At 68.4% G+C, this 453,199-nt stretch carries 423 protein-coding genes, 3 tRNA genes and 2 pseudogenes (2 of these 428 cut by a window edge); 211 read left to right on the forward strand and 217 right to left on the reverse strand.

Annotated elements, in window-relative coordinates; all coding sequences use genetic code 11:
* The 16 genes from QTH86_RS24005 to mnhG all read left to right on the forward strand — a co-directional run.
* A protein-coding gene (locus QTH86_RS24005; RefSeq protein ID WP_286648682.1) for a bifunctional 3-phosphoshikimate 1-carboxyvinyltransferase/cytidylate kinase crosses the window boundary here: on the forward strand, positions 1–477 show its 3' end. 1,524 nt of this gene lie to the left of the window's left edge; the window shows 477 of its 2,001 coding nt (coding positions 1,525–2,001); its start codon lies off the left edge, out of view; the stop codon is at positions 475–477.
* A gap of 158 nt (positions 478–635) precedes the next feature.
* Entirely contained in the window at positions 636–2,324 is a 1,689-nt protein-coding gene (gene rpsA, locus QTH86_RS24010; protein WP_286648683.1) for a 30S ribosomal protein S1, read from the forward strand.
* Between the two features lie 71 nt (positions 2,325–2,395).
* Positions 2,396–2,719 (forward strand): integration host factor subunit beta, encoded by a 324-nt coding sequence (locus QTH86_RS24015; RefSeq protein ID WP_286648684.1) that lies wholly within the window; start codon positions 2,396–2,398, stop codon positions 2,717–2,719.
* 37 nt (positions 2,720–2,756) lie between these two features.
* Positions 2,757–3,074, forward strand: coding sequence for a LapA family protein (locus QTH86_RS24020; RefSeq protein ID WP_286648685.1), 318 nt, complete (start codon positions 2,757–2,759; stop codon positions 3,072–3,074).
* Positions 3,064–4,245: a lipopolysaccharide assembly protein LapB gene (gene lapB / locus QTH86_RS24025; protein ID WP_286648686.1), complete on the forward strand. Its 1,182-nt coding sequence runs from the start codon at positions 3,064–3,066 to the stop codon at positions 4,243–4,245. The genes QTH86_RS24020 and lapB overlap by 11 nt, the downstream gene beginning before the upstream one ends.
* Positions 4,246–4,393: 148 nt before the next feature.
* A complete protein-coding gene (locus QTH86_RS24030) occupies positions 4,394–4,717 on the forward strand; it encodes a ComEA family DNA-binding protein (RefSeq protein ID WP_286648687.1) in 324 nt (107 codons plus the stop codon).
* A 140-nt stretch (positions 4,718–4,857) separates the two neighbouring features.
* Positions 4,858–5,838: a TRAP transporter substrate-binding protein gene (locus tag QTH86_RS24035; RefSeq protein ID WP_286648688.1), complete on the forward strand. Its 981-nt coding sequence runs from the start codon at positions 4,858–4,860 to the stop codon at positions 5,836–5,838.
* A gap of 3 nt (positions 5,839–5,841) precedes the next feature.
* Positions 5,842–6,375, forward strand: a complete 534-nt coding sequence (locus QTH86_RS24040; RefSeq protein WP_286648689.1) for a TRAP transporter small permease — start codon at positions 5,842–5,844, stop codon at positions 6,373–6,375.
* 12 nt (positions 6,376–6,387) lie between these two features.
* A complete protein-coding gene (locus QTH86_RS24045) occupies positions 6,388–7,701 on the forward strand; it encodes a TRAP transporter large permease (RefSeq protein WP_286648690.1) in 1,314 nt (437 codons plus the stop codon).
* A gap of 18 nt (positions 7,702–7,719) precedes the next feature.
* Positions 7,720–8,094 carry a fluoride efflux transporter CrcB gene (crcB, locus tag QTH86_RS24050; protein WP_286648691.1) on the forward strand — a complete coding sequence of 125 codons (375 nt, stop codon included), beginning with the start codon at positions 7,720–7,722 and terminating at the stop codon, positions 8,092–8,094.
* Between the two features lie 93 nt (positions 8,095–8,187).
* Positions 8,188–11,136 (forward strand): monovalent cation/H+ antiporter subunit A, encoded by a 2,949-nt coding sequence (locus tag QTH86_RS24055; protein WP_286648692.1) that lies wholly within the window; start codon positions 8,188–8,190, stop codon positions 11,134–11,136.
* A complete protein-coding gene (locus QTH86_RS24060; protein ID WP_286648693.1) occupies positions 11,136–11,492 on the forward strand; it encodes a Na+/H+ antiporter subunit C in 357 nt (118 codons plus the stop codon). Before QTH86_RS24055 ends, QTH86_RS24060 begins: the two co-directional genes overlap by 1 nt.
* The gene (locus tag QTH86_RS24065; protein WP_286648694.1) at positions 11,489–13,195 is read left to right on the forward strand and encodes a monovalent cation/H+ antiporter subunit D; all 1,707 of its coding nucleotides are present in this window, start codon (positions 11,489–11,491) and stop codon (positions 13,193–13,195) included. The genes QTH86_RS24060 and QTH86_RS24065 overlap by 4 nt, the downstream gene beginning before the upstream one ends.
* Positions 13,195–13,686 carry a Na+/H+ antiporter subunit E gene (locus QTH86_RS24070; protein ID WP_286648695.1) on the forward strand — a complete coding sequence of 164 codons (492 nt, stop codon included), beginning with the start codon at positions 13,195–13,197 and terminating at the stop codon, positions 13,684–13,686. The genes QTH86_RS24065 and QTH86_RS24070 overlap by 1 nt, the downstream gene beginning before the upstream one ends.
* Entirely contained in the window at positions 13,683–13,961 is a 279-nt protein-coding gene (locus QTH86_RS24075; RefSeq protein WP_286648696.1) for a K+/H+ antiporter subunit F, read from the forward strand. Before QTH86_RS24070 ends, QTH86_RS24075 begins: the two co-directional genes overlap by 4 nt.
* Before the next feature lie 13 nt (positions 13,962–13,974).
* Positions 13,975–14,343, forward strand: coding sequence for a monovalent cation/H(+) antiporter subunit G (mnhG, locus tag QTH86_RS24080; protein WP_286648697.1), 369 nt, complete (start codon positions 13,975–13,977; stop codon positions 14,341–14,343).
* A gap of 15 nt (positions 14,344–14,358) precedes the next feature.
* On the opposite strand, the gene QTH86_RS24085 is transcribed toward mnhG, so the two are convergent.
* From QTH86_RS24085 to QTH86_RS24125, 9 genes are all read right to left on the reverse strand, one after another.
* On the reverse strand, positions 14,359–14,661 hold the full coding sequence (locus QTH86_RS24085) for a hypothetical protein (RefSeq protein ID WP_286648698.1): 303 nt from the start codon (positions 14,659–14,661) through the stop codon (positions 14,359–14,361).
* Positions 14,662–14,793: 132 nt separating this feature from the next.
* Positions 14,794–15,048, reverse strand: coding sequence for a YkgJ family cysteine cluster protein (locus QTH86_RS24090; RefSeq protein WP_286648699.1), 255 nt, complete (start codon positions 15,046–15,048; stop codon positions 14,794–14,796).
* Positions 15,049–15,053: 5 nt separating this feature from the next.
* Positions 15,054–16,073: an XdhC family protein gene (locus tag QTH86_RS24095; RefSeq protein ID WP_286648700.1), complete on the reverse strand. Its 1,020-nt coding sequence runs from the start codon at positions 16,071–16,073 to the stop codon at positions 15,054–15,056.
* A gap of 10 nt (positions 16,074–16,083) precedes the next feature.
* Complete coding sequence (locus QTH86_RS24100; RefSeq protein WP_286648701.1) at positions 16,084–16,647, reverse strand: SRPBCC family protein; 564 nt, start codon at positions 16,645–16,647, stop codon at positions 16,084–16,086.
* 39 nt (positions 16,648–16,686) lie between these two features.
* Complete coding sequence (locus tag QTH86_RS24105) at positions 16,687–17,880, reverse strand: vWA domain-containing protein (protein ID WP_286648702.1); 1,194 nt, start codon at positions 17,878–17,880, stop codon at positions 16,687–16,689.
* A gap of 19 nt (positions 17,881–17,899) precedes the next feature.
* Positions 17,900–18,799 carry an AAA family ATPase gene (locus QTH86_RS24110; protein ID WP_286648703.1) on the reverse strand — a complete coding sequence of 300 codons (900 nt, stop codon included), beginning with the start codon at positions 18,797–18,799 and terminating at the stop codon, positions 17,900–17,902.
* Between the two features lie 7 nt (positions 18,800–18,806).
* Complete coding sequence (locus QTH86_RS24115) at positions 18,807–19,598, reverse strand: FAD binding domain-containing protein (RefSeq protein WP_286648704.1); 792 nt, start codon at positions 19,596–19,598, stop codon at positions 18,807–18,809.
* 31 nt (positions 19,599–19,629) lie between these two features.
* Positions 19,630–22,074 (reverse strand): xanthine dehydrogenase family protein molybdopterin-binding subunit, encoded by a 2,445-nt coding sequence (locus QTH86_RS24120; protein WP_286648705.1) that lies wholly within the window; start codon positions 22,072–22,074, stop codon positions 19,630–19,632.
* Positions 22,075–22,087: 13 nt separating this feature from the next.
* Positions 22,088–22,576, reverse strand: a complete 489-nt coding sequence (locus tag QTH86_RS24125; protein ID WP_286648706.1) for a (2Fe-2S)-binding protein — start codon at positions 22,574–22,576, stop codon at positions 22,088–22,090.
* A 165-nt stretch (positions 22,577–22,741) separates the two neighbouring features.
* Between QTH86_RS24125 and QTH86_RS24130 the strand changes: the two genes are divergently transcribed.
* Positions 22,742–23,887 (forward strand): helix-turn-helix domain-containing protein, encoded by a 1,146-nt coding sequence (locus QTH86_RS24130; RefSeq protein WP_286648707.1) that lies wholly within the window; start codon positions 22,742–22,744, stop codon positions 23,885–23,887.
* 6 nt (positions 23,888–23,893) lie between these two features.
* Here QTH86_RS24130 and QTH86_RS24135 read toward each other — a convergent pair whose 3' ends face one another.
* The gene (locus QTH86_RS24135) at positions 23,894–25,195 is read right to left on the reverse strand and encodes a UDP-N-acetylglucosamine 1-carboxyvinyltransferase (RefSeq protein WP_286648708.1); all 1,302 of its coding nucleotides are present in this window, start codon (positions 25,193–25,195) and stop codon (positions 23,894–23,896) included.
* A gap of 77 nt (positions 25,196–25,272) precedes the next feature.
* Positions 25,273–26,256 carry an aldo/keto reductase gene (locus QTH86_RS24140; RefSeq protein WP_286648709.1) on the reverse strand — a complete coding sequence of 328 codons (984 nt, stop codon included), beginning with the start codon at positions 26,254–26,256 and terminating at the stop codon, positions 25,273–25,275.
* Positions 26,257–26,460: 204 nt separating this feature from the next.
* Here QTH86_RS24140 and QTH86_RS24145 point away from each other — a divergent pair, with 204 nt between their 5' ends.
* Positions 26,461–27,495 (forward strand): formylglycine-generating enzyme family protein, encoded by a 1,035-nt coding sequence (locus QTH86_RS24145; RefSeq protein ID WP_286648710.1) that lies wholly within the window; start codon positions 26,461–26,463, stop codon positions 27,493–27,495.
* Positions 27,496–27,609: 114 nt separating this feature from the next.
* Positions 27,610–29,190 carry a sensor histidine kinase gene (locus QTH86_RS24150; protein WP_286648711.1) on the forward strand — a complete coding sequence of 527 codons (1,581 nt, stop codon included), beginning with the start codon at positions 27,610–27,612 and terminating at the stop codon, positions 29,188–29,190.
* Here QTH86_RS24150 and QTH86_RS24155 read toward each other — a convergent pair.
* Positions 29,187–29,978: a TOBE domain-containing protein gene (locus QTH86_RS24155; protein ID WP_286648712.1), complete on the reverse strand. Its 792-nt coding sequence runs from the start codon at positions 29,976–29,978 to the stop codon at positions 29,187–29,189. The genes QTH86_RS24150 and QTH86_RS24155 overlap by 4 nt on opposite strands.
* Before the next feature lie 88 nt (positions 29,979–30,066).
* On the opposite strand from QTH86_RS24155, the gene modA reads away from it, so the two are divergent.
* Genes modA through QTH86_RS24170 form a run of 3 tightly spaced genes read left to right on the forward strand, consistent with a single transcriptional unit; the run spans position 30,067 to position 32,208 of the window.
* Positions 30,067–30,849 (forward strand): molybdate ABC transporter substrate-binding protein, encoded by a 783-nt coding sequence (modA, locus tag QTH86_RS24160; RefSeq protein WP_286648713.1) that lies wholly within the window; start codon positions 30,067–30,069, stop codon positions 30,847–30,849.
* A gap of 14 nt (positions 30,850–30,863) precedes the next feature.
* Positions 30,864–31,517 carry a molybdate ABC transporter permease subunit gene (gene modB / locus QTH86_RS24165; protein WP_286648714.1) on the forward strand — a complete coding sequence of 218 codons (654 nt, stop codon included), beginning with the start codon at positions 30,864–30,866 and terminating at the stop codon, positions 31,515–31,517.
* A gap of 1 nt (position 31,518) precedes the next feature.
* Positions 31,519–32,208 carry an ABC transporter ATP-binding protein gene (locus QTH86_RS24170; protein WP_286648715.1) on the forward strand — a complete coding sequence of 230 codons (690 nt, stop codon included), beginning with the start codon at positions 31,519–31,521 and terminating at the stop codon, positions 32,206–32,208.
* Positions 32,209–32,238: 30 nt separating this feature from the next.
* Here the strand turns inward: QTH86_RS24170 and QTH86_RS24175 are convergent, their stop codons facing one another.
* Positions 32,239–33,525 carry an SUMF1/EgtB/PvdO family nonheme iron enzyme gene (locus tag QTH86_RS24175; RefSeq protein ID WP_286648716.1) on the reverse strand — a complete coding sequence of 429 codons (1,287 nt, stop codon included), beginning with the start codon at positions 33,523–33,525 and terminating at the stop codon, positions 32,239–32,241.
* A 128-nt stretch (positions 33,526–33,653) separates the two neighbouring features.
* Between QTH86_RS24175 and QTH86_RS24180 the strand changes: the two genes are divergently transcribed.
* Both QTH86_RS24180 and QTH86_RS24185 read left to right on the forward strand, forming a co-directional pair.
* Positions 33,654–34,268 (forward strand): TRAP transporter small permease subunit, encoded by a 615-nt coding sequence (locus tag QTH86_RS24180; RefSeq protein ID WP_286648717.1) that lies wholly within the window; start codon positions 33,654–33,656, stop codon positions 34,266–34,268.
* A gap of 24 nt (positions 34,269–34,292) precedes the next feature.
* A complete protein-coding gene (locus tag QTH86_RS24185) occupies positions 34,293–36,125 on the forward strand; it encodes a TRAP transporter large permease (protein ID WP_286648718.1) in 1,833 nt (610 codons plus the stop codon).
* A gap of 100 nt (positions 36,126–36,225) precedes the next feature.
* Here the strand turns inward: QTH86_RS24185 and QTH86_RS24190 are convergent, their stop codons facing one another.
* From QTH86_RS24190 to xseB, 4 genes are all read right to left on the reverse strand, one after another.
* Positions 36,226–37,308, reverse strand: coding sequence for a TRAP transporter substrate-binding protein (locus QTH86_RS24190; RefSeq protein WP_286648719.1), 1,083 nt, complete (start codon positions 37,306–37,308; stop codon positions 36,226–36,228).
* A 117-nt stretch (positions 37,309–37,425) separates the two neighbouring features.
* Positions 37,426–39,288 carry a 1-deoxy-D-xylulose-5-phosphate synthase gene (gene dxs, locus QTH86_RS24195; protein ID WP_286648720.1) on the reverse strand — a complete coding sequence of 621 codons (1,863 nt, stop codon included), beginning with the start codon at positions 39,286–39,288 and terminating at the stop codon, positions 37,426–37,428.
* 10 nt (positions 39,289–39,298) lie between these two features.
* Positions 39,299–40,231, reverse strand: coding sequence for a polyprenyl synthetase family protein (locus QTH86_RS24200; RefSeq protein ID WP_286648721.1), 933 nt, complete (start codon positions 40,229–40,231; stop codon positions 39,299–39,301).
* Positions 40,228–40,497 (reverse strand): exodeoxyribonuclease VII small subunit, encoded by a 270-nt coding sequence (gene xseB / locus QTH86_RS24205; protein WP_286648722.1) that lies wholly within the window; start codon positions 40,495–40,497, stop codon positions 40,228–40,230. The genes QTH86_RS24200 and xseB overlap by 4 nt, the downstream gene beginning before the upstream one ends.
* Positions 40,498–40,732: 235 nt before the next feature.
* On the opposite strand from xseB, the gene QTH86_RS24210 reads away from it, so the two are divergent.
* The 7 genes from QTH86_RS24210 to QTH86_RS24240 are packed head-to-tail and all read left to right on the forward strand — an operon-like array spanning position 40,733 to position 46,851.
* Positions 40,733–41,881, forward strand: coding sequence for an aromatic ring-hydroxylating oxygenase subunit alpha (locus QTH86_RS24210; protein ID WP_286648723.1), 1,149 nt, complete (start codon positions 40,733–40,735; stop codon positions 41,879–41,881).
* Between the two features lie 24 nt (positions 41,882–41,905).
* Positions 41,906–42,838, forward strand: coding sequence for a DMT family transporter (locus QTH86_RS24215; protein WP_286648724.1), 933 nt, complete (start codon positions 41,906–41,908; stop codon positions 42,836–42,838).
* 25 nt (positions 42,839–42,863) lie between these two features.
* Positions 42,864–43,772 (forward strand): sulfurtransferase, encoded by a 909-nt coding sequence (locus tag QTH86_RS24220; RefSeq protein WP_286648725.1) that lies wholly within the window; start codon positions 42,864–42,866, stop codon positions 43,770–43,772.
* Entirely contained in the window at positions 43,769–44,314 is a 546-nt protein-coding gene (locus QTH86_RS24225) for a ZrgA family zinc uptake protein (RefSeq protein WP_286648726.1), read from the forward strand. Before QTH86_RS24220 ends, QTH86_RS24225 begins: the two co-directional genes overlap by 4 nt.
* A 7-nt stretch (positions 44,315–44,321) precedes the next feature.
* Complete coding sequence (locus tag QTH86_RS24230) at positions 44,322–45,020, forward strand: ABC transporter ATP-binding protein (RefSeq protein WP_286648727.1); 699 nt, start codon at positions 44,322–44,324, stop codon at positions 45,018–45,020.
* On the forward strand, positions 45,017–46,270 hold the full coding sequence (locus QTH86_RS24235) for an ABC transporter permease (protein ID WP_286648728.1): 1,254 nt from the start codon (positions 45,017–45,019) through the stop codon (positions 46,268–46,270). The genes QTH86_RS24230 and QTH86_RS24235 overlap by 4 nt, the downstream gene beginning before the upstream one ends.
* A 29-nt stretch (positions 46,271–46,299) precedes the next feature.
* Positions 46,300–46,851 carry a DUF3299 domain-containing protein gene (locus QTH86_RS24240; protein ID WP_286648729.1) on the forward strand — a complete coding sequence of 184 codons (552 nt, stop codon included), beginning with the start codon at positions 46,300–46,302 and terminating at the stop codon, positions 46,849–46,851.
* 9 nt (positions 46,852–46,860) lie between these two features.
* On the opposite strand, the gene QTH86_RS24245 is transcribed toward QTH86_RS24240, so the two are convergent.
* From QTH86_RS24245 to QTH86_RS24270, 6 genes are all read right to left on the reverse strand, one after another.
* Positions 46,861–48,099 (reverse strand): FAD-dependent oxidoreductase, encoded by a 1,239-nt coding sequence (locus QTH86_RS24245; RefSeq protein ID WP_286648730.1) that lies wholly within the window; start codon positions 48,097–48,099, stop codon positions 46,861–46,863.
* Positions 48,100–48,156: 57 nt separating this feature from the next.
* A complete protein-coding gene (locus QTH86_RS24250; RefSeq protein WP_286648731.1) occupies positions 48,157–48,396 on the reverse strand; it encodes a hypothetical protein in 240 nt (79 codons plus the stop codon).
* 125 nt (positions 48,397–48,521) lie between these two features.
* The gene (locus QTH86_RS24255; protein WP_286648732.1) at positions 48,522–49,385 is read right to left on the reverse strand and encodes a ZIP family metal transporter; all 864 of its coding nucleotides are present in this window, start codon (positions 49,383–49,385) and stop codon (positions 48,522–48,524) included.
* A gap of 86 nt (positions 49,386–49,471) precedes the next feature.
* Positions 49,472–50,383 carry a dienelactone hydrolase family protein gene (locus QTH86_RS24260; RefSeq protein ID WP_286648733.1) on the reverse strand — a complete coding sequence of 304 codons (912 nt, stop codon included), beginning with the start codon at positions 50,381–50,383 and terminating at the stop codon, positions 49,472–49,474.
* A gap of 69 nt (positions 50,384–50,452) precedes the next feature.
* Entirely contained in the window at positions 50,453–51,223 is a 771-nt protein-coding gene (locus QTH86_RS24265; RefSeq protein WP_286648734.1) for an aspartate/glutamate racemase family protein, read from the reverse strand.
* Between the two features lie 8 nt (positions 51,224–51,231).
* Complete coding sequence (locus QTH86_RS24270; RefSeq protein ID WP_286648735.1) at positions 51,232–52,110, reverse strand: transporter substrate-binding domain-containing protein; 879 nt, start codon at positions 52,108–52,110, stop codon at positions 51,232–51,234.
* Between the two features lie 224 nt (positions 52,111–52,334).
* Here QTH86_RS24270 and QTH86_RS24275 point away from each other — a divergent pair, with 224 nt between their 5' ends.
* Positions 52,335–53,555 (forward strand): D-amino acid dehydrogenase, encoded by a 1,221-nt coding sequence (locus QTH86_RS24275; RefSeq protein WP_286648736.1) that lies wholly within the window; start codon positions 52,335–52,337, stop codon positions 53,553–53,555.
* A 12-nt stretch (positions 53,556–53,567) separates the two neighbouring features.
* On the opposite strand, the gene QTH86_RS24280 is transcribed toward QTH86_RS24275, so the two are convergent.
* A complete protein-coding gene (locus tag QTH86_RS24280) occupies positions 53,568–54,848 on the reverse strand; it encodes a LysR substrate-binding domain-containing protein (protein WP_286648737.1) in 1,281 nt (426 codons plus the stop codon).
* Between the two features lie 160 nt (positions 54,849–55,008).
* On the opposite strand from QTH86_RS24280, the gene QTH86_RS24285 reads away from it, so the two are divergent.
* Genes QTH86_RS24285 through QTH86_RS24300 form a run of 4 tightly spaced genes read left to right on the forward strand, consistent with a single transcriptional unit; the run spans position 55,009 to position 58,526 of the window.
* On the forward strand, positions 55,009–56,037 hold the full coding sequence (locus QTH86_RS24285) for an amidohydrolase family protein (protein WP_286648738.1): 1,029 nt from the start codon (positions 55,009–55,011) through the stop codon (positions 56,035–56,037).
* Positions 56,038–56,039: 2 nt separating this feature from the next.
* Positions 56,040–56,735: a 4-carboxy-4-hydroxy-2-oxoadipate aldolase/oxaloacetate decarboxylase gene (gene ligK, locus QTH86_RS24290; RefSeq protein ID WP_286648739.1), complete on the forward strand. Its 696-nt coding sequence runs from the start codon at positions 56,040–56,042 to the stop codon at positions 56,733–56,735.
* Between the two features lie 52 nt (positions 56,736–56,787).
* Positions 56,788–57,768: a Bug family tripartite tricarboxylate transporter substrate binding protein gene (locus QTH86_RS24295; protein WP_286648740.1), complete on the forward strand. Its 981-nt coding sequence runs from the start codon at positions 56,788–56,790 to the stop codon at positions 57,766–57,768.
* A gap of 50 nt (positions 57,769–57,818) precedes the next feature.
* Positions 57,819–58,526, forward strand: coding sequence for a substrate-binding domain-containing protein (locus QTH86_RS24300; protein ID WP_286648741.1), 708 nt, complete (start codon positions 57,819–57,821; stop codon positions 58,524–58,526).
* A gap of 17 nt (positions 58,527–58,543) precedes the next feature.
* Here QTH86_RS24300 and QTH86_RS24305 read toward each other — a convergent pair whose 3' ends face one another.
* The 6 genes from QTH86_RS24305 to QTH86_RS24330 all read right to left on the reverse strand — a co-directional run bounded on the left by QTH86_RS24305 (position 58,544) and on the right by QTH86_RS24330 (position 64,932).
* Entirely contained in the window at positions 58,544–59,422 is an 879-nt protein-coding gene (locus QTH86_RS24305; protein WP_286648742.1) for a copper chaperone PCu(A)C domain-containing protein, read from the reverse strand.
* A 26-nt stretch (positions 59,423–59,448) separates the two neighbouring features.
* Positions 59,449–61,782, reverse strand: coding sequence for a TonB-dependent receptor (locus QTH86_RS24310; RefSeq protein ID WP_444814065.1), 2,334 nt, complete (start codon positions 61,780–61,782; stop codon positions 59,449–59,451).
* A 95-nt stretch (positions 61,783–61,877) separates the two neighbouring features.
* Positions 61,878–62,234 (reverse strand): hypothetical protein, encoded by a 357-nt coding sequence (locus QTH86_RS24315; protein ID WP_286648743.1) that lies wholly within the window; start codon positions 62,232–62,234, stop codon positions 61,878–61,880.
* A gap of 9 nt (positions 62,235–62,243) precedes the next feature.
* A complete protein-coding gene (locus QTH86_RS24320) occupies positions 62,244–62,873 on the reverse strand; it encodes a class I SAM-dependent methyltransferase (RefSeq protein ID WP_286648744.1) in 630 nt (209 codons plus the stop codon).
* Between the two features lie 173 nt (positions 62,874–63,046).
* On the reverse strand, positions 63,047–63,949 hold the full coding sequence (locus QTH86_RS24325) for a LysR family transcriptional regulator (RefSeq protein WP_286648745.1): 903 nt from the start codon (positions 63,947–63,949) through the stop codon (positions 63,047–63,049).
* A gap of 8 nt (positions 63,950–63,957) precedes the next feature.
* A complete protein-coding gene (locus QTH86_RS24330) occupies positions 63,958–64,932 on the reverse strand; it encodes a LysR family transcriptional regulator (RefSeq protein ID WP_286648746.1) in 975 nt (324 codons plus the stop codon).
* 62 nt (positions 64,933–64,994) lie between these two features.
* Here QTH86_RS24330 and QTH86_RS24335 point away from each other — a divergent pair, with 62 nt between their 5' ends.
* The gene (locus tag QTH86_RS24335) at positions 64,995–66,554 is read left to right on the forward strand and encodes an MFS transporter (RefSeq protein WP_286648747.1); all 1,560 of its coding nucleotides are present in this window, start codon (positions 64,995–64,997) and stop codon (positions 66,552–66,554) included.
* A gap of 15 nt (positions 66,555–66,569) precedes the next feature.
* Here the strand turns inward: QTH86_RS24335 and polA are convergent, their stop codons facing one another.
* On the reverse strand, positions 66,570–69,386 hold the full coding sequence (gene polA, locus QTH86_RS24340; RefSeq protein ID WP_286648748.1) for a DNA polymerase I: 2,817 nt from the start codon (positions 69,384–69,386) through the stop codon (positions 66,570–66,572).
* A gap of 118 nt (positions 69,387–69,504) precedes the next feature.
* Between polA and QTH86_RS24345 the strand changes: the two genes are divergently transcribed.
* Genes QTH86_RS24345 through QTH86_RS24355 form a run of 3 tightly spaced genes read left to right on the forward strand, consistent with a single transcriptional unit; the run spans position 69,505 to position 71,732 of the window.
* Positions 69,505–69,873 carry a hypothetical protein gene (locus QTH86_RS24345; RefSeq protein WP_286648749.1) on the forward strand — a complete coding sequence of 123 codons (369 nt, stop codon included), beginning with the start codon at positions 69,505–69,507 and terminating at the stop codon, positions 69,871–69,873.
* A 7-nt stretch (positions 69,874–69,880) separates the two neighbouring features.
* Positions 69,881–70,930, forward strand: a complete 1,050-nt coding sequence (locus QTH86_RS24350; RefSeq protein ID WP_286648750.1) for a homoserine kinase — start codon at positions 69,881–69,883, stop codon at positions 70,928–70,930.
* Positions 70,931–70,940: 10 nt separating this feature from the next.
* Positions 70,941–71,732 (forward strand): BPSS1780 family membrane protein, encoded by a 792-nt coding sequence (locus QTH86_RS24355; protein ID WP_286648751.1) that lies wholly within the window; start codon positions 70,941–70,943, stop codon positions 71,730–71,732.
* A gap of 15 nt (positions 71,733–71,747) precedes the next feature.
* Here the strand turns inward: QTH86_RS24355 and QTH86_RS24360 are convergent, their stop codons facing one another.
* Both QTH86_RS24360 and azu read right to left on the reverse strand, forming a co-directional pair.
* Positions 71,748–74,177: a UvrD-helicase domain-containing protein gene (locus QTH86_RS24360; protein WP_286648752.1), complete on the reverse strand. Its 2,430-nt coding sequence runs from the start codon at positions 74,175–74,177 to the stop codon at positions 71,748–71,750.
* A gap of 44 nt (positions 74,178–74,221) precedes the next feature.
* A complete protein-coding gene (gene azu / locus QTH86_RS24365) occupies positions 74,222–74,674 on the reverse strand; it encodes an azurin (RefSeq protein WP_286648753.1) in 453 nt (150 codons plus the stop codon).
* 233 nt (positions 74,675–74,907) lie between these two features.
* Here azu and QTH86_RS24370 point away from each other — a divergent pair, with 233 nt between their 5' ends.
* Positions 74,908–75,564: an OmpW/AlkL family protein gene (locus QTH86_RS24370; RefSeq protein WP_286648754.1), complete on the forward strand. Its 657-nt coding sequence runs from the start codon at positions 74,908–74,910 to the stop codon at positions 75,562–75,564.
* A 361-nt stretch (positions 75,565–75,925) separates the two neighbouring features.
* The gene (locus QTH86_RS24375; protein WP_286648755.1) at positions 75,926–76,903 is read left to right on the forward strand and encodes a GMP reductase; all 978 of its coding nucleotides are present in this window, start codon (positions 75,926–75,928) and stop codon (positions 76,901–76,903) included.
* A gap of 18 nt (positions 76,904–76,921) precedes the next feature.
* Here the strand turns inward: QTH86_RS24375 and QTH86_RS24380 are convergent, their stop codons facing one another.
* Positions 76,922–77,788 (reverse strand): alpha/beta hydrolase, encoded by an 867-nt coding sequence (locus QTH86_RS24380; protein ID WP_286648756.1) that lies wholly within the window; start codon positions 77,786–77,788, stop codon positions 76,922–76,924.
* Between the two features lie 97 nt (positions 77,789–77,885).
* Here QTH86_RS24380 and QTH86_RS24385 point away from each other — a divergent pair.
* Positions 77,886–77,961, forward strand: a tRNA-Ala gene (locus tag QTH86_RS24385).
* 57 nt (positions 77,962–78,018) lie between these two features.
* Here QTH86_RS24385 and QTH86_RS24390 read toward each other — a convergent pair.
* A complete protein-coding gene (locus tag QTH86_RS24390; RefSeq protein WP_286648757.1) occupies positions 78,019–78,738 on the reverse strand; it encodes an SDR family NAD(P)-dependent oxidoreductase in 720 nt (239 codons plus the stop codon).
* Between the two features lie 103 nt (positions 78,739–78,841).
* Between QTH86_RS24390 and QTH86_RS24395 the strand changes: the two genes are divergently transcribed.
* Positions 78,842–78,917: transfer RNA gene (locus QTH86_RS24395), tRNA-Lys, on the forward strand.
* A 254-nt stretch (positions 78,918–79,171) separates the two neighbouring features.
* Here QTH86_RS24395 and QTH86_RS24400 read toward each other — a convergent pair.
* Positions 79,172–79,618, reverse strand: a complete 447-nt coding sequence (locus tag QTH86_RS24400; protein WP_286648758.1) for a MarR family winged helix-turn-helix transcriptional regulator — start codon at positions 79,616–79,618, stop codon at positions 79,172–79,174.
* 139 nt (positions 79,619–79,757) lie between these two features.
* On the opposite strand from QTH86_RS24400, the gene QTH86_RS24405 reads away from it, so the two are divergent.
* The 11 genes from QTH86_RS24405 to QTH86_RS24455 all read left to right on the forward strand — a co-directional run bounded on the left by QTH86_RS24405 (position 79,758) and on the right by QTH86_RS24455 (position 92,083).
* The gene (locus tag QTH86_RS24405) at positions 79,758–80,912 is read left to right on the forward strand and encodes a substrate-binding domain-containing protein (protein WP_286648759.1); all 1,155 of its coding nucleotides are present in this window, start codon (positions 79,758–79,760) and stop codon (positions 80,910–80,912) included.
* A gap of 141 nt (positions 80,913–81,053) precedes the next feature.
* Entirely contained in the window at positions 81,054–82,571 is a 1,518-nt protein-coding gene (locus QTH86_RS24410) for an amidase (protein ID WP_286648760.1), read from the forward strand.
* 98 nt (positions 82,572–82,669) lie between these two features.
* Entirely contained in the window at positions 82,670–83,896 is a 1,227-nt protein-coding gene (locus tag QTH86_RS24415; protein ID WP_286648761.1) for an urea ABC transporter substrate-binding protein, read from the forward strand.
* A 14-nt stretch (positions 83,897–83,910) separates the two neighbouring features.
* Positions 83,911–84,777, forward strand: a complete 867-nt coding sequence (locus QTH86_RS24420) for a branched-chain amino acid ABC transporter permease (RefSeq protein ID WP_286648762.1) — start codon at positions 83,911–83,913, stop codon at positions 84,775–84,777.
* Positions 84,774–85,871 (forward strand): branched-chain amino acid ABC transporter permease, encoded by a 1,098-nt coding sequence (locus QTH86_RS24425; protein ID WP_286648763.1) that lies wholly within the window; start codon positions 84,774–84,776, stop codon positions 85,869–85,871. Before QTH86_RS24420 ends, QTH86_RS24425 begins: the two co-directional genes overlap by 4 nt.
* Entirely contained in the window at positions 85,868–86,587 is a 720-nt protein-coding gene (locus QTH86_RS24430; RefSeq protein WP_286648764.1) for an ATP-binding cassette domain-containing protein, read from the forward strand. Before QTH86_RS24425 ends, QTH86_RS24430 begins: the two co-directional genes overlap by 4 nt.
* A gap of 14 nt (positions 86,588–86,601) precedes the next feature.
* Positions 86,602–87,306, forward strand: a complete 705-nt coding sequence (locus tag QTH86_RS24435) for an ABC transporter ATP-binding protein (RefSeq protein ID WP_286648765.1) — start codon at positions 86,602–86,604, stop codon at positions 87,304–87,306.
* The gene (locus QTH86_RS24440; RefSeq protein ID WP_286648766.1) at positions 87,303–88,700 is read left to right on the forward strand and encodes an amidase; all 1,398 of its coding nucleotides are present in this window, start codon (positions 87,303–87,305) and stop codon (positions 88,698–88,700) included. Before QTH86_RS24435 ends, QTH86_RS24440 begins: the two co-directional genes overlap by 4 nt.
* Before the next feature lie 22 nt (positions 88,701–88,722).
* Positions 88,723–90,312, forward strand: a complete 1,590-nt coding sequence (locus QTH86_RS24445) for a GMC family oxidoreductase (RefSeq protein WP_286648767.1) — start codon at positions 88,723–88,725, stop codon at positions 90,310–90,312.
* Positions 90,309–91,301, forward strand: a complete 993-nt coding sequence (locus QTH86_RS24450) for an acetamidase/formamidase family protein (RefSeq protein WP_286648768.1) — start codon at positions 90,309–90,311, stop codon at positions 91,299–91,301. Before QTH86_RS24445 ends, QTH86_RS24450 begins: the two co-directional genes overlap by 4 nt.
* Positions 91,302–91,321: 20 nt before the next feature.
* On the forward strand, positions 91,322–92,083 hold the full coding sequence (locus QTH86_RS24455; protein ID WP_286648769.1) for an SDR family NAD(P)-dependent oxidoreductase: 762 nt from the start codon (positions 91,322–91,324) through the stop codon (positions 92,081–92,083).
* A gap of 55 nt (positions 92,084–92,138) precedes the next feature.
* Here QTH86_RS24455 and QTH86_RS24460 read toward each other — a convergent pair whose 3' ends face one another.
* Positions 92,139–93,728 carry a tannase/feruloyl esterase family alpha/beta hydrolase gene (locus tag QTH86_RS24460; RefSeq protein WP_353506005.1) on the reverse strand — a complete coding sequence of 530 codons (1,590 nt, stop codon included), beginning with the start codon at positions 93,726–93,728 and terminating at the stop codon, positions 92,139–92,141.
* Positions 93,729–94,115: 387 nt separating this feature from the next.
* Between QTH86_RS24460 and QTH86_RS24465 the strand changes: the two genes are divergently transcribed.
* Positions 94,116–94,634: a GFA family protein gene (locus tag QTH86_RS24465; protein WP_286648771.1), complete on the forward strand. Its 519-nt coding sequence runs from the start codon at positions 94,116–94,118 to the stop codon at positions 94,632–94,634.
* 77 nt (positions 94,635–94,711) lie between these two features.
* Here the strand turns inward: QTH86_RS24465 and QTH86_RS24470 are convergent, their stop codons facing one another.
* From QTH86_RS24470 to QTH86_RS24490, 5 genes are all read right to left on the reverse strand, one after another.
* Positions 94,712–95,422, reverse strand: coding sequence for an ABC transporter ATP-binding protein (locus QTH86_RS24470; protein ID WP_286648772.1), 711 nt, complete (start codon positions 95,420–95,422; stop codon positions 94,712–94,714).
* A gap of 13 nt (positions 95,423–95,435) precedes the next feature.
* Positions 95,436–97,265, reverse strand: coding sequence for a branched-chain amino acid ABC transporter ATP-binding protein/permease (locus QTH86_RS24475; RefSeq protein WP_286648773.1), 1,830 nt, complete (start codon positions 97,263–97,265; stop codon positions 95,436–95,438).
* On the reverse strand, positions 97,262–98,179 hold the full coding sequence (locus QTH86_RS24480) for a branched-chain amino acid ABC transporter permease (protein WP_286648774.1): 918 nt from the start codon (positions 98,177–98,179) through the stop codon (positions 97,262–97,264). Before QTH86_RS24480 ends, QTH86_RS24475 begins: the two co-directional genes overlap by 4 nt.
* A gap of 51 nt (positions 98,180–98,230) precedes the next feature.
* Complete coding sequence (locus tag QTH86_RS24485; protein ID WP_444814069.1) at positions 98,231–99,442, reverse strand: ABC transporter substrate-binding protein; 1,212 nt, start codon at positions 99,440–99,442, stop codon at positions 98,231–98,233.
* 80 nt (positions 99,443–99,522) lie between these two features.
* The gene (locus QTH86_RS24490; RefSeq protein WP_353506013.1) at positions 99,523–101,070 is read right to left on the reverse strand and encodes a hydroxymethylglutaryl-CoA reductase, degradative; all 1,548 of its coding nucleotides are present in this window, start codon (positions 101,068–101,070) and stop codon (positions 99,523–99,525) included.
* Between QTH86_RS24490 and QTH86_RS24495 the strand changes: the two genes are divergently transcribed.
* Positions 101,033–102,442, forward strand: coding sequence for an aminotransferase-like domain-containing protein (locus QTH86_RS24495; RefSeq protein WP_286648776.1), 1,410 nt, complete (start codon positions 101,033–101,035; stop codon positions 102,440–102,442). The genes QTH86_RS24490 and QTH86_RS24495 overlap by 38 nt on opposite strands.
* A gap of 174 nt (positions 102,443–102,616) precedes the next feature.
* On the opposite strand, the gene QTH86_RS24500 is transcribed toward QTH86_RS24495, so the two are convergent.
* The gene (locus QTH86_RS24500) at positions 102,617–104,506 is read right to left on the reverse strand and encodes a DEAD/DEAH box helicase (RefSeq protein ID WP_286648777.1); all 1,890 of its coding nucleotides are present in this window, start codon (positions 104,504–104,506) and stop codon (positions 102,617–102,619) included.
* A 212-nt stretch (positions 104,507–104,718) separates the two neighbouring features.
* Positions 104,719–105,315, reverse strand: coding sequence for an oligoribonuclease (gene orn, locus QTH86_RS24505; RefSeq protein ID WP_286648778.1), 597 nt, complete (start codon positions 105,313–105,315; stop codon positions 104,719–104,721).
* Between the two features lie 71 nt (positions 105,316–105,386).
* On the opposite strand from orn, the gene QTH86_RS24510 reads away from it, so the two are divergent.
* Genes QTH86_RS24510 through QTH86_RS24525 form a run of 4 tightly spaced genes read left to right on the forward strand, consistent with a single transcriptional unit; the run spans position 105,387 to position 109,093 of the window.
* Positions 105,387–106,646, forward strand: coding sequence for a M48 family metallopeptidase (locus QTH86_RS24510; RefSeq protein WP_286648779.1), 1,260 nt, complete (start codon positions 105,387–105,389; stop codon positions 106,644–106,646).
* Positions 106,647–106,664: 18 nt separating this feature from the next.
* Positions 106,665–107,012, forward strand: coding sequence for a 4a-hydroxytetrahydrobiopterin dehydratase (locus QTH86_RS24515; RefSeq protein ID WP_286648780.1), 348 nt, complete (start codon positions 106,665–106,667; stop codon positions 107,010–107,012).
* 15 nt (positions 107,013–107,027) lie between these two features.
* Positions 107,028–107,969 (forward strand): ribosome small subunit-dependent GTPase A, encoded by a 942-nt coding sequence (gene rsgA, locus QTH86_RS24520; protein WP_286648781.1) that lies wholly within the window; start codon positions 107,028–107,030, stop codon positions 107,967–107,969.
* Entirely contained in the window at positions 107,966–109,093 is a 1,128-nt protein-coding gene (locus tag QTH86_RS24525; RefSeq protein ID WP_286648782.1) for a glycosyltransferase family 4 protein, read from the forward strand. Before rsgA ends, QTH86_RS24525 begins: the two co-directional genes overlap by 4 nt.
* 6 nt (positions 109,094–109,099) lie before the next feature.
* Here the strand turns inward: QTH86_RS24525 and hisC are convergent, their stop codons facing one another.
* The 7 genes from hisC to rpsP form a co-directional block, all read right to left on the reverse strand.
* Entirely contained in the window at positions 109,100–110,179 is a 1,080-nt protein-coding gene (hisC, locus tag QTH86_RS24530) for a histidinol-phosphate transaminase (RefSeq protein WP_286648783.1), read from the reverse strand.
* 19 nt (positions 110,180–110,198) lie between these two features.
* A complete protein-coding gene (locus tag QTH86_RS24535; protein WP_286648784.1) occupies positions 110,199–111,200 on the reverse strand; it encodes a CobD/CbiB family protein in 1,002 nt (333 codons plus the stop codon).
* Positions 111,201–111,330: 130 nt separating this feature from the next.
* The gene (locus tag QTH86_RS24540) at positions 111,331–112,062 is read right to left on the reverse strand and encodes a CoA pyrophosphatase (RefSeq protein ID WP_444814071.1); all 732 of its coding nucleotides are present in this window, start codon (positions 112,060–112,062) and stop codon (positions 111,331–111,333) included.
* 154 nt (positions 112,063–112,216) lie between these two features.
* On the reverse strand, positions 112,217–112,600 hold the full coding sequence (rplS, locus tag QTH86_RS24545; RefSeq protein ID WP_262072833.1) for a 50S ribosomal protein L19: 384 nt from the start codon (positions 112,598–112,600) through the stop codon (positions 112,217–112,219).
* A gap of 88 nt (positions 112,601–112,688) precedes the next feature.
* Complete coding sequence (gene trmD, locus QTH86_RS24550) at positions 112,689–113,435, reverse strand: tRNA (guanosine(37)-N1)-methyltransferase TrmD (protein ID WP_286648785.1); 747 nt, start codon at positions 113,433–113,435, stop codon at positions 112,689–112,691.
* A 14-nt stretch (positions 113,436–113,449) separates the two neighbouring features.
* Complete coding sequence (rimM, locus tag QTH86_RS24555) at positions 113,450–114,016, reverse strand: ribosome maturation factor RimM (protein ID WP_286648786.1); 567 nt, start codon at positions 114,014–114,016, stop codon at positions 113,450–113,452.
* A 12-nt stretch (positions 114,017–114,028) separates the two neighbouring features.
* On the reverse strand, positions 114,029–114,292 hold the full coding sequence (rpsP, locus tag QTH86_RS24560; protein WP_262072830.1) for a 30S ribosomal protein S16: 264 nt from the start codon (positions 114,290–114,292) through the stop codon (positions 114,029–114,031).
* A gap of 215 nt (positions 114,293–114,507) precedes the next feature.
* Here rpsP and QTH86_RS24565 point away from each other — a divergent pair, with 215 nt between their 5' ends.
* From QTH86_RS24565 to QTH86_RS24580, 4 genes are all read left to right on the forward strand, one after another.
* The gene (locus QTH86_RS24565; protein ID WP_286648787.1) at positions 114,508–115,035 is read left to right on the forward strand and encodes a GNAT family N-acetyltransferase; all 528 of its coding nucleotides are present in this window, start codon (positions 114,508–114,510) and stop codon (positions 115,033–115,035) included.
* Between the two features lie 8 nt (positions 115,036–115,043).
* A complete protein-coding gene (locus QTH86_RS24570) occupies positions 115,044–115,490 on the forward strand; it encodes a TM2 domain-containing protein (protein ID WP_286648788.1) in 447 nt (148 codons plus the stop codon).
* Between the two features lie 84 nt (positions 115,491–115,574).
* The gene (locus QTH86_RS24575) at positions 115,575–117,386 is read left to right on the forward strand and encodes a sugar-transfer associated ATP-grasp domain-containing protein (RefSeq protein ID WP_286648789.1); all 1,812 of its coding nucleotides are present in this window, start codon (positions 115,575–115,577) and stop codon (positions 117,384–117,386) included.
* A 76-nt stretch (positions 117,387–117,462) separates the two neighbouring features.
* Positions 117,463–117,954 carry a DoxX family protein gene (locus QTH86_RS24580; RefSeq protein WP_286648790.1) on the forward strand — a complete coding sequence of 164 codons (492 nt, stop codon included), beginning with the start codon at positions 117,463–117,465 and terminating at the stop codon, positions 117,952–117,954.
* Here QTH86_RS24580 and QTH86_RS24585 read toward each other — a convergent pair.
* The 6 genes from QTH86_RS24585 to hda form a co-directional block, all read right to left on the reverse strand.
* Positions 117,935–118,939, reverse strand: a complete 1,005-nt coding sequence (locus QTH86_RS24585; protein WP_286648791.1) for an inorganic phosphate transporter — start codon at positions 118,937–118,939, stop codon at positions 117,935–117,937. The genes QTH86_RS24580 and QTH86_RS24585 overlap by 20 nt on opposite strands.
* Positions 118,940–118,952: 13 nt before the next feature.
* On the reverse strand, positions 118,953–119,597 hold the full coding sequence (locus tag QTH86_RS24590) for a DUF47 domain-containing protein (RefSeq protein WP_286648792.1): 645 nt from the start codon (positions 119,595–119,597) through the stop codon (positions 118,953–118,955).
* 88 nt (positions 119,598–119,685) lie between these two features.
* Complete coding sequence (locus tag QTH86_RS24595) at positions 119,686–120,300, reverse strand: trimeric intracellular cation channel family protein (protein WP_286648793.1); 615 nt, start codon at positions 120,298–120,300, stop codon at positions 119,686–119,688.
* 10 nt (positions 120,301–120,310) lie between these two features.
* Positions 120,311–120,766 (reverse strand): 2-amino-4-hydroxy-6-hydroxymethyldihydropteridine diphosphokinase, encoded by a 456-nt coding sequence (gene folK, locus QTH86_RS24600; RefSeq protein ID WP_286648794.1) that lies wholly within the window; start codon positions 120,764–120,766, stop codon positions 120,311–120,313.
* A gap of 10 nt (positions 120,767–120,776) precedes the next feature.
* The gene (gene pcnB, locus QTH86_RS24605; RefSeq protein ID WP_286648795.1) at positions 120,777–122,399 is read right to left on the reverse strand and encodes a polynucleotide adenylyltransferase PcnB; all 1,623 of its coding nucleotides are present in this window, start codon (positions 122,397–122,399) and stop codon (positions 120,777–120,779) included.
* 37 nt (positions 122,400–122,436) lie between these two features.
* Complete coding sequence (gene hda, locus QTH86_RS24610) at positions 122,437–123,123, reverse strand: DnaA regulatory inactivator Hda (protein ID WP_286648796.1); 687 nt, start codon at positions 123,121–123,123, stop codon at positions 122,437–122,439.
* A gap of 172 nt (positions 123,124–123,295) precedes the next feature.
* Between hda and purM the strand changes: the two genes are divergently transcribed.
* From purM to QTH86_RS24650, 8 genes are all read left to right on the forward strand, one after another.
* Complete coding sequence (gene purM, locus QTH86_RS24615) at positions 123,296–124,336, forward strand: phosphoribosylformylglycinamidine cyclo-ligase (RefSeq protein WP_286648797.1); 1,041 nt, start codon at positions 123,296–123,298, stop codon at positions 124,334–124,336.
* A gap of 14 nt (positions 124,337–124,350) precedes the next feature.
* Positions 124,351–125,397, forward strand: coding sequence for an AI-2E family transporter (locus tag QTH86_RS24620; RefSeq protein ID WP_286648798.1), 1,047 nt, complete (start codon positions 124,351–124,353; stop codon positions 125,395–125,397).
* Positions 125,398–125,582: 185 nt separating this feature from the next.
* Complete coding sequence (locus QTH86_RS24625) at positions 125,583–126,008, forward strand: VOC family protein (protein ID WP_286648799.1); 426 nt, start codon at positions 125,583–125,585, stop codon at positions 126,006–126,008.
* Positions 126,001–127,458, forward strand: coding sequence for a DHA2 family efflux MFS transporter permease subunit (locus tag QTH86_RS24630; RefSeq protein ID WP_286648800.1), 1,458 nt, complete (start codon positions 126,001–126,003; stop codon positions 127,456–127,458). The genes QTH86_RS24625 and QTH86_RS24630 overlap by 8 nt, the downstream gene beginning before the upstream one ends.
* Positions 127,459–127,526: 68 nt before the next feature.
* The gene (locus QTH86_RS24635) at positions 127,527–127,889 is read left to right on the forward strand and encodes a DUF1428 domain-containing protein (protein ID WP_286648801.1); all 363 of its coding nucleotides are present in this window, start codon (positions 127,527–127,529) and stop codon (positions 127,887–127,889) included.
* A 122-nt stretch (positions 127,890–128,011) separates the two neighbouring features.
* Positions 128,012–128,584: an isochorismatase family protein gene (locus QTH86_RS24640; RefSeq protein ID WP_286648802.1), complete on the forward strand. Its 573-nt coding sequence runs from the start codon at positions 128,012–128,014 to the stop codon at positions 128,582–128,584.
* 12 nt (positions 128,585–128,596) lie between these two features.
* Positions 128,597–128,908, forward strand: a complete 312-nt coding sequence (locus QTH86_RS24645; protein WP_286648803.1) for a DUF1272 domain-containing protein — start codon at positions 128,597–128,599, stop codon at positions 128,906–128,908.
* 19 nt (positions 128,909–128,927) lie between these two features.
* Positions 128,928–129,914 (forward strand): GlxA family transcriptional regulator, encoded by a 987-nt coding sequence (locus tag QTH86_RS24650; protein WP_286648804.1) that lies wholly within the window; start codon positions 128,928–128,930, stop codon positions 129,912–129,914.
* A gap of 14 nt (positions 129,915–129,928) precedes the next feature.
* On the opposite strand, the gene yccS is transcribed toward QTH86_RS24650, so the two are convergent.
* The 4 genes from yccS to murJ are packed head-to-tail and all read right to left on the reverse strand — an operon-like array spanning position 129,929 to position 135,096.
* Positions 129,929–132,160, reverse strand: coding sequence for a YccS family putative transporter (yccS, locus tag QTH86_RS24655; protein ID WP_286648805.1), 2,232 nt, complete (start codon positions 132,158–132,160; stop codon positions 129,929–129,931).
* Positions 132,161–132,211: 51 nt separating this feature from the next.
* Positions 132,212–132,622 (reverse strand): VOC family protein, encoded by a 411-nt coding sequence (locus QTH86_RS24660; RefSeq protein ID WP_286648806.1) that lies wholly within the window; start codon positions 132,620–132,622, stop codon positions 132,212–132,214.
* On the reverse strand, positions 132,622–133,473 hold the full coding sequence (locus QTH86_RS24665; protein WP_286648807.1) for a SirB1 family protein: 852 nt from the start codon (positions 133,471–133,473) through the stop codon (positions 132,622–132,624). The genes QTH86_RS24660 and QTH86_RS24665 overlap by 1 nt, the downstream gene beginning before the upstream one ends.
* 57 nt (positions 133,474–133,530) lie before the next feature.
* On the reverse strand, positions 133,531–135,096 hold the full coding sequence (murJ, locus tag QTH86_RS24670; RefSeq protein ID WP_286648808.1) for a murein biosynthesis integral membrane protein MurJ: 1,566 nt from the start codon (positions 135,094–135,096) through the stop codon (positions 133,531–133,533).
* 206 nt (positions 135,097–135,302) lie between these two features.
* Here murJ and rpsT point away from each other — a divergent pair, with 206 nt between their 5' ends.
* Together rpsT and QTH86_RS24680 are read left to right on the forward strand one after the other, a co-directional pair.
* On the forward strand, positions 135,303–135,620 hold the full coding sequence (gene rpsT, locus QTH86_RS24675) for a 30S ribosomal protein S20 (RefSeq protein WP_286648809.1): 318 nt from the start codon (positions 135,303–135,305) through the stop codon (positions 135,618–135,620).
* Between the two features lie 272 nt (positions 135,621–135,892).
* Positions 135,893–136,858: a chemotaxis protein gene (locus QTH86_RS24680; protein WP_286648810.1), complete on the forward strand. Its 966-nt coding sequence runs from the start codon at positions 135,893–135,895 to the stop codon at positions 136,856–136,858.
* Positions 136,859–136,894: 36 nt separating this feature from the next.
* Here the strand turns inward: QTH86_RS24680 and QTH86_RS24685 are convergent, their stop codons facing one another.
* The gene (locus QTH86_RS24685; RefSeq protein WP_286648811.1) at positions 136,895–137,221 is read right to left on the reverse strand and encodes a DUF3579 domain-containing protein; all 327 of its coding nucleotides are present in this window, start codon (positions 137,219–137,221) and stop codon (positions 136,895–136,897) included.
* 160 nt (positions 137,222–137,381) lie between these two features.
* Between QTH86_RS24685 and QTH86_RS24690 the strand changes: the two genes are divergently transcribed.
* Positions 137,382–138,590: an aspartate aminotransferase family protein gene (locus QTH86_RS24690; RefSeq protein WP_286648812.1), complete on the forward strand. Its 1,209-nt coding sequence runs from the start codon at positions 137,382–137,384 to the stop codon at positions 138,588–138,590.
* Positions 138,587–139,522, forward strand: coding sequence for an ornithine carbamoyltransferase (gene argF / locus QTH86_RS24695; RefSeq protein WP_286648813.1), 936 nt, complete (start codon positions 138,587–138,589; stop codon positions 139,520–139,522). Before QTH86_RS24690 ends, argF begins: the two co-directional genes overlap by 4 nt.
* 45 nt (positions 139,523–139,567) lie before the next feature.
* Here argF and QTH86_RS24700 read toward each other — a convergent pair whose 3' ends face one another.
* The 15 genes from QTH86_RS24700 to QTH86_RS24770 form a co-directional block, all read right to left on the reverse strand.
* Entirely contained in the window at positions 139,568–140,383 is an 816-nt protein-coding gene (locus QTH86_RS24700) for an ABC transporter permease (protein WP_286648814.1), read from the reverse strand.
* Positions 140,384–140,441: 58 nt separating this feature from the next.
* On the reverse strand, positions 140,442–141,302 hold the full coding sequence (locus QTH86_RS24705) for an ABC transporter permease (RefSeq protein ID WP_286648815.1): 861 nt from the start codon (positions 141,300–141,302) through the stop codon (positions 140,442–140,444).
* A 26-nt stretch (positions 141,303–141,328) separates the two neighbouring features.
* Entirely contained in the window at positions 141,329–142,372 is a 1,044-nt protein-coding gene (locus tag QTH86_RS24710) for an ABC transporter substrate-binding protein (RefSeq protein WP_286648816.1), read from the reverse strand.
* A 49-nt stretch (positions 142,373–142,421) separates the two neighbouring features.
* The gene (locus QTH86_RS24715; RefSeq protein WP_286648817.1) at positions 142,422–143,510 is read right to left on the reverse strand and encodes an ABC transporter ATP-binding protein; all 1,089 of its coding nucleotides are present in this window, start codon (positions 143,508–143,510) and stop codon (positions 142,422–142,424) included.
* 209 nt (positions 143,511–143,719) lie between these two features.
* The gene (locus QTH86_RS24720; protein ID WP_286648818.1) at positions 143,720–144,886 is read right to left on the reverse strand and encodes an MFS transporter; all 1,167 of its coding nucleotides are present in this window, start codon (positions 144,884–144,886) and stop codon (positions 143,720–143,722) included.
* 29 nt (positions 144,887–144,915) lie between these two features.
* Positions 144,916–145,668, reverse strand: a complete 753-nt coding sequence (locus QTH86_RS24725; protein WP_286648819.1) for an aspartate/glutamate racemase family protein — start codon at positions 145,666–145,668, stop codon at positions 144,916–144,918.
* A gap of 6 nt (positions 145,669–145,674) precedes the next feature.
* Positions 145,675–147,096, reverse strand: coding sequence for a dihydropyrimidinase (gene hydA, locus QTH86_RS24730; RefSeq protein WP_286648820.1), 1,422 nt, complete (start codon positions 147,094–147,096; stop codon positions 145,675–145,677).
* Positions 147,097–147,132: 36 nt separating this feature from the next.
* Positions 147,133–147,936: an SDR family NAD(P)-dependent oxidoreductase gene (locus QTH86_RS24735; RefSeq protein ID WP_286648821.1), complete on the reverse strand. Its 804-nt coding sequence runs from the start codon at positions 147,934–147,936 to the stop codon at positions 147,133–147,135.
* Positions 147,929–148,945 carry an NAD-dependent epimerase/dehydratase family protein gene (locus tag QTH86_RS24740; protein WP_286648822.1) on the reverse strand — a complete coding sequence of 339 codons (1,017 nt, stop codon included), beginning with the start codon at positions 148,943–148,945 and terminating at the stop codon, positions 147,929–147,931. Before QTH86_RS24740 ends, QTH86_RS24735 begins: the two co-directional genes overlap by 8 nt.
* A 1-nt stretch (position 148,946) precedes the next feature.
* Positions 148,947–149,717 carry an ABC transporter ATP-binding protein gene (locus tag QTH86_RS24745; protein ID WP_286648823.1) on the reverse strand — a complete coding sequence of 257 codons (771 nt, stop codon included), beginning with the start codon at positions 149,715–149,717 and terminating at the stop codon, positions 148,947–148,949.
* 2 nt (positions 149,718–149,719) lie between these two features.
* A complete protein-coding gene (locus QTH86_RS24750) occupies positions 149,720–150,595 on the reverse strand; it encodes an ABC transporter permease (RefSeq protein ID WP_286648824.1) in 876 nt (291 codons plus the stop codon).
* Positions 150,596–150,611: 16 nt separating this feature from the next.
* Positions 150,612–151,607 (reverse strand): ABC transporter substrate-binding protein, encoded by a 996-nt coding sequence (locus QTH86_RS24755; RefSeq protein ID WP_286648825.1) that lies wholly within the window; start codon positions 151,605–151,607, stop codon positions 150,612–150,614.
* 166 nt (positions 151,608–151,773) lie between these two features.
* Complete coding sequence (locus QTH86_RS24760) at positions 151,774–153,126, reverse strand: amidohydrolase family protein (protein ID WP_286648826.1); 1,353 nt, start codon at positions 153,124–153,126, stop codon at positions 151,774–151,776.
* 86 nt (positions 153,127–153,212) lie between these two features.
* Positions 153,213–153,935, reverse strand: coding sequence for a GntR family transcriptional regulator (locus QTH86_RS24765; protein ID WP_286648827.1), 723 nt, complete (start codon positions 153,933–153,935; stop codon positions 153,213–153,215).
* Between the two features lie 71 nt (positions 153,936–154,006).
* Entirely contained in the window at positions 154,007–154,741 is a 735-nt protein-coding gene (locus tag QTH86_RS24770) for a maleate cis-trans isomerase family protein (RefSeq protein ID WP_286648828.1), read from the reverse strand.
* Between the two features lie 260 nt (positions 154,742–155,001).
* Between QTH86_RS24770 and QTH86_RS24775 the strand changes: the two genes are divergently transcribed.
* A complete protein-coding gene (locus QTH86_RS24775; RefSeq protein ID WP_286648829.1) occupies positions 155,002–156,417 on the forward strand; it encodes an amidase in 1,416 nt (471 codons plus the stop codon).
* Positions 156,418–156,429: 12 nt separating this feature from the next.
* Here QTH86_RS24775 and QTH86_RS24780 read toward each other — a convergent pair whose 3' ends face one another.
* Complete coding sequence (locus tag QTH86_RS24780; protein WP_286648830.1) at positions 156,430–156,762, reverse strand: SMR family transporter; 333 nt, start codon at positions 156,760–156,762, stop codon at positions 156,430–156,432.
* Positions 156,759–157,322 carry a TetR/AcrR family transcriptional regulator gene (locus QTH86_RS24785; protein WP_286648831.1) on the reverse strand — a complete coding sequence of 188 codons (564 nt, stop codon included), beginning with the start codon at positions 157,320–157,322 and terminating at the stop codon, positions 156,759–156,761. Before QTH86_RS24785 ends, QTH86_RS24780 begins: the two co-directional genes overlap by 4 nt.
* Positions 157,323–157,462: 140 nt before the next feature.
* On the opposite strand from QTH86_RS24785, the gene kynB reads away from it, so the two are divergent.
* The 3 genes from kynB to kynA are packed head-to-tail and all read left to right on the forward strand — an operon-like array spanning position 157,463 to position 160,255.
* On the forward strand, positions 157,463–158,098 hold the full coding sequence (gene kynB / locus QTH86_RS24790; RefSeq protein ID WP_286648832.1) for an arylformamidase: 636 nt from the start codon (positions 157,463–157,465) through the stop codon (positions 158,096–158,098).
* Positions 158,095–159,414, forward strand: coding sequence for a kynureninase (kynU, locus tag QTH86_RS24795; protein ID WP_286648833.1), 1,320 nt, complete (start codon positions 158,095–158,097; stop codon positions 159,412–159,414). Before kynB ends, kynU begins: the two co-directional genes overlap by 4 nt.
* A 1-nt stretch (position 159,415) precedes the next feature.
* Positions 159,416–160,255: a tryptophan 2,3-dioxygenase gene (gene kynA / locus QTH86_RS24800; RefSeq protein WP_286648834.1), complete on the forward strand. Its 840-nt coding sequence runs from the start codon at positions 159,416–159,418 to the stop codon at positions 160,253–160,255.
* Positions 160,256–160,264: 9 nt separating this feature from the next.
* On the opposite strand, the gene QTH86_RS24805 is transcribed toward kynA, so the two are convergent.
* From QTH86_RS24805 to QTH86_RS24830, 6 genes are all read right to left on the reverse strand, one after another.
* Complete coding sequence (locus tag QTH86_RS24805; RefSeq protein ID WP_286648835.1) at positions 160,265–161,443, reverse strand: FAD-dependent monooxygenase; 1,179 nt, start codon at positions 161,441–161,443, stop codon at positions 160,265–160,267.
* A gap of 3 nt (positions 161,444–161,446) precedes the next feature.
* Positions 161,447–161,719, reverse strand: a complete 273-nt coding sequence (locus tag QTH86_RS24810; protein WP_286648836.1) for a DUF6587 family protein — start codon at positions 161,717–161,719, stop codon at positions 161,447–161,449.
* Positions 161,720–161,723: 4 nt separating this feature from the next.
* Positions 161,724–163,625 (reverse strand): ferrous iron transporter B, encoded by a 1,902-nt coding sequence (gene feoB / locus QTH86_RS24815; protein ID WP_286648837.1) that lies wholly within the window; start codon positions 163,623–163,625, stop codon positions 161,724–161,726.
* Positions 163,618–163,929: a FeoA family protein gene (locus QTH86_RS24820; RefSeq protein ID WP_286648838.1), complete on the reverse strand. Its 312-nt coding sequence runs from the start codon at positions 163,927–163,929 to the stop codon at positions 163,618–163,620. The genes feoB and QTH86_RS24820 overlap by 8 nt, the downstream gene beginning before the upstream one ends.
* Before the next feature lie 182 nt (positions 163,930–164,111).
* Complete coding sequence (locus QTH86_RS24825; RefSeq protein WP_286648839.1) at positions 164,112–166,979, reverse strand: aconitate hydratase; 2,868 nt, start codon at positions 166,977–166,979, stop codon at positions 164,112–164,114.
* 156 nt (positions 166,980–167,135) lie between these two features.
* A complete protein-coding gene (locus QTH86_RS24830; RefSeq protein WP_286648840.1) occupies positions 167,136–167,552 on the reverse strand; it encodes a hypothetical protein in 417 nt (138 codons plus the stop codon).
* Between the two features lie 127 nt (positions 167,553–167,679).
* Between QTH86_RS24830 and QTH86_RS24835 the strand changes: the two genes are divergently transcribed.
* The 6 genes from QTH86_RS24835 (at position 167,680) to QTH86_RS24860 (ending at position 172,226) form a co-directional block, all read left to right on the forward strand.
* A complete protein-coding gene (locus QTH86_RS24835; RefSeq protein WP_444814075.1) occupies positions 167,680–168,513 on the forward strand; it encodes a helix-turn-helix domain-containing protein in 834 nt (277 codons plus the stop codon).
* Between the two features lie 123 nt (positions 168,514–168,636).
* Positions 168,637–169,137: a pyridoxamine 5'-phosphate oxidase family protein gene (locus QTH86_RS24840; RefSeq protein WP_286648842.1), complete on the forward strand. Its 501-nt coding sequence runs from the start codon at positions 168,637–168,639 to the stop codon at positions 169,135–169,137.
* Between the two features lie 12 nt (positions 169,138–169,149).
* On the forward strand, positions 169,150–170,151 hold the full coding sequence (locus QTH86_RS24845) for an acyl-CoA dehydrogenase family protein (RefSeq protein WP_286648843.1): 1,002 nt from the start codon (positions 169,150–169,152) through the stop codon (positions 170,149–170,151).
* Positions 170,139–170,921, forward strand: a complete 783-nt coding sequence (locus QTH86_RS24850; RefSeq protein WP_286648844.1) for a PIG-L deacetylase family protein — start codon at positions 170,139–170,141, stop codon at positions 170,919–170,921. The genes QTH86_RS24845 and QTH86_RS24850 overlap by 13 nt, the downstream gene beginning before the upstream one ends.
* Complete coding sequence (locus QTH86_RS24855) at positions 170,905–171,531, forward strand: class I SAM-dependent methyltransferase (protein WP_286648845.1); 627 nt, start codon at positions 170,905–170,907, stop codon at positions 171,529–171,531. Before QTH86_RS24850 ends, QTH86_RS24855 begins: the two co-directional genes overlap by 17 nt.
* On the forward strand, positions 171,528–172,226 hold the full coding sequence (locus QTH86_RS24860; RefSeq protein ID WP_286648846.1) for a glycosyltransferase family 2 protein: 699 nt from the start codon (positions 171,528–171,530) through the stop codon (positions 172,224–172,226). The genes QTH86_RS24855 and QTH86_RS24860 overlap by 4 nt, the downstream gene beginning before the upstream one ends.
* Positions 172,227–172,267: 41 nt before the next feature.
* Here the strand turns inward: QTH86_RS24860 and QTH86_RS24865 are convergent, their stop codons facing one another.
* Positions 172,268–173,641 carry an aminotransferase-like domain-containing protein gene (locus tag QTH86_RS24865; RefSeq protein ID WP_286648847.1) on the reverse strand — a complete coding sequence of 458 codons (1,374 nt, stop codon included), beginning with the start codon at positions 173,639–173,641 and terminating at the stop codon, positions 172,268–172,270.
* A gap of 149 nt (positions 173,642–173,790) precedes the next feature.
* Between QTH86_RS24865 and QTH86_RS24870 the strand changes: the two genes are divergently transcribed.
* From QTH86_RS24870 to QTH86_RS24905, 8 genes are read left to right on the forward strand one after another with little or no spacing between them, the layout of a single operon-like run.
* Positions 173,791–174,753: a 3-hydroxyacyl-CoA dehydrogenase family protein gene (locus tag QTH86_RS24870; RefSeq protein ID WP_286648848.1), complete on the forward strand. Its 963-nt coding sequence runs from the start codon at positions 173,791–173,793 to the stop codon at positions 174,751–174,753.
* Positions 174,750–175,742 (forward strand): threonine ammonia-lyase, encoded by a 993-nt coding sequence (locus tag QTH86_RS24875; RefSeq protein ID WP_286648849.1) that lies wholly within the window; start codon positions 174,750–174,752, stop codon positions 175,740–175,742. Before QTH86_RS24870 ends, QTH86_RS24875 begins: the two co-directional genes overlap by 4 nt.
* A 12-nt stretch (positions 175,743–175,754) precedes the next feature.
* Positions 175,755–176,261, forward strand: a complete 507-nt coding sequence (locus QTH86_RS24880; protein ID WP_286648850.1) for a RidA family protein — start codon at positions 175,755–175,757, stop codon at positions 176,259–176,261.
* Positions 176,245–177,519, forward strand: a complete 1,275-nt coding sequence (locus QTH86_RS24885) for an aspartate aminotransferase type Ic (RefSeq protein WP_286648851.1) — start codon at positions 176,245–176,247, stop codon at positions 177,517–177,519. Before QTH86_RS24880 ends, QTH86_RS24885 begins: the two co-directional genes overlap by 17 nt.
* A complete protein-coding gene (locus QTH86_RS24890) occupies positions 177,516–178,022 on the forward strand; it encodes a cupin domain-containing protein (protein WP_286648852.1) in 507 nt (168 codons plus the stop codon). The genes QTH86_RS24885 and QTH86_RS24890 overlap by 4 nt, the downstream gene beginning before the upstream one ends.
* 47 nt (positions 178,023–178,069) lie before the next feature.
* Entirely contained in the window at positions 178,070–179,047 is a 978-nt protein-coding gene (locus tag QTH86_RS24895; protein ID WP_286648853.1) for a Bug family tripartite tricarboxylate transporter substrate binding protein, read from the forward strand.
* A gap of 26 nt (positions 179,048–179,073) precedes the next feature.
* Positions 179,074–180,090, forward strand: coding sequence for an SMP-30/gluconolactonase/LRE family protein (locus tag QTH86_RS24900; RefSeq protein ID WP_286648854.1), 1,017 nt, complete (start codon positions 179,074–179,076; stop codon positions 180,088–180,090).
* Positions 180,091–180,109: 19 nt separating this feature from the next.
* On the forward strand, positions 180,110–180,844 hold the full coding sequence (locus QTH86_RS24905; RefSeq protein WP_286648855.1) for an alpha/beta hydrolase: 735 nt from the start codon (positions 180,110–180,112) through the stop codon (positions 180,842–180,844).
* 88 nt (positions 180,845–180,932) lie between these two features.
* Here the strand turns inward: QTH86_RS24905 and QTH86_RS24910 are convergent, their stop codons facing one another.
* The 5 genes from QTH86_RS24910 to QTH86_RS24930 all read right to left on the reverse strand — a co-directional run bounded on the left by QTH86_RS24910 (position 180,933) and on the right by QTH86_RS24930 (position 187,012).
* Positions 180,933–183,518, reverse strand: a complete 2,586-nt coding sequence (locus QTH86_RS24910; protein WP_286648856.1) for a bifunctional aconitate hydratase 2/2-methylisocitrate dehydratase — start codon at positions 183,516–183,518, stop codon at positions 180,933–180,935.
* 74 nt (positions 183,519–183,592) lie between these two features.
* On the reverse strand, positions 183,593–184,201 hold the full coding sequence (locus QTH86_RS24915; protein WP_286648857.1) for a hypothetical protein: 609 nt from the start codon (positions 184,199–184,201) through the stop codon (positions 183,593–183,595).
* Positions 184,202–184,226: 25 nt separating this feature from the next.
* A complete protein-coding gene (locus QTH86_RS24920) occupies positions 184,227–185,237 on the reverse strand; it encodes an HpcH/HpaI aldolase/citrate lyase family protein (protein ID WP_286648858.1) in 1,011 nt (336 codons plus the stop codon).
* Positions 185,234–186,007: a trans-aconitate 2-methyltransferase gene (gene tam / locus QTH86_RS24925; protein WP_286648859.1), complete on the reverse strand. Its 774-nt coding sequence runs from the start codon at positions 186,005–186,007 to the stop codon at positions 185,234–185,236. Before tam ends, QTH86_RS24920 begins: the two co-directional genes overlap by 4 nt.
* A gap of 15 nt (positions 186,008–186,022) precedes the next feature.
* A complete protein-coding gene (locus QTH86_RS24930) occupies positions 186,023–187,012 on the reverse strand; it encodes a malate dehydrogenase (RefSeq protein WP_286648860.1) in 990 nt (329 codons plus the stop codon).
* A 188-nt stretch (positions 187,013–187,200) separates the two neighbouring features.
* Between QTH86_RS24930 and QTH86_RS24935 the strand changes: the two genes are divergently transcribed.
* From QTH86_RS24935 to accD, 19 genes are all read left to right on the forward strand, one after another.
* A complete protein-coding gene (locus tag QTH86_RS24935; RefSeq protein ID WP_286648861.1) occupies positions 187,201–187,956 on the forward strand; it encodes a GntR family transcriptional regulator in 756 nt (251 codons plus the stop codon).
* Between the two features lie 196 nt (positions 187,957–188,152).
* Complete coding sequence (gene sdhC / locus QTH86_RS24940) at positions 188,153–188,599, forward strand: succinate dehydrogenase, cytochrome b556 subunit (protein ID WP_286648862.1); 447 nt, start codon at positions 188,153–188,155, stop codon at positions 188,597–188,599.
* Positions 188,600–188,611: 12 nt separating this feature from the next.
* On the forward strand, positions 188,612–188,977 hold the full coding sequence (gene sdhD, locus QTH86_RS24945; RefSeq protein WP_286648863.1) for a succinate dehydrogenase, hydrophobic membrane anchor protein: 366 nt from the start codon (positions 188,612–188,614) through the stop codon (positions 188,975–188,977).
* Between the two features lie 3 nt (positions 188,978–188,980).
* Positions 188,981–190,792, forward strand: coding sequence for a succinate dehydrogenase flavoprotein subunit (sdhA, locus tag QTH86_RS24950; protein WP_286648864.1), 1,812 nt, complete (start codon positions 188,981–188,983; stop codon positions 190,790–190,792).
* Positions 190,793–190,829: 37 nt separating this feature from the next.
* Positions 190,830–191,531 (forward strand): succinate dehydrogenase iron-sulfur subunit, encoded by a 702-nt coding sequence (locus QTH86_RS24955; RefSeq protein WP_262072750.1) that lies wholly within the window; start codon positions 190,830–190,832, stop codon positions 191,529–191,531.
* A 19-nt stretch (positions 191,532–191,550) separates the two neighbouring features.
* A complete protein-coding gene (locus QTH86_RS24960) occupies positions 191,551–191,829 on the forward strand; it encodes an FAD assembly factor SdhE (protein ID WP_286648865.1) in 279 nt (92 codons plus the stop codon).
* Positions 191,830–191,884: 55 nt separating this feature from the next.
* On the forward strand, positions 191,885–193,195 hold the full coding sequence (gene gltA / locus QTH86_RS24965; RefSeq protein ID WP_286648866.1) for a citrate synthase: 1,311 nt from the start codon (positions 191,885–191,887) through the stop codon (positions 193,193–193,195).
* A gap of 163 nt (positions 193,196–193,358) precedes the next feature.
* A complete protein-coding gene (locus QTH86_RS24970; RefSeq protein ID WP_286648867.1) occupies positions 193,359–193,499 on the forward strand; it encodes an entericidin A/B family lipoprotein in 141 nt (46 codons plus the stop codon).
* A 174-nt stretch (positions 193,500–193,673) separates the two neighbouring features.
* Complete coding sequence (locus QTH86_RS24975) at positions 193,674–194,630, forward strand: LysR family transcriptional regulator (RefSeq protein ID WP_286648868.1); 957 nt, start codon at positions 193,674–193,676, stop codon at positions 194,628–194,630.
* Between the two features lie 38 nt (positions 194,631–194,668).
* Entirely contained in the window at positions 194,669–196,090 is a 1,422-nt protein-coding gene (leuC, locus tag QTH86_RS24980; protein WP_286648869.1) for a 3-isopropylmalate dehydratase large subunit, read from the forward strand.
* Positions 196,091–196,107: 17 nt separating this feature from the next.
* The gene (gene leuD, locus QTH86_RS24985) at positions 196,108–196,758 is read left to right on the forward strand and encodes a 3-isopropylmalate dehydratase small subunit (protein ID WP_286648870.1); all 651 of its coding nucleotides are present in this window, start codon (positions 196,108–196,110) and stop codon (positions 196,756–196,758) included.
* 37 nt (positions 196,759–196,795) lie between these two features.
* On the forward strand, positions 196,796–197,884 hold the full coding sequence (gene leuB / locus QTH86_RS24990) for a 3-isopropylmalate dehydrogenase (RefSeq protein ID WP_286648871.1): 1,089 nt from the start codon (positions 196,796–196,798) through the stop codon (positions 197,882–197,884).
* A gap of 93 nt (positions 197,885–197,977) precedes the next feature.
* The gene (gene asd / locus QTH86_RS24995; protein ID WP_286648872.1) at positions 197,978–199,147 is read left to right on the forward strand and encodes an aspartate-semialdehyde dehydrogenase; all 1,170 of its coding nucleotides are present in this window, start codon (positions 197,978–197,980) and stop codon (positions 199,145–199,147) included.
* A 273-nt stretch (positions 199,148–199,420) separates the two neighbouring features.
* Positions 199,421–201,946, forward strand: a complete 2,526-nt coding sequence (locus tag QTH86_RS25000) for a FimV/HubP family polar landmark protein (RefSeq protein ID WP_353506012.1) — start codon at positions 199,421–199,423, stop codon at positions 201,944–201,946.
* 42 nt (positions 201,947–201,988) lie between these two features.
* A complete protein-coding gene (gene truA / locus QTH86_RS25005; RefSeq protein WP_286648874.1) occupies positions 201,989–202,810 on the forward strand; it encodes a tRNA pseudouridine(38-40) synthase TruA in 822 nt (273 codons plus the stop codon).
* Complete coding sequence (locus QTH86_RS25010; protein ID WP_286648875.1) at positions 202,807–203,487, forward strand: phosphoribosylanthranilate isomerase; 681 nt, start codon at positions 202,807–202,809, stop codon at positions 203,485–203,487. The genes truA and QTH86_RS25010 overlap by 4 nt, the downstream gene beginning before the upstream one ends.
* 53 nt (positions 203,488–203,540) lie before the next feature.
* Positions 203,541–204,806 (forward strand): tryptophan synthase subunit beta, encoded by a 1,266-nt coding sequence (trpB, locus tag QTH86_RS25015; RefSeq protein ID WP_286648876.1) that lies wholly within the window; start codon positions 203,541–203,543, stop codon positions 204,804–204,806.
* A complete protein-coding gene (gene trpA, locus QTH86_RS25020; protein ID WP_286648877.1) occupies positions 204,803–205,648 on the forward strand; it encodes a tryptophan synthase subunit alpha in 846 nt (281 codons plus the stop codon). The genes trpB and trpA overlap by 4 nt, the downstream gene beginning before the upstream one ends.
* Before the next feature lie 22 nt (positions 205,649–205,670).
* Positions 205,671–206,543 carry an acetyl-CoA carboxylase, carboxyltransferase subunit beta gene (gene accD, locus QTH86_RS25025; protein WP_286648878.1) on the forward strand — a complete coding sequence of 291 codons (873 nt, stop codon included), beginning with the start codon at positions 205,671–205,673 and terminating at the stop codon, positions 206,541–206,543.
* Positions 206,544–206,546: 3 nt separating this feature from the next.
* On the opposite strand, the gene QTH86_RS25030 is transcribed toward accD, so the two are convergent.
* A complete protein-coding gene (locus tag QTH86_RS25030) occupies positions 206,547–207,107 on the reverse strand; it encodes a YggT family protein (RefSeq protein WP_286648879.1) in 561 nt (186 codons plus the stop codon).
* A 141-nt stretch (positions 207,108–207,248) separates the two neighbouring features.
* On the opposite strand from QTH86_RS25030, the gene QTH86_RS25035 reads away from it, so the two are divergent.
* From QTH86_RS25035 to QTH86_RS25050, 4 genes are all read left to right on the forward strand, one after another.
* A complete protein-coding gene (locus QTH86_RS25035) occupies positions 207,249–207,893 on the forward strand; it encodes an LON peptidase substrate-binding domain-containing protein (RefSeq protein ID WP_286648880.1) in 645 nt (214 codons plus the stop codon).
* 92 nt (positions 207,894–207,985) lie between these two features.
* On the forward strand, positions 207,986–209,518 hold the full coding sequence (lysS, locus tag QTH86_RS25040) for a lysine--tRNA ligase (protein ID WP_444814077.1): 1,533 nt from the start codon (positions 207,986–207,988) through the stop codon (positions 209,516–209,518).
* On the forward strand, positions 209,515–210,783 hold the full coding sequence (locus QTH86_RS25045) for an Hsp70 family protein (RefSeq protein WP_286648882.1): 1,269 nt from the start codon (positions 209,515–209,517) through the stop codon (positions 210,781–210,783). Before lysS ends, QTH86_RS25045 begins: the two co-directional genes overlap by 4 nt.
* Positions 210,780–211,334 carry a M48 metallopeptidase family protein gene (locus QTH86_RS25050; protein ID WP_286648883.1) on the forward strand — a complete coding sequence of 185 codons (555 nt, stop codon included), beginning with the start codon at positions 210,780–210,782 and terminating at the stop codon, positions 211,332–211,334. Before QTH86_RS25045 ends, QTH86_RS25050 begins: the two co-directional genes overlap by 4 nt.
* Here the strand turns inward: QTH86_RS25050 and nagZ are convergent.
* The 22 genes from nagZ to QTH86_RS25160 form a co-directional block, all read right to left on the reverse strand.
* Positions 211,301–212,371: a beta-N-acetylhexosaminidase gene (gene nagZ, locus QTH86_RS25055; protein WP_286648884.1), complete on the reverse strand. Its 1,071-nt coding sequence runs from the start codon at positions 212,369–212,371 to the stop codon at positions 211,301–211,303. The two genes, QTH86_RS25050 and nagZ, sit on opposite strands and share 34 nt — an antisense overlap.
* On the reverse strand, positions 212,368–212,775 hold the full coding sequence (gene acpS, locus QTH86_RS25060; RefSeq protein WP_286648885.1) for a holo-ACP synthase: 408 nt from the start codon (positions 212,773–212,775) through the stop codon (positions 212,368–212,370). Before acpS ends, nagZ begins: the two co-directional genes overlap by 4 nt.
* Before the next feature lie 4 nt (positions 212,776–212,779).
* The gene (locus QTH86_RS25065) at positions 212,780–213,547 is read right to left on the reverse strand and encodes a pyridoxine 5'-phosphate synthase (protein WP_286648886.1); all 768 of its coding nucleotides are present in this window, start codon (positions 213,545–213,547) and stop codon (positions 212,780–212,782) included.
* A 5-nt stretch (positions 213,548–213,552) separates the two neighbouring features.
* A complete protein-coding gene (recO, locus tag QTH86_RS25070; protein WP_286648887.1) occupies positions 213,553–214,323 on the reverse strand; it encodes a DNA repair protein RecO in 771 nt (256 codons plus the stop codon).
* 7 nt (positions 214,324–214,330) lie between these two features.
* Positions 214,331–215,308: a GTPase Era gene (era, locus tag QTH86_RS25075; RefSeq protein WP_286648888.1), complete on the reverse strand. Its 978-nt coding sequence runs from the start codon at positions 215,306–215,308 to the stop codon at positions 214,331–214,333.
* Entirely contained in the window at positions 215,305–216,000 is a 696-nt protein-coding gene (gene rnc, locus QTH86_RS25080; protein WP_286648889.1) for a ribonuclease III, read from the reverse strand. The genes era and rnc overlap by 4 nt, the downstream gene beginning before the upstream one ends.
* A 2-nt stretch (positions 216,001–216,002) precedes the next feature.
* Positions 216,003–216,377 carry a DUF4845 domain-containing protein gene (locus QTH86_RS25085; protein WP_444814078.1) on the reverse strand — a complete coding sequence of 125 codons (375 nt, stop codon included), beginning with the start codon at positions 216,375–216,377 and terminating at the stop codon, positions 216,003–216,005.
* Between the two features lie 25 nt (positions 216,378–216,402).
* Complete coding sequence (gene lepB, locus QTH86_RS25090) at positions 216,403–217,374, reverse strand: signal peptidase I (protein ID WP_286648890.1); 972 nt, start codon at positions 217,372–217,374, stop codon at positions 216,403–216,405.
* A 3-nt stretch (positions 217,375–217,377) separates the two neighbouring features.
* Positions 217,378–219,189 (reverse strand): translation elongation factor 4, encoded by a 1,812-nt coding sequence (gene lepA, locus QTH86_RS25095; RefSeq protein ID WP_286648891.1) that lies wholly within the window; start codon positions 219,187–219,189, stop codon positions 217,378–217,380.
* Positions 219,190–219,711: 522 nt separating this feature from the next.
* Positions 219,712–221,199 carry a DegQ family serine endoprotease gene (locus QTH86_RS25100; protein WP_286648892.1) on the reverse strand — a complete coding sequence of 496 codons (1,488 nt, stop codon included), beginning with the start codon at positions 221,197–221,199 and terminating at the stop codon, positions 219,712–219,714.
* A 113-nt stretch (positions 221,200–221,312) separates the two neighbouring features.
* Positions 221,313–222,353: a MucB/RseB C-terminal domain-containing protein gene (locus QTH86_RS25105; RefSeq protein ID WP_286648893.1), complete on the reverse strand. Its 1,041-nt coding sequence runs from the start codon at positions 222,351–222,353 to the stop codon at positions 221,313–221,315.
* A gap of 40 nt (positions 222,354–222,393) precedes the next feature.
* A complete protein-coding gene (locus QTH86_RS25110; RefSeq protein ID WP_286649121.1) occupies positions 222,394–223,065 on the reverse strand; it encodes a sigma-E factor negative regulatory protein in 672 nt (223 codons plus the stop codon).
* 13 nt (positions 223,066–223,078) lie between these two features.
* The gene (gene rpoE / locus QTH86_RS25115; RefSeq protein WP_286648894.1) at positions 223,079–223,747 is read right to left on the reverse strand and encodes an RNA polymerase sigma factor RpoE; all 669 of its coding nucleotides are present in this window, start codon (positions 223,745–223,747) and stop codon (positions 223,079–223,081) included.
* Entirely contained in the window at positions 223,744–224,115 is a 372-nt protein-coding gene (locus tag QTH86_RS25120) for a hypothetical protein (protein ID WP_286648895.1), read from the reverse strand. Before QTH86_RS25120 ends, rpoE begins: the two co-directional genes overlap by 4 nt.
* 118 nt (positions 224,116–224,233) lie before the next feature.
* Positions 224,234–225,478 (reverse strand): beta-ketoacyl-ACP synthase II, encoded by a 1,245-nt coding sequence (fabF, locus tag QTH86_RS25125; protein WP_286648896.1) that lies wholly within the window; start codon positions 225,476–225,478, stop codon positions 224,234–224,236.
* 96 nt (positions 225,479–225,574) lie between these two features.
* Positions 225,575–225,814, reverse strand: coding sequence for an acyl carrier protein (gene acpP / locus QTH86_RS25130; protein WP_140843300.1), 240 nt, complete (start codon positions 225,812–225,814; stop codon positions 225,575–225,577).
* A gap of 101 nt (positions 225,815–225,915) precedes the next feature.
* Positions 225,916–226,659 carry a 3-oxoacyl-ACP reductase FabG gene (gene fabG, locus QTH86_RS25135; protein WP_286648897.1) on the reverse strand — a complete coding sequence of 248 codons (744 nt, stop codon included), beginning with the start codon at positions 226,657–226,659 and terminating at the stop codon, positions 225,916–225,918.
* Positions 226,656–227,612 (reverse strand): ACP S-malonyltransferase, encoded by a 957-nt coding sequence (fabD, locus tag QTH86_RS25140; protein ID WP_286648898.1) that lies wholly within the window; start codon positions 227,610–227,612, stop codon positions 226,656–226,658. Before fabD ends, fabG begins: the two co-directional genes overlap by 4 nt.
* A gap of 58 nt (positions 227,613–227,670) precedes the next feature.
* Positions 227,671–228,648 (reverse strand): beta-ketoacyl-ACP synthase III, encoded by a 978-nt coding sequence (locus tag QTH86_RS25145; protein ID WP_286648899.1) that lies wholly within the window; start codon positions 228,646–228,648, stop codon positions 227,671–227,673.
* Positions 228,648–229,736, reverse strand: a complete 1,089-nt coding sequence (gene plsX / locus QTH86_RS25150; RefSeq protein WP_286648900.1) for a phosphate acyltransferase PlsX — start codon at positions 229,734–229,736, stop codon at positions 228,648–228,650. The genes QTH86_RS25145 and plsX overlap by 1 nt, the downstream gene beginning before the upstream one ends.
* A 62-nt stretch (positions 229,737–229,798) precedes the next feature.
* Positions 229,799–229,981, reverse strand: a complete 183-nt coding sequence (gene rpmF / locus QTH86_RS25155; RefSeq protein WP_286648901.1) for a 50S ribosomal protein L32 — start codon at positions 229,979–229,981, stop codon at positions 229,799–229,801.
* A gap of 143 nt (positions 229,982–230,124) precedes the next feature.
* On the reverse strand, positions 230,125–230,673 hold the full coding sequence (locus QTH86_RS25160) for a YceD family protein (protein WP_286649122.1): 549 nt from the start codon (positions 230,671–230,673) through the stop codon (positions 230,125–230,127).
* A 37-nt stretch (positions 230,674–230,710) separates the two neighbouring features.
* Here QTH86_RS25160 and QTH86_RS25165 point away from each other — a divergent pair, with 37 nt between their 5' ends.
* Together QTH86_RS25165 and QTH86_RS25170 are read left to right on the forward strand one after the other, a co-directional pair.
* Positions 230,711–231,292 (forward strand): Maf family protein, encoded by a 582-nt coding sequence (locus QTH86_RS25165; protein ID WP_286648902.1) that lies wholly within the window; start codon positions 230,711–230,713, stop codon positions 231,290–231,292.
* Positions 231,293–231,303: 11 nt separating this feature from the next.
* A complete protein-coding gene (locus tag QTH86_RS25170; protein WP_286648903.1) occupies positions 231,304–232,083 on the forward strand; it encodes an SAM-dependent methyltransferase in 780 nt (259 codons plus the stop codon).
* Between the two features lie 6 nt (positions 232,084–232,089).
* Here QTH86_RS25170 and QTH86_RS25175 read toward each other — a convergent pair whose 3' ends face one another.
* Genes QTH86_RS25175 through QTH86_RS25190 form a run of 4 tightly spaced genes read right to left on the reverse strand, consistent with a single transcriptional unit; the run spans position 232,090 to position 235,280 of the window.
* A complete protein-coding gene (locus QTH86_RS25175) occupies positions 232,090–233,130 on the reverse strand; it encodes a S49 family peptidase (RefSeq protein ID WP_286648904.1) in 1,041 nt (346 codons plus the stop codon).
* Between the two features lie 57 nt (positions 233,131–233,187).
* Positions 233,188–233,553 (reverse strand): Rieske (2Fe-2S) protein, encoded by a 366-nt coding sequence (locus tag QTH86_RS25180; protein ID WP_286648905.1) that lies wholly within the window; start codon positions 233,551–233,553, stop codon positions 233,188–233,190.
* Positions 233,554–233,586: 33 nt separating this feature from the next.
* Positions 233,587–234,255 carry an HAD family hydrolase gene (locus tag QTH86_RS25185; RefSeq protein ID WP_286648906.1) on the reverse strand — a complete coding sequence of 223 codons (669 nt, stop codon included), beginning with the start codon at positions 234,253–234,255 and terminating at the stop codon, positions 233,587–233,589.
* Positions 234,252–235,280 carry an RluA family pseudouridine synthase gene (locus QTH86_RS25190; RefSeq protein WP_444814080.1) on the reverse strand — a complete coding sequence of 343 codons (1,029 nt, stop codon included), beginning with the start codon at positions 235,278–235,280 and terminating at the stop codon, positions 234,252–234,254. The genes QTH86_RS25185 and QTH86_RS25190 overlap by 4 nt, the downstream gene beginning before the upstream one ends.
* Before the next feature lie 549 nt (positions 235,281–235,829).
* Here QTH86_RS25190 and QTH86_RS25195 point away from each other — a divergent pair.
* From QTH86_RS25195 to QTH86_RS25220, 6 genes are all read left to right on the forward strand, one after another.
* Positions 235,830–238,874, forward strand: a complete 3,045-nt coding sequence (locus QTH86_RS25195; protein WP_286648907.1) for a ribonuclease E/G — start codon at positions 235,830–235,832, stop codon at positions 238,872–238,874.
* A gap of 444 nt (positions 238,875–239,318) precedes the next feature.
* On the forward strand, positions 239,319–240,005 hold the full coding sequence (locus QTH86_RS25200; RefSeq protein ID WP_286648908.1) for a sugar transferase: 687 nt from the start codon (positions 239,319–239,321) through the stop codon (positions 240,003–240,005).
* Between the two features lie 165 nt (positions 240,006–240,170).
* Positions 240,171–241,139: a GDP-L-fucose synthase gene (gene fcl / locus QTH86_RS25205; protein WP_286648909.1), complete on the forward strand. Its 969-nt coding sequence runs from the start codon at positions 240,171–240,173 to the stop codon at positions 241,137–241,139.
* A 22-nt stretch (positions 241,140–241,161) separates the two neighbouring features.
* Complete coding sequence (locus QTH86_RS25210) at positions 241,162–242,205, forward strand: hypothetical protein (RefSeq protein WP_286648910.1); 1,044 nt, start codon at positions 241,162–241,164, stop codon at positions 242,203–242,205.
* Positions 242,202–243,557, forward strand: a complete 1,356-nt coding sequence (locus QTH86_RS25215) for an O-antigen ligase family protein (RefSeq protein ID WP_286648911.1) — start codon at positions 242,202–242,204, stop codon at positions 243,555–243,557. The genes QTH86_RS25210 and QTH86_RS25215 overlap by 4 nt, the downstream gene beginning before the upstream one ends.
* 43 nt (positions 243,558–243,600) lie before the next feature.
* Positions 243,601–244,833: a glycosyltransferase WbuB gene (locus tag QTH86_RS25220; RefSeq protein ID WP_286648912.1), complete on the forward strand. Its 1,233-nt coding sequence runs from the start codon at positions 243,601–243,603 to the stop codon at positions 244,831–244,833.
* Positions 244,834–244,905: 72 nt separating this feature from the next.
* On the opposite strand, the gene QTH86_RS25225 is transcribed toward QTH86_RS25220, so the two are convergent.
* From QTH86_RS25225 to hemC, 7 genes are all read right to left on the reverse strand, one after another.
* Positions 244,906–247,164, reverse strand: a complete 2,259-nt coding sequence (locus QTH86_RS25225; protein WP_286648913.1) for a polysaccharide biosynthesis tyrosine autokinase — start codon at positions 247,162–247,164, stop codon at positions 244,906–244,908.
* On the reverse strand, positions 247,164–247,601 hold the full coding sequence (locus QTH86_RS25230; RefSeq protein WP_286649124.1) for a low molecular weight protein-tyrosine-phosphatase: 438 nt from the start codon (positions 247,599–247,601) through the stop codon (positions 247,164–247,166). Before QTH86_RS25230 ends, QTH86_RS25225 begins: the two co-directional genes overlap by 1 nt.
* A 12-nt stretch (positions 247,602–247,613) precedes the next feature.
* The gene (locus QTH86_RS25235; protein ID WP_286648914.1) at positions 247,614–248,795 is read right to left on the reverse strand and encodes a polysaccharide biosynthesis/export family protein; all 1,182 of its coding nucleotides are present in this window, start codon (positions 248,793–248,795) and stop codon (positions 247,614–247,616) included.
* A gap of 181 nt (positions 248,796–248,976) precedes the next feature.
* The gene (locus QTH86_RS25240) at positions 248,977–250,257 is read right to left on the reverse strand and encodes a heme biosynthesis protein HemY (protein WP_286648915.1); all 1,281 of its coding nucleotides are present in this window, start codon (positions 250,255–250,257) and stop codon (positions 248,977–248,979) included.
* Positions 250,258–250,270: 13 nt separating this feature from the next.
* Positions 250,271–251,353 (reverse strand): uroporphyrinogen-III C-methyltransferase, encoded by a 1,083-nt coding sequence (locus QTH86_RS25245; RefSeq protein ID WP_286648916.1) that lies wholly within the window; start codon positions 251,351–251,353, stop codon positions 250,271–250,273.
* Positions 251,350–252,126: a uroporphyrinogen-III synthase gene (locus QTH86_RS25250; RefSeq protein ID WP_286648917.1), complete on the reverse strand. Its 777-nt coding sequence runs from the start codon at positions 252,124–252,126 to the stop codon at positions 251,350–251,352. The genes QTH86_RS25245 and QTH86_RS25250 overlap by 4 nt, the downstream gene beginning before the upstream one ends.
* A gap of 16 nt (positions 252,127–252,142) precedes the next feature.
* Entirely contained in the window at positions 252,143–253,078 is a 936-nt protein-coding gene (gene hemC, locus QTH86_RS25255) for a hydroxymethylbilane synthase (protein WP_286648918.1), read from the reverse strand.
* A gap of 68 nt (positions 253,079–253,146) precedes the next feature.
* Between hemC and ppc the strand changes: the two genes are divergently transcribed.
* From ppc to QTH86_RS25270, 3 genes are all read left to right on the forward strand, one after another.
* On the forward strand, positions 253,147–256,035 hold the full coding sequence (gene ppc, locus QTH86_RS25260; RefSeq protein ID WP_286648919.1) for a phosphoenolpyruvate carboxylase: 2,889 nt from the start codon (positions 253,147–253,149) through the stop codon (positions 256,033–256,035).
* 171 nt (positions 256,036–256,206) lie between these two features.
* Positions 256,207–256,425 carry a hypothetical protein gene (locus QTH86_RS25265; protein ID WP_286648920.1) on the forward strand — a complete coding sequence of 73 codons (219 nt, stop codon included), beginning with the start codon at positions 256,207–256,209 and terminating at the stop codon, positions 256,423–256,425.
* A 3-nt stretch (positions 256,426–256,428) separates the two neighbouring features.
* A complete protein-coding gene (locus tag QTH86_RS25270; protein ID WP_286648921.1) occupies positions 256,429–264,606 on the forward strand; it encodes a glycoside hydrolase family 94 protein in 8,178 nt (2,725 codons plus the stop codon).
* Between the two features lie 7 nt (positions 264,607–264,613).
* Here QTH86_RS25270 and QTH86_RS25275 read toward each other — a convergent pair whose 3' ends face one another.
* Genes QTH86_RS25275 through QTH86_RS25285 form a run of 3 tightly spaced genes read right to left on the reverse strand, consistent with a single transcriptional unit; the run spans position 264,614 to position 267,709 of the window.
* Entirely contained in the window at positions 264,614–265,864 is a 1,251-nt protein-coding gene (locus QTH86_RS25275) for an AI-2E family transporter (RefSeq protein WP_444814085.1), read from the reverse strand.
* Positions 265,861–266,613 (reverse strand): LytR/AlgR family response regulator transcription factor, encoded by a 753-nt coding sequence (locus QTH86_RS25280; protein WP_286648922.1) that lies wholly within the window; start codon positions 266,611–266,613, stop codon positions 265,861–265,863. The genes QTH86_RS25275 and QTH86_RS25280 overlap by 4 nt, the downstream gene beginning before the upstream one ends.
* Positions 266,614–266,641: 28 nt before the next feature.
* Positions 266,642–267,709, reverse strand: a complete 1,068-nt coding sequence (locus QTH86_RS25285; RefSeq protein WP_286648923.1) for a sensor histidine kinase — start codon at positions 267,707–267,709, stop codon at positions 266,642–266,644.
* Between the two features lie 49 nt (positions 267,710–267,758).
* Between QTH86_RS25285 and argH the strand changes: the two genes are divergently transcribed.
* The 5 genes from argH (at position 267,759) to QTH86_RS25310 (ending at position 274,098) form a co-directional block, all read left to right on the forward strand.
* Complete coding sequence (argH, locus tag QTH86_RS25290) at positions 267,759–269,156, forward strand: argininosuccinate lyase (protein WP_286648924.1); 1,398 nt, start codon at positions 267,759–267,761, stop codon at positions 269,154–269,156.
* A gap of 201 nt (positions 269,157–269,357) precedes the next feature.
* Positions 269,358–270,200, forward strand: a complete 843-nt coding sequence (locus tag QTH86_RS25295; protein WP_286648925.1) for a glycosyltransferase family 2 protein — start codon at positions 269,358–269,360, stop codon at positions 270,198–270,200.
* Between the two features lie 33 nt (positions 270,201–270,233).
* Positions 270,234–271,205: a UDP-glucuronic acid decarboxylase family protein gene (locus tag QTH86_RS25300; RefSeq protein ID WP_286648926.1), complete on the forward strand. Its 972-nt coding sequence runs from the start codon at positions 270,234–270,236 to the stop codon at positions 271,203–271,205.
* A 7-nt stretch (positions 271,206–271,212) separates the two neighbouring features.
* Positions 271,213–272,592, forward strand: a complete 1,380-nt coding sequence (locus tag QTH86_RS25305) for a UDP-glucose dehydrogenase family protein (protein ID WP_286648927.1) — start codon at positions 271,213–271,215, stop codon at positions 272,590–272,592.
* Positions 272,593–272,610: 18 nt separating this feature from the next.
* Positions 272,611–274,098: a rhomboid family protein gene (locus QTH86_RS25310; RefSeq protein WP_286648928.1), complete on the forward strand. Its 1,488-nt coding sequence runs from the start codon at positions 272,611–272,613 to the stop codon at positions 274,096–274,098.
* Between the two features lie 6 nt (positions 274,099–274,104).
* Here QTH86_RS25310 and QTH86_RS25315 read toward each other — a convergent pair whose 3' ends face one another.
* Entirely contained in the window at positions 274,105–275,430 is a 1,326-nt protein-coding gene (locus QTH86_RS25315; protein WP_286648929.1) for a hypothetical protein, read from the reverse strand.
* Between the two features lie 186 nt (positions 275,431–275,616).
* Between QTH86_RS25315 and QTH86_RS25320 the strand changes: the two genes are divergently transcribed.
* Entirely contained in the window at positions 275,617–276,426 is an 810-nt protein-coding gene (locus QTH86_RS25320; protein WP_286648930.1) for an SGNH/GDSL hydrolase family protein, read from the forward strand.
* 7 nt (positions 276,427–276,433) lie between these two features.
* On the opposite strand, the gene opgC is transcribed toward QTH86_RS25320, so the two are convergent.
* A complete protein-coding gene (gene opgC / locus QTH86_RS25325) occupies positions 276,434–277,603 on the reverse strand; it encodes an OpgC domain-containing protein (protein ID WP_286648931.1) in 1,170 nt (389 codons plus the stop codon).
* 19 nt (positions 277,604–277,622) lie between these two features.
* Positions 277,623–278,819 (reverse strand): glycosyltransferase family 4 protein, encoded by a 1,197-nt coding sequence (locus tag QTH86_RS25330; RefSeq protein ID WP_286648932.1) that lies wholly within the window; start codon positions 278,817–278,819, stop codon positions 277,623–277,625.
* Between the two features lie 179 nt (positions 278,820–278,998).
* Here QTH86_RS25330 and QTH86_RS25335 point away from each other — a divergent pair, with 179 nt between their 5' ends.
* Positions 278,999–285,007, forward strand: a complete 6,009-nt coding sequence (locus tag QTH86_RS25335; protein ID WP_286648933.1) for an alpha-2-macroglobulin family protein — start codon at positions 278,999–279,001, stop codon at positions 285,005–285,007.
* Between the two features lie 25 nt (positions 285,008–285,032).
* Positions 285,033–285,311, forward strand: a complete 279-nt coding sequence (locus QTH86_RS25340) for a DUF2164 domain-containing protein (protein WP_286648934.1) — start codon at positions 285,033–285,035, stop codon at positions 285,309–285,311.
* Between the two features lie 9 nt (positions 285,312–285,320).
* Here QTH86_RS25340 and QTH86_RS25345 read toward each other — a convergent pair whose 3' ends face one another.
* On the reverse strand, positions 285,321–285,530 hold the full coding sequence (locus QTH86_RS25345) for a hypothetical protein (protein ID WP_286648935.1): 210 nt from the start codon (positions 285,528–285,530) through the stop codon (positions 285,321–285,323).
* Between the two features lie 135 nt (positions 285,531–285,665).
* On the opposite strand from QTH86_RS25345, the gene pbpC reads away from it, so the two are divergent.
* Together pbpC and QTH86_RS25355 are read left to right on the forward strand one after the other, a co-directional pair.
* The gene (gene pbpC, locus QTH86_RS25350) at positions 285,666–287,888 is read left to right on the forward strand and encodes a penicillin-binding protein 1C (RefSeq protein WP_286648936.1); all 2,223 of its coding nucleotides are present in this window, start codon (positions 285,666–285,668) and stop codon (positions 287,886–287,888) included.
* Positions 287,889–288,005: 117 nt separating this feature from the next.
* Positions 288,006–289,331, forward strand: coding sequence for an MFS family transporter (locus QTH86_RS25355; protein ID WP_286648937.1), 1,326 nt, complete (start codon positions 288,006–288,008; stop codon positions 289,329–289,331).
* Positions 289,332–289,491: 160 nt separating this feature from the next.
* Here the strand turns inward: QTH86_RS25355 and QTH86_RS25360 are convergent, their stop codons facing one another.
* Together QTH86_RS25360 and QTH86_RS25365 are read right to left on the reverse strand one after the other, a co-directional pair.
* On the reverse strand, positions 289,492–290,793 hold the full coding sequence (locus tag QTH86_RS25360; protein WP_444814112.1) for an alpha/beta hydrolase family protein: 1,302 nt from the start codon (positions 290,791–290,793) through the stop codon (positions 289,492–289,494).
* 46 nt (positions 290,794–290,839) lie between these two features.
* Positions 290,840–292,195, reverse strand: coding sequence for a dicarboxylate/amino acid:cation symporter (locus QTH86_RS25365; RefSeq protein WP_286648939.1), 1,356 nt, complete (start codon positions 292,193–292,195; stop codon positions 290,840–290,842).
* 226 nt (positions 292,196–292,421) lie between these two features.
* Between QTH86_RS25365 and dinB the strand changes: the two genes are divergently transcribed.
* Positions 292,422–293,618 (forward strand): DNA polymerase IV, encoded by a 1,197-nt coding sequence (dinB, locus tag QTH86_RS25370; protein ID WP_286649126.1) that lies wholly within the window; start codon positions 292,422–292,424, stop codon positions 293,616–293,618.
* A gap of 8 nt (positions 293,619–293,626) precedes the next feature.
* Positions 293,627–294,304 carry a TIGR02117 family protein gene (locus QTH86_RS25375; RefSeq protein ID WP_286648940.1) on the forward strand — a complete coding sequence of 226 codons (678 nt, stop codon included), beginning with the start codon at positions 293,627–293,629 and terminating at the stop codon, positions 294,302–294,304.
* Between the two features lie 9 nt (positions 294,305–294,313).
* Here the strand turns inward: QTH86_RS25375 and QTH86_RS25380 are convergent, their stop codons facing one another.
* On the reverse strand, positions 294,314–295,369 hold the full coding sequence (locus tag QTH86_RS25380; RefSeq protein WP_286648941.1) for a purine-nucleoside phosphorylase: 1,056 nt from the start codon (positions 295,367–295,369) through the stop codon (positions 294,314–294,316).
* Positions 295,370–295,502: 133 nt separating this feature from the next.
* On the opposite strand from QTH86_RS25380, the gene QTH86_RS25385 reads away from it, so the two are divergent.
* Entirely contained in the window at positions 295,503–296,717 is a 1,215-nt protein-coding gene (locus QTH86_RS25385; protein ID WP_286648942.1) for a DNA topoisomerase IB, read from the forward strand.
* On the opposite strand, the gene QTH86_RS25390 is transcribed toward QTH86_RS25385, so the two are convergent.
* From QTH86_RS25390 to yaaA, 6 genes are all read right to left on the reverse strand, one after another.
* Positions 296,663–297,346, reverse strand: coding sequence for a hypothetical protein (locus tag QTH86_RS25390; protein WP_286648943.1), 684 nt, complete (start codon positions 297,344–297,346; stop codon positions 296,663–296,665). The two genes, QTH86_RS25385 and QTH86_RS25390, sit on opposite strands and share 55 nt — an antisense overlap.
* Positions 297,343–297,711: a response regulator gene (locus QTH86_RS25395; RefSeq protein WP_286648944.1), complete on the reverse strand. Its 369-nt coding sequence runs from the start codon at positions 297,709–297,711 to the stop codon at positions 297,343–297,345. The genes QTH86_RS25390 and QTH86_RS25395 overlap by 4 nt, the downstream gene beginning before the upstream one ends.
* 70 nt (positions 297,712–297,781) lie before the next feature.
* Positions 297,782–298,639, reverse strand: a complete 858-nt coding sequence (gene queF, locus QTH86_RS25400; protein ID WP_286648945.1) for an NADPH-dependent 7-cyano-7-deazaguanine reductase QueF — start codon at positions 298,637–298,639, stop codon at positions 297,782–297,784.
* Between the two features lie 10 nt (positions 298,640–298,649).
* On the reverse strand, positions 298,650–299,549 hold the full coding sequence (locus QTH86_RS25405) for an alpha/beta fold hydrolase (protein WP_286648946.1): 900 nt from the start codon (positions 299,547–299,549) through the stop codon (positions 298,650–298,652).
* 7 nt (positions 299,550–299,556) lie between these two features.
* Complete coding sequence (locus QTH86_RS25410) at positions 299,557–300,402, reverse strand: 2OG-Fe(II) oxygenase (protein ID WP_286648947.1); 846 nt, start codon at positions 300,400–300,402, stop codon at positions 299,557–299,559.
* A complete protein-coding gene (gene yaaA, locus QTH86_RS25415) occupies positions 300,399–301,184 on the reverse strand; it encodes a peroxide stress protein YaaA (protein ID WP_286648948.1) in 786 nt (261 codons plus the stop codon). The genes QTH86_RS25410 and yaaA overlap by 4 nt, the downstream gene beginning before the upstream one ends.
* Before the next feature lie 138 nt (positions 301,185–301,322).
* Here yaaA and QTH86_RS25420 point away from each other — a divergent pair, with 138 nt between their 5' ends.
* Positions 301,323–304,211: a valine--tRNA ligase gene (locus tag QTH86_RS25420; protein ID WP_286648949.1), complete on the forward strand. Its 2,889-nt coding sequence runs from the start codon at positions 301,323–301,325 to the stop codon at positions 304,209–304,211.
* A 55-nt stretch (positions 304,212–304,266) separates the two neighbouring features.
* Positions 304,267–305,154 carry a UTP--glucose-1-phosphate uridylyltransferase GalU gene (gene galU, locus QTH86_RS25425; RefSeq protein ID WP_286648950.1) on the forward strand — a complete coding sequence of 296 codons (888 nt, stop codon included), beginning with the start codon at positions 304,267–304,269 and terminating at the stop codon, positions 305,152–305,154.
* Here galU and QTH86_RS25430 read toward each other — a convergent pair.
* The 4 genes from QTH86_RS25430 to cysM all read right to left on the reverse strand — a co-directional run bounded on the left by QTH86_RS25430 (position 305,135) and on the right by cysM (position 308,050).
* The gene (locus tag QTH86_RS25430) at positions 305,135–306,250 is read right to left on the reverse strand and encodes an SGNH/GDSL hydrolase family protein (RefSeq protein ID WP_286648951.1); all 1,116 of its coding nucleotides are present in this window, start codon (positions 306,248–306,250) and stop codon (positions 305,135–305,137) included. The two genes, galU and QTH86_RS25430, sit on opposite strands and share 20 nt — an antisense overlap.
* Before the next feature lie 66 nt (positions 306,251–306,316).
* Entirely contained in the window at positions 306,317–306,544 is a 228-nt protein-coding gene (locus QTH86_RS25435) for a sulfurtransferase TusA family protein (RefSeq protein WP_286648952.1), read from the reverse strand.
* A gap of 27 nt (positions 306,545–306,571) precedes the next feature.
* On the reverse strand, positions 306,572–307,111 hold the full coding sequence (locus QTH86_RS25440; protein WP_286648953.1) for an NUDIX domain-containing protein: 540 nt from the start codon (positions 307,109–307,111) through the stop codon (positions 306,572–306,574).
* 36 nt (positions 307,112–307,147) lie between these two features.
* A complete protein-coding gene (gene cysM, locus QTH86_RS25445) occupies positions 307,148–308,050 on the reverse strand; it encodes a cysteine synthase CysM (protein WP_286648954.1) in 903 nt (300 codons plus the stop codon).
* 40 nt (positions 308,051–308,090) lie between these two features.
* Here cysM and QTH86_RS25450 point away from each other — a divergent pair.
* Positions 308,091–308,175: transfer RNA gene (locus QTH86_RS25450), tRNA-Leu, on the forward strand.
* A gap of 94 nt (positions 308,176–308,269) precedes the next feature.
* Here the strand turns inward: QTH86_RS25450 and QTH86_RS25455 are convergent.
* A complete protein-coding gene (locus QTH86_RS25455) occupies positions 308,270–308,485 on the reverse strand; it encodes a hypothetical protein (RefSeq protein ID WP_286648955.1) in 216 nt (71 codons plus the stop codon).
* Positions 308,486–308,637: 152 nt separating this feature from the next.
* Positions 308,638–308,817: a DUF3606 domain-containing protein gene (locus tag QTH86_RS25460; RefSeq protein WP_286648956.1), complete on the reverse strand. Its 180-nt coding sequence runs from the start codon at positions 308,815–308,817 to the stop codon at positions 308,638–308,640.
* A gap of 220 nt (positions 308,818–309,037) precedes the next feature.
* Between QTH86_RS25460 and bcsD the strand changes: the two genes are divergently transcribed.
* From bcsD to QTH86_RS25490, 6 genes are all read left to right on the forward strand, one after another.
* Positions 309,038–309,523 carry a cellulose biosynthesis protein BcsD gene (gene bcsD / locus QTH86_RS25465; protein WP_286648957.1) on the forward strand — a complete coding sequence of 162 codons (486 nt, stop codon included), beginning with the start codon at positions 309,038–309,040 and terminating at the stop codon, positions 309,521–309,523.
* A complete protein-coding gene (locus tag QTH86_RS25470; RefSeq protein WP_286648958.1) occupies positions 309,520–309,879 on the forward strand; it encodes a hypothetical protein in 360 nt (119 codons plus the stop codon). The genes bcsD and QTH86_RS25470 overlap by 4 nt, the downstream gene beginning before the upstream one ends.
* Before the next feature lie 67 nt (positions 309,880–309,946).
* The gene (bcsA, locus tag QTH86_RS25475) at positions 309,947–312,124 is read left to right on the forward strand and encodes a UDP-forming cellulose synthase catalytic subunit (protein ID WP_286648959.1); all 2,178 of its coding nucleotides are present in this window, start codon (positions 309,947–309,949) and stop codon (positions 312,122–312,124) included.
* Positions 312,124–314,439 (forward strand): cellulose biosynthesis cyclic di-GMP-binding regulatory protein BcsB, encoded by a 2,316-nt coding sequence (gene bcsB / locus QTH86_RS25480; RefSeq protein WP_286648960.1) that lies wholly within the window; start codon positions 312,124–312,126, stop codon positions 314,437–314,439. The genes bcsA and bcsB overlap by 1 nt, the downstream gene beginning before the upstream one ends.
* Positions 314,436–315,617, forward strand: a complete 1,182-nt coding sequence (gene bcsZ / locus QTH86_RS25485) for a cellulose synthase complex periplasmic endoglucanase BcsZ (protein ID WP_286648961.1) — start codon at positions 314,436–314,438, stop codon at positions 315,615–315,617. The genes bcsB and bcsZ overlap by 4 nt, the downstream gene beginning before the upstream one ends.
* Positions 315,593–319,873: a cellulose biosynthesis protein BcsC gene (locus QTH86_RS25490; protein WP_286648962.1), complete on the forward strand. Its 4,281-nt coding sequence runs from the start codon at positions 315,593–315,595 to the stop codon at positions 319,871–319,873. Before bcsZ ends, QTH86_RS25490 begins: the two co-directional genes overlap by 25 nt.
* A gap of 31 nt (positions 319,874–319,904) precedes the next feature.
* Here QTH86_RS25490 and QTH86_RS25495 read toward each other — a convergent pair whose 3' ends face one another.
* The 4 genes from QTH86_RS25495 to QTH86_RS25510 all read right to left on the reverse strand — a co-directional run bounded on the left by QTH86_RS25495 (position 319,905) and on the right by QTH86_RS25510 (position 325,317).
* A complete protein-coding gene (locus QTH86_RS25495; RefSeq protein ID WP_286648963.1) occupies positions 319,905–321,548 on the reverse strand; it encodes a putative bifunctional diguanylate cyclase/phosphodiesterase in 1,644 nt (547 codons plus the stop codon).
* A gap of 15 nt (positions 321,549–321,563) precedes the next feature.
* The gene (locus QTH86_RS25500) at positions 321,564–323,048 is read right to left on the reverse strand and encodes a sensor domain-containing diguanylate cyclase (RefSeq protein ID WP_286648964.1); all 1,485 of its coding nucleotides are present in this window, start codon (positions 323,046–323,048) and stop codon (positions 321,564–321,566) included.
* A 17-nt stretch (positions 323,049–323,065) separates the two neighbouring features.
* Positions 323,066–324,319, reverse strand: coding sequence for a cation:proton antiporter (locus QTH86_RS25505; protein WP_286648965.1), 1,254 nt, complete (start codon positions 324,317–324,319; stop codon positions 323,066–323,068).
* A gap of 68 nt (positions 324,320–324,387) precedes the next feature.
* A complete protein-coding gene (locus QTH86_RS25510; protein ID WP_286648966.1) occupies positions 324,388–325,317 on the reverse strand; it encodes an SDR family oxidoreductase in 930 nt (309 codons plus the stop codon).
* A 40-nt stretch (positions 325,318–325,357) separates the two neighbouring features.
* Between QTH86_RS25510 and QTH86_RS25515 the strand changes: the two genes are divergently transcribed.
* From QTH86_RS25515 to QTH86_RS25535, 5 genes are all read left to right on the forward strand, one after another.
* Positions 325,358–326,422, forward strand: a complete 1,065-nt coding sequence (locus QTH86_RS25515) for a CDP-6-deoxy-delta-3,4-glucoseen reductase (RefSeq protein WP_286648967.1) — start codon at positions 325,358–325,360, stop codon at positions 326,420–326,422.
* Positions 326,423–326,459: 37 nt separating this feature from the next.
* Positions 326,460–327,431, forward strand: coding sequence for a Bug family tripartite tricarboxylate transporter substrate binding protein (locus QTH86_RS25520; RefSeq protein ID WP_286648968.1), 972 nt, complete (start codon positions 326,460–326,462; stop codon positions 327,429–327,431).
* A 149-nt stretch (positions 327,432–327,580) separates the two neighbouring features.
* Positions 327,581–328,354 (forward strand): SDR family oxidoreductase, encoded by a 774-nt coding sequence (locus tag QTH86_RS25525; RefSeq protein WP_286648969.1) that lies wholly within the window; start codon positions 327,581–327,583, stop codon positions 328,352–328,354.
* A gap of 43 nt (positions 328,355–328,397) precedes the next feature.
* Positions 328,398–328,667 carry a hypothetical protein gene (locus tag QTH86_RS25530; RefSeq protein ID WP_286648970.1) on the forward strand — a complete coding sequence of 90 codons (270 nt, stop codon included), beginning with the start codon at positions 328,398–328,400 and terminating at the stop codon, positions 328,665–328,667.
* A gap of 136 nt (positions 328,668–328,803) precedes the next feature.
* Positions 328,804–329,718, forward strand: coding sequence for a LysR family transcriptional regulator (locus tag QTH86_RS25535; RefSeq protein WP_286648971.1), 915 nt, complete (start codon positions 328,804–328,806; stop codon positions 329,716–329,718).
* 12 nt (positions 329,719–329,730) lie between these two features.
* Here QTH86_RS25535 and QTH86_RS25540 read toward each other — a convergent pair whose 3' ends face one another.
* From QTH86_RS25540 to QTH86_RS25580, 9 genes are all read right to left on the reverse strand, one after another.
* The gene (locus QTH86_RS25540; RefSeq protein ID WP_286648972.1) at positions 329,731–330,327 is read right to left on the reverse strand and encodes a hypothetical protein; all 597 of its coding nucleotides are present in this window, start codon (positions 330,325–330,327) and stop codon (positions 329,731–329,733) included.
* Between the two features lie 40 nt (positions 330,328–330,367).
* A complete protein-coding gene (locus QTH86_RS25545; protein WP_286648973.1) occupies positions 330,368–331,129 on the reverse strand; it encodes an ABC transporter ATP-binding protein in 762 nt (253 codons plus the stop codon).
* A 1-nt stretch (position 331,130) separates the two neighbouring features.
* Positions 331,131–331,901 (reverse strand): ABC transporter ATP-binding protein, encoded by a 771-nt coding sequence (locus QTH86_RS25550; RefSeq protein WP_286648974.1) that lies wholly within the window; start codon positions 331,899–331,901, stop codon positions 331,131–331,133.
* Positions 331,902–331,921: 20 nt separating this feature from the next.
* The gene (locus QTH86_RS25555; RefSeq protein ID WP_286648975.1) at positions 331,922–333,091 is read right to left on the reverse strand and encodes a branched-chain amino acid ABC transporter permease; all 1,170 of its coding nucleotides are present in this window, start codon (positions 333,089–333,091) and stop codon (positions 331,922–331,924) included.
* Positions 333,092–333,104: 13 nt separating this feature from the next.
* On the reverse strand, positions 333,105–334,034 hold the full coding sequence (locus QTH86_RS25560) for a branched-chain amino acid ABC transporter permease (RefSeq protein WP_286648976.1): 930 nt from the start codon (positions 334,032–334,034) through the stop codon (positions 333,105–333,107).
* Positions 334,035–334,263: 229 nt separating this feature from the next.
* Positions 334,264–335,553, reverse strand: a complete 1,290-nt coding sequence (locus QTH86_RS25565) for a replication-associated recombination protein A (RefSeq protein ID WP_286648977.1) — start codon at positions 335,551–335,553, stop codon at positions 334,264–334,266.
* A gap of 67 nt (positions 335,554–335,620) precedes the next feature.
* Positions 335,621–336,262, reverse strand: coding sequence for an outer membrane lipoprotein periplasmic chaperone LolA (gene lolA, locus QTH86_RS25570; protein ID WP_506555350.1), 642 nt, complete (start codon positions 336,260–336,262; stop codon positions 335,621–335,623).
* A 10-nt stretch (positions 336,263–336,272) separates the two neighbouring features.
* A complete protein-coding gene (locus tag QTH86_RS25575) occupies positions 336,273–338,657 on the reverse strand; it encodes a DNA translocase FtsK (protein WP_286648978.1) in 2,385 nt (794 codons plus the stop codon).
* A gap of 129 nt (positions 338,658–338,786) precedes the next feature.
* A complete protein-coding gene (locus tag QTH86_RS25580; protein WP_286648979.1) occupies positions 338,787–339,461 on the reverse strand; it encodes a Crp/Fnr family transcriptional regulator in 675 nt (224 codons plus the stop codon).
* Positions 339,462–339,623: 162 nt separating this feature from the next.
* Here QTH86_RS25580 and trxB point away from each other — a divergent pair, with 162 nt between their 5' ends.
* From trxB to rpmG, 3 genes are all read left to right on the forward strand, one after another.
* A complete protein-coding gene (gene trxB, locus QTH86_RS25585; RefSeq protein WP_286648980.1) occupies positions 339,624–340,574 on the forward strand; it encodes a thioredoxin-disulfide reductase in 951 nt (316 codons plus the stop codon).
* A 241-nt stretch (positions 340,575–340,815) separates the two neighbouring features.
* Positions 340,816–341,049 (forward strand): 50S ribosomal protein L28, encoded by a 234-nt coding sequence (gene rpmB, locus QTH86_RS25590; protein ID WP_007830293.1) that lies wholly within the window; start codon positions 340,816–340,818, stop codon positions 341,047–341,049.
* Positions 341,050–341,060: 11 nt separating this feature from the next.
* A complete protein-coding gene (gene rpmG / locus QTH86_RS25595) occupies positions 341,061–341,234 on the forward strand; it encodes a 50S ribosomal protein L33 (RefSeq protein WP_007830291.1) in 174 nt (57 codons plus the stop codon).
* Positions 341,235–341,387: 153 nt separating this feature from the next.
* Here the strand turns inward: rpmG and QTH86_RS25600 are convergent, their stop codons facing one another.
* Positions 341,388–342,602: a DesA family fatty acid desaturase gene (locus QTH86_RS25600; protein WP_286648981.1), complete on the reverse strand. Its 1,215-nt coding sequence runs from the start codon at positions 342,600–342,602 to the stop codon at positions 341,388–341,390.
* Between the two features lie 129 nt (positions 342,603–342,731).
* Complete coding sequence (locus QTH86_RS25605; protein WP_286648982.1) at positions 342,732–344,000, reverse strand: RsmB/NOP family class I SAM-dependent RNA methyltransferase; 1,269 nt, start codon at positions 343,998–344,000, stop codon at positions 342,732–342,734.
* 81 nt (positions 344,001–344,081) lie between these two features.
* On the opposite strand from QTH86_RS25605, the gene QTH86_RS25610 reads away from it, so the two are divergent.
* A complete protein-coding gene (locus QTH86_RS25610; protein WP_286648983.1) occupies positions 344,082–344,315 on the forward strand; it encodes a DUF1653 domain-containing protein in 234 nt (77 codons plus the stop codon).
* A gap of 15 nt (positions 344,316–344,330) precedes the next feature.
* On the opposite strand, the gene purN is transcribed toward QTH86_RS25610, so the two are convergent.
* The gene (purN, locus tag QTH86_RS25615; RefSeq protein ID WP_286648984.1) at positions 344,331–344,912 is read right to left on the reverse strand and encodes a phosphoribosylglycinamide formyltransferase; all 582 of its coding nucleotides are present in this window, start codon (positions 344,910–344,912) and stop codon (positions 344,331–344,333) included.
* Positions 344,913–345,044: 132 nt separating this feature from the next.
* Between purN and QTH86_RS25620 the strand changes: the two genes are divergently transcribed.
* The 3 genes from QTH86_RS25620 to QTH86_RS25630 all read left to right on the forward strand — a co-directional run bounded on the left by QTH86_RS25620 (position 345,045) and on the right by QTH86_RS25630 (position 348,806).
* Positions 345,045–346,226: an acyl-CoA dehydrogenase family protein gene (locus QTH86_RS25620; protein ID WP_286648985.1), complete on the forward strand. Its 1,182-nt coding sequence runs from the start codon at positions 345,045–345,047 to the stop codon at positions 346,224–346,226.
* A gap of 11 nt (positions 346,227–346,237) precedes the next feature.
* Positions 346,238–347,353, forward strand: coding sequence for an acyl-CoA dehydrogenase family protein (locus tag QTH86_RS25625; protein WP_286648986.1), 1,116 nt, complete (start codon positions 346,238–346,240; stop codon positions 347,351–347,353).
* 73 nt (positions 347,354–347,426) lie between these two features.
* Positions 347,427–348,806, forward strand: coding sequence for an alpha/beta fold hydrolase (locus tag QTH86_RS25630; RefSeq protein WP_286648987.1), 1,380 nt, complete (start codon positions 347,427–347,429; stop codon positions 348,804–348,806).
* Between the two features lie 126 nt (positions 348,807–348,932).
* Here QTH86_RS25630 and QTH86_RS25635 read toward each other — a convergent pair whose 3' ends face one another.
* Positions 348,933–349,490, reverse strand: a complete 558-nt coding sequence (locus tag QTH86_RS25635) for an HNH endonuclease (protein ID WP_286648988.1) — start codon at positions 349,488–349,490, stop codon at positions 348,933–348,935.
* Between the two features lie 167 nt (positions 349,491–349,657).
* On the opposite strand from QTH86_RS25635, the gene QTH86_RS25640 reads away from it, so the two are divergent.
* From QTH86_RS25640 to QTH86_RS25685, 10 genes are all read left to right on the forward strand, one after another.
* Complete coding sequence (locus tag QTH86_RS25640) at positions 349,658–350,683, forward strand: bifunctional riboflavin kinase/FAD synthetase (RefSeq protein WP_286648989.1); 1,026 nt, start codon at positions 349,658–349,660, stop codon at positions 350,681–350,683.
* Between the two features lie 121 nt (positions 350,684–350,804).
* Positions 350,805–353,672, forward strand: coding sequence for an isoleucine--tRNA ligase (ileS, locus tag QTH86_RS25645; RefSeq protein ID WP_286648990.1), 2,868 nt, complete (start codon positions 350,805–350,807; stop codon positions 353,670–353,672).
* Positions 353,672–354,187: a signal peptidase II gene (gene lspA / locus QTH86_RS25650; RefSeq protein ID WP_286648991.1), complete on the forward strand. Its 516-nt coding sequence runs from the start codon at positions 353,672–353,674 to the stop codon at positions 354,185–354,187. Before ileS ends, lspA begins: the two co-directional genes overlap by 1 nt.
* 132 nt (positions 354,188–354,319) lie before the next feature.
* Positions 354,320–355,318: a LacI family DNA-binding transcriptional regulator gene (locus QTH86_RS25655; protein ID WP_286649128.1), complete on the forward strand. Its 999-nt coding sequence runs from the start codon at positions 354,320–354,322 to the stop codon at positions 355,316–355,318.
* A 46-nt stretch (positions 355,319–355,364) separates the two neighbouring features.
* Positions 355,365–356,378: an ABC transporter substrate-binding protein gene (locus tag QTH86_RS25660; RefSeq protein WP_286648992.1), complete on the forward strand. Its 1,014-nt coding sequence runs from the start codon at positions 355,365–355,367 to the stop codon at positions 356,376–356,378.
* Positions 356,375–357,184 (forward strand): ABC transporter permease, encoded by an 810-nt coding sequence (locus QTH86_RS25665; RefSeq protein WP_286648993.1) that lies wholly within the window; start codon positions 356,375–356,377, stop codon positions 357,182–357,184. The genes QTH86_RS25660 and QTH86_RS25665 overlap by 4 nt, the downstream gene beginning before the upstream one ends.
* Positions 357,185–357,195: 11 nt before the next feature.
* Entirely contained in the window at positions 357,196–357,996 is an 801-nt protein-coding gene (locus tag QTH86_RS25670) for an ABC transporter permease (RefSeq protein ID WP_286648994.1), read from the forward strand.
* A complete protein-coding gene (locus tag QTH86_RS25675) occupies positions 357,986–359,053 on the forward strand; it encodes an ABC transporter ATP-binding protein (RefSeq protein ID WP_286648995.1) in 1,068 nt (355 codons plus the stop codon). The genes QTH86_RS25670 and QTH86_RS25675 overlap by 11 nt, the downstream gene beginning before the upstream one ends.
* Positions 359,050–359,877 (forward strand): phosphodiesterase, encoded by an 828-nt coding sequence (locus QTH86_RS25680; RefSeq protein WP_286648996.1) that lies wholly within the window; start codon positions 359,050–359,052, stop codon positions 359,875–359,877. The genes QTH86_RS25675 and QTH86_RS25680 overlap by 4 nt, the downstream gene beginning before the upstream one ends.
* A gap of 86 nt (positions 359,878–359,963) precedes the next feature.
* The gene (locus tag QTH86_RS25685; RefSeq protein ID WP_286648997.1) at positions 359,964–361,628 is read left to right on the forward strand and encodes a Na/Pi cotransporter family protein; all 1,665 of its coding nucleotides are present in this window, start codon (positions 359,964–359,966) and stop codon (positions 361,626–361,628) included.
* Between the two features lie 21 nt (positions 361,629–361,649).
* Here the strand turns inward: QTH86_RS25685 and QTH86_RS25690 are convergent, their stop codons facing one another.
* Positions 361,650–362,651: a bile acid:sodium symporter family protein gene (locus QTH86_RS25690; RefSeq protein ID WP_286648998.1), complete on the reverse strand. Its 1,002-nt coding sequence runs from the start codon at positions 362,649–362,651 to the stop codon at positions 361,650–361,652.
* A 69-nt stretch (positions 362,652–362,720) separates the two neighbouring features.
* On the opposite strand from QTH86_RS25690, the gene QTH86_RS25695 reads away from it, so the two are divergent.
* Positions 362,721–363,614: a LysR family transcriptional regulator gene (locus tag QTH86_RS25695; RefSeq protein ID WP_286648999.1), complete on the forward strand. Its 894-nt coding sequence runs from the start codon at positions 362,721–362,723 to the stop codon at positions 363,612–363,614.
* On the opposite strand, the gene QTH86_RS25700 is transcribed toward QTH86_RS25695, so the two are convergent.
* A complete protein-coding gene (locus QTH86_RS25700; protein ID WP_286649000.1) occupies positions 363,604–364,587 on the reverse strand; it encodes a quinone oxidoreductase family protein in 984 nt (327 codons plus the stop codon). The genes QTH86_RS25695 and QTH86_RS25700 overlap by 11 nt on opposite strands.
* A gap of 110 nt (positions 364,588–364,697) precedes the next feature.
* Here QTH86_RS25700 and QTH86_RS25705 point away from each other — a divergent pair, with 110 nt between their 5' ends.
* The 3 genes from QTH86_RS25705 (at position 364,698) to QTH86_RS25715 (ending at position 366,505) form a co-directional block, all read left to right on the forward strand.
* Positions 364,698–365,612 (forward strand): DMT family transporter, encoded by a 915-nt coding sequence (locus QTH86_RS25705; protein WP_286649001.1) that lies wholly within the window; start codon positions 364,698–364,700, stop codon positions 365,610–365,612.
* Between the two features lie 84 nt (positions 365,613–365,696).
* Positions 365,697–366,188: a hypothetical protein gene (locus tag QTH86_RS25710; protein ID WP_286649002.1), complete on the forward strand. Its 492-nt coding sequence runs from the start codon at positions 365,697–365,699 to the stop codon at positions 366,186–366,188.
* Positions 366,189–366,196: 8 nt separating this feature from the next.
* Complete coding sequence (locus QTH86_RS25715; protein ID WP_286649003.1) at positions 366,197–366,505, forward strand: hypothetical protein; 309 nt, start codon at positions 366,197–366,199, stop codon at positions 366,503–366,505.
* A gap of 23 nt (positions 366,506–366,528) precedes the next feature.
* On the opposite strand, the gene QTH86_RS25720 is transcribed toward QTH86_RS25715, so the two are convergent.
* The 4 genes from QTH86_RS25720 to QTH86_RS25735 all read right to left on the reverse strand — a co-directional run bounded on the left by QTH86_RS25720 (position 366,529) and on the right by QTH86_RS25735 (position 370,962).
* Positions 366,529–367,323: an SDR family oxidoreductase gene (locus QTH86_RS25720; protein WP_286649004.1), complete on the reverse strand. Its 795-nt coding sequence runs from the start codon at positions 367,321–367,323 to the stop codon at positions 366,529–366,531.
* A 15-nt stretch (positions 367,324–367,338) separates the two neighbouring features.
* Positions 367,339–368,259: a DMT family transporter gene (locus QTH86_RS25725; protein WP_286649005.1), complete on the reverse strand. Its 921-nt coding sequence runs from the start codon at positions 368,257–368,259 to the stop codon at positions 367,339–367,341.
* 102 nt (positions 368,260–368,361) lie between these two features.
* Positions 368,362–369,975, reverse strand: coding sequence for a gamma-glutamyltransferase family protein (locus tag QTH86_RS25730; RefSeq protein ID WP_286649006.1), 1,614 nt, complete (start codon positions 369,973–369,975; stop codon positions 368,362–368,364).
* 12 nt (positions 369,976–369,987) lie between these two features.
* Positions 369,988–370,962, reverse strand: coding sequence for a tripartite tricarboxylate transporter substrate binding protein (locus tag QTH86_RS25735; protein ID WP_286649007.1), 975 nt, complete (start codon positions 370,960–370,962; stop codon positions 369,988–369,990).
* Between the two features lie 97 nt (positions 370,963–371,059).
* Here QTH86_RS25735 and QTH86_RS25740 point away from each other — a divergent pair, with 97 nt between their 5' ends.
* Positions 371,060–371,968 carry a LysR family transcriptional regulator gene (locus tag QTH86_RS25740; protein WP_286649008.1) on the forward strand — a complete coding sequence of 303 codons (909 nt, stop codon included), beginning with the start codon at positions 371,060–371,062 and terminating at the stop codon, positions 371,966–371,968.
* Between the two features lie 95 nt (positions 371,969–372,063).
* On the opposite strand, the gene QTH86_RS25745 is transcribed toward QTH86_RS25740, so the two are convergent.
* The 7 genes from QTH86_RS25745 to QTH86_RS25775 all read right to left on the reverse strand — a co-directional run bounded on the left by QTH86_RS25745 (position 372,064) and on the right by QTH86_RS25775 (position 378,644).
* Positions 372,064–373,575, reverse strand: a complete 1,512-nt coding sequence (locus QTH86_RS25745) for a tripartite tricarboxylate transporter permease (protein WP_286649009.1) — start codon at positions 373,573–373,575, stop codon at positions 372,064–372,066.
* A 10-nt stretch (positions 373,576–373,585) separates the two neighbouring features.
* Entirely contained in the window at positions 373,586–374,074 is a 489-nt protein-coding gene (locus QTH86_RS25750) for a tripartite tricarboxylate transporter TctB family protein (protein WP_286649010.1), read from the reverse strand.
* A gap of 105 nt (positions 374,075–374,179) precedes the next feature.
* The gene (tfpB, locus tag QTH86_RS25755) at positions 374,180–375,964 is read right to left on the reverse strand and encodes a type IV pilus assembly ATPase TfpB (RefSeq protein ID WP_286649011.1); all 1,785 of its coding nucleotides are present in this window, start codon (positions 375,962–375,964) and stop codon (positions 374,180–374,182) included.
* The gene (locus QTH86_RS25760) at positions 375,961–376,713 is read right to left on the reverse strand and encodes a class I SAM-dependent methyltransferase (RefSeq protein WP_286649012.1); all 753 of its coding nucleotides are present in this window, start codon (positions 376,711–376,713) and stop codon (positions 375,961–375,963) included. The genes tfpB and QTH86_RS25760 overlap by 4 nt, the downstream gene beginning before the upstream one ends.
* Entirely contained in the window at positions 376,713–377,330 is a 618-nt protein-coding gene (locus QTH86_RS25765; protein ID WP_286649013.1) for a DNA-deoxyinosine glycosylase, read from the reverse strand. Before QTH86_RS25765 ends, QTH86_RS25760 begins: the two co-directional genes overlap by 1 nt.
* Positions 377,308–377,658, reverse strand: coding sequence for a hypothetical protein (locus tag QTH86_RS25770; RefSeq protein WP_286649014.1), 351 nt, complete (start codon positions 377,656–377,658; stop codon positions 377,308–377,310). Before QTH86_RS25770 ends, QTH86_RS25765 begins: the two co-directional genes overlap by 23 nt.
* A 125-nt stretch (positions 377,659–377,783) precedes the next feature.
* Positions 377,784–378,644: a TatD family hydrolase gene (locus QTH86_RS25775; protein WP_286649015.1), complete on the reverse strand. Its 861-nt coding sequence runs from the start codon at positions 378,642–378,644 to the stop codon at positions 377,784–377,786.
* An 88-nt stretch (positions 378,645–378,732) separates the two neighbouring features.
* On the opposite strand from QTH86_RS25775, the gene QTH86_RS25780 reads away from it, so the two are divergent.
* From QTH86_RS25780 to QTH86_RS25795, 4 genes are all read left to right on the forward strand, one after another.
* Positions 378,733–379,713 (forward strand): S1C family serine protease, encoded by a 981-nt coding sequence (locus tag QTH86_RS25780; RefSeq protein WP_286649016.1) that lies wholly within the window; start codon positions 378,733–378,735, stop codon positions 379,711–379,713.
* 43 nt (positions 379,714–379,756) lie between these two features.
* Entirely contained in the window at positions 379,757–380,770 is a 1,014-nt protein-coding gene (locus QTH86_RS25785) for an AAA family ATPase (RefSeq protein ID WP_286649017.1), read from the forward strand.
* A gap of 114 nt (positions 380,771–380,884) precedes the next feature.
* Positions 380,885–381,874, forward strand: coding sequence for a DUF58 domain-containing protein (locus QTH86_RS25790; protein ID WP_286649018.1), 990 nt, complete (start codon positions 380,885–380,887; stop codon positions 381,872–381,874).
* Positions 381,875–381,902: 28 nt separating this feature from the next.
* Positions 381,903–382,943 (forward strand): VWA domain-containing protein, encoded by a 1,041-nt coding sequence (locus QTH86_RS25795; RefSeq protein WP_286649019.1) that lies wholly within the window; start codon positions 381,903–381,905, stop codon positions 382,941–382,943.
* Between the two features lie 13 nt (positions 382,944–382,956).
* Here the strand turns inward: QTH86_RS25795 and lolD are convergent, their stop codons facing one another.
* Positions 382,957–383,649, reverse strand: coding sequence for a lipoprotein-releasing ABC transporter ATP-binding protein LolD (lolD, locus tag QTH86_RS25800; RefSeq protein WP_286649020.1), 693 nt, complete (start codon positions 383,647–383,649; stop codon positions 382,957–382,959).
* Complete coding sequence (locus QTH86_RS25805) at positions 383,642–384,898, reverse strand: lipoprotein-releasing ABC transporter permease subunit (RefSeq protein WP_286649021.1); 1,257 nt, start codon at positions 384,896–384,898, stop codon at positions 383,642–383,644. The genes lolD and QTH86_RS25805 overlap by 8 nt, the downstream gene beginning before the upstream one ends.
* Before the next feature lie 59 nt (positions 384,899–384,957).
* Between QTH86_RS25805 and QTH86_RS25810 the strand changes: the two genes are divergently transcribed.
* Complete coding sequence (locus QTH86_RS25810; protein WP_286649022.1) at positions 384,958–385,926, forward strand: hypothetical protein; 969 nt, start codon at positions 384,958–384,960, stop codon at positions 385,924–385,926.
* Positions 385,923–387,647 (forward strand): single-stranded-DNA-specific exonuclease RecJ, encoded by a 1,725-nt coding sequence (gene recJ, locus QTH86_RS25815; protein ID WP_286649023.1) that lies wholly within the window; start codon positions 385,923–385,925, stop codon positions 387,645–387,647. The genes QTH86_RS25810 and recJ overlap by 4 nt, the downstream gene beginning before the upstream one ends.
* A 23-nt stretch (positions 387,648–387,670) precedes the next feature.
* On the opposite strand, the gene QTH86_RS25820 is transcribed toward recJ, so the two are convergent.
* From QTH86_RS25820 to QTH86_RS25830, 3 genes are read right to left on the reverse strand one after another with little or no spacing between them, the layout of a single operon-like run.
* The gene (locus tag QTH86_RS25820) at positions 387,671–388,555 is read right to left on the reverse strand and encodes an NAD(P)-dependent oxidoreductase (RefSeq protein WP_286649024.1); all 885 of its coding nucleotides are present in this window, start codon (positions 388,553–388,555) and stop codon (positions 387,671–387,673) included.
* Between the two features lie 28 nt (positions 388,556–388,583).
* Positions 388,584–390,053: an NAD-dependent succinate-semialdehyde dehydrogenase gene (locus QTH86_RS25825; protein ID WP_286649025.1), complete on the reverse strand. Its 1,470-nt coding sequence runs from the start codon at positions 390,051–390,053 to the stop codon at positions 388,584–388,586.
* Between the two features lie 30 nt (positions 390,054–390,083).
* Positions 390,084–391,055, reverse strand: coding sequence for a 2-hydroxyacid dehydrogenase (locus tag QTH86_RS25830; protein WP_286649026.1), 972 nt, complete (start codon positions 391,053–391,055; stop codon positions 390,084–390,086).
* Positions 391,056–391,199: 144 nt separating this feature from the next.
* On the opposite strand from QTH86_RS25830, the gene QTH86_RS25835 reads away from it, so the two are divergent.
* From QTH86_RS25835 to QTH86_RS25850, 4 genes are all read left to right on the forward strand, one after another.
* The gene (locus QTH86_RS25835) at positions 391,200–392,009 is read left to right on the forward strand and encodes a FadR/GntR family transcriptional regulator (protein WP_286649027.1); all 810 of its coding nucleotides are present in this window, start codon (positions 391,200–391,202) and stop codon (positions 392,007–392,009) included.
* Between the two features lie 167 nt (positions 392,010–392,176).
* Positions 392,177–393,163: an NAD(P)-dependent oxidoreductase gene (locus tag QTH86_RS25840; RefSeq protein ID WP_286649028.1), complete on the forward strand. Its 987-nt coding sequence runs from the start codon at positions 392,177–392,179 to the stop codon at positions 393,161–393,163.
* 33 nt (positions 393,164–393,196) lie between these two features.
* Positions 393,197–394,345, forward strand: a complete 1,149-nt coding sequence (locus tag QTH86_RS25845) for a mandelate racemase/muconate lactonizing enzyme family protein (RefSeq protein WP_286649029.1) — start codon at positions 393,197–393,199, stop codon at positions 394,343–394,345.
* A gap of 42 nt (positions 394,346–394,387) precedes the next feature.
* Complete coding sequence (locus tag QTH86_RS25850; protein WP_286649030.1) at positions 394,388–395,386, forward strand: Bug family tripartite tricarboxylate transporter substrate binding protein; 999 nt, start codon at positions 394,388–394,390, stop codon at positions 395,384–395,386.
* A 3-nt stretch (positions 395,387–395,389) separates the two neighbouring features.
* Here QTH86_RS25850 and QTH86_RS25855 read toward each other — a convergent pair whose 3' ends face one another.
* The 3 genes from QTH86_RS25855 to QTH86_RS25865 form a co-directional block, all read right to left on the reverse strand.
* Positions 395,390–396,091, reverse strand: a complete 702-nt coding sequence (locus QTH86_RS25855) for a PA4824 family protein (RefSeq protein WP_286649031.1) — start codon at positions 396,089–396,091, stop codon at positions 395,390–395,392.
* Between the two features lie 77 nt (positions 396,092–396,168).
* Positions 396,169–397,170 (reverse strand): response regulator transcription factor, encoded by a 1,002-nt coding sequence (locus QTH86_RS25860; protein ID WP_286649032.1) that lies wholly within the window; start codon positions 397,168–397,170, stop codon positions 396,169–396,171.
* Positions 397,167–400,757 (reverse strand): hybrid sensor histidine kinase/response regulator, encoded by a 3,591-nt coding sequence (locus QTH86_RS25865; protein ID WP_286649129.1) that lies wholly within the window; start codon positions 400,755–400,757, stop codon positions 397,167–397,169. Before QTH86_RS25865 ends, QTH86_RS25860 begins: the two co-directional genes overlap by 4 nt.
* An 81-nt stretch (positions 400,758–400,838) precedes the next feature.
* On the opposite strand from QTH86_RS25865, the gene QTH86_RS25870 reads away from it, so the two are divergent.
* The 8 genes from QTH86_RS25870 to ureG all read left to right on the forward strand — a co-directional run bounded on the left by QTH86_RS25870 (position 400,839) and on the right by ureG (position 406,361).
* Entirely contained in the window at positions 400,839–401,141 is a 303-nt protein-coding gene (locus QTH86_RS25870) for an urease subunit gamma (RefSeq protein ID WP_183025330.1), read from the forward strand.
* A gap of 34 nt (positions 401,142–401,175) precedes the next feature.
* Complete coding sequence (locus QTH86_RS25875; RefSeq protein ID WP_286649033.1) at positions 401,176–401,799, forward strand: HupE/UreJ family protein; 624 nt, start codon at positions 401,176–401,178, stop codon at positions 401,797–401,799.
* Positions 401,800–401,809: 10 nt separating this feature from the next.
* Entirely contained in the window at positions 401,810–402,115 is a 306-nt protein-coding gene (locus tag QTH86_RS25880; RefSeq protein WP_286649034.1) for an urease subunit beta, read from the forward strand.
* Positions 402,116–403,834 (forward strand): urease subunit alpha, encoded by a 1,719-nt coding sequence (gene ureC, locus QTH86_RS25885; protein WP_286649035.1) that lies wholly within the window; start codon positions 402,116–402,118, stop codon positions 403,832–403,834.
* A gap of 4 nt (positions 403,835–403,838) precedes the next feature.
* Entirely contained in the window at positions 403,839–404,318 is a 480-nt protein-coding gene (locus QTH86_RS25890; protein WP_286649036.1) for a GNAT family N-acetyltransferase, read from the forward strand.
* Between the two features lie 73 nt (positions 404,319–404,391).
* A complete protein-coding gene (gene ureE / locus QTH86_RS25895) occupies positions 404,392–404,997 on the forward strand; it encodes an urease accessory protein UreE (protein WP_286649037.1) in 606 nt (201 codons plus the stop codon).
* Entirely contained in the window at positions 404,994–405,689 is a 696-nt protein-coding gene (locus QTH86_RS25900; RefSeq protein ID WP_444814100.1) for an urease accessory protein UreF, read from the forward strand. Before ureE ends, QTH86_RS25900 begins: the two co-directional genes overlap by 4 nt.
* 21 nt (positions 405,690–405,710) lie before the next feature.
* On the forward strand, positions 405,711–406,361 hold the full coding sequence (gene ureG, locus QTH86_RS25905) for an urease accessory protein UreG (RefSeq protein WP_286649038.1): 651 nt from the start codon (positions 405,711–405,713) through the stop codon (positions 406,359–406,361).
* Between the two features lie 18 nt (positions 406,362–406,379).
* Here ureG and QTH86_RS25910 read toward each other — a convergent pair whose 3' ends face one another.
* From QTH86_RS25910 to QTH86_RS25920, 3 genes are all read right to left on the reverse strand, one after another.
* A complete protein-coding gene (locus tag QTH86_RS25910) occupies positions 406,380–406,787 on the reverse strand; it encodes a hypothetical protein (RefSeq protein WP_286649039.1) in 408 nt (135 codons plus the stop codon).
* A 172-nt stretch (positions 406,788–406,959) separates the two neighbouring features.
* Positions 406,960–409,323, reverse strand: a complete 2,364-nt coding sequence (locus QTH86_RS25915) for a cytochrome P450/oxidoreductase (RefSeq protein ID WP_286649040.1) — start codon at positions 409,321–409,323, stop codon at positions 406,960–406,962.
* A gap of 16 nt (positions 409,324–409,339) precedes the next feature.
* Positions 409,340–410,314, reverse strand: a complete 975-nt coding sequence (locus QTH86_RS25920) for a Bug family tripartite tricarboxylate transporter substrate binding protein (protein ID WP_444814101.1) — start codon at positions 410,312–410,314, stop codon at positions 409,340–409,342.
* 113 nt (positions 410,315–410,427) lie between these two features.
* On the opposite strand from QTH86_RS25920, the gene QTH86_RS25925 reads away from it, so the two are divergent.
* The gene (locus tag QTH86_RS25925) at positions 410,428–411,276 is read left to right on the forward strand and encodes an IclR family transcriptional regulator (protein ID WP_286649041.1); all 849 of its coding nucleotides are present in this window, start codon (positions 410,428–410,430) and stop codon (positions 411,274–411,276) included.
* Here the strand turns inward: QTH86_RS25925 and QTH86_RS25930 are convergent.
* Together QTH86_RS25930 and QTH86_RS25935 are read right to left on the reverse strand one after the other, a co-directional pair.
* On the reverse strand, positions 411,273–411,815 hold the full coding sequence (locus QTH86_RS25930) for an Rrf2 family transcriptional regulator (RefSeq protein ID WP_286649042.1): 543 nt from the start codon (positions 411,813–411,815) through the stop codon (positions 411,273–411,275). The genes QTH86_RS25925 and QTH86_RS25930 overlap by 4 nt on opposite strands.
* A gap of 46 nt (positions 411,816–411,861) precedes the next feature.
* Positions 411,862–412,554, reverse strand: coding sequence for a Bax inhibitor-1 family protein (locus QTH86_RS25935; RefSeq protein ID WP_286649043.1), 693 nt, complete (start codon positions 412,552–412,554; stop codon positions 411,862–411,864).
* 119 nt (positions 412,555–412,673) lie between these two features.
* On the opposite strand from QTH86_RS25935, the gene nhaR reads away from it, so the two are divergent.
* Positions 412,674–413,570, forward strand: coding sequence for a transcriptional activator NhaR (nhaR, locus tag QTH86_RS25940; protein WP_286649044.1), 897 nt, complete (start codon positions 412,674–412,676; stop codon positions 413,568–413,570).
* 38 nt (positions 413,571–413,608) lie between these two features.
* Positions 413,609–414,109 carry a C40 family peptidase gene (locus QTH86_RS25945; RefSeq protein WP_286649045.1) on the forward strand — a complete coding sequence of 167 codons (501 nt, stop codon included), beginning with the start codon at positions 413,609–413,611 and terminating at the stop codon, positions 414,107–414,109.
* Positions 414,110–414,126: 17 nt separating this feature from the next.
* Here QTH86_RS25945 and QTH86_RS25950 read toward each other — a convergent pair whose 3' ends face one another.
* The 4 genes from QTH86_RS25950 to QTH86_RS25965 are packed head-to-tail and all read right to left on the reverse strand — an operon-like array spanning position 414,127 to position 417,546.
* Positions 414,127–415,032 (reverse strand): class I SAM-dependent methyltransferase, encoded by a 906-nt coding sequence (locus tag QTH86_RS25950; protein WP_286649046.1) that lies wholly within the window; start codon positions 415,030–415,032, stop codon positions 414,127–414,129.
* Positions 415,029–416,087 carry a glycosyltransferase family 4 protein gene (locus tag QTH86_RS25955; protein WP_286649047.1) on the reverse strand — a complete coding sequence of 353 codons (1,059 nt, stop codon included), beginning with the start codon at positions 416,085–416,087 and terminating at the stop codon, positions 415,029–415,031. Before QTH86_RS25955 ends, QTH86_RS25950 begins: the two co-directional genes overlap by 4 nt.
* A 17-nt stretch (positions 416,088–416,104) precedes the next feature.
* Entirely contained in the window at positions 416,105–416,521 is a 417-nt protein-coding gene (locus QTH86_RS25960; protein ID WP_286649048.1) for a 6-pyruvoyl trahydropterin synthase family protein, read from the reverse strand.
* Positions 416,522–416,547: 26 nt separating this feature from the next.
* Positions 416,548–417,546, reverse strand: coding sequence for a zinc-dependent alcohol dehydrogenase (locus QTH86_RS25965; protein ID WP_286649049.1), 999 nt, complete (start codon positions 417,544–417,546; stop codon positions 416,548–416,550).
* Positions 417,547–417,618: 72 nt separating this feature from the next.
* Between QTH86_RS25965 and QTH86_RS25970 the strand changes: the two genes are divergently transcribed.
* Positions 417,619–418,410: a CDP-alcohol phosphatidyltransferase family protein gene (locus tag QTH86_RS25970; RefSeq protein WP_286649050.1), complete on the forward strand. Its 792-nt coding sequence runs from the start codon at positions 417,619–417,621 to the stop codon at positions 418,408–418,410.
* A gap of 16 nt (positions 418,411–418,426) precedes the next feature.
* Here the strand turns inward: QTH86_RS25970 and QTH86_RS25975 are convergent, their stop codons facing one another.
* The 3 genes from QTH86_RS25975 to QTH86_RS25985 form a co-directional block, all read right to left on the reverse strand.
* Entirely contained in the window at positions 418,427–419,446 is a 1,020-nt protein-coding gene (locus QTH86_RS25975) for a phosphotransferase family protein (protein WP_286649051.1), read from the reverse strand.
* Positions 419,447–419,476: 30 nt separating this feature from the next.
* Complete coding sequence (locus QTH86_RS25980) at positions 419,477–420,634, reverse strand: acyl-CoA dehydrogenase family protein (protein ID WP_286649052.1); 1,158 nt, start codon at positions 420,632–420,634, stop codon at positions 419,477–419,479.
* 174 nt (positions 420,635–420,808) lie between these two features.
* Positions 420,809–421,171 carry an HU family DNA-binding protein gene (locus QTH86_RS25985; protein ID WP_286649053.1) on the reverse strand — a complete coding sequence of 121 codons (363 nt, stop codon included), beginning with the start codon at positions 421,169–421,171 and terminating at the stop codon, positions 420,809–420,811.
* Positions 421,172–421,481: 310 nt separating this feature from the next.
* On the opposite strand from QTH86_RS25985, the gene QTH86_RS25990 reads away from it, so the two are divergent.
* Positions 421,482–422,237 carry a hypothetical protein gene (locus QTH86_RS25990; RefSeq protein WP_286649054.1) on the forward strand — a complete coding sequence of 252 codons (756 nt, stop codon included), beginning with the start codon at positions 421,482–421,484 and terminating at the stop codon, positions 422,235–422,237.
* A gap of 5 nt (positions 422,238–422,242) precedes the next feature.
* Here the strand turns inward: QTH86_RS25990 and QTH86_RS25995 are convergent, their stop codons facing one another.
* A complete protein-coding gene (locus QTH86_RS25995; protein WP_286649055.1) occupies positions 422,243–422,896 on the reverse strand; it encodes a hypothetical protein in 654 nt (217 codons plus the stop codon).
* A gap of 358 nt (positions 422,897–423,254) precedes the next feature.
* Between QTH86_RS25995 and flhD the strand changes: the two genes are divergently transcribed.
* Positions 423,255–423,605, forward strand: coding sequence for a flagellar transcriptional regulator FlhD (flhD, locus tag QTH86_RS26000; protein ID WP_286649056.1), 351 nt, complete (start codon positions 423,255–423,257; stop codon positions 423,603–423,605).
* A 62-nt stretch (positions 423,606–423,667) separates the two neighbouring features.
* On the opposite strand, the gene QTH86_RS26005 is transcribed toward flhD, so the two are convergent.
* Entirely contained in the window at positions 423,668–423,793 is a 126-nt protein-coding gene (locus QTH86_RS26005) for a hypothetical protein (protein ID WP_286649057.1), read from the reverse strand.
* 371 nt (positions 423,794–424,164) lie between these two features.
* On the opposite strand from QTH86_RS26005, the gene QTH86_RS26010 reads away from it, so the two are divergent.
* Entirely contained in the window at positions 424,165–424,350 is a 186-nt protein-coding gene (locus QTH86_RS26010; protein ID WP_286649058.1) for a hypothetical protein, read from the forward strand.
* A 16-nt stretch (positions 424,351–424,366) separates the two neighbouring features.
* Here the strand turns inward: QTH86_RS26010 and QTH86_RS26015 are convergent, their stop codons facing one another.
* From QTH86_RS26015 to QTH86_RS26070, 12 genes are all read right to left on the reverse strand, one after another.
* The gene (locus QTH86_RS26015) at positions 424,367–425,323 is read right to left on the reverse strand and encodes an SMP-30/gluconolactonase/LRE family protein (RefSeq protein ID WP_286649059.1); all 957 of its coding nucleotides are present in this window, start codon (positions 425,321–425,323) and stop codon (positions 424,367–424,369) included.
* 31 nt (positions 425,324–425,354) lie between these two features.
* Positions 425,355–426,260, reverse strand: a complete 906-nt coding sequence (locus QTH86_RS26020) for an amidohydrolase family protein (protein WP_286649060.1) — start codon at positions 426,258–426,260, stop codon at positions 425,355–425,357.
* A 3-nt stretch (positions 426,261–426,263) separates the two neighbouring features.
* On the reverse strand, positions 426,264–427,229 hold the full coding sequence (locus tag QTH86_RS26025) for a Bug family tripartite tricarboxylate transporter substrate binding protein (RefSeq protein WP_286649132.1): 966 nt from the start codon (positions 427,227–427,229) through the stop codon (positions 426,264–426,266).
* A gap of 62 nt (positions 427,230–427,291) precedes the next feature.
* Positions 427,292–428,281, reverse strand: a complete 990-nt coding sequence (locus QTH86_RS26030) for a Bug family tripartite tricarboxylate transporter substrate binding protein (RefSeq protein ID WP_286649061.1) — start codon at positions 428,279–428,281, stop codon at positions 427,292–427,294.
* Between the two features lie 62 nt (positions 428,282–428,343).
* Positions 428,344–429,273 (reverse strand): NAD(P)-dependent oxidoreductase, encoded by a 930-nt coding sequence (locus QTH86_RS26035; RefSeq protein WP_286649062.1) that lies wholly within the window; start codon positions 429,271–429,273, stop codon positions 428,344–428,346.
* On the reverse strand, positions 429,270–429,959 hold the full coding sequence (locus QTH86_RS26040; RefSeq protein ID WP_286649063.1) for an RraA family protein: 690 nt from the start codon (positions 429,957–429,959) through the stop codon (positions 429,270–429,272). The genes QTH86_RS26035 and QTH86_RS26040 overlap by 4 nt, the downstream gene beginning before the upstream one ends.
* Before the next feature lie 54 nt (positions 429,960–430,013).
* On the reverse strand, positions 430,014–431,000 hold the full coding sequence (locus QTH86_RS26045; RefSeq protein WP_286649064.1) for a Bug family tripartite tricarboxylate transporter substrate binding protein: 987 nt from the start codon (positions 430,998–431,000) through the stop codon (positions 430,014–430,016).
* Complete coding sequence (locus tag QTH86_RS26050) at positions 430,997–431,905, reverse strand: amidohydrolase family protein (RefSeq protein WP_286649065.1); 909 nt, start codon at positions 431,903–431,905, stop codon at positions 430,997–430,999. The genes QTH86_RS26045 and QTH86_RS26050 overlap by 4 nt, the downstream gene beginning before the upstream one ends.
* Before the next feature lie 26 nt (positions 431,906–431,931).
* Complete coding sequence (locus QTH86_RS26055; RefSeq protein ID WP_286649066.1) at positions 431,932–432,942, reverse strand: Bug family tripartite tricarboxylate transporter substrate binding protein; 1,011 nt, start codon at positions 432,940–432,942, stop codon at positions 431,932–431,934.
* A 133-nt stretch (positions 432,943–433,075) separates the two neighbouring features.
* Positions 433,076–433,975: a LysR family transcriptional regulator gene (locus tag QTH86_RS26060; protein WP_286649067.1), complete on the reverse strand. Its 900-nt coding sequence runs from the start codon at positions 433,973–433,975 to the stop codon at positions 433,076–433,078.
* Between the two features lie 46 nt (positions 433,976–434,021).
* Positions 434,022–435,356 (reverse strand): M16 family metallopeptidase, encoded by a 1,335-nt coding sequence (locus tag QTH86_RS26065; protein ID WP_286649068.1) that lies wholly within the window; start codon positions 435,354–435,356, stop codon positions 434,022–434,024.
* Positions 435,357–435,410: 54 nt separating this feature from the next.
* On the reverse strand, positions 435,411–436,262 hold the full coding sequence (locus QTH86_RS26070) for an alpha/beta fold hydrolase (protein ID WP_286649069.1): 852 nt from the start codon (positions 436,260–436,262) through the stop codon (positions 435,411–435,413).
* A gap of 213 nt (positions 436,263–436,475) precedes the next feature.
* Between QTH86_RS26070 and QTH86_RS26075 the strand changes: the two genes are divergently transcribed.
* Genes QTH86_RS26075 through QTH86_RS26085 form a run of 3 tightly spaced genes read left to right on the forward strand, consistent with a single transcriptional unit; the run spans position 436,476 to position 437,480 of the window.
* A complete protein-coding gene (locus tag QTH86_RS26075) occupies positions 436,476–437,081 on the forward strand; it encodes a response regulator transcription factor (protein WP_286649070.1) in 606 nt (201 codons plus the stop codon).
* Complete coding sequence (locus QTH86_RS26080; protein ID WP_286649071.1) at positions 437,074–437,241, forward strand: DUF1427 family protein; 168 nt, start codon at positions 437,074–437,076, stop codon at positions 437,239–437,241. Before QTH86_RS26075 ends, QTH86_RS26080 begins: the two co-directional genes overlap by 8 nt.
* Positions 437,238–437,480: a DUF1427 family protein gene (locus QTH86_RS26085; protein WP_286649072.1), complete on the forward strand. Its 243-nt coding sequence runs from the start codon at positions 437,238–437,240 to the stop codon at positions 437,478–437,480. The genes QTH86_RS26080 and QTH86_RS26085 overlap by 4 nt, the downstream gene beginning before the upstream one ends.
* Before the next feature lie 42 nt (positions 437,481–437,522).
* On the opposite strand, the gene QTH86_RS26090 is transcribed toward QTH86_RS26085, so the two are convergent.
* Positions 437,523–438,176, reverse strand: coding sequence for an isochorismatase family protein (locus QTH86_RS26090; RefSeq protein WP_286649073.1), 654 nt, complete (start codon positions 438,174–438,176; stop codon positions 437,523–437,525).
* Between the two features lie 35 nt (positions 438,177–438,211).
* Entirely contained in the window at positions 438,212–439,108 is an 897-nt protein-coding gene (locus QTH86_RS26095; RefSeq protein ID WP_286649074.1) for an alpha/beta fold hydrolase, read from the reverse strand.
* A 235-nt stretch (positions 439,109–439,343) separates the two neighbouring features.
* On the opposite strand from QTH86_RS26095, the pseudogene QTH86_RS26100 reads away from it, so the two are divergent.
* Both QTH86_RS26100 and QTH86_RS26105 read left to right on the forward strand, forming a co-directional pair.
* Positions 439,344–439,505 (forward strand): annotated as a pseudogene (locus QTH86_RS26100) (DUF1348 family protein); the annotation flags it as partial.
* A 43-nt stretch (positions 439,506–439,548) separates the two neighbouring features.
* Positions 439,549–442,392: an ATP-binding protein gene (locus QTH86_RS26105; RefSeq protein WP_286649075.1), complete on the forward strand. Its 2,844-nt coding sequence runs from the start codon at positions 439,549–439,551 to the stop codon at positions 442,390–442,392.
* A 19-nt stretch (positions 442,393–442,411) separates the two neighbouring features.
* On the opposite strand, the gene QTH86_RS26110 is transcribed toward QTH86_RS26105, so the two are convergent.
* Together QTH86_RS26110 and QTH86_RS26115 are read right to left on the reverse strand one after the other, a co-directional pair.
* Positions 442,412–443,950 (reverse strand): ATP-binding protein, encoded by a 1,539-nt coding sequence (locus QTH86_RS26110; RefSeq protein WP_286649076.1) that lies wholly within the window; start codon positions 443,948–443,950, stop codon positions 442,412–442,414.
* 80 nt (positions 443,951–444,030) lie between these two features.
* Entirely contained in the window at positions 444,031–446,928 is a 2,898-nt protein-coding gene (locus QTH86_RS26115) for an ATP-binding protein (RefSeq protein WP_286649077.1), read from the reverse strand.
* Between the two features lie 166 nt (positions 446,929–447,094).
* On the opposite strand from QTH86_RS26115, the gene QTH86_RS26120 reads away from it, so the two are divergent.
* Positions 447,095–448,099: a Bug family tripartite tricarboxylate transporter substrate binding protein gene (locus QTH86_RS26120; protein WP_286649078.1), complete on the forward strand. Its 1,005-nt coding sequence runs from the start codon at positions 447,095–447,097 to the stop codon at positions 448,097–448,099.
* A gap of 470 nt (positions 448,100–448,569) precedes the next feature.
* Here the strand turns inward: QTH86_RS26120 and QTH86_RS26125 are convergent, their stop codons facing one another.
* Entirely contained in the window at positions 448,570–449,397 is an 828-nt protein-coding gene (locus QTH86_RS26125) for an aldo/keto reductase (protein WP_286649079.1), read from the reverse strand.
* 40 nt (positions 449,398–449,437) lie between these two features.
* Positions 449,438–450,306 (reverse strand): annotated as a pseudogene (locus tag QTH86_RS26130) (NmrA family NAD(P)-binding protein).
* Between the two features lie 111 nt (positions 450,307–450,417).
* On the opposite strand from QTH86_RS26130, the gene QTH86_RS26135 reads away from it, so the two are divergent.
* Together QTH86_RS26135 and QTH86_RS26140 are read left to right on the forward strand one after the other, a co-directional pair.
* Positions 450,418–451,326: a LysR family transcriptional regulator gene (locus tag QTH86_RS26135; RefSeq protein WP_286649080.1), complete on the forward strand. Its 909-nt coding sequence runs from the start codon at positions 450,418–450,420 to the stop codon at positions 451,324–451,326.
* A gap of 568 nt (positions 451,327–451,894) precedes the next feature.
* Positions 451,895–453,199: the 5' portion of a di-heme oxidoreductase family protein gene (locus tag QTH86_RS26140; protein ID WP_286649081.1), read on the forward strand. The gene runs 1,065 nt beyond the window's last position; 1,305 of the gene's 2,370 nt are visible here — the first part of the coding sequence; it begins with the start codon at positions 451,895–451,897; its stop codon lies off the right edge, out of view.

A 453,199-nucleotide genomic window follows, 5' to 3' on the forward strand; every position in this document is an offset into this window, starting at 1 on the left:
CCCCTGCAGTTCGTCAAGGGCAAGGTGCTGCTGGACGGCGAGGACGTGAGCGACGCCATCCGCACCGAGGCCGCCGGCATGGATGCCTCGCGCGTCTCGGCCCTGCCCGCCGTGCGCGCGGCCCTGCTGGCGCTGCAGAAGCGCTTTCGCCGCCTGCCGGGCCTGGTCGCCGACGGCCGCGACATGGGCACCGTGATCTTCCCGGAAGCCCGCCTGAAGGTCTTCCTGACGGCCAGCGCCGCCCAGCGCGCCGAACGGCGGCATAAGCAGTTGATTTCAAAGGGGATTTCGACTACACTCGACAGTCTTCGCGCCGACCTGGAAGCTCGCGATGCCCGGGATTCTTCCCGCAGCGTCGCCCCTCTGAAACCAGCGCAAGACGCCCGCCGCCTGGACAACTCCCAACTCTCGATCGCGCAATCGGTCGAGCAGGTGTTGAACTGGTGGCAGGAAACACAACCTTTCAAGTCTTCTTGATCGGTGTTTCAGTCCGGCAGGCCCCCGCCGCGCGACAGCGCATCGGCTTGCCGGTTTTAGTAACCCAACCGGGCCCCAAGCCCACAACCGCCGTCTCCAGACCCCAAGCCAGTTGCAATGGTGCAGCTGCGAACCCTGCGTGACGGAAGGAAAAATCAATGTCCGAATCTTTTGCCGACCTGTTCGAAGAATCCCTGAAGCGTTCTGAAATGCGCACCGGTGAGGTCATCACCGCTGAAGTCGTGCGCGTCGAACACAACCACGTCGTCGTGAACGCCGGCCTCAAGTCCGAAGCGTATGTGCCGATCGAGGAGTTCAAGAACGACAAGGGCGAACTCGAAGTCCAGGCCGGCGATTTCGTTTCCGTGGCCATCGGCTCCGTCGAGAACGGCTACGGCGACACCATCCTCTCGCGCGACACCGCCAAGCGTCTGGCTTCGTGGCTCGCCCTGGAGAAGGCCCTGGAATCCGGCGACTTCGTCACCGGCACCACCAGCGGCAAGGTCAAGGGCGGTCTCACCGTCCTGGTCAACGGCATCCGCGCCTTCCTGCCGGGTTCGCTGATCGACACGCGTCCGATCAAGGACCTGACCCCGTACGAGAACAAGACCCTGGAATTCAAGGTCATCAAGCTCGACCGCAAGCGCAACAACGTCGTGCTGTCGCGCCGTGCCGTGGTCGAAGCCAGCATGGGCGAAGAACGCGCCAAGCTGATGGAAACCCTGAAGGAAGGCGCCGTCGTCCGTGGCGTGGTCAAGAACATCACCGAATACGGTGCGTTCGTGGACCTCGGCGGCATCGACGGCCTGCTGCACATCACCGACATGGCCTGGCGCCGTGTTCGCCACCCGAGCGAAGTGGTGCAGGCCGGCCAGGAAATCACCGCCAAGATCCTCAAGTTCGACACCGAAAAGAACCGTGTCTCGCTGGGTCTGAAGCAAATGGGTGACGACCCGTGGATGGGCGTTTCGCGCCGCTACCCGCAATCGACCCGCCTGTTCGGCAAGGTCACGAACATCGCCGACTACGGCGCGTTCGTTGAACTCGAACCCGGCATCGAAGGCCTGGTGCACGTCTCCGAAATGGACTGGACCAACAAGAACATCGCACCGAACAAGATCGTTTCGCTCGGCGACGAAGTCGAAGTCATGGTCCTGGAAATCGACGAAGACAAGCGCCGCATCAGCCTGGGCATGAAGCAGTGCAAGGCCAACCCGTGGCAAGAGTTCGCTCAGAACACGAAGCGTGGCGACCGCGTCAAGGGCCCGATCAAGTCGATCACCGACTTCGGCGTGTTCGTGGGTCTGGCTGCCGGCATCGACGGTCTGGTTCACCTCTCGGACCTGTCCTGGAACGAAACCGGTGAAGCCGCCGTGCGCAACTTCAAGAAGGGCCAGGAAGTCGAGGCGCTGGTGCTGGCAGTCGACGTCGACCGCGAACGCATCAGCCTGGGCATCAAGCAGCTCGACAGCGATCCGTTCACGACGTTCACCACGGTGAACGACAAGGGCCAGATCGTGACCGGCAAGGTCAAGACCGTGGATGCTCGTGGCGCTGAAATCGACCTCGGCGAAGACATCATCGGCTACCTGCGTGCTTCGGAAATCTCGCGCGACCGCGTCGAAGATGCCCGCAACGTGCTCAAGGAAGGCGACGAAGTCACGGCCGTGGTGGTGAACGTGGATCGCAAGACCCGCAACATCCAGCTGTCGATCAAGCAGAAGGACATGGTCGACGAACAAGGCGCCATGGCCAACCTGAGCCAGCAGTCGGCACGCGAAAACGCGGGCACGACGAGCCTGGGCGCCCTGCTGCGCGCCAAGCTCGACAACAACGACAGCAAGTAAGCTGCGTCCGCAAGACAGAGACGACCGCAGGGTCGCTCTGTCTTTTTTTTCGCCTCCGTTTTGTTCGGCCCATGACACGCTCAGACCTCGTTGAAGAACTCGCGGCCCGCTTTTCGCAGCTGACGCACCGCGACGCCGAGTACGCCGTCAAGACGATCCTCGACGCGATGAGCGACGCGCTGGTCCGCGGCCATCGCATCGAGATCCGTGGCTTCGGCAGCTTCTCGGTCAACCGGCGGCCGCCGCGCATCGGACGCAACCCGCGTTCGGGCGAGAGCGTGCAGATCCCGGAGAAGCGCGTGCCGCACTTCAAGCCGGGCAAGGCCCTGCGCGAAGCGGTGGATGCACGCACCGCGGAAATGGGCGCCGCCGAACGCAAGCCGTCCACGCCGTGAGCGCAACCGTAGAATCGGCGAGCCCAAGGGGACGCTGATGAAATACCTCCTGTGGCTGCTCAAGGCAGCCATTTTTTTTACCCTCTTCGCCTTCGCGCTGAACAACCAGCACGACGCCACCGTCTACTTCTTCTTCGGCACCTCGTGGCGCGCGCCCCTGGTGCTGGTAGTGCTGGCCGCCTTCGCGGGCGGACTGGTGGTCGGCGCGCTCGGCATGCTGCCGGGCTGGTGGAAGCACCGGGTCGCAGCACAGCGTCCGGCCGAGCCGCCGCCCGGCACGCCCGCCGTGACCGCGCCGCCGGCATCGAACACCCTGCCGACCGATCTTCCCGCCGTGCGTCAACATGGACTTTGATTTCAGCTGGCTGCTTTTCAGCTTGCCACTGGCCTTCGTGCTGGGCTGGCTCGCCTCGCGCTTCGACCTGCGCCAACTGAAGCTCGAGAACCGGCAGGCACCGAAGGCCTACTTCCGTGGCCTGAACTTCCTGCTCAACGAGCAGCAGGACCAGGCCATCGACGCGTTCATCGAGGCCGTGCAGAACGACCCCGACACGCAAGAGCTGCACTTCGCGCTCGGCAACCTGTTCCGCCGCCGCGGCGAGTACCAACGGGCCGTGCGGGTGCACGAGCACCTGCTGGGGCGAGGCGACCTGTCCCGCGCCGACCGCGAACGCGCACAGCATGCGCTGGCGCAGGACTTTCTTCGCGCCGGCCTGCTCGACCGCGCGGAGGCCGCGCTGCAGAAGCTGGAGGGCACGCGCTACCAGAACGAGGCGCGCCTGGCCCTGCTTGCCATCTACGAGCGCTCACGCGAATGGGCGCAAGCCGCCGACGTGGCCGCCAAGCTCGATGATGCGGAGCAGGCGAGCTACGCCACCCGGCGCGCGCACCACCTGTGCGAACAGGCCGCCGAACAGTTCGGCAAGGGCGACGCCGCCGCGGCCGAGGCGCTGCTGCACCAGGCCAGCGCGACCGCGCCCGACGCACCGCGCCCGGCCATCGACATCGCCAACCTGCAGCTGCGCCAGGGCGACGCGCGGGCCGCATTCGAAACATTGCTGGCGCTGAGCGAACGGGCACCGCTGGCGCTGCCGCTCTATGCGGCGACCCTGCAGCAGGCCGCCCTCGGCGCCCAGCGCAGCGGCGAGGCGCTGTCGCTGCTGCAGCGCCGCTATGCGGCGTCGCCTTCGGTCGACGTGCTCGAGGCCATCATCGCGCTGGGCGGCAACGTGCCGCTGCCCGACGGGCTGGTCGACGACGACGCGCCGCCGACGCCGCGTGACGGCTACATCGCGCATCTGGCGCACCAGCCCTCGCTGATCGCCGCCTCGCGCTGGCTGGCCGGCGAGACCTTCGCGGATGAGCAGTACCACCCCCAGGTGCAGCGCGCCCTCGACCAGGCCACGCGCCCGCTGATGCGCTACCGCTGCGCCGCCTGCGGCTTCGAGGCGCACCAGCATTTCTGGCACTGCCCGGGTTGCCAGGCCTGGGACAGCTACCCGCCGCGGCGCGTCGAAGAACTCTGAATCGGCGGACTGGGGCCGGGAATTGCGCGGCACAACGCGAATTCCTGCCTTGATCTGCGCGAAGACGCCCCTCTAAGCTCCCTGTCGCGCGCGGTGAGAACGCACCACGCGCGGTGTGTTTTCCATCCACAAACTCAGGGAGAGTGTCATGTTCAAGAAGATTCTGGCCGTCTCGGCCATGCTGTTCGCCGTCGCCTCTTTCGCGGCCGTCGACGTCAACAAGGGCAGCGCAGCCGACCTCGATGGCCTCAAGGGCGTCGGCCCGGCCATGTCCAAGCGCATCCTCGACGCGCGGCAGAAAGGCGAGTTCAAGGACTGGAGCGACTTCATGGAACGCGTCAAGGGCGTGAAGGAAAAGACGGCGGCCAAACTCTCGGCCGAAGGCCTGACGGTCAACGGCAAGGCCTTCACGGCGCCTGCGGCGGCGCCCAAGGGTCCGGTGGCCAAGACGGCGGCAGCGCCCGCCAAGTAAGCGCGGACCGCGCCCATCGATCCAGGCCGCCCACGGGCGGCCTTTTCGTTGCGAGGCGCGCCCCGGGAAAGGCCCCTCCAGGTGGCCCGATATTTGCACGTATGCTCGCTTCGCATTTTCATCCTCATCCTGGAGAGCCCATGAAGCACAAGTTCGCCCGCGCCGCCATCGCAGCGGTCGCCGCCCTCACCTTCGGCAGCATCGCCTTTGCGCAAACCAAGTGGGACCTGCCGACGGCCTACCCGGCGACCAACTACCACACTGAGAACATCGCCCAGTTCGCCAAGGATGTGGACGCCGCGACCGGCGGCAAGGTGAAGATCACCGTGCACGCGAACGCATCGCTGTTCAAGGCACCGGAAATCAAGCGCGCCGTGCAGAGCGGCCAGGCCCAGGCGGGCGAAATCCTCCTGGCCAATTTCGCCAACGAGAACCCGATCTATGCGCTCGATGGCGTGCCCTTCCTGGCCACGACCTACCCTGAAGCCATGAAGCTGTACACGGCGTCCAAGCCGGCCCTGGAAAAGCTGCTGGCTGCACAGGGCATCAAGGTGCTGTTCATGGTGCCGTGGGCGCCGCAGGGCATCTACTCGAAGAAGGAAATCGGCTCGGTGGCCGACCTGCGCGGCATCAAGTGGCGTGCCTACAGCCCGGCGACCGCCAAGATCGCCGAACTGATCGGCGCGCAACCCGTGCAGATCCAGCAGGCCGAGCTGAGCGCCGCCATGGCGACCGGCGTGATCGAGAGCTACATGAGCTCGGGTTCGACCGGCTACGACACCAAGACCTACGAGAGCCTCAAGAACTTCTACGACACACAGGCATGGATCCCGAAGAACGCGATCCTGGTCAACGCCAAGTCCTTCGACGCACTCGACGCGCCGACCAAGGCCGCCGTCCTCAAGGCCGCAGCCGATGCGGAAACCCGCGGCTGGAAGGTCGCCGAGGAGAAGAACGCCGAGTACAAGAAGCTGCTGGCCGAACGCGGCATGAAGATCCACAAGCCCTCGGCCAAGCTCGACGCCGACATGCGCCAGGTGGGCGGCATCATGCAGGCCGACTGGCTCAAGGTCGCCGGTGCGGACGGCGCCGCGATTGTCGACGCCTACAAGAAAAAGTAAGCGATGCGCCGATTCCTCGATCGTCTGTACGACGGTGCAGGCGCGCTCGGCGCGTTCTGCGTGTTCCTGATCTTCGTGCTGATGATCCTGGCCGGCATCGGCCGCCAGATGAACTGGCACGTGAGCGGGCTCAACGACGTGGTGGCCTGGCTCTGCGCCGCGGCCGCCTTCCTGGCGATGGCGCATGCCTTCCGCCACGGCGACTTCGTGCGGGTCACGCTGCTGCTCGACGCCGTGCCGCTCAAGGCGCGGCGCGTGCTCGACGTGATCTGCCTGCTGATCGCCTCCGTGTCGGTGGCCTACCTCACCTATGCGGCCACCAGCTTCACCTGGGAGAGTTACGAGTTCGCCGAGATGGCGACCGGCCTGGTGGTCATCCCCATCTGGATCCCGCAGGCGACCTTCGTGGTCGGCTGCTGGCTGCTGCTGATCGCCATGGTCGACGAACTGGTGGGCGTGGTGCGGGGCGAGAAGCCCAGCTACCAGCGCGCCATCGAAGAGCGACACGCTGCTGGCGACTTTTCTTCCGACGTCTGAACGAACGCACCCATGATCGAAACTCTCCTGATGGGCGCGCTGCTGCTCGTCATCATGCTGGTGCTGCTGGCCGGCGGCGTCTGGATCGCCATGACGCTGGCCATCGTGGGCTGGGTCGGCCAGGCCTTTTTCACCAACACGCTGCCCGCCAAGAACCTGTTCTCTTCCTTCTGGGAAAGCAATGCGAGCTGGGAACTGGCGGCGCTGCCGCTCTTCATCTGGATGGGCGAGATCCTGTTTCGCACCAAGCTCAGCGAAGAGATGTTCGAAGGTCTGCGCCCCTGGCTCAACCGCGTGCCGGGCCGGCTGATGCACACGACCATCATCGGCTGCGGCGTCTTCGGTTCGGTCTCGGGCTCCTCGGCGGCCACTTGCGCGACCATCGCCAAGGTGGCGCTGCCCGAACTCAAGCGCCGAGGCTACGACGAGAAGCTGGCCATCGGCTCGCTGGCCACCGCCGGCACGCTGGGCATCCTGATCCCGCCGTCGATCACCATGGTGGTCTACGCGGTCGCGGCCGATGCTTCCATCATCCGCATTTTCCTGGCCGGCTTCCTGCCGGGCTTCCTGCTGATGCTGCTGTTCTCGGGCTACATCGCCTGGTGGAGTCTGCGCAACCCCGACAAGGTGCCGCCGGCCGACCCGCCAACCACCTTCAGGGAGAAGATCCGCCTGTCGGGCAACCTGATTCCCTGCGCCCTGCTGATCGTCTTCATCGTCTGGGTGCTGGTCGCGGGCTGGGCCACGGCCACCGAGTGTGCGGCCTTCGGCGTGCTCGGCTCGTTGGGCATCGCCGCCTACGGCAAGAGCCTGACCTGGAAGAATTTCCAGGACGCGCTGATGGGTGCCACGCGCACCAGCTGCATGATCATGTTCATCCTGGCGGGCGCGGCCTTCCTGACCAAGACCATGGCCTTCACCGGCATCCCGCGCGAGCTGGCCGAATGGGTCGACAGCATGCACCTGTCGCCCTACGCCCTGATCGGCGCGCTGGTGGTGGTGTACCTGGTGCTGGGCACTGCGCTTGACGGCATCTCGATGATCGTGCTGACCAGCGCGGTGGTGCTGCCGATGATCCAGAAGGCCGGCTTCGACCTGGTCTGGTTCGGCATCTTCATCGTGCTGCTGGTCGAGATCGCCGAGGTCACGCCGCCGGTGGGCTTCAACCTCTTCGTGCTGCAGAACATGACGGGCAAGGACAGCAACGTGATCGCCAAGGCGGCGATCCCGTTCTTCTTCTGCCTGGTGGTCTGCATCGCGCTCATCACGGTCTTCCCGAGCATCGTCACGAGTCTGCCGGACCTGATGATGGGCAGCGAAAAGTAGCGTCGCGATAATCGCGGCATGCTTTTGAACGTCATTTCCATCTGCATCGGCGCATCGCTGGGCGCCCTCGGCCGCTGGGGCCTCGGCCTGTGGCTGGGCGCCGGGCTGATGGCCTGGGGCACCCTCGCCGCGAATCTCGTTGGCGGCTACCTGATCGGCGTCTCGATGGCCCTCTTCCAGGCGATGCCGGGGCTCGACCCGGTCTGGCGCCTGGCCATCATCACCGGCTTCCTGGGCGGGCTCACGACCTTCTCGAGCTTTTCCCTCGAGGTGGTGACCCTGATGATGGAAGGCCGTGCCGGCGTGGCCGCCCTGATCGCCCTCACCCACCTGGCGGGTTCCTTCATGCTGACCTGGCTCGGCTTTCGCAGCATCCAGTGGCTCTCGGCCTGAGGGCGAGCACGCGCCCGATGGCCTGAAAAGCCGTCGGCCACGCTGCAGTTTGAAGAGGCTACCGGACAGGTGCGGTCGATAGAATCGATCGCAATGCCCCTTGTCCTCCTCGTCGCATTCCCCTTCATCGCCAGCGTGCTGGCAGCCCTGCTGCCTTCGAACGCCCGCAACCGGGAGTCGACGCTGGCGGGACTGGTCGCGCTGGGCTGCGCAATCGGCGCGGCGCTGTACTTTCCCAATCTCGCGAACGGCAACGTGGTCCGCCAGCGGGTCGAATGGCTCCCCGCCCTTGGCCTGGACCTGGTGTTCCGCCTGGACGGCTTCGCCTGGCTGTTCTGCATGCTGGTGCTGGGCATCGGCGCGCTGGTGGTGCTGTACGCGCGCTACTACATGTCGGCATCCGACCCGGTGCCGCGCTTCTTCTCGTTCTTCCTCGCCTTCATGGGCTCGATGATGGGCGTGGTGCTCTCGGGCAACATCGTCCAGATGGTGCTGTTCTGGGAGCTCACCAGCCTGTTCTCCTTCCTGCTGATCGGCTACTGGCACCACCGGCGCGATGCGCGGCGCGGCGCGCGCATGGCGCTCACGGTCACCGGCATGGGCGGCCTGTGCCTGCTGGCCGGCGTGCTGGTGCTGGGGCGCATCGTCGGCAGCTACGAGCTCGACGTGGTGCTCGCCTCCGGCGACCTGATCCGCAACCACCCGCTCTACACCACGGTGCTGGTGCTGGTGCTGCTCGGCGCCTTCACCAAGAGCGCGCAGTTCCCCTTCCACTTCTGGCTGCCGCGCGCCATGGCCGCGCCGACCCCCGTGTCGGCCTACCTGCACTCGGCCACCATGGTGAAGCTCGGGGTGTTCCTCATGGCGCGGTTCTGGCCCGTGCTGTCGGGCACGGAGCCATGGTTCTGGCTGGTCGGTGGCGCCGGCGCCATCACGCTGCTGCTGGGCGGTTTCGCCGCGATGTTCCAGCGCGACCTGAAGGCGCTGCTGGCCTACTCGACCATCTCGCACCTCGGGCTCATCACGCTGCTGCTGGGGCTCAACAGCCCGCTGGCCGCCGTGGCCGCGGTGTTCCACGTCATGAACCACGCGACCTTCAAGGCCTCGCTCTTCATGGCGGCCGGCATCATCGACCACGAGACCGGCACGCGCGACATCCGCAAGCTCAGCGGGCTGATGAAGCTGATGCCGATCACCGGCACGCTGGCCATCATCGCCAGCGCGTCGATGGCCGGGGTTCCGTTGCTCAATGGCTTCCTCTCGAAGGAAATGTTCTTCGCCGAGACGGTCTTCATCCAGTCCACACCGTGGGTCGACTTCAGCCTGCCCGTCATCGCCACCCTCGCCGGCGTCTTCAGCGTGGCCTATTCGGCGCGCTTCGTGTTCGACGTGTTCTTCGGCCCCCCTTGTGGCGACGCGGTACCCAAGCAGCCCCACGAGCCGCCGCACTGGATGCGCGTGCCGGTCGAGCTGCTGGTGCTGATCTGCCTGGTGGTGGGCGTGGCGCCGGCCTGGTCGGTCGGCCCGTTGCTGGCGGCCGCCGCGGCGCCGGTGGTCGGCGGCGTCCTGCCCGACTACAGCCTGGCGGTGTGGCACGGCTTCAACCTGCCGCTGGTGATGAGCTTCGTCGCGCTGGCGGGCGGCGCCGTGCTGTACCTGGCACAGCGTCGCGGCCGCGCGCGAGGTCGCCTCGACTACACGCCGGTGCTGCACCGCTTCGATGGCCAGCGCATCTTCGAGAACCTGCTGGCGCGCCTGAGCGAAGCGGGCCGGCGCAGCCGCCGCCTCTTCGGCACGCGCCGCCTGCAGACGCAATTGCTGCTGCTGGTGCTCGTCGCGGCGGCCGGTGCCGGCGCGTCGCTGTGGCTCACGCCCGGCGGCCGCGGCACGCGCGAGCTGCTGCCCTTCTCGCCGATGTTCGCGATGACCTGGATCATCGGCATGGGCTGTGCACTGGCGGCCGCCTGGCAGGCCAAGTTCCACCGGCTCGCGTCGCTGATGCTCGCCGCCGCGGCCGGCCTGGTCTGCTGCATCACCTACATCTGGTTCTCGGCCCCCGACCTAGCGCTGACGCAGCTCGTGGTCGAGGCGGTGACCACGGTGCTCATGCTGCTCGGCCTGCGCTGGCTGCCGATGCGCAGCAAGGCCGCGGTGCAGCCTGCTTCGGCGCGGCTGCGCCCATGGGGCCGGCGCGGGCGTGACCTGCTGGTGGCCGCCGCGGCCGGCTCCGGCATGGCGGCGCTGGCCTGGACCATGATGACGCGCGACTTCCCGCAGAGCATCTCGCCCTTCTTCCTCGACAACGCGCTGAGTCTGGGCGGCGGCACCAACGTGGTCAACGTGATGCTGGTCGACTTCCGCGGCTTCGACACCTTCGGCGAGATCACCGTGCTCGGTGTGGTCGCGCTCACCGTGTACGCGTTGCTGCGCCGCTTCCGCCCGGCCATCGAATCGATGGCACTGCCGACGCAGCAGCGTCTGCAGACCGACGACGGCAGCAGCGACCTGATCAACCCGCGCCGCGCCAAGGACAGCGCCATCGGCTACCTGATGGTGCCCGCCGTGCTGGTGCGCCTGCTGCTGCCGCTGTCGGTGCTGGTCGCGGTCTACTTCTTCATGCGCGGCCACAACGCGCCGGGCGGCGGCTTCGTCGCGGGCCTGGTGATGTCGGTCGCGCTGGTGCTGCAGTTCATCGTCTCGGGCACCGAATGGGTCGAGGAGCACCTGCGCATCTACCCGCGCCGCTGGATCGCCATCGGCCTGCTGCTCGCACTGGCCACCGGTGGCGGCTCGGTGCTGATGGGCTACCCCTTCATGACGACCCACACCGCCCACCTGCACCTGCCGCTACTCGGCGAGATCCATGTGCCGAGCGCGCTGTTCTTCGACATGGGCGTGTTCTCGCTGGTGCTCGGTGCGACGATGCTCATCCTCACGGCGCTGGCCCACCAGTCGGTGCGCAGCCACCGCTGGGCCGACGAACAGGCCGAGCGCGAAGCCGCCGAGGCCGACGCCACGCCGACCGCGGAGGGCGCCGCCTGATGGAAGCCGTCCTCGCCATCGCCATCGGCGTGCTCACCGGGTCGGGGGTGTACCTGCTGCTGCGTCCGCGCACCTTCCAGGTCATCATGGGGCTGACGCTGATCTCCTACGCCGTCAACCTCTTCATCTTCAGCATGGGCCGGCTGAAGGTCGACAGCGAGCCGGTGCTGATCGCCGGCGTGGCCTCCACCCTGGCGAACACCGCCGACCCGATGCCGCAGGCCCTGGTGCTGACCGCCATCGTCATCGGCTTCGCCATGACCGCACTGTTCCTGGTCGTGATGCTGGCCTCGCGCGGGCTGAGCGGCACCGACCACGTCGACGGCGAAGAGCGCGCCCGGGAGGCCGGCGAATGACCGAGCTGCTGCACCTGCTCGACCGCTTCCTCGAGTTCAGCATGCCGCACCTGGTGGCGGTGCCGATCCTGGTGCCGATGCTGACCGCCGCCCTGATGCTGCTGCTCGACGAGAAGCGCCGCCGCATCAAGTCGGCGCTGAGCGTGGTCTCCGGCCTCATCGGCCTGCTGGTCGCGCTGGCGCTGCTGCGCTGGGTCAACGCGGCCGACACCGGCAGCGGCCCCGGCTCCATCGGCGTGTACCTCGCGGGCAACTGGCGTGCGCCATTCGGCATCGTGCTGGTGGCCGACCGGCTCTCGACCATGATGGTCGCGCTCACCGGGGTGGTGGCCTTCGCCGCGTCGATCTACTCCACCTCGCGCTGGGACCGCGCGGGCGTGCACTTCCACCCGATGCTGCAGCTGCAGCTGATGGGGCTCAACGGTGCCTTCCTCACGGGTGACCTGTTCAACCTCTTCGTCTTCTTCGAGGTGATGCTGGCCGCGTCGTACGGGCTGCTGCTGCACGGTTCAGGGCGGCTGCGCGTGTCGGCCGGCCTGCACTACATCGCGATCAACCTGGCAGCCTCGTCGCTCTTCCTGATCGGCGCGGCGCTGCTCTACGGCGTGACCGGCACGCTCAACATGGCCGACCTGGGGGTGCGCATCGCCCAGCTCGACGCGGGCGACCGCGGCCTGGTGCACGCCGCCGCTGCCATCCTGGCGACCGCCTTCTTCGCCAAGGCCGGCGCCTGGCCGCTCAACTTCTGGCTGGTGCCGGCCTACAGCGCCGCCGTGTCGCCGGTGAGCGCGGTGTTCGCGCTGCTCACCAAGCTGGGCCTCTACACCGTGCTGCGCCTGTGGACGGTGCTGTTCGCGCCCGACACCGGCGCCTCCGCGCAGTTCGGCCACGACGTGCTGGTCGGCATCGGGCTGGCCACGCTCTGCGTCGGCGCGCTCGGCATCGTCGGCACCCAGCGGCTGTCGAACCTGGCCGGCTTCAGCGTGCTGGTGTCGGCCGGCACGCTGCTGGCGGCGGTGGGCCTGGGTCAGCCTGCCATCTGGGCCGGCGCGCTGTACTACCTGCTGAGCTCCACGCTCGCGATCAGCGCCTTCTTCCTGCTGATCGACATGATCGAGCGCTGGCGCAACGCAGGCGCCAGCATCGCGCCGCACGAGGCGGCCGACAACGCGCCCTTCCTGTCGGAAGACCTCACGGCATTGAACGACGTGAACCTCGACGACGAGCAGCAGGCGCTCTACGGCCGCGCCATTCCGGCCGGCGTGGCCTTTCTGGGCCTGGGCTTCATCGGCTGCACGCTGCTGCTGGCCGGGCTGCCGCCGCTGTCGGGCTTCGTCGGCAAGCTCGCGATGCTGTCGGGCCTGCTCGATGCCCCCGTCGTGAGCCGCTCGAGCTGGCTCTTCCTGGGCCTGCTGCTGGCCTCGGGCTTCATGACGCTGGTGGCGCTGAGCCGCACCGGCATCCGCCATTTCTGGACCCAGCCGCTGAGCGCGATGCCGAGCCTGCGTGCCATGGAAGTGCTGCCGGTGGCGGCGCTGCTGGCGGCCTCGGTCGCGCTCACGATCGAGGCCGGCCCCGTGATGCAGCACGCGAGCGCCACCGCCGACGGCCTGTTCGCCCCCCAGGCCTACCGCGATGCGGTGGCCGGCGCACAGCAGGTGCCCAACCCCTCACCAAAGCATTTCAAGGGAGGCACGCCCTGATGCGCAAGATCCTTCCATCGCCGCCGTTGTCGCTGGCGCTCTTCGTCGTCTGGCTGCTGCTGAACCAGTCGCTGCACGTCGCGACGATGGTGTTCGCCGCCATCCTCGCGGTGGTGGTGCCGCTCATCACCCAGGGCCTGCGGCCCGCGGCCGTGCGCATGCGCCGGCCGCTGGTGGCGCTGCGCCTGACCGGCACGGTGCTGCGCGACCTGCTGCATTCGGCGCTGACCGTCGGCCGTGCGCTGCTCACCCGCCGCACGCCGCAGATCCGCAGCGCCTTCGTCGAGATGCCGCTGACCCTGCGCGACCCGAACGCTTTGGCCGTGCTCGCCATGATCTTCTGCCTGGCGCCCGGCACGGCCTGGGGCGAGGTCTCGCTCGACCGCAGCAAGCTGCTGCTGCACGTGTTCGACCTGGAGGACGAAGCCGCCTTCATTGAGATGGTCCGCACGCGCTACGAGCGCCCGCTGATGGAGATCTTCGAATCATGACGCCCATCCTCTTCTGGGCCCTCAAGGGCGCCCTCTTCCTGCTGGCCGTGGCGATGCTGTGCGCCGTCTGGCGTCTGCTGATCGGCCCCACCGCGCAAGACCGCGTGATGGCGCTGGATTGCCTCTACATCAACGGCATGCTGATGATGCTGGTGCTGGGCATCAACTACGCGAGCAACGTGTACTTCGAGGCGGCGATGCTGATCGCGCTGTTCGGTTTCGTGGGATCGACCGCGCTGGCGAAGTTCCTGCTGCGCGGCGAGGTGATCGAATGACGGGAGCCCGGCCATGAACATCGTCCCCGACTTCATCATCGGCCCGCTGCCGCTGTGGGCGGAGATCCTCACCGGCCTGTTCGCGGTGCTCGGCGCGGCCTTCGCCGCCGTGGGCTCCTTCGGCCTGGTGCGGCTGCCGACCTTCTTCCACCGCATCCATGCGCCCACGCTGGGCGCCACGGCCGGCGTGTGGTGCCTGACCATCGCGACCATCGTCTACTTCTCGGTGCAGGGCTACAACCTGTTCCTGCACGCCGTGCTGATCGCGCTGTTCGTCGCGCTGACCGCGCCGGTCACCACAATCTTCCTGATGCGGGCGGCGCTGTTCCGCGAACGCCAGAAGGGCGGCAACGTGCCGCCGACCACCGACCGCGGGGACTGACGCGCCCCGCCGGCCTCAGTTGTTGGCCAGCCCCATGAAGTCGGTCGGCGCGAAGTTGGTGTCGCGCCAGGCATGGCTGCGCGCATGGCGTTCGCTGGCGCTCAGGCGCAGGCGGGCCAGGTCGGCCCGCACTTCTTCCAGCGTGCGCATCTTGCGGACCGGGACCTGTGCTGGTTCGACCCGCGATGCCTGCACGGCGACAACGGGCACCACGGGCGGGCGCACCACCGACTGCGCCGTCGAGCGCGCCGGTGCGGTGTCGCGGGTGCGCCGGTTGAACAGTTGACGGATCGAACGGAAGAGGAAGAGAACGTCCATGGTCGTGCGCGCCTGAAAGTGTCAGACGATTGTTAATCGCCGCCCTGTGAAGTCAAAGGACTTACAGCAGCCGATCGGGGAAAATTCGCGTACTTTTGCGCACAAAAGCCGACTTCGGTCTGCACGAGGACTTCAAGGCGCCGTTTCAGCTTCCAGCCGGTCGAGCCACAGCATCGCCTCGCCCCGCGTGCCGCCACACATCTCCACCGAAGGCTGCAGTCCGCCGCAGCAGGCCGGGCGCTCCGGGTGGCCGAAGATGGCGCAACGCTGGTCGGCCATCAGCTGGACACACGGCACGCCGGCCGGCTTGCCCAGGGGCATCCCTGGAATAGGGCTGCTGATGGAGGGTGCGGTGCAGCAGGCGCCGCAGCCGGGGCGGCAGTCCATGTGCCTCAGCCCAGCGCTTCCTGCAGGGTCTTGGCGTTCGCCACGGCGGTCTCCCGCGGCAGCGCCACCGCGTTCTTCACCGCCAGGATTTCCGCCATGACGCTCACCGCGATCTCGGGCGGCGTCTTGCTGCCGATGTAGATGCCGATCGGCCCGCGCAGGCGCGCCAGCGATTCGGCCGTCTGGTCGAAATGCTCGACCATGCGCGCGCGCCGGGCCTCGGCATTGCGGCGCGAGCCGATCGCGCCGACGTAGAAGGCGTCGGTCGCCAGGGCTTCGAGCAGCGCCAGGTCGTCGAGCTTCGGGTCGTGCGTGAGCGCGACCACGCAGCTGCGGCGGTCGGGCCGGAAGGCGGTCACCGCGTCGTCGGGCATCTCGGTGGTCACGGTCACGCCGGGCACGGCCCACGCGCTGCGGTACTCGACCCGCGGGTCGCACAGCGTGACGGCGAAACCGCTGAACTTGGCCATGGTCGCGAGGTACTCGGCCAGCTGGCCGGCGCCGATCAGCAGCATGCGGTACTCGGGGCCGAAGGTGTTGACCAGCTGGCGCTCGTCCACGCTCAGCGCCGCGGGCGACGACGCCTCGGCCAGCGTCACGCGGCCGTCGGCGAGCGACACGGTGCGCTGCATCAGGCGGCCCTGCTCCAGCGATGCGACCAGCGCTTCGAGCGACGCCGGCTCGGGGTCGTACTCCAGCAGCAGCTCGAGCGTGCCGCCACACGGCAGCCCGAAGCGGTGCGCCTCGTCGGCCGTGATGCCGTACTTGACCAGCGCCGGTGCGCCGCCCGCGGGCATCGGCTCGGTGGCGCCATGCAGGCGGCTGTAGCGCGCGATCAGGTCGTCCTCGATGCAGCCGCCAGACACCGACCCGACGACCGCGCCATCTTCGGCCAGCGCCATGATCGAGCCGACCGGGCGCGGCGACGATCCCCACGTGCGCACCACCGTCGTGAGCAACGCGCGGCGGCCGGCGAGCCGCCAGTCGCGCAGGGTGCGCAGCACCATGACGTCGAGGTTTTCCATGGTCTCTTCCTCAGCCCGCGTCCGGTTCCTTCTTGCCGCCCAGCCCCATCTTCTGCATGAAGCCGGCGACCGCCCCCTTCTTCTCTTCCGCGACCGCCTCGCCCTCGGCCGGCGCAGGGCCGTAGCGGCGCTGCATCTCGGCGTCGAAGCGCTTGAAGAAGTCGTCGGCGGTCGACTTGGCTGCGCCGTCGATCAGCCGCTGGCCGAGTTGCGCGATCTTGCCGCCCACCTGGGCCTGCACGGTGTAGTCGAGCTCGCAGGCGCTCGCATTGTCCGGCACCGGCTTGAGCGTGACGCTGGACGCGCCCTTGGCGAAGCCCGCCACCCCGCCCTGGCCTTCGAAGCTGAGCTTGTAGCCGTCGGGCGGTGCGATGTCGGTCAGCGTGACCTTGCCGGCGAACTTGGCGGACACCGGACCCACCTTGACGGCGGCAGTCACGGTGTACTGGTTGTCGCCCGTCAGCTCGAACTTGTCGCAGCCGGGGATGCACTTCTTCAACGTCTCCGGGTCGTTGAGCGCGTCCCACGCCTGTTGCTGCGTGACGCCGAGACGGCGGTTGCCGAGCATTTCCATGGTGTTCTTCCTTCTAGTCGTGATCGTGGGGGCAGCGGCTCAACGGCCGGCACGCATCAGCGCCGCCAGGCTCGCCGCCAGCTGGCCGAGCGCGCTGAGATTGTGGACCGCCAGCATCGCGTCCGCATGGCGGTGGAGCATGGCCGCACCGCGCGCAAGGGGAGCGTAGCCCTCGAAACGCAGCAGCGGGTTGAGCCACAGCACACGGCGCGCATGGCGCTTGAGCCATTGCAGTTCCTGGTCGAGCACGGCCGGCTCGCCGGTGTCCAGGCCGTCGCTGATGACCAGCACCAGCGTGCGTCGGCCGGTCAGGCGCCGGGCATGCGCGCGCCGCAGTTGCGCGAGCGAATCACCCAGCCGCGTGCCGCCGGCGAAGTCGTCGATGGCCGCGCTCGCGCTCGCGAGCATCTCGTCGGTGTCGGCCAGTCGAAAGGCCGGCGTCAGATCGGTCAGGCGCGTGCCGAAGGCGAACACGTCGCGCCGCCCGGCACGACGCGTGGCCGCATGCAGGAAGGCGAGCAGCAGGCGGGCATAGCGCTCCATGGAGCCGGAGACGTCGATCAGCACCAGCAGCGGCAAAGGCTGCGCGCGGCGCGCCAGCCGCGGCAGGCGCAGCATCTCGCCGCCGGTGCGCGCCGCCTCGTGCAGCACGCCGGGCCAGTGCATGCGCGCATGCGTGCCGGCGCCGGCCGCCACACGAAGGCGCCGCGACGGCACGGTGGGCACGGGCAGCGCGATGTCGCGCGCCAGACGCTCGACCAATCGGTACTCCGCAGCACCGAGCGCATTGAAGTCCGCATGGTGCAGGCGCTGCAAATCGCTGGCGGTCATGGCCGCGTCGAACTCGATTTCGCGCTCGCCCTGTGCGGGCGCATCAGCCTCGCGCGGCGCGGCCAGCGCCTCGCGCACGCGCGGGCGGCGCTTGGCCGGCTCCATCTTGCCTTCGGCGCTCGGCAGCATCTGCGCGAGCATCTTGTTGGCGAGCTCGGGGTCGCGGAACCAGGCGTCGAAGAGTTCGCGGAAGACGAGACGGTCCTGCTCCCGGCTGACCATCACGGCTTCCATCGCCGCGCAGAGGTCGTCGCGCGCATCGACGCCGACCAGCACGGCCGCTTCGGTGGCGAGGGCGATGCGCGCCGCATCGGTGGGCACGCCGGCGCGGCGCAGCGCGCGGCCGAAGCCGGCGATGTTGCCGGCCATCTTGCCGCGGCGTGCGTCACCGAGCTGCTCCATGGCGTCGCGGCGCAGACGCTCAGGCGCCCGCGTCCTCCGGCTGCAGCAACTCGGCGGCCAGCGCCTGCGTGACCGCGGCCACATCGTCGCGCTGCTTGAAGAGGATCCCGGCGGTGTCGACCACCACCTCGGGGTCGAGCACCAGCGCATCGAGCGCGACCAACGCCCGCGCCCATTCCACGCTCTCGGCGATGCCGGGTGCGCGCTGGAAGGCGCTGGCGAACGGCGCGCTGCGCAGCCGGCCCACGAAATCGGCCACCTGCTTCGACAGCGCCTCGCCAGCCTCGGGCACCTGGGCGCGCACGATGGCCAGCTCGCGCTCACGCTCGGGATAGTCGAGCCAGTGGTAGAGGCAGCGGCGCTTGACCGCGTCGTTGAGTTCGCGCGTGCGGTTGCTGGTGAGGAGGGTCACCGGCGGCACCGCGGCGGTGATGGTGCCGAGTTCGGGAATGCTCACCTGGTACTCGCCCAGGTACTCGAGCAGGAAGGCCTCGAAGGGCTCATCGGCGCGGTCCACTTCGTCGATCAGCAGCACCGCGCCCGGCGCGGGCGTCTGCAGCGCCTGCAGCAAGGGGCGGCGGATCAGGTAGCGGGGCTGGTAGACCTCGGACTCGATGTCGCTGGAGGCGCCATGCGCCTCCGCGGCGCGCATGTGCAACAGCTGCGCGGCGTAGTTCCATTCATACAGCGCCTCGCGCTGCTCCAGGCCGTCGTAGCACTGCAGGCGCAGCAGTTCGCGCTGCAGCGCCGTCGACAGCGCCTTGGCCAGTTCGGTCTTGCCCACGCCAGGCTCGCCTTCAAGCAGCAGCGGCCGCTGCAGCTTGAGCGCCAGGAAGACCGCGGTGGCGAGGCGCCGGTCGGCGAAGTAGCCGGCCTGCTGAAGGCCGGCGGCGACGGCGTCGATGCTGGAGAAGATCACCCGCGCATCAACCCAGCGCGGCGCGGACGGCGCGTTGCGTCAGCACGCTGATCAGGTTGGCGCGGTACGGCGCCGAGGCGTGCAGGTCGCTGTTGAGGTCGCTGGCATCGATCTTCACCGCGGCCGCGGCCTCCGGCGTGAAGCTCTGGTTCAACGCGTCTTCCAGGCCGGTGTGGCGGAACACGCCGTTGCCCGCACCGGTGATGGCCACGCGCACGCCCGCGTCGTACTGCGCGATGAACACGCCGACCAGCGGGAAGTGCGACGCCTTCTGGCGCAGCTTTTCGTAGTGCGCGCTCTTCGGGACCGGGAAGCGGATCGCGGTGATCAGCTCGCCCTCGTCCAGCGCCGTGGTGAACAGGCCCTGGAAAAAGTCGTCGGCTGCGATCTCGCGCTTGTCGGTGACGATGGTCGCACCCGAGGCCAGCACGGCGGCTGGGTAGCAGGCGGCCGGGTCGTTGTTGGCGACCGAGCCGCCGAGCGTGCCCATGGCGCGCACCTGCCGGTCGCCGATACGCGAGGCGAGGTCGGCCAGCGCCGGGTAGGCCGACTTGACCGCGGCATCGTTCGCCACGGCCAGGTGGCGCGCCATCGCGCCGATGACGAGCGTGTCGCCGTCCTTCCGGATGCCGGCGAGTTCGGCGATGCCGCCGAGGTCGACCAGTTGCTCGGGTGCGGAGAGGCGAAGCTTCATCGAGGCCAGCAAGGTCTGCCCGCCGGCCAGCGGCTTGCCGCCGGCGGTGGTGAGCTTCGCGGCATCGGCCACGCTGGCCGGACGTTCGAGGGTGAAGGGATACATGGTGTGTTCCTGCAACGCTGGGTCAATGGGTTCAAGCGGCCGGACGGCCCTGGGTGCTCGCGGCGAGCGACGGCGTCTGCGGTTGCTGCGTCGGCGTGGTGGCGCCCTTTTGCATCGCCTCCCACACGCGGTGCGGCGACGCGGGCATGTCGAATTCCTTGACACCGAGCGGCGCCAGCGCGTCGAGCACGGCATTGATGACCGCCGGCGGCGAGCCGATGGCACCTGCCTCGCCGCAGCCCTTGGAGCCGATCGGGTTGTGCGTGCAGGGCGTGCTCAAGGTGTCGAGCTTGAACATCGGGAAGTCCTCGGCGCGCGGCATGGCGTAGTCCATGAAGCTGCCGGTGAGCAGTTGCCCGGTCTCGTTGTCGTACACGCAATTCTCCATCAACGCCTGGCCGATGCCCTGCACGATGCCGCCGTGCACCTGGCCCTCGACGATCATCGGGTTGACGATGGTGCCGAAGTCGTCGACGGCGGTGAAGCGGTCGATCTTCACTTCACCGGTGCCCTTGTCGATCTCGACCTCGCAGATGTAGGTGCCGGCCGGGTAGGTGAAGTTGGTCGGGTCGTAGAAGGCGGTTTCGTTCAGGCCCGGCTCCAGCTTGTCGAGCGGGTAGTTGTGCGGCACGTAGGCCGTCAACGCCACCTGGCCGAAGGGAATCTTCTTGTCGGTGCCCTTGACGGTGAACTCGCCGTTGGCGAACTCGATGTCGGCGTCGCTCGCCTCCATCAGGTGCGCCGCGATCTTCTTGGCCTTGGTCTCGATCTTGTCGAGCGCCTTCATGATCGCCGTGCCGCCGACCGACAGCGAGCGCGAACCGTACGTGCCCATGCCGAAAGGCACGCGGCCGGTGTCGCCATGCACGATGTCGACGTTCTCGACCGGGATGCCCAGGCGCGCCGCCACCAGCTGCGCGAAGGTCGTCTCGTGCCCCTGGCCGTGGCTGTGCGAGCCGGTGAAGACCGTCACGCTGCCGGTCGGATGCACCCGCACCTCGCCGGCTTCGAACAGGCCGGCGCGCGCACCGAGTGCGCCTGCCACGTTCGACGGCGCCAGGCCGCAGGCCTCGATGTAGCTGGAATAGCCGATGCCGCGCAGCTTGCCCTTCTTCTCGCTCTCGGCCTTGCGTGCGGCGAAACCCGCGACCTCGCCGAGTTCGTTGGCGCGGTCCAGCAATGCCGGGAAGTTGCCCGTGTCGTACTGCAGCGCCACCGGCGTCTGGTACGGGAAGCTGGTGATCATGTTGCGGCGACGGATCTCGTCCTGCCCCAGGTTCAGCTCCCACGCACAACGCGACACCAGCCGCTCCAGCAGGTAGGTCGCCTCGGGCCGCCCGGCGCCGCGGTAGGCATCGACCGGCGCGGTGTTGGTGAACCAGGCATCGACCTCGACGTAGATCTGCGGCGTGGCGTACTGGCCGGCCAGCAAGGTCGCGTAGAGGATGGTCGGGATGGCCGTCGAGAAGGTCGACAGATAGGCGCCGAGGTTGGCGTCGGTGTGCACGCGCAGGGCGAGGAACTTGCCTTGACTGTCCATCGCCATCTCGGCGTGGCTCACGTGGTCGCGGCCGTGCGCGTCCGACAGGAAGCATTCCGAGCGCTCGCCGGTCCACTTGATGCTGCGGTTGAGCTGCTTGGCGGCCCAGGTCAGGCACACGTCCTCGGCGTAGAGGTAGATCTTGGAGCCGAAGCCGCCGCCGACGTCGGGCGCAATGACGCGCACCTTGTGCTCGGGCAGGCCCAGCACGAAGGCCGTCATCAGCAGGCGCTCGACGTGCGGGTTCTGGTTCGACACGTAGAGCACGTACTCCTCGGTCGCGCGGCTGTAGTTGCCGATGGCCACGCGCGGCTCGATCGGGTTCGGGATCAGCCGGTTGTTCACCAGGTCGAGCTTCGTGACGTGCGCCGCATTCGCGAAGGCGGCGTCGACGCCGGCCTTGTCGCCCAGCGTCCACTTGTAGCACTGGTTGTCGGGCGCCTCGTCGTGGATGGTCACGCCGCTCTGCTTCTTCGCCGCGTCGACCACGCTCACGACGGGCGTGTGCACGTCGTAGTCGACCACCACCGCCTCGGCGGCGTTCTTGGCCTGCTCGACCGTCTCGGCCACGACCATGGCGACGTGGTCGCCGACGTAGCGCACCTTCTTGATCGCGAGGATCGGGTGCAGCGGCTCCTTCATGGGCGTGCCGTCGGGGTTGTTGATGAGCCAGCCGCAGGGCAGCCCACCCATCTTCCCTTCGATGTCCTTGCCACTGAAGATGCCGATCACGCCCGGCATCTTCGACGCCTCGGCGATGTCGATCGACTTGATGGTGGCGTGGGCGTGCGGCGAGCGCACGAAGATGGCATGGCTCTGTGCGGCCATGGTCACGTCGTCGGTGTAGTTGCCGGCGCCGGTCAGGAAACGGTAGTCCTCCTTGCGGCGGACCGCCTCGCCGATGTGCGGAAGGTTGGCGAAATCGGATGCCCCCATGGTGTGCTCCCGTTCAGGCCGCGACAGGCTTGGATGCGGCGGCCATGTCCTTGCCACCCATCTGCACCGCTTTCACGATGTTCTGGTAGCCGGTGCAGCGGCACAGGTTGCCGTCGAGCAGCGCGCGGATCTCGGTCTCGCTCGAATTGGGGTGGTAGGTGCACAGGTCGATGGCGCTCATCACCATGCCGGGGGTGCAGAAGCCGCATTGCAGGCCGTGGCATTCCTTGAAGGCCGCCTGCATCGGGTGCATGGTGCCGTCGGGCTGGGCGATGCCTTCGATGGTCGTGATCTCGGCACCGGCCACCTGACCGACCAGCACGTTGCACGACTTGACGGCGCGGCCGTTGACGTGGACGGTGCAGGCGCCGCACTGCGCGGTGTCGCAACCCACATGGGTGCCGGTCAGGTGCAGGTGCTCGCGGATGGCGTGCACGAGGAAGGTGTTGGGGGGAGCGTCGACCGTGGCCACGCGGCCGTTGACGGTGAAAGAAACCTGCATGTGGCTGTCTCCGTGAAGGTGATGGCTGGGGAAGCGCATGGCATCTTGGACGCCGGCCCGGACCGACATCCTAGGCAAAACCCTCGACGCTTGCAGCCGCGCTTCGAAATTCTCAAAATGGAGCAGCTGCCCGCGGGAACCGATGCCATCCTGCCGGCTTCCACGATGCCCCTCCACCTCCCCGCTCCCCCTGCCGACAGCGCCCGTGCCCTGGCCGACGGCGCCCGCGCCCTGGCCATCACCCAGGCACGTCGTGCCTGCATCGACGGCATGGGCTCGGCCGGCAGCGCGTCCGTCGAACCCTGGCTGCTACGCTCGTGGCAGCGCTGCCTCACGGCCGGCCACCGGCCAGACCAACGGGTGGTCTTCAACAGCGTGACACGCGCATCGATCCAGGAGGCCCGGGAACGCCACCGCGCGCTGATCGGCGCCGCCCGGCCCGTGCTCGCGCGGCTGTCGCGCGCCATCGCGGACACGCGCTACTTCGCCATCCTCACCGACGCGCAGGGCATGGTCATCGACGTGGGCGATCTGCCTGGCGGCAGCGACGAGGCCACGCGCCGCGCCCGCGACATCGGCCGGGTGGGCATCGACCTGTCCGAGCGCGCCGTCGGCACCACCGCCATCGGCGCGGTGCTGGCCGAGCAGGCGCCGGTGTGGCTGCACCGCGCCGAGCACTTCTTCGACGACACCGGCATCTACAGCTGCGCCGGCGCCCCGCTGTTCGGCCCGCAGGGCGACTGCATCGGCATGCTCGACCTGACCGGCGTGCAGGTGGTCGAGCGGCCCGAGCTGCGGCACCTGGCGGCGCTGTCCGCGCGCAGCATCGAGAACGCGCTGGTGCGCGCGCAGCCGCATGCCCTGCTGCTGCGCTTGAACTGGCCGGGCTGCGCGAGCGGCGACGACGCCGACGGCCTGTTGGGGCTCGACGCCGATGGCCGCGTGGTCGCGAGCAACGGCACCGCGCGCCAGATGCTGCAGCAGCCGCTGGCGCGCGGTACCGCGGCCGAGCCCTGTCACGCGAGCGACCTGTTCGCGCTGCCGTTCGACATGCTGTGGAATGCCGCCCGGCATGGTGAGCCGATCGACGTGCCGCTGTGGTCCGGCCTGCGGCTGCAGGCCTGGGCACAGCGGGCCGATGCGGGCACGAACACATCCGCGCCAGCCGTGGCGCCGCGCCTGCGCGACGTGGAAACCGCGCTGATCCGCAAGGCGGTGGAGGAAGCCCGCGGCAACGTGGCCGAAGCCGCACGCGCGCTGGGCATCAGCCGTGCGACGGTCTACCGCAAGCTGGCGGCGCGCGGCCGCTGACGGTCGCTATTCCTCGGGGGTCCACTCCACCTCGGCACCCAGGCTGCGCAGGTTCTCCACGAAGCCGGGATGCGCACGGCGGATCGGCGTGGCATTGCGGATTTCGGAACGCCCCTCGATGCTGGCCGCGACCATGAAGAGCGCGATGGCCACGCGGATGATGTAGGGGCTCTCGACCACCGCCGGCGACAGCGGCATGCCGCCGAAGGTCACCAGCCGGTGCGGGTCCGCCGAGAAGACATGGGCACCGAACTTCGACAGCTCGCCGGTCCAGCCCAGCGCGCCGTCGTAGACCTTGTTCCAGAACATCGCGTTGCCTTCGGCCCGCACGCCGAGCGCGATGAAGATCGGCAGCAGGTCGACCGGGAAGTACGGCCACGGCGCGGCCTCGACCTTGGTCAGCACGTTGCTGGTGAAAGGCGTCTGCACCTTCAATGGGCCCGTACGGCGCGCGCGCGACCAGCCGCCCTCGTGCGTGATCTGGACGCCGAACTTGGCGAAGGTGCGGTCGATCAGCGGGAAGTTCTGCGGCGCCGTGTTGCGCACCACCACGTCGCCGCCGGTGATGGCGCCCAGCGCGAGGAAGGTGGTGATCTCGTGGAAGTCCTCATCGAAGCGGAACTCGCCACCGCGCAGCGCGCTGCCACCGTGCACGGTGAGGCGCGAGGTGCCGATGCCGTCGATGCGCACGCCGATCAGCGTCATGAAGCGGCAGAACTCCTGCACATGCGGCTCGCAGGCCGCGTTGGTCAGCGTCGACGTGCCCTCGGCGGTGGCGGCGCACAGCACGAAGTTCTCGGTGGTGGTGACCGACGCGTAGTCGAGCCAGTGGTCGGTCGCGCGCAGCCGGCCATTGCAGTGCACCATCAGCGATCCCTCGGCACGTTCGACCTCGCTGCCGAAGTGGCGGAACACCTCGACGTGCGGGTCGATCTCGCGCACGCCCAGCGTGCAGCCCTTGACGTTGTCCTCCAGCCGGGCGACGCCGAAGCGCGCGAGCAGCGGTGGCACCAGCATGATCGACGAACGCATCTCCTCCGGCAGGCGGTGGCGCGCGGCATCGAAGCGGGTGGCGTGGTGGTGCAGGTCGAGCGCGCCGCTCGCGTGGTCCATCCGCACGTCGCTGCCGAGCGTGCGGAAGATCTCGAGGATCTTGCGCACGTCGGTGATGTCCGGCACGCCCTGCAGCCGCAGGGGCTCGCCGGTCAACAGGGTGGCGCACAGAACGGGCAGTACCGCATTCTTGTTGGCGGAGGGATCGATACGGCCACGCAGCGGCAGGCCGCCGTGCACGATGAGGTTGGACATGAAAGACAGGCGCCCCGACAGGCGCATCGGCTGGATGGAAGGACTGAGACTGTACGCCGCCCCGCCACCCTTGCACGTCAAGCGTTCAGCCCTTTCATCCCTTCCTCGGTGTAGCGTCCGCCGGCGGCGATGCCCGGCGGCAGCGCGGCGCCGATGCGCGCAAGGTCGTCGGCGGACAGCGCCACGTCGAGCGCGCCGAGGTTGTCGTCGAGGTAGCGGATGCGCTTGGTGCCGGGAATGGGGATCACGTCGTCGCCTTGCGCCAGCAGCCAGGCCAGTGCAAGTTGCGCCGGCGTGCAGCCCTTCTCGGCCGCCAGCGCCTTCACGGTGTCGACGATGCGCTGGTTCTGGGGGGCGTTCTCGTCCGCGAAGCGCGGGTTCTGGCGGCGAAAGTCTTGGGGGTCGAGCGCGGCGCTGGCGACCTGGCCGGTGAGAAAGCCGCGGCCCAGCGGGCTGTACGCGCAGAAGGCGGCGCCGACCTCGCGGCAGGCCTGCAACACGCCCTGCTCGGGGTCGCGCGTCCACAGCGAATACTCGCTCTGCACCGCGGCGATCGGGTGGATGGCCGCGGCGCGGCGCAGCGTCTCGGGCGAGACTTCCGACAAGCCGATGGCGCGGATCTTCCCCGCTTTCACCAGGTCGCCGAGCGTGCCGATCGAATCTTCCAGCGGCGTCTCGAGGTTGAGGCGGTGCGCGTAGTACAGGTCGATGGTCTCCACGCCCAGCCGCTCGAGCGACGCCTCGCAGGCCGCGCGGATGTAGGCCGGCGAATTGTCGACGCGGCGCTCATAGCTGCCGGGCTTGCGCACCAGGCCGAACTTGGTGGCGATGGTCACGCGCTCGCGCCGGCCCTTGAGGAAGCGGCCGAGCAGTTCCTCGTTGTGGCCGAAGCCGTAAGCGTCCGCCGTGTCGAACAGCGTCACGCCACGCTCGAGCGCGTGCGCCAGCGTGTCGAGCGACTGCGCCTCGTCGGTGGGCCCGTAGAACTCCGACATGCCCATGCACCCGAGGCCGAGGGCGCCGACAGCGAGGCCGCTGCGGCCGATGGAACGTTGGTTCATCAGGATGTCTCCAGAGGTTTTGCGGCCTGCTCGGCCGCACGGTAGAAGGTGATCGTGGGGTCGAGCACCGCGGCCGCTGCTGCATCGCGAGATGCCCTTGGGTGCATTCTCCAAGTTGGAGCGCCCTCGATGTCAAGCCGTCGCGCCTATTTTCGCCGACGCGCCGCTCGCTAGACTGCGCACCGTCCCACACCGAAACCGCCCATGCGCGCCCCCCGCTTCGTCCCCTGGTTCGCCCGCTTCCTCGCCGTCGCCTGCTGGTGGCTGAGCGCCTGCACTGTCGCCCCGGTGGCCGAGCGCCGGACCGATTCGCTCGGCCTCGAATTCGTGCGCATCCCGGCGGGCGAATTCCTGATGGGCAGCGCCGAAGATCCGAAGACGCTGGCGCAGGCCTTCCCCGCCTACGACCCCGCCCGCTTCGCGCAACTGGGCGACGAGGGGCCGGTGCACCGGGTGCGCATCACGCGCACCTTCTGGCTGGGGCGCCATGAGGTCACGGTCGCGCAGTTCCGCCGCTTCGTCGAGGCCTCGGGCCATGTCCCGGAATCCATTGCCGACGGCACCGGCGGCTACGGCTTCAACCCGGCGTACGACCCCGCAACGTCGGCCCGCGGCGACGCCTTCGAGGGCCGCGACCCGAAGTACGGCTGGCGCAACCCCGGCTTCGCCCAGGGCGACGACCACCCGGTGGTCAACGTGAGCTGGAACGACGCCGTGGCCATGGCCCGCTGGCTGAGCGCCCGGGAAGGCGTGACCTACCGCCTGCCCACCGAAGCCGAATGGGAGTACGCCGCACGCGCCGGCACGCGCACCCGCTTCCACACGGGCGACGACCCGCGCACGCTGCTGCAGGGGGCCAACGTCTTCGACCAGGCGGCCGCGCCGAACTGGCCACGGTGGCAGGCCTTCGCCCTCGACGGGCAGGACGGATTCCCCTTCACCGCCCCGGTCGGCCGCTTCGCGCCGAACGCCTTCGGGCTCTACGACATGCACGGCAACGTGTGGGAGTGGTGCGCCGACTGGCACGCCGACGACTACTACGCCCACTCGCCGGTCGACGACCCGACCGGGCCGGCCGAGGGCAGCGTACGCGTGCGGCGCGGCGGCTCGTGGCACACCTGGGCCTTCTATGCGCGCTCGGCCTTCCGCAACTGGAACTCGCCGGAAACGCGCTATACGCTGGTGGGTTTCCGCCTGCTGCGCGAGTTCGCGCCGGGCGAGACCGCGGCGCGTCGTTGACGGCAGCAGCGTGGCGAGTTGAGAGAGAAATCCTGGAGTGGTTCGAAGATTGAAACGACCGACGAAGAAGCCTTTCGGTGACACTGGCGCACTGCACCGCCCCTGGAGCGAGGAATGAGTTCAGACGATTGGGCCGACGGCCCACGCCCATCTTTCTACGGACAGCTCCGCAAGGACGCCAACAGCGGCCATCCTCGCCTCGATGACAGCGGCTCGGTGCCCTCGCAGCCGGATGACGCCACCACCAGCCAGCGGGACGGCGGCTGGACCGAGCTGCTGGACGACCCACCGACCGGGCCTGGCGTGCTCGAAGACAAACGCGAGGCCTTCATCCATCGCCAACTCGAGGAAGCCTTCGTGATCGAGCGCTGGCAGCGGCGCTTGCTGGCCATCCTCACGACGCTGGTGATCGGCGTGATCTGCTGGCGCGGCCAGGTGCCCGCCCTGTACCTGGCGGCCTGGGTGGGCCTCCGGCTGGTCCTGGCGTTGGCCTGGCGCAAGAACCACGGCGCGCGAGACTGGGACAGCCAGGCGTCGGCCGCCAGGGCCAAGCGCCGACGGCAGATCCTCCTGGCTTTCCTCAGCGGGTCGGTCCTGGGCGCCTCCGTCCTGCTGTTCTTCGGGCGGATTCCCATCGGCCTGCAGTTCGTGTGCTGGATGGTGCTCGCCGCGTCCGTCACGCTGCCCGTTCACAGCATGGCGCTGAACGCGGCCCTGATGCGCACCTATATCCACGCGTTCTTCGTGACAGTCTTCGTCTGCCTCTTCTTCCGCGTACTCACTGCCGACGCGCGCCTGGCGGAGGACATCTCCGATGCGCATCGGCACTACGAAGCCTGGTTCCTCATCATTCCACTGGTGCAATGGGTTCTGATCACGCGCATTGCCGACCAGGTGCTGGCGAACGCGAGAAAAGGCTTCGAGCTGGCGTTCTACAAAGGCGAACTGATCCAGACCTTGGCCGAGCAGCGACGCAGGGCCGAAGAGGCGGTGCTGACCCGCAACCGTTTCATCGCCACCGCCGCGCACGATGTGCGGCAGCCGGTGGTGGCGCTGTCGATCTACGTGGACCACCTGATGGAAGTGCCGACCGACCAGGCGGCCGTGATGCCGAAGATCGCCAAGGCCACGGCGGCCGTGAGCCGGCTGTTCGACACCCTGTTCGACCTGTCGCGCATGGACCATCAGCAACTGAAGGTTCGCAACGAGCCGCTGAACATCGCGGAGGTGATGGAGGACTTGCGCGACCAGTACGAACCGGTGGCCCGGGCCAAGGACGTCGAGCTTCGGATGCGCACCGTGCGAAGCGAACTCACGACCGACCCCGTCCTGGTCCGCCGCATGATCGGGAACGTCGTCTCCAACGCCATCAAGTTCACGCCGCCGGGAAAGAAGGTGCTCATCTCCGCGCGCACGCGGGGGCCCACGGTGCTCGTCGAAGTGTGGGACCAGGGCGTGGGCATCGCCCCGGCGGAACTGCGCAAGGTCTTCCTGGAGTTCTACAAAGTGGCTGGCGCAGCCGAGAACGCCGAAGGCTTCGGACTCGGGCTGTCGATCGTCGCGCGCCTCGCCCATGTGCTCGACACGCGACTGAGCGTGCGCTCGCGGCCCGGCAAGGGCACGGTGTTCCGGATGAACATCGGCGCCTCGAAATCGCTCGCGCCCCGGCGCAGCCGCCAGGAAAGGTCCGCCTAACCGGGCAGCGCTATTACCACGGCCGATTCGTCGACGGTGGCCGTGGCCCGCTGGCGCACCCGCAGGCCGCTGCCGGCCGGTGCGAAGCCGACCAGTTGCAGCCCGCCCTCGAGGGCGACCGCGATCTCGTCGCCGCCTTCCCCGCGCAACGCACTCGCGACGCTCCCGGCCAGGCGGTTGCCGGTGGCACGGCCGCCGGTCGATGCGGTGCTGGCGAATCGCGCCACCCGCACCGCGGTCGCCTTGCACAGCGCGATCACCATCATGCCCTCGGCCAGGCCCAGCAGCTCGGCGCTCTCCTGCGTGATGCGCGCGGCAAGCGCGCCACCGGCACCGCCCGCCCCCACCCGCATCTGCACGCGCACCGTGCGGCCGGTGGTCACCAGCGCATCGATGGTGGCCGGCAGCTGGTTGCGCATGCTGGTGCGCACGGCCAGGCGTGCGACGGTCGCGTCGGCGCGGGCGCCGGCATCGCCGCCGGCAACAGCCCAGCGCGCATGCACCTCGCGCCGCGCGGCGTCGAGCGCATCGGCCAGTTCCAGCAGATGCCCCCCGTGCGCCGTGAGCAAGGCACCGCCGCCGCCCGCACCGCCGACGGCGCGCTCGACCAGCGGCACGCCCGCCAGGTTGGTCAGCGTGTCGATGGCCTGCCAGGCGGCCTTGTAGCTCACGCCGGCTTCGCGCGCGGCCTGCGAGATGCTGCCGGTGGACGCGATGCCGCGCAGGAGGTCGATGCGCTTGTCGCTGGGTCCGTGGCCGAGGGCATCGATGAATCGGGGGCTGGGCATGCGCAGATTGTGCGTTGGGCGTCGCACCGAAGCGTCTTGCTATGATTTCGCTATTCCAAATTTGAATAGCGCATTGAGAGGACGCGAGATGAACACCCCCCGCCGATCTGCACGCTGGCTCGGACAGGCCACCCTGCTGGCCGCCTTCTCGCTGGGCAACGTGGCCCTGCACGCGCAGGAGATGGTCGTGTCCGCCGCCGCGAGCCTGACGAACGCGTTCCAGGCCATGGGCCAGGCCTTCGAGAAGACGCGCCCCGGCGTCAAGGTCACCTTCAACTTCGCGGCGTCCGGCCCGCTGCTCGCGCAGATCCAGCAGGGCGCACCGGTCGACGTTTTCGCCTCGGCCGACCAGGAAACGATGGACCGCGCCGCGAAGGCCGGCCTGCTGGCCGACGGAAGCCGCGCCGACTTCGCGCGCAACACCCTGGTACTGATCGTGCCCGCCACCGCTGTTGCCGCCACCACGCCGCCGCAGACGCTGGCTGATCTGGGCAGCGCCACGTACCGGCGCATCGCCACCGGCACGCCGAGCTCGGTCCCGGTCGGCCGCTACACCGTGGCCGCCGTGCAGGACGCCGGTCTGGCCGCGGCCCTGACGCCCAAGTGGATCTACGGCGAGAGCGTGCGCCAGGTGCTGAACTACGTCGCCCGCGGCGAGGTCGACGCCGGCTTCGTCTACCGCACCGACGCGCTGATCGAGAAGGACAAGACCCGCATCGCCCTGACCGTGCCGACCCGCACGCCGGTCAGCTACCCGATCGCGCAGGTCGCCGCCAGCAAGAACGCGGCGGTCGGCAAGGACTTCGTCGCCTTCGTGCGCAGCGACGCCGGCCAGCGCATCCTCGACGGCTTCGGCTTCTCGAAGCCCTGACCGGCGCGCCGCTCTTGCTCACGCCGCTCTGGCTCACGCTCAAGGTCGCGCTGCTTGCCACACTGGCGGCCGGCGCGGTCGGCATCGCGCTGGGCTGGTGGATGTCGCAGCGGCGTTTCGCCGGCAAGAACATCGTCGATGCCGTGCTGATGCTGCCGATGGTGCTGCCGCCGACGGTGCTGGGCTACTACCTCATCGTGCTGATCGGCCGCAACGGCGTGCTGGGCCAGTACCTCGACCGCTGGTTCGGCATCAACCTGATCTTCACCTGGCAGGGCGCCGTCATCGCCGCGTCGCTGGTGTCGCTGCCACTCATCTACAAGGCGGCGCGCGCGGCCTTCGAAGACGTGGACGGCCGCTTCCTGCACGCGGCGCGCACGCTCGGTGCCGGCGAGTTCGAGATCTTCGCGCGCATCGCGATGCCGCTGGCGGTACGGGGCATTGCCGCCGGCCTGATGCTCGCCTTTGCCCGGGCCATGGGCGAGTTCGGCGCGACCCTGATGATCGCCGGCAACCTCCCCGGCAAGACGCAGACGCTGTCCATCGCCATCTACGACGCGGTGCAATCGGGCAACGACGCGCAGGCGCTGTGGCTCACGCTGGTGATCTCGGTCGTGTGCGTGGTGGTGCTGGTCGCCGCCGGCCGCATGCTGCAGGCGAAGCACTGACATGGCGTTCGTGCCCCCCGTACTCGACATCCATGTGCAGACGACGCTCGAATCGCCGGGCCGCCGCTTCGTGCTCGATGCGCGCTTCGTCTCGACGACCTCTCGCACGGCGCTGATCGGGATCTCGGGGTCGGGCAAGTCGACGGTGCTGATGGCCATCGCCGGGCTGCTGCCGCGGGTGCAGGGCCATGTGCGCGTGGCGGGCAACACGCTGCTCGACACAGCCAAGGCCGTCGACGTGCCGGCGCGCGCGCGCCGTGTCGGCATGGTGTTCCAGGACTATGCGCTGTTCCCTCACATGACCGTCGCCCAGAACCTCGCCTTCGGCCTGTGCCGGCTCGGCCAGCACCCGAGCGAGGCCGAACAGGCGCGCATCGACGTGCTGCTGCGGCAGTTCGATCTCGACACGCTGCGCGGTGCGTTGCCCCGGCATCTCTCCGGCGGACAGCGCCAGCGCGTCGCACTGGCGCGTGCGCTGGCGCCGCAACCGCACCTGCTGCTGCTCGACGAGCCGTTGTCGGCGCTCGACACCTCCCTGCGCATCCGGCTGCGCACCGAACTCGCGGAGATGCTGGAGCGCGTGCAGGTGCCGACTCTGCTGGTCACGCACGACCCGAGCGACGTGCAAGCGCTGGCGCAGTCGGCGGTGCACCTCGACGGGGGCCACGTCACTGGCGCACCGGCCTTGTAGGCCGCGTGTCGCGCGAGCGGCTGAACCGCCTCAGAGTGCGCAGGTGCGAAAACCGAAGAATCCGTCGTCGCGGCCCGGCAGCGAAAACCCCCGTGCCTTGGCCGAGCGCAGCCGAGCGCGCGTGGCGAACGACGCGCCGCGCAGCACCCGCGCTTGGCCGAAGGCCGGCGCCGGGTCGAACACGCTGCAGCCACTCCACGGATCGGCGCGGTAGCCTGGCCAGGGCCGCAGCGTGCCGGCCGTCCACTCGTGCACGCCACCCCAATGGAAGCCGCGGTGCGCGCCGGCATGGGCGGCGACCTCCCACTCGACCTCGGTGGCGATGCGCCGCCCGGCCCAGCGCGCCCAGGCGTCGGCCTCCCACCAGCTCAGGTGCACGGCCGGCTGATGGCCGGCAGCCTGCACCACGCGGCCGAATCGGCGCTGCAGGATGGCGCCGCCCTGCCCGCGCCGGCCGGCACCGATCTGCTCGACATGGCGCGGCGCGCGGCGCTCGCCGTGCTGCTGCGCGAGCCAGGCTTGGCCGCCGGGCAGCCAGAGTTCGCTACGGTCGTAGCCGCCGTCGTCCACGAACTCGGCGAACTGCTGCCAGCTCACCGGCTGCGCGTCGATCTCGAAGGCGGGCACGTCCACGGCGAGCATGCCGCTGTCCTGCGCGAAGCCGAAGCCCGTGCTGCCTTCGGCGCGGCCGAGCGTCCAGCGCGTGGCCGGCACCAGGAGCGGCTCGCGCGAGACGACCGCGGGCGGCGGCTCCACGCCGATCGGCAGGCCGAGCGTCTGCGCGATCACGACCAGCGCCTCGCCGCACAGGTCTTCATGGAACAGTGCGAGGCGATAGAAGTAGAGGCCGGCGTCGCTCTCGGCCGCGCGATCGAGCAGTTCCAGCGTGCACTCGAGGGTCTCGAGCAGGTAGGCCCGTGTCGCCTCGGCATCGGGCAGGAGCAGCGATGTGCCGACTTCGGGCGGTGTCGACCACCAGTCGTCGGCATGCGGCTCGATCGCGGCCAGCCGCGTCGGGCGCACCGGGCAATCGATGCCGAAGGCACGCTGCGTGTTCCGCGCGATCCACCATTCCGAGAACCAGCCGATGTGCCCGGCCAGCCAGAGCGGGGGCGGCGCGTCGGGCTGCGGCTCGCGTGGCGCCGCGTCGTCTCGCAGGGCCTCTTCGCACAAGGACAGCAGATGCAGCGTGTGGTTGCGCGCGTCGATGAGGGCCAGCGACAGCAGGTCGCGACCGGCGCGGGCCATGTCGAGCGAGTCGATGGCTTGCACGCCGGCCGACGCACGACGCGGGGCGGGGCCGGAGGGTGCGGGCATCGCCTGATTATCGCGCCCGCCGTACACCGATAAAATCCGCTCGCCCTGCACCCGATCCGCCAGCGCACAACGCCGGCGCGTCGGGTGCTCTCGTATGAGGGCAATCCCTAAAAAATGATGGAGCAACTATGCAAGGCTTGATGAAGCTGTCGAAAGCGATCGACTGGCTCAACGCCCAGGTGGGCAAGTACGCGATCTGGATCATTCTGGCGTCGACCGCCATCAGCACCATCAACGCCGTGGTACGCAAGGTGTTCAACACCAGTTCCAACGCGTACCTCGAGGTCCAGTGGTACCTCTTCGCCTGGTCCTTCCTCATCGCGGCCGGCTTCACGCTCCTCAACCGCGAGCATGTGCGCATCGACGTGCTCAACAGCCGCCTGCCCAAGCGCACGCAGATGTGGATCGACATCCTCGGTTTCGCCGCCTTCCTCACGCCGCTGTGCGTCGTGGTGCTGTACTACACCATCCCGATGACGCTGCGGATGTACCAGACCGGTGAGATGTCGGGCAACCCCGGCGGCCTGATCCGCTGGCCGGTGTGGCTGGCGCTGCCGGTGGGCTTCACGCTGCTGATGCTGCAGGGCTGGTCGGAACTGATCAAGCGCGTGGCCTTCCTGCGTGGCGTGGGCCCCGACCCGACGATCAAGCAGGGCGAGAAGACCGCCGAGGAAGAACTGGCCGAGGCCCTGCGCGAGCGCTCGGACGTCATCGATCCGGCGGCGACGCCACAGGCACGCTGACCCACCGCGCAGAGCACAAGAACCATGGAATTCATCACTGCCAACTTCGCCCCGATCATGTTCGCGGGGCTGATCATCTTTCTGCTGCTGGGCTTCCCCGTCGCCTTCAGCCTGGGGGCCTGCGGCCTCTTCTTTGCCTTCATCGGCGTCGAACTCGGCGTGTTCCAGTCCGCCGTCATGGCCTGGCTGCCGCAACGGCTCATCGGGATCATGGCCAACGACACCCTGCTGGCCGTGCCCTTCTTCACCCTGATGGGGCTGATCCTCGAGCGAAGCGGCATGGCCGAGGACCTGCTCGATACCGTCGGCCAGGTCTTCGGCCCGATGCGCGGTGGCCTGGCGCTGGCCGTGATCTTCGTGGGTGCGCTGCTGGCCGCGACGACCGGCGTGGTGGCCGCGTCGGTCATCTCGATGGGCCTGATCTCGCTGCCCATCATGCTGCGCTACGGCTACGACCGCCGCATGGCCTCGGGCGTGATTGCGGCGTCGGGCACGCTGGCGCAGATCATTCCGCCGTCGCTGGTCCTGATCATCATGGCCGACCAGCTCGGCAAGAGCGTCGGCGACATGTACAAGGGTGCGTTCATCCCCGCGTTCATCCTGGTGGGCCTGTACGTGCTGTACGTGGTCTTCCTGGCGATCTTCAAGCCGTCGCAGGTGCCGGCCCTGCCGCCGGAGGCACGCATCTACCGTGAGCCGAACGGCGGTGGCGGCTACGCATCGCTGGTCGTGCTGATGGGCTTCTCGGCCTTCGTCGCCTTCATGATGGCGCGCCACATGGCCGAGATCCACACGTGGTGGGAAGGCACCCTCATCACCTCGGTCGCCACCGACGAGAAGGTGGTCGTCGCGATGTGCGGCGGCACCTTCGTGGCCTTCCTGATCGCGCTGTTCAACAAGGTCACGCGGCTGGGCCTGCTGTCTCGCCTGGCCGAGCGCGTGACCTTCGTGCTGATCCCGCCGCTGCTGCTGATCTTCCTGGTGCTGGGCACCATCTTCCTGGGCGTCGCGACCCCCACCGAAGGCGGTGCCATGGGCGCGATCGGCGCGCTGGTGCTGGGGGCGCTGCGCCGGCGGCTGGACCTGAACCTGCTCAAGCAGGCGTTGGCGACGACCACCAAGCTGGGCAGCTTCGTGATGTTCATCCTGATCGGCGCCACCGTGTTCGGCCTGGTGTTCCAGGCCGCCGACGGCCCGATCTGGGTCGAGCACCTGCTGACCGGCCTGCCTGGCGGCCAGGTCGGCTTCCTGATCCTGGTGAACGTGCTGATCTTCTTCCTGGCGTTCTTCCTCGACTACTTCGAACTGTCCTTCATCGTCGTGCCGTTGCTGGCGCCGGTGGCGCAGAAGCTGGGCATCGACCTGATCTGGTTCGGCGTGCTGCTGGCCGTGAACATGCAGACCTCGTTCATGCACCCGCCCTTCGGCTTCGCGCTGTTCTTCCTACGCTCGGTCGCACCGGAAAAGCCGTACATGGACCGCGTGACGAAGAAGATCATGCAGCCCGTGACGACCATGCAGATCTACAAGGGCGCGGTTCCGTTCGTGCTGATCCAGCTGTTCATGGTGGGCGTACTGATCGCCTTCCCGGGGCTGGTCACCGGCAGTCTGGACAAGGTGGAGAACGTCGACCTCCGGCAGGTCGGCGACCAGATGCGGGAATCGCTGCAGCCCTCCTCGGAAGAAGGCGGCTATGGCTCCGACCAGGGCGCCGAACCGGCACCCTCGCCCGGTGCCCCGGCACCGGCGGGCAGCGATGCTGCGCCGTCAGCCCCCGCTGCGGCACCCGAACCGGCCGCCGAGGAGGACCCGATGAAGGCCATGCAGGACGCCCTCAAGCCCAAGCCAGGGCAGTGAAGGCAAGGTACCCGGGCACTGCGGTGCCCGGGACGAAAAAAAGCCGCGCAGTGCGCGGCTTTTTTGTGGGCGGGCCGTTCGGCCCGCGACCGGAGCGAACTCAGATCTTCACGCCGTTCATGTACTGGTTGAACGGGTATTCCGAGAAGCGGTTCCACAGGATCTGGTCGCGCTGGAAGGCACGCATGCTCTGGTGGATCGTCTTGAAGTCGGCCGACTTGGCTTCGTGCTCGGCGAACACCTCCATGGAGGCCTTGAAACCCGCGTCCATCACCGCCTTGGGGAAAGGCTTTAGCTGCGTCTTCTCGGCCACCAGCTTCTTCAGCGCGATCGGGTTGTACGCATCGTACTTGGCCGTCATGTCGGTGGCCGCGACCTTGCAGGCGGCGTCCAGGATGGCCTTGTTCTCGTCCGACAGTGCGGCGTACTTCTTCACGTTGATGAAGAACTCGAGATCGGCGCCGCCTTCCCACCAGCCGGGGTAGTAGTAGAACGGTGCGACCTTGTTGAAGCCCAGCTTGGCATCGTCGTAGGGGCCGACGAATTCGGACGCGTCGAGCGTGCCCTTTTCCAGCGCCTGGTAGACGTCGCCGGCCGGCATGTTCTGCGGCACCACGCCCAGCTTCTGCATCGCTTCGCCGAACACGCCGCCACCCATGCGCATCTTCAGGCCCTTCAAGTCTTCGACGGTCTTGATTTCCTTGCGGTACCAGCCACCCATCTGCGTGCCGGTGTTGCCGGCGCTGGCGGTCTTGAAGTTGTACTTGGCGAAGAAATCGTCGAGCAGCTTGCGGCCACCGCCGTAGTCCTTCCACGACGTGTTCTGGCGCGCGGTCAGGCCGAAGGGCACGGCGCAGCTGAAGGCGAAGATCGGGTCCTTGCCGGTGAAGTAGTAGGCGGCCGACTGGGCCATCTCGATGTTGTCGCCCTGCAGGGCATCGACGACGCCGAAGGCCGGCATCAGTTCGCCGGCGGGGTGAACGGTGATCTCGAACTTGCCGCCCGACAGCGCCTTGACTGTCTTGGAGAGCATTTCGGCACTGCCGAAGATCGTGTCCAGCGAACGGGGAAAGCTCGACGCCAGGCGCCAGCGGACAGCGGCTTGCGCATGCACTGCAGGCGCGATGCCGGCAGCCAGCACGCCAGCGATGCCGGCATTCTTGATGAGGGAACGACGATCCATTGATTTCACTCCGATTGCAAAGGGGAAAAAACAAAACGCGGCCTCGCCGCGTTGAGTTGAAGACCTTGTGGGTCGCCCGCGATTGTAAGAAGTGCTTACACGGCGACCGTTGGGGGTTTACCCTGCGGAATCCATCGCGCCGAAGCGGGCCGTGATGGACTTGGCAATGCCCTCGGCATCGAGCCCGACACCCGCGAGCAACTTGCCCGGATCGCCATGTTCGATGAACTGGTCGGGCAGGCCCAGTTGCAGCACCGGCCGGGTCACGCCAGCGGCCTGCAGCGCCTCGAGCACGGCACTGCCGGCACCGCCCATGATGGCGCCTTCTTCGAGCGTGACGATCGCCTCGTGCGTGGCCGCCACCTGCAGCAGCAGCTCGACGTCGAGCGGCTTGACCCAGCGCATGTTGACCACCGTGGCGTTCAACGAGTCCGCGGCTTTGAGCGCCGGATACAGCAGCGTGCCGAAGGCCAGGATCGCGATACGCGTGCCTTGCCGGCGCAGCTCGCCCTTGCCGAAGGGCAGGCCGTCGAGCGAGAGGTGCGGCACCACCCCGGCGCCGGCGCCGCGCGGGTAGCGCACCGTGACCGGGTGGTCCTGCTCGTAGGCCGTGGTGAGCAGCGCCCGGCACTCGGCTTCGTCGGCCGGGCAGGCGATGCTCATGTTCGGGATGCATCGCACGAAGGGGATGTCGTAGGCGCCCGCATGCGTCGCGCCGTCGGCACCCACCAGGCCCGCGCGGTCGAGCGCGAAGACCACCGGCAGATTCTGGATCGCGACGTCGTGGATCAGCTGGTCGTAGGCCCGCTGCAGGAAGGTCGAGTAGATCGCGACCACGGGCTTCAGGCCTTCGCAGGCCAGGCCGGCCGCGAAGGTCACCGCATGCTGCTCGGCGATGCCGACGTCGTGGTAGCGCGTGGGAAACTTCTGCTGGAACTCCACCAGCCCCGAGCCTTCGCGCATCGCCGGCGTGATGCCGACCAGGCGCCCGTCCTGCGCGGCCATGTCGCACAGCCACTGGCCGAAGACCTGCGTGAAGGTCTGCTTGGCCACGGTAGTCGACTTGACGAGCCCCACCGCCGGGTCGAACTTGCCAGGGCCGTGGTAGGCCACGGGGTCGGCCTCGGCGAGCTTGTAGCCCTGGCCCTTCTTGGTGACCACATGCAGGAACTGCGGGCCGTCGAGCTGCTTGAGGTTCTCGAGCGTGGGCACCAGCGAGTCGATGTCGTGGCCGTCGATCGGGCCAACGTAGTTGAAGCCGAACTGCTCGAACAGCGTGGCCGGCACCACCATGCCCTTGGCATGCTGCTCGAAGCGCTTGGCCAGCTCGAACAGCGGCGGCGCGGCGCGCAGCACGCTCTTGCCGACGTTCTTGGCAGCGGCGTAGAAGTTGCCGCTCATCAGCTGCGCGAGGTAGCGGTTGAGGGCGCCGACCGGCGGGCTGATCGACATGTCGTTGTCGTTCAGGATGACCAGCAGCTTGCAGTCCGACACCCCCGCGTTGTTGAGCGCCTCGAAGGCCATGCCCGCCGTCATCGCGCCGTCGCCGATGATCGCCACGGCATGGCGGTCCTCGCCCTTCTGCTTGGCCGCCATGGCCATGCCGAGCGCGGCCGAGATGCTGGTCGACGAATGCGCCGTGCCGAAGGTGTCGTACTCGCTTTCGGCCCGCTGCGGAAAGCCCGAGATGCCGCCCTGCTGGCGCAACGTGGGCATGCGCTCGCGCCGGCCCGTGAGGATCTTGTGCGGATAGGTCTGGTGGCCCACGTCCCACACCAGGCGGTCGTGCGGCGTGTGGAACACGTGGTGCAGTGCCACCGTGAGTTCGACGGTGCCGAGGTTGGAACTCAGGTGGCCGCCGGTGCGCGAGACGTTGTGCAGCACGCAGGCGCGCACCTCGTCGGCCAATTGCTTGAGCTGGGCGCGGTCGTACTGGCGCAGGACCGAAGGATCGTGGATGGTGGGGAGCAGCTCGGCCATGGGTGTGTTGTTATCGGTCGCGGTCCACGACCATGGTTGCCAGCGCACGCAGCGCTTCGGTGTCGGCCAGACCGCTGCGATCGAGTGCGGCGAGCGACTCGTCGAGCAACTGGGACGCCTGGGCGCGGGCGCCGTCGAGGCCCAGCAGCGACACGTAGGTGGGCTTGTCGGCCGCGGCGTCCTTGCCGGCCGTCTTGCCGAGCGTCGCCGAATCGGCAACGACGTCGAGGATGTCGTCGACCACCTGGAAGGCCAGGCCCAACGCGGCACCGTAGGCGCGCAAGGCGTCCAGCGCGGCGGGTGCCACATTCTGGGCGCAAGCCGCGCCCATCTCGACGCTGCCCTGCAGCAATGCGCCGGTCTTCAGGCGATGCATCTCGCGCAGTTGTGCCTCGTCGAGCGCCAGGCCGACGCTGGCGAGGTCGATCGCCTGGCCGCCGGCCATGCCCTGGCTGCCGGCCGCGCGGGCCAGCAGACGGCACAGCTTGGCCTGCACCTCGGGGGCGATGCCGGTGTCATCAGGGGTGAGCAGCTCGAAGGCCAGCGCCTGCAGCGCGTCGCCCGCCAGCAGCGCGTCGGCCTCGCCGAACTGCACATGCACCGTCGGCTTGCCGCGGCGCAGGATGTCGTTGTCCATGCAGGGCAGGTCGTCGTGCACCAGCGAGTAGGCATGGATGAGTTCGGTGGCGCAGGCGGCGCGCAGGGCCGCGGCCGCGTCGCCGTGCACCGCCTCGCTGGCCGCCATCACGAGCAGCGGCCGCAGGCGCTTGCCGCCGTCGAGCACCGCGTAGCGCATCGCGTCGCCCAGTTGCACCGGCGCGTCGATGCCGACCCAGCGCGACAGGGCCGCTTCCACGTTCGCCAGATGCGGTTCGCTCCAGGCCGCCAGGCGTCGCGGGTCCCAGCCGGTGTCCGTGCGTACAACCGTGCGTGCGGCCGTCATTCGGCCGACCACGCCTTGAGGCTTCCTGCGTCGAGCACCTTGATCTGATCTTCGACGGCCTGCAGTTTGTCGCGGCAGAAATTCAGCAGGGCCGCGCCGCGCTGGTAGCTCACGAGCAGCTGGTCGAGTGGCATCTGGCCGGACTCGAGGTCGTTCACCAGCCGTTCGAGCTCCTGGAGCCCGGCTTCGTAGCTCGCGGGCAGCGCACCGGTGTCGGGGGCGTCCGCCGGCAACGGCGGCGGGAGAGTGGAAGGCGCCTTGGGCATGCAGGGGCAAATCGTGGGTGAAACCGCGCATTTTAGTTTCCATGGCGGCGCCCGCCTGCAAGTCGCCCGGATCGGCACCGACCTGTTCCATGTCAAGGCGCATGGAAAAGGCCCCCGGGTACAATCCCTTTCTCTTCCACGCTGGCGCCCGCCAGCGTTGTTCTCCCAGGCGATTGCAGTTCCGGCAGCGCCTCTTTTTCCTTTTCTCCCTGTGGGGAGCTTGGTCAGGTCACCCATGTCTGATTTAAGTCTTCAACTGCAGCAGGCCCAGAGCCAACTCCCGGTTTCCGCGTACTTCGACGAGGCGCTCTATGCCCGCGAGCTGCAGACGCTTTTCGCCAACGGCCCGCGCTACGTCGGCCACCGGCTCGCCGTGCCCGAACCGGGCAATTTCCACACGCTGCCGCAGGAACACGACGGCCGCGCACTGGTGCACACGCCCAAGGGCGTCGAGCTGATCTCCAACGTCTGCCGGCACCGCCAGGCGCTGATCCTGCAGGGCCGGGGCGAACTCGACGCCCGCACCGGCGGCAACATCGTCTGCCCGCTGCACCGCTGGACCTACGCGGCCGCCGATGCGCGCACCACTGGCACGCTGATCGGTGCACCCCATTTCGCCCAGGACCCCTGCCTCAACCTGCACAACTACCCGCTGGAAGAGTGGAACGGCCTGCTGTTCGAGAAGAACCGCGACGGCAGCGGCCGCAACGTGGCGGCCGACCTGGCCGGCCTGGGCCCGCGCGCCGACCTCGACTTCAGCGGCTACGCGCTCGATCGCGTCGAGCTGCACGAGTGCAACTACAACTGGAAGACCTTCATCGAGGTCTACCTCGAGGACTACCACGTCGGCCCCTTCCACCCGGGCCTCGGCAGCTTCGTGACCTGCGACGACCTGCGCTGGGAATTCAAGGACAACTTCTCGGTGCAGACGGTGGGCGTGGCCAACCGACTGGGCCGCGCGGGCAGCCCGGTCTACCAGAAGTGGCAGGAGCAGTTGCTGAAGTACCGCGACGGCAAGCCGCCGAAATATGGCGCGATCTGGCTGACCTATTACCCGCACGTCATGATCGAGTGGTATCCGCACGTGCTGACCGTGTCGACCCTGCACCCCATCGGCCCGCAGAAGACGCTCAACATGGTCGAGTTCTTCTACCCCGAGGAGATCGTCGCCTTCGAGCGCGAGTTCGTCGAGGCCCAGCAGGCCGCCTACATGGAAACCTGCGTGGAAGACGACGAGATCGCCGAGCGCATGGACGCCGGCCGTCGCGCGCTGATGCTGCGCGGCGAGAACGAGACGGGGCCGTACCAGAGCCCGATGGAAGACGGGATGCAGCAGTTCCACGAGTGGTACCGCGCCGCGATGCGCGACCACGGGACGCCCTGACGTGCACCGCCTGACGAGCCTCTGATGCAGGCCCTCTGGATGGTGCTGGGCGCCCTGTTGTTCGCGACCATGGGCCTGTGCGTGAAGTACGCCTCGGCCTGGTTCACCAGCGCCGAGCTGGTGTTCTACCGCGGTGTCATCGGCATCGTCTTTCTCTGGCTGCTGGCGCGCAGCCGCGGCGTGTCGCTCGGCACGCGATACCCCGCCATGCACGCCTGGCGCAGCCTGATCGGCGTGGTGTCGCTCGGCGCGTGGTTCTACGCCATCGCGCACCTGCCGCTGGCGACCGCGGTCACCCTCAACTACATGAGCAGCGTGTGGATCGCCGCCTTCCTGGTCGGCGGTGCGCTGCTCGCGTGGGTGCCGGTGCCCGGGCGCGACGGCAAGATCGCCAAGCCCCCCCTGCAGGGCACGCTCATCCTGACCGTGCTCGCGGGCTTCGCGGGCGTGGTGCTGATGCTCAAGCCCAGCGTCGGCGGCAGCCAGGGTTTCGCCGGCCTGATGGGATTGCTGTCGGGGCTGACGGCGGCCTTCGCCTACATGCAGGTGGTGGCCCTCTCGCGTGCCGGCGAGCCCGAAGCGCGCACCGTCTTCTACTTCGCCGTGGGTTCCGCCGTGGCGGGCGGGCTGGTGGCCGCGGTCGAAGGCTTCACGCCCTTCTCCGAGTGGACTTTTGCGCACGCCATCTGGCTGCTGCCGGTCGGCCTGCTGGCTGCGGGCGGCCAGCTGTGCATGACCCGCGCCTACGCCACCGCCAAGTCGGAGAGCGGCACGCTGCTGGTCGCCAACCTGCAGTATTCGGGCATCGTGTTCGCCGCCTTCTACGGCGTGGTGCTCTTCGGCGACCGCATCGACCTGCTGGGCTGGACCGGCATGGCCCTCATCATCGGCAGCGGCATCGCCGCCACCTTCCTGCGGCAGCGCTCCCTGCCCAAGGCGCCCGCCGAAGAGCACTGACGTTTTTTCCTTCAAGGACACCCGCATGTACAGCACCCTGATCTCTTCCGAGCAACTTCAGGCGCTGCGCGCCGCCGGCACGCCGTCAATGGTGTTCGACTGCAGCTTCGACCTGATGAAGCCCGAGGCCGGCGTGGCGCAGTACCGCGACCTGCACATCGCCGGCGCGGTGTATGCCAACCTCGACACCGACCTGAGTGCCGCGCACGGCCGTCCCGGCAAGGACGGCACGGTGGTGGTCGCGCACGAAGACGGCGAACCCGCCTCCGGGGGTCGTCATCCGCTGCCCAGCCGCGAGAAGTTCGCCGCGTGGCTGTCGAGCATCGGCTTTCGCAACGACATGCAGGCGGTGGTGTACGACCGCAACGGCGCCAACTACTGCGGCCGCCTCTGGTGGATGCTCAAGTGGATGGGCCACGATGCCGTGGCCGTGCTCGACGGCGGCCTGCAGGCCTGGCAGGCGGCAGGCGGTACGGTCGCGAGCGGCGACGAGCCCGCGCACTTCCAGTCGAACTTCGTGCCGTCTGCGCCGCGGGCCGCGTTGCGCGTGACACGCGAGGTCGCTGCGCATCTGGGTCAGCCTGACCAGACGCTGATCGACGCGCGCGCCGGCGCACGTTATCGCGGCGAGGTGGAACCTCTGGACCCGATCGCCGGTCACATCCCCGGGGCGCTGAACCGCCCCTTCGCCGAGAACATCGGTCCGGACGGCAAGTTCAAGCCCGCCGCGCAGCTGCGCGCCGAATTCGAAACGCTGCTGGCCGGGCGCGATCCCTCGACGGTCGTCCACCAGTGCGGCAGCGGCGTGAGCGCCGTGCCGAACCTGCTCGCCATGGAAATCGCGGGCCTCGGGCCGACCGCGCTCTATGCCGGCAGCTGGAGCGAATGGAGCAACACGCCGGGGCTGCCGACCCGGCAAGGCGCAGAACCATGATTTGCGGACGCTTCTTCCGTCTTCTCGCTTCCGCCGCGCTCGTCGCGGCCCCCTTCGCGCTGCAGGCGCAATCGCAGCCCGCCCACGTGCACGGCCAGATCAAGCTCGACGTCGTGGTCGACGGCCCGACGGTCGTCGTCACGATGGAATCCCCGCTCGACAACTTCGTCGGCTTCGAGCGCGCCCCGCGCAACGACGACGAGAAGAAGATGGTCGACGAGGCCGTGGCCAAGCTGCGCGCAGCCGACACGCTCTTCACCATCGACCCGGCCGGCAACTGCAAGCTGGGCCCGGTCGACCTGCGCGCACCGGTGCTGGGCCTGGGCGCGACGCCCGCGGGCGCACCCGCGGCCGGCCATGCCGATCTGGATGCGACCTTCGCCTTCAACTGCGCCAGCGCCGCTGCAACGAAGTTCATCGACGTGGGCCTGTTCACCGCCTTCAAGGGCCCGCGCCAGATCGAGGTGCAGATCGCTGCGCCGCAAGGCCAGTTCAAGCGCACGCTCAAGCGGCCCAACGCGCGCATCGCGTGGAGCAAGTGACGCGGCGGTGAACACCGTTCTCGCGATCGAAGCCCTGCGCTTCGGCTGGCCGGGCGCCGCACCCTGCATCGACATCGAACGCCTGCACGTCGCTGCCGGCGAGACGCTCTTCCTGCACGGCCCGAGCGGCTGCGGCAAGAGCACGCTGCTGTCGCTCATGGCCGGCGTGCTGGTGGCCGATGCCGGCCGCGTGGCGCTGCTGGGGCACGATTGGGCCGCGCTCTCGGGCGCCGCACGCGACCGCTGCCGCGTGGCGCACGTGGGCTACATCTTCCAGCAGTTCAACCTGCTGCCCTACCTCAGCGTGCTCGACAACGTGCTGCTGCCCTGTCGCTTCTCGCCGCGACGCCGGGCGCAGGCAGCGCAGGACGGCTCGGCGCGCGCGCAGGCCGAGGCGCTGCTCGTTGGCATGGGACTCGACCCTGCACTCTGGCGCCGCCCGGCGATGAAGCTGTCGGTCGGCCAGCAGCAGCGCGTGGCCGCGGCACGCGCGCTCATCGGCCGGCCCGAGCTGGTGATCGCCGACGAGCCGACCTCGGCGCTCGACGAGGCGCACCGCGACGCCTTCCTCGACGTGCTGCTGGCCGCCTGCGCCGCGCACCGCAGCGCGCTGGTCTTCGTGAGCCACGACCGCCGTCTGGCCACCCGCTTCGGGCGCGAGCTGAGCCTGCCGGACATCAACCGCGCGCAGGGCGACCCGGCATGACCGCCCTCTTCTCCATCGCCTGGCGCAGCGCCTGGAACCGCCGTTTCACGCTGGTGCTGACGGTGCTGTCGATCGCGCTGTCGACGCTGCTGCTGCTGGGCGTCGAGCGCATCCGCACGCAGCTGCGCGAGAGCTTCTCGTCGGCCGTCTCGGGCACCGACCTGATCGTCGGCGCGCGCACCGGCTCGACGCAGCTGCTGCTGTATTCGGTGTTCCGCATCGGCTCGGCGACCAACAACATCGCGTGGCAGAGCGTGCAGGCGCTGTCGGCGCACGAGAGCGTCGACTGGGTGGTGCCGCTGTCGCTGGGCGATTCGCACCGCGGCTTCGCGGTGCTCGCGACCACGCCGGCCTATTTCAAGCACTTCCACTATGGCGACCATCAGGCGCTGGTGTTGCGCGAAGGCCGGCCCTTCGACGCGCTGTTCGACGCCGTCCTCGGTGCCGACGTGGCCGAGCGCCTGGGCTACCGCGTGGGCCAGCGCATCACGCTGGCGCACGGCACCGGCGAACTCGTGGCCGAGCATGCCGACAAGCCCTTCACGGTGGTCGGCATCCTCGCGCGCACCGGTACACCGGTCGACCGCACGGTGCACATCGGCCTGCAGGCGATGGAGGCGATCCACCTCGACTGGCGCGGCGGCGCGCCGATGCCGGGCCTGCGCGTGCCGGTGGCCAAGCTGGGCGAGATGGACCTCACGCCGAAGAACGTGACGGCCGCGCTGGTCGGCCTGAAGAACCGCGCGGCGGTGTTCGGCGTGCAGCGCTGGGTGTCGACCTACGGCGGCGAGCCGCTGATGGCGGTGCTGCCCGGCGTCGCGCTCGACGAGTTGTGGGACGTGATCGGCGTCGGCGAGAACGCGCTGCTGCTGATGTCGGCCCTGGTCGCGCTGGTGAGCCTGTCTGGCCTGGTGGCGGTGGTGCTCGCCGGGCTCGACCAGCGCCGCCGCGAGCTCGCCGTGCTGCGCGCCGCCGGCGCCATGCTGCGCCATGTGCTGGCACTGCTCGCCCTCGAGGGCGCGCTCGTCACGCTGGCCGGCGTGGTGCTCGGTGCCAGCGCCACGGCCGTGGGCATCGCGCTGCTGTCGCCCTGGCTGCAGGCACACTTCGGGCTGGCGCTCTCGGCCCCCACTGCGAACGAAGGCCTGCTGGTGGCTGCGCTGCTGCTGGCCGGCTGGGCCGCCAGCCTGCTGCCCGCCCTGCGCGCCTACCGCCTCTCGCTGGCCGATGGGCTCTCGCCGCGCCTGTGAGGCGTTGCACCATCCTGCAAGGAACGACCATGAACCAACTTCGCCGTCGCCACGTCCTGCTCGCCGCCATCGGCAGCGCCATGCTCGGAAACGCGATCGCTGTCGAGCCAGGCGCCGCACGCGAGATCAGCTGGGACGACTTGGTGCCCAAGGACTGGGACCCGATGAAGGAGATCGGCGCCACCGACCCCGGCCAACTGAAGGACGGCGACCCGCGCGCTGCCGCGCTGATGAAGAAGATGCAGGCCGCCTTCGACAACGCGCCGGCCAACCCCGCCATGGACGGGGCGCAGGTGAAGATCCCCGGCTACATCGTGCCGCTGGAGCAGAAGAAGGCCGGCGAGATCACCGAGTTCCTCCTGGTGCCCTACTTCGGCGCCTGCATCCACACGCCGCCGCCGCCGGCCAACCAGATCCTGCACGTGCACCCGGCGAAGGCCGCGAAGTTCCGTTCGATGGATGCGGTGTGGGTGGTCGGCACGCTCAAAACGGCGCGCAGCAACTCGGGCATGGGCGTGGCCGGCTACCGCATGGAGGCGCAGAGCGTGACGGCGTACACGGCGCCGGCGTCGGCGAAGTAGCGGCGCAGCTCACGGCCGCACGCGCTCGGGCCGCACGCCGATGCCCACCGCGTACGCCGGCAGGGCCTGCAGCCACGGCAGCCGCTGCATCCACCGCAGCGGCCACGGCACGCCGAACGGTGCCGCATCGGCGCCATCGCGCTGCAGCACCGGCGCCAGCAAGCGGTTCTGAATGGCCACCTGCACCGCCTGCGTGACCCGCGCCGGAAACAGCCGGCGCTGCTGCACGCGGGCGAGCAACGGCGTGAGGGCGTCGGCATCGACCGAGCGGTTTGCCAAGGCATCGCGCAGCAGGTTGGCCGTCGCCACGGCGTCTTGCACGGCGAGGTTGATGCCCACGCCGCCGATCGGCGACATCGCGTGCGCCGCGTCGCCGATGCACAGCAGGCCCGGCTTCCACCACCGGTCGAGCCGGTCGACCGCCACGCTCAGCAGCTTCACGTCGTCCCAGCCGGTGATGTGGTTCACACGCCCGGCCAGCGAAGGCGCCGCGCGTGCCACCACGGCGCGGAAGGCCTCGATGCCGCGCGACTGGATGGCGGTGATGCCGCCCTTGGGAATCACGTAGGCACACTGCCAGTAACTGCCGCGGTCGATGGTCGCCATGAAGTAGCCGGCGCCAATATAGCCACCGGTCTGGTTCTCGTCACCGGGCGATTTGGGCAGGCGCATCCACAGCACGTCGATCGGCGCGCCGATCTCGCGGACCGGCAGCCCGGCCGCCGCGCGCAAGGTAGAGCGTCGGCCATCGGCGGCGATCACCAGGTCTGCGGCCAGCAGGTGTTCGGCGCTCTGTGCATCGCGAAAGCGCACGCCGTCGACGCGACCCCGCACGTCTTCGGTCAGGCCCACGGCTTCGGCATCGAGCCACAGCCGGAAGTTGGCGTGGCGTTCGGCCTCGTCTCGCAGGAAATCCAGGAACTCCCATTGCGGCATCAGCGCGATGAAGCCATGCGCCGCCGAGAGCCGCGAGAAGTCGGCCACCGTCACGGGTTGGCCCGAGATGGTGGCCCGCAAGGTGCGGACTTCGTCATGCGGCCGGGCCAGAAAGGACGCCCGCAGGCCGAGGTCGGCCATCACGTCGAGCGTCGACGGATGCACCGTGTCGCCGCGGAAATCGCGCAGGAAGTCGCCGTGTTTCTCCAGCACCACCACATCGACGCCGGCGCGCGCCAGCAACAGGCCGAGCATCATGCCGGCAGGACCGCCCCCGGCGATGCAGCAACGGCAACGAGCGGGCACGGTCATGGCGCGGCGTGCCCGACCTCCGGCCTGCGCCGGCCCATCGTCACGACAACGGCGGACTCAATCCGGCGCCTGGAACACGCGGTCGTGCTCTTCGTCGGCGGGCACATTGTCGGCGTCGAGTTCGCTCGCGTCGGTGAGGTCGATGCCGGTCTCTTCGGCCAGCACGTCCGGGCCTTCGCTCCCGGCGTCATCGGACTCGGCCGAATCGAAGCCGTCAGCGCTCTCCTCGTCGTCGACGTCTTCCGCGTCGACGATCGGCGGCTGGGCATGGAGACGCGGAGGTTGGGCTGCATTCATGGTCGGATCCCGTGCAAGAAGTCGGTGGACACGATGCTGCGCCTCAATGGCCGACGACGCAACAGCCAAGAGGCCGCCACGATGTCGGAAGGGGCCTTCGCCGCGGACTTGCGCCGGAGCCCCGATCAGTGCTTGTGGTCGTGCGCTTCCTCGTTGTGCGCCGCGTCATGCGCGCCATGGTCGTGCTCGCCATGCGCGAGCCGGCTCACGCCCGAGACCAGCGCAATGCCGGCGACCAGCCAGGCGATCTGCGCGAAGGTCTGCCGCGCCGGCAGCTGCTTCTGCAGCTGCGGAATCAGGTCGGCCAGCGCCACGTAGACGAAGCTGCTGCTCGCCAGCACCAGGAAGTACGGCAGCCAGCCGTGCAGCTGGTCGACCAGCCACCAGCCCACCAGCCCACCCAGCGCGGTCATGGTGCCGGCCAGCGACACCTTGACCAGCGCCACCTTCGAGGTCGCCGAGGTCTGGCGCAGCACCACCAGGTCGCCGATGTGGTGCGGCACCTCGTGCGCCAGCACCGCCAGCGCAGCCACCAGCCCGAGGCGGAGGTCGGCGATGAAGGCCGAAGCGATCAGGATGCCGTCGCCGAAGCAGTGCACGCTGTCGCCGGTGAGCACCGCCCAGCCACCGGTGCGCGGGGCGTGGGCATGGCCGTGCGCGTGACCATGGTCGTGCGCATGGCCATGGCTGTGTGGATCGGCATGCTCGTGCCCGTGGTGCCACAGCTCGGCCTTGTCGAGCAGGAAGAAGAAGACGACGCCGAACAGCAGCGTGCCGAACAGCCAGGCCGGCTCGATGCCGCTCTCGAAGGCTTCGGGCAGCAGGTGCATGAAGGCCGTGGCCAACAGCGCGCCGGCCGCCAGGCTCAGCAGGTGCTGCGCATTGACGCCACCGGTGCTGCGCACGCCCACGCGCATCAAGAGGGCCGCGACCCACACGCTTCCGATGCCGGCGACCAGCGTGGCCGCAAGGATGATCAACAGGTTCATAGATGCTTCTTCGAATGCCCCAACGAAAACCGCCCCGAAGGGCGGCTGTTCGTCGTGCACGAGGCGGGTGCCACTTCGCCCGAAGGCTAGGCGACGCCATGCGTCTTGAACCAGGCCTGGGCCCGGCGCCAACCGTCGTCGGCCGCCTCTTTGAGGTAGCTCGGCCGGTAGTCGGCATGGAACGCATGACCCGCGTCGGGGTACACGACAAATTGCGATGCCTTGGCTGCGTCCGATCCGCTGGCCAGGGCGGATTTCATCTTATCAACCGTGTCAAGAGGGATGCCCTGGTCCTTGCCGCCATAGAGGCCGAGCACCGGCGCCTTCAGCTGCGTGGCGACATCGACCGGGTGCTTGGGCGTCAGTTCGCTGGGCTGGCCGACCAGCCGGCCGTACCAGGCGACGCCGGCCTTGACCTTGCCGGTGGCGGCATAGAGCCACACGACGCGGCCACCCCAGCAGAAGCCGGTGATGCCGGCCTTGGAGACGTCCCCGCCGTTGGCCGCCGCGTACTGCAGCGCGCCGTCGAGGTCGGCCATGACCTGCGCGTCGGGCACCTTCGACACCACCTCGCTCATCAGCTTCGGGATCTCGGTGTACTTGCTGGCATCGCCCTGGCGGGCGTATAGGTCGGGCGCGATGGCCAGGTAGCCCAGCTTGGCGAAGCGGCGGCAGACGTCGGCGATGTACTCGTGCACGCCGAAGATTTCCTGGACGACCAGCACCACCGGCAGGCCGGTCTTGCCCGAGGGTGCCGCCGCATAGGCCGGCACCTGGAAGCCGTTGACGGTGTACTTGATCGGACCGGCCTGCAGGCCGTCGGTTGACGTCGAGATCGCGGTCTGCGCGGCGATCGGCAGCGCCGCCGCGGCATAGCCGGCGCCCAGGGCCGCCTTCAGCGCGGTGCGGCGCGTGGCACCCTGCGAGGTGCTCTCGCCGGGGCGCAGCGAATCGAAGTCGGCGTGCAGGTCGGGGCGGGAATCGTCGAAAGAAGGCATGGACACTCCTGTGAAATCGGCCAGGGGGTTGCAAAAAAGATGCGCGCCCGAACGGGCGCACGCCGCAATCTAGGCGATTGCGGTGAAACCCGATGTGCCGTGAGGAGATGACCCCGCGTAGGCGCGGTTCGCCAGTGCGCGGGCCAGCACCTGCGCCGGGTCGACCAGCTTCAGGCCTTTCGCCGCGGCGCTGCCCTGCAGGCCCAGCGGCACTTCGGTGCAGCCCATGACGATGGCGACATCGCCATGGCGCCGCGACAGCGCCAGCGCGACCTCGGAAAAACAGGCCTCGGCCAGGCCCAGGTCGCCGGCCTTCACGCCGTCGTAGATGCCGCGCATCACCAGCGCGCGTTCGGCAGGCAGCGGCAGGTGGCATTCGAGTCCGGCATCGGCCAGCGCCTGTTCGTAGAGGCGCACGCGGTAGGTGCCTTCGGTGGCCATCAGCGCCACCCGCGTCTCGCCTTGCGCCGCCAGGTGCGCCGCGACCTCGCGCGCCACGTGCAGCACCTCGATCTGCGGAAAGCGCTGCTGCAGCGTGGCGTGCCACGCATGCGCCGTGTTGCAGGCGATGGCGACGGCGCGGCTGCCCAGCGCGGCCAACCGGCCCAGCGCCTGCAGCATCGGCTCGAGCGGCTGGTGCGCGCCCTCCCCCGAACGCTCGAGCGCGCCGGTGCGATCGGGCACCGGCACCTGCGCGAGCCAGTGCTCGGGAAAGGCCTGGTCGCGCACCGGTTCGCCCGCGGCGCGCATGTGCTGCGCGCACGCGTCGACGAAGAGCCGCACGAAGTCGGCGCCCGCCGCCGGGCCCATGCCACCCAGAATGCCCACCACCTGCGTCATGTGTGCTCTCAGGTCGCCGGCTTGTCCGACGGGGTCTTGATGTTGTCCTTGAGCTCCTGGCTCATCGGCAGGCCGATTGGCAGGCCCTTCGGCGGGATCGGGCCGAGGAACCACTTGTTGTAGAGCTTCTCGAACTCGCCCGACTTCATCATGCCGGTGATCACACCGTCGACCAGCGCCTTGAACTGCGGGTCGTCCTTGGGCAGCATGCAGGCATAGGGCTCGACCTGCAGCGCGTCGCCCACCACTTCGAGGTCGGCCGGGGCCTTCGAATTGGAACGCAGGCCGTACAGCAGGATGTCGTCCATCGCGAAAGCCGCGGCGCGGTCGCTCTCGACCAGCAGCAGCGCATCGGCATGGTCCTTGGCCGAGAGGATGTCGATGTCGAGCTTCTTCTCCTCGTTGTACTTGCGCACGACCAGCATGTTGGTCGTGCCGGTGGTGATGGCCACCTGCTTGCCCTTGAGGTCGGCGTAGTTCTTGATGCCCGAGGCCTTCTTCACCAAGAGGCGCGTGCCGGTGTAGAAGTGGTTGATGGCAAAGGCCACGTCCTTGGCGCGCGCGGTGTTGTTGGTGGTCGAACCGCATTCCACATCGATGGTGCCGTTCGACAGCAGCGGGATGCGGTTCTGCGAGGTGACGGCCATCCACGCCACCTCGAGGTTCGGCTTGTTCAGCTTCTTCTTCACCTCCGCCACGATGGCGTTCGACAGCTCGACCGAGAAGCCGATCGGCTTGCTGGGACCCTCGAGGTAGCTGAAGGGCACGGACGATTCGCGGTACGCCATCGTGATCTTGTTCGACGCGGCGACCTTGGCCAGCGTGTCGGCGGCCTGGGCGCCGGTGGCGGTCAGCAGCACGGCGGCCATCAGTACGGAGAGTTTCATGCGAGCCCTTTCGGCGAGAGAAGTGACAGGGGAATGACGGAACGAGCAGTGTAAAAACTTGTTCGCCAAACGCCACCATTCCTTTTGTGCCGAGGGTCATGTTCAAAAGTTATGCTTGGCCCGACCCATGCCCTGCGGCTATGGGCCACTGCGGTTTCGGCATTTCCCGGTGGATGGCGGGCGATCTAAAGTCGTTGCATCGCAGCATCGACAGAAAGCGTTTCATGCACGTGTGTGTGCTCGGGGCGGGCATCGTGGGCCTGGCGACAGCCTGGCACCTTCAACGGGAAGGCCACCAGGTGACGGTGGTCGACAAGGCCACGCCCGGCGCCGGCGCGAGCGGCGGCAACGGCGCCCAGCTGAGCTACTCGTACGTCCAGCCGCTGGCCGACCCGAGCATCTGGTCGCAGTTGCCCAAGCTGCTGCTGGCCGCCGACTCGCCGCTCAAGCTGCGCCCGCAGCTCGACCCCCTGCAGTGGCGCTGGGGCATCGAATTTCTCGCGGCCTGCAATCCGCACACCTCGCGCGAGAGCACGGCCGCACTGCTCGCGCTCGCGGCGTCGAGCCGGCTCGGGTTCGAAGCGATGCGCGCCGACATCGCGCCCGACTGCGACTTCTCGGCCACCGGCAAGCTGGTGCTCTACCAGAACGCCGAGGGCGTCGAGGCCGCGCACCGGCAGGTCGACCTGCAGCGCACGATGGGCAGCGTCCAGCAGGTGGTGAGCGCCGACGAATGCATCGCCCTCGAACCGGCACTGGCCGGCTACCGCGAACGCATCGCCGGCGCGGTGCACACGCCCAGCGAATGCGCGGCGGATTGCCTCAAGGTCTGCCGCGAGCTGGAGCGGGCGCTGCGCACGCGCGGCGTGCGCTTCGTGCTCGGCACCGAGGTGCGCGGCTTCGACGAACGTCAGGGCCGCGTGGCGGCGCTGCGTACCGACGGCGAGCCGGTGGAAGCCGACGCCTTCGTCGTCGCGCTGGGCACCGCGTCGCACGCCATCGGGCGCAAGCTGGGAACCTCGGTGCCGGTCTACCCGCTCAAGGGCTACAGCATCACGCTCGACGTCGACGAGGCGCCGGGCGCCGCGCCGCGCGTGAGCGTGACCGACAGCGCGCGCAAGGTGGTGTTCGCGCGCATTGGCGCACGCCTGCGCGTCGCCGGCATGGCCGAGCTGGTCGGCCATGACGCGGGCATTCCGCCGGGCCGCATCGAGACGCTGGTCGACGCCACGCGCGCGGTCTTCCCGCAGCTCGAGCGCTACGACGAACTGCACCCCTGGACCGGCATGCGCCCGGCCACGCCCACCGGGCTGCCGATCATCGGCCACCGGCCCGGCACCGCGCGCAACGTGCTCTTCAACACCGGCCACGGCGCCCTCGGCTTCACCCTGGCCTTCGGGTCGGCCGCACGCGTCGGCGATGCGGTCAACGCGCTCGCGGCCTGAGAAGCTGAGCCCTCAGCGCGGCGACTTCGAGGCCGGCGTGAAGTCGGCCGAGCGCGCGACCACGTCCCTGATCTCCTGCATGAGCGCCCGCGCACCGGGCGACGGATAGGCACCCAGCCGCTGCGTCAGCCCGATGCGACGGTGCGTGCGGTCCAGCGGGAAGTCCAGCACCACCAGGCTGCCGTCGCGGATCTCGTAGCGCAGCTGGTGGGCCGAGATCGCGGTGAGCATGTCGCTCTCGAGCAGCAAGCCGCGCAGCACCGCGAGGTCGCCAGTTTCCACCGCAGGGACCGGCGGCACCTCGTTCGCTTCGGAGAAGAAGCGCTCGAGCATCTCGCGCGACGGCGATCCCTGGCGCGACAACGCCCAGGTCGCCTCGCGCAGACGGTCGAAGTCGATGGCCTGCGCGTGCGCCAGCGGATGCCCGGCGCGGGCGATGACGGAGATGCGATCCTCGAAGAGCGCCTGCTGCTCCAGATTGACGGCTTCGTCCTCGCCACGCAGCGCGCCCAGGATGAAATCGATGTCGCCGCTGCGCAGGGAGGCGGCCAGCGCGTCGTACGGGCTCTCGACCGTGGCGACATGCAACTGGGGGTGCCGCGCGAGCAGCGACGCAATGGCCATCGGCAGGATCTGCGTGCGGCCCAGCGGCAGCGCACCGACATGCACGCTGCCCTGCAAGGTGCCTTCGCTGGCCGCGATGTCCGGCACGATGTGCCGCAGCTCGGACAGCACGCGCTTGAAGTAGAAGGCCACGATGCCGCCCGCCACCGTGGGGACCAGCCCACTCGCCTTACGTTCGAAGAGCGCCACGCCCAGGCCGTGCTCCAGGTCCTTCAATGCCACGCTGATGGCCGGTTGCGTGATGCCGAAGTCGCGTGCCACCGACGGCATGTTCCGCTTTTCCGACAGGCTCGCGATGACGGCCAGGCGACGCCCGTTCAGGATGGCGGTGAACAGCGAATGCGGATCCACCGTGCTGTCGACGCCGCCGCGCGCCACCAGGTGCGTGCGCGCTTCTTCGAACTCGCGCTCGATGCGCCGCGCCCGCACCAGCACCAGTTCGCCGTAGGCGTTGAGCGCGACGCCGCGCGAGCTGCGGTCGAACAACGGCCGGCCCAGGGCCCCCTCCAGCTGCAGCACCGAACGGGTGACGGCGGAGGGCACGCGGAATAGGCCGTCGGCGGCGCGTGCAATGCTGCCGGCGGCCGCGACGGCCGAGAAGGCATGCAGGTGGCGCAGGTTGATACCCAGCGCCGCGCTGTCCCAGCGGTCGATAACTTTGTGTCGCACAACAGGTTCTTTCACAAGGCGCACTCTCCTCCCGAAGGAACCTCCACCGGCTCCCGGGTAAACCCTAGTCAATAAACAGAACTGATGTCATGACCAAGTGAAGTCACGCCGCGCAGACGGCTCGGCGCACACACTGGGACGGTCATTCCACGGACTGCCCATGATCATCGACTGCCACGGCCACTTCACCACCGCGCCCAAGGCCCTGGAAGCCTGGCGCCAGCAGCAGATCGCCGCCCTCGGCGACCCTTCGTCGATGCCGCGCGCATCGTCGCTGAAGATCAGCGACGACGCGCTGCGCGAAGCCATCGAGAGCAACCAGCTGCGCCTCATGAAGGAGCGCGGCACCGACCTCACCATCTTCAGCCCGCGCGCCAGCTTCATGGCCCACCACATCGGCGACTTCGAGGTGTCGTCGACCTGGGCCGCCCTCTGCAACGAGCTGTGCTTCCGCGTGAGCGAGCTGTTCCCCGAGCACTTCATCGGCGCGGCGATGCTGCCGCAGTCGCCAGGCGTCGACCCGCGCACCTGCATTCCGGAACTGGAGCGCTGCGTGAGGGACTACGGCTTCGTCGGCATCAACCTCAACCCCGACCCGTCGGGCGGCCACTGGACCTCGCCGCCCCTGTCGGACCGCCACTGGTACCCGCTCTACGAGAAGATGGTGGAGCACGACATCCCGGCCATGGTGCATGTCAGCACCAGCTGCAACGCCTGCTTCCACACCACCGGCGCGCACTACTTGAACGCGGACACCACCGCCTTCATGCAGTGCCTCACCTCGGACCTGTTCACGGATTTCCCGACGCTGCGCTTGGTCATTCCGCACGGCGGCGGCGCAGTGCCCTACCACTGGGGGCGCTTCCGCGGGCTGGCGCAGGAGATGAAGAAACCGCTGCTGAAGGACCACCTGCTCAACAACATCTTCTTCGACACCTGCGTGTACCACCAGCCCGGCATCGACCTGCTGACGCGCGTGATCCCGGTCGACAACGTGCTGTTCGCCAGCGAGATGATCGGCGCCGTGCGCGGCGTCGACCCCGAGACCGGCTTCAACTACGACGACACGCGCCGCTACATCGACGCCGCGCCGATGCTCGACGACGCCCAGCGCCGCCAGATCTTCGAGGGCAACGCGCGCCGCGTGTACCCGCGCCTGGACCGCGCGCTCACCCAACGAGGACGCTGACCATGACCCACCCCCTGCAGGAACTCGGCGTCGTGCATCGGCGCATCCAGCGCGCCGATGCCGCCGCCGTCGAGAAGCTGTCGCGCTTCGGCGTCTCCACCGTGCACGAGGCGCTCGGCCGCCTCGGGCTGATGGCGCCGCGCATCCGTCCCATCTACCCCGACGCGCGCTTGTGCGGCCCCGCCATCACCGTGCTGCTGCAGCCGGGCGACAACTGGATGCTGCATGTGGCGGCCGAGCAGATCCAGCCGGGTGACGTGGTGGTCGCAGCCTGCACCGCCGACAGCACCGACGGCTTCTTCGGCGACCTGCTGGCGACCTCGTTCATGGCGCGCGGCTGCAAGGGCCTGGTCATCGACGGCGGCGTGCGCGACGTGCGCGACCTCACGCAGATGGGCTTTCCCGTCTTCAGCCGTGCCATCCATTCGAAGGGCTGCATCAAGTCGACGCTCGGCTCGGTGAACGTGCCGGTGGTATGTGCCGGCGCATTGGTCCAGCCGGGCGACGTCGTGGTGGCCGACATCGACGGCGTGGTCGTCGTGCCGGCCGCGCTCGCGTCGCGCGTGGCGGACGCCGCCGAAGCGCGCGAGGCCAACGAAACCGGCAAGCGTGCGCGCTTCGCCGCCGGCGAGCTCGGCCTCGACATGTACGCGATGCGCGAGCCGCTGGCCAAGGCCGGCCTGCGCTACGTCGACTGACAACGCACCGTCACCGCCTCCTTTCGTTTTCACTTCCCTGGACACCGACCGCATGAACACCGTCTCTCGCCGCCTTCTCCTCTCGCTCGCCAGCGCGATGGCCCTGGGCCCCTTCGCCTCGGCCGGCGCCGCCGACGCCTACCCGTCCAAGCCGCTGAAGATCGTCGTGGGCTACAGCGCCGGCGGTGCGGTCGATGCGATCGCCCGTTCGGTGGGGCAGCGCCTGTCGACGCTGCTCGGCCAGCCGGTCGTCGTCGAGAACAAGCCGGGCGCCGGCACCAACATCGCGGTCAAATCGGTGATCGCCAGCCCGGCCGACGGCTACACGCTGCTGATGGCAGCGAACGCGCTGGCGGTGAACCCCTCGCTGTTCCAGCCGGCGCCGTACGACATCGACCGCGAGCTCACGCCGATCGCCTCGGTTGGTCGGGTCCCGGTGGTCTTCGCGGTGCGCGCCGAGTCGGCCCTCAAGACGCTGCCCGACCTGGTGGCTGCGGCCAAGGCCAAGCCGAGCGGTGTGACGGTCGCCACGCCCGGCAATGGCGCAACGCCGCACCTGGCGATGGAGCTGTTCCAGCACACGGCCGGCCTGTCGCTCAAGCACGTGCCGTACAAGGGCGGTGCCCAGGCCATCACCGACGTGCTCGGCGGGCATGTCGACGTGGTCGCGGTCAATGCGCTGGAAGTGCTGCCGCTCGCCAAGTCGGGCAAGCTGCGGGTGCTGGCGGTGATGAGCGCCGACCGCTCCGCGGTGCTGCCGGGCGTGCCGACGGTCGCGGAGTCGGGCTACCCCGGCTTCGAGGCCAGCGTCTGGTACGGCATCGTCGGCCCGGCCGGCCTGCCCAAGCCGGTGATCGCGCAGTTGCACGACGCCGTGCAGAAGGCCATCGAATCGCCCGAGGTGCGCGACCAGCTGGCGGCGGCCGGCGGCGTGCCGCTGCCCGGCCCGACGGCGCAGTTCGAGAAGCTTATCAAGACCGACGTGGCGCGCTACGGCAAGCTGATCCGCGACGCCAACATCAAGCCCGACTGAACGCACCACGACTCGCGTACGGCCACATCGTTTCCTTCTGGGGACCCACCATGTGCACGGTGATTCACGGCATCTCGTCGATGGCGACGCGCGGGCTGCTGGCCGAGCTGGCGTCGCTGTACGCGACGCGCAGCGGGATGGCTGTGTCCTTCGAATCGGCCGGCGGTGTCGATGCGGCGCGGCGCGTGCACGACGGGGAAGCCTTCGACCTGGTGGTGCTCGCGTCGGAGGCCATCGACCGGCTCGCGGCCACCGGCGTCGTCGATGGTTCAAGCAAGGTCGACATCGCCAGTTCCTGTGTCGGGGTGGCCGTGCGCGCGGGTGCGCCGCGGCCGGACATCGCCAGCGAAGACGCGCTGCGCCGGGCGGTGGGCCAGGCCAGCCGCATCGCCTTCTCGACCGGCCCCAGCGGCGTGGCGTTGAAGGCGCTGTTCGCGCGATGGGGCATCGCCGACGAGATCGCCCCTCGGCTGGTGCAGGCGCCGCCCGGCATGCCCGTCGGCGCGCTGCTGGCGCGCGGCGACGCCGAGCTGGGCTTCCAGCAGATGAGCGAGCTGCTCGGCGTCGACGGCATCGTGCTGCTCGGGCCGCTGCCGGCGCCGGTGCAGATCACGACCCTGTTCTCCGCTGCGCCTGTGCACGGTTCGACTTGCCGCATCGGGGTGAACGACTTTCTCCGCTTCATGGCGTCGACCGCAGGCGACGAGACGCGGCAGCGACACGGCCTGCGGGCGCCCCCCGGTTCATCCGCCCGCTGACGGGCGAAGCGGTCGACTCAGTGCGCGTGGCCGGCCGGCGCGGCCGTGCCCTCCGGCGCACCGACAGGCACCTGCACGTCGCGCGTGCTCGCCACGCCCTTCGCGTCCTCGAAACGCAGCGTCATCGGCACGGTCGCGCCCTTGGCCAGGGGCTGCTTCAGGTCCATCATCATCACGTGGTAGCCGCTGGGCTTGAGCTCGACCGTCTGGCGCGCCGGGAGCGGCAGGCCGCCCTTCACCTCGCGCATGCGCATGGTGTCGCCTTCCATCTTCATCTCGTGGACCTCGGCGATGCCCGCGGCCGGCGTCGACACGCCCACCAGCCGCGCGCCCGAGGGCGCGCTGAGCTTCATGAAGGCACCGGTGCCGCTCTGCCCCGGCACCGTGGGGCGCACCCAGGCATCGCGCACGTCGACCGCGGCGACGCCGGGCGCGAGCACGTCGAGCCGCGCCGCGGGGAAGGCCGGCTTGTCGGCACCGGCGCCGGGCAGCTGCGCCCAATCGGCGCTGCCCTTGTCGCAGGTCTGCAGTACCTTGAAGTACAGCGGGCCGGGCTGGTCGGTGAGCTTGCCGCGCACGATGAACTCGGCGCGCTCGGCGCCCGGCAGCGCGGTCGCGGGCGACTCGGCCTTCCACGCCACTTCGCGCGGGTTGCTGGCCAGCGTCCAGCCCTTGCGCGCCTGCGCCTCGCTCAGGCGGAAGCCCTCCGGCAGCTGCACCGTGATGCCGGTGGTGGCCTGTGCGTCCTTGCAGGCATGGCCGACGCGGAAGGCCGCCTCGTAGTCGCTGCCGGCCGTGGCACCGCCGGGCGGCAGGGTGACGTGGGCGACGGCGGCGGTGCTGGCGAACAGCGCGACGAGCGCGAGGCGCGAGAGGTGGGGCGTACGGTGCGTCATGGGGGTTCCTTGGAGGTGATCGGGGTTCAAAGGTCGAAGCGCAGTTCGGCCGTGTAGGTGCGCTGCGGGTAGGGGTGGAAGTTCCAGTACTGCGCGTTGTTGGCGTTGTCGATGCCGAAGGCGGCCGACCACTGCTTGTCGATCTGGTAGCGCACGCGCAGGTCGACGGTGAAGTACTTGCTGGCGCCGAAGTAGGCGTCGCCGTTCACGTCGCTGTTGTCGAGGTTGGCGTATTGCCGCCCGCTGTAGCGCGCCGCCACGGTGAAGGCCCATTGCGCATCGGGCTTGTAGGTGGCGTAGACGGTGGAGCGCCAGCGCGGCACGCGCGGCTGCCACTTGCCGACGCTCGCCGGGAAGGCGGTGTTGGCCACGGTCTTGGAGTCGGCGTAGGTCAGGCTGCCGCCCAGGTCGAGGCCACGCAGCCCCAGGTCCTGCACGACGTTCTGGCCGGTGTAGGCCAATTCAATGCCGTTGGTGCGCACCTTGTCGACGTTCTGCACGCGCGACACGGTGGCGTTCGGGATGAGCTGGCTGAAGAGCGCGTCCTTCGTCGTCTCGTGGAACAGCGTGGCGCGGGCCAAGCCGTTGCCCAGGTCCTGCTCCAGCGAGAGTTCGCCGGTCCACGACTTCTCCGGCTTCAGGGTCGGATCGTTGATGAAGGACAGCGCACCGCCCGAGGTCGCGCCGTACAGCTCGCCGACCGTCGGGTAGCGCACCGATCGGCCGACCGAGCCCTTGAGCACCGTGGCGCTGGCGAGCTGGTACGCCAGCGCGGCCTTCGGCGAAACATCGGACTCGCTGCGGTCGGCATAGCGCAGCGAGCTGGTCGCCGTCGAGGTGGTGCCGTCGCTGGCGCGCCAGTCCTCGTAGCGCAAGCCGAGCACCGCCTTCCATTTCGGCGCGAAGGACCACGCATCCTGCAGCCACAGGTTGGCGGTCTCGGTGCGGCCGCCGACATCGCTCACCAGCGTCGAGGGTGCGCCGTCGAGCCAGGTGCCGGCGACGTTGGTCTTGCGGATGGCCAGCTTGTACGCGTCACGGCCGATGCCGAAGTCGACGATGTGCGCGCCACCCACGCCCTGCGGGCGCCAGGTGCCCTTGGCGGCGAGCGTGTTCCAGCCGGTGCCGTCCTGGTCCTGCAGCGTGCCGGCGCCGCCGGTCGCGGCCTGCGGCAGCGCGGTGGTGGCTGCGCGTTGCTGGTCCTTGGCGTAGTCGTAGAGGCTCGCGGCCACCTCCCAGTCCCACTCGCCCTGCGTGCGGCTCTTGACCGACAGGCCGTGCATGACATGCGTCTGCGCGTCGTTGGTCAGCGGAAAGGCCGTGGACGCGAGGTTGTAGCTGCGCCCGTCGATGTTGACCGGGCCGCTGTAGACCGGTGCGCCGGCCGCGTTCTTCAGGTAGCTCTCCGAGCGCCCTTCCGAGGTGTTCTGCCACACGCCGAGCGTGTAGGTCGCACGCACGGTCGGCGTGAGGTCGTAGGCCAGCTTGAGCTTCGCGTGGTCCTGCACCGTGTGGTACTGCGTGCCGGTGCCGAGGATGTACCAGGGCGTGTTGGTGGTGTTCAGGCCGCGCACCGCGCCCGTCACCGGCACGCCGGCCGAGCCGGGCGTGCCCGAGGCGACGGTGGCCGTCGCGAAGGTCAGCGGCTGGCCGCGGCTGTCGGTGCGGTTCAGGTCGATCCACCACGACCAGTCGCCGCTCTTGCTGCCCAGCGACGCGCTGGTCTGCCAGCTGTTGAACGTGCGGTTCGTGCTGTACAGGTCGTTGGGCTGCGACGAATAACCCGCCTTCACATGGGCTTCCAGCTGCGTCGGCGTGCGCGTGACGAAGTCGACCACCGCGCCGGCCGAGTTGCCCGGGTAGGCCGCGGAGAACGGCCCGTACATCACGTCGACCCGCTCGATCTCCTCGGGCGTGACCAGGCCCCAGCGCGGCGCGAAGTTGCTGCCGTTGGCGATGCCGTTGCCCAGGTAGTTCGACAGCAGGATGCCGTCGGCATACACCGCCGAGCGCGCGCTGTTGCCCGTGCCCGAGGCGCGCGTCGACAGGATCGCGTGGTTGTAGTCGCCGATGTAGCGCTTGCGCACCAGCAGGCTGGGCAGGTACTTCAGCGCGTCCTCGCTGTCGGTGGCGTTGATGCGCGTCTCGATCTCCTCGCGCGTCACGCCTTCGATGGTGGTCGGGATCTGTGTCGGCAGCGACGTGGGTTGTCCACCCGTGACGGTAACCACGCCGAGCGAGCGGCTGCGCGCGGGCGCGGCGTCGGCGTCGGTCGCCGGTTCTGTGGATGCGGACGGCTGCGCCAGGGCCAGCCAGGGGAATGCGGCGCCGAGCGCCAGCGCAAGAACACGTTTCTTCAAGAAGACTCTCCTCGGCACGCGCGGTGCCGCCTCGATGCGAAAGATGCGCGGCAACGCCCGTCGTGCGGGGCTGCGCTACACCGTCGAATGCAGGGTCAGAGGAGAGAAGGCGGCCCGCGCGCCGGCAGCGGCGCGGCGGTCGCGGCGGCGATGCGCGCCGCGGGGATCGACTGCACCGCCCGTGCGAGCGGCAACGGGGTCGGCAGCGTGAAGCCGACGGTGGGCGGCGGCGCGCCGGTCAGCACGCACAGCGGGCAGTCCATGTGGCTGGGGGCCAGCTCCTGCGCGCCGTCATCGGTCTGCACGATCACCTTGATCGCGCCGGCCGCGGAGCACACGAGTTCCATCGCCTGCGGATGCACCACCGGCGCGGCCACGGCCACGCCCAGCGACAACAGGAACCACGCCAGCACGCAGCGGTGCAGGACGGCGAGGTGGCGCAGGGTGGACATGGGGCGCGATTATGACGGCCTGGCGACCAGCAGCATGCTCTTCCAGAGATAAGGGGCCCGGCCGACGCCGCGGAAGCCGTGTGGCTCGAAGCCGTTGTCCTCGAGCAGCCGCGTCAAGGTCGCGCGGCTGAAGAACTTGATGTGGCCGCCGTGCCAGAGCGGGTCATGGTGGTGGTCCCACTTGTTGGCCACCGCCAGCGCGAGGTTCTTGAGGTAGCCGTGGTAGGGCGTGGTGATGACCAGCGACCCGCCGGGCTTGAGCAGCGGCAACGCATACTGCGGCAGCAGCTGGGGCGAGAACAGATGCTCGATCACCTCGGTCGACACCACGGCGTCGAACTGCCCTTCGGCCTCCACCAGCTTCGCGGGGTCGTCCTGCACGCCGAAGTGGTGGAAGTGGATCTGGGGATGATGCGCCCGCGCGATCTGGACGCCATGGATGTCGTATTCGACACCCACGACCGAGAAGCCCTCGGCCTTCAGCGCCGCACACAGGCTGCCGTTGCCGGAGCCCACGTCGAGCACGCGCTGCGCGCCCATGGATTTGAGGCACTCGATCACTTCCGGCACGAGGTAATCGCACGAGTGCGGCCCGACAGGGGTTTTCCATCCGTAGTCGTCGACAAGGTTCTCTGGCATGGGTGCTCCTGGAAGAAGGACCAAAATTGCAGGGCCGCTGCGCGGCGCAGTCGAACGTTCACTATGGCGCATTCCGCGCATCGCACCAACCCCTGCGAAAACCCTGAGCGGGAAGTGGAATGCCTCCGTGGTGACACATCACCAGCGCTGTGCGGGCCCTCCGGCCGCCGGCATCATCTGATCTGCTCGATCGCCTCGCGCATCGCCTGCGTGATCGCGCGCACCGCCACCGAATCGGGCCGCCCCGCCAGCCGCAAGGCGCGCACCGGCACGGGGATGTGCGGCTCCAGCGCCAGCACGTCGACCTTGCTGCGGTCGGCCGAGCCGGCGGTGCAGCCGTCGACCAGCGCCACGCCGAGCCCGTGGTGCGCCATGGCGAGCGCCGCGTGGTAGGTCTGCACGGTGACCACGGCGCGGTGGAAGCCCACGCCCGCCTGGCGGCAGGCCTGGCTCAGGCTGGTGCCCACCGGGTCGCGCCCGTCGAGGCCGACCACCGGCAGATCGACCAGGTCGTGCAGCGCCACCGACCCGTTGCGCACCAGCGCGCGCGGCAGCATGCCCTTGGGCGCGATGCACACCATGCGGCTGTCGGCCAGCGATTCCTGCAGCAGCGACGGGTGCACGGCCGGGCTGAAGGCGAAGCCCACGTCGGCCTGCTGCGACAGCAAGGCCGACATGATCTGCGGCGAGTGCAGCGACTCGACGATGACGGCCACGCCGGGGTGCTTCTCGCGGAAGGCCTTGAGCGCGCGCGGCAGCACCTCGTAGCTGAGCGCCAGCACCGTGAGGATGCGCAGCTCGCCGGCCGCACCCGACGAGCGCAGGTTGGTCGCGAGCCGCTGCACCTCGTCGAGCTGCGCGAACAGCCGCTCGATGTGCGGGTACAGCGTGAGTGCCTCGGTGGTCGGCGTGAGCCGGCCCTTGGTGCGCGCGAAGAGCGAGAAACCCAGCTGCAGCTCCGCATGCTGGAGCGTGCGGCTCACGGCCGGCTGCGTGATGTTGATGAGCCGTGCCGCCGCGCTCACGCTGCCGGTGAGCATGATGGCGTTGAAGACTTCGATGTGGCGCAGGCGCATGGATGGGTTCAGCTCCCCTCGGTCTGGCCGGGTGTGGCAGGCGACGGGCAGCCCCGGCATTCTTCCATGCATGCCGGCATGGCTGCGATCAGCGCATCGACCGCGCAGCGCGTCTTCGCAGGCATGTGATGCGACCGTGGCCACAGCACATGGATGGGCATGGGTGCTGCGCGGTGGTCGGCCAGTACACGCTCCAGCTGCCCGGACTGCACATAGCGCGCCAGCAGCCAGTTCGGCAGCCAGGCCACGCCCGCACCGGCGATGGCCGCGTCGGCCACGGCCTGCAGGTCGTCCAGCCGCGCACGCCATGGCAGTTGCACCGTCTGCAGATGCCCTTGCGGATCGCGCAGCGCCCACCCTTGCGAGCGGCCAGGGCCGCAGTAGTCGATGCCCCGGTGCTGCGCGAGCGCGGCCACATCGGCAGGCCGGCCGAAACGTGCCAGATAGGCCGGCGCCGCCGCCAGCACGATGGTCTGCTCGCCCAGGCGGCGGGCCACCAGCCGATCGCTGTCGGGCAGTTCGCCGATGCGCACGGCGAGGTCGTAGCCGTCCTGCAGCAGGTCCACCGTGCGGTCACTGATGGAGACGTCCACCTGCAGTTGCGGGTAGCGGTCGATCAGGCCCAGCAGCGCCGGCGCTGCATGGTGGTGGCCGAAGGCCAGTGGCACGCTGGCGCGCAATCGGCCGCGGGGCTCGCGCCGGCCGCTTTCGAGCCCGGATTCCGCCGTCTCCAGTTCCGAGCGCGCGCGCAGGCAGTGTTCGTAGTAGGCCTGCCCTTCCTCGGTCAGGCTCTGGCTGCGGGTGGTGCGCTGGAGCAGGCGCACGCCCAGCCGCGCCTCGAGCCGCGCGAGCGCCTTTCCGACCGCCGAGCGCGTGAGGTTCAGCCGCTCGGCGGCGAGCGTGAGGCTGCCGCTTTCCACCACCTGGAGAAAGGTCTGGATGCCATCGAAACGGTCGGTGACCACCTTGGATTGCGCCTTCATTTTCCCGAATCCATCGAACGGATGTCTTCAATAAGGAATCATTTTCCCACCAAGATGGGCGCATGACCTTGCCTCCCCCCCAACCACGCGTGGCCGCCGCCGCGCCCGCCACCACCCGCCGGGATACCGGCGCCCTGGTCGCCCTCTGCCTCGTCGCGCTCATGTTCGGGCTCGAAATCTCCAGCGTGCCGGTGATCCTGCCCGCGCTGGAGCAGCGTCTGCACGCCGACTTCCAGGATGCCCAATGGATCATGAACGCCTACACCCTGGCCTGCACCTCGGTGCTGATGGCCGCCGGCACACTGGCCGACCGGTATGGCCGGCGCCGCGTGCTGGTGGCGAGCTTGTGGCTCTTCGGCGTGGCGTCGCTGGCCTGCGGCTGGGCGTCCAGTGCGCCGATGCTGATCGCAGCGCGCTTCGCGCAGGGAGTGGGTGCCGGCGCCATGATGATCTGCCAGTTCGCCATCCTCTCCCAGCAGTTCCGCGAACCCGCCGCGCGCTCGCGGGCCTTCGCCCTGTGGGGCGTGGTCGCCGGCATCGGACTCGGCTTCGGCCCGCTGGTGGGCGCGGCCATCGTGGCCCTGGCCGACTGGCGCTGGGTCTTCCTGGTGCACGCGCCCCTCGCCCTGCTCACGCTGGGCCTGGTCCGCGCCAGCGTGCAGGAGTCGCGAGACCCCGACGCGCACCGGCTCGACGCAATCGGCATGCTCGCGCTCACCCTCGCGGTGTTCGCACTGGTCTACTTCATCACCCTGGGCACGGTGCAGGGCTTCGCCCACCCGCTCGGCCTGGCCTGGCTGGCGGGCGCGGTGCTGAGCTTCGTGCTCTTCATCGTGGCCGAGCGGCGCAGTGCGCACCCCTTGTTCGATTTCTCGGTCTTTCGCATCCACCGCTTCAACGGCGCGTTGATGGGCTCCATCGGCATGAACTTCAGCTTCTGGCCGTTCATGATCTATCTGCCCATCTACTTCCAGGCGGCGCTGGCGTACGACGTGATGCGTGCCGGCTGGGCCCTGCTGGCCTACACGCTGCCCGCCCTGCTGGTGCCGCCGCTGGCCGAACGGCTGGCCCTGCGCCACGGCGTGGAGCGCGTCATCCCGGCAGGCCTTGGCCTGATGGCGGCAGCCTTCCTGCTCATGGCCTGGGGCAACGCACGCGGCAGTGGTACGGCGGTGATCGTCGCCTGCCTGGCTGCCGGGGTCGGCCTAGGGCTGACGAACTCGCCCGTCACCAACACCACCACCGGCTCGGTGACGGCCGCGCGTGCCGGCATGGCTTCGGGCATCGACTTCAGCGCACGGCTGATCACGCTGGCCGTCAACATCGCGCTGATGGGCTTCGTGCTGGTGAGCGGCATCGCGCGCCACCTGGGCGAATCCGGGCTGCGCATCGAGCCTGCACGGTTGGCGCTCCTGGCGCAGGACGTCGCGGCAGGCCGGCTGAACATCCTGGCGGGAGCGGCCGGCCTGGGACAGGCGGCCCTGCGCCAGGGCTTCGGCGACACGATGCGCTACGCCGGCATCGGCGTCGGGCTGCTGGCGCTGGCGAGCCACGCCTTTTTCAGGCGCAGCCGGCGTGCGCCCGCTGCGGTTGCGCTTCCGCCGCCGGCCTGCGCCGAGTGAAGGCCCGGCAAAGACTCAGTGCGCCTGGTCCCAGTTGGGCCCGACACCGAGCTCGGCCAGCAGCGGCACCTTGAGCTCGGCCACACCGGCCATCAGCTTCGGGATCTCGCTGCGCACCCATTCGACCTCGGTCTCGGGCACCTCGAACACCAGTTCGTCGTGCACCTGCATGATCATCTTGGTGGCGCGCTGCTCCACGTCGAGCACGTCCTGCACCTTGACCATGCTCAGCTTGATCAGGTCGGCCGCCGTGCCCTGCATCGGCGCGTTGATGGCCGCGCGCTCGGCGCCGCCGCGGCGCGGGCCGTTGGGCGAGTTGATCTCGGGCAGGTACAGGCGCCGGCCGAACACGGTCTCGACGTAGCCCTTTTCCTTGGCGCTGGCGCGGGTCTCGTCCATGTAGGCCTTCACGCCCGGGTAGCGCGCGAAGTAGCGGTCGATGTACGACGCAGCGGCCTTGGTCTCGATGCCCAGGTTCTTGGCCAGGCCGAAGCTGCTCATGCCGTAGATCAGGCCGAAGTTGATGACCTTGGCGTAGCGGCGCTGCTCGCTCGACACCTGGTCCACCTCGACGCCGAACACCTCGGCCGCCGTCGCGCGGTGCACGTCGAGCCCTTCGGTGAAGGCCCGCAGCAGCGATTCGTCGCCGCTGATGTGCGCCATGATGCGCAGCTCGATCTGCGAGTAGTCGGCGCTGGCGATCACGCTGCCCGGCGGCGCCACGAAGGCCTCGCGCACCCGCCGGCCTTCGGCGGTGCGGATCGGGATGTTCTGCAGGTTCGGGTCGTTGCTGCTGAGCCGGCCGGTGACGGCCACCGCCTGCGCGTAATGCGTGTGCACGCGCCCGGTCCGCGGGTTGGCCAGCTGGCCCAGCTTGTCGGTGTAGGTGCCCTTGAGCTTCGACAGGCTGCGGTGTTCCAGCAGCTTGGCCGGCAGCGGGAAGTCGTCGGCCAGCTTCTCCAGCACCTCTTCGTCGGTGCTGGGCGCGCCGCTGGGCGTCTTCTTGACGACGGGCAGGCCCAGCTTGGTGAAGAGGATCTCGCCGATCTGCTTGGGGCTGCCCAGGTTGAAGGGCTGGCCGGCGAGTTCGTAGGCCTCCTGCTCCAGCTGCATGATGCGGGTGCCGAGTGCGTGGCTCTGCGCGGCCAGCGTGGGCGCGTCGATCAGCACACCGTTGCGCTCGATGCGGTAGAGCGCCTCGCTGCTGGCCATCTCCAGTTCGTAGACGAAGCGCAGCTTCCCGTCGGCCTCCAGCTGGGGCCACAGCACGCGGTGCACGTCGAGCGTCTGGTCGCTGTCCTCGCAGGAATACTCCGCCGCCTTGTCGATCGCGACCTGGCTGAACGAGATCTGCTTGGCGCCCTTGCCGCAGAGGTCTTCGTAGTCGATGCCGCTGCGGCCCAGGTGGCGCTCGGCCAGGCTGGCCAGGCCGTGCGGCCGGTGCACTTCGAGCACGTAGCTCTGCAGCATGGTGTCGTGGGCGTAGCCCTGCACCTCGATGCCGTGGTTGGCGAGCACGTGCCGGTCGTACTTGACGTGCTGGCCGAGTTTCTTCTTCGCACCGTTCTCCAGCCAGGGCTTGAGGCGCGCGAGCACCTCGTCGCGCGGCAGCTGCTCGGGCGCATCGGGGTAGTTGTGCGCGACCGGGATGTAGGCCGCCTCGCCCGGCGTCACGCTGAAGCTCAGGCCCACGATCTCGGCGCGCATCTCGTCGAGCGAAGTGGTTTCGGTGTCGATCGCCACCAGGTCGGCGGCCTCGATCTTGGCGAGCCAGGCGTCGAACTGCGCCCAGGTCATCACCGTGTCGTAGGCCAGGTTGCTGGCCTTCTCGGCGGCCTCGTCGCCCAGACTGTCGACAGCAGGTTCATCGAACAGGCCGGGGCCGGCATCACTCGCCGCGCTTTTCTTCTTGCGGTTGTTCTCTTCGATGAGTTCCGGCGGCACCGCGTGGGACTCGAGCGTCTTGACCAGGCTCTTGAAGCCATAGGTCTCGTAGAAGCTCTTGAGCGCATCGACCTGCTGCGGGCCGATGGCGATGCCGTCGAGCGCGGGCAGACCCGCGATGTGCTCGGCCAGGTCGCAGTCGGTACGGATGGTCACCAGCCGGCGCCCCTGCGGCAGCCAGTCGAGCGCCTTGCGCAGGTTCTCGCCGGCCTGGCCCTTGATCTCGTCGGCGTGCGCGACCAGTTCGTCGAGCGAGCCGTACTGCAGCAGCCACTTGGCCGCCGTCTTCGGCCCGACCTTCTCGACGCCCGGCACGTTGTCGACCGTGTCGCCCACCAGCGTCTGGTAGTCGACCATCAGCGACGGCGGCACGCCGAACTCGGCCGTGACGCCGGCCACGTCGCGCTTCTTGCCGTTCATCGTGTCGATGATGGTGATGTGCTCGTCGACCAGCTGGCTCATGTCCTTGTCGCCGCTGGACACGATGACTTCGATGCCCTGCAGCGCGGCGGTCTTGGCCAGCGTGCCGATCACGTCGTCGGCCTCCACCAGCGGCACGTGCAGCACCGGCCAGCCGAGCAGCCGCACCACCTCGTGGATCGGTGGGATCTGGCTGCGCAGGTCGTCGGGCATCGGCGAGCGGTTGGCCTTGTAGGCGGGGTACCAGTCGTCGCGGAAGGTCTTGCCGGGCGCGTCGAACACGCAGGCGGCATAGTCGGCGCGCACCTCGCGGCGCAGCGACTGCATCATGTTGATCATCCCGCGGATGGCGCCGGTGGCGGGGCTGCTCGGGTCGCCGGGCACGGCCCGCAGGTCGGGCATGGCGTGGAAGGCGCGGTAAAGGTAGCTCGAACCATCCACGAGCAGCAGCGTTTTCTTGTCGGTCATCGGGCCATTTTGCCCGCCCGGCGCGGCGGCACGGACACCGCGGCGTACGTGCCTGCAGTACACCCTGTCACGCCCCGCGCCGACAGCGGGAATGCAGGCCGGCACCTACAATTGCGTCATGGCCTCCAACCCGCTCTCCTTCTTCCGCCACGCGCTACTGGCTCTCGTCTGCGCCGTGCCCGTCGTCGCCGTCCAGGCCCAGACCGCCGCGCAGCCCGCGCCCGTTCCGCCTGCCGAGGCAAAGGCCGAAGCCCGGGCCGAGGCGCGACGCAACCAGAAGATCGAGAACATCCACGTCGAGGACGGCGGTGCCGCGGTCGACGAGGTGCGCTATGGCGGCCAGACCCAGAGCATCACGGTGCAGCCCAAGGCCAACGTGCCGTCCTACCAGGTGCTGCCCAATGACGGCGGCCGGGAACGGCAGGGCCAGTCGGAAACAGGCAGCGGTGGCAACGGCCAGCGCGTCTGGAACGTGATGAAGTTCTGAGCCGGGCGTGGCGGTCTACACCGACGTCGGGTTCGACGAAGCGGACGCGCTCGTGCAGCGCCTGGGCCTGGGCGCACTGCGCGAATTCGAAGGCATCCAGGGCGGCATCGAGAACACCAACTACTTTGCGACGACCGACCAGGGCGCCTACGTCCTGACGCTGTTCGAGCGCCTGGGCCGCGAGCAGCTGCCGTATTACCTGTGCCTGATGAAGCACCTGGCGGCACGCGGCATTCCAGTGCCGGCGCCGATCGCCGACCCTGCGGTGACGCCGCCCAAGGTCGTGGGGCTGGAACGGCCCGCCGATGCGCCTTGCGAGCTGGTGCACCTCGTGGCCGGCAAGCCGGCCGCCGTGGTGCAGCGGCTGTCGGGCCGCAGCGAGCTGGCGCCCGGCGCGACGCACTGCGCCGAACTGGGTCGGTGGCTCGCACGCATGCACCTGGCGGGCCGCGACTTCGACCGCGTGCAGCCCAACCTGCGCGGTCTGGCGTGGTGGAACGCCACCGCCCCGGTCGTCCTGCCGCACCTCGACGAATCGCAGGCGGCCCTGCTGCGCGGCGAACTGGCCTACCAGAACCACGTCGCCCAGTCTTCCGCCTACGCGGCCTTGCCGCGTGGCCCGGTGCACGCCGACCTGTTCCGCGACAACGCGATGTTCGACACCACCGCCGATGGCGAACAGCCCCGGCTGAGCGGCGTCTTCGACTTCTACTTCGCCGGTACCGACACCTGGCTGTTCGACCTGGCGGTCTGCCTGAACGACTGGGCGGTCGACCTGCCCACCGGTGCCCACGACCCGCTGCGCGCCGACGCCCTGCTGGCCGCCTACATGGGGGTACGCCCGCTGACCGGCGCCGAGCGCGCGCTGCTGCCCGCCATGCTGCGCGCCGCCGCCCTGCGCTTCTGGATCTCGCGCCTGTGGGACTTCCACCTGCCGCGCGAGGCGAGCATGCTGAAGGCGCACGACCCCACCCATTTCGAGCGGGTGCTGCGCGAACGCGCGCGCCAGCCGCTCGCGGCGCCCTCACCGAGCGCCACCGCCCCACTGGCGGCCTGAACGGATCCCGATGAAACTGAATATCGTCCCGGCACGCACCGGTGTGCTGTGGGTTCGCACCGGCCTGCAGACCTTCGCCAAGCGGCCCCTCGCCTTCGTCTCGCTCTTCTTCTTTTTCATGGCGCTGGTATCGATCGCCTCGCAGGTGCCGCTGATGGGCACCGCGATCGCGCTGATGCTGCTGCCGACCATGACGCTCGGCCTGATGGCTGCCACCGCCGAGGCCGCGCGGGCCGGCGCCGGCGCGAAGCCCCCGGCCGCCGCCGTGTTCCTGGCGGCACTGCAGGCCGCGCGCACCGGCTTCCGGCCGATGCTGGTGCTCGGCGTGCTCTACGCCGTGCTCTTCATGCTCGTGATGGGCATCTCCGCGCTGGCCGATGGCGGACAGTTCGCCAAGGTCTACCTGATGGGCGGCACGGTGAGCCGCGAGATGGCCGAAGCCGGCGACTTCCAGGCGGCGCTTTGGATCGCCATGCTGCTGTACCTGCCGCTGTCGCTCGCCTTCTGGCATGCCCCGGCGCTGGTGCACTGGCACGGCGTGCCGCCGGCCAAGAGCCTGTTCTTCAGCTTCGTCGCCTGCTTCAAGAACTTCGGCGCCCTCTTCGTCTTCGGGCTGGTCTGGGTCGGTGTGTTCATCGGCTCGGGCATCGTGTTGAGCCTGATCGCCACGCTGTTCGCCGCGGTCGCCGGCGAAGGTGCAGGCGCCGCGGCCGGGGCGTTGATGCTCGGGGGCGCGATGGTGATGGCGGCGATGTTCTTCACCAGCACCTGGTTCACCTTCCGGGATTCGTTCCTGGACTGACGTCCGGCGCCGTCGTCAAACCGGCGTGAGTTTGGCAACCGACAGCGCCAGCCACTTCACGCCGTGGCGCGGGAAGTTGATCTGTGCACGCGCATCGTCGCCGGTGCCTTCCAGCGCCACCACGGTGCCTTCGCCGAACTTGTTGTGGAACACCTGCATGCCCGAGCGCAGGCCGTGTGAAGGCGCGGCCTTCTGCGGCGGCACGGGCGGGCTTGCGAACGACTCCTTGCCGAAGCCACCACCGCCATAGCTGCTGCCGCCACCGGCACCGCGCGAGGTCGCATAGCCGCCGCCATAACCGAAGGCCGAGGGCGCGAAGCCCTGGTTCTTCGGCGTCAGCCACTTGAGCGCGCCTTCGGGCAGCTCGTCGTAGAAGCGGCTCTTGAGGTTGTAGCGGGTCTGGCCGTGCAGCATGCGCGTCTGCGAATGGCTCATGTACAGGCGCTGGCGGGCGCGCGTGATGGCGACGTACATCAGGCGGCGTTCTTCCTCGAGCCCGTCGAAGTCGCTCATCGAGTTCTCGTGCGGGAACAGGCCCTCTTCCATGCCGGTGATGAACACGCAGTCGAACTCCAGGCCCTTGGCCGCATGCACTGTCATCAGCTGCACGGCGTCCTGCCCGGCCTGGGCCTGGTTGTCGCCGGACTCGAGCGCGGCGTGGGTCAGGAAGGCGGCGAGCGGGCTCAGCGTCTCGCCGGTTTCGGCGTCGGGCGCGAGCGGCTCGATCGCCTCGTCCAGCACCGGTCGGTTCGGGTCCAGGCCCTGGCTCGCCGGCGACTGCCGCAGCTCGTCCACCGGCAGCGCCACCGCATCGCGGCCGAAGCCTTCCTGCGTGACGAAGCTCTCGGCCGCGTTCACCAGTTCTTCCAGGTTCTCGATGCGGTCGGCGCCTTCGCGGTCGGCCTTGTAGTGCTCGACGAGCCCGCTGTGATCCAGCACCAGCTCGATGATCTCGCGCAGCGAGATGCCGACCGTCTGCTCGCGCAGCACGTCGATCTTGGCGACGAAGGCCGACAGGTTGGCGCCGGCCTTGCCGCCGACGGCGCTCACGGCGTCGTGCAATGAATGGCCGGCGGCACGGGCCGCGTCCTGCAGCAGCTCGATGCTGCGCGCGCCGATGCCGCGAGGCGGGAAGTTGACGATGCGCAGGAAGCTGGTGTCGTCGTCCTTGTTCTCGAGCAGACGCAGGTAGGCCAGCGCATGCTTGATCTCGGCGCGCTCGAAGAAGCGCAGGCCGCCGTACACGCGGTACGGCACGGCGGCGTTGAACAACGCCGTCTCGATCACCCGGCTCTGCGCATTGCTGCGGTAGAGCACGGCCATCTCCTTGCGCTCGATGCCGTCGCGTGCAAGCTGGCGCATCTCCTCGACCATCCATTGCGCCTCGGCGAAGTCGCTGGTGGCCTCGTACACACGCACCGGTTCGCCGGGGCCCTGTTCCGTGCGCAGGTTCTTGCCCAGGCGCTTGGTGTTGTGGCCGATCAGCGCATTGGCCGAGTCGAGGATGTTGCTGAAGCTGCGGTAGTTCTGCTCGAGCTTGATCTGGTGCTGCACGTCGAACTCGCGCACGAAGTCGGCCATGTTGCCCACGCGTGCACCGCGGAAGGCGTAGATGCTCTGGTCGTCGTCGCCCACCGCGATGACGCTGCTGTCGCCCGGCACGAAGCGGCCGTCGACCGTCTGGCCCGACAGCATCTTGATCCAGGCGTACTGCAGGCGGTTGGTGTCCTGGAACTCGTCGATCAGGATGTGGCGGAAGCGCCGCTGGTAGTGCTCGCGGACCGGGTCGTTGTCGCGCAGCAGCTCGTAGCTGCGCAGCATCAGTTCGCCGAAGTCGACCACGCCTTCGCGCTGGCACTGCTCTTCGTAGAGCTGGTAGATCTCGACCTTCTTGCGGTCGTCTTCGCTGCGCACCTCGACATCGCGCGGACGCAGCCCGTCTTCCTTGGCGCCGGCAATGAACCACTGCGTCTGCTTGGCCGGAAAACGCTCGTCGTCGACGTTGAACTGCTTCATCAGCCGCTTGATGGCCGAGAGCTGGTCCTGCGTGTCGAGGATCTGGAAGGTCGACGGCAGGTTGGCCAATTTCCAGTGCGCGCGCAGGAAGCGGTTGCACAGGCCGTGGAAGGTGCCGATCCACATGCCGCGCACATTGACCGGCAGCATCGCGGTCAGCCGCGTCATCATCTCCTTCGCCGCCTTGTTAGTGAAGGTCACGGCGAGGATGCCGCCAGGCGACACCTGGCCGGTCTGCATCAGCCAGGCGATGCGGGTGGTGAGCACCCGCGTCTTGCCGGAGCCGGCCCCGGCGAGGATCAGCGCGTTGCCGGCAGGCAGCGTGACCGCCGCGAGCTGCTCGGGGTTGAGGTTGGCGAGCAGGGGCGAAGCGGCCGCTGGGAAAGAGGGGGCGCCGGCGGAGGCGTCGTGCGAGCCGAAAAGGGACATCCCGGCATTGTAGGAACCCGGGGTGCGCGCGGCGCCCTCGCTGCTTATTTCACCAGCTTCAGCGTGCCCTTCATGATCGCCGAGTGGCCGGGGAAGGAACAGAAGTAGGTGTAGCTCTCGGCCGCGCCGAGCTTGGCCACCGCAAAGGTCACACTGTCGCTTTCGCCACCGCCGACGATTTTGGTGTGGGCCACGACGCGCGCGTCGCCAGCCTTCACATAGTTCTGCGGCAGGCCGGCCGCGATGCCGTCGGTTGCGACGGCCTGCACGTCGGCCGTCTTCGCCAGCACCCAGTTGTGGCCCATGGCCTGCTTCGGCAGCTTGCCGGCGTGCTTGAGCTTGACGGTGAAGTCCTTGCACGTCTTGCTCACCTCGAGGGTGGCCTTGTTGAACTGCATGGCGTCGTTGCCTTCGATTTCGACGGTGCAGTCGGCGGCGAAGACGGAAGACGAGGCAAGTGCCAGAACGGCGATGGCGGCGAGACGATGGCGAAGCATGGGAAGGGACTCCAGGAATGACGGCCGCGGCACCGGAGTGCGCCGCGGTGCACGCATTGTCGAGCGCAGCCACCGGCAAACACTGACCTGCATCAAGCCGGCTGCAACGCGCCGTCGCCCCGTGCCGATGCCGCGGAACTCTTGCCCTACATCAAGGACGCGGAACGCGCGCCTGCCGACACTGACTCCCGGCTGCCGACCCCGTGTGTCGGCCACAACTGGAGTCCTAGACCATGAAGAAGAACCTCGCCCGCGCCCTCGTTGCCGCTACCCTGCTCGGCACGCTGTGCGCCGTTCCTGCGCTGGCGCAGGAAGCCCAGGGCAACTGGCTGGTGCGTGCCCGTGCCGTGCGCCTCGACCCTGCCAACAAGTCGGACGCCATCGGCGCACTGGCCGTGCCGGAGGATGCGATCACGATCAACAAGAAGACGATTCCCGAAGTCGACATCACCTACTTCTTCACACCGAACATCGCGGCGGAGCTGGTGCTGACCGTGCCGCAGAAGCAGCGCGTGACCATCGAGCAAAGCGCGCTCGGCGGCCCAGTGGACATCGGCACCTTCAAGCACCTGCCGCCGACGCTGACGCTGCAGTACCACTTCCTGCCCGAGGGCACGTTCCGCCCCTATGTCGGTGCCGGCTTCAACTACACGCGCATCAGCTCGACCAACCTCAACGTGCCGACCGTCGGCCGGCTGGACCTGGACCACAACAGCTTCGGCTTGGCCGTGGGCGCCGGTTTCGACATCAAGGTCGCCAAGAACGTGTTCCTGAACTTCGACGTGAAGAAGGTGCAGATCCGCACCGACGTGAGCCTGAACGGCAACAAGCTGTCGACGGTCAAGGTCGACCCGCTGCTGATCGGCGTGGGCATCGGCTACCGCTTCTAGAAATTGGCCCCCCCCCGAAGCGGCGCACTGCGTGTCGCCGCCGCCCCCTCGAGGGGGCGATACCAGCGGCCTGGCAAAGCCACTTCCGCGGTATCCCTGGCCTCCGCCGCACCGGTTCGTCAATGTGGTTTCGCGCCCACGTAGGGGAGAACCGAGAGCGGAGATCATCGCTGCGAATAAGGTCTATACGAAAGTCACGTCGCACGCGAACCGGCACCTGCCTAGAATCGGTCACCGGGCCCAAGTTTCTTGTCGCCCGGTTTTTTTGCGTCTGCAGGGCGCGAATCGACCGGGCCGGGACCAAGCGCCCACGCCGCCGGAAATCGTTCCGCGGTGCACCTTCACAGGAGCTTGGTTTCTCATGCAGATCTTCGACTACGACAACATCCTGCTGCTGCCGCGCAAATGCCGCGTGGAAAGCCGTTCGGAATGCGACGCGAGCGTCACACTCGGCGGCCGCAGCTTCCGCATCCCGGTCGTGCCGGCCAACATGAAGACGGTGGTCGACGAGCGCATCAGCCTCTGGCTGGCGCAGCACGGCTATTTCTATGTGATGCACCGCTTCGACCTCGACAACGTCAAGTTCGTGAAGCACATGCACGCCAAGGGCACCTTCGCCTCGATCTCGCTGGGGGTGAAGCAGGCGGACTACGATACGGTCGACCAGTTGGCCGCGGCCGGCCTCGTGCCGGAATACATCACGATCGACATCGCGCACGGCCATGCCGACACGGTGAAGAACATGATCGCCTACCTCAAGGACAAGCTGCCTAAGAGCTTCGTGATCGCGGGCAATGTGGGTACGCCCGAGGCCGTCATCGACCTGGAGAACTGGGGCGCCGACGCGACCAAAGTCGGCATCGGCCCGGGCAAGGTCTGCATCACCAAGCTCAAGACCGGGTTCGGCACGGGTGGCTGGCAGCTGAGCGCGCTCAAGTGGTGTGCGCGGGTGGCGACCAAGCCCATCATTGCCGACGGCGGCATCCGCGACCATGGCGACATCGCCAAGAGCATCCGCTTCGGCGCGTCGATGGTGATGATCGGTTCGCTGTTCGCGGGCCATGAAGAGTCGCCCGGCAAGACGGTCGAGGTCGACGGCGTGCTCTTCAAGGAGTACTACGGCTCGGCCAGCGACTTCAACAAGGGCGAGTACAAGCATGTCGAAGGCAAGCGCATCCTCGAGCCGATCAAAGGCAAGCTGGCCGACACGCTGATCGAGATGGAGCAGGACGTGCAGAGCTCCATCAGCTATGCCGGCGGCAAGGCGCTGATGGACATCCGCAAGGTCAACTACGTCACGCTCGGCGGCGCCAACGAAGGCGAACACCTGCTGATGTAGCGCCTGCTCACCGCCGCGTCAGGCGTCCAGCAGGTCGACGGCGTGGTGGTGCAGCGCATGGGCCGGGTCGGCCAGCGCCTCGACGATGCTGAAGTGGTTGAGGCCCGGCAGCAGTTCGCAGACCGGCACGGTCTTCGTGCCCCATGCCTTGCGGATCACGGCGTTCTGGGCATGGAAGGCTTCGCTCTCGTCGGCACCGGCCACGGTGTAGAGCGTGCCGCGTTTCGGTGCCGGCCACAGCGCCGGGCTCGCACGTCGCGCATCCTCCTCGGTCAGCCGCAGCGAATCGGCCAGGAAAGGCACATGCCGAATCTCCCGCAGGTCGTGCAGGCCCGAGATCGACAGCGCATTGCGCACCAGCCCGGCGGGCAGATCCGGCGCCACCGCCTGCCAGTCGCAGGCCAGCAGCATCGCCGCCAGATGCCCCCCCGCCGAGTGACCGGCCACGGTGATGCGCGAAGGATCACCGCCATAGGCGGCGACATGGCGCCACGTCCAGGCCAGGGCCTGCACCATCTGCAGCGCGATCGCCGGGATCGTCACTGGCGCGGCCTCGGTGCCGGGGCACAGCGCGTAGTTGGGCAGCACCACGCAGGCGCCGCGTTGGACGAAGGGCGGCGCCACGAAGGAATGGTCGCTCTTGTCGAGCGAGCGCCACCAGCCGCCATGGATGAAGAAGAGCACCGGCGCGTCGGACGAGGCACCGGGGAAGATGTCGAGCGTCTCGCCGGGTGCATCGCCATAGCGGACGTCGAGCACGCCGGGCATGGCGGCGCGGGCCTGCCCCGACTCGCGCGTCCAGCGCGCAAGGTGCTCGCCGCTTTCAGGCACGCGAGCGCGATTGTTGTACATGCGCTCGAGCCAAGCGGGGTCATAGGTCGTCATGAATTCGAACTCCTTCAGCGTCGAGGATAGCGCCGCGCCCTTCAACGTTCAGCGCCTCGCAGCCCTCGAGGGATCTGGTTAGAATTCGCCCTGCGTTGGGGGGGTAGCTCAGCTGGGAGAGCGCCGCGTTCGCAATGCGGAGGTCGTGAGTTCGATCCTCATCCTCTCCACCAACTCGATCCCAAAAGCCTCGGCGTCCGCGCCGAGGCTTTTTTCGTGGCGCGCCGCCCTCAAGCGTCGAGGGCGAGATGCTGGCCGTGCAGCGCCTGGGCGGCAGGCGATGCCAGGAAGGCCACCGTCTGCGCCGCGACATCGGTCGACACCCACTCCGCCGGGTTGGCGTCGGGCATGGCTTGTCGGTTGGCGGGCGTGTCGAGCACGCTGGGCGCGATGCTGTTGACCCGGACGCCATGCGGCGACAGCTCGGCCGCCATCGCCTCGACCAGGCGCTGCAGCGCACTCTTGGACGCGATGTACGCGGACATCGAGGCCAACCCGTGCCCCGCGATCTTGGCCGTGACGGCGATCACGCTGCCGGCCTTGCGCTCGACCATCGACGGCACGAAAGCCTGCGCCACGGCGACGAAGGACCAGGCATTGAGGTTCATCATGCGGTCCCAACTGGCGCGGTCGAGCGTGTGCACGGATGCGCCCATCTCGAAACCGCCTGCCACGTGCACGACGGTGTCGACATGCTGGAAGGCCTGAAGGATCTGCCCGGCGGCGGCCCGCATGCCCGCGTCGGACGTCACATCCGCCGCGATCAGCAGATGGCGCGAGTTGTCGAGCCCCGGAAAGGCATCGGCCAGTTGGCGCTCGCTGTGACCGATGAGCGCCAGCCGGGCGCCGTCGCTCATGAAACGCTGAACCACGGCACGCCCGAGCGCGCCGGCGGCGCCGGTGATCACAACGTGCGGCGGTTCGGAGGCGGAAGGAACAAAGGTGGCCATTGTTGGATTTTTGACAGAGGGGAGCCGCGCATCCTACGACAGCCCGATTTCTATGGCTATAATCGCAGTCTTGCCTGATGACAGCGATGTCGATGTCAGTCAGGGGCTCTTAGCTCAGTTGGTAGAGCAGCGGACTCTTAATCCGTAGGTCGAGTGTTCGAGTCACTCAGGGCCCACCAACATACCGATAAGAATCAAGCACTTAGGCCGCAAGCCTAGGTGCTTTTTTCTTTGCAGGGCTCTGAGACGGATTTGTGCCATGAATGGCACGGCCTCCATGCCGCAATCCGCTCGATCGCTCCGCATGGGCGCCAGATGATTCGTGGCAAGGTGGGCGTAACGCCTCACCGCCCCCGCACGCGCCCAGCCTCCATCCCCGCAAGACGCGTACAAGGGCGTGCCGCCCTGCACGTACCAGCAATCAATTGGCTGCTCAGCCCGCCTCGCACTCGTCGATAAAGTTCTCGAGCAGCTTCTTGAGCTGGCTGGTCTTGCGCGGCCCGAGTGCTTCCTCGATCACGCTGTGGTGCGCGTCGACGCTCTTCTTGAGCCGCGATACGGTTTCCAGGCCCAGATCGCTGATGTAGACCAGCACCCGTCGGCTGTCGGCGGCATCGGCCGCGCGCAGCACCAAGCCGCGGCTCACCAGCTTGTCGATGTTCTTCGTGAGCGCCGGATGGTTCAGCAGCACGATTTCCGCCAGCTCGCCCATGGAGCGGCCTTGCTCGTCCGCGAGAACCTGCAGGATGCGCCAGTGCTCCTCCGTCACCTCCTCCGCTGCGATGGATTGCGCCAGTCCGATGCGCATGCGTCGGTTGGCGGACGCCAGCAGGTAGGCGAGGTACTGCGAGATGTCTTGCGGAGGGTCTTGCGGGGACATGGTGCGGGGCAACGATCTGCATCGCGTTGTTCTGTCTCGCCAGTTTAGCAACGAACCTTTTCCTTGGAAAGGATTGGCGCGATTTTTGCGACGCTGCTTTTCCCAGCCTCCGTCTTGGTGCATTGCCCGGGAACTTCCGATGTATTCGCCCCTTCGATCGGTCACGCCGCGCGCGCCTGCCGCCTTGCCGGGCAGCGCGTTGCGCCGTCCGTTGTGTTCCGGCCAGGCCGAGCGGCCGCTACTGGCGCGGCAGGAACTGCAGATCGCCCTGTGCGTGCCACTGGGCGGAACGGCCGGCATCTGGGGGCCATCGGCGATGGCTTCGGCCAAGCTGGCCGTGGCCGAACTCAACCGCGAAGCAGGCATCGGCGGACGCTCGTGCCGTCTGCTGACCATCAATGCGTCCGATGATTCGCCCGATATCGAGGCCACCCTGACCGAGTTGGTGCAGGCCGGCGACATCGACGCCATCATCGGCATGCACACCAGCGGTGTGCGCCAGCGCATCCTGCGCGCTATCGGTGGCCAGATTCCTTTCATCTACACGCCGCTCTACGAAGGCGGGGAATCGACGCCCGGTGTCTTCGCCATCGGCGAGACGACCGCGCGCCAGCTGCAGCCTGCGATCCACTGGCTCGGCCAGCGCAAACGCCCACGGCGCTGGTTCGCCATCGGCAACGACTACGTCTGGCCCCATGTCTCGCACCGCATGGCGCGCGGCTACATCAGCGAAGCCGGAGCCGAACTCGTCGGCGAGATGTACGTGCCCTTCGGCACCACCGACTACTCCCAGGCACTCGATGCGCTGCGGCTGAACCGGGCCGACGCGGTGCTGTTGTCGCTGGTCGGCCAGGATGCGATCGACTTCAACCGCGCATTCGGTGCAGCGGGCTTCTCGCGCGCGATGCTGCGGCTGTCCTGCGCGCTCGGAGAGAACGAGCTGCTCGGCATCGGCGGCGACAACGCAGAGGACCTGTACGTGGCCTGCGGCTACTTCGCCACCCTCGATACCGAGGCCAACCTCGCATTCAAGGAGCGGTACCGCGCCCATTTCGGCGAGCGCGCGCCCACGCTCAACACCTTCGGCCAGTCGACCTACGAAGGCATGCATTTCCTGGCGGCCCTGCTCGATCGGGAACAGGGCCAGCGGGCCTACCACGAGCACCTGGGCGGCGCGCCGCTGCGCTACCGCAGCGTTCGCAACGCGGCCTACGAGGGCGACGGCATCACGCGCACGCCCATCTATCTCGCACGCGCCGAAGGCAACGCGTTCCGCGTGATCACGCAGTTCTGAGCCGCTCTGCCAACTCATTTTGTTTTCCTAGGAAAACAAAATACTTGACTTGGAAAATATCGACTCACAGAATCCAGCCATGACGCACTGCCGGACCGGAGGTCTTGCAGGCGCCCCTCAACACAGACAACGGAGTCCGTCATGGCCATCAAGCGCCCCACCCTCGACCAGCTGCAGGAGGTCGCGCTCGACCTCGGCATTCACCTCTCCGATGCCCAGGCAGGCACCTACAACGCCTTGCTGCAGGCGAACTTCGACGCCTACGACCTGATCGATGCCATGCCGGACTACCAGCCTGCGGTGACCTACGCGCGCACGCCCGGCTACCGCCCCGCCGGCGAAGAGAACAAGTACGGCGCCTGGTACGCCAAGACCACGATCAAGGGCAAGCCCGAAGGCAAGCTGGCCGGCAAGACCGTGGTGCTCAAGGACAACGTCTGCCTCGCGGGCGTGCCGATGATGAACGGCGCGTCGACGCTCGAAGGCTATGTGCCGAACGTGGACGCCACGGTCGTCACGCGCCTGCTCGATGCAGGTGCGACGGTGGTCGGCAAGTCGGTCTGCGAATACTTCTGCTTCTCGGGCGGCTCGCACACCAGCGCCTCCGGGCCGGTGCACAACCCGCACCGCATGGGCTACTCGGCCGGCGGATCGTCCTCGGGCAGCGCGGCGCTGGTGGCGGCGGGCGAGGTCGACCTGGCAATCGGCGGCGACCAGGGTGGTTCGATCCGCATGCCGGCCTCCTTCTGCGGCATCTACGGCATGAAGGCCACGCACGGCCTCGTTCCCTACACCGGTGTCATGCCGATCGAACTGACCATCGACCACACGGGGCCGATGACCGGCAACGTCACCGACAACGCGTTGATGCTCGAGGTGCTGGCGGGCCCCGACGGCCTCGACCCGCGCCAGCACGCGGGCCAGACCGCCAAGCCCTACAGCGAACTCATGAAGGAAGGCGTGCGCGGGCTGCGCATCGGCATCGTCAAGGAAGGTTTCGGATGGCCGCAGTCGGATCCGGCGGTCGATGCCAAGGTCCGCAAGGCCGCCGAGGTGTTCACGAAGCTGGGGGCCGTCGTCAGCGAGATCTCCGTGCCGATGCACCGCGTCGGCCCCGCGATCTGGCTGCCGATCGCCGCCGAGGGCGCGACCCAGCAGATGATGAAGGACAACGGGCACGGGTTCAACTGGAAGGGCCTGTACGTCACCAGCATGGTCGACTTCCACGCCGGCTGGAAGCAGCGTGCCGACGAACTCTCCGAGACGCTGAAGCTCACGATGGTGCTGGGCGAGTACTTCATCAAGCACTACCGCGGCCACTACTACGCGAAGGCGCAGAACCTCGGGCGGAAGCTCACGGCCGCCTACGACAGCGTGTTCACCGACTACGACCTGCTGCTCATGCCGACGCTGCCGATCACCGCGTCGCCGATCCCCGCGCCCGGCGCCTCGATCGAGGAAGTGGTCACGCGCGCCTTCGAGGTGTTGCCCAACACCTGCCCGTTCGATGTCACCGGCCATCCGTCCATGAGTATTCCCTGCGGCCTGATCGATGGTCTGCCGGTCGGAATGATGCTCACCGGCCGCAGCTACGACGAAGCCACGATCTACCGCGCCGCCTACGCCTTCGAGCAGGCCGGTGACTGGAAGGCGATCTGACCCGCTCCGCCGACCTGCACACCGCATTCGTTTCCCCGGTCTCTCCCACTTCAGCACAACACATCGGCGGCACGTCCGCCCAACGAGGAGTTAGCTTCATGGATCGTCGTTCCTTCATCCAGTCGTCCGCCGCCGTCCTGGCCGGCGGCACCGTGCCGCTGTTCCCGATGGCCGCGCATGCGGCCGACGAGATCGTGGTCGGCAGCATCATCGACATGTCGGGTGGGCTGGACATCTACGGCAAGCCGATGACGGACTGCATGACGCTCGCGGTGGAGGAGCAGAACGCGGCGGGCGGCCTGCTGGGCAAGAAGATCCGGCTGGCCAACTACGACCCGCAATCGAACATGCAGCTGTATGCGCAGTTCGCGCAGCAGTCGGCGCTGAAGGACAAGTCGACGGTCGTGATGGGCGGCATCACCTCGGCGTCGCGCGAGGTGATCCGTCCGGTGCTCACGCGCAACAAGACGCTCTACTTCTACAACACGCAGTACGAAGGCGGCGTGTGCGACCGCAACACCTTCTGCACCGGCGTCACGCCCGGCCAGACGGTCGCCAAGCTGGTGCCCTATGCGATGAAGAAGTGGGGCAAGAAAGTCTACGTGGTGGCGGCCGACTACAACTACGGCCAGATCACCTCGCAATGGGTGAAGAAGTTCGTGCAGGAGAACGGCGGCTCCGTCGCCTCCATCGACTTCTTCCCACTCGACGTCACCAACTTCGGACCGACGATCTCGAAGATCGAGCAGGCCAAGCCCGACGTGATCATCTCGGCGCTGGTCGGCGGCGCGCACATCTCGTTCTACCGCCAATGGGCGGCCGCAGGCCTGACCAAGAAGATCCCGCTGGCCTCGACCACCTTCGCGGGCGGCAACGAGCACATCGTGCTGTCGGCGGCAGAAACCGACGGCTTCCTGATCTCGTACAACTACTTCCAGAACCTCGACACGCCGCAGAACAAGGCCTTCAAGGACCGCTTCTACAAGCGCTTCGGTGCGGACTATCCGAACATCACCGAGCTGGCGATGGGCACGTACCAGGGCTTCAAGCTGTGGGCCGAGGGCGTGAAGAAGGCGGGCTCCATCGAGCGCGAGAAGATGATCGCGGCGCTCGAGTCGGGCATCAGCATCGAGGGACCGAGCGGCAAGGTGTCGCTGGACCCCGAGACCCACCACTGCGTGCTCAACGTGAGCATCGCCGAAGTGCGCAACAAGCAGCTCAATATCGTCGAGACCTTCCAGCAGCAGCCACCGGTCGACACCAGTGCCGTCTGCAACCTCAAGAAGAATCCGAAGGACAACCAGCAGTACGTCATCAAGGTCTGAGCGCAGGCGCCGACATGGATCTCGCACTCGTCGTTCTCGTCCAGGTGCTCTACGCGGTGGCGAGCCTGGTCATCGTCTCCGCCGGGCTCGCCGTCATCTTCGGGATGATGAAGGTCATCAACCTGGCGCATGGCGAGTTCATGATGCTCGGCGCCTACGCCGTCATCGGCGCGCTCGAGCTGGGGGTCAACCTCTGGATCGCGATCTTCATCGTCGCGCCGATCGCGGTCGGCCTGGTGGGCGTGGTGCTGGAGCGGCTGGTGATCCGGCGCCTGTACGGCCGCATGGTCGACACCATGCTCGCGACCTGGGGGCTGTCGCTGCTGCTCGTCGGCATCGTCACCTCGCTCGCGGGCAACACCACGGCCGGCGTCTCGGCGCCGCTCGGCAGCTTCTCCATCGGGGCCTACTCGGTCAGCGGCTACACGCTGGTGATCATCGCCGTCGCCGTGGCGCTGGCCCTGGCGATCCGCTTCGTGCTCACCCGCACGCAGCTCGGGCTGATCGCGCGTGGCACCATGCAGAAGCCCGACATGGCGAACGCGCTGGGCATCAGTCCGAGCCGGGTGTATTCGGTGACCTTCGCGGTCGGCGCGGCACTCTCCGGCCTGGCGGGCGGGCTGCTCGCACCGCTGACCGGCGTCGTGCCGACGATGGGCGCGGCCTTCGTGGCCAAGGCCTTCATCACCGTAATCGGCGGCGGCCCGGCCATCCTGGCGGGCCTGCTCGGCGCCTCGACGTTGTTCGGCGCCATCAACCAGCTCGCGACCTTCGTGACCACGCCGGTGCTCGGCGAGGTGGCGTTGCTCGTGGCCGCGATCGTGATGCTGCGGCTGCTGCCGCAGGGCATCACCGGACGTTTCTTCAAGGGGTCGCTGTGAATCGTTTTGCCAAGTCCTGGGTGAGTGCGGCCGTCAGTTTGGCCGTCGGCGTCGCGCTGCTCTTCGGCCTGCCCGGCGTGCTGGACGACTACACGCTGATCGAGGTCACGATCTATGCCGTGATGTCGATCCTCGGCGTGAGCCTGGCCTTCATCTGGGGCTTCGGCGGCATCCTGTGCTTCGGCCAGACCGCCTTCTTCGGCCTGGGTGCGTACACCTACGCCATCGGCGTGATGAACACGGGCGACAGCACGGTGCCCTTCCTGCTGGCGATCGTGGTGCCCGCGCTGTTCGCCGCCCTGCTCGGCTACGTGATCTTCTATGGCCGGCTGTCGGACGTATACATGGGCGTGATCACGCTCACCGTCACGCTGATCCTGTTCAACCTGATCAATTCGACCGCCGGGCCGGAGTGGCGCATCGGCAGCGCGCCGCTCGGCGGTTTCAACGGCATCCCGGCGATACCGACGCTCAACTGGCCCGGCCAACAGGACGAGGTGCTGTCGCCGAAGGACCTGTTCTACGTCACCTTCGCCTGCCTGCTGCTGGTCTACCTGGGCCTGCGCGTGCTGATCGCCTCGAAGGTCGGCCGCGTGATCGTCGCGGCCAAGGAGAACGAGCAGCGGGTGCTGCTGCTGGGCTACGACGCACGCGTCTACAAGCTCTTGTGCTTCACGCTGGGGGGCGCCATCGCGGGCCTGGCGGGCTGCCTGTTCGCGAACTGGGGCGCCTTCACCAGCCCGACCATCTTCGGGCTGGCGCAGTCGGCCCAGATCATCATCTGGGTGATCGTCGGCGGCCTGGGCACGCTGATCGGGCCGATCGTCGGCTGTGTGCTGATCCAGTGGCTCACCTCGCAGATCGGCACGCAGCAGGTCTTCAACTCGAACCTGGTGCTCGGCGGCATTCTGGTGGTTTTCGTGCTCCTGGTGCCGCGCGGCATCGTGCCGACGCTCGGCAACCTGATCGACATGGCCTGGCGGATGCTGCGGCCATCGGCCAGAACGGCGAAGCCGGAAAAGTCGGGCATTGCCAAGGTCGAGCCCGACGCAGTGCCCGCGCTGCCGCTCGCCACCAAGGAGCAGGCTTCGTGAGCACGCCACTGATCGAGACCCGCAACCTCAACGTGCGCTTCGGCGGCGTGCACGCCACGCGCGACGTGAATTTCACACTGGCCGAGGCCGAGCTGCGCTGCGTGATCGGCCCGAACGGCGCCGGCAAGAGCACCTTCTTCAAGCTGCTAACCGGGCAGGTCAAGCCGACCTCGGGGCAGATCCTGTTCCGCGGCCAGGACATCTCGAAGATGCAGCCGCACGACCCGGGCCGCCTGGGCATCGGCATCAAGACCCAGGTGCCCAGCCTGTTCAACGGCCTGAGCGTATGGGAGAACGTGTGGCTGTCGGCGCGCCGACTCAACAGCACCGAGCAGGCGAACCACATCACCCGCGAGACGCTCGAGCGCGTGGGCATGTGGGCCTACCGCGACGCGCTGGCCGGGCTGCTGGCGCACGGTATGCGGCAATGGGTGGAGATCGGCGTGGTGATCGCGGCCGACCCGCCACTGATCCTGCTGGACGAACCGGCCGCCGGCATGAGCGACGCCGAGGTGGCGCGCACCGCCGAACTCATCCTGGAGATCAACCGCCAGCACGCGCTGGTGGTGGTGGAACACGACATGAACTTCATCCGCATGATCGCCAAGAAGGTGACGGTGCTGCACCAGGGCGCCGTGATCAAGGAGGACACACCGGACCGCATCATGAGCGACCCGCTGATCCAGCAGATCTACCTCGGCAAGAAGCCGCACTGAAGCCGGAGGAACGCATGCTCGAAGTCAAGGGTCTTCACGCCGGCTACGGGGCCATCCCGGTGCTGCACGATGTATCGCTCACGATCGCCCAGGGCGAGTCGGTCGGCATCCTCGGCCACAACGGCATGGGCAAGACCACGCTGCTGCGCACGCTGGTCGGCGCGTTGCGCGCCACCGCCGGCACGGTACGCTTCAACGACACCGACATCACGCGTTATGCGCCGCATGCGCGCGCCCGGCTCGGCATGGCCTATGTGCCACAGGGCCGCGAGATCTTCCCGACGCTCAGCGCGATGGACAACCTGCGCATGGGCCTGGTGAAGACCGGCGAACGCACCATGGACACCATCGAGGCGCTGCTGGAGGACTTCCCGCGCCTGAAGCCCCTGCTCGAGCGGCCGGGCGGCTCGCTCTCGGGCGGCGAGCAGCAACTGCTCGCGCTGGCACGCGCACTGGCGGGCAAGCCCACCTTGCTGCTGCTGGACGAACCGACCGAAGGCATCCAGCCTTCGATCATCGACGAAATCGCCGAGACGCTGGCCTCGCTGCGCGACCGCATGCAGCTCACGATCGTGCTGGTCGAGCAGAACCTCGAATTCATCGCGGCCGTGTCGCAGCGTGTGCTGGTCATCAAGCGCGGCCAGATCGGCGGCGAGATCCCGCGCGAGCACCTGGGCGACTTCGAAATCATGAGTCAATACACAGGAGTCCATGGATGAGCAACGAGCTGCATTACCTCGAGCTGGTCGACGTCGGCCAGCGCATCCAGCGCAAGGAGCTGTCGCCGGTCGAGGTCGCGCAAGCCCAGCTCGACCGCATCGGCCAGGTCGACGGTGCGCTGCAGAGCTACGTGATCGTGATGGCCGAGCAGGCGCTTGCGGACGCTCGCCGGGCCGAGGCGGAGATCGCGAAGGGCGAGATCCGTGGCCCCTTGCACGGCGTGCCGGTCGCGGTGAAGGACCTGTGCTGGACGAAGGGCGTGGCCACCGCCGCCGGCATGACGCTCTACAAGGACTTCGTGCCGACGGAAGACGGCACGGCGGTGCGCAAGCTGCGCGAAGCCGGCGCCGTGATCCTCGGCAAGCTGCAGCTCACCGAGAGCGCCTACGCCGACCACCACCCCACGGTCACGCCGCCGGTCAATCCGTGGAACGCGGCGCACTGGTCGGGCGCGTCATCCAGCGGCTCGGGTGTCGCAACCGCGGCGGGCCTTTGTTATGGATCGCTCGGCACCGACACCGGCGGCTCGATCCGCTTCCCGTCGTCGGCCAACGGGCTCACGGGCCTGAAGCCGACCTGGGGCCGGGTGAGCCGCTACGGTGCCTTCGAACTGGCCGCCACGCTCGACCACATCGGGCCGATGACGCGCAGCGCGGCCGATGCCGGCGTGATGCTCGGCGCCATCGCCGGTGCCGACCCGAAGGACCCGACCGCGAGTCTCGCGCCCGTGCCCAACTACCTCGCCGACATGCAGCGCGGCCTGCGTGGACTGCGCGTGGGCATCGATGCGCGCTGGAACAGCGAAGGCGTCGACGCGGCGACGCTGAAGGTGATGGAAGGCGCGCTCGCCACCGTGCGTTCGCTCGGCGCCGAGGTGCGCGAAGTGACCTTCCCGGATCCGACGCAGGTCATCGCCGACTGGTTTCCGCTCTGCGGCGTGGAGGCGGCCGTCGTGCACGAATCGACCTATCCCGCACGCAAGGACATGTATGGCCCGGCGCTCGCCGGCCTGCTGGACCTGGGGCGGACGCAGAGCGGCACGGACTACCAGAAGATCGTGCTCAACCGCCTGGCCTTCAGCGGCCGGGTGCGTGCGATGTTCGAGGGCATCGACCTGCTGCTGATGCCTTCGCAGGGCGTGGCGTCGCCGACGCTGGAGCGCATGCTGACCTTCGGCCAGGACGCCGACCTGATGTCCGCCATGCTGCGCTACACCTGCCCGCTGGACATGAGCGGCAGCCCGACGATCACGCTGCCGGGAGGCTTCACCGAGGCCGGCACGCCGGTCGCGTTCCAGTTCGTGTCGCGCCACTTCGAGGAAGAGCTGCTGGTGCGTGCCGGCTGGGCCTTCCAGCAGGCGACCGACTGGCACCAGCGGCATCCGGCGTTGTAAGGCCCACCGCACGACGCCGTCCATGTACGACACCATCATCGTCGGCGCGGGTTCGGCCGGCTGCGTGCTGGCGAACCGGCTGTCCGCCGACCCGACGCGCCAGGTGCTGCTGTTGGAGGCCGGCGGCGCCGCGCCGCGCCATGCCGACATCCCGGCGAACTGGCCGCTGATGTTGGACACCGAAGTCGACTGGGGCTTTCACACGGTGCCCCAGGCCGGCTGCCACCAGCGCCGCATGTACTGGCCGCGTGGCCGAATGGTGGGTGGTTCCGGCGCGCTCAACGCGATGATCTACATGCGCGGCGTGCCCTCCGACTACGCGCGCTGGGAGGCGGCGGGCTGCGCGGGCTGGGGTTGGCGCGAGGTGCTGCCGGCCTTCATGAAGTCCGAGCGAAACCTGCGCTGGACCGACTCGCCGCTGCACGGTACGCACGGCGAGCTGACGATCTCCGATGTCAACCACATCGACCCGGTCGAGCGCCTCTGGCTCGACGCGGCGCAGGCCGAAGGGCTGTCGCTCAACGAGGACTTCAACGCGGCGTCACAGGAAGGCGTCGGCCTGTTCCAGGCCACCATCCAGAACGGCGAACGCTTCGGCACCGGCAAAGCCTTCCTGAAGCCGGCGCTCGCGCGGCCGAACCTCACGGTGCGCACCGGCGTGCGGTTGCTGCGCGTGCGCTTCGCCGGCACGCGTGCCACCGCAGTCGAGTTCCTCGAGAACGGCATGCCCCAGGCCGCCGAGGCCGCGTCGGAGGTGGTGCTCAGCGCTGGCGCGATCGGCTCGCCGCAGTTGCTGCTGCAATCGGGCATCGGCCCGGCGGACGAACTTTCGGCGCTCGGCATCCGACCACGCCTCGACCTGCCCGGTGTCGGCCGCAACCTGCAGGACCACATCAACTGCCCGATGACCTTCGCCACGACCGAACGCTTCGGCATCGCACAGTCGAGCGTCGAGGAAGCGGCGTCGGACCTACGGCAATGGGAGACCGACCGCAGCGGGCCGCTCACGTCCAACTGGTCGGCCTGCGGTGGCTTCGCCCGCATCGCCCCCGAGGCGGAAGACCCGGACCTGCAGCTCTACTGCATCGTCACCTCGCACCGCGACCACGCGCGCTACCGGTCGACGCAGCCTGGCATCACGCTGTTCTCGGTCGTGCAGCGGCCCAAGAGCCACGGCACGCTGCGGCTGCGCTCGGCCGATCCGCTGGACGCACCGGCGATCGATCCGCGCTACTTCAGCGACCCCGAGCGCGCCGACCTGCAACTGGTGATCGACGGCCTGCGGCTGCAGCGCCGCATCGCGGCGCAGTCGCCGCTGCGAGAGGTCATCGCGGGCGAGTTCGAAGGCAGCGCCGCCGCGCAGTCGGATACAGAACTGGCCGAATTCGTGCGCGCCCAGGCCACCACGCTCTACCACCCGACCAGCACCTGCACCATGGGCACCGACGCGATGGCGGTGGTAGACCCTGGTTGCCGCGTGCACGGCATCGAAGGCCTCTACGTGGCCGATGCGTCGGTCTTCCCCTCGATGGTCTCGGGCAACACCAATGCGCCGACCCTCATGGTGGCCGAACGCGCCGCCGATTTCATCCGGAAGGACGCACACCGATGACTTGGCTCGACACCTCGATCATGCGCACCCGCGGCGTGGCGCAGGGCCGCACGCCCGACACGCATGCGCTCACCGAAGCCAAGCAGGGGAAGTACCACTACACCATCGGCCCCTACTCCGACCCGGTGCTGCACGTACTCCCCGGCGATCGCGTGGTAGTCGAGACGCGCGATGCCTTCGAAGGCGCCATCAGGACCGAGCAGGACCTGCCCTCGCGCGTGCTCACGATGCCCTTCGTCAACCCGCAGAACGGCCCGATCCTGGTCGAGGGCGCCGAGAAGGGCGACGTGCTCGCGGTGTGCATCGAATCGATGGCACCGCGCGGCCCCAACCCGCGCGGTACCTGCGCGATGATTCCGCACTTCGGCGCGTTGAGCGGAACGGCCTTCACGGCGTTGCTGGCCGAGCCGCTGCCCGAGATCGTGCGCAAGATCCACGTCGACGAACAGGGCGTCTACTGGAGCCAGCGCGTGACGCTGCCCTACCGGCCGCACATCGGCACGCTGAGCTGCTCGCCCGAGATCGACTCGATCAACACGCTCACGCCGGACGCTCACGGCGGCAACATGGACCTGCCCGACATGGGCCCCGGCAGCATCACCTACCTGCCGGTGCAAAGTCCTGGCGCGCGGCTCTTCATCGGCGATGCGCATGCCTGCCAGGGCGACGGCGAGGTCTGCGGCACCGCGGTCGAATATCCCAGCACCACCACGATCCAGGTCGACCTGATCAAGGGCTGGACGATCGACTGGCCACGGCTCGAGAACGAGCGCGTGATCATGGCCATCGGCAGCGCGCGCCCGCTGGAAGATGCGACCCGCATCGCCTACCGCGAGCTGGTGCTGTGGATGGAGGCCGAGTACGGCTACGACCGCTGGGACGCCTACATGATGCTGAGCCAGTGCGGCCAGGTGCGGCTCGGCAACTTCGTCGACCCCAAGTACACGGTCGGGGCCGGCATTTCCAAGACCTATCTTGCGCCGGGCTGAGCCCGAATGAAGGAACGCACATGGACCTCGGACTCCAGGGACTCAACGCGCTGGTCACCGGCGGCACCAAGGGCATCGGCCGTGCGATCGCGCAGACCCTCGCTGCAGAAGGCACCCATGTGGCGATCTGCGCGCGCAATGCCGGCGAGGTGGCGCAGGCCGTCGCCGAACTCTCGGGCTACGGCGTCAAGACCTTCGGCCGCGCGGTCGATGTCGGCGACGGCCCGGCCTTGAAGGCCTGGGTGAAGGACGCTGGCGACGCGCTGGGCGGCGTCGACATCGTGGTCGCCAACGTGAGCGCCCTGGCCATCGCGAATGACGAGACGGGCTGGCAACGCGGCTTCGAGGTCGACATGATGGGCACGGTGCGGCTGGTGGATGCCGCCATGCCGCGGCTGGAGCGCAGCCCGCATGCGGCGATCGTCACCATCTCCAGCGTGTCGGGCCGCGAGATCGACTTCGCGGCCGGGCCGTACGGCGCGTTCAAGGCCGCGATCGTCCACTACACCCAGGGGCTGGCCCACCAGCTGGCCCCCAAGCACATCCGCGCCAACACCGTGTCGCCCGGCAACACTTACTTCCGCGGTGGCGTCTGGGACCAGATCGAGCAGGGCAACCCGGCGCTCTATGCGCAGGCGCTCGCGCTCAACCCGACCGGGCGCATGGGCACGCCGCAGGAGATGGCCAACGCGGTGGCCTTCCTGGCGAGCCCGGCTGCGAGCTTTGTCACGGGAAGCAATCTGGTGGTGGATGGCGCGTTGACGCGGGGCGTGCAGCTGTAGCAGTCAATCGATCGACGCCGCCTCAGCGACGGATGCGCGGCTCGCGCGATCAGGTTCAGGGCGTTGAACAGGTGAAGCTGGCCGCCACATTCACGTCGCCGGTCCCCTGATAGCGCGGATAGCCGGGATAGACGCACAACGGTCGCGTGCGACCCGGCACGCCGGCTGTGTCGGCGACGATCTGGGCCGGCGGCGCCACGCCACCCTCGACCCAGTTCTCCAGCGTGCTCAGGGAATCCCACGCCGCATTGAAAACGCTGCTGGCCGCATGACCGTACCCTGGGATCTCGTAGTAGCGAAGGAATCGGTCGAGTTGCGCCGTGCCCATGGTGCTGCGCAGACGTTCCAGATATTGCTGGGTGGCACGCGTGCTGACCAGTGCATCGTGCGAGCCGTGCGCCATCAGGATCTTGCCGCCCCGCGCGCTGAACACCGACAAGTCGGTGCCGTTCGCATCCTGCAGCCCGGTGAGATAGACGATCCGCTCCTGCAGTGCCCCGGGATTCTGAGGATCGAGCGCCAGCGGATTCGCATTCGGGTCGCGCGTGACGAAGAACTTGACCCATTGGTCCCAGAAGGTGCTGCCGTACGGTGGCGAGGTGGTGGCCGTGACGGGAGGCATCGGGTTGGCCGGTTGCTCGGTGCCGAGCGACAGCGTGAGCACCGTGGGCTGCAGCGGGCTCGTACCGGGCACACCGAAGTCGGTGCCCCAGGTGTTGAAGCCGGGATAGGTGGTCTCGCCGCTGGCGAGCCGGTAGTTCAACACCAGGGGCGTGTTGGTCACTTCGAAGGCGGTGATCTGCGCGTCGGACAGGCAGCCGTCGCCGGCGTCCGCACCGCCGGGGCAGCGCAGCGCGACACCGTTGAGAAGGGCCGTGCGCGGGTCGAAGCTCGCGTTGCAGGCGGTGACATTGCTGATCACGCCGTCGGCCACGCCGTCGAGCGCATCGCAGGCCTGCAGCGAAGCGTCGAGCAGCAGCTTGCGCTTCGCCCGCGTCGGGTAGGCGTTGGGCTGTGCGAGGGCGCGCGTGATGCGCCCGAACTGCAGGTCGAGCGCGGCCGCATTCCAGGCCGGGTAGAGCACGATCGCGCCGTTGTAGTCGCCCGGCCAGCGCGTGACGGCAATCAACGCTTCGCGCCCGCCCGTAGACCCGCCAGCAAAGTAGGTGCGCCGCACCTTGTCGGCATAGCGCGCCTGCGTCAAGGCAATGGCCACGTCACGGGTCTTCTTGATGGCGTCGCCGGCGAAGTTGCGCAGCATCTCGTCGTTGGCGCCGAAGCTGCCGTCACGGCTGGTAGTCAGCGGGTTCGCCTGATGGCCCGAGTCGCTGCCGAAGGTCGCATAGCCGCGGGCCAGCGGGGAGGGCTTGTCGGCCGGGCCGGCCGGCACGTTGCCGGTCCCGGTGGCGATCGTGCCGTTGTAGCCGCCGCCGCCGAACATCACGGCCTTGCCGTTCCAGACCGTGGGCAGGTTCAACTGGAACTTGATGTTCTGCGCGGTCGCATCGACGGGCTTGATGTCGCCCAGCACCCTGCAGTACTCGCCGACCGCTGCATTGCCCGTACCGGCCGCAGGAACGACGGTGCTGCTGCTGACCGTGGCACCGGTCGTCTCCAACCCGATGGCCGACGCCGGTATCGTCATCCCGTTGAGTTGCGCGCAGGTCAATGCGACAGCCGGTGGCTCCTTGTCTCCGCCACCACCGCAAGCCACCGAAATCGACGCCGCAATCAGCACAGCGACGGGCCCTGCGAGACGCGTGACAGGCGACGACAAGGCGGATGAGGTTGCAATGGAACGGCTCATGCAAATCTCCTGGAGACGTCGTGCGACATGGGACACCAAGCGCGGCCGGCCAGTTTATGGTCGCGGCAGCAGGCGCGCATAGGGGGATGCCCGTGGGTGGGCGCGGCGAGCCAGTGCAAACGGCGGCCGGTTTGCTTGACCAGCATCCGGGCCTAGCGGGCTCCCGGGCCGCATACCTCATGCGCAACAATCAGGCGCCATCCATCGACGTCCTGGAGAACACTCATGCATCTGGAAGGTTCATGCCATTGCCGCAAGGTGCGATTTTCTGTCGACGCGGCCGAGCCCACCCCTTTCATGCGGTGCTACTGTTCGATCTGCCGCAAGACGGCAGGGGCAGGCGGTTACGCCATCAACCTGGGCGCCGCCACGCAGAGCATGAAGGTGACTGGCAAGCGCTATCTGGGCATTTATCAGGCCCGGCTGCAGGATGACGACGGAGCGGGGACGCATGTCAGCGACGCCAGGCGCTACTTCTGTTCCCGGTGCGGGAGCGCACTCTGGGTGTGGGATCCCAGGTGGCCAGAACTGGTGCACCCTCACGCGGGAGCGATCGACACCCCGCTTCCTGCTGCGCCCGAAAACGTCCACATGATGCTCGGCTCGAAAGCCTCATGGGTGAAAGTGGAAGGCGATGCCGAGGACCCTCGTTTCGATGAAGGCCCCAGCATGTCGCTTGCCGAGTGGCACGATGCCCACGGTCTGCGCTCCCCCGCCGATGAGGAGTCCGGGCAAAACTCATAGTGCACTGGCACGTTCAGTCCGGCTTCTGGTCCGCTGGCGTCAGCGGCCCATTGTTCAGCGTCGCCAGCGCTCAGCGCTCAGTGCTTGCCGAGGTAAGCCTCGCGCACCGCGGGGTCGTCGAGCATGTCGCGGGCGCTGCCTGACGACGTGATCTCGCCGTTCTTGAGCACGTAGGCCCGGTCGGCCACCTTCAGGGCCTGGTTAGCCATCTGCTCGACCAGCAGGATGGTCACGCCGCTTTCCTTCAGCGACCGGATCACGCCGAAGATTTCCTTGACGATCAGCGGTGCCAGCCCGAGCGAAGGCTCGTCCAGCAGCAGCAGGCTGGGCCGTGCCATCAGCGCCCGCGCGATCGCCAGCATCTGTTGCTCGCCGCCGCTGAGCGTTCCGGCCATCTGGTGCTGGCGCTCGCGCAGGCGCGGAAACGTCGTGAATTGCTTGTCGATGTCCTGGCCGATGCCCGCATCGGACGACGGGCGCAGGTAGGCGCCCAGCAGCAGGTTGTCCCGGACGCTCTGGTCGGCAAACACCTGCCGGCCTTCGGGGGATTGCGAGATGCCTCTTGCCACCCGGTCATGGGCGGCGCTGCGTGTGATGTCCTGCCCCTTGAATTCGATGCTGCCGGCCCGAGCCGGCTCCAGTCCGGAGATCGCCTTCATCAGCGTGCTCTTGCCCGCGCCGTTGCCGCCGATGATGGTGACAACTTCGCCGGCCTTCACGTCCAGGCTCACGCCCCGCAGGGCTTCGATGGCGCCGTAGTTCACGGCCAGGTTCTTGATGTTCAGCATGCTCGACTCGTGTTCAGGCCGGTTGGGCTCGCAAGCCCGGCGTTGCAGCGGCAGGCCCGGCGTCCTCCTCGTCGTCCACGCCCAGGTAGGCGGCGATGACGCGCGAGTTGGCCTGCACCTCGGCCGGTGCGCCTTCGGCGATGCGGGCGCCGTAGTCGAGCACCAGCACATGGTCGGACACCGCCATGACGAGGTCCATGTGGTGCTCGATCAGCAGCACCGTCATCCCCTTGTCGCGGATGCGCCCGATCAACGCGGTCAGGTCCTGCGTCTCCTGTGGATTCAGACCCGCGGCGGGTTCGTCCAGCAGCAGCAGGCGCGGATGGGTGGCCAGTGCCCGGGCGAGTTCGAGGCGGCGCTGCAGGCCGTAGGGCAGGCTGCCGGCTTCGTCACCGGCGCGCGCCAGCAGGCCGACGAAGTCGAGCAGGCGAACCGCTTCGCAGCGCGCCTCGGCCTCTTCCCGCAGGGCGGCCGGCAGGCCCAGCAGGCTGGCCCAGAAACCGACCCGCAGGTGCGGATGGAGGCCAGCCAGCACGTTGTCCAGCACACTCATGTGCGGGAAGAGCTTGAGGTTCTGGAAGGTGCGCCCGATGCCCAGCGCACAGACCGCGCTGGCGCGGCTTTGGGTGATGTCGGCGCCGCAGAACTCGATGCGGCCCCTGTCTGCCGGGATCACGCCCGAGAGGATGTTCAGCAGCGTCGTCTTGCCCGCGCCATTGGGCCCGATCAGCGCATGCACATGGCCGGGCCGCACCTCGAAGCTCACGTCGTTGGTCGGCACCACGCCACCGTAGGCCTTGTACAGGCCGACGGCCCGCAGCATCACGCCGGCCGCATCGCGCACCGAGACGAACTTCGGTTGCCACTCCCCTCCCTGCAGCGCGGGCAGCGGCGCGGCCGCGGACAGCCGCGGCCAGAGCCTGCGCGCACCCTTGGACAGCGCACCCGCCAGACCCTGCGGCATGGCATAGAGCGCAAACAGCAGCAGCGCGCCGTAGGTGAAATGCTGCAGGTGCGGCCAGCGTGCCAGGAAGGCGTCCAGCAGCGTCAGGACGATCGCGCCCAGCACCGGGCCGTACCACGACGGCCCGCCGAAGAGCACGATCAGCAGCAGGAAGATCGACAGGTTGAACGTGATGAAGTCCGAGTTGATGTACTGGTTCTGCTGCGCCAGCAACGCGCCGGCCAGCCCGCAGGTCACGGCGCTGATGACGAACGCCAGCACCTTCATGCGATAGACGTTGATGCCGACGCTTTCGGCGGCCACCTCGGCGGCCTGCACTGCCTGGAAGGCCCGGCCGTACTTGCCCTTGAGCAGCGTGCGCAGCAGCAGGTGTGCGGCGAAGGCGAAGGCCAGCACCAGCCAGGCCCATTCACGCGTTCCGAGCATGTGGCCGCCGACGCTCGGTGGCACCACGCCGTAGATGCCCTGCTGGCCCCCGAAGACATCCTGCCACTCGGTGACGATCTTCTCGACCACGATGCCGAAGCCGATGGTCACCATCGCCAGCGACGGCCCTTTGACGCGCAGCGACGGCAGCGCGATCAACACGCCGAAGAGGCCGGCCACCACGCCGGATGCGGCCAGCGCCAGCCACGGGTTCCAGCCGCCCTTGGTGGTGAGCAGCGCCACGGTGTAGGCGCCTGCTGCAAAGAGCCCGGCGTGGCCGAGCGACTTCTGCCCGCTCCAGCCGACCAGCACGTTGAGGCCGCAGGCGGCCAGGTAATACAGGCCTGCCGTGAAAATGATCTTCAGGTAGAACTCGTTGCTCAGCCAGGCCGGCACCGCCACGGCCAGCACGGCGGCGGCGAGGAGGCCGAGGGTGTGGGGTTGGACCTTCATACTTTCTCGAACGGTTTCTGCCCGAACAGGCCTTCGGGCTTGATGACCAGCACCAGGATGATGAGCGCGAAGATCGTGATCTCGCGCATCTCCGCGCGCCACAACCCCACCAGCGCCTCGATGCAGCCGAGCAGGAAGCCGCCGGCGATGCACCCGCGCGGGCTCGTCAGGCCGCCGACGATGGCCGCCGAGAACGCCTTCAGTGCGATCGCCAGACCCATGAAGACCGACGCGGTCGTGATCGGCGCGATCAGCAATCCGGCCAGGCCGGCGAGCCCTGACGAGACGACGAAGGCCAGCACCACGATGGCGGCCACGTTGATGCCCATGAGCGCCGCGGCCTGGCGGTTGGCCGCGACGGCGCGCACGGCCTTGCCGATGCGGGTGCGGCGCAGCACGTGGTCCAGCGCCAGCATGACGACCGCCGTCACCACCAGCACCAGGATTTCCTGCGGCCGGATGCCGGCCCCGCCGATGCGGATCACCGACTCGCCCAACGGCGAGGGCATGCTCATCGACCCCGGCCCCCAGATCGCCAGGGCGGTGTTCTGCAGGATGATGCCGAAGCCGATGGTGCTCATGACCCACGACATGCCGGCGGAGCCGAAGAAGGGCCGCACGGCCGTGAAGTAGAGGATGACACCGAGCAAGCCCAGCACCGCCAGCGACACCAGCAGCGCCACGCCGTAGCGGAGGAAAGTCACGTCGGCGCTGCTGAGCACGCCGCTCTGGCTCTTGCCGGAGATGAGCAGCAGCGTGCCCACCGCCACCAGCGAGCCGGCGACGAGGAACTCGCCCTGCCCGAAATTCAACGTCTTGGTCGTGGTGTGCGTGATGCTGAAGCCCAGCGCGACGAGGGCATAGATGCCCCCGAGCGCCAGGCCGCTGAGCAGCGCCTGCAGCAGATTGATCATCCGTGGTGTCTCCGTGGCGGACCCCGCTGCGCCAGCGGGGCCGCGGTTGCTTTACTTCTTCAGGTCGGCCGGCGTCATGGCCTTGGTGATGGCGTCGGCATACGACACCACTTTGCCGTCTTTCCAGCGTGCGAGGTTGAAGTCGGACACCGAGAGCGCGTCGTGTTCGGCCTTGCTGAACGGCTTCTTGTAGAGCTTGATGATGCCTTGCGTGTCGGGCACACCGTCATCCAGCGTCGCAGCGACCTTGGCACCATCGGTCGTGCCGGCCTGCTTGATGGCCGCGGCCAGCAGCATCATCGAGTCGTAGGCCTGTGCAGCCGCCACGAAGGTCGGCATCTGCGGATAGCGCTCGCGCACGCGCGCAGCCAGGGCCACGGCGCGCGGGTTGCTGTCTTCGGCCGTCGAGGTCGCGAAGATGATGTGTTCCGAGAGCTTCTTGCCGGCGATGTTGAGCAGCGGCGTGCTCATGTTGCCCCAGGTGCCCAGCGTGGTCGGGAAGTAGTTGATCTTCTCCATGCTGCGCAGCAGCTGTGCGTTCGCATCGGCCAGGCCATAGACGACGACGGTGTCGGCACCGGCGTCGCGGATCTTCGCGAGCTGCGAGGTCATGTCGGTGTCCTTGGGGCCGAACTTCTCGACGGCGACCGGCTTCTGGCCGTGCATCGCGAGGACGTCGGTCAGGTCCTTCACGCCCTGCTGGCCGAAGCCGGTGGAGTCGGCGATGAAGGCGATTTTCTGGTTCTTGGTGGCCTTGACGGCGTAGGCCAGCAGCAGCGCGACCTGCTCGCGGTCCACCATCGAGATGCGGTAGATGAAGTTCTGCGGCTCACCGGCATAGCGGCGCGTGATGTCGGTCGCGGTCGCCACCGGCACGATCACCGGGATCTTCCTTTGCTGCGGCAGATGCAACCAGGCCAGCGCATTGCCCGAGTTCGCCGGACCGACAACCGCCGCGACCTTCTCGCTGTCGAGCAGTTCGGTCATGTTCTGGATCGACTTCGGCGGTGCGCCGGTGTCGTCGCGGATCACGCCGACCAGCTTGCGGCCGAGCACGCCGCCGGCCTTGTTGATGTCCTCGATCGCCAGGTCGAAGCCGTGGCGCGCGGCAATGCCGAGCTCGGCGACGGCGGTGCCGGACTGGTCGGCGTTGAAGCCGACCTTGATGTCCTGCGCGTGCGCTGGCGCAGCCAGCATCCAGCCCGACGTGATGGCGGCTGCCACCCACGACAGGGCGCGGGAACGAATCCACTGTTTGAACATGATGTCTGTCTCCTTGTTTGAATGATTGATGCAACGGAACGGGAACGGAAATCTCGAAGCGCCCAACGGCCGGACGGTGGCTAGCCCCGGATTTCCTTGAGCAGCTGGAGCGCTCGGTCGGTGCGCACGTCCTTCTCGTCGGCCATGCGGCTGGCGATGCGGTCGATCTCGTCACCGGTGGCGCCGGCCACCAGCGCGATGTTGCGGGCATGCAGGGCCATGTGCCCGCGCTGGATGCCTTCGGTGGCCAGCGCGCGCAGGGCGCCCATGTTCTGCGCCAGCCCCACGGCCACGGCGACCTCGCCGAGCTCCTGGGCCGAGGCGACCTTCATGATCTTGAGCGACAGCTGTGCGAGTGGATGGGTCTTGGTGGCGCCACCGACCAGGCCCACCGGCATCGGCATTTCGATCGTGCCGACGAGTGCGCCGTCACGGTCCTTTTCCCAGGTGGTGAGCGAGGTGTAGCTGCCGCTGCGGCAGGCCCAGGCGTGCGCACCGGCTTCCACCGCGCGCCAGTCGTTGCCGGTGGCGACGATGACCGGATCGATGCCGTTCATGATGCCCTTGTTGTGCGTCGCGGCACGGTAGGGATCGATCGCGGCGAAGGTGTACGCGTCGAGGATGCCGTCGATGACGTCGGCACCGGCGCGCTCCTTGGTCGTCATCGCCTCGGGCGTGACACGCAGCCGTGCCCGCGCCAGCCGCAGGTCGGCCAGGTTGGACAGGATGCGCAGGCGCACCGTGCCACCGGTGATCTGTTCGACCAGCGGGGACACCGCTTCGGCCATCGTGTTCACGGTGTTGGCGCCCATCGCGTCGCGCACGTCGACGATCAGGTGCATCACGACCATCGGGCCACGGGCGGTGTCGGGAAAGACATGCACCTCGATGTCGCGGCAGCCGCCACCCAGGCCGATCAGTACCTTGTCGCGGCTGTTGGCCACGTCCAGAATCTCGCGGCGCTTGCGCAGCAGCGCCTGGCGCGCACCATAGGGGTCGGACATGCCCAGCACCTGCACCTGCGCACGCATCAGCGGCTCGGTGCTCGAGGTTTCGAAGCCACCGCACTCGCGGACCAGCTTGGCCATGAAGGATGCAGCCGCGACCACCGAGGGTTCCTCCACCACCATCGGCACCAGCACGTCCTTGCCGTTGATCTGGAAATTGCCGGCCACGCCCAGCGGCAGCTCGAAGGTGCCGATGACGTTCTCGATCATGCCGTTGGCGCGGTCGAGGCTGAGCGCACCCGGATTGGCCAGCAGGGCGGCCTCGGCATCTGAAAGGCCGGCAGCCTGGACGACATGCGCCAGTCGCTCAGCAGGGCTGAGCGCCCGGAAATTGGGGAGACGGGAATCTACGGTCATGGATTTTTTCCTGGAGTCGCGGCAGAGGCGCCAAGTCCGCTCGTCGAAACACGCGGGGGAATGACGCGGGGCAAGGTCAGTACGGTTGGGACACTGTAGGCAATCTGTACCAGCAAACAAAGGTACAGTTTGCCGGGACAGCGGCCACGGCCGGGCAGGACAGCCGCAGACTGCGATAGTCGTTGCGCCGCTTCTCACCCGTCTTCCAGCGCGCCGCCCCGACCCCATGCCGCACACACCCGCCCCGTCGAAACCCACCACCATCGCCGCCACGCTGGCCGCGTCGCTGCAACGGCAGATCGCCGACGGCGCCTTCCGTCCCGGTGACAAACTGCCGTCGCTGCGCGAACTGGCCGAGCTGCACGGCTATGCGAAGAACACCGTGGTGGCCGCGTTCGAGCTGCTGGTGTCGCGCGGTGTCGTCGAGCCGCGCCGCGGTTCGGGCTACTACGTGCTGGCCGCGGCCGAAAGCGCGCCGAAGGAAGAAGAAGCGGGTTCGCTCGGCCGCGCGATGGACGTCGTCTGGCTGATGCGGGAGCAGCTCAAGTGGGAGGCTGACCAGCTCAGCGTCGGCGATGGTTTTCCGCCGGTCGAGTGGCTGTCGGGTGCGCGCCTGGACAAGTACCACCACAAGGTCGTGCGGACCGGACTGGGCGCGCTCTTTCGCTACGGCAGCCGCTTCGGCTACGAGCCGCTGCGCCACCACCTCGTTCGCAAGCTGGCGGACCTCGGCATCGGCGCGGAGCCACGGCAGATCGTGCTGACGCATGGCGCCAACGAGGCAATGGACATCGTGATCCGCTACTTCGTGCCGCCGGGCGGCACGGTGCTCACCGACGACCCCGGGTACTACCCGCTCTTCGGCAAGCTCAAGCTGGCCAGCGCCCGCATCATCGGCGTGCCGCGGCTGGCCGACGGGCCGGACCTCGACGCACTGGAGCAGTTGCTCATCACGCACCGGCCGCGGCTCTTCTTCACCCAGTCGGTGGCGCACAACCCGACCGGCTCGGACATCAGCGCCGCCAAGGCTTTTCGCGTGCTGCAGCTGGCCGAGAAATACGACCTGCTGCTGGTGGAAAACGACCCGCTCGCCGATTTCAAACCGATGTCGATGCCGCGGCTGTCGGCACTGGACCAGCTCGATCGCACCATCTACATCGGCAGCTTCTCGAAGTCGTTCTCGGCCGCGTTGCGGGTGGGGTTCATCGCCTGCGGTGCGGACCTGGCCAGCGATCTTGCCGACCTGAAGGCGCTGATCCACGTCAGCAGTTCGGAATACTGCGAGCGCACGGTCGACGTCATCCTCAGCGAAGGGCACTACCAGCGCCACATCGCGCGCCTGCGTGAACGCATCACCGAAGCGACGGCGAAGGCGGTGCGCATCTTCGAAGGCGTGGGTGGCGAGATCTTCGCCAAACCGCCGCAGACGCTCTACCTTTGGGCGGCCCTCCCCGGCGTGCCGGATTCGCTGAAGCTGGCGGAGGAAATGCTCAGCCAGAAGATCGTCTCCGCACCAGGCCGGGTGTTCTCCGTGGATGCCTCGCAGCGTTCGAGGTGGTCGCGCTTCAACGTCGGAGCGGTGGGTGATCCGCGCTTTGCGAAATCATTGAAGACGGTGTTGAAGCGGATGAGATGAGGCGTCAGGGACACCCCGGCCGCGATCCGGCGATCGACTTTTTCATTGCGGGCTCACGCCTTGCACGCCCTTCCCGGAAAGACGAAAGGCCCGCCTTCATGACGAAGGCGGGCCTTTTGTTTTTTTACCGATCGATCAAGCCGGCAATCCACCCGGCGCGAGGCCGGCGATCACTCAGCGGCTTGGCTTGAATGCACGCTTGGCCGCATCGCGCGGCACGAACACCTTGCCGCCGCCAGCTGCGCCGCGCGGGCCGCCGAAGCCTTCGTTGCGCGGGGCGAAGCTCTCGCCACGCGGCGCGAAGCCTTCACCGCGGCCCGGGCCGCCGGCACCACGCGGTGCACTGTCGCCCCAGCCCGGCTTGCGGCCGAAACCACCGCCGCCTTCGTCACGGCCACCGCCGAAACCGGCGTTGTGGCCATGGTGCGGGCGGGCACCGGGTGCCGCGCCACGCGGGCCGCGGTCGTTGAAGTTGCTGGCGCCGGCATAGCCGCCACCATTGCCACCACGCGGACCGGCACCACCACCGCCACCGAACTTGCGTTCGCCACCACGCGAGTGGGTATCACGGCCACCGCCGCCGAAGTTGCCTTGCGGGCGCGATTGCGGCATGCGCTGCTGGGGTTCCAGGCCAGGAATGGTCTCGGCCTTGAACTGCTGATGGCTGTAGTGCTCGATGTCCATGATCTTGCGACGATCGCGGAACTCGGCGAACGTGACGGCGATGCCGTCGCGGCCGGCACGGCCGGTGCGGCCGATGCGGTGGGTGTAATCCTCCGCCTTCATCGGCAGGCCGAAGTTGAAGACGTGGGTGATGGTCGGCACGTCGATGCCGCGGGCGGCCACGTCCGTGGCCACCAGGATCTGCACCTGGCCCTGGCGCAGCGCCATCAGGCGACGGTTGCGCAGGCCCTGGCTCAGGGCACCGTGCAGCGCGACGGCGCTGAAGCCGTCCTGCTGCAGGTCATTGGCGAGGCCGTCGCACTCGACCTGCGTGCTGGCGAACACAATGGCCTGGTTGATCGTGGTGTCGCGCAGCCAGTGGTCGAGCATCTTGCGCTTGTGCTGGGTGTTGTCGGCCCAGAACAGCACCTGCTTGATGTTCGCGTGCTTTTCCTGCGGCGAGTCGATCTGGATCTTCTGCGGCTGGCGCATCACGCGGGTGGCAAGCTGCTGGATGCGCGGCGCGAAGGTGGCGCTGAACATCATCGTCTGCTTGCGTTCGATGGTGAGCTGGTTGACTTCGGCCAGGTCGTCTGCAAAGCCGAGGTCCAGCATGCGGTCGGCTTCGTCGACCACGAGGAAGCGCACCTGGTCGAGCTTGATCTGCATCGAACGCTGCAGGTCGAGCAGGCGGCCCGGCGTGGCGACCACGAGGTTGGCGTTCTGCAGCTTGGCGATCTGCAGCTGGTAGGGCATGCCGCCCACAACGCTGGCCACGCGCAGGCCGCGGCAATGCTTGACCAGGTCGATGGCGTCGTGTGCGACCTGCTGGGCGAGTTCGCGCGTCGGGCACAGGATCAGGGCGCCGGGCGTGGCGGCCTTGAAGTTGCGGTTGCTGGTCGGGTCCTTGCGCTTGGCCTTCTTCGGCGGCGCTTCGCCGCGGGCGATGGCTTCGGCGGCCAGGCGGTCGGCCTCGGCCTTGAGCGCAGCGGCGGCTTCGGCTTCCTGGGCGAGCAGCGTGTGCAGCACGGGCAGCAGGAAGGCGGCGGTCTTGCCGCTGCCGGTCTGGCTCGACACCAGCAGGTCGATGAAGCGGGCGTTGCCTTCGTCGGAGCTGGTCATCGCCAGGGGGATGACTTTTTCCTGGACGGAGGTCGGTTGTTCGAAGCCGAGGTCGGCCACGGCGGCGACCAGTTCGGGTGCCAGGCCCAGCGCGACGAAGCCGTTGGGCTTCTTCGGGGCTTCGGCTTCGGGCGCTGCGTCGTCGGCCAGATCGAGCACAACGATGTCGTCGGAGGCGGAATCGGACATGGAAACGGCAGCGGATTCACCGGGCACGGCGAATTCGTCGGATTGCACAGGCGCGGAATCGCCCTGCGCTTGGAGGTAAGCGTCGGTCATAGAGATAGCTCATACGCGAGCGCTGCCGTAGGCGGCGCCCCGTCGGGTGGTTAAAAACATCAACCATCCAACGACATTCAGCAAGAGCTACGACCGGAGGTCTGCCTTGGCTGCGGCCCGTTCATCGGGCGCGGTGTGCAAGATAGGGAGATGCGAGAAACGCTGCACTGTGCAGCGAAGCCCGAGATTATGACACGGGCTCGGGTTTTTACCTAATCCTCAAGACGAAGGAAGGTCTTGCGGTAGTGCGCCAGCTCGTCGATGGATTCGTGCACATCGGCCAGCGCCGTGTGGGCCTGCTGCTTCTTGAACGCGTTGTAGGCGGCCGGCTTCCAGCGCTTGGCCAGCTCCTTCAGCGTGCTCACGTCGAGGTTGCGATAGTGGAAGTAGGCCTCGAGCTTGGGCATGTACTTGACCAAAAAGCGACGGTCCTGACCGATGGTGTTGCCGCACATCGGCGAGCCCTGCTTGGGGATGTAGCGCCCGATGAACTCGATCAGCTGCTTCTCGGCCTCGGCCTCGTCCACCGTCGACGCCTTGACCTTGTCGATCAGGCCGCTGCGGCCGTGCGTGCCCTTGTTCCAGCTGTCCATGGCGTCGAGCACGGCGTCGCTCTGGTGAATGACGAAGACCGGGCCTTCGATGCGCACCGACAGGTCGGAACTGGTCACCACGACGGCGATCTCCAGGAGGTGTTCTTTTTCCGGGTCGAGGCCGCTCATCTCGCAGTCGAGCCAGACCAGGTTCTGGTCGCTTTTCTTCAACACGGGGGCGGGGGCGGCGGGGTTCGATGCGGGGGTTTCAGGCATTGGGCGATTGTCGTCGAAGGTGCCCCTGCACCGAGCGGGCCCGCCGATACGGGGGCTAAACTCGGCGCGCCATGTCCGATGCCCTCACCTTCACCTATGCGTTCGCCGCTGCCCTGCTCGCCGGCCTGGCGGTGAAGTTCTGGCTGGCCTCGCGCCAGATCCGCCACGTGGCACGCCACCGCGACGCGGTGCCTGCCGCCTTCGCCAGCACGATGACGCTGGACGCCCACCAGAAGGCGGCCGACTACACGATCGCCAAGAGCCGCTTCGGCCTGGTCGAGATGGCGTGGAGCGCGGCGATGCTGCTGGCGTGGACGCTGCTCGGCGGCCTCGACCTGCTCAACAAGGTCCTGCTGGGCTGGCTGGGTGGCGGCATGGTGCAGCAATTGGCGCTGCTGGCGGCCTTCGCGCTGATCGGTGGCCTGCTCGACCTGCCCTTCACGCTGTGGCAGACCTTTCGCCTGGAAGAGCGCTTCGGCTTCAACAAGATGACCTTTCGGCTGTGGCTGACCGACGCGGTGAAGGGCACGCTGCTCGGCGCGCTCATCGGCCTGCCGATCGCGGCACTCATCCTCTGGCTGATGGGCGCCGCCGGCAGCGGGTGGTGGCTGTGGGCCTGGGCCGTGTGGATGGGCTTCAACCTGCTGCTGATGCTGGTCTACCCCACCTTCATCGCCCCGCTCTTCAACAAGTTCAAGCCCCTCGACGACGCCAGCCTGCAGGCCCGCGTGACGGCGCTCATGCAACGCTGCGGCTTCGCGGCCAAGGGCCTGTTCGTGATGGACGGCAGCCGCCGCAGCGCGCATGCCAATGCCTACTTCACCGGCTTCGGCGCCAGCAAGCGCGTGGTGTTCTACGACACGCTCCTGCGCCAGCTCAATGCCGGCGAGGTCGAGGCGGTACTGGCCCACGAGCTGGGGCATTTCAAGCGCCGCCACATCGTCAAGCGCATGGCGGCGATGTTCGCCCTGAGCCTGGGCGGCTTCGCACTGCTGGGCTGGGTGTCGGGCCAGTCGTGGTTCTACGCCGGCCTGGGCGTGCAGCCCAACATGGGCGCCCCCAACGACGCGCTGGCGCTGCTGCTCTTCATGCTCGCCGTGCCGGTCTTCACCTTCTTCGTGGCGCCGCTGCCGGCCTGGCTCTCGCGCAAGCACGAGTTCGAGGCCGACGCCTACGCGATGGCGCAGACCAGCGGCACCGACCTGGCCGCCGCACTGCTCAAGCTCTACCAGGACAACGCGTCGACGCTCACGCCCGACCCGCTGTTCGTCCGGTTCTACTACTCGCACCCGCCTGCTTCCGAGCGCCTTGCGCGCATGGCCGCAGCCTGACCTTCGGAGATCGCACCCATGCCCAGCACCAGCATGCTCAGCTTCAAGGACTGGAAGTCCACGCCGCGGCGCGCCCTGAGCGCGACCGAGATCGTGGGCGCCCTCGCCCGCCTCGACGGCTGGAAGCTCACCGGCAACGATGCCGATGTCGCCATCGAGAAGACCTACACCTTCGCGAACTACTTCGAGACCATCGCCTTCGTGAACGCGCTCGCCCTGGTGGCGCACCGCTTCGACCACCACCCGGACCTGTCGGTGCACTACAACCGCTGCGTGGTGCGCTTCAACACGCACGACGTGTCCGGCATCTCGCAGACCGACCTCGACTGCGCGGCGCAGGCCGACGCCCTGCTGGCGGCGGTATGACCGGGGAACGCGCGCTTGGCTAAGCAACGCGGCGCCGCCGCCGAGGCGGCACTGCGCGACGGCCTGGTCGTCGCGAGCCACGGCCGTCACTGCCTGGTCGAGACACCCGAGGGCGAACGCCTGATCTGCCACCCGCGCGGCAAGAAGAGCCAGGCCGTCGTGGGCGACCGCGTGCGCTGGCAGGCCAGCGAAGACGAAGGCACGATCGAGCAGGTGGTCGAACGCAAGAACCTGTTCTACCGGCAGGACGAGATCCGCACCAAGTCCTTCGCGGCCAACCTCGACCAGGTGCTGATCCTCATCGCGGCCGAGCCCGAGTTCTCGGAACACCAGCTGGCGCGGGCGCTGATCGCGGCCGAGGCCGAGCACATCACGCCCATCATCGCGCTGAACAAGAGCGACCTGGTCGTGCCCTTCGAACGCGCTTGGGCCCGGCTGGCCCCGTACCGCCGCATGCACCAGGGCGTGTTGCCGCTGTCGCTCAACGCGTCGGCCGACATCGACCGCGCGACGCTGCTGAAGCTGCTCGACGGCAAGACGACGCTCGTGCTCGGCCCGTCGGGCGCCGGCAAGAGCACGCTCACCAACCTGCTGGTGCCGGGCGCTTCGGCGTTGACCAACGAGATTTCCTACGCGCTCAATTCCGGCAAGCACACGACCACCAGCACCACGCTGTACTGGGTCGACGCAGAACGCCGCACGGCGCTCATCGATTCGCCCGGCTTCCAGGAATTCGGGCTCAACCACATCGAGCCGATGCAGCTCGCGCGCCTGATGCCCGACATCGCCGAGCATACGAACGACTGCAAGTTCTACAACTGCACGCACCTGCACGAGCCGGGCTGCGGCGTGATCGCGCAGGTCGATTCCGCCACCCACGCCGGCGCCATCAACGCCACGCGCTACCGCATCTACGGCGAGCTCTTCGCCGAGCTGAGCCAGCGACGCTTCCCATGAAGGTCCTGCTCTATTCGCACGCCTTCCATCCCTCGCTCGGCGGCGTGGAGACGGTGTCGATGGCGCTGGCGCAGGGTTTCAGCGCCAACGGCGTGGCGTGCAAGGTGGTGACGCAGTCCGAGGCGGTCGGCGGCGTCGCACAGGACTTTGGATTCGAGGTGATCCGCCGGCCGGGCCGGGCCGAAGCCCGCGCGCTGGTGCAATGGGCCGACGTGGTGCTGTTCAATGGCGCGAGCCTCGCGCTGCAACCCTGGGTCCTGCTGCAGCGCAAGCCCTTCGTCTGGGTGCACGTGGGCTACCAGGCCGCCTGCATCGACGGGCTGGGCTGGGTCGACAACGCGCCGGCACCGATGACGCCGCTGGCGTCGGTGCGCTTCCATGCGCGCCGCAGCGGCTGGGGCTTCGCGCTGCGCGAAGGCCTCAAGCTGGCGCTGCGGCGCGCCGTCGCGGAGCTGGCCGTGCATCGGAACGTCGCGATCACGCGCTGGATGGACATGGCGCTGCCGCTGCCGCGCCAGGTCCAGATCTACAACCCCTTCCCCATCGCGCAGTTCTCCGGCGCCGACCGGCCGGACCCCGCATTCGAGTTCTTCTACATGGGCCGCATGGTCCAGGAGAAGGGCGTGGACGTGCTGGTCCATGCCTTTGCCGAGGTGCTGCGGCGGCACGGCCCCGGCCCGCGTCTGCTGCTGATCGGCGATGGCGGCGCGCGCGCCGAGGTCGAGCGGATCGTCGCGGAACACGGGATCGGCGACGCGGTGGTCTTCGCCGGCAAGCAGTCCGGCCCGGCCTTGGTCGACTGGGTCGGGCGTGGCGGCATCGGCGTGCTGCCCTCGGTCTGGTACGAACCCATGGGGGGCGTGGCGATCGAGCTCATGGCCGCGGGCAAATGCCTGATCGTGTCCGCGCAGGGCGGTCTGGCCGAATGCGTCGGCGAGGCTGGCCTGGTCTTCCCGAACGGTGACGCGACGGCGCTGGCCGACCGCATGCTGGAACTGCTGAACGACCCGGCCCGCCGCAACGCGCTGGCCGCGGCGGCACGCGAACGGGCGCCTCAGTTCCTGCCGGAACGCTTCGTGGCGCAATACATCGCGCTGCTGCAGGACGTGATCGCCCGCCGCTGAGCCCGGTCAGCCGACGATCGTCGCCGACGCATCGACCAGCGCGCTGCACTGGGCCCGCGTGCCGATGCTGATGCGCAGGTACTGCTCGATGCGCGGCTGGCGAAAGTGCCGCACCAGCACGGCCCGCTCGCGCAATGCCGCCGCCAGCGCGGCTGCGTCGTACGCAGGGTGCCGCACGAACACGAAGTTGGCGTGCGACGGCTGCACCTCGAAGCCGAGATCCTCCAGTTGCAGCACCAGGCCTTCTCGCGTGTCGACGATCGCGTCGCGCGTCTGCCGGAACCAGGCCTCGTCCTCCAGCGCCGCGACCGCGCCGGCACTCGCCAGGCGATCGATCGGGTAGGAGTTGAAGCTGTTCTTGACCCGCGTCAGCGCGTCGATCAGCGGCGCCTGGCCGCAGGCAAAGCCCACGCGCAGGCCGGCGAGCGAGCGTGACTTCGACAGCGTCTGCACCACCAGCAGGTTCGGATGGCGAGCGATCAGCGACACCGCGCTCTGCGCCCCGAAGTCGACATAGGCCTCGTCCACCAGCACCACGCGCGCCGGGCACGCGACCAGCAGGCGTTCGATGTCGGCCAGCGGCAGCGACCGCCCCGTTGGCGCATTGGGGTTGGCGATCACGAGCCCGCCGCAACCCTGCGCGGCCCGTGCCGCCATCGCATCGACATCGATGGTCAAGGTGTCGTCGACCGGCTGCAGCGCGCACTCGATGCCGTAGAGCTGCGCATAGACGCGGTAGAAGCTGTACGTCACGTCGGCAAACAGCAGCGGCTCGGCCTGCTGGAAGAAGGCGAAGAAGGCGTGTGCCAGCACCTCGTCCGAACCATTGCCGGCAAAGACCTGGTCGCGGGTCAGGCCGTAGTACGCAGCCACGGCCTCGCGCAGTGCCATCGACTCGGGGTCGGGGTAGCGCTCCAGGCCGTTCGCCGCCGCGGCCTGCACCGCATCGAGCACGCGCGGCGACGGTGGGTAGGGGTTTTCGTTGGTGTTGAGCTTGATCAGCCCCTCGATGCGCGGCTGCTCGCCGGGCACGTAGGGCTCGAGCGCGCCGATGCGCGGGCTCCAGAAGGTCGGGATGGGGGCCATCGACAGGTGGCGACGTCGGTCAGCCCAGCAGGCGCGCGAGCGTCAGCAGGGCCAGCAGCACCATCCACATCACGACCGAGCGCCACACCAGGCCGACCACGCTGCGCAGATGGCCCAGGTCGGGCTCCCGGCCGCCGGTGCTGCCGGTGTCGATGACCGGGTCGGTCCAGCCGGTATCGACCACTTGCGCGCTCGCCAGCGGATCGGTCGGCGCCATCGGCCGCAGGCCACCGCCGCCGAGCCGCACGTTCACGGCGCCGGAGGTGGCCGCGAGGATCACGCCGTCGTTCGGCTCGGGGAAGCGGCGGGCATCGTTGCGCCAGCTGTCGATGGCGTCCTCGAAGCTGCCGACCACCGCGAAGCCCAGCGCCGTGATGCGCGCCGGCAGCCAGTCGGCGGCCAACCAGGCGCGTCGTGCCGCCTGTTGCACCCACACGCTGGAGGGCTGAACGATGGCGCCGTCCTTGTGTGCCCAGTAGCGTGCGACGAATTCGCTCATGCGGTAAAACACAGCGCCGGCCGGGCCCAGCCCCAACGCGGCCAGAACGGAAAACCACGCCAGCACGCCGAACACATGGCGGTGTGCCGCGATGACGGAATGCTCGATCACGTGGCGAACGATCTCGCTGCGCGGCAGGTCGGCCGCGTCCACATGCTGCCAGTGCGCGAGCAGCGAGCGCGCCAGCGGCTCGTCACCCTCTTCCAGCGCATCGCGGATGCCGGTGAAGTGGTGACTGAACTGTCGGAAGCCCAGGGTGACATAGAGCATCGCGACACTCCACAGCACGGCGAAGGGCAGCCCGAGCGTGAGCACCAGCAGCCAGTGCACGCCCAGCGACAGCAGGGTCGGCACGAACACGGCGAGCGCCCAGGCCACCCAGCCATGGTGCGATTGGCCGGCGTCGAAGTTGCGACTGGTCCAGCGCGTCCAGGCCAGCACGCTCCCATAGACCGGGTTGTGGGTTGCGAGCGGGCGCACCTGCTCGATCAGCAACGCGCACAGGATGGCAAAGAAGCTCATCGGTCGATGATAGCGAGTGGTCGGGCCGAGACCAGGGCACCCGCGGAACTGGCTTTGCCAGGCCACTGGGTGCGCCCCTCGAGGGGGCGGCGGCGACACGCAGTGCGCCGCTTCGGGGGTGGGCTTTACTTCAGGCGGAGAGGAAGCGGTAGAGGTTGCGCAACATGCCGGCCGTCGCGCCCCAGACGAAACGCTCCTGCGGCCCGTCCTGGTAGGGCATGGAGAACCACTGCCGCGCATTCAGGCCTTCGCCCACCATGGCATGGCGTCGATGATTCGCAGGGTCCATGAGATGCGCCAGCGGCACTTCGAAGGCATCGGCCACCTCCGACGGGCTGAGGCTCAGGTGGAAGCCCGGCCGCACCAGCGCGATGACGGGCGTGACGATGAAGGACGTGACCGTGGTGTACGTCGGCAGACTGCCCAGCACCTCGATGTAGTCGGCCGACAGGCCCACCTCCTCCCACGCTTCGCGCAGCGCAGCGGCGGTGATGTTGGCGTCCTCGGGATCGACGCGCCCGCCCGGGAAAGCGACCTGGCCCGAGTGCGTGGACATCTGCGTCGCGCGCTCGGTCAGCAGCACGGTCGGCACCTCGCGCTGCACGATCGGCACCAGCACGGCGGCCTGCGCCGGTGCGCGGTCACCGATGCGAGGCTCGCGGCGAAGCTCCGGCGTCCAGAGGGGCGGCGTCGCGAAACGCGCACGCAGCGCAGGCGCGGTCAACCGCGACGCCGGCACCGCGGGCAGGTCGCTGTCGACACGCACCACCGGCACGTCGCGCGGATCGAAGGCCGCCAGAGAGACGGCGTTGATGGGTTCGATCGGCGCGATGGCTTCCATGGTGGCGGGAATGGGGGTCAAGGGAACGAGTGATGGGCTCGGCAGGTACGACGCGGGCGGTGGCTGAAAGATACACGGCACGCCCCGCATGCGCACGACCGAGGCATGCAAGCGCCGCGCCAAAATGCAAAAAGCCGCCCGAATCGGCGGCTTTTGCGAGGCATGGAGACGCAGCTTACTGAGCGGCGGCGGCCTTCATGCGCTTGCCCGGCAGCTTTTCCTTGATGCGTGCCGAACGACCGCTGCGCTCGCGCAGGTAGTACAGCTTGGCGCGGCGCACATCGCCACGGCGCTTGACTTCGATGGCGGCGATCAGGGGGCTGTAGGTCTGGAACGTGCGTTCCACGCCTTCGCCGCTGGAGATCTTGCGCACCGTGAAGCCGCTGTTCAGGCCGCGATTGCGCTTGGCAATCACGACGCCTTCGTAGGCCTGCACGCGCTTGCGGCTGCCTTCGACGACGTTCACGCTGACGATGACCGTGTCACCGGGCATGAAATCGGGGATGGTCTTGCCGAGCCGGGCGATTTCTTCCTGCTCGAGGGTCTGGATGAGGTTCATGATTTCCTGGATTCGATCGTGACCGCGCTGCACTAAAGGCGTCGTCTCTTGGATGACGCGGCCGGCCAGAGGATCGGGGAGCCAAAGATTATAGCTTTTTTTTCAACGCCAGCTCATCGGCCTTGGTGAGCTTGCCCGCTGCGCGCGCCGCCTCCACCAACTCCGGCCGTCGTGCTGCAGACATCGTGAGGCGCTGGTCGCGCCGCCAGCGCTCGATCTGCGCATGGTGGCCGGACATCAACGGGGCCGGCACCGCCTGGCCGTTCCAGACTTCCGGGCGGGTGTAGTGCGGGCAGTCGAGCAGCCCGTCGAGCGCGGGATTGAAGCTGTCCTGCACATGGCTGGCCTCGTCGCCCAGCACCCCGGGCTGCAGCCGCGCCACCGCGTCGAGCAGCGCCATGGCCGCGATCTCGCCGCCCGACAGCACGAAGTCGCCGAGGCTGATCTGGTGCGTCACCCGCGCATCGATGAAGCGCTGGTCGATGCCTTCGTAGCGACCGCAGACCAGCACGGCGCCCTCGCCGGCCGCCCAGGTCTCGACCGCCGCGTGGCGCAGGGTGTCGCCGATCGGCGAGAACAGCACCACCGGGGCCGGTGCGCCGCGCGCGGCGAGCGCTGCATCGAGACAGGCCGACAGGGGCTCGGCCAGCATTACCATGCCCGGCCCGCCGCCGAACGGGCGGTCGTCGACACGTTTGTAGTTGCCTTCTGCAAAGTCGCGCGGATTCCAGAAGACGAGTTCGACCTGCTTGGACTCGTAGGCGCGACGGGTCACGCCGCTCGTGAGCAGCGGCGCGAACAATTCGGGGAACAGCGTGAGAACGTCGAAGCGCATGGCGACGCCAACGCTCAGTAATCAGGCTGCCAGTCGACCGTGATCAGGCGCCCTGCCAGGTCGACCTGGTCGACGAAGGCCGCGACGAACGGCACCATGCGCTCGAGCGGCTTGCCGTCCTGTTCGGACGCCAGCACCAGCGTGGTCTGCGGGCCGGTGGCCAGCAGTTCACGCACGGTGCCCAGGGCCACGCCCTCGCGGTTGACCACCGACAGGCCAATCAGGTCGACCCAGTAGTACTCGTCGTCGCCCGCCGTGGGAAAGCTCGAACGCGGCACGAACACGCGCGCGCCGCGCAAGGCCTCGGCGGCCGTGCGATCGGGCACGTCGTCCGAGGTCGCAACGATGCAATCGGAATGTTCCTTGGCCTCGCGGATCGCGAGCCGGAAAGCGCCGGTCTTCGGTGTCGAGGTGGCCGGGCTGGAAGGCTGGATGAACCAGCGCTTCGAAGAGAAGAGCGCCTCGGGTTGGGCGCTGTGGGGCAGGACCTTGAACCAGCCCTTGATGCCCCAGGCGTCGGCGATGCGCCCCACCTCGATCGCATCCGCCGGCAATTCGGCGGCTTCGAGCGTGGGCAGCATCCCGGGCCGAGCTTAAGCCGCGGCCTTGGGGGCAGCAGCAGCGGCTTGCTTGATCAGACGGATGACCGTGGGCGAGGCTTGCGCGCCAACGCTCTTCCAGTAGGTCAGGCGATCCTGCGCGATGCGGATGCTTTCTTCGTTTTCCTTGGCGGTTGGGTTGTAGAAACCCAGACGCTCGATGAAGCGGCCATCGCGACGAACGCGCTTGTCCGACACGACGATGTTGAAGAACGGACGACCTTTGGAGCCGCCGCGGGAGAGTCGAATGACGACCATGATTTATCCTTCGGGTGGTGCAGCAAACCCGCAAGGTTCGCCCACAAGAGTTCTTCCAGCGTCGAGACACGCGACATGGCCACCCGGCCAGCGACACGCTGAAAAGCCTGCGATTATAGCCCGGGCGCGGTTTTTGACTCCAGAATCGTGCCGAGCGTGCCTCCACGCGCGCTTTCACTGTCTTTTCCCCGCACCCGCCACGAGCATCCGCCCCCATGCATCCCCTCACCATCCGCCCCAGCCGGGACGACGACGTCGCCGCCATCACCGCCATCTATGCACACCATGTGCTCAACGGCACCGGCACCTTCGAGACCGATCCACCGAGCGCGGACGACATGGCCACGCGCCGTGCCGACGTGCTGGCCAAGCAGTTGCCCTACCTGGTGGCCGAGCGCGATGGCCAGGTCCTCGGCTTCGCCTACTGCAACTGGTTCAAGCCACGCCCGGCGTACCGCTTCTCCGCCGAGGATTCGATCTACCTGGCCGACGCCGCGCGCGGCCAGGGCGTGGGCAGCCAGCTGCTGGCCGCCCTTTCGCAGGCCGCCGAAGCAGCGGGGGTGCGCAAGCTCATCGCGGTGATCGGCGACTCGGCCAATGCCGGGTCGATCGGCGTGCACCGGGCCCAGGGCTTCGCGCATGTCGGCGTGCTCAAGGACTGCGGCTGGAAGTTCGGCCAATGGCGCGACGTGGTGCTGATGGAAAAGTCGCTGGGCGCCGGCAGTACCACGGCCCCCGAATGAAGGACCGCGTGAAGAACAAGACCCTGGCCGCCTGGCTCGCCTTCCTCGGCGGACCGCTTGGCCTGCACCGCTTCTACCTGCACGGCCTGGGCGACATGCTCGGCTGGCTGCTGCCCATTCCGACGGCCCTGGGCCTCTACGGCGTGGAACGCGCGCGCCTGTACGGGCTGGACGACGGCCTGAGCTGGGCGCTCATCCCCTTGCTCGGTTTCACCATTGCTGGCTGCGCGCTGACGGCCATCGTCTACGGTCTGACGACGGCGGAAAAATGGAACGCGCGATTCAATGCGGCCGCACCGGCCGACGCGCCGTCCGGCCAGACGGGGTGGATCACCATCGGCGCGGTGGTCGTCTCGCTGCTCATCGGCAGCACGGTGCTGATGGCCAGCATCGCCTTCAGCTTCCAGCGCTATTTCGAGCATCAGGTCGAGGAAGGCCGGAAGATTTCGCAGTAGCGGACATCGTGCGTCGGACAGCGTCCGTTCAGATTCGCGCCCTAGAGTGAACTCGCGGGCCGAAGGACGGCCCCTGGAGTTTCGATGCAATCGCAGACAGGGCGGCTCAGAACGCCGTCGATCCACACCCGGACCGTGCTGGTCGGCGCGAGCCTCTTCGCACTGTCGACCGGGCTGGCCCAGTTCCTCACCGACACGCCGGCCTGGCGCTTCGACTCACCGGTCCAGTACGACTCGGATTTCGCGGTCGCCGTCGGTTTGTGCTGGACCCTGTTTCAGCTTGCCGTTCATCGGAAAGCGCAGCGCGAACGCGAACGCTGGCTGATGGCGAGCGGCGCCATGCTGCTGCTCGGTGCCATCCAGGCCACCGACCTGCTGGTGAGCAGCGGGCTCATTCATGACGACTGGCTGCTCGACCTGCCGCTGTGGATGGCGGTGGCGACGCTCGTGCATGCGGTGCTGCGCCGGGGGCGCGAGCGCCCCTGGGTGGCGATGCTCTGGCGCGCCGGTGTGCTGCTTCAGACCGTCTTCATGCTGTGCGACCTGTGCCAGGGCTGCTCGCTGCCGACCTGGTCGATCTCGGCGGAAGACATCGCCTCGCTGGCCGAATGGAGCGAACTGCTCGCCATCGAAAGCTATGTGATGGCCTTCGTGCTGCTGGGCCGCGCGGCCTCATCGCCTGCCATGTCGACACGCCGTCGGCCGCTCGCCACAGGCGCCGAGGCGCGGCGCGTGTACGAGCGGGGCCATCTGTTCCAGAAGGCGATCTATCCGCCGTTGCGCCTGGCGTTCTATCCCGGCGTGCGATCGGTGCTGCTGGTCGCCACCTCGATCGGCCTGGTGGTGGCCATCGGCCCGGCCGTCCGGCGCGCGGCAGGGCGCTCGCTGGTCGGCCAGTTCGTCGACCTGCTCGTACTCGGACTGCGCCACGGGTTCGACCCGCTGGCCTACTACTTCCAGGAACTCTATCGGCCGGGTCGGCGCGCCGAAGCCGCCACCTATCTGACGCGGCATGAGACCAAGAACGGGCTGCTGCATCTGCTGAACGCCCTGCGGCCGGCCCCCGACGCGGTCAACGAGATGAAGGACAAGCTGCGCTTCGCCGCCCGTTGCCGGCATGCGGGCCTGCCGGTGCCCCGCACCCTGCTGGCCTGCGACGAGGCGGGGGTGGCCTGGCAGGCCGCGCCGTCCGACTTCGACCGCGACCTGTTCCTGAAACCACGCAGCGGTCGCGGTGCACGTGGGGCGTCGATGTTCGAGCGGGTGGGCCCGCTGCGCTACCGCACCCCCGACGGCGACACGCTGGACCTCGACGCCCTGGTCGAACGGGCCGGGGCACGCGGCCACCACGCGCCGCTGATCGTGCAGCCGCGGCTGCACAACCACGCGGAGCTGGCCGACTTGGCCGACCAGTCGCTGGTCACGGTCCGGGTGCTGACCTGCCTCGACGCGCAGGACCAGCCCGTGGTGACGCACGGCCTGCTGCGCATCCTGTCGAAACTCGAACCAGGCTGGCAGCGCCAGGACGAATACGGGATCCCGATCGATCTGGCGAGCGGACAGCTGGGGCCGATCCGCAGCGACCGGCTGGCGCGCTGTGCCGACCTGTACACGCACCATCCAGTGAAAGGACAGCCGGTCGCAGGGCGCGCGCTGGCCACCTGGCCCGCGCTCAAGGCGTTGGCCATGGCGGCACACCGCACGTTCCCGCACCGCATCCTCGTGGGCTGGGACCTCGCCTCGACCGTGGACGGGCCGGTGCTGCTCGAAGGCAACATCAACCTCGACGTGATGTTCCCGCAGCGGGTGCACCGGCAGGGCTTCGCCGACAGCCCCCTCGGGCCACTGCTGCAGCACCACCTCGCCACGCTCGCACGGGCGTACGACGTGGACTGAATCCGGCCCCTTGACGGCCGTCAAGGCTGTGGGCCCTGCCCACGCCTAGCATCGGGCAAACCCTCAAGGAAAGCGCATGAAACTTCTGTACGCCAGCGACTTCAAGATCAAGCTGGAAAACTTCGACCTCACCCGCAGCGAGAACATCCTGCGCATCATCTGCGGCGCCTTCATGTTCCCGCATGCCCTCAGCAAGTTCGCCGCGCTCGGCACGCTCTCGGCCGGCACCGTGGGCTTCTTCGCCAAAGCCGGGTTCCAGCCGCCCGAATTCTGGGTCTGGCTGGCCGCCTTCATGGAAGTCGCCACGGGCGTCGGGCTGGTGCTGGGCATCTGCACCCGCTATGCCGCCCTCGGTGCCGCCGGCGCCCTGGCCGTGGCGGTCTATGCGCTGCAGATGGTCAAGGGCTTCGGTTGGACCTGGAACACGGGCGGCTACGAATACCCCGTCTTCTGGGGCATCACCTGCCTAGCCGTCGCGATCTGGGAATTCCGGCGCGTCTACGGCGACAGCACCTTCAAGGCGCGCGCCTCGATCGGCGGCCAGCCCGTCAGAACACCTGCAGGCTGACCCAGTATGCAAAGGCCGCGACGAAGGCCGACGCCGGGATCGTGAAGATCCACGCCCACACGATGTTCCCCGCCACGCCCCAGCGCACGGCGCTGGCGCGCTGCACCGACCCCACACCGACGATGGCGCCGGTGATGGTGTGCGTGGTCGACACCGGGATGCCCAGCGCCGTCGCAAGGAACAGCGTCAGCGCCCCGCCCGTCTCGGCGCAGAAGCCGCCCACGGGCTTCAACTTGGTGATCTTCTGACCCATCGTCTTCACGATGCGCCAGCCACCGAACATGGTGCCCAGGGCGATCGCCGTGTAGCAGCTGACGATCGTCCAGGTCGGCGGTGCATCGGCCCCCGAATGGCCGGTGGCGATCAGCAGCATCCAGATGATGCCGATGGTCTTCTGCGCATCGTTGCCGCCGTGGCCGAGGCTGTACGCCCCCGCCGACACCAGCTGCAGGCGCCGGAACCACCGGTCCACGCGCGACGGCGTGGCACGGCGGCAAACCCAGGCCACCAGCACCATCATGGCCGAGCCCAGCGCGAAGCCCAGCAGCGGCGAGACGAAGATGAAGGCCACCGTCTTCCAGATGCCCGCGGCCACCAGCGCGCTCGCACCAGCCTTGGCGATCACCGCCCCCACGATCCCGCCGATGAGCGCATGCGACGAGCTGCTCGGGATGCCGTAGTACCAGGTGACCAGGTTCCAGGTGATCGCGCCGATCAGCGCGCCGAAGACCACATGCACGTCGACGATGCCCGGATGCACGATGCCCTTGCCCACCGTCGCCGCCACGCTCAGGTGGAAGACGAAGATCGCGACGAGGTTGAAGAAGGCGGCAAAAGCGACCGCCTGGGCCGGCTTGAGCACGCCGGTCGACACGACGGTCGCGATCGAATTCGCCGCGTCGTGAAAGCCGTTCATGAAGTCGAAGGCGATGGCCAGCACGACCAGCAGCACGACGACCCACAGGCCTACCTGAACCGTATCCATGGACTGCCGCGCTTCAGGAGTTCTCGAGGACGATGCCCTCGATCACGTTGGCGACATCCTCGCACTTGTCGGTGATGGTCTCGAGCAGCTCGTAGATGGCCTTGAGCTTGATGACCTCGCGCACGTCCGGCTCCTCGCGGAACAGCTTGCTCATGGCGCTGCGCATCACGCGGTCGGCGTCGGACTCGAGCCGGTCAATCTCCTCGCAGGTCTTGAGCGTCGCCTCGGCCACGGCCGGGTCGGCGATCTTGCCGAGGTACTTGACGGCGTCCTTGAGACGGTCGCAGCACTTCACGCTCAGCGCGGTGAGTCGGACGATCTCTTCGGTCATGTGGCGCACGTCGTAGAGCGCCATGGTCTCGGCCGAGTCCTGGATCAGATCGGCCACGTCGTCCATCGTGTTGATGAGCTTGTGGATCTGCTCGCGGTCAATCGGCGTGATGAAGGTCTTGTGGATCAGCCGGTTGACGTCGTGCGTCACGCGGTCGGCCGCGCGCTCGGCGTTGTCCACGTCGCGGTTGTACTGCTCCCGCAGGTGCACGTCGTTGTAGTTGGCGACCAGGTTCTCGAACGCACGCGCCGCTTCGACGATGCGTTCGGCGTGCTGGTTGAACATCTCAAAAAAATTGCCCTCTCGGGGCAGCAGCTTGCCGAACATGACGTTGGCTCCTTATTCGATGCGTGTGTCGTCGTGATGACGATTTCGTGACAGCCGGGAGTGTAAGGGCCCGGGCCGGGCCGCCCGCTCAGCCGGGGAGCTGCAGGGTCGGCAGGTTCCAACGGCCGTAGATGCCGCCCAGGCGCAGGCCCGCGATGACCGCGAAGCCGATGTAGAAGGCGGGGCGGCGCGCCATGCCGCAGCGCTGCAGCAGCAGGTAGAGCGCAATGCCGACGATGGCAGCCGAGCCGTAGATGTCGCCCGACAACAGCATCGGCACGCGGTTGGTCAGCACGTCGCGCAGCACGCCGCCGGCCGCGCCGGTCATGGTGCCGGTCAACACGACGATCAGTGGGGACAGGCGGGCCGCTTCGGCGATCTGCGCGCCGGTGATGGCGAACAGGGCGAGCCCCAACGCATCGGCCAGCAGCAGCGCGATGCCGGGGGGCGGAAAGTAGTGGACGTAGATCACCGTGGCCACCGCGCTCGCGAGGATGACCTGCAGATAGCGCGTGTCGCGAATCCAGAAGATCGGATGCCGCCCAAGCAGCAGGTCGCGCAGCGTGCCGCCACCGATGGCGGTCACCGCCGCGATCACCACCACGCCCAGCAGATCGAGCCCGGCGCGACCGGCGGCGAGCACGCCGCTGACCGCGAACACGGCCACGCCGATCAGATCGAGGACGTAGAGCAGCGGCGGCACCGGCGGCGCCTCACAGCCGCTCGATGGCCTGATGGGCCACGGCCGTGAGCTGCTCTGCCGACACCAGCTCGGGCGCAATCTCGGCCAGCGGCACCAGCACGAAGGCGCGCTCGTTCATGCGTGGATGCGGCAGGGTGAGCCGGGGCGTTGCCAGCACCGCATCGCCGTGGCGCAGCAGGTCCAGATCGAGCGTGCGCGGCGCATGGTGGTACGGGCGCTCGCGCCCGGCGTGCTGCTCCAGGCGCTGCAGCGCGTCGAGCAGGGCCTCGGGCGCCAGCCCCGTGTCGACGGCCACCACCGCGTTGATGAAGTCGGGCCCGCTCGCCTCGAAAGGCGCGGTGCGGTAGAGCGACGAGCGCGCCGTGACCCGCGTGCGCGGAATCATGTCGATCTGCGCCATCGCGATGCGCACGGTCGCCGGCGCATCACCCAGGTTGGCGCCGAGCGCCACGAACGCCAGGGTCATGGCCGCAACGTCAGGCGGCCCCGCCATCACCGGCACCACCCGCACCACCGCCGGTACGCGGCTTGCGGCGCCGCCGGCGCTTGCGCGGTGCCTCGCCGTCGGGCGGCACCGCACCGGCGATCTCGCCGGCGTCATCGGGCTCGTCGCGTTCGGGCTCGTCGCGGTCCGAGCCGACGACCGTGGGCGCGTCCGTGCGATCCGTGCGTGGGGCCGGCTTGGCACGCACGCGGGTGCGCGTTGGCGCCTTCTGTTCTTCGCGCACCTGATCGAGCAGATCCTGCCGGCGCAAGTCGTCGGCGGTGCTGAATTCCTGCCACCACTCGGCGATGGCCTCGCTCACCTCGCCCACGTCGGCGCGCAGCCGCATGAAGTCGAAGGCGGCGCGGAAGCGCGCCTGCTCCACCAGGCTGTAGGGCGTGGAACCGACGCGCTTGTCGAAGCGCGGCTGCATCATCCAGATCTCGCGCATGTCGCCGCCGAGCTTGCCGCGGCCCGACACGTCGCCGATGCGGGTGTTGAAGACGTCGTCGATCGCGTCCTGCAGCGCCGGGAAAGCGGGCTGGCCACGCTGGCCGTTGCGCCCTTCGAGGCGCTGCGCCCAGCCGTCGCGCACGTCGGCCCACAGCACGCAGGCCAGCAGGAAGCTCGGCGCCACCGGCTTGCCCTCGCCAACACGGCGGTCGGTGTCCATCAGGGCGGCCTTCACGAAGGGCTGCTCGGCGCGTTCCACCACCACATCGAGCAGCGGGTAGATCCCGGTCGCCAGCCCCAGCTTGCGCAGCTGGGCGATGGTGGCCACGGCATGCCCGGTCTGCAGCAGCTTGAGCATCTCGTCGAACAGGCGGCTCTGCGGCACGTCGGCCAGCAGCTTGCTCGAGGCGATGAGCGGCGCAGCGGTCTTGGGCTCGATCTCGAAGCCCAGCGCGGCCAGCTTGGCCGAGAAGCGGATCGCGCGAATGATGCGTACCGGGTCTTCGCGGTAGCGGGTGATCGGGTCGCCGATCATGCGCAGCACCAGCTTCTTGGCGTCCTTGATGCCGTTGTGATAGTCCACCACGATGCCGCTGGCCGGGTCGTAGTACATGGCGTTCACGGTGAAGTCGCGGCGCGCCGCGTCTTCTTCCTGCGGGCCCCAGACGTTGTCGCGCAGCACGCGGCCGCTCGAGTCGACGGCATGGGTCATGCCGGCGAGCTCGCCCTTGCTGGTGCGCTCGTTGCCCTTGACCTGCTCGGCCGCCGCGTTGTCCATGTAGGCGCGGAAGGTCGAGACCTCGATGACTTCATGCTCGCGGCCGCGGCCGTACACCACGTGCACGATGCGGAAGCGCCGGCCGATGATGAAGGCACGGCGGAACAGGCTCTTCACTTGCTCCGGCGTGGCGTTGGTCGCGACGTCGAAGTCCTTCGGCCGCAGGCCCAACAGCAGGTCGCGCACCGCGCCACCCACCACGTAGGCTTCGTAGCCGGCATCCTGCAGGGTCGTCACCACGTTCTTGGCGCGTTCGTCGACCAGCGCCGGGTCGATGCCATGCACGCTGGCCGGGACTTCCTGGCGCTTGCCGAAACGCGACTTCGCGCTGGCGCTGGCGCCGCCGGACTTGCCGAGCAGTTTGTCGATGAATGTCTTGATCATGAGAGAAAAGGTCGGACGCGGTGCGCCCCGGTTGGCGTTATTGGTTTTCGAGCATCGATCGGATCAGCGGGATCGTCACCGCGCGCTGGGTCTGCAGCGCATAGCCGTCGAGCTGGTCGAGCAGCTCCATCAGGCTGCCGAGGTCGCGGCTGAATCGGTGCAGCATGTAGTCGAGCACGTCGTCGCCCAACAGCACGCCGCGCGCGTCGGCGGCTTGGCGCAGCACCGCGCGGCGTTCGGCCTCGCTCAGCAGCTGCAAGTGGAACACATGGCCCCAGCCCAGGCGGGTGCGCAGGTCCTCGCGCAGCGCCAGGTCGGCCGGCGGCAGGGCACCGGCCGCCACCACGCCGCGCTGGAGCGTCTGCGCATTGACGAACCAGTTGAAGGCGGTGTGCTGCTGCACGGCGGTGTAGAGATGCACGTCGTCGAGCACCACGGCGCCCCAGCGCTCGTCGAATTCGGGCGGCTCCAGCAGGCCGGCGTGCAGCCAGCCGACCACGGCGCCCTGCTCGCGCAGGGCGCTGCGCACGCCTTCGAGCAGGTGCGTCTTGCCGCTGCCGCTCTCGCCCCACAGGTAGGTGGGCACGGGCGAATGGAGGGTCGGTGCGTGCGCATCGCCCACCCACACGCGCAGGTGGCGCAGGGCCGCCTCGTTCGGACCGGCGAAGAAACCCGCCAGCGTGGGGCCGGTGGAAAGGCCGATGTCGAGCGCGAGCTGCTTCATGCCGGGAGCGAAGCGGGCGGCTGCCGTGGCACGGAGGACGCAAACAAGGGGTTCATGGGACCGGGCGCGAGGGGCCCTTAAAATCGTCCCGAATTCTATCGGCCCGGCCGTTTCGGTTGCCGGCGCCCCGCCCACCCTCTTCGTCGTCCCGTCCGCCAAGCCTGCTCTGCCCATGAACTCCAACACGCCCACCCCGCTCAGCTACAAGGACGCCGGCGTCGACATCGACGCGGGTGACGCGCTGGTCGACCGCATCAAGCCGCTGGCCAAGAAGACGATGCGCGAGGGTGTGCTGGCCGGCATCGGCGGCTTCGGCGCGCTGTTCGAGGTGCCCAAGCGCTACAAGGAACCGGTGCTGGTGAGCGGCACCGACGGCGTGGGCACGAAGCTCAAGCTGGCCTTCGAATGGAACATGCACGACACGGTCGGCATCGACCTGGTCGCCATGAGCGTGAACGACGTGCTGGTGCAGGGCGCCGAGCCGCTGTTCTTCCTCGACTACTTCGCCTGCGGCAAGCTCGACGTCGACACCGCCGCGGCGGTGGTCGGCGGCATCGCCCGCGGCTGCGAGCTGTCGGGCTGCGCGCTGATCGGCGGCGAGACGGCCGAGATGCCCGGCATGTACCCCGCCGGCGAATACGACCTGGCCGGCTTCGCGGTCGGCGCGGTCGAGAAGTCGAAGATCCTCACCGGCCAGGATGTGAAGCCCGGCGACGTGGTGCTCGGCCTGGCTTCGGCCGGCGTGCATTCCAACGGCTTCAGCCTGGTGCGCAAGGTGATCGAGCGTGCCGGCGCCGACCTGCCGGCCACGCTCGATGGCAAGCCCTTCCGCGACGCCGTGATGGAACCCACGCATCTCTACGTGAAGCCGGTGCTCGAGGCGCTGGGCAAGCACCCGATCAAGGCGCTGGCCCACATCACCGGCGGCGGCCTGCTGGAGAACATCCCGCGCGTGCTGCCCGAAGGCACCGCCGCCCATCTCAAGAAGGGCAGCTGGCCGCAGACCGAGCTGTTCGCCTGGCTGCAGCAAGTGGCGGGCATCGACGACATCGAGATGAACCGCACCTTCAACAACGGCATCGGCATGGTGGTCGTCATCGACGCCGCCGAAGCTGCGGCCTGCGCCGCCACGCTGCGCGCCGCCGGTGAAACGGTGTACGAGATCGGCATGATCGCTGCGCGCGCCGAGGGCGCGGCCGTGGTCGTCGCCTGACCGCCGTCACCCGCGTGAGCGAACCCGTCGCTGCGCCGTCGCGCTCGCTGGTCATTGCCAGCTACCTGCTGATCGCCAGCGGGCTGCTGCTGGTGATGTGGCACGGCCTGTTGCCGGGCCTGCTGTGCGTGTGCATCGGCTTTCTCGCGACGCGGTGGCTCGCCCGGGCGCTGGACGCCGGCCTGCGCCGCCGCCGCACCGCCTTCGATGCGTCGTTCACCTCGCCCCTGGCCCGCGTCACTGCAGCCGCGCTCGTGATGCTGGCGCCCCTGATCCTGATGGCCCTCGCGTTCTCGCAGGCCCGCGAGTTCGTGCTCAACGCGCCCGACCAGTACAAGGAACTGCTCGACTACATCGCCCGCACGGTGCTGGAACTGCGCCTGAAACTGCCGCCGGACATCGCGGCCTACCTGCCCGAAGGCGCCGCCGACGTGCAGCGCCTGGTCGCCGGCTACCTGCGCGCGCAGGCCGGCATGCTGGCCATGACCGGCCGTGCCTGGCTGGGCGCGCTGCTCTTCGCGTACGTCGGGCTGCTGGTCGGTGCGTTGGCCGGTGCTGGCGTCACCTCGGTCACGGGGGGGCCGCTCGCCGCCCTGCTGAAGCGGCGCGTCACGCTGTTCGGCGAAGCCTTCGGGCAGATCGTCGCGGCGCAGTTCTGGATCGCGGCCTTCAATTCGCTGCTCACCGCCATCTTCCTGCTCTTCCTGCTGCCGCTCTGGGACCTGCGTCTGCCCTACACGCCGGCGCTGATCACGCTGACCTTCGTCGCGGGCCTGGTGCCGATCGTCGGCAACCTGCTGTGCAATGCCGTCATCACGATGGTCGGCCTGTCGGTCTCGCCGCTGGCGGCGATCGCCTGCCTGATCTTCCTGATCGTCATCCACAAGGCCGAGTACGTCATCAACGCGAAGGTGGTCGGCAGCCGCACGCACATGGCCGTCTGGGAACTGCTGGCCGTGATGTTCGTCGCCGAAGCGGTGTTCGGACCCGCCGGCCTGGTCGCCGCGCCGCTGTTCTACGCGTACCTCAAGAAAGAGCTGCAGGCCGAACAACTGGTCTGAGCCGCCGCGCGCGCCACGGCGCGCGCCCTTCCCGCTCCTGCTTTTTCGGCCCGCCGATCCCGCGTCGCGGCCATGGACTTCCATGTGGACACCGTCCAGTCACTTTGCTATCGTATTGTGGACGGCGTACACAAATCGGCTGTCGCGACCCGACCCTTCTGCTCCCCCCGATTCCAGGAGACCCCATGTCCTCTTTCAACGCGTACCTTTTCTTCGACGGCACGGCGGCGCAGGCCATGCCCTTCTACAAGAGCGTGCTCGGCGGCAAGCTCGACGTCATGACCTTCGCGCAGATGCCGGGCGCTGAGCAGCAGAAGATGTCGGCCGCCACCGCCGCCCGCGTGATGCACGCCATGCTCACGTTCGAGGGCGGCCAGCTGATGGCGTCGGACACCATGGAAGGCCAGCCGCACGAGGGCATGAAGGGCTTCTCGCTCACGCTCAACAAGGACACGGCCGCCGAGGCCGAAGAGGTGTTCGCCGCCCTGGCCGACGGCGGCCAGGTGACGATGCCGATCGCGCCCACCTTCTGGGCCGAGCGCTTCGGCATGTGCACCGACCGCTTCGGCACGCCGTGGATGGTCAACGGCGGCATGCAGGCGCATGGCTGAGGCCGCGGCGGCGATGGCGGCGCGGGCGCCGGCCGACGAGCGCCGGCGCTGGCTCGCGCTGATGGTGCTGTGCCTGGGCGTGCTGATGATCGTGCTCGACACGACCATCGTGAACGTCGCCCTGCCCTCGATCCGCCAGGACCTGGCCTTCAGCGAAACCGCGCTGGTCTGGGTGGTCAATGCCTACATGCTGACCTTCGGCGGCTTCCTGCTGCTGGGCGGGCGGCTGGGCGACCTGTTCGGCCACCGGCGCGTGTTCCTCGCCGGCATCGTGGCCTTCACCGTCGCGTCGCTGGCCTGCGGACTCGCGAACTCGCAGGCGCTGCTGATCGCGGCGCGCGCGGTGCAGGGCCTGGGCGGCGCGGTGGTGTCGGCCGTGTCGCTCTCGCTGATCATGAATCTCTTCACCGAGCCGGCCGACCGGGCCAAGGCGATGGGCGTCTACGGCTTCGTCTGCGCAGGCGGCGGCAGCATCGGCGTGCTGCTGGGCGGCTTGCTGACCGGCGCGCTCAGCTGGCACTGGATCTTCCTGGTCAACCTGCCCATCGGCGTGGCCGTGTACGCCCTGTGCGTGGCGCTGCTGCCCGCGCACCATGGCGCTCGCGCCAGCGTGCGGCTGGACGTGGCCGGTGCGGTCAGCGTGACGGCCGCGCTCATGCTCGCGGTGTACGGCGTGGTCAACGGCAACGAAGCCGGCTGGGGCTCGACGAGGACGCTCCTGCTGCTGGGCGCGGCGATGCTGCTCTTCGCCGTGTTCCTGACCGTCGAGTCGAGGGTACGCGACCCGCTGGTGCCGCTGGGGCTGTTTCGCCTGCGCAACGTGGCCACCGCCAACGTCGCGGGCGTGCTCTGGGCCGCCGCCATGTTCGCCTGGTTCTTCATCTCTGCGCTCTACCTGCAGCTGGTGCTGGGCTACAGCCCGATGCAGGTCGGCCTGGCCTTCCTGCCGGCGAACCTGATCATGGCGGCCTTCTCGGTGGGACTGTCGGCCAAGCTGGTGATGCGCTTCGGCATCCGCTGGCCGCTGGCCGCCGGATTGCTGATCGCGGCGGGCGGCCTGATGTGCTTCGCCCGCGCGCCGGTCGGCGGCGACTTCGTCGTGCACGTGCTGCCCGGCATGCTGCTGCTCGGCCTGGGTGCCGGCATCGCCTTCAACCCGATGCTGCTCGCCGCCATGAGCGACGTGCGCCCGGAAGACGCCGGCCTGGCCTCCGGCGTGGTCAACACGGCCTTCATGATGGGCGGCTCGCTCGGCCTGGCAGTGCTCGCGAGCCTGGCCGCCGCGCGCACCGGCACGCAGGTGGCGGCCGGTGCATCGCCAACTGTGGCGCTCAACGCGGGTTACCAGGTGGCCTTCGTGGTCGGCGCGGTGTTCGCCGGCGCCGCCGCCCTGCTGGGCGCGGTGTTCCTGCGCCCCGGTGCCGCAGCGTCCGGTCATTCGCACCCATGAGCCCGCCCATCCACCTGCTGCTGAAGCTTCGTTCGTCCCTGCTGTTTCACACCCACCGGAGATCGCCCATGCCCCGCTACGTCGACGGATTCGTCCTGCCCGTGCCCAAGGACAACATCGAGGCCTACCGCAAGATCGCGCGCAAGGCCGGCAAGATCTGGCGCGAGCACGGCGCGCTGGAATACATCGAATGCGTGGCCGACGACGTGAAGCCCGGCAAGCGCACCTCCTTCCCGCAGAGCGTGAAGCTCAAGGCCGACGAGGTGGTGGTGTTCTCGTGGATCGTCTACTCCTCGCGCAAGCAACGCGACGCGATCAATGCCAAGGTGATGGCCGACCCGCGCCTGAAATCGATGATGGACCCCAAGGCGATGCCCTTCGACGGACAGCGCATGTTCTTCGGCGGCTTCAAGACGCTGGTCGAACTCTGACGGCGCCGCACCAGTCGATGTCCTGAATTGATCGATACTGGTCCGGCAGCGCGCGGACGATGGGGTTTGCTGCACCGGAGAATTGGCCGCATCATCCCTCCATCGCCATCGCGCACCATGCCATGAAGACCTGTCTCATAGTGATCGACGTCCAGGAATCGTTCCGCCACCGCCCCTACTCGACCGAGCGCGACATGGGCGCCTACTTGGCCGCCCAGAACGCGTTGATCGACGGCTGCCGCGAGGCGGGTGTGCCGATCGTGCGGGTGTTCCATGTCGACGGGCCCCGGACGGCCGACAACGCCTTCGCCGTCGAATCGGGCCACGTGCGCCCGCTGGAAGGCCTGGCGCCTTTCGACGCCGCCGAAACCGTCACCAAGCACCGCCACAGCGCGCTGGTCGGCACCGGGCTCGATGTGTGGCTCACGCGGAACGGCATCGGCCGGCTCATCGTCAGCGGCATCCGCACCGAGCAATGCTGCGAGACGACCACGCGCCATGCGTCCGACCTCGGCTGGCAGGTCGATTACGTGACCGACGCCACGCTCACCTTCGACATGACGCAACCCGACGGCCGGCCGCTCTCGGCCGCCGAGATCAAGGACCGCACCGCCACCGTGCTGCAGGGCCGGTTCGCCACCCTGTGCAGCGTGCCGCAGGCCCTGGAACGCGCCGGCGCATCGCTGGCGGCTTGAAGGCGCACTGTCATGCTCGAACTCCGCCCCGCCTGCGAACATTGCGCCGCCGACCTGCCACCGGCGTCGGCCGACGCGCGCATCTGCAGCTTCGAATGCACCTTCTGCGCAAACTGCGCCGACACCTTGCTGCAGCAGGTCTGCCCCAACTGCGGCGGCAACCTGGTGCCGCGGCCGATCCGGCCGACGCAGGACTGGAACGGCCGCGGCAACTCGCTGCACAACAACCCGGCGGCGACCGAAGCCAAACACCGCCGCGCCGATCTGGCAGCGCACGCCGAGATGCTGCAGCGCCTGGCCGGCAGGCCGCCCGCCGCGCGTTGAGCGCGCCCCAGGACCACCATTGACCCCCGGCCCACCGATCCGCGTCGCCTTCGCACTCCTGCCGAACAGCCTGGTGCTCGACTGGGCCGGCCCGGCGGAAGCGCTGCGCATCGCCAACCAGCTGCTGCGCGCCAGCGGGCAACCCGAGCGCTTCGTCATCGACTTCGTGTCGCCCACGCCGAGCAGCGTCGGCTCGGTCGGCGTGACGCTGAGCGGGCTATCGCCCCTGCCCGCGGTGTGGGACGAGCCCGCATGGATCGTGCTGGTCGGCCTGCCCGGCCGCACCATCGCGGTCGACAACGACGAAGCGCGCGCGCTGCTGCACTGGCTCGGCGGGCAACGGCTGGAGACCGGCCGGCTGGAACTGGTCACCATCTGCGCCGGCACGCTGCTCGCGGCGCACGCGGGGCTGCTGGCCGGTCACCGCGTGACCACCCACCACCACCACCTCGACGAACTGCGCGCGGTGGCGCCCGACTGCGAGGTGGTCGCCAACCGCGTCTTCGTGCTCGACCCGCCGGTCAGCAGCAGCGCCGGCGTGACGACCGGCATCGACCTGATGCTGCACCGCATCGGCGAGGTCTGCGGCGAGGCGCTGGCCGCGCAGGTGGCGCAGACCATGGTGGTGGCGCTGCGGCGCGGCCCGCACGACCCGGAGCTGTCGCCTTTTCTCGCGCATCGGCATCACCTGCACGCCGCGCTGCACCGCGTGCAAGACGCCGTGAGCGCGCAGCCGCAGGCCGACTGGACCGTGCCGCGGATGGCGGAGGTGGCCCATACCTCGCCACGCCATCTCACGCGGCTGTTCGTGGAGCACGCGGGCGTGGCGCCACTGGCCTACCTGCGGCGGCTGCGGCTGGCGTCCGCGCAACTCGCACTGCAGTCGGGTGCGAACGTCACGCGGGCCGCGGAGCAATCCGGTTTCGGGTCGGACACGCAGCTGCGACGTGCCTGGCGACAGTTCGGGCTGCCCGGGTCGCCGTCGTCGGCCACCCAAAGCCGCTGACGATCAGGAGGCGATCAGGGCGCGCCGGTACCGCCCTGGGCGGCCAGCGGCGCAGCGGCGGCGTCCGGCGTGCCGGCCCGCAGCCATTCGGCGGTGTGGGTGCCCAGCGCGTCGAGTTGCAAGGCGATCAGGCCGAGCTGGGTGCGCACCAGGCCGACGGCCTCCTGCGTGTCGGCATCGGCCTGGCCCACGCGCGTCAGCGCCTCGCGCACGGGGTGACCGGCGGCCAGATCCGCGACATCGGGCGTTCCACGCAGGAACGCCTGGGCCAGCGCGTCGAGCGCCGCTGCCGCGCCCTCGATGCTGTCGAACAGCGCCTCGGCCGACCGCGCCTGCGCGAGCACCGTGCGGTGCGCGCCGAGCGCCGAGACATAGCTCAGCAGCGTGTGCGAGCGGATCAAAAAGCGCAGCGCCACGCCGGCATGCGGCCGCACCACGCCCGGCTCGCGGAACATGTCGCTGACCGCGGTCGACAGGGCCGCATCGGCGTTGTGGGCGTTGCGCCGCGCCAGGCGGTAAGCCAGGTCGTCGCGCGCGCCCGAGCGGTACTGGGCCTCAATCTGCCGCAAGTAGGCCGCGTGCGTCTGCAGGGCCGCGGCGGCGAGTTCGTTGATGCGGCGCGCCGCCCAGTGCGGCAGCACCAGCACCATGGCCAGGCCCGCCAGCGCGCTGCCGATGGCGGTGTCGATCAGCCGCGGCCACAGCAGCAGCCCGCCGTCGCCGACCTGGTTGAAGAACATCAGCACCAGCAACGTGACCGCCGCGGTCGCCAGCAGGTAGCGACGCGCCCGCGCGCCGAAGAAGAACACGCCGGCCGCCACCGCCACCAGCGACTGCAGCCAGGGCTGCGGAAAGAGCGTGAGCACCGCCCAGCCGAGCACCACGCCCAGCGCCGTGCCGGCGACGCGCTCGGCCATGCGCGCCATCGTGTCGCCATAGGTCGGCTGGATGACGAAGAGCGTGGTCAGCAGGATCCAGTATCCCTGCACCGGGTGGATCAGCAGCATCACGCCGTAGCCGGCGACGAGCGCCACGGCCAGCCGCACCGCATGGCGGAACAGCGGCGAGCGCGGCGCGAGCTGGCGCCGCACCCGCTCGACGGCGTCGCGGCCGCTGCGCGGCGAGCGGTCGTACAGGTCCATGTCGGTCCGGCCGGCCTGCGCCGCGGGCTGGCTGGCACCCGCGAGCTGGCCGTCGAGCTGCCCGAGGTTGCGGGCCAGCGCCTCGACCGAGGCCAGCAGCGCCAGGCGCTGCGGCGTGTCGGCGCGCGTGCGCTCGTGCGCGATCGCGCTGCGCAGGTCGGACAGCGCCTGCACCGTCGCACCGCCGGCGACGAAGGGCTCGCGCCGCGCGATCGACAGCGCCAGGCGACGGCAGGCGTCGGCCTGCAGCGCCAGCACGCGCTGGCAGCGGTAGAGCACATCGCTGTGGAAGAAGGCGTCGGCCAGCGCGTTGTAGTCGTCGTGCGACGAGCTGGCGCGCTCGTGCACGTCCTGCGCGATCAGGTAGAGGCCGCGGTAGCGCGTGATGCGGCCGGTCGGCGTGCGCGGGCCGACGCGCCGGAAGATGCTCTCTTTCGCCGCGTTGAGCGCGCCCACCACGCTGGTGTTGAGCTGTGCCAGCGACAGCCGCTTGCGCTCGATGTCGACGCCGCGCACCGGCTCGAACAGCGAGGCCTTGAAGCCGACGTAGTCCGCCAGCGAATGGAAGAGCTTCACCAGCAGCGCCTGCACCGGCTCGGCCGGGAACAGCGCGGCCCAGCCGACCGACCAGGCGCCGTACCAAGCGGCGCCCGACAGCAGCAGCGCCACCTCGTGCCAGCGCGGCTGGCCGCCAGCCGCGTGGTCGAGGCTGAGCGTGGCGTACATCGCGAGGATCAGCGTGGCATGGCCGATGGCCTTGAAGCGCGCCTCGATGGCGCCGAGCATGGTCAGCGCGAAGGCCGCGATCGCCAGTCCGGCGATGAAGAGCACCGGCCGGCCGAACAGCGCCTCGACCGCGAAGGCCATGAGCGCGAAGCACCCCAGCGTGACGGCCTGCGCGCGCCAGCGGCCCTGCCAGCTGTCGTCGGTTTCGGCCAGCGCGCTGGCGATGATGCCCAGCGCCGCGGGGATCAGCGCGTGCATGTGGCCCGTGCCGACGCACAGCGCCATGGCGCTGCCCAGCGCCAGCAGCACGCGCAGCGGCTGGCCGCCGGCGGCGAACAGCCAGCGGCGTGGCGACAGGGCGAGAACGGAATCGGTCATGGCCGGATGCTGCAGGATGCGTGCCACCGCAGGCTGCGCATCACGGGGGGTTCACGTCGGGAGATAACCGCAGAAGCGCAGCACGTGGCCGTCGGGCTCGCGCACCGCCAACTCGCGCAGGCCCCAGGGTTGGGAGGTCGGTGCTTCGACGATGTCGACGCCGCGCTTCACGTAGGTCGCGTACAGGCCGTCGATGTCGTGGCCGACATGGATCACGATCTCGCCGCGCCACGGCCGGGTGTCGCGCATGTTGACCTGCCAGAGCCGCAGGTAGACCGCCTCGCCCTGCCCGGCCGGCGGCACGTGCTTGACCCGCGCATAGCTGGGCGGCTCGCCGGCGACGAAGTCCAGCGTGAAGCCCAGCACGTCGCAGAAGTAGCGGGCGGCGCGGGTCGCATCCGCCACCGGCAGCACCGGCTGCACGCCGTGGAACTGGTGCCGCGTGCCGAGGTCGTCGGCCATCAGTTCAGGGCCCGGCGCAGGGCCGCCACGCGCTCGGCGATGGCGTCGAGGTCGAGCGCCTCCTCGGCGTGGCGCAGGTAGGTTTCCAGGTCGCGCACCGCCGAGGCGGTGTTGCCTTGCGCGGCATGCGCCAGGCCGCGGTCACGGTGCTCGCCCCAGGCCTCGGGCAGCAGCGCCACCAGACGGTCCTGCACGGCGATGGCGCGCTGCCAGTCTTCTTGCGCACGGTGCACTTCCTTCAGATTGCGCAGCATGCGACCGATGATCTCGCGCGGCGGGGCCGGCTGCAGGTAGAGGCCGAGCGGCACGTCGAAATCGCCGACCAGGCCATTGCTCTGCTTGTAGGGCTCGAGCCGCTCGCTCAGGTCTTCGCGTGAGAGCGATTTGCCGGTGAACGGGTCGATCACCACCTGGCCCTTGGGCAGCGTGACCTTCATCATGAAGTGCCCCGGGAACGCGATGCCGCGCGCCTGCAGGCCCAGCCCCTGGGCCAGCTCCATCCACAACACGGCCAGCGAGATCGGAATGCCCCGGCGCGTGCGCAACACCGCGTTCAGGTAGCTGTTGTCGGGGTCGTAGTAGTCGTTGACGTTGCCACCGAAGCTCAGGTCGTGGAAGAAGAACTGGTTGAGCGCGCGCAGGCGCGCGAGCGGTGCCGCGTCCGACGGCAGGCGGCGCTTCAGGCGGGCCAGCAACTGGTCGACGTCGCCCAGCACCTGCTGCACGTCGAGGTCGGGGTATTCGTCCTGCGCGAGCGACGCGGCCGCCTCGAGCAGCGGAAACTGGTCGTCGCTCTTCACGAGCGAGTCGAAGTATTCGAGGGCGGTCGGTGCCGAGAAGCTGAACGTCATGTGGCTCTTTGTAGAGGACCGCGCCGGGAGCGTCAAGGCGACGTTGCGGCCCGCGCCTTATCGCTTGATGAAACTGCGCAACCGCACACCCAGCAGGGTCAAGGCGGCGAAATAGAGCAGGCCGGCACCGGCGATGAACAGCGCCAGCAGGCCGATGCGCTGCAGCCGGACGGCTCGCAGCGCCACCCAGTCGAAATGCCCGGCGCCCCAGTACAACAGAAGGCCCAGCAACGCCGCCGATACGAGCACCTGCAGGACGAACTTGCCCCAGCCGGGTTCGGGCCGGTAGCTGCCGCGCCGCACCAGGCCGGCGAGCAGCCACAGCGCATTGACGACCGCGCCGATCGCGATGGTCAGCGTCAGGGCGGCGTGCTGCAGCAGCGGCACCAGCACGAGGTTGAGCAGCTGGGTGAAGATCAGCACGCCGACCGCGATGCGCATCGGCGAGCGCATGTCGTGGCGCGCGTAGTAGCCCGGCGCCAGCACCTTGATGGCGACGATGCCGACCAGGCCCGCGCCGTAGCCCATCAGCGCGACAGTGGTGCGCTGCACGTCGACCGCACTGAAGGCGCCGTTGTGGAACAGCACCGCGACCAGTGGTTTCGAGAACACCAGCAAGGCCACCGCGCAGGGCACCGACAGCAGCACGACCAGGCGCAGGCCCCAGTCGAGCAGCGAGGAATAGCGGGCGTCGTCCTTGGCCGCGCGGGCGCTGGCCAGCTGCGGCATCAGCACCACGCCGAGCGCCACGCCGAGCATCGCGGTGGGGAACTCCATCAGCCGGTCGGCATAGCTGACCCAGGTCACGCTGCCGGGCGCCAGGTGCGAGGCGATCTGCGTGTTGATGAGCAGCGAGATCTGCGCGACGCTGACACCGATCAGCGCCGGCAGCATCAGCCGGAGGATCTTGCGCGTCGTCGGGTCGTTCCACGATGTGCAGAGCGCGCGCCAGCGCACACCGATGCGCGGCAGCATGCCGATGCGGCGCAGCGCGGGCAACTGGATGCCCAGCTGCAGCGCACCGCCCACCATCACGCCGACGCACTGGGCGTAGATCGGCTCGATGCCCCAACGCCGGAACAGCGGCGCGCCGAACACGATCGAGGAAATCAGCGCCACGTTGAGCAGCACCGGCGAGGCGGCCGGCACCGCAAACTTGCGCCAGGTGTTGAGCACCCCGCCGGCCAGCGCCACCAGCGACATGAAGAAGATGTAGGGGAACATCCAGCGCGTCATGAGCACGGCGGCGTCGTAGCCGTGCGGCGTCTGCTGCAGGCCGCTGGCCATCGCCCACAGCATCAGCGGCGCCCCCGCCACGCCGGCGATGCACAGCAGCACCAGCGCCCAGGTCAGCAGCGTGGCGACATGGTCGACCAGCGCCCGCGCGCCGGCGTCGCCCTGTTCGGTGCGCGTGGCCGACAGCACCGGCACGAACGCCTGGGTAAAGGCGCCCTCCCCCAGTACCCGCCGGAACAGGTTGGGAATGCGAAAGGCCACATTGAAGGCGTCGGTCAGCGCGCTGACCCCGAACACCGACGCCATCAGCAGGTCGCGGATGAGCCCGGTGACCCGGGACGCGAGCGTCAGGAGCGAAACGGTGGAGGCGGATTTGAGCAGGGACACGGCGCCGGAGTGTAGGCCCCGCGCCAGCGGCGTCCTTCCCGCCCGCTTCGCCAGGGACGCCGCGGAACCGGCTCCGCCGGGCCGCTGGCATCGCCCCCCCGTAGGGGGCCGGAGGCCGCACGAAGTGGGCAAGCCGGGGGCGAGGCGAGCTCGGGCTATAATGTTCGGCTTTGCTGCATCATCCCCAGACACCAGGAACCTAAACCATGGCATCCGCAAAACCCAAGAAGAAGAACCCGCGCCTCGCGTCGGGCCGCAAGCGCGTCCGCCAGGACGTCAAGATCAACGCCGCGAACACCTCGCTGCGTTCGAAGTACCGGACCGCGGTCAAGAACGTCGAGAAGGCCGTGCTGGCCGGCGACAAGACCAAGGCGACCGAACTCTTCGCCAAGGCCCAGAGCATCGTCGACACCGTCGCCGACAAGGGCATCTTCCACAAGAACAAGGCTGCGCGCGACAAGAGTCGCCTGTCGGCCAAGGTCAAGGCACTCGCCCTGGCCGCACCGGCGCAAGCCACCGCCTGACCTTCCGTCAGGCCAAGCCCGGACCGGCTCGCCGGTCCGCCGTTTGACAGGGGTGCGCTGCAGCAAAAGTGAAAAACCGCCTTCGGGCGGTTTTTTCATGGGCGCTCGTTTTCCATCCGGCCCGGCGCAGCCGTATTGCGCGGCGCATCGTGCAGATATGCGCAGTTTTCGGGTGAACCCGCCTGCAGGAACGCTGTGGATTTGCCGATAGCCACAACGTCGGGGGTACTCAAGAGAGGCCATCGATCAGGCCAATACCACCCGGAGACACCATGAGCACAGTTCTGAACGAAGTCGACGAGCGCACCAATCTCACCAGCAGCAACCGGTTCGAACTGCTGTTGTTTCGCCTCGGTGAAGCGCCCAACTCGGACCGGCGGGAACTGTTCGGCATCAACGTCTTCAAGGTGCGCGAGATCATCGTGACGCCCTCCATCACGGCGATCGCGGGCTCGTCGCCCCACGTGATGGGCGTGACCAATATCCGCGGTCAGCTGATGCCGGTGATCGACCTGGCGAGCGCGGTGGGATGCGTGCCGAAAAACGGTCGCAACATCCTGCTCGTGACGGAATACGCACGAACGACCCAGGCCTTCGCTGTCGAAGAGGTGGACGAGATCGTGCGACTCGAATGGAGCCAGGTGCTGTCTGCGGAAGGCAGCACCTCGGCCAGCGGCCTGATCACCAGCATCGCCCGGCTGGACGGCGACGTCCACGGCACGCGGCTGGCGCAGGTTCTGGACGTCGAGCAGATCCTGCGCACCGTGCTGCCGCCACCCCCCGAAGACACGACGGCCGAGGCGGTCGACGTGCGGGTCAAGCTGCGCCCCGGCTCGATCATTCTGGCGGCGGACGATTCGATGCTCGCGCGCTCCCTGATCCAGCATGGGCTGACGGCAATGGGCGCGGAACACGAGATGACGAAGTCCGGGAAGGAAGCCTGGGATCGGCTGGAGGCGATCGCCAAGGCCGCGGAAGCCGAGGGCAAGACCGCCGCCGACAAGGTGGCCCTGGTCCTGACCGACCTGGAGATGCCCGAGATGGACGGCTTCACCCTGACGCGGAAGATCAAGGCCGACCCGCGCTTCAGCTCGATTCCCGTGGTGATCCATTCGTCGCTCACGGGGACCACCAACGAGGTCCATGCCAAGGGCGTCGGCGCGGATGCCTTCGTCGGCAAGTTCGTCGCGCAGGAACTGGCCGAGACCATCGAGCGGATGCTGCTGGCGCGACGCTAGAAACTGGAAACGACTCGCCCCCCGTCGGGCCGCCCCTCAGGGCTTGGCCGGCGGTGGCGTGTCGGGGACGACGCAGGCTTCGGCGATCTGCAGGCCGTTGTCGCGCGCGAAGTTCATGACGAAATCCCAGGCCATGACGTCGTGGTCGCGCAGGTCGGTGTGGACGATCACGCACTTCACGCCGCCGACGCTGGTCGGCACGCACCAGGGCGAATAGCTCAGGTGGCTGCCCGGCGTCGCGCCGCCCGGGCGGAAGGAACTCATCACGCCGGCGAGCCGTTCGGCCCAGTCGCTCGGGCGAAAGGTGCGCCCGTCGGACGTGATGCCCTGGATGAAAACTTCTTTGGCGCGGGGAGAAATCATCGGTGGGAAGAAGGCGTCGCGAGGCGTTGTGCTGCGACGCACAAGATTCTATCCGCGGGCCCGCCCGACGGCATGTCGGCCGACATTGCTGCGATGCGGAATCGGCAACAAAGCCGCAAAGCCCGCCGCCTAGAATCGCCTTCCCTTTCCGGAGAACCGCATGAGCGCCCTTGCTGTCGAACCCACCTCGCCCCACGTCATGAACACCTACGGTCGCCTGCCGATCGCGTTGTCGCACGGCCAGGGCTGCCGAGTGTGGGACACGAATGGCCGCGCCTACCTCGACGGGCTGGGCGGCATCGCGGTCAACACGCTGGGCCACAACCACCCCGAGCTGGTGCCCGCGCTGCAGGACCAGCTGTCGAAGATCATCCACAGCTGCAACTACTACCACGTGCCCGGGCAGGAAAAGCTGGCCACCAAGCTGACCGAACTGGCCGGCATGACCAACGTCTTCTTCTGCTGCACCGGCCTGGAGGCCAACGAAGCCGCGCTGAAGCTGGCGCGCAAGTTCGGCCACGACAAGGGCATCGAGCGCCCGGAAATCGTGGTCTACGAAGCCGCCTTCCACGGCCGGTCGATCGCCACGCTGTCGGCCACCGGCAACCCGAAGATCCAGAAGGGCTTCGGCCCGCTGGTGGAGGGCTTCATCCGCGTGCCGCTCAACGACATCGACGCGCTGAAGAAGGCGACCGAAGGCAACCCGAACGTGGTGGCCGTGTTCTTCGAGGCCATCCAGGGCGAAGGCGGCATCCACCCGATGGCGCTGGAATACATGCGCCAGGTGCGCGCCCTGTGCGACGAGCGCGACTGGCTCATGATGATCGACGAGGTGCAGTGCGGCATGGGCCGCACCGGCAAGTGGTTCGCGCACCAGTGGGCCGGCATCGTGCCCGACGTGATGCCGCTGGCCAAGGGCCTGGGCTCCGGCGTGCCGATCGGCGCCGTGGTGGCAGGCCCGCGCGCCGCGCAGATCTTCGGCCCGGGCAACCATGGCACGACCTTCGGCGGCAACCCGCTGGCGATGCGCGCCGGCATCGAGACCATCCGCATCATGGAAGAGCAGAAGCTGCTCGACAACGCGGCCACCGTCGGCGCCCACCTGAAGGCGGCCCTGGAGCGCGAATTCGAAGGCCTGGCCGGCGTGAAGGAAGTGCGCGGCCAGGGCCTGATGCTGGGCATCGAACTCGACCGGCCCTGCGGCGTGATCCTCAACCGCGCCTGCGAGGCCGGCCTGCTGCTGTCGGTGACGGCGGACAGCGTGATCCGCCTGGTGCCGCCGCTGATCCTGAGCGTGGCAGAGGCCGACGAGATCGTCGCCATCCTCGCGCCGCTGGTGAAGGCCTTCCTCGAGGAGCCGGCGCCATGACGACCACGGCAGCCCTGCGGCACTACCTCCAGTTCTCCGACCTCTCGGCGGACGACTACGCCTACCTGTTCGAGCGTGCCGCGATCATCAAGAAGAAGTTCAAGGCCTACGAGCGTCACCAGCCCCTGGTCGACCGCACCCTGGCGATGATCTTCGAGAAGGCCAGCACCCGCACGCGCGTGAGCTTCGAGGCCGGCATGTACCAGCTGGGCGGCTCGGTGGTGAACCTCACGACCGGCGACAGCCAACTGGGCCGCGCCGAGCCGATCGAGGACAGCGCCAAGGTCATCAGCCGGATGGTGGACATCGTGATGATCCGCACCTTCGGCCAGGACAAGATCGACGCCTTCGCGGCCAACTCGCGCGTGCCCGTCATCAACGGCCTGACCAACGAGTTCCACCCCTGCCAGATCCTGGCGGACATCTTCACCTACATCGAGCACCGCGGCTCGATCCAGGGCAAGACGGTGGCCTGGGTCGGCGACGGCAACAACATGGCCAACACCTGGCTGCAGGCGGCCGACATCCTGGGCTTCACGGTGCACGTGAGCACGCCCAGCGGCTACGAGGTCGATCAGTCGATCGCAGGCATCCGCTCGGCCGAGAGCTACCAGGTCTTCAAGGACCCGATGGAAGCCTGCCGCGGCGCCGACTTGGTGACCACCGACGTGTGGACCAGCATGGGCTACGAGGCCGAAAACGAAGCCCGCAAGGCCGCCTTCGCCGACTGGTGCGTCGACACCGAGATGATGCGCATCGCGCAAACCGACGCGCTCTTCATGCACTGCCTGCCGGCGCACCGCGGCGAAGAGGTCGAGGCCGACGTGATCGACGGCCCGCAGTCGGTCGTTTGGGACGAGGCCGAGAACCGCATGCACGTGCAGAAGGCGCTGATGGAATTCCTGCTGCTGGGGCGCCTGCAAGAGGCCTGAGAGCCCTGCGCCCGACCTCCCCCGCCCCACCGGCGGGTGGAGGCCTCAGCGGATGCGCTTGCTGATGCCGGCAAGCCGTTCCATCACGACCATCAGCACCAGCGTCACCAGCACCATCAGGGTCGAGACGGCGGCGATGCTCACGTCGAGGCGCCCTTCCAGGTCCTGCCACATGCGGATCGGCAGCATGTCGGTGGAGGCATCGCGCAGGAACAGCGACACCGGCACGTTGTCGAACGAGGACATGAAGCAGATGAACGCGCCCGCGGCCACGCCCGGCGCGATCAGCGGCAGCGTGACGCGCCGGAAGGTGTACGCACGGCTTGCGCCCAGGCTGGCCGAACTCTCGAGCAGGGCCGGCGGCAACTGAGAGAGCGCCGCGACCGTGGTGCGGATGACGTAGGGCACGCCCACCACCGTGTGGCCGATCACCAGGGTCCAGAGCGACAGCTGGATGCCGATGCGCGAAAAGTAGATGAGCGATGCCAGCCCGAAGGCCAGCGCCGGCAGGATCAGCGGCGACATGAAAAAGGAATCGAGCACCCGCGCCATCGCCTTCTCCGAGCGCGCGATGGCCATGGCTGCGCCCACCCCCAGCACCACCGCGAGCAACGTCGATGCGCAGGCCACCTTCAGACTGTTGAGTGCCGCGTATTGCAGCTGGAAGGCGTCGGGCAGCGAGGCATACCAACGCAGCGAATAGCCCGGCGGCGGAAACTTGAGCGAAAAACCGTTGGTGAACGACAGCACGATCACGATGACGGTCGGCGCCAGCAGCAGCACCGTGGCGATGACCGCGATCGCGCCGAGCACCCCCGTCAAGGCGACGGCCGAGCCTTCGTATTTGCGCCCGGCACTCATGAGGCAACCTCCGCCCTGCGGGCTGCGGTACGAGCGCCTTCGGGCGGCCGGGCGGCGCTCATGCACCTGCGCGGCTGAGCCGCCCGAGGAGGTTGAAGACGCTGACGCAGGCCATCACCGCGACGAGAAAGACCAGCGAGATGGCGGCGGCGAAGGGCCAGTTCTGCAGCGACGAGGCCTGCTGGTAGATGTACATCGGCATGAAGAGCATCTGGCCGCCGCCGATGAGCGACTGCGATATGAAGGCGGTGATGCTGGCCGCGAAGGTCAGCAGGCAGCCGGCCACGATCCCGGGCAGCGTGAGTGGCAAGGTGATCTTGACGAAGGTGCGCAGCGCGCTCGCGCCGAGCGCCGACGAGGCGTCTTCCAGGTTCGGATCGAGCTTCTGCAAGGCGGTGATGAGCGGCAACACCATCAGCGGCAGCTGCACGTTGGCCAGCGTGACGATCAGGCCGCCGCGGGTGTAGAGCAGTTTCAGCGGCGCATCGATCCAGCCGAACTCCGCCAGCACCGAATTCACGATGCCCTGGCGTCCGAGGATCACGACCCACGCGAAGGTGCGCACCACCACACTGGTCAGCAGCGGCATCAGGATGGCCAGCATCAGCAGCTTCTGCAGACTGCCGGGGCTGCGCACGTAGCACCAGGCCAGCGCGTAGCCGAGCAGCAGGCACAGCAGCGTGGTCTGCAGGCCGAGCCACAGCGTGTCGAACAGCACCGGCAGCGTGAAGCCGTCGGTCGCGATCTTCACGTACTGGTCGAAGCCGAAGGATTGGAGCTCCGGCGTGGCGTAGAAGCTGATGACGATCAGCAGCAGCAAGGGCGCCAGGAAGAACAGCACGAAGAACGCCGCCAGCGGCGTGGCGAAGGCCAGGCTGTAGCCGGTGACGGGCGGACCCTTGAGGACGGCGGCGGTCATCGTGCGTGCTCGCGCTCAGCGCGCCATCAAAGCTTGATCTCGCGGTTGAAGCGGTCGATCCAGGCGGCGCGGTTCTCGTTGATCTTCTTCCAGTCCTGGAAGACGAACTTCTTCTTCATCTCGGCCGTGTCCTTGGCCAGTACCTTGGCGATCTCGCCTTCCATCTTGACCTTGGCGTTGGTCGGCACGACCAGGTACGGCGCCTGCATCAGCTTGCCCTGCACCTCGGGCGACAGCGCCACGTCGATGAGCTGGGCGGCGAGCGCCTTGTTGGGTGAGTTCTTGACGATGTGGATGCTGGTCTTGAAGGCGATGGCACCCTCCTTCGGCGCCACGAATTCGACCGGCACGCCGCGCGCCTTGAGGATCTGGATGGCGTTGAAGTTGCCGGGGCTGATGTCGATCTGGCCCTGCTGGTAGAGCGCGGCCAGTGCGCCCGGGTTGGCGGCCACGGCGGCCAGGTTCGGCTTGAGCTTGTCGATGGCCTTGAAGCCTTCCTCGACATTGCCTTCGCCGCCGCCGTGCATGCGCGCGATCTCGACCAGGAAGCCGGTGCCCAGCGTCGAATTCAGGTTGGTGATGCCGACGCGGCCCTTGTACTCGGGCTTCCACAGGTCGGCCCAGGAGGTCGGCGGCGTCTTGATCTTCTCGGGGTTGTAGGTCAGGCCCACCACCTGGAAGAACATCGACGGCCCCATCGGGTCCTGCGCCTCGGGGATCAGGTCCTTGTAGTTCTTGCTCGACGCCACCGGGAACGGCTCCACCAGGTCCTGCCCGATGGCGGTCAGCGCCGGACCCGGGTCGTGCAACATCACGTCGATCGGCGGGTTGTTGCGCGCCGCCGCGACCTTCGCGATCTGGTCCACCGAGAGCATCGCGTCGAGCAGCACGTCCTGGCCGGTGGCCTTCTTGAAGGCGGGCACCAGCACGTCGCGGTGCGCCTCTTCCCAGCTGCCGGTGAAGGTGGCGAACACCAGCTTGCGCGCCTGCGCCTGGCTGATACCGGGGAAGAGCTGCAGCGCGCTCAGCGTGAGCGCACTGCCGAGCAGGTGGCGACGGGACAGTTCCATGGAAGACCTCGTGAAAGTGAGTGGGAGTGAAGAGAGACGGTGGAGGATCTCAGGGCGCGGCAAAGACCGTCACGCCCTCGGGCGACGCAGGCCGGAGCCGGACGCGGGTGCCGGCGGCGCGCGGCCCCATGCCCGGCATGCGGGGTTCGGACAACTTCAGCCGCAGGCCCGAGGCCGTGCGGATCTCGTGGACGATGGTGGCGCCCAGCGGCATGCCCAGTTCGACCGTGCCTTCGAGACCGTCCGACGCGGTGTCCGCATCCAGGCGCATGTTCTCGGGCCGGATGCAGGCGACCACCCGCGCGCCCGGCGCGACGCCCACCGGCGCCCGCGCCGCGAGCCAGGTGCCGTCGTCCAGCCGGACCCCGGCCTGCCCACCGGAGACCTCGCCCAGCACGCCCGGCAGCACGTTCGCGGTGCCGACGAACTGGTTCACAAAATAGGTCGCCGGTGTGTCGTACACCGCCGAAGGCGCGGCGAACTGCTCGAGCCGACCCTGGCTCAGCACGGCCACGCGGTCGGCCATGCCGAGCGCCTCTTCCTGGTCGTGCGTGACGATGATGGCGGTGGTGCCCGCCGCGCGCTGGATGCGCTTGATCTCGATCTGCATGTCCAGCCGCAGGCTCTTGTCGAGCGCCGAGAAGGGCTCGTCGAGCAAGAGCACGCGCGGCTCGATCGCCAGAGCGCGCGCGAGCGCCACGCGCTGCTGCTGGCCACCCGACAGCTGCTTGGTGAGGCGGTCGGCCAGGTGCCCGAGCTGGACCATCTCGAGCATCTCGGCGGTCCGCTTGCGGGCGGCCTGGCGGTCGGTGCCGCGTGCCGCCAGCCCGTAGCCGACGTTGTCCGCCACCGTCATGTGCGGGAAGAGCGCGTAGTTCTGGAACACGATCCCGACCTGGCGCCGCGCCGGCGGCAGGTCGTCGATGCGGCGCCCGCCGACCACCACCTTGCCCGAGGTCTGCTGGATGAAGCCCGCGATGATCCGCAGCAGCGTCGTCTTGCCGCAGCCGCTCGGGCCCAGCAGCGCGACGAGCTCGCCCGCCTGGACCTCCAGGGTCACATGGTCGACGGCCAACGCGCCCGCATAGCGATGCACGATGTCGTCGAGCGTCAGGCTTTGTCCGGTGGTCGATTCCATGCAGGACCTCCATGCAATCGGCGTGCCATGTTTTGTATCCAATGTGCGCAGGCCGATCTTTTGGAGCATCCGCGTCGCACCGACGCCGCGTTCGCCACCGTCGCTGAGACGGCGCAATCATCAGCTACGCATCACCGGCATGATTTGGTGCAATCTGGCACCGGATTGGATACAACTTATCAAACAGATGCACCGAAAAAGGCGTGGGGCTACCCGGGCGATAACGGGCGCGCCGTCAGCAGGCGCAGCCCCATCGCCGTGGCGGCCGTGAGCAGGACCGCGAAGGCCGTCGTGGTCCCTGCCGCGGCACCGAGCGCGGCGAAGCCGATCGGCGCCAGCGCCAGGCCGGCGTAGCCGAAGAGCAGCACCGCACCGCTCACGGCGCCGGCGCGTTCGGGGCCGGCCAGCCGGGCGATCTCGGCGACCATCACGCCGTTCCAGCCGCTGGCGCTGAGCCCCAGCACGGCCAGCAGCAGCGCCAGCGCGGCGGGCGGCGGCACCCCCGGCCAGAGGAAGAGCGCCAGGCCGGCGGCACCCATCATCAGCCCGAGCACGCCGACGAGGCGCACCGTCGACAGGCCCGGCCGCTGCGCCACGCGGCCCCAGAGCAAGCGGCCGACCAGCCCCGCGGCCTGCATCAGCGCCACCCAGCCGGCCGCCACAGGCACCGGCAGCGACCAGTGACGCACCGCATGGCTCATGGTGAAGAAGTTGAGGCACACCTGCGTGGCCATGAACACGACCGTCGCGACCGTCAGCACCCGCAGCGCCGGCGATGCGGCGAGTGCGCGCAGCCCGCTCGCATCGAGGGCCGCGCCGGGCGATGGCATGGGGCGGACGGCAGGCGGCGCGCCGTCCACCCGCTGCAGCGCGAAGCAGCAGAGCGCCACGGCAAGCGCGAAGGCCGCGACCGCCCCGAAGGCCACGGCCGCGTGCACCAGCATCAGCGAAGGCAGCAGCAACGACCCGGCCACCGCGCCGATCTGGTTGCCGGTCTGGCGGATCGAGAAGACCCACGGCCGCCGGGCAAGCGGCGTCACGCGCGACAGCACGGCGGCGCTGGCGGGCGTCTCCGGCCCGAAGGCCAGGCCCAGCAGCACCGCGGCCGGCCACAGCGACCAGCGCGCGGGGCCCAGGCCGAGCGCATCGGCCACGACGCACAGCATCGCGAGCAGCACGCACACCATGCAGAGCCCCGCCAGCGGCAGGTCGCCGATGCGGCCGATCAGCCAGCCGGTCGCGAGCGACGACAGCGCGCCGACGCCGAACAGCGTGGTGCCCAGCCACCCCAGCGTGCCGAGGTCGACGCCCAGTTGCGGCGCCAGCACCGAGAGCGAAAACGCCCCCATGGCCACGACCGCCTGCACCGCCGTCATGGCGGGCAGCGTGCGGCCGAGGGAGGTGGTCAGGGGGTCGCCCCCGGGCCGAGCAGGCGCGCGATGGCGTCGGGCAGGCCGGCGTTGGGCTTGACCGGCGGCGGCGCGAAACTGCCGCTGCGCGCCTTGCCCGGCGCCAGCGCCACCATCGTCTCCGCATGCCGCACGGCGCTCGACACACCGTCGACCACCGGCACCGGCAGTTCGCCGCGCACCGCGCGCGCCAGGCCCGCCAGCGGCGCGCCGGCGAGGATGATCACCTCGGCACCGTCCTCGGCCACGGCGCGTTCGCACAGCGCGCGCAGCGCCTCTGCATGGTCGGTCTGCACGCTGCCGATGCCGGCGAGCGGCTGGTCGAGCGCACGGATGCTCGCGAGCCGGCCGATCAGCCCGTTCGCTTCCACCACCTCGCGGTACCAGGCGCTGATGCGCTGCGAGATCGCGACGATCGAGAAGCGGTGGCCCAGCAGGCAGGCGCTCGCCAGCGCCGATTCGCTCAGCCCCAGCACCGGCACCGGCAATGCCTCGCGCAGCCCGCCCAGGCCCGGGTCGCCAAAGGCCGCGACGATCACCGCGTCGTGGCCCGCCACATGCTCGGCCGCCACCTGCGCCGTGGCGTAGGCGCCGATCAGTGCTTCGAAGCGCGTCTCGATGTAGGCCACGCCGAAGGGCGCAGTCTTCATCGTGAGTTCGGTGCCCGGCGCGGCCGTGCGGCGGGCTTCGGCCTCGATCAGCGCCGTGACGCTCTCCGAGATGTTGGGGTTGATGATCAGCAGGCGCATAGGACCTCAGGCGGCGCGGCGGGCCGGCATCAGCGACGGCGCGCCGCAGGCCAGCAGCTGGCCGCGGCCGGGCTGCGGATGGAAGTCGCGGCCGTCCCACACCACCTCGCCGCGGGCCAGCGTCAGGCCCGGCCAGGCCTTCAGGCGCATGCCTTCGTAGGGCGTGTAGTCGACCTCGTGGTGCAGCTGTTCGTTCTTCAGGATGAAGTCGCGCTCGTCCCAGATCACCAGGTCGGCGTCGGCGCCGATCGAGATGCTGCCCTTGCGCGGATGCAGGCCGTAGGCCTTGGCCGGGCCGGTGGCGGTCAGCTCGACGAAGCGGTGCGGCGTCATGCGGCCGGCCAGCACGCCTTCGGACCACAGCAGCGCCATGCGCGTCTCGATGCCGGGGATGCCGTTGGGAATGTGGCGGAAGCCGACCTCTTCGCCGTTGGGCTTCTTGCCCTCTGGCGCGTCGAACTTGAAGGGCGCATGGTCGGACGAGAACACGGTGAAGAGCCCGTCGTTCAGCCCGTCCCAGATCACCTGCTGGTTCGCCTTGTCGCGCGGCGGCGGGCTGCAGACGCACTTGGCGCCCTTGTAGCTGTCGTCGATGCCGAGGTCTTCCGCCGTGAGGAAGAGGTACTGCGGGCAGGTCTCCGCGAACACGCTCAGGCCGTGCGCGCGTGCCCAGCGGATCTGCTCGACCGCCTCGCGGCCCGACACGTGCACGATCAGGATCGGCACGTCGACCAGCTCGGCCAGCGCGATGGCGCGGTGCGTCGCTTCGCGCTCCACCAGCATCGGGCGCGAATGCGCGTGGTAGCGCGGCGCGGTACGGCCGGCGGCCTCGAGCCGCTTGGTCAGCCACTCGATGCAGTCGGCGTTCTCGGCGTGGATCATCGCCATCGCACCCTGCTGGCGGGCGACGTCGAGCACGTCGAGGATCTGGCCGTCATCGAGCTTCATGTCGTCGTAGGTCATGTAGATCTTGAACGAGGTGAAGCCTTCGCGGATGAGTTCGGGCAGCTCCACCTTCAGCACCTCGGGCGTCGGGTCGCTCACGATCAGGTGGAAGGCGTAGTCGACGTGCGCCTTGCCGGCGGCACGCGCACGGTAGTCCTCCACCGCCGCGCGCAGCGACTGGCCCTTCTGCTGCGCCGCGAAGGGAATGACGGTGGTGGTGCCGCCGCAGGCGGCCGAGCGCGTGCCGGTGTTGAAGTCGTCGGCGTTGCGCGTGGGCGGCGGCATGGGCTGGTCGAGGTGGCAGTGCGCGTCGACGCCGCCCGGCGTCACGGCACGGCCGGCCGCGTCGATCTCGCGCACGCCCGGCCCGATGCCGAGCCCGAGCTGCACGATGCGGCCGTCGCGAATGCCGATGTCGCTGGTGAAGGTGTCGCTGGCCGTGATGGCCTTCGCGTTGCGGATGACGAGGTCGAAATCAGGCATGGGGTGCGTCTCTTGAAGTGTGTGGGAGTCGACGGTTCAGGCGGCCATCCAGCCGCCATCGACCATGAGTTCTGCGCCCGTCACGAAACGGGCGTCGCTGCTGGCCAGGAAGAGCACGGCGCGTGCCACGTCGTCGGGCCGGCCCAGGCGCGGCCAGGGCGTGCGGCGCTCGGCGCGTTCCATCACCACGGGGTCGACGGCACGGCCGCCGGCACCGGTCTGGATCTTGCCCGGCGCCACCGCGTTGCAGACGATCTGCTGCGCCGCGTAGTCGGCCGCCACCTGGCGCGTGAGGTAGGCGATGGCCGCCTTGCTGGTGCCGTAGGCGAGGTCGCCAGGCGCCGCGATGATGCCGTGCTGCGACGACAGGTTGACGATGCGCCCGCGCACCTCGTCGACCAGCGGCTGCGCCACCATCTGCCGCACCGCGGCGCGGCAGCAGCGGTACACGCCCGACAGGTTCACGTCGAGCACGCGCTGCCAGTCGGCCTCGTCGAGCTCGAGCAGCGGCCGCGCGTGGCGGATGCACGCGTTGTTGACCAGCACGTCGAGCCGGCCGAAGCGCGCGACGGTCTGCGTCACCAGTGCGTCGACCTGCTCGGTGCGTGCGACGTCGGTCGACACGAAGACCGCGTGCCCGCCCTCGGCGGCGATCACGTCGGCGGTCGGCGCGCCGCCTTCGATGACGGCGGTGGTCACATCGGACACGACGACGGTCGCACCGTGCGCAGCGAGCATGCGTGCGATGGCACGGCCGATGCCCGACGCGGCGCCGGTGACGATGCACACCTGGCCGGCCATGCGGGCGGGCGCGATCGACGAAGAAGCGGATTCAGGCATGGGCGGGCGAAGCGGAATGCGCGGTGCGCGGTGCGGCGCCGTGGCGTTCGCGCCAGGCCAGGAAGTCCTTCGCCGCGGCATCGAGGTCGAAGCGCGGCGCGAAGCCGGTGTCGGCGCGCAGGCGCGCGATGTCCATCGGCGCGCGGTCGTAGGGGGCGTAGTAGTCGACGTTGGTCGGCTCGCCCGCGCGCGCCAGGCGCCAGGCGAAGTCCGGATGCTGCGCAGCGAGCGCGTCGCACCACGTGCTCATCGACCCAAGGAAACCGGCCGCCACGTTGTAGACCGCGTGCGGCAGCCGCGGACGGTCGAGCAATGCGCTGATGGCCGCGGCCACGTCGCGCACGTAGAGCCAGTCGCGCCGGCTGTCGCGCGGCAGCACCGCCGTCTCGCCGCGCTCGGCGAGACGCAGCGCCTGCAGCGGCGCACTGAGCGTGTCGCGCACGCCGGTGTCGGCCTCCCACGGACCGAAGCAGGTGCCGAGCCGGCCGACCACCAGGTCGAGCCCATGCAGCGCGGCCAGGCGCAATGCGGCGCCTTCGGCAGCCTGCTTGGAAATGCCATACAGCCCTTCCGGACGCAAGGGCGTGCTGTCTTCGTGCAACGCTGTGGCCCCATTGCCGCTCATGCCATAGACCGAACCGGAGCTCGCGTGCAGCACCCGTGTCACGCTGCAGTCGGCCGCGGTGGTGAGCGCAGCAATCACACCGCCGACGTTGACGTCGAAGATCGCGCCGGGCGTGGCGCGCTCGCGCTTCGCATCGGCCGTGATCGCGGCCAGCGTGACCAGCCGCTGCGGGCGGTGCAGCGCCATGGCCTGCCGCAGCGCGTCCGCGTCGCGCACGTCGCCCACCACCATGCTGAAGCGGCCCGACAAGCCGTCGAAGGCCTTCGACGCGGCAGGCGGCAACGGCGCGCGATCGAAACCGATCACGTCCTCGCCGCGCCACATCAGATGCTCAGCCAGCGACAGGCCGACGAAGCCGCAGGCACCGGTGATGAAGGTCGACACCTCAGGCTTCCGCCGTGACGGGTTCGGGACGCAGCAACGACAGGATGTGGCGCTTGTAGTCGTTGAACTGCGGGCTGGTGGGGTCGCGCGGGCGCGGCAGGTCGATCGCGATCATCTCGCGGATGCGGCCCGGCCGCGCCGACATCACGGCCACGTGCGTGCCGAGCGCCAGCGACTCGTCAATGCCGTGCGTCACGAAGACGATGGTGCTCTGGCTCTCGCGCCAGATGCGCACCAGCTCGCCGTGCATCTCCATCTTGGTCTGCTCGTCGAGCGCGCCGAAGGGCTCGTCCATCAGGATCACCTCCGGGTTCATGAGCAGCGCGCGCGCGATGCCCACGCGCTGGTTCATGCCGCCCGACAGCTCGCTCGGGAAGTGGTTCTCGAAACCCTTGAGGTTGACCATCTCGATGAAGTGCTGCGCCTTCTTGCGGCGGATGTCCTTGCCGACGCCCTGCATCGTGAGGTGGAAGGCGACGTTCTCCCAGACGGTGAGCCAGGGCATCAGCGTCGGTTGCTGGAACACGACGCCGCGGTCGGCACCGGGCGCCGTGACCACGTGACCGCCGACCTTCACGGTGCCTTCGGTCGGGTGGTCAAAGCCCGCGATGAGGTTGAGCAGCGTCGACTTGCCGCAGCCGCTCGGCCCCAGCAGGCAGAGGAATTCGTTGCGGCCGACCTCGACGCTCACGTTGTCGAGCGCCTTCACCGCGCTCTTGCGCTTGGGATCGTCGAACAGGCGCGTGACGTTCTGGATGGTGATGAGGCTCATGGTCAGCCCTCCTTGGCTTGCAGGGTCGAGCCGCGCTGCCAGCGCAGCACGCGCCCGGCGATCAGCTTGATGGCGAGGTCGCTCAAGTAGCCGAGCAGGCCGATGCTCACCATCGCCGCGATCACGATGTCGTAGCGCAGGAAGTAATACGAATCCCACAGCACGTAGCCGACGCCGCTCTTGACCGCCACCATCTCGGCGGTGACGGTCAGCATCCAGGCCGAGCCGACGGCGATGCGCAGGCCCGAGAAGATGCTCGGCAGCGCCGCGGGAAAGACGATGTAGCGCAGCAGCTTGCCCGGCGTGCCGCCGGTCATCGCGCCGGCGCGCAGCAGGTTGCGGTCGCAGGTCTTCACGCCGTGGATGGTGCTCAGCAGGATCGGGAAGAAGGAGCCGAGGAACACCAGGAAGATCGCCGGCTTGTTGGCAATGCCGAACCAGATGATGGCCAGCGGGATCCACGACACCGGCGGCACCGGCCGCAGGATCTGCAGCACCGGCTCGATCAGGCGTTCGACGGTGCGCGACCAGCCGATCGCCATGCCGATGGAGACGCCCAGCAGCGTCGAGATCGCGAACCCGGCGAACACGCGTGTGGCGCTCGCGGCCACGTCGAAGATCCAGTGGCCGCTGTAGGTCTGCGTGTTGCCGTCGGTGGCGAACACCCAGTCGGCCCAGGCGACCAGCACCTGCGACGGTGCCGGCAACAAGGCGGGCGGCAGCACGCCGGAGCGCGAGAAGATCTCCCAGCCGACCAGCAGCAGGAACGGGACGATGGCGCGTTCGATGCGGCGGTAGAGCCGCTTGATCAGCGCCGGCCGGGCAGCAACGCTCGGCTGCGGCACGGGCAGGGTCGGTGCGGACGAAGAGAGCGCCATCGTGAACCGCCGCGCGTCAGTAGCCCAAAGCCGACTTCGGCTTACCCGTGGCGGCTTCCAGGAAGCGGTAGTCCATGTTCTTCTCGACCGCGGCGCTCACGTCGGTGTTGATGTACTTCAGGTCACGCATCATCTGGGCGATAGCCACGGCCGAGGCGCGGTGCATCTGGTAGTCGGGGTAGAGATTCGCGACGGCGCCGGTGGCGATCGCCTTGTCGAGGCCGGTGACCTTCTGGATCGTGTCGATGAACAGCGGCTTGTCGCTGGCCATGAGGTCGTTGACCTTGATGATCGAACGCACGGTCTGTTCCACGCCCTTCGGCTTGGCGGCGATCACGTCGGAGCGCGTGACGATCAGGTTGGTCAGCTTGCCGGCGGCCTGGTCGTAGGGGAAGGCGAAGAACTTGGCGGCCTTCACTTCGCGGATCTGCGTGGCGAAGGGGTCGACCGAGCAGATCAGTTCCACCTCGCCGCGGCGCAGCGCCTGCACGTGGTCCGACGGGTTCGGGATGTTGATGAACTGCACGTCCTTGTTGATGTCGATGCCCTGCTTGGCGAAGGCGCCGCGCATGTGGATGTCCTGCGCGTTGCCGCGCGAGGCCGCCACGCGGAACGGCTTGCCCTGGGCCTTGTAGTCGGCGATGAGCTTCTTCAGGCCGGCCCAGTCGTTCTCGGCGAGCGGCAGGTCGTTGCCCACGAGGATCTGCGAGCCGCCGTTGATCTGGCCGGAGATGGCCACCACGTCGAAGCCCTTGTCCAGCGCCGTGGCGTAGTGCAGGTAGGTCACCTGGGCCACGTCGATGCTCTTGGACAGCAGCGCGGTCAGCACGTCGTTGCCGGTGTTGAAGGCGATGGCCTCCAGCTTCACGTCGGTCGCCTTCTCGGGCGTGAGCGCCAGCGGCGTGCAATGGGCGCACTTGGCGTAGCCGAGCTTGATGGCGTCCTGCGCCTGGCTGGCCAGCGGCACGACGGCGGCGGCCACGAAGATGAGTTTCGCGATGAACTTGAACATGGTGTTCCTCGAAGGTTGGTGGGAGCCCGCACCAGGGGCCTGCCTCTCGTCGTGCAAACACCGTGCCAGCTTTGAATCCAATAACATGATCAAATTGGATACAAAGCGCGCACGGATGGTGCAAGGTGCACGCCAGCGATGCACGGCGCGCACGGGCGCGGGGGACTCAGCCCTGCACCCGCTCCCAGTAGCGCTTGCCCTCGTCGCCCCACAGTTCGCGCGTGGCCGCCTCCGCCTCGGCGCACACCGCGTCCATGTCGACGCGCGTCGGCAGGCCGTCCTCCACCAGGATGTCGCCCGCCACCACCACCATCCGAACGTCGCGGCCCTGCCCCGTGTGCACGAGGTTGCCCAGCGGGTTCACGTGCGGGCGCAGGTGCGGCCGATTGGCGTCGAAGACCACCAGGTCGGCCGCCTTGCCGACCTCGAGGCTGCCGATCTCGCCCGCCATGCCCAGCGCCTTCGCGCCGCCCATGGTCGCCATGTGGAACACGTGGTGCGGCTGCCAGCTGTCGTCGACGCGCCCTTCCTGCACGCGCGCCGTGACCAGCGCCCAGCGCATCAGCTCGACCATGTCGCCGTGCTGCGTGTCGGTGGCCAGCGCCATGTTGACACCGGCGCGCTGGAGCATCGGCGTGGGTGCGAGCCGGCCGGAGGTGGCATTGCACTTCGGGATGTGCACCGCATGCGCGCCGGCCGCGGCCATCTTCTGCGCATCCGCTTCGGTGACGTAGATGCAGTGCCCGCCCATCAGCCGTTCGTTGAGCAGGCCGACGTCAGCCAGCACCTCGGTCGACGTGCGGCCGCTGCGCTCGCGCACGCGGTCGACCTCGACCTGGCTCTGGCCCAGGTGCGTGCTCACCGTGAGGCCGTGCGCTGACGAGGCCGCCGCGACCTCCCTCAGGAAGCCGTCGGAGCAGGTGTCGACCGCATGCGCCGCCAGGTTGACGCGCACCCGCGGATGGTCTTGCCACCGCGCATGCAGTGCCAGGCCGGCGTCGAGGGTCTTGCGGCCGATGGCCGCCTCGTGGTGCCAGTCGCCGTGGGCCACGCGCGCGAAATCGACATCGTGGATGCGCCAGCTCGGGCACAGGCGCATGCCGAGCTCGACCATCGCGTCGGTGCCGACGTCGGCATGCACGAAGTTGTCGCCGATCACGGTCGAGCCGAACAGCAGCGCCTCCAGCGCACCGAGCCGCGCCAGCGCGCGGGCCTGCGACGGGTTCACACGCGTCCCCTTGGGAATGCCGGGCGTGTACGACGGCGCGAAGCCCAGGTCCGCCGCCACGCCGCGCACCATCGTCAGGATGCTGTGCGTGTGGACGTTGACGAAACCCGGGGTGACGAAGTGGCCCGGCAGGCGCAGCGTGCGCGTGGCCGTGTACTGCGCCGGCGGCTGCGCGTCGAGCCAGGTGATGCGGCCGTCGCGGATGCCGATGGCACTGCCACGAATCTGGGGGCGCGCCGGGTCGGCCGTCAGCGCGATGGCGTCGAGCAGCAGCAGATCGAAAAAGGGCACAGAGGATGCGGCGTTGTCCATGCCCATGCCGAAGCAATGGGCGTGCCGCGTTTTGTATCCAATCGTCGACGTCCCGCCGGCAGCCCTCAGCCGAGCAGCACTTCGGCCAGGTCGATCTCGGGCTCGTCCTCGACGTGCAGGTTGAGCGACTTCTCGATGTGATGCAGGTGGTCGGTCATGAGGGCGACCGCGGCCTTCTTCTGCCCGGCCTCGATGGCATCGATGAGCAGCGTGTGCTCGTCGTTCGGGCAGGCCGCCACGGTGGGCGCCTCGAAGGTCAGGATGGCCAGGCAGGTCAGCGGCGTGAGCTCGCGCATCATGCGCGCCATGATGCTGCTGCCCGACAGCTGCGCGAGCTGCACGTGGAACTCGCCCGACAGCCGCACCGCCGCACGGCGATCGCCCACGTCGTGCGCCTGCTGCTCGCGCTTGACCAGCGCACGCAGCTGCTTGATGGCGGTGGGCGCCTTGCCCTCGGCGATGCGGTCGATGAGCCGCAACACCACCGCCGGCTCCAGCGTACGGCGCACCTCGAGCACATCGTGCGCCTCGTCCACGCTGGGCGTGGTGACGAAGGCGCCGCGGTTGGGAATGAGCGTGACCAGCTGCTCCACCGCCAGGCGCTGCAGCACGCCGCGCACCTGCGTGCGGCTCACCGAGAACAGTTCGGCCACGCGCTCTTCCGACAGCTTGGTGCCGGGCAGCAGGCGGTGCTCGACCACGGCCTCGTAGATGCGTTCGTAGATGTCGGCCTTGGAGGCCGTCTTGGACGACGGCTTCAGGGCGCGGCGGGACGTGGAGATGGCCATGGTGCGGCTGTGTTCGGGAAGAGGTGCGACAGAGGGCGGATGGTACCCAGAAGACCGCGGCAGCGCCGGCGTCAGTGCCATTCGCCGAACAGGCTGCCCCACCCGACGACCCGGCGCGTGTCGACGCCGCACAGGCGCAGCGCCTTCCAGACCGCCGTGCTCACCGTGTCGTAGATGGGAATGCCGAGCTCGGCTTCCAGCGCCGGCACCAGGTGCGCCGCGCGCAGGTTGGTGCAGAAGGTGCTGATGCATTGCGGCGATGCCTTCGCGACCTCGCGCACCATGCGCGTGATCTCTTCCGGCGTGACCTCGGCGAATTCGAAGTTCACGTGGTGGCCCAGGTGCCGTTCGGCGACGCAGTCGTAGCCGTTCGCGCGGTAGTTGGCGACGATGCGCTCCTGGACATCCGCGAGGTAAGGCGTGGCGAGCCCGAAGCGCTTGCGGCCCGAGAGCTGCATCGCCTCGTTAAAGGCCAGCACCGAGGTACAGGCCGGGATGCCCGTTTCTTCGGTGATGCGCGCGCACAGCGCCTCGTCGGTCTCGAAGCCGAGCCAGCCGGACGAGGTGCCGTTCCACGCGATCACGTCGACCCGCGCGTCAGCCAGCAGCCGCGCCGCTTCGAGGATCGGCGCGATGTCGAACTGCCCGAGCGCCTGCGAGCGCAGCGAGATCTCGGTCACGCGAAAGCGCGCGAAATGCGCCGACACCTCGGGCAGGCCCGCCACCATCGCCGAGGTGATCGGCTCCAGCGCGGTATTGGACGAGGGGGTCAGCATCCCCAGCAGAACACGTTTCATCGGACCCATCTCATGGAAACTCCGCGGGATCGAGCGATCCCGGACAGTGGGTTGTGCGCAATCTTCATGCCATCGGGCGATGCATCGTCCCGCGCCGCCAGAGAGACGGCGCCACCCCAGGCCGGTGCGGTCGGCGCGCCAAGATGGCGTGGTGCGCACCATATGTGCACAACTCCAATTCATATTGTGTCCAATCCATCAAAGCATTGGGGCCAATGAATGCAGGGACATCCACTCTCCATTGGCATGCTTCTTGTGAAGACCAGCCCATGCACACCGACGCCGCCGCGCACGACCGCCCATTGCACATGTGGACGGCGCGCGCCGTGGCAGCCCAGGTGGCGGCAGGCGCGCTGCGCGCGGTCGATGTCGCGCGGCACTTCATCAGCCGGGTCGAGGCGCTCAACCCGGGCCTCAATGCCATCGTGCAGTTCGACCCGCAGCAGGTGCTGGACGAGGCCGCGTCGGTCGACCGGCGGTTAGCCGCCGGCGAATCGCTGCCGATGGCGGGGGTGCCCTTCACCGTCAAGGACAACCTCTGGGTCGCGGGCCGCCGCATCGCGCAGGGCTCGAAGCTCTTCGAGGATTTCATCGCGCCGCGCGACGCCTGGGCCGTGGCCCGGCTGCGCGCGCTGGGCGGCGTGGTGCTGGGCATCACGAACTGTTCGGAGTTCGCCTGCAAGGGCGTGACGACCAACCTGCTGTACGGCGCGACGCGGCATCCGATCGATCCGTCGCTCACGCCCGGTGGCTCGTCGGGCGGCGCGGTCGCGGCACTCGCGTCGGGCCTCGGGCTGCTGGCCCTCGGCACCGACGCGGGCGGCTCGACCCGACGGCCGGCCGCGCATTGCGGGCTGGTCGGTTTCAAGCCCAGCCCGGGGCTGATCCCGCACCCGTGGGGTTTCGCGGAACCGAACTACGGCCTGTCCGTCATCGGCCCGATGGCGCGCAACGTGGCCGACTGCGCCTGGCTCTACGACCATCTGCTGGCCTTCGACGCCGGCGACCCGGCCGGCGTGCCGATCGCCGCCGGGCTCGACGCGCTGCCGTCGCTCGACGCGCCGCCGCAGGCGTTGCGCGTCGCGTGGAGCCCGCAGCTGGGCTGCGACTTCGCGGTCGACGCGGACGTGCTCACCGTGCTGCAGCAGCGCGTCGACGCCCTGCGCGCCGCCGGCTGGCAGATCGCCGATGCCGACCCGCCCTGGCCGACCGAAGCCCGCGAGTACCCGCTGATGGCGCTGCAGGTGGCGGGCCTGCATGCGCTCTACGGCGACCGCCTGGCGAGCGACCGCGCGCGCATCGACCCGGTGCTGGTCGGCCAGATCGAGGCCGGCGCGGCGGTCACGCCCGCCGACGTGGCGCGTGCCTTGCGACTGAAGGAACGCATCGCGGGCAGCCTCACACGCTTCTTCGAATCCTTCGACGTGCTGCTGTGCCCCACCACGCCGGTGACGGCCTGGCCGCTCGATCAGCTCGGCCCGCCGGTGATCGGCGGCCGCCCCGCCGGGCCGCGCGGCCATGCGGCCTTCACGCCGCTCTTCAACTACTGCGGCGTGCCGGCATGTTCGGTGCCCGCGGGCACGGTGCGCGGGTTGCCGGTCGGGCTGCAGGTGGTGGCGCCGCGCTACGAGGACGCGCGCGTGCTGCAGTGCGCGCGCGGCATCGAGGCGCTCGACGGCGCGTGACCGGCCGTCGGGTCAATGCGTCGCGCTCTTCGAGAACAGGTTGATCACTAGCACGCCCGCGACGATCAGCGCCATGCCGCCGATCGCCGCCGCGTCGAGGCGCTGCTTGAAGATGAACCAGCCGACCACCCCGGTGAGCACGATGCCCACGCCGGACCAGATGGCGTAGACGACGCCGATGGGCAGCACCTTCAGCGTCAGCGACAGGCAATAGAAGGAGCCGGCATAGCCCGCCGCCGTGACGAGGCTCGGCCACAGCCGCGTGAAGCCTTCGGAGGCCTTGAGGAAGGAGGTGGCAATGATCTCCAGGACGATCGCGGCGCCGAGGATGAGGTAGGTGTTCAAGCGGTGTGTGCCTCGGTGGATGACATGGCCAGCAGGGATTCGCCGAGCGATGCGCGCTGCGACGCGGTGAGCTTGTAGACGCCCAGCAGATCGGACAGCCAGAGTCCGTCCGCCGCCAGACGCATGATGAGTTCGGCGTTGTCCTTGGCCGCATCACCGGCCCGGTTCTCGGCCACCCAGCCGCTCCAGCGTTCGGCCACGGCCCGGTCGATCACCGCGGCGACGAGGATCGCGCGCCAATGCGCCTGTTCACTCGCCTCGTCGAAGCCATGCAAGGTGGCGCGCACATAGGCCCGCGCCGCGCTGCCCGGACCGGTGTCGCCCTCCCGCGCGACCGACAGCTCCGTCTGGAACTGCTGCATGTAGGTGTCGCACATGTCCGACAGCAACTGCTCGCGGGTGCCGAAGTGATGCTGCACGGCGCCCTTGGTCACGCCGGCGAGTTCGGCCACGGAACCCATGGAAAGCGGCTCGCCGTGCGCGAGCAACTCGGCGGCGGCGGCGATGAGGTTGGCACGGACCGCATCGGGGTCCTTGCGTCGGCGATGGGCTTCAGACATGGCCCGAGTCTAACATTACGAATGGAATGTTTTGCATGCGGGTGCGTCGGCACGCTCGTCGAAAACCGGCGCGCAGGTTTTCTCGCAGGCGTTGGAAATAACCGACACCACGACCCGTCGCGCGGCGCTAACTTCGCGAAATGACGCAACTCCTCTGGGACATTTCCCCCCCCGTGCACGAGGGTGCGCCGGTCTTTCCCGGCGACACGCCCTACCGGCAGCGCTGGGCTGCGCGCATCGGCCCGGGTTGCCCGGTGAACGTCAGCGAGATCACGCTGTCGCCGCACGTCGGCGCGCACGCCGACGCGCCGCTGCACTACGCGCCCGACGGCGCCACGATCGGCGATGTCGACCTCGCGCCCTTCCTCGGCCGCTGCCGCGTGATCCATGCGATCGCGCGCGGCCCGCTGATCGAATGGTCGCACCTCGAACATGCGGTGGCCGACCTGCCGCCGCGCGTGCTGGTGCGCACCTACCAGCGTGCGCCGGTCGAACGCTGGGACGGCGCCCTCGCCGCCTATGCACCCGCGACCATCGAACGCCTCGCCGCGCTCGGCGTGACGCTGGTCGGCATCGACACCGGCAGCATCGACCCGGCCGACAGCAAGACCCTCGACAGCCACCAGGTGATCCGCCGCATGAACCTGCGCGTGCTCGAGAACCTGGTGCTCGACGACGTGCCCGAAGGCGACTACGAACTGATCGCGCTGCCGCTGAAGCTGGTGAGCGCCGACGCTTCCCCCGTGCGCGCCGTGCTGCGCGAACTTCCCCGATGACCTCCCTGACCATGACCCTCGACGACTGCCGCGCCCTCGACCGCGCCGACCCCTTGCGCGACCTGCGCGCCCTGTTCACCCTGCCCGACGGCGTGATCTACCTCGACGGCAACTCTCTGGGCGTCATGCCCGCGGCCGCCCCCGCACGCGTCGCCGAGGTGGTGGCGCAGGAATGGGGCACCGGCCTGATCCGCTCGTGGAACACCGCCAGTTGGATCGACCTGCCGCAGCGCCTGGGCAACAAGCTCGCGCGCCTGATCGGCGCCGCGCCCGACGAGGTGATGTGCACTGACAGCACCTCGATCAATCTCTACAAGGTGCTGTTCGCCGCGATGAGCCAGGCGCTCGACGGTGGTGACGCGCAGCGCCGCACCGTGGTGAGCGAGCGCAGCAACTTCCCGACCGACCTGTACATCGCCGAGTCGCTGTGCCGCGAGCGCGGCTTCACGCTGAAGCTGATCGACAGCGTCGACGCCCTGCCCGCGGCGCTCACGACCGAGGTCGCGGTGCTGATGCTCACGCATGTGAACTACCGCACCGGCGCCATGCACGACATGGCGGCCGTCACCGCCGCGGCGCATGCGGTGGGCGCGCTCACCGTCTGGGACCTGGCGCACAGCGCGGGTGCGGTGCCGGTGACGCTCAACGAGAGCAACGCCGACTTCGCGATCGGCTGCGGCTACAAGTACTTGAACGGCGGCCCCGGCGCGCCGGCCTTCGTGTGGGTGAACACGCGCCACGCGAGCCGCTTCGAGCAGCCGCTGTCGGGCTGGTTCGGCCACGCCGCGCCTTTCGAGTTCACGCCGCACTACCGCCCAGCTCCGGGCGTGGCGCGCTACCTCTGCGGCACGCAGCCGATCATCAGCCTGTCGGCGCTCGAATGCGGGCTCGACACGCTGCTGGCGGCCGAGCCCTTCAATGCCGACTTCGGCCCGATGGCGGCCCTGCGCACCAAGTCGCTCGCCCTGACCGACGCCTTCATCGCACTGGTCGAGGCGCGCTGCCCCGGCCGCTTCACGCTCGTCACGCCACGCGACCATGCCCGGCGCGGCTCGCAGGTGTGCCTCGCGATGGCCGATGTCGCCGAGGCGCAGGGCAATGCGGCCTACGCCATCGTGCAGGCACTCATCGCGCGCGGCGTGATCGGCGACTTCCGCGCTGGCGATGCGCAGACGCCGCACATCCTGCGCTTCGGCTTCACGCCGCTGTACCTGAGCTTCGAGGACGTGTGGAATTCGGTGGAGCACCTGGTGCAGGTACTGGAAAAAGAAGAATGGCAGCGCCCCGAGTTCAACCAGAAGAATGCGGTGACCTGACATGAGCGAAACCGAGAAGATCGTCCACGAAGAAAAGGCGCAGCTCGACTTCAGCGCGTCGATGAGCTACGGCGACTACCTGCACCTCGACGAGATCCTGAATGCGCAGCATCCGCTCTCGCCGGCGCACGACGAGATGCTGTTCATCGTCCAGCACCAGACCAGCGAGCTGTGGATGAAGCTGATGCTGCACGAGCTGACGGCCGCCACGCGCTGCATCGCCACCGAGCAGTTGCCCGATGCCTTCAAGATGCTGGCGCGCGTGACGCGCATCATGGAGCAGCTGGTCGGCGCATGGACGGTGCTCTCGACCATGACGCCGCCCGAGTACAGCGCGATGCGGCCGTACCTCGCGAGTTCGAGCGGTTTCCAGAGCGCGCAGTACCGCTGCATCGAGTTCGCGCTGGGCAACAAGAACGCGGCCATGCTCAAGCCGCACGCGCACCGCACCGACCTGCTCGCGCAGGTGGATGCGGCCTACCGCACGCCCTCGCTCTACGACGAATCGCTGCGCCTGCTGGCGCGGCGCGGGCTTCCGGTGCCGTCGGGCTACGTGGAGCGCGACTGGACGCAGCCCTACGAAGCCAGCGATGAGGTCGAAGCCGCCTGGCTCGCGGTCTACCGCGACCCGCACCAGCACTGGGACCTGTACCAGCTCGGCGAAAAGCTCACCGACATCGAGGACGCCTTCCGGCTCTGGCGCTTCCGCCACGTGACGACGGTGGAGCGCGTGATCGGCTTCAAGCGCGGCACCGGTGGCACCGGCGGCGTGAGCTACCTGCGCAAGATGCTCGACGTGGTGCTGTTCCCCGAGATCTGGCGCCTGCGCACCAACCTTTGACGCCCAGGGCTACCCGCCGTACAGCCAGGGCTGGTCGAGCAGGCGAGCGCCCAAGAGGCGCATCGCCGTGTCGCGCGCCACGCGCAGCGGCCCGGCGGCGTGGAAGATCTCGCCGTTGCGCCGGGCCCGCGCCTGCACCTGCGCATTGCGCTGCCAGCGCGCCTGCGCGTAGCGTTGGAGGGACGCCGGCACCTCGCCGCCATCCGCGCCCTGCAGGGACGCCGCCAGCGCCACCGCATCCTCGATCGCCATGCCGGCGCCCTGCGCCAGGTACGGCAGCATCGGGTGCGCGGCGTCGCCGACCAGCGCGATGCGCTCGTGCGCCATCTGGGCCGGACCGGTGAGCGGCGCGCGGTCGTGCAGCGTCCAGGCACGCCAGGTCGGCACGGCCAGCAGGTAGTTCTGCAGCGTCGTGCAGCAGCGGCCGGTGGCGTGCTGCAATGCGTCGAGACTCGTTGTCTGGTCCCAGTCGCGCGCATCGCCGGCGGGCGCCGCTTCGGCCAGCACCACCACGTTGAGCAGTTCGCCCCGGCGCACTGGATAGACCAGCGCGTGCAGGCGGTCACCCAGCCACACGCGCACCTGCGTGCTGCGCTGCGCCAGCGGCAGGGCCGTTTGCGAGAGCAGGCCACGCCAGGCGGTGTGGCCGGTGGGCCGCGGCGCGGGGCCGGGTTCGCCGAGCTCCGCGCGCACGACGCTCCACAGGCCATCGGCCCCGATCAGCGCATCGCCCTCCCAGGCCCGGGCGCCGTCGGCGGCGACCGTCACTGCATCGTCGGAACGCTCGATCTGCGTCAGGCGCGCCGGGTGGTTCAGCGCGACGTCGGCGTGCTCGCGCGCGGCCGCCAGCAGCACACCATGCAGGTCGGCCCGGTGCACGCAGCAATACGGCGCGCCGTAGCGCTGCAAGGCGGTGTCGCCCAGCGGCAGGCGGGCCAGTTCATGGTCGTCATGGGCCGCACGCACCACCAGCGTGTCGGGGCGCGCGGCGATGGTGTCGAGCGCGTCGGCCAGGCCCAGGGCCTGCAGGCGGCGCACCGCGTTCGGCCCGAGCTGGATGCCGGCACCGACTTCGGCGAAGACGGCCGACTGCTCGAACAGCTCGACCCGATGGCCGCCCTGCGCCAGCGCCAGCGCGCTTGCCAGGCCGCCGATGCCGCCGCCGGCGACCAGGAGCTGCAGCGCCATCCCTCAGCGGGCGGCGCTGGGCGGCGCGTCGGTGGCGGCCGGGCCGGTCTTTGCCGTGCCACAGCTACCGCAGCTGTCGCACGAACCGCAACCCGAGGTCTTGGCAAGCGAGGCGGCCAGCGCGTCGGCGCGCTGCGCATCGACCAGGCCGGCGCGGTGCGAGCCGGCGGCCAGCTTGGTCGCGGCCGAGCGCCGCCAGCCCGCGGGCATCCAGCGCCATACGGCATAGACGGCGGCAAGCGCCACGATGATTCCGACGATCAGGTTCTGTGCCATTCGTTCAACCCCAGCCCAGTGCGAGCGCGATTCGATAGGTGATGAAGCAGGCCAGGTAGGCCAGCCCGAACAGGTAGCCCGCCATGATCCACACGTACTTCCACGAGTTGGTCTCGCGCTTGACCGCAGCGAGCGTCGAGATGCACTGCGGCGCGAACACGAACCAGACCAGCAGCGACAGCGCGGTGGCGAGCGACCAGCTGCCCGCGAGCAGCGGCTCCAATGCGGTGGCCACGTCGTCGCCGGTGGCCGACAGCGCGTACACCGTGCCGAGCGCGCCCACCGCGACCTCGCGCGCCGCCATGCCGGGCACCAGCGCGATCGAGATCTGCCAGTTGAAGCCGATGGGCGCGAAGATGTGCTGCAACGCGCCGCCGATCCTGCCGGCCAGGCTGTACTGGATGGCCGGCCCGGTCGCGCCCTCGGGCGGCGACGGGAAAGTCGACAGGAACCACAGCAGGATGGTCAGCGTGAGGATGATGGTGCCCACGCGCTGCAGGAAGATCCAGGCGCGCTCGTACAGGCCAAGCAGCAGGTTGCGCGCATTGGGCCAGCGGTACGCGGGCAGCTCCATCATCAGCGGTGAGTGCTGCTGGCTGTCGCGGAAGCGCTTCATCACCCAGGCCACCGCCATGGCCGAGACGATGCCGAAGACGTAGAGCGCGAAGAGCACGACGCCCTGCAGGTTGAAGACGCCGCCCACGGTACGCGCCGGGATGAAGGCCGCGATGAGCAGCGCGTACACCGGCAGCCGCGCCGAACAGGTCATGAGCGGCGCGATCATGATGGTGGTGAGCCGGTCGCGCCAGTTGCTGATGGTGCGCGTGGCCATCACGCCCGGGATGGCGCAGGCAAAGCTCGACAGCAGCGGGATGAACGAGCGGCCCGACAGGCCGACGGTGCCCATGATGCGGTCGAGTAGGAAGGCGGCGCGCGGCAGGTAGCCGGAATCTTCCAGCGCGAGGATGAAGAGGAACAGGATCAGGATCTGCGGCAGGAAGACGATCACGCCGCCGACGCCGGCCACCACACCGTCGACCAGCAGGCTCTGCAACATGCCCTCGGGCACCACCGCCTTGACGGCCTCGCCCAGCCATTCGGTCGCGGACTTGATGGCGTCCATCGGCACGTTGGCCCAGCTGAACACGGCCTGGAACATGAGGAAGAGCGTGACCGCCAGCACCAGCATGCCCCACAGCGGGTGCAGCACCACGCGGTCGATGCGGTCGCTGGTGGCCAGGCTGCCGACCGGCTCGGTCACGGCCAGGCCGAGGATGCGGCGCACCTCCCGTTGCGTGGCGAGCACGTCGTCGAGCCCGGGGGCGAGCCATGGCACCGGCGCCGCCGCCACCACCGGCGTGTCGAGCGCGGCAAGCAGGTCGCGTGCGCCCCCGGCGTGCACGCCCACCGTTTCGATCACCGGCACGCCGAGCTCGCGCGAGAGCACGGCGGCGTCGACCACGATGCCCTGGCGCTTGGCCATGTCGGTCATGTTGAGGGCCACCACCATCGGCAGGCCGAGTTTCCTGGCTTCGAGCACCAGCCGCAGGTTCAGACGCAGGTTGGTCGCGTCGGTCACGCACACCAGCAGGTCGGGGGTCGGTTCCTTGCTCTGGCCGGTGACGACATCGCGCGTGACGGCTTCGTCGGCCGACAGCGCGTTGAGGCTGTAGGCACCGGGCAGGTCGAGCACGAAGACGCGGCGCCCGCCCGCGGTGAGCAGCGTGCCTTCCTTGCGCTCGACGGTCACGCCGGCGTAGTTGGCCACCTTCTGGCGGCTGCCGGTCAAGAGGTTGAAGAGCGCGGTCTTGCCGCAGTTGGGGTTGCCAAGCAGGGCGACGCGCTCGGGCGGTGCGGCCGCGGCACGGGTGGCGTTGGGACGGAAGTCGAGCGTGGCTTCAACCATGGTGGCTCGCTCCGCGGGTGACGTGGATGAAGGCGGCTTCGTGGCGCCGCAGCGCGAAGGTGGTGTGGCCCAGGCGCACGGCCAGCGGGTCGGCCCCTGGCATGCCGGTGGCCACGATGCGCACGGCTTCGCCGGGTACGAAGCCGATCTCGGTCAGGCGCAGCACCAGCTCACGGTCCTGGGCGGCCTCGGGCCGCAGCACGTCGAGCACCGTGGCCCATTCGTTGATCGCCAGCTGGTCGAGGCTCAGCGCCCCGGCCGACGCGCCCGCAGCCACGGGGGCCGCCAAAGTCGTTGTTGTCACCCGAACATTCCATCGAGATAAAGATGAGAATTATTCTCGAAAACAATGGTCAGGGCCAAACAAGGCACGGCTAAGCCCCTTGGTCCCGGTGCGACAAGGCGACGCTGGAATGAACAAACGCCGATGCCCTCGAGGGACATCGGCGTTTCGTCAGTCGCTGGTCAGCGGCTTCGCCGGTCGAATCAGGCCGCCAGCAGCTGCCGCAGCACGAAGGGCAGGATGCCGCCGTGCTTGTAGTAGTCGACCTCGATCGGCGTGTCGATGCGCAACCGCACCGTCGCTTCCTGGTGGGTGCCGTCGGGGCGGTGCACGACCAGCTTCACGTCCATCATGGGCTTGAGCTCACCCTCGATCACCACGTCGATCTTCTCGTGGCCGGTCAGGCCCAGGCTCTGCCACGAATCGGCACCGCGGAACTGCAGCGGCAGCACGCCCATGCCGACCAGATTGGCACGGTGGATGCGCTCGAAACTGCGCGCCACCACGGCCTTGATGCCCAGCAACTGGGTGCCCTTGGCCGCCCAGTCGCGCGACGAACCGGTGCCGTATTCCTCGCCGCCGAAGACCACGGTGGGCACGCCCTGCTCGATGTACTTCATCGCGGCGTCGTAGATGAACATCTTCTCGTTGCCCGGCTGGAACAGCGTGAGGCCGCCCTCTTCCTGCGTGCCCTTCTCGTCGGGCGGCAGCATGAGGTTCTTGATGCGCACGTTGGCGAAGGTGCCGCGCATCATGATCTCGTGGTTGCCGCGGCGCGAGCCGTAGCTGTTGAAGTCGGCCTTCTGCACGCCGTGCGCCTTCAGCCAGATGCCCGCGGGCGAGCTTTCCTTGATGGAGCCGGCCGGCGAGATGTGGTCGGTGGTGATCGAGTCGCCGAACAGCGCCATGATGCGCGCGCCCGAGAAGCCCGGGTTGGTGGCGGCCGGCTTCATCTTGAAGCCCTCGAAGAACGGCGGCTCGGCGATGTAGGTCGAGGTGGGCCAGTTGTAGACGTCGCCGCTCACGCCCTTGATGCTGCTCCAGAGCTTCCCGGGGTTCTCGGCGATCTGCTCGTAGTTCTTGCGGAAGGCCTTGGCGTTCATCGCGAAGTGCAGGTTCTCGTCGATCTCCTTGGCGCTCGGCCAGATGTCGCCCAGGTACACGTCCTTGCCGTGCTTGCCCTTGCCCACCGGCTGCGTCATCAGGTCGACCATCACGTTGCCGGCGATGGCATAGGCCACCACCAGCGGCGGCGAGGCCAGGAAATTCGCCTTCAAGTTCGGGTGGATGCGCGCCTCGAAGTTGCGGTTGCCCGAGAGCACCGCGGCCGCCACCAGGTTGTTGTCGGCGATGACCTCGTTGATCTCCGGCGTGAGGTCGCCGGCGTTGCCGATGCAGGTGGTGCAGCCGTAGCCCGCGAGGTAGAAGCCCAGCTTCTCCAGGTACGGCATCAGGCCGGCCTTCTCGAGGTACTCGGTGACGATGCGCGAGCCGGGGGCCAGCGAGGTCTTGACGTGCGGCTTGACGGTCAGGCCCGCCTCCACCGCCTTCTTCGCCAGCAGGCCCGCAGCCAGCAGCACGCTCGGGTTCGAGGTGTTGGTGCAGGAGGTGATGGCCGCGATCAGCACATCGCCGTTGCCGATGGTGACCTGCCCCTTCGGCGCCGCCGGTGCCGTGGCGCTCACATGCGCCGCAGCCTTGGTCGAGCGGTTGGCGACCATCTCGACCACCTGGCGCGGTGCACCGGGCGCGGGCGCCGGCGCCTCGTTGTCGTCGCCATGGCCGTTCCTGGTGAGCGGGTAGCGGATCTTCAGCTTGTCGGCCGGCTGGTTGAAGCCGTTGGCGTCGTTCGGCTTGCTGTAGAGCTCGGAGAACTTGGTGGCCAAGTGGCCGAGGTCGATGCGGTCCTGCGGGCGCTTGGGGCCGGCCAGGCTGGGCGACACGGTGCCCAGGTCGAGCCGCACGATCTTCGTGTAGCTCAGTTCGCCGGGCGCCGGCATGCCGAACAGGCCCTGGGCCTTGTAATAGGCCTCGAAGCGCTCGATTTCCTTCTGAGTACGGCCAGTGCCCTTGAAGTAGGCCAGCGTCATCTCGTCGACCGGGAAGAAGCCCATGGTGGCGCCGTACTCGGGCGCCATGTTGCCGATGGTCGCGCGGTCGGGCACCGCGATGGAGGCAGCGCCGGGGCCGAAGAATTCGACGAACTTGCCCACCACCTTCTCGCTGCGCAGGATGGCGGTGACGAAGAGCACCAGGTCGGTGGCCGTCACGCCCTCGCGCAGCGTGCCAGTGAGTTCGAAGCCCACCACGTCGGGCGTCAGCATGTAGACCGGCTGGCCCAGCATCGCGGCTTCGGCCTCGATGCCGCCCACGCCCCATCCGACCACGCCGATGCCGTTGATCATGGTCGTGTGGCTGTCGGTGCCGACCAGCGAGTCGGGGTAGTACGTCGGCACCTCGGCCTTGTCGTCGGCTGCCTTGTAGACGCCGCGGGCGAGGTACTCGAGGTTCACCTGGTGCACGATGCCGAAGCCCGGCGGCGTGACGCCGAAGGTGTCGAAGGCCTGCATGCCCCACTTCATGAACTGGTAGCGCTCGTTGTTGCGCTGGAACTCCAGCTTCATGTTCAGGTCGAGCGCCTTGGGCGTGCCGTAGTGGTCGACCATCACCGAGTGGTCGACGACCAGGTCGACCGGCACCAGCGGCTCGATGGTCTTGGGGCTCTTGTCGAGCTTCTGCGCCACGCTGCGCATGGCGGCCAGGTCGGCCAGCAGCGGCACGCCGGTGAAGTCCTGCAGCACCACGCGGGTGACGACGAAGGGGATTTCCTCGGTGCGCTCGGCGTTCGGTTGCCAGTTGGCCAGCTGCTCGACATTCTCGACGCCGACTTTCTGCCCATCGCAGTTGCGCATCACCGACTCGAGCACGATGCGCAGCGAGACCGGCAGCTTCGCGATGTTCGGGTACTGCTTGGCGAGTTCCTTCAACGACCAGTATTTGCCGGACCCTCCCGATGCCGTCTTGAATGTCTTGAGGGCAGATGCGAAAGGGTGTGCCGGTGCTTTGGCCATGGGGACTCCTGTGATTCGTGGAAGCACCTCAAAGATAGCAGGCTTCGAAGTCATTCGCTGTCGGAGGGATGGCCGTGAGACTGCGCCCGCCGGCGGCCCGCTCCCTCCGGACGGATCCGGATTCCCTCCTTCGGAGGAGGCGGCGCGAAAGGTGGTTCAGGCCACCGCCATCCCGCCACGCGCGGGGCGCGTCGCACGCAGCCCCATCCACTGCAGGTCGGCCAGCACGATGACGACCAAGGATTGCGCCAGCACCCAAGCCGCGCCGAGCGCCGTGTGCGCGACCAGGCCGCTCGCCAGCAGCGCCACGCCGCCCGCGGCCCAGGCCAGGTTGCCCACGACGACGAGCCCGATCAGCCGGCGCGGCGGCACGGGCCGGCGGGCCATCCACGCCGCGAGCGCGGCGTAGGCCAGCAGGAAGACGCCAGTGCCGGTGAGCAAGGCGGTCGGCAGGCCGGTCAGCCGCGCCAGCATGTCGGTCAGGCCGAGTTGCAGGGCGCCGGTCGCGGTACACGAGAGCGCGTCGGCCGCCATCACGCGGGGCAGGAAACGAGGGGAAGCAAAGATCGACATGGTGGGAACTCCTTGGGTGGGATCACGCGGCAGGCCCTTCCTGCTGCGTGGGGTCGATGGTTCCGCCAGCGCGTCAGGGCGTCGATGACCTGGGAGGTCATGGCCGGGGCGCGCAGCACGTTCCAGAATGGCCGCCATGCACCGTCCCGCCCTTCCTCCCGTTGCTCCTGGCGCGCGCGAGCCCTTCGGCGCCCACTTGCGCCATTGGCGCCAACGCCGCCGGCTGAGCCAGCTCGATCTGGCGCAGGAGGCCGAGGTGTCGACCCGGCACCTGAGCTGTGTCGAGACCGGCCGCGCCGCGCCCAGCCGCGAAATGGTGCTGCGCCTGGCGGAACGGCTGGGCGTGCCGCTGCGCGAGCGCAATGCGCTGCTGGTCGCGGCCGGCTTCGCGCCCATGTACCGCCAGCGCACGCTCGACGACCCGGCGCTCGCCGCGGCGCGCCGAGCGGTCGACCTGGTGCTCAAGGGCCACGAGCCCTATCCCGCGCTGGCCATCGACCGCCACTGGCACCTGGTCGCGGCCAACCGCATCGTGCCCTTGCTGATGGCCGGTGCGGCGCCCGACCTGTTGAAGCCGCCGATCAACGTGCTGCGCCTGAGCCTGCACCCGGACGGGCTGGCGCCGCGCATCGCCAACCTGGCGCAATGGCGCGCGCACCTGCTGGAGCGCCTGCAGCAGCAGGTCGCTGCCTCTGGCGACGCCGTTCTGCAGGCGCTGCATGACGAACTCGCCGCCTACCCGGTCGCCGAACCCGGCAGGGACGCCACGCCCGCAGGCGGCGAACTGGCAGGCGTGGTCGTGCCCTTCCAGTTGGCGACGCCATCGGGCGTGCTGAGCTTCATCAGCACCACCACTGTCTTCGGCACACCGGTCGACGTGACGCTGCAGGAACTGGCCGTGGAATCCTTCTTCCCGGCCGACGCGCAGACCGCCGCCGCCCTGGGCGCGCTGGCGCGCTGACCACAGCAGCCGTCGGCGACGGCCCACACGAAGGCGCGGCATTGATGCGCCCTCGGGCCGCATCGCGTTCCTTAGCTTGATGCAACACCTCCGACTCATCAAGCACCAAGGAAGACAAGCGCCATGACCACCACGAACGACCATCAGAAGCTCTGGGACCTCATCAAGGACACCCGCTTCGGCATGTTCACGCACCGCCACCACGACGGGCTGCTGCACAGCCACCCGTTGACCACCCAGAACAAGGCCCTCGACGAAGGCGCGACGCTGTATTTCTTCGTCCCCAAGGACGGCGAGATTGCCCGCAACGTCACCGCGGACAGCGCCGTGAACGTGGCCTACGCCAACACCGACAAGGACAGCTACGTGTCGGTGTCCGGGAGGGCCGCGCTGCTGGAGGACCAGGCGAAGAAGGAAGAGCTTTTCACCGCCATGGCGAAGGCCTGGTTTCCGAAGGGCGTGACCGACCCCAACCTCGGCCTGCTCACGGTCCACATCGACAACGCCGAATTCTGGGATGTCGACGACAGCAAGATGGTGCAGATCTTCAAGATGATGAAGGCCGCCATCACCGGCGAGCCGCCCAAGAACATGGGCGAGCACAAGACGCTCAACGTGGGCTGAGCGGCGGACCCGATGCTCGCCCCCCGTCTCGACAGGCGTCTGGACGTCCTGCTGGACCGCACACGTCCCGAGCCGCCCGGCCTGGCCGACCTGGTGGCGGCAGGGCTGGATCGGCTTCCACTGCCCGGCACCGGGCGCACGCTCGAGCGCTGGCAGGCGCTGGCGGCGGTCGCTGCCTGCGATCTGTCGTTGGTCAAGCGTTTCGAGGGCCATACCGACGCGCTCGCCATCCTGGCCGAACTCGGCGGGGCAGAAGCGCCCGAGGGCAGCCGATGGGGCACCTGGTGCGCCGAACCACCGACGGCGCGCGTCGCCCTTCGGCAACGCGACGGCCGATGGGTGCTCGAAGGCACCAAGGCCTGGTGCTCCGGTGCGGCCGACGTGACCCACGCGGTCGTCAGTTGCTGGGACGAGGACGGCGCACAGCGTCTGGCCGCCGTGGCGATGGCGCAACCGGGCGTCCGCGTCACGGGCCAGGGCTGGCATGCCGTCGGCATGTCGGCAACGGGCAGCGTCGACGTGCAGTTCGACGGCGCCGAGGCGCTGCCGGTCGGCGAGGCGGGCGACTACGTCGCACGGCCCGGCTTCTGGCAAGGCGGAGCGGGCATCGCAGCCTGCTGGTACGGCGGTGCATGGGGCATTGCCGAGATGACGAGAGCGCTGTGCGGTCCCCGGCCCGATGCGCATCGGCTGGCGCATCTCGGCGCGATCGATGTCGCCTTGGCCGGCGCCGCCGCCGTGCTGCGAGAGATGGCCGCATGGATCGACGAGCAGCCCTCGTCGCTCGCCCACCCGTGTGCCTTGCGCGCCCGGCTGGTGACGGAAGCCGCGGCATCGGCGGTGCTCGAACATGCCGGCCGCGCCCTGGGCGCCGGCCCGCTGTGCCGCGACCCGCGCTTCGCGCGCGCCATGGCCGACCTCCCCGTGTTCCTGCGCCAGAGCCATGCCGAGCGCGATCTCGCGGCGCTGGGTGAAGCGGTGCTGCCGCCCCAGGAGGCCCCGTGGGCGCTGTAGACGACAAGGCGATCGCCGGACTCGGCACGGCGGAAGATGCCTGGCTGCCCTGGCTGGCGGCACAGCGGCTGCGGTCGGCGTCCGCCGCCGATCTGCTGGCCGCGGACCGTCGGCTGGTCATGGTCGCCCCCCATCCCGACGACGAGGTGCTCGCCATCGGCGGCCTCCTCGCGCAGTGGTCGGACCTGCTGGGCGACGTGCTGATCGTGGCGGTGACCGACGGCGAAGGCAGCCATGCCGGGTCGGCGCAATGGCCGCCCCTGCGGCTGAGCGCCGAGCGCCCGCTGGAGAGCGCCGAAGCCTGGCGCCGGCTGGGCTTCGGCCAGGCGACGTGCGAGCGGCTGGGCCTGCCGGACGGTGGCGTGGGGGCGCAGCGCGATGTGCTGGCCGAGCGCATGGCCGCCCTGCTGCGTCCGACCGACATCGTCTTCACGACCTGGCGCCACGACGGCCATCCCGATCACGAAGCCACCGGACGGGCCTGCGCCGTGGCCTGTGCGCAAATCGGCTGCACACTCGTCGAAGTGCCCGTGTGGGCGTGGCACTGGGCCCAACCCGGCGATGCGCGCCTGCCCTGGCACCGCGCCGTACGGCTCCCGCTCGATGCGTCCAGCGCCGCGCGCAAGCGCCACGCGGTGGGTGCCTTCACCAGCCAGCTGCGGTCGGACCCGTCCACCGGTGCCGGCCCCATCCTGCGCAGCACCACCGTGCAGCGGGCGCACCGACCCTTCGAGATCTTCTTCGCCGAGCCCCATGACGTCCCACGATGACCCGAAGCCGGCGGACCGGCGGCCCTACTTCGAATCGCTCTACGGCAGCGACGACGACCCCTACGGCCTGCGCACCCGCTGGTACGAGGAGCGCAAGCGCAACGTGCTGCTCGCCGCCCTGCCGCACCGGCGCTATGCCACGGCCTATGAGCCGGGATGCGGCGCGGGCGAGCTGACGGTGGCACTGGCCGCGCGCTGCGACGCGGTGCTCGCCAGCGACTTCAGCGCGCGCGCCGTCGCGTCCGCCCGGCGGCGCACGGCCGGCCTGGCGAACGTCCGCGTCGCATCGCACGAGCTGCCGGACGACTGGCCCCACGACGAAGCCCCCTTCGACCTGATCGTGGTGTGCGAACTCGGCTACTTCCTCGATGCGCCGGCGATGTGCACGCTGGCCGAGCACTGCGCGGCCTCGTTGACGCCCGACGGCGTCCTGGTCGCGTGCGACTGGCGGCCCGACTTCGACGAACGCGCCCTCGCGACCGATGCGGTGCACGGCGCCTTCGCCAGTACCGGGCTGGCGCGCACCGTGCGTCATGCCGAAGACGATTTCCTGCTGGAGCTGTGGTGCCGTGACGCACGCTCGGTGGCACAGCGGGAGGGCATCCGGTGATCGGCGTCGTCGTCCCCGCGCACGACGAGGAAGCCCACATAGGCGACACCGTTGCCGCGCTGCTCGTGGCGGCGGCCCACCCCGCGCTGCAGGGCGAGGCGGTCGAAGTGCTCGTGGTGCTCGACAGCTGCAGCGATGCGACGGGCCCCATCGCCCGCTTCGCTGGCGCGCGCACCTTGGCCGTCGATGCCCGCAATGTGGGGCGGGCGCGGGCGGCGGGTGCCGACCGACTGCTGGGTGAAGGCGCGCGCTGGCTCGCTTTCACCGACGCCGACACCCGCGTCTCGCCGGAGTGGCTGATGCGCCAGCTCGAGATCGATGCCGACGTCGTGTGTGGCTCGATCGGCGTGGACGACTGGAGCGTGCATGGCCACTACGCGGATTCGCTGCGCGCCCACTTCGCACGCACCTACACCGACGCCGATGGGCACCGCCATGTGCACGGTGCGAACCTCGGCGTTGCTGCCGAGGCCTATGTGCGCGCCGGCGGCTTTCCTGCGCTGGCCTGCAGCGAAGACGTGGCCCTGGTCGAGGCGCTGAAAGAAACGGGCGCCCGCATCGCCTGGAGCGCCGCGCCGCGCGTATCGACCAGCGCACGCCACGATGCGCGGGCGCGCGGCGGCTTCGGCGACACGCTGCTGGCGGTGATCGCGGCGGGCCTCGCCGTAGCGGTGGCGCCGCGGCTCGCCGAGTAGAGGCAGAAGCGCCGGACGCGCGCCGACGCGGGCCCAGCGCGTCAGTCGATGACGTTGAGCAGCGAGGCGTTCTGCTGTAGCAGGCTGCGGATCTGTTCCAGCGCCTGTTCGAGCCTTTCGCGGCTGTCCGCCGCCCCGGTCGCGATGCGCACGGCATTCCGGGCGTCGGCCCCCTCGAGGGCGAAGGCCGATCCCTCGGCGATCAGCACACCCTCGTGCCGAAGCCGACCGGCGAAGTCGGAGGCACTCCACTCGTCGGGCAGGCTCAGCCACAGGAACAGCCCCGCGTCGGGGATGACAACCGAGCTTCCCGCCAGGAGCCGTTGCGCCGTCTGCTGGCGAACCTGTGCTTCCGCGCGAATCTGGCCGATCAGCCTCGCCAGTGTCCCGCTGTTGATCAGGCGCGTCGCCAGGGCCGCCTCCAGCGGCGGGGCGGCCTGCATCGTGGCGCGCAGCAGCTCGACCAGCCTGGCCGTCCTTGGTGGATCGGGCGCCACCACATAGGACACCCGCATGCTCGGCGAAAGCAGCTTGGCCAGGCCGAAGATGGCGTAGGTGATGTCGGGGGCGAGGGTGGCCAGCAGGGGCGGAGGGTCGGCTTGCAGGCTGCCGTAGGCGTCGTCCTCGATGAGGGTCAGTCCGCGGCGCCGTGCGACTTCGATCAGCGCATGGCGGCGGCGCAGCCCCATCACGGCGCCGGTGGGATTCTGGACCGTCGGCACGCAGTACAGGACGGTGGCCTGCGAAGCCAGCGCGGCCTGCTCCAGCGCTTCGGGCACCAGCCCCTCCTCGTCCAGCCGGACCGGCACCAGCTTGATGCCCAGCACGGTCGCCAGCGTCCGAACGGTCGGCCAGATCATCGCCTCGACCAGCAGGCTGCCGCCTGACCCCACCAGGCTCGACAACAGGGCGATCAGGGCATTGCGCGTGCCCGACGCCATGGCCATGCGCCCCTCGATCGGCTGCGCGAAGCGCGGTTGAAGCCAGCTTTCGCCGGCCGCCAGATCAAGCGCCGCGACCGTGCCACCGCGCCGCGCCAGGAAATCGAAGGAGCGCTCCTGCGCGAGCTGGCGCACCTCGGCCGCCAGGGTGGCGGCAATTTCCAGATTCGGCGGCCAGGTGGACGTGAGGTCGATAGGCGCACGCCCCTCGGCGCCTGGGCGCACTTCCAGGCCGTTCCGGGCGATGTCCCTCGCTTCGGAGACGAAGGTACCCTTGCCGTGGTGCGACTGCACCAGGCCCAGGCTCTTCGCCTCGTCATAGCCGCGCGTCACTGTAGTGAAATTGATTCCCAACTGTTTTGCCAGGGCGCGCTGCGAGGGAAGGGAATCGCCGGGCCTCAGAAGACCTTCCCGGATGTCCTGGCCCAGGAGTTGCACGATGCGCAGATAGACGGGCCCGGCCATCCCGGCCATGGCGGCGGGCCATCGATCAAACACTCGGCTGGAAAGCTGTTGCGGATCACGTACAGATGACATACACTTTTATAATTGACTCAACTGTATGTTGATAATTTGCATACAGTGTACGCCAAGTCTCAACCTTACAACGTCCGGAGCAGCATATGAATTCCCGATCTGCAGTCGTCGTCGGCAGCGGCATCATGGGTCGCGACATCGCCGCGATCTTCTTGAACGCCGGCTGGCCCACCCAGGTCGTCGCGCAGACACGTGCCGAATGGCCGAACGCAGCGGCGCACGTCGCGCAGTCGGTCGCACAACTCGGTGGCAGCCTGCAGGAGGGCCTGCTGCAATGGCGCGCGTCCCTGCCGTCGGTCGACTGGGACGGCGTCGGCATCGTCGTCGAGTCGGTCACCGAAAACCTGGCGATCAAGCAGCAGGTCTTCCAGCAGCTCGACGCGTTGGTGCCTCCGCATGTGCCGATCGGCTCGAACAGCAGCGGCATGCGGATCACCGACATCGCCTCCGACTGCACGACCCGTCACCGGATGGCCAACGCGCACTTCTTTCTCCCTGCCCACCTCGTGCCGCTGGTCGAGGTGGCCAAAGGCGAGTACACGAGCGACGAGGCGGTCAGCCAGCTGATGCGCATCTTCGCCGCGGTCAATCGGGTCCCCGTCCGCGTCCATCGCGACGTCCCCGGCTTCCTGGCCAACCGCATCCAGCATGCCCTGATGCGCGAAGCGTTCTCGGTCATCGACGAAGGCCTCGCATCGCCCGAGGACGTGGATGCCGCGGTGCGTTTCGGATTCGGCTTCCGCTATGTCGCAGCCGGTCCCATCCTGCAGAAGGAATTCGCCGGCCTGGACACGCAGTTCGCCGCAGCCTCGTCCATCTATCCCAGCCTGTGCAACGCCAGCGCGCCCAGCCGCATTCTTGGCGACAAGGTCGCGGCCGGCCGCTTCGGCACGAAAAGCGGCCACGGCTTCTGGGACTGGACCGATGCGCAGATCGCGGCGGAGCGCGCCCGGTACGAGCACGCGCTGCTGCAGGCCGCCCGATTGCTGACCCCCGCGCTCGTCCCGGCGAATGCCGCCGTCGCGGCCGCTCACGAGGGCGCCGAATGAGCGCCCAGCAGTTGCCCGACGCCGACACGGTGCTGAACGCCGCACTGCGGATCCGCGAGCAGGTCGTGAGGACGCCGCTGCTGCGCTCGAACGCCCTGGACGCGCACGTGGGCGGGCAGGTGTTCCTCAAGGCCGAGAACCTCCAGCGCAGCGGCTCGTTCAAGTTCCGCGGCGCGTGCAGCCGTCTCCTGACCCTCTCGCCGGCCCAGCGTGCCCGGGGCGTGGTGGCCTATTCGTCCGGCAACCATGCCTTGGCCATCGCCGAGGCGGCGCGCGCCATCGGCATCCGCGCGACGGTCGTCATGCCCCAGGATGCCCCGGCGATCAAGGTCGAGGGTTGTCGGCAGCGCGGTGCCGAGGTGGCGCTCTACGACCGCGAACACGACGACCGGGAGGCCATCGGCGCCCGTCTCGTCGCGGACCAGGGCATGACCCTGGTCCCACCTTACGACGATGTGCTCGTGATGGCGGGCGCGGGCACCGGTGCGCTGGAGGCAATGGAGCAGATGAACGGCGTGCCGGTCGACACGATCGTGGTCTGCTGCAGCGGCGGCGGCCTGGCGGCCGGATGGACAGTGGCCGTGCATGCGGCCTACCCGCAGGCCCGGGTCGTCGTGGTCGAGCCGCAGCACTTCGACGACACCGGACGCTCCCTGCGCGCCGGCCATCCGCTCGCCAATTCGCGCAAGTCCGGCTCCATCAGTGATGCCCTGCTCGCCAACACGCCCGGTGCGCTCACCTTTCCCATCCTGCGGGCCCATGCGGCGACGGGCGTGACGGTGTCGGACGACGAGACATTGGCGGCCATGTATTTCGCCTTCCATGCGCTCAAGCTGGTGCTCGAGCCCGGCGGGGCCGCGGCCCTGGCGGCGGTGCTGGCGCAGAAGCTTCCGCTCGAGGGCCGCAACACGCTGCTGATCTGCTCGGGAGGCAATGTCGACGCGGACCTGTTCACGCAATGCCTGCGCCTCGGCGCCGCAACGCGCTAAGGAGGAACGACGATGGATTCCCGAACGGCAGAACAGCGCGCCCGGCACCTCGACATCCCTGCGATGCTCGCGCCCGCGGCCAACTACGAGCTCTCGGTCGAGCACGACGGACTGGTGCACCTCAGCGGGCAGCTGCCGCGCTTGGGCCACGCGGTCGTGGTCACGGGCCGCGTGGGGCTCGACACGACGCTGGCGCAGGCCCGGGACGCCGCGGGCCTGTGCACCCTGCGCGCCCTGGCCGTGCTGCGGCAGGCGCTCGGCTCGCTGGACCGCGTGGCACGTGTCATCAAGCTCAACGTCTTCGTGCAGTGCGGCCCGGACTTCACCCAGCACAGCGAGGTCGCGGATGCGGCCTCCGACTTGCTGATCGAGGTGTTCGGCCGCGATGCACGCCCTGCCAGGACGGCGGTCGGCGTGTACCAGCTCCCCAAGAATGCCGTCGTCGAACTGGACCTGATCGTGGCGGTCCACGCCGCCGCCCACCCCCTGGAGAACCCGAAACATGACGCTGTCGATTGAAGACCCCCACATGGCGCACACCCCTGGTCGCGCCGAACTGCAGACCCGCTTCTCCGCGTTCAAGGCACGCGGCCTGGCCATCGACATGACGCGCGGCAAGCCCTGCGCCGCCCAGGTCGCGCTTTCCGACCCGATGCTCGACATGCCGGGCGTCGGAGGCCACACGACCGCGGAAGGCTTCGATGCACGGAACTACTACGGCAGTGCGCTGGGACTGCTCGAGGCGCGCACCCTCTTCGCCACGATGCTGGGTGCACCGCCGGAGCAGGTCGCGATCGCCAACAATTCGAGCCTGGCCCTCATGCACGACATGGTCGTCTACGCCCTGCTCCACGGGGTGCTCGACGGATCGCAACCCTGGCGAGCAGGCCCCGTCAAGTTCCTCTGCCCCGTGCCGGGGTACGACCGGCACTTCGCCATCTGCGAAGCCTACGGCATCGAGATGGTGCCCGTCCCGATGACGGGCAGCGGGCCGGACATGGCGGTCGTGGAGGCCCTGGTGCGGGATCCACAGGTGAGGGGCATGTGGTGTGTCCCGATGTACAGCAATCCCACCGGCGAAACCTATTCGCCGGACGTGGTCGAACGGCTGGCGCGCATGAAGACCGGCGCACCCGACTTCCGGCTGTTCTGGGACAACGCCTACGCCGTCCACCACCTGACCGACACCGAACACACGCTGCCGAACATTCTGGAGCGCTGCAGCCTGGCAGGCCACGCGAACCGCCCCCTGGTCTTCGGCTCCATGTCCAAGATCACCTTCGCCGGGGGCGGGCTGGGACTCTTCGCGAGCTCGCCGTCCAACATCCGCTGGTATGCACGCCACGCCGGCGTCCGGTCGATCGGCCCGGACAAGCTCAATCAGCTGCGCCATGTGCGCCTGCTGCGGGACCATGCGGGCCTGCGTGCCCACATGACGAAACACCGGGCCATCATCGCGCCGAAGTTCGCCCTGGTCGAAGCAAGCCTGCAACGACGGATCGGTGGCCGCGGTGTCGCCACCTGGTCGAGGCCCGACGGCGGCTACTTCGTCAGCCTGCAGGTGCAGGACGGCTGCGCGGCTCGCGTGGTGGCGCTCGCGCGCGAGTTGGGCATTGCGCTGGTGCCTGCCGGACGAACTTACCCCCTGGGGCTGGATCCGCGCGACAGCAACCTGCGGCTTGCGCCCACCTTCCCCGAGCTCGCCGACATCGAGGCGGCGATGGAAGGCATCTGCCTGAGCATTCTGCTGGCAAGCACGGAAGGACGTGGCGCATGAACGGACACCTCAAACCCTTCGCGGAGTACCTGGCGCTCAGCGCGCAGCCCGTCGGCAAGCCCGCCATCTGGCGAAAGCCGGACGTGGAGGCGGCACTGGCGGCACAGCCGCACAGCCAGGAACGGCTCACGCGCGCCATGGCGCTGACCAGGACGGATGCGCCCGACGCGTTCTCGCTCAACGAGAGCATCTCGCTGATGGTCCAGGCGCTCGGGCCCGGTGAACGCGGCCGTTCGCACAGCCATTCGTTCTGGCACCTCTATTTCGTCCTCAAGGGCCAGGGCGTCTCCGTCATCGGGGACGAGCGCATCACCTGGTCGGCTGGCGACAGTTTCTATGTCCCTGCCTGGACGGAGCACGACCTGCAGAACCTCAGCCAGGACGAAGACGCGATCGTCTACTCCGCCCAGAACCTGCCGCAGCACGCCTTCGGTGGCACCTTGATGCGCAAGGAAGCGGACGGAGGCTTCACCCACGTTACCTCGGACGGCGACGGCCGCTGAGAACCCTCTCTGACCTTCCCACCGACCTCCCTTCAGGAGCATTCCCCATGTCTCTCGTCGCAGTTCTACGCACGGCCACCCTGGCCTGTACCTTGTTGGCCTCGCTTGGCACGGCGGCCCAGACGCTCGGCAGCAAGCCGGTTCGACTGGTGGTGCCCTTCGCGCCCGGCGGTGCCACCGACATCGTCGCCCGCGCTGTCGCGGATTCCCTCGCCAGGGAACTGGGGCGAACGGTCATCGTCGAGAACCGGGCCGGCGCGGGCGGGTCGGTCGGCGCCAACTTCGTGTCCAAGGCGGCTCCCGACGGTGACACGCTCGGCGTGGCCACTGTCTCCACGATGGCCGCGAACCCGGCCATCAACCCGAAGAACCCCTACCACCCCGTCAGCGGCTTCACGCCGGTCATCACGCTCGCCACCGTGCCGGTCGTGCTCGCGGTCAATCGTTCCCGATTGCCGGTCGGCAACCTGAAGGAACTGATTGCCCTGCTGCTGCAGCAGCCCGGCAAGCACGCGTTCGCATCGGCCGGCACCGGTGGCGTGGGTCACCTCGACGGAGAGTTGTTCAAGGCGCTGACCCACACCGACCTCACGCATGTCCCCTACAAGGGTGCAGGGCCGGCGATCACGGACCTGCTGGCCGGGCAGGTCGACATGATGTTCGACAACCTGCCGTCGATGCTTCCCCACTTCCAATCCGGCGCACTGCAGGCCATCGCCGTGATGAGTCCGCAGCGAAGCCCCAGCCTGCCCGACGTGCCGACGTTCACCGAAGGCGGCCTGAGGACGCTCGACAACACGGCATGGATGGGCCTCGTCGCGCCGCCGGACATGCCGTCGGCGGTCCGCGACGGCCTGCAGGCCGCCGCTGCGCGCTCGCTGAACGACCCAGCGGTCCGCAAGCGCTTCGCGGACGCGGGCATCCAGCCCGCCGGTGGCAGCGCCGCCGACTTCGCGGCGCTGATCGAGAAAGAGCTGAAGCTGCGGCAACGGATCGTGGCCGAGCAGAAGCTCAAGCTTGATTGACGACCTCAGCCACCTCCGACACGACCATGAAGACGCACTACCCGCTGCCACGGGATTTCCGCCTCGACTTGCAGGACCTGCGCCCCGCGTTCGCCGGCCTGAAGAGTCCCGAGTGCATCCTCACCAACCAGGACGGCGTCTTCCTGATGTCCGACCGGCGCGGCGGCGTCACGCACGTCACGCCCGATGGGAACATGCAGCTGGTTCGCGGGACCACGGTCCATGGCGACGCCCTGCACTCCAACGGCATCGCGCTCAGAGCTAACGGCAAGGTCCTGATCGCCCACCTCGGCGACACCGACGGCGGCGTCTACGAACTGGGCGCGGCGGGGCCGGCCGAGCCGATCGTCACGTCGCTCGAGGGCAGGCCGCTTCCGCCCACCAACTTCGTCCTGGAGGACCATGCGGGCAACGTGTGGTTCACGGTCAGTACGCGGCAGATCCCCAGGTCCATGGCCTGGTACCCCGAAGAGACCGATGGATATATCGCTGTTCACAACGCGCAAGGCACGCGGATCGTGGCCGACGGGCTGGGATACACCAACGAATTCGCCTTCTCGCCGGATGGCGCGTTCGTCTACGTCAACGAGACCCATGCGCGCCGGCTGACGCGCTTTCGCGTGGCGCCCGGGCCGGCGCTGGTCGATCGCGAGACCGTCTGCAGCTTCGACCCCGGCGATCAGCCCGACGGCATCTGCTTCGATGCTTTCGGGGGCGCATGGGTGACCTGCCTTGTGAGCAACAAGGTCTACGTGCTCCGACCCGACGGTGAGCGTCAACTCGTGCTGGCCGACACCGACCCCGACCATGTCGCGCGCTACGTGGACGACCTGCGCTCCCGCAGCCTGACACGCAACAGCATCTGGACCTGCGGTCGAAGCTCGCTGGGCAACGTCTCGAGCCTTTGCTTCGGCGGTGCCGACCGCAGGACCGTCTTCCTCGGCTCGCTGCTCGGAGAGCGCGTGCTCGCCTTCGACAGCCCGGTGGCAGGCCTCGAACCGGTGCACTGGCATCGGCGCTTTCGTCCGGCATCGGCCGATTGAGCCATCATCGCGTCCGTCAATGACGGTCGCTGTCGCGGAGGGCTGGCCCATGGTCGAGACGGAATTCTCGGTTCCATTTCACGAAGACATCCTGCACGGAACCATCACGGGCCAAACCTGGCACACGATTCCACGCGTGCTGTTCCTGCATGGCGGCGGGGCATCGACCTCGTCGCTGGGATCGCGCTACCTGCGTTGCGCCCTGGCAGACCAGGGCATCGCGAGCGCCGCGTTCGATTTCTCCGGGCATGGCCGCAGCACCGGTCGCCTGGAGAACGCCAGCCTCCGGCGAAGGACGGACGAGGCGCTGCAGGTGGCCGCGCACTTGCAGCTGGAGCGGCCTTCGGCGCTGATCGCCACCAGCATGGCCGGGCACATCGCATGTCGCCTCATCGAGCCGCTGCGCCCGAATGCCCTCGTCTTGTACGCCCCGGCGGCCTACGAAGAACGCGCGGAACCGATCCGCTTCGGCGACGAATTCCGCGCCGTCATTCGCTCGACGCGCGCCTTTGCGTCGTCGCCCGCCTTCGGGTCCCTCGAAAGATTCGATGGCCGGCTGCTGGTCGTCTATGGCGCGCACGACAGCATCATTCCCGAAGCGGTCCAGGAAGCCTACGCAAGCCGGGCCGTGAACGCGAGCAGCATCGACCGGGTCTGGCTGCCGGACGCCGGGCACAAGCTGCACGACTGGCTCGCGCACCATCCCCGCGAGCAGGCCGATATCGCTCGGCGCGTCCTGGCGATGCTCTCGTGACGCTGACACGGGCGCCGGCAGGACGGGACCGGGCGAAATGAAAAAGGCCCGCCGAAGCGGGCCCTGGAGATCGCGGCAGCAGCCGGACTCAGGCTGCGACGCCGGCCGCCACGTCCCGGTACTCGTCGAGCTTGTCGAAGTTGAGGTACTGGTAGATCTGCGCGCTGGACGCATCCAGCACGCCGACGCTCGCCATGTACTCTTCCTTGGTCGGGATGCGGCCCAGGCGCGAGCAGATCGCGGCCAGCTCGGCGCTGCCGAGGTACACGAAGGTGTTCTTGCCCAGGCGGTTGGGGAAGTTGCGGGTCGAGGTCGACATCACCGTCGCGCCTTCGCGCACCTGGGCCTGGTTGCCCATGCACAGCGAGCAGCCCGGCATCTCGGTGCGCGCGCCGGCGTTGCCGAACACGCCGTAATGGCCTTCTTCGGTGAGCTGGTGCGCGTCCATCTTGGTCGGCGGCGCGATCCACAGCTTGACCGGGATGTCGCGCTTGCCTTCGAGCAGCTTCGATGCCGCGCGGAAGTGGCCGATGTTGGTCATGCACGAGCCGATGAACACCTCGTCGATCTTGGCGCCGGCCACGTCGGACAGCGTCTTCACGTCGTCCGGGTCGTTCGGGCAGGCGACGATGGGTTCGTGGATGTCGGCCAGGTCGATCTCGATGACGGCCGCGTAGTCCGCGTCGTCGTCGCCCTTGAGCAGTTGCGGGTCCTTCAGCCAGGCTTCCTGCGCGGCGATGCGGCGCGCCAGCGTGCGGCCGTCGGCGTAGCCTTCGGCGATCATCCAGCGCATCAACGTGATGTTGCTGTTGATGTATTCGATGATCGGTTCCTTGTTCAGGTGCACCGTGCAGCCGGCGGCCGAGCGTTCGGCCGAGGCGTCGCTCAGCTCGAAGGCCTGTTCCACCTTCAGGTCGGGCAGGCCCTCGATTTCCAGGATGCGGCCCGAGAAGATGTTCTTCTTGCCCTGCTTGGCGACGGTCAGCAGGCCCGACTTGATCGCGTACAGCGGAATGGCGTTGACCAGGTCGCGCAACGTGACGCCCGGCTGCATCTTGCCCTTGAAGCGCACCAGCACCGACTCGGGCATGTCCAGCGGCATCACGCCGGTGGCGGCCGCGAAGGCGACCAGGCCGGAGCCGGCCGGGAAGCTGATGCCGATCGGGAAGCGCGTGTGGCTGTCGCCGCCGGTGCCGACGGTGTCGGGCGTGAGCAGGCGGTTGAGCCAGCTGTGGATCACGCCGTCGCCCGGGCGCAGCGAGACGCCGCCGCGCGTCGCCATGAAGTCGGGCAGCTCGTGGTGCATCTTCACGTCGACCTTCTTGGGGTACGCCGCGGTGTGGCAGAACGACTGCATGACGAGGTCGGCCGAGAAGCCCAGGCAGGCCAGGTCCTTAAGTTCGTCGCGCGTCATCGGGCCGGTGGTGTCCTGCGAACCGACCGAGGTCATCTTGGGTTCGCAGTACGTGCCCGGGCGCACGCCCTGGCCTTCGGGCAGGCCGCAGGCGCGGCCGACCATTTTCTGCGCGAGCGAGAAGCCCTTCTTGGTGTCGACCGGGCTGGTCGGCAGGCGGAACAGCGTCGACACGGGCAGGCCCAGCGCTTCGCGCGCCTTGGCTGTGAGGCCGCGGCCGATGATCAGCGGAATGCGGCCGCCGGCGCGCACTTCGTCGAACAGCACGTCGCTCTTGACCTGGAACTCGGCAATGACCTTGCCGTCCTTGAGCGCCTTGCCCTCGTAGGGGCGCAGTTCGACGACGTCACCCATTTCCATCTGCGTCACGTCGAGCTCGATCGGCAACGCGCCCGAGTCTTCCATCGTGTTGTAGAAGATGGGGGCGATCTTGCCGCCGAGGCAGACGCCGCCGAAGCGCTTGTTCGGCACGTACGGGATGTCTTCGCCGGTGAACCACAGCACGGAATTGGTGGCGCTCTTGCGCGATGAGCCGGTGCCGACCACGTCGCCAGCGTAAGCCACCAGGTGGCCGCGGGCACGCAGGTCTTCGATGAACTTCACCGGGCCGCGCTTGCCGTCTTCTTCCGGCACGATGCCGGGACGGGCGTTCTTGTGCATCGCCAGGGCGTGCATCGGGATGTCGGGACGCGTGGTGGCGTCGGGCGCAGGCGACAGGTCGTCGGTGTTGATCTCGCCGGCCACCTTGAAGATGCTGACGGTGATGCTTTGCGGGACTTCGGGGCGGCTGGTGAACCACTCGGCATCGGCCCAGCTCTGCAGCACGGCCTTGGCGTTGGCGTTGCCCGCGTCGGCCTTTTCCTTGACGTCGTGGAACTGGTCGAACATCAGGAGCGTCTTCTTGAGGCCTTCGGCCGCCACGGCGCCGACCTCGGCATCGTCGAGCAGGTCGATCATCGGGCTGATGTTGTAGCCGCCGAGCATGGTGCCGAGCAACTCCGTGGCACGGGCGCGCGACAGCAGCAGGCTCTTCTCGGTGCCATGCGCCACCGCCGCCAGGTAGCTGGCCTTGACCTTGGCCGCGTCGTCGACGCCCGCCGGCACACGGTAGGTGAGCAGGTTCAGGAGGAACTCGCCGTCTTTCGACGTCGCGTTCTTCATCAGCTCGATCACTTCGCCCGTCTGCTTGGCGGTGAGCGGGAGGGGCGGGATGCCGAGCGCGGCGCGCTCAGCGACATGGTCAACGTAGGCTTGCAACATTTTCTTTTCTCCGGACGATCAAACGGCAGGCGGTGCCGCTCCTCTAGCAAGAGCCGCACCGTCCAGCGATGGGCTTACTTCTTCCCGGCAGCGCCCGTCGGCGCGGCGTCGGGCGCCTCGAACAGGCTCTTGGGCGGGTTCTTCTTCATTTCCTCGGCAAAGGCGAGCTGCGCCGGTGCCATGCACTCGTCGGCCAGGCGCAGGCCCTGCTTCTGGTTCATCAGCATCGACTTGTTGGCGATCTGCAGCCACATCGCGCCCGCCTTCGGGTCCTCCAGGCGGATGGCGCCGGTGCGGCTTTCGACCGGGTGCATGCGATAGCGCGCGCCCTTGGTCGACACGGTGAAGAAGCCGACCTTCTTGTCGTCGGCGGTGATGGTCACGTCGGCACCCAGTTCGCACTGGATCTTGCCGGTGTAGACGCGCTGAGCAACTGCGAGGTCAGCCTCATTCAGCGTGATGTCGGTGCTGGTATCGATCGGCGTGACTTCTTCGACGGCCTTGGCGGCGCGGGGCGTCACCTGGCGCTTCTTGGCGGCGGTCGTGGTGGGCTTGGCGGCCGGCTTGGCGGCGGCCTTGGCAGCCGGCTTGGCCGGCGTGTTGGTCTGTGAAGCGGTCTGTGCGTTGGCGGCCAGGGGCAGCGCCAGCGCGGCGGCAGCGATCAGTGCGAGGGTCTTGTTCATGGGGTGTTTCCTTGGGGGATGAAGGTCAGTGTTTCGGCGCGTCGAACCAGGCCTGCGCCTCGGCGGGCAGCGGTCGGCCTGTGGCATGGGCGCGTTCGAGCACCTGCCAGAAATGGCGGTAGCTCGCGCGGTCGTGGAGCGTCCCGTCGATGCTGACAGGGGCCCAATTCTGGCGTATGGCGGCATCGACGATGCGGGTGGCCAGGTCGATCCGGCCCTCATCGGGCGCGAAGGCCTCGAGGATCGGACGGATCTGGCTCGGGTGGATGCTCCACATGCGGGTGTAGCCGAACTCGTCGGCCGCCCGCTTCGCCGCGGCCCGCAGGGCCAGGGCGTTGCTGAACTCGGTCACGACGCAGTGCGAGGGCACCTTGCCGTGGGCGTGGGCGGCCGAGGCGATGGCGAGCTTGGCGCGCACCACGAGGGGATGGGTGAACTGGCCGAGGGCGCCCATGCCGTCGGCCGGGATGGCGCCGGCATGGGCCGACACGAAGTCCATCAGCCCGAAGCTCAGCGACTGCACGCGTGGATGGGCGGCGATGTCGAAGGCGCGGTGCACGGCCAGCGGCGACTCGATGAGCACGTGCAGGGGCAGATCGCCCGCGCCGGCGGCATCGAGCGCCTTGGCGGCCTGGGCCACGTCGGCGACGGATTCGACCTTGGGCACCATCAGGTGGCTCAGTCGCCGGCCGGCGCGGCCGGCGATGGTGGCGATGTCGGCTTCGAAGGCCGCGTGGTCGACCGGGTGCACGCGCACACCGACGCGCATCGCCGGCGCAGCGGCCAGCGCCAATTCGGTGACGAGTTGCGCATGCTCGGCCTCGCCGCCCACGGGGGCGCCGTCTTCGCAGTCCAGCGTCACGTCGAACACGCAGGCGCCGAATTCCTCGGCCATCTCGGCCTGGAGCGCGAGGCTCTTCTTCATGCGCGCCTCGACGCCGCTGTAGTGGTCGCACACCGGCAGCACGACGGCCCCGGCCTGCGCGCCCAGCAGCACGTCGCGCGGGTGGGATGTGGGGGTGGGCGAAGCGCTCATGCCTTGCGGGCCACGATGAACATGCGCGGGAAGGCCAGCAGCAGCTTTCCATCCGCGCGCGGCGGATAGGCCTGCGCGATGCGGTGTTCGTAGGTTGCGAGATAGCTCGCCTTCAGCGCGGCGTCGAGCGGGTCGACGAAGGGCTTGAGCCCGGTGCTGCTCACCCATTCGACGATGGCCGCGGCCGATGCCATCGGGTGCTGGTAGATGGTGTGCCACACGTCGACATGGGCGGCATCGCGGGCCAGCAGGTCGTAGTAACCGCCCAGTTTCAGCAGTTCGGTGCGCAGCCTGTCGGCGTCGCCGATGGGCTCTTTCCACGGCGCTTCGGACGCGACTTCGCGCATCAGGCGGTGCGTGGGTTCGGCCCGGTTGTCGGGCATCTGGATGGCGAGCACGCCACCGGGGGCCAGGGCGGCGAACAGGCGCGGGACCAGCGTCTCGTGATCCGGGACCCATTGCAGCGCCGCATTGGCGTAAATGAGATCGGGGGCAACATCGGGCGTCCAGCGGCCGATGTCACCGAATTCGAACCGGGCCTGCGGCAGCCGCTTGCGCGCGCTGACCAGCATGGCCTCGGAGTTGTCGATGCCCAGCATGTCCGCTTGCGGGAAGCGGCGTGCCAGCAACTCGGTGGAATTGCCCGGGCCACAACCGAGGTCGACCACACGGGCCGCCTCCGCCAGCGGAACGCGCGCCAGCAGCTCGGCCGCCGGGCGGGTGCGCTCATCCTCGTAGCGGGTGTAGAGCGCGGGGTTCCAATCGAGCATCGACGTGGGCCGTGCTTACTTGACCAGGTGGGCCACGCCGGCTTGCTCGTCCGTCAGCTCCTTGAGCGTCTTGTCGATGCGCTCCTGGCTGAAGGCATCGATGGCCAGACCTTCGACGACCTTGTATTCGCCGTTCTCGCAGGTGACCGGGAAGCCGAACATGACGTCCTTCGGAATGCCGTACTGGCCGTCCGACGGGATGCCCATCGTGACCCACTTGCCGTTGGTGCCCAGGGCCCAGTCGCGCATGTGGTCGATGGCAGCGTTGGCGGCCGAAGCGGCCGACGACAGGCCGCGCGCCTCGATGATGGCCGCGCCGCGCTTGCCGACGGTCGGCAGGAAGGTGTTGGCGTTCCATTCCTGGTCGTTGATCATCTTGGCGACGGACTCGCCGTTGATGGTCGCGAAGCGGTAGTCGGCGTACATCGTGGGCGAGTGGTTGCCCCAGACGGTGAGCTTCTCGATGTCGGCCACGGCCTTGCCGGTCTTGGCAGCGATCTGGCTCGCAGCGCGGTTGTGGTCCAGGCGCAGCATGGCGGTGAAGTTCTTGCGCGGCAGGTCGGGCGCGCTCTTCATTGCGATGTAGGCGTTGGTGTTGGCGGGGTTGCCCACCACCAGCACCTTGACGTTGCGGCTGGCGACGGCGTTCAGTGCAGCACCCTGGGCGGTGAAGATGGCGCCGTTGACGGCCAGCAGTTCGGCACGTTCCATGCCCGGGCCGCGCGGACGCGAACCGACCAGCAGCGCGTAGTCGGCGTCCTTGAAGGCGGTCATCGGGTCGCCGTGCGCTTCCATGCCGGCGAGCAGCGGGAACGCGCAGTCGTCGAGTTCCATCATCACGCCCTTGAGCGCCTTCTGGGCCTTCTCGTCGGGGATTTCGAGCAACTGCAGGATGACGGGCTGGTCCTTGCCGAGCATTTCGCCGGAAGCGATGCGGAACAACAGGGCGTAACCGATTTGGCCGGCGGCGCCGGTGACGGCAACGCGAACGGGCTTTTTGCTCATGGGAAAGACTCCAGAAGATGGTGAGGACGGTGTCGGCCAGCACGGCGGCTGCCCGGGTGCCCGCAGCGGGCGGACCCGTGTGGCGGAACAGCCTCGCATTTTATGCCGATTCGCAGTTTTCGGCACACACGTCTTATGTCTTATATAAGATACAGCCCGTCAGCGCGCCGCGAGGCGAGCGAACCCCCATGAGCACGCCCACCCTTCCCGACCCCGCCACGCCGTCCTTCAGTCCGCTGTACCAGCAGATCAAGGCGCTGATCCTGCAGAGCCTGCAGGCGGGCGAATGGAAGCCCGGCGAACCGATCCCGAGCGAGATGGACCTGGCCGCACGCTTCCGCGTGAGCCAGGGCACGGTGCGAAAGGCCATCGACGAACTTGCCGCCGAGAACCTCGTGCTGCGGCGTCAGGGCAAGGGCACCTTTGTCGCCACCCATGCCGAGCAGCAGGTGCAGTACCGCTTCCTGAAGCTGGTGCCCGACAGCGGCGACACCGCCGCCGAAGGCCCGGCCGAGCGGACCATCGTCGACTGCAAACGGCTGCGCGCCTCGGCCGACGTGGCGCGCGCGCTGGCGCTGCGCACCGGCGACGCCGTGCTGCAGGTGCGCCGCGTGCTGGCGTACGCCGGGGTCCCGACCATCCTCGAAGACCTCTGGCTGCCCGGCGCGCCGTTCAAGGGCCTCACCGCCGAGCGCCTGCGCGCATCGCGCGGCCCCATGTACGCGATGTTCGAGGCGGAGTTCGGCGTGCGCATGGTGCGCGCCGAGGAAAAGATCCGTGCCGTGCTGCCCGATGCCGAACAGGCCCTGCTGCTCGATGTGGCCGCCAACACGCCGCTGCTGAGTGTCGAGCGCGTCGCGCACACCTACAACGACACCCCGATGGAGCTTCGGCGCGGCCTCTACCGCACCGACACCCACCACTACCGCAACGATCTGGGCTGAGATGCACTGCCGACACCACGCACCGGCAGGGAGCAGCCTGCCCGCCAACAACGCATCGGACGCGGCAGCGTCCGACCATTCCAGTGCGGTGACGCGGTGGCGTCCGCTGCCCGATGGTGCATTGCAATAGAATTTTGCGTTGTTTGCATTTCCGACGAAGACAAGCAGCCACCCCCGAAAAGCAACGAAAGCCCCCATGACCGAGCTTGCCAAAACACCCCGTCCGCCGAGACGCGAGTTCCGCAACATCAATGCCTTCACCGACCTCACCACCTACCGCCTTCCGCCCGCCGGCATCGTCTCGATCCTGCACCGCGTCAGCGGCGTGCTGATGTTCCTGCTGCTGCCGTTCATCATCTGGATGTTCGACACCTCGGTGTCTTCCGAGATCTCGTTCGCACGCTTCAAGGCCGCCTTCAACAGCGGCCTGGGCTTCGCGCCGGGCTGGTTCCTGAAACTGGTCGCGCTGGCACTGATCTGGGCCTACCTGCACCACTTCATCGCCGGCCTGCGCCACCTGTGGATGGACGTGAGCCACGCCGCCGTCAACAAGGAGTTCGGCAAGAGCTCCGCCATCGCCACGCTCGCCCTGAGCATCCTGCTGACCGTCGTTCTCGGCGCGAAGCTCTTCGGCCTGTACTGAGAAGGAGCTGACATGTCTGTGAATTACGGCTCCAAACGCATCGTCGTCGGTGCGCACTACGGTCTGCGCGACTGGCTCAGCCAGCGCATCACCGGCGGCCTGATGGCCCTCTTCACCATCCTCGTGCTGGCGCAGTTGCTCTTCTCGCGCGGCCCCATCGGCTACGACACCTGGTCGGGCATCTTCTCGGCCCAATGGATGAAGGTTCTGACCTTCGTGGTGATCGCTTCGATCCTCTACCACGTATGGGTGGGCATGCGCGATGTCTGGATGGACTACGTCCAGCCCGTCGCCATTCGCCTTGCCCTGCAAATTTTCACGATCGTCTGGCTTGTGGGTTGCGCGGGTTGGGCCATTCAAGTGCTCTGGAGACTCTGACCCATGACTGCCTATACCAAAGACCAAATCACCAAACGCAAGTTCGACGTCGTCATCGTCGGCGCCGGCGGCTCGGGCATGCGTGCCTCGCTGCAACTGGCGCGCGCCGGCCTCAACGTGGCCGTGCTCTCCAAGGTGTTCCCGACCCGTTCGCACACCGTCGCTGCACAAGGCGGCGTGGGTGCATCGCTCGGCAACATGAGCGAGGACAACTGGCACTACCACTTCTACGACACGATCAAGGGCTCCGACTGGCTCGGCGACCAGGACGCGATCGAGTTCATGTGCCGCGAAGCCCCGAAGGTCGTGTACGAGCTCGAACACTTCGGCATGCCCTTCGACCGCAACCCCGACGGCACGATCTACCAGCGTCCGTTCGGCGGCCACACGGCCAACTACGGCGAGAAGCCGGTGCAGCGCGCCTGCGCCGCGGCCGATCGGACCGGCCACGCGATGCTGCACACGCTCTACCAGAAGAACGTCGAGGCCCGCACGCAGTTCTTCGTCGAATGGATGGCGCTCGACCTGATCCGCGACGCCGAAGGCGACGTGGTCGGCGTGACCGCGCTGGAAATGGAAACTGGCGACCTGCACATCCTGCAGGCCAAGACCGTGCTGCTGGCCACCGGCGGCGCCGGCCGGATCTTCCAGGCCTCGACCAACGCCTTCATCAACACCGGCGACGGCCTGGGCATGGCCGCGCGTTCGGGCATTCCGCTGCAGGACATGGAGTTCTGGCAGTTCCACCCGACCGGCGTGGCCGGTGCCGGCGTGCTGCTGACCGAAGGCTGCCGCGGCGAAGGCGCCATCCTGCTCAACAGCAACGGCGAACGCTTCATGGAGCGCTATGCGCCGACCATGAAGGACCTGGCACCACGCGACTTCGTGTCGCGCTCGATGGACCAGGAGATCAAGGAAGGTCGCGGCTGTGGTCCCAACAAGGACTACATCCACATGAAGCTCGACCACCTGGGCGCCGACACCATCCACAAGCGGCTGCCCTCGGTGTACGAAATCGGCATCAACTTCGCGAACGTCGACGTCACGAAGGAGCCGATCCCGGTCGTGCCGACCATCCACTACCAGATGGGCGGCATCCCGACCAACATCAACGGCCAGGTCGTGCTGCAGGATGCGGACAACCAGAGCGTGGCGGTCAACGGGCTCTACGCCGTGGGCGAATGCTCATGCGTGAGCGTGCACGGCGCCAACCGCCTGGGCACCAACTCGCTGCTCGACCTGCTGGTCTTCGGCCGCGCGGCGGGCAACCACATCGTCCAGTTCAACGACAAGCTGAAAGAGCACAAGCCGCTGCCCGCCGATGCGGCCGACCGCACGCTGGAGCGCCTGAACCAGCTCGAGGCCTCGACCAGCGGCGAGTACGCGCAGGACGTGGCCAACGAGATCCGCACCGTGATGCAGCAGCACGCGGCGGTGTTCCGCAAGCAGGCATCCATGAACGAAGGCGTAGGCAAGATCGCCCAGGTGCGCGAGCGCGTCAAGGCGATCACGCTCAAGGACAAGTCGCGCGTGTTCAACACCGCGCGCATCGAAGCGCTGGAAGTCGACAACCTGATCGAAGTGGCCCAGGCCACGATGATCTCCGCAGCAGCCCGCACCGAATGCCGCGGCGCCCACACGGTGGAAGACTACGAACGCCCCGCCGACGACCCGGTCGCCCCGCTGGGCCGCGACGACAAGAACTGGATGAAGCACACGCTGTGGTACAGCGAAGGCAACCGCCTGGCCTACAAACCCGTCCGTTTGAAGCCCCTGACCGTCGACAGCGTGCCGCCCAAGGTCCGTACGTTCTAACGCCCAGCTCACAAAAAGCACTCACAAGGTCATCACGATGAAGCGCACATTCCAGATCTATCGCTACGACCCGGACAAGGACGCGAAGCCCTACATGCAGACCATCGAGATCGAACTCGACGGCCACGAACGCATGCTGCTCGACGCCCTGATGAAGCTCAAGGCGCAGGACCCGACGCTGTCGTTCCGCCGCTCCTGCCGCGAAGGCGTCTGCGGCTCCGACGCGATGAACATCAACGGCAAGAACGGTCTGGCCTGCCTGACCAACATGAACACGCTCAAGGGCACCGTCGTGCTCAAGCCGCTGCCCGGCCTGCCGGTGATCCGCGACCTGATCGTCGACATGACGCAGTTCTTCAAGCAGTACAACTCGATCAAGCCGTACCTGCAGAACGACAACGTGCCGCCCGAGAAGGAACGCCTGCAGAGCCCCGAAGAGCGTGAAGAGCTCGACGGCCTCTACGAGTGCATCCTGTGCGCGAGCTGCTCGACGAGCTGCCCGAGCTTCTGGTGGAATCCGGACAAGTTCGTCGGCCCCGCCGGTCTGCTGCAGGCCTACCGCTTCATCGCCGACAGCCGCGACGAAGCCACCGCCGAGCGCCTGGACAACCTCGAAGATCCGTACCGCCTGTTCCGCTGCCACACGATCATGAACTGCGTGGACGTGTGCCCAAAGAACTTGAATCCGACGAAGGCCATCGGCAAGATCAAGGAACTGATGGTGCGTCGCGCCATCTGAACCGGGAAGAATCAGCCCTATGCACGCCGCCGCCGACCTCGACCAGCCGCTGGACGTTCGCGCGCTCAGCAAGCTGAAATGGCGCACGCGTCGCGGCCTGCTGGAAAACGACCTTTTCATTGCACGCTTCTTCGAGCAGCACGAAAGCCGCCTGACCGTGCGCCAGGCCAAGGCGATGGAGACATTGATGGATCTGTCGGATCACGATCTGCTCGACCTCCTTTTGCAGCGAAAGGAGCCCGAGCCCGCATGGGCCGGGGCGGACGTGGTCGAACTGCTGCGGCTGATGCGCGTCTGACGACGCGCCTGTTCAAGTCTTCCCGAACATCAATCTCAAGAGAAAGAAAGTCGAAATGAAAGCCTCCGACACCAAAGCCACCCTGTCGTTCAGCAACGGCGGGGACAACGTCGACCTGCCGGTCTACAAGGGCACGATGGGCCCCGACGTGATCGACATCCGCAAGCTGTACGCACAGACCGGTATGTTCACGTACGACCCGGGCTTCATGTCGACGGCGTCGTGCCAGTCGGCCATCACGTACATCGACGGCGACAAGGGCGAATTGCTCTACCGCGGCTACCCGATCGAGCAACTCGCCACCAACTGCGACTTTCTCGAGACCTGCCACCTGCTGCTGTACGGAGAACTGCCGGACGCCGACAAGAAGCGGGACTTCACCAAGCTCGTGAGCAACCACACGATGGTCAACGAGCAGATGCAGTTCTTCCTGCGCGGTTTCCGCCGCGACGCGCACCCGATGGCCATCATGACCGGCCTGGTCGGCGCCCTGTCGGCCTTCTATCACGACAGCACGGACATCAACAACCCGAAGCACCGCGAGATCGCGGCGATCCGCCTGATCGCCAAGATGCCGACCCTGGTGGCCATGGCGTACAAGTACACGATCGGCCAGCCGTACATGTACCCGCGCAACGACCTGAGCTACGCGGGCAACTTCCTGCACATGATGTTCGCGACGCCGTGCGAAGAGTACAAGGTGAGCCCGGTGCTCGAGCGCGCGCTCGACCGCATCTTCACCCTGCACGCCGACCACGAACAGAACGCATCGACCTCGACCGTGCGCCTGTGCGGCTCGTCGGGCACCAACCCCTTCGCGGCGATCGCAGCGGGCGTGGCCTGCCTCTGGGGCCCGGCGCACGGCGGCGCCAACGAGGCGGCGCTCAACATGCTCTACGACATCCAGAAGGCGGGCGGCGTTGAGAAGATCGGCGAGTTCATCAAGCAGGTGAAGGACAAGAACTCCAACGTCAAGCTGATGGGCTTCGGCCACCGCGTGTACAAGAACTACGACCCGCGCGCCAAGCTGATGCAGGAAACCTGCAAGGAAGTGCTGAGCGAACTGGGCCTGGAAAACGACCCGCTCTTCAAGCTGGCCATGGCCCTCGAGAAGATCGCCCTGGAAGACGAGTACTTCGTGTCGCGCAAGCTCTACCCGAACGTCGACTTCTACTCGGGCATCGTGCAGCGCGCCATCGGCATCCCGGTGCCGCTGTTCACCGCCGTGTTCGCGCTGGCCCGCACGGTGGGCTGGATCGCTCAACTGAACGAGATGATCGGCGACCCGGAGTACAAGATCGGCCGTCCGCGCCAGCTGTTCGAAGGCTCGACCCCGCGCGACGTGAAGCCCATCGCCCAGCGTTGATGCCCTGTGGAAGGCCGCACCGGCCTTCGACCCCGAAAGCTGCCTGCGGGCAGCTTTTTTGCGTCTTGGCTGACAGAAGCGGCAGGGTGGCTTCGATAACTTCGTTGACGGAGGGTGACTCCACGCTCATTACCGTCAACAAACTGCTCGAAGGAGTTCTGTCATGAAGAAACTTACCGCAATGATCGCCGTCGTCTTCGCATTCGGCGTGCCGCTGGCCGGCTGCAACACCGTCAAGGGCGCAGGTCAGGACATCCAGAAGGGTGGCGAGAAGATGGAAGACGCGGCCAAGAAGCGCCAGTAAGACTTGATTCGGTCATGTCATAGAAAAAGCGGGCCTTGAGCCCGCTTTTTTCATGGCGGTGCGCCGTTGCGCCGCTCTCATCTCGGCCTGGCAGCGAAGTCATCTCGGATCACGATGGCAAGAAGTAGCGCTCTCAAGGAGAATACACACCCCCACCTCTCCCTCCACGATGCCGTGACCGCGTCCGAACGGACCTTCGCCCGCCGAATCGACCTGACCTCGCTCCAGCTCTACGTGGCGGTGTGCGAGCTGGGCAGCATCGGGCGCGCGGCGGAGCGGGAGTTCATCGCGGCGTCGGCCATCAGCAAGCGGCTGTCCGACCTCGAGGCCACGCTGGGCACGCCGCTCTTGTATCGCCATGCGCGCGGGGTCGACCTCACACCCGCCGGCGAGAGCCTGCTGCACCACGCGCGTTCGGTGCTCTACAGCCTGGAGAAGATGCAGGGCGAACTGAGCGAATACGCCGACGGCGTGCGCGGCCACGTTCGGGTGCACGCGAACATCTCGGCCATCGTGCAGTTCCTGCCGGAGGATCTGGGCGCCTTTCGCCGCGACCACGAAGAAATCAAGATCGATCTCGAGGAGCATCTGAGCACCGAGGTGCTGCGCGCGGTGCACGAGGGCGCGGCCGACCTGGGCATCTGCCACGCCGGCGACGGCGGCAGCGACCTGCAGAGCCTGCCCTACCGGCACGACCGGCTCGTGCTGATCGTGCCGGCCGACCACGCATTGGCCGGCCGCAACGCGATCGCCTTCGCGGATTCGCTGGACTACGACCACGTCGGCCTGCACACGAACAGCTCGATCTATGTGGCCACGCGACAGGCCGCGCTGGACGCGGGCCGCAGCATCAAGCTGCGCATCCACGTGACCGGCCTCGATGCCATGTGCCGGATGATCGAGAACGGCCTGGGCATCGGCGTGATGCCGGGCCATGCCTTCGAGCTGATGCGCGGCGGCATCGGCCAGCGGCTGGTCAGCGTCGAGCTGACCGACGCCTGGGCGCGCCGCGAGATCCGGCTCGTCGCGCGCGATTTCTCGACGCTGCCGGTGGCCGCGCGTGCGCTGGTGGCGCACCTGCAGGCATCCGGCGCCGCCTCCGAACAAGAAACGCTCGGGCTCGCCGCCTGAGCACGGACCCTCACCCTCCCCCACGAAAGAAGACAGTCATGGCACGCACGCTCTACGACAAGCTCTGGGACGAACACGTCGTCCACACCGAGGAAGACGGCACGTCGATCCTCTACATCGACCGGCACCTGGTGCACGAAGTGACCAGCCCCCAGGCCTTCGAGGGCCTGCGCGTGGCCGGCCGGAAGCTCTGGCGCATCAGCTCGGTGGTGGCCACCGCCGACCACAACACGCCGACGACCCACTGGGAGCTCGGCTACGACGGCATCACCGACCCGATCAGCAAGGAACAGATCACCACGCTCGACAGCAACATCGCCGAGTTCGGTGCCGCCGCCTTCTATCCGTTCCTCTCCAAGCGCCAGGGCATCGTGCACGTGATCGGCCCCGAGTCGGGTGCCACGCTGCCGGGCATGACGGTGGTGTGCGGCGACTCGCACACCTCCACGCACGGCGCCTTCGGCGCGCTGGCGCACGGCATCGGCACCAGCGAGGTCGAGCACGTGATGGCCACGCAGACGCTGCTGGCCAAGAAGGCCAAGAACCTGTTGGTGAAGGTCGAAGGCAAGCTGCCGATGGGCTGCACCGCCAAGGACATCGTGCTGGCGATCATCGGCCGCATCGGCACCGCCGGCGGCACGGGCTACACGATCGAGTTCGCCGGCTCCGCCATCCGCGACCTGAGCATGGAAGGCCGCATGACGGTGTGCAACATGGCGATCGAGGCCGGTGCGCGCGCGGGCCTCGTCGCGGTGGACGAGAAGACCATCGCCTATGTGAAGGGCCGTCCCCTGGCGCCCACCGGCGTCGAATGGGACCACGCCGTGACGTACTGGAAGACGCTGCAGTCGGACCCCGGCGCGCACTTCGACCAGGTGGTCGAACTCGACGCGACGCAGATCCTGCCGCAGGTCACCTGGGGCACCTCGCCCGAGATGGTGATGCCCATCGACGGCCGCGTGCCCGACCCCGACAAGGAAAAGGACGCCAACAAGCGCGGCGCCATCGAGCGTGCCCTGGTCTACATGGGTCTCGAGCCGAACAAGCCGATGAACGACATCTTCATCGACAAGGTGTTCATCGGCTCCTGCACCAACAGCCGCATCGAGGACATGCGTGAAGCCGCTGCGGTCGTGAAGAAGCTCGGCCAGAAGGTCGCGAAGAACGTCAAGCTCGCGATGGTCGTGCCGGGCTCGGGCCTGGTGAAGGAACAGGCCGAGCGCGAAGGCCTCGACCTCATCTTCAAGGCCGCCGGCTTCGAGTGGCGCGAACCGGGCTGCTCGATGTGCTTGGCCATGAACGCCGACCGGCTGGAGCCGGGCGAGCGCTGCGCCAGCACCAGCAACCGCAACTTCGAAGGCCGGCAGGGTGCCGGCGGCCGCACGCACCTGGTGAGCCCGGCGATGGCCGCCGCCGCCGCGGTGCACGGCCATTTCGTCGACGTCCGCCAATTCGCCTGAGCCAGGAGAGACACACCATGCAGAAATTCACCGTGCACAAGGGCCTCGTGGCACCGATGGACCGCGAGAACGTCGACACCGACGCGATCATTCCCAAGCAGTTCCTGAAGTCGATCAAGAAGACCGGCTTCGGCCCGAACCTCTTCGACGAGTGGCGCTATCTCGACCACGGCGAGCCGGGCCAGGACCCGGCCAGCCGCAAGCCGAACCCGGACTTCGTGCTGAACCAGCCGCGCTACGCGGGCGCCTCGGTGCTGCTGGCGCGCAAGAACTTCGGCTGCGGTTCCTCGCGCGAGCATGCGCCGTGGGCACTCGACCAGTACGGCTTTCGCGCCATCATCGCGCCGAGCTATGCCGACATCTTCTTCAACAACAGCTTCAAGAACGGCCTGCTGCCGATCGTGCTGCCCGAGGCGCAGGTCGCCCAGTTGTTCGACGAGACCTTCGCGTTCCCGGGCTACACGCTCACGGTCGACCTGGAACGCCAGGTGATCGTCAAGCCGGACGGCACCGAGCTCGGCTTCGAGGTGCAGGCCTTCCGCAAGTACTGCCTGATCAACGGCCTCGACGACATCGGCCTCACGCTGCAGAAGAGGGACAAGATCAAGGCCTTCGAAACCGAGCGACTCGCCACCAAGCCGTGGCTGGCCAAGGCTTCGCTGGTGTGAGCGCCCCTTCTTTCAACCTGAACGAGACAGACCTTTCATGAAAATCGCAGTCCTCCCCGGCGACGGCATCGGCACCGAAATCGTCGCGGAAGCCATCCGCGTGCTCGACGCGCTCGAGCTCGATTTCGAGATGGAAACCGCCCTGGTGGGCGGCGCCGCCTACGACGCGCATGGCCATCCGCTGCCCGAGGCCACGCTGAAGCTGGCCAAGGAAGCCGACGCGGTGCTGTTCGGCGCCGTCGGCGACTGGAAGTACGACAAGCTCGAGCGCCAGTTCCGCCCCGAGCAGGCCATCCTCGGCCTGCGCAAGAACCTGGGCCTGTTCGCCAACTTCCGGCCGGCCATCTGCTACGAGCAGTTGGTGGGCGCGTCGAGCCTGAAGCCGGAATTGATCTCGGGCCTCGACATCCTGATCATTCGCGAGCTGACCGGCGACATCTACTTCGGCCAGCCGCGCGGCCGGCGCACCGCCGTCGACGGGCACTTCCCCGGGGCCGAGGAAGCCTTCGACACGATGCGCTATTCGCGCCCCGAGGTCGAGCGCATCGCCCGCGTGGCCTTCGAGGCCGCCCGCAAGCGCAGCAAGCGCGTGACCAGCGTCGACAAGGCCAACGTGCTCGAGACCTTCCAGTTCTGGAAGGACATCGTGACCGAGGTCGGCAAGGAGTACCCGGACGTCGCGCTCGACCACATGTACGTCGACAACGCCGCCATGCAGCTGGTCAAGGAACCGAAGAAGTTCGATGTGGTGGTCACCGGCAACATGTTCGGCGACATCCTGTCCGACGAGGCCGCCATGCTGACCGGCTCGATCGGCATGCTGCCCTCGGCGTCGCTCAATGCCAGCAGCCAGGGCCTGTACGAGCCCAGCCACGGCAGCGCGCCCGACATTGCCGGCAAGGGGGTTGCCAACCCATTGGCTACAATCCTGTCTGCTGCCATGATGCTCCGCTTCTCCCTCCAACAACCCGAAGCTGCCGACCGAATCGAGTCGGCGGTCAAGTCGGTGCTCGCCTCCGGGCTGCGCACGGGCGACATCTGGTCGGAAGGCACGAAGCGGGTCGGCACCCGCGAGATGGGCGACGCGGTCGTTGCAGCGATCACCAAAAAGACGATTACCGGCTAACCGCAGCCCGCTTCGTCACGCCCCTCCCCGGCTCGACGAGCCGGGCGCAAGAAAACCTGATTTCCTAGTTTTTTCTTCGAAGGGCATATTGAAATGGCGAACGCATCTCAACCTCTGGTCGGCCTCGTGGGCTGGCGCGGCATGGTCGGCTCGGTCCTGATGGACCGCATGCAGGCCGAAGGCGACTTCGGGCTCATCGAGCCGATGTTCTTCTCGACCTCCAACGCCGGCGGCAAGGCCCCGGCGATGGCCAAGAACGAGACGGCCCTGAAGGACGCGCACGACATCGAGTCGCTCAAGAAGTGCGACATCGTCATCACCTGTCAGGGCGGCGACTACACCAGCGAGGTCTTCCCCAAGCTGCGCGCCGCCGGCTGGAACGGCCACTGGATCGACGCCGCCTCCACGCTGCGCATGAAGGACGACGCGATCATCGTGCTCGACCCGGTGAACCTGCCGGTCATCCAGAACGCGCTCGCCAAGGGCGGCAAGAACTGGATCGGCGGCAACTGCACCGTGAGCTGCATGCTGATGGGCGTGGGCGCCCTCTACAAGGCCGGCCTGGTCGAGTGGATGACCAGCATGACCTACCAGGCCGCGTCCGGGGGCGGCGCGCAGCACATGCGTGAGCTGCTGACGCAGTTCGGCACGCTCAACGCCGAAGTGCGCGCCCTGCTGGACGACCCGAAGTCCGCCATACTCGAGATCGACCGCAAGGTGCTGCACAAGCAGCAGAGCCTCAGCGCGGCCGAAACCGCCAATTTCGGCGCACCGCTCGGCGGTTCGCTGATCCCCTGGATCGACAAGGACCTGGGCCTGGGCAAGAGCCAGGACGACGCCGAATGGGGCATGTCCAAGGAAGAATGGAAGGGCGGCGCCGAAACCAACAAGATCCTGGGCCAGGGCGCCGGCTTCGGTACGGCCGCCACGCCAGTCGACGGTTTCTGCGTGCGTGTCGGCGCCATGCGCTGCCACAGCCAGGCACTGACCTTCAAGCTCAAGAAGAACGTGCCGCTGGCGGACATCGAGGCGCTGATCGCGGCCGACAACGAATGGGTCCAGGTCGTTCCCAACACCCGGGAAGCCACCGTCAAGGACCTGACGCCCGTCGCCGTCACCGGCACCATGAACATTCCGGTCGGCCGGCTGCGGAAGCTGGCGATGGGGCCGGAGTACCTGGGCGCCTTCACCATCGGCGACCAGTTGCTCTGGGGCGCTGCGGAGCCGCTGCGCCGCATGTTGCGCATCCTGCTGGACGCGTAAAACCTCACGCGAACGCCCAGAAATGGGCGCTCGTTGCTCCGCTGCAACGGGTAGACCATGCCGAAGTTGGCGCGCACTGGGGTGAACGGGCCTGTCGCCTTGTCAGTGCAGAACGATGGTGTTAACGTCCTCTTACACTTTGGGCCGCGGTGCCCCTCTTCCAGCATGACAAGACATCCGTTGCCTGCGGTCCGCGATTCGGCCACCCGCCTGAACTCGACGTCACGTGGTCGTGCCCGGCTCTCATTGCTCAGCGCCGCTATCGCCCTAGGGTTGGGGTCGGCCCTCATCGATGCCCACGCGCTGTCGCTGGGCCGCATGAATGTGCAGTCCGCCATCGGCGAACCGCTGCGCGCGGAGATCGAAATCGCCGAAATGAGTGCCGCCGAGGCCGATGGCCTGCGCATCAACATCGCCTCGCAAGACGCCTTCCGCGCAGCCGGCGTGCCCTACAACGCCGCCCTGTCCGACGTGCGCAGCGCGCTGCAGCGCCGCCCTGACGGCCGCTACGTCGTCCGGCTGACCAGCAATCGCTCGGTGTCCGACCCCTTCATCGATCTGCTGCTCGAAGCCAACTGGAACACCGGCCGGATCGTCCGCGACTACACGGTGCTGCTCGATCCGCCGGCCAGCCGCGCGACCGCCACCGCCGTCGCGCCGGCCCCCGTGTCACCGCAGATCAGCATCGGCACCGGTTCCGCCTCGATTCAGCCACCGTTGGCTCGCCGCCCCGCGCGTCCGGCGATCGCCGCTGCGCCCCCCCCTGCCGAAGCTCCCCCGGTGCGGACCGCGGCGGGCAGCGGCGCGGGCCAGCAGGTCACCGTGCAGCCCGGCGACACCGCCAGCAAGATCGCGGGCGCCTACAAGCCCGCCGATGTCTCGCTCGACCAGATGCTGGTCGCCATGCTGCGCGCCAATCCCAACGCCTTCATCGGCGGCAACATGAACCGCATGAAGGCGGGCGCGGTGCTCGATCTCCCCGATGCGTCGCAAGCCGCCGCCACACCGGCGCCCGAGGCCCGTCGCACGGTGGTCGCACAGAGCCGGGACTTCGGCGACTACCGCCGCCGCCTGGCCGAGAACGCACCGGCCTCGGCCGTGGCCCCCGCCGACCGCCAGAGCTCGGGCCGGCTGGAAGCCAACGTCGAGGACCGCAGCAAGGCGGCCGCAGCACCCGACAAGCTCACCATCGCACAGGCCCGTGCCGCCGAAGACAAGCTGGCCCAGACGCGCCAGGCGCAGGAAAGCAGCGCCCGCGTGGCCGAGCTGTCCAAGAACATCAGCGACCTGAACAAGCTGCAGTCGGCCGGCGCCTCCGCGTCGGCCTCGGCGGGCGCCCCTCCCGCCGCACCGGCATCGGCCAGCGCGCCGGTCGCACCGCCTGCCGCGCCGGCAACCACAACGCCGACAGCCGCAGCGCCGGCGGCACCTGCCGCGCCCAGCGCAGCACCGACGGTGGTCGCACCGGCCGCCGCCACGGCGGCCCTGACACCCCCGCCCGCACCGGCGCCTGCACCCGCCGCGGCACCGAAGCCCGCCGCCAAGCCGGCGGCACCCCCGCCGCCCCCGGAGCCCAGCTTCCTCGACGATCTGCTCGACAACCCGCTGATGCTCGGCGGCGGCGCGCTCATCCTGCTGCTCCTCGGCTTCCTGGGCTACAAGGCGGTCAAGCGCCGCCGCCAGGACGCCGGTGACAGCGTCTTTCTGGAAAGCCGCCTGCCCAAGGATTCCTTCTTCGCTGCCAGCGGCGGGGAGTCGGTCGACACCAAGAACCGCTCGATCGTCTCGTCGCTGTCGTACTCCCCCAGCCAGCTGGACGCCGGCGACGTCGATCCGGTGGCCGAAGCCGACGTGTACCTGGCCTACGGCCGCGACCTCCAGGCCGAGGAGATCCTGCGGGAGGCGCTTCGCATCAACCCCGAGCGCATCGCCATCCACCTCAAGCTGCTCGAGATCCACGCCAAGCGGCGCGACCTGCGTGCCTACGAGGCGCTGGCGTCGGACGTGCACAAGCTGACCGGCGGCCAGGGCAACGACTGGAACCGCGTGGTGGAGATGGGCAAGGAGCTCGACCCGGGCAACCCGCTGTACGAAGCGGGTGTCCGCCCGGTCGGCGGCGACAGCGTCCCGCCGGCAGCGGCTGCCGTTGCCGCGGCAGCTGTAGCCGCTGTGGTCGCGGCACCGCCGGCCGCCCCGGTCGCCGCGCCGCCGCCCGCCTTCGTCCCGTCGGTGGCCCCGCTCGACTTCGACCTCGACCTGAGCAGGCCATCGCCCCTGGACACGACGACAACCATGCCGTCGCCGATCACCGAACCGGCTCCCGTGAGCGCGAGCCTGCCCCCGATCCAGGCGCCTGCGACGGAACGCTTCGCTGCGACCTCCCGCGACACGCTGCGCGACATGGCACCGATGAGCCCGCAGGCGGACTTCGACACCGACTTCAACACCGCCCCCGCGGCGCTGGAGATGCCCGGCATGTCGCGTTCGATGGGCACCGAGGAACACACGCAGCCGGCGCCGCTGCGTGCCGGCCTGCCCCGCGATTCCGGCTTCATCGAGTTCGACATGAGCGCGCTCGCGGGCCTGAACCAGCGCGAGTCCAACGACACCGAGCCCGGCCGGCTCGAGCCGCTGGACGAGGCCAACGACAACCCGCACGCGATCAAGCTGTCGCTGGCGCGCGAGCTGCAGGCCCTGGGCGACACCGAAGGCGCACGCTCGCTGGTCGAGGAAGTCGAAGCCGAAAGCTCCGGTGACCTGAAGGCCCAGGCCCGGCACCTGCTGGCACAACTGGCCTGAGGAGCCGACACGACGCATGCGCCGGCCGCCCGTTCCACCCACGTGAGGCTGGCCCTCGGCGTCCGCTACAACGGCCAGGCCTACCAGGGCTGGCAGAGCCAGCTGTCCGGCCAGACCGTGCAGGACAAGCTGGAGGCGGCCCTGGGCCGCTTCGCCGATCGCCCCATTTCCACCCTGTGTGCAGGCCGCACCGACGCCGGCGTGCACGGGCTGATGCAGGTGGTGCACTTCGACACCGACATCGAGCGCACGCCCTTCTCCTGGGTGCGCGGCACCAACCGCTACCTGCCGGACGACATCGCGATCCAGTGGGCCCAACCGGTGCCCGGCGCCTTCCACTGCCGGGCCAGCGCCGTGGCGCGGCGCTATCTCTACGTGCTCTCGCAGTCGCCGGTGCGGCCCAGCCTCGACGCGGGGCGTGTCGGGTGGTCGATGCGCTCCCTCGACGGCGCGGCCATGCGCAGCGCGGCGGCCCAGTTGATCGGCGAGCACGACTTCAGCTCGTTCCGGGCTTCCGCCTGCCAGGCGAGGTCGCCGGTCAAGACAATGCGCCGCATCACGGTCACGCAGAAGGATGTCTCGCCCGACGGCGAGCGCTGCCAGTGGCACTTCGAGTTCGAGGCCGACGCCTTTCTCCACCACATGATCCGCAACATCATGGGCTGCCTGGTCCGCATCGGGCACGGCGACGAGCGGCCGGAATGGATCGCCGAGGTGCTGGCCGCGCGCAGTCGCAAGGTCGCAGCGCCCACCTTCTCGCCGGCCGGGCTGTACTTCGTTGGCCCTCTGTACGACGCGGCCTGGGGGCTCCCCGCCGAGGCGACCCTGGGCGCGAGCGGCGCTGCGTATGATGGCCCGCCATGAGTGCCCTCGCCCGAACCCGCATCAAGATCTGCGGCCTCACGCGCGAGGTCGACGTGGACGCAGCGGTCTGTGCGGGCGCCGACGCCGTGGGCTTCGTGCTCTATCCCGCCAGCCCGCGCGCCGTCACGGCCCAGCGCGCTGCCGCGCTCGCCACACGCCTGCCGCCCTTCGTCACGCCGGTGCTGCTGTTCGTGAACGAGCCGCCGATGCAGGCGATGGGTGCGCTGGCCGCCGTGCCCGGCGCGATGGCGCAGTTCCATGGCGACGAGACCCCCGACCAGTGCCAGGAAGCCAGCGGCCACGGAACCTACCGTTACATGCGCGCGGCCCGGATTCCACTCGGCGCGGCGGGGGCAGACTTCGACCTCGTAAAATACGCTTCCGATTTCTCCCACGCCCAGGCCATCCTGCTCGACGCCCATGTCGACGGGTTCGGCGGTGGCGGCAAGGCATTCGATTGGTCACTTCTTCCAACCGCCGTCGACGCTCACCTCGTCTTGAGTGGTGGACTCACACCTGCAAACGTGGCCGATGGCATTCGCCAGCTCCGGCAGCGATGCCGATCGCTGGCCGTTGACGTGAGTTCCGGCGTCGAGGCCTCCAAGGGCATCAAGGACGCCGGAAAGATCCGCGATTTCATCGCTGCCGTGCGCGCAGCCGACCTCGCACCCCTTTGACCGGCCGCACCGTCTCTTTGTCGACGGGCGCGGCTCCATCGATCGAGAGAACCATGCAGACCTACCAGCAACCCGACGCTGCCGGCCACTTCGGCCCCTACGGCGGCACCTTCGCGAGCGAGACGCTCACCCACGCCATCGCCGAACTGCGCGAGGCCTACGCGAAGTTCAAGGACGACCCGGCCTTCCTCGCGGAATTCCACTACGAGCTCAAACACTTCGTCGGCCGACCCTCGCCGGTCTACCACGCGGCGCGTACCAGCCGCGAGATGGGCGGCGCACAGATCTACCTGAAGCGCGAGGACCTGAACCACACCGGCGCCCACAAGATCAACAACGTGATCGGCCAGGCCATGCTCGCCAAGCGCATGGGCAAGCCCCGCGTGATCGCCGAGACTGGCGCGGGCCAGCACGGCGTGGCGACCGCCACCATCTGTGCCCGCTACGGCCTCGAATGCGTGGTCTACATGGGCAGCATGGACGTGAAGCGCCAGAGCCCCAACGTCTACCGCATGAACCTGCTGGGCGCCACCGTGGTGCCGGTCGAGTCGGGCAGCAAGACGCTGAAGGACGCGCTCAATGAAGCCATGCGCGACTGGGTCACCAATGTCGAGAACACCTTCTACATCATCGGCACCGTCGCCGGCCCCCACCCCTACCCGATGATGGTGCGCGACTTCCAGAGCGTGATCGGCACCGAGTGCATCGACCAGATGCCCGCCATGCTGGCCGACAACGGCATCGCCCACCCGCAGCCGGACGTGGTCGTCGCCTGTGTGGGCGGCGGCAGCAATGCCATGGGCATTTTCTACCCGTACATTCCGTTCGAAAACACCCGCCTGATCGGTGTCGAAGCGGCCGGCGAAGGCCTGGACAGCGGCAAGCATTCCGCCTCGATCCTGCGCGGCAGCGCCGGCGTGCTGCACGGCAACCGCACCTACCTGCTGCAGAACGAGGACGGCCAGGTGACCGAAACGCACAGCATCAGTGCCGGCCTCGACTACCCCGGTGTCGGCCCGGAGCACGCGCACCTGGCGGACATCGGCCGCGCCGAGTATGTCGGCATCACCGACGCCGAGGCGCTGGAGGCCTTCCACTACCTGTGCCGCACCGAAGGCATCATCCCGGCGCTGGAATCGAGCCACGCGGTGGCCTACGCGATGAAGCTGGCGAAGACCATGCGGCCGGACCAGTCGATCCTGGTGAACCTCTCCGGGCGCGGCGACAAGGACATCGGCACGGTGGCCGACCTCTCGGGCGTCGACTTCTACGACCGGCCGTCGATGCGCGGCCTGAGCGTGAAGGGAGGCAAGGCATGAGCCGCATTGCTGCCGCCTTCGAGGCCCTGAAGAAAGACGGCCGCAAGGCGCTCATCCCCTACGTCACGGCCGGCTTCCCCTACGCCGACATCACGCCCGAGCTGATGCACGGCATGGTCGCCGCGGGCGCCGACGTGATCGAGCTCGGCGTGCCCTTCTCCGACCCGATGGCCGACGGCCCGGTGATCCAGAAAGCCGGCGAAGCGGCGCTGGCGCTGGGCATCGGCACCAAGCAGGTGCTGGCGATGGTCACCGCGTTCCGCCAGACCGACGACCGCACGCCGGTCGTGCTGATGGGCTACGCCAACCCGGTCGAGCGCTACGACGGCGTGCACGGCAAGGGCAGCTTCATCCGCGACGCGGCGGCGGCCGGGGTGGACGGCCTGCTGGTCGTCGACTATCCGCCTGAGGAATGCGAGGACTTCGCCGCCGACCTGCGCGCGGCCGGCATCGACCTGATCTTCCTGCTGGCCCCGACCAGCACCGACGCGCGCATGGCGCAGGTCGGCCGCATCGCGACCGGCTACGTGTACTACGTGTCGCTCAAGGGCGTGACGGGCGCCGGCCATCTGGACACCGAGGCGGTCGGCCGCATGATCCCGCGCATCCGCGAGCACGTGGGCGTGCCGGTGGGCGTGGGCTTCGGCATCCGCGACGCGCGCACGGCGCAGGCGGTCGGTTCGGCCGCCGATGCGGTCGTCATCGGCACCAGGATCATCCAGCTGATCGACGGCCAGCCGCGCGACCGGGTAGTGCCGCTGGTCGCCGAATTCCTGGCCGACATCCGCCAGGCGCTCGACGCCTTGCCGGCCGCCACCCCCAAGAACGCGTCTGGTCGATAATCCGCGCTCTCCAGGAGATTCCATGAGCTGGCTAGAAAAACTGCTTCCCCCGAAAATCGAGCAGACCGACCCGAGCGAGCGCCGCCAGGTGCCCGAAGGTCTCTGGATCAAATGCCCCAGTTGCGAGACGGTGCTCTACAAGACCGATCTCGAGCACAACCAGAACGTCTGCCCGAGTTGCGGCCACCACCACCGCATCGGTGCGCGGGCGCGCCTCGACGCCTTCCTCGACGCCGAAGGCCGCTACGAACTCGGCCAGGAAGTGCTGCCGGTCGACGCCCTGAAGTTCAAGGACAGCCGCAAGTACCCCGAACGGCTCAAGGAAGCGCTGGAGAACACCGGCGAGACCGATGCCCTCATCGTCATGGGCGGCTCGGTGCACAGCATCAGCGTGGTGGTCGCCTGCTTCGAGTTCGAGTTCATGGGCGGCAGCATGGGCAGCGTGGTCGGCGAGCGCTTCGTGCGCGGCGTCGAAACCGCGATCGAACAGAAGGTGCCCTTCATCTGCTTCACCGCCACCGGCGGTGCGCGCATGCAGGAAGGCCTGCTGTCCCTGATGCAGATGGCCAAGACCAATGCCGCGCTCACGCGGCTCGCGAAGAAGGGCCTGCCCTACATCAGCGTGCTGACCGACCCGACCATGGGTGGCGTGAGTGCCGGTTTCGCCTTCCTGGGCGACGTGGTGATCGCCGAACCCAAGGCGCTGATCGGCTTCGCCGGCCCGCGCGTGATCGAGTCGACGGTGCGCGTGACGCTGCCCGAGGGCTTCCAGCGCTCGGAATTCCTGCAAACCAAGGGCGCGATCGACTTCATCAGCGATCGCCGCGCCTTGCGCAAGACCATCGCCAGCACGCTGGCCATGCTGCTGCGCCAGCCGGCGGACGCGGTGGTCTGAGGATCAGCGGCCCAGGGCCCAGACGCTGCCCATCAAACTGCCCAGGACGATCGCCACGACCTGCAGCAGCACGATGGCGGCGAGCGGCGACAGGTCGACGCCGCCGACCAGCGGGATGATGCGGCGCAGCGGCCGCACGATCGGCTCGGCCAGGCGCGACACCAGGTCGAGCAGCACCGACGACGCCCCCGGCACCCACGACAGCACCGCGTAGACGACGAGCAGCGCCGTCAGGCCCGACACCACCAGCTGCGCCAGCCCGACCAGCGACACCAGCGGCAGGATCGCCATCCGGGTGAAGTCTCCGAGCAGGAGCCACAGCAGCAGGAACTTCGCCATGACCAGCAGCCAGGCGGCGATCAGGCTGGCCAGGTCCCAGCGCTTGGCCGAGGGCACGATGCGGCGCAGCGGCATCACGATCCAGTCGCTCACGGCAAAGACGAAGCGGCCCAGTGGATTGCCGAAGGGCACGCGGTGGTACTGCATGTACAGCCGCAGCAGGCAGGCGCCGCCCAGGAGGCCGACGATGACGTCGAGCAGGAAGGAAGGGATCTGATAGAGCATGGCGCGCAGACGGCGTGAAAGGAAGGCGATGATAGTCAGACGCCGGTGGCGCCACCGTGTCCGGCGCCAGGCAGCAAGGGTTTCTGCGCCGGCGATGATCTGCTACGGTGGATGGCCAAGCGACATCCGCCCTCCGCCACCATGCCGACGCCCCTCCCCTCGCCGCTGCCGCTGTTCCCGCTGGGTTCGGTGCTCTTCCCCGACGGCTACCTGCCGCTGCGCATCTTCGAGGTCCGCTACCTCGACCTCATCGGGCGCTGCCACAAACTCGGCCTGCCCTTCGGCGTGGTCAGCCTGACCCAGGGCGCCGAGGTGCGCGTGGCGGGTGCCGACGCCGAACGCTTCGCGGCGGTCGGCACCATCGCGACCATCCGCAGCTTCGAGGCGCCGCAGTCCGGCCTGATGCAGATCGAATGCATCGGCACCCAGCGCTTCCGGGTGCGCAGCAGCGAGCTGCAGAAGCACGGGCTGTGGACGGCCGAGGTCGAGGCCATCGCAGCCGACGTGGCCGTCGACGTCCCGGCCGACCTGCAGCACGCCGCCGACGCGCTGCGCCGGCTGGTCGACACGCTCGAGGAGCGCCGTCGGATGGAGCAGCAGGAGGACCTGCGCCTGCCCATGGCCGAGCCCTACCGTTTCGACGACTGCGGCTGGGTCGCCAACCGCTGGTGCGAACTGTTGCCGATGCAGTCCGAACTCAAGCAGCGGCTGATGGAACTCGACAGCCCGCTCATGCGGCTCGAACTGGTGAGCGACCTGCTCGCGCGCAACGGCATCGCGCGCTGACGGGCGCGCCGCATCCTGCCCGATCACGGGGGGCGGCCCGCTAAAATGGCAGGTTTTGCGCGGCACCGCCCGTGCCATCCAGCCTGCTCCCCATGACCGAACCCACGACCTCCCCCGCGCCCGCGATCGACGACAACCAGCTCATGGCGGAGCGTCGCGAGAAACTCAAGGCGCTGCGTGCGGCGCAGGCCAGCGGCAAAGAGGTCGCCTTCCCGAACGATTTCAAGCCCGCACACCGTGCCGCGGCACTGGTCGCGGCCCATGGCGGCACCGAGGCCGAGCCGCTGGAAGCGCAGGCCGTCGTGGTCAGCGTCGCCGGCCGCATGATGCTCAAGCGCGTGATGGGCAAGGCCAGCTTCGCGACGCTGCAGGACAGCACCGGCCGCATCCAGCTCTACGTCACGCGCGACGCGCTCGGCGAAGAGGCCTACGCGGCCTTCAAGCATTACGACCTGGGCGATATCCTCGGCGCCGAAGGCACGCTGATGAAGACCAAGACCGGCGAGCTGTCGGTCAAGGTGAGCCGGCTGCGGCTGCTCACCAAGAGCCTGCGCCCGCTGCCCGACAAGTTCCACGGCATGGCCGACCAGGAGCAGAAGTACCGCCAGCGCTATGTCGACCTGATCACCGACGAGACCGCGCGCGAGCGCTTCAAGGCGCGCAGCAAGGCCGTGAGCGCGCTGCGCGAATTCATGGTGGCGAACGACTTCATCGAGGTCGAGACGCCCATGCTGCACCCCATTCCGGGCGGCGCCAACGCCAAGCCCTTCAAGACGCACCACAACGCGCTCGACCAGGAGATGTTCCTGCGCATCGCGCCCGAGCTGTACTTGAAGCGCCTGATCGTCGGCGGCTTCGAGCGCGTGTTCGAGATCAACCGGAGCTACCGCAACGAGGGCATCTCGGTGCGGCACAACCCCGAATTCACGATGATGGAGTTCTACGCGGCCTACTGGAACTACCAGGACCTGATGGACTTCACCGAGATGATCATCCGCACGATCGCCAAAAAGACGGTCGGCAGCGAGCAACTCACCTATGGCGGCAAGCCGGTCGACCTGAGCCAGCCCTTCGAGCGGCTCACGATCCGCGAAGCCATCCTGAAGCACACCGATGCCGGCGCGAACGTCGACGACACCGCGTGGCTCGTCAACGCCCTGCGCAAGATCGGCCTCTCCGAAGAGAAGGACAAGCTCTCGCAGCGCAGCCTGGCCAGCCTGCAGGTCATGTACTTCGAGGAAACCGTCGAAGAGAAGCTCTGGCAGCCGACCTTCATCATGGAGCACCCGACCGAGATCTCGCCGCTGGCGCGCGCCAACGACGAACGGCCCGAGGTGACCGAGCGCTTCGAGCTTTACATCACCGGCCGCGAGTTCGGCAACGGCTTCAGCGAGCTGAACGACGCCGAAGACCAGGCCGCGCGCTTCAACGCGCAGGTGGCCGCCAAGGACTCGGGCGACGACGAGGCGATGTTCTACGACCACGACTTCGTGCGCGCGCTCGAATACGGCATGCCGCCCACCGGCGGCTGCGGCATCGGCATCGACCGCTTCATGATGCTGCTGACGGATTCGCCGAGCATCCGGGACGTGATCCTGTTCCCTGCCTTGCGTCGCGAGTCTTGAACACGTTGAACGCCGGCATCGGGATCGATTTCGGCACCTCCAATTCGGCGATCGCCTGGGCGGTCGATGGCGGCATCGCCCAGGCGCTGCCGCTCGAAGGGGCGGCCACGACGATGCCCACCGCCCTCTTCTACAACGCCGAAGACCGCAGCACGCACTTCGGCCGCGACGCCGTCGCCATGTACCTGGCCGGCGTCGAAGGCCGGCTGATGCGTTCGCTCAAGAGCCTGCTCGGCAGTTCGCTCATGCAGGAAACCACGGCGGTGTACGACGGCCTGGTGAGCTTCCAGGACATCGTCGCGCGCTTCCTGCACGAACTGGGCACACGTGCCGAGCAGACGCTGGGCCATCGTCCGCAACGCGTGGTCATCGGCCGCCCGGTGCACTTCGTCGACGACGACGCCAAGCGCGACCGCCTGGCCGAAGACAGCCTGCGCCAGGCCGCACGCGCCGCCGGCTTTCGCGACATCGGCTTCCAGTTCGAGCCGATCGCCGCGGCCTTCGACTACGAGCAGCGCGTCACGAAGGAATCGCTGATCCTCATCGTCGATATCGGCGGCGGCACCTCCGACTTCACCGTGGTGCGCCTCGGGCCGGAACGCGCCACCCAAGCCGACCGCAGCAGCGATGTGCTGGCCACCAGCGGCGTGCACATCGGCGGCACCGACTTCGACCAGCGCCTGAACCTCGAGCAGGTGATGCCCACGCTGGGCTTTCGCCACCACGACGCGCGCGGCCGCGAGGTGCCGAGCAAGGTGTTCTTCGAGCTCTCGTCCTGGCACCTGATCAACTGGCTCTACGCGCCCAAGGCCGTGCGCCAGGCGCAGGAACTGCGCACCAGCTACGCCGACACGCGGCTGCACGACCGGCTCATGACGGTGCTGGAGGAGCGCTACGGCCACCGCATCGCAAGCGAGGTCGAGCAGGCCAAGATCGACGGTTCGGTCAGCGATGCGGCCGTGACCATCGACCTTTCCTTCGTCGAGACCGGCCTCGGCGCGGCGCTGACGCCGGACGACATGGCGCAACAACTCGCCGAATCGCTGGGCAAGGTGGTCGCCAGCGCGCACGAGTGCGTGCGGCGCGCCGGCCTGCGCAGCCACGACCTCGACGCGATCTACCTGACGGGCGGCTCGTCCGCCCTGCGGCCCTTCCAGCAGGCGCTGCGGCGCGGCTTCGCCGGCGTGAAGCTGGTCGAGGGCGATCTGTTCGGCGGTGTCGCCGCCGGCCTCGCCTACGCGGCCCGCGACGCGCGCACGGCGTGAAGTACATCGCGCACTACCCGCCTGCCCTGCAGGCGCAGGTGCGCACGCTGATGGCCGAGCAGGGACTCGGCCCGATGCTGCTCAAGCGCTACCCGGCCGCGCACGAGGTGCGTACCGACCGCGCGCTCTACGACTACGTGAACGCGCTCAAGGCCGAGTTCCTGCGCAACGCCGATCCGCTGTCGAAGGTGATGTTCGACAGCAAGCTGCACGTCATCCGCCACGCGCTGGGCACGCACACCACCGTCTCGCGCGTGCAGGGCAGCAAGCTGAAGGCCAAGCGCGAGATCCATGTGGCCAGCCTGTTCAAGACGGTGCCGCTCGAATGGCTGCGGATGATCGTCGTGCACGAACTTGCCCACATGAAGGAGCGCGAGCACGACAAGGCGTTCTATGCGCTGTGCACGCACATGGAGCCGGACTACCATCAGCGCGAGTTCGACCTGCGGCTGTACCTGACGCACCTGGAGGCCGGGGGGCCGCGGCTGTGGAATTCCGAAGCCGACGACGCGACGCGTCAGGCCGGCAACTGCGACAGCGCCCTGCCGTAGGCCGGCGACGCGACCAGCGCGTCCCACGCCAGTGCCGGCAAGGGCAGCAGCAGCGCCCGTCGCCGCGCCTCGCCCGCCGCGTCCGGCTGCCAGCGTCCGGCCTGGGCGGCGGCGCCGAAGCCATCGAGCAGTTCGTCGAGCGGTGCGCCGTCGCCGATGCTCTGATTGCACAGCATCGCCAGGTCGCAGCCCGCATCCAGCGCGGCCAGCGCCGCGTCGGTGTAGCTGAGCAGGCGGCCGTCGATGTAGCGGCCGGCCTCCATGCTGAGGTCGTCGCTGAAGATCGCGCCGTCGAAGCCCAGCCGCCCGCGCAGGATGTCCCGCAGCCACTTCGACGAGAAGCCCGCCGGCCGCGCATCGACCTTCGGGTAGATCACGTGTGCCGGCATGACGGCCGCCAGCGTGCCGGTAAGCCATTCGAAGGGCCGTGCGTCGTCGGCCAGGATCGCCTTCAGGCTGCGCCGGTCGACCGGGATCGCCACGTGCGAGTCGGCCTTGACGAAACCGTGCCCCGGAAAGTGCTTGCCGCAGTTGGCCATGCCGGCCTGCAGCAGGCCGTGCATCACGCTCTTCGCGAGCAATGTCGCCACGCGCGGGTCGCGATGGAAGCTGCGGTCGCCGATGACCGAGCTCTCGCCGTGGTCCAGGTCGAGCACCGGCGCGAAGCTGAAGTCGACACCGACGGCACGCAGTTCGCTCGCCAGCACGAAGCCGGCGGCCGTGGCGGCCTGCACGGCGCGCATCGGGTCGTCCATCCACAGCGTGCCCAACGCACGCATCGACGGCAGCCGGGTGAAGCCATCGGTGCGAAAGCGCTGCACCCGGCCACCCTCGTGGTCGACGCAGATCAGCAGGTCGGGCCGGATCGCCTTGATCTCGGCGTTGAGCGCCTGCATCTGCGCGCGGCTCTGCCAGTTGCGGGCGAAGTGGATGACGCCGCCGACCTGCGGGTGGGCGAGGCGGCGGCGGTCGTCAACGCCGAGCGCGGGGCCGGCCACGTCGATGATCAACGGGCGTTGGGTGACGGGAGCACTCATGCGGTGGGAGTCGTGTTCTGTTCGACCACCACGAAGCTGGCCGCATAGTCGGTTTCGTCGGTGACGGTGACGTGGGCCGTGAGGCCGCGCGCCTCGAACCATTCCTTGAGCACGCCGTGCAGCACGATCACCGGCTTGCCGCTGCGCTCGTTGGCGATCTCGCAGAGGCGCCAGCTCATCGGCATGCGCATGCCCATGCCAACCGCCTTGCTGAAGGCTTCCTTGGCGGAGAAACGGGTGGCGAGGTAACTGAGGCCGCGCTTGGGCCAGCGTGCGCTGCGTGCCTGCCAGACGGCGAACTCCGCGTCGCTCAGGACCTTGCGGGCGAAGCGCTCGCCCTGGCGCTCGAAGGTGGTGGCGACGCGGCGGACGTCGCAGATGTCGGTGCCGATGCCGTAGATCACGCGGTCAGGCGGCGCGCTGCGCCTCGTCGATGCAGCGCAGGTAGTCGCGCGTCGTCGCGGTGTAGCCGAGCTCGAGGGCGTCCGACACGAAGGCATGACCGATCGACACCTCCTTCACGCCCGGCACCGCGCGCAGGAATTCGGTAAGGTTGTCGCGGCTCAGGTCATGGCCGGCGTTGACCTCGAGTCCGGCGGCCTGCGCCGCGCGGGCGGCCTCGGCGTACAGCGCCAGCACCGCATCGGCCCGCGAGGTGCCGCGCGAGGCGGCGTAGCCCTCGGTGTAGAGCTCGACGCGGTCGGCACCGACCGCCCTGGCCGCGGCCATCATCTCGGGCGCCGGGTCCATGAAGAGGCTGACGCGCACGCCGAGCTTCTTGGCTTCGGCGATCAGCGGGCGCAGACGCTCGGCGTCTTCCGGAAAGGTCCAGCCGTGGTCGCTGGTGGACTGGGTTTCGCTGTCGGGCACGAAGGTCGCCTGGTGCGGGCGGCAGTCGCGTACGAAGTCCATCAGGTTGTGGAAAGGGTTGCCTTCGATGTTGAACTCGGCGTCGGGCCAGTCGCGGGCCAGCAGGTCGGAGAGTTCGTGCACATCCTGCGCGCGGATGTGGCGCGCGTCGGGCCGGGGGTGCACGGTGATGCCCTTGGCGCCCGCGTCGAGGCAGACCGCGGCCGCGAAGAGCACGCTCGGGATGCCGAGGTGGCGTGTGTTGCGCACCAGGGCGACCTTGTTCAGGTTGACCGAAAGGGCCGTGAGAAGGGAAGGCGTGGTCATGGCGTTCAAAGGGCTTGCAGGTCCCGCATCATCTGCCGGGTGCGCAGGGTGGACACGCCGCAATGGTAGTTCAGCAGCACCCGCAACTGGGTTCGCAAGGCGCCGTTGTTGCCGGTGGTGAGCTGGGCGACGCAGCGCAGCGTGGTGGTGAAAGGGGCGCGGTCGTCCAGCGCTGCCTGGAGCGCTTGCCAGTCGGCACCGGCCAGCGCCGTTTCGTCGTCCGACGCTTCGCGCAGCCCCGCTTCGGGCAGCAAGGCATAGCGCACATCGTGCGACAGCGGCGCGAGGGTCGACGTCTCGGCGTCGAGCGCGGGCAGCAGGCCGACCTCGCGCAGCAGCAGCAGCTCGAAGGCCCGCAAGGCAGCCGCCTGCGTCGCGGCCTGGGCCCCGGCATGGTCGCCGGCCAGCACCTCGACCACACCGGCATAGGCGTCGAACAGCGCCTCGTGCGCGTCGTCGCGCGCCAGCAGGCGCAGCAGCAGCTCGTTGATGTAGTAGCCGGACATCAACGACTCACCGGTCGGCATGACATGGCCGCCCATCCATTCGGCGGCCTTCAGCGTGCGGATCTCGGCATCGCCACCGTAGTTGAGCTGCAGCGGCTGCAAGGGGAGCAGCACCGGGCGGAAGTTGGAACTCGGCCGTTTGGCGCCCTTGGCCACCACCGCGATGCGCCCGTGGTGGCGGGTGAAGGCTTCCAGGATGACGCTCGACTCGCTCCAGTCGTAGCGGTGCAGCACGTAGGCCGGCTCGTGGGAGACGCGGTGGGTGGCCACCGGCTGGCTATTCGTAGCCGAAGCTGCGCACGCGCGCCTCGTCGTCGGCCCAGCCCGAGCGCACCTTGACCCACAGCTCGAGGAACACCTTGGCGTCGGCCAGCTTCTCCAGTTCGACACGGGTCTCCATGCCGATGCGCTTGATGCGCTCGCCCTTGTCGCCGATCACCATGGCCTTGTGGCCATCGCGCTCGACCACGATGGTGGCGGCAATGCGCAGCAGGCGCTTCTGGCCCTTCTTCTGCGGCGGCTCTTCCTCGAACTTGTCGATGATGACCGTCGAGGTGTAGGGCAGCTCGTCGCCGGTCAGGCGGAACAGCTTCTCGCGCACCAGTTCGCCGGCCAGGAACTTCTCGCTGCGGTCGGTGAGTTCGTCCTGGTCGTAGAACCAGGGCTGCTCGGGCAGGTACTTGGCGCAGATGCCGAACAGGCGCTCGACGTCCTTCGCGTTCTTGGCCGACATGGGCACGAACTCGGCGAAGGCGTGCTTGCCCTGCATGGTCTGCAGCCAGGGCGCGATGTCGCCGCGGCGGTGGACGTTGTCGAGCTTGTTGGCCAGCAGCACGGTCGGGATGCCCTTGCCGAGCAGCTTGAGCACGCGCTCGTCGGCGGGCGTGAAGCTGCCTGCCTCGACCACGAACAGGATCAGGTCGACATCGCCGACCGCGCCCTGCACCGTCTTGTTGAGCGACTTGTTGAGGGCGTTGGCATGCAGCGTCTGGAAGCCCGGCGTGTCGACGAAGACGAACTGGGTCGCCCCCAGCGTGCGCATGCCTGTGATGCGGTGGCGCGTGGTCTGCGCCTTGCGTGAAGTGATGCTGATCTTCTGGCCGACCAGCGCGTTGAGCAGCGTCGACTTGCCGACGTTCGGCTTGCCGACGATGGCGATCAGGCCGCAGTGCTGCGGACCTTGCGGCACGGCGTCGGGCGCCACGGGGGTAGAGTCTTCTTCAGGGTCGCCAGGGGCGTCGTGGGTGATGTTCATTTTGCTTTCGTGCCGCGCGCCTTGAGCTGGATCAGCATCGCGGCGGCGGCGGCTTGTTCGCCAGCGCGGCGCGAGCCGCCGATGCCGCGCTCGGTCAGGCCCATCTCGACCACCTCGCACGCGACATCGAAGGTCTGTTTGTGGGCTGCCCCGAGCGTGCCGACCACGCGGTAGATGGGCAGCTTCATTTTGTGCCCCTGCAGCCATTCCTGCAATTCGGTCTTGGGATCCTTGGCGGCCGCGTCCATGCGCGGCGTGATCTCGACGGACTCGTAGAGCCGGTGGACCAGCGCCTGCGCCGCGGGGTAGCCCGCGTCGAGGTAGACGGCGCCGATCAGCGCTTCCAGCGCGTCGGCCAGAATCGAGGGGCGGTTCGGCCCGCCGGAGCGGGCCTCGCCCTCGCCCAGCCGCAGCAGCGGCGACAGCGCGAGTTTGATGGCCAGCTGATGCAGCGTGTCCTGCTTGACCAGGTTCGCCCGCACCCGCGACAGGTCGCCCTCGGGGAGTTCGGACAACCGCACGTAGAGCAGGTGCGACACCGCCAGATTCAGGACCGAGTCGCCGAGGAATTCGAGCCGCTCGTTGTGGTCGGCGGAGAAGCTGCGATGCGTGAGCGCGAGTTGCAGCAACCGCGCGTCGGCGAACGTGTGCCGGAGGCGCGCCTGCAGCGCAACAAGAGCGCCTTCTGCCACGGTCAGCGGGACTGGCCCTGGCCGCTGTACTTGAGCAACAGGTAGGCCGGGCCGAAGAGGTGGATCTCGCGGTCGTACGCGAAGGACACGACCACCTTGTCGCCGACCTTCTGCACGTCGAGGTCCTTGCCGCTCACCGACTTGAAGTCGTCGATGGCCTGGGCCCGGTCGAAGATCGACCGCACCTCGGGCACGGTCGAGCCCTCGGCCGCCTTGGTCGCTGCCTTCTGGATGGCCTGGTACTCGATCAGCGTGGGAATCACCTGCGCCACCACCACGCCGACGCACGCCAGCACGATGGCGACGAACAGCAGCCCGATGAATGAAATGCCCCGCTGCCTCGATGCCGAGACCGACCGATGTGCCCTCACTGCCATTGCTCTACCCCTCGATGGATTGCTTTTATTGGAACGCGCCGATGCGCCCGAGATTGCCGAAGTTCATCCAGACGAAGAAGGCGCGACCGACGATGTTCTTGTCCGGAACGAAGCCCCAGTAGCGCGAATCGAGCGAGTTGTCGCGGTTGTCACCCATCATGAAATAGTGACCCGCGGGCACCTTGCAGACCACGCCCTCGACACTGTAACGACAATTTTCCTGGTTCGGGAAGGCGATGACTTCCACCTCCGAGATGCCGGCACGGCGACTGTCGTCGTTGAGCAGCTTGTGCGTCTTGCCGCCGAGGTTCTCGGTGTACTGCTTGAGATAGCGCATGGTCTCCTCGTCGAAGTACTCCGGAATGGCGTCCTTGTTGACGGGCTGCCCGTTGATCGTCAGCTTCTTGTTCAGGTAGGCCACCTCGTCGCCCGGCAGGCCGACCACGCGCTTGATGTAGTCCAGGCTCGGCTTGGGCGGGTAGCGGAACACCATCACGTCACCCCGCGCAGGCGCGGTGCCTTCGGTGATCTTGGTGTTGAGCACCGGCAGGCGCAAGCCGTAAGTGAACTTGTTCACCAGGATCAGGTCGCCGGTGAGGAGCGTCGGCATCATCGAGCCGGACGGGATCTTGAAGGGCTCGAACAGGAAGGAACGCAGCAGGAACACGACCAGGATCACGGGGAACAACCCGGCGGTCCAGTCCAGCCACCACGGCTGCATCAGCAGCCGCTCGCGTGCCTTCGTATCGACGGTGTCGACCTGGGTGATGCCCTGGCGCGCCAGGTCCTCGCGGCGCTGGGCCAGCGAGGCCTCGAGCGTCTCGGCCGCACGCCGGCGCCGCGGCAGGAAATAGAAGCGCTCGGCCACCCAGTAGAGGCCGGTGACCACGGTCGCCAGGAACAGCAGCAGCGCGAAGTTGCCTTCGACGACGCCGAAATACCAGGCGCCGACATAGCCGGCAAACGCGGCGAGGATGAGGGAAGTGAGGAGTGCCATTTTTTAGTCTTCGACCTGCAGAATGGCGAGGAAAGCCTCTTGCGGGACTTCGACAGAGCCGATCTGTTTCATGCGTTTCTTGCCCGCCTTCTGCTTCTCGAGCAGCTTCTTCTTGCGGGAGATGTCGCCGCCATAGCACTTGGCGAGCACGTTCTTGCGCAGCGCCTTGATTGTCTCACGCGCGATGATGGTGACCCCGATGGCCGCCTGGATCGCGACGTCGTACATCTGGCGCGAAATGATCTCGCGCATCTTCGAGACGACCGCCCTGCCGCGGTACTGCGCCTGGCTGCGGTGCACGATGATCGACAGCGCGTCCACGCGGTCGCCGTTGAGCAGGATGTCGACCTTGACGACGTCGGACGCCCGGTATTCCTTGAACTCGTAGTCCATCGACGCGTAGCCGCGGCTCTGCGACTTCAGCTTGTCGAAGAAGTCCAGCACGATCTCGCCCAGCGGCATTTCGTAGGTCAGCATGACCTGGCGGCCGTGGTAGGCCATGTTCATCTGCACACCGCGCTTCTGGTTGGCCAGCGTCATGACGGCGCCGACGTATTCCTGCGGCATGTAGAGATGTACCGTGACGATCGGCTCGCGGATCTCGCTCATACGGCCGACGTCGGGCATCTTCGACGGGTTCTCCACCATGATGACTTCGCCGTCGTTTCGCACCACCTGGTAGACCACGCTCGGCGCGGTCGTGATGAGGTCCTGGTCGAATTCGCGCTCGAGCCGCTCCTGCACGATCTCCATATGCAGCAGGCCGAGAAAGCCGCAGCGGAAGCCGAAGCCGAGCGCCTGGCTCACCTCGGGCTCGTAGCGCAGGGACGAATCGTTGAGCTTGAGTTTTTCCAGCGCGTCGCGCAGCGACTCGTACTCGCTGGCCTCGGTCGGGTAGAGCCCGGCGAACACCTGCGGCTGGATTTCCTTGAAGCCGGGCAGCGCCTCGGTCGCCGTGGCGGCCGCACCGCCGGTGCCGGCCTTGATCAGCGTGACGGTGTCGCCAACCTTCGCGGCCTGCAGTTCCTTGATGCCCGCGATGATGTAGCCCACTTCGCCGGCCTCGAGCGATTCGCGCGGCTCGTTCGCCGGCGTGAAGACGCCCAGGCTGTCGGCGTTGTACGTTGCCCCCGAGGCCATCATCTTGATGCGCTCGCCCTTCGGGAGTCGGCCGTCGACGACGCGCACCAGCATCACGACGCCGACATACGGGTCGAACCAGCTGTCGACGATCATCGCGCGCAACGCCGCATCCGGATTGCCGCGCGGCGGCGGCACCTTGGCCACCACGGCTTCGAGGATCTCGTCGATGCCCATGCCGGTCTTCGCCGAACACGGGATCGCATCGGTCGCGTCGATGCCGATCACATCTTCGATCTCGGTGCGCGCGTTGTCAGGGTCGGCGTTCGGCAGATCCATCTTGTTGAGCACGGGCAGCACTTCGACGCCGAGGTCGAGGGCGGTGTAGCAGTTGGCCACCGTCTGCGCTTCGACGCCTTGCGATGCATCGACGACCAGCAACGCACCTTCGCAGGCAGACAGCGAGCGACTCACTTCGTACGAGAAGTCGACATGGCCCGGCGTGTCGATCAGATTGAGGTTGTAGACCTGTCCATCGCGTGCCTTGTAGTGCAGCGCGGCGGTCTGCGCCTTGATGGTTATCCCACGCTCTTTTTCGATGTCCATCGAGTCGAGCACCTGCGCTTCCATCTGGCGTTCTTCGAGACCGCCGCAACGCTGGATCAATCGGTCCGCAAGCGTCGACTTGCCATGGTCGATGTGCGCAATGATCGAAAAATTTCTGATGTGATTCATCAACGGGAACGCTTAAGTACTTGAATTGCCACGTACGCAGAACGCGTCAGGCAAGAAAAAAGGGCGCGTCCGAAAGAGACGCGCCCTGAACCAACAAGCAATGGCAACTGCAGTAGTTGGAGCTTCATTGTAGGCAAAAAGGGGAACGCGTACATGTCGGAACCGGGTCAGGAAGGCTCGTTGCAGGTCAGCAACAGGAAAGTTATAAACAGCTTATCAACAAAATCGGTGGGCAGCTTATGGGACAACTTGTGGGTGATCTGTGGAGCGACGGTGGACTGTCGCCGGGCTTACCGCATGGTGGAGAGCCCACGCACTCTTATGCATCCCCAGCGCTGCGTTGGCACCCTATTCTACTGAAATGCGTCGTTAGTCCGCATGTTAAGTTTGTGATCGCTAACTTCAAAAGACGTTTGACGCCTTCAAAAAAAATCCAGAAGCCGGCCAAAAGCGTTGGCTCCTCCCCAAAAAAAGGCCCCAAACCCGACTGCCGGGTGGGGCCACTTGACGCATCGGGGAGATTCAGCGCGCAGGTCGGATCAAGGTGTACTGCGCCCATTCGCCACGTCGGAAGAGCACGCTGACTGGCTTGGACTTGTCGGCCTTGCTTGCGGCGGCTTCGAATTCCTTGACGTTGGCGACCTCGATATTGCCGACGGCGAGGATGACATCGCCCTCCTTCAGACCCGCCCGCGCTGCGTTCTCGGTGGCGGCTTCGATCTTCACGCCACCGCGCAGCTTGATCTCCTTCTTTTGCGCTTCGGTCAGGTCGCTCACGGCGAGGCCAAGCGACTTCGCTGCAGCCGACGCGGCCGGCTTGGGCGTGGGTTCTTCGCGCTCGACCGCCGTGCGCGCTGGTTTGTCCGGCTCGATCTCCGCGACGGTGACGGACAGGTCGCGGGAGTTGCCTCGGCGGAACACCGTGAGCGTGCTCTTGGTCCCCGGCTTCGTGTTGCCCACGAGCCGCGGCAGATCACTCGGCTTCTCGATCGCCTTGCCGTCGAACTTGGTGATGATGTCGCCCGCTTCGACGCCGGCCTTCTCGCCCGGCGAGCCGGCCTCGACGCTGCGCACCAGTGCGCCCTGCGGCTTGCCCAGACCGATCGACTCGGCCACGTCTTTCGTCACCTGGTCGATGCTGACGCCGATGCGGCCGCGCGAAACGCGACCGGTGGCACGCAGTTGCTCGCTCACGCGGATCGCTTCGTCGATCGGAATCGAGAAGGAGATGCCCATGAAGCCCCCTGAGCGCGAGTAGATCTGGCTGTTGATGCCGACCACTTCGCCACGCATGTTGATCAGCGGTCCGCCGGAATTGCCCGGGTTGATCGCCACGTCGGTCTGGATGAAGGGCAGGTAGTCGCCCGTGTCGCGCTGCTTGGCGCTCACGATGCCGGCGGTCACCGTGTTCTCGAGGCCGAAGGGCGAGCCGATGGCCATCACCCATTCACCCACGCGCAGCTTCGACACGTCACCCATCTTCAGCGCGGGCAGGCCCGTGGCATCGATCTTCACGACGGCGACGTCGGTGCGCTTGTCGGCGCCGATGATCTTGGCCTTGAATTCGCGCTTGTCGGGCAGGGTGACCAGCACCTCGGATGCATCCTCGACGACGTGCGCATTGGTCATGACGAAGCCGTCCGGACTCAGGATGAAACCGGACCCCACGCCGCGAGGCCGCGATTCCTCCTGCGGTTCTTGCGGTCGGTTGGGTCGTGGCGGCGTCTGGCGCGGTTGGCCCGGCAGCGGTTGACCGAAGAAGCGGCGGAAGAACTCCTGCATCTCCTCGTCCATCTCGCCGTTGCCTGCGCCACGCTGGGCGACCTTCTCCACCGTCCGGATGTTGACCACCGACGGGCCGACCTGGTCGACCAGGTCGGTGAAGTCCGGCAACGTCCGGATCTGCGCCTGCGCTGCCGTGGTCGGCAGCGCGGCACCCACGGCCGACAAGGCCAGGGCGCAGGCGAACACATAGGACTGGAGTCTCTTTCCCTCGACTTGGAACGTCATCTTCGAATCTCTTTCAAGCAAAACTGCGAACAACACCGGGCTATGAATCCAGGTCGGCCGATTGGTTCAGTGCCGCCGGCCCCCACGCGCGCCCTGCCGGCCCGCCGCGTTCGTCAGCGCGTGCGAACCAGCCCCTGGGCAAAAGCCTGCAGCGTTTGCGGCGGCACTTCACCGACGATCGTCAGCCACCAGTCTCCACCTTTGTCGCTCAGTCGGCGCGTGAGCGTATAGGTCGCACCCAATGCCATCAAGGCCTCGCGTGGCTGGCGCTGCGCATCGTAGGGCTCCACGAAGAGCGACACCGAGGCCAGCCCGTCCGTGAAGGTCCATTGCATCGTGCGCTCGGGCTTGGCCTCGCCATCGAGTGCGCGCCGGTAGCAATTGACCGGCTTGAAACCCGGCACCGGCTCGCGCAGCGACCAACCCTCGGCGGCAGCGGTCGTGCGCTCAAGGGAAGACGCCTCTACCCGGTAGCCGGCGGTGTTGCCCATCATCTGGGCCAGTGCCTGCGTCTTCACCGGTGCTTCGAACTGCAATTCGGAGAAGGCCGACTGCTCCACCACCCGGCCGTCGCCGTCGACGGTCTGCAGCGCCACCACGAGGCCCGAGCGGCGCTCGCTCCACACCCGGTAGCCGAAGCGCAACCCGTCGCGCGGGGCGAGCTGGAGAACGTCGGCATCGAAGCCCGCCACACGGCCCTTGCCGAGCGCTCGCGCGTCGTAGAAATCGCCGATCGCCGAATCAGGTGCGCCTGGCAGATTCGGAAAGAAATCCAGGTTCTCACGCTTCTCGCTCTTGACGACCTTGTCCTCGGGGAAGAACGTCATCACGTGGTCGTTGCGGCGAAACGTGGAACGCGGTGCACCCGACAGCGCCTCGATGCGCTCCATCAGGACGTCGCCATCGGCGACATGCCAGATGCGTGAGCTCGACAGATTGCCGGTGGCCGCAGACACCACGAAGGTGCCGACATAGGTCCGCTGGCGAGAGGCCGCATGCATGCGGCGCAACCAGTCGACGGTGCTCAGCGTCGGCGGCTCAGGCAGCGCGGCGCCCGGCAACTTCGACGGTGCCGAGGGCGCGCGGGTCTGCGCCACGGCCCACTGCGCAACACAGAGGACGGAAAGCACCAGCAAGGTGCGGCGGAGGTTCATCGGTGGGGCGTTTGTCCGACGGTGGGCATCATGGGGTGGCTCAGCGCGAAGCGCCTTCGAAGGTGGCATTGCGCAGGAAACCGGAAGGCATCTGGGCACCGCCAGCGGCTTGCCGGTGCGCCTCGAGCAATTGGTCCAGTCGCGGATCGCGCAGCATCACCTGCGGCGCGCCGTTGCCAACGAGCACACGCGCCGTGGCGCCGGCGCTCGCACCGGGGGCGTTCTGTTGCATGGCCGCAAGCACCGACCCCTCGGAAGAAGCCTGCATCGGCGGAACCTGCTGCGAGGCCAATTGCGGACCCGAGGCCGGGACGGCAGCACCGTTGCCGACCCAGTTCCATCCGATCGCCGCCGCAGCGGCCAGCGACGCCACACCGGCCACCAGCTTCCAGCGGAACACGGGTTCGTTCGCGGCGTCGACGTGCAGGGCGGTGGGGGTGAATTCGGGCAGCACCGGCACCGCCTGCAGGGGCTTCACCGCCTCGGCCGTCAGCCGCGCCTGGAAACGCGCCAGAAACTGGCCGCTATCGGTACACGCCGAGTGCCGGCCTGCGCGCAACACATCGCCCACCACATGGTACGTGCGCCACGTGGCCTGAAGTTCGCCGTCCGCACAGACGCCATCGACGGCACGGGCAAAAGCCTCGCCCTGAAGCTGGCCGTCCGCCAAGGCGGACACCGCTTCGTGCACTGAATCTGGGGTATGTTTCATCTCGTTCACCTGCTTACCAACGCTTGCCGGACTGGTTGTCGAGCATGGGTTTGACCCGTGCCGAAATCGCTTCGCGCGCCCTGAATATGCGCGAGCGCACCGTGCCGATGGGACAACGCATGACCTCGGCAATTTCTTCATAACTCATGCCCTCGATCTCGCGCAGCGTGACCGCCTGCCGCAACTCGGCCGGCAAGGCCTCCATCGCGGCTTCGACCGCAGCCGCGATCTCGTTCGCAGCCATCACTGTTTCGGGGGTTTCGTCGGTGATTGGTTCGTTTCCCGGCCGGTAAGTTTCATCGTCTTCCGCAGAAGATGGCCGCAGCGCCGCCTCGGAGACGGTCGGGTCGCGCTTCATGTCGACCAGCGCCTTCTTGGCGGTGTTCACCGCGATCCGGTAGAGCCAGGTATAGAACTGGGCCTCGCCCCGGAACTGGTGCAAGGCCCGATAGGCCCGAATGAAGGTTTCCTGCGCGATGTCCTCGACCAGATCGACGTCACGCACCATCCGGCCGATGAGGCGCTCGATGCGCCGCTGGTACTTGATCACGAGCAGTTCGAAGGCCTTCTGGTCCCCTGCGACCGTGCGCTGGACAAGCTGGAAGTCGACCTCGCCGGGCCGCGGCTCCGCAGCGCCGGTCGAGGCAGCGTCGGGAGGAGCGGGTGGTGGGGAGGCTGTCATCGAAACGAAGGAGGCGCGCCGGGCGCCGATGCGGCCGGAGACATTCCGTCCGGTGCCGTCGCCGGGGCGCGCGAATATACCGCACGCCGCAGCGCCGTCCAACGCGAAGGGTCGGTGCGCCGTTCCAACCACAACCAGCGTTGGGACCGGCCGGCCTCGACCAGCCGAAGCAGCATCAGCACCTGCAGATCAAGACCCACCTGTACACGCGCTGCCGCCTGCGGTGCTCCTCGCCCCGACCACGACCAGTACTGCCCGTCGAAGCGCAGCAGGCCGACCTGGCGATGCCCGCCAAAGCGCCACGCGAGGCCGCCGGCCAGCAGCACGCTCCCCAGCAAAAGGAACGCGCGCACATCGAGGTCGCCCACGGACCAGACGGCGCCAAAAGCACCAGCTAGCCATAGCGTGGACAGGAGAAGCCGCGCCGCACGCGAAGGGCCCACGGGGAAACTCACCGCCGGGGCGCTGTGCATGGCGCGGCGTTCGTCAAGCGCGCTTGAACACCAGCGTGCCGTTGGTGCCGCCGAAACCGAAGTTGTTCTTGACGGCGACGTCGATCTTCATGTCCCGCGCCTCGTTGGCGCAGTAGTCGAGATCGCACTCCGGATCCTGGTTGAAGATGTTGATGGTCGGCGGGCTCTTCTGATGGTGCAACGCCAGCACGGTGAACACCGACTCGATGCCGCCGGCGCCGCCCAGCAGGTGGCCGGTCATCGACTTGGTCGAGTTGACAACCAGTTTCTTCGCGTGATCAGCGAAAGCCAGCTTGACCGCATTGGTCTCGTTGACGTCGCCGATCTGCGTCGAGGTGCCATGTGCATTCAGGTACTGCACCTCGTCGGCGTTGACGCCGGCGTTGGCCAGCGCCATCACCATCGAGCGGCGCGGGCCGTCGACATCGGGCGCGGTCATGTGGTATGCATCGCCGGTGAGGCCGAAGCCCGAGACTTCCGCATAGATCTTGGCGCCGCGGGCCTTGGCGCGTTCGTACTCCTCGAGCACCATCACGCCGGAGCCTTCACCCAGCACGAAGCCGTCGCGATCCTTGTCCCACGGACGCGACGCCGTGGCCGGGTCGTCGTTGCGGGTGCTCAATGCGCGCGGGGCCGTGAAGCCACCAATGCCGAGCGGAGAGATCGTGGACTCCGCGCCGCCGGCGATCATCACGTCGGCATCGCCGTATTCGATCATCCGTGCCGACGTGCCGATGGCATGCAGACCCGTGGTGCAGGCGGTCACGACGGCAATGTTCGGCCCTTTGAACCCGAACTTGATCGACACGTGGCCCGAGATCATGTTGATGATCGAGGCCGGCACGAAGAACGGCGAAATGCGGCGGGGGCCGCGGTTCGTGTATTCACCATGCGTCTCTTCGATCATCGGCAGACCGCCGATGCCGGAGCCGATGTTGCAACCGATGCGGACAGCATCTTCGTACGCCAGGGCATCGCCGGTCGGCAATCCGCTGTCCTGCACGGCCTGGATGGCGGCAGCAAACCCCAGATGAATGAAGCGGTCCATATGGCGCGCTTCCTTCTCGGTGATGTACTGGGTGATGTCGAAACCCTTCACTTCACCAGCGAACTTGCAGGCGAAGGCACTCGCATCGAAGGCGGTGATGTTCGCGATACCCGACTTCCCGGCCAATAGATTGGCCCAGGATTCGGAGACCGTGTTTCCGACAGGAGCGATGCAACCGAGTCCGGTCACGACGACGCGGCGTTTGGTCATGCCGGCAAACCTTTCTGGGGAAGCACCGAGGCCGTCTCGCGGTGCGCGCAGCGCCGAGGCGCTGCGGACCGGGACCGGCGCACGATGCGCGGCCGATCAGGCCTTTTGATTCTTGGAGGCGTAGTCGACGGCGTTCTGCACCGTCGTGATCTTCTCGGCATCTTCGTCGGGGATCTCGATGCCGAACTCGTCTTCGAGCGCCATCACCAGTTCGACCGTGTCGAGCGAGTCGGCACCCAGATCGGCAACGAAGGCCTTTTCGTTGGTGACTTGAGACTCTTCCACGCCGAGCTGCTCGGCGATGATTTTCTTGACACGTGCTTCGATATCGCTCATTTGGTTCCCTCTGAGGGTTTGTAAAGAATCGGTGGATTTTAGCCGGCCGGCCTGGGCCAGTTGCCTCACGGGCCGTACGGAAAACGAATTGCGCCAGGCGCTTACATGTGCATGCCGCCGTTGACGTGCAGTTCCTGTCCCGTCACATAGGCCGCCTGCGGCGAAGCCAGGTATGCCACCGCATGCGCGATGTCGGACGGCTTGCCCAGATGCCCCAGCGGAATCTGCGAAAGCAGCGCCTGCTGTTGCGCCTCTGGAAGGCTGGCCGTCATGTCGGTCTCGATGAAACCAGGGGCGACGCAGTTCACGGTGATGTTGCGGCTGCCCAGCTCGCGTGCGAGCGCGCGGGTCATGCCGGCCACACCGGCCTTGGCGGCCGCGTAGTTGGCCTGGCCGGCGTTGCCGGAGGCGCCCACGACGCTCGTGATGTTGATGATGCGCCCGTAGCGCTGCTTCATCATCGGACGGATGGCCGCGCGCGACAGGCGGAAGACGGCCTTGAGGTTGGTGTCGAGCACCGCGTCCCAGTCGTCGTCCTTCAGGCGCATGGCCAGCATGTCGCGCGTGATGCCCGCGTTGTTGACCACCACGTGCAGCCCGCCGTGCGTCTTGACGATCTCTTCGACCAGCGCGTCGAGCGCAGCGCCGTCGTTGACGTCGAGCGCGCGGCCCTCGCCGCCGAATGCGCCCAGCGCCGTCGTGATCTTCTGTGCGCTGTCCTCGGTCGTACCGGTGCCGATGACCTTCAGGCCGTGATGGGCCAGTTCCAGGGCGATGGCGGCGCCGATGCCGCGCGACGCGCCGGTCACCAGGGCGATCTGCCCTTCGAATTTGATGGTACTCATGGGGTGTTCAGCAGTTGACGGGTCTCGGCGAGCGTCGCCGGATCGTAGACCGTCGCCGTGACAAGGTCAGGCGCGATGCGCTTGACCATACCGGACAGCACGCGACCCGGCCCGCACTCGACGATGGCGGCGACGCCGCGCGCTTTCAAGGCCTGCACGCCTTCGACCCAGCGCACCGGACCGGCGGCTTGGCGAACGAGCGCGTCGCGGATGCGCTCCGGCGCGGTTTCGACCGCGACATCGATGTTGTTCAGCACCGGAATGCGGGGCGCCGCGAACTCGACCGACGCCAGCTTCTCGCGCAGCGCCTCGGCAGCAGGCCGCATCAGGCTGGAATGGAAGGGTGCCGACACCGGCAGCGGCAACGCGCGTTTGGCCCCGCTCGCCTTGAGCACCTCGCAAGCCTTGTCGACAGCAGCCTTGCTGCCGGCGATCACCGTCTGCATCGGGTCGTTGAAATTCACGGCTTCGACGCATTCGGCGCTGCCGGCACCGAAGCTCGCGGTGACTTCCGCGCAGCCGGCGATCACTTGGTCGGCCGCCATGCCGAGCACCGCGGCCATGGCACCGGCGCCGACCGGCACCGCCTGCTGCATCGCCTGCGCGCGAAAGCGCACCAACGGCGCGGCCTGCGCCAGTGTCAGCACGCCGGCCGCGACCAGCGCCGAGTACTCGCCCAGCGAATGGCCCGCGACGACGTCCGGCGTTGCGCCACCCTCGGCCAACCAGGCGCGCCAGGCGGCGACGCCGGCCACGAGCATCACCGGCTGTGTGTTGGTCGTCAGGGCCAGCGCTTCTTTGGGCCCGGTGCGGATGAGTTCTCCCAGGTCTTCGTCGAGCGCCGCGGAGGCTTCCCGCAGGGTCTCCGCCACGGCGGGGTGGTCACCCCATGCGTCGAGCATGCCGACCGCCTGGGATCCCTGCCCTGGAAATACGAATGCGAAGGAAGTCATGGTCTCTTGTATTGGTCTGATGCAAACGTCCGGGCGAACTGCGGCGCGCCCTCGGCGTTCACAGGGTCAGGAGCACGGCGCCCCAGGTGAACCCGCCGCCCACGCCCTCGAGCATGACGGTTTCCCCTTTTTTGACTTTGCCGCTGCGCACGGCGTCATCCAGCGCCAGTGGAATCGAGGCGGCCGAGGTGTTGCCGTGGTCGTGCACCGTCACCACCAGCTTTTCCCGTGGCAGCTTCAACTTCTTCGCCGTGCCTTCCATGATGCGGATGTTGGCCTGGTGCGGAATGAGCCAGTCGATGTCGGCTTCGGTCTTCCCTGCCTTCGCCAGCGTCGCGCGCGCGGCATCTTCCAGTACGCGGACGGCGAGCTTGAAGACGGCCTGCCCGTCCATGTGCAGCAGCGGCGTGCCCAGCACCTTGCCGCCGGAAACGTGACCGGGCACGCACAGGATGCCGACATGCTTGCCATCGGCATGCAGGTCGCTCGCCAGGATGCCCGGCGTCTCGCTGGCCTCCAGCACCACGGCACCGGCGCCGTCGCCGAACAGCACGCAGGTCGTGCGGTCGTTGAAATCGAGGATGCGCGAGAACACCTCCGCGCCGACCACCAACGCACAGCGCGCACTGCCGGTCTTGATCATGGCGTCGGCCACCGTGAGCGCGTAGACGAAACCGCTGCACACCGCCTGGACGTCGAAGGCCGGGCAGCCGGCAATGCCGAGCTTGTGCTGCAGGATCGCCGCCGACGATGGGAACACCATGTCCGGCGTCGAGGTGGCGACGATGATCAGGTCGATGTCTTCGGCCTTACGTCCCGCGGCTTCGAGGGCGCGCCTCGAGGCTTCCAGGCCCAGGTCGCTGCTGGTCACATCCGGTTCGGCAAAGTGGCGCGCGCGGATGCCGGTGCGCTCGACGATCCATTGGTCGGAGGTCTCGATGCCGCGCTCAGCCAGTTCGCGGGCAAGTTCGTCATTGGTCACGCGGCGGGGCGGCAGATAGCTGCCTGTGCCGGAAATGCGAGAGAAAGGGGTCATCAGACGGGGAGCGATGTCGCGTCAACCGGGGCCGCCGACTCAGCCCGCGCCAGCAGTGGCGCGGCATGGGCGATGCGGGCCCGCACGCGATCGAGCAGGTTGTTGCGAGCGGCATCATAAGCGCGATCCAGCGCGTAGCCGAACGCCACCTCGTCGGCCGAGCCATGGCTCTTGAAGACCAGGCCGCGCAAGCCCAACAACGCCGCCCCGTTGTAGCGACGGTGATCCAGCCGCTTTTTAAGCGCTTTTAGGACCGGATAGGACACGATTGCCGCAAACTTGCTGAAGAGGCCGTTCGAATACTCGAAGCGCAGGAAGTCGACGATCATGGCCGCCACGCCCTCGGTCGCCTTCAGCGTCACATTGCCGACAAAACCGTCACAGACTACGATGTCCGTCGTGCCCTTGAAAATGTCGTTGCCCTCGACGTTGCCGTAGAAGTTCAGGTCCTTCGACTTGGCGGCCACTCGAAGCAGTTGACTGGCTTTTTTGATCGTTTCACTGCCTTTGATGGCCTCTTCGCCGACATTGAGCAAGCCCACGGTCGGCGACTCGTTGCCCGTCAGCGCCGACACCAGCGCCGAACCCAGCACGGCGAACTGCAAGAGGTCTTCGGCATCACAGTCCACATTCGCACCGAGGTCCAGCACGGTGGTGGCGCCGCCCTTGCTGTTGGGAAGCTGCGGCGCGATGGCCGGACGGTCGATGCCTTCGAGCGTCTTTAGGAGATAACGCGCGATGGCCATCAAAGCCCCCGTATTACCCGCAGATACGGCCGCCTGAGCACTGCCGTCCTTGACCTGCTGGATGGCCACGCGCATGGAGGAATCTTTTTTCTTGCGCAGCGCGATCTCGATCGGATCGTCCATGGCGACCACCTCGGTCGCCGGGACGATGACGGCCCGTGGATGCGAGAAATCCTTGAGCGCCTCGGGCAGACCGACCAGACGCAACGACGCCTCGGGATGGCGCTCCAGAAATGCCCGGCAGGCCGGCAGCGTGATGCGCGGGCCATGGTCGCCGCCCATGCAATCCACGGCGAGCGTGATTGCGGCGGCAGCGGGAAGGAAAGAGGGGGAAATAGCCATCAAAACAAAGGCCCGACGCTACGCAAGAAGTAGCTTCGGGCCTTGGCCTTGAATCTCGAGGATTAAGACTCGGATTTGGTCTTCAGCACCTTGCGGCCACGGTAGAAGCCGTTCGGGCTGATGTGGTGACGCAGATGGATTTCGCCCGTGGTGGGTTCCACGGCGATGCCGGGCACGCCCAGCGCGTTGTGGGAACGGTGCATGCCGCGCTTGGAAGGCGACTTCTTGTTTTGCTGGACGGCCATGATGGCTCCTGGAATTCGGTTGGGTGGTGGGCAATGCGGGGCGGCATCGACACAGAATCCCTCAAGACCTGGCCAACGGCGGCGCGCGCGAAGCCCACGATTATAGCGCGGACGCGCTCGATGCGCTACCCGCCCCGCAAAACTCACCCCGGCTTGCGGCCGCGCAGCGCGTCGAGCGCGGCGAAGGGGTTGGCGGCGGCCTCCTCCGCCTCCTCGAAGCCGGGATCGGCCACCGAGAGCTGGACAGGCACCGGGCACACCTCATGCCGCGGCGTGACGGGCACTTCCATGAGCAACTCGTCTTCGATCAGTGCCAGCAGGTCGAAGTCGCGTGCCGCCACCAGCACATCCTCGTCGGATGCCTCGTCCTCGAGCGCCGCCGTCTCCTCGTCGACCGCGAAACGGAATGCGCGATCGACCGTCAGCGGCAATTGGACCGGTGTCAGGCAACGCTGGCAGACGAAAGGCAGGGTCGCCTCGACGCGCAGGTGAAGCCAGGGCGCCAGGGCGCCGTCGCCGCCAGCGCGGCGTTCGCCGGTCGCTTCCCAGGTGACACGGGTGTCGGCGGCAGGTTCAGCCAGCTCGGAGCCGAGCCGCTCGAGGTCCGACACGGGCGTTTCCCCGGTCAGGGTGTCCGCCGCGGTCGCAAAGGCGTTCACGTCGATCCGTGATGCTGCAAATTCTCTGTTCATCCCGGCCAGTCTAAACCGCTCGCGCACAATCGGCGCCATGCCACGCACGCTGATCCTCGCCTCGACATCCCGCTACCGCCGCGAACTGCTGGACCGCCTCCGCCTGCCCTACGAGGTGCATGCGCCGGGCGTGGACGAAACCCCGTTGGCCGGCGAAACCCCGCTGGCGCTGTCGCAGCGGCTGGCCCTGGCCAAGGCCCGTGCCGTCGCTGACCGGTTTCCCGAGGCGATCGTGATCGGCTCGGACCAGGTGGCCGACCTGAACGGCGAACCGCTCGGAAAGCCCGGCGACCATGCGCGGGCCACGCTGCAACTGCGGCGCATGCGGGGACAGACGCTGGTGTTCCAGACGGCGGTGGCCGTCGTCTGCGCGGCCACCGGCTTCAGCGCACACGAGGTCGCCCCGGTGCGCGTGACCTTCCGCCCGATCAGCGACGACGCCATCGAGCGCTACCTGCGCGCCGAGGAGCCCTACGACTGCGCCGGCAGCGCCAAGAGCGAAGGCCTTGGCATTGCCCTGCTGGAGGCGATCGACAGCGACGACCCGACCGCCCTCGTCGGCCTGCCCCTGATCCGCACCTGCCGGATGCTGCGCGCGGCAGGCGTCGACCTGCTATGAGCGCCCCTCCGATGACGGGAACACCGGCCGAGAAGGTCGTCGGCAGGCTGTACCTGGTTCCTGCGCCGCTCGACTTCGGGTGCGACGTCCAGGCACCGCTGCAGGACGTGCTGCCCCTGGGCACACTCCAGACCGCAGCGCAGATCACGCACTGGATCTGCGAGAACGCCAAATCGGCGCGCGCCTACCTCAAGCGGATCGATGCGGTCGCCCCGCTGGCAGCGCCGGTGCAGGCGCAGCACATCCAGGAACTGCCACGGGAGGTGCACAAGAAGGGCGACCACACCGGCCAGTTCGACGCTCGCCCGCTGCTGGCCGCGGCGCTCGAAGGCCACGATGTCGGGCTGCTCAGCGAGGCCGGCATGCCGGCCGTGGCCGACCCGGGCTCGTCGGTCGCGCGTGCTGCGCACGAACTCGGCATCGCGGTCGTGCCGTTGACCGGGCCGGTGTCACTGCTGCTCGCACTCGCTGCGAGCGGCTTGAACGGCCAGAACTTCGCCTTCGTGGGCTACCTGCCGCAGGATGCCACTGCGCGCGTACAGCGCATCCGCGAGCTCGAAGCGCTGGCCTTGCGCAGCGGCCAGACCCAGCTCTTCATCGAGACGCCCTACCGCAACGCCGCCCTGCTCCAGGCCCTGACGCAGACCCTGCAGCACCATACCCGGCTGGCCGTGGCGCGCGGCCTGACGCTGACGACCTCGGAGGTGCGCAGCGAGACGGTCAAGACGTGGCGCGCCCGGCCGCCGGCCCTGGACGATCGCCTGCCAGCCGTCTTCGCGATCGGGCGCTGAGCCGCTTCAGCGCAGCGCCGGCGCGCTGTGCAAGGCGCGCATCGAGGCGTCGCCCATGGCGGCACCGAACTTCTTGGCCAGCTTTTCGGCGACGTTGTCGCGACGGGTGTAGTCGATGACCTCTTCCGCCTTGATCACCTCGCGGGCGACGAAATCGACATTGCCCAACTGATCGGCCAGGCCCAGGTCGACGGCCTGCTGACCGCTCCAGAACAGGCCGCTGAACAGGCCGGGCGTGTCGGTCTTGAGGCGATCGCCGCGGCCTTTCTTGACCACGTCGATGAACTGCGCGTGGATCTGGTTGAGCATCTGCTGCGCGTGGCCTCGCTGCGCGTCACTCATCGGGCTGAACGGGTCCAGAAAGCCCTTGTTCTCGCCGGCCGTGAGCAGGCGGCGCTCGACGCCTAGCTTTTCCATCGTGCCGGTGAAGCCGAAGCCGTCCATCAGCACGCCGATGCTGCCGACGATGCTGGCCTTGTCGACGTAGATCTTGTCCGTGGCCGCGGCGATGTAGTACGCGGCCGAGGCGCAGCTTTCCTCGACGACCGCGTACACCGGCTTGTTGTGCTTGGCCTTCAGGCGGCGGATCTCGTCGTTGATGATGCCGGCCTGCACCGGGCTGCCGCCCGGCGAGTTGATGAGCAGGACCACCCCCTTGGCGCCGGCGTCCTCGAAGGCGGTCTTCATGGCCGCCACGACGAACTCGGCGCTCGCATCCGCGCCGTTGGCGATCTCGCCCTTGATCTCGACCACGGCCGTGTGCGCGGTCGCGGTGGCCGTGCTGGGCGCGGCGCGCGACAGGGCCAGCCACACCAGGAAGATGAAGAAGGCGAGCCAGGAGAGGCGCACGAAGGTCTTCCAGCGCCGTGTGGCGCGCTGCTCGCGCAGCGAGCCGAAGGCGAGTTTCTCGAGGGTGGCACGCTCCCAGCCGGGCTGCGTGGTCGGATCGTTCTTGGACATGGGGGTGGGGGATGGCGCGCCCGAAATCGGCGCGGGACGTTCGAAAGGCTCGAAACCCTGGGGTTCCGTGCGGGTGGGATCGGTCATGGCTGTAGAGCAGGCCACCATCGCAAGATGGCCGGAATGGGTCGGAGGGTCGGATTCCTAGAAGGCGATCGGCTGGAGGTTCCAGTCAGTATGCCAGTGCACCACGCCATCTCTCTCGCTCAATTCGATCTTCACGAGCCCGCCGCGGCACGGCCCGCCCTCGCAGGCGCCGGTGTCCGGGCGGTAGGCGGCACCGTGGGTGGCGCACAACAACCACTGGCCGGTGTCGTCGAAGAATCGGTCGGGCTGGTAGTCCATCTCCATCGCGATGTGGCTGCAGCGGTTGAGATAAGCGTGGGGCTGGCCTTCGAAGCGGACCGCGAAGGCCCGGCAGGTTTCTCCGCCGTGAACCACGTCGAAGGAGACGGCCAGCCCCCCTTCCACCAGATCGGACGAGTTGCACAGCGCAATGATGTCGGTCATGGACAGATCCTGAAAACGCGGGCTCGACCCGGCTCAGGCATTGTCGAGCAGCCAGCCGGACAAATCGTCGACCGAATGGGCGACATGCAGCGGATTCAAGGGCGCGAAGCTGTCCGGCTCGTGCGCCCCGTAACTGACGCCGACGCTGGCGCAGCCCGCATTGAGCGCCAGCTGCAGGTCGTGCGTGGTGTCGCCGATCATCAGGGTGCGCTCGGCCGGCACATCCAATTCCTCCATCAGTTCAAGCAGCATGCGCGGATGCGGCTTGCCGTGGGTCTCGTCCGCGGTGCGGGAGCTGTCGAAGCGATGGCGCATCGGCGCGCCGGCCAGCGCCTCGTTCAGGCCGCGCCGGGACTTGCCGGTCGCGACGGCCAGCAGGTGGCCGCGTGCCTTGAGCGCATCGAGCATCGGCAGCACGCCGTCGAAGAGCATCACGTCGTCCTGGTGCTGCAGGTAGTGATAACGGTAGCGCGCGCCCAGCTCGGGATACTTCTCGCGCGGCACGTCGGGTGCGGCGCGCGCCAACGCCTCGGCCAGGCCCAGGCCGATCACCCAGGCCGCGTCGCGTTCGCTCGGCATGGCGCCGCCGACGTCGACCACGGCGGACTGGATGCAGCGCGCGATGAGCTGCGTGGAGTCGTAGAGCGTGCCGTCCCAGTCGAAGACGATCAGGTCGAAGCGTTGGGGGGAGTGTTCGGTCATGGAGAAGAAGTCGACAACGGGATGGCAAGGGCGGCCGTGGCAGACGGCGGCATCAGGGTGGCGAGCTCCGGCGGCAGGTCGGCCTGGAGCGCGGTTCGCTCGCCGGTCGCAGGGTGGTTGAACTGGAGCCGCCACGCATGCAGGAACATGCGCTTGAGCCCGCACTTCTGCAAGGCCCGGTTGCGCTCGAACGCACCGTACTTGTCGTCGCCGGCGATCGGATGTCCTGCAGAGGCCAGATGCACGCGAATCTGGTGCGTCCGCCCGGTCTTGATGGTGACGGCCAACAGCGACATCGGTGTCGCGTCGCCGGGGAGGGTCACCGCCGCCAGCACGCGTACCAGTGTGACGGCCTGCATCGCGTCGGGATGGTCCTTGGCGACGACGCGCACGCGGCGCTCGCCGTCGGGCAACAGGTACTTGGCCAAGGGTGTGTCCAGCACCTTCTTGTTGGCGGGCCAGACGCCCTCGACCAGCGCCAGGTAGGTCTTGCCGGTTTCGCGCTCGCGGAACTGGTCCTGCAGCGCCGTGAGCGCGCTGCGCTTCTTGGCCACCAGCAGGATGCCGGATGTTTCCCGGTCCAGGCGATGCACCAGTTCGAGGAACTTCGCCTGGGGGCGGGCGGTGCGCAGTTGCTCGATGACGCCGAAGCTCACGCCGCTGCCGCCATGAACGGCCACGCCGGCGGGCTTGTCGATGGCGATCAACGCGTCGTCTTCATGGAGAAGCGGGAATTCGCGGGCGGGCGCGGGCGGCGTGGCCCCCTCTTCGGAGCGCGCCGCCACGCGCACCGGTGGCAGCCGCAGCACGTCGCCGGTCGCGATGCGGGTGTCGGCCTGGACGCGGCCCTTGTTGATGCGGACCTCGCCCGACCGGATGATCCGGTAGACGTGCGTCTTCGGCACACCCTTGAGTTGACGGAACAGGAAGTTGTCCAGCCTCTGACCCGCCGATTCTTCATCGACTGTCATAAAACGTACTTCGGACGCGCCGGGCTCCGGCTTCGCACCTATAATGTTTTTCACCAGCGCGGTCTTGTAAGTGCTTGATTAAACAGAAGTTTAGAGCACCGCCAAAAGCGCTGGAAGGTCGATGCCACTTTGGTGCTCGAGCCTGCAAACCCCGCGCTAGAGCGCAAAGTGGCAGGCCAGGCGCACAAGTCAAGCCGACGCCCACGAAACACCGATACGGAATACCCAGCCGGCAGGCTCCAAGCGGCCGGCGGATTGAAGCGAGTTCTCTTGTGTTGATGCTGTTGATTCAACTGTGCCTGCGCTGGCCCACCTGGCTGTTGCCAGCGGCCCGCGGCATCGGATCGACAGCGGCCCGCGCGACCCCTGTCGCGCAGCCCGCTACCCACAACGTGGCGCGTCAACACCACATCGGGCTCGCGCCCATCCACGCGCCCCCTCCTCCACTGTCATTGAGCTGACGCTCTGGTCGGCCGACTGCATTTGCGCGGCGTCCGGCAGGATGGTGAAGGAACAGCGGCAATTCCCCTGGTTTCGCAGGCGTCGTCCGTGCATCGTTGGCCCGTCATGGGCCGGTAGAACGACATACAAGGACAACGCATCATGAAGCGGATGCTGATCAATGCCACGCAGGCCGAAGAACGCCGCCTGGCCATCGTCGATGGGCAGAAGCTCCTCGACTACGAGATCGAGATCGAAGGGCGCGAACAGCGCAAGGGCAACATCTACAAGGCGGTCGTGACCCGCGTCGAGCCCTCGCTCGAAGCCTGTTTCGTCGATTACGGCGAAGACCGCCACGGTTTCCTGCCATTCAAGGAAATCTCCAAGCAGTACTTCGCCGAAGGCGTGTCGGCCAGCCAGGCCCGCATCCAGGATGCGATCCGCGAAGGCCAGGAACTGGTCGTGCAGGTCGAGAAGGAAGAGCGCGGCAACAAGGGCGCCGCCTTGACCACCTTCGTGTCGCTGGCCGGCCGTTACGTCGTGCTGATGCCGAACAACCCGCGCGGCGGCGGCGTCTCGCGCCGCATCGAGGGCGACGACCGGGCCGAGCTCAAGGAAGCGATGGACCAGCTCGAGTACCCGAAGGGCATGAGCATCATCGCGCGCACCGCCGGCATCGGCCGCGCGGCGCCCGAACTCCAGTGGGACCTGAACTACCTGCTCAAGCTCTGGACCGCCATCGACGGCGCCGCCAAGGGCGGCAAGGGCGCGTTCCTGATCTACCAGGAATCGTCGCTCGTCATCCGCGCCATCCGTGACTACTTCAATCACGACATCGGCGACATCCTGATCGACACCGACGACATCTACGAGCAGGCGCAGCAGTTCATGGCGCACGTCATGCCCGAGCATGCCGCCCGTGTGAAGCGCTACCGCGACGACGCGGCACTGTTCAGCCGCTTCCAGATCGAGCACCAGATCGAATCGGCCTATGCCCGCACGGTGCAACTGCCGTCGGGCGGCGCCATCGTGATCGACCACACCGAGGCGCTGGTGTCGATCGACGTGAACTCGGCCCGCGCCATCAAGGGCGGCGACATCGAAGAGACCGCCACCCGCACCAACCTCGAAGCCGCCGACGAAGTGGCCCGCCAGATGCGCCTGCGCGACCTGGGCGGCCTGATCGTCATCGACTTCATCGACATGGACGAGTCGAAGAACCGCCGCGAGGTCGAAAGCCGCCTGCGCGACGCGCTGCGCCAGGACCGCGCCCGGGTGCAGTTCGGCTCGATCAGCAAGTTCGGCCTGATGGAGATGAGCCGCCAGCGCCTGAAGCCAGCGCTGTCGGAAGGCTCGTCGATCCCCTGCCCCCGTTGCGGCGGCTCGGGCCACATCCGCGACACCGAATCGAGCGCGCTGCAGATCCTGCGCATCATTCAGGAAGAGTGCCTGAAGGACAACACGGCCGCCGTGCACGTGCAGGTGCCGGTCGAAGTGGCATCGTTCCTGCTGAACGAGAAGCGCCCCGAGATCGCCAAGATCGAGCTCAAGCAGCGCGTCACCGTGCTGATGGTGCCGAACAAGACTTTCGAGACGCCCCACTACAAGCTCGAACGCCTGAAGCACGACGACCCGCGCCTGGACCACATCGAAGCCAGCTACAGGATGGCCGAAGAGGTGGAAGACCCGACCTCGGTCACCCGTCGGTCGCAGGAGCCGACCAACCGGCAGACGCCTGTGATCAAGGGCGTGCTGCCGGACGCACCGGCACCGGTGGTGCCGGCGAAGGCCGAACCCGTTCAGGCGGCGACCGTCGCCGCTGCTGTGACGCCGCCCGCCGCCCCCGTGGCTGCACCGGCGCCAGCACCGGCCGAGCGCGGCTTCTTCGGCTTCATCAAGAGCCTGTTCGGCGGCGGTGCTTCGGCACCTTCGCCCGCGCAAACGCCGACCGCGATGCCCGCCAGTGCGATTCCTGTCGAGGCGCCCAAGCCCACACGTCGCGACGGCCGCGGTAGCCGCGACGGTGAATCCCGAGCAGCACGCGACGGCGAGCAACGCCGCGGCGGACGTGGCGAAGGACGTGGCGGCCGTGATGGCGAGCAGCGCCGCGGTGGACGCGGTGGAGAGCGCCGCAACGGCGAGCGCAGCACCGAAGCGCGCAGCGACGCACCGGTGCGCGAAGCCCGTGAACCGCGTGAGCCCCGGGAACCGCGCGAAGGCCGCGGCCCGCGCGACGGCGAACAACGCCGCAATGGACGCGGCGAGCGTCGTGACACCGATCGTCCGGTGTCGCTGGAAGGCACCGAGGGCTTGCAGGACCAGTTGCCGACAGCGGTCGCGGACAGCGACAGCCTCCCCACCCCGGTCGAGCGCGCACCGCGCGGCCGAGGCGAACGTCGCGAGCGTGGTGAACGCAACGGCGAAGCGCGGGAACGCAGCAACGGCGACATGCCGACGCGCGCGCTCAATGGCGAGACCCCGTCTGCCGACGCCGCAGCGTCGGAGCGCGCCCCCCGCGAAGAGCGCGCACCGCGCGGTGAAGGTCGCCGCGAGCGCCGTGGCAGCGAAGGCACCGTCCGTTCGGACAGCCAGGCCGGCCAAATGGCCGATCTGCCATCGGACGGGCTCGAGACCAGCCAGGACGCCGCCACGCCCTCGGCCGACCCGTCGGCGCGTCGCGATGGCGACGAGCGGCGCGGCCGCACGCGCGACCGCTACGGTCGCGACCGCCGCGAACGCGCGCCGCGCGAGGGTGACGACGCCGCCGTGACACCGCTTCCCGAGGCGGACGGCGTCGAAACCGAGGCGCCTGTGGTGCTGGCCCCCATCGAGGCGCCCGCCGAAGTGACACCGCCAGCGCGTCGTGCCGAACCCGTAGCTCGCCCGGTCGCTCCGCCTGTCGCCGTCGAAGCGGTCCCGCCCCGCCACGGCCGGCGTCCGCTGCCCAAGGTGCAGCCTTTCGAACTGCCGCTGGCCGACCTCGCCCAGGTCGCCGAGGGCTCGGGCCTGCAATGGGTGAATTCCGACGCCGAGCGCGTCGCGCAGGTGCGCGCGGCGATCGCCAACGAGCCCAAGCCGATCCACGTGTCGCGCGAGCGCCCGCCGGCGATCGTCATCGATGACGGCCCACTGGTTCTGGTCGAGACGCGCCGCAACCTGGCGGCGACCACCTTGCCGTTCGAGCGCGAGGCCGGCGACAACCGCTGAGTCCCGCCGGAGGCCGCTGCAATGGCGGCCTCCTTTCTTTCTTGCAAAGGGTCCGGCCGCCTCCATCCGGATGGCGGCGGCGATTCTTTCGCCTCGTGCGTCAGCCGATCAGCGCTGCGACACCTTCAATTCCTGTCCATCACACCGTCGCCACCCGAGCGCCATTCGTTCGCGAATCGTTGTTTGCGTGTCCTCATGTATCCGTCAGCCGAAAGAATTACTTTCATGCCTAGAATGCTGCACCGCACAAACACAGTGGATGTGAAGTAGTGCACGGTTTTGCATTCAGCAGAAAGGCGTACGGCTTTTGCCGACACGACAAACTAGAACCAATGTGTTCAAATTCTTGCCAATAGTATTAAAGCGTTACGCCACTTCCGCTGTGAAGTAGCCCCTGAGGGGAAAACCATGTTTCGTACCGATTCGACTGCGCAAGGAAATCTGATGCGGCGTCTTCCAGGCGGCGGCGAGCCTTCGTCCCCGATTCCCATCACGGCCTCGCCCCGTCAGCTGACCCGTACCCAACGCGGCATCAAGCGGAGCGTCGACATCCTCGCCGCGCTGGTGTTCTTCGCCCTGTTCGGCCCGCTGTACCTCGCCGTGGCCCTCGGCGTCGCCATCAGCATGGGGCGACCGGTGCATTTCTGGCAGGTCCGGATTGGCGAAGGCGGCCAGCGCTTCCGCTTCTACAAGTTCCGTTCGATGGTGCGCGACTCCGAAACCATCCTGGACGACTACCTCAGCAAGAACGACGCAGCCCGCACCCAGTGGGACACCTTCCAGAAGCTTGAAAAGGACCCGCGCATCACGCCGCTGGGCCGGATCATCCGGAAGATTAGCCTGGACGAACTGCCCCAGTTCTGGAACGTGCTCAAGGGCGACATGAGCCTGATCGGCCCCCGGCCTTGCATGGAGCGCCAGCGAAGCCTCTACGGTCGCCATTGGGAACACTACTGCGCTATGCGACCGGGGATCACGGGGCTCTGGCAGGTCAGCGGCCGCAACCGGCTGTCCTACGCCCAGCGCGTGGAACTGGACGCGTACTACGTCAACAACTGGTCGCTCTGGCTGGACCTGAAGATCCTCGCGAAGACGGCCACGGCGGTGATCTCCGGCGAAGGTTCGCGCTGAGCGTTCGGTCTGCTTCCTCGGTCTTCCGGCCGGACGATAAAAAAGGGATGATGCGCGCCACGCTCCATCGCCTGTCATTTCCTCTTGTGGTCGACGCCAGGCAGTTCGACCGCCCGCGAGAGCCGCGCACCGCAACTTTTTCGCACACTCCGGCACAACACACGCATGAACCAACTTGATTCGCCCATCTATGTGGCCGGCCACCGGGGCATGGTGGGAAGTGCCATCGTCCGCTGCCTCGAATCCCTGGGATACAGCCGTATCATCACCCGCACGCGTGCCGAACTGGACCTGACGGACCAGGCCGCCGTTCGCGACTTCCTGTCCAGGGAAAAGCCGCATCAGGTGTACCTGGCCGCCGCCAAGGTCGGTGGCATCCACGCCAACAACACCTACCCGGCCGAATTTCTGTACTCGAACCTGATGCTAGAAGCCAACGTGATCCACCAGGCGTGGCGCAGCGGCGTGCAACGGTTGCTGTTCCTCGGCTCAAGCTGCATCTACCCCCGGCTCGCACCGCAGCCGATGGCCGAGGACGCACTGCTCACCGGCAAGCTGGAGCCGACCAACGAGCCCTACGCCATCTCCAAGATCGCCGGCATCAAGCTCTGCGAGAGCTACAACCGCCAGTACGGCACCGACTACCGCAGCGTGATGCCGACCAATCTGTACGGGCCCGGCGACAACTATCACCCGGACAACAGCCATGTGCTGCCGGCGCTCATTCGCCGCTTCCACGAGGCCCGCGAAACCAACGCCGCCAATGTCGTGATCTGGGGCACCGGCCAGGCCAAGCGCGAATTCCTCTACGTCGACGACATGGCGGCGGCCTGCGTGCACGTCATGAACCTCGAGCCGCAGCGCTATGCCGGTTGCACCGAGCCGATGAACAGCCACATCAATGTCGGCAGCGGCGAGGACCAGTCCATCGCCGATCTCGCGCGCCTGGTCGGCGACGTCATCGGCTACCAGGGCGAGATCCGCATGGATACCAGCAAGCCCGACGGCGCGCCGCGCAAACTGCTCGACATCACGCGGATGCGGGCACTGGGCTGGGCGCCGCAGGTCGGACTGCGCGAGGGGATCGAACGCGCCTACCAGGACTTTCTTTCGCGCGTGCCCGTGGCCGCGTGACCGGAATCGCTCACACTGCTGCATGCAAGCCACTTCACTCTCCGTGATTCCGCCCGGCGGCGGCGGTGTGCGCGACTACGCGTCCGTGCTCGGCAGGTCGCTCGACGCACCGATCCAGGAACTGACGGCACAGACCGACACGCGCGGATGGTCGGGCGACATGCTGCTGCTCCATTTCAGCGGCTACGGCTTCCAGAAGCGCGGCGTGCCGACCTGGTTGTTGAAAGAAACGAAGCGTCTTCGCACGCGTTTCAAGGTCTTCGGTGTGGTCTTCCACGAGCTGTACGCGTCCGGCCCGCCCTGGGGTTCGGCCTTCTGGCTGAGCGGTATCCAAAAGCGCATCGCACGTGACTTGCTCGATCAGGCCGACTTCTGGCTCACCAACCGCGAGCTGGCGGCGCAGTGGCTGCGCTCGCACAACGCGAGCGCGCCGCACCGCGTGCTTCCGGTGTTCTCGAACGTGGGCGAACCCGAGGTGCTGGACAACGAGCGGGAGGCCTCGATCGTCGTGTTCGGCAGCGAAGCCATCCGCTCGCAGTCCTACGTCTTTGGCGACGGCGAGATCTTCCGCTTCGCCAAGCGCCACAACCTGCGGATTCACGACATCGGCAAACCGATGCAGGATGCGACGCTGGCGAATTCGCTCGCCGAGGCCGGTGTGGTCCGACACGGCATGCTGCCCGCCGAGCAGGTGAGCCAGGCACTGGCAACGGCGCGCTTCGGCGTTCTGTCTTATCCGGCCGACTACGCGGGCAAGAGCGGCATCTTCGCGGCCTACGCCGCGCACGGTACCTGTCCCATCATGCTCTGGCCCGAGCTGGCGGCACACGACGGCATGCAGCCCGATGTGCACTACGCCGCGGGCTTCGGCGCGCTCGACGGCAAGAAGAACCTGGACCCCTGGCTCATCGGGCGTGCCGCACGACGGTGGTACGAGCCGCACTGCGCCGCCGCCCACACCGCCGCCCTTCAGGCACTGTGCAACGAAGCACGGGCCGGTGCGCCGATCGAGCACCCGACGACAGCCTCCGGCACCGCCGTGCGCAGCACGAAGGTTCTGCAATGAGCAGCCACGCCCCGACCCATCACGTCGCCACGCGCGCCGCGGGCCGCTCCACGGCGACGCTCAGCCGCGCCGGCCGTGTCTTCCTGGCGGTCTTCCTGATCGTGGCCTTCGAAGGCGCCATCCGCAAGTGGGTGGCCTCCTCGTCCACCCTGCCGCTCATCCTGTTGCGTGACTTGCTGGCGGTCTACCTGGTGCTGCACGCCTGGCGGGGCGGCCACCTTCGCCGCTATCCCAAGGTGGTGACCGCCATGCTCGCCTGGACCTTGCTGGTGATCGGGTGGGGCCTGATGCAACTGGTCGGCGGCGAGAGCTCGCCGACCGTCTTCGTCATCGGCCTGCGCTTCTGGTTGCTGTACATCTGGTTCGCCGTGGCCGCCGCCGCCGCGATGACCGAGGCCGACTTCAACGCGGCCATTCGCATGGCCGTTCTGGTCATGATCGTCCTGGCGCCCCTGGCGGTGCTGCAGCACTATTCGCCGCCGGGCGCCGCCATCAACCGCCAACTGGACGGCGACGAAGACACGGTGTTTGTCGCGATCGCCGGCGTGGTGCGGACCACGGGTACCTTCAGCTTCACCTCCGGCTACTCGGCCTACCTCCTCCTGGTCGCTCCGGCCGTGTTCGCGCTCCTGGGCGCACGCAAGCGCACGAACATCCAACGATTGTTCGCACTGACCGGCTTCGGCGCCTTCATCGTCGGCAGCGTGGTCAGCGGTTCGCGCGCGGGCGTGATTTCGGCCGGCGTGATGCTCGGCGCGTACCTGATCGCACGGCTCGTCTTCGCCAGAACGCGTGACAAGCCGGCCGCCCTCGGTGCCGCGCTGGTGGCAGCGGTGCTCGCCGCCGGATTCCTTTTCTTCTTCTCCGATGCGATCCTGGTCACGCAGCAGCGCTTCGAGCAGGCCGCCTCGGACGAGGACTTCTGGGAACGCCTGCTGGCGACCTTCATCGGCGAACCACGGGTGCTCGCGCAGACGACCTGGCTCGGCAAGGGCCTGGGGGCCGGCTCGAACCTGGCAGCCTCCCTGTACCACGGCGGCGCGAACTTCGCCCTGGCCGAATCCGAAACGGGTCGGATCGTCCTGGAAGGGGGTCTGCTCGGCTTTGCCTTCGTGGCACTCAAGCTCGCCGTGCTGGTCGGTGGCCTGGCCTACGCACTGCGCTTGTCGATCCTTCGACACACCGCCTTCCCCATGGTGCTGTGGATCGCCGTGGTGGTGGGCCTGATGACCTGGCCGGCCATCGGTCAGCTGACGGCCAACGCACTGCTGGGCGTCCTGCTGGGATACTTCCTCCTCCTCTTCCGATACCCGTCGGGCGACTTCTTCTCGACGCGTTCTTCGTCCCCGTGAGACAGGGCGGGCCGGACGCCGGGTCTCATGCTCCCTCACATCGATGAAACTCCTCGTCTACGGCATCAACTTCGCACCCGAACTCACAGGCATCGGCAAGTACACCGGTGACATGGTCGCCTGGCTCGCCGAGCGTGGGCACGACGTGCGGGTCGTCACCGCACCGCCGTACTACCCCGACTGGCAAGTGCGCGCCGGCTACAGCGGCAGCCGCTACACGCGTGAGGAATGGCATGGCGCCCAGGTCTTCCGCACGCCGCTGTGGGTGCCCCGGAAGGTCAACGGCACACGCCGCCTGCTGCATCTGGCGAGCTTCGCGATCGCCAGCATCCCGGCGCTTCTGGCGCAATGGCGCTGGAAGCCCGATGTGGTCTGGATGACCGAGCCACCGCTCTTCTGCACGCCAGCGGGCCTGCTGTTCGCCCGCATGCGGTCGGCCCGCAGTTGGCTGCACATCCAGGACTACGAGGTCGATGCCGCCTTCGAACTGGGTCTGCTCCAAGGCGAGCGCTTGCGTTCGATCGTGAGCAGCGGCGAACGCCACCTGATGCAGCGCTTCGACCGTGTCTCGACGATCTCGCAGCGCATGCTGGAACGTGCGCGCAGCAAGGGAGTCGCCCCCGAGCGGCTGCGGTCCTTTCCCAACTGGGCCGATGTCTCGGCCATCCAGCCGCTGTCCCGTCCCAGCCCCTACCGCCGCGAACTCGGCATCCCCGACGATGCGGTCGTCGCGCTGTACTCGGGCAACATGGGTGCCAAACAAGGCCTGGAGTTGCTCGCCGACCTGGCCCTGCAGACGCGCAGTGATCCGAACATCGTTTTCGTCTTCTGTGGCAACGGTGCCGGGCGCGAGGGGCTGATGGCCCGTTGCGCCGGCCTGCCCAACGTGCATTTCCTGGACCTCCAGCCGGTCGAGCGGCTGGGCGAACTGCTGGGCCTGGCCGACGTGCACCTGCTGCCGCAACGTGCCGATGCAGCCGACCTGGTCATGCCCTCGAAGCTCACCGGCATGCTCAGCAGCGGCCGCCCGGTGCTGGCCGGCGCCCGACCCGAGACCGAGCTGGGGCAAGTGGTCGCGCAATGCGGCCGCATCGTGCCACCGGAAGACGCCACTGCCTTCGCCGCCGCTTTGCAGGCCCTGGCCGCCGATGCGCCGCTGCGCCGCACCCTCGGCGAGCGCGCCCGTCGCTTTGCCGAGGAACACGTGGCCCACGACGCGGTGCTGGCGCGTTTCGAACGCGATCTGTTGGACTGCATCGCGCTCCCACCGCGATAAGGCATCGCCACGGCCTCATGAAAAAGGACCGCCTTGGCGGTCCTTTCTTTTGTCTGGCAACTGCGCGCCTTGTCACTGCTCGTCCGGCAGGATGCTTTCGTAGTTGTAGTTCGTGTAGCGATAGCGCCCGTACTTGTAGGCGCTGTACGCCCGCTTGTCCACGTTCATGGCGTTCAGCAGCACGCCTGTGGCCGCCCGTCCGCCCAGCGACAGACGGCGCACGCTCTCTTTGAGCTCGCCCATCGTCGACTGGTCCGCACGCGCCACCAGCAGAACCGTGCCGGCATGCATCGCCACCGTCATCGTGTCGGCCGCCACCAGCACCGGCGGTGTATCGATGACGACCAGGTCGTAGAGTTCGGACAGCCGCTCCAGCGTCGCCTTGAACGACTCCGAGACCAGCAGTTCCGACGGGTTCGGCGGCAGCTGGCCGGTGGCCAGGAAGTCGAGGTCGGGAACGACCTGGCGATGCACCGTCTGCTGCACCGTCAGGCTGCCCGCGATGAGCTCCGACAGGCCGCCATGACGCTGAAGCCCGAAGTACTGATGGGCATGGCCGCGACGCAGGTCGGCGTCGATCAGCAGCGTGCGCTTGCCTGCCGCCGCCATGAGTGCCGCGAAGTTCGCCGACACGAAGCTCTTGCCCAGGCCCGGCGTCGCGCCGGTGATCAGCACACGGTTGTTGGGCGATTCCAGCATCGCGAACTGCATGGCCGTGCGCAGGCTGCGCAGGCTTTCGACGGCCGGGTCGTCCGGATGCTCGATCGCGAGCAACCGCACGCCGGTGGCGCCGGTGAGGCGACGCTTGGCGATCGCATCCTGGGCATTGCTCATGGGGATCGTGGAGAACACCGGCAGGCCCGTGTGCGTTTCGACCTCGTGGGGATCGCGGATGCGCTGCTCGATGAAGGCGTTGCGCAGGAAGGCCACGACGATGCCGAGGAACAGCCCCAGTGCCAGCGCAGCGCCGACGATGACCTTGCGGTTGGGCTTGACCGGCACCTCCGGAATCACGGCCTCGTCCAGCACGCGCACGTTGCCGACCTTGCCTTCCTTGACCAGGCGCAGTTGCAGCGCGTTGTTCAACAGCGACTGGTACAGCTCGGTGTTGACCTTCACGTCACGCTCCATGCGCACGGCTTCCTGCTGGATGGCCGGCAGCCCCTTGATGCGCGTCTGGATGTTCGCGATCTCGCGCTGCAGCGCGGCGATCTGCGTATCGAGGGTCTGCACCGACGGATGCGCGGCCGTGAAGCGGCTCTCGAGTTCGCGGCGGCGCTGCTGGGCATCCAGCAGACGGGTTTGCCGGTCGACGGACTCGGTCAGGACCGCGGTGGCTTCCTCGTTGAACGCCACGGTGGCCTTCTGGTTGCGGAAGCGGTTGTAGACCTCTTCCGATGCTTCCAGTTGCTTCTTGAACTGCGGCAGCTGCACATCCAGGAAAGCCAAGGTCTTCTGGGCCTCCGCCGCCTTGCGCTCGATGTTCTGGCGAACATACTGCGCGCCGACGGCATTCAGCACGCGCGTGATCCTGTAGGGGTCGCTGCCCATCATCGACACGGCGATGATGCCGGAGGTCTTGCCGCGCTCACTCAGCGCCAACTCAGACTGCACGCCGGAGACGGTCGGCAACTTGCCCGATCGCACCAGGTCGAATTCCGCGCCCGGTTTTCCCGCAAGCTGGTCGACCTGCAGCGTGATCGGGCCTTCTTCGGTCTGCGCGTTGAGCACCGATCCCACCGTACCGGTCAGCGGCGTCGCCAAACGCGGATGCTCCAGCGTGTACTGACCGCCACCCTTGGCCGTCACCCGGAACAGCGCGCCTTCGAGCGGGGCGGGCACGTCGAACTGCGACACGACAATGCGTTCCGTGCCCGACACATAGCCCTGGAAGCCCAGGAAGCCCGGGTCGGACAGCGCATTGGAGCGACGGGCCAGCCAGCCACCGATGTAGGGGATGTAGCGCGGGCTGCTCGAGATGTAGAGCTTGGTCGCCTCCACCGCGGGCGCCACCACCATCCGGGAGCGGATGATTTCCATCTCGGCGCTGGTCGGCGTGCGCACGTCGAACAACCCGGCCGCTTCGCCCAGCACGCCCTTGCTGGCGCTGCCTTCGGTGTCTTCGACCTGGATCAGCACTTCGGTCTGATAGACCGGACGCTCCAGGAGCGCATAGGCCGTACCGATCGCGAGCACCACCAGCGTGATGGCGAGGATCAGCCACTTGTGCGCCAGCAGCACGTCGACATAGCGGCCGACGTCGAGATCGCCGTCGTCATCGACGGCGTTGGACGGGACAGCGCTGGTGGAATGGGGAAATGTGGAATTCATCAGCTGGACACTCTTGAAATGCGTTGGACCCACTGCTGCGCGCCGTTCTCGATAAGCGCGAAGGACGTGCGAAAGGCGCTGTCACCGGCGCGGTACGGATCGGGCACGTCCTGGCCGGAGCGTTCGCACAGGCGAAACACGCGGCCGAGGGCGAAGGGATAGCGCTGTTCGATCTCGCGGCGCTGCCCGCCGTCCATCACGAGAATGAGATCGGCACGCCGGCACATGTCGCTCTGGATCTGCTGCGCGCGATGCGCATCGATGCTCAGCCCACGCTCCTTCATGAGCGCGCAGGCGATCGGATCAGCGCCCTGTCCGACCAGCGCACCCAGGCCCGCCGAAGTGACCTGGCGATCGGGCAAGGCCGCCTTCACCAGGCCTTCGGCCATGGGGCTGCGGCAGATGTTTCCGATGCACACGATCAGGATGTTCCGGATGGACACGATCGTTCAGTTCGTGCCGCCGACCGGCCGACTCAACTCACGCACGGACGTGGCGGTGGTCGTGGACGGGAGGATGAGGCTGATCACGCGGTTCCAGCGCACCAGTGGCACCGGATCGACGAAAACCACGTCCTTCGGACGCAGCGCGAACTGGTCGGCCAGCGCCAGCGCCATCGGCGTGCGCGCATCCAGATGGAACAGCGACCGGCCGCCCGTCGGTTCGTTGCGCACCACATAGATCTGGCGCGGGTTCGCCTGGCTCAGGTTCACCCCGCCGGCTTCGCTCAGCGCGTCGTTGAGGCTCAGACGGCCGTTGCGCATCGGGATCGCGGCCTGCTGGCTCACCTCGCCCATCACCGTCACCTTGCGTTCGTCACGGCCGCGCACCATCACCAGGTCGCCGTTCTTGAGCGGAATGCGGGTCGGGTCGACACCCGCATCGGTGAGGGCCACCAGATCGAGCGGAATCGTCTTGCCGTTGCGCGTGAGCGTGATCAGGGAACGATCCCCGTTGGTTGAAAGACCGCCCGCGCGATTGAGCGCTTCGGCCAGGGTCATCGGGATGTCGGTGAACACCATCAGGCCGGGCGCGCGCACCTCACCTTCGATGTAGGCGCGCTTGCTGCGGAACGCGGTCACACGCACGCTCAACTGCGGGTTTTTGAAAACACGGGACAGGCGGCGAACCAGCATGTCCTCGAGTTCCTGGATGGTCATGCCCGCCGCCGTGACGGACCCGGCATACGGGAAGGTCAGCTGCCCGGTGTTGGACACGATGAAGCCTGGGGCGGGCGAAATGCTGGCCGCGTCGGCAACGGTGGTGGCCGGCGTGGCACTGAACGCGATCTCGGGATGGTCGTAGACCACGATCCCCACCACGTCGCCCGGGCCGATGCGGTATTGCTCGGCCTCGCCAACCAGGGCCTGGACCTCGGGCGGGACGGGCCGGACCGCGTTGGCACGCTGCGCCTGGATCAGCGCAGGGGTGATCGCCGTCAGGGCGCCGGGCGGCGGCGGATCCTCATTGGGCCCCGAGAAGCCGGAAGGCGACACGGCCTGATCAGCATCACCGCTGGCCGAACTGAAGCCCGGGCCCAACGGGGCACAGCCCTGCAGCAGCAGTGCTGCAGAGGTGAACAGGGCGGCATGTACTAAGAAACTTTTCAAACCTGGCTCCGCGTTGACCAAAATGAATACTTTTGGAAACAGTTCCTACTGTACCTCAGCTCTAGACCCGTGCTTGAATTGTTTCTGGTCGTACATCTTCTGACATGCGATCAAACCCGTGAAAAATTGCACGGTGCGCCGATTTCCAAGCGTTGCGAGGCCGCGCAGCCCCCCAACGCACCCGCCTAACACCCGACTGAAATCAGAGGTCTTCTGTCTGCGCGGCGCGCTTCCAGGCGGCCATGGCCTCGGATGCATCGTCGCGCGCTTCGGCGAGTTGCGCCAGAGCGCGCCAGGCGCTCCGGTACAAGGAGACATCCTGCAAAGCCATGCCGGCCTGCATGAGCAGTTGCTGCGCCTTGCCCCAGAGCTGGCGTTTCATGCACACCATGCCCGCCAGGTACAGCAGGTTGGCGTCACGCGGATTGCCGCGCTGCGCCGACTCGATGCGCGCGAGCCAGTCGGCGTCGACCGATGCGAGACCGGCCTCCAGAGCCCGGACCAGCTTCACCCGCAAGCTGCCCACCAGACCGTCGGGATGGCGCACCATGAACTCCCACACGGGCAGCAGCCAGCCCCGCGCCACGGCCAGATCGCCGTGCAGCGCCACCATCCGCTGCGCCGCATGAATGGCGACTTCGGGCATCTCGCGCTCGCCGGCTTCGAGGTCGGCCCAGGCGCGGATCAGCTGCGCCGCATCATGGGCGCCGGAGAGCAGTTCCATGGCCAGGCCGCGCACGATGCTCTGGGCCGCCGCCTCGGAAAAGGCACGGTGCTTGGCCAGCAAACGGGCCGTCTGAAGCGCCTCGAGCGTGCGGCGCTCCTGCCGCGCCGCCTTCAGATGCAGGCGCAGCGCCAGCGTGCGGCGCTGCACGCCCTGCGGCAATTCCTTCAGGCGCGCCAGCGCCGCTGAAGGGTCATGGTCTTCCAGCGCCCAGCGCGCCGAACGCAACTGCACGCCTTCGCGCGTCTCGGGGCTCAGCACCCCACGCTCGGCACTTTCGTTGAGGGCCTGCTGCAGGTGCGCGTCGCGCGCGGCCCGATCCTGCAGCGACTGGGCGCTCTCGGCCGCCAGCAGGTGCGAGAGCACGCGCAGCTGGCGCGCCTGCGGCAGTGCGACATCGAGCGCCTCCAGCGCACGCTCCTGGGCCAATGCGGCCATGGCCGCGCGGCGTGCGCGCGAGAAGCGCCCGGCCATCAGTTGCACCATGGCGTCGAGCAGTGCCGTGTGCAGGGCACGTTCCTTCTGCTGCACCCGCCACTGGCGCGCCTGCTGCGGCAGCGAGAACAGCGCCGCCAACGCCCGCAGCGCCGCGTACAGCAGCACGAAGGTGCCGGCCAGCAGCAGCAGCACCAGGTTGAGCGAGAGGTCGACGCGCCACGGCGGCCAGAACACGGTGATCGTGCCCTGGTTGTTGCCCGCGAAGAGCGCCACCGCAGCGGCGATGCCGAAGAGCGCAAGGAGCCAGAGAGCAGCGCGCATGGGTCGTCGACGTTCAGCGGCCGGCCGCGGCGGTGGACAGCGCGGCGAGCGTATCGTCGACGCGCGGCGTTTCGGCCGTGCGGACCTGCAATTGCACTTGTTGCAGCAGCGTCGCCGCGGTCTGCACCCGGCGCGAGGCCGGGTCGAAATAGCGGTTGAGCGACGCCGCCACCAGCGCCAGTTCGCTGCGCGCGGTGTCGACCTGGCGCGACAGCAATGCCAGGCGTGCGTTGAGCAGCTTCAACTTGAGGTTCTCGCGCAGGAAGAAGGTCTGGTCGGGCGACAACAGCACGGCCTCGGGCCGTTCGATGCGGCCCACGCGCACCAGGGAGCGCGCCTCCGCCTGCGCCGCCATCAGGATGCGCTTCCACCAAGGCGCATCGGCGGGGATCGGCTCGCTCTGCAAGGCGCCGGTGCCACCGCTGCGCACGCCGACCGCATTGAGCGTGGGCAGGTCGTCCACGCCGCGCATCAGTTCGTCGAGCTTCTGCAGCGCTTCGCCGCCATCACCGCTGGCGGTGGCCCGCAGGCGATCGGCGTCGCGCTGGACGGCACGCTGCAGCGGCGCCAGCCGCGGCTGGGCGGCGCGCGTGATGCGCACGTCGGCCGCCTTGAGGGCCGCCAGCAGCGGCTCGACGTTGCCGGTGACCTGTGCCTGCTGCAACGCCAGACGCACGGCCGATTCGATGTCCACCACCAGGTTCTCGTCGCGCGAGCGCGACAGGCTCTGCATCAGTTCCTCGAGCTGGGAACGCTGCAATGCCACTTCGGCCACGCGTGTTTCGGTGAGCGCCAGCCGGGCGGCGGTATCGCGCACGGTCTCGTGCGCCTGCCGCGCCAGCGTGCGCGCCTCGAGCGATTGCGCCATTGCATCCGCACTCTGACGGGCGAGCTGCTCCTGCATGCCGCCGACCTTCTGCCACAGCACGATCACCAGCACCAAGGCGACGAGGGCCATCAGCGATAGCAGGCCGAGGACGATGCGGGACAGCATCACGGCGCCAAGGGACGCAGGGGGCACGGCGGTCACCGGCATCGGGGTGCGCGCGACAGGCTCCGGCACGGTTTCATCGGGGGTCGCGGACACGGAACTCATTGGAACGATTCTATCGACGCGGCCAGGGCGGCCAGCCCCGGCTGCGACAGCGCGACCGTGCCGAAACCGGCGGCGCGCGCAGCCTCGCCGATGCGGGGATGGGTGGCCACGGCGCGCGCGGAGCGCCAATCGATCTCGGGCACGGCCTGGCACAGGTTCGCGATGCCTTCCGAGCTGCTGAAGAGCCACACGCTGCCGTCGGTGGCGCCCTGGATCGCCAGCCGGCGCTCGGCCTCGCCGAAGATCGGCGCGAGCCGGCGGTACGCCGCGACGACCTCGACCGCACCGCCGGCCGACTGGACCGTGCGCGCCAGCCAGTCGCGCCCGCCCGGCTGGCCGGCAACGTCGCCGCCGCGCACGATCAACACCCGCGTGCCGGCGACGACCTGCGGCCGCACCACGGCCCACAGCGCTTCGGAATCGAACTGCGCGGCATCGTCGCCCGGGGCATCGATGCACGATGCCGGCACGCCGGCCTCCTGCAGCGCCCGCACGGTACCGGGGCCGGTGGCCCAGCAGCGCGGCGCGGGGTCCGCGGCCAGGTCGGCCGCCACGCGGGCGTCGACGAAGTGCGACGCCGCGGCAGCGCTCACGAACATCAGCGCGTCCTGACGGACCACGGCAAGGCGCGCGGCCGCCAATGCGCCGGCATCTTCCAGCGGCTCGATCGCGATCAGCGGCAAGGCCACGGCGCGCAGTCCCGCGCCGTTCAAGGCGTCGACCCAACGCGACGCCTCGTGCGCCGGTCGGGTGACGATCACACGGCGATTCATCCGCGCGACGAAGCGGTCAGTGCGCGCCGGCCGCGCGCAGCCGGGCCGCGGCCTCGTCGCCGAGCGCCTCCGCCTGCGCGGCGCCGTCGACGGCGCCCCGCGCCTCGACGCGCAGCAGCGCGCCCGTCCCTTCCGGATCACCCCAGGCGGCTTCGATGCGCAGGCTGCCGTCGGGCTGCCAGCGGGCATGCGCCGCGAGCGGCATCGAGCAGCTGCCCCCCATCGCGCGGCTCACGGCGCGTTCGGCGGCGGTGGCCAGCGCGTCCGGCCGGTGCATGAGCGGTGCGAGCAGCGCGATCAGGTCGGCGCGATCGGCGCGCACCTCGATGCCCAGCGCGCCCTGCCCGGCGGCCGGCAGCATCGTCTCGGGTTCGAAGGCGGTGCGGATGCGGCTTTCGAGGCCGAGCCGCTTCAGGCCGGCGGCCGCCAGGATGATCCCGTCGTACTGCCCCTCGTCGAGCTTGCGCAGGCGGGTGTCGAGGTTGCCGCGCAGCGGTTCGATGCGCAGGTCGGGCCGCAGTGCGCGCAGCAGCACCACGCGGCGCAGGCTGGAGGTGCCGACGACGGCGCCCTGGGGCAGTTCGTCGAGCGATGCGTAAGTGGGCGAGACGAAGGCGTCGCGCGGGTCTTCGCGCTCGAGCACGCAGGCCAGCACGAAGCCCTCGGGCAGTTCCATCGGCACGTCCTTGAGCGAATGCACCGCGATGTCGGCGCGCCGCTCTTCCAGCGCCGTTTCGAGTTCCTTGACGAACAGGCCCTTGCCGCCGACCTTGCTGAGCGTGCGGTCCAGGATTTGGTCGCCGCGGGTGGTCATGCCCAGCAGGCTGACCGAGTGGCCTCGTTCTTGCAGCAGCCGTTGCACGTGCTCGGCTTGCCACAGGGCCAGACGGCTTTCGCGCGTCGCGATCACGATGTTGCTCAAGGCCGGATTCCAGTGGTGAAGAAGACCCATGGGATGCTAGCATGTTGCGCCGCAACAACGCAGGCGGCGCACCCTTCCAAAACGAGGAGATGACGCGAATGACGACAGGCAAGAAGGCGCTGGCTACCGCATCCAAGCGGGCATCCAAGCAGGCCCCCAAGCGGGCCCGCAGCGAAGACCAGCCGCTCATCGACGACATCCGGCTGCTGGGTCGGATCCTGGGCGACGTGATCCGCGAGCAGGAGGGCAAGGACACCTACGAACTGGTCGAGAAGGTGCGCACCCTCTCGGTTGCCTTCCGGCGCGACGCCGACCATGCCGCCGACCGCGCGCTCAAGCAGTTGCTCAAGGGCCTGAGCGCGACCGAGACGGTGCGCGTGATCCGCGCCTTCACCTACTTCAGCCACCTGGCCAACCTCGCGGAAGACCGCCACCAGATCCGTCGCCGCACCGAGGACGAACGCGCCGGCGAGAGCGCCGACGGCAGCCTCGAGACCGCGCTCGCACGCATCCGCAAGGCCGGCGTGTCGAGCGCCGCGGTGGTCGAGTCGCTGGCGCACAGCTACGTGTCGCCGGTGCTGACCGCGCACCCGACCGAGGTGCAGCGCAAGAGCATCCTCGATGCCGAGCGCGCCATCGCGCAGCTGCTGACCGCGCGCGACGAGATCGGCTGGCGCCGCCAGGCCTTCGCCGGCAAGAAGGACGCGCTCACGCCGCTGGAGTACGCCGAGAACGAGAACCAGATCCGCATCCGCGTCACGCAGCTCTGGCAGACCCGCCTCTTGCGCTTCTCCAAGCTCACCGTGGCCGACGAGATCGAGAACGCGCTGAGCTACTACGAAGCGACCTTCCTGCGCGAGATTCCGCGCGTGTACGCCGAGCTCGAGCGCGCGCTGGGCCACGACGGCATCGCGCCCTTCCTGCGCATGGGCCAGTGGATCGGCGGCGACCGCGACGGCAACCCCAACGTGACGGCCGAGACGCTGGAATACGCACTGCGGCGCCAGGCCGAACTGGTGCTGCGCCACTACCTCACCGAGGTGCACTACCTCGGCGGCGAACTGTCGCTGTCGGCCACGCTGGTCGACGTGTCGGTCGAGATGCAGGCCCTGGCCGAGCGCTCGCCCGACCACAGCGAGCACCGCGTCGACGAGCCCTACCGCCGTGCGCTGACCGGCGTGTATTCGCGCCTGGCCGCCACGCTGCGCGACCTGACCGGTGGCGAGGCCGCGCGCCATGCGGTGGCGCCGCAGAACCCGTACCCGAACGCCGAAGAATTCCTGGCCGACCTGCGCACCATCGCGGAGTCGCTCACCGACAAGCACGGTGCCGCGTTGATCGCGCAGCGCCTGGGTCCGCTGATCCGCGCGGTCGAGGTGTTCGGCTTCCACCTGGCCACGGTCGATCTGCGCCAGAGCTCCGACAAGCACGAGGCGGTGGTGGCCGAACTGCTGGCCAAGGCGCGCATCGAGCCCGACTACGCCGCGCTGGCGGAAGACGCCAAGCAGACGCTGCTGCTGCGCCTGCTCGACGAGGCCCGCCCGCTGCGCGTGCCCGACGTGGACTACGCGCCGCTCACGCAAAGCGAACTGGCCATCTTCGCCGCCGCCCGCACGGCGCGCGCGCGCTACGGCGCCGCCGCCATCCGCCACTACATCATCAGCCACACGGAGACGGTGAGCGACCTGCTCGAAGCCTTGCTGCTGCAGAAGGAAGTCGGCCTGCTGCGCGGTACCCTGGACGAGAACGCCACCAACGACCTCATCGTCGTGCCGCTGTTCGAAACCATCGAAGACCTGCGCAACGCCGCGCCGATCATGCGGGCCTTCTACGCCCTGCCCGGCATCAAGGCGCTGATCCAGCGTTCGGGTGCGCTGCAGGACGTGATGCTCGGCTACAGCGACAGCAACAAGGACGGCGGCATCTTCACCAGCAACTGGGAGCTCTACCGCACCGGCCTCGCGCTGGTGGCGCTGTTCGACGAGCTGAACGGCGCAGGCAGTGGCAAGAAAAAGGACAAGGCGCAGGAGCCGCCGATCCGGCTTCGCATGTTCCACGGCCGCGGCGGCACGGTCGGGCGCGGCGGCGGCCCGAGCTACCAGGCCATCCTCGCGCAGCCGCCCGGCACGGTGCGCGGCCAGATCCGCCTGACCGAACAGGGCGAGGTGATCGGCTCGAAGTACGCCAACCGCGAGATCGGCCGGCGCAACCTCGAAACGCTGGTCGCCGCCACGCTCGAGGCCACGCTGCTGCCCATGGCCAAGGCACCGCCGGCCACCTTCCTGTCGGCCGCGGCCGAGTTGTCGTCGGCCAGCATGGCGGCCTACCGCCACCTGGTCTACGAGACGCCCGGCTTCGGCGACTACTTCTTCAGCGCCACGCCGATCCGCGAGATCGCCGAGCTCAACATCGGCTCGCGCCCCGCGTCGCGCAACCCCAGCCGCAGCATCGAGGACCTGCGCGCCGTGCCCTGGAGCTTCAGCTGGGGCCAGTGCCGGCTCACCCTGCCGGGCTGGTACGGCTTCGGCTCGGCCATCGAGCAGTTCGTCGCGGGCGGCGCCCATGCGGCGGAGAAGAAGGAACGCCAGGCGCTGCTGCAGCGCATGTACGCGCAATGGCCCTTCTTCCGCACCTTGCTCTCGAACATGGACATGGTGCTGGCCAAGAGCGACCTGGCGCTCGCCTCGCGCTACTCGGAACTCGTGGCCGACCGCAAGCTGCGCCAGAAGGTCTTCGGCCTGATCGAAGCCGAATGGCACCGCACGTCGGACGCGCTCACGCTCATCACCGGCGCCAAACAGCGGCTCGAGGGCAACGCCGACATGCAGCGCTCGGTGCGCCACCGCTTCCCCTACATCGACCCGCTGCACCACCTGCAGGTCGAACTGATGCGGCGCTACCGCGCCGGCGAAGGCGGCGAGCGGCTGCAGCGCGGCATCCACATCTCGATCAACGGGGTGGCGGCGGGCCTGCGCAACACGGGCTGAGGTCGCCACTCGCGCGGCGCACGTTCACGCAGTGTGCGCCGCCTCCTACACGCGGACCTGTGCCTGACGTGCCGAGACGACTTGACATGGGGAGTACCCTGTCAGGTACGTCAGTGGCTTTCGCTCTTTCTCGCGCGGTGGTTGAAACAACGTCTTCACAGGAACCGTGTCATGTCTTATCCGCACTCGCTCGCCCCCTCGAACATCGACTTCATACGAAGCGATTTCGACGCGCTGGCGTCCCACATGCAGCAATGTGCGACGGCGCATGGGCGTTGGTCGATGGCGCGCAGTCACCTTCAGCACGTTCGTGCGATCGCCGCAGGGCATATCGTCACCCTCGCCTGCGTGGCGGTCTTCGTCGGCATCGGATTCGCCATCGCTGCCTGACCGGTGAGCGACACCGCGGTGCTCGACCGCCTCGCTTCGCTCAGCGACTACGCCCGTCAGCTCCTCGAACGGCCGCACGCGCCGGTCCAGCCCCCCATCCGTGCCGAACTCTTCGGCCTGCAGCGCTTCAGCCAGCATGGGCGCAGCCTCGCCCGCGCGCAGCCGGTCGAGGCGCAGGAACACGCGCGCCGCAATGCGCCCTTCTTCCCTCGCGTCGACGAGAACCTGGCGTCGCTGCGCGGCGCCTTCGACTACATCGCCCTGATTTCGCAGAGCGGGCGCTACGTCTCGCCCGCGGCCGAGTGGCTGCTGGACAACTTCCATCTGGTCGAAGCGCAGCTGCAACAGATCCGCGAAGGCGTGCCGCGCAGCTATTACGCGCGCCTGCCGAAGCTGGCCGAAGCACCGCTGGCCGGGCTCCCGCGCGTCTACGGCATCGCGTGGGCGTACGTCGCACACACCGACAGCGTGCTCAACAGCGAACTCTTCACCGCCTTTCTCGATGCCTACCAGGACGTCGACGAACTCACGCTGGGCGAGTTGTGGGCGCTGCCCACCACGCTGCGCGTGGTGCTGCTGGAGAACCTGCGCCGTGTCGCGGAAAGCATCGCGCAGAACAAGGTCGCGCGCGAACTGGCGCATGCCGTCTGGGACAGCGCCGAGACGCTGTCGGTCGCCGACCTCGACGCGCTGTTCGCGACCATCCGTGAGCGCGGGCTGGAGCACAGCTACTGCACCCAGCTGTGGCAACGCCTGCCCGGCGAACGCAGCGCGCGACCGCCGGCGCTCGTCGCCTGGACCGAGCAGCACTGCCCGCACGGACCGGCGCTGATCGACCGCGCCCAGACCGACCAGGCCGCCGCCAACCTGACGGTCGGCAACATCATCACGACGCTGCGCATGATCGGCCAGGTCGAATGGGCCGACCTGATCGAACCGGTAAGCCGATCGCTGCGCGTGCTGCGCGAGCTGCCCAGCTTTGCAGAGGAGAGCGAACTCACGCGCCAGCAGATCACGCATGCCATGGAGCAGGTGGCCCGCATCAGCGAACGCACCGAACGCAGCGTGGCCGAAGCGGTGCTGCGTCTGGCCCGGGCCGGCGGCACGCCCCGCGGTCCGGGCACCGGTGCCGACCTCACGGCCGGCTACCACCTGTTCGGCCCCGGCCGGCCCGCCCTGCTCGCCGCGCTCGCGCTGGCACGCACGGACACGGCCGCACGGCGCCCGGCCGCCGCACCGACACGGGCCTGGCGGCTGCCGACCTACCTGGGCTGCATCGCGCTCGGCACCGCCCTGCTGCTCGCGCTCGCGGTCCACGGTCTGCACCGTGCCGGCCACGACGAGCGGGGTCTCGCGACCGTCGTCGCCCTGCTGCTGATGGCCTGGCCGTTGTCGGAAGCGGTGATCGCGCTGGTGCACCGCCTCGTCGCGGAATCGACGCGGGTGCAGCCGCTGCCGCGGCTGGACTTTGCCGCGGGCATTCCGGCGACGCACCGCGTGCTGGTCGTCATCCCCACCCTGCTCGGCTCTTTCGACGCCAACGAACAGCTGGCGCAGCGACTCGAGCTGCATTGGCTTGCGAACCGCGAGGCGCATGCGCAGTTCGCGCTGCTGACCGATTGGGCCGACGCGCCGCAGCCGGCGCAGCCCGGCGACGATGCGCTGCTGGACGACGCGATCGCACGCATCGCGCAACTGAACGCGACCTACCCGGTCGATGCCGGCGCGCCGCCGCGCTTCCTGCTGCTGCACCGCCCGCGCAGCTGGAGCGACACCGAGCGGCGCTGGATCGGTTGGGAGCGCAAGCGCGGCAAGCTCGAGATGCTGCTTCGCCTGATCGCCGCCGGCGACGCCGACGGCTTCCTGCCGATGGCGCCCGGGCTGCGGCTGGCCGACGGCATCGCCTACGTGCTCACGCTCGACAGCGACACCGGCCTGCCCCCCGGCACGCTGCGCGAACTGGTCGCGATCGCCGCGCATCCGCTGAACGCGCCGCAGATCGATCCGACCACGCAACGCGTCGTCGCCGGCTTCGGCATCCTGCAGCCGCGCGTCGTCACGCCCTTCCCCACGCGCGAAGAGCGCTCGGCCTTCCACTGGATGTTCGCCGGCCAGTGCGGGCTGGACCCGTACAGCAGCGGCGCTTCGGATATCTACCAGGACCTGTTCGGCACCGGCTCCTTTACCGGCAAGGGCCTGCTCAACGTGCGCGCGGTGCACGCCACGCTCGACCGCCGCCTGCCCGACGGCGCGGTGCTCAGCCACGACCTGATCGAAGGCAGCGTCGCGCGCTGCGCGGTGGTGAGCGACCTGGTGCTGATCGAGGACCACCCGCACCACGCCGGCGTCGCCGCCGCGCGCATCCACCGCTGGACCCGCGGCGACTGGCAGTTGCTGCCGCTGATGGGGCGCGCAGGCCGCTTCGGCATCGACGCGCTCGGGCTCTGGAAGATGAGCGACAACCTGCGCCGCGCGCTGGTGGTCCCGGCCGCCTTCGCACTGCTCGCCGTGGCCGTCTTCACCGACGCGCTGCCGCTCGCCTGGGCTTTCGGCGCCGTGGCCGCCGCGCTCGCCCTCGGGCCGCTGCTCGGTGCGCTCGCGGGGCTGGTGCCGACGCGCCGCGCGATCGCGCTGCGCCATTTCTTCGCGGTCGGGTTCACCGAGCTCGCACGCGCACTGGCCGGCGCGGCCTGGCAGTTCACGCAGCTCGCGGCCCAGACACGGCTGCTGGCCGACGCCACGCTGCGCGCCCTCTGGCGCCTCGCCAGCCGCCGCCATCTGCTCGAATGGACCACCGCTGCGCAATCGCAATCGCTGGCGCGCTATGGGCTGGCTACCTTCGTGCGCAGCGGCGCGCCGGTCAGCGCGCTGTGCATCGCGCTCGCCATCACCGCCCTGTGGAGCCCGCACCCGCTCGCGGGCGTGCTGCTCTTCGGCCTGTGGGCGCTCGCGCCCGCCGCGGCCTGGTGGGCCAGCCGCGTGCCGGCGGTCGACCACGACGCATTGCCCGACGACCAGCGCGCGTATCTCGAGACACTGGCGCGCGACACCTGGCGCTTCTTCGAGCATGCGGTGAGCGAGGCCGACCACCACCTGCCGCCGGACAACCTCCAGCTCGAACCCGAGGCGAGCATCGCGCACCGCACCTCGCCCACCAACATCGGCATGTACCTGCTGGCCAGTTGCTGCGCCCGCGACTTCGGCTGGCTCGACGACGCGGCGCTCGCCGCGCGCCTGGCCGCCACGCTCGACAGCGTCGACCGCCTCGCCAAGCACCGCGGCCACCTCTACAACTGGTACGACACGCAGACGCTCGCGATGCTGCAGCCGGCCTACGTGTCGAGCGTGGACAGCGGCAACCTCGCCGGCCACCTGCTGACGGTAGCGCAGGCCTGCCGGGGCTTCGCGGCCCACGCCGGCGATGCGACGCGCGCCGAGCTCGACGCCATCGCCGCGCGCTGCCAGGCCCTCTGCCACGGCATGGACTTCCGCGGCCTCTACGACCCGAAGCGCCATCTCTTCCATATCGGCCTGCGTGTCGACGACGACGTGCTCGACGCGAGCTACTACGACCTGCTCGCCTCCGAATCGCGCCTGCTGAGCTTCCTGGCCATCGCCAAGGGCGACGTGCCGCGCCGCCACTGGATGGCGCTCGGTCGGCCCTTCCTTTCCGTGGGTGCGCAGCCGGGGCTGAAGTCGTGGTCGGGCTCGATGTTCGAGTACCTGATGCCCGCGCTGGTCATGGCCGAACCCGACGACGGCCTGCTGCAGGTCGCCAACCTCGCGGCGGTGCGTGAGCAGCAGGCCTTCGGCCGCGCGCAGGGCCTGCCCTGGGGCGTGTCCGAATCGGCGTACTTCGCGCGCGACCATTCGCTGGCCTACCAGTACTCGCCCTTCGGCGTGCCGCGGCTCGCGTTGCGCCGCACGCCGCCGACCGACCGCGTCGTCGCGCCCTATGCCAGCGCCATGGCCTCGCTGTTCGCGCCGGGCGACGCGGTGGCCAACCTGCGCCGGCTCGAGGCGCTCGGCGCCCGGGGCGACTTCGGCTTCTTCGATGCGGTCGACTTCACCGTGTCGCGCCAGCCCGAGGGCGAGCCGCTGACCGTGGTGCGCAACTTCATGGCGCACCACCAGGGCATGTCGCTGGTGGCCCTGTGCAACGTGCTGCGCGACGGCGCGCCGCAACGCTGGTTCGGCAGCGCCCCGCTGGTGCAGGCGCACGCGGCGATGCTGCACGAGCGCACGCCACGCCAGATCATCCGCAGCGCCGACCCACGGCCGCCACCGGAGCCCAGCACGGCCGACGTGGCACCGTCGCACCAGCCGCGCCTGGTCGACCCGATGGCGTCGGGCTTCCAGCCCACGCACCTGCTGTCGAACGGCCGCTACACCGTGGCGCTGCGCGCCAGCGGCGCCGGCGTGAGCCGCTGGCATTCCTTCAACGTGACGCGCTGGCGCGACGACCCGCTGCGCGACGGCCACGGCACCTTCTTCTTCGTGCGCGACGTCGGGCAACCGGCGCTCAGTTCGCTCACCGCCCTGCCTGCGCCGGGCCCGGGCTGGACGTACCGCACCCGCTTCCTGGCCGACCAGGCCCAGTTCGAGGCGAGCGGCGCTGGCCTGCAGAGCCGCATCACCGTGCTCATCAGCCCGGAAGACGACACCGAGCTTCGCACCGTCACCCTGCACAACAGCGGCGACACGACGCGAACGCTGGAACTCGTGTCCTACTTCGAGCCGGTGCTGTCCAACCCCAAGGCCGACGAGGCGCATCCGGCCTTCGCCAACCTCTTCGTCGAAACGCGCTGGGAGCCGTCGCTGCGCGCCTTGATCCTGTCGCGCAAGCCACGGCTGCATGGCGACGCGGTGGTGGTCGTGGCGCATTTCCTGGCCTCGACCGATGCGCATGTGCTGTCGGTCGACTGCCTGGCCGACCGCCGTGCGTTCATCGGCCGCAACCACACGCTGGCGACGCCGCTGCTCGATGCGCAACCGCTCGACGCCGCCGGCGCGCCGGTCAACGGGCTCGACCCGATCGCCTGCCTGCGGGTGCGCCTGCAGATCGCGCCGGGCGCGACGGCGCGCTTCACCTTCGCGACCACGGCGGAGGAGGACGTCGACACGCTGCTGCCGCGCATCGACCGCTACATGCAGCCGATGCACGTCGACCGGGCGATGCGCATGGCCGCCACGCTGGCGCAGGTGCGGCTGCGCGACCTGGCGATCGACCCGGTCAAGACGCGGGCGCTGCAGGACCTGACCACCATCCTCACCTACACCACGCCCCGCGTGATGAGCGACCGCGGCCCGGTCGACCTGCGGCAGATCTGGCGCTTCGGCATCTCGGGCGACAAGCCCATCGTGCTGGTACGCATCCATTCGATGATCGGCATCGGCCTGGTCAACACGCTGCTGCGGGCGCAGCCCTGGTGGGGCTTCGGCGGCGTGGCCTGCGACCTGGTGGTGCTCAACGGCGAACCGGGCTCGTACCTGATGCCGCTGCAGCGCGAGATCGAGGGCGTGCGCAGCCGCGTGGGCCAGGAGACGCAGAACAGCTTTCCGCGCAACGACGCCGCCGGTTTCTTCCTGCTGCGCGACGCCGAGGTGGCGCCGTCGGAGAAGGCCGCGCTGGCGACGCTCGCGCGCGCCGTCTTCAATGCCGATGGCCGCACGCTCGATGCGCAGGTGGCCGCCCTGCGGGAAGCCGCCGTGCCGACCGCATCGACCGCGGCCGTGCCCCACACGCCGCTCGCACGGCCGCCGCCGCCTGCCCAGATCGACGACAGCGCGCAGGCGCCGCAGGGCAGGTTCGACGCGGCCAGCGGCGAGTTCCGCTTCGAGGTCGACCTGAACCGGCGCACGCCCAAGCCCTGGGTCAACGTGATCGCCAACGCCGGCTTCGGCTTCCAGGTGTCGGAGTCGGGCACGGGCTACACCTGGGCGGTCAACAGCCGCATGCACCAGCTCACGCCGTGGTCCAACGACCCGGTGCAGGACCCGGCCTTCGAACACTACCTGCTGCAGGACCTCGACACGCGCGAACTGCTGCCGCTGACCCCGGCGAGCCGGGGCGCGAGCGCGGCGCGGCACCGCGTGCGCCACGGCCAGGGCTACAGCGTCTTCGAATGCCTGCACCGCAACATGGTGCTGGAGACCACCTTCTTCGCCGACCGCGACGAGCGCATGAAGCTCGTGCAGGTGACCGTGCGCAACGAAGGCAGCGGCCGGCGCCGCCTGCGCGCGCTGGCCATGGTCGAGTGGCAGATGGGCGCCGCGCGCGGCGAGCGCCGCACGGTGCACAGCTGGAAGGCCGACGACCTGCCGGCCGTCTTCGGCCAGCAGCGCGAGTCGAGCGCGGGCTTCGGCGGCAGCACGGCCTTCGTCGCCCTCGCCGGCATCGACGCGCCGTCGCAATGGACCTGCGAGCGCAGCGAATTCTTCGCCGGCCATGGCGGCATCGAGGTGCCCGACACACTGGGCCAGCGCGCCGGCAGCGGGCTCGACGCCTGCGCGGCCATCGCGGGCGACTTCACGCTGGAGATCGGCCAGAGCGCGACCTTCAGCTTCATGCTCGGCCACGCCGACGATGCCGACACCGCGGTGGCGCTCGCACGCCGCTGGCAGGCGCGCGACGTGGCCGAGGCCCTGGCCCAGGCACGCGGCTTCTGGGACGAGCTGCTCGGGCGGCTGCAGGTGCGCACGCCCGACCCGCTGTTCGATGCGCTGGTCAACCGCTGGCTGATCTACCAGACGCTGGTCTGCCGGCTCTGGTCGAAGGCCGGCTTCTACCAGGCGGGCGGCGCCTTCGGCTTCCGCGACCAGCTGCAGGACGCGATGGCCTTCGCGCTGACCGACCCGGCACGGCTGCGCGAGCAGATCGTCGTCAACGCGGCGCGCCAGTTCCCCGAAGGCGACGTGCAGCACTGGTGGCACATGCCCGGCGGCGCCGGTGTGCGCACCCATTTCTCCGACGACCTGCTGTGGCTGCCCTATGCGGTGGCGCACTACGTCGAGGTGTCGGGCGACGCGAGCCTGCTGGACGACGAGGTGCCCTTCGTCGACGGCCCGGGCATCCCGGACGGTGCCGAGGACGCCTACTACGCACCGCGCACCAGCGCGCAGAGCGCGAGCGTCTACGAGCACGGCGCGCGCACCATCGACCACAGCCTGGCGGTCGGCATCCACGGCCTGCCGCTGATGGGCACCGGCGACTGGAACGACGGCATGAACCGCGTCGGCCACGAGGGCCGCGGCGAATCGGTGTGGCTGGCCTGGTTCCTCTGCAGCGTGGTCGAGCGCTATGCGCCGATCGCCGAAGCGCGCGGCGACGCCGACCGCGCGGAGCGCTGGCGCATCGCGCGGCAGGGCTGGATCCGGGCCCTGCACGAGGCCGGCTGGGACGGCGCCTGGTTCCGCCGCGCCTTCTTCGACAACGGCGCGCCGCTCGGCTCGGCGATCAACGACGAATGCCGCATCGACCTCATCGCGCAGGCCTGGTCGGTGCTGTCGGGCGCGTCCGACGCGGCGCACACGCAGCCCGCGATGGCCGCGATGAAGGCGCAGCTGCACGACGAGCGGGCCGGCCTGCTGCGCCTGCTGCATCCGCCGCTGGCGCACTCGCCCAACAACCCGGGCTACATCCAGGCCTACCCGCCCGGCGTGCGCGAGAACGGCGGCCAGTACTCGCACGCCGCCGTGTGGGCACTGATGGCGCAGGCGCTGTCGGGCGACACCGAAGCCGCGTGGCAGAGCTTCGAGGGCCTGAGCCCGGCGCACCGCGCGCGCCATCCCGAACGCGGCCCGGCCTACGAGCTCGAGCCCTATGTGATGGCCGGCGACATCTACAGCGCCGCGCCGTACGTCGGCCGCGGCGGCTGGAGCTGGTACACCGGCTCGGCCGCATGGCTGCATCGCGCCGCGATCGAGACGCTGCTGGGGCTGGTGGTACGCGGCGACCGGCTGTCGATCACGCCGCGCGTGCCGGCGCACTGGCCGGGCTTCGAGATGACGTTGCGGCTCGGCGGGCGCGTGCTGCGGCTGCAGCATGGCGACGCCCGCACGCAGGGCATCGCGCTGGCGCCGGGTGCCTGGATCGACTGGCGCGCCTTGCCGATCGGGGGGGGTGCGGGCGCCGCGGATGCGCCCGATGCCGTCTGGCTGTCGGTGAGCGACGGCGGCTGACGCCGCGTCAATCCCCCAGCAGCTCCCCGATCGGCTGCAGGTCTTCCACGCGGTCGCAGATAGATTTCACGATCATCATGATCGGGATGCCCAGCAGCAGGCCCCAGATGCCCCAGATCCAACCCCAGAAAATCACGCCGATGAACACCGCCACGGGGTTCATGCGGCTGGTGCGGCTGGTGAGCCAGGGCACCAGCAGGTTGCCCACCAGCGTGTGGATGAGCAGCGAGGTGCCGCCGATCAGCAACGCCATTTCGACGCCGTTGAACTGCAGGAAGGCGACCAGCGCCGAGGCGCCCATGACGATGATCGAGCCGACGTAGGGAATCAGGTTGGTGACGGCCGCCAGGATGCCCCACACGGCGGCGTTCTCCAGGCCCAGCGCCCAGAAGGCCAGGCCAGTGATCACGCCAACCAGCGCGCTGCTGCCGATCTGCACCAGCAGGTAGCGCTCGATGTGGCTGGTGACGTCGTCGAGCACATGCACCGTGATCTTCTTCTTCTCGAGGCTGTGGCCGGTGATCTTGACCAGCTTGCGCCGGAAGGTGGTGCCCGAACACAGCGCGAAGAAGGTGAGGAAGGCCACCAGCGTGAGTTGCCCCGCCGCGGTGACTAGCCCGACTGTGCCGCTCCAGAGGTAGTCGCGCACATTGAACGGCGGGCGCTCGACGATCACGCGCTGCACGCCGCGGCGCGCCGCCGGCGCCGCAGCCGCGGCCTGCTCGAGTTGCGCGGCCGCCAGCTGCACGGTGTCGAGCGCGCTGGCGTTGTCGCGCGGCCCGCGGGTGACGGCCAGGCGCAGCTTCTGCGCGGCGACCGGCAGCGAGTCGACCAGCTGCGCCGCGCTGCCCGAGAGCGAATAGCCGGTCCAGCCGAAGGCGCCGCCGATGCCCAGCAGGATGAGCGCGGCGCCCAGCGCGCGGGGCAGATGCCAGCGCTCCAGGCGGTCGACCAGCGGCGACAGCGCATAGGTGCTGATCAGGCTCAGCATCAGCGGGATGAAGACCGCCTGCGCCCAGTGCAGCGCGAAGATGGCGCCCAGCACGGCCACCACCACCAGCGACGCGCTGCGCACGTCCACCGGCATCTGCAGCAGCACGCGCTCGCGCTCTTCCTTCACGGCCTCGGCCATGGCCAGCGCCTTCAGTTCGCGGCGCTCCCCGTCGGTGGCACCGTCCGGTTCCCGCCCGGGGACGGGGGGCACGACCGGGACCTCGGAGGGTTCGATGTCCGGCAGCGGAGCGACGGTCGTGTTCATGATGCAGATTCCTTCAAGGCTTCCCGGACCCCGGCCAGCTGGCGCCGCGACACGACCACCGGCTCGGGCACGCCTTCCAGCCGCAGCGCCCAGCCCTCGGCCTCCTCGCCGTCGTCGTACTTCTCCAGCGCGCGGATCGCGGCCCGCGCCACCAGCGCGTTGCGGTGCACGCGCACGAAGCGCTTCGGGTAGCGTTCCTCGAACTCGGCCAGCGATCCGTCCAGGATGTGGCTGCGCGTCGCGGTGCGCACCGTGAGGTACTTGAACTCGGACTTGAGGTAGAGCACCTCGGCCAGCGGCACGCGCTCGGTGCGGCCGCGGTCCTGGATCAGCAGGTGCTCCGCTGGCGGCGCATCGGCCGCCGCGCCGCGCCGGTCCTTGAGATGACGCTCGGCCTTCTGCAGCGCCTGTTGCAGCCGCTCGACGCGCACGGGTTTCGTCAAATAGTCGACGGCGTCCAGCTCGAAGGCCGTCACGGCGTGCGCCGCGTGCGCGGTGACGAACACGATGGCCGGCGCATCCGGCCTGCCGTGCAGCAGACGCGCGAGTTCAACGCCGTCCATGCCGGGCATGTGGATGTCGAGCAGCACCAGGTCGAGCGCCAGGCGGTCCAGGTGCTGCAGCGCCTGCTCGGCGTGCGACGCCTCGGCGATCACCTCGGCCGCGGGCGCGTTGCAGTCGCCCAGCAACGTTCGAAGGCGCGACCGCGCCAGGGCCTCGTCGTCGACGATCAATGTCTTGAGCTTCATCGGCCTCCTCCTCGCTGTCTGGTGGCTCTTACGAGCCGACGGGGATCACGATCCGCACGCGGTAGTTCTTCTGCTCGAGCCCGGCGCTGAACTGCGCCTGCATGTCGTGCAGCAGGCGCAGCCGGTCGCGCACGTTCGCCAGCGCGATGCCGTGGCCGCGCGGCAGCGGCTCGTCGGCCCAGCGCAGCGGCGGCAGGCTGTTGACCACTTCGATCACCACCATGCCGCCGCGCCGCTCGGTACGGATGCGCAGCTTGGCACCCTCGGGGCTGGGTTCCACGCCGTGCTTGACCGCGTTCTCCACCAGCGGCTGCAGCAGGAGCGGCGGCAGGCGCGCCGTGTTGGCGCTCGGGTCGATGTCCCAGCGGATGCGCAGCCGGTCGCCGAAGCGCACCTGCTCGATCGCCAGGTAGCGCTCGGCCAGCGCGATCTCGTCGGCCAGCGTGACCGATTCGTCCGGGTCGGCCAGCGCGCGGCGGAACAGTTCGCTCAGGTCCTCCAGCATGGCCTCGGCCTTGGCCGGTTCCTCGCGCACCAGGGCGATCGCGCTGTTGAGGGTGTTGAAAAGGAAGTGCGGCCGGATGCGGGCCTGCAGTTCTTCCAGCCGCGCCGTCATGGCGGCCGGCGTCTGGCCGCGGGCGCGCAGCACCAGGGCGGCCATGATCACGGCTGCGAACATCGCGCCGGCGGCCGCACTGGCGACCCAGGGCGCCGTCGCCACCACGCCGGTGAGCCAGAGCAAGGCACAGCCATAGAGCGCCGACAGCGCGCCCAGCGTGGCGCCCGCCGCGTACTGCGCGGGGCGCGACAGGCGGGCCAGGATCTTCTTGAGGGCACAGGCCGCCACCAGCCAGAGCAGCGTGGCGGGCAAGGCACCGCCGGTGACCGTCGCGGCCAGCACCAGCCACTCGCCGGGCGTGGCGCCGACGAAGAGCGTCGTGACCGCCACCACGGCTTCCACCAGCAGCACGGCACGCAGCACCACCCCGATCTGGCAGGCGTCGAACAGCCCCCCCGTTCCGGCGAGCGAAGGCCCGCGGACCGAAGACCGCGCAGGCGACGAAGGGGTGGCCGATAAAATCGACGGGTTGCGCATCACAGACACATCGGGTAACCGAACCATTATTGCCTTGCCAAGGCCTCCCATGACCCAAAACCAACTCGACAAGAAATCCGAAGCCTGGTCGGCCCTGTTCTCCGAACCCATGAGCGACCTCGTCAAGCGCTACACCGCCAGCGTCTTCTTCGACAAGCGGTTGTGGCAGGCGGACATCGAGGGTTCCTTGGCGCATGCCGGCATGCTCGCCGCACAGAAGATCATCGGCGCGCAGGACTTGGCCGCGATCGAAGGCGGGCTGACGCAGATCCGCAACGAAATCGAATCGGGTACCTTCGACTGGAAACTCGACCTGGAGGACGTCCACCTCAACATCGAGGCCCGCCTGACCCAGCTGGTCGGCGACGCCGGCAAGCGCCTGCACACCGGCCGCAGCCGCAACGACCAGGTCGCGACCGACGTGCGCCTGTGGCTGCGCGGCGAGATCGACCTGATCGGCGGCCTGCTCGTCGATCTGCAGAAGGCCCTGGTCGACATCGCCGACAAGAACGTCGAGGTGATCCTGCCGGGCTTCACCCACCTGCAGGTGGCGCAGCCGGTGAGCTTCGGCCACCACATGCTGGCCTATGTGGAGATGTTCGCCCGCGACGCCGAGCGCCTGCTCGACGTGCGCCGCCGCCTGAACCGCCTGCCGCTGGGCGCCGCCGCGCTGGCCGGCACCAGCTACCCGCTGGACCGCGAGCTGGTCGCCAGGACGCTGGGCATGGACGGCGTGTGCCAGAACAGCCTGGACGCCGTGAGCGACCGCGACTTCGCCATCGAGTTCACCGCCGCGGCCAGCCTGTGCATGGTGCACATCAGCCGCTTCAGCGAGGAACTGATCCTGTGGATGAGCCAGAACTTCAGCTTCATCCAGATCGCCGACCGCTTCACGACCGGCAGTTCGATCATGCCGCAGAAGAAAAACCCGGACGTGCCGGAACTCGCGCGCGGCAAGACCGGCCGCGTGGTCGGCCACCTGATGGGCCTGATCACCCTGATGAAGGGCCAGCCCCTGGCCTACAACAAGGACAACCAGGAAGACAAGGAGCCGCTCTTCGACACCGTCGACACGCTCAAGGACACCCTGCGCATCTTCGCGGAGATGGTCGGCGGCATCACGGTCAAGCCCGACGCGATGGAACGCGCCGCGCTCAAGGGCTATGCCACGGCGACCGACCTGGCCGATTACCTGGTCAAGAAGGGCCTGCCCTTCCGCGACGCGCACGAAACGGTGGCGCACGCGGTCAAAGCGGCCATTTCGCACCAGGTCGACCTGTCCGAACTGCCCCTGGCCGTGCTGCAGCAGTTCAATCCGTCGATCGAGAAGGACGTGTACGACGTGCTGAGCCTGCGCGGCTCGCTGAATGCGCGCAACGTGCTGGGCGGCACCGCACCGGCACAGGTCCGGGCGCAGGTGGCGAGGCATCGCGCACGCCTGGGCTGAGCGCGGAAAGGAGGAGCGCGCCCCCGGGGCCCTTTCGTCCGCACCAGTTCACATTTGTGACTTTTTTTGGTGTTTACGCGTATATCCAACCCTGTCCAATCGGACTATGCAGGCCGAAATGTAAGACCTTGGTGCTAAAGTTTGGCGTTCCTCCACTCCTCGCGCAGGCTCGTTCCTTGAGCCGCGCGATGCCCCGTACCCATGGAACCTTCCCGTTGCGTCGTCGTCATCCTGACCTTCAACTCCGCCGAGATCATCCCGGAGACCGTGGCGCAGGCGCTGAAGGTGAGCCCGCGGGTCTTCGCCGTCGACTCCTTTTCCAAGGACGGCAGCCCTGAGTTGCTCGAGGCGCTGGGCTGCACCGTGGTGCAGCGTGCCTTCAGCAACTACAGCGACCAGCGCAACTGGGCCATCTCGCAGGTGGAGAAGGACTTCGAGTGGCAGTTGCACCTGGACGCCGACGAGGTGCTCGACGACCGCGCCGTGGAGGAAATCCGCGCCCTGATGGCCGGCACGCCCGACCATGACGCCTACATGCTGCGGCGACGCGACTATTTCATGGGCAAGATGCTGCGCTTCAGCGGTGTCAACCCCTGGCACCTGCGCCTGTTCCGCTCCGGCAAGGGGCGCTGCGAAGCCCGCCTCTACGACCAGCATTTCATCAGCCCCAGCAAATCGGCGCGCCTCACGGGCTTCATGCACGACAAGAACTCCGCCAAGCTGGCCGACTGGATCGCGAGCCACAACCGCTGGACCGACGCCGAGGCGAAGGAAAAGCTCGGCCCGCGCAACCTGGGCGGCGAAGGCGTCCTGCAGCCCCGCCTGCTCGGCGGCGCGCGCGAGCGCACCCGTTTTCTGAAAGAGCTCTACTACAAGCTGCCCACAGGTACCCGTGCGCTGAGCTACTTCATCTACCGCTACGTGTTCCGGCTCGGCTTCCTCGATGGCACGATCGGCTTCTACTTCGCGTTCTTCCAGGCCCTGTGGTTCCGCATGCTGGTGGATGCGAAGATGTACGAGCAGCGCATGCAGCGCACGCCCTGATTTCCTTTTTCCCCTTTTGGAGTGACTTCGCCCATGCGCCAATACAACGCCTCGAAGCGAATCCTGGTCACCGGCGGCGCCGGTTTTCTCGGCAGCCACCTGTGCGACCGCCTGATCGAACAGGGCCACGACGTGCTTTGCGTCGACAACTTCTTCACGGGCACCAAGCGCAACGTGGAGCACCTGCTCGACCACCCGCGCTTCGAGCTGATGCGCCATGACGTGACCTTCCCGCTGTACGTCGAGGTCGACGAGATCTTCAACCTGGCCTGCCCCGCCTCGCCGGTGCACTACCAGCACGACCCGGTCCAGACCACCAAGACCAGCGTGCACGGCGCCATCAACATGCTGGGCCTGGCCAAGCGCGTGCGCGCCAAGATCCTGCAGGCGTCGACCAGCGAGGTCTACGGCGACCCCGAGGTGCACCCGCAGTACGAAGCGTACTGGGGACGGGTCAACCCGATCGGCATCCGCAGCTGCTACGACGAAGGCAAGCGCTGCGCCGAAACCCTGTTCTTCGACTACCACCGCCAGCACCAGCTGCGCATCAAGGTCGTGCGCATCTTCAACACCTACGGCCCGCGCATGCATGCGAACGACGGCCGGGTGGTGTCGAACTTCATCGTGCAGGCGCTCAAGGGCGAGGACATCACGATCTACGGAGACGGCAACCAGACGCGCAGCTTCTGCTACGCCGACGACCTGATCGAAGCCATGCTGCGCATGATGGCCACCGGCGACGAGTTCCCCGGTCCGGTCAACATCGGCAACCCCGGCGAGTTCTCGATGCTCGAGCTGGCCAACAAGGTGATCGCGCTGACCGGCTCCAAGAGCAAGCTGGTGCGCCTGCCGCTGCCGTCGGACGACCCGAAGCAGCGCCGCCCCGACATCACGATCGCACAGAAGGAGCTCGGCGGCTGGACGCCCCAGACGCAGCTCGACGAAGGTCTGAAGAAGACCATCGCCTACTTCGACAAGATCCTCACCGAACCCGCAACCGTCTGACACCCTCATGAACGTCTCGATCATCGGCACCGGCTACGTCGGCCTCGTCACCGGCGCCTGCCTGGCGGACATCGGCAACCACGTCTTCTGCCTGGACGTCGACCCGCGCAAGATCGCCATCCTCAAGGACGGCGGCATCCCCATCTACGAACCGGGCCTCGAGGGTGTGGTCCAGTCGAACGTCGAGGCCGGCCGGCTCGACTTCTCGACCGACATCCAGGCCTCGGTGGCGCACGGCGACATCCAGTTCATCGCGGTGGGCACGCCGCCCGACGAGGACGGCAGCGCCGACCTGCAGTACGTGCTGGCCGCGGCCCGCAACATCGGCCGCTACATGGAGAGCTTCAAGGTGGTGGTCGACAAGTCGACCGTGCCGGTGGGCACCGCCGACAAGGTGACGGCCGTCATCCAGGAAGAGCTCGACAAGCGCGGCCGCGGCGACCTCGGCTTCTCGGTGGTGAGCAACCCCGAATTCCTGAAGGAAGGCGCGGCGGTCGACGACTTCATGCGCCCCGACCGCATCGTGATCGGCGTGTCCGGCGACGACAACGGCCGCCGTGCCCTGGCGTCCATGCGCGAGCTGTACGCGCCCTTCAACCGCAACCATGAACGCACCCGCGTGATGGACGTGCGCTCGGCCGAGTTCACCAAGTACGCGGCCAACGCGATGCTGGCGACCCGCATCAGCTTCATGAACGAGCTGGCCAACCTGGCCGACCGCGTGGGCGCCGACATCGAGGCGGTGCGCCAGGGCATCGGCTCCGACCCGCGCATCGGCTACAGCTTCCTGTACGCCGGCACCGGCTACGGCGGCAGTTGCTTCCCGAAGGACATCCAGGCCCTGACCCGCATCGCGCGCGAGAACGGCCAGACCCTGCGCGTGCTGGAATCGGTCGAGGCGGTCAACGACGAACAGAAGACCGTGCTGACCGACAAGGTCTTCGCGCGCTTCGGCAAAGACCTGAGCCAGCACTGCTTTGCGCTGTGGGGCCTGGCCTTCAAGCCCAACACCGACGACATGCGCGAGGCCCCGAGCCGCGTGGTCATCAGCGCGCTGCTGCGCGCCGGTGCGCGCATCGTGGCGCACGACCCGATCGCGGTCGAGGAAACCCGACGCGTGCTCGCACTCGACTTCGCCGATGCGCCGCAGCTGCTCGACCGGATCAGCTACGCCAAGTCGCCGATGGCCGCAGTGGAAGGCGCGGACGCGCTCATCATCGTGACCGAGTGGAAGGCCTACCGCAGCCCGAACCTCGAGCGGCTGAAGACGACGATGAAGTCGCCGGTGGTGTTCGACGGCCGCAACCTCTACGAGCCGGCCATCATGACGTCGGCCGGCGTGATCTACCACGGCATCGGCCGCAACAGCCTGCACGCCGCCGGCTGACCGGGCCGCGGGCGCGCCGTGTTCTACGCGATCCCGCTGGAGAACCGGCCGAGCTGGCGCAACCCGCCATGGGCCACGATCCTGTTGATCGTGCTGAACATGGTGGTGTTCTGGGGCCCGCAGCGGGCCGAGGAACGCGCGCAAGAACGCGCTGCGCAGTTCTACGCGGCCAGTTCGCTCCCCGCGCTCGAACTGCCGGCCTTCGTCGACTGGCTCGCGACAACCGGTTCGCCCCACGCGGAGCGCGCACGGCGGCTGCTCGCACGCCAGGCGGTCGAGCCGCTGCTCGACGGCCTGCAGAACGAGCCGCGCTTTTTGAAGCTGCTGCACGACGGCCTGGTCGTCACGCCCGCCCATCCGCAGCATGCGCAATGGCAGCAAGACCGCGCACAGTACGAGCAGAGCCTGCCGCCGCCCTTCACGCGCCGCTGGGCACAGGACTACAGCGCCGACACCGAGTCCAAGCCCTGGACCTGGGTCACCGCCGCCTTCCTGCATGGCAGCACCGGTCACCTGCTGGGCAACATGCTGTTCCTCTTCCTGTTCGGCTTCTCGGTCGAGCTCGCCCTGGGCCGCGGCACCTACCTGGCCTTCTACCTGCTCGGTGCGGTCGGTGCGGCGCTGCTCGCAGGCTGGGCCTATGCGGGCAAGGGCAGCATCGGGCTCGGTGCCTCCGGGGCGGTGTCGGCGCTGATGGGCATGTACGCGGTGCTCTACCGGCTGCGGCGCATCCGCTTTTTCTACCAGCTGTTCTTCTATTTCAACTACGTCACGGCGCCGGCGCTGATCCTGCTGCCGGCGTGGATCGCGAATGAACTGCTGCAGCATTTGCTCGGCGGCCAGGGCATCGCCTACATGGCGCACCTGGGCGGCTTGCTGACCGGTGCGGCGCTGATGGCCGCCGCCATGCACCTGCGCAAGACGCGTCCGGTCGAGCTGCCGGCGCCCACCGCGCCCGATCCGTTCGAGCTGCACAGCGCGGCGGCGCGCAAGCTGGCCGCGGAGATGAAGTTCGACGCGGCCTGCGCGGAATGGCGCGCCGCAGCGCAGCACCGGCCGGACGATGCCGATGCGTTGCGGGCCTGGTTCAACCTGGCACGCCTGCAACCGGCCGGTGACGACTTCCACCGCGCGGCGCAACGCATCTTCCGGCTGCAGCGCCAAGACCCGGCCACGCTGGAACTGCAGCACGCCAGCTACCTGACGTACCTGAACCAGGCCCGACCCGGCGCGCGGCTGTCGCCGGGCGACATGGCGCGGCTCGCGCGGCGCTTCACACGCGTGCAGCAGTTCGAGGATGCGCAGCGTCTGTGTCAGGCACTGGCCAAGACGGCGCCCGACCACGCGGAGCTGGCCGACACGCTCACCGTCTGCGCCAACGGTCTGCTGCAGGCCGGCCGCCACGCACAGGCGCAGCAGTGGCTGCCACAATTGCTGCGCGTGGCACCGAACGACATGGTCACGCGCACGCTGCTGCAGCAGGCCCCGCCAGCGGCAGCGGGCTAGCGCGTATCAGGAGGCCGCCGGCGCCAGCGGTGCGGCGGGCGCGCCGCGGTCACGCAGCAGCCAGCGCACCTCCTGCGTCTGTGGCGCCTCGGGGTAACGCGCCTCCAGCACGGCAAGGATCGGTTTCGCCAGGTCGGCACGGGCCAGCCCTTCGATCAGCACGCGCGCGGCCAGTTCGTAGACCTGCGGAATGGCGGCGTGGCCGCGGAAGCGCTTGTCGAAACCCTTCACCCAGGCCAGCGCTGCGCGCGCGTTGCCGCTGCGCCATTCGAGCCGGGCGAAGGCCAGCACCGTGTCGCCGTCGTCGATCTGGAAGGCCGGGTCACGTTCCGCGCAGGCCCGCACCACCTTGAGCGCTTCGGACGCCAGGTCGCGCCGCATCAACAGCGGGACGAAGCGACGCGCATGGTCCAGCAGCGTGGCCTGCTTTTCGGGCGCCAGCAGCAGCACCCGGTGGTAGCGGCGCTGCGCGGCCAGGTCGTCGGGCGCAGTGCGCTGCGCCTCGTAGGCGAGCGCCAGCGCGCCGATGACGTCGCCATCGGTCACCAGTTGCGCGACCTCGGCATCGGCCTCGTCGCGCGCGATCTGCGCTGGCGTGCGGCGGTCGGCTTCGTAGTCGTCGGCACCGGCGCCGGGCAGCAGGTCGATGCCGAGGTCGACATGGTTCTGGTACATCACGTAGCCCAGCAGGCTCGCCATGACCCAGCTGAAATAGATGAGCAGGAAGTTGAAGATCGGCAGCGCCAGCCACGGGCTGATGGCCGGCAGCACCATCGCGAGCGCCAGCTGCGCGCCGGTGCTGAGCAAAAAGAGGAACAGGCACAGCAGCGCATAGGGCCAGCCGATGGCGCGCACCGTCATCCAGAGAAAGGTGGGGTTGAGCGACTGCCAGAAACTGCACGACTGCACCAGCACGATGACCGTCGCCGGGAACAGGAAGGACAGCGCGAACAGCCCCAGCGTGGCGAGCACCGGACTCAGCAGCCCCAGCCCGCCGACGACGAAGCCCTGCACCAGCGACACGGCGAACAGCTTCCAGGGCAGGTTCGTCCAGTCCTCGTCGAGTTCGCGCGGGAAGTCGCTGGCGCGCACGATGCCGCGCGAGCCCAGCGCGATGACGCGGAAACCGTAGCGGCTGGCCGCCAGCAGGATGCCGAGTTCGACCAGGACGATCGCCAGCACCTGCGGCAGGAAGAACAGCACCTGCGCCAGCAGGCTGCACAGGGACAGCACGAGCGCGTAGGCCAGCGGCCGCAGCTGGAACGGGAACGCAAAAAAGGTGTTGAGCCGGTGCCAGAAAGGACGCGGCGTCGCGGGTGCGGCTGAAGACATGGCGGACGGTCCCTCCGAAAGCTGCTGCGCAGTATAAGTTTCAATATGTTTCAACCGGCGCCGAATGCGGCCTGCTGTTGCGTGTGCGCCGCGCTCCTGCAAGCCGATTCGCCATTTCTGACCGCGTGGCGCGAAACTTGCCAACCTCGCGCCACTCCCACGCGTTGTTCGACTGCCATGCGCCCGATGAAAGCCGCTTTCTCACTCTCCGCCCTCTGCCTCGCCTGCGCCGTCGCCACGGGCGCTGTCGCGCAGGCCGAGCCCCGCATGGTCTCCCCGGCGGCGCTCACGGTCGCGCCCTCGCCCCCTTCGCCCGAGTACCAGGCCGCGATGACGCGGTGGCAGAGTTCGCTCACCGCCTTCGCGAATGCCGACAAGGAAAAGCTGCCGGGCACCGACGGCGTGCTGTTCGTGGGCAGTTCCACCATCCGCTTCTGGACGCACCTGGCGCAGGACTTCCGCCAGTCGCCGGTGGTCATCAACCGCGGCTTCGGCGGTTCGACCATGGCCGACTGCAGCCTGTTCGCGCGCGACCTGGTGGTGCGCTACAAACCGCGCCACGTGCTGGTCTACGCCGGCGACAACGACCTGGCCGAGGGCCGCACGCCGATGCAGGTGATGGAGAGCTTCGCGCGCTTCGCCAACACGGTGCGCGACGAGTTGCCGGGCACGCGCATCAGCTACATCTCGATCAAGCCCAGCCCCTCGCGCGAGGCGTTGCTGCCCCAAATCCGCAGCACCAACGCGATGATCGCGGCCTATGTGCACACGATGGCCAACGCCGACTACATCGACACCTTCACGCCGATGATCGGCGAGGACGGCCGTCCGCGGGCCGATCTGTTCCTGGGCGACCGCCTGCACATGAACGACGCCGGCTACCGGCTGTGGCAGTCGGTCATCAGTGCGCACGTGGCAGCCCCGGCGGTGCTGGCCGACACGGCCACGCCGGGCGCCCTGGCCGTGCCGACGGCGGCCCTCCGGCCGAAGCCCTGAACCGCGCTCAGTCGCCGCGCCGGGCCCGCGCCGCCTTGCGCGCATCGACCCACAGCGTGGCCCGCGCCACCCCGTAGAACACGGCGAACACCACGGACAGCAGCACGGCGTCGCCCCAGGCCGGCCTCGCCGTCTGGCTGCTGCCGTAGAAGGCGAGCACCAGCAGCACGGCGACCAGGTGCGCGCAGAACACCGGCAACGAGGCCGACCCCATCGCCTCCAGCCAGTGCAGGCGCGGCAGACGGCGCATCAGCGCCGGGCCGAAGGCGATCGCCAGCACGCCGAGCGCCACCAGGTTGACCAGCCGCAGCGGCCCGAGCAGCCACTTGTCGAACAGCAGGTTGAGCTGCACGTCGCCGCCGAACGGCGCCTGCCCGTCGGGGCCGTGGTGCCGCCAGTACAAACCATAGAGCGCGATGGCGACGCTCGCCACCAGCAGCCAGTGCGGCAGGCGCAGGGGCTTCGCCCCTGGCATGCTGCGGCTCGCGCCCAGCCACAGGCCCATGAACCACAGGAACTGCCAGGCGTAGGCGTTGAAGGCGCCCATTTCCTGGAACGGGACGGGCAGCCCGGTCCAGTGCACGACCCCGTTGTAGATCCATTCGCTGAGGCCGAACTGCGCCGCCGCCCAGACCGCCGTGCTGGCCAGCGCCACCGCGGCCCAGCCGTGCCGCAGCGAGAAGGCCAGCACCCACGGGCTCAGCAGCATGAAGAAGATGTACATCGGCAGGATGTCGAGCAGCGGCGGCTCGTAGACCAGGGCCAGGCCGTAGAGGAAGGCATGACGCGGCTGCGTCAGGTAGTAGGACATCAGGTCCTTCACCGCCGGCTGGTCGATGCGCAGGCCCACGGCCGCGATGATGGTGAACAGGAACAGCAGCGTGGCCGCCTGCGCCATGTAGATCTTGAGCGCGCGCTGCCAGAAGGCGCGACGCATGGCGTCGACGCCGTCGCGGTAGGCGGTGCGGGTGTAGACCAGCCCGGCCATGAAGGCCGACAGCAGCACGAAGCCCTCGGCCGCCGACACGAAACCCAGGGGCTGGCCCAGCGGGTCGGTCAGGCGCGACGGCAGGTGGGTCAGGGTCATCAGCACCAGCATCAGGCCGCGCAGGGCGTCGACCTCCCAGTAGCGCGTCGACGCAGGCCGTTCGGCGGCGGAAGGCGGTGCGGCCGTCATCGGCAGGCGGGACGTCCGCTCAGGCGAGCGCGCGGATCGCGTCGACCACGACTTCGCCGTAGCGCTTCCATGAATAACCGGCCGCATGCTGCGCCGCCTTGTCCTTCATGGCGACCAGCTCGGGCCGGTGCTGGTTGAGCCAGGCGAGCCTGGCGGCGATCTGCTCGGGCGAACGGATCGGCACCAGGAAGCCGGTCTCGCCCTCGACCACCAGATCGGCGCCGCCGGTGTTGGGCGTGATGACGACCGGCAGGCCCTGGCTCATGGCCTCCTGCATGACCAGCGCGCGCCCTTCGACGATGGAAGGCAGGCAGAACACGTCGCAGCTGCGCATCAGCGCCAGCACCTCGGCATGGGGGCGACCCTTCTCGTGGGTGAAGCCCGCATATTCGCGGCGGTAGAAGTCGAGGTCGGCCATCGGCGAGCCCATGACGACCAGCTCGATGTTCTCGCCGCCGAGCAGGCGCATGGCCTGCAGCAGGTCGCCCAGGCCCTTGCGCTGGCCCATGGAGCCAGCGAAGAGCACGCGCATCGGGCGGCCGGCATCCAGCGCCGCGTCGGACCAGCCGCCGGTCCAGACCGGTGGCGAACCGAAAGGCGACATGACGACGGCCTTCTGCGCCGCCGAGGCCGGCAGCGAATCGCGCACGAAGTGGCTGGCCACGACCACCAGGTCGGCCAGGTCGAGCTCCTGCGTCTTGCGCTCGAGCTTGGCCGGCGAATCGAGCAGGCCACCGCCCAGCGTGGGCGCCCAGGCGGGCAGGCGCTCGGCCTCTTCCTGCTGCAGCCGACGGCCCAGTTCCCAGTAGGCGATGGGCAGGTCGTACACGCGCTTGAGGCCCAGCGTGCGGGCGGCGCGGAAGGTGTCGAGCGCGCCATCCTCGTAGGCGTACACGGCGCTCAGGCTGTCGCGAGAGACGCGGCGCGGCAGCGCGTGCGCCACGAAGCGATCGAAGTCCTGGATGATGGCATCGGTCGACGCGAAGCCCTGCTCATGCCGCAGCGCCGAACGCCAGCCGACCGCGCCGCACGCCACCCGCGCCAGTTCGCGCCACGGATGCTGCAGCACCTTGTCGCGCGGCACGTCGAAGCGGCGGCGCAGCCACTCGCGCCGCATCTTGTCGGGCATCAGCCGAAGCAGCGGGCTGTGCTCGTCAGCCGCCACCGTGGTGGCGAAACGGCCCAGCAGGTCCGCTGTCTGGAGGGCGTCGAGCATGGCCCGCACATTCTGGTTTCCTGCGGGGTGGCTCAACAGCAAGGTCATGGCGGCCGATCATAGTGGAGCCCTCGGCGGCCAAGACGCATGGGCTCACGCCGCCGACGCCCTCTCGCGCTCGAGGCCGGCGGCACCGTCAAGGACTTGCGCTACCCTCCCGGCTTCTCAGAGGAGCAGGCATGAAGAGAACAACAAGCAGATTCGCGCTGGCCACGCTGCTGGCCCTGGCGACATTCCCGGCGATGGCCCTTCAGGCGATCAGCATCAGCCCGCAGGGCGAGGTGTCGCGAGTACGGCAAGTGGTCGCCAAGTTCGACCAGGCGGCCGTCAATTTCGGCGACCCGAAGGCACCGGCGCCCTACACGGTCAGCTGCAACGACGCGCAGGCCGGCAAGGGCACCCCCCGCTGGACCGGCGAGAAGCAGTGGGTCTACGACTTCGAGAACGACCTGCCGCCCGGTGTGCGCTGCACGGTGACGCGCGTGGCCGGCTTCAAGTCGCCGGCCGGCGCCGAGCTCACCGGCCCGCAGCGCCACGAGTTCAGCACCGGCGGTCCCTTCGTGCGCAGCATCCAGCCGAGCTACGGAAAGATCGACGAGCAGCAGTCCTTCGTGCTCGAACTCAACGGCCCCGCCACGCTCGCGAGCGTGCGCGACAACGTCTGGTGCGTCGCCGACGGCGTGGGCGAACGCATCCCCGTGACGCAGCTGGACGGCGAGGACCGCGCCGCGCTGCTCAAGGCCTTCGGCCGCGAACGCCAGGCCCAGAAGGAGCCGCTGCGCTTCGCGACACTGCAATGCAAGCGCACGCTGACCGCCGGCAGCCGTATGCAGCTGGTGTACGGCAAGGGCGTCGCCACGCCGTCGGGCGTGGCCAACACGATCGAGCGGCGCTTCAACTACGAGGTGCGCGAGCCCTTCGCCGCGACCTTCACCTGCGAACGCGAGAACGCGCAGGCCGCCTGCCTGCCGCTGCGGCCGATGGAACTGCGCTTCAACGCGCCCGTCACCCGCAAGATGGCCGCGCAGATCCGCCTGGCCGGCGGCGGCAAGACGATCGAGCCGAAGGTCGACGAGGACAGCGGCAACGACGACGCCGTCGTGAACGGCCTGAGCTTCCAGCCGCCCTTCCCCGAGAACACCAAGTTCAGCGTGACGCTGCCGTCCTCCTTCCAGGACGCTTCCGGTCGCCCTCTCGGCGCACCCGACAGTTTCCCGCTGGCCACGGCCACCGGCGCCATGCCACCGCTGGCCAAGTTCGCGGCCTCGCCCTTCGGCGTGATCGAGCGCCTGGCCGAGCCTGGCGGCGTCGCGATGATGCCGGTGACGGTGCGGCGCGTGGAGCCGGCCCTGCAGGTGCAGGCGCTCACGCCCGGCAAGGTGAGCGACCTCAACCCGACGACCGACGCGGAAATCATCGCGTGGTTCCGCAAGGTGCGCCGCTACGACAACAGTTCCACGGTGGCCCGGTCGATCGCCGCGCGCGACGTGAAGGCGCCGCTGCCGAAGGTGATCGACAAGGACAACCGCGACAGCGTGCAGACACGCATGGTGTCGCTGCTCGGCGGCCAGGTCGGCGTGAAGACGCTCGACATGCCGAAGGCCGAGAGCGGCGACCCCCGACCCTTCGAGGTGATCGGCATCCCGCTCACGCCGGGCTTCCACGTGCTGGAGATCGCCTCGCAGAAGCTGGGCGAATCGCTGCTCGACGAGCGCTACGGCAACGGCCGCACGATGTACGTGCGCACCACGGCGCTGGCCACCAACCTCGCGGTGCACTTCAAGCTGGGCCGCGAGAACGCGGTGGCCTGGGTCACCACGCTCGACAAGGGTCAGGTGGTGCCGAACGCCGCAGTTCGCGTGTCGGACTGCCGCGGCCAGGAGGTTGCGCGCGGCACGACCGGCCCGAACGGCGTGGCGACGCTGGAGGGCATCTCCGCCTCGCCGCCGAGCTGCAACTCGGAGAACGAGTACGGCAGCGACGCGTACTTCGTCAGCGCGCGCGCGACGCTCACCGACGCCGGCGACAAGAAGGCCAAGCCGGTCGAAGACCTGGCTTTCACCTGGAGCGACTGGCAGCGCGGCATCGAGCCCTGGCGCTTCAACGTGCCCACCAGCCAGGAGCCCGAGCCCGACCGCGTGGCCCACACGGTGTTCGACCGCACGCTGTTCCGCGTCGGTGAAACCGTGTCGATGAAGCACCTGATCCGCACGCAGACCAGCAAGGGCTTCGGCCTGCCGGACGCGCTGCCGGACACCCTCGTGATCACGCACGTCGGCAGCGGCCAGCAGTTCACCCAGGCGGTCGACTGGCGCAAGACCGGCACCGGTGGCCAGAGCGCGGCCAACACCTTCGCGATTCCACCGGCCGCCAAGCTGGGCGTCTATCAGGTCGAACTGCGCAGCGGCAAGGACAAGGCGGATGACGAGGACGGCCGCCGCAGCTACGGCACCGGCATGTTCCGCGTCGAGGAATTCCGCCTGCCAGTGCTCGAGGGCCGAGTGGCGCCGAGCGACAAGCAGCCGCTGGTCGCCATCACCGCGCTGCCGACCGACGTGCAGATCAACTACGTGGCCGGCGGCGGCGCCGCCAACCTGCCGGTGCGCGTGTCGGCCATGGTGCGCGGCAAGAGCCTGGACTTCGCCGACTACGACAGCTTCACCTTCTCGCCGCCGCGCAAGCGCGACGACCAGGCCGCTTCCGACGCCGACGAGGAGGCCTCGTCGTCGGACGACACCCGCGTGATCGCCGACAAGCTGCCGCTGACGCTCGACCGCAACGGCGCCGGCAAGCTCACCATCGACAAGGTGCCGCTGGCCAAGGCGACGCCGCGTGAGCTGCTGATCGAAGCGACGTATTCCGACCCGAACGGCGAGGTGCAGACCATCCGCAGCACGCAGACGCTGTGGCCCGCGGCGGTCATCGCCGGTCTCAAGACCGAAGGCTGGATCTCGACCGACAAGAAGCTCAAGTTCCAGGCGCTGGCGCTGGACCTCGCCGGCAAGCCGGTGGCCGACACCAAGGTGCAGGTGAACGCCGTGGCGCGCATCACCACCACCAGCCGCAAGCGCATGGTCGGGGGCTTCTACACCTACGACAACAAGACCGAGGTGAAGGAACTGGGCACCGTGTGCAGCGGCAACAGCGATGCGCGCGGCCTGGTGCTGTGCGAAGCGGCGCTGAAGGAGGCCGGCCAGGTCGAGCTCATCGCCACCGCCACCGACAAGGAAGGCCGTGTGAGCCAGGCCGCCAGCTCGGTCTACGTGACCAAGCAGGGCGAGCTGTGGTTCGGCGGCGAAGACCACGACCGCATCGACGTGCTGCCGGAGAAGAAGAACTACCAGCCGGGCGAAGTCGCCAAGTTCCAGGTGCGCAGCCCCTTCCGCTTCTCGACCGCGCTGGTCGCGGTGGAGCGTGAAGGCGTGATCGAGACGCACGTGGTGCAGCTCAACGGCCAGGACCCGACCGTGAGCCTGCAGGTCAAGCCCGAATGGGGGCCGAACGCCTACGTGAGCGTGCTGGCGCTGCGCGGCCGGCTGCGCGACGTGCCCTGGTACAGCTTCTTCACCTGGGGCTTCAAGGCGCCGCGCGAATGGTGGACCGCCTTCTGGGTCGAGGGCAAGGAATACGTCGCACCGACCGCACTGGTCGACCTGAGCAAGCCGGCCTACCGCTTCGGCCTGGCCGAGATCCGCGTGGGCACGGCGGCCCATCGCATCGACGTGAAGGTCGCGAGCGACAAGCCGAGCTACCCGGTGCGCGGCAAGGCACAGATCACCATCACGGGCAAGCTGCCCGATGGCAAGCCCGCCGCCGGCGCCGAGGTGGCGCTGGCCGCGGTCGACCAGGCCCTGCTCGAGCTGATGCCCAACGACAGCTGGAACCTGCTCGAGGCCATGCTGCAGCGTCGCAGCTGGGGCGTGAGCACCTCGACGGCGCAGATGGAGATCGTCGGGCGCCGGCACTACGGCAAGAAGGCCGTGCCCGCGGGCGGCGGTGGCGGCAAGGGCCAGACCCGCGAGCTGCTCGAGACGCTGCTGCTGTGGAACCCGTCGATCGTTCTCGACGCCAACGGCCAGGCCGTGGTGACCGTGCCGCTCAACGACGCGCTGACCACCTTCAAGATCGTCGCCGTGGCCGACATGGGCGTTGGACTATTTGGGACAGGCCAGACCACCCTCCAGGCCACGCAGGACCTGCAGATCATCAGCGGCCTGCCGCCGCTGGTGCGCGAGGACGACCAGTTCCGCGCGCAGATCACGCTGCGCAACACGACGCAGAAGGCGATGAAGGTCGAGGCGTCACCGCGCGCGACGCTGCTCACGCTCGAGACGCAGACCATCGACATCCCGGCTGGCGAAGCCCGCGAGGTGGCGTGGAACGTGACGGCGCCCGCGCAGCTGGCGCAGACGCGCGCCGAAGCCATCCTGTGGGAGATCGAGGCGAAGGACACGGTCAGCGGTGCGCGCGACGCGCTCAAGGTGCGCCAGCGCATCGTGCCGGCCGTGCCGCTGACGGTGCAGCAGGCCACGCTGGTGCAGGTCGACGGCAGCTTCACGCTCGACGTCGCACCGCCGGCCGACGCCCTGCCGGGCCGAGGCGGCCTGAAGATGTCGCTGCAGCCCAAGCTCGCCGAAGGCATGCCGGGCGTGCGCGACTGGTTCGCCAACTACCCCTTCGCCTGCCTGGAGCAGAAGACCAGCAAGTCGATCGGCCTGCGCGACGGCAAGCTGTGGCAGGGCGTGGTGGCGCAGCTGCCGAGCTACCTCGACAGCGACGGGCTCGCGAGCTACTTCCCGCCGCGCGACGGCGAGTCGAACCGTGGCAGCGACATCCTGACGTCGTACCTGCTCGCGGCGACGAACGAGGCCGCCGCCATCGACCCGGCCTTCGCGCTGCCCGATGACGCGCGCGCACCGATGGAACAGGGCCTGATCGCCTTCGTCGAAGGCCGCATCCAGCGCGAGTTCTGGAGCCCGCGCAAGGACCTGGACGTGCGCAAGCTCGCCGCGCTCGAGGCGCTGTCGCGCTACGGCAAGGCGCGCGGGGGCATGGTCGCGAGCATCACCATCGCACCCAACCAGTGGCCCACCAGCGCGGTCATTGACTGGCTGCAGATCTTGAAGCGCGTGAACGACGTGCCGCAGCGCCAGCAACGCCTGGACGAAGCGAACAACGTGCTCAAGGCGCGGTTGAGCTACCAGGGCACGAAGGTGATGTTCAGCACTGAACAGGACGACTACTGGTGGTGGCTCATGACCAACGGCGACGTGAACACCGCACGCCTGCTGCTGGCCGTGATGGACGACCCGGCCTGGAAGGACGACATCGGCAAGCTGGCCAACGGCTTCATCGGCCGCCAGCAGAACGGCGCCTGGCACACGACCACCGCCAACCTGTGGGGTGGGCTGGCACTGGACAAGTTCTCCAAGGTGTTCGAGAGCGTGCCCGTGGCCGGCACCACGACCTCGGTGCTGCGTGCGCCACCGGTCGGCAACGCCGATTCGGCCGGTCGCACGCAGAGCGTCGACTGGAGCCGCGTCGAACGCGTGAAGGCCAACGATGCTGCAGGCGCGCCCAACCAGACGACCTGGTTCGGCGCCCCGGCCTCGCCGGGCAACCTGCGCAACAACACGATGTTCCTGCCCTGGGCGCAGCCGCAGAAGGAAACGCTGACCGTCACGCACAACGGCGCCGGCAAGCCCTGGCTCACGCTGCAGTCCGTGGCCGCCATCCAGCTGAAGGCGCCGTTCGCGGCCGGCTATGCGATCAAGAAGACGATCACGCCCGTCGAGCAGGCGACGGCCGGCAAGTACACGCGCGGCGACGTGCTGCGCGTCACACTCGAGGTCAACGCCAGCGCTGACATGACCTGGGTCGCCATCACCGACCCGATCCCGGGCGGTGCCACCATCCTCGGCAGCGGCCTGGGCCGCGACTCGCAGATCGCCACGCAGGGCGAGAAGAAGAGCGGCGCGGGCTGGCCCGCCTTCGAGGAACGCAGCTTCGAGTCCTTCCGCAGCTACTACGAGTACCTGCCCAAGGGCGTCGTGAAGATGGAGTACACGGTGCGCCTGAACAACGTCGGCGACTTCGCGTTGCCGCCGAGCCGGGTCGAGGCGATGTACGCGCCCGAGATGTTCGGCGAGACGCCAAACGCGCGGGTGAAGGTCGAGGCGGGGCGCTGAGCCCCTTTCACTGGAGAGGAATCCGATGACGATCGAACTGCCCCGCGAAGTCCGTCAGCAGGCCATCGCGTCCATCGAGCGCTATTTCCGCGAGCACATGGACGACCCCAAGATCGGCAACATTGCCGCCGGTGCGCTGCTGGGCTTCTTCCTCGAGGAGATCGGCCCGACGCTCTACAACCGCGGCGTGGCCGATGCGCAGGAACGCATGCAGGGGCGCGTGTCGGAACTCGACATCGAGGTGCACGAGGAAGAGTTCGACTACTGGCGCAAGTACGACCAGCAGCCGAAGCCCCGACGCTGATGCGCCCGGTCAGTTGCGGCGCGGGTCGCCCGGGCGGCTGTCGTAGCGGTTCGGCACGCCGTCGCCATCGCGGTCCCGGTCGTAGCGGTTGGGCACGCCGTCGCGGTCGCGATCGCCCCGCATGCCCGGGCCCGGCGGTGGCGGGCGGTTGTCGTAGGGAGCGACCACGCAGCCCGCCAGGGCGGCGGTTGCAGCAAGCACGACGAGAAGTGATTTCATGGGGATGTCCTCCAGTTTTTCGGCAGGCACGACGGTTCGGGCCTGTTCCGGACCGCATGGTCGGTGCGCAGCGAGACCGCAGGCGTCGGCCCGCCCGCGCGACTTAAAGTAGGCCCGTTGCCCGTCTTGCACGCCATGCACCTTCTCTCCCTCTGCTGCCCCAGCCTGCGCCGGCCGCTGCTCGTGCTGGGCATCGCGGCCGCGTGCGCGGGGCCGGCCTGGGCGCTGCCGACCTTCGACGCGGTCCGACGCGAGTTCCGCCCGTCCGACACCGAGGTGCTCGATCGCGACAGCGCCCTGCTGCAGCGCGTGCGCACCGACGCCACCGTGCGCCGCGGGCAATGGATCGCGCTGGCCGACGTGTCGCCCGCCCTGCGGACCGCCATGGTGCTCAGCGAAGACCGACGCTTCTACGAGCACAGCGGCGTCGACTGGCGCGCCGTCTCGGCCGCGGCCTGGGGTAACCTGTGGAACACGCGCACGCGCGGTGCATCGACCATCACCATGCAGCTGGCCGGCCTGCTCGACGACGAGCTGCGGCGCGGCAACGGGGGCCGCAGCCTGACGCAGAAGCTCGGCCAGACGGTGGCCGCCGCGCAGCTCGAAGGCCAATGGCGCAAGGACCAGATCCTGGAGGCCTACCTCAACACCGTGCCCTTCCGCGGCGAGATCGTCGGCATCGATGCCCTGTCGCGCACGCTCTTCGGCAAGGCGCCGCACGGGCTCGATGCGCGCGAAGCAGCCGTGGCCGCGGCGCTGGTGCGTGCACCGAACGCCAAGCCCGCCCTGGTCGCGCAACGCGCCTGCGAGGTGATGAAGGCGATGGAAACAACCGACGCCGAGCGCCGCCGCATCGATTGCGACGCCATCGACATGTTCGCGAGCGCCGCCCTGCAGCGCCGTGCCTTCGAGCCGAGCGAGGGCATCGCGCCGCATGCCGCACGCCGCGCGCTGCAGCTGCGCCGCGACGCTGCACCGACCGGTACGAACACCGCCGACGCCACGCTGCGCACCACCCTGCGCGCGCCGCTGCAGCGCTTCGCCGTGAGCACACTGCAGCGCCACCTGCGCGAACTGCGCGGCCGCAACGTCGAAGACGCCGCGCTGGTGGTGCTCGACAACGCCAGCGGCGAGGTGCTCGCGTGGGTCGGCTCGTCCGGTGCGCTCAGCCGCGCCGGCGAGGTCGATGCGGTGCTCGCGCAGCGCCAGCCCGGCTCCACGCTCAAGCCGCTGCTCTATGCGCAGGCCATCGCCGAGCGGCGCCTGACCGCCGCGTCGCTGCTCGACGACTCCTCCGCGCAGATCAACACGGCCAGCGGGCTCTACATCCCGCAGAACTACGACCGCCAGTTCAAGGGGCCGGTCTCGGTGCGCACCGCGCTGGCCGCATCGCTCAACGTGCCAGCGGTGCGCACGCTGGTGATGGTCTCGCCGGAGTCCTTCGCGCGCCAGCTGCAGGCCGCCGGCCTGCCACTGCTCGAGAGCGGCGGCTACTACGGCTACAGCCTGGCCCTTGGCAGCGCGGAGGTGTCGCTGCTGGCGTTGACCAATGCCTACCGCACGCTGGCCAATGGCGGACGTTTCGGCGAGACGCGCATGCTCCCGGCGGCAGCACCAACACCCGCGCCACGCACGCCGACCGCGCCGCCTGCCATCGACCCGCGCGCCGCGTTCATCGTCGGCGACATCCTGTCGGATGCCAACGCACGCACCCGCACCTTCGGCGTCGACAGCGTGTTGGGCACCCGCTTCTGGACGGCGGTGAAGACCGGCACCAGCAAGGACATGCGCGACAACTGGGCCGTCGGCTGGTCGCAGCGCTACACGGTCGGCGTGTGGGTCGGCAATGCCGGCGGCGCGCCGATGTGGGACGTGAGCGGCACCAGCGGTGCCGCGCCGGTGTGGGCCGAGGTGATGGGCTTCCTGCATGCGCGCGAACCCAGTCGTGCACCGCCTGCACCCACCGGCGTGGTGCAGGTGCCGGTGCGCTTCGGCAGCGAGCTCGAAGCGCCACGCAGCGAGTGGTTCATCGCCGGCACCGAGCAGCGCCTGTTCGCACCCGACGCCGCGGCGGCAGATGCTGGCAACCGCATCACGTCGCCGGCCGATGGCTCGATCATCGCGATCGATCCCGACATCCCGCCCAACCGCCAGCGCGTGCGCTTCGAGGCACAAGGCCAGGGCCTGCAGTGGCGCATCGACGGCAAGCCCTTCGCGCGTGGCAACCAGGCCCAGTGGATGCCGTGGCCGGGCCGTCACTTGGTCGAACTGACCGATGGCCGCGGCGAGGTGCTCGACCGAATCCGCGTCGAAGTGCGCGGTGCCGGGGTGCTGGCACCGGTGGCACGCCGCCCCTGAACTACCGCGCGGTAGCGATATCCCCTTCATGGGGTCGGATGCGTCGTCGACCGACAGCGGGCGTTGCGGCAACGCCGCAAAATGGCTGACGCCCAGATTCACACAACAAGGCGATTCATGTCAGTCACTGCTCCTCCCGTCGCGGGCGAAACGGCCGCGCCGCGCGCCTACACCACCGAAGAAAAGCGCCATCGCATCTTCGCCATCATGGCGGCCTCGTCCGGCAACCTGGTCGAGTGGTTCGACTTCTATGTGTATGCCTTCTCGGCGCTCTACTTCGCGCCGTCCTTCTTCCCCAAGTCCGACCCCACCGCGCAGTTGCTGAACACCGCCGGCGTGTTCGCGGCGGGCTTCCTGATGCGCCCCATCGGCGGCTGGCTGTTCGGCCGCATCGCCGACCGGATGGGCCGCAAGACTTCGCTGCTGATCTCGGTGGCGATGATGTGCGGCGGCTCGCTGGTCATCGCCTGCCTGCCGACCTACGCGCAGATCGGTGCGTGGGCGCCCTTCCTGCTGCTGGTGTGCCGCCTGTTCCAGGGCCTGTCGGTCGGCGGCGAGTACGGCACCACGGCCACGTACATGAGCGAGGTGGCGCTGCGCGGCCAGCGCGGCTTCTTCTCGTCCTTCCAGTACGTCACGCTGATCGGCGGCCAGCTCCTCGCGGTGCTGGTGATCGTGGTGATGGAGCAGTTCCTGTCCGAGGCCGAGCTGAAGGCCTGGGGCTGGCGCATTCCCTTCGCGATCGGCGCGGTCGCCGCCGTCGTCGCGCTGCTGCTGCGCCGCACGCTGCACGAGACGCAGACGGCCGAAGCCAAGGCCAACAAGGAAGCCGGCAGCATGGCCGGGCTCTTCAAGCACCACAAGGCGGCCTTCTTCACGGTGCTGGGCTACACCGCCGGCGGCTCGCTGATCTTCTACACCTTCACCACCTACATGCAGAAGTACCTGGTGAACACGGTGCACCTGCCGATCAAGACGACCAGCTATGTCATGACCGGCGCGCTGTTCGTCTACATGTGCATGCAGCCGGTGTTCGGCGCGCTGTCGGACCGCATCGGCCGCCGCAACAACATGCTGCTGTTCGGCGCGCTGGGCGCGCTGGCGACGGTGCCGATCCTCACCGGCCTGCAGCATGTGACGAACCCGGTGGCCGCCTTCCTGCTGATCATCCTGGCGCTGGCCATCGTCAGCTTCTACACCTCGATCAGCGGCATCGTGAAGGCCGAGATGTTCCCGCCCGAGGTGCGCGCGCTGGGTGTGGGCCTGGCCTATGCCGTTGCCAATGCGCTCTTCGGCGGCTCGGCCGAGTACGTGGCGCTGGGCCTCAAGTCGCTCGGCCACGAGTCGGCCTTCTACTGGTATGTGACGGCGATGATGGTCATCGCCTTCGCGGTGAGCTGGCGGCTGCCGCGGCAGGCCAGCTACCTGCACCACGACCATTGAAATAGAGTCCACCCCCGATGCGCCTGCGGCGCCTCCCCCTCCAGGGGGCGCACCCAGCGGCCTGGCAGAGCCAGTTCCGCGGGTGCCCTGGTCTCGGTCGTGCCGGTCTCATGCGATGCGGGTGGCGCAGCGACGTGGAAAGCCGAGAGGCGTGAACCCTTCAGCGTCCTGCGGCAGGTGTACGGGTCGCCAGTGGCGGCGGCGTGTAATCAGGGCGCAGGTGGCAACCCTTGCCGAAGGCGGCCTCGTATCGGACGCAGAGGTCGGCGACCTTCTGCGGCGTCGGCTTCTCACCGCGGTCGATCCAGTCGAGCAGTGAGGTCATCAGCGCCGGGTACTCCGCATCGCTCAGGTAGCTGTGCTGCGACTCGTCGCTGAAAGTCTGCACCAGCCGGTCCGAGGCGCCAGCCGCATCCACGATCCCGCGGTAAGCACTTTCCAGTTCGACGAAGGCTGTCGGGTCGTGAATGGCGTGCAGCGTGAGCACCGGCAGGCGCAGGCGGCCGGTCGGGCGGCTGTCGTTGCTCAGCATACCGACCGCCTGCGGGTCGGCCTCGTAGCGCAGCACGCCGGCGTTGAGCGCCGCATCGTCCGCCGAGCCGCTGTACACGACACGCGCATTGCCGAATGGGTTGCGGCCTTCGAGGCGCTTCTGCGTGAGGTCCTCGAACAACCAGGTCGCCCAGTCGAGGTGGGCCACCAGGGTGCGCTCGGGGATCTTCACCACCGACAGGATCGTCTTCAGCCGCGCCGCCTGCTCCGGGCTGCGCTGCGCCGCGGGCAGGCCGACGCCGGTGCATTCCTTGACGCGTTCGGCGAGCTGATGGCGCGTGAGCGCGGCGCTCGAAGGTAGGCCCATCCACAGGTGGTACTGCGGTTCGTCGGGCTTGGGATGGTTGCGGCAGACGTATTGGTAGACGACGCGCAGGTCGAGCCGGAACACGTAGGCGTCGACGCCACCGCCGAGCACGCCGTTGGTCAGCAGCACGCCGTCGTAGGCGGGCCGTTCGCCGGGCACCGGCCCATACAGTTCGGCCGCCTTGGACGCCACGCCGCCGCCATAGCTCTGGCCATGCAGCACGGTGCGCCGCGGCTGGCCGAAATGCGCGATGAAGAGCTTGCGCAGCCGTTCCGTGTCCTCGGCCGCCAGGGTCACGCCGTAGCCGCCGCGGCGGTAGGTGGAGCCGGCCCAGGCGTAGCCGGCCTTCACCATGACCGACCAGCGTGTCAGGTCCTCCGCGCCGCGCTGGAGCGTCGGCGCGCCCAGCGTGGGGCCACCGTGCGCGTGCACCACCAGCACGTCGCGCTGCCACTGCGCGGGGATGGCGATCCAGTAGAGCGCACCTTCGCCATCACGCCCGTTGTAGCAACGCGCGTCCGCCGGGACGGTGGGCGGACAGTCGGCCGGGCGCGGTGCGGTGTCTGCTGGCGCCGCCAGGGCGCTGGCCGGTCCGAGCGCCATCGTGGCCCAGAGGGCGAGATGCCGAAGGAACGACACGGGCAGAGACTCAGGCGCGCGGGGCGCCGCCGACCATGTGCTCGGTCTTCGCGTTGACCAGCACCTCGGGCTCGTCGGCCTCGACCCAGGTCTCGTTGTTCAGGCCGGCATGCAGGCGCTTCTCGTCGAGCTCGTCGGTCCATTTCGCGACCACCAGCGTCGCGACGCCGTTGCCGATCAGGTTGGTCAGCGCACGGGCTTCCGACATGAAGCGGTCGATGCCCAGGATCAGCGCCAGGCCCGCGACCGGCACGTGGCCGACGGCCGACAGCGTGGCCGCCAGCACGATGAAGCCGCTGCCGGTCACGCCCGCGGCGCCCTTGGATGTGAGCAGCAGCACCGCCAGCAGCGTGAGCTCCTGCGTGAGTGTCATGTCGGTGTTGGTGGCCTGCGCGATGAACACCGCCGCCATCGTCAGGTAGATCGAAGTGCCGTCGAGGTTGAAGGAGTAGCCGGTGGGAATCACCAGGCCCACCACCGTCTTCTTGGCGCCGAGGTTCTCCATCTTCTCCATCATGCGCGGCAGCACCGATTCCGACGACGAGGTGCCCAGCACGATCAGCAGTTCTTCCTTGATGTACTTGATGAACTTCCAGATGCTGAACCCATGGAAGCGCGCGATGAGCCCCAGCACCACGAAGATGAAGAGCAGGCAGGTCATGTAGAACACCGCCATCAGCTTGCCCAGCGAGAAGAGCGAACCGACGCCGTACTTGCCGATGGTGAAGGCCATCGCGCCGAAGGCGCCGATGGGCGCGAGCTTCATGACGTAGCCGACGATGGTGAAGAGCACGTGCGAGCCCTTCTCGATCACGTCGAACACCAGCGTGCCGCGGCCGCCGAACTTGTGCAGCGCGAAGCCGAAGAGCACCGCGATCAGCAGCACCTGCAGGATCTCTCCCTTGGCGAAGGCGTCGACGATGGTGTTGGGGATGACGTTCAGCAGGAAGTCGACCGTGCCCTGCATCTTGCCGGGGCCGGTGTAGGCGGCGATCGACTTGGTGTCGATGGTCGCGGGGTCGACGTTCATGCCGGCGCCCGGCTTGAGCAGGTTGACCAGCACCAGGCCGACCACCAGCGCGATGGAGCTGACGACCTCGAAATACAGCAGCGCGAGGCCGCCGGTCTTGCCGACCTTCTTCATGTCCTCCATGCCGGCGATGCCGACCACCACAGTGCAAAAGATGATCGGTGCGATCAGCATCTTGATCAGCTTGATGAAGCCGTCGCCCAGCGGCTTCATCGACTCGCCGACCTGCGGATAGAAGTGACCGAGGGTGACGCCGATGATCACGGCGACCACGACCTGGACGTAGAGCGATCGGTAGATCGGACGCTTGGAGGGTGTAGGCAATGTGGTTGTCATGGTCTCTGCCAGCGAGTTGTTTTCGAGGTGACGGCGAAGGCGCGGGGCGCATGCTACCGCCGTCTCGATGCGATGGGGCCGTGGCGGTGTAAGTGGGAGTACGTACGTAGTCACCCTCCGGTCAGCCACCGCCGTTCACGGGGCACGACATGGGCCGCCGCTGCCGGGCGAAAATCGCGGTGTGACCGCTTCTTCCCCGCCCGTGCGCCGCATCGCCCACCTCGACATGGATGCCTTCTATGCCTCCGTCGAGCTGCTGCGCTACCCGCAGCTCAAGGGCTTGCCGGTGGTCATCGGTGGCGGCCGGCGCAAGGTCGACGAGGCGATCCGCGACCTGCCCGAAGGCCGCACGCTGGCCGACATCCCGGTGGACGCCTTCCCGCGGCTGAAGGACTACGCCGGCCGCGGCGTGATCACCACCGCCACCTACCCGGCGCGGCAGTTCGGCGTCGGCTCGGCGATGGGGCTGATGAAGGCCGCCAAGCTCTGCCCGCAGGCCATCATCCTGCCGGTGGATTTCGACCAGTACCGCGCCTATTCGAGGCAGTTCAAGCAGATCATCCTGGACATCGCGCCGGTCATGCAGGACCGGGGCGTGGACGAGGTCTACATCGATTTCACCGAGGTGCCCGGCGGCCAGCGCGAAGGCGGGCGCGTGCTGGCGCGGCTGATCCAGAAATCGATCTTCGAGGCCACCGGACTCACCTGCTCCATCGGCGTGGCGCCCAACAAGCTGATCGCCAAGATGGCGAGCGAATTCGACAAGCCCAACGGCATCTCGATCGTGCACGAAGAGGACCTGCAGACGCGCATCTGGCCGTTGCCGGTGCGCAAGGTCAACGGCATCGGTCCCAAGGCCGATGCCAAGCTCGAGCGCTTCGGGCTGCGCACCGTGGGCGACATCGCCGCGCAGGACCGCGACTGGCTGATCGCGAACTTCGGCAAGGCGACGGGCGCGTGGATGCACGAGGTGTCGTGGGGCCGCGACGACCGGCCGGTGGTGACCGAGAGCGAGCCGGTGTCGATGAGCCGCGAGACCACCTTCGACCGCGACCTGCACGCGGTGCGCGATCGCGCCGAACTGGGGGCCATCTTCACGCACCTGTGCGAGAAGGTGGCCGAAGACCTGCAGCGCAAGGGCTATGTCGGCAAGACCATCGGCATCAAGCTGCGCTACGACGACTTCCGAATCGCCACGCGCGACCAGACCATCGACCGCTTCACCGCCGACGGCAAGGCCATCCGCCAGACGGCCGGCCAGTGCTTGAAGCGCGTGCCATTGGAACGGCCGCTGCGGCTGATCGGCGTGCGCGTGGGCGCGCTGGTGCGGGCCGACAGCGCGGAGGCCGCTGCGCCGGCGACGAGCGCCTCGCGCGCCCGCACGCCGCCGGACGCGGCGGCGCAGACGGCCTCGCTGTTTTGAGGCTCGGGGTGCGACGAGGCCTTGGCTGGATCGCGGGCAGCTTGCTCGCGCTGGTCACGCTGTTAGGCCTGTACGTCGGTGTCGCCGCCGCACTGATGCTGTGGCCCGCGAACGCCCGGGCACCGGCCGAGCCGCCGAGCATCGAGGCCTACGTCCTGAGCAACGGTGTGCACACCGACCTGGTCTTCCCGGTGCGCAGCGCGGCCATCGACTGGCGCGCGCTGTTCGACCCGCACGACGCGAAGGCGCCACCGCCCGAGGCCGAATTCGTCGCCGTCGGCTGGGGCGACCGCGATTTCTACCTGCACACGCCGACCTGGGCCGACCTCACGCTGCGCCGCGCCGTCGGCGCCCTGTTCGGGGCCAACGCATCGCTGCTGCACGTGACCTGGCTCACCCGCGTGCAACTGCGCCAGGGCGCCTACGCGATGCCGCTGTCGCAGCGGCAGTACCTGGCGCTGGTGGCCCATGTGCGCGGCAGCCTGCCGGGCGGCCGGACCATCGCCCTGCCCGGTGCGGGCTACGGGCCGGACGATGCCTTCTACGAGGCCAAGGGCAGCTACCACCTCTTCGAGACCTGCAACACCTGGACCGGCCGCGGCCTGCGCCGCGCGGGCGTTCCGGTGAGCCGCTGGACGCCCTTCTACTTCAACGTGGTGGGCCGGTTGCAGCCGGCCCACCCCTGATCGAACGCCTCAGCGTGGCAGCGGGGGCACGCCGCCCTGCCACTGCGGCCAATTGACGACGATGTGGTCGACCACGCGGGTGCCGACGCGCGCGATGTTCTCCACCGTCTCGGCGAAGCCGCCGGCCGTTTCGCCAGGTGCGGGGTCCAGGTGCGCCAGCGTGCTCTCGTTGGGATTGCCCTGGTCGAAGTTGACCGCGCCGCGCAGGCTCATCACCCGGTCGGTGCCGTGGGTGCGCTTGATGACCAGCGTGATCGCCGCGGCTTCCATCTCGGTGATGACGTAGTCGTCGGCACCGTAGAGCTTGGCGATGTACTGCGCCTGCTTCGACATGCCCGGGCCGTGGAAGAAGGTGTCGCCCGTCATGTGGGTGCCGGTGCCGACGAAGGGCGCACGGCGGGCAGCCGCATCGGGGTAGCGCAGGCGGTATTTGCGGGCGCTGTCGGAGTCCTTCAGCGGCGTATCGCCCGAGAGCTTCATGGCCCAGCCGACCAGCGCCGGGTTCAGCTGGAAGCGGCGGTAGTCCTCGTAGCCCTTGCGCGGCATGAAGGTCGGCTCGCCGGCCTTGTTCTCCTCGGGCGCCCAACGGTGGCCCAGGTCGTAGTCGACCAGCCAGGTCGCCCAGTTCACCTCGCCGATGGTGCCGCGCTGCGGTGGCGTGCCGGCCACGCCGGAGATCACGTAGTAGGCCTGCGAGAAGTCGAAGGCCGGGTTCAGCAGGATCGCCTGCATCGACGAGGACGAGTTCACCTTGCCCATGCCGAGCACGGCGCCGCACACGCCGTCGGTGTTGCAGTACACCGGCTGCAGCGCGCCAGGCACGGCGATGGGCGTGGCGCCCTTCCAGTAGCGCTCGTACCAGTGCTGGAACTCGCCGGCGCGGTCGCCGGTGTTCTGGCCGATCTCGAACATGGCGGCGACGAAGACCTTGACGCGGATGGGGGCGGTGGCGGCGGCCGGCGTCGCCGGGGCGACGGGCGCCGTCGAGGTGGCACAGCCGGCGGCCAGCACGGCCGTGAGGCCGAGCGCGAACCAGCGCGCGCGGAAGCGGGAAGCAATGGACATGAAGACGCTTTCAGGAAAAGGGATGGGTGCGGCGGTGGCCATGAGGACGCCACGCACTCGTGGAACTTGCGGCGTCCTACAGCCGGCCATCGGCCGCCCCTGCATTGTCGATGGGAGCTCCACACCGCACGCCATGCCCCGAACGAAAACACCGCGTCCCGCCCCGCTCGCCAACGGCCTGGTCTACGTCAACCCCGACATGCCGGGCCTGCGACGCTTTCGACAGGGCGAGCACTTCCGCTACAAGGACGCGACCGGCGCCTGGGTGCGCGACCCCGACGAGATCGCGCGCATCCGCAGCCTGGCGATTCCGCCGGCCTACACCGACGTCTGGATCTGCCCGCTGCCCAACGGCCATCTGCAGGCGACGGGCATCGACGCGCGCGGCCGCAAGCAGTACCGCTACCACCCCGACTGGCGGCTGCTGAAGGACGAAAGCAAATTCGAACGGCTGGAGGCCTTCGGTAGCGCACTGCCGCGCATTCGCGCGCGCGTCGCACGTGATCTCGGCAACGGGGGGGCGCGCGCGGCGCTCGGCCGCGAGCGCGTGCTGGCGACGCTGGTGCGCCTGCTCGACACGACCTTCCTGCGCGTGGGCAACGAGGAATACGCCAGCACCAACGGCTCGTACGGGCTCACCACCCTGCGCAACAAGCACGCGGCCGTGCGCGGTGCGTCGCTGAAGCTGCGCTTTCGCGGCAAGAGCGGCGTGATGCACGAGACCGAGGTGGACGACCCCCGCGTTGCGAAGGTGGTGCGCGCCTGCCAGCAACTGCCCGGCCAGGACCTCTTCCAGTACGAAGACGCGGACGGCACGCCGCGCCGCCTGTCATCGACCGACGTGAACGACTACCTGCGCGAGGCGGCCGGCGAGAACTTCACGGCCAAGGACTTCCGCACCTGGCACGGCACGGTGCAGGCGCTCGAGCTGACGCGCCTGGCCTGCGACAGCCGCGATACTGGAGACAGCGGGGACGGTGGCGGCGCCACGCCGTCGATGCGCTACAGCGCCAAGGAGATCATCGCCGCGGTGGCCAAGCAGCTGGGCAACACGCCGGCGGTCTGCAAGAAGGCCTACGTGCATCCGGCCGTGCTCGCCCTGGGAACCACGCTGGCCCAGGACGCGGGCACGATGACCGATGTGTGGCAGAGGATCGCCGGCCAGGCCAGGAGCGCGCGCCGGCTGTATGCGGCCGAGGCACGGCTGCTGGCGTTCCTGAAGGCGCACCGCAGGCAGCTGATGCGCGAATCGACGGCTACCGGGGCAACCGCGGCCCGGCGGCCGCGGCGCACTCAGCCCGGCGCCAGCGGCAAGCGCACCCTGTCGTGCTCGATGGTCAGCACATAGCCGAGGTCCTCGGCCAGCGACTGGAGCGCAATGGCATCGATGGCCAGCTTGCGTGGCGCGCGATGCGCGCCGGCCAGCGGGTCGGTGGCGTCGGGCGCACCCGCCACCACGCGCAGCACCAGGGCCCCCTCACCCTCCGCGGCCACGCTGATGGCCCCCACGTCGGGGGGCGTGTCGTGCAGGTAGCCCAGCGCACCGAGCATCAGGTAGCGCAGCGACGCCCCGGACGGCCACTTCGGCGCGTTCGGGTCGGCGTCGACGGTGAGGGCTTCGTCCACCTGCAGGCGAACACCGTGCAGGTCGAACGCGGCACGCATCAGGCCGACGCATTGCACCACCAGGCCGCGCCGGGTGATGCCCTCGTCGTCGGTGGCGAGCTCCCAGTCGCGCAGCGAGCGCACCGCGCTCACCAGTTCGGCGATCTGGTGGTCGATCAGCGCGACGCGCTCCTCGCACGCCGCCATATCGATGGTGGGCGCAGCGACCTGCCGCCTGAGCATCAACAGGCCCATGCGCATCACCGAGACCGGCGCGGCCATGTCGTGGCGCAGCGCGGGCAAGGCGCGCGTGAGCAACTCGTGGCGCACGCCAGCAGCGATCCAGCTGCGCGCACCGGGCGACGCCTTCATGAGGCGGCGGAGGATCGATGGCCAGCCCGCTCGAGGATGCGATCCAGGGCGTCGAAGTCGATCGGCTTCTGGAGGTGGTGGTCGAACAGCCCGGCCTCCGAAGCGCCAGCATCCTGCGACGAGAGCCCGGTCACCGCCACCAGCAGCGGCGGACGGGCGCTCGCGCGCAGGCGGCGCGCGACTTCGGTGCCGGGCAGGTCCGGCAGCGTGATGTCGACCAGCGCGACATCGAAAACCTCTCCGGCGCAGGCTTCGAGCGCCTGCATGCCGGAGTAGGTGCACCGGGCCGTGTGGTCCTGCAGGGAGAGCAGTTCCTGCAGCAGATCAGCGGCTGCTTCGTTGTCGTCGACGATCAACACGTTCACGTTCGGAGGTCCCTGGACACAAAGGTGACGAGTATCGAGGGGCCGGGCGCCGAGCGATGTAGGCGCAAGCCTACTGTCGCGCGGTTCGTGTGTTGGCAGGCAGGGCCTGCGGCCAGCTGGCGCGGAAGGGGTTGATGTCCAGGCCGCCGCGGCGGGTGTAGCGCGCGTACACGCTGAGCTGGGTGGGCCGGCACTGCCGCCAGATGTCCCAGAACATGCGCTCGGCGCAGGGTTCGTGGAATTCGTTGTGGTTGCGGAAGCTCACGATGTAGGCCAGCAGACCGGCCTGGTCGATGGGCGGCCCGCTGTAGCGCACCTGCACGCTGCCCCAGTCGGGCTGGCCGGTGACCAGGCAATTGCTCTTGAGCAGGCGGCTGGTGAGCGTTTCCTCGACCGGCGGCAGGCTCGCATCGCTGCGCAGCAGCTCGGGGGCCGGCTGGTAGTGCGTGCATTCGATGTCGAGACGGTCGAGGTCCAGCCCTTCCAGTTCCTGCACCGCCTCACGCGCGAAGGCCTGCGGCGCCAGCAGCTTCACCCCGATGCCGCCGCTGCGCTCGCTGCCGCGCCAGGCGGCTTCGGCCAGGTCGGCCTTCAGGCGTTCGCGGACGGCGTCGGCATCGGCGAAGACGCTGCTGTTGAAGCTGTTGAGGTAGAGCTTGAAGGACTTGCTCTCGATGATGTTGGGCGTCTCGCAGGGCACGGTGAAGTGCGCCACCGCGACCTGCGGCTTGCCGCGCGGGTTGAGCCAGCTCAGCTCGAACGCCGTCCAGAGGTCGGCGCCGAAGAAGGGCAAGGCGCCGTCGGCGATGCCGAGGGCGGCGCGCTGGGTGGCACGGGCGATGGGAAACAGGAGGGTCGGGTCGTACTGGTCGGCGTAGGCCGACGCGCGGCCCAGTTGCGACTGTTCGGGGGTGTTGTCGAGGCTCATCGGGGTGGTTCTACGCGGTACGGGACTTTTCCGCCGCTTTCAGGAAAGGAACCATCTGCGGCAGCAGGATTTCGGTGAGCTGCGGCGTCAGGTCGTGGCCCATGCCGGGAATGGCAACGAACTGCGCGCCGGCGATGCGGCGCACCGTGTCCTGCCCGCAGGCGATGGGCACCAGCGGATCGACATCGCCGTGCATCACCAGCGTGGGGCTGGTGATGCGCGCCAGCAGCTTCACGCGGCCGGTGTCGGCCGCCACGGCGGCGATCTGGCGCATCAGGCCCTGGGGCCGGTAGGCGCGGCGCATGGCAAGGGTGAGCCGTTCGCGCAGCGCGGCTTCGTCCGGCGGGTAGAACGGTCCGGCGATGAGCCGCACCAGACGCATGCTGTGCGCCACCAGCGACGCCTCGTCGCGCTTCGCGGGCCGCCGCATCATCAGCGCGACCACGTCTCTGCGCGGGCCGGGCAGGCCGCGCGCGCCGCTGGAGCTCATCAGGCTCACCAGGCTGGTGACGCGTTCCGGCACGGTGGCGGCGACGCGCTGGGCGATCATGCCGCCCATCGAGGCGCCCAGGACATGCGCCCGGCGGATGCCCAGGGCGTCGAGCACGCCGATCGCGTCGTTCGCCATGTCCTGCAGCCCGTAGGCCGACTGCACCGGCAGCCCGAAGCGGTAACGCAGGCCCTGCCAGAGCAGGTTGCGGGTGCCGGCCTCGTCCAGCTGCGTGCTCAAGCCTGCGTCGCGGTTGTCGAAGCGCACCACGCGGAAGCCGGCGCGGACCAGCCCCTTCACGAAGTTGTCCGGCCAGGCGATGAGCTGCATGTTCAGGCCCATGATGAGCAGCACCACGGGCCGGCCTGCGCCACCCGTGTCCTCGACCTCGATCTCGATGCCGTTGGCCTGGACCTTCATCGGCGCGTCATGTGAACTCGCGCTCGCGCAGCCATTTGGTCGCCACCCATTTCTCGCCGGCCAGCACCGGCGCGCCGCCATGCAGCGTGCGCGTGCCCGGGTCGGGCCGCTCGTAGCTGAAGAAGACGGCGGTGCCGCGCTTGGGCGCGACCTCCAGGCCGATGTCGGGGAAGACCGTGGCACCACCGCGCTCGGGCTCCTGCAGGTACATCACCAGCGTGCCCACGCGCTGGCCGCCGCGCCGCAGGATGGTCGGCGTGCCGGGCTCGGCGGGGTCGAAGTAGTCGTAGTGCGGGCGGTACTGCGCACCGGGCGCGTAGCGCAGCACCTGCAGGCCTTCGCCGAAGGTCAGCGGCCAGCGCAACAGGTGCGCGATGCGCTGTTCGATGCGGGCGACGAGCTCGTTCTCGCCACGCTCGAAGAACATGCCGTCGCTGGTGCGGTCGACGTTGAGGGTTTCGCCGCCGGTCTGCGTCTCGACGGTGAGCGATCGGGCCAGTCGCTTGGCCGCTGCGGCGACCAGCGCCTCGCATTCGTCGTCGGCCAGCAGGTCACCGAAGACCACGACGCGGGGGTGCGTGACCGTGTGCAGCACGTGCACCCGGCGGTCGCCCGCATCCAGGTAGAGCGGCGCGCCGTCGAGGTCGGGGCCGGGCATCGGGCGGGCCTGCTTCGGCAAGGCCGGCAACGTGGGCGAGCCCACGCCCCGTTCGATGTCCGCCAGGGCCGCGTCGCTCGCGGCGTCCTGCCAGCCGGCGGCGCGCATCGACTGGCGCAGCGCTGCCACGGAATGCCCCGCCGCGAGTTGCGACACGAGCCAGCTGCGCAGTTCGGGGGTCACCGGTTGCGTCATTGCGTTCTCCTTCGAAACACCAGCCTTTCCGGCAGCGAAGCCGCTGCATCGAAGGCATACCCTTCCAGGTCGAACTTCTCCAGCGCCTTGGGGGTGGCCGCCTTGTGCAGCACGGCCCAGCGGGCCATCAGGCCGCGGGCGCGCTTGGCGAAGAAGCTGATGATCTTGTACTGGCCGGCCTTCCATTCCTGGAAGACGCATTCGACCACGCGCGCCTTGAGCACTTCCTGGTCGACCGCCTTGAAGTACTCCTGCGAGGCGAGATTGATCACCACCGGTGTGCGGTCGGCCGCCAGGCGCTGGTTGAGGTGGTCGGCGATGCGCGTGCCCCAGAAGGCGTACAGGTCCTTGCCGTGGGGGTTGGCCAGCGGCGTGCCCATCTCCAGGCGGTAGGGCTGCAGGCGGTCGAGGGGGCGCAGCACGCCGTACAGACCGCTGAGGATGCAGACGTGATCCTGCGCCCATGCGAGCTGCGGGGCGGTCATCGACTTGGCGTCGAGCCCGCCGTACACGTCGCCGTCGAAAGCCAGCGCGGCCTGGCGTGCGTTCTTCGCGGTGCCCCTGGGCGACCAGGCCGCATAGCGGGTGAAATTGAGGGTCGACAGCTTGTCCGAGAGGTGCATCAGCTCGGCGATCTGCTGCGGCGACTTCTGGCGCATCAGCGCGATCAGTTCGGCGGCCGGCCCCTTGGTGCCTTCGAACACGGGCTGGGTGGCGGGCAGGTCGGCGGGGAGCGGGCTGTCGTAGTCGAGCGACTTGGCGGGCGAGAGCAGGAAGAGCATGGGCTGCAATTATGGGTGTGACCTGTGGCAGGCCCGGCCGTGTCCCGGCGGCCCCGGGTCGCCCGGCTAAAATTGAAGGCTTCCCATCCTGTCCGCAGCGGTACCCGCGAGGTGCCGTTCGCCCTTCCGAAGCACGCCATGAGCGAACCCATCTCCCAGCCCGGCCTCGAGAGCCTGTCCAAATCCTTCGAACCCGCCGCCATCGAGGCGCACTGGGGCCCGGAGTGGGAACAGCGCGGCTACGCCAAGGCCGGCTACCGCGGCACCCAGCAGCCCAAGGAGGGCGCCGATGCCTTCGCCATCCAGCTGCCGCCGCCCAACGTGACCGGCACGCTGCACATGGGCCATGCGTTCAACCAGACGATCATGGACAGCCTCACGCGCTACCACCGCATGAAGGGCGACAACACGCTGTGGGTGCCGGGCACCGACCATGCCGGCATCGCCACGCAGATCGTGGTGGAGCGCCAACTGCAGGAACAGAAGATCAGCCGCCACGACATGGGCCCGACGCCCGCCGAGGCACGCAAGAACTTCGTCGCCAAGGTGTGGGAGTGGAAGGAGAAGTCCGGCAACACCATCACCGGCCAGATGCGCCGCATGGGCGACACGGTCGACTGGAGCCGTGAGTACTTCACGATGGACGACGACCTCTCGGCCGTCGTCACCGACACCTTCGTCAAGCTCTACGACGAAGGCCTCATCTACCGCGGCAAGCGCCTGGGCAACTGGGACCCGGTGCTCAAGACCTCGGTGAGCGACCTGGAAGTCGAGAGCGAGGAAGAAGACGGCTCGCTCTGGCACATCGCCTACCCCCTCGAAGACGGCAGCGGGACGCTGGTGGTGGCCACGACCCGCCCCGAGACCATGCTGGGCGACACGGCCGTGATGGTCCACCCGGAAGACGAGCGCTACCAGCACCTGGTCGGCAAGAACGTGAAGCTGCCGCTGGTGGACCGCCTGATCCCGATCATCGCGGACGACTACGTCGACAAGGCCTTCGGCACCGGCGTCGTGAAGGTCACGCCCGCCCACGACTACAACGACTACGCCGTCGGCCAGCGCCACCAGCTGCCGATGATCGGCGTGCTGACGCTCGACGCGACCATCAACGACAACGCGCCCGAGAAATACCGCGGCATGGACCGCTTCGTGGCGCGCAAGGCGATCGTCGCCGACCTCGACGCGCTCGGCCTGCTGGTCGAGGTGAAGAAGCACAAGCTCATGGTGCCGCGCTGCGCCCGCAGCGGCGCCGTGGTCGAGCCGATGCTGACCGACCAGTGGTATGTGGCCATGACCAAGGCCGGCGCCGACGGCAGCTCGATTGCCCAGAAGGCCATCGACGTGGTGAAGTCGGGCGAGGTGCGCTTCGTGCCCGAGAACTGGGTCAACACCTACAACCACTGGATGGAAAACATCCAGGACTGGACCATCTCGCGCCAGCTCTGGTGGGGCCACCAGATCCCGGCCTGGTACGACGAGGACGGCAATGCCTATGTCGCGCACGACGAGGCCGAGGCGCAGGCCAAGGCACCGGGCAAGAAGCTGCGCCGCGACGAGGACGTGCTCGACACCTGGTACTCGGCGGCCCTGGTGCCCTTCTCGTCCCTCGGCTGGCCCGAGAAGACCGACGACCTGGCGCGCTACCTGCCCTCCTCGGTGCTCGTCACCGGCTACGACATCATTTTCTTCTGGGTCGCCCGGATGATCATGATGACCAAGCACTTCACCGGCAAGGTGCCGTTCAAGGACGTCTACATCCACGGCCTGGTGCGCGACGCGCAGGGCAAGAAGATGAGCAAGTCCGAGGGCAACGTGCTCGACCCGGTCGACCTGATCGACGGCATCGCGTTGCCCGAGCTGCTCGACAAGCGCACCCAGGGCCTGCGCAAGCCCGAGACCGCACCACAGGTGCGCAAGAACACGCAGAAGGAATTCCCGGACGGCATCCCGGCCTTCGGCGCCGATGCGCTGCGCTTCACCTTCGCATCGCTCGCCTCGCTGGGCCGCAGCATCAACTTCGACAGCAAGCGCTGCGAGGGCTACCGCAACTTCTGCAACAAGCTCTGGAACGCGACGCGCTTCGTGCTGATGAACTGCGAAGGCCAGGACTGCGGGCTGATGGAACACACCAAGGCCGAATGCGCGCCGGGTGGCCCGGCCCACGGCTACCTGCAGTTCAGCCAGGCCGACCGCTGGATCACGTCGCGCCTGCAGCGCGTCGAGGCCGACGTCGCCAAGGGCTTCGAGGACTACCGCCTCGACAACGTCGCCACGGCGATCTACCAGTTCGCCTGGGATGAGTTCTGCGACTGGTATCTGGAAATCGCCAAGGTGCAGATCCAGACCGGTACCGATGCGCAGCAGCGCGCCACCCGCCGCACGCTGATCCGCACGCTGGAGACGCTGCTGCGCCTGGCGCACCCGGTGATCCCGTTCATCACGGAAGAACTCTGGCAGAAGGTCGCCCCGGTGGCGGGGCGCGCCGGCGCATCGGTCATGGTCGCGGCCTACCCGAAGAGCCAGCCGGAGAAGATCGACGAGGCCGCCGAAGCCCACGTGGCGCGTCTGAAGGCCCTGGTCGACGCCTGCCGTACGCTGCGCGGCGAAATGAACGTGTCGCCGGCGACGCGCCTGCCGCTGTATGCGGTGGCGGACGAGGCCGCCGACAGCGCCTTCCTGGGCGAGGCGGCACCGGTGTTGCAGGCGCTGGCCAAACTCAAGGAAGTGCGCGTGTTCGACGACGAAGCGACGTGGGCGGCTGCGGCCGAAGCGGCCCCGATGGCGGTGGTCGGCGGCTCACGCCTGTGCCTGCACATGGAAATCGACAAGGGCGCGGAAAAAGTCCGAATCGGCAAGGAGATTGCCCGAATCGAGGGTGAGATAACAAAGGTTAACGGCAAGCTCGGCAACGAGGCTTTCGTGGCCAAGGCCCCGCCTGCCGTGATCGCCCAGGAACGTCAGCGGCTGGCGGATTTCACCGCGTTGGCCGCGCGCCTGGCCGATCAGCTTATGCGCCTCGGCTGACACACCGGGGCCCCGGGATCCACGTACCATTCCGTATTCACTTTTTCCTTCATCCATGTCCAATACCACGCGCATCCGCAAAGCCGTTTTCCCCGTGGCCGGTTTCGGCACCCGCTTCCTGCCGGCCACCAAGGCCCAGCCCAAGGAAATGCTGCCGGTGGTGGACAAGCCGCTGATCCAGTACGCCGTCGAGGAAGCCTATGCCGCGGGCATCCGCGACATGATCTTCGTCACCGGCCGCAACAAGCGCGCCATCGAAGACCACTACGACACCGCCTACGAACTGGAAAGCCAGCTCGAGGCCAGCGGCAAGAGCGCGCTGCTGAACATCGCGCGCTCGGTGATGCCGGACGACATGACCGTTTCCTACGTGCGCCAGCCGCGCATGCTGGGCCTGGGCCACGCGGTGCTGTGCGCCGAGCACCTGGTGGGCAACGAGCCCTTCGCCGTGCTGCTGGCCGACGACCTGATGGTCGGCCCGGTCGATGGTCAGCCGGTGATGGCCCAGATGACCGCCGCCTTCGCCCAACTGGGCCGCTCGCTGCTGGCGGTGCAGGAAGTGCCGCTGGACCAGGTCAAGCGCTACGGCATCGTGGCCGGCGACACCATCGACGAAGGCCTGGTCAAGGTCAACAAGATGGTCGAGAAGCCGTCGCCCGAACAGGCCCCGTCGCGCCTGGGCGTGGCCGGCCGCTACGTGCTCACGCCGGGCGTGTTCGCCGAGATCCGCAACCAGCCCAAGGGCGCCGGTGGCGAGATCCAGCTGACCGACGGCATCGCCGCGCTGATGAAGAAGGAAGCCGTCTACGCCTATGCCTACAAGGGCACGCGCTACGACTGCGGCAGCAAGGAAGGCTTCCTGCAGGCGACGGTCGAACTGGCCCTGGCCCACCCCGAGGTGGGCGGCCAGTTCCGCGAGTACCTCAAGACCCTGGCGCTCTGAGCGCGGCGCCGAGCGAGGCGTCGGCCAGCGGCAACACGAACCGGGCCACTTCCTGGTCGGTGATCGGCGTGAGTGACAGGCCGAAACCGGCATGGAGACTCGACACCAGGGACTGCGCCCACAACGCGTTGTAGGCGAGGCCCGAATGGTGGTCCTCCATGATCGCGTGGTTCGGGCCGTCTCCGGCGGTGTTCGTCACGCGCAGCGTCCCCCCGATGGTGACGGTCTTGTAGACTGGCGTGCCGTCGGGCGGGCGTGATCCCCAGCGCGCCAGGACCCAGGCCTGGTCGTCGAAAAACAGGGTGTTCGGCTGCGCGTCGGCCAGCTGCCGCAGGGCCCCGTTGAGGCGGCCGAGCGCCTTCTCGATGTTCCCGAACTCGAGTCCGTTCTGCCAGCGATCGAAGTACAGCGGGTCGGACGCCTCGTTCACCACCCCCACCACCACGACGCGCGTGGCCGGGTGCGAGGCGTGGATGAGACGGATCGCGTCGCCGACGTACTTCACACAGCCATCGATCACCGGCTGCAGTTCCGGCGCGTTCGGGTCCTTGGCCTGCAGGTCCATGAACTGCGACCACTCGCCCAGCCCGGTACGGATCACCACCACGCCCCGGCGCCAGCGCTCAGGCTCACGGTCCATCAGTGCGACCAGGCGTGGCGCCTGCCGGAACTTGCCTTCCATCAGCTCCTTGCAGCCCATGGCCGAGAAGGCGAAGTTGTAGAGGTAGTCTTCCTTGCGCGGCGCGCGGCCGACCGGGAGGTGGAGCAGGTCGAGCAGCCGGACCATCACGCCCGAGCGGCCCCAGGTCACCCACGGGCCGACATCGATCTCATCGCCGCGCAGCCGCGCCAGCACCTCGACCCAGTTGAACGTGCGCTCCTGGTTGATGCCGCCGCGCTGGCCCGACTCGACCGAGAAGTTCAGTCGGTCCTGGTAGGCATGGCTGTTCGAATCGCCCATGACCGCCAGCGGAATGGCCTTGGGGGGAACCACCCGGTCGGCCACGGCATCGGGCACGCCGTTGTCCCACAGCATCAGGGCCGCGGCGGCCGCGAGGCCGAGAACGATGAAGGCGACCTGCACGACCATTCTCATGGGCGGGCCTCGGCCACCGACCACCGGGTCGGCAGCGATGGAAAGAGGGGCCGGCTCACGGGGGTGTCACCGGCGCCGCAGGACGTGGATGTACTCCGTGCCGACGGTCTGCTGCTCGACCAGGTCATTGCCGGTCTGGCGGGCGAAGGCCTGGAAGTCGCGCAGCGAGCCGGCGTCGGTCGACACCACCCGCAGCAACTGGCCGCTTTGCATGTCGTTGAGCGAGCGCTTCGCCTTGAGGATCGGCAACGGGCAATTGAGGCCGCGCGTGTCGAGTTCTTGGTGGATGTGCATGGCGTTCCCAATCAGCGGAAAGAAGGATCAAGAGGTCGAGGGCGCCGGACGCGGCCACTCGACGAATTCGGGCACATGGCCACGGCCGCGCAGCCAATCCGCCAATGCATAGCCCGTGCCCGCGGGCCAGCACTTGAGCGCCGGCAGGTCGTACAGGCGGTAATCGACCAGTTCGGGCGACAGAGCCACCTCGCCATCCGCCACCACGTGGTACGCGATGATCACCTGGTTCATGCGCTGGAAGTCGTAGACGCCCACGAGGTTCACCTCGCTCGCATCGAGGTTCGTCTCCTCCTTCACCTCGCGTGCGATGCCGCCCTGTGGTGTCTCGCCCGCCTCCATGAAGCCGGTGATGAGCGCATACATCTGGTGCTGCCAGGCGGCGTTGCGCGCCAGCAGGACCTGCCCGCGGTATTCGACGATGGCCGCCAACACCGGGGTCGGGTTGTTCCAGTGCGTCCAGTCGCAGGCGGGGCACCGCAGGCGCGTTGTCGCGCCGCTGTCTTCGACGCGTTCGATGTGCGCAAGCGGCGTCGCGCAGGCCGGGCAGTAGGTGGGCTGGAACACGGTCGTGGTCAGACGGGAGACATCAGGCGGGTGAGCTCAGGCGGGGAAGACGCCGGTGGAAAGGTAGCGGTCGCCGCGGTCGCACACCACGAAGACGATGGTCGCGTTCTCGACCGTCCTGGCGATCTCCAGGGCCGCCCACAGCGCGCCGGCTGCCGAGATGCCGCCGAAGATGCCTTCCTCGCGCGCGAGACGCCGCGCCATCTCCTCGGCGTTGTCCTGGCTGACGTTCACCACCTGGTCGACCCGGCTCGGATCGTAGATCTTGGGCAGGTATTCCTGCGGCCACTTGCGGATGCCCGGGATGCGCGAGCCCTCTTCGGGCTGCGCGCCGACGATCTGGATCGCCGGGTTCTTTTCCTTCAGGAAGCGCGAGACGCCGGTGATCGTGCCCGTGGTGCCCATGGCGCTCACGAAGTGGGTGACCTTACCCTGCGTGTCGGCCCATATCTCGGGCCCGGTCGTCTCGTAGTGGATGCGCGGGTTGTCGGGGTTGGCGAACTGGTCGAGCACCCGGCCCTTGCCCTGCACGACCATCTGGTCGGCCAGGTCGCGGGCGTACTCCATGCCGCCGCTCTTGGGCGTGAGCACGAGTTCGGCGCCGAAGGCCTTCATGGTCTGGGCGCGCTCGACGGACAGGTCCTCCGGCATGATCAACACCATGCGGTAGCCCTTGATGGCCGCGGCCATCGCCAGCGCGATGCCCGTGTTGCCGGAGGTGGCCTCGATCAGCGTGTCGCCGGGCTTGATCTCGCCGCGCTCCTCGGCGCGCTTGATCATCGAGAGGGCCGGACGGTCCTTCACCGAACCCGCCGGGTTGTTGCCCTCGAGCTTGCCGAGGATCACATTGCCGCGCTGTGCATTCTCGGTCGCGTCGATGCGCTGCAGGGCGACGAGCGGCGTCTTGCCGATCGCGTCTTCGATGGTCGGGTACTTCATGCCGGCACTGTGCCATAATTTTCGGCTGCACTCTTCCCGTGCCCGGGTGGTGAAATTGGTAGACGCAGGGGACTCAAAATCCCCCGCCGCAAGGCGTGCCGGTTCGATTCCGGCCCCGGGCACCATCGGCTACTGTCGATGGCGGGTACATCGGCTGCTGCCGATGGATGAGCAACCTGCTTCAGGGCCGCTCCATGGATCGAGATTGCTTCGTTCCGCTCAGCGCAGGCTGGCCCAGGCCGTGACGCGCTGCCAGGCGGAGGACATGAAGCTGTTCGCATGCAGACGTGGCCGCGCCATCTGCGCGGCGTGGCGTCGTCGGACCACGGAGTCCAGGGCGTCGGCCACCAGACCGGCATTGAGGTCACCGCGCACGCACTGCAGACGCAGGCCCAGCGCGATGTGGTCCAGGTCGTCGACGCTCAGACGCGTCATGCGCAGATCGGGGGCCGTCTGCGCTCTGCGAGGGAAGGTTTTGCCGTGTGCCATGTAATCAATTGTGTTTAATTGTGGCCCGCATCACAAGGCAAAACTTCACGCTTTAGTTCACATATGAGAACCAATGGGTTAACACTTTTGGCGCGCTCTCACGGCATGCCGAGGTGGCAACGCACATCCTGAGCGGAAGTGCCCACTTCGGCCACTGCTGTCCGCAGTTGGTATTCATCCACACCGAGCGTGTCGAGCCAATATTCAAGGGTCTGATGCTGCGTGACGTCGACCGAACGGGTCTCGAATGCGCCGACGGTCGGGGTGGGTTCGTGCATGACGCGGTTCTCCTGAAATGAGCGCAGAAGGGTTCTCCGCGTTGACCGTCGGCGCTGCCGGACAAGAGCGCGTGGCCACGCCATCAAACTGCTGACGGCGAGAGGGACGGAAGCATGGCACCTGCCGGCACAGGCGTTGTCTGAAACAAACGTATCCGCAATGTCACCAATCGCTTTTGTTGTCAGCGCCCACTGTCGCCGTGACAATGCATTTACCTTCATGACGCCTCCCTCCCCCGCCCTCGCCTACTACGAACGCACGGCCTGCTCGGCGCAATGGCTCGCGTTCAACCGGGCCCTGGCGATCGAGCTGGGTGCCGGTCTGCCGCCGGAGGAGAATCGCCGGCTGTTCGCCCGGATCGGTGAACGCGTCGCCCGGCAGTTGCCGGTGGCGCGCTGCACGACGCTGGGCGAGCTCGAAGACGCCTTCAACGCACGCTGGGAATCCATCGGCTGGGGTTTCGGCCGCCTGGAGGAAGGCGCCCAGACGCTGTCGATCACCCACGATTGCAGCCCGCTGGCCGTGGCTTTCGGCGCCGACGCGGCCAGCTGGACCAGCGGCTTTCTGGAGGGTGCCTACCAGGCGTGGTTCCAGGCACAGGGCAGCCCGGCCGGCCTGCGCGTGCAGGCGATGGCCCGCAGCGGGGAAGCCGCCGACACCCTTGTGACCCAGGTGCAGCTGGCGCTCGGAAAGTTCGCCGGATGAAAGACGCCAAGGCGCCGCAGGAAGATGTCACCGGGCTGTTCCGCAAATTCGGCGGCGACGCGGCGGCTTACAAGGAATTCGCACCGGCGGACATCCCGGCCGCCACGCGTCCCATCGCGCCGGTCCCCGCCCCGTTGCCGGCCCTGCACGCGCTGGCACCGGCCCCGGCGGCGGGCGTTACGCCCCCCCCGGTCGCGCCCGCCGCCGAGCCGTTGCCGGTCGCGGCCAAGGAGGCGCCCGTGGTGCCTTCGGCCCCGCGCGAACTCGATCGGCTGTTCGCGCGTCTGGATGCCTGCACGCCGATCCCGGCCCGCGTGGCCCCTGGCCTGACGGCGCACTGGCGCAAGCCGGGCTGATGCCGGTGATCCCGGTGCTGGTGCGGCGCCCTACGGCGCCTGCTTTTCTCTCTGCGCAGGTGCCCCCATGACATCCAACGCCCCCGCCTCGGCCGACACCCCGCTGCTCGGCCGCCTTCCCTGGCTGCGCGCCATCGCCTGGGCCGTGACGGCGGTGCTGATGGCTGCGCTGGTCATCGCGCCGCTCACGCTGAACCAGCAGCTCACGCTGTCGATCGCCATCTTCATCGCCGCGCTCGTGATCAACCGCTTCGGCGGGCGCTTCGCGACGCTGGCGATGATCTTCCTGTCGGTGATCGCGTCCTCGCGCTACATGTACTGGCGCCTGACCGAAACGATGGTGATGGACAACCCGCTCGACCTCGTGCTGGGCGTCGGGCTGCTGATGGCGGAGCTGTACGCCTTCATCGTGCTGCTGCTGGGCTACGTCCAGACCGCCTGGCCGCTGGAGCGCAAGCCGGTCGCGATGCCCGACGATGTCGCGCAGTGGCCCACGGTCGACCTGTTCATCCCGACCTACAACGAGCCGCTGTCGGTGGTGCGCGCCACGGTGCTGGCCGCGCAGTCGATCGACTGGCCGCGCGACAAGCTGAAGATCTTCGTGCTCGACGATGGCCGTCGCGAGGAATTCCGCGTGTTCTGCGAGGCGGTGGGCGTGAGCCACGTCACCCGCGACAACAACCGCCACGCCAAGGCCGGCAACATCAACGCGGCGCTCAAGCACACCACCGGCGAATTCATCGCGATCTTCGACTGCGACCACATCCCCACGCGCTCCTTCCTGCAGATCGCCATGGGCTGGTTCGGCAAGGACCCAAAGCTGGGCATGGTGCAGACGCCGCACTACTTCTTCTCGGCCGACCCCTTCGAGAAGAACCTCGGCACCTTCGGCACCGTGCCCAACGAGGGCGAACTGTTCTACGGCCTGATCCAGGACGGCAACGACCTCTGGAACGCGACCTTCTTCTGCGGCTCCTGCGCGGTGCTGCGCCGCACGATCTGCGAAGAGGTCGGCGGCATCGCGGTCGAGACGGTGACCGAAGACGCCCACACCGCACTCAAGATGCACCGCCTGGGCTACAACACCGCCTACCTCGCGCTGCCGCAGGCGGCGGGCCTCGCGACCGAAAGCCTCTCGGGCCACGTCGGCCAGCGCATCCGCTGGGCGCGCGGCATGGCGCAGATCTTTCGCATCGACAACCCGCTGTTCGGCCGCGGGCTGCAATGGGCGCAGCGCCTGTGCTACGTCAACGCGATGCTGCACTTTTTGTACGGCCTGCCGCGGCTGATCTACCTGACCGCCCCGCTGGCCTACCTGTTCTTCGGCGCCAGCGTGATCCACGCGTCGGCCTCGATGATCTTCGCCTACGCGCTCCCGCACATCTTCCACGCCAACCTCACCAACAGCCGCATCCAGGGGCGCTTCCGCTACCTGTTCTGGAACGAGGTGTACGAGGCGGTGCTGGCCTGGTACATCTTCCGGCCCACGCTGGTGGCGCTGATCAACCCCAAGCTCGGCAGCTTCAACGTGACGGCCAAGGGCGGCCTCATCCAGGAAGAGTATTTCGACACCAGCATCGCCAAGGCCAGCCTGTTCCTGCTGGCGCTCAACTTCCTGGGCGTGGCGGCCGGCCTGTGGCGCCTGACCTGGGTCGACCCGGACAACATCGCGACGGTCTGGCTGAACCTGGCCTGGACCTTCTACAACTTGGTGATCCTGGGCGCCTGCGTGGCGGCCGCCAACGAGACGCGGCAACTGCGCAACGCACACCGCATCACGCTGCAGATCCCGGCCACGCTGTACCTGCCCGACGGCCAGGCGCTGCAGGGCCAGACCTCCGACTTCTCGACCGGCGGCCTCGGGCTCGACCTGCCGGCCGACCTGTCGCTGGCGCAGGACGCGCCGCTCGCGGTGGCGCTCTACCGCGGCGAGACCGAATTCCGCTTTCCCGCCACGGTGCGCTTCAGCCGCGGCAAGCGCCTGGGCCTGGCCTTCGCGCCGCTGAGCTTCGAGCAGGAGCGCGCACTGGTGCAATGCACCACCGCCCGTGCCGACATCTGGGCCGCGCGCTGGGGCAACCACCCGCGCGCCGCGGTGCACCGCGTGATCGGCCACATCGCGCGCATCAGCGCGATCGGCTTCAAGGACATGTTCTCCCACTACTACCGTGCCGGCCTGCGCAAGCTGCGTCCGGCCGCTCCGCGCTCGCCGCAGGCCGCCGTCGGCGCCAAGGAACCCACCTGATGATGCAGGCCGCTTTCGCTCGTTCTTCCTCCGTGCCGCCGCACCTGCTGCGCGCCACCTCGGTGCTGGTCGCCTTGCTGGCCTGGGCCGGCGGTGCCGCCGGTCCGGCGGCGGCGCAGGCACCCGCTGCCATGGCGCCCACGGCTGCGCCTGCCGCCGCCCCTGCGGTGGCCGCCGCACCCACCGGCACCGCCCGCGAATTCACGCTGACCCAGCTCGGCCTCAACTACGCCATCCAGCTGCGCGGCGTGAGCGGCACCGTCGGCATCCCGTTCAGCGTGCGCGCGGACGAACTGGTCACCAGCGCCGGCTTGCGGCTGAACTACGCCTATTCGCCGGCGCTGATCCCCGAGCTGTCGCACCTCAAGGTGAGCGTGAACGACGTGCTGGTGTCGACGATCGCGCTGCCGCGCGAGGGCGCCGGCAAGCCGCAGACGGCCGACATCACGATCGACCGCCGCCTGGTCACCGACTTCAACCGCATCAACGTCGAGCTGGTCGGCCACTACACGCGCGAATGCGAAGACCCGCAGCACAGCAGCCTGTGGGCCAAGGTCGATGCGTCGAGCACGCTGCGGCTCAACGTCGTACCGCTGAAGACCGCGAGCGACCTCGCGGTGCTGCCGCAGCCCTTCTTCGACCGGCGCGACGTGCGCCGCGCGAGCATTCCCTTCGTCTTCGGCGGCACGCCGTCGTCGACCACGCTCGAAGTGGCCGGCATCGTGTCGTCGTGGTTCGGCGCGCTCGCGGGCTACCGCGGCGCGACCTTCCCGGTGTCGAGCGATGCCCTGCCCGCGTCCAACGCCGTGGTGTTCGCCACGCCCGAGACCGCCATCCCCGGCCTGACGCTGCCGGCCATCGCCGGCCCGACGGTCACGGTCGTCGACCACCCGCAGGACGCCACGCGCAAGCTGCTGCTGGTGATGGGCCGCAACCCCGGCGAACTGCGCAGCGCCGCCACCGCGCTCACGCTGAACGCGCGCACCTTCACCGGCGCCAGCGTCACCATCCCGAGCCTGCAGGAGATCCCGGCACGCAAGCCCTACGACGCCCCGCGCTGGATCGCGAGCGACCGCCCGGTGCAGCTGGGCGAGCTGACGCAGGCGGCCGACCTCAACGTGAGCGGCTATTCGCCGGACGTGGTCAAGGTCAACCTGCAGATGCCGCCGGACCTGTTCACCTGGCGTTCGCGCGGCATCCCGCTCGACCTGCACTACCGCTACACGCCGCGGGTGCGCAACGACCAGTCGACGCTCAACGTGAGCGTCGACGACAGCTTCATCGGCTCGCTGCCGCTGCGCACCGCGAACCCGGGCGGCGACCGCTGGTGGAACCCGCTCGCGACCAAGCTGCTGCCCGATGGCGTCATCGCCCAGCAGCGCGAGGTCCTGCTGCCGCCGCTGGCGCTGGGCTCGCGCAGCCAGCTGCGCATGCACTACTACTTCCAGCCCGCGGCCGGCAACTGCCAGACGCTGCTGGACAACGTACGCGGCGCGATCGACCCGACCTCGACCGTCGACATCTCGAAGTTCCCCCACTACATGGCCATGCCCGAGCTGGCGGCCTACGCCAACAGCGGCTTCCCCTTCTCCCGCCTGGCCGACCTGGCCGAGACGGCGGTGGTGCTGCCCGACCAGCCCGGCGCGGCCGACGCCGAGACCTACCTGGCGCTGCTGGGCCAGTTCGGCAACGCCACCGGCTACCCGGCCCTGCGCGTGGCCGTGACCCGCGCGGCCAACGTGGCGCAGCACGCCGACCGCGACCTGCTGGTCATCGGCAGCCTGCAGAACCAGCCGCTCTTCACGGAATGGGCCGCGCGCATGCCGCTGCAGCGCAAGGGGGCGTCGCCCGCGCAGACCTTCAGCCTGGGCGAATGGATCGACGACAACCTGCACCTCATCACCGGCACGCGCCAGCGCGAGGACCTGCCCAGCACGGTGCAGATGACGGTGGCCGAGGACGGCAGCGACGCCGTGCTGGCGGGCTTCGAGTCGCCGCTGCGCGCCGGTCGCAGCGTGGTCGCCGTGGTCACCAATGCGGCTTCCCAACCCTCGCTGCTCAACGCGCTGATGACGCCCGAGCTGCTGCAGCGCATCCAAGGCAGCACCGCCATCGTGCGCGGCGCGCAGGTCAACAGCCTGCTGGCCGGCGACAGCTACTACGTGGGCCGCCTGCCGCCCTGGGCCTGGCTGCAATGGAACCTTTCGCGCAGCCCGCTGCTGCTGGCCGGTGGCGCGCTGCTGGTGGCCCTGCTCGGCGCAGCCGCGGCCTATGCCAGCCTGCAGGCGCGCGCCCGAAAGCGACTGCGGCCATGACGATCCGACGACGCGACGCGCTCGCCGCCGCCCTGCTCGGGCCCGCGCTCTCGGCCTTGCCCGCGCACGCGCAGACCTCGCTGGGCGGCTGCATGCCGATGGGCGACTGGACCAGCTTCGCCGCACGCCATATCCAGCCCGACGGCCGCGTGATCGACTTCGACACGCCGCAGCAGCATTCCACCTCCGAAGGGCAGTCGTACGCGATGTTCTTCGCGCTGGTACACGACGACCGCCGCAACTTCGAACGCGTGCTGGCCTGGACCGAATTCAACCTGAGCGGGGGCAGCCTGGCGCAGCGCCTGCCGGCCTGGCAATGGGGCCGCAAGACCGACGGCGGTTGGGGCGTGCTCGACCCCAATCCCGCCTCCGACGCCGACCTGTGGATCGCCTATGCGCTGCTCGAGGCCGCCCGCTTGTGGGACGAGCCGCGCTACCGCACACTGGGCCGCGCGCTGCTTGCGCTGGTGGTGCGCGAAGAGGTCGTCGTGCTGCCCGGCCTCGGCCGCATGCTGCTGCCCTGGCCGAAGTCCTTGGGCAAGGGGCCGGTCTGGCGGCTCAACGCGAGCTACCTGCCGCTGCAGTTGCTGCGTCGCTTCCATCAGGAAGAGCCCACCGGCCCCTGGAACGAGATCGCGACCAACACCGTACGCATGATCGGCGCGACCGCACCGCAGGGCTTCGCGCCCGACTGGTGCGGCTGGTCGACCGAGCAGAAGGCCTTCGTCGTCGACCCCGACAAAGGCGCGACCGGCGGCTACGACGCGATCCGCGTCTACCTCTGGGCCGGCATGCTGAGCCCACAGGAGCCGGCGCGCGCGACGCTGCTGAAGTCGCTGTACGGCCCGCGCCGCGCGCTCGAGAAATCGCCGGCGCCGCCCGAGTACGTCGACACCGGCACCGGCATCACACGTGGCACCGGCCCCGCGGGCTTCAGCGGGGCGCTGCTGCCCTACCTGAAGGCGCAGGACGCCACCGCCGCCCTCGCCGCCCAACTCGCGCGCATCCCGCTCGACCTCGGCGGCACCGCCCCGGCCGGCCCGAGGCCGCTGCCCTATTACGAGCGCATGCTGCTGCTCTTCGCGCAAGGCTGGCTCGACGGCCGCTACGCCTTCACGAAGACCGGCGCGCTGCAACCCCAATGGAGACCCGCATGCCCATCCACCCGGACCGCCTGATGCGCGGTGCAACGCCTTCGCTGCCCGCGCCCGGCGCGCGACGGCCCACGGCCGGCCAGTGGATCGCCGGCCTGGGCGTCGTGGGCGCGCTGTGCGCGAGCGGCCCGCTGTGGGCGCAGAACGACGCCAGCGCCGCCCTGATCGAGCAGGGCAACTACTGGCAGGGCATGGGCCGTGCCGACCTCGCCGAGGAAAGCTGGCGCAAGCTGCTGCGCGTCGACCCGAATTCGGCCGATGCGCTCTACGGCATGTCGCAGGTCGAGCTCGCGCGCAGCAAGCCCGACGCCGCCCGTGAATGGATCGGCCGCCTGCGCACTGCGCACCCGACCGACGCGCGCCTGGCGCGCTTCCAGCAGGGCGCGCAGCAGGCCGGCGGCCCGCAAACCGACCTGCAGCGCGCGCGCGCCGCGGCCCAAGCCGGCCGCACCGCGGAAGCCATCCAGCTCTACCGCGCGATCTTCGACAACCGGCCGCCGCCGGAACCGCTGGCGGTCGAGTACTACCAGCTGCTCGGCGGCACGCCGCAGGGCTGGGACGAGGGCCGGCGCGGGCTCGAGCAGCTCGTCAAGGACAAGCCGGACAACCTGAACTACAGGCTGGCGCTGGCGCAGCTGCAGACCTACCGCGAGCCCTCGCGGCGCGAAGGCATCCGCACGCTGGCCGAGCTGGCCAAACGGCCCAGCGTGGGCACCGCCGCCCGCGCGAGCTGGCGGCAGGCGCTGATCTGGCTCGACGCGCGCGCGCCCGATGCGCCGCTGTACGAGGCCTACCTCGATGGCCAGAGCGACCCGGCCGTCACCGCGCGGCTCGAGAGCCTGACCAAGCCCGACACCGCCGCGACGCCCGTGTCGCCCGCGGCCCAGCCGCTCGGCGAGGGCTACCGCGCGCTCGATCGCGGCGACACGACCACCGCCGAGGCGCGCTTCCAGCAGGCGCTGCGGGTGCAGCCCGGCGACTCGGAAGCGCTCGGCGGCATGGGCCTCATCCGGCTGCGCCAGGAACGCTTCGCGCAGGCGCAGGACTACCTCGAGCAGGCCAGCCGCACCGGCGCGCGCAAGTGGGCCTCGGCCCTGCAGAGCGCCACCTACTGGAACCTGGTCGGCCAGGCCAACACGGCACGCGACCGCAACGACCTGCCCGCCGCGCAGGCGCTGCTGGAGCGCGCAGTGCGGCTCGATGCGCGCGAACCGGTCGGCCAGATCACGCTGGCCGACCTCCGTGCGGCCCAGGGCGAACTGCCGGCCGCCGAGCAGGGCTACAAACGCGTGCTCGACGCCAAGCCGAACGACGCGCAGGCGCTGCGCGGGCTCATCAACGTCTACACCCGGCAAGGCCGCGCCGAGGAAGCCCTGGCGCTGTCGCAGAAGCTCACGCCCGAGCAGGCCGCGCAGATCGGCGGCTTGCAGAACGTGCGCGTCGAGCAGATTCGGGCCGTGGCGCGCCAGCAGAACGAGCGCGGCGACGCCGCCGGCGCCCAGCGCACGCTGGAAGACGCGATGCTCGCCAACCCCGACAGCCCCTGGCTGCGGCTCGACCTGGCCAACATCTACCGCCGCCAGGGCCTGATGCCGCAGGCGCGCGGCGTGATGGACGGCCTCCTGATGTCGCAGCCCGACATGCCCGACGCGCTGTACGCGAGCGCGCTGCTCGCGTCCGATGCCGGCGACCCGGTGGCCGGCCTGCAGTACCTTGAGAAGGTGCCCGCCGCGGCCCGCACGCGCGACATGACGCAGCTGCAGCGCAAGCTGTGGGCGCAGGGCCAGACGCAGCAGGCGATCGCGCTTGCCAAGCAGGGCCAGCCGGCGGTCGCGCGCAACGTGCTGCAGCAGACCGAGGCCACGCTGGGCCGCGACATGCCGGCCGAGATGTGGGGCGATCTCGCCACCGCCTATGCCGAGATCGGCGACGCGCCGCGGGCGCTCGCCATGAGCCGGCAGCTGCTCTCGCGCGGCCCCAACCCGAGCATCGGCGACCGGCTGCTGTACGCGTCGATCCTGATGAAGACGAAGCAGGACGTGGAACTCACGGCCGTGCTGCGCCAGCTGCAGGCCACGCAGATGACCGCCGCGCAGCGCAGCGACTTCGACAACCTGCGCACCGCCTGGAGCCTGCGCCAGGCCGATGCGCTGCGCGAGATGGGCAACCTCGAAGCGGCCTACAACGCGCTGGCCCCGGTGCTGGCCGAGCGGCCGAATGACCCCGGCGTGATGGCCGCGCTGGCACGGCTCTATTCCGCGGCGCGCGACGAGCGCCAGGCGCTGGCGCTGTACCAGCGCATCCTGCAGCGCAGCCCGACGGACCTCGACACCCTGCTGGCCGCCGCCGCCAGCGCCAGCGCGCTGAAGGAACACGGCGACGCCGAGGCCTACGTGCTGGCCGCGCTGAAACAGGCGCCCGACCAGTCGCGCACGCTGGCCGCGGCCGGCCGCGTGTACCGCAACGCGGGCGACAACGGCCGCGCCGAGCAGTACCTGCGCGCCGCCGTTGCGGCCGAGACGCGTGTCGCGAGCGGCCAGGCCCGCACGCCGGTGCCCGGCGCTGCACCGGCCCCGGCGGCCAACCCCTTCGCCGGCATGACCGGCGGCGCGCCCTCGGCGGCGATGGTGCTGGGTGGTGCGGCGATGCAACCGGTGTCACTGCCGAACCAGGCCGCGTACCCGGCCGCCTATCCGGTCGCAACGCAGCCGGCACCCGCCACCTACGGCAAGGTCAACGTGCCCGCCGGCACCGCGGGCCTGCCGTGGGCCGACACGTCGGCGCGCGCACCGACGCAAGTCGCCGGCGGCACGGCGGCCCGACGCAACGCTGCCGCGACGAACCGCAGCACCCCGGCAACGGCCACGCCGGCTGTCGCGGCAACGCCCTTCTCACCGCAGCCTGCCGCCGCACCGGGCACGCTGGCTGGCGGTTACCCGCTGCCGGTCCCTGGCAGCAACAGCGAGCCATTTCCAGCCTCGGCCGCGTCGGGCATTTCAGGCGACAGCAACTGGAACGGCGCCCTGCGCAACGCATCGCAGCCGGTCAGCCCGCTGCAGTCGGAACTGCAGGCGCTGGAAGTCGACCGCAGCCCGACGATCACCGCGGGCACCGTCTACCGCAACCGCGCCGGCGAGAGCGGCCTCAGCCGCCTGACCGACCTGCAGGTGCCGGTGCAGGCGCGCCTCCCGGTCGGCGAAGGCAAGATGGTCGTGAGCGCCACGCCGACCGTGATCGATGCCGGCAAGCTGTCGGGCGACTACGCCACGCGCAGCCGCTTCGGCGAAGGGCCCCTCGGCGGACTCGCGGACTCGGTGCTGAACACGACCGCACCGGGCTCGCAGAACGCCAGCGGCGTCGGCCTGGCGGTCGGCTACGAAGGCAAGAACCTGAACGCCAGCGTGGGCACCACGCCGCTGGGCTTCCAGGAGACCAACGTGATCGGCAGCGTGAGCTACGGCGGCGCCGTCACCGACACCCTGTCGCTCAAGGGAGAACTCTCTCGCCGCCCGATCACCGACAGCCTGCTGTCCTTCGCGGGCACCAAGGACCCGCTGACCGGCCAGAAATGGGGCGGCGTGGTCGCCAACGGCGCACGCATGGACGTGACGCGCGACGACGGCACCTATGGCCTGTATGGCTACGGGTCCTATGGCGTGCTCACCGGTCTGAACGTGGCGGACAACAACCGCGCCGAAGTCGGCGGCGGCATGTACATGCACATCCTGCGCGGCACCGGCTCGAACCTCACCGCCGGCATGAACATCGGGTTGATGCACTACGACAAGAACCTGAGCTCCTTCACCTACGGGCACGGCGGCTACTTCAGCCCGCAGCGCTACGTGAGCGTGGCCTTCCCGGTGGACTGGAGCGGTCGCGCCAACCGGCTGTCGTGGCGCGTCAACGCCTCGCTGGGCGTGCAGTCGTTCACTCAGAACGATTCGCCCTACTTCCCGACCGACGCGGTGCGGCAGAACGTGAGCTACGCGGCGGCCGGCGAAGCGCAGCGCCTGAACCTCACGGGCCCGGGCTACACCGGCATGTACGCGGGCAGCACCGAAACGGGCCTGGCCTACAACTTCGCGGGCGTTCTCGAATACCAGCTGGCACCGCAGCTCTACCTGGGCGGCGCGCTGGGCCTGAACAACGCGCAGAACTACCGGCAGCTGACCGGCAGCATCTACCTGCGCTACCTGTTCGGCGGCTCGAGCATCCTGGGCAATGCATCGGCCACGCCGGGCCTGAGCCCGTTCAATTCGCCCTACACGCCGCTGCTCTGAGCGCGGCCCGCGGTGCGAACGCAGGCCCGGCTCAGCTGCAGTCCCCGGCGCGGCCCCAGAGCGGGGCGCGCTCGTAGTCGGCGATCCAGCCCGGCAGCGCGTCAGGTTCCATGGGCCGCGCGATGCCGTAGCCCTGGCCCAGGGTGCAGCCCAGCGCCATCAGCGCGCCGCCGTGCGCGACCGACTCCACGCCTTCGGCAATCGCCTTCAGGCCGAGTCCCTGGGCCAGCAGCAGGATGCCCTTGACGATCGCCTGGTCCTCGGCGTTGTCGATCACGCCATTGACGAAGGACTGGTCGAGCTTGAGCGCCGCCACCGGCAGCCGGCGCAGGTAGGTGAGCGACGAATAGCCGGTGCCGAAGTCGTCCATGGCCACCGGCACGCCGAAGGACTTGCACGCCTCGATGAAGCGGGTGACGGTGGCGAAGTCCTTGATGGCGCTGGTCTCGAGGATCTCGAGCTCGAGCGTGCCGGCCGGCAGGCCGGGGTAGCGCGCCAGGTGTTCGCCGAGCCGCTCGATGAAGTCCGAGCGCTGCATCTGGCGCGGGTTGATGTTCACGCTCACCGAGGTGCCGGTGCCCGCGGCCTGCCAGGCCGCGGCCTGGCGCAGGGCCTCGCCGATGGCCCAGTCGCCCAGCTGTTCCACCAGTTCGTGGTTCTCGATGTGCGGGATGAAGTCGCCCGGCTGCAGCTGGCCGTAGGCCGGATGCCGCCAGCGGATCAGCGCCTCGGCGCCGATGACACGGCCGCAGCGCATGTCCACCTTGGGCTGGTAGGCCAGCCAGAACTCGCCCCGCGCCATGCCTTCGGCCATCGCCCGCCGAAGCTCCAGCGACTCCTGCTCTTCGAGTGCCTGGCTGGCATCGAAGAAATGCAGCTGGCTGCCGCCGGCCCGCTTGGCGAAGAAGACCGCATGCTGCGCGTGCTGCAGCATCACCTCGGTCGGCTGCTCGGCGTCGGCCATCAGCGCCACGCCCACGCTGGCGCGCAGGCGGGCGGTGTCGTCCTTGAGCCGGAACGGGTGCGCCAGCCGCGCGAGCAGCTGGGCCACCAGGTTTTCGCACTGCTGCCGGCTGCCGACGGACACCGCCAGCGCGAACTCGTCGCCCCCCACGCGCGCGACGACGGCCTCGTGCGGCAGGCCCGCCTTCAGGCGGCGCGCCACCTCCCGCAGCACGGTGTCGCCGCCCATCGGGCCGAAGCGATCGTTGACGTCGCGGAAGCGGTCGATGTCCAGGTAGCAGACGGCCAGCAGCCGCCCGTCGCGCAGGTTCAGTCGCTCGCGCAGTTCCTCGACCGCCGGAATGCGGTTGGGCAGCCGGGTGAGCGCATCGTGGCGCGCCAGGAAGTCGATCCGGCCGGCCCGTGCGCCGCGCGCGACCGGACTGAAGGACCAGAGCACGCAGAAGTCATCCATGCGCTCGGCCCGCGCGTCGACGCGCACCGTGCCGCCGTCATGCGTCTTGAGCAGCAGGTCGGGGCCGTCGACACCGCCGCGCGCCGGCACCGGGATGCCGGACGCGTTGATGCACACGTCGGAGAACGGCAGATCGATCAGCGCCCCCACGGGATAACCCAGCAGTTGATGGGCATCCTCGTCGGCCCACAGGATCTGGCCTTCGCAGATGGTGAGGTGGCCGGACAGGGTGCGGGCGAGCATGGATGGGGTCGACACGGTGGGATTGTCGGCTCAGACCGGCGGCGTCGGGGACGGCGCGTCGCCATTGCGACGTTTCACATGGGTCTCGTAGTGCAGCGCCTTGTCGCGGTACATCGCCTTGTCGGCACGCATCAGGGCCCCCTCGAGCGGCTCGCCCACTTCGCAGGTCGCGATGCCGACGGCCAGGCTCAGCACGTGGCCGCTGCGGCCGGCGTAGAACTGGTTGTTGAGGTCGACCATCGACAGGATGCGCTCGCGCAGCGTCTCGGCGCCACGCTCGTCGGTGGCGGGCATCAGCACAGCGAATTCGTCGCCGCCGACGCGTGCCGGCCAGGCCGGGCTCTCGGCCGCCTGGCCGAGCACCTCGCCGACACGGCGCAGCAGCGCATCGCCGGCCGCATGGCCGTCCTCGTCGTTCACCTGCTTCAAGCCGTTGAGGTCGATCAGCAGCACCGACACCGGCCACGGCCCCTTGCGGTTCAGGCGGTTGAGCTCCTCGGTGTAGAAGGTGCGGTTGCGCAGCTGCGTCAGGACGTCGTGCTTGCCCAGGTATTCGAGGTAGGCCTCGGCCTTCTTGCGCGCCGTGATGTCCATCAGCGAGACCAGCACCATGCTCCAGTCGTGCAGATGCGCCTCGAGCACCGCGAACTGCATGTGGATGTTGACCAGCTCGCCGCTGAGCGAGTAGTTGATCACCTCGCGGTGCTGCAGCGTCTTGCCGACCCACAGGTCCTGCAGCTGTTCGGCGAAGGAGTCGCGCATCTCGTCGCGGAAGATGCGCGGGATGTTCTCGAGCAGCATGCGGCGGTCGTCGGCCGCGAACATGCGCAGGGTCTCGCGGTTGACGTCGATCACCCGGATCTCCTCGATGCAGCGGGTGACGAATTCCGGATGCACCTTGAGGAAGGTGTTGAAGTCGGTGATGCCGCGCTTGCGGATGTCGTCCAGCAGCTTCTTGACCGCGCTGAAGTCTTCCACCCACAGCGACACCGGCGAATGCTCGAAGAGGCCTTGCGCGTACTGCGCGCTGGCCTCGCGTTCGCGCACGGCCTTCATGCGCGCCGTGATGTCGTCGAGCGACACCAGCACGCGGTCCCACGTGGTCTCGTGGCCCGGCAGGATGCGCACGCGCAGCTGCACGTCGAGCCGGCGACCGTCGAGCGTGTAGTTGACCGTGGTGTTCTCGTAGAGCAGCTTGCCCCGCCAGAGCTGGTCGAGCTCATGGGTCATCAGCTCGGCCATGTCGCCGCTGAAGATCTGGCCGAGGCCGGCGACCAGCGCGGCGTGGTCGGCCGCGCCGAAGAGGTCGAGCGTGGTCTGGTTGACCTTGAGCACCTGGATCGACGACATGCACTCGCCCACGCGCGCCGGGTCGGCCCGCAGATGGGCGATCAGGTCTTCGACGCCTTCGGCACGCCAGCGCTCGAAGATCCGTCGCACTGCACTGAAGTCTTCCACCCACAGCGACACCGGCGCCAGGTCGAACATGGACTCGAAATCGGTCAGCTGGGACATGGTTGCTTTTCTTCGGCTCAGACAGGCGCCCGCACAGCGGGGGCCTTGGGCGCACGCGTCACCCAGTTGAACAACGGCGTGGCCATCAGCGTGGTCAGGATCGCCATGAGGACCAGGATCGAGAACAGCCCCGGCTCGATCACACCGGCCTGCAGGCCGATGTTGATGATGATCAGCTCCATCAACCCGCGGGCGTTCATCAGCGAACCGATGGCCATCGCGTCGCGGTTGCTCTCGCCGGACGCGCGTGCCGCGGCCCAGCAGGCGATGCCCTTGCCACAGAACGAGGCCGCCAGGATCGCGACCGCCGCCAGCAGGATGCCCGGGTCCAGCAGCACCCCCAGGCGGGTGTTGAGGCCGGAATAGGTGAAGAACATCGGCAGCAGGAAGACCACCACGAAGGGCTGCAGCTGCGCGCGCAGCTTCTCGGTGAGCGCGCCGCGCGGCAGCACCGCACCGAGCAGGAAGCCGCCGAACACGGCGTGGATGCCGATGGCGTCCATGGCGAAGGCGCTCAGCGCGAACAGCACCAGCGCGGTCGCCAGCAGGGTGGAACTCAAGGGCGCATCGGGCCGCACATAGGCGGCCAGCCGCTTGAGCAACCGCGAACCGATGAAGATCATGAAGAGCGCATAGACGATGCCGCCGCCGATCGCGGCATAGGCACCGCCCCACTGGCCGCCGAAGCTCGCCAGCACGATGGCCAGGATGCACCAGGCGGCCGCGTCGTCGACCGCGCCGGCCGTGAGCGCCAGCGTGCCCAGCGAGGTGCCGGCCAGGCCGCGCTCGTGGATGATGCGCGCCAGCATCGGGAAGGCCGTGATGGCAATGGCCGCGCCCAGAAACAGCGCCGCTTCGAGCGGCTTGGCCTGGGCGGAGAACAGGCCGGGAACGGTGAGCAGCCAGGGGATCAGCGCGAAGGCCAGTACGAAGGGCACGAAGATGCCGGCGGCCGACACCGAGACCGCGCTGCGGAAACGGCTCTTGAAGTGATCGGCGCGGAACTCGGTGCCCACGAGGAACATGTACATGCCCACGCCCAGCTGCCCACCGACGTAGAGCATGCCCAGCGTCTCCTTCGGGAACAGCGCGCGCTGGAGTTCCGGGAAGGCCCAGCCCAGCAGCGACGGGCCCAGCGCCACGCCGGCAATCATCTCGCCCACCACCTGCGGCTGCCCGAGCGCCTGCGCCAGGCGGCCGACGACCTGGCAGACCGTGATGATCACGGCGATCTGCAGGAAGAAGTAGACGGAAAGTTGCGTCGTGGGCATACGGTGGGCGGAGAAATCTTTGACATTCGTTCACAAACGTCCGAGAGGGATTATGTCCGTCGCCGCATTCAAGAAACGGGCCGCAACCCGGTCGCGACGGTGGGATGGCGCAGACGCACGCGCAACTCCCGTTTGAGCCGCCCGTTGTCCAGCCGCCGCGATTCGCCCATGAAGCTCAGCAGCGACACGGGCAGCTGCGCCTGTGCGGCGTCGCGCGCGATGCGCGGCGGCCGTGGCACACCGTACAGATCGGCGGCCAGGTCGATGTAGTCGCCCATCTTCAGTTCGGTGTCGTCGCTGGCATGGAAGACGCGCTGCGTGCCGCCGCGCCAGAGCGCCGCCACGCAGATGCGCGCCAGGTCGTCGGCATGGATGTGGTTGGTGTAGACATCGTCCTCGCTGCGCAGCACCGGCGTGCCCTTGCGCAGGCGCTCGCGCGGCGTGCCGCCCGTGCGATCGGGTGCGTAGATGCCGGGAATGCGCAGGATGCGCGTCGCCACGCCGGCCCGCCCCAGCCAGCGCACGGCGCGCTCGGCGTCGACGCGCCGGTGCGCCCGTGGCGTGTGCGGACGGACGGCGCGCGTCTCGTCGATGCGCGCACCGCCGCAGTCGCCGTAGACGCCACTGGTCGAACCGTAGACCAGCGCGGCGGGCAGCGAGCGCTGGTGCAAGGCGCGCACCAGCGCCGTGGTGCGCGCGTCGCGCCACCAGCGCGGGCCCTCGACATTGGCCGGCGGTGCCAGATGCAGCACACGGTCGGCCAGGCCAGCCAGCCGGCGCAGGCTCGCAGGCGCATCGAGATCGGCCACCAGCGGGCGCACGCCGGCCGCGCGCAGGGCGCTCACGCGCTCGGGCGACGAGGTCAGCGCGAGCACCTGCACCCGGCCCCGCAGGAGCGACGCCGCACGCAGGCCGATGTCGCCGCAGCCGACGATCAGCACGCGTTGCCGTCGGAAGCGCGCGGGCAGCGCGCCGGAAGGGTTGTGGATTGAGGGCAAAATCGAGGACTTCCCGCTGAGACGAACCCGAAGAATACCCATGACGAGCGCACCCCCGCACGAGGCCGGCTTCCAGATCACCGTCGAGCCCAGTGGACGACAGTTCACCGCCCAGGGCGACGAAACCATCCTCGCTGCCGGCATCCGCCAGGGCATCGGCCTGCCCTACGGCTGCAAGGACGGCGCCTGCGGCTCCTGCAAGTGCCGCAAGCTCTCGGGCGAAGTCACCCATGGCCCGCACCAGAGCAAGGCGCTGAGCGCCGAGGAGGAACTCGCCGGCTTCGTGCTGACCTGCTGCGCCACCGCCACCAGCGACGTGATGCTCGAATCGCGCCAGGTGACCGAGCTGGGCGCCTTCCCGATCCGCAAGATGCCCTCGCGCGTGCTGGCGATGTCCAAGCTCTCGCACGACGTGATGATGGTGCGGCTGCAGCTACCGGCCGGCGAGCCGCTGCAGTTCCATGCCGGGCAGTACGTCGAGTTCCTCCTGCGCGATGGCGCGCGCCGCAGCTATTCGATGGCCAATGCACCGCACACGCTGAGCGAACCGGGCACCGGCATCGAGCTGCACATCCGCCACCTGCCCGGCGGCAAGTTCACCGACCATGTGTTCGGCGCGATGAAGGAGAAGGAAATCCTGCGCATCGAGGGGCCCTACGGCAGCTTCTTCCTGCGCGAGGACTCCGACAAGCCGATCGTCATGCTCGCCTCGGGCACCGGCTTCGCGCCGATCAAGGCGCTGATCGAGCACATGAAGTTCAAGGCCATCGACCGGCCCGCCACCGTGTACTGGGGCGGCCGCCGGCCGGAGGATCTGTACATGGACGACTGGCTGCGCGCGCAGATGGCCGAGATGCCGAACCTGCGCTATGTGCCGGTGGTGTCGAACGCCGTGCCCGACGACAACTGGACCGGCCGCACCGGCTTCGTCCACCGCGCCGTGCTCGAGGACGTCGCCGACCTGTCGGGCCACCAGGTGTATGCCTGCGGTGCGCCGATCGTGGTCGACTCGGCCAAGCGCGACTACGTGGCCGAGGCCGGCCTCCCCGCGGACGAGTTCTACGCGGACGCCTTCACGACGGAAGCCGACAAGGCCCTTCCCTGACATCCCCCTCTTTCTGAACGACGGACGACAACGAACAATGAAGACGAGACACTTCCTTCTGGGCGCCCTGGCCGCCACCGCCCTGATCGCCGTGGTCCCGGCACAGGCACAGCATCGCCCGATCCGCCTGATCGTGCCTTACGCCGCGGGCGGCCCGATCGACGTCACGGCGCGCATCGTGGCCGAGCGGGTCAAGGATTCGCTGGGCACCGTGATCATCGACAACAAGCCGGGCGCCGGCGGCAACATCGGCGCCGACGCCGTGGCCAAGGCCGCACCGGACGGGCTGACCATCGGCATCGCGGCCACGGCCACGAACGCGGTCAACCCGTGGCTCTACAGCAAGATGCCCTTCAACGCGGCCACCGACTTCGCGCCCATCACGCAGATGGTCCGCGTGCCGAACGTGCTGGTGATGAACGCCGAGGCCGCGCAGCGCCTGAAGATCAACACGCTGCCCGAACTCATCGCCTACGCCAAGGCCAACCCCGGCAAGCTGAATTACGGCAGCGGCGGCAACGGCAGCGCCGGGCACCTGGCCGGCGAGATGTTCAAGCAGCAGGCCGGCATCTTCGCGGTGCACATCCCCTACAACGGCGGCAACCCGGCCCAGCTCGCGCTGCTGTCGGGCCAGGTCGACTTCAACTTCGACAACCTCGCCACCGCGGCGCCGAACATCCGCTCGGGCAAGCTCAAGGCCATCGCCGTGACGACGGCGCAGCCCAGCAGTGCCCTGCCCGGCGTGCCGGCCGTGTCCGCGACGCTCAAAGGCTTCGCGATCGACACCTGGTGGGGCCTGGTCGCGCCGGCCGGCACGCCGCACGACGTGGTCGCCAAGCTGAACCAGGCCTTCGTCGCGGCCCTGAATGCGCCGGAGACGAAGACGCGCTTCGCCACCCTGCTGGCGGAGCCGGTGTCGAACACACCCGAGCAGTTCGGCGCATTCATGAAGAGCGAACTGGCGAAGTACGAGAAGGTGGTGAAGGCCACCGGCGCCAAGGTCGACTGAGTCGACGGCGTTGGCCGAGGGTCGGTGCGGTGCGGTCGGAGCGCCGATTGGCCGCGTTTTCTGGACAATCCATCCAGCCTGGCATCGCTGATCTTTGGTATGCGGCTGCCTAGACTCGCGGCTTCGCTACACGCACTCAGGAGATCGCCATGGCAGACCATTCCATCCAGGGCAAGACCGCCCTCATCGCCGGCGGCGCCAAGAACCTCGGCGGACTGATCGCGCTCGACCTGGCCAGGCAGGGCGCCAAGGCCGTGGTCATTCACTACAACAGCGCGGGCAGCAAGGCCGATGCCGATGCCACCGTGGCTGCGGTCAAGGCGGCAGGCGCGCAGGCCGTTGCGATCCAGGCCGACCTGACGACGGCCGGCGCCGTCGAGAAGCTCTTTGCCGACGCCATCGCCGCGGTCGGCAAGCCGGACATCGCCATCAACACCGTCGGCAAGGTGCTCAAGAAGCCCATGGCCGATGTCAGCGAGGCCGAGTACGACGAGATGACGGCGGTCAACGCCAAGACCGCCTTCTTCTTCCTCAAGGAAGCCGGCAAGAACCTGAACGACCACGGCAAGATCTGCACCGTGGTCACTTCGCTGCTGGGCGCGTTCACCCCGTTCTACGCCGCCTATGCCGGCACCAAGGCCCCGGTCGAGCACTACACGCGTGCGGCCGCCAAGGAGTTCGGCGCCCGCGGCATCTCGGTGACCGCGGTCGGCCCCGGCCCGATGGACACGCCGTTCTTCTACCCGGCCGAAGGAGCCGATGCCGTGGCTTATCACAAGACCGCCGCGGCGCTCTCGCCGTTCAGCAAGACCGGACTGACCGACATCGAGGACGTCGTCCCGTTCATCCGGCATCTGGTCAGCGACGGCTGGTGGATCACCGGGCAGACGATCCTCATCAACGGCGGCTACACCACCAAGTAGGACGCTCCGGCCCGGGAAAGACGGGAAAAGCGGGAGCTTCGACATGCATGTGCTGATGGTCATGGCTGGCGGCCTGGTCCTCCTGGGCGTTTTCGTCTTGTTCGGCTGGCTCTGGGGTGCGAATGCGGCAGGCATGGCACTGGCGGCCAAGGTCTTCTTGCCCGCATGGCTGCTGATCGCGGCTGCCAACATGTGGGTGGGCGTCGCCCACGCGGGCTACAACGTGCGCGAAGAATTTCCGATCCTGCTGCTCGTCTTCGCGGTGCCCGCGTTCGCGGCCGGCCAGTGCCTACGGGCGGCCGGGCGCCACTGACATGTCGGTCGAAGGCAGTGCCCGCGACTGTCCAAGGTCGTGACCTTATTGGGTGCCGCCGTCTTGGTTGAGCCGCTCTTCGGCGGGTGAGCATCCATCCGTCCGATCGGGCACAGCGCTCAAGGTTAAATGCGGCATGGACAAGCTCGATCAATACCGCGTCTTCGTGCAGGTGGCCGAGATGGGCAGCTTCATCAAGGCAGCCCATGCACTGGAGTTACCGCGCGCCACGGTCTCTGCTGCCGTTCAGCAACTCGAGGAAAAGATCGGTGCCCGCCTGCTGAACCGCACCACGCGCCAGGTTCACCTGACGACGGATGGCGTGCAGTTGCTCGAGCGCGTGCGCCTGCTGCTGGCCGATGCCGACGATGTCGAGCAGCTGTTCCAGACCAGTCAGCGTCAAGTCGCCGGCCAGCTCCGGATCGACGTGCCCAGCCGCATTGCGCGACGGCTCATTGCGCCAGCGCTCCCCGGCCTGCTGCGTCGCTACCCGCGGCTGCAACTGGTGCTCGGCTCCACCGACCGCGCCATCGATCTCCTGCAGGAAGGCGTGGATTGCGCGGTGCGCATCGGAACCCTGCATGACAGCAGTCTGGTGGTCCGCCCGCTGGGGCATATCGCGCTGATCAACTGTGCGAGTCCGGCCTACTTGCGTGAATACGGCGTACCGGAAAAACCGGAGGACCTGCTGAAGGGGCACTGGGCGGTCGGCTACGCATCACCGACCAGCGGGCGGGCGCTTCCCTGGGAGCATCTGGACGCCTCGGGCCGGACGCAGAACGCAGCGCTGCCCAGCCGTGTCATCGTGAACAATGCCGAGAGCTACATCGCCGGCTGCCGCGCAGGCACCGGGCTGATTCAAATCCCCCGCTTCGATGTCCAGCATCTGCTGGACCGCGGCGAGCTGGTCGAGGTCATGCCGGCGCATCGTGCAGCATCGATGCCGGTCTCGCTCCTGTATCCGCACCGGCGCCAGCGCTCGCGGCGTCTTGTCGCCTTCATCGAATGGTTCTCGGGGTTGATGGAGCCCCATCTTGAGCGCACGGTATGACAGCTGGCGAGATCAATCGCCTATCACGTCGTACAGGCGCAGGATCCATGAGACTTGGTAGGTCAGGCTGACCACGGCAAAGGCGCCATGGAAGCGCGCATTGGCAGTCAGAGCGGCCGTCACACATAGCACCACGTAGACGACAATCCGGATCGGGTATTCGTAGCCCTGCGCCGCCAGGTGTTCTGGACCCTTGATCCAGGTATCTGCAACGTCGACGGCGTATGTCGTGGCCAGCAGCCCGAAAAACCATCGCCGACGGGACATGAAGTAGTCGCGGTAGCCCGCGTATTCCGCCAGGTCGTCGGGGAAGAGAATGGCACAAAGAAAGTAGTAGAGCGCGGCATAGCCGACGACGAAGACATAGGTCTCGAAGCGCCACACCTGTAGGTGCGAGAGGGAGAACTCCCACCACCAGAAGTGCATCATCGACAGCAGCAGGGACAGCGCCCACAGCAAATGAACACCGTAGGCACGCTTGCGCCCAGGATGCTGGACGAACCGCGCCACACCGGACAGCAGCCGTGCGATCCCCAGACTCACCACCATGCTGAGCACCACACGAATGTGGGAAAAGACCGCCGGATCGACGGAGGTCTGGGCGTCCATCAGAACGGCACGGCGGACGATGCCTGCGAGGGCGGCTTCTCTATTCGCCCAGATAGGCGGCTCGGACCTTCGGGTCGTTGAGCATGACCTTCGCGTCACCCGCCATGGTGATCAGCCCCGACTCCATGACGTAGCCGCGGTCGGCGATCTGCAACGCGCGGCTGGCGTTCTGCTCGACCAGCAGCACGGTCACGCCCTGGTCGTAGACGTTCTTCACCACCTCGAAGATCTTGTCGACCATGATCGGCGACAGGCCCATCGAGGGTTCGTCGAGCAGCAGCACCTTGGGCTGCGCCATCAGCGCGCGGCCCATGGCGAGCATCTGCTGCTCGCCGCCCGACATGGTGCCGGCCAGCTGGTCCTTGCGTTCCTTCAGTCGCGGGAAGATCGCGAACATGCGCTCGATGTCCGCCGCGATACCGCCCTTGTCGTTGCGGATGTAGGCGCCGATCTGCAGGTTCTCGGTGATGGTCATGCGCGTGAAGACGCCGCGTCCCTCGGGCACCATCACCAGGCCTTCGCCCACCAGGTCCCAGGCGCCGCGGCCCTTGATGCTGCGGCCGAGGAACTGGATGTCGCCGTCGACGAAGGGCAGCGTGCCGGTGATGGCCTTCATCGTGGTCGTCTTGCCGGCGCCGTTGGAGCCGATGAGCGACACCAGTTCGCCTTCCCGCACCTCGAAGTCCACGCCCTTCACGGCCTGGATGCCGCCATAGGCGACCTTCAGGCCGCTGACCTTCAGCAGGGTCTTGCCGGTCGCGCCGGTGGAGGCAGGTGCCGTGGCAGTGATCGTTTCGCTCATCTCAGTGTCCTCCGGTGCCGAGGTAGGCCTCGATCACCTTTTCGTTCTTCTGCACTTCCGCGGGCGTGCCCTCGGCGATCTGCTTGCCGTAGTCGAGCACCGTGAGGCGGTCGCACAGGCCCATCACCAGCTTCACGTCGTGTTCGATCAGCAGGATGGTGCGGTTGTCCTTGCGGATCTGGCTGATGAGCTCGCGCAGCATGACCTTCTCGGTCGCGTTCATGCCGGCCGCCGGCTCGTCGAGCGCGATGAGCTGCGGGTCGGTCGCCAGGGCGCGCGCGATCTCGAGGCGGCGCTGGTCGCCGTAGCTCAGCGTGCGGGCCTTGTAGTCGGCGAACTTGCCGATGCCGACGTAGTCGAGCAGTTCGTGCGCGCGGTCGGCGATCGCGGCCTCTTCGGCCTTGAAGCTGCCGGTGCGCAGGATGGCGCCGATCACGCCGGAATGGGTGCGCACATGGCGCCCGACCATCACGTTCTCCAGCGCGGTCATGTCCGCGAAGAGCCGGATGTTCTGGAAGGTGCGTGCGATGCCGGCCTTGGCCACTTCGTGCACGGCCGTCGGCTGGTAGGGCTTGCCGGCCAGCTCGAAGCTGCCGCTGTCGGGCGTGTAGAGCCCGGTGATCACGTTGAAGAAGGTGGTCTTGCCGGCACCGTTGGGGCCGATCAGGCCGTAGACCTGGCCGCGCTGGATCTTGATGCCGACGTCCGACAGGGCTTGCAGCCCGCCGAAACGCTTGGAGATGCCGCGGACTTCGAGGATGGTGTCAGTCATGGTCTGGGGTTCCATCCGTCTCAAGGGTTGATCGACATGGGGCGCGCGGGTGCATGCGGCACTTCGTCGGCCGGGCTGTCGACGCCCGTGGCTTCGATGGGGGTGGCGTCGCCACTCCTGCGCTTGAGCGACTTGCCATGCTCCGGCGACGGCCACAGGCCGCGCGGACGCACCAGCATGATCACGATCATGGCCAAGGCGATGAACAGTTGCCGCAGGATCGACGCGTCGAGCCGGCCGTCGGTCATCGACTGCAGCGGGCCGGCGATGTAGCGCAGCACCTCGGGCAGCGCCGCCAGCAGCACCGCGCCCAGGATCACGCCCGGCAGGTGGCCGATGCCGCCCAGCACCACCATCGCGACGATCATCACCGACTCCATCAGGCTGAAGGATTCGGGCGACACGAAGCTCTGGAAGGCAGCGAACATCGCGCCCGACACGCCGCCGAAACTGGCGCCCATGCCGAAGGCCAGCAGCTTCATGTTGCGGGTGTTGATGCCCATCGCCTTGGCGGCGATCTCGTCTTCGCGGATGGCCATCCAGGCCCGGCCGACGCGCGACAGCTGCAGCCGGTGCGAAATGATCACGGTGACGATCACCAGCGCCAGGAACAGGTAGTAGTAGAGCGACACCGACGAGATCGTGTAGTCGCCGAACTTGAACGGCCTGCCGAGGTTGAGGCCCCAGAAGTGCACCGGATCGATGGCGTCCAGGCCCTTGGGACCGTTGGTCACGTTGTACGGATGGTCGAGCGTGTTCAGGAACACGCGGATGATCTCGCCGAAGCCCAGCGTCACGATCGCCAGGTAGTCGCCACGCAGGCGCAGCGTGGGCGCGCCCAGCAGCACGCCGAACATGCCCGCCAGCACCAGCGCCAGTGGAATCACGATCAAGAGCGGTGCATGCAGTCCGTTCGGGAACATGGCCTTGATGGCCGGGAAGGTGTCGGTGAGATGGGGCGAGCCCAGCAACGCATAGAGATACGCACCGATGGCGAAGAAGGCCACGTAGCCCAGGTCGAGCAGGCCGGCGTAGCCAACCACGATGTTCAGGCCCAGGGCCAGCAGCACGTAGAGCAGCGCGATGTCGACGATGCGCACCCAGGCATTGCCCTGGGTCTGCAGCAGCAGCGGCAGCGCCAGCAGCGCGACGGCGGCGATCAGGAAGACGATGAGGTTCTTGCTTTTCATGGCGTCTCTTCCTTCAGGCTCGGTCTGCCACACGCTCGCCCAGCAGGCCGGAAGGCCGCACGGTCAGCGTCAGGATCAGGATGACGAAAGCGAAGATGTCGCTGTGCTGGCTGCCCAGGACACCGCCGGTGACCGCGCCCAGGTAGCCCGCGCCGATGGCTTCGATGAGGCCGAGCAGGATGCCGCCGACCACCGCACCGGCCAGGTTGCCGATGCCCCCGAACACGGCCGCCGTGAAGGCCTTGAGGCCCGGGCCGAAACCCATGGCGTGCTGTGCGATGCCGTAGTTCGACGCGTACATCACGCCGGCGATGGCCGCCAGCACCGCACCGATGATGAAGGTGGCGGAAATCACCATGTCGGGCCGGATGCCCATGAGCGAGGCGACCCGCGGGTTCTCGGCAGTGGCGCGCATCGCGCGGCCGAGCTTGGTGTAGTTGACCAGCCAGGTCAGGATGGCCAGCGAGATCGCCGTGACCACCAGGATCATGATCTGCGTGGGCGAGATTGAGGCGCCGCCGACCACGATCGATTCGCTCGGCAGCAGCGTGGGGTACGCCTTGTTGGTCGGTCGCCAGATGATCATCGCCAGCGTCTGCAGCAGGATCGACATGCCGATGGCGGTGATGAGCGGCGCCAGCTTGGGGCTGTTGCGCAGCGGCCGGTAGGCCACCTTCTCGATCACGAAGTTGAGCGTGGCCGCCACCACGCACGCGATGATCAGGGCCAGCAGCAGGATCAGCCAACCAGGCGCACCGGGCATGGCGTCGCGCATCAGGCCGATGACCGTCCAGCTGGTCAGCGCGCCGACCATCAGGACTTCGCCGTGCGCGAAATTGATGAGGTTGATGATGCCGTACACCATGGTGTAGCCCAAGGCTATCAAGGCGTACATGCTGCCGAGAACCAGACCGTTGATGATCTGCTGCAGCAAGATTTCCATAAAGAGTCCCTAATGTGATGGCACCTTTGCGAGGTGCTTTCGCTCCCCTGCGACGCCGGGTTGACGCTGCAGAGCCCATCTAGCAAAAAACCCGCCAGCATGTGGCGCATGGCGGATTTGTGGGCGGGATTGTAGTCAGGAGCATGCGCCGTCATGGTGCAGTCCAGCCGGGGGATTTACCCCTTGACGCCGGGCCGCTTCGATGCCGGCTCGGGCAGTGCCCCTTGCCTTACTTGGCGTCGCCGTTGCGGCGCTGCAGTTCGCGCATCTTCTCGGCAATGCGAATTTCCAGGCCGCGCTCGACCGGCTGGTAGAAGCCCGGGGCGGCCATCCCGTCGGGCAGATAGCTTTCGCCGGCCGCGAACCCGCCCTCTTCGTCGTGCGCATAGCGGTAACCCTTGCCGTAGTCGAGCTCCTTCATGAGCTTCGTCGGGGCATTGCGCAGGTGCATGGGGACGGGGCGTGTGCCGTCCTTCTTGATGAAGGCCTTGACCTCGTTGTAGGCCTTGTAGACCGCGTTGGACTTGGGCGCGATGGCCAGGTAGACCACGCATTCGGCCAGCGCCAGTTCGCCTTCGGGCGTGCCCAGGCGCTCGTAGACCTCGGCGGCGTCCAGGGCCAGCCGCAGCGCGCGCGGGTCGGCCAGGCCAATGTCCTCGCTGGCCATGCGCACCAGCCGGCGCGCCATGTAGCGCGGGTCGGCGCCACCATCGAGCATGCGCACGAACCAGTAGAGCGCGGCGTCGGGGTCGCTGCCGCGCACCGATTTGTGCAGCGCGCTGATGGTGTCGTAGAACTGCTCGCCGCCCTTGTCGTAGCGGCGCATGCGCTCGCCCAGCACGCGCAGCAGCCAGTCGTCGGCGATGTGGTCCAGCTTCTCGGCGCGCGCGGCCACGGCCAGCGTCTCGAGCGTGTTGAGCAGCCGGCGCGCGTCGCCATCGGCGTAGGCCACCAGCCGGTCGACCGCCGCATCGTCGATCGTGGGCACCGCGTCGATCGCCTGCGCCTTGGCGACGATCTGCTGGAGGTCGGCTTCGGTGAGCGGCTGCAGCACATAGACCGCCGCGCGCGACAACAGTGCCGAGTTGACCTCGAAGGACGGGTTCTCGGTGGTCGCGCCGATGAAGGTGAACAGGCCCGATTCGACATGCGGCAGGAAGGCGTCCTGCTGGCTCTTGTTGAAACGATGCACCTCGTCGACGAAGACGATGGTGCGTCGCTGCTCCAGGCCATCGCGCGCCACGGTGGCGCGCTCGACGGCGTCACGGATGTCCTTCACGCCGCCGAGGACGGCGCTGATGCTCAGGAACTGTGCGTCGAAGGCATCGGCCATCAGCCGGGCGATGGTGGTCTTGCCGGTGCCGGGCGGGCCCCAGAGGATGCAGGAGTGCGGCTGGCCGGATTCGAAGGCGATGCGCAGGGGCATGCCGGGGCCGAGGAGGTGCTGCTGGCCGATCACCTCGCCCAGGGTTTTCGGACGAAGGCGTTCGGCGAGGGGAGGCAGGGTGGAAATGGCCATGAGCGAGGGCCATTCTCGCCGCGGCCCGTTCAGGCCTGGCACGCGGCTGGTGGCCGGTATGTGACGGCTATTGCTTGAGCACGTCTGCGCCGGCGGGCGCCTTGAAGGCGAAGGCACCGGCGCCCAGCGCGGGGTTGACCTCGACCTTGCTGAACTTGAGCACCGAACGCTGGCCGAAGCTGTCCTGGATCTCCAGCGCCGCGAGCGCTTCGCCCTGGAAACCGACCTGGATGCCCTGCAGCTGTCCGTCCTTGGCCTTCGGTGTGGCCTTGACCCACTGCAGGCCATCGCGTTCCGGTGCCGACTCCAGCGTGAAGTCGGCCTGCAGCGCGCGCAGGTCGGGCGCGGCGGCGATCAGGGCCGCGGGTGTCGAGCCCAGGGCCTGCGCCTGCGCGCGCTGCGTGACCTGGTTCAGGTCGGCGTCGTAGAGCCACAAGGTCTTGCCGTCGGCCACGATGGTCTGCGCGAAGGGCTTCTTGTAGTCGAACTTGAACTGGCCCGGGCGCTGGAATTCGAAGGTGCCGGTCGACACCTTGGCGCGCGCGGGCTGGCCTTCCTTGGCCGGGGCCGTCACCGTCTGCGTGAACTCGGCGCGGCCGGACTTCACGTTCTTCACGAAGGCCTCGAGGCTTTCCATGCCCGTCGCCCAGACGCTCATCGCGGCGCCTGCCATGCAAAGACCGACCAACGATTTCTTCAACGATTGCATCCTGTTCCGTTCATTCGGTGCGCGCAGGCACCAGGATCTCGCGCTGGCCCGCGCCGCTCATGGCGCTGACCAGCCCCGCTTTTTCCATGTCCTCGACCAGCCGCGCCGCGCGGTTGTAGCCGATCTTCAGGTGGCGCTGCACCAGCGAGATGCTGGCCTTGCGGTTCTTGAGCACGACTTCGACCGCCTGGTCGTACATCGGGTCCTTCTCGGCGTCGCCGCCACCGTCTCCCAGTAGATCGCCGTCGCCGTCGACGGTTCCGCCTTCCAGCACCCCCTCGATGTAGTCCGGCTCGCCCTGGCTCTTGAGGTAGGCCACCACGCGGTGCACTTCCTCGTCGCTCACGAACGCACCATGCACGCGAATCGGCAAGCCCGTACCACTCGGCATGTAAAGCATGTCACCCATGCCCAGCAGGGCCTCGGCGCCCATCTGGTCGAGGATGGTCCGCGAGTCGATCTTGCTGGACACCTGGAAGGCGATGCGGGTCGGGATGTTGGCCTTGATCAGGCCGGTGATCACGTCGACGCTCGGCCGCTGCGTGGCCAGGATCAGGTGGATGCCGGCCGCGCGTGCCTTCTGCGCCAGGCGGGCGATGAGCTCTTCGATTTTCTTGCCGACGACCATCATGAGGTCGGCCAGCTCGTCGATGACCACCACGATGTGCGGCTCGCGGCGCAGCGGCTCGGGGTCGTCCGGCGTCAGGCTGAAGGGGTTGTAGATGAACTCCTCGCGCGCCTTGGCCTCGTCGATCTTGGTGTTGTAGCCGGCCAGGTTGCGCACGCCCAGCTTGCTCATGAGCTTGTAGCGGCGCTCCATCTCGGCCACGCACCAGTTCAGGCCGTGCGCCGCCTGGCGCATGTCGGTGACCACCGGCGCCAGCAGGTGCGGGATGCCCTCGTACACCGACATTTCCAGCATCTTCGGGTCGATCATGAGCAGGCGCACGTCGCGCGCCTCGGCCTTGTAGAGCAGGCTCAGGATCATCGCGTTGATGCCGACCGACTTGCCCGAGCCCGTGGTACCGGCCACCAGCACGTGCGGCATCTTGGCGAGGTCGGCCACCACCGGGTTGCCGATGATGTCCTTGCCCAGGCCCATCGTGAGGAAGGACTTGCCTTCGTTGTAGACCTGCGAGCCCAGGATTTCGCTGAGCTTGATCGACTGCCGCTTGGCATTGGGCAGTTCGAGCGCCATGAAGTTCTTGCCGGGGATCGTCTCCACCACGCGGATCGACACCAGCGACAGCGAGCGAGCCAAGTCCTTGGCCAGGCCGACGATCTGCGAGCCCTTCACGCCGGTGGCGGGCTCGATCTCGTAGCGGGTGATCACCGGGCCGGGCGATGCCAGCACCACGCGCACCTGCACGCCGAAGTCCTTCAGCTTCTTCTCGATCATGCGCGAGGTCATCTCCAGCGTATCGCTCGAGACGGTTTCCTGGCGCAGCTGCGCCGCATCGAGCAGGTCGACCTGCGGCAGCTTGCTGTCGGGCAGCTCGCGGAACAGCGGCTTCTGGCGCTCCTTGGCGACGCGGTCGCTCTTGGGCACCTCGGCCAGCGCCGGCTCGATCTGCACCGGCGGCGCCGGCGCCCGGCGCTTGGGCCGCGGTTCGGGCGGCAGCGTGTCGTCGACCAGCATCGGCTCGCTGTCGCGCGCCTCCGGGAAAACGACCTCTTCGCGCTCACGCGCGGCCTGTCGGCCGAGCGCGATGTCCTCCGCGATCTCTCGCTTTTCACGGCGCGATTCGAACAGCGAGTACACGCGGGCGCCGATGCGCTCGGCGATGTGGCTCCAGGAGAAGCGGAACACCAGCGCCGAACCGATGACGCCCCCCGCGATCGCAATCAGCGCCGAGCCGGTGAAGCCCATCCACTTGACGCTCAGCGGGCCGACGACATAGCCGAGGATGCCGCCACCGTGGCCAGGCAGGCGGAATTCGAGGCGATAGAGGCGGGACCATTCGAGCATCGCACTGGCACAGAGCAACAGCACCAGGCCGAACCAGAAGGCGAGACGGCTTCGGTTGAAGCGGCCCAGGGGCGCCGCCGCGGGCGCGCCGCCGGCCTCGCCCCCGCGCAGCCACCCGGCAAGCGACGACAGCCACACGCGCAGGCCGGCGCCCAGCGCCCACCAGATCGAGTAACCGCCGAGAAAGTAACTGCCATCGGCGATCCACGCCCCGATGCGACCGCCCCAGTTCTTCACCTCGCCGCCCGTGCCCGAGGTCGACCAAGCTGCATCCGAGGGTGTGTAGCTGAGCATCGCAATCAGCCAGAACATCAGGGCGACGAAGCCGGCGATGAGGGTGATTTCGTGCGCGAAGCGCAGGGCGCGCACGCGCACCGGCGGATCGCCCGCGGTCGAGGACTGGAGAGTGTTCAAGGAATAAGTCATGGGCTGCGCAATGCCCCGACGGCCGAAAAAGACCGCGGGCGCATGGAGACTACAACGGAAAACGGCGCAGACAGGCGCCGGGCGTGGCGTTTGCGCAAAGGTCGGCGGGGCCGGATGCCCACCGCGGCGTCAGGCCAGCGAGGAGAGCCGATCCTTGACCAGCATCGATCCATCGGGTTGTGTCTGAACGAAACCGCGCTCTTCCAGGTCCTTCATCACGCGACTGACCATCTCGCGCGACGCACCGACCATCTTGGCCAAATCCTGGCGGGAGATCTTGTCGCGGATTTTCAGGTTGCCCTGGCCGTCGTCGACCGCGAACTCGATGAGGGAGCGTGCGACGCGGCCGTAGACGTCCATCAGCGCCAGCGATTCGATCTTGCGGTCGGCGTGGCGCAGGCGCTGCACCAGGCCGCGCATGATGTTGTACGACATCGACGAGTTCTCGGGCAGGCAGCGCGAGAACGCGTCGCGGTCGAGCATGAGGACGTCGGTCTGGATTTCGGTACGGACGGTGGCCGAGTGCGGCTCGTCGTCGATCAGACTCATCTCGCCGATGTAGTCACCGGGCTGGAGCGTGGCAAGGATCACCTCGCGACCCCGGCTGTCGGTGCTCATCACCCGCGCGCGGCCCGTCAGGATGATGTAGAGGGCATCGGTCTTCTTGCCCTGCTCCACGATGACTTCCGCGCGCTTGAAACGCTTTTTGACAATTGCGTCGGCAATGCTCGCAGACTGGGTGGGTGTCAGTGCGGCGAACAAGGGCACTCGGCGCAGCAATTCAAGGTTGGACAGCATCGACATTCATCAATCCCCGATAACGCGCGAGTCGATCCTTCATGGATTCATACAATCGCACGTATTGAAAACGTCCCCTCCCGGAGCGGACCCGAACGGTGATACTCAGAGGTAATCACCCCTGAAAATGTACACCCTGATACACGAAAAACGACAGGTTTTCCATCTATGTCCTCAATACAACACGCCAAGGTCCTGATTCTTGGCTCCGGCCCTGCCGGTTACACGGCTGCAGTCTATGCCGCGCGCGCGAATTTGCAGCCTCTGCTGATCACCGGCATGGCGCAAGGGGGACAGCTCATGACGACCACCGAAGTCGACAACTGGCCCGCCGATGTGCATGGCGTCCAGGGCCCGGAACTGATGCAGCGTTTTCTGGAGCACGCCGAGCGCTTCAAGACACAGATCGTGTTCGACCACATCAGCGAGGTCGACTTCAGCCAACGCCCCTTCACGCTCAAGGGCGACAGCGGCACCTACACCTGCGACGCGCTCATCATCGCCACCGGCGCCTCGGCCAAGTACCTCGGGCTCGATTCCGAACAGCATTTCATGGGCCGCGGGGTCTCCGGCTGCGCCACCTGCGACGGCTTCTTCTACCGCGAGCAGGAAGTCTGCGTGATCGGCGGCGGCAACACGGCCGTCGAAGAAGCGCTGTACCTGTCCAACATCGCCAGCAAGGTCACGCTGGTGCATCGGCGCGACAAGTTCAAGGCCGAGCCGATCCTCGTGGACAAGCTCAACGAGAAGGTGGCCGAAGGCAAGATCGTGCTGAAGACGCACAAGGTGCTGGACGAAGTGCTGGGTGACGACTCGGGCGTGACCGGCATCCGGCTGAAGAGCACGGAAGGCGATGCCACCGAGCAGATCGACCTCAAGGGCTGCTTCATCGCGATCGGACACCATCCGAACACCGACATCTTCCAGGGTCAATTGGAGATGAAGGGCGGCTACATCGTGACGAAATCGGGGCTCCAGGGCTTCGCGACGATGACCAGCGTCCCTGGCGTTTTCGCGGCGGGCGACGTGCAGGACAACATCTACCGCCAAGCCATCACCAGCGCCGGTACCGGCTGCATGGCCGCCCTCGACGCCCAACGCTTCCTCGAGCAGGAATAACGCCGTCCGTCGGCCGGCCACCACGCCTCCTCCGCCAGGCAGTGGCGCGAGGGGTATTGAGGCTATAATCCGAGGCTTTGCCGAAATCGCAGCCTTTGAGGCCGACCGGCAGCCGGGGTACCGCCACCCGTTTCTGGCGAGGTCAAGCTGCAGAACATCCCGCGACGCCCTGTCGCGCAAGCCCTCGGGTGAAAGCCCATGGGTTCAACGGATGCCAGCTGTTTATGAAAGAAGTGTCCACATGGCACGCGTATGTGACGTCACGGGCAAGGGCCCGATGGTCGGGAACAATGTTTCCCACGCCAACAACAAAACCAAGCGCCGGTTCCTGCCGAACCTGCAATACCGTCGTTTCTGGGTCGAGACCGAAAACCGCTGGGTTCGCCTGCGTGTTTCGAGCGCTGCACTGCGCCTGATCGACAAGAACGGCATCGATGCCGTGCTCGCAGACCTGCGCGCACGCGGCCAAGCTTAAGGAACACCATCATGGCAACGAGCAAAGGCGGACGCGAAAAGATCAAGCTGGAATCCACCGCGGGTACCGGCCATTTCTACACGACCAGCAAGAACAAGAAGACGATGCCTGAAAAGATGTCGATCATGAAGTTCGACCCGAAGGCGCGCAAGCACGTCGAATACAAGGAAATCAAGCTGAAGTAATTCAGCGCGATGCCCCGAAAAAGCCTGCTGGTTCAGCAGGCTTTTTTTATGCCACGCCGATTGACGGCTGGCGCCCAGCGGCCCGCACGACAGCCATAAAAAAACCGACCCAAGGGTCGGTTTTTTGATTCGACCGGAAGCCGACCGGAAGCGTCAGGCGCGCGCTGCGCGGAGGCGTGTCGAGAATTCACGCAGGCCGGCGATGCCGCTTTCCTCGGCGCGGCGGCACCAGGCCGCCAGGTCCGACGCCAGCTGCTCGCGGGAGTGCGAGGTGTTGAGCCACAACTGACGCAGCTCTTCACGCATCGTCACCATCTTGTCGAGCACCGGATGCGCCTCGCGCGCTTGCACGAGGTGGGTGCGGGCGGCGGCAGGCACCTTGTCGTCGTCGCGGTGCAGCCAGCGCTTGGCCGCCTTCAGCACCGACAGGTCGGCGCCCTTGGCCTTGAGCGCGTCCAACTCATGGCGGGTGGTCCGACGCATTTCGCGGGCGTAGCCGGCCATCACCTCGTAGCGGTTGGCGATCAGTGCCTCGAGCGTCTTCTCGTCGGCCACGGGTTTCACATCGCCCATCAGCAGCTTCGGCGGCAGCTTCTTGACCTTGGCCCAGCCGATCTTCTGCATCAGGCTGATGTAGACCCAGCCGATGTCGAATTCGTACTTCTTGACCGAGAACTTGGCCGACGTCGGGTAGGTGTGGTGGTTGTTGTGCAGCTCTTCGCCACCAATGATGATGCCCCAGGGGATCAGGTTGGTGCTGGCGTCGGTCGCCTCGAAGTTGCGGTAGCCCCAGAAGTGACCGATGCCGTTGACCACGCCGGCCGCCCAGAACGGGATCCAGAGCATTTGCACCGCCCACACGGCCGCGCCGGCGGCGCCGAACAGCGCCAGGTTGATCACCAGCATCAGGCCGACGCCCTGCCAGCTGAAGCGCGAATACAGGTTGCGCTCGATCCAGTCATTGGGCGTGCCGTGGCCGAAGCGCTCGATCGTGTCCTTGTTCTTCGATTCCTTGCGGTACAGCTCGGCGCCGCGCCACATGACTTCGTCGATGCCCTTGACCTGCGGGCTGTGCGGGTCTTCTTCGGTTTCGCACTTGGCGTGGTGCTTGCGGTGGATGGCGACCCATTCCTTGGTCACCATGCCCGTGCCCAGCCACAGCCAGAAACGGAAGAAATGCGAGGGAATCGCGCCCAGGTCCATGGCCCGATGGGTCTGCGTGCGATGCAGGAAGATCGTGACCGCTGCGATCGTGATGTGCGTGGTGACGAGCGTGTACAGCACGATCTTCCACCATGCGATGTCCCACAAGCCGTGTCCGAGCCAGTCGATGGCCGCGCTCAGGACGGCAGAGTCAGGAAGCAACATTGATTTCTTTACTCCATGGCGCACAAAGGTGCGGCCTTCAGGTAACCCGCAATTTTAAGGCCAGCCCTCCCGGAAGAGGGCTAAATCCTTGATACGACGGGCGTTTTCCCTAAGTTTGGAGTGCCGCGCCTACTTTCGGTTCCACACCGCCGCAAAGAAGCCGTCCGTGGCGTGCCGATGGGGCCAGAGACGCAGATAGCGGGCCCCTTCCCCGCCGGCGCACAGCCGCTCGGCGCCCTCGACCTTCAGGCCCGTCAGCAAGGGGCCTGCATCCTGCAGCTCGAAATCGGGGTTCGCCGCCGAAAAAGCCTCGGCGATGGCTTCGTTTTCCTCCGGCAGCACGCTGCAGGTGGCGTAGACGAGCCGGCCGCCGCTCTTCACGAGCCGCGCCGCGCTCTGCAGGATTGCCGTCTGCTTGACGGTCAGTTCCTCCACCGACTTCGGCGATTGGCGCCATTTCAGGTCGGGGTTGCGCCGCAGCGTGCCCAGGCCCGAGCACGGGGCATCGACCAGCACGCGGTCGATCTTGCCGGCCAGGCGCTTGATGCGATCGTCGCGCTCGTGCGCGATCGCCGCCGGGTGAACGTTCGACAGCTTGCTGCGCGCCAGACGCGGCTTGAGCGCATCCAGCCGGTGCGCCGAGGTGTCGAAGGCATAGAGCCGCCCGGTGTTGCGCATGGTGGCGCCGATGGCGAGCGTCTTGCCGCCCGCGCCGGCGCAGAAGTCGACCACCATCTCGCCGCGCTTGGCGTCCAGCAGCAGCGCCAGCAGTTGGGAGCCTTCGTCCTGCACCTCGATAGCGCCGCGCGTGAAAGCGTCGAGCTTGGTCAGCGCCGGCTTGCCGTCGATGCGCAGCCCCCAGGGCGAAAACGGCGTCGGCACCGCCTTGATCGACACCTTTGCGAGTTCCTTCTGAACGTCGGCACGCTTGTCGTGCAGCGTGTTCACCCGTAGGTCCAGCGGCGCCGGCTGCTGCAGGCTCTCGGCCAGCGCCCAGAATTCATCGCCCAGTTGCGTTTTCAACGGCGCCACGAGCCACTCGGGCAGGTTGTGGCGATGGCGCTCCAGCAGCTCGTCCGGTTGCACGGCGTCGCAGTTGTCGAGCCAGCGCTTTTCCACGTCGTTGAGGGCACTCTTGAGGAAATCGCGCGGGCCGTAAAAGCCCAGGATCGCCATGCGTCGCTCCTTCGAACCCGTGCCCGAGGGCGACAGGTGATCGAACAGCAGCTTCTTGCGAAGCACGGTGTAGACCGTCTCGGCCAGGGTCGCCCGCTCGCGCGGGCCGAGTTCGCGGTGATCGCGAAAGAAACGGGAAACGACCTGATCGGCCGGGTGATCGAACTTCAGGACAAGGCCGACCAGATCGGCGCAGGCCTCCAACAAAACTTTGGGGTGCATGCCCCGATTGTCTCAGCCGCGGTGCGCGCTGCCCGAGAATGCCGATCCCGCCCCTGCGATCCACGCGCATCCCCCCCTCCCATGACCGACGACGACCTGCCGCCCCTCATCGAAACGCCACCCGGTCTCTACCGCCACTACAAGGGCGGCGAGTACGAAGTCGTCGGCACGGTGCGGCACAGCGAGACGCTGGAGCCGATGACGCTCTACCGCGCGCTCTACGGCCAGCGCGGCCTGTGGGTGCGCCCGGCGGCGATGTTCCTGGAGACGGTCGCCATCGACGGCGTGGTGCAGCCGCGCTTTTGCAAGGTCTGAACCGGCCCGCCTCGCTCAGCCGCGTCGCAGCCAGCCCTCGATGGCGCGCGGATAGAGCCGGTGCTCCTGCGTCAGCACGCGCTCGGCCAGCGTGGCCGGCGTGTCGTCGGCCAGCACTGGCACCACCGCCTGGTCGAGGATCGGCCCGTGGTCGAGTTCGACCGTGACCTGGTGCACCGTCGCCCCAGCCACGCGGCAGCCCGCCTCGATCGCCCGCTGGTGTGTGTTGAGCCCCGGAAAGGCCGGCAACAGCGAGGGGTGAATATTGATCAGACGCCCCGCATAGCGTTCCACGAAGCCCGGCGTCAGGATGCGCATGAAGCCGGCCAGCACGACCAGCGCCGGCGCATGCGGCTCGATGGCCGCAGCCAGCGCGGCATCGAAGGCCTCGCGGGTCGCGAAGTCCTTGTGCGACATGGCCGCGGTGGCGATGCCGTGCTCGCGCGCGAAGACCAGGCCGGCGGCCTCGGGACGGTTGCTCAATACGGCGGCGACGCGCGCGCCGAAACGCTCGGTCCAACGCCCCTCCTCCGCGGCGCGCACGATGGCCGCCATGTTGGAGCCTTCGCCGGAGATCAGGATGACGATGTTCTTCATGGGAGGCGGGATTATCCGTGCGCTGCGATGTCGCAGCGCAGACACCTCCCCAGCGCACGACCGTGCTAAAAAGTCGGTCTCCGGAGACACGCCGCTTCCCTCGCGGCGACGGACCAACACAGCGAGGCACGCATGGATTTGAGCTTCACACCCGAGGAACAGAAGTTCCGCGAAGAGATTCGCGCCTGGGTCAAGGAGAACCTCCCCACCGAGATTTCCCACAAGGTGCACAACGCGCTCGAACTGACGCGCGACGATCTGCAGAACTGGGCCAAGATCCTCGGCAAGAAGGGCTGGCTGGGCTACGGCTGGCCCAAGGAATTCGGCGGCCCCGGCTGGACCGCCGTGCAGCGCCACCTGTTCGAGGAAGAAACCGCGCTGGCCGGCGCCCCGCGCATCGTGCCCTTCGGCCCGGTGATGGTTGCGCCGGTGATCCAGGCCTTCGGTTCGCCCGAGCAGCACAAGCGCTTCCTGCCGGGAATCGCCAGCGGCGAAGTCTGGTGGAGCCAGGGTTACAGCGAGCCGGGCTCGGGCTCCGACCTGGCGTCCCTGAAGACCAAGGCCGAGCGCAAAGGCGACAAGTACATCGTCAACGGCCAGAAGACCTGGACGACGCTCGGCCAGTACGGCGACTGGATGTTCAACCTCGTGCGCACCAGCAGCGAAGGCAAGCCGCAGACCGGCATCAGCTTCCTGCTGCTCGACATGAAGTCACCCGGCGTCACCGTGCGCCCGATCAAGCTGCTCGACGGCAGCGTCGAGGTCAACGAGGTCTGGTTCGACAACGTCGAGGTGCCCGCCGAGAACCTGATCGGCGAAGAGAACAAGGGCTGGACCTACGCCAAGCACCTGCTCTCGCACGAACGCACCAACATCGCCGACGTGAACCGCGCCAAGCGCGAGCTCGAGCGCCTCAAGCGCATTGCCAAGACCGAAGGCCTGTGGGACGACACGCGCTTCCGCGACGAGATCGCCAAGCTCGAAGTCGACGTGGTCGCCCTCGAGATGCTGGTGCTGCGCGTGCTGTCGGCCGCCAGCTCGGGCAAGAACTCGCTGGACATCGCCGGCCTGCTCAAGATCAAGGGCAGCGAGATCCAGCAGCGCTACACCGAACTGATGATGCTCGCCGGCGGCGCCTACTCGCTGCCACTGATCCGCGAGGCGATGCATGCCGGCTGGCAGGGCGACTACCCCGGCGGACACGTCGGCCTGGCGCCGCTCGCATCCAACTACTTCAACATGCGCAAGACCACCATCTACGGCGGTTCCAACGAAGTGCAACGCAACATCGTCGCCCAGACGGTGCTCGGCTGAGGAGACAAGACATGGACTTCGATTTTTCCGACGACCAGGAACAGCTGCGCGACGCCGTCCGCAAGTGGGTCGACAAGGGTTACGACTTCGAGCGCCGCCGCGGCATCGAAGCCGCCGGCGGCTTCTCGCGCGAGGCATGGGACGAGCTGTCCGAGCTGGGCCTGGGCGGCCTCTACATCGCCGAAGACGACGGCGGCCTGGGCATGGGCCCCGTGGCCGGCATGGTGGTGATGGAAGAACTCGGGCGCGGCATCGTGTTGGAGCCCTTCGCGCAGACGCTGATCGCCGGTGGCGTGCTCAGCGGCTATGCGGACGCGGACCTCAAGGAAGCCTGGCTGCCGCGCATCGCCGGCGGACAGGCGCTGGTCGTGCTGGCCCACCAGGAGCGCAAGGCCCGCTACCGGCTCGACGTGTGCGAGGCCCAGGCCGCGAAGGCCGGCGACGGCTGGACCGTTTCGGGCACCAAGGGCGTGGTGCCCGCCGGTGACCAGGCCGACGCCTACCTCGTGCCCGCCACGGTCGATGGCAAGATCGCGCTCTTCCTCGTCGAGCGCAGCGCCGACGGCGTCGCCGCGCGCGGCTACGGCACGCAGGACGGCGGCCGCGCGGCGGAGGTCGTGTTCGACAAGGCGGCGGCCACGCTGGTCACGCTCGACGGCCTCACGGCGCTCGAGCACGCGGTCGACATCGGCATCGCCGCCGTCTGCGCCGAAGCCGTGGGCGTGATGGACAAGACCCTGGCCGTGACCGTCGAGTACATGAACACGCGCAAGCAGTTCGGCGTGACCATCGCCACCTTCCAGGCGCTGCGCCATCGGGTCGCCGACATGAAGATGCAGCTCGAACTGGCACGCTCCATGAGCTACTACGCCAGCCTCAAGCTCAACGCGCCAACCGCCGAGCGCCGCCAGGCCATGGCGCGCGCCAAGTACCAGCTGGGCGTCTCGATGCGCTTCGTCGGCCAGAACGCGGTGCAGCTGCACGGCGGCATCGGCGTGACCGACGAGTACATCGTGAGTCACTACTTCAAGCGCCTGACGCAGATGGAGATGTCCTTCGGGGACACCCTGCACCATCTGGGCGAGGTGTCGACGCGCATGGAGGAAACCGCGGGCGTCTTCGCCTGAACGGCCTCCCCCGCGCGACACGCCCGCCCGCCTTGCGCCGGCGGGCGTTTTTCATGGATAGGATTTCTGCACAATGCCCACTCGACGCATCCTCCTGGTCGCCGGCCTCTCCACCACCCTGCTCGCCGCCTGTGCCGTGACGCCGACGACCACCCAGCGACCGCCGATCGTCTTCGTGCACGGCAACGGCGATTCGGCCGCGCTCTGGCAGACGACGATCTGGCGCTTCGAATCGAACGGCTGGCCGCGCGAACGCCTCTTCGCCTTCGACCAGCCGATGCCGCTCGCGCGCGACAACGACGCGGTCGCGCAGCCCGGCCGCAGTTCCACCGCCGAGTCGATGGCCTTCCTCCGGGCCGAGGTCGACCGCGTGCTGAAGAGCACCGGCGCCGAGAAGGTGATCCTCGTGGGCAGCTCGCGCGGCGGCAACACGATCCGCAACTACGTGCAGAACGGCGGCGGCGACCGCGTCGTGAGCCACGTCGTGCTCGGGGGCAACCCGGCGCACGGCATCTTCGCGATCCCCGGCTTCAACGAGGGCAGCGAGTTCTCGGCGCTGTCGCCTTTCCTGAAGCAGCTCAATGCGCCCAAGGGGCCGAACGGCGACGAGGTCACGCCGGGCGTGCACTGGCTCACGCTGCGCTCCGACAGCAACGACAAGTACGCGCAACCCGAGGGCACCTGGATCGGTGCGCCGGGCAAGCCGACGAACGTCAGCCACGACGGCCCGGCGCTCAAGGGCGCGACCAACCTCGTGCTGCCGCGCGTCGACCACCGCGAGACCGCCTTCTCGCCCGCCGCCTTCGACGCCATGTGGCGCTTTCTCACCGGCCAAGCGCCACGCACGCTGCAACCGACGCCTGAATCGGTGATCGCGCTGTCGGGCCGCGTGACCGGCATGGGCCTCGATGCGCTGGCCCCTGCCAGCGGCAGCTTCGCCAACAACCTGCCGATCGCCGGGGCGCGCGTGACCGTGTTTGCCATCGCGCGCGACACCGGCGTGCGGCGCGGCGCGGCCGGGTGGGACCGCGCCGTCGGCTCCGACGGGCGCTGGGGGCCGTTCGCCGCCGAGGCGGACACAGGCTACGAATTCGTCGTGAGTGCGCCGGGCTATGCCACGACGCACATCTACCGCTCACCGTTCCCGCGGTCGAGCAGCATCGTCAACCTGCGCCCCGAACGCATTGCTGCGGCCGACCAGGACGCCAAGGCCCTCGTGATCTTCACGCGGCCGCGCGGCTACTTCGATGCGCAGCGCGACACGATGCGATTCGATGGCCAGAGCACCCTGCCGGGCGTGCCGCCGCGCGGCGCGGGCGTCTCGAGTTCGAAGCTGAAGTTGTCGGCCGATGCGCAACGCAGCGTCACCGCCGAATTCAACGGCGAGCGGCTCGCCGGCCTGAGCTGGCCACTGGTGCAAGCCCATGTCAGCGTGCTCGAGCTGACGTATTAAGACTTAGAACGCGTGAAGAACCGTCGCGAGCGCCCCGAGCTTGCGTCGAGGACCGGAGCCGCACTGGCGTGCGGTGAGGACCGCAAATGCGAGATCGGGGTGCGCAGCAGGTTCATTCACGCGTTCTCAGCCGTGCAGGCGCGAGCTCTGCGGCAGATGCGCCATCAGGAACTCCATCTGGTCCGCCAGGATGCGGCGGTTGCGCAGGATGAAGTCTTCCCACAGGCTGGGCACGTAGGGCGTGTACAGCAGCGGCATGCCGGCCTGCTCGGGCGTGCGGCTGCTCTTGCGGTGGTTGCAGGGCTTGCAGGCGGTGACGACGTTCATCCACGTGTCGATGCCCTTCTGCGCGAAGGGAATGATGTGCTCGCGGGTCAGCTCGTCTTCGTGGAAGTGGCAGCCGCAGTAGGCGCAGATGTTGCGATCGCGGGCGAACAGCTTGCCGTTGGTGAGGCCCGGACGCTGCGTGAAGGGGTTGATGCGCGGCACGCCCTTGGTGCCGATGATGCTGTTGATCGCGATCTGCGACTGCATCCCCGTGACGGCGTTGTGCCCGCCGCGGAACACCGCCACCTGCGCGCCGACCTCCCAGCGCACTTCGTCCGCCGCATAGTGGAGCACCGCCTCTTCCAGCGAAATCCACGACTGGGGCAGCCCTTGGGCCGACAGCTTCAAGACCTTCACACACGCCTCCTCAAGATGGGGAAGAAACACGGAGAGACCCGACCGTGGCGACAACCCTCGAGGCCGTGCGCCACGACGCACTGCGTCACAATATACCGGCTTTGTGACAAACCGCCCTGTCCTGCCCATTCCACGGGCTTGCAGCGCTATCAAAAACAGATCGTTCCATGCAGGTTTTTCGCGGGTTTCGGCATCCCGGCGTGGCTCCGGCCTGCGCCCTGACCATTGGCAATTTCGACGGCGTGCACCGGGGCCACCAGGCCATGCTGGCGCTGCTCGCCACCGAGGCGCGCCAGCGTGGCCTGCCAAGCTGCGTGCTCACCTTCGAGCCGCACCCGCGCGACTACTTCGCGGCGGTCAACAAGCGGCCGGAACTCGCGCCGGCGCGCATCGGCACCCTGCGCGACAAGCTCAGCGAACTGGCCGACTGCGGCGTGGCGCAGACCATCGTGCTGCCCTTCGACGCACGGCTGGCCGCCCAGACGCCCGACGAATTCATCCAACACGTGCTGCGCGACGGCCTGGGCGCGCGCTACGTGCTGGTGGGCGACGACTTCCGCTTCGGCGCCAAGCGCGCCGGCGACTACGCCATGCTCGATGCGGCGGGCGACCGGCACGGCTTCGACGTCGCCCGCATGAACAGCTACGAGGTGAAGGGGCTGCGCGTGTCCAGTTCGGCGGTGCGCGACGCGCTGGCCGAGGGCCGCATGGCCGACGCCCATACCTTGCTGGGCCGGCCGTACGCCATCTCGGGCCACGTAGTGCATGGCCGGAAGCTGGGCCGCGCATTGGGCGCCTCGGCGCCCGGCAGGGACGACGGCTTTCGCACCCTCAACCTGCGCTTCAAGCACTGGAAGCCGGCCGCCAGCGGCATCTTCGCCGTCCTGGTCCATGGGCTGACGCCGCAACCGCTCAAGGGCGTGGCCAACCTGGGCGTGCGGCCCTCGCTGGACCCCAACGACGTCAATGCCGGCCGGGTGCTGCTGGAGACGCACTGCCTGGATTGGCCCGCCGAACTGGGGCCGGAGGGGGCCTACGGTAAAATCGTCCGCGTGGAACTGCTGCACAAACTGCACGACGAATTGCGCTACACCAGCCTCGAAGCCCTCACCGCAGGGATCGCCAAGGATGGCCGCGACGCACGTGCGTTCTTCGCTTCCACGCACCGTCAGACCACGCGCGACCGAATTTAGGGCGGGAAGCCGATCCCGCTCCTTCGCCATTTCCTCGCGTCCCGCGTCGCCCTCGTCGGCGCCGCACGCACCCTTCGATTCCTCGCGCGCTGCAAGGGCAGCGCAGACTTCCGGAAACCCCATGTCTGACAAAAAACCCGACGGCGGCACCGATTACCGCGCCACCCTCAACCTGCCCGACACCCCGTTCCCGATGCGCGGCGACATGGCCAAGCGCGAGCCGGGCTGGGTCAAGGAATGGGACGACCAGGGCCTCTACAAGCGGCTGCGCGATGCGCGCGTCGGCGCGCCCAAGTTCATCCTGCACGACGGCCCGCCCTACGCCAACGGCCAGATCCACATGGGTCACGCCGTCAACAAGATCCTGAAGGACATGATCACCAAGGCGCGGCAGCTGGAGGGCTTCGACGCGCTCTACGTGCCGGGCTGGGACTGCCACGGCTTGCCGATCGAGAACGCCATCGAGAAGAAGTACGGCCGCAACCTGAGCCGCGACGACATGCAGGCCAAGAGCCGCGCCTTCGCGACCGAGCAGATCGCCCAGCAGATGGTCGACTTCCAGCGCCTGGGCGTGCTGGGCGAGTGGGACCATCCGTACAAGACGATGGACTTCGCCAACGAAGCCGGCGAGCTGCGCGCCTTCAAGCGCGTGATCGAGCGCGGCTTCGTCTACCGCGGCCTGAAGCCGGTGTACTGGTGCTTCGACTGCGGCTCCTCGCTGGCCGAGTTCGAGATCGAGTACGCCGACAAGAAGTCGCAGACCCTCGACGTGGCCTTCAAGGCGCACGAGCGCGAGAAGGTGCTGGCCGCCTTCGGCCGCCCCGACGTGCTGGGCGATGTCTTCGCGGTCATCTGGACCACCACCGCCTGGACCATCCCGGCGAACCAGGCGATCAACCTGAACCCGGAGCTGGAGTATTCGCTGGTCGACACCGAGCGCGGCCTGCTGATCCTGGCCACCTCGCTGGTCGAGATGTGCATGAACCGCTACGCGCTCGACGGCAAGGTGCTGGCCACCGTCAAGGGCGAAGCGCTGGGCGGGCTCGAGTTCGAGCACCCGCTGTACGACGTGAAGGACGAGAACGGGGTCCACGGCTACCAGCGCCTGGCGCCTGTGTACCTGGCCGACTACGCGACCGCCACCGACGGCACCGGCCTGGTTCACTCGTCGCCTGCCTACGGCGTGGACGACTTCAACTCCTGCGTCGCGCACGGCCTGGCCTACGACGACATCCTGAACCCGGTGCAGGGTAACGGCACCTACGCGCCCGACTTCCCGCTGTTCGGCGGGCAGCACATCTGGAAGGCCGTGCCGGAGATCATCGCCGCGCTGCGCGACGCGAACCGCCTGGTGGCCACCGAGGGCATCACCCACAGCTACCCGCACTGCTGGCGCCACAAGACACCGGTGATCTACCGTGCCGCCGCGCAGTGGTTCATCCGCATGGACGAAGGCGAAGGCGTCTTCACCAAGGACAAGGCCCCCCAGACGCTGCGCCAGATCGCGCTCGAAGCCATCGAGAAGACGCACTTCTACCCCGAGAACGGCAAGGCACGCCTGCACGACATGATCGCCAACCGGCCCGACTGGTGCATCTCGCGCCAGCGCAGCTGGGGCGTGCCGATCCCCTTCTTCCTGCACAAGGACTCGGGCGAGCTGCATCCGCGCACCATGGAGATCCTCGACCAGGCCGCCGACATCGTGGAGAAGGGCGGGATCGAGGCCTGGAGCCGCGTGACCGTCGAGGAGATCCTCGGCGCCGAAGACGCGCCGAGCTACACCAAGAGCACCGACATCCTGGAGGTGTGGTTCGACTCGGGCTCGACCTTCTGGCACGTGCTGCGCGGCACGCACCCCACAGTGCACCACGACGCCGGCCCCGAGGCCGACCTGTACCTCGAAGGCCACGACCAGCACCGCGGCTGGTTCCACTCTTCCCTGCTGCTGGCCTCGGCGCTCGAAGGCCGGGCGCCCTACCGCGGCCTGCTGACGCACGGCTTCACGGTCGACAGCCAGGGCCGCAAGATGAGCAAGTCGCTCGGCAACGGCATCGACCCGCAGGAGATCAGCAAGAAGCTGGGCGCGGAAATCATCCGCCTCTGGGTGGCCGCCAGCGACTACTCGGGCGACATCGCCGGCGACGACAAGATCCTCGCGCGCGTGGTCGATGCGTATCGGCGCATCCGCAACACGCTGCGCTTCCTGCTGGCCAACACCAGCGACTTCGACGTCGCGAAGGACGCGGTGCCGCTCGACCAGCTGCTGGAGATCGACCGCTACGCGCTCAGCCGCGCGGCGCAGTTCCAGGCCGAGGTGCTGGCGCACTACAAGGTGTACGAGTTCCACCCGGTGGTCGCCAAGCTGCAGCTCTACTGCTCGGAAGACCTGGGTGGCTTCTACCTCGACGTGCTGAAGGACCGGCTCTACACGACCGCGCCCGGCTCGCACGCGCGCCGCAGCGCGCAGACCGCGCTCTGGCACATCACGCAGGCGATGCTGCGCTGGATGGCGCCCTTCCTCAGCTTCACCGCCGAAGAGGCGTGGAAGCTGGTGGGCACCGGCCAGCCGGGCGACTCGATCTTCACCCAGGTCTACAGCGACCTCGGCACGCCGGACGACGGCCTGCTGGCCAAGTGGACGCGCATCCGCGAGATCCGCGACGGCGTGAACAAGGAGATCGAATCGGTGCGCGGCACCGGCCAGGTCGGCTCATCGCTGCAGGCCAAGGTCGCGCTCACGGTGCGGCCGGAAGACCATGCGCTGCTGGCGTCGCTGGGCGACGACCTGAAGTTCGTCTTCATCACCTCGGCGATCGAGCTGCTCGCCGGCGACGCTGTCGCCACGGTGATCACGCCCAGCACCGACACCAAGTGCGAACGCTGCTGGCACTACCGCGCCGATGTCGGCCACGACCCGGCCCACCCGACAATCTGCGGCCGCTGCACCAGCAACCTCTACGGCGCGGGCGAAGCGCGGAGCGTCGCGTAATGGCCCGCACCGCCACCACCCGCAAGCTGTCGTCGTCCGCCAGTGCCGGCATCTGGCCCTGGCTCGGCCTAGCCCTGGTCCTGTTCATCCTCGACCAGTTCACCAAGACGCTGATTCTTGGCTACTACCGGCTCGGCGACGTGACCCACATCACGAGCTTCTTCAACATCGTGCGGGCCCACAACACCGGGGCGGCCTTCTCGTTCCTGGCGGACCACTCGGGCTGGCAGCGCTGGCTGTTCACCGGCATCGGCGTGGGCGCGGCGGTGTTCATCGTCTGGATGCTGAAGTCGCACCCGGGCCAGAAGCTGTTCAGCTTCGCGATGGCCTGCATCCTGGGCGGCGCCATCGGCAACGTGGTCGACCGCATGATGCACGGCTACGTGGTCGACTTCCTGGACTTCCACCTGGGCAGCAGCCACTTCCCGGCCTTCAACGTAGCCGACAGCGCCATCACCATCGGGGCGATCTGCCTGATCCTCGACGAGCTCCGGCGCGTGCGGCGCGGCAAGTAGCGCCCCGGCCTTCCGCCGAACCGACAACCGCGTTGCCCTCCCAGGGTTAACGCGGTTTTTTTTGGGTCATCAGGGCGTCACACTGGCGCGGTCCAATGTAATCGATTACATGAAGCCGCCCCGATGCCCTCGATGAACATCCAGATCGTTGCCCGACACGCCGGCGTCTCCGTCGCCACGGTGTCGCGCGCGTTCAATTTCCCCGACAAGGTGGCGCCGGCCACCCGCGCGCTGGTCGAACGTGTCGCCGCCGAACTGGGGTATGTCGCCAACGCCAGCGCGCGCACGCTGCGCACACAGCGCAGCCGCGTGCTCGGGGTTGTGCTGCCCACGCTGCTGAACCCGACCTTCGCCGAATGCCTGCAGGGCATCGCCCAGACCGCCGCGGCGGGCGGCTACGCGATCGTGCCGGTGACCACCGACTACCAGCTCGCCGAGGAAGAGCGCGCCGTGAACCAGCTGATCGCGGGCAACGTCGACGGGATGATCCTGGTGGTGTCGAACCCGACGACCTCGCAGGCGCTCAAGCGCCTGCGGGCCAACGCGGTGCCCTACGTGCTGGCCTACAACAAGCACGCGTCGCACCCCTGCGTGTCGGTCGACAGCGAAGGTGCCTCGGCCGAGGTGGTGGCGCGGCTGGTGCGGCTCGGCCACCGGCGCATCGCGATGGTGACCGGCACCATGGCCGCGTCCGACCGAGCGCAGCAGCGCTACCGCGGTTACCTGCAGGGCATGGACGCGGCCGGCCTGAGTGCGCCGCCGGTGCTGGAGGTGCCCTTCGTCGAGACCGCGGTCGACGCACTTCGCCACTACCTCGCGGAGACGCCGCGGCCCACCGCCCTGTTCTGCTCGAACGACCTGCTGGCCATCCGCAGCATCCGCGCCGCGTCGCTCGACGGCCTGCGCGTGCCGCAGGACCTGGCCGTGGTCGGCTTCGACGGCATCGCGCTCGGCCAGGACCTGACGCCGGCGCTGAGCACCGTGATGCAGCCCAACCACGACATCGGCCGCCACAGCGTCGAGCTGCTGCTCAAGGCGCTGGCCGACGGCGTCGTCCCGCGTGCCGACGCCAGCCTGCTGCTGCCGCATGCCTTCCGCGAAGGCGAGTCGTGCGCGGCGGCCCCCGCCTGATTTCTCCCTTCCCCCCGACGATCTCTTCCAACCCAGGAGCTTTTCCATGTCCCTCACCCTGAAACGCATCGCCCGCCTCGGCGTGCTGGCCGCCGGCCTCGCCGCCGCCAGCGTCACCATGGCGCAGACCGCCATCTGCTACAACTGCCCGACCGAATGGGCCGACTGGGGCACGCAGCTGCGCGCCATCAAGGCCAAGACCGGCGTCACCGTGCCGGCCGACAACAAGAACTCGGGCCAGGCCCTGGCGCAGATGGTGGCCGAGAAGGCCAGCCCCGTGGCCGACGTGACCTACCTCGGCGTCACCTTCGCCATCCAGGCGCAGAAGGACGGCGTGGTCGCCCCCTACCAGCCCGCCAACTGGAAGGACATCCCCGATGGCCTGAAGGACCCGGCCGGTCACTGGTTCAGCATCCACTCCGGCACGCTCGGCTTCATGGTCAACGTCGACGCGCTCAAGGGCAAGCCGATCCCGAAGTCGTGGGCCGACCTGCTCAAGCCCGAATACAAGGGCCTGATCGGCTACCTCGACCCGGCCTCGGCCTTCGTCGGCTACGTCGGCGCGGTGGCGGTCAACGAAGCGCGCGGCGGCACGCTCGACAACTTCGGCCCGGCCATCGACTACTTCAAGGCGCTGCAGAAGAACGAACCCATCGTGCCCAAGCAGACCTCGTACGCGCGCGTGCTCTCGGGCGAGATCGCGATCCTGCTGGACTACGACTTCAACGCCTACCGCGCCAAGTACAAGGACAAGGCCAACGTCGCCTTCGTGATCCCGACCGAAGGCACCGTCGTCGTGCCCTACGTGATGAGCATGGTGGCCAACGCCCCGCATTCCGCCAACGCCAAGAAGGTGCTCGACTTCGTGCTGTCCGATGAAGGCCAGGCGATCTGGGCCAAGGCCTACCTGCGCCCGGTGCGTGCCGGCGCGATGCCCAAGGACGTCGAGGCGCAGTTCCTGCCCGCCGCCGAGTACAAGCGGGCCAAGACGGTCGACTACGGCCGCATGGCTGCCGCGCAGCGCGCCTTCTCCGACAGCTACCTGAAGGACGTGCGTTGAAGTCCGGCCAGCGCTGGCTGCTGCTCGGCTGCGCAGCGCCGGCCGCCGCCTTCTTCCTGATGTTCTGGCTGCTGCCGGTGCTGCGCCTCTTGGCGCTGCCGGCGGACAAGGGCTGGTCCACCTACTTCGCCGTGCTCACCGACAGCCGCTACCTGCAGAGCATGCTCAACACGGTGCTGCTGTCGCTGGGCGTGACACTGGCCACGCTGGTGCTCGGCGGCGCGGTCGGCGTCTACCTGGCGCGGCGCGACTTCGTTGCCAAGCGCGTGCTGCTGTCGCTGCTGACGCTGCCGCTGTCCTTTCCCGGCGTGATCGTCGGCTTCTTCGTGATCCTGCTGGGCGGCCGTCAGGGCCTGGTGGCCGACCTGTCCGACGCGCTGGTGGGCAAGCGCATCACCTTCGCGTACGGCCTGCTGGGCCTGTTCCTGGCGTACCTGTACTTCTCGCTGCCGCGCGCCATCGCGACCTATGCGGCAGCGGCCGAATCGATGAACCTGCAGCTGGAGGAAGCCGCGCGTTCGCTCGGCGCCTCGCGGCTGCGGGTGGTGCGCGACGTGTGGCTGCCCGAGCTGGCGCCCACCACGCTCGCGTGCGGCGCGATCCTGTTCGCGACCTCGATGGGCGCCTTCGGCACGGCCTTCACGCTGGCCAGCAAGTTCGAGGTGATCCCGATCACCATCTACAACGAGTTCACCAACTACGCCAACTTCGCGCTGGCCGCGTCGCTGTCGATCGCGCTGGGCGTGGTGACCTGGCTCGTGCTGTTCCTGGCTCGACACTTCGGCGCTAGCCCCGCGGTGCGCTGAACGGAGGACGCATGCGAACCCACACAACCACCCGAGCGCCTTTCCTCTTCGCGGTGACCGCGATCGTCAGCTTCTTCATGATCTCGCCGATGCTGCTGTCGGTGATGGCCGGGCTGGTCAACAACTACAGCGTCGGCTTGAAGAGCGGCCTGACGACGCGCTGGTTCGGCGAGGTGTGGGAGGTCTACGGCGGCACGGTCGGCTGGTCGCTCGCGCTGGCACTGGTCTGCGTCGCTTGCACCATCGTGCTCGGCGTGCCCTGCGCCTATGCGCTGGCGCGCAGCCGCTCGCGCGCCGCACGCATCTTCGAGGAGCTGCTGACGCTGCCGGTCGCGGTGCCGGGCCTGGCGACCGCGCTAGCGCTGATCCTGGCCTACGGGCAGATCACCGCATTCCGCCAGAGCTTCGCCTTCATCCTCGTCGGGCACATCGTCTTCACGCTGCCCTTCATGGTGCGCACGGTGGCCTCGGCCTTCCAGCGCCACGACCTCGTCGCGCTGGAAGAAGCGGCGCGCACCCTGGGCGCGAGCTTCCGCCAGCGCTTCATGGGCATCCTGGTGCCGGCGGTGTTCCCCGCCATCGTGGCGGGCAGCCTGATGGTCTTCACGCTCTCGGTCGGCGAATTCAACCTGACCTGGATGCTGCACACGCCGCTCACCCGCACGCTGCCCGTCGGCCTGGCCGACAGCTATGCCTCGATGCGGCTGGAAGTGGGCTCGGCCTACACGCTGGTCTTCTTCATCGTCATCCTTCCGGTGCTGTGGGGCTTGCAGTCCCTCGCCCATCTCCTGCAGAAACGCCATGGAACTTGAACGCATCCCGGTCGACATCGACAACGTCGCCAAAACCTACGCCGACGGCACGCGCGGCCTGCAGCCGACGAGCCTGCACGTGGAGCCGGGCGAAGTGCTCGCGCTGCTCGGCCCCTCGGGCTGCGGCAAGACCACACTGCTGCGCCTGATCGCCGGCCTCGAGACGCTCGACGACGGCGGCCGCATCCGCTTCGGCGACCAGGACGTCACGCACAAGCCGGTCGAGCAGCGCGGCGTGGGCATGGTGTTCCAGAGCTACGCGCTGTTCCCGCAGATGAGCGTGGCGGCCAACATCGGCTATGGCCTGCGCATCCGCGGCGTCGCAGCGTCCGAAGAGAAGCGCGTGGTGGGCGAACTGGTCGACCTCACACGCCTCACCGGGCTGGAGAACAAGCGGCCCAGCGAACTCTCCGGCGGCCAGCGCCAGCGCGTGGCCCTAGCGCGCGCGGTGGCCGTGCGCCCGCGTGTGCTGCTGCTCGACGAGCCGCTGGCCGCGCTCGACGCCAAGCTCAAGGAGTCGCTGCGCGACGAGCTGGCCGAGCTGCTGCGCCGCCTGCACATCACCGCCGTGCACGTCACGCACGACCAGCAGGAAGCGATGGCCATCGCCGACCGACTGGCCGTGATGCGGGCCGGCCGCATCGTGCAGATCGGCCGCGGCGAAGACCTCTACCGCGCGCCGAGCCATCCTTTCGTCGCCGAGTTCCTGGGCCGGGTGAACCGGCTCGAACGCACGCCGGAAGCCATCGCCCAGGGCGTGGTGCCCTTCGGCGGCACGGCCATTGCATGCCCACCGGACTGGATGAACCACCCGACCCTGCTGCTGCGCCCCGAAGACGTCCGGATCGGCCCCGCGGGCCAGGCAGGCTGGGGCACGGCCCGGGTCGAACAGCGCACCTTCCTCGGCGACCGCGTGCAGCTGCGCCTGAGCCTCGCCGACCAACCCGGCCTGCTGGCCGACGCCGTGCGCGACACCCCCTTCCAGGCCGGCGACACCATCGGCATCCGTGCCGAACCCGACCGCTTCATGACCTCGCAGGAGGAGGTCGCCGCATGACCTACAGCCTTCTCGTTCAACTCACCGACCTTCACATCCGCGAACCCGGCCGGCTGGCGTATGGCCGCATCGACACCGCGCCCTACCTGAAGCGCGCCGTGCAGAGCGTGCTGCGCCTGCGCCAAGCACCCGATGCGGTCGTCATCACCGGCGACCTGAGCGACTTCGGCCGCGCGGCCGAGTACGCGCACATGGCCGAGCTGCTGGCGCCGCTGACCATGCCGATCTACCTGATGCCGGGTAACCACGACGACCGCGACCAATTGCGCCGCAGCTTCCCGACGCACACGTACCTGGGCAACGCCGGCACCTTCGTGCAGTACAGCGTGAAGGTCGGCGGCATCCGGCTGCTCACGCTCGACACCTGCGTGCCCGGCCACAGCCACGGCACGCTCGATGCCGAGCGGCTCGACTGGCTCGCGGCGCAGCTCGATGCGTGCAGCCACGAGCCGGTCGTCATCGCCATGCACCACCCGCCGTTCCGCACGCTGATCGGCCACATGGACGACATCGGGCTGCTCGAAGGCGCGGCCGAACTGGAGGCGCTGGTCGCGCGCCACCCGAACGTCGAGCGCGTGATCTGCGGCCACCTGCACCGTGCCATCGACGTGCGCTTCGGCGGCACCATCGCGTCGACCTCGCCGGCGCCGGGCCACCAGGTGGCGCTCGACCTGGACCCGGCGGCGCCATCGGCCTGGATGCTCGAACCACCCGGCTTCCGGGTGCATGCCTGGGACGGGCAACGGCTGGTCACGCACCTGGCGGCCTCGGGCGATTTCGAGGGGCCCTATCCTTTCCATGAGAATGGAGCCCTGATCGACTGAACCCGGCGTCCCTCCGGACGCCTTGCCACACGACCCGTGCTGACAATCGAGGCTCGAACAAGAAAAGAGAAAGCCATCCGCCGCCCATGAAACATCTGCTGAACCTGCTGGCAGCAGTCGCGCTCCTCGTCTGGGGCACCCACCTGGTCCGCACCGGCGTACTGCGCGTGTTCGGCGGCAACCTGCGCAAGTTCCTGGCGCGCAGCATGCGCAACCGCTTCACCGCGGCCCTGTCGGGCATCGGTGTGACGGCGCTGGTGCAGTCGAGCACCGCGACCTCGCTGATGACCTCCTCCTTCGTCGGCCAGGGGCTCATCACCCTGCCCGCGGCGCTGGCCGTGATGCGCGGGGCCGACGTGGGCACGGCGCTGATGTCGGTGCTGTTCTCGACCGACCTGTCGTGGCTGTCGCCGCTCTTCATCTTCACGGGCGTGGTGTTCTCGATCACCCGGCCTGCCAGCGCGGCGGGCCGCTTCGGCCGCATCCTGATCGGCCTGGGCCTGATGCTGCTGGCGCTGCAGCTGGTGGTGCAGGCCACCGGCCCGCTGTTCGATTCGCCGGCCATGCGCGCGGTGCTGGTGTCCATCAGCAGCGACGTGCTGCTGGAGATCACCATCGGCGCGGCGCTGGCCGTGGTGGCCTATTCGAGCCTGGCGGTGGTGCTGCTGGTGGCCGCCATGGCCAGCTCGGCGGTCGTGCCGCTCGACGTGGCACTGGGCCTGGTGCTAGGCGCCAACCTCGGCAGCGGCGTGCTGGCGGTGCTGACCACCGCCAAGTCGGATATCGCGGTGCGGCAGGTGACCGTGGGCAACCTGCTCTTCAAGCTGCTCGGCGTGGCGGTGGCGGCGCCCTTCGTCGGGATGTACCTGCAGTACGTGCGGCCCTACGTGTCGGATGCGACGCAACTGGTCGTGCTCTACCACCTGGCCTTCAACGTGGTCGTGAGCATCGGCTTCATCTTCCTCACGGGCTGGGTGGCCGAGCTGGTCAAGCGCCTGCTGCCGGTGCCCAAAGAGGGCTCGTCGACGGCCCGGCCGCAGCACCTGGACCCGTCGGCCCTGTCGACGCCGTCGCTCGCCATCTCGAACGCCGCGCGCGAGGCGCTGCACCAGGCCGACGTGGTCGAGACCATGCTCATCGGCATGCTCAACGTGATCCGCCACAACGACCTGAAGCTGGCCGACGAGCTGCGCAAGCTCGACGACACGGTCGACCGGCTCTACTCCGACATCAAGTACTACCTGACGAAGATCTCGCGCGAGGCGCTGGGCGAGGAAGAGAGCAAGCGCTGGACCGACATCATCAGCTTCACCATCAACATGGAGCAGGTGGGCGACATCATCGAGCGCGTGATCATCGACATCGAGGACAAGAAGATCAAGCCCCAGCGCAACTTCTCGCCGGCCGGCATGGCCGAGATCGTCGAGCTGCACGAACGGCTGGTGGCCAACCTGCGGCTGGGCATGAGCGTCTTCCTCAACGGCAACGTGCGCGACGCGCAGAAGCTGCTGGAGGAAAAGGCGCGCTTTCGCGACCTCGAACGCGCCTACGCCAGCACCCACCTGAGCCGGCTGATGGACCGCACCGCGCCGAGCATGGAAACCAGCTCGCTGCACATCGACCTGATCAGCGACTTGAAACGCATCAACTCGCACATCTGCTCGATCGCCTACCCGATCCTCGACTCGGCCGGCGCGCTGGCGCCGAGCCGGCTGCGCGAATCGCGCCTGCACCCGCTCGACAACCCTTGAACGACTGAGCGGCGCCGTCGCTCAGGCCGGCTTGGCGACGGCTCCCGGCGCGTCGTCTTCCACCGGACGGCGCGCATAGCGCTGCGCCAGCACCGCGCAGACCATCAGCTGCATCTGGTGGAAGAGCATCACGGGCAGCACGATGGTGCCCACAGTGCTGGCAGCGAACAGCACGTGTGCCATCGGCACGCCGCTCGCGAGGCTCTTCTTGGAACCGCAGAACACGATGGTCACCTCGTCGGCCTTGTCGAAGCCGAACTTGCGCGCCAGCCAGGTCGTCGAGCTCAGCGCGATCGCCAGCAGCACGGCCAGCACCACCAGCAGGCCGGCCAGCGCCGTGGGCGACACCTGCTTCCACAGCCCTTCGATGACCGCCGCGCTGAACGCCGTGTAGACCACCAGCAGGATCGAGCCCCGGTCGACCAGCGTGAGCGTCGACGCGTGGCGCTTGACCCAGGCGCCGATCCACGGCCGCAGCAGGTGGCCGACCACGAAAGGCGCCATCAGCTGCAGCAGGATGCGGCCGATGGCGTCGAGCGATGCCGAACTGCTGGTTCCGGTCGTCACGATCAGGCCCACCAGCAGCGGCGTGACGAACACGCCGAGGAGCGTCGAGGCCGACGCACTGCAGATCGCGGCCGGCACGTTGCCGCGGGCCAGCGAGGTGAAGGCGATGGCCGACTGCACGGTGGCAGGCAGCACGCAGAGGTAGAGCACGCCGGTGTAGAGCGCGGGCGTCACCAGGGGTTCGAGCACCGGCCGCAGCGCCAGGCCGAGCGCCGGGAACAGCACGAAGGTGCAGGCCAGCACCAGCAGGTGCAGCCGCCAGTGGCCGACGCCCTGGACGATCGCCTCGCGCGAGAGCTTGGCGCCATGCAGGAAGAACAGCAGGCCGATTGCCACGCTGGTGAGACGCTCGAAGAAGTGCGCCATGCTGCCCGAGGCGGGCAGCAGGCTGGCGAGCGCCACCGTCGTGACGAGGGCGAGGGTGAAGTTGTCTGGGAGGTAGCGTGAACGGGCCATGGGTGCATTGGGCCTCGGACGTCACCAGAAGAGAAATGGATTTATCTGATAGATATATGATTCTGGCGCATGAACGTCACGCTGCGCCAGCTCCGCGTCTTCCTGGCCGTCGCAGCCGAGCGCAACTTCAGCCGCGCGGGCGACGCGGTCGCGCTCACGCAGCCGGCGGTGAGCCGCGCCATCCTCGAGCTCGAATCGCAGGTTGGCCTGAAGCTGCTGGACCGCACCACGCGCGAGGTGGTGCTGACCGACGCCGGCCAGTCGCTCGCGGCCCGGCTCGAGCGCGTGCTCGACGAACTCGACCAGACGCTGCTCGACGTACGCGGCATGGCCAGCGCGCGGCGCGGCAAGGTGCGCGTGGCCAGCAGCCCGACGCTGTCGGCGCAGCTCATGCCGGCCTGCATCGCGGCCTGCGCGCGCCAGGAGCCCGACATCCAGCTGGTGCTGCTCGACCGCATCCAGCAGGACGCGCTCGACAGCGTGCGCACCGGCGAGGTGGACTTCGGCGTGGTGATCGAGCCCTCGTCGACCGACGACCTCACGGCCGAGACGATCCTGAACGACCCCTTCGTGCTGGTGGTGCCCGCGGGCCATGTGCTGGCCGCGCGCAAGACGGTGCGCTGGTCGGCGCTGGCGGGCCATCCGCTCGTGCTGCTCGACCACGCGTCGGGCAGCCGCCGGCTGATCGACGATGCGCTGGCCGCCCACGGCGTGCAGGCCGAGGTGGCACAGCAGCTGGGCCACCCGACCACGGTGTTCCGCATGGTCGAGGCGGGCATCGGCATCAGCGTGATGCCGGCGCTGGCCGTGCCGCCCGGCGGGCTCGGCACGCTCGTGTCGCTGCCGCTGGTGCCGCGCATCGAGCGCCGGGTGATGCTGGTGCACCGCCGCAACCGCGCGCCGTCGCCGCTGGCGCAGCGCGTGTGGCGGCTGGTGCGCGAGACCGCGGCGACTACAGCGTGAGGATCGTGCAGCCGGTGGTCTTGCGCGCTTCCAGGTCGCGGTGCGCCTGCTGCACGTCTTCCAGCGCGTAGCGCTGCGCGATCGGGATCTTCACCGCGCCACTCTGCACCACCGCGAACAGGTCGTCGGCCATGGCCTGCGTGGCCTCGCGCGTGGCGATGTGCGTGAACAGCGTCGGGCGCGTCACGTAGAGCGAGCCCTTCGAGGCCAGCAGGCCGAGGTTGATCGGGGGCGTGGGGCCCGAGCCGTTGCCGAAGACCGCCAGCAGGCCGAAGGGGCGCAGGCAGTCGATCGAGCCTTCGTAGGTGTCCTTGCCGACCGAGTCGTACACCACCTTCACGCCCCTGCCGCCGGTGATCGCCTTCACGCGCTCGGCGAAATTCTCGGTGCTGTAGTTGATCGCATGCGCCGCGCCATGGTCCAGCGCCAGCTGGCATTTGGCGTCGGAGCCCGCCGTGCCGATGAGCTGCAGGCCCAGCGCCTTGGCCCACTGGCAGGCGATCAGGCCCACGCCGCCGGCCGCGGCATGGAACAGGATGAAGTCGCCCGGCTGCAGGCCTTCGGCCGGCAGCGTCTTCTTCAGCAGGTATTGCACGGTCAGGCCCTTGAGCATCATGGCCGCGCCGGTCTCGAAGGAGATCGCATCGGGCAGCTTGCACACGGTCTTGGCGGGCATCACCCGCGCTTCGCTGTAGGCGCCGGGCGGTCCACTGGCATAGGCGGCACGGTCGCCGGGCTGCAGATGCACCACGCCCTCACCCACCGCCTCGACCACGCCCGAGGCCTCCATGCCCAACTGCAGCGGCATCGCGAACGGGTAGAGCCCGCTGCGCTGGTAGGTGTCGATGAAGTTGAGGCCGACGGCCTTGTGGCGGATGCGGATTTCGCCGGGGCCGGGCTCGCCGACCTCGACATCGACGATCTGGAGTTCCTCGGGACCGCCGGGGCGGTCGATGCGAACGGCTTTGCTCATGGGGAAAGGTCTCCTGCAGAAAGGACGGGGTCGACAGCCCGCGATCCTGCCACGGCCGGGCTCGTCGCGTGCAGAGGGGACAATCGGGCGGTCCGTCCCTCCTCGCGTCCATGCAGCCGTCCCGCCTCACCCCCGCCACCATCCTCCTCCTCGCCACACCACCGCTGCTGTGGGCCGCCAACGCGGTGCTCGGCCGCCTGCTGAAGGACGTGGCCTCGCCGCTCACGCTGAACTTCATCCGCTGGGTGCTGGCCTTCGTCGTGCTGCTGCCGATGGCGCATGGGGTGCTGCGGCGCGACCATCCGATGTGGCGCCACTGGCGGCGCTACAGCGTGCTCGGCCTGCTGGGCGTGGGCATCTACAACGCCTTCCAGTACCTGGCGCTGCAGACCTCGACGCCGCTGAACGTGACGCTGGTCACCTCCAGCGCGCCGTTCTGGATGCTGCTGATCGGTACGCTCTTCTTCGGCCAGCGCGCCACACGTTTCGAGATCGCTGGCGCGGTGGTCTCGATGCTCGGGGTGCTGCTGGTGCTGAGCCAGGGCGATTGGCGCCATCTGGCCGCGCTGCGGCTGGTGCCGGGCGACCTCTACATCCTGCTGGCCGTGCTCGCCTGGTCGGTGTACAGCTGGATGCTCGTGGGCACCACCGAGCCCGCGGGCCTGCGCCAGGACTGGTCGGCTTTCCTCATGGCACAGATGGTGTTCGGCCTGGGGTGGTCGGGTCTGTTCGCCGCCGGCGAATGGGCGGCCGGCGCGATGTATGTGCACTGGAGCTGGTGGCTGGCTGCCGCACTGGTCTTCATCGCGGTGGGCCCGGCGATCCTGGCCTTTCGCTGCTGGGGGGCCGGCGCGCAGCGCGCCGGCCCAAAGATGGCCGCCTTCTTCCTCAACCTGACGCCGTTGTTCGCGGCGCTGCTGTCGGCCCTGTTCCTGGGCGAAATGCCGCATGGGTACCACGGCGCGGCCTTCGCGCTGATCGTGGGCGGCATCGTGCTGTCGTCGCGTCGAACGTCGGTGCGCTGATGGCCGCGCCGGCTTCTTAAGACCGGCTTAAGTCCCGCCGACCACAGTGCTCCCCGTGGAACATCCCACGCAAGGAGTACCAGCATGAACGTCTCTCGAAAGCTGCGGCCGCTGACGGCCGTTCTGTGCGGCGGCGCCCTGTTCGCCGCCCTTTCAGCCCACGCGGTCGACAATCCGCCGATCCACATGACGCACGGCGTCGAGTACATGAGCGGTGGCATCGGCAGCGACGAGGCCCAGTTCATGGAAACCGTGTCGCCGCGCTGGCCGGCGACGCTCGAGTTCGCCGTCAAGGACCATACGCGCGCCGACTTCGCCGCCGACGTGCGCGTCACGGTGCGTGACCAGAATGGGCGCGCCGTGCTCGACAACGTGCTGGCCACCGGGCCTTTCCTGATGGCCCGCCTGGCGCCCGGCCGCTACGAGGTCGAGGCGACCCTGTCGGCGCAGACGCTCAAGCAGGAGTTGACGGTACTGCCGGGCGCGCCCGCGAAAGCCTTGCTGCTGTGGCCGGCGAACACCGACATGGCGGCCACGGGCTCGACCGCGCGGTCGGCCACGCACGCGCCCACGTGACGGCGCCCATGCAGGACACCCCGCCCGCGCGTGGACTGTCGGCACACATCCTGCCGACCTCGGCCACGATGATCGGGGCCTGCATGACGGTCCTGACGATCGGCCACCTGGGCCACACGACGAGCGCCCGGCTGGCGGTCGACAAGCTGTTGGCCATCGACGCGCTGGTCTTTCTGGCCAGCGCCGTGCTGTCCTTCATGTCGATCCGCGCGGGGCCGCCCGGCGTGCGGCATGAACGCCGGGCCGAGCTGCTGTTCCTGTTCGGGCTGGCTGGCCTGGCGATCGGCGCCGTGGCGCTCGCCTTCGCGATCAACTGAGCCTCGGGGCGCCAGCGCAGGGGTCAGTACGTGCCGGGGTAGGCGCCGCCGTCGGTCAGCACGTTCTGGCCGGTGATGTAGCCCGCCTGCAGGCTGCACAGGAAGGCGCAGACGGCGCCGAATTCCTCGGGGTTGCCGAAGCGGCCGGCCGGAATCGTCTTCTGGCGGTTGGCGCGCACGGTGTCAACGTCCAGGCCCGACTTCTGCGCCGCACCCGCCATGTTGCCCTTCAGCCGGTCGGTGTCGAAGGAACCCGGCAGCAGGTTGTTGATGGTCACGCCCTTGGCTGCGATCGCCGTGCGCGCCACGCCGGCCACGAAGCCCGTGAGGCCGCTGCGCGCGCCGTTGGACAGGCCCAGGATGTCGATCGGCGACTTCACCGAGCTCGAGGTGATGTTCACGATGCGGCCATAGCCACGCGCGGCCATGCTGTCGACCGTGGCCTTGATGAGTTCGATGGGCGTGAGCATGTTGGCGTCGACCGCCTTGATCCACGCCTCGCGGTCCCAGTCGCGGAAGTCGCCGGGCGGCGGGCCGCCGGCGTTCGTCACGACGATGTCGTAGTCGGCATGCGCGGCGAAGGCGGCGGCGCGGCCTTCGGGCGTCGTGATGTCGGCCGCGACCGTCTTCACGAAAGGCTTGGGCGAGCCGGCCGCGGCGGCTTCGAGCCGCTGGGCCGCCGCCTTCAGGGCGTCGGCGCCGCGCGCCACCACCACCACGTTCACGCCTTCGCGCACCAGCGCTTCGGCGCAGCCCAGGCCCAGGCCCTTGCTGCCACCGCATACCAGGGCCGTGCGGCCCGCGATTCCGAGATCCATGTGAGTTCCTCCGGGCTAGCGCCCTGTTCGTGTAAAGACAAAAATTCCGGCGATCACCAGCACCGTGCCGGCCGCGGTCCACGCGGTGAACGGTTCGCCAAGGATCACCACACCCATCAGGATGGTCGACATCGGCCCGACCATGCCGGTCTGCGCGGCCATGGGCGCACCGATGCGTTCGATCGCCATCATGACCGAGAGCACCGGCACCGCGGTGCAGAGGGTCGCATTGAGCACCGATAGCCAGATGACCTGCGGCGCCAGCTCGAGCAGCCCGCTCACCGGCCGCAACACCAGAAATTGCGCGATGCACAGCAGGCACGCCACGCTGGTGGCCAGGCCGACCAGGCGCAGCGAGCCCAGGCGCTTGACGAACTCGCCGCTCGCGACCAGGTAGACCGCATAGCTCACCGCGCTCAGGAACACCAGCAGCGTGCCCCACGCGGCCGCGGCGGTCTGCCCCACTTGAACCTCGTGCCCGAACACCAGGAACACGCCAGCGTAGCTGATGGCCATGCCGAGCATCTGCCAGCGCGTGATGCGGCGGCGGTAGACGATCCAGCCGAACAGCAGCACCAGCGTCGGGTTGAGGTACAGGATGAGCCGCTCCAGGCTGGCCGTGATGTACGCCAGCCCCGCGAAGTCGAGAAAGCTCGCGAGGTAATAGCCCGAGAAGCCCAGGCCCAGCACGCCGAGCCAGTCGCGCCGCGTCAGCGGCGGCTTGCCGCGCCCGGCCCACCACGCCATGGCCACGAAGAGCGGCAGCGCGAACAGCATGCGCAGCATGATGAGCGTGACCGCGTCGACACCGTAGCGGTAGGCCAGCTTGACGATGATCGCCTTGCCGCTGAAGGCGATGGCGCCGAAGGTGGCCAGGGCCAGGCCAGCAGCGAGCGGCTTCTGCGCCGGTGATGGATGAACGATCGATGAGGTCACGTAGGTCTGTTTCAGGGATACCGCGGAACCGGCTTTGCCGGGCCGCCGGTATCGCCCCTTGAGGGGAAGCGGCGACACGAAGTGCGCCGCATCGGGGTGGGTCTAATACCCCGCAGCTTGGCCGTCGCGGCGCGGGTCGCTGGCGGCGATGTAGCCCTCGGCGGCCGGGTCGCCAGCGCGCCAGATGAACTGGCCGGCGCCGAAGTCCTGGTACGAATCCTCGATCACGTCGACCTGATGGCCCAGTGCCTGCAGCCCCTGCACCGTTGTCGGGTCCATGCTGCCTTCGGCATTGATCTCCAGCCCCTTGTTGAAGCGCCAGCGGGGCGCGTCGCAGGCGGCCTGCGGGTTCTGGCCGTGGTCGAGCATGCGCACCAGCGTCTGCATGTGGCCCTGCGGCTGCATGTTGCCGCCCATCACGCCGAAGCTCATCACCGGCTGGCCGTCCTTCGTGAGGAAGGCCGGGATGATGGTGTGGAAGGGCCGCTTGCCCGGTGCCACCACGTTCGGGCTGTCGGCGTTCAGGCTGAAGCCGTGTCCGCGGTTCTGCAGGCTGATGCCGAAGCTCGGCTCCACGCAGCCCGAGCCGAAGCCCATGAAATTGCTCTGGATGAAGCTCACCATCATGCCGCTCTCGTCGGCGGCCGTGAGGTAGATGGTGCCGCCCTTGATGGGGTTGCCCGCCTTGAAATCCTGCGCCTTCTTCATGTCGATGAGTTTGGCACGCGATGCGAGGTAGCCGGCATCGAGCATCTGCAGGGGGGTCACCGTCATCGACGACGGCTCCGACACGTAGCGGTAGGTGTCGGCGAAGGCCAGCTTCATGGCCTCGATCTGCACATGCTGGAACGCGACGCTGTCGACCGCCATGCCCGCCATGTCGAAGTGCTGCAGGATGCCCAACGCGATCTGCGCCGCGATGCCCTGGCCGTTGGGCGGAATCTCGTGCAGCGTGTGGCCGCGGTAGTCCTGCGCGGTCGGCGTGACCCACTCGGGCTTCCAGTTGGCGAGGTCGCGCACCTTGAGCTTGCCGCCGTTGGCGTCGGAGAAGGCCTCCAGCGCCTCGGCGATCTCGCCGTTGTAGAAGGCCTGGCCACGCGTGGCGGCGATGGCCTTGAGCGCCCGTGCCGCCGCCGGGAAGCGGAACAGCTCGCCGACGTTCGGCGCGCGGCCCCAGGGCAGGAAGCTCTCCGCAAAGCCGGGCTGGCCCTGCAGGATCGGTGTCGCGGCGGCCCACTTCTGCTGAACCACCGGCGGCACCAGGTAGCCGCGCTCGGCGATCTCGATGGCCGGCGCCATCAACGCCTCGAAGGGCAGCTTGCCGAAGCGCTCCGACAGCGCCATCCAGCCGCCGACGGCACCGGGCACCGTCACCGAGTCCATGCCGCGCTGCGGCGGCGTGGTAGCGCCGTCGCCGTGCTTGCGGCGGAAGTAGTCGGGCGTCCAGGCCTGCGGCGCGCAGCCCGAGGCATTGAGGCCGTGCAGTTCCTTGCCGTCCCACAGGATGCAGAAGGCGTCGCTGCCCAGGCCGTTGCTCACCGGCTCGACCAGCGTCATCACCGCGGCCGTGGCCACGGCCGCATCGACCGCATTGCCGCCCTGTTGCAGGATGCGCACGCCGGCCTGCGCGGCGAGCGGGTGCGAGGTCGAGACGACGTTGCGCGCAAAGACGGGAATGCGGGTGGAACGGTAGGGGTTGGCGTAGTCGAAATTCATGAGAGAGCCTTCTTATTCATTGACGATCTTGCGGTCGATGACGATCTTCTTCCACTTGGCCGCATCCTCGGCCACCATCTTCGCGAGCTGCTGCGGCGTGCTGCCGACCGGCTCGATGCCCAGGCGCGCGAGCTTGTCCTTGACCTCCGGGTCGGCCAGCGCCTGGTTGGCCGCGGTGTTGATGCGCGCGACGATGTCGGCGGGCAGCCCCTTCGGACCGTACAGGCCGAACCAAGTGCTCGATTCGAAGCCCGGCAAGGTGTCGGCGATCGGTGGAAGCTCCGGCGCGAGCGGGCTGCGCTTGAGCGAGGTCACGCCGAGCGCGCGCAGACGGCCGTCGCGCACATGCGGCATGCCGGTGGGCAGCGAATCGAACATCACGTCGAGGTTGCCCGCGATCAGGTCCGGAATGGCCAACGCGGTGCCCTTGTACGGGATGTGCGTGACGAACACGCCGGCCTGCGACTTGAAGAGCTCCGCCGTGAGCTGGACGATGGTGCCGTTGCCGCTCGACGCGTAGTTGAGCTTGCCGGGGTTCTTCCTGGCGTAGTCGATCCAGTCGCGCACCGTCTTGGCAGGCGAGTTGTTCGGCACCAGCATGATGCTGGGCGCATTGCCGACGTGGTCGATCGGCGTGAAGTCGCGCACCGTGTCGTACGGCAGGCGGGCGTTCAGCGCCGGTCCGATCGAATGCGTGCTGGTGGTCGCCAGCAGCAGCGTGTAGCCGTCGGCGGGGGCCTTGGCCGCCAGGTCCGAGCCGATGCCGCCGCCTGCACCGGGCTTGTTGTCGACGACCACCGAGTTGCCGAGCTTCTCGCCCATCTTCTGCGACAGCGTGCGCGCGAACAGGTCGGTCGCACCACCCGCGGGGAAAGGCACGACCAGGCGTATCGGCTTGTTCGGGTAACCCGGCTGCGCGAAGCTGGCGGCCGATGCAGCGATAAAGATCGCGAGCGCCATGCCTTGGAGAAATCGAGTGCGATTCATGGGTTGGATTCTGGACGGGATGGAGAAGCCCAGCATGCTATGCACCGCAACACCATGCACACAGATAATCCTGCTTATTCAACTATGAACATTCTTTATGGCAAAGCAGGGCCTCGAGGTCGTTTCGCTGCAGCAGCTGCGCGCGCTCGCCGCCATCGCGGAGACCGGCAGCTTCACCCTGGCCGCCGAGGCTCTGCAACTGACGCAACCAGCCATCAGCCATCTGGTGCGCCGCATGGAGGAAGAACTCGGGCAGGCGCTGGTGGTCCGGGGCCGACGCATCCGGTTGACCGATGCGGGCCAGATGATGGCCGACACGGCCCAGCGCGCGCTGCGGCTGGTCGATGAGTCGGTCGGGGTCTGCCGCTCGCAGTCGCAACTCAGCGAGGGGCGCGTGGTGCTGGCCGTGGGTCACCTGACGGCCGGCACGCTGATGCCGCCGGTGCTAGGGCGCTTCTCGCAGGCGCATCCCCAACTCACCGCCACGCTGCTGGACAGCACGGCCGAACAGATGATGTCGCGCATCCTGTCGCGCGAGGCCGACCTCGGCTTCGGCTCCGACATCGGACAGAAGCATTCCGGACTCGCGACCGAACCCCTGTTCAGCGCAGCGATGGCGCTTTTCATGCGCGACGACCATCCGCTCGCCCGGCACGCCGAGATCGAGGGCCACGCGCTCGACGGGCTTCCGTTCATCCACGTCAACCCCGACGCCAACGTCTGGCGCGCCATCAGCCGCCAACTCGCGAGCGCGGCCAACGTCTATCCAACGGTCGTGCACCACGTGTCGATGCTCACGACCGCCTTCGGACTGGTGCAAGCCGGCGCCGGTGTCGCGTTGCTGCCGCACTATGTCGACGTGCTGATGCCGGCCCGGCTGCGCGCGGTGCGCATCGTGCGCCCCGCACTGGAATTTCCGGTCGTGGCGATCCGGCTGGCCAAGCACCCGCTGAGTCCCGCGGCGATGGCCTTTCTTGCGATGGCGCGCCAGCACATGAAGATCTGATGCGCGGCACGCTCGCTTGCGCCGGCCGAAAAACAAAAGCCCCGTAGGCCGAGGCGCACGGGGCTTGGGAGCGGCGCGCGAGGCGCAGGCGACGTTCAGTCCTCGACGAAGGCTTCCTCGCGCTTGGACTTGACCGAGGGCAGCAGCACGATCACCAGCAGCAGCACCGCCGCCGCCAGCAGGCCGGCCGAGATCGGCCGCGTGATGAACACGCTCCAGTCGCCACGCGACAGCAGCAGCGCCCGGCGCAGGTTCTCTTCCATCATCGGCCCGAGAATCAGCCCCAGCAAGAGCGGTGCGGGTTCGCAGCCGAGCTTGATGAAGGTGTAGCCCACCACACCGAAGATGGCAACCATCCAGATGTCGAACACGTTGTTGTTCGTCGAGTACACGCCGATCGCACAGAACAGCACGATGGCCGGGAACAGCCAGCGGTACGGGATCGACAGCAGCTTGATCCAGATGCCGATGAGCGGCAGGTTCAGCACGATCAGCATCGCGTTGCCGATCCACATCGAGGCGATCAGGCCCCAGAACAGTTCCGGGTTGCTGGTCATCACCTGCGGGCCAGGCTGGATGTTGTGGATGGTCATCGCGCCCACCATCAGCGCCATCACCGGGTTCGGCGGAATGCCGAGCGTCAGCAGCGGGATGAAGGAGGTCTGCGCACCGGCGTTGTTGGCGGCCTCGGGGCCGGCCACGCCGCGGATGTTGCCCTTGCCGAACGGCACTTCGCCGGCCTTGAGCTTCATCTTCTTCTCGAGCGTGTAGGCCGCAAAGGCCGACAGCAACGCGCCACCGCCGGGCAGGATGCCCAGGGAGGAACCGAGCGCCGTGCCGCGCAGCACGGCCGGCAGCATGTTCTTGAAGTCGTCCTTCGTGGGCCACAGGCCGTGCACCTTGGCGGTGAAGACCTGGCGTTCCTCTTCGGGACGCGACAGGTTGGCGATGATTTCGCCGTAACCGAACACACCCATGGCGATCACGATGAAGCCGATGCCGTCGGTCAGTTCCGGGATGTCGAAGCTGAAGCGTGCGACGCCCGAGTTCACGTCGGTGCCGACCAGGCCGATGAGCAGGCCCAGCACGATCATCGCGATGGCCTTGAGCAGCGAGCCCGAGGCCAGCACCACGGCACCGATCAGGCCCAGGATCATCAGCGAGAAGTATTCGGCCGGGCCGAACTTGAAGGCCAGCTCCGTCAGCGGCGGCGCGAAGGCGGCCAGGATCAGCGTGCCGACGCAACCGGCGAAGAAGGAGCCCAGGCCAGCGGCAGCGAGTGCGGGGCCCGCCCTCCCCTGCTTGGCCATCTGGTGCCCGTCGATCACGGTCACCACCGAGGACGACTCCCCGGGCAGGTTCACCAGGATGGCGGTGGTGGAACCGCCGTACTGCGAGCCGTAGTAGATGCCGGCCAGCATGATGAGCGCGGCCACCGGCGGCAGCGCGTAGGTCGCGGGCAGCAGCATCGCGATGGTCGCGACCGGGCCGATGCCGGGGAGCACGCCGATCAGCGTGCCCAGCAGGCAGCCGACGAAGCAATAGATCAGGTTCTGCAGCGTGAACGCCGCGGTGAAGCCGATGGAGAGGTTGTTGATCAGGTCCATGGTGTGTGTCTCAGCCCGAAATGAAGGTGGGCCAAACCTGGAACTGCAGCTTGAGCGCCACCACGAAGGCGAGGTAGCTGCCGATCGCGAGGATCGTGGCAAGGATCAGACTGGCCTTGAAGCTGTACTGCTCCCCGGCCAGGCCGGCGATGAGCACCAGCGCGTAGATCGCGGCGATCAGGCCCATGGCGGGCAGCCCCCATGCCACGACGCCGCCGAGCAGCACGCCGAAGATCAGGTTGGCGCCGATGATGAAGCCCAGCGGCCGCCACGCGATCTTGCCGATCGGGTCGCCGTCGACCGTCTCGATGGTCAGGGCGCTGAAGATCACGACGAGACCCAGCACGGCCAGCACGATGCCCAGCATCATCGGGAAATAGCCCGGGCCCATGCGCGCGCCGTTGCCCACGTTGTAGGTTGTCGCACCCCATGCGAAGGCGATCCCGACGAGGGTGAACATCAACCCCGCAAAGAAGTCCTTCTGACTTTTGATTTTCACGAACAATCTCCTCGAAAAAATTCGAACGGCCGATTGTGTGGTCAGCATCCCGTCAGGATCGATGTGGATTCCACCTAGCGTGGAGTTAGGGTTACCCCCAAACGCCTAGTCCAGCGGAGGCGTCGCGCTCAGGACTTCCTCGATGGTCGTCACGCCTTCGGCCACGCGCAGCGCGCCGGCCAGGCGCAGCGGGCGCATGCCGTCGGTGACGGCCTGGCGGCGCAGGGCCGAGAGGACCGGCTCCTTGTTCACGCGCGCCTTGAACTCCTCGCTGATGCTGAGCAGTTCGTACAGGCCCATGCGGCCCATGTAGCCGGTCATGCGGCAGTCCACGCAACCCACCGGCCGGTAGGCGCGCACCGAGCCGGTGATCTGCCAGGGCGCGACGAATTCGGCGAGCTTCTCGCGCGTGACCGACTCGTCGGGCTGCTTGCACAGCGGGCACAGCGTGCGCACCAGCCGCTGCGCCAGCACGCCGAGCATCACGGCGTTGATCAGGTACGAGGGCACGCCCAGCTCCATCAGCCGGGTGATCGCGCTGGGGGCGTCGTTGGTGTGCAGCGTGCTGAACACCAGGTGGCCGGTGAGCGCCGCCTGCACCGCCATGTCCGCGGTGGCGAGGTCGCGGATTTCGCCGACCATGATGATGTCCGGGTCCTGCCGCATCAGCGCGCGCAGGCCTTCGGTGAAGCCGAAGTCCAGCTGCGGCTGCACCTGCGTCTGGTTGAAGGACGGCTCGATCATTTCGATCGGGTCCTCGATGGTGCTGACGTTGACCTCCTCGGTCGCCACCCGCTTGAGCGTGGAGTACAGCGTGGTCGTCTTGCCCGAGCCGGTCGGCCCGGTCACCAGGATGATGCCGTGCGGCCGCGTGACGAGCTGTTCCCAGCGCTTGGCGTCGTGCTGCGCGAAGCCCAGCGCGTCGAGGTCCTTTACCGCGGTGTCGGGGTCGAAGATCCGCATCACCATCTTCTCGCCGAAGGCGGTGGGCAGCGTCGACAGGCGCATCTCGACCTCGTCGCCGCGCATGTTGCGGGTCTTGATGCGGCCGTCGAGCGGCCGGCGCTTCTCCACCACGTCCATGCGGCCGAGCAACTTGATGCGCGCGACCATTGCGTTCATCACGCCCATGGGCATCTGGTAGGCCGGGTGCAGCACGCCGTCGATGCGAAAGCGCACCACGCCCTGCTCGCGCCGCGGCTCCAGGTGGATGTCGCTGGCGCGCTGGTCGAAGGCGTACTGCCAGAGCCAGTCGACCACCTGCACCACGCTCTGGTCGTTGGCGTCGAGCTGCTTGTTGCTCTTGCCGAGCTCCACCAGCTGCTCGAAGCTCGCGCCGCCCGCGTTGCCGCCGGCCTTCTGCGCCGCCCGCACCGACTTGGCCAGCGCGAAGAACTCCGCCGTGTAGCGCTGGATGTCGGCCGGGTTGGCCACCACGCGACGCACCGCGCGGCGCGACTGGCGCTCGACCTCGGAGATCCAGTCGGTGAGGAAGGGCTCGGCCGTGGCCACCACCACCTCGCTCGGCGTGACCTGCACCGGCAGCACCTTGTGGCGCTCGGCGTAGGCGGCACTCATGGTGTCGGCCACCTTGCCCACGTCGACCTTGAGCGGGTCGATGCGCAGGTACTGCAGCGCGGCGCGCCCGGCCAGCCATTCGGTCAGCATCTCCAGGTCGAGCGGCTTGCCGTCCTTCTCGCGTGTCATCGCGACGTTCGCCAGGCGCACCAACGGCGCCTGCCGGCTCTCGGCCTGCGCACAGCGCGCGATGGTGCGCTTGGCCTCGTGCGGCGAGATGACGCCATCGCTGGCGAGCCATTCGATCAGCAGGCGCAGCTCGAGCGGACCCTCGTGGCGGGCAGCGGCGGCAGGTGGCGAGACGGCGCTCATGACATGGGTTTGAAGACGCGCAGCCATTTCGGCGCGGGCAGACCCCAGCGAGTCTGGATGGTCTGCGCCCGCTCGGCAAGTGCATCGCGCTTGGGCCGGGTCGGCGTGCGCTGCGCCAGCACCACGGTGTTGCCTTCGCGCGTCGGCTTGAAGGCCCAGACGGCCTCGGTGCCGAAGGCGGCGGCGATCTTCTCGAGGCTGCGTTCGTAGCTCGACGACCGGCCGAAGAGGTTGACCGTCATGCAGCCGTCCTCGGTCAAGAGGCCACGGCAGTCGGCATAGAAGCCTTCGCTGTCGAGCACGGGCGCGGCGGCCTCGTGGTCGTACAGGTCGACCTGCAGCGCATCGACCGTGCCCTGCCACTCGGCCTTGCGAATCTCGGTGCCGGCATCTGCCAGCACCACGCGCAGTTTGGCGTCGTCGGCCGGCAGCTTGAACCAGCCGCGGCAGGCCGCGACCACTTGGGGGTTGAGTTCGACCGCCGTGGTGCGCATGCGCAATTGCTTGCGGCTGAACTTGGTGAGCGTGGCCGCGCCCAGGCCCAGTTGCATCGCATGGCGGTTCATCACGCTGGATGGCTCCACGAAGAGCAGCCAGGCCATCATGCGTTGCACGTATTCCAGTTCGATCTCGAAGGGCGCGTCGAGCTTCATCGAGCCCTGCACCCATTCCGTGCCGAGGTGCAGGTAGCGGATGTCGCCCCAGTCGGAGAAGTTGACCTCGGGCAGGGCCGGTGTGCGCGCCGCCATCACGCGACCAGCCCATGCTGTGCGAACACGTGGTGCCAGGCCTCGCACTTGCGCTCGAAGGACATGGCCGCGTGCGCGGGGCTGGTCGACGGCAGCTTGTAGGCCGGCAGCACGCCGTGGCCGCTCTCGCGCAGGGCATCGATCACCCTCGGCGCATGGCGGAAGCTCTCGGCGCCGTTGTGCGCGATGGCGGCGAGCCGCGGCACATCGAGGTGCGCGAAGTCGTTGAGCGCCGCGTCGCGGATCGACGTGTCGAGGCTGCCCTCGCGCTGGCAACTGCCATAGACGTCCCACAGGCCGAGGCCATGTTGCGTCAACCAGCCGGCGCGTTCGGCGGATGCGGTGCCCGGAGGCAGGGGATGGGCGGGCCAGAGGGCTTGCAAGATCTTCCAGAAGTGGTTCTGCGGGTGGGCATAGTAGCGCCCCTCCGCCAGCGAGCGCGCGCTCGGGAAGCTGCCCAGCACCAGCACCACGGTGTCTGGCGAGACCACGGGCGCCAGGCCCTCGAGCGACACGGCATCGGACGGCGAACGAGAAAAAACCCGCCGCGGCGGGTTCTTCGAGGGTGCGTCCCGGTCGATGCCGGTCGCAGGGTCAGGGCTTCTTGGCGGCTTCATTCTCGGCGGTGCCGGGGATCTTCTCACCGATCTTGTGGCCGGCGCTGCGCATGCCGTCCGCCGTCTTGTGGCCGACGCTGGCGACCGCGCCGCCCGCCTTCTTCGCACCGCTGGCCGTGGCGTGACCGGCCTTCTTGGCGGTGCGCTTGGTGGCGTGGTAGGCCTTCTTGGTGCCGGTCTTGACCTTCTCGGTCACGGTGGGTGCCGGTGCGGTGGCAGGGGCCACGGCCGGTGCCGGTGCCGGCGTTTGCGCGGCGGCAGAGAAGCCGATCGAAGCGATGCCCAGTGCGAGCACGGCAGGGATGGAACGGAAGAGAGACGAGGTCATGGAAAGCTCCTTGTTGCGTTGTAGTTACGGCCATGCCGCACTGATCGGACAACGGGCGACGCGAAGAGGCGGATGACAGCCCGCACGCGAACGTCACTGATTTTTTTCAACGACGGCATGTCGACCTACAGACGTGCCTGACCAGCGCCTGACGACGACAGCAATGCAGACAGGCCAGGCAATGCATCGAGCGCATTGCGCGTGCTCGCCTGTGCGAGTTCCTCCATCGTGATGCCACGCAGTTGCGCCAGCACGGCGGCAATGCGCGGCAACTCGGCCGGCTCGTTGCGGCCCTGCACCGCGCCGGCCTGGCGCTCCTCCTGCGTGCGGTAGAGCCAGTGCGGCTGGATGTCCGGCGCATCGGTCTCCATGACGATCGCATCGAGCGGCAGCGAGGTGGCCAGCCGGCGCACCTGCAGCGCACGGTCGAAGGTCACGGTGCCGCCGAAGCCCAGCTTGAGGCCGAGGTCGAGACACGCCTTGGCCTGCTGCTCGCTGCCGTTGAAGGCGTGCGCGATGCCCCGCCATGGACGCCCCGCACCGACCTGGCGCAGGTGCTTGAGCACCTGATCGACCGAGCGGCGCACATGGATGATCACCGGCAGGTCGTGCGCGCGGGCGAGTTGCAACTGCGTGTGGAAGAAATGCGCCTGTTTCGGCCCGTCGAGATCGGGCACGAAGTAGTCCAGCCCGATCTCGCCCACGGCGACCAGGCGCGGATCGCCGCGGCGCGCCGTCAGTTCGGCATCGAGCGTCTGCAGGTCGGCCTCGTTCGCGTCGCCGGTGCACAGCGGATGGATGCCCAGCGCATAGGCGTCGCCCTGCGCATGTGCCAGCGTGCGCACCGTCGCGAAGTTGAAGACCGCCACCGCGGGAATGACGCACAGCGCAACGCCGGCGGCCTCGGCCCGTGCCCGCACGGCGGGGCCTTCGTCGCCGAACTCCGGGGCATCCAGGTGACAGTGTGTATCGATGAAACCGGTCATCGGGCCATGATGCCCGAAGCGATGCAAGGCGGCACAAAGCGTGCTACCGTGATTTCTTTGACACGTCACTCTTTGCCCGGAGGTGCCGATGCGCAGGACTGGTATTTACAGCCGCTCGCCGCAAGCGTCGAAAGACGCCGACGAGCCCCGCGAGGGGGATGCGCCCGCCGCCGGTGCGCCGCCGGACGTGCCGGCTGTTGCGCCGACGCGATGGCAGCCCGGGCGCAAGTCCTTCGCGGGACTGCTGGTGCTGGTGCTCGCCTTGGCCGGCGGGGGCGCCGCGCTCTGGCCTCGGCAGGCCGGGCATGCACTGACCCAGAAGGACATCGACGCCGCCGTGCTGCGCACGCTGCAGACCAACGTCCTTCCCTCCCAGGCCACGCGGGCGGCCGCCATCATCCGGCCCTCCGTGGTGCGCGTGGTGGGCTACGGCACCGAACGCGCGACGCCCGAGGCCAAGACCGAGAAGCGCGGGCGCAACATGGCGCGCGGCAAGGCGCCCGAAGCCGATCCGCCGCCCGGCACCGAGGTCGAACGCGGCGTGGGCACCGGCGTGGTGATCGTCGACAAGGGCGTGATCCTCACCAACCTGCACGTGGTCGCCGGCTCGGAAACCATCAAGGTCACCTTCTCCGATGGCCTGGAAGCGGAGGCAACGATCACCGGCGTGCAGCCCGAGAACGACCTCGCCGTGCTGCAGGCGAAGAAGATCCCCGACGACCTGATCGCCGCGACCATGACCTCGACCGCCGACCTGCAGTCGGGCGACCAGGTCGCCGCGGTCGGCTTCCCCTTCGGCATCGGCCCTTCCGTGTCGGCGGGCGTCGTGTCCGGACTCAAGCGCTCGTTCCGCTCGCCGGAAGGCAAGCAGGAGCTGGGCAACCTGATCCAGTTCGATGCCGCCGCCAACCCGGGCAACTCGGGCGGTCCGCTGGTCAACATGAACGGCGAGGTGCTCGGCATCGTCACGGCCATCCTCAACCCCACGCAGCAGCGCACCTTCATCGGCATCGGCTTCGCGGTGCCCATCGAGAACGCGGCCTCGGCACTGGGCTCGCCACCGTTCTGAACGCCCCACCGTCCGCCTTTCACCCACTCACGAAAGCACGCGCATGAGCTTCGAGACACCCCCGACGAATTCACCCGCCACGGCCGAGCTGATGGAGCAGATCCTCTACGAGGTGAAGCGCGTCGTGGTCGGCCAGGACCGTTTCCTCGAACGCGTGATGGTGGCGATGCTGGCCGGCGGCCACCTGCTGGTCGAAGGCGTGCCGGGCCTGGCGAAGACGCTCACCATCAAGACGCTGGCCGAGACGGTGAGCGGGCAGTTCAAGCGCATCCAGTTCACGCCCGACCTGGTGCCGGCCGACCTGGTGGGCACCCGCATCTACAACCAGAAGACCGGCGACTTCTCCACCGCGCTCGGCCCGGTGTTCGCCAACCTGCTGCTGGCCGACGAAATCAACCGCGCGCCAGCCAAGGTGCAGAGCGCGCTGCTCGAGGTGATGCAGGAACGCCAGGTGACCATCGCCGGCGAGACGCACAAGGTGCCGCGCCCCTTCCTCGTGATGGCGACGCAGAACCCGATCGAGACCGAAGGCACCTACCCGCTGCCTGAGGCGCAGGTCGACCGCTTCATGATGAAGGTGCTGGTCGACTACCCCACCGACGAAGAGGAATTCGTCATCGTCCAGCGCGTGATCGGTCCGCCGGTGCAGCCGGCGACGGTGGCCACCACCGACCAGCTCGCCGCGCTGCAGGCCGAGGCCCGGCGCGTGTACGTCGACCCCTCGCTCATCCAGTACGCGGTGAAGCTGGTGTCGGCCACGCGCACGCCCGAGAAGCACGGCCTGAAGGACATGCGCCGCTTCATCACCTTCGGCGCCAGCCCGCGCGCCAGCATCAACCTCACGGAAGGTGCCCGTGCATTGGCCCTGCTGCGCGGCCGCAGCTACGCGCTGCCGGAGGACATGACGGCGCTGGTGCCCGACGTGCTGCGCCACCGCGTGACGCTGTCGTACGAGGGCCTGTCCGAAGGGCTCACCGCCGACGGCTTGATCGAGAAGATCATGCGCGCCATCCCCGCCCCACCCAAGCCGCTGGAACATGAAAAGCTGGTGGCCTAGAGCAATGAGCACTCCCCCAGTCTTCGCGCACTGCGTGGCGCTCCGCCCCCCCCCTCGCCGGGGGCAACACCAGCGGCCCGGCGAAGCCGGTTCCGCGGTGTTCCTGGAAAAGCCATGAAGAGCTGGTGGCCCAGTAAGCGCGCGCGCGCCGCGAACGATGCGCAGGTCGCGGCCGAGACGGCCGCGGGCGCCGCCGAGCGCGTGCTGCGCCGGCTCGAGTGGACCGTCATTCGCCGGCTCGACGGCCTGCTGCAGGGCGACTACCGCACGCTGATGCGCGGCACCGGGCTCGACCTGGCGGACCTGCGCGAATACCAGCACCACGACGATGTGCGCCACATCGACTGGAACGTGACCGCCCGGCTGCAGACGCCGCATGTGCGCGTCTTCACCGAAGACCGCGAGATGGCCGCCTGGTTCGTGCTCGACCTGAGCCGCTCGGTGGACTTCGGCTCGGGCCTGAAGGCCAAGCGCGAGATCTCGCAGGGCTTCGTCGGCGTGCTGGCCCGCCTGCTCACCCGGCACGGCAACCGAGTCGGCGCGCTGGTCTACGGCAACGACCTCGAGGCCGTGATCCCGCCGCGCAGCGGCCGGCCCCATGTGCTGCACCTGCTGCACGCCATGGACAAACGCTCCGTCGAGGGCAAGCCGACGCAGGGCATGACCCGGCTGTCCGACCTGCTGAAGTCCGCCGCGGTGCTGATGCCCCGGCGCTCGACCGTCTTCGTGGTGTCCGACTTCCTGACCGAACCCGGCTGGGAAAAGCCGCTGGCCCAGTTGACGCAGCGCCACGAGGTGGTCGCGGTGCGGCTGTTCGACCCGCTCGAGATCGAACTGCCCGACCTCGGCCTCGTGCCGCTGCGCGACGCCGAGACCGGCGAGCAGTTGTGGGTCGACACGCACGACGCCGGCTTCCGCAAGCGCTTCGCGCGCATCGCCGCCGAGCGCGAGGCCACGCTGCGCGCCACGCTGGCCAAGGCCGGCGTCGACACGCTCGAACTCTCCACCGACGACGACCTGGCCGCCGCCATCCTGCGCTTCGCCGACCTGCGCAAGCGCCGGTTCCGCACCAACGGCGCGCAGCGTAAGGCGGTGGCCGCATGATCTCAGCGACGACACCCGGGAGCGCCCCATGAATTTTCTGTGGCCCCAGTTCCTCTGGCTGCTGACCGCCGTGCCCCTGCTGGTGCTGCTGTACGTGTGGCTGATGCGGCGCAAGAAGAAGCTGGCGCTGCGCTACGCGAGCCTGTCGATCGTGCGCGAGGCGATGGGCGCCGGCCAGAGCATGAAGCGGCACATCCCGCCCCTACTCTTCCTGCTGGCGATGGTGGCGATGCTGGTCGCCGCGGCGCGGCCGATGGCGGTGGTGGTGCTGCCGTCGAACCAGCAGACGATCATCCTGGCGATGGACGTGTCCGGCAGCATGCGTGCCACCGACGTGCTGCCCAACCGACTGGTCGCGGCGCAGGAGGCCGCCAAGGCCTTCATCAAGGACCTGCCGCGCACCGTGAAGGTCGGCATCGTGGCCTTCGCGGGCAGCGCGCAGGTGGCACAGCTGCCGACCGTCAACCGCGACGACCTGGTCACCGCGATCGACGCCTTCCAGCTGCAGCGCGCCACCGCCACCGGCAACGCCATCGTGGTGTCGCTCGCCACGCTGTTCCCGCAGGCCGGCATCGACATCTCCAACTTCGGCCCGCAGAGCCGGCAGCGCGGCGTGCCGATCGAGCAGGCGGGCAAGGCGCCCGCGCCCGAGTTCACACCGGTGGCGCCGGGCTCGTACACCTCGGCGGCGATCATCATGCTGACCGACGGCCAGCGCACCACCGGCGTCGACCCGCTCGACGCGGCCAAGGTGGCGGCCGACCGCGGCGTGCGCGTGTACACGGTGGGCATCGGCACGGTCGACGGCGAGACCATCGGCTTCGAGGGCTGGTCGATGCGCGTGCGGCTCGACGAAGAAACGTTGAAGGCCGTGGCCAACAAGACCTCCGGCGAGTACTTCTACGCCGGCACCGCGGCCGACCTGAAGAAGGTGTACGACACGCTGAGTTCGCGCCTGACGGTCGAGAAGAAGGAGACGGAAGTGTCTGCGCTCTTCGCCCTGGGCGCCGCGCTGCTGGCTTTCCTGTCGGCGGGGCTGTCGCTGTTCTGGTTCAACCGGATTCTTTGAGGCCTCGGCACCCTCAATTCGCCAGCCGCCCCGCCACCAGCCGCAGCACGCGGTCGCAGCGGCTGGCCAGCGTCTCGTCGTGGGTCACCATGACGAAGGCGGTGCCGTGTTGGCGGGCCAGCTCGAGCATCAGCGCGAACACGCCGTCGGCCGTGCTGCGGTCGAGGTTGCCGGTCGGCTCGTCGGCCAGCACGCAGTCGGGCTGGGTGACCAGGGCGCGCGCGATGGCGACGCGCTGGCGCTCGCCGCCCGAGAGTTCGGCCGGGCGGTGTTGCAGCCGCTCGCCGAGACCGACCGCCTTGAGCATCCGCGTCGCGGCCTCGGTCTGTTCCGCCGGCGGTGCGCGCCGGATCTTCAGCGGCATCGCGACGTTGTCGAGCGCGCTGAATTCCGGCAGCAGGTGATGGAACTGGTAGACGAAGCCCAGGTGCTGGTTGCGCAACCGGCCCTGTTCGGCCGCATCGGCGTGCGCGATGTTCTTGCCGTGCAGCTCGACGCTGCCCGCGGTCGGCGCATCGAGCCCGCCCATCAGGTGCAGCATGGTGCTCTTGCCCGAGCCCGAGGCGCCGACGATGGCCAGCGTCTCGCCCGCATGCACGTCGAGGTCGACGCCGTGCAGCACGGTGAGGTCGATGCGGCCTTCGTGGAAGCGCTTGGTGAGGCCGCGGACCTTCAGGACGACCTTGCCGGAAGTGACTTCATTCATATCGCAAGGCCTCCGCCGGGTTCACGCGGCTGGCGCGCCAGCTCGGGTACAGCGTGGCCACGAAGGCCAGGGCCAGCGAGATCAGCGTGATGGGCATGATGTCCGACTGCTGCGGATCGCTCGGCATGCGGCTGATGAGGTAGATGTCCTTGGGCAGGAAGCTGGCGTGGAAGAGTCGTTCCAGCGCCGGCACGATCACGTCGATGTTGTAGGCGATGCCCAGGCCCAGCAGCAGCCCGCCGAGCGTGCCGATCACGCCGACCATGGCGCCCTGCACGACGAAGATGCCCATGATGCTTTTCGGGCTGGCGCCCAGCGTGCGCAGGATCGCGATGTCGGCGCGCTTGTCGGTCACGGTCATGACCAGCGTCGACACCAGGTTGAAGGCCGCCACCGCGACGATCAGCGTGAGGATGATGAACATCATGCGTTTCTCGACCTGCACCGCGGCGAACCAGGTCTTGTTCTGCCGGGTCCAGTCGCGGATGAGGAAGGAGCCGGGCAGCGTGACCGCCAGCTCGTCGGCCACCTGGCGCGCCTGGTTCAGGTCCTTCAACTTCAAACGGACGCCGCTCGGGCCTTCGAGGCGGAACACGCGGGCGGCGTCCTGCTCGTGGATCATGGCCAGCGCCGAGTCGTATTCGTAGTGTCCCGAATCGAAGGTGCCGACCACGGTGAACTGCTTGAGCCGAGGCACCACGCCGGCCGGCGTCACCTGGCCGCCCGGCGCGACCAGCGTGACCTGGTCGCCGACGCGCACGAAGAGCGATCGCGCCAGCTCGCCGCCAAGCACGATGCCGAATTCGCCGGGCACCAGCTTGTCGAGCGCGCCCTTCTGCGCGGTGCTGGCGAAGTCCGTCACCTCGGGTTCGAGCTTCGGTTCGATGCCGCGCACCAGCGCGCCCTTCATGTCTTCGCCGCGGGCGATGAGCGCCTGGGTCGCGATGAAGGGGGCCACGCCGATCACTTCGGGGTTCTTGCGCGCCGCGTCCATGATCGGGCCGATGTCCTGCAGCGCCTGGCCGTCGCGCGAGAAGATCTCGATGTGCGAGACCACGCCGAGCATGCGGTCGCGCACCTCTTTCTGGAAGCCGTTCATGACCGACAGTACGATGATCAGCGCCGCCACGCCCAGCGCGATGCCGAGCATCGAGACACCGGAGATGAAGGAGATGAAGCCGTTGCGCCGCGTCGCCCGGCCCGCACGCGTGTAGCGCCAGCCGAGTTGCAGTTCGTAGGGGAGGGGCATAGGGGCGGAATTGTGGCATCCCGCCGGAGGCCGCCGAGCATGACCCGACAATAGGCCCCATGGCCCTCCCCCTCTCCCCGACACATCTGCTGATCCCCTTTGCCGGCCGCGGGTCTTCCGCCTGCGCCGCCGCGCTGGCCACGCTGCAACTACCCAACCTCGACGCCCTGCTCACCCGCCTGGCGGTGGCCCACGACGACACGCAGGCCGACACCACCCTCACGCCGCCGCACGAGCGCGCGCTGGCCCGCGCGCTCGGCATCGACGCGGCCGACGGCTGCATCGCCTGGGGCGCGCGCGAGGCGCAGCAGACCGGCCTCTCGCGTGCCGGCTCCGACGAGCCCTGGGCCGTGCTCACGCTGTGCCACTGGGAAGTCGCCATCGACGAGGTGGTGCTGCACGACCCGGGCGACATGGCGATCGATGCCGCGGAATCGCAGGCGCTGCTCGAAGCCGCCCGCCCCTTCTTCCAGGAAGACGGCATCGTGCTGCGCCGATCGGCCGCACCCGGTCGCTGGCTGGCACGCGGCGAGCTGTTCCGCGGCCTCGCCACCGCGTCGCTCGACCGCGCCGCGGGCGGGCCGATCTCGGCCTGGGCGCCGTTGACCGACGCGCTCAAGCCGGTGCGCAAGCTGCAGAACGAGATGCAGATGCTGCTCTACACGCAGCGCGTGAACGACGAACGCATCGCGCGTGGCCTGCAGCCGATCAACTCCTTCTGGCTGAGCGGCACCGGCGTGCTGTCGACCGCAACGCCTGCAGCCGCCGAGGTAGCGACCGTGCTCGACACGCTGCGCGCCCCGGCGCTGCGCGACGACGCCGCCGCCTGGGCCGCCGCCTGGCAGGCGCTCGACGCCGGCCCGATCGCCGAACTGCTGGCCGCCTACCGCCGCGGCGAGGCGGTGCAGCTGACGCTCTGCGGCGACCGCAGCGCACGCCGCTTCGCGCCGCAGCCGCGCGGTGCCCTGGGTTGGGTGAAGAACCTGTTCACCCGCACGCAAGCCACGACGATGCTGGCCGCGCTGTGAAGATCGTCGCCCGCGACATCCCGCCACGCAGCGTCTGGGCGCTCGAACAGGCCGGCGTGCACCCGCTGCTCGCGCGTCTGTACGCCGCCCGCGGCGTGCTCGGGAAGGAAGAGCTCGACGACGGCCTGGCGCGCCTGCTGCCGCCCGACACGCTCAAGGGCACGCGCGAAGCGGCCGTGCTGCTGGCCGATGCCATCCGCGACGACAAGCGCCTGTGCATCGTGGCCGACTACGACTGCGACGGCGCCACGGCCTGTGCGGTGGCCGTGCGCGGGCTGAAGCTGCTGGGTGCCAAACATGTCGCCTACCTGGTGCCCGACCGCGTGGTCGACGGCTACGGCCTCACGCCACCGATCGCCGAGCGCGTGGCCGACGGCGGCGCCGACATGCTCATCACCGTCGACAACGGCATCGCCAGCGTCGACGGCGTGGCCGCCGCCAAGGCGCGCGGCCTGCAGGTGCTGGTGACCGACCACCACCTGCCCGGCCCGCAACTGCCCGACGCCGACGTGCTGGTGAACCCGAACCAGCCCGGCTGCGACTTCCAGAGCAAGAGCATCGCCGGTGTGGGCGTGATGTTCTATGTGCTGCTGGCACTGCGCTCCGAGTTGCGCGCGCGCGGCGTGTTCGACGCGGCCACGCAACCCAAGTTGGACGTGCTGCTGCCGCTGGTCGCCTTGGGCACCGTGGCCGACGTGGTCAAGCTCGACGCCAACAACCGCCGCCTCGTCGCCCAGGGCCTGCGCCGCATCCGCGCGGGCGCGCTGCCCGCCGGCATCGCCGCGCTGTTCAATGCGGCCGGCCGCAAGGCGCCGGTCGCCACCACCTTCGACTTCGGTTTCGCCCTCGGTCCACGCATCAATGCGGCCGGCCGCCTGGCCGACATGACGCTGGGCATCGAATGCCTGCTGACCGACGACGCCGGCCGCGCCGACGAACTGGCGCGCCTGCTCGACGGCATCAACCGCGAGCGGCGCGACATCGAGGGCGGCATGCGCGACCAGGCGCTGCTGCTGGCCGAGTCGCTGTTCGATGTCGACAGCGCCGGCGGCGAATCGGTGCCCGCAGCCATCAGCGTGTTCGACGCCGCCTTCCACGAAGGCGTGGTCGGCATCGTCGCCTCGCGCCTGAAGGACCGCTTTCACCGCCCGACCTTCGTCTTCGCCGCCAGCGGCGCGCCCGGCAAGGAACAGGAGCTCAAGGGCTCGGGCCGCTCCATCCCCGGCTTCCATCTGCGCGACGCGCTCGACCTGGTCGCCAAGCGCCACCCCGGCGTGCTGCTGCGCTTCGGCGGCCATGCGATGGCGGCGGGCTGCACCGTGGCGCGCGACCAGATCGGCACCTTCGAGCGCGCGCTCGCGCAGGTAGCGACCGAATGGCTCGACGCCGCCTCGCTCACGCGGCGCATCGACACCGACGGCCCGATCGCTGCCGAGTACATGCGCGTCGACCTGGTCGACACGCTGCACCGCGAGGTGTGGGGCCAGGGCTTCGCGCCGCCGACCTTCAGCGAGGAGGTGGAGGTGATCTCGCAGCGGCTGGTCGGCGAGAAGCACCTGGCGCTGCGGCTCAAGCACCAGGGCAAGCCGGTCGACGGCATCTGGTTCGGCCACACCGAGCCGCTGCCGCCGAAGGTGGTGCTGGCCTTCCGGCTCGACGCCGACGAATGGCAGGGCGTGCGCCGCGTGCGCTTCCTGATCGAAGGCGCCGAAGGCGCGTAGATGGCCGCCGAAGACCGCTGTGCTTACACGCCGTCGCCGCGCTTGGCCAGCACCGCCACCAGTTCAGGCATCAGAGCCTGCGGGTCGCTGCCCTGCACCGCGCCTTCGAGCGTCTGGCGCACGCCCTCGGCGATGCTGCGGGCCGAATGGCTGGCCTCGGCCATGGCCGTGTAGTAGCCCAGGTCCTTCAGCGCATTCGACATCGCGAAGCGCAAGCCGTTCGGGTCCTTGTTCATCAGGAAGGGCCGCAGCCGCTCCAGCGCGGTGCCACCGCCGCCACCCTTGACCAGCACGTCGATGAAGACTTCGGGGTCGACGCCAGCACGCTCGGCGCAGGCCGCGGCCTCGGCGATCAGCGCGACCGAACCGAGCGACACGTAGTTGTGCAGCAGCTTCATCCGGTGGCCGGCACCGACCGGGCCGGCGTGCGTGATGTTCTCGGCGAAGCAGGCCAGGAGCGGCCGGCAGTCGCGGAACAGCTCGGCGTCGCCGCCCACCAGCAGGTTGAGGCGCCCTTCGGCGGCCTCCTTGGGCGTGCGCGTCATCGCGGCATCTATGAAGCGCCCACCGGCGTCGGCGACGATCTTGGCGAGACGCTCGGTCGAATCGGGCAGCGCGGTCGAGCAATCGATGATGATCGTGCCGGGTTGCATGCCCTTGAGCACACCGGTGTCGCCGAGCAGCACCGCCTCGACCTGCGGCGTGCCGGTGACGCACAGGATCACCACATCGACCGCGGCCGCCAGCTCGCTCGCGGTGGCGAAGGTCTTCACGCCCGCCGCCTTCAGCGTGTCGAGCGGCTGGTTGCCCGGGTGCTCGAGCACCGACAGCGGATGGCCGTGCTTGACGATGTTGCTCGCGATGCCGTGGCCCATGAGGCCGACGCCGACCAGTCCGATGTTTTCCATTCGTTATCTCCTGCTAAAGCTAATGTGGCTACACCCGCATCGGACGGCCGAGGCCGCCGGCGCAGACATACTTGATCTCGAGGTAGTCGTCGATGCCGTACTTGGAGCCTTCGCGCCCGACACCCGATTCCTTGATACCGCCGAAGGGTGCGAGCTCGGTCGAGATCAGCCCTTCGTTGAGCCCGACGATACCAACCTCCAGCGCCTCCGCCACGCGCCAAGCGCGCGCGTAGTCCTGTGTGTAGAAATACGCCGCCAGGCCGAAGGGCGTGTCGTTGGCCATCGCGACCGCCTGCTCGTCGGTGTCGAAGCGGATCAGCGGCGCCACCGGGCCGAAGGTTTCTTCCTGCATCAGCTTCGACCTGGGCGAGACGTCCGCCAGGATGGTCGGTGCGAAGAAGCGGCCGCCCAGCGCGTGCGTCTTGCCGCCGGTCACGATGTGCGCGCCCAGGCCCACGGCGTCTTCGATGTGCTCGCGCACCTTGGCCACGGCCGCGTCGTCGATCAGCGGGCCCAGGTTGACGCCCTTCTCCAGCCCGTTGCCGACCACCTGCGCCTCGACCGTCGCCTTGAGCTTCTCGGTGAAGCGGTCGTAGATGCCGGCCTGCACGAAGATGCGGTTGGCGCACACGCAGGTCTGGCCCGCGTTGCGGAACTTCGAGGCCATCACGCCGGCCACGGCGGCGTCGAGGTCGGCATCGTCGAACACGATGAAGGGCGCATTGCCGCCGAGCTCCATCGACACCTTCTTCACGGTGCCCGCGCACTGTTCCATCAGCTTCTTGCCGACCTCGGTGGAGCCGGTGAACGAGAGCTTGCGCACGATCGGGCTGCCGGTGAGCTCGCCGCCGACGGTCGATGCCGAACCGGTCACCACGTTGAGCACGCCGGCGGGAATGCCGGCCTCGGCCGCCAGTTGTGCCAGGGCCAGCGCCGAGTACGGCGTGGCCGAGGCCGGCTTGATGACGATGGTGCAGCCGGCCGCCAGCGCGGCGCCCGCCTTGCGCGTGATCATCGCGTTGGGGAAGTTCCACGGCGTGATCGCCGCGACCACGCCGACCGGCTGCTTGAGCACGACGATGCGGCGGTCCATCGTCGCGGCCGGGATCACGTCGCCATAGACGCGCTTGGCCTCTTCGGCGAACCACTCGATGAAGCTCGAGCCGTAGGCGATCTCGCCCTTGGCCTCGGCCAGCGGTTTGCCTTGCTCGAGCGTGAGCAGCATGCCCAGGTCGTCCTGGTGCGCCATGCAGAGGTCGTACCAGCGGCGCATGAGGTGCGAGCGCTCCTTGGCGCTGGTGTCGCGCCAGCCCGGCAGCGCCTTGTTCGCCGCGTCGATGGCGCTGCGCACGTCGCCCGCGGTGAGGCGCGGCACGGTGCCGAGGGTACTGTCGTCGGCGGGGTTGGTGACGGCGATGGTCGCGCCGTCGGACGCATCGACCCAGCGGCCGTCGATGTGGCATTGCTGGCGGAACAGATCGGGATGTTGGAGTTTCATGGCGAACGGTGGTTGGAAATCGGAAAGGAATCAGGAAAGCAGGTTGTCGGGCGTCTCGCCGCGCGCGAGGGCCTCGACGCCGTGGATCAGCAGCCAGCCCATCGCATCGCGCGTCTCGTGCGTGGCGCTGCCGATGTGGGGCGAGAGGAAGACGTTGTCCAGCGTGCGATAGCCCGGGTTCACGTGCGGCTCGTTGGCGAACACGTCGAGCCCGGCGCCACGCACCTGGCCGCGCCTGAGCGCAGCCAGCAGCGCCTCGTCGTCGACCAGGTCGCCGCGCGAGATGTTCACCACGACGGCGCCTTCGGGCAGCATCGCCAGCCGCGCGGCATTGAAGGTACCGCGCAGCGACGGCGCACCTGGCGCCGCGATCATCAGGATGTCGCTCGCGGCGAGCAGGCCGTCGAGCGTGGCGTGGTAGGTCGCGCCCTCCTCCAGCGCCGCGTCGAGCCGCGACCGGTTGTGATAGTGGATGGCCAGGCCGAAGGCGCGGGCGCGCACGGCGATGGCACGCCCGATGCGGCCCATGCCGAAGATGCCGAGCCGGCGGCCGACCAGGCCCATGCCCAGCAGCTGCGTCGGCGCCCAGCCGGCCCACGCACCGCTGCGCACCAGGCGATCCGCCTCGAAGCCGCGGCGGCAGGCGTTGAGCAGCAGCATCATCGCGACCTCGGCGCACGCGTCGCTCAGCACGTCGGGCGTGTGCAGCACCTGCACGCCGGCAGCGCGCGCGGCCGCCATGTCGATGTGGTCGTAGCCGACCGACAGGGTGGCGATCACGCGCAGCGTGGGCGCGAGCTGCGCGATGGTGGCGGCATCGATGGCTTCTGTGGCGCTGACGAACAGCAGCTCGCACCCCTGGGCACGGCGCGCGATCTCGGCCGAAGACAGGATCGAGTCGTCGTCGTTCACCTGCAGCGCGAAGCGTTCCCGCAGCGCGGATTCGACGGCGGGCGTGAAGCGGCGGCACAGGAAGGCGCGGGGCCGTGGCGAAAGGGTCATGACGGAGGGATCAGGGTTTTCTCGCAGCACGAAAGCGCTGCGTTGTCTCTGGTCGTATTACAAATACGTCATATCAATTTGTCAAGCGTGCAAGCGTCAGTGGTATTCTTCGATCCCTCCGAACCGCCCGCACCACCAACCGCCATGGCCTTCTCCACCACCGACGAACCGAACGCCCGCATCGCCACGGAAGGCACGCTGGCCGATCGCGTGACGGGGCTCATCGCCGCCGACATCCGGGCCCGCGTCTATCCGGTCAACACGCGCCTGCCGACGGAACAATCGATGACCGAGCAGTACGGCGTGAGCCGCACGGTGGTGCGCGAGGCCATCTCTCGGCTCAAGTCCGAAGGGCTGGTCGAGACGCGCCAGGGCAGCGGCACGGTGGTGCGCGACCCGAAGGTCTCGGACGCCTTCCGCCTCGGCCAGCCGCACGAGAACCCGGCCGAGGGGGTGCTGCGCATCCTCGAGCTGCGCCGGGGCATCGAGGCCGAGATGGCGGCGCTGGCGGCCGAGCGCCGCACCGGTGCCGAGATGACGCAGATCCAGCAGTCGCTGCGCGCCATCGCCCGCGCGGTGAAGGACGGCGGCGACGGCGTCGCCGAAGACCTGGCCTTCCACATCGCCATCTCGCGCGCCGCGCACAACCCGCACTACACCGAACTGCTGGGCATGCTGACGCGGGCGCTGCACGATGCGATCCGCCTGACCCGCGCCAACGAGGCGCGCCGCGCCGACCTCGCCGCCCAGGTGCTGGCCGAGCACGAAGCGATCTGCGCCGCCATCAAGGCCCGCGACCCGGCCGCCGCGCGCACCGCCGCCTTCCTGCACATGCACAACACCGGCCAGCGCATCGAACAGGCCGGCAAGGACTTCTGGACCGGTGACAGCCGCGCGGCGGCGCAACGCGTGGCGCGCGCCAAGCTGGGCGGCACGGCGACACCCAAGCGCTGACGCTCGGCAGAAACCCGGTCGCCATTTCGAAAGTTGTGTGATAGATTCATCACACAACTTCATCGGCGACGCACCGTTGAACGACTGAGACAAGCGACGGCAGGCGACACCTGCCACCGTCGCACGGGCTCGCGTTCAGGGGGGCGACCGGCCACCGACCCAGCGCCATGCGTCCTCCTCGTGTTCTGCTGACCGACCCCCTGCACCCCGATGCGCAGGCGCGCCTCGCCGAATGGGCTGCCGTGTCGCAACTGCCCGACGGGCTCACGCGTGCGCAAAGCGACGCGGCGCTGCGCGACGCCATGGCGAGCACGGAGGGCCTGGTCGTGCGGCGCCTGCTGCCGCCCGACCTGTTCGACCGCCCGCACGCGCTGCGCGGCGTGATGCGCCAGGGCGTCGGGCTCGACTTCATCCCGGTGGACCGTGCCACGGCCAACGGCATCCCGGTCGGGAACACGCCGGCGGTCAATGCCAACGCGGTGGCCGAGTACGTGTTCGCCGCGCTGCTGGCGCACAGCCGCCAGCTGGCCGCCTTCGACATGAACGTGCGCACCGGCGACTGGGCGGCGCGCACGCAGGCCGGCGCCCGCACCTTCGAGCTGCGCGGCCGCACGCTGGGGCTGGTCGGCTTCGGCGCCATCGGCCAGCGCATCGGCAGCATCGCGCAGCGCGGCTTCGGCATGACGCTGGCCGTGTGCACCGGCACGCCGTCGAAGGTGCCGGCGGGCATCGCGACGCTGTCGCTCAAGGCGTTGTTCGCCGCCAGCGACTTCCTCGTGATCGCCTGCCCGCTCACCGAGCGGACGCGCGGCATGGTGAATGCCGACGTGCTCGCGCAGGCGAAGCCGACGGCGGTGCTGGTCAACGTCGGCCGCGGCCCCGTGCTGCGCGAGGACGACCTCGCGGCTGCCCTCGATGCGGGGCGCCTGGCAGGCGCGGTGCTCGACGTTTTCGAGACCCAGCCGCTGCCGGACGACAGCGCCCTGCGCCGCCACCCCGGCGTGCTGCTCACGCCGCACCTCGCCGGCCTCACGCAGGAGGCCGAGCGCGCCATGGGCGTGCTGGCCGTCGACACGCTGGCAGCACTGCTGCTGCGGGGCGAGCGGCCGCCCAACATCGTCAACCCCGAGGTCTTCGCCGCGCCGCGCGGCTGACCGCTTTCTCTTTCAACGCACAGGAGACATCCCTTGAAGATCACCCGCATCACCGCCGTGCCGCTGTCCTACCGCCTGCCCGAGGGCAAGACCGTGACCATGGGCATCGGCAGCACGCTCAAGCGCGACTGCATCATCATCCGCGTCGAGACCTCCGAAGGCATCACCGGCTATGGCGAGGCGCACCCCGGCCGCAGCCCGGGCGCCATCACGGCGCTGGTGCACAACACGCTGCAGCCGCTGCTGGTGGGCATGAACGCGACCGACGTGGTGGGCGCGTGGCAGCGCGTGCACCGCATGCAACTGTCGAGCCACGGCCTGGGCGCCGGCACCTGCCTGGCACTGTCGGGCATCGACATGGCGCTGTGGGACATCCGCGGCAAGGCCGCCAAGATGCCGCTGTACGAATTGCTGGGCGGGTCGCACCGCCGCATCCCGGCCTACGCCGGCGGCATCGCGCTGGGCTACCAGCCGGCCGAGGCGATGGCCGAAGAGGCGCAGTCGTATGTCGAGCAGGGCTACAAGGCCGTGAAGCTGCGCATCGGCGACACGGTGAAGAACGACATCGCCCGCGTGCGCAAGGTGCGCGAGGTGCTGGGCGACGACATCGACATCCTGACCGATGCCAACACCGCCTACACGATCGCCGACGTGCGCCGCGTGCTGCCGGCGCTGGCCGACATCCACGCCGGCTGGCTGGAAGAGCCCTTCGCCTGCAACGACTTCGCCTCGTACCGCGAGGCCGCGAAGATCACGCCGCTGGTGCCGATCGCGGCGGGCGAGAACCACTTCACCCGCTTCGAGTTCGGCCAGATGCTCGATGCGCGCGCGGTGCAGGTGTGGCAACCCGACCTGTCCAAAAGCGGCGGTATCACCGAAGGCGTGCGCATCGCGGCGATGGCCTCGGCCTTCCGCATCCCGGTGCATGCGCACAGCTCGGCCACGGGCTTGAACCACGCGGCCACGCTGCACTTCCTGGCCGCCACCGAGAACGCCGGCTACTTCGAGGCCTGCGTGTCGAAGTTCAACCCCTTCCGCGACATGTTCGGCAGCACCTTCGAGATCGGCGCAGACGGCTGCGTCGAGCCGCCGAGAGGCCATGGCATCGGCATCGAGGTGGACGAATCGATCTTCGAGAAGTACCCGATGGTCGACGGACCCGGCTATGTCGTGAAGTTCTGAAGCCGCGCCTCGGGCGCCCCAACAACCAGAAGGAGACAAGACATGCAATCGACGAAAAGAACCCTCATCCGCCTGCTGGCACCGCTGTGCCTGGGGCTCGCGTTCGGCACGTTAGGCAGCACGGCTGCGATGGCCGACGACTACCCGAGCAAGCCGGTGCGCATCATCGTGCCGTACACGCCGGGCGGCTTCAACGACACGCTGGCGCGCACGGTCGGCGACCGGCTCGGCAAGCTCTGGAAGCAGTCGGTGGTGGTGGACAACCGTCCCGGCGGCAACACCGTGCTGGGCAACAACCTCGCGGCCAAGGCGCCGGCCGACGGGTACACCATCCTGATCACACCCCTACCGTTCTCGGCGCTGCCGGCGCTGTACGGCAGCAAGCTGCCCTACAACGCGCTGACCGACTTCCAGCCGCTGGTGTGGGCCGGCTACACGCAGAACGCGCTGGTGATCCGCCCCGACCTGCCGGGCGTGACCAACCTGAAGGAACTCATCGACTACGCCAAGAAGAACCCGGGCAAGCTGAACTACGGCTCGACCGGCTCGGGCTCGTCGAACCACCTGTCGATGGAACTCTTCATGAGCATGACCGGCACGAAGATGACGCACGTGCCCTACAAGGGCAGCGCGCCGGCGGTGATGGCGATGCTCGGCGGCGAGATCGACGTGCTGTTCGACAACGTGCCCAACCTGATGCAGCAGATCAAGGCGGGCAAGCTCAAGCCCATCGCCGTGACCGGCACCAGCCGCGCCGGCCTGCTGCCCGACACCCCGACCGTGCAGGAAGCCGGCGTACCGGGCTACGAGGTGGTGGTGTGGTTCGGCATGCAGATGCCGGCCGGCGTGCCCAGGCCGGTCGTTGACCGCGCCAACCAGGACATCGCCGCGATCCTCAAGGACCCGGAGGTCGTCAAGCAGTTCCGCGAGCAGGGCGTGGAAGTGGTGGCGAGCACGCCCGAGGCCTTCGGCCAGCTGCTGCAGAAGGAAGTGCCGAAGTGGACCAAAGTGGTCAACGACGCAGGCGTAAAGGTCGAATAGGCTTCAGTGCCGCGAGAACTCGCGATTCAGTCCGATCACCACGCTGCGCAGGCGGCCATCGCCGGTGCGACCGCTGCGCGAAGCGCTGAGTTCGATCGTCGTCAACGGCGCCACCGTGATGCGCGCGCCCAGGCGCGATGTCCACAGATCGAAGGCGCGGTTGCGCTCGGCGATCAGCGTGAGCTGTTCGGTGAGGGTCCACTCCAGCGCGGCACCGCCGCGCACCGTGGCCACGCCGCTGCCGGTCGCCCAGTCGGTACCGGCATTGACCAGCACATTCACGCGGTCGCTCGCACGCCAGCCGAGCGGCAGCAGGAACTGCCCACCGGCGCGGCCGCCATGGCGCAGGTCGACGCTGGTGGCCAGCGCCGCGGCGGCGCTCCAGATCGCCTCGGGCTCACGTCCCCAGAAAGTCCACTTGATCTGCGGCCCGACGAGCACGGCAGCGGCCGCGCCGGGCGCCGACGTGCGGTCGACGTTGAACCCCAGTTCGACCGGGCCGGCCGCGCAGGCGCCGCCCACGTGCTGAAAGTTCAGGTCGCCGGGGCTGCGCAGCCGGCCGGCCCACACCTCGACCAGGCACTGGCCGGCATCGAGCGTGCCGGCGTCGTCGACGTCGAAATGGCCGGCGGCGCCCGCCGCCGCAGCGAGGAGCAGGCCGCAGGCGAGTACGGACCATCGTGGGGCCCGGTGACGGAACTTCATGCAGGGATATCGGCAGTGGATGCCGCGACTTTAGGGCCGCGGCGTGCCGGGTCGATGACAACGGCGGTCGGACGCGCTCAGATCTCGAACTGCGGCTGCAACTCGCGGATGCGCTTGGTCGCCACGCCGGCGGCCGCAGTGCGCGTTTCGACACCCAGCTTGACGTAGACGCGCTCGAGGTGCTTCTTCACGGTGGCCGGGCTGCTGCCGAGGATCTCGCCGATGTCGCGGTTGGTCTTGCCCTTGACCACCCAGTACAGCACCTCGGCCTCGCGCGCGGTGAGCTTCAGGCTCAGGCTCATCGCCTCGATGACGGAGGTGTCGGACACCTCGCGCATGATGATCAGCCAGTCGTCCCCCGCATCGTCGTGGCCGGTCTGCTGGTGCAGCCGCAGCGTGAGCGAGCGTGCGCCCTGCACGATGGACAGTGGCGGCGGCTCGATCTGCGCCCGCTGCACGTCGGGCAGGTGGCGCTGCAGCCAGTCGAGCACGGCCGGCGGCGTGGCGGGCGCCACCGTGTCGCAGTAGCGCTGCAGCATCTCGCGGGCCAGCGCGGTCTGCCAGATGATGCGGCCCTCGGGCAGGCGCACGGTGATGCTGGCGTAGCCGAACGCATCGAGCGCGTTGCGCGCCTGGCCGGCCTGCTGCGCCTCCTGCCGCGCGCGGCGGGCGCCCTGCAGGTGCACGTTCATGCGCGCCAGCACCTCCTTCGGCTTGATCGGCTTGGTGACGTAGTCGACACCACCGGCTTCCAGCGCGGCGACCAGGTGCTCGGTCTCGGTCAGGCCGGTCATGAAGACGATCGGGATGTGTGCGGTGGAGGCATCGGCCTTCAGGCGGCGCGCGACCTCGAAGCCGTCCATGCCCGGCATCATCGCGTCGAGCAGCACGATGTCGGGCCGGGCCTGCGTCGCGCGGGCCAGCGCGGCCTCGCCGCTGGTCGCGACCAGCACGGTGTAGCCGGATTCGTCGAGTGCATCGTGCAGCACCGCCAGGTTGTCGGGCACGTCGTCGACGATCAGCACCAGGTCGGCGTTGCGGGCGAATTCGCGGGTCGGCGGGGGTATGGCAGCGTTCATGCCGAGCCCTCCGGCGAGGCGGCCGTGCCGCAGTCCATCGCCTCGAAGCGGAACTGGCGGGCCAGCGCACGCTGGGCGGCGGTCCAGGCCGCGCATTCGGGTTGGGCGGCGTCGATGGCGTCGAGCTGATTCATGATGCCGCGAAAGTAACCCAGACCGACCGCTTCCTCCAGCGCGCGCAGATGCGTGGGCGACGGGCGCACGAGCGCGACGGGTGCCGCCGGCGCTTCGGCCGGTGCGGCGGCGGTATCGGTCCAGCGGATGGCCAGCTGGCGCTCCAGCCAGTCGAGCAGTTCGCTGTGGCGCACCGGCTTGACGAAGAAGTCTTCCGGCGCGATGCCCACGTCGTTCTCCAGCCGCTTGTCGAAGGCATTGGCCGAGACGATGGCCACGCAGCGCGGCGCCAGCGCGTTGTCGAACCCGCGTGCGCGGCGAATGGTCTCCCAGCCGTCGATGCCGGGCATCGCGAGGTCGACGAACATCGCGTCGGGCCGGAAGCCGGCGGCGACGAGGTCCAGCGCATCATGGCCGCTGGCCGCCGTGCGCAGTTCGAAGCCCAGCGGCGCCAGCACGTCGACCAGCAGGTCGCGATCGGCCTCTTCGTTGTCGACCACCAGCACGCGCAGGCGCGGCCCCTGGTAGCCGCGGCGCGGGCGCGCCGCCACCGCAGGCACCGTGGCCACCCGGCCGGCCGGCGCGGCCTCGTGCACACGCGGCAGGAAGAGCCGCACGCGGAACACCGAGCCCTCGCCGGGCGTGCTCTGCACCGACATCTCGCCACCCATCAGGTCGGTCAGCATCTTGGCGATGGTCAGGCCCAGCCCGGCACCGGGCGCCGCCGCGCGTGCGCTCACGCCCGCGGCATCGCCCCGTGCGAAGGGCTCGAAGATGCGGTCGATCTCGTCGGCCGACATGCCGGGGCCGGTGTCCTCGACCTCCAGCGTCGCGAACTCGCGCGCATAGCGCAGCCGCAGCGTCACCTCGCCGTCGCGGGTGAACTTGATGGCGTTGCCCAGCAGGTTGATCAGGATCTGCCGCACCCGCTTCTCGTCGGCGCGCACCACCTCGGGCACGTTGCCCGCCGCGTCGAAGCGAAAGGCCAGCCCCTTCTCGGCCGCCTGCAGCTCGAACATGTCGGCCAGCTCGCGCATCGCCTCGGCGAAGTGCATCGGCCGCGCATGCAGCGTGAGCTTGCCGGCCTCGATGTGCGCGATGTCGAGCGTCCCCTCGATCAGCGACAGCAGGTGCTCGCCGCCGCGCTTGATCACGGCCACCGCCTGCTGGCGGTGCGGCGGCACCGTGGCGTCTTCGCCCATCAGCTGCGCGTAGCCGAGGATGGAGTTGAGCGGCGTGCGCAGCTCGTGGCTGATGGCACTGATGTAGCGGCTCTTGGCCTGGTTGGCATGGTCGGCCTGCTCGCGCGCGATGTCGGCGCTCTGCTTGGCGGCCTGCAGCGCACGGTCGGTTTCCTTGTGCAGCTCGATCTCGCGCATGAGCAGCCGCGTCTGGCGGTTCGACTCTTCCTGCGCCACCTTGCGGCTCTGGTGCGCCAGCACCAGCCACCAGGCGACGATGCCGGCGATCAGCAGCAGCGCCATGTAGCTCTTGAGGAAGCCCGACTTGAGCGAAGCGTGCTGCGCCTTCATCACGGCCGTGGCGGCATCGCCGGCCGGCATCAGGCCCAGCGCGCTTTCGCCCAGAGCGCGCAGCTCCTGCTGGTAGAGCACGCCGAAGACCGTGGCCAGCAGCGGCACGATGACCAGCGTGAGCAGCAGGAAGTGGCCGAGCCCCGTGTCGAGGTACGGCCACACACGGCGCGGCAGCAGCCAGCGCAACGCACCCGACCACTGTGTCGACAGGCTCGCCTGCGGCTTGCACAGATCGCCGCAGCGGGCGTCGAGCGTGCAGCACAGCGAGCAGATCGCGCCCTGGTAGGCCGGGCAGTGGGCCATGTCCGGGCCCTCGTAATCCTGCTCGCAGATCACGCAGCGCTGCACCTTCAGCCGCTGGTAGGGGCCGGCATCGGGCTCGAACTGGATCCAGTGGATGCCCTTCACGCCGGCGTCGGCGGTGCGCTGCACCGGGCCGCGCGCCAGGTAGTACTTGCCCCGCGTGGCCCAGGCGATGAGCGGCGCGGCCACCAGGGCCGTGCCCATGGCGATGAGCGCCGAGAAGGCCTGCGCCAGGGGCCCGAACACGCCCAGGTGCGCGGTGATCGACAGCCCCGACGCCAGCGCCATCGCACCGACGCCCACGGGGTTGATGTCCCAGAGGTGCGCGCGCTTGAACTCGATGCCCGGCGGCGACAGGCCCAGCGGCTTGTTGATGACCAGGTCGGCCACCACGGCCATCATCCAGGCGATGGCGATGTTGGCGTAGAGGCCGAGCACGTCGCCCAGCGCCTCGAACACGTTCATCTCCATCAGCATGAAGGCGATGAGCGCGTTGAACACGACCCACACGACCCGCCCCGGGTGGCTGTGCGTGACGCGCGAGAAGAAGTTGCTCCAGGCCAGCGAGCCGGCGTAGGCGTTGGTGACGTTGATCTTCAGCTGCGAGATGACCACGAACACGGCCGTGGCCGCGACCGCCCAGCTGTAGTTCGGAAAGACGTACTCGAAGGCCGCCAGGTACATCTGGTTCGGATCGACCGCGCGCTCGGGCGGCACCATGTGCGTGATGGCGAGGTAGGCCAGCATCATCCCGCCCAGCATCTTGAGCACGCCCATCACCACCCAGCCGGGGCCGCCCATCAGCACCCCGCCCCACCAGCGCTTACGGTTCGCCGGGGTGCGCGCGGGCATGAAGCGCAGGTAGTCGGCCTGCTCGCCCAGCTGGGTGATGAGCGCGATGCCGACGGTCAGCGCGGCACCGAACAGGTGCAGATTGAAGCCGGTCGACCGCGCCGAGGCGCCGTCGTAGTGCGTCAGGCCAGCGAATGCACCAGGGTCGCGCATCAGCACATAGCCGAAGGGCACGACCATCATCAGCAGCCAGACGGGTTGGGTCCACATCTGGAGCCGGCTGATGGCCGACACGCCGTGGGTCACCAGCGGAATGACCACCAGCGCGCACACCAGGTAGCCCCAGGCCGGCGGAATGCCCAGCGCCAGCTCGAGCGCATAGGCCATCACCGCCGCCTCCAGCGCGAAGAAGATGAAGGTGAAGGACGCGTAGATCAGCGAGGTGAGCGTCGAACCGATGTAGCCGAAGCCGGCGCCGCGGGTGAGCAGGTCCATGTCGACACCGTAGCGCGCGGCGTAGGTGCTGATGGGCAGGCCGGCCAGGAAGATGATCAGGCCGGTGACCAGCACCGCCCAGAAGGCATTGATGAAGCCGTACTGCACCAGCAGCGTGGCGCCGACCGCCTCGAGGATGAGAAAGGACGCCGCGCCGCCGAAGGCCGTGTTGGCCACCCGCCATTCCGACATCTTGCGAAAGCGCTGCGGCGTGTAGCGCAGCGCATAGTCTTCCAGTGTCTCGCGCGCCACCCAGCTGTTGTAGTCGCGCCGGACCTTGACGATGCGCTGCGGCGCGTCGTCGGGCAAGGGAGGAAGGGCGGCGTCGTTCACACCGTTTCGGTGCAGGTTCTGTGCCACGGCACGAGTGTTGCATCGGAGGGACAGCTGCCCATAATCGGGTTTCTTTCCGCCACCCCGACCGCCCTCATGGAACTCACTCCGCGCGAAAAAGACAAGCTGCTGATCTTCACGGCAGCGCTGCTGGCCGAGCGCCGCCAGGCCCGCGGCCTGAAGCTCAACTACCCCGAAGCCGTCGCGTTGATTTCCGCCGCCGTGATGGAAGGCGCCCGCGACGGCAAGAGCGTGGCCGCGCTGATGAGCGAGGGCCGCAGCGTGCTGACACGCGCCGACGTGATGGACGGCGTGGCCGAGATGATCCCGGACATCCAGGTCGAGGCCACCTTCCCCGACGGCACGAAGCTGGTCACGGTGCACCAGCCCATCGTCTGATTCCTTTCTTCATTGTTCCCGAGCGGAGACCTCCATGCGCCTGATGCGTTCCTCTTTCGCAGCCCTGCTGCCCACCCTGGCCGCAGCCGCCCTCGGCGCCCTGCCGCTGCTGGCCTCGGCCCATGTCGGCGCAGACGGCGCAGCGCACCACGACATCGGTTTCGCGCAGGGCTTCCTGCATCCGTTCACAGGGATGGACCACCTGGCCGCGATGGTCGCGGTCGGCCTGTGGAGCGCACTGATCGCGCGCAGCGCCCGTGACGTGCTGTGGGCACCCGTCGGCTTCGCGGCGATGCTGCTGGCCGGCGCCCTCGTCGGCCTGGCGGGCGTGCAGGTGCCGGCGGTCGAACCGATGATCGCGGCGTCGCTGCTGGTGATCGGCCTGCTGGTTGTCACGCGCCTGCGGCTGCCCGGCCCGGTCGCCGCGGCGGTGGTCGGCGCCTTCGCCGTCTTCCATGGCGTGGCACACGGCTACGAACTGGCGGGCGACCAGGGCGCGGGCTTCGCGATCGCCGGCATGGCGCTCGCCACCGCGCTGCTGCACGCCGGCGGCATCGCGCTCGGCTGGGCGCTGCGCCGTCGCACCGTCTGGCTGCCGCGCGTGGCCGGTGCGGCCGTCGCGCTGTTCGGCGCGGCGTTGCTCACGCAACTGGCTTGAGGCGTTCGGCATGATCCCCGGCGAACTCTTCACCGACGAGGGTGAGCACACCCTCAACCCCGGCCGCCGCACGCTCACGCTGGTCGTGCAGAACACCGCCGACCGGCCGATCCAGGTCGGCTCGCACTACCACTTTGCCGAGACCAACGGCGCGCTGGGCTTCGACCGCGAAGCGGCCCACGGCATGCGGCTGAACATCGCGTCGGGCACGGCCGTGCGCTTCGAGCCCGGCCAGCAACGCACGGTCGAACTCTGCGACTTCGCCGGCGAGCGCGTGGTCTACGGCTTTCGCGGCCTCGTTCAAGGAAAGCTCTAAATGGCGACCATCGGAAGGCGTGCCTACGCCGAGATCTTCGGCCCCACCGTGGGCGACCGCGTGCGACTGGCCGACACCGACCTCGTGATCGAGGTCGAGGCCGACTACACGCTGCGCGCCGGCGGCTACGGCGAGGAAGTGAAGTTCGGCGGCGGCAAGACGATTCGCGACGGCATGGCGCAGTCGCAGCGGATGCGAGCCGAAGGGACGGTCGACACGGTGATGACCAATGCGCTCATCCTCGACCACTGGGGCATCGTCAAAGCCGACATCGGCCTGAAGGACGGGCGCATCGTCGCCATCGGCAAGGCGGGCAACCCCGACGTGCAGTCGGGCGTCGACATCGTCATCGGTCCCGGCACCGAGGTGATCAGTTGCGAAGGCAACATCGTCACGGCCGGCGGCATCGACAGCCACATCCACTTCATCGCGCCGCAGCAGATCGAGGAAGCGCTCGCATCCGGCGTGACCACCATGCTCGGCGGCGGCACCGGTCCGGCCACCGGCACGTTCGCCACCACCTGCACGCCAGGCCCCTGGCACATCGAGCGCATGCTGCAGGCGGCCGACGCCTTCCCGATGAACCTGGGCTTCCTCGGCAAGGGCAACGCCAGCCTGCCGGCCGCCCTGCACGAGCAGATCGACGCCGGCGTGATCGGCCTCAAGCTGCACGAGGACTGGGGCACCACGCCCGCGGCCATCAGCAACTGCCTGGACGTGGCCGACGCCACCGACACGCAGGTGGCGATCCACTCCGACACGCTGAACGAATCGGGCTTCGTCGAGAACACCATCGCGGCCGTCAAGGGCCGCGGCATCTGCGCCTTCCACACCGAAGGCGCGGGGGGCGGCCACGCACCGGACATCCTGCGCGTGGTGGGCGAGGACAACTTCCTGCCCTCGTCGACCAACCCGACGATGCCCTACACCGTGAACACGCTCGACGAGCACGTCGACATGCTCATGGTGTGCCACCACCTGGACGCCGGCATCGCCGAAGATCTGGCCTTCGCCGAGTCGCGCATCCGCAAGGAAACCATCGCGGCCGAAGACATCCTGCACGATCTGGGCGCGATCAGCATGTTCAGCTCCGACTCGCAGGCCATGGGCCGCGTGGGCGAAGTCATCATCCGCACCTGGCAGACGGCGCACAAGATGAAGGGCCAGCGCGGCACGCTGCCGGAAGACAACGCGCGCAACGACAACTTCCGCGCCAAGCGCTACGTGGCCAAGTACACGATCAACCCGGCCATCGCGCACGGCATCGCGCACGAGGTGGGCAGCATCGAGGTCGGCAAGTGGGCCGACCTGGTGGTGTGGAAGCCGGCCTTCTTCGGCGTGAAGCCCTTCACCATCATCAAAGGCGGCAGCATCGCGATGGCCGCGATGGGCGACCCGAACGCATCGATCCCGACGCCGCAGCCGGTGCACTACCGGCCGATGTTCGGTTCGTACGGCGGTTCGCTGCACCGCAGCTCGCTCACCTTCGTCTCGCAGGCGGGCCTGAACGCGGGCATCGGTGAGCGCTACGGCCTGCACAAGACGTTGGCGGCCGTGAAGAACGTGCGCGGCGTGCGGAAGCACCACATGCTGCACAACGGCTACACGCCCAAGATGGAGATCGACGCGCAGACCTACGCGGTGCGCGCGGACGGGCATCTGCTGGTGTGCGAGCCGGCGACGTCGCTGCCGATGGCGCAGCGGTATTTCCTGTTCTGATCCGATGGCGGCAGACCTGCGCATTCGCCTGGACGACCTGCAAGACCCGCGCATCGCCGCGTTTCTCGAGGAACACCTGACCGACATGCGTCGGGTTTCACCACCGGAGAGCGTGCATGCGCTGGACCTGAATGGCTTGCGCCAGCCCGACATCCGGTTCTGGACCGGGTGGGTGGATGGGCCGACGGGCGAGGCGCTGGTCGCGACGGCCGCCCTGAAGCGTCTGGGCGACGGGCACGCGGAGCTCAAGTCGATGCGTACGGCCGGCTCGCTGCGCGGCCAGGGCATCGCCGGCAGGATGCTGGCGCACGTGATCGCCCAAGCGCGGGCGCTGGGCCATGCGCGGCTGAGCCTGGAGACAGGCAGCCAGCCCTTCTTCGCGCCGGCGCATGCGCTGTACGAGAAACACGGCTTCGAAGCCTGCGGGCCCTTCGGCACGTACATTGACGACCCGAACAGCCGCTTCATGACGCGTATGCTTTGATCGCGCTCGACAATGCGTCCTCTGTGTACCGTGGCGTTCCACCAGTGAACATTCCCGCCCTCTGAAGTCTTCCATGCTCAACGCCAACAAACTCATGCCCCAGGGCGGCGGTCTCGCCGCCGTGCTGCTCAAGCGCGCCGCCACGGTCGAACTCGACTGGGATGTGCGCCAGAAGAGTCGCTTCGACACCGTCGATTCGCAGGGTCGCCGCATCGGCGTGTTCCTACCCCGCGGCACGGCCGTGCGTGGCGGCGACGTGCTGGTGGCGGAGGACGGCTCGCTGATCAAGGTCGTCGCGGCGCCGCAGCCGGTGCTGGTCATCACGCACTGCACGCAGCACGGCACGCCCTTCGACCTGACCCGTGCGGCCTACCACCTGGGCAACCGGCATGTGCCGATCGAGCTCAAGCCCGATCACCTGAAGATCGAACCCGACCATGTGCTGGCCGCCATGCTGCGGTCGATGCATCTGATCGTCCGTGAAGCCGACGAAGCCTTCGAGCCCGAAGGCGGCGCCTATGCCGCGCACGGCGGCGGGCATGGACACGACCATGGCCATGGCCATTCGCATGGCGCCGCACCGGTCGGGCCGGTGCTGCATCCGGATGCCTACGGCGGTGGGCACGACCACTCGCACGATCATGGGCACCACCACGCACACGACCACTCGCACGGATGACCGACACCGCGGGTGCGATGCCCGCCGCCAGCCTCCTGCAGCTGATCTGGCTGGCCTCGCCGGCCCTGCCGATCGGCGGCTTCTCCTACTCCGAAGGCATCGAGGCCGGCGTCGAGTGGGGCGGGATCGACAGCGAAGCGCGCGCCTCGGACTGGATCGTCGACCAACTGCAACTGGGCCTCGCGCGCGGCGACCTGCCGGTGGTGGCGCAGTCGATCCCCGCCTGGCGCCGTGTCGACGCCGCGCGCATCGCGGCGCTCAACGCCTGGGTGCTGCAAACGCGCGAGTCCACCGAGTTCCTGCTGCAGACCGAGCAGATGGGCCGTTCCTTCGTCGAGTGGCTGAAACTGCACCATGACGACGTCGCCGCGCAGTTCGAGGGGCTGTCCATCACCATCACCTACCCGGTGGCCTTCGCCTTCGCGGCCAGCCGAACAGAGGCCAGCGTGCGCGACGGCTGCCTGGCCTTCGCCTTCGGCTGGGCCGAGAACATGATCGGCGCCGCCGTGAAATCCGTGCCGCTCGGCCAGAGCGCCGGCCAGCGCATGCTGGGCCGCCTGTCCGCCGAGATTCCTGCCGCGGTCGACCACGCCATCGCGCTCGACGACGACGAGCGCCAGGCTTTCTCCCCGATGCTCGCCATCCACTCGGCGCGGCACGAAACCCAGTATTCCCGGCTCTTCAGGAGCTGACTTTTTCGAACGAGACGCACCATGGCCTCCCCCCTGCACCACATCGCCAACCGCACCAAGAAACTGCCGCCCCTGCGCGTGGGCATCGGCGGGCCGGTCGGCTCCGGCAAGACCACGCTGCTGGAGATGCTCTGCAAGGCGATGCGCGACCAGTACGACCTGATCGCCATCACCAACGACATCTACACGAAGGAAGACCAGCGCCTGCTGACCGTCTCGGGCGCGCTGCCGGCCGAGCGCATCATGGGTGTGGAAACGGGCGGTTGCCCGCATACCGCGATCCGCGAAGACTGCTCGATCAACCTCGAAGCCATCGACCGCATGCTGGTCGAACACCCCGACGCCGACATCGTGTTCGTCGAAAGCGGCGGCGACAACCTGGCCGCGACCTTCAGCCCCGAACTGAGCGACCTCACCATCTACGTGATCGACGTGGCCGCTGGCGAGAAGATTCCGCGCAAGGGCGGTCCCGGCATCACCAAGAGCGACCTCTTCGTCATCAACAAGACCGACCTCGCGCCCTACGTGGGCGCCGACCTGGGCGTGATGGAAGCCGACACGCAGCGCATGCGCAAGCAGCGCCCGTACGTGATGACCAACCTGAAGACCAACACCGGCCTGGCCGAGGTCGTGGCCTTCATCGAAGAACGCGGGATGCTCAAGGAGGACTGAGCGCGTGGGGGCGGAAATTCAGAGTTCGCTCGCGTCCTTGAGCTGTCGCACCTTGTAGACCAGGCGCACGCTGGCCCCGCGTTCGCCATTCACCAACTGCGCATAGACATCGGTGTCGCCGGCGACCCAGGCGGCGTAGCGAGTACCCGGGTCGCGCGAGGCCAGCTCGTTGCCGAAGCGGCCGCGGCCCCAGCCCAGCAGCGCATCAAAGGCGCTCGCGCCGTGGTCGGGCAATGCACCGGCATCGGCCAGCCACTCGACGCGGCGCAATTCGGTGCCGGCGAAGTAGAAAGTCGGCTCAAAGGTCAGTCCCGCGATGGCCGTCGAGGCACCGCGCCACGTGCCGGCCAGGCCACCGGCTAGGCGCTGTGGCCGCGCCACGCGTTGCGCATCGGGCAGCGCGGCTTGGAGTTCAGCGGGGCTCATGCCCAGTTGCACGCCCGCTGGCAGCGATTGGGCGCCGGCCGCTGCAGCAGCGCACAGGGGGGCAACCCCAAGGAGAAAAGAACGGAGGAACGAAGGCATGGACCGGCGAGCGTAACGCGAAGCCGTTTCTGACAACGCTCGCCGTCCGAAGTTCAGCCGGCGTTGCAAGCCTTCACAGTTCCAGCACCAGGCGCTGGCCGCCGCAGGCGCGGGAGCAGCAGGTCATCATCTTCTGGTTGGCGTCGCGCTCCGCGCGGATGAGCACCACGTCGCGATGGTCGACCTCGCCGGCCAGCACCCGAACCTCGCACGAGCCGCACAAGCCCTCTTCGCAATCGCTCTGCACGTCGATGTTGGCGGCGCGCAGGGCATGCAGCAGCGTCTGGTCGGCCGGCACTTGCACGACGATGCCCGAATCCTTCAGCTCGACCTCGAAAGCCTGTTCCTTCGACGGATCGAGCGCGCCGAGGGTGGATTCGAAATGCTCCATCCGCAATGCATCGTCGGACCAATGGGCGCAGCACACTTCGAGTGCCTGCAGCATGCGCACCGGGCCGCAGGCGTAGATCTGCGTGCCGGGCTCGGGCGTGGCGAGCAGCGCAGGCAGGTCGTTGCGACCGCCCTCGTCGCTCACATGAAGATGCAGCCGCTCGCCGTGCAACGCGGCGAGCTCGTCGATGAAAGGCATCGCGCTGCGTCGCCGTCCGCTGTAGTGCAGCGCATAGTCGAGGCCCAGCGCCTGCGCGCGGCGCGCCATCGCGCTGATCGGCGTGATGCCGATGCCGCCGGCGATCAGCACCAGCTTGTCTCGCGACTCGTCGAGGCGGAAGTGGTTGCGCGGGCCGCGGATCTTCAGGCGGTCGCCCACGCGCACGTTCGCATGGATCCACGCCGAGCCACCCCGGCCGTCGGCCTCGCGCAGCACCGCGATCTCGAAAGCGTGCGTGTCGGCCGGGTCACCGCACAGCGAGTACTGGCGCGAGCGATCGGGCGATCCGCATTCGACGTCGATGTGCGAGCCAGGCGTCCAGCGCGGCAGCGGTCGGCCGTCGGGCGCGACCAGCCGCAGCTGAACGATGCCGTCGGCCACCGGCGTGATGCGCTCGACCACCACCGGCCGCGTGATCGCGTGGCGCGACGGTTCGCCGATGCGCACGGGCACTGGCACCGCCGCGTCGCGTACCTCGGCGCACATGCGCTCGGGGTTGCGCTGCGGGTCCCACTCGACCCACAGATGCTCCGGCCCGCGGAACGACGTGTTCGGCACGTAGCTGAACTGCTGCTCGGCCAGCCGCATGTGCGGCAGGCGGCGCGTGAACTCCTCCAGGAAGATCTGCATCTCCATGCGTGCCAGGTTCTTGCCCATGCACTGGTGCGCGCCGTAGCCGAAGGTCAGGTGGTCGCTCGCGTTGTCGCGGCGGATGTCGAACAGGTCGGCGTCCGCGAAGTGGCGGTCGTCGTGGTTGGCCGACGAGGTGACGATCAGCAGCTTCGAGCCGGCCGGGATCTCGATGCCGTCGATCTGCACGTCCTTCGTCGCCAGGCGCCGCCAGGCGGCGACGGAGCCGTTGTGGCGCAAGCACTCTTCCACCGCATTGGGAATCAGGCTCGGGTCTTCGCAGATCTCGCGCCACACGCTCGGGTGCTGCAGCAGCAGCTTCATCGCGTTGGCGGTGGCATTGGCCGTGGTCTCGTGCGCCGCGACGATGCCGGCCATCATCATCGAATGCAGGTACGAGTCGGTGACCACCTCGGGCTGCTCGCGCTGCTTGCGGATGCCGTACTGCATCCAGCCCGGCGCCTCCGGGTCCTGCCGCATCTTGTCGAGCACCTTGCCGGCGAACTGCCAGAAGTTGCCGACGGCGTGGGCCACGGCGACCTGCTCTTCCGGCTTGGGGCGGCCCCAGGTGTTGACCGTGTGCGCGATCGAATACTCGCGCAGCGTGTCCATGTCTTCCTCGGGCACGCCGAGGAAATGCAGTGCCACGGTCAGCGGCACTTCCCACAGCATCTGGTCGACCAGGTCCGCACGGCCGTCGTCGATGAAGCGGTCGACGTACTCGCGCGCCAGCGCGCGCACCATCGGCTCGTGGTGCTTCAACTCGTCGGGCGTGAACGGGTCCATCAACGCGCGGCGGCGCGGCATGTGCGCCGGCTCGTCTTCGTTCACCAGCGTGCGGTTGAGCGCAAAGCCGTACGACGCGAGCACCGCATTCGCCTCGTCACCGGTCGGCGTGATCTTCTCCAGCGCGATCGACGGGCTGAAGGTGTGGTGGTCGCGGAAGATCGCCTTGATGCTCTCGTAGCGCGTGACCACCCAGTAGCCGAGCTTGGGGCTGTAGAAGGTCGGCTCCTGCTCGCGCGCCCAGCGCACATAGTCGGGCGGGTCCTGCTGGTAGCCCTCTTCGAAGGGGTCGAAGGCGGCGGCGCGATGGCTGACGGGGCACCCGTTGGGCGCTGCCTGCGCCGATAACGCGCGGTGGTCCACAGGGCAGCCCGTGGCCACCGGCGCGCGAGGGTCGATCGCCGTCGTCATGCCGTTCGCTCCGCGCTCAATCGAGGGTGATCTTGAGATCGGTGATCAGCTTCTGCCAGCGCGTCGTCTCGTTGCGCAGCAGTTCTGCGAACTGCGCCGGCGTGTTGCCCACCGGCTCGACGCCGAAGTCGATCAGGCGCTTGCGCACGCCGGGTTCGTTGATGGCTGCGACCACCGACTTGTTCAGCGCGTTGACCACGTCCGGCGGCGTGGCTGCGGGCACCACCATGCCGACCAGCGCGGCGGCCTCGACGTTCTTGATGCCGAGCTCGGCGAAGGTCGGCACGTCGGGCAGCTGCGGCAGGCGCGTGGCGTTGGCCACGGCCAGCGCCTTGACCTTGCCGCCCTTGATGAAGCCGGCGCCGGCGGCCATGTCCACCATCATCGCCGGCACCTGGCCGCCGGCCACATCGGCCAGCGCGGGCGCCGCGCCGCGGTAGGGCACGTGGACCATGAACACCTTCGACTGGACCTTGAGCAGTTCCATCCCCAGGTGGTGCGGGCTGCCCGCGCCGGCCGACGCGTAGTTCATGCTGCCCGGCTTGGCGCGCGCCTGCGCGATGAAATCCTGCGCGCTGGCGATGCCGCTGTTGGCGCCCACCACCAGGATCATCGGGAAGCGGCCCATCAGCGTGACGGGCGCGAGGTCCTTCGTGGGGCTGTAGCTGAGCGACTTGTAGAGCGCCGGGTTGAACACCATCGTGCCGTTGTCGGCCGACAGCACGGTGTAGCCGTCCGCCGGGGCACGCGCCGTCTCGGCCGCGCCCAGCGCCGTGTTGCCGCCCGGCTTGTTGTCCACCAGCACCGGCTGGCCGACCTGCGTCGACAGCGTCTGGCCGATGGTGCGGGCGAGGAAGTCGGAACCGCCGCCGGCCGCGTACGGCACGATCCAACGGATCGGCTTCGACGGGTAGGCGGCGGGCTGGGCGGCGGCGTTCGTCGCGGCCCACATCGGCAGGGCGAGCAAGGCGCAGGCGAGGTATTTCTTCATCGTGTCTCTTTCGCTGGGAGGTGTCGGTATCGGGGGAAGAACTATTGCGTAATCGTAGTACGCAGTGCGTAATTCACCTCTCCGTGCCAACCCTGATCCCGACGCTTCGTCCGATGCCGACTTCTAAGAAACCCACCTCTTCTTCCGTCGACCCCACACCCCCGCGCGATCGGGAAAGGCGCCAACGTGTGCAATCCGCCGAAATGGGCATGGCGGTACTCAAGGGCCTGGCCCGCCTGGGCGGGCGCGCCAGCCTCACGGCGCTCTCGGCCCACGTCGGCGAGAGCCCCGCCAAGGTCCACCGCTACCTCGCGAGCCTGGTGGAAGAGGCGCTGGTGGTGCAGGACAGCGGCTCGCAGCACTACCACCTCGGCGCCGAGGCCATCCAGATCGGCCTGGCTGCCATGCGGCAGGCCGACCCGATCCGCGTGGCGGAGCCGGCCCTGGTCCGCCTGCGCGAGTCCCTGGAGGTGACCTGCTTCGTGGCGGTGATGGGCAACAAGGGGCCGACCATCGTGCGCTTCGAGGAACCCGGCCTGCCGGTGACGGTCAATGCGCGGGTGGGGTCGGTGCTGTCGATGCTGTGGTCGGCCACGGGCCGGGCGTTCCTGGGCTTCCTGGACGAATCGCGCGTGCGCGCGATGGCCGAGGAAGAAATGATGGCGGCACCCGCCGAACTGCGCCGCCAGCTCGATCCGGAAGACCCGCTGGGTGTGCTGCGGCGAGACATCCTGGCCGCCGGCTGCGCACCGGTGCAGGACACCTATCTGCGCGGTATCAGCGCGGTGGCGGCGCCGGTCTACGACTACACAGGACGCGTCTGCGCCGTGCTCACCGCGCTGGGGGCCAGCGGCGGCTTCGATCCATCGGCCGACGGACCGATCGCGACCGCCGTGCGGCGCGAAGCCACGGTGGCCAGCGCCCTGCTCGGGCACGGCACCGCGGCATCGATTGGCGTCTAGCCGGCGATACCGAAGCGCGCCAGTTCGAACACCGAGTTGGGCGCATTGGGGCGCGACGGCTTGACGGCCGCGCGCAGCGGCTCGGGGCGCTTGGCCGCGGGCTCTTCCTGCGAATGCAGCTGCACGCCGAGCGCGATCTGGTCCTCGACCAGCTTCTGCAGGTTCACCGAGTCCAGGAACTCGACGACCTTGCGGCTGAGCGAGTCCCACAGTTCGGGCGTGGCGCAACGCTGCGCGTCGTCCGCCGCCTTCGCACGGCTCTTGGCACCGGCGTCGTCCGCCGGGCCATCGACGGCGAACAGGATGTCGGCCACGGTGATCGACGCGGCATCGCGGCCCAGGCCGTAGCCGCCGCCCGGACCGCGGGTCGACGCGACCAGGCCATGGCGCCGCAGGTCGGCGAACATCTGCTCGAGGTACGACAGCGAAATGCGCTGACGACGGCTCAAGACAGCCAGGGAGATCGGCCCGGTCTTGCGATGCAGGGCGACGTCGATCATGGCAACGACCGCAAGGCGGCCCTTGGTACTCAGGCGCATGGTGTTGTTCCTTTCTGGCGCAGGGTCGATGAACGGAAAACGCAGATCACTCGTCGCGGCCGCCGCCGATGCCCAGCAGCATCAGCAGCGACTGGAAGACGTTGTAGAGGCTCAGGTACACGCCCAGCGTGGCACTGATGTAGTTGGTTTCGTAGCCATCCTTCACGCGCTTGAGGTCGTGCAGGATGAAGGCCGAGAAGATGCCGATGGTCAGCACCGACAGCGTGATCATCAGCGCGCTCGACTGGATGAAGAAGTTCGCGATGCCCGCGACCAGCAGCAGGATGGCACCGATGAAGAGCCACTTGCCCATGGACGACAGGTCGCGCTTGATCACCGACGACAGCGTGGCCATGCCCAGGAACACGGCGCCCGTGCCGGCGAAGGCCGTCATGATCAGTCCGGCGCCGTTGGCCAGGCCGAGCACCGAGCCCACCAGGCGCGAGAGCATCAGGCCCATGAAGAAGGTGAAGGCCAGCAGCACCGGCACGCCGGCGGCCGAGTTCTTGGTCTTCTCGATGGCGAACATGAAGCCGAAGGCGCCGACCAGGAAGACGACCATGCCGATGCCCGGCGACATGGCACGCGTGAGGCCCGTGGCGACGCCGACCCAGGCGCCCAGCACCGTGGGCACCATCGACAAGGCGAGCAGCCAGTAGGTGTTGCGCAGCACCTGGTTGCGCTGCGCCGGGGTGGCCAGGGCGCCATGGGCGCCGTAGCTGGAAAGGGTCTCGTTCATGTGATGTCCTTGGTGGAAAGGGAAAGAGTCGAAGTGGACTGTAGGCCTATCGAGGCTTCGAGAAAAGTCGAATTTTCGGCATCATTACTTCGCTTAAAGCTTAGTATTTGGTCCGAGCCATGAATTTCAAGCACCTCTATTACTTCTGGGCGGCGGCCAAGGCCGGCGGCATCGTGCGCGCCGGCGAACAGTTGCACATCACGCCGCAGACGCTGTCGACCCAGATTAAGCTGCTGGAGGAATCGATGGGCTGCCACCTGTTCCAGAAGCACGGGCGCGGCGTCGAACTCACGGCCGAGGGCCGCACCGCGCTCAGCTATGCCGAACAGATCTTCACGCTGGGCGCGGAACTGGAGGCCGCCGTCGGCAACAAGCGCGGCGGCGGGCGCACCCTGCACTTCCGCGTGGGCATCGCGGACGCCGTGCCCAAGGCCATGGCCTACCGCCTGCTGGAGCCGGCGCTCTCCGTGTCGGAGCCGGTGCGCCTCATCTGCCACGAAGGCCACTTCCGCGACCTGCTGGGGCAGCTGTCGGTGCAACGGCTCGACCTGGTGATCGCCAACGAGCCGATGGGCAAGCAGACCAGCGTGAAGGCCTTCAACCACACGCTGGGCATCACCGGCATGAGCTTCTTCGCCGCGCCGGCCCTGCACCGCACGCTGACGCAGCCCTTTCCGCAATGCCTGGACGGCGCGCCGATGCTCATCCAGGGCTCGGCCTCCGCGATGCGGCAGCGGCTGGACCTCTGGCTGGCCGAGCACGCGCTGCGCCCCCGCTTGATCGGCGAATTCGACGACGCCGCCTTGCTCAAGGCCTTCGGCGGCGAAGGCCGCGGCGTCTTCATGTCGCCCACGGTGCTCGAGGACGAAACCTGCGCGCAGTACGGCGTCGAGGTGATGGGCCGCGCCTCCGAACTCGTGGAGGAGTTCTTCGGCATCTCGGTCGAGCGGCGCATCACGCACCCCTGCGTGGCCGCGATCACGCGCGCGGCGCGGGTGCAGTTCCCGCGGAAGTGACGGGACGGATGGCTGATCTGGCGCCGTACCATTCGCGCATGAACGTCAAGCACGCCCGGTTCGACACGCTCCTGCGTGTCGGCGTCGTCAGCGCCGGTCTCGTCCTGGCGGGTTGCGCGAGCGGCCCCGCACCGAAGGGCCGCGCACCCGTCGCCTACAGCGCCCTCACGCCGACGCAGGCACAGGACATCGCCATCCACGCGCTCGGACTGGTCGGCACGCCCTACCGCTACGGCGGCAACACGGTCGACGGCGGCTTCGATTGCAGCGGCCTCATCAACTACGTCTACCGCAGCAGCGCCGGCGTGGCCCCGCCGCGCACCGTGGCGCAGCTCGCCGGCTTCGGCCAGCCCGTCGACAGCCGCGACCTGCAGACCGGTGACCTGGTGCTCTTCGGCGGCGGGCGCCCCACCCATGCCGGCATCTACGTCGGCAACGGCCAGTTCGTGCATGCACCGTCGAGCGGCGGCGACGTGCGGCTGGACAAGCTGAACGGCCCGTACTGGTCGCGGCAGGCGCTCGAGGTGCGCCGGCCCTGACGGCCGCACGGTGCGCGTCAATCGTCCGCAGTGCGCCAGCCCAGCAGGTCGATGTGGCCGACGCGCAGGCGCGTCGCGCCCAGCGTGGCGAGACGACGCGTATGCCAGGCATCGATGGGCCGCGCGTGCGCCGGGCATTGCTCACGCGCGGCATTCGCCATGCCATCGACCAGGGCACGCAGCATCGCGCGATCGGCGGCGCTGCGCGTGCCGTCGACGACCCAGTCGCTTTCCGCGCCCTGAAGGCGATAGCCGGCGGTCGCCAGGGATTGCGTGGCCACCTGCACCGCGGCGTCGCCGAGCGCGGCGCCGAAGCCCTTGTCGCGGCGCTGGTGTGCACGGAAGGCCTCGTGCACCAACGCGTCGTCGGCCTCCGCATCGGTCCACGTGAGACGGCCGTCGACACTGAGCGCCCAGCACACGGCGGCACCGATGCCAGCGCATCGCGCCACCAGCGCCTCGAGCCAAGGCGCCGACACGAGGTCGAGCAAGGCGGCGCAGGTGACCAGCTGCGCGCCGTCGAACGGCACGGTGTCGGCATCTGCCGCCAGGTCGGCCTGCACGCACGCGATGTCGAGCTGGAGACCGCCACCGTCGACGCGCAAACCGTCGCCGCTCGGCCGGACCCGCCAACCGTGCGGCCGAGCCCAACGCATCAGCGCCTCGGGCACCGCGGCCAGCAGCGCCGCATCATGGTCGACCAGGCGCCAGCGCTGCATCCCGCCCAGACGCGGCGCGAGCTCGCGCAGGTTCGCGCCGGTGCCGCAACCGAGGTCCAGCACGGTGATGGCGGCATCGCCGGTGCGTTCGTGACGCAGTTGCGTCGCGAGGGCCTTCCAGTCGAACGCAGCGGCGGCCGACGCGCGCGCCGCGCGGTCGAAGGGCTCGCGCTGCGCCAGCCAGTCGGCGCTGAAGCCGCTCATGGCGCCACCGCATCGAGCACGGCCGCGAAGCGCGCGCCGGCGTCGTCCCAGGTCGGCAGGCGCTCGGCCGCCTCACGTGCGCCGGCGGCCAGCGTGGCGCGCCAGTCCGCGTCGTCCATCAGGCGCCGCAGCGCATCGCGCAAGGCATCGGCATCGCCGGGCGGCACCAACACGCCGGCGCTGGCCGGCACCGTGTCGGCGATGGCGCCCGCCGCGCAGCTGACGATCGGAAGGCCATGGGCCAGCGCTTCCGCCAGCGCCATGCCGTAGCCCTCGTGAAAGGACGGCAAGACGAACAGGTCGGCCTGGGCGTAGAGCGCCTCGAGCGCCGGCCCATCGACTTCGCCGTGCCACGTGACGCGCGCGGCCAGGCCATGGCGCGCGACGCCGGCGCGCACCGCAGCGACCGTCGCGTCGTCGCGCGCCAGGCTGCCGGCGCAGTGCAGGTGCCACGCCCGGTCCGGCAGGCCCGCCAGCGCCTCGATGAGCACCGTGTGGCCCTTGCGCGCCGTGACGGTCGCCACGCACAGCAGCGACAGGGCACCGGCACCCGCACCGCCGCCCGTCGCCTGGGGCGCGCGATCGGTACCCGGCTCCACCACCGTGATGCCCTCGGACGGCACGTCGAAGGTGGCGAGCGTCTGCGCGGTCGAGGGGCTGGTCACGACCACATGGCGCGCGCAGGCCAGGGCACGCCGCTCGCTGTCGAAGAGCCGAGCCTGCTCGGCCGGCGACAGCCCCGACTCGAAGGCCAGCGGGTGGTGCACCAGCGCCACCCAGCGCAAGCGCCGTGCGTGTTGTGCGACGAGATCTGGCAAGGCCGAGAAGCCGAGCCCATCGGCCACCACCAGTGCACCGTCGGGCAACGCGTCGATCACCCGGCGCGCCTGCTCGCGGGCGGTGGCATCCGGTTGCGGAAACCCGTCGCCCGGCGAGCACCGCGTGACGCGCCATCCGGCGGCGCGCAGGCCATCGACGATGTGGCGGTCGTACAGGTAGCCGCCGGTGCGGCTGTCCCAGTCGCCGGGCACGAGGAAGATGCAGTCGCGCGACATGCGGCGTGCAGTGCGCCTCAATGGGCCTGTGCGTCGTTCAACGGGCCTTCGTAGGCCGCCCAGGCCACGTGCGATTCGTTGAGCCGCACACGCAGCGATTCGAGTCCGCCGGCGTGCGCGCCCAGTTCCCCTGCGGCGCTCGCCGCGGCGATGCGATCGAAGATGACGCGTGCCATGAACTCGGTCGTGGTGTTCTGCCCCGCGAAGGCCGGGTCGTCGTCGAGGTTGCGCAGGTCCAGTTCGCCCAGCACGCGGCGCAGCACCTCGGTCGCGAGGGCGATGTCGACCACCATCCCGTCGGCATCGAGCGCGCGGCGGCGGAATTCGGCGTCGACCACGTAGGTGGCGCCGTGCAGCCGCTGCGCCGGGCCGAAGGCCTCGCCGCGGAAGCTATGGGCGATCATGAAATGGTCGCGGACGTTGACGCTGTACATGGCGGCGGTCTTTCGGAACAGGAGGTTCAGGCGTAGTCGATGCGATGGCACAACGTGTCGGGCGCACCGGCGGCCAGGCGCGCGAGCACCTGCGGCAGATCATCGAAGGATGCGGCGTCGGTGACCAGTGTGTCGAGCACCGGGTCGCGCAGCAGCGACAGCGCGAGCGCCATGCGCCGCGCGTGTGTCCAGCGGCCGCGCTGCGCGGTGGCCACATGCCCGACCTGCGAGCTGCGCAGTGTCAGCCGCCGGGCATGGAAGGCCTCGCCCAGCGGCAGCGCGACGGCGCGGCGGCCGTACCAGCTCAGCTCGAGCACGGTCGCTTCGAAACCGGCCAGCCCCAGCGCCGTGACCAGCCCGGCCGACTGGCCGCTGGCATGCACGACGAGGTCGGCGTCGGGGGTGGCCTCGGCCGGCAAGGCGAAGGCCAGCCCCAGGCGCGCGGCGACCTGCGCCCGCTCGGCGCGAACATCGACGAGCTCGACCTGCACCCCTGGCATGCGCGAGGCCAGCCACGCGACCAGCAGGCCCACCACGCCGCCACCGACCACCGCGACGCGGTCGCCGACGCGCGGTGTGGCGTCCCACAGCGCATTGACCGCCGTCTCCATGTGGGCCGCGAGCACCGCCCGCGCGGGCGGCAGGCCGTCGGGCAACCGGTGCACGGCGCCCTGCGGCACGACGTAGTGCGTCTGGTGCGGGTACAGGCAGAAGACGGCCCGGCCCTGCAGTGCAGGCGGCCCCGCGTCGACGACGCCGACGCTGGCATAGCCGTACTTCACCGGCGCGGGAAATTCGCCCTCCTGAAACGGCGCACGCATGCGCGCGTGTTCGCTCTCGGGCACCTCGCCGTTGAACACCAGCAGCTCGGTGCCGCGGCTCACGGCGCTGTGCAGGGCGCGCACCCGCACGTCGCCCTCGCCGACCGGCCCGAGCGTGCCGCTGCGGATCGCGGCGCGGCCAGGCGCCTCGGTCCAGCAGGCGTAGAAGTCATCGGACACCACAGGGGGATGAATTGCTGGCATGCTCATTTCGTTGCCGCCACGGCGGCACCCGGACGCTGGCCGATTCGGCGATGACCGATCTTAGTGAAGACGATGTTCAGCCACACCGCCCCACCGCGACCGCACCGCACCAGCGAGCGCGAAACACGTGACACCCGCGATGCGCATGCCGCGCTCCGGCGCGACGCGGCATTCGTGATGGCGTGCACCGGCCTCGGCCTGGTCGCTGTGGCCGCCGGGGTCACGGTCGCGGCAGGGATGGGCGCATGGTTCGTGCCGAAGGCGATCGCGGTGTTCGGCGTCGCATCGGCCCTCGTGTGGCGTGCCCTGCCGACGCACGCGCCACAGCGGCGCTTCGGCGCCGCCAACGGCATCACGCTCTTTCGCCTGGCGCTGGTCGCGTTGCTGGCCGCCAGCGTCGGCGAGCCGGCGTTGCACACGCCGCTCTTGGCCTGGTTCGCCGTCGGGCTGGCGACCGTCGGCGCGCTGCTCGATGCGGCCGACGGTGCCATCGCCCGCCGGCGCGGCCAAGGCAGTGATTTCGGCGCGCGATTCGATATGGAGACCGATGCGCTGCTGATCGCGGTGCTCAGCGTGCTGGTGCTGGCCCTCGACAAGACCGGCGCCTGGGTGCTGGCGGCCGGCGCCCTGCGCTATGCGTTTGTGCTGGCGGCCGGCGCTTGGCCCTGGCTCGCGGAGCCCCTGCCGCCGAGCGTGCGGCGCAAGACGGTGTGCGTGGTGCAGATCGTCACGCTCATCGTCTGCCTCGGCCCGATCGTCACACCGGAATGGGCCGGCATGATCGCCGGGGCCGGGCTGGCGGCGCTCGCCTATTCGTTCGGGGTCGACATCCTGGCGCTGGCCCGCCGCAGCCCCAGGTCCTGATCGGCAGGCGCAGGCGCTAATCGATCAGCGCGACCGCACGGCGGGCGAAGCCGGCCGCCTGCGCGCCGACCTGCACCGCATCGTCGGCCGCCGCGCTGCCGCTCTTGGCACGCGCGGCGATGCCTTCGAGGATCACCGCGAAGCGGAACAGCGAGAAGGCCAGGTGGAAGTTCGTCACCGGCTCGGCGCAGCCGCCGCTGCGCTGGTAGTGCGCAACGTACTCCGCCTGCGTCGGGATGCCCTCGGCGGCCAGGTCGATGTCGCGCATGCCTTCGAACTCGTCGGCGCCGGTGTGCCAGGCCATGCAGCTGTAGGCCACGTCGGCCAGGGGGTGGCCGAGCGTGGACAGCTCCCAGTCGAGCACCGCGATCACGCGTGGCTCGGTCGGGTGGAACATCAGGTTGCCGAAGCGGAAGTCGCCATGCGCGATGGTGGTCTGGTCGCTCGGCGGAATGTTCGCGGGTAGCCAGGCGATGAGGCGGTCGATGTTCGCGTCCTCGCGGGTGCGCGAGGCATCCCACTGGCGGATCCAGCGCGTGATCTGGCGCTGGAAGAAGTTGCCCGGCTTGCCGTAGTCGGTCAGGCCGGTGGCGGCCAGGTCGACCCGGTGCAGCTTCGCCAGCGTCTCGGCCATGGCGAAGTAGTAGGCGCGCCGCTCGGCCGGCGCGATCTGCGGCAGCGCGTAGGTCGACATCACCCGGCCGTCGAGCTTGTCCATGACGTAGAAGGGGGTGCCGACGACGCTGCGGTCGTCGCAGTACAGCACGGCATTGGGCACCGGCACGTCGGTGCCCGACAGCGCGCGCAGGATGCGGAACTCACGGTCGACCGCATGCGCCGAGGGCAGCAGGTCGCCCGGTGGCTGCTTGCGCAGCACCAGCGCGCGGTTGTCGAAGTCGACGAAGAAGGTGGGGTTCGACTGGCCGCCGCCGATGCGCGCGAGGCGCATCTCGCCGTCCAGGCCGGGGATGGCCCGGCGCAGAAAGTCGCGCAGGCGGGCCGGGTCGAATTCGGGGGTTGTCTCTGTTTTTGTCATGAGACGCATTGTCGGCGCGCGACGGGTCGCCTAACCCCGCGCGATGCGCTTGGCCATGCTCCAGCGGTGCACTTCCGACGGGCCGTCGTAGACGCGGAAGGCGCGCATGTCCTTGAAGATGCGCGCGACGATGCTCTCGCCCGACACGCCGCTCGCGCCGAGGATCTGCACCGAACGGTCGACCACGCGCCATTCGGCTTCGGAACACATCACCTTGGCCATGCTCGATTCGTGGCGGCCCTTGCCGCCCTGGTCGAGCACCCAGGCGCAGTGCCAGATCGCCAGCCGTGCGGTGTGCAGGTCCATCTCGTTGTCCGCCAGCATGAAGCCCACGCCCTCGTGCTCGACCAGCGGCTGGCCGAAGGCCTGGCGCTGGCGGGCATAGTCGCTCGCCACTTCGTGCGCGCGGCGCGCCTGGCCGAGCCAGCGCATGCAGTGCGTGAGGCGCGCCGGCGCAAGCCGCACCTGCGCATAGCGAAAGCCCTCGCCGACGGCGCCCAGCACATCGTCGGCCGGCACGCGCAGGCCATCGAAGCGCACCACGCCATGGCCGCCGGTGAAGCAGCTGTCCATGGCGTCGATCTGCCGCTCGATCACGATGGCAGGCTGGTCCATGTCCGCCAGGAACATGGTGGCGCGGCCGTCTTCCATGCGCGCCATGACGATCGCGAAGCCCGCGCCGGTGGCGCCGGTGATGAACCATTTGCGGCCGGTGATGACGTAGTGGTCGCCGTCTTGCACCGCCAGCGTCTGCATCATCGACGGGTCGGAACCGGCGCCGGGCGGCGGCTCGGTCATGCAGAAGCAGGAGCGGATGTGGCCGTCGATCAGCGGCTGCAGCCAGCGCGCCTTCTGCGCGGGCGTGGCGACCTCTTCCATCAGGTGGATGTTGCCTTCGTCGGGCGCATGGATGTTGAGCGCCACCGGGCCCAGCGGCGAATAGCCGGCCTCTTCGAAGACGATGGCCTTGTCGACATGCGACAGGCCCAGGCCGCCATGTTCCTTCGATGCGTGGGGCGTGAGCAGGCCGTGCGCCCGGGCACGGGCCACCAGGTCGTTGCGCAGCGCCTCGCTGGGCCCGTGCGCGTCCTGCCGCGGGTCGTTCTCCATCGGGATCACCTCGTCGGCGATGAAGCGGCGGGTGCGCTCCTGCAGGTCGGTCTGGGCAGGCGTGAGGCTGAAATCCATCGGGTCTTCCTTTGACGGGATGCGCAGGCATCCGAAGCGGGCATGGTGCCGGCAAGCCCTGGGAGACCGGGTCATGGATGCGACAGCGGCGCGCACCATCCACCCCAAAGAAAACGGCCCCGAAGGGCCGTCTCTCGACTGCCGGCGGACCTGCCGCCAGCATTACTCACGCATTCACTTCTTGGCCACGGCCTTCTTGGCCGGAGCGGCCTTCTTGGCGACCGGCTTTGCAGCGGCCTTCTCGGCCTTGCGCTTGGCGGCCTTCGGGTCCACGGCCGCCTTGAACGCAGCGCCGGGAACGAACTTCGGCACCTTCTGCGCGGCGATCTTGATCTTGGTGCCGGCTTGCGGGTTGAAGCCCGAGCGTGCAGCGCGTGCGACCTGCTTGAAGGTGCCGAAACCGACGAGTTGCACGGGGTCGCCCTTCTTGACCGCACCGACGATGGCGCCGGTGATGGTTTCCAGGATGCGAGCCGCTTCGGCCTTGCTGGTGTTGTGGGTGGAGGCGATTTTCTCGACGAGTTCGATACGGTTCACTGAATATTTCCTGAGATGAATTCGCCAGGTTGCCCATGGCGGCAGGGCCGGGGACCGGCTCTCATGCGGCGCGGAGTGTAGCCGCTGCGGCGGCAGGCCCTGCGGACGGACCGGTTGCTCGGGTCGTCCAAGCGACGCGGCGTCATCGCCTGATGGTTACAAATCATCGGTCGTGCGCAGGCGGAATCCGCGGTCTGTTCGGACGTTTGACCGGATGGTCTTGGGGGTAGTCTCGGTGCACCGAAGAAAACCGAAGAGACTGTGCTTCCCACCCGCGGGCCGACCCTGCCGCCGACCCTTGCCAACACCGATGACCGCACCCTCGCTTCACCCCATCATCCGTGACGTTCCCGGTGATCCGCACCCCGTGGCCGCGGCCCTCGCCGCCCTCACCGGGCAACCGCTCAGCGCCGTCGAGGCCGTGCTGCGCACGGTCGATACGGACCTGAAGAAGCTCACGCGCCATCAGGGCCCCACATCGATCGAGGATGCCGCCCACCTGGCCCTGCTTCGCTTCGGCCATGCGCCGGCACGGCTCTACTGCGACGCGGCCCGCCGCCGCCGGCTCGGCGATGTGCTGGACGCCTATGCCAAGGCGCCCGGGCACCAGCCGCAGAAACTGTTCATCGCGCGCGAAGACGGGGCCGTGCACGCGATCTGCGGTCACCGCATCTCCGGCGCCGACCGCTCGGCGCCGCGCTTCCTGGAGGCGGAGATCGCCGATCAGCGGCTGGATCTCGACGCGCGCGTGGTCTTCGCCCTGACCTTCGTCGAACGTGTCACCGTCCCCGCGGCGCAGCCCGACCATGGCTTCCTCGAGGCCGCCGCAATCGCCGCCTACGCCCTGGCGGAGGCCTATGACATCGACCTGCTTCCCGCCGACTGGCCGTACTGGAGCATCGCCTTCCCGCAGGACCTGACCGACGGCGCCCCCGGGTCCACCCGGCGCCTGGTGTGCGGCGAATACGAATTGCTGACCACGGTGAGCCACCATGTCCGACAGCATGTCGCTGCGGTGGAGACCGCCGCTAGCCTCTTGAAAGGCTATTCGCTGACGCCGCGCTGAAGCCGCTAGGGTCGGGCCAGGACCGCGCTGGTCGCCCAGGCCGGAGGCGGCGTCGAGACCATTTTCGACAGCTTGCAGTGGCGCCGGTAGGGCACGCCGAAATGACGCTCGAGTTCGGCACGCAATTCGTCCGTGAGCTGGCCGTCATGGTCGCTCGCCTTCATGTCGCCCGACAGGAGCACGCTGAGGTCGGCCGCGCGAATGCCCAGCCGCATCGAGGCCTGGGCATGCCAGATCGTCACGGCCTCGAAGGAGCCTTCGATCAGAAAGACGAGCAGGACCGGCGGTGGCGCGCAGCGACGGTCCTTGTGGCGGTGCAACGCGCTCCAGGCATGCCGGACCGGGATCGGGCTCGCACCATCGACGGCAGCATGAAGCAGGCGTTCGGCAAAATCATGACAACGGGCGAGTTCCGGCTGCGCACTGCGCAATCGCGGCTCGACGGTAACCGGGTCGACCGTGTCGTCCGGCAGCCGGAGCGCCACGGTCTCCCCGCAGTAGAAGTGCCTGCCCAGAAAGTCGGCAAGGCCCTCGTAGTCCACGGCGTCGTGGTCCACACAAGGCAGAGGTCCGGCTCGCCACGGCGCTACGACGGGGGCCTCCGGGGCAATCCACAGCCCCGCCACCTGTCGAAACATGCGTTCCATGGGATCGGTCATGTGCGCCATTGTGCGGTCCTATCGCCGCGGCTCGAAGCATCGAGGTGCCACGCGGTCATGGCGCGACCCGATCCGGACCCGCCGAGGACCGTCACGCAGATCCTCCGGCACCGATGCGTACTTAGGAATTGGTAAAACCACGCGGTCTGGTCGGCTTCCTCGCCGTCTCCTCTCGATCCGAGGTGCCAAGGGGTAACCCGTATGCACTACTTTTCGGATTTCAGCGCCATGCTTGTAGGACCGCACTGACGAAGAATGTGTTGTTTCACACGCTTTGCGGCTGCACCTACTGGATGGTTAACAAATGTAAAACTCTCGATGGTCTACTTACTTCAGTTGGTTCAACACGGAGTTTCAAGTGGATATCGATTCGAACGACAGCGGCGCGGTGGCCGAGGTGCACAAGGAAATCGGCGACATCAATCTGGCCTACATGCTGCTGGCACAGAAGCTGGTGAAGCAGGACAAGGCAGCCGCGATGTTTCGCTTGGGCATCGGCCCGGAACTGGCAGAACTGCTGGCCAGCATGTCGCTGTCGCAGATCGTGAAGCTCGCCGCGTCGAAGCTGCTGCTGTGCAGCTTCCGGCTCGACAACAAGCCCATGCTGACGGTGGCCGCCGACGACAAGAGCAGCGGCCTGCAACAGGCGCACATGTCCATCCTGATGGCTGCACGCCACATGCGCGAAAACACCGCCAGCTTGAATTGACGCAGGGCCGGCCCGGCGTCGGGCCGGCATCGCACAGTCGGGGGCCACGGCGGGCCCCACGATCAGCCGCGAAACAACGACGCAACGACCCCCACGAGGGTCATCACAAGACCCACACGCACGACGTACACGCCCAGCTTGGCGGCGAAGGGGTCTTGCGGCTGCAGTCGGGCGTGGTGGGTGTTCATGGCGTCGCTCCAGGGGTGACCGAACTCGGGATCGGGACAGGCCCGAGACGCTGCAAGCATCTCACGCACCCGCTCGAACGCATGGCGCCATCAGGCACTGGAAGACCGTCCAGTTCGCCCGGTGAACGCATCCCGGGCCTGAACGGCGCAAGGCGTGGCGGCGAGGCCCGCTTTACGTGTGCATAAATTCACGAAACGAATGAAATGCGCACGAAAATGAAAACATCAGTACTACAAATCGGCGGCTTTGTTACAGAATTTGGGCTGGTTAACGACCATTTCCAAATCCTCTCCGGCGCCGCGCAAGCGGTGTCTTTTCAACGCCCCCCCCGCGTGCCGAACCCCGCGGGACTGCCTGCCGAGCCATTTTCATGCCCAAATTTTTCCACGGCGCTGATTACGACGACGAACCCGACACCGTGCCCTCGCGTCTCGGCGAGCTGACGCTGCGCAGCCGCCTCGAGCAGCAGGAACAGTACCGCAACGGCTGGCGCCGCAATCTCACGATCGCCGCCCTGGTGGTGATCGCCGTGGTCGCGGCGCTCGTGCTGCGCTGAGGCGCGGCGCCGCTCGTCAGCGCACGTGACGCGGCGAGGTCGAATCCTCGACGGTGCCCGTTCCCTGGTGGAGCCGCACACCCGGATCTTCTAGAGAGGCCGACAAGATCCTTCCGTGCGTCGAGTCCGTCACGTACAGCGTGCGACCTTCCGTACCGCCGAAGGCCATGTTGGTGATGGACGCGCCGGCGGGCCCGCGCAGGACCAGCACGGGTTCGGCACGCGCGTTCAGCACCCAGACCCAACCCAGCCCCGGGTTGGCCATGAGCAGGTTGCCCTTCGTGTCGACCGCCAGCCCGTCCGGGCCGCTCGGGCCGTAGGACGTGAAGAACTGGCTCACCTTCGAGACGCTGCCGTCGGGCAGCAGCGGCACCCGCCAGACGCAGTTCCCGCGGGTCACCGCCAGGTAGAGCACCTTGCCGTCCGGCGACAGCGCCACGCCGTTGGGACTCGGCACGTTGTTCAGCAGCAGGTCGAGCTGGCCGCTCGGACGCAGCCGGAACAGCCGCCCCGTGGGGTCGTGCAGGCCGCTCTGGCCCTGGTCGGTGAAGTAGAGATTGCCCTCTGCGTCGAAGATCAGGTCATTGACGCCCTTGAAGCGCTCGCTGTTGCGACGCTCGAGGTACGGGCGCACCACGCCCGACGCCACGTCCAGGCGCATCAGGCCGTTCTTGTAGTCGGTGATGAGGAGTGTGCTGGCGTCCAGGAACTTCATGCCGTTCGGCTCGCCGTCGTATTCCGCGACCAGCGTCCACGCACCCTGCGGGTCGATGCGGAAGACCCGGCCCCACGGGATGTCGCTCACGTAGAGATTGCCGGCACCGTCGAACACCGGCCCCTCCAGGAAGGAGTCGGTCGCCGCACCGCCGCGGTTGGCATCGGCCCAGGGGCTGCGCTCCGGGCGTCGCAACACGTCGGGCATCGCGCTGAACAGGGTGAGTTCTCGGACGGTCGGAGGCTGGATCAGGAACATGGCGATGAGAGAAGAAGTTGCGTGGACGGATCTATCTGCCGGAAGGCCGGCGCGAGAACCCGTAGAGCCGCGCGGGGTTGTCGACCATGATTCTGTCGATGGTGCCCGCGTCGCCGTCGCACCAGGCCTGCAGCGTGTCCAGCAGGGCCGCGTCGTCCACGGTTGCGGGTGCCTCCGTGGTGTGCGGCCAGTCGCTGCCCCACACCAGGCGCTCCGGTGCTGATCGCACCAGCGCGCGCCCCAGGGGCCACGTGTCCGCGTAGGTCGGCCCGCCGATGGCCGATCGCATGTAGGCGCCGGAGAGCTTCACCCACGTGTTGCCGCTGTCGAGCAGCCGACGGACCGCGTCGACGCCGTCGGCACCGGGGCCCTGCGCCGGGTCGATGCGCGCCAGGTGGTCGATCACCAGCGGCACCGGCAATGCCGCCAGTACCGGCGCCAGCGCGACCACCTGTTCGGGGTGCATGAAGACCTGCACATGCCAGCCGAGCCTCGCCGCCTTCCGGGCCAGCGTCGTGAGCATCGCCGGCGTGGTCGTGCCCCACGACTGCGGCGTCACGAAGTTCACGCGCAGCCCGCAGATGCCCTGTGCGGCGAGCCGGTCCAGCGCGGGTTCGCTCACCTGCGCATCCACCACCGCCACGCCGCGCGCATCGTCGCCCAGCTGCGCCAGCGCATCGAGCGTGCAGGCGTTGTCGATGCCGTAGGTAGACGGCGTGACGACCACCGTGCGTGATGTGCCCAGCCGCCGCTGCAGCTGCCGATAGGCGGCCACGGGCGCGTCGGGCGGTTGCCGGCGCCAGTGCGGCGACGACGCGAAGCGCGTATCGAAGATGTGCATGTGGCTGTCGCAGGCCCCTGCGGGCAGGCGGTGCGATGGCCGGCCCAGGCCGACCGAGTGGGGCACCGGCTGCGACAGCGGAGGCAGGGGCTGCATCGCTCAATCCAGCTTGATGTCGCCCTTCTTCACCACCTCGCCCCACTTCGCGTCTTCCTTCTTGAGGAAGGCCGCGAACTCGGCCGGCGTGGAGCCCACGGGCTGGGCGCCCAGGTCCTTCAGGCGCTGCTGCACCTCGTCTTCCTTGAGCACGTCGACGACGGCCTTCTGCAGCTTGTCCGCCACGTCCTTCGGGGTCTTCGCCGGCAGGAACATGCCATTCCACTCGAAGGCCTCGTAGCCGGGGACCACGGTCTCGGCCACCGTGGGCACGTCGGGCAGGCGCGGCGAGCGCTGCGGCGAGGACACGGCCAGCGCGCGCAGCTTGCCGGCGCTGATCAGCGGATAGGTGGCGGCCACGGTGCCGAACATGAAGTCGACCTGGCCACCCATCAAGTCGGCAATGGCCGGCCCGCCGCTCTTGTAGGGCACGTGCACCATGTCGAGCTGGAGCTTCTGGCGAAAGAGCTCCGTGGCCAGGCGCTGCACCGTGCCGCTCCCGCCCGAGGCGAAGTTCAGCTTGCCGGGCGTGGCCTTCGCCTTGGCGACGAGATCCGCCACCGTCTTGTAGGGCGAATCGGCCTTCACGATCAGCGCGTTGGGCGCCACCAGCACCAGCGACAGGGGCTGCAGCGCATCCGCCGCATAGGGCATGCGGGGGAAGAGATGCGGGTTGATCGAGTACGGCGTGGCGTCGTAGAGCATGGTGTAGCCATCGGCGCCGGCCTTGGCGACGTAGGCCGCGCCGATCGTGCCGCTGGCACCGGCACGGTTGTCCACGATCACGCTGGTGCCCAGCTTCTCGCCCATGCGCGCGGCCAGCACGCGGGCGACCGCATCGGCAGCGCCGCCCGGGGCATAGGGCACGACGATCGTGATCGGGCGATCGGGGAAGGCGGCGTGCGCCGCGAGCGCGGTCAGGGCAATGGCCGCAACAGCGATGCGGCGGGTCACGGAAAAACGAAGCATGGGCATGAAAGGGTCTCCTAATTTTCTTTGGAAAGCGCGCCGCGACGCGGCGCGCGGATTCGTCACTCGGTCTTCAGATCGAGCTCGCGCGCGATGCGGCTGTAGCTCTGCACCTCGCGCTGCAGTTGCGTGCCGAAGGATGCGCCGCACACGCTTTGCGCATCCATGCCCAGCCCGCGCAGCTTCTCGACCGTGGCGGGCGCCTGCGCGAAGGCCTGGGCGGCCTTCTCCAGCGCGGCGACGATCGCCGGCGGTGTTCCGGCCGGCGCGAGCAGGCCGTACCAGGCATCGGCGCTGTAGCCCTTGACGCCCGCCTCCTCGAAGGTCGGCACCTTCGGCAACAGCGCCGAGCGCTGCGGCGAGGCGACCGCAAGCGCCGTGAGCTTGCCGGACTGCACCTGCGGCAGCACCGAGCCCAGCGTCGCGAAGGAGCTGTCGACCTGCCCGCCCATCAGGTCCGTCACGGCCTGCGCGGCGCCCTTGTACGGGATGTGGTTCATGGTCGTGCCGGTCAGCCGGGTGAACTGCTCGCTGGCGAAATGGCCGGAGCTGCCGGTCCCGGGTGTCGCATAGGTGCGTTGGCCTGGCGAGGCCTTCACCTGCTGCAGGAACGCCGCCAGCGTCGGCGTCTGCAAGGCCGGGCCGACCACGAGCACGGTCGGGCTGACCGCGACCGTGCAGATCGGCGCGAAGGAACGCACCGCGTCGAACTTGACCCGCGCGCTGTAGAGCGCCGGGATCATCGTGTGGTTGGTGGCGCCCACCAGCAGCATGTAGCCGTCGGCCGGCGCGCTGGCGACCGCCTCCGCGGCGAGGATGGTGTTCGCGCCCGGCTTGTTGTCCACCACGAAGGGCTGCCCGAGCGCGCGCGATGCGAAGTCCGCGAAGGCGCGGGCCACCACGTCGGTCGGGCCGCCCGCGGAGAAGCCGACCACGATGCGGACCGGCTTGGTGGGATACGCGGCGGTCTGTGCCGAGGCCGGGCCGGCCAGCAGCGCGGCCGTCGCCAGGATCGACATCGCGAAGCGGTGTAGGCGGGATGAGTGGGACATGGTGTTTTCTCTCGATCGATACGGATGCCGGGGGCACTGGGTCACGCCGCCAGGCTGGCGCGTCAGGCGCTGGCCGTGGCCCGCTGCGCCAGCACGGCCAGCAGGTTTTTCACAGCGCCCACACCCATGTTCACGTAGGCATCGCCCGTGACGCCGCCGATGTGCGGGCTCAGGACGATGCGTTCCTGACCCTGGAAAGGGTGCCCGGCGGTCATCGGCTCCACCGCGAAGCTGTCGAGGCCAGCGCTCGCCACCTGCCCCGACTGGACCGCCGCCAGCAGATCGGCCTCGTTGATCAGACCGCCGCGTGCGGTGTTGACGATGACGACGCCCGGCTTGCACTTCGCCAGCGTCTCTGCATCGATCAGGCCGCGGTTGTCGTCGGTCAGCGGGCAGTGCAGCGAGATGGCGTCCGACTCGCGCCAGAGGGTGCCGAGGTCCACCGACTGGATGTACGCCGGAAGGTTCGTCGCATAGGGATCGAAGCCGATGACCCGCATCCCCATGGCATCGGCCATCTTCGCGAAGCGCTGGCCGATCGCGCCGAGACCGAGCAGGCCGACGGTGCGTCCGCCCAGTTCGAGGCTCTTGTGCGTCGCCTTGTCCCAGTGGCCCGCATGCATGCGGGCGTTCAGCTGCACCACGGACTTCGCACAGGCCAGCAGCAACGCCAGCGCCTGTTCGGCCACGGCCGCCGCATTGGCCCCCACGGCCGCGACCACCTCGATGCCACGCGCCTTGGCGGCCACCTTGTCGATGGTGTCGGTGCCGCTGCCGTGCTTCGAGATCACCCGGAGCGACGGTGCCGCGTCCATCATGGCCGGACCCACCTTGCCGTAGCGCACGATGATCGCGACGGGATCATGCGTCTTGCAGAGCGCGATCAGTCCATCCTCCGTGGGCGTCTTGCCCGCGTACACGACCTCGTGGCCTTCGAGCAGGGCCAGCGCCTGCGGCGCAAGGTCCGCGCCGGTCACCAGGATCTTGCTCACAGCGTCTCCCCTTCCTTGAGGACGCCCGCGGTGCGCAGCGCGCTGGTCAGCCACTTGGCAGCGGTGTCGCCTTCCTTGATGGCGGCGATGCGGGCCGCTTCGTCGCGCACCTTCTTGGCTGCCGCGGGCAGCAGGGACTCGATCTTCTCGCGCTCCACCACGACCACGCCGTCGCCGTCGGCGATCACGAAGTCGCCGGGGTACACGGTGACGTCGCCCACCGAGACCGGGTGGCCGATGCGCCCGCCGATGGCCTTGGTGGGGCCGTTGGGGTTGGTGCCGACCGAGAACACCGGGTAGTCCATCTCGTCGATCTCGATGCTGTCGCGGCAGGCGCCGTCCATCACGACACCGGCGATGCCGAGCTTCTGGCAGGCCGTCATCATGATCGTGCCCATCAGCGCCGAGCTCTGGTCGCCCTTGCCGTCGATGACGAGCACGTCGCCCGGCTTCGCCATGGCGATGGCCGCGTGGATCATCAGGTTGTCGCCGGGGCGGACTTCCACGGTGAAAGCGGTGCCGGCGAGCTTCATGCGCGGACGCAGCGCCTTGATGCGGCCGTGCATCGCGCCGCGCCGGCCGGCCACGTCGGCCAGGATGGCGGGCTGCAGTTCGGCCGCCCGGGCCACGATGTGCGCAGGGACGCGTTCGAAGTCGCGAAGGATGTCGGGGGCGTTGGTGGACATGGTTGGCTTTCGAGAGAAAAGAAAATCAGGAAGGGATGGGAGGGAACCGGGCGGTCAGTCGACCTTGACGTTGGCGTCCTGGATGACGCGGGCCCACTTGGTGAGGTCGGCCTTCTGGGTGTCGGCGAGCTGCTGCGGCGTGCTGCCGACCAGGGTGACGCCGAGCTTGTCGGCCATCGCGACCAGCTCGGGCTCCTTCAGGATCCGCACGATGTCCTGGTGCAGACGCTGCACCACGCGCGCTGGCGTGCCCGCGGGCGCATAGACCGCCTGCCACTGCTCGACCACGAAGTCCTTGAAGCCCGCCTCGCCCATGGTCGGCACGTCGGGCAGCGACTTCAGGCGTGCCGCCGAGGTCACGGCCAGAGCGCGCAGCCGCCCGCTCTGGATGTGCGGCAGCGCCGCGGCGACGGGCGCGAACATGAAGGTGGCATGGCCCGCAAGCACGTCCTGGATGGCCGGCGTGTCGCCCTTGTAGGGCACGTGCGTCATGCGCGCGCCGGTCTGCAGGCGCAGCAGTTCTCCCTGCATCTGCAGGATGGTGCCGTTGCCGCCGGACGCGAAGGAGAGTGCCTCCGGCTTCGCCTTCGCTTCCGCCACGAGGCTCGCCACGGTGCGGAAGGTTTGGCTGCTGCCGACGATCAGGACGTGCGGGATCGTGCCGATCAGCGTGACCGGCTCGAAGGCCTTGACCGGGTCGTAGGGCATCTTGGGCAGGAGACTGGGCACGATGGCCTGGGGGCCGATGGACGTCCCCAGCAGCGTGAAGCCATCTGCCGGCGCCTTGGCGACGAAGGCCGAACCGATCGTTCCGGTCGCGCCGGCGCGGTTGTCGACGATGACGGTGGCGCCGAGCGAGGTGCTCAGGCGCAGGGCGATCGCGCGGCCCAGGATGTCCGTCGTGCCGCCGGGCGGGTACGGCACCACCCAGGTGATGGGGCGGCCCGTGGGCCAGTCCCCCTGCGCGCGGACAGGCAGGCTGGCCAGGGCGATGCAGGACACGGCAAAGGCACCGAAGGTGCGTCGATCGCGAGAAATCATGGGCGTTGGTCCAGAGGTGGGAGGTCGAAGCCGTAGAGCACGGCGGGGTTGGCGACGAGCACGCGCCGAAGGACATCGGCCGTCCGAGTCCAGGCGGCGAGCAGTTCGATCTGCCGCGCGTCGTCGGGCATCGGCTGGTGGCCGGCCGTGGCGGAGGCATGCGGCCAGTCGCTGCCCCACACGACCCGCTCGGGTGCGGCCGCGAGGTAGCTGCGCGCCAGCGCATCGACGTCGGCATAGCCGGGCGGGCCGGCTTCGCTGACGATGTAGGCGCCCGACAGCTTCACCCAGGCCCGACCGCTGTCGAGCATGCGCAGCACCCATCGATGCGCCGGGTGCGTGCCGGCCTGCGACGGCGCGATGCGGGCGAGGTGATCGAACACCACGGTCACCGGCAACTGCACAAGGCGGGACGCCAGGGCGGCCAGCACGTCGGGCGGTGCCAGCAGCTGCAGGTGCCAGCCCAGGGGCGCGACGCGCCGGGCCAGGGCCTCCAACTGGTCCAGCGAATGCGTGACACCCAGCGAAAGGTTCATCCGGATGCCGCACACGCCGCTGTCGTGCAGCGCCTGCAGTTCGGCGTCGCCGATCCGCTCGTCGATCACCGCCACGCCGCGCGCACGGTCGCCGAAGGCAGCGAGCGCCGCGCGCATCGCGCCGTTGTCGGTGCCGTAGGTCGACGGCGTCACGAAGACGACGCGCTCGGTGCCTGTGCGCCGCTGCAGCTGCCGGTAGTCGGCGACGCTCGCGTCCGGCGGCGTCAGCCGTGCCCCGGGCACCGCCGGATACCGGCTGTCGTAGACATGGACATGGCAGTCGCATGCGCCTGCGGGCACGTCGATGCTCGTGCGGCCCGTCCCCGCGGAGAACGGTGCGCCGAGCGGGTCGTGTTCCAACGCCTGCATCTGGGGGCTCCGACTTCGTGGCGACGTCAGTCGACCTTGGCGCCGGACTCCTTGACGACCTTGCCCCAGCGCACCGTTTCCGAGCGGATGTACGCGCCGAAGGCTTCCGGCGTGCTGCCTCTCACGTCCGCGCCCTGGGCCGCGAGCTTGCGCTTGACCTCGGGGTCCTCGATGGCCTTGTTGAAGGCGGCGTTGAGCTTGGCGACCACCTCCTTGGGCAGACCGGCAGGGCCGACAACGCCGAACCATGTCGCGGCCTCGAAACCCTTGAACCCGGATTCGTCCACGGTGGGCACATTCGGGAGGTCGGCGGTGCGCTTGAGCGAGGTGACGACGATCGGGCGCATCTTGCCGCTCTTGATGTGGCCGATCAGCGTCGGGATCGACGACATGTACATCTGGATCTGCCCGCCGATCAGATCGGTCGACCCCTGCGCCGCGCCCTTGTAGGGCACATGCGTGAACCGGACGTTCGCCGTCTTCTGGAACAGCTCGGTGGCCAGGTGCGCGACGGTGCCGCTGCCCGAGCTCGCGTAGTTCAGCGCCTCGGGCGTGGCCTTGGCCGCGGCCACGACGTCGGCCAGGGTCTTGTAGGGCGAGTCGGAGGACACCACGAGCACGAGCGGCGCGCTCGCGACCAGGCCGACGGGCGTGAGGTCCTTCTCGACGTTGTACGGCAGCTTGGTGTAGAGCGTGGGATTGATCGCCAGGTTGCTGGTCTGCCCCAGCACCAGCGTGTAGCCGTCGGGCACGGCCTTGGCGGCCGCGTCGACCCCGAGGTTGCCGCCGGAGCCCGGCTTGTTGTCGATGACGATCGACCAGCCGTTGGAGGTCACCACCTTGTTGGCCACCTCGCGGGCGATGAGGTCGGTGCCGCCGCCTGCGGGGAACGGCACGATCAAGCGGATCGGACGCGACGGATAGGCGGCCTGCGCGGATGCGCTGATCGGGGCCAGGAGAGGGGCGCCGGCCGAGAGGGCGGCGACAGCAATGAGGAGGCGACGCGAAGCGGCGCGGCGAGTGCGAAAGGTCGGCATGGACTTGTCTCCGTGGATCGAACTGCCCGGCCCTGTGGATGGGCCGGTGCGTTCGTGGGAGGCAAGTATTCGCGCTGCGATCAGCGCGGTCTAATCAATAATTTCTTGAAATCGATAAATCTGACTTTTGGTATCAACCCAGCGTCGTGGCCGCGTGCTTGGCCAGCAGGCCGATCAGCCGCTGCGCCGCCGGCGACACGTAGCCGCTCTCGCGGTAGGTCACCACCATGCGCCGGCGCATCGTCGTGTTCCGGATCTGCACTTCGCGCAAGGCCGCACCGGAACGCCCTTCCTGCAGATGCAGGCGCGAGATGAAACTGAGCAGGCCGGTTTCGTTGATGAGGCTGGGAAGCATCAGCAGCATCGTGCTTTCCACCTGCACGATCGGGCGCGGCTGGCGGTGCCGGTCGAAGGTCTGGTCGAGCCAGTCGCGCGTGGGCGCCCCGGGCGGTTGCAGCACCCACCGGTAGCCCCGGAGGTCCTTGAGCGTGGGCTTGGGCTTCCCGAAGATCTCGTGCGTGCTGTTGGCCGCGACGACGATCAGGTCCTCCGCGAGGAACTGCGACGTGAAGCCCGGCTCCTTGATCCCTTCGGTTCCCACCATCAGGTCGATGTCGCCGGCGCGCAGGAGCGGCGTCAGGATGTCGCCCAGGCCGACCGTCGTTCGGAGGGTGATGCCTGGCGCCTCCGCCATGAGCTCGCGCGCGGCGGGCGGGAGCAGGAACTGCGCCGCCGTCGGGACGATGCCCACGCTGATCGTGCCCTTGAGGCCGCGGCCGATGTCGCCGATCTCGCGGCGGGCGCTCTCGACGTCGAAACGCGTCCGCTGCGCCCACTTCAGCAAGGCATGGCCGGCCGTGGTCAGCGTGATGCCGCGCCCCGTCTTCGCGAAGAGCGCGGCGCCGCAGGCCTCCTCCAGACGCCGGACGCAACTGGTCAGCGCGGGCTGCGTGCGGTGCAGCCGCTCGGCGGCACGCCCCATGTGCTCGAGCTCGGCGATGACCTCGAAATACTGGAGATCGCGCAGATCCATCGTCACGCAGTGCCCCGTGTCATGCGTGCGGTCATGGCGAATCCCTTCAGTGCGGCGGGTGGGCGCCGGCAGCCAGGCATGCCGCCAAGCGCCGCGCGGTGCGCGCGCTGGCGCCCTTGCCGGTCAACGCCAGCGCCGGGGGGTGGGCCAGCATGCGTTCGAACACCGTCCGCACCTCCTCCGCGCCGATGTCGTCGATCATCGCCATCGCCTCGGCCATCGGCGTCACGGTCCCGCTGGCGAAGAGCTCTTCGACGGCCTGCTCCATGGTCGCGTAGGTCCGCTCGGCGGCACGCACGCGCGAGACGGTCAGCTGGTTCTTCGCCCGCTCCAGATGGACCGGATCGATGGCAGTGGCCTGCGCACGCAGCAGGTCGCCCGTGGCCGCCACCAGCGCGTCGAGCTTGTCCGGGGTGGTGACCGCGTGCACGACGAAGTTGGCCCAGACGTCGCCACTGTCCACCGTGGCGTGGGCCGTGTAGGCCAGGCCGAGCCGCTCGCGGACCGTGTCGACCAGCGGCGACGACATCCCACCGCCGAACAGGTTGGCCGCCAGCGACGCCGCCAGGCGCCAGCGCGGCTGCGGCATCTCCTCCGGCTGCGCAGGCGCCAACGGGAAGGCGATGTTCAGGAAGGCCTGCGAGACCTGCGTGAAGCGCCGGGCCAGGGCATCACCGACGTACGTCGCCGGCGTCGGCACGGGCCGCACGGGCAGCTCCGTCGCAGGGCGCATGGTGGCGAAGAGTTCGGTCGCGAGGACCAGCCAGGCGTCCACGTCGAAGTTCCCGGCCGCGGTGACGACGGTGTTTTCCGCGACCTGATGGGCTTGCACGTGGCGGAGCAGGTCGGGCCGGGTGAAGCCTTCGATGTTGCCGACGGTGCCGATCACCGGCATGCCCATCGGGTCATCGCCCCAGATGGCGCGGTCCAGCAGTTCGCTGGAGCTGTCCTGCGGGTCTTCCTCGTACTCGATGGCCTCCTGGCGAATGACGTCCAGCTCGCGCTGCAGTTCATGCGCGGGAAAGGTGCTGTTGAGCACGATGTCGGCCGTCATGCGCGTCAGCTGTTCGGCGTGCCGGCCCAGGCCCGTCATGAAATAGCCGGTCATGTCCTTGCCCGTGAACGCGTTGACATCCGCGCCCAGCCGCTCCGCGTCCAGGTTGATGGCCTGCACCGAGCGGGTGGTGGTCCCCTTGAACGCCATGTGCTCCAGCACGTGGCCGATGCCGTTGGTCGCCGGCGTCTCGTCGCGGGAGCCGACACGAAGGAACACGCCGACGCTGGCGCTTTGCACATGCGGCATGGGAATGGCGAGCAGCCTCACGCCGTTGGGGAGTGTCCGGAGGACGTGGCGCGCGGGTTCCGTCTGCAGGGGGATCATGGGGGCATTGTCGCTTCGCCTCGTCACGCAATGCGGGCCCTGGGTGGAGGAATGCTACGTGCCGGCAAACGCCCCACGCACTTCGTCTGCAATGGCGTGGACGTCTTCCTCCAGCGCGAAGTGCCCGGTATCGAGAAAGCGAAGGCGGGCGCCAGGGACGTCGCGCAGGTAGGCCTCGGCCCCCGAAGGAAGGAAGATGGGGTCGTTTTTCCCCCAGACGATGAGCGTCCTGGGCTGCCGGGATCGCAGGTACGCCTGCCACTGCGGGTAGTCCGTGACGTTGCTGAAGTAGTCCAGCATCAGCCCCGTCTGGATCCGGTTGACCTCCGGCTGTTCGAGCAGCAAGACGTCGAGGTTCCAGCCCGTCGGGTCGATGGCGTCGAAGTTCCGGCTGCCCGTCTGGTACGTGAAGAGAGTGAACGCTCGCGAGACGAGTTGCGCGACCTGCCTGCGCCCTTCGGCCGTGAGCCCGCAGGCGCGCGCGCGCATCCCCTCCAGCTGATCCGGTGCGATGCCTTCGAGATACGCGTTGGCATTCTGAATGACGATGCCCCTGACCGCATCAGGATTCCTGAGCGCCATGCGAAAACCGACCGGTCCGCCGAAATCCTGCATGTACAGGACATAGGTCTTCAGACCCACGCGCACCGCGAACTCGGCCATCACGTCGGCCAAGCCTTCGAAGGTGGCCGAAAACTTCTCGGCCGGCGGATGCTCGCTGAAGCCGGCGCCGGGGTAGTCGGGCGCCACCAGATGGAAGTCTTGCGCCAGGAGCGGGATAAGCTCCCGGTACATGTGGGACGACGAGGGAAACCCATGAAGCAACAGCAGGGTCGGCTTCTTCGGATCGCCCGCTTCACGGTAGAAGATCTCGATCCCGCGGACCTCGATCGTCTTGTAGTGCACGCGACAGGGGAATGGCATATCGGCAACCGCCCAGAGTTGATCACCCAAGCGTAGGCCCCGGCGGAACGCCAGGCACCCCCCATCGGTGGCACCGCAGATGGCCCGAAGGAATAGAGGTGGGGAACACGCTCGTCTGACCGGATTGACCAGAATTTACTGTTCCTCGCGGCGCCGACCACCGACCATGTGGCTCTAGACCCATGGAGTACCGCAATGCCCCCTCGCAAGCCCGCTGTGCTGGATATCCAGCACGAGCATGCCCTCGTCAACGCCGGACTTCGTCGCATCCTCGACGCCTGGTCCGAGTTTCATGTCCTGCCGGCAGATTCGCCCTCCGGGCAGTTGCACGCGGCCGACGTCGTGGTTCTGGACCATGACGCCGCCCTTCAGCGGCGGCACCCGTCGCAGCCGGGAGGGCCCAACACGCTCGTCGTGTCCACGATCGCGCAGGACGCGAACGTCAGAGCAGCGCTGGAAGCCGGCGTACTCGGCTATGTGTCGGCGTCCTGTTCCGCGGACGAAATCCGGATGGCCGTCCGAGTCGTCGCCGCGGGGCGTCGGTACCTGTGCAGCACCGCATCGATCTGCATCGCGGACAGCCTGGCGCTGCCTGCCCTGACCGCGCGAGAGTCCGAGGTCCTGGCATTGGTCTCGCGGGGTCGAAACAACAAGGAGGTGGCGCGTCTGCTGGAGGTCTCCGTCGGCACCGTCAAGTCCCATGTGCGAGCGCTCCTTTCCAAGCTGGGCGCCCAGTGTCGAACCGAAGCCATGTGGATCGCCTCGCAGCGAGGCCTGATCCAGCGGTGCACGCATGAGTGACCTGCCGATCTCCCTGCTCCTCGGCCTCGGGATCGGCTTTGCGTGCCGCTGGTTCGATCTGCCGCTGCCCGCGCCACCCAAACTGGTGGGCGCCCTGCTCGTCCTGGCGATCACCCTCGGCTTCATCGGCGTGGACCGTCTGATGGGCGGCGCCGCATGACCGCGGCCACGACGCAAAAGGCCAAGATCGCGCTCGGGCTTCTGCTCGGCGTGGCGATCGGTGCGCTGTGCCGCTGGATCGGCATCCCTTCACCCGCGCCGCCGGTGCTGTCCGGTGCGCTGCTGGTGGTGGCGATGACCGTGGGCTACATCGTCACGGACCGCTGGTTCGCCAAGCGCGAGGCCCGGCACCGCCACCTGTGCGGCGGACCGGACGGTTCGCTGAAGCGGGGCCCGTGAACCCCTTCGGGGGGTGCACGTCTTCAGCGAGCGTTCGCCGAGCTACTTCTTCGCCGCCTGTTGCGCGCGTTGATAGCTCTCGATGACAGCCGCGTAGTGCGGTGAGAAGAGGGCGTAGATCTCGGCGTACTTCGCGGCGTCAGGCCTGTTCCAGGTTCTCTGCAGCTCGCACACCACCGCGCTGATGCTCGTCGGAACCACGCCAGCCTGCGCGAAGCGGGCGAGCGTGGTCCGGGAGGTCAGCGTGCTGGGGTCGCCCGACGCGTCCATGACCGCGTAGACCTTGAACCCTGCCGCGACGGCGTCCAGCGCCGGCAGCATCACGCAGACGCTGGTCCAGATGCCGGCGATCACCAGTGTCTTCTTGCCGGTGGCACGGACGGCGTTCACGAAGTCTTCGTTGTCCCACGCGCTGATCTCCCCCTTGCGCGAGACATAGGTCGCGTCTGGGGCGAACTGCTCGACCTCGGCGATGAGCGGACCGTTCGGCCCGTCCGGCACCGATGCGGTCGTGATCACCGGAAGCCCCATCAAGGTGGCCACTTTCGCGAGCGAGGCGACGTTGGCCCTCAGTTCGCTGATCTCGATGTCCCTGACCGTCTGCAGAAGACCCGACTGATGGTCGAGCAGCAGGACGGCCGCGTCGGCCGCGTCGAGCAGCGCTTGGCCGCCGCCTGTTGAGAGTACATGTGCCATGGTCAATCCTTTCGTGTGGTGCCGAGTCGGCGCACTCAGCGGACGACGCGCTGCAGGAACTCGCGGATCAACGCACCGATCTGCGGGCCGTGGTCCTCGAGCGCGAAGTGGCCGGTGTCGAACATGTGAATCTCGGCGTTCGGCAGGTGGCGCTTGTAGGGAGCCGCTCCCGACGCCGGGAAGATCTCGTCGTTCGCGCCCCAGGTGATCAGCATCGGCGGCTGGTACTTCACGAAGTACTCGTGCCACGACGGATACAGCGGGACGTTGGTCCGGTAGTCGTAGAAGAGATCGAGCTGGATTTCGGCGTTGCCCGGGCGGTCGAGCAAGGCCTGGTCGAGCGTCCATGCGTCGGGACTGACCAGCGACTGGTCCTTGAAGCCGGTGCTGTACTGCCAGTAGGTCGCCTTGAGCGTCGTCAACCAGCGAATCGCCTCGCGTTCCTTGGCAGCACCGGTCTTCCAGTAGGCCATGATGCCGTCCCAGAACGGGTGGCCGAAGCCCTCCTCGTAGGCATTGCCGTTCTGGACCACGAAGGCGGTGACCCGCTCCGGGTGCTTGACGGCCAGGCGGAATCCGACCGGGCCGCCGTAGTCCATCACATAGAGCGCGTACCGCTCGACGCCGAGATGGACGGTGAGCGTGTCCACGATGTTCGTGTAGTTCTCGAAGGTGTAGGCGAACTTGGACCGATCAGGGCTTTCGCTCTGGCCGTAGCCCGGGTAGTCCGGCGCGATGACGCGAAACTTGTCCGTCAACTGCGGGATCAGGTTGCGGAACATCTGCGACGACGTCGGAAAGCCGTGCAGCAGCAGGAGCACCGGCGCATCCCTGGGACCTGCGTCCCGGTAGAAGACGTCGACGCCGTCGATCTTGGCCCGTTCGTAGCGAATGTCGGCCGGCGAAGCGGCGCGGGGGGTGAGCTTGTCCATGTTCAGTCCTCGTCAAGGGTTGTTGAACTTCTCCCTGCCGCGGGAGCGCGAGCCGGAGAAGATTTCCTGCGACACCGCGATCCTGGTCCGGGCGATGACGACCGCTCCAGCGTAGGCACGCGAAGCCGCAGCAACATCCACCACAGGGTGGTGACGGGGGTGGCCTTCAGACAGGGATCGCTGCAGCGTGAACCGGCCACGATGGCGGCACATCGGCATCAGGACTGGCCCAGACATGGAAACGCGCCTCCCACTCTCACCCTTCTCGCGTGACACCGCCGTGCAAAAGATTCGCCTGGCCGAAGATGGCTGGAACACGCGCGACCGGGCACGCGTGGCGCCGGCGTGTAGCGAGAACACGCGCTGGCGCAATCGCGCAGAGTTCGCCGTCGGGCGCCCGGCAGGCTCAACGTCGCTCGGTCTGTGAAGGCTGCGCGCTGGTGCAGGCTGAATTGCCCGATCGGAAATCGCAATCCTTCGCCTTCGGACCCTTCCTGCTCGTGCCGGGTCGGTCGCTGCTGCTGCAAGGCGGCGTTCCCGTCCGGATCGGAGGCAGCGCAGTACGCATCCTGACCGTCCTGGTCGAACGCGCGGGCGAAGTCGTGAACAAACGAGCGCTGATGGACTGCGTCTGGCCCGGAACCATGACGGACGAGTGCCACCTGAAGGTCAACATGGCGGCCTTGAGGCGGGCCTTGGGTGACGAACCCGGGGTGACCAGGTACATCGCCCCGGTCCGTGGGGGCAGCTACCGATTCGTGGCACCGGTCCGGGCCGGCAGCCCCTTCGCGCTGGAGGAGCCGCCCACCTGCGAGACGCCGCCGAGCCACAACTTGCCATTGGCAAGAACGCGCATTTTCGGGCGGGCCGATGAGATCGATCTCCTGCGACGCGACCTGGATGAAGCACGGCTGGTATCGATCGTCGGTTGCGGCGGTGCAGGAAAGACCACGGTGGCACTGGCCGTGGCGGAACAGGCGATCGATGCGTACAGAGACGGCGTATGGCTGGTCGAGATGGCACTCATCAGGGATCCTGACCTGGTGGCCAGTGCCATCGCGATGACCGTTGGCCTGGCAGCGAACTTTGCCGACATGCTCCCGGCCGTGTGCGACCACCTGCGCGATCGCGAGATGCTGCTGGTGCTGGACAATTGCGAACACGTCGCAGCCGCCACCGCACGCTGCGTGGCCCGTCTGCTTGCCAACACGACGGGCGTGCGGCTCCTGGTGACGAGCCGCACGCCGCTGTGGCTGGGCGGAGAGCGCGTCCGCTGGCTGCCTGGCCTGGGGCTGCCCGTCTTCTCGGGTGACATGAACGCAGATGAGGCGCTCCTGTTCCCGGCCATCCAGCTGTTCGTGGATCGCGCTGCCAACGCGCTCGAATCGTTTGAGCTATGCGACGCCGATGCGCCCACCGTGGCCGAGATCTGCAAGGTGCTCGACGGACTTCCGCTGGCCGTCGAACTCGCGGCAACGCGCATCGATTCGTTCGGACCCGACGATCTGCTTCGGCAGCTTGCAGGAAGCGAAGGCCCGCAGCGCCAGTGCGTCCTGCCGAAGATGCTGGACTGGAGTGACGAACTTCTCGCAACGCGCCATGCCACCCTGTTGCGCACCGTCTCGGTGTTCGCGGGCACCTTCGACGTCGAGGATGCATCAGCCGTTTCGGGCCTCCCCCAGGTCGAGGCCGCCCGGGCATTGGCCGCGTTGCTGGCGAAGTCGCTGATCGTGGCCGACGTCGACGGCGAGAACCTCGTCTACCGCCTGCTGGACACGGTACGTGACCACGGCCTGCGCAGACTGCACGCCAGCGGCGAAGCCCTGGCCACCCGCCAAAGGCATGCAGAGCATGTGTGCACGGTGCTGAAGCGCGCCACGGCAGAGTGGGCGTGGCGTCCAGCCGGCGAATGGGGCAGCCGCTACGGGCGATTCCTCTACGACTTGCGCGAGGCACTCGCGTCCTTCGAGAAAGACGGGGCACACGGATCGCTGCGGGTCCGCCTGAGTGTTGCAGGGCTTCGCCTCTGGGATCACTTCTCCCACACCGAAGAGTGCCGACGGCAGGTGTCGCATGCCATCGATCACGTCGACGCTGCAGGGCTTTCGGGGTCAGTCGATGAAATGCAGCTCTGTGCATGGCTTGCCGGCGCGACGATGTTCACACGCGGCTTCGTTCCCCAGGCAATGGTCGTCCTGCGGCGGGCGTTGCAGATCGCGAATCGAATCGGCAGCGCCGACTACCGCCTGCGCTGCCTTCGGATGATTGGCATCTACGAACTCTCCACGGGCGAGCACGAGGCCGGTCGACGAACGCTCGAAGCCTTTGCATTTCTTGCGGCCATGCAAGATGCCTCCGCCCTGCCGGAGAGTGAGACAAACCTTGCGCTCGCCGAGCTCTTCCTCGGACACCTTTCGAGCGCCAGGCAGCGCCTCGAACGTGTTCTTGCCGGCGATCTTCACGCCCTGGTCCACTCTCACAGCGTGCCCTTCTCGACCGACTGCACCGTCGATGCCGAATGCGTCCTGTCGCAGCCACTGTGGCTGACAGGCTCGCCCGACGCTGCCATGCGCGCCGCCGCAACGGCGATCCATCGTGCACCGGATGGCAAGTTCCCCCTCTCATCGAGCAACGCCCTCTCGAACGCGTGCTCGGTCTTTTATTGGAGCGGGCACTTCGAGACGTGTCACCGCTACGTGGAGATGCTCGATGCGCATGTCGGACGGCATGGCTTTCTTTTCCGACGACCCGTGGTCATGTTCTACCGCGCCGCGCTCGCTTGTGCGCAGAGCGAGGTCCCCTCGGAGGGAGCGATATCCGCGCTCGAGCAGTCGATTGCGGAATTCCATGCCGTGCATCACCTCGCCCGACTGCCCTACCACCTCTGTGTTCTCGCGGAATTCCTCGCCAAGCGCGGCCGTCTGGCCGACGCCGAGACGACGATCCGAGCCGCACTCGAGCGCGCCAGTGCGACCCGTGAACGCTGGTGCGTGCCCGAACTGATGCGCGTCCAGGCGACGATCCTGAACGCCGCGGGCCAGACCCACGAGGCTGACAAGCGTCTGCTCGAGTCGATGTCGCTGGCCCGGGAGATCGGCGCGCTGTCATGGCAACTGCGCACGGGCAACGATCTCGCGCAGTCGTGGCGTTCGCAGGCACGGGGACGCGACGCACGCGAAATCCTGCTGCGCGTCCACGGCCGGTTTCTCGAAGGGTTCGGAACCCGCGACCTTGTCACCGCGGCGTGCGTCCTGGCGTCGCTGCAAGGCCACGAGAGCGCGTGACGGCTGAGCAGCGAGCGGCTCAGCGCGCGCCATCGGGCATGCCGCCCGCAGCGTCGGGGCTCTCGCGCAAACCGATCGTTCGAAGCAGCGACTGCGTCGTTCGGTCACGCCCCGCTTGCTTTGCCTCCGCTCGCTCGAGCACGATGCTCAAGTACTCTGCGTGGCGCCGACGCACCGCATGCTCCTCGCGGCTGGCCCGCAGCTTCTGCAGGCAATACGCTCGGGTCGTTCCAAGCAACCTGTAAGTGACCCCGGCGCCTTCCACATGCACGGCGAGCAGCGACTTGGTCACCAGGTCGGACAACACGTTCGCCGCTTCGACGGAAGGAAGTCCCGAGATGGCCGAGGCACCCTCGAGATCGAACGCACCCGCAAATACCGAGACATCGCGCAGCAGCGCCGCCTCGTTCGCAGGGAGCAGGCCGTAGCTCCAGTCGAGCGTTGCGGCGAGGGTGCGGTGTCGCTGTGGACCAGCATGGCGCCCCGTGGCGAACAGGCCCAGGAGATCGTCGAGCTGCTCGAGCAGGCCGTCGACGCCAAAGGCATCGATGCGCGTCGCGGCGAACTCAATCGCCAGTGCGAGGCCATCGAGCCGGCGGCAGATTTCCGCCACGGCCGCGGCCTCGGCGTCTCGCAGTCTGAAGGACTCGAGCCTGTCGACGGCGCGGTCCACGAACAGTTGGACCGCGGGAAACGCAAGTGCCTCTTCTGCACTCAGCCGCGCAGCGGACGGCGGTGTGCCCAGGCCGGGCAGCCGGCGGACGCGCTCACCACTCAGCTGGAGCGGCTCGCGACTGGTGACCAGGACCTTCACGTCGGCGGCTTGAGACAGGATCTGGTCCGTGCAGGCCGCGACCGCGTCGACAAGCTGCTCGCAGCCGTCGAGCACGAGCAGGATCTCGCGGTCGCGCAAAGCGCTGCACAGCGTGGCTACGGAGTCTGCCGTGCCTGTCGGCAGCGCGACCGCCGCCGCGATGGCATTCGGCACCAGGGCCGCCTCCGTCAGCAGCGTCAGGTCCACCAGCCAGACGCCGTCTCTGCAAGACCCGAGTGCCTGTTCCGCGACGGCCAGCGCCACCGTCGTCTTCCCGATGCCTCCCGGGCCGACGATCGTGACAAGGCGGGACACGTCCAGATCGCGCCGGATCGCATCGATCGCGTCGGCCCGCCCGAAGATGCCCGCCGTTGCGAACGGCAGGTTGTGGCCGTGCGTCGACGAGGCCAGGGACGGCGGTGCCGAACCCGGCGGCCCCACCGCGCGGACGGGTGCGACGAACCGGTACCCCCGACCCGTCACCGTTGCGATGTACCTGGCCATGCCGGGTTCGTCACCGAGCGCCCGTCTCAAGGCCGCCATGTTGACTTTCAGATTGCAGTCTTCGACCACGGTGTCCGGCCAGACGCGCGCGATCAGTTCTCGCTTGCCCAGGAGCACGCCGGGGCGTGCGACCAGGGCCGCGAGAATATCCAGCGCCCTGGTGCCGATGCGAAGCGGAACGTCATTGCGCAGCAGCGTCTTGCGGTCGGGATCGAAGACGAAGGGTCCGAATCCGAGCATCGCCGCTGTCGACGCGGCCGCGACAGACGTGCCCGACGTGACCGGCCCGCTCTGCGGGGTGTCTGACGGGCCAGGTGCATTCACGACGACCACGCTTCCTCGCGGTCTGCCAAGGTGGCGTGGAGTTGCGCGGCTTGCACGAGGTCGCGCGTCTCGCGCCCCTCGGTGAACGCCTGAATGACCGGCAGGAGCACTTGACGCGCCTCGCTGACCCTCGACCTCTTGCTCAGGAGCCTGGCGAGATCGGTGGCGGCCCGCAATCGCCACGCTGATGCGCCCATTGTCTGGGCGAGCGACATGGATGCCAGCAGTTGCACCTCGGCCTCGTCTGCGCGCCCTCCGGCGGCCAGGACGGATGCCCGGATGCGGACAAGCTCAGGCATGCACCACTGCTCGTTCTTCGCGACGGCCCTGTCGAGCGCAGCGTCGATCGTCGCTTCGGCTTCCGCGAGTCGGCCCGCTCGGGCGGAGAAGTCCGCCAGGACGCCGAGGTAGAACGGAAGCCGCGCAAGGTTACCGGTGGCATGGAACGCCATCACGGCGTCCGCCAGCCCGTCGATCTCGGTGGGCGACGCGTCAGGTTGCTCGCACGCCAACGCCGCCTTGTAGAACATGGCTGTCGGGCGGCGAACGTCGAAGCCGTGCCGTGAGGCAAGTTCGTCGAGTTGCGCTGCACAGTGGGCGCACTCTTCATGGCGCCCCGTCCAGTAGAAAACGAGCACGGCCCACGACAGTGCATTGCCAAGCGACAAATGGTGGTCGGTCTGTTGAGCGTAGGCGACTGTTTCCTTGGTCATGCGCAGCGCCGCATCTGGCGACCCCATCAGCCACAGCGTGTGCGACAGCACGTTGCCCACATTGACGATCCGGTCGGACAGATACCTCACATGGTGTCTCAGGCGCTGCGAGTCATGGACGTCTCTCAGATCGAGTTCCCGCCGACGCTCCAGGCGCTGCCGGACACCCGACAGTTGCCCCGTGAACAGTTCCGCGAAGCCGAGGGCTGCCTCGGCCTCGGGGATGGCAGACGGCATTTCCGCGGCGGCGACGGAAGCGAGACGGCCGATCGTGTGAATCGCTGCATCGTTCTCGCCGCAAAAGAGCTGATGGACCCCCATCAAGCGCAGGCATCGGACGCGATAGTCCACATCGCCGCGTCGATTCGCGATGTCCAATGCCTGCTCCATGGCTTCCATCGCCTGAGACATCAGCCCCTGCGTGAACATCGTGGCGCCGCCCAGCCATGCCTTCAGCTGCATCTCGAAGACCGAACCGGTCAGCCCTGCGGCGTCGAGTTCCGCGACAGCCTCCGAAACGCGAGCGCGGCATTCCTCGGTGTGCGAGAAATGATTCCAGAGCAGAAGGCCGGCAACCGTCAGCCGGATGCGCAGAGCGCGGTTGACCGTCTCATGCCGGGCCCATGCCAGCGCGCCGCGAAGGTCGTCGAGGTGCCGTCCGTAGACAGACGCCCACTGAGGTGCGGCGCTTTGGGACCACTCCACCGTCGCCCGCTCGAGCACTCGGCACACATGCTCGGCGTGGCGCTGACGGGTTTCCTGGTTCTTGCCGCTGCCGGCGAGCTTGTCCAGTCCGTAGGTGCGTGTCGTCTCAAGGAGCCGGTAGGTGACATCCGCACCATCCACATCGACCGCCAGCAGCGACTTGGCAACCAGTTCGGCGAGCGCATCCGCGGTCTCGGCGGGACGCAGGCCGGAAACCGCCGAAGCCCCGTCCACCTCGAACATGCCGGCAAATACCGAGACGTCGCGCAGCAATGCCGCGTCTCGCGCCGACAGCAGGCTGTAGCTCCAGTCGAGCGTGGCCGACAGCGTGCGCTGCCGCTGCGGGCCCGCCCTGCGTCCGACGATGACGTGGAATCGATCGTCGAGCTGCTTGAGCAGGCCACCCACGCCGAACGCGTCGATGCGCGTCGCGGCAAATTCAATGGCCAGGGCGAGCCCGTCGAGTCGGCTGCAGATCTCGGCCACCAGCGGCGCTTCGGCATCCCGCAGCTCGAACGACTCGAGCCTGTCGGCGGCCCGGTCCACGAAGAGCTGAACGGCAGGAAAGGCGAGCGCTTCCTGCGCACTCAACTGCGCAGACGGCAACGGCGTGCCCAATCCTGGCAATCGCCGGATGCGCTCTTCGTCGAGCCGGAGCGACTCGCGACTGGTGACCAGGATCTTCACCCCGGCGGCGCGCACCAGGATCTTGTCGATGCAGACGGCGACGGCATCGATGATGTGCTCGCAGCTGTCGAGAACAAGGAGCATCTCGCGCTCCCTCATGAACTCGCAGAGTGCGCCCAGCACGTTGGCCGAATTGGCCGGCAGGCCGACGGCCATCGCGATGGCGTTGGGTGCCAGGCTCGCGTCATTCAACAGCGAAAGGTCGACCAGCCAGACGCCATTCTTGAAGTGGCCGATCGCCTTCTCTGCAACGGCCAGCGCCACGGTGGTCTTCCCGATGCCGCCCGGGCCCAGAACCGTCACGAGGCGGGACACTTCAAGGTCCCGACGCAGGGCGTCGATCGCGTCGGCGCGACCGAAAATCCTCGATCTTGGGAAAGGCAGGTTATGGCGGGGCTCCGCCAACGCAACGGGTGGGAGGGAAGCGCCAGGCAATACGCCGCCTCGGACGGGAGCGACGAAACGATAGCCACGACCCGTCACCGTCGCGATATACCGGGCCATTCCGGGTTCGTCACCGAGGGCTCGCCTCAAGGCGCCGATGTTGACCTTGAGGTTGCAATCCTCGACCACCGTGTTCGGCCAGACGCGTGCCATCAACGCCTGTTTGCTCACGTCCTCACCCGGACGTTCGACCAGCGCCGCCAGGATATCCAGGGCACGGCCCCCGATCCGTACCGGCACATTGGCTTGTAGGAGCAGTTGACGCTCGGGAACGAGCACGAAGGGGCCGAACGAAAATGACCTCGGTCGACCGTTCTCGCACGCACTGGACATCATGTATTCCATTCACTAACCATCGGATGAATTTACTCGACGGCTTCCAGCCGAACTGGTGCCACGAAGATACCGACCTCGCGCTTTTCTCCCCTCGTCGTCAAGCACTGAACCACGGCCATCGATCGACAATCGTCCCGCGGCATGATCGTTGCCCGACGCCTTTCAAGACCCTGACATGAAAACGCCATGCTCCCTTCGCACATTGTGCGCACCGCTCATCACGATGATGGTCGCCTTCCTGCTTGCGGCCGCCATGCCTGATGGACATGCACAGGCGGAAGGCGGCATTCCCGACCGGCCCGTGCGGCTCGTACTGCCCTATCCGCCTGGCGGATCCACCGATGCCGTGGCCCGCCACATCACACAGCAGCTGTCCGTCGATTGGAAGCAGCCCGTGATCGTCGACAACCGGCCCGGTGCGAGTGGAATGATCGGCACCGAGGTGGCGGTACGCGCACCGCCAGATGGCCACACCGCCTTGTTCGCCATCACGCAGAACATTCAGAACCCCTTGCTCTATCCAAAGGCCTCCTACGACTTCAGCAAAGACTTCGTGCCGGTGGCGCGCATCCTCACAGTGGCCAGCGGACTGGCCGTGTCCGCCGATCTGCCGGTCAGCACCATGAAGCGGCTCGTCGAACTGATCCGGTCCCAGCCCGGTCAGCACAGCTACGGCTCCACCGGCGTCGGTTCAACGGCGCACATCTATGGCGCACTGCTCGACAAGACCGCCGTGCTCGATGCGGTGCACTCGCCCTACAAGGGTGCAGGCCCCATGCTCACCGACCTCCTGGGCGGCCGGATCACGTTCACCATCATGGACGTCGGCTCCCTGATGCCTCATGTCAAGGCCGGAAAGCTCAAGATCCTTGCGATCACAGGGGCGCAGCGGCTCGCTGCGCTGGACGGGGTCCCCACCTTTGCCGAAGCAGGCATGAACGGCTTCGAGGCACTGGCCTGGATGGGAATCGCCCTGCCTGCCGGCACACCGGAGGCGATGCAGAGAACGTGGGGCTCGGCGCTCGAGCGGTACCTGACCAGCAGTGGTTTCGCAAGCACGCTGGCCGGCATGGGGCTGACGCCGAGCTATCTGGGGCCGCACGATTTCGCGGCGCAGATCGCCCGGGACACCGCCATCTGGCGAACCATCATCACGACCGCCAACGTTCGAGCCGAGTAGTCGAGTGGTGCAACGGTCTGCCTACAACCCTTCCTCGTTCGGAAATCAGAGGCTGCGCGTTTCGGCCGGTGCCCGTCTGGTAGTGCGGCGGCGAACGGGGTACGTCTCCGTCCAGCGGCAAACATCTCCCCGACCTGAGGCCGAGGTGAGGGGTCGAGAGCATCGGTGTCGATTCCCATCCAGCCCAAAACCCCAGTTCCTCGTGAATCAACGACTTGCGTCGGGTTGCCTCACGAGCTTTGAAACTGCAGATTCACTTCACTCGAAATTCAGGGCTCTCTGTCTCACCTAACTTTGCACCGGCGCCGCCGCAGGTCGTCGGCTTCAGCCAGCGAAGTGCGCCCAAGGCCGACGGGAAGACCAGCACTGACATGAATGGTCCTGCGCGGATGTCGCCTTTCCAGTGGCTCGCTCCAGGTCAACCGCTTTCCGCACGATCGACTTGCCGCCCCACCGAATGTTCATGCCTGTCATTCGCCTGCATCCCAGTCCGGCGCGAAGGCAGGCTGAACGTACCGCTGGTTCTTCGGCAGTGCCGCGATGGCAGCGCAGTCTTCATCGTCAAGGCGCAGGCTGAGCGCTTCCAGGTTCGCCTGCTGGCTGGCCGCTCGTGCGGCTTTGGGAATCGCGACTACACCGGGCTGCTCCAGCAGCCAGGCGATGCTCACCTGCGATGCCGAGGCGCCATGCTTCGCGCCGATGCGCTGCAGCACAGCGTCCTCCGCGACTCTGCCCTGTGCCAGCGGTGCATAGGCGACCAGCGGAATGCCCTTCCCGCGCAGATATGCCAGCAACGCGGACTGATCGAGGAAGGGGTGGTATTCCACCTGCACCGCGGCGATGGGCGCGCCCACCTGCTCGATCGCGAAGCGCAGCATCGGCAGGTTGAAATTGCACACCCCGATGGCCCGCGCGAGTCCTTCGCTGCGCAGCGCCGTGAGCGCCTCCATCGTGGCCGTCATGTCCATCGCGGGCGAAGGCCAGTGCACCATGTAGAGGTCGACGTAGCCGAGGTCGAGCCGCGCAAGGCTGCGGTCGAACGCGTCTCGCAGCGCCGCAGGCGCCAGCTGGTCATGCCAGACCTTTGTGGTGACGAAGCAGTCCTCCCGCGCGAGGCCGGAGGCCGCGAGCGCTGCACCGACGGCCTCCTCGTTCTCGTACATCGCAGCCGTGTCGATGTGGCGAAAGCCAAGCGCCAGCGCGCTTTCTACCATCGGCTGGCACCCCGCCCCCGGCACACGAAACGTTCCCAAACCCAGGCGGGGGATCTCCACGCCCTGCGTGCTCAGACTGTCCATCGCATCGACTCCGTTCGATCTTCGAAGAGGCGTTGGCGCATCAAGCGCTCGCCGGGGCGACAAGGCGTCTCAACACCGTTTCGAGGTCGGTCGTCCCCTTCAGCGATGCATCACAACCGGCCTCGAATTCGATCCAGCCATCGTTGAAACCGTCCAGCATCCGGATGCGCGGCTGCGGGTTGGCCATCCCTTGCGAACGGAAGAGTGCGTCCCAGGTCGCCCGCGGTACGGCTGCGCCACGACATCGCGCCCGAGCACCCGGCCCAAGGCAGCGGCCAGCTCCAGAGGCGTGATGCGGTGCGGCCCCTCCAGCTCGACCACCCGGTGCCCCTCCCAGACCTCGCGCAGCATCCGAACGGCCGTCGCCGCGACGTCTGCCGTCGCAACCATGGGCACCGGCTTGTCCTGCGGCTGCAGGAAGCTCGACACGACACCAAGCGAGCGCGCACCGTCGATGTCCCAAGCGGTGTTCTCCATGAACCACGCGGCGCGCAGGAAAGAAACCGGCATGGGCAGCGCCTGAAAGGCGCGTTCCATGATCTGCAACTGGGTCAGCAGACTGTCTTGCGTCGCCTGGGCGCCAATGGTGGAAAGCGCCACCACACGCCGCGGCCGGACCTGCTGCAGAGCCGTGACCAGCGCTGCGACATTGGCCCGGGTTTCGGCGTAGCCCGGCGTCGGATCGAACACTGGTGGCAAGAGCACGAACACGGCTTCGGCACCGGCGAACGCGTCTGCCAGCGCCGCGGCATCGTCCATCGCGGCCAATGCCGTCTCGCCACCGAGACCGGTCCACGTCGATACCTTGGCCGCGTCCCGCAGAACGGCGCGTACGGAAACGCCTTCGGTCAGCAACGCTCTGGCGATCTGACCGCCGACCTGGCCGGTCACGCCGGTGATGACAAACATGTTTTTCTCCTGATGCCACGCGGGGTGCGTAGCGTTGACCGGGAGTCTGGACGCGAACGCCGCGAAAGGCGATAGCATGGGAGGTATCTTGTTCATGCTTGGCAGTCATCAATGGCAATGTTCGACGCGCAACTGCTCGAAGGCCTCGACGTCATGGCCGCCGTCGTCGACATGGCGAGCTTCAGCCGTGCCGGCGAAGCACTCGACATGTCCCAATCCGGCGTCAGCCGGGCCGTGGCGCGACTCGAGAGCAGGCTGGGCATCCGTGTCTTCGAGCGCAGTACCCGGTCGGTGCGTTTGACGGACGAGGGGCGCCGTTTCTACGAGCAGGTCATGCCACTGGTCGGTGCGCTCGAAGAGGCCACCAGCAGCGCCGCGGGAGGCACTGCCGCGGTACGCGGTCGACTGCGCGTCAACATCGACCCATTCTTTTCCCGGCTGATCCTCGGACCCAGGCTGGGCGCCTTTCTGGACAGTCATCCGGGTCTCGAGGTGGAACTGCGCAGCCGGGACGACCTTGGCGACATGGTGACCGACGGGTTCGACCTGGCCATCCGTTTCGGTCATCCGCAATCCTCGTCGCTGGTGTCCCGCAAGTTGTTCGATACACGGGTGTTGACCGTCGCATCGCCGTCCTATCTCCGCCGCTACGGCCAGCCGACCGACCCGCGCGAACTCGAGGCAGGGCACCATCGGTGCATCCTGTTTCGTGACTCAACCACTGGTCGGCCATTCCCCTGGGAATTCCACCAGCGCCGACGAAAGCTCACCGTCGCGGCCCGTGGCGCCCTGACTGTCAACGATGCTGGCACCCTCTACAGCACTTGCCTGGCCGGTCACGGCATCGCCCAGTTGTTCGAACTGGGCGCCGAGCGTTACCTCGCCGGCAACCAGCTCGTGCCCTTGTTCCCTGACTGGCCGGACGAGCGCTTTCCACTGCACGCCTACTACCCCAGTAGACACCACGTTCCGGCCAAGACGCGGGCGCTGCTGGACTTCGTGACCAGCCTGCTGCCGTGAGTTGGGTCGGGCGACACGTACGAGGTGGTGACTGACTGTCAGCTTGCTCGCTTCATTCCCCGCGACCGCCGAGGCGCGCTGAGCGCTGAATAGGCTCACAGTGCAGTTCCTCACAAGCACCCTGTCGGCGGCGGTCAGGCTGCGCGGTCGTGTGCCAGCGATGGTTGTCGTTGTTTGTGCGCCATGGACGTACGTTGCTTGGTGCGTCAGGCGCTCAGCAAGAGATTGAACGACAGTCGCGTGCCGAGAAAACGTGCCATCAATGAGTGAGCGCGCGCTCAGGTTCAGCACCGCTCGCTTTGCAGATGCCGCAATGCACTTCGCATATGCGTACCGCGCCGCTCCGGCAGCGCGGTGTCGGCGCGACGTATCGAGCCCATCACAGGGCGGGACTTGTCAATTTCCGTCCCTGAAAGTGACAAACCGCGCTCATCCATCGCGCAGTTTTGCTTATCGCCGATATGGCACGAAGGCTGCACCGTTTGTCAGCGAGGGGCGAAAGCCAGAAAAAAGTCGCGATCCGTGGGACAGCTCACTGGCGCGCGCACAACAAAACGAGGAACCCATCATGGATACCAAGAAGGCCGCAAAGGCCACGCGCCGCCCATTCGGCAACAAGGTTGCCGCTGCAGGCCTGCTAGTGATCGTCGCCGCTGTGATCGCCGCCTGCGGCGGCGGTTCAGGCAGTTCTGCGGGCGGCAGCACGCAACCTCCTGCGACCGGCACATCGCCTGCCGATTCATCAGGCGACGTCGCGATTGAGGAACCCAGCAACGTCGGAACGGACCGCGACGCGCCCAATCCGGTTCCGCCCACACCAGCGCGACCGGCCACGGTCGCCACGGCGGTCGACCCCAGCCTGGGCATCTCGAGCTACTACCCGCTGTTCGCGTTCGGCACGCCGATGACCGAGCAGCTTCAGTACCGCGAAGCCGATGGCACCCTGGTCACGTTGATGGGCATGCGCCCTACCGAACGTCATGCACGCGAACGCGGTGAGGACTGGAACGAGCCGGACAAGGCGCCGGGGCGTTACCTCACCTTCCCCTCGGCGTACTTCCAGAACCGCACCTATGGCATCGAGATCCGCGACCACGTTCCGGCGGGCAAGCAGCTCATCGAGATGACGCTGATCGTCAACGATGGCACGTTCGACGGGACCACCTTCAGCCTGTTCCGCAACAGCAATGATGAAGGCGTTCGCGACTACGGCTGGTCGCTCAATACCGGCTTCAACAATCCCAAGATGGGCGGGAAGCCGATCTGTACGGCGGGAAGCCGCGACTGCAAGATCGACTTCGACTCGTTCTGGGACGTGCCCAAGGGACAGCCCCATCGTGCGCTCAAGATGGGCGACGTGATCGAGCTGGCGCCCGCGCAACGCATGGAGCGCTACGGCGACGGCATGCACGCCGGGGAGCCGACGCCCGAGAACCTCAGGGGCAAGGCGGTGGTCGACGGCGCGGGCAGCCGCTACTACTCGTTCGAGCAGCTCTATGTCGTCGGCAAGGGGCTGGCGCCGTGGTTCGGCGTGGCGCCACGCCTGAACTCCGCGCCGCTGCCCGACGACACGCTGCTGGGAGGAGCGACCAGCCTGTCGTACAACTATTCGGAAGAGCCGATGCGCGTCTTCCAGCAAATGGCCAACAACATCGGCATCGTCAACGCCAAGCGCTTCGTGCAGGGCCGCCGGCTATTCCATACCTCGTTCCTGGACGGCAAACATTCGGAACACCCGAACGACAACCCTGTGTTCGCAGCGCATGTAGGCCAGCTCGGCCAGCGCTTCAACCAGGAGCGCTGCATTGCCTGCCACACGCTCAACGGCCGCAGCCCTGCACCGACCATCAACGCACGACTGGATGCGATGTCC

This window comes from Variovorax sp. J2L1-78 (assembly GCF_030317205.1).
Lineage (GTDB): Bacteria > Pseudomonadota > Gammaproteobacteria > Burkholderiales > Burkholderiaceae_C > Variovorax > Variovorax arabinosiphilus.

Coding starts and splice junctions, on each gene's coding strand:
- rpsA (WP_286648683.1), top strand. CDS start 636: ATGTCCGAATCTTTTGCCGACCTGTTCGAAGAATCCCTGAAGCGTTCT.
- QTH86_RS24015 (WP_286648684.1), top strand. CDS start 2,396: ATGACACGCTCAGACCTCGTTGAAGAACTCGCGGCCCGCTTTTCGCAG.
- QTH86_RS24020 (WP_286648685.1), top strand. CDS start 2,757: ATGAAATACCTCCTGTGGCTGCTCAAGGCAGCCATTTTTTTTACCCTC.
- lapB (WP_286648686.1), top strand. CDS start 3,064: ATGGACTTTGATTTCAGCTGGCTGCTTTTCAGCTTGCCACTGGCCTTC.
- QTH86_RS24030 (WP_286648687.1), top strand. CDS start 4,394: ATGTTCAAGAAGATTCTGGCCGTCTCGGCCATGCTGTTCGCCGTCGCC.
- QTH86_RS24035 (WP_286648688.1), top strand. CDS start 4,858: ATGAAGCACAAGTTCGCCCGCGCCGCCATCGCAGCGGTCGCCGCCCTC.
- QTH86_RS24040 (WP_286648689.1), top strand. CDS start 5,842: ATGCGCCGATTCCTCGATCGTCTGTACGACGGTGCAGGCGCGCTCGGC.
- QTH86_RS24045 (WP_286648690.1), top strand. CDS start 6,388: ATGATCGAAACTCTCCTGATGGGCGCGCTGCTGCTCGTCATCATGCTG.
- crcB (WP_286648691.1), top strand. CDS start 7,720: ATGCTTTTGAACGTCATTTCCATCTGCATCGGCGCATCGCTGGGCGCC.
- QTH86_RS24055 (WP_286648692.1), top strand. CDS start 8,188: ATGCCCCTTGTCCTCCTCGTCGCATTCCCCTTCATCGCCAGCGTGCTG.
- QTH86_RS24060 (WP_286648693.1), top strand. CDS start 11,136: ATGGAAGCCGTCCTCGCCATCGCCATCGGCGTGCTCACCGGGTCGGGG.
- QTH86_RS24065 (WP_286648694.1), top strand. CDS start 11,489: ATGACCGAGCTGCTGCACCTGCTCGACCGCTTCCTCGAGTTCAGCATG.
- QTH86_RS24070 (WP_286648695.1), top strand. CDS start 13,195: ATGCGCAAGATCCTTCCATCGCCGCCGTTGTCGCTGGCGCTCTTCGTC.
- QTH86_RS24075 (WP_286648696.1), top strand. CDS start 13,683: ATGACGCCCATCCTCTTCTGGGCCCTCAAGGGCGCCCTCTTCCTGCTG.
- mnhG (WP_286648697.1), top strand. CDS start 13,975: ATGAACATCGTCCCCGACTTCATCATCGGCCCGCTGCCGCTGTGGGCG.
- QTH86_RS24085 (WP_286648698.1), bottom strand. CDS start 14,661: ATGGACGTTCTCTTCCTCTTCCGTTCGATCCGTCAACTGTTCAACCGG.
- QTH86_RS24090 (WP_286648699.1), bottom strand. CDS start 15,048: ATGGACTGCCGCCCCGGCTGCGGCGCCTGCTGCACCGCACCCTCCATC.
- QTH86_RS24095 (WP_286648700.1), bottom strand. CDS start 16,073: ATGGAAAACCTCGACGTCATGGTGCTGCGCACCCTGCGCGACTGGCGG.
- QTH86_RS24100 (WP_286648701.1), bottom strand. CDS start 16,647: ATGGAAATGCTCGGCAACCGCCGTCTCGGCGTCACGCAGCAACAGGCG.
- QTH86_RS24105 (WP_286648702.1), bottom strand. CDS start 17,880: ATGGAGCAGCTCGGTGACGCACGCCGCGGCAAGATGGCCGGCAACATC.
- QTH86_RS24115 (WP_286648704.1), bottom strand. CDS start 19,598: ATGTATCCCTTCACCCTCGAACGTCCGGCCAGCGTGGCCGATGCCGCG.
- QTH86_RS24120 (WP_286648705.1), bottom strand. CDS start 22,074: ATGGGGGCATCCGATTTCGCCAACCTTCCGCACATCGGCGAGGCGGTC.
- QTH86_RS24125 (WP_286648706.1), bottom strand. CDS start 22,576: ATGCAGGTTTCTTTCACCGTCAACGGCCGCGTGGCCACGGTCGACGCT.
- QTH86_RS24130 (WP_286648707.1), top strand. CDS start 22,742: ATGCCCCTCCACCTCCCCGCTCCCCCTGCCGACAGCGCCCGTGCCCTG.
- QTH86_RS24135 (WP_286648708.1), bottom strand. CDS start 25,195: ATGTCCAACCTCATCGTGCACGGCGGCCTGCCGCTGCGTGGCCGTATC.
- QTH86_RS24140 (WP_286648709.1), bottom strand. CDS start 26,256: ATGAACCAACGTTCCATCGGCCGCAGCGGCCTCGCTGTCGGCGCCCTC.
- QTH86_RS24145 (WP_286648710.1), top strand. CDS start 26,461: ATGCGCGCCCCCCGCTTCGTCCCCTGGTTCGCCCGCTTCCTCGCCGTC.
- QTH86_RS24150 (WP_286648711.1), top strand. CDS start 27,610: ATGAGTTCAGACGATTGGGCCGACGGCCCACGCCCATCTTTCTACGGA.
- QTH86_RS24155 (WP_286648712.1), bottom strand. CDS start 29,978: ATGCCCAGCCCCCGATTCATCGATGCCCTCGGCCACGGACCCAGCGAC.
- modA (WP_286648713.1), top strand. CDS start 30,067: ATGAACACCCCCCGCCGATCTGCACGCTGGCTCGGACAGGCCACCCTG.
- QTH86_RS24170 (WP_286648715.1), top strand. CDS start 31,519: ATGGCGTTCGTGCCCCCCGTACTCGACATCCATGTGCAGACGACGCTC.
- QTH86_RS24175 (WP_286648716.1), bottom strand. CDS start 33,525: ATGCCCGCACCCTCCGGCCCCGCCCCGCGTCGTGCGTCGGCCGGCGTG.
- QTH86_RS24180 (WP_286648717.1), top strand. CDS start 33,654: ATGCAAGGCTTGATGAAGCTGTCGAAAGCGATCGACTGGCTCAACGCC.
- QTH86_RS24185 (WP_286648718.1), top strand. CDS start 34,293: ATGGAATTCATCACTGCCAACTTCGCCCCGATCATGTTCGCGGGGCTG.
- QTH86_RS24190 (WP_286648719.1), bottom strand. CDS start 37,308: ATGGATCGTCGTTCCCTCATCAAGAATGCCGGCATCGCTGGCGTGCTG.
- dxs (WP_286648720.1), bottom strand. CDS start 39,288: ATGGCCGAGCTGCTCCCCACCATCCACGATCCTTCGGTCCTGCGCCAG.
- QTH86_RS24200 (WP_286648721.1), bottom strand. CDS start 40,231: ATGACGGCCGCACGCACGGTTGTACGCACGGACACCGGCTGGGACCCG.
- xseB (WP_286648722.1), bottom strand. CDS start 40,497: ATGCCCAAGGCGCCTTCCACTCTCCCGCCGCCGTTGCCGGCGGACGCC.
- QTH86_RS24210 (WP_286648723.1), top strand. CDS start 40,733: ATGTCTGATTTAAGTCTTCAACTGCAGCAGGCCCAGAGCCAACTCCCG.
- QTH86_RS24215 (WP_286648724.1), top strand. CDS start 41,906: ATGCAGGCCCTCTGGATGGTGCTGGGCGCCCTGTTGTTCGCGACCATG.
- QTH86_RS24220 (WP_286648725.1), top strand. CDS start 42,864: ATGTACAGCACCCTGATCTCTTCCGAGCAACTTCAGGCGCTGCGCGCC.
- QTH86_RS24225 (WP_286648726.1), top strand. CDS start 43,769: ATGATTTGCGGACGCTTCTTCCGTCTTCTCGCTTCCGCCGCGCTCGTC.
- QTH86_RS24235 (WP_286648728.1), top strand. CDS start 45,017: ATGACCGCCCTCTTCTCCATCGCCTGGCGCAGCGCCTGGAACCGCCGT.
- QTH86_RS24240 (WP_286648729.1), top strand. CDS start 46,300: ATGAACCAACTTCGCCGTCGCCACGTCCTGCTCGCCGCCATCGGCAGC.
- QTH86_RS24245 (WP_286648730.1), bottom strand. CDS start 48,099: ATGACCGTGCCCGCTCGTTGCCGTTGCTGCATCGCCGGGGGCGGTCCT.
- QTH86_RS24250 (WP_286648731.1), bottom strand. CDS start 48,396: ATGAATGCAGCCCAACCTCCGCGTCTCCATGCCCAGCCGCCGATCGTC.
- QTH86_RS24255 (WP_286648732.1), bottom strand. CDS start 49,385: ATGAACCTGTTGATCATCCTTGCGGCCACGCTGGTCGCCGGCATCGGA.
- QTH86_RS24260 (WP_286648733.1), bottom strand. CDS start 50,383: ATGCCTTCTTTCGACGATTCCCGCCCCGACCTGCACGCCGACTTCGAT.
- QTH86_RS24265 (WP_286648734.1), bottom strand. CDS start 51,223: ATGACGCAGGTGGTGGGCATTCTGGGTGGCATGGGCCCGGCGGCGGGC.
- QTH86_RS24270 (WP_286648735.1), bottom strand. CDS start 52,110: ATGAAACTCTCCGTACTGATGGCCGCCGTGCTGCTGACCGCCACCGGC.
- QTH86_RS24275 (WP_286648736.1), top strand. CDS start 52,335: ATGCACGTGTGTGTGCTCGGGGCGGGCATCGTGGGCCTGGCGACAGCC.
- QTH86_RS24285 (WP_286648738.1), top strand. CDS start 55,009: ATGATCATCGACTGCCACGGCCACTTCACCACCGCGCCCAAGGCCCTG.
- ligK (WP_286648739.1), top strand. CDS start 56,040: ATGACCCACCCCCTGCAGGAACTCGGCGTCGTGCATCGGCGCATCCAG.
- QTH86_RS24295 (WP_286648740.1), top strand. CDS start 56,788: ATGAACACCGTCTCTCGCCGCCTTCTCCTCTCGCTCGCCAGCGCGATG.
- QTH86_RS24300 (WP_286648741.1), top strand. CDS start 57,819: ATGTGCACGGTGATTCACGGCATCTCGTCGATGGCGACGCGCGGGCTG.
- QTH86_RS24305 (WP_286648742.1), bottom strand. CDS start 59,422: ATGACGCACCGTACGCCCCACCTCTCGCGCCTCGCGCTCGTCGCGCTG.
- QTH86_RS24315 (WP_286648743.1), bottom strand. CDS start 62,234: ATGTCCACCCTGCGCCACCTCGCCGTCCTGCACCGCTGCGTGCTGGCG.
- QTH86_RS24320 (WP_286648744.1), bottom strand. CDS start 62,873: ATGCCAGAGAACCTTGTCGACGACTACGGATGGAAAACCCCTGTCGGG.
- QTH86_RS24325 (WP_286648745.1), bottom strand. CDS start 63,949: ATGCGCCTGCGCCACATCGAAGTCTTCAACGCCATCATGCTCACCGGC.
- QTH86_RS24330 (WP_286648746.1), bottom strand. CDS start 64,932: ATGAAGGCGCAATCCAAGGTGGTCACCGACCGTTTCGATGGCATCCAG.
- QTH86_RS24335 (WP_286648747.1), top strand. CDS start 64,995: ATGACCTTGCCTCCCCCCCAACCACGCGTGGCCGCCGCCGCGCCCGCC.
- polA (WP_286648748.1), bottom strand. CDS start 69,386: ATGACCGACAAGAAAACGCTGCTGCTCGTGGATGGTTCGAGCTACCTT.
- QTH86_RS24345 (WP_286648749.1), top strand. CDS start 69,505: ATGGCCTCCAACCCGCTCTCCTTCTTCCGCCACGCGCTACTGGCTCTC.
- QTH86_RS24355 (WP_286648751.1), top strand. CDS start 70,941: ATGAAACTGAATATCGTCCCGGCACGCACCGGTGTGCTGTGGGTTCGC.
- QTH86_RS24360 (WP_286648752.1), bottom strand. CDS start 74,177: ATGTCCCTTTTCGGCTCGCACGACGCCTCCGCCGGCGCCCCCTCTTTC.
- azu (WP_286648753.1), bottom strand. CDS start 74,674: ATGCTTCGCCATCGTCTCGCCGCCATCGCCGTTCTGGCACTTGCCTCG.
- QTH86_RS24370 (WP_286648754.1), top strand. CDS start 74,908: ATGAAGAAGAACCTCGCCCGCGCCCTCGTTGCCGCTACCCTGCTCGGC.
- QTH86_RS24375 (WP_286648755.1), top strand. CDS start 75,926: ATGCAGATCTTCGACTACGACAACATCCTGCTGCTGCCGCGCAAATGC.
- QTH86_RS24380 (WP_286648756.1), bottom strand. CDS start 77,788: ATGACGACCTATGACCCCGCTTGGCTCGAGCGCATGTACAACAATCGC.
- QTH86_RS24390 (WP_286648757.1), bottom strand. CDS start 78,738: ATGGCCACCTTTGTTCCTTCCGCCTCCGAACCGCCGCACGTTGTGATC.
- QTH86_RS24400 (WP_286648758.1), bottom strand. CDS start 79,618: ATGTCCCCGCAAGACCCTCCGCAAGACATCTCGCAGTACCTCGCCTAC.
- QTH86_RS24405 (WP_286648759.1), top strand. CDS start 79,758: ATGTATTCGCCCCTTCGATCGGTCACGCCGCGCGCGCCTGCCGCCTTG.
- QTH86_RS24410 (WP_286648760.1), top strand. CDS start 81,054: ATGGCCATCAAGCGCCCCACCCTCGACCAGCTGCAGGAGGTCGCGCTC.
- QTH86_RS24415 (WP_286648761.1), top strand. CDS start 82,670: ATGGATCGTCGTTCCTTCATCCAGTCGTCCGCCGCCGTCCTGGCCGGC.
- QTH86_RS24420 (WP_286648762.1), top strand. CDS start 83,911: ATGGATCTCGCACTCGTCGTTCTCGTCCAGGTGCTCTACGCGGTGGCG.
- QTH86_RS24435 (WP_286648765.1), top strand. CDS start 86,602: ATGCTCGAAGTCAAGGGTCTTCACGCCGGCTACGGGGCCATCCCGGTG.
- QTH86_RS24440 (WP_286648766.1), top strand. CDS start 87,303: ATGAGCAACGAGCTGCATTACCTCGAGCTGGTCGACGTCGGCCAGCGC.
- QTH86_RS24445 (WP_286648767.1), top strand. CDS start 88,723: ATGTACGACACCATCATCGTCGGCGCGGGTTCGGCCGGCTGCGTGCTG.
- QTH86_RS24450 (WP_286648768.1), top strand. CDS start 90,309: ATGACTTGGCTCGACACCTCGATCATGCGCACCCGCGGCGTGGCGCAG.
- QTH86_RS24455 (WP_286648769.1), top strand. CDS start 91,322: ATGGACCTCGGACTCCAGGGACTCAACGCGCTGGTCACCGGCGGCACC.
- QTH86_RS24460 (WP_353506005.1), bottom strand. CDS start 93,728: ATGACGATACCGGCGTCGGCCATCGGGTTGGAGACGACCGGTGCCACG.
- QTH86_RS24465 (WP_286648771.1), top strand. CDS start 94,116: ATGCATCTGGAAGGTTCATGCCATTGCCGCAAGGTGCGATTTTCTGTC.
- QTH86_RS24470 (WP_286648772.1), bottom strand. CDS start 95,422: ATGCTGAACATCAAGAACCTGGCCGTGAACTACGGCGCCATCGAAGCC.
- QTH86_RS24475 (WP_286648773.1), bottom strand. CDS start 97,265: ATGAAGGTCCAACCCCACACCCTCGGCCTCCTCGCCGCCGCCGTGCTG.
- QTH86_RS24480 (WP_286648774.1), bottom strand. CDS start 98,179: ATGATCAATCTGCTGCAGGCGCTGCTCAGCGGCCTGGCGCTCGGGGGC.
- QTH86_RS24485 (WP_444814069.1), bottom strand. CDS start 99,442: ATGTTCAAACAGTGGATTCGTTCCCGCGCCCTGTCGTGGGTGGCAGCC.
- QTH86_RS24495 (WP_286648776.1), top strand. CDS start 101,033: ATGCCGCACACACCCGCCCCGTCGAAACCCACCACCATCGCCGCCACG.
- QTH86_RS24490 (WP_353506013.1), bottom strand. CDS start 101,070: ATGGTGGTGGGTTTCGACGGGGCGGGTGTGTGCGGCATGGGGTCGGGG.
- QTH86_RS24500 (WP_286648777.1), bottom strand. CDS start 104,506: ATGACCGACGCTTACCTCCAAGCGCAGGGCGATTCCGCGCCTGTGCAA.
- orn (WP_286648778.1), bottom strand. CDS start 105,315: ATGCCTGAAACCCCCGCATCGAACCCCGCCGCCCCCGCCCCCGTGTTG.
- QTH86_RS24510 (WP_286648779.1), top strand. CDS start 105,387: ATGTCCGATGCCCTCACCTTCACCTATGCGTTCGCCGCTGCCCTGCTC.
- QTH86_RS24515 (WP_286648780.1), top strand. CDS start 106,665: ATGCCCAGCACCAGCATGCTCAGCTTCAAGGACTGGAAGTCCACGCCG.
- QTH86_RS24525 (WP_286648782.1), top strand. CDS start 107,966: ATGAAGGTCCTGCTCTATTCGCACGCCTTCCATCCCTCGCTCGGCGGC.
- hisC (WP_286648783.1), bottom strand. CDS start 110,179: ATGGCCCCCATCCCGACCTTCTGGAGCCCGCGCATCGGCGCGCTCGAG.
- QTH86_RS24535 (WP_286648784.1), bottom strand. CDS start 111,200: ATGAGCTTCTTTGCCATCCTGTGCGCGTTGCTGATCGAGCAGGTGCGC.
- rplS (WP_262072833.1), bottom strand. CDS start 112,600: ATGAACCTCATCCAGACCCTCGAGCAGGAAGAAATCGCCCGGCTCGGC.
- trmD (WP_286648785.1), bottom strand. CDS start 113,435: ATGCGCTTCGACGTTCTCACGCTGTTCCCCGAATTGTTCGCGCCGCTG.
- rimM (WP_286648786.1), bottom strand. CDS start 114,016: ATGCTGCCCACGCTCGAAGCCGCCGAATTGCCGGCGGATGCGATCGAG.
- rpsP (WP_262072830.1), bottom strand. CDS start 114,292: ATGGTCGTCATTCGACTCTCCCGCGGCGGCTCCAAAGGTCGTCCGTTC.
- QTH86_RS24565 (WP_286648787.1), top strand. CDS start 114,508: ATGCATCCCCTCACCATCCGCCCCAGCCGGGACGACGACGTCGCCGCC.
- QTH86_RS24575 (WP_286648789.1), top strand. CDS start 115,575: ATGCAATCGCAGACAGGGCGGCTCAGAACGCCGTCGATCCACACCCGG.
- QTH86_RS24580 (WP_286648790.1), top strand. CDS start 117,463: ATGAAACTTCTGTACGCCAGCGACTTCAAGATCAAGCTGGAAAACTTC.
- QTH86_RS24585 (WP_286648791.1), bottom strand. CDS start 118,939: ATGGATACGGTTCAGGTAGGCCTGTGGGTCGTCGTGCTGCTGGTCGTG.
- QTH86_RS24590 (WP_286648792.1), bottom strand. CDS start 119,597: ATGTTCGGCAAGCTGCTGCCCCGAGAGGGCAATTTTTTTGAGATGTTC.
- folK (WP_286648794.1), bottom strand. CDS start 120,766: ATGACCCTGGCGTTCGTGGCGCTCGGCGCCAACCTGGGTGATGCGCCG.
- pcnB (WP_286648795.1), bottom strand. CDS start 122,399: ATGATCAAGACATTCATCGACAAACTGCTCGGCAAGTCCGGCGGCGCC.
- hda (WP_286648796.1), bottom strand. CDS start 123,123: ATGAAGCAGCTCGCGCTCGACATCGGCCTTTCCACCGGCCCCACGCTG.
- purM (WP_286648797.1), top strand. CDS start 123,296: ATGAACTCCAACACGCCCACCCCGCTCAGCTACAAGGACGCCGGCGTC.
- QTH86_RS24625 (WP_286648799.1), top strand. CDS start 125,583: ATGTCCTCTTTCAACGCGTACCTTTTCTTCGACGGCACGGCGGCGCAG.
- QTH86_RS24630 (WP_286648800.1), top strand. CDS start 126,001: ATGGCTGAGGCCGCGGCGGCGATGGCGGCGCGGGCGCCGGCCGACGAG.
- QTH86_RS24635 (WP_286648801.1), top strand. CDS start 127,527: ATGCCCCGCTACGTCGACGGATTCGTCCTGCCCGTGCCCAAGGACAAC.
- QTH86_RS24640 (WP_286648802.1), top strand. CDS start 128,012: ATGAAGACCTGTCTCATAGTGATCGACGTCCAGGAATCGTTCCGCCAC.
- QTH86_RS24645 (WP_286648803.1), top strand. CDS start 128,597: ATGCTCGAACTCCGCCCCGCCTGCGAACATTGCGCCGCCGACCTGCCA.
- yccS (WP_286648805.1), bottom strand. CDS start 132,160: ATGACCGATTCCGTTCTCGCCCTGTCGCCACGCCGCTGGCTGTTCGCC.
- QTH86_RS24660 (WP_286648806.1), bottom strand. CDS start 132,622: ATGGCCGACGACCTCGGCACGCGGCACCAGTTCCACGGCGTGCAGCCG.
- QTH86_RS24665 (WP_286648807.1), bottom strand. CDS start 133,473: ATGACGTTCAGCTTCTCGGCACCGACCGCCCTCGAATACTTCGACTCG.
- rpsT (WP_286648809.1), top strand. CDS start 135,303: ATGGCATCCGCAAAACCCAAGAAGAAGAACCCGCGCCTCGCGTCGGGC.
- QTH86_RS24680 (WP_286648810.1), top strand. CDS start 135,893: ATGAGCACAGTTCTGAACGAAGTCGACGAGCGCACCAATCTCACCAGC.
- QTH86_RS24685 (WP_286648811.1), bottom strand. CDS start 137,221: ATGATTTCTCCCCGCGCCAAAGAAGTTTTCATCCAGGGCATCACGTCC.
- QTH86_RS24690 (WP_286648812.1), top strand. CDS start 137,382: ATGAGCGCCCTTGCTGTCGAACCCACCTCGCCCCACGTCATGAACACC.
- argF (WP_286648813.1), top strand. CDS start 138,587: ATGACGACCACGGCAGCCCTGCGGCACTACCTCCAGTTCTCCGACCTC.
- QTH86_RS24700 (WP_286648814.1), bottom strand. CDS start 140,383: ATGAGTGCCGGGCGCAAATACGAAGGCTCGGCCGTCGCCTTGACGGGG.
- QTH86_RS24705 (WP_286648815.1), bottom strand. CDS start 141,302: ATGACCGCCGCCGTCCTCAAGGGTCCGCCCGTCACCGGCTACAGCCTG.
- QTH86_RS24710 (WP_286648816.1), bottom strand. CDS start 142,372: ATGGAACTGTCCCGTCGCCACCTGCTCGGCAGTGCGCTCACGCTGAGC.
- QTH86_RS24715 (WP_286648817.1), bottom strand. CDS start 143,510: ATGGAATCGACCACCGGACAAAGCCTGACGCTCGACGACATCGTGCAT.
- QTH86_RS24720 (WP_286648818.1), bottom strand. CDS start 144,886: ATGACGGCGGTGCAGGCGGTCGTGGCCATGGGGGCGTTTTCGCTCTCG.
- QTH86_RS24725 (WP_286648819.1), bottom strand. CDS start 145,668: ATGCGCCTGCTGATCATCAACCCCAACATCTCGGAGAGCGTCACGGCG.
- hydA (WP_286648820.1), bottom strand. CDS start 147,096: ATGCCTGATTTCGACCTCGTCATCCGCAACGCGAAGGCCATCACGGCC.
- QTH86_RS24735 (WP_286648821.1), bottom strand. CDS start 147,936: ATGCCTGAATCCGCTTCTTCGTCGATCGCGCCCGCCCGCATGGCCGGC.
- QTH86_RS24745 (WP_286648823.1), bottom strand. CDS start 149,717: ATGAGCCTCATCACCATCCAGAACGTCACGCGCCTGTTCGACGATCCC.
- QTH86_RS24750 (WP_286648824.1), bottom strand. CDS start 150,595: ATGGCGCTCTCTTCGTCCGCACCGACCCTGCCCGTGCCGCAGCCGAGC.
- QTH86_RS24755 (WP_286648825.1), bottom strand. CDS start 151,607: ATGTTCAAGTTCATCGCGAAACTCATCTTCGTGGCCGCCGCCGTCGTG.
- QTH86_RS24765 (WP_286648827.1), bottom strand. CDS start 153,935: ATGGCCATCTCCACGTCCCGCCGCGCCCTGAAGCCGTCGTCCAAGACG.
- QTH86_RS24770 (WP_286648828.1), bottom strand. CDS start 154,741: ATGGGTCCGATGAAACGTGTTCTGCTGGGGATGCTGACCCCCTCGTCC.
- QTH86_RS24775 (WP_286648829.1), top strand. CDS start 155,002: ATGCACACCGACGCCGCCGCGCACGACCGCCCATTGCACATGTGGACG.
- QTH86_RS24785 (WP_286648831.1), bottom strand. CDS start 157,322: ATGTCTGAAGCCCATCGCCGACGCAAGGACCCCGATGCGGTCCGTGCC.
- kynB (WP_286648832.1), top strand. CDS start 157,463: ATGACGCAACTCCTCTGGGACATTTCCCCCCCCGTGCACGAGGGTGCG.
- kynU (WP_286648833.1), top strand. CDS start 158,095: ATGACCTCCCTGACCATGACCCTCGACGACTGCCGCGCCCTCGACCGC.
- kynA (WP_286648834.1), top strand. CDS start 159,416: ATGAGCGAAACCGAGAAGATCGTCCACGAAGAAAAGGCGCAGCTCGAC.
- QTH86_RS24805 (WP_286648835.1), bottom strand. CDS start 161,443: ATGGCGCTGCAGCTCCTGGTCGCCGGCGGCGGCATCGGCGGCCTGGCA.
- QTH86_RS24810 (WP_286648836.1), bottom strand. CDS start 161,719: ATGGCACAGAACCTGATCGTCGGAATCATCGTGGCGCTTGCCGCCGTC.
- feoB (WP_286648837.1), bottom strand. CDS start 163,625: ATGGTTGAAGCCACGCTCGACTTCCGTCCCAACGCCACCCGTGCCGCG.
- QTH86_RS24825 (WP_286648839.1), bottom strand. CDS start 166,979: ATGGCCAAAGCACCGGCACACCCTTTCGCATCTGCCCTCAAGACATTC.
- QTH86_RS24830 (WP_286648840.1), bottom strand. CDS start 167,552: ATGTCGATCTTTGCTTCCCCTCGTTTCCTGCCCCGCGTGATGGCGGCC.
- QTH86_RS24835 (WP_444814075.1), top strand. CDS start 167,680: ATGGCCGCCATGCACCGTCCCGCCCTTCCTCCCGTTGCTCCTGGCGCG.
- QTH86_RS24840 (WP_286648842.1), top strand. CDS start 168,637: ATGACCACCACGAACGACCATCAGAAGCTCTGGGACCTCATCAAGGAC.
- QTH86_RS24845 (WP_286648843.1), top strand. CDS start 169,150: ATGCTCGCCCCCCGTCTCGACAGGCGTCTGGACGTCCTGCTGGACCGC.
- QTH86_RS24855 (WP_286648845.1), top strand. CDS start 170,905: ATGACGTCCCACGATGACCCGAAGCCGGCGGACCGGCGGCCCTACTTC.
- QTH86_RS24865 (WP_286648847.1), bottom strand. CDS start 173,641: ATGGCCGGGATGGCCGGGCCCGTCTATCTGCGCATCGTGCAACTCCTG.
- QTH86_RS24870 (WP_286648848.1), top strand. CDS start 173,791: ATGAATTCCCGATCTGCAGTCGTCGTCGGCAGCGGCATCATGGGTCGC.
- QTH86_RS24875 (WP_286648849.1), top strand. CDS start 174,750: ATGAGCGCCCAGCAGTTGCCCGACGCCGACACGGTGCTGAACGCCGCA.
- QTH86_RS24880 (WP_286648850.1), top strand. CDS start 175,755: ATGGATTCCCGAACGGCAGAACAGCGCGCCCGGCACCTCGACATCCCT.
- QTH86_RS24885 (WP_286648851.1), top strand. CDS start 176,245: ATGACGCTGTCGATTGAAGACCCCCACATGGCGCACACCCCTGGTCGC.
- QTH86_RS24890 (WP_286648852.1), top strand. CDS start 177,516: ATGAACGGACACCTCAAACCCTTCGCGGAGTACCTGGCGCTCAGCGCG.
- QTH86_RS24895 (WP_286648853.1), top strand. CDS start 178,070: ATGTCTCTCGTCGCAGTTCTACGCACGGCCACCCTGGCCTGTACCTTG.
- QTH86_RS24900 (WP_286648854.1), top strand. CDS start 179,074: ATGAAGACGCACTACCCGCTGCCACGGGATTTCCGCCTCGACTTGCAG.
- QTH86_RS24905 (WP_286648855.1), top strand. CDS start 180,110: ATGACGGTCGCTGTCGCGGAGGGCTGGCCCATGGTCGAGACGGAATTC.
- QTH86_RS24910 (WP_286648856.1), bottom strand. CDS start 183,518: ATGTTGCAAGCCTACGTTGACCATGTCGCTGAGCGCGCCGCGCTCGGC.
- QTH86_RS24915 (WP_286648857.1), bottom strand. CDS start 184,201: ATGAACAAGACCCTCGCACTGATCGCTGCCGCCGCGCTGGCGCTGCCC.
- QTH86_RS24920 (WP_286648858.1), bottom strand. CDS start 185,237: ATGAGCGCTTCGCCCACCCCCACATCCCACCCGCGCGACGTGCTGCTG.
- tam (WP_286648859.1), bottom strand. CDS start 186,007: ATGCTCGATTGGAACCCCGCGCTCTACACCCGCTACGAGGATGAGCGC.
- QTH86_RS24930 (WP_286648860.1), bottom strand. CDS start 187,012: ATGAGCAAAAAGCCCGTTCGCGTTGCCGTCACCGGCGCCGCCGGCCAA.
- QTH86_RS24935 (WP_286648861.1), top strand. CDS start 187,201: ATGAGCACGCCCACCCTTCCCGACCCCGCCACGCCGTCCTTCAGTCCG.
- sdhC (WP_286648862.1), top strand. CDS start 188,153: ATGACCGAGCTTGCCAAAACACCCCGTCCGCCGAGACGCGAGTTCCGC.
- sdhD (WP_286648863.1), top strand. CDS start 188,612: ATGTCTGTGAATTACGGCTCCAAACGCATCGTCGTCGGTGCGCACTAC.
- sdhA (WP_286648864.1), top strand. CDS start 188,981: ATGACTGCCTATACCAAAGACCAAATCACCAAACGCAAGTTCGACGTC.
- QTH86_RS24955 (WP_262072750.1), top strand. CDS start 190,830: ATGAAGCGCACATTCCAGATCTATCGCTACGACCCGGACAAGGACGCG.
- QTH86_RS24960 (WP_286648865.1), top strand. CDS start 191,551: ATGCACGCCGCCGCCGACCTCGACCAGCCGCTGGACGTTCGCGCGCTC.
- gltA (WP_286648866.1), top strand. CDS start 191,885: ATGAAAGCCTCCGACACCAAAGCCACCCTGTCGTTCAGCAACGGCGGG.
- QTH86_RS24970 (WP_286648867.1), top strand. CDS start 193,359: ATGAAGAAACTTACCGCAATGATCGCCGTCGTCTTCGCATTCGGCGTG.
- leuC (WP_286648869.1), top strand. CDS start 194,669: ATGGCACGCACGCTCTACGACAAGCTCTGGGACGAACACGTCGTCCAC.
- leuD (WP_286648870.1), top strand. CDS start 196,108: ATGCAGAAATTCACCGTGCACAAGGGCCTCGTGGCACCGATGGACCGC.
- leuB (WP_286648871.1), top strand. CDS start 196,796: ATGAAAATCGCAGTCCTCCCCGGCGACGGCATCGGCACCGAAATCGTC.
- asd (WP_286648872.1), top strand. CDS start 197,978: ATGGCGAACGCATCTCAACCTCTGGTCGGCCTCGTGGGCTGGCGCGGC.
- QTH86_RS25010 (WP_286648875.1), top strand. CDS start 202,807: ATGAGTGCCCTCGCCCGAACCCGCATCAAGATCTGCGGCCTCACGCGC.
- trpB (WP_286648876.1), top strand. CDS start 203,541: ATGCAGACCTACCAGCAACCCGACGCTGCCGGCCACTTCGGCCCCTAC.
- trpA (WP_286648877.1), top strand. CDS start 204,803: ATGAGCCGCATTGCTGCCGCCTTCGAGGCCCTGAAGAAAGACGGCCGC.
- accD (WP_286648878.1), top strand. CDS start 205,671: ATGAGCTGGCTAGAAAAACTGCTTCCCCCGAAAATCGAGCAGACCGAC.
- QTH86_RS25030 (WP_286648879.1), bottom strand. CDS start 207,107: ATGCTCTATCAGATCCCTTCCTTCCTGCTCGACGTCATCGTCGGCCTC.
- QTH86_RS25035 (WP_286648880.1), top strand. CDS start 207,249: ATGCCGACGCCCCTCCCCTCGCCGCTGCCGCTGTTCCCGCTGGGTTCG.
- lysS (WP_444814077.1), top strand. CDS start 207,986: ATGACCGAACCCACGACCTCCCCCGCGCCCGCGATCGACGACAACCAG.
- nagZ (WP_286648884.1), bottom strand. CDS start 212,371: ATGAGTGCTCCCGTCACCCAACGCCCGTTGATCATCGACGTGGCCGGC.
- QTH86_RS25065 (WP_286648886.1), bottom strand. CDS start 213,547: ATGACCACGCCTTCCCTTCTCACGGCCCTTTCGGTCAACCTGAACAAG.
- era (WP_286648888.1), bottom strand. CDS start 215,308: ATGAACATCACCCACGACGCCCCTGGCGACCCTGAAGAAGACTCTACC.
- QTH86_RS25085 (WP_444814078.1), bottom strand. CDS start 216,377: ATGGCAGTGAGGGCACATCGGTCGGTCTCGGCATCGAGGCAGCGGGGC.
- lepB (WP_286648890.1), bottom strand. CDS start 217,374: ATGGCACTCCTCACTTCCCTCATCCTCGCCGCGTTTGCCGGCTATGTC.
- lepA (WP_286648891.1), bottom strand. CDS start 219,189: ATGAATCACATCAGAAATTTTTCGATCATTGCGCACATCGACCATGGC.
- QTH86_RS25100 (WP_286648892.1), bottom strand. CDS start 221,199: ATGACGTTCCAAGTCGAGGGAAAGAGACTCCAGTCCTATGTGTTCGCC.
- QTH86_RS25105 (WP_286648893.1), bottom strand. CDS start 222,353: ATGAACCTCCGCCGCACCTTGCTGGTGCTTTCCGTCCTCTGTGTTGCG.
- QTH86_RS25110 (WP_286649121.1), bottom strand. CDS start 223,065: ATGAAACATACCCCAGATTCAGTGCACGAAGCGGTGTCCGCCTTGGCG.
- rpoE (WP_286648894.1), bottom strand. CDS start 223,747: ATGACAGCCTCCCCACCACCCGCTCCTCCCGACGCTGCCTCGACCGGC.
- fabF (WP_286648896.1), bottom strand. CDS start 225,478: ATGACCAAACGCCGCGTCGTCGTGACCGGACTCGGTTGCATCGCTCCT.
- acpP (WP_140843300.1), bottom strand. CDS start 225,814: ATGAGCGATATCGAAGCACGTGTCAAGAAAATCATCGCCGAGCAGCTC.
- fabG (WP_286648897.1), bottom strand. CDS start 226,659: ATGAGTACCATCAAATTCGAAGGGCAGATCGCCCTGGTGACCGGCGCG.
- fabD (WP_286648898.1), bottom strand. CDS start 227,612: ATGACTTCCTTCGCATTCGTATTTCCAGGGCAGGGATCCCAGGCGGTC.
- QTH86_RS25145 (WP_286648899.1), bottom strand. CDS start 228,648: ATGACCCCTTTCTCTCGCATTTCCGGCACAGGCAGCTATCTGCCGCCC.
- plsX (WP_286648900.1), bottom strand. CDS start 229,736: ATGGCTATTTCCCCCTCTTTCCTTCCCGCTGCCGCCGCAATCACGCTC.
- rpmF (WP_286648901.1), bottom strand. CDS start 229,981: ATGGCCGTCCAGCAAAACAAGAAGTCGCCTTCCAAGCGCGGCATGCAC.
- QTH86_RS25160 (WP_286649122.1), bottom strand. CDS start 230,673: ATGAACAGAGAATTTGCAGCATCACGGATCGACGTGAACGCCTTTGCG.
- QTH86_RS25165 (WP_286648902.1), top strand. CDS start 230,711: ATGCCACGCACGCTGATCCTCGCCTCGACATCCCGCTACCGCCGCGAA.
- QTH86_RS25170 (WP_286648903.1), top strand. CDS start 231,304: ATGACGGGAACACCGGCCGAGAAGGTCGTCGGCAGGCTGTACCTGGTT.
- QTH86_RS25175 (WP_286648904.1), bottom strand. CDS start 233,130: ATGACCGATCCCACCCGCACGGAACCCCAGGGTTTCGAGCCTTTCGAA.
- QTH86_RS25180 (WP_286648905.1), bottom strand. CDS start 233,553: ATGACCGACATCATTGCGCTGTGCAACTCGTCCGATCTGGTGGAAGGG.
- QTH86_RS25185 (WP_286648906.1), bottom strand. CDS start 234,255: ATGACCGAACACTCCCCCCAACGCTTCGACCTGATCGTCTTCGACTGG.
- QTH86_RS25195 (WP_286648907.1), top strand. CDS start 235,830: ATGAAGCGGATGCTGATCAATGCCACGCAGGCCGAAGAACGCCGCCTG.
- QTH86_RS25200 (WP_286648908.1), top strand. CDS start 239,319: ATGCGGCGTCTTCCAGGCGGCGGCGAGCCTTCGTCCCCGATTCCCATC.
- fcl (WP_286648909.1), top strand. CDS start 240,171: ATGAACCAACTTGATTCGCCCATCTATGTGGCCGGCCACCGGGGCATG.
- QTH86_RS25210 (WP_286648910.1), top strand. CDS start 241,162: ATGCAAGCCACTTCACTCTCCGTGATTCCGCCCGGCGGCGGCGGTGTG.
- QTH86_RS25215 (WP_286648911.1), top strand. CDS start 242,202: ATGAGCAGCCACGCCCCGACCCATCACGTCGCCACGCGCGCCGCGGGC.
- QTH86_RS25220 (WP_286648912.1), top strand. CDS start 243,601: ATGAAACTCCTCGTCTACGGCATCAACTTCGCACCCGAACTCACAGGC.
- QTH86_RS25225 (WP_286648913.1), bottom strand. CDS start 247,164: ATGAATTCCACATTTCCCCATTCCACCAGCGCTGTCCCGTCCAACGCC.
- QTH86_RS25240 (WP_286648915.1), bottom strand. CDS start 250,257: ATGCGCGCTGCTCTCTGGCTCCTTGCGCTCTTCGGCATCGCCGCTGCG.
- QTH86_RS25245 (WP_286648916.1), bottom strand. CDS start 251,353: ATGAGTTCCGTGTCCGCGACCCCCGATGAAACCGTGCCGGAGCCTGTC.
- QTH86_RS25250 (WP_286648917.1), bottom strand. CDS start 252,126: ATGAATCGCCGTGTGATCGTCACCCGACCGGCGCACGAGGCGTCGCGT.
- hemC (WP_286648918.1), bottom strand. CDS start 253,078: ATGGGTCTTCTTCACCACTGGAATCCGGCCTTGAGCAACATCGTGATC.
- ppc (WP_286648919.1), top strand. CDS start 253,147: ATGACGACAGGCAAGAAGGCGCTGGCTACCGCATCCAAGCGGGCATCC.
- QTH86_RS25265 (WP_286648920.1), top strand. CDS start 256,207: ATGTCTTATCCGCACTCGCTCGCCCCCTCGAACATCGACTTCATACGA.
- QTH86_RS25275 (WP_444814085.1), bottom strand. CDS start 265,864: ATGAACACGACCGTCGCTCCGCTGCCGGACATCGAACCCTCCGAGGTC.
- QTH86_RS25280 (WP_286648922.1), bottom strand. CDS start 266,613: ATGAAGCTCAAGACATTGATCGTCGACGACGAGGCCCTGGCGCGGTCG.
- QTH86_RS25285 (WP_286648923.1), bottom strand. CDS start 267,709: ATGCGCAACCCGTCGATTTTATCGGCCACCCCTTCGTCGCCTGCGCGG.
- argH (WP_286648924.1), top strand. CDS start 267,759: ATGACCCAAAACCAACTCGACAAGAAATCCGAAGCCTGGTCGGCCCTG.
- QTH86_RS25295 (WP_286648925.1), top strand. CDS start 269,358: ATGGAACCTTCCCGTTGCGTCGTCGTCATCCTGACCTTCAACTCCGCC.
- QTH86_RS25300 (WP_286648926.1), top strand. CDS start 270,234: ATGCGCCAATACAACGCCTCGAAGCGAATCCTGGTCACCGGCGGCGCC.
- QTH86_RS25305 (WP_286648927.1), top strand. CDS start 271,213: ATGAACGTCTCGATCATCGGCACCGGCTACGTCGGCCTCGTCACCGGC.
- QTH86_RS25315 (WP_286648929.1), bottom strand. CDS start 275,430: ATGTCTTCAGCCGCACCCGCGACGCCGCGTCCTTTCTGGCACCGGCTC.
- QTH86_RS25320 (WP_286648930.1), top strand. CDS start 275,617: ATGAAAGCCGCTTTCTCACTCTCCGCCCTCTGCCTCGCCTGCGCCGTC.
- opgC (WP_286648931.1), bottom strand. CDS start 277,603: ATGACGGCCGCACCGCCTTCCGCCGCCGAACGGCCTGCGTCGACGCGC.
- QTH86_RS25330 (WP_286648932.1), bottom strand. CDS start 278,819: ATGCTCGACGCCCTCCAGACAGCGGACCTGCTGGGCCGTTTCGCCACC.
- QTH86_RS25335 (WP_286648933.1), top strand. CDS start 278,999: ATGAAGAGAACAACAAGCAGATTCGCGCTGGCCACGCTGCTGGCCCTG.
- QTH86_RS25340 (WP_286648934.1), top strand. CDS start 285,033: ATGACGATCGAACTGCCCCGCGAAGTCCGTCAGCAGGCCATCGCGTCC.
- QTH86_RS25345 (WP_286648935.1), bottom strand. CDS start 285,530: ATGAAATCACTTCTCGTCGTGCTTGCTGCAACCGCCGCCCTGGCGGGC.
- pbpC (WP_286648936.1), top strand. CDS start 285,666: ATGCACCTTCTCTCCCTCTGCTGCCCCAGCCTGCGCCGGCCGCTGCTC.
- QTH86_RS25355 (WP_286648937.1), top strand. CDS start 288,006: ATGTCAGTCACTGCTCCTCCCGTCGCGGGCGAAACGGCCGCGCCGCGC.
- QTH86_RS25360 (WP_444814112.1), bottom strand. CDS start 290,793: ATGGCGCTCGGACCGGCCAGCGCCCTGGCGGCGCCAGCAGACACCGCA.
- QTH86_RS25365 (WP_286648939.1), bottom strand. CDS start 292,195: ATGACAACCACATTGCCTACACCCTCCAAGCGTCCGATCTACCGATCG.
- dinB (WP_286649126.1), top strand. CDS start 292,422: ATGGATGCCTTCTATGCCTCCGTCGAGCTGCTGCGCTACCCGCAGCTC.
- QTH86_RS25380 (WP_286648941.1), bottom strand. CDS start 295,369: ATGTCCATTGCTTCCCGCTTCCGCGCGCGCTGGTTCGCGCTCGGCCTC.
- QTH86_RS25385 (WP_286648942.1), top strand. CDS start 295,503: ATGCCCCGAACGAAAACACCGCGTCCCGCCCCGCTCGCCAACGGCCTG.
- QTH86_RS25390 (WP_286648943.1), bottom strand. CDS start 297,346: ATGAAGGCGTCGCCCGGTGCGCGCAGCTGGATCGCTGCTGGCGTGCGC.
- queF (WP_286648945.1), bottom strand. CDS start 298,639: ATGAGCCTCGACAACACCCCCGAACAGTCGCAACTGGGCCGCGCGTCG.
- QTH86_RS25405 (WP_286648946.1), bottom strand. CDS start 299,549: ATGAAGGTCCAGGCCAACGGCATCGAGATCGAGGTCGAGGACACGGGT.
- QTH86_RS25410 (WP_286648947.1), bottom strand. CDS start 300,402: ATGACGCAACCGGTGACCCCCGAACTGCGCAGCTGGCTCGTGTCGCAA.
- yaaA (WP_286648948.1), bottom strand. CDS start 301,184: ATGCTCTTCCTGCTCTCGCCCGCCAAGTCGCTCGACTACGACAGCCCG.
- QTH86_RS25420 (WP_286648949.1), top strand. CDS start 301,323: ATGAGCGAACCCATCTCCCAGCCCGGCCTCGAGAGCCTGTCCAAATCC.
- galU (WP_286648950.1), top strand. CDS start 304,267: ATGTCCAATACCACGCGCATCCGCAAAGCCGTTTTCCCCGTGGCCGGT.
- QTH86_RS25430 (WP_286648951.1), bottom strand. CDS start 306,250: ATGAGAATGGTCGTGCAGGTCGCCTTCATCGTTCTCGGCCTCGCGGCC.
- QTH86_RS25435 (WP_286648952.1), bottom strand. CDS start 306,544: ATGCACATCCACCAAGAACTCGACACGCGCGGCCTCAATTGCCCGTTG.
- cysM (WP_286648954.1), bottom strand. CDS start 308,050: ATGAAGTACCCGACCATCGAAGACGCGATCGGCAAGACGCCGCTCGTC.
- QTH86_RS25455 (WP_286648955.1), bottom strand. CDS start 308,485: ATGACGCGTCTGAGCGTCGACGACCTGGACCACATCGCGCTGGGCCTG.
- QTH86_RS25460 (WP_286648956.1), bottom strand. CDS start 308,817: ATGCACGAACCCACCCCGACCGTCGGCGCATTCGAGACCCGTTCGGTC.
- bcsD (WP_286648957.1), top strand. CDS start 309,038: ATGACGCCTCCCTCCCCCGCCCTCGCCTACTACGAACGCACGGCCTGC.
- QTH86_RS25470 (WP_286648958.1), top strand. CDS start 309,520: ATGAAAGACGCCAAGGCGCCGCAGGAAGATGTCACCGGGCTGTTCCGC.
- bcsA (WP_286648959.1), top strand. CDS start 309,947: ATGACATCCAACGCCCCCGCCTCGGCCGACACCCCGCTGCTCGGCCGC.
- bcsB (WP_286648960.1), top strand. CDS start 312,124: ATGATGCAGGCCGCTTTCGCTCGTTCTTCCTCCGTGCCGCCGCACCTG.
- bcsZ (WP_286648961.1), top strand. CDS start 314,436: ATGACGATCCGACGACGCGACGCGCTCGCCGCCGCCCTGCTCGGGCCC.
- QTH86_RS25490 (WP_286648962.1), top strand. CDS start 315,593: ATGCCCATCCACCCGGACCGCCTGATGCGCGGTGCAACGCCTTCGCTG.
- QTH86_RS25500 (WP_286648964.1), bottom strand. CDS start 323,048: ATGTCCCAGCTGACCGATTTCGAGTCCATGTTCGACCTGGCGCCGGTG.
- QTH86_RS25505 (WP_286648965.1), bottom strand. CDS start 324,319: ATGCCCACGACGCAACTTTCCGTCTACTTCTTCCTGCAGATCGCCGTG.
- QTH86_RS25515 (WP_286648967.1), top strand. CDS start 325,358: ATGACGAGCGCACCCCCGCACGAGGCCGGCTTCCAGATCACCGTCGAG.
- QTH86_RS25520 (WP_286648968.1), top strand. CDS start 326,460: ATGAAGACGAGACACTTCCTTCTGGGCGCCCTGGCCGCCACCGCCCTG.
- QTH86_RS25525 (WP_286648969.1), top strand. CDS start 327,581: ATGGCAGACCATTCCATCCAGGGCAAGACCGCCCTCATCGCCGGCGGC.
- QTH86_RS25530 (WP_286648970.1), top strand. CDS start 328,398: ATGCATGTGCTGATGGTCATGGCTGGCGGCCTGGTCCTCCTGGGCGTT.
- QTH86_RS25535 (WP_286648971.1), top strand. CDS start 328,804: ATGGACAAGCTCGATCAATACCGCGTCTTCGTGCAGGTGGCCGAGATG.
- QTH86_RS25540 (WP_286648972.1), bottom strand. CDS start 330,327: ATGGACGCCCAGACCTCCGTCGATCCGGCGGTCTTTTCCCACATTCGT.
- QTH86_RS25545 (WP_286648973.1), bottom strand. CDS start 331,129: ATGAGCGAAACGATCACTGCCACGGCACCTGCCTCCACCGGCGCGACC.
- QTH86_RS25550 (WP_286648974.1), bottom strand. CDS start 331,901: ATGACTGACACCATCCTCGAAGTCCGCGGCATCTCCAAGCGTTTCGGC.
- QTH86_RS25555 (WP_286648975.1), bottom strand. CDS start 333,091: ATGAAAAGCAAGAACCTCATCGTCTTCCTGATCGCCGCCGTCGCGCTG.
- QTH86_RS25560 (WP_286648976.1), bottom strand. CDS start 334,034: ATGGAAATCTTGCTGCAGCAGATCATCAACGGTCTGGTTCTCGGCAGC.
- QTH86_RS25565 (WP_286648977.1), bottom strand. CDS start 335,553: ATGGCCATTTCCACCCTGCCTCCCCTCGCCGAACGCCTTCGTCCGAAA.
- lolA (WP_506555350.1), bottom strand. CDS start 336,262: ATGCAATCGTTGAAGAAATCGTTGGTCGGTCTTTGCATGGCAGGCGCC.
- QTH86_RS25575 (WP_286648978.1), bottom strand. CDS start 338,657: ATGACTTATTCCTTGAACACTCTCCAGTCCTCGACCGCGGGCGATCCG.
- QTH86_RS25580 (WP_286648979.1), bottom strand. CDS start 339,461: ATGTCGATGCTGTCCAACCTTGAATTGCTGCGCCGAGTGCCCTTGTTC.
- trxB (WP_286648980.1), top strand. CDS start 339,624: ATGTCCTCAATACAACACGCCAAGGTCCTGATTCTTGGCTCCGGCCCT.
- rpmB (WP_007830293.1), top strand. CDS start 340,816: ATGGCACGCGTATGTGACGTCACGGGCAAGGGCCCGATGGTCGGGAAC.
- rpmG (WP_007830291.1), top strand. CDS start 341,061: ATGGCAACGAGCAAAGGCGGACGCGAAAAGATCAAGCTGGAATCCACC.
- QTH86_RS25600 (WP_286648981.1), bottom strand. CDS start 342,602: ATGTTGCTTCCTGACTCTGCCGTCCTGAGCGCGGCCATCGACTGGCTC.
- QTH86_RS25605 (WP_286648982.1), bottom strand. CDS start 344,000: ATGCACCCCAAAGTTTTGTTGGAGGCCTGCGCCGATCTGGTCGGCCTT.
- QTH86_RS25610 (WP_286648983.1), top strand. CDS start 344,082: ATGACCGACGACGACCTGCCGCCCCTCATCGAAACGCCACCCGGTCTC.
- purN (WP_286648984.1), bottom strand. CDS start 344,912: ATGAAGAACATCGTCATCCTGATCTCCGGCGAAGGCTCCAACATGGCG.
- QTH86_RS25620 (WP_286648985.1), top strand. CDS start 345,045: ATGGATTTGAGCTTCACACCCGAGGAACAGAAGTTCCGCGAAGAGATT.
- QTH86_RS25625 (WP_286648986.1), top strand. CDS start 346,238: ATGGACTTCGATTTTTCCGACGACCAGGAACAGCTGCGCGACGCCGTC.
- QTH86_RS25630 (WP_286648987.1), top strand. CDS start 347,427: ATGCCCACTCGACGCATCCTCCTGGTCGCCGGCCTCTCCACCACCCTG.
- QTH86_RS25640 (WP_286648989.1), top strand. CDS start 349,658: ATGCAGGTTTTTCGCGGGTTTCGGCATCCCGGCGTGGCTCCGGCCTGC.
- ileS (WP_286648990.1), top strand. CDS start 350,805: ATGTCTGACAAAAAACCCGACGGCGGCACCGATTACCGCGCCACCCTC.
- lspA (WP_286648991.1), top strand. CDS start 353,672: ATGGCCCGCACCGCCACCACCCGCAAGCTGTCGTCGTCCGCCAGTGCC.
- QTH86_RS25655 (WP_286649128.1), top strand. CDS start 354,320: ATGAACATCCAGATCGTTGCCCGACACGCCGGCGTCTCCGTCGCCACG.
- QTH86_RS25660 (WP_286648992.1), top strand. CDS start 355,365: ATGTCCCTCACCCTGAAACGCATCGCCCGCCTCGGCGTGCTGGCCGCC.
- QTH86_RS25670 (WP_286648994.1), top strand. CDS start 357,196: ATGCGAACCCACACAACCACCCGAGCGCCTTTCCTCTTCGCGGTGACC.
- QTH86_RS25675 (WP_286648995.1), top strand. CDS start 357,986: ATGGAACTTGAACGCATCCCGGTCGACATCGACAACGTCGCCAAAACC.
- QTH86_RS25680 (WP_286648996.1), top strand. CDS start 359,050: ATGACCTACAGCCTTCTCGTTCAACTCACCGACCTTCACATCCGCGAA.
- QTH86_RS25685 (WP_286648997.1), top strand. CDS start 359,964: ATGAAACATCTGCTGAACCTGCTGGCAGCAGTCGCGCTCCTCGTCTGG.
- QTH86_RS25690 (WP_286648998.1), bottom strand. CDS start 362,651: ATGGCCCGTTCACGCTACCTCCCAGACAACTTCACCCTCGCCCTCGTC.
- QTH86_RS25695 (WP_286648999.1), top strand. CDS start 362,721: ATGAACGTCACGCTGCGCCAGCTCCGCGTCTTCCTGGCCGTCGCAGCC.
- QTH86_RS25700 (WP_286649000.1), bottom strand. CDS start 364,587: ATGAGCAAAGCCGTTCGCATCGACCGCCCCGGCGGTCCCGAGGAACTC.
- QTH86_RS25705 (WP_286649001.1), top strand. CDS start 364,698: ATGCAGCCGTCCCGCCTCACCCCCGCCACCATCCTCCTCCTCGCCACA.
- QTH86_RS25710 (WP_286649002.1), top strand. CDS start 365,697: ATGAACGTCTCTCGAAAGCTGCGGCCGCTGACGGCCGTTCTGTGCGGC.
- QTH86_RS25715 (WP_286649003.1), top strand. CDS start 366,197: ATGCAGGACACCCCGCCCGCGCGTGGACTGTCGGCACACATCCTGCCG.
- QTH86_RS25720 (WP_286649004.1), bottom strand. CDS start 367,323: ATGGATCTCGGAATCGCGGGCCGCACGGCCCTGGTATGCGGTGGCAGC.
- QTH86_RS25730 (WP_286649006.1), bottom strand. CDS start 369,975: ATGAATTTCGACTACGCCAACCCCTACCGTTCCACCCGCATTCCCGTC.
- QTH86_RS25735 (WP_286649007.1), bottom strand. CDS start 370,962: ATGAATCGCACTCGATTTCTCCAAGGCATGGCGCTCGCGATCTTTATC.
- QTH86_RS25740 (WP_286649008.1), top strand. CDS start 371,060: ATGGCAAAGCAGGGCCTCGAGGTCGTTTCGCTGCAGCAGCTGCGCGCG.
- QTH86_RS25745 (WP_286649009.1), bottom strand. CDS start 373,575: ATGGACCTGATCAACAACCTCTCCATCGGCTTCACCGCGGCGTTCACG.
- tfpB (WP_286649011.1), bottom strand. CDS start 375,964: ATGAGCGCCGTCTCGCCACCTGCCGCCGCTGCCCGCCACGAGGGTCCG.
- QTH86_RS25760 (WP_286649012.1), bottom strand. CDS start 376,713: ATGGCGGCGCGCACACCGGCCCTGCCCGAGGTCAACTTCTCCGACTGG.
- QTH86_RS25765 (WP_286649013.1), bottom strand. CDS start 377,330: ATGAAGCCGCCAAGAAGCCCTGACCCTGCGACCGGCATCGACCGGGAC.
- QTH86_RS25770 (WP_286649014.1), bottom strand. CDS start 377,658: ATGACCTCGTCTCTCTTCCGTTCCATCCCTGCCGTGCTCGCACTGGGC.
- QTH86_RS25775 (WP_286649015.1), bottom strand. CDS start 378,644: ATGACCGGTTTCATCGATACACACTGTCACCTGGATGCCCCGGAGTTC.
- QTH86_RS25780 (WP_286649016.1), top strand. CDS start 378,733: ATGCGCAGGACTGGTATTTACAGCCGCTCGCCGCAAGCGTCGAAAGAC.
- QTH86_RS25785 (WP_286649017.1), top strand. CDS start 379,757: ATGAGCTTCGAGACACCCCCGACGAATTCACCCGCCACGGCCGAGCTG.
- QTH86_RS25790 (WP_286649018.1), top strand. CDS start 380,885: ATGAAGAGCTGGTGGCCCAGTAAGCGCGCGCGCGCCGCGAACGATGCG.
- QTH86_RS25795 (WP_286649019.1), top strand. CDS start 381,903: ATGAATTTTCTGTGGCCCCAGTTCCTCTGGCTGCTGACCGCCGTGCCC.
- lolD (WP_286649020.1), bottom strand. CDS start 383,649: ATGAATGAAGTCACTTCCGGCAAGGTCGTCCTGAAGGTCCGCGGCCTC.
- QTH86_RS25805 (WP_286649021.1), bottom strand. CDS start 384,898: ATGCCCCTCCCCTACGAACTGCAACTCGGCTGGCGCTACACGCGTGCG.
- QTH86_RS25810 (WP_286649022.1), top strand. CDS start 384,958: ATGGCCCTCCCCCTCTCCCCGACACATCTGCTGATCCCCTTTGCCGGC.
- QTH86_RS25820 (WP_286649024.1), bottom strand. CDS start 388,555: ATGGAAAACATCGGACTGGTCGGCGTCGGCCTCATGGGCCACGGCATC.
- QTH86_RS25825 (WP_286649025.1), bottom strand. CDS start 390,053: ATGAAACTCCAACATCCCGATCTGTTCCGCCAGCAATGCCACATCGAC.
- QTH86_RS25830 (WP_286649026.1), bottom strand. CDS start 391,055: ATGACCCTTTCGCCACGGCCCCGCGCCTTCCTGTGCCGCCGCTTCACG.
- QTH86_RS25835 (WP_286649027.1), top strand. CDS start 391,200: ATGGCCTTCTCCACCACCGACGAACCGAACGCCCGCATCGCCACGGAA.
- QTH86_RS25840 (WP_286649028.1), top strand. CDS start 392,177: ATGCGTCCTCCTCGTGTTCTGCTGACCGACCCCCTGCACCCCGATGCG.
- QTH86_RS25850 (WP_286649030.1), top strand. CDS start 394,388: ATGCAATCGACGAAAAGAACCCTCATCCGCCTGCTGGCACCGCTGTGC.
- QTH86_RS25855 (WP_286649031.1), bottom strand. CDS start 396,091: ATGAAGTTCCGTCACCGGGCCCCACGATGGTCCGTACTCGCCTGCGGC.
- QTH86_RS25860 (WP_286649032.1), bottom strand. CDS start 397,170: ATGAACGCTGCCATACCCCCGCCGACCCGCGAATTCGCCCGCAACGCC.
- QTH86_RS25870 (WP_183025330.1), top strand. CDS start 400,839: ATGGAACTCACTCCGCGCGAAAAAGACAAGCTGCTGATCTTCACGGCA.
- QTH86_RS25875 (WP_286649033.1), top strand. CDS start 401,176: ATGCGCCTGATGCGTTCCTCTTTCGCAGCCCTGCTGCCCACCCTGGCC.
- QTH86_RS25880 (WP_286649034.1), top strand. CDS start 401,810: ATGATCCCCGGCGAACTCTTCACCGACGAGGGTGAGCACACCCTCAAC.
- ureC (WP_286649035.1), top strand. CDS start 402,116: ATGGCGACCATCGGAAGGCGTGCCTACGCCGAGATCTTCGGCCCCACC.
- QTH86_RS25890 (WP_286649036.1), top strand. CDS start 403,839: ATGGCGGCAGACCTGCGCATTCGCCTGGACGACCTGCAAGACCCGCGC.
- ureE (WP_286649037.1), top strand. CDS start 404,392: ATGCTCAACGCCAACAAACTCATGCCCCAGGGCGGCGGTCTCGCCGCC.
- QTH86_RS25900 (WP_444814100.1), top strand. CDS start 404,994: ATGACCGACACCGCGGGTGCGATGCCCGCCGCCAGCCTCCTGCAGCTG.
- ureG (WP_286649038.1), top strand. CDS start 405,711: ATGGCCTCCCCCCTGCACCACATCGCCAACCGCACCAAGAAACTGCCG.
- QTH86_RS25910 (WP_286649039.1), bottom strand. CDS start 406,787: ATGAGCCCCGCTGAACTCCAAGCCGCGCTGCCCGATGCGCAACGCGTG.
- QTH86_RS25915 (WP_286649040.1), bottom strand. CDS start 409,323: ATGACGACGGCGATCGACCCTCGCGCGCCGGTGGCCACGGGCTGCCCT.
- QTH86_RS25920 (WP_444814101.1), bottom strand. CDS start 410,314: ATGAAGAAATACCTCGCCTGCGCCTTGCTCGCCCTGCCGATGTGGGCC.
- QTH86_RS25925 (WP_286649041.1), top strand. CDS start 410,428: ATGCCGACTTCTAAGAAACCCACCTCTTCTTCCGTCGACCCCACACCC.
- QTH86_RS25930 (WP_286649042.1), bottom strand. CDS start 411,815: ATGCGCCTGAGTACCAAGGGCCGCCTTGCGGTCGTTGCCATGATCGAC.
- QTH86_RS25935 (WP_286649043.1), bottom strand. CDS start 412,554: ATGAACGAGACCCTTTCCAGCTACGGCGCCCATGGCGCCCTGGCCACC.
- nhaR (WP_286649044.1), top strand. CDS start 412,674: ATGAATTTCAAGCACCTCTATTACTTCTGGGCGGCGGCCAAGGCCGGC.
- QTH86_RS25945 (WP_286649045.1), top strand. CDS start 413,609: ATGAACGTCAAGCACGCCCGGTTCGACACGCTCCTGCGTGTCGGCGTC.
- QTH86_RS25950 (WP_286649046.1), bottom strand. CDS start 415,032: ATGAGCGGCTTCAGCGCCGACTGGCTGGCGCAGCGCGAGCCCTTCGAC.
- QTH86_RS25955 (WP_286649047.1), bottom strand. CDS start 416,087: ATGTCGCGCGACTGCATCTTCCTCGTGCCCGGCGACTGGGACAGCCGC.
- QTH86_RS25960 (WP_286649048.1), bottom strand. CDS start 416,521: ATGTACAGCGTCAACGTCCGCGACCATTTCATGATCGCCCATAGCTTC.
- QTH86_RS25965 (WP_286649049.1), bottom strand. CDS start 417,546: ATGCCAGCAATTCATCCCCCTGTGGTGTCCGATGACTTCTACGCCTGC.
- QTH86_RS25970 (WP_286649050.1), top strand. CDS start 417,619: ATGTTCAGCCACACCGCCCCACCGCGACCGCACCGCACCAGCGAGCGC.
- QTH86_RS25975 (WP_286649051.1), bottom strand. CDS start 419,446: ATGACAAAAACAGAGACAACCCCCGAATTCGACCCGGCCCGCCTGCGC.
- QTH86_RS25980 (WP_286649052.1), bottom strand. CDS start 420,634: ATGGATTTCAGCCTCACGCCTGCCCAGACCGACCTGCAGGAGCGCACC.
- QTH86_RS25990 (WP_286649054.1), top strand. CDS start 421,482: ATGACCGCACCCTCGCTTCACCCCATCATCCGTGACGTTCCCGGTGAT.
- QTH86_RS25995 (WP_286649055.1), bottom strand. CDS start 422,896: ATGACCGATCCCATGGAACGCATGTTTCGACAGGTGGCGGGGCTGTGG.
- QTH86_RS26005 (WP_286649057.1), bottom strand. CDS start 423,793: ATGAACACCCACCACGCCCGACTGCAGCCGCAAGACCCCTTCGCCGCC.
- QTH86_RS26010 (WP_286649058.1), top strand. CDS start 424,165: ATGCCCAAATTTTTCCACGGCGCTGATTACGACGACGAACCCGACACC.
- QTH86_RS26015 (WP_286649059.1), bottom strand. CDS start 425,323: ATGTTCCTGATCCAGCCTCCGACCGTCCGAGAACTCACCCTGTTCAGC.
- QTH86_RS26020 (WP_286649060.1), bottom strand. CDS start 426,260: ATGCAGCCCCTGCCTCCGCTGTCGCAGCCGGTGCCCCACTCGGTCGGC.
- QTH86_RS26025 (WP_286649132.1), bottom strand. CDS start 427,229: ATGCTTCGTTTTTCCGTGACCCGCCGCATCGCTGTTGCGGCCATTGCC.
- QTH86_RS26030 (WP_286649061.1), bottom strand. CDS start 428,281: ATGTCCCACTCATCCCGCCTACACCGCTTCGCGATGTCGATCCTGGCG.
- QTH86_RS26040 (WP_286649063.1), bottom strand. CDS start 429,959: ATGTCCACCAACGCCCCCGACATCCTTCGCGACTTCGAACGCGTCCCT.
- QTH86_RS26045 (WP_286649064.1), bottom strand. CDS start 431,000: ATGATTTCTCGCGATCGACGCACCTTCGGTGCCTTTGCCGTGTCCTGC.
- QTH86_RS26050 (WP_286649065.1), bottom strand. CDS start 431,905: ATGCAGGCGTTGGAACACGACCCGCTCGGCGCACCGTTCTCCGCGGGG.
- QTH86_RS26055 (WP_286649066.1), bottom strand. CDS start 432,942: ATGCCGACCTTTCGCACTCGCCGCGCCGCTTCGCGTCGCCTCCTCATT.
- QTH86_RS26060 (WP_286649067.1), bottom strand. CDS start 433,975: ATGGATCTGCGCGATCTCCAGTATTTCGAGGTCATCGCCGAGCTCGAG.
- QTH86_RS26065 (WP_286649068.1), bottom strand. CDS start 435,356: ATGATCCCCCTGCAGACGGAACCCGCGCGCCACGTCCTCCGGACACTC.
- QTH86_RS26075 (WP_286649070.1), top strand. CDS start 436,476: ATGCCCCCTCGCAAGCCCGCTGTGCTGGATATCCAGCACGAGCATGCC.
- QTH86_RS26080 (WP_286649071.1), top strand. CDS start 437,074: ATGAGTGACCTGCCGATCTCCCTGCTCCTCGGCCTCGGGATCGGCTTT.
- QTH86_RS26085 (WP_286649072.1), top strand. CDS start 437,238: ATGACCGCGGCCACGACGCAAAAGGCCAAGATCGCGCTCGGGCTTCTG.
- QTH86_RS26090 (WP_286649073.1), bottom strand. CDS start 438,176: ATGGCACATGTACTCTCAACAGGCGGCGGCCAAGCGCTGCTCGACGCG.
- QTH86_RS26095 (WP_286649074.1), bottom strand. CDS start 439,108: ATGGACAAGCTCACCCCCCGCGCCGCTTCGCCGGCCGACATTCGCTAC.
- QTH86_RS26110 (WP_286649076.1), bottom strand. CDS start 443,950: ATGCTCGGATTCGGACCCTTCGTCTTCGATCCCGACCGCAAGACGCTG.
- QTH86_RS26115 (WP_286649077.1), bottom strand. CDS start 446,928: ATGGAATACATGATGTCCAGTGCGTGCGAGAACGGTCGACCGAGGTCA.
- QTH86_RS26120 (WP_286649078.1), top strand. CDS start 447,095: ATGAAAACGCCATGCTCCCTTCGCACATTGTGCGCACCGCTCATCACG.
- QTH86_RS26125 (WP_286649079.1), bottom strand. CDS start 449,397: ATGGACAGTCTGAGCACGCAGGGCGTGGAGATCCCCCGCCTGGGTTTG.
- QTH86_RS26135 (WP_286649080.1), top strand. CDS start 450,418: ATGGCAATGTTCGACGCGCAACTGCTCGAAGGCCTCGACGTCATGGCC.